This is a genomic window from Streptomyces afghaniensis (genome assembly GCF_044327915.1).
Lineage (GTDB): Bacteria > Actinomycetota > Actinomycetes > Streptomycetales > Streptomycetaceae > Streptomyces > Streptomyces afghaniensis.
This window is the reverse complement of record NZ_JBIRGJ010000001.1, coordinates 228,051-689,423: the sequence shown is the minus strand read 5'-3', so window position 1 is coordinate 689,423 and position 461,373 is coordinate 228,051. Positions and strand designations below refer to the sequence as shown.

Sequence of the window (461,373 nt, the reverse complement as noted above, 5' to 3'; positions counted from 1 at the left end):
GGTTCTCGGCCCGGCCGGGGTGGGCGAGCAGGGAGCGGTGCCCGAGGGCGCGCGGACCGTACTCGCCGCGGCCCTGGAACCAGGCGACGACGCCGTCCCGGGCCAGTTCCCCGGCGACGGTCTCGGCGATGTCGTCCGGCTTCTCGTAGGGGATCGCCGCGGTGTCGAGCCAGGCGCGCAGTTCGTCGTCGCTCCAGCCGCGGCCGAGGTCGGCGCCGGGCATCGGGTCGGCCTGTCCGGTCTCCGTCGCGGCGAGGTGCAGGGCTCCGCCGAGCGCGGTGCCGGCGTCCCCGGCGGCGGGCTGGACCCACACGTCCCGGTAGGGGCCCTTGGCCGCGATCTTCGAGTTGGCGACGCAGTTGAGGGCGACGCCCCCGGCCATCGTGAGTGCCTCGCCCCCGGCCTCGCGGTGCAGCCAGTGCACGAGTTCCAGCAGGACCTCTTCGAGGACGGCCTGGGTGCTCGCGGCCAGGTCGGCGTGGTCCTGGTTCCAGGGTTCGCCCTTGGCGCGGGGCGGGGCGAAGGCGGCCCAGTCGACTCCGTGGGCGCGGAAGCCGCCGTGGCCGGTCGCGTGGACGTACTGGCGCAGCTGCGGCAGGAAGCGCGGGGTGCCGTAGGAGGCGAGGGCCATCACCTTGTACTCGTCACTGCTGCGCAGGAATCCGAGGTGTTCGGTGAGGTCCTCGTAGACCAGGCCGAGGGAGTCGGGCAAGGCCTGGGTGGCGAGGGTGTCGAGCTTGCCGTCGCGGTAGCGGCCGGCCAGGTGGGAGGCGGCCTCGCCGCGGCCGTCCAGGACGAGGACGGCACTGTCGGGGTGCGGGGAGGCGGGCCCGGCGGAGGCGGCGTGCGCGACGTGGTGGGGGACGAAGACGACCCGCTCGGGGTCGAGGCCCGGCAGGGCCTCGGCGAGGAACTCGGGGGCGCGGCGCGCGTACTCCAGGCGCAGTGGGTCCCAGGGGTCGTTCAGGCCCATGTCTCGGGCGGGCCGGGCGAGCTTCGGGTCGAAGGAGTAGGTGACTGCGTCCAGGTCCCCCGGCCGCAGTCCCGCCTGCTCCAGGCACCAGCGGGCGGACAGCTCCGGCAGCTCCCACGCGGAGAACGGCAGCGGGCGCTTGCCGTGCTTGCGCCGGCTGAAGCGCTCCTCCTCGGCGGCCGCCACCGTGTGGCCGTCGACGACGAGGGCTGCGGCCGGGTCGTGGAACAGGGCGTTGATACCAAGGATGCGCATGTGCTCCGTCCCGAGCTGTGTGGCGTACTCCGGCGTCTCGCCGAGTGCCGTACGGCGGCTGTCTCAAACACTTGGAGACAACTCACCGCCTCATAGCCGGATTTTTCACCTCATGCAGTACTGAAACCTCAGGCTGTAGCCATGCTCAGGCAGCCACGGAGCGCGAGAACCAGCCAACGGTCCGTTCGAGTCCCTCGCTCCAGCCGACGCGGGGCTGCCAGCCGAGCCGTTCCCGGGCCAGCCGGGTGTCCGGGCGGCGCCGGGCCGGGTCGTCGACGGGGCGGTCCACGAACCGGATCCGGGAGGCGGAGCCGGTGATCTCCACGATCCGGCGGGCCAGCTCCAGCATCGTGATCTCGTCGCCGCCGCCGATGTTCACCGGCCCGGTCTCGGCGGAGGCGGCCAGCGCGAGCACGCCGTCGACGGTGTCGTCGACGTAGCACAGCGAGCGCGTCTGCCCGCCGTCGCCGGCGACGGTCAGGGGCATGCCGTCCAGGGCCTGCGCGATGAAGGCGGGGACGGCGCGGCCGTCGCCGGTGCGCATGCGGGGGCCGTAGGTGTTGAAGAGGCGGACGATGGCGGCGTCGGTGCCGCGCGCCTGGCGGTGGGCCGTGACCAGGGCCTCCGCGAACCGCTTGGACTCGTCGTAGACGCTGCGCGGGCCGATCGGGTTGACGTTGCCCCAGTACGTCTCGCGCTGCGGGTGCTCCAGCGGGTCGCCGTACACCTCGGAGGTGGAGGCGAGCACGAAGCGGGCACCGTCGGCATGGGCCCGCTCCAGCGCGTGGCGGGTGCCGGTGCTGCCGACGTCGAGGGTCTCCAGCGGCAGCCGCAGGTAGTCGGCGGGCGAGGCGGGACACGCGAAGTGCAGGACGAGGTCGAACCGGCCTGGCAGGGCCTGCCAGGCGGCCGGGTCGGTGGCGTCACCGCGCACGAAGCGGAAGCCGGGGCGTTGCTCCAGGTCGGCGACGTTGGCGCGGGACCCGGTGGCCAGGTTGTCCAGGCACACCACCTCCGTGCCGGCGTCCAGCAGCCGCGCGCACAGATGGGACCCCACGAATCCGGCACCGCCCGTCACCAGGGCCCGGCGCCAGGCATCTCCGCTCACGGGACTCTCCTCCCACTGGCTTTCACTTGCGTGTCGGCGCGAGTAACCAGGCGAGGAGCCGGAACACTATGAACTGGGCGTATACACGGTGTGTATAGTCCCGGCATGCCTTCTCTGACCAAGAAGATGAAGAAAACGGGGATCGCGTTCCGAACGGCCGGAACGCTCGCGGCGACCGTCGCCCTGACACTGGCGCTGAGCGGCTGCTCAGGGCCCGACACCACGGCTCCCAGCGCCGTCCGCGCACAGGCGGCGGCGGACGTCCGGGCAGCGCGCTTCGGCACCGTCGACTGCCGCGAGGTGAAGTGCATCGCGCTCACCTTCGACGCCGGGCCGAGCGAGCACTCCGCACGCCTGCTGGACATCCTTCAGGAGAAGCGGGTCCCGGCGACCTTCTTCCTCCTGGGGAAGCGGCACATCGAGAAGTACCCGGAGCTGGTGCGGCGGATGGCGGACGAGGGCCACGAGGTGGCCAGCCACACCTGGGACCACAAGATCCTGACCCGGCTGAGACCCGAGGAGATACGCGAGGAGCTCGAACGCCCCAACCAGGAGATAGAACGCCTCACCGGACAGCGCCCGACCCTGATGCGCCCGCCGCAGGGCCGCACCGACGACACCGTCCACGAGATCTGCCGCGAGCTGGGCCTCGCCGAGGTGCTGTGGAGCGTGACGGCGAAGGACTACACGACGACCGACCCGGACCTGATCACCCGCCGCGTCCTCGCCGGGGCGTCCCGGGACGGGATCATCCTGCTGCACGACATCTACGACGGCACGGTGCCGGCGGTGCCGGGGATCATCGACGCGCTCAAGGAACGGGGGTACGTGTTCGTGACGGTGCCGCAATTGCTGGCCCCCGGGAAGGCGGAGCCGGGGAAGGTCTACCGGTAGGACGTTTCAACGCCCCGGCGGGGAAAAGGGGTTGCGGACGCCTTCGCGCGCGGGGAGGGTGCGAGGACGCGCTGAAGGGAGAACCGTTGTCGCACTCGGACTCGCCGGTCGTCCAGGAACTCGCCGTGGCGGACCGGGATGCCGGGCCGTACGGGATCACGGCCGGGCCGGACGGGGCCCTGTGGCTCACGTTCGTCCACAGTGGCCGGATCGGGCGTCTCACCCTGGACGGCGAGCTCACGCAGTACGCGCTGGACTCGCCGTCCTGCCGCCCCATGGTCATCGCGCCCGGGCCGGACGGGGCGCTGTGGTTCACCCGCTCCGCGGATCACCGGATCGGCCGTGTCACGGTCGACGGCGAGACGGAATCCTTCGCCTTGCCGACGCCCGACTGCGGCCCCTACGGCATCACGGCCGGCCCGGACGGCGCGCTCTGGTTCACGCAGATGAACACTGACCGCATCGGCCGCCTGACGACCGGCGGCGAGATCACCGAGTTCGCCCTCCCGGTGACAGGCGCCTTCGCCTCGGCGATCACCCCGGGTCCGGACGGCGCCTTGTGGTTCACGCTCAACCAGGCCAACGCCATCGGCCGCATCACGGTCACCGGCGACATCCGCCTGTACCCGCTGCCCACCCCGGACGCCGCCCCGGTCGGCATCACCAGCGACGGCACCAGCCTGTGGTTCGTCGAGATCGCGGCGGGCCAGGTCGGCAAGGCCGCCACGGACGGCCGGATCGAGGAGTTCCCCCTCCCCGACCGGACCTCCCGCCCCCACGCCATCACCGCCACCGCTCCCGGAGACTGCTGGTTCACCGAGTGGGGCACCAACCGCATCGGCCACCTCACCGCCACGGGAGAACTCCTCGAACACCCCCTCCCTTCCCCGCACTCCGAACCACACGGCATCACAACGGCCCCGGACGGCACCGTGTGGGCGGCCCTGGAGACCGGGGCGGTGGCGCGGTTGGCTCCGTAGCCAGAGTGCCTACGATCGTGGCGTGGCGAACATCCTGCTCGAACGTACGGTCCCGCTCCCCCTCGACGAGGCGTGGCGGCGGATCACGCAGTGGCGGCGGCACGGTGAGGTGGTGCCGTGGACGCGCGTCTCGGTGGTGCCGCCCGCGCCCACCGGCCCGGGGACCGTCGTCGTGGCCCGGTCGGGTGTCGGGCCGCTGTCCTTCGAGGACCCGATGGAGGTCACGGTGTGGCAGCCGCCAAAGGACGGGGCTCCGGGGATGTGCCGCCTGGAGAAGCGGGGCCGGGTGGTGCTGGGCTGGGCGGAGCTGGAAGTCCGGCCGGGGCCCGGGGGCCGTACCCGTGTGGTCTGGCGGGAGGAGATCCGGATCCGGCTGCTGCCGTCGCTCTTCGACGGCGTACTGCGGCCCTCGGCGCGGTACGTGTTCGGCCGTGCCCTCAACCGCTTGCTCAGACGCCCCTGACGGCTGAGCAGCAGTCGTGGCTGCTCAGGCCACCGACCCGATCCGCCCCACCGCCTTCGACTCCGGCTCGTGGTGGATCGGCGTGTGGGCCCCGGTCAGCGGGACCCCGCTGCCACCGCGCCGCCCGGCGACGATCTCCGACGCGATCGACAGGGCCGTCTCCTCGGGCGTACGGGCCCCGAGGTCCAGGCCGATCGGCGAGTGCAGCCGGCTCAGCTCCAGCTCGGTGACGCCGACTTCCCGCAGGCGCGTGTTGCGGTCCAGGTGGGTGCGCCGGGAGCCCATGGCACCGACGTACGCCACCGGCAGCCGCAGGGCCAGTTTCAGCAGGGGGACGTCGAACTTGGCGTCGTGGGTCAGGACGCACAGGACCGTGCGGCCGTCGACGTCCGTGCGCTCCAGGTAGCGGTGGGGCCACTCGACGACGATCTCGTCGGCCTCCGGGAAGCGCGCCCGGGTCGCGAAGACCGGCCGGGCGTCGCACACGGTGACGTGGTAGCCGAGGAACTTGCCGATGCGGACCAGAGCGGCGGCGAAGTCGATCGCGCCGAACACGATCATGCGGGGCGCCGGGACCGAGGACTCGACCAGGACCGTGAGCGGTGCTCCGCAGCGTGAGCCCTGCTCTCCGATCTCCAGCGTGCCCGTGCGGCCGGCGTCCAGGAAGGCACCCGCCTCGGCGGCGACCGTGCGGTCCAGTTCCGGATGGCCGCCGAAGCCACCGTCGTAGGAGCCGTCGGGACGGACCAGCAGGGCCCGGCCCGTCAGTTCGCGCGGGCCCGACACGATCCGCGCAACCGCCGCCGCCTCCCCACCCGCGGCGGCGGTGAGCGCGGAGGCGACCACCGGGCGGACCGGATCGCCGGCCCGCACCGGGGTGACCAGGATGTCGATGACGCCGCCGCAGGTCAGACCCACGGCGAAGGCGTCGTCGTCGCTGTAGCCGAAGCGCTCCAGGACGGTCTCGCCGTCCCGCAGCGCCTGCTCGCACAGCTCGTAGACCGCGCCCTCCACGCAGCCTCCGGAGACCGAGCCGATCGCCGTGCCCTCGGCGTCCACCGCGAGCGCGGCGCCGGGCTGCCGGGGCGCGCTGCCGCCGACGGCCACCACGGTGGCCACGGCGAAGTCACGGCCCTGCTCGACCCACCGGTTCAACTCCTCGGCGATGTCCAGCATCTGTCTCGGTCTCCTTGAGGCTGCGGCGAGAGTGCGACGGGCGTCCGTGTCAGTGGACGCCCAGCCAGCTCTCGATCGGGTTGAGGGCGAAGTAGACGAGGAACACCGCCGTCAGGATCCACATGAAGGCGCCGATCTCGCGCACCTTGCCCTGGGCGGTCTTGATGGCGACGTAGGAGATGACGCCCGCGGCGACACCGGTGGTGATGGTGTACGTGAACGGCATCAGCACGACCGTCAGGAACACCGGGATGGCGGTGGCCCGGTCGGCCCAGTCCACGTGCCGGGCGTTCATCAGCATCATCGCGCCGATGACGACGAGGGCGGCGGACGCGACCTCCTGCGGCACGATCGCCGTGAGCGGCGTGAAGAACAGGCAGGCCGCGAAGAAGAGACCGGTGACGACCGAGGCCAGGCCGGTGCGCGCACCCTCGCCGACGCCCGTGGCCGACTCGATGAACACCGTCTGGCCCGAGCCGCCGGACACCCCGCCGATCGCGCCGCCGGCGCCGTCGATGAACAGCGCCTTGGACAGGCCCGGCATCCGGCCCTTGTCGTCGGCGAGCTTCGCCTCGGTGCCGACGCCGATGATGGTGGCCATCGCGTCGAAGAACCCGGCCAGCACCAGCGTGAAGACGATCATGCCGACGGTCATCGCGCCGACCTCGCCCCAGCCGCCGAACTCCACGTCCCCGAAGAGCGAGAAGTCGGGCATGGACACCGCGCCGCCGTGCAGCTCGGGGGCGCCGGCCGCCCACTGCCTGGGGTCGATGACACCGGCGGCGTTCAGGATCGCGGCGACGACCGTACCGCTGACGATGCCGATGAGGATGGCGCCCGGGATGTTCCGGGCCTGCAGCATGAAGATCAGCAGCAGGGTGCCGGCGAAGAGCAGCACCGGCCAGCCTGCCAGTTCGCCCGCCGGGCCGAGCGTGACGGGAGTGGCCTTCCCCTGGTGCACGAAACCGGACTTGTAGAAGCCGATGAGGGCGATGAACAGGCCGATGCCCATCGTGATGCCGTGCTTGAGCGCGAGCGGGATCGCGTTCATGATCATCTCGCGCAGGCCGGTGACGACCAGCAGCATGATGACCACGCCGTACATCACGCACATGCCCATCGCCTGTGGCCAGGTCATCTCGGGCGCGACCTGGGAGGCGAGGACCCCGGAGACGGAGAGGCCGGCGGCGAGGGCGAGCGGCACCTTGCCGACGAAACCCATCAGCAGGGTGGTGAGGGCCGCCGCGAACGCGGTCGCCGTGATCAGGCCCTGCTGCGCGAGGGTGTTCCCCGCCGCGTCCTTGCCGGACAGGATCAGGGGGTTGAGCAGGAGGATGTACGCCATCGCCATGAAGGTGGTGACGCCGCCGCGCACTTCGCGCGCGACCGTGGACCCTCTGCGGGATATGTGGAAGTACCGGTCGAGCCAGGACCGTCCGGCCGGGACGCGGGTGCCTTCGCCCGCGTCTTCGGCTGTGGTCCTCGGCTCCAGTGACTGCTGGGTCATGTGGGCCTACTCCCAAGTTTCATAGGGGGTTGGGATGCACGACCCGGGGGACGGCCCGAGACGAACGAAGGGGGTCCGGGGGACGCGGTCCCCCGGACGGAGCTCTCCTGCTCAGGCCTCGGAGAGTGACGTACCCGTCAGGTGCTCGGGCCGTACCGGAGTCCGGTTCAGCTCGAGCCCGGTCGCGTTCCGGATGGCCGCGAGGACCGCCGGGGTGGACGACAGGGTGGGTGCCTCGCCCACGCCGCGCAGCCCGTACGGGGCGTGGTCGTCGGCGAGTTCGAGGACGTCGACCGGGATGGTCGGGGTGTCGAGGATGGTCGGGATCAGGTAGTCCGTGAAGGAGGGGTTCTTCACCTTCGCCGTCTTGGGGTCGACGATGATCTCCTCCATGACCGCCACGCCCAGGCCCTGTGTCGTGCCGCCCTGGATCTGGCCGAGCACGGACAGCGGGTTGAGCGCCTTGCCGACGTCCTGGGCGCAGGCCAGCTCGATGACCTTCACCAGGCCGAGCTCGGTGTCGACCTCGACGACGGCGCGGTGCGCGGCGAAGGAGTACTGGACGTGCCCGTTGCCCTGGCCGGTGCGCAGGTCGAAGGGCTCGGTCGGCCGGTGCCGCCACTCCTCCTCGACCTCGACGCTCTCGCCCTCCAGGACGTCGGCCAGGCCGGCCAGGACCTCGCCGCCGTCGGTGACGACCTTGCCGCCCTCCAGGAGCAGCTCGGCCGTCGCCCAGGCCGGGTGGTAGGTGCCGAACTTGCGGCGTCCGAGCTCCAGCACCTTCTCGCGGACCAGCTCGCAGGCGTTCTTCACGGCGCCACCGGTGACGTACGTCTGCCGGGAGGCCGACGTCGAACCGGCGCTGCCCACCTGTGTGTCGGCCGGGTGGATCGTCACCTGCGTGACGCCCAGCTCGGTGCGGGCGATCTGCGCGTGGACGGTGACACCGCCCTGCCCGACCTCGGCCATGGCCGTGTGGACGGTGACCACGGGCTCGCCGCCGACGACCTCCATCCGGACCTTCGCGGTCGAGTAGTCGTCGAACCCCTCGGAGAAGCCCACGTTCTTGATGCCGACCGCGTAGCCGACCCCGCGTACGACGCCTTCACCGTGCGTGGTGTTGGACAGGCCGCCCGGCAGCTCCCGCAGGTCGGCGCCCTCACTGCTCTCCCACTGGCGCTCCGGCGGCATCGGCATCGCCTTGACGCGGCGCAGGAGTTCGGCGACCGGGGCCGGTGAGTCCACCGGCTGCCCGGTCGGCATGATCGTGCCCTGCTCCATGGCGTTGAGCTGCCGGAACTCCACCGGGTCCATGCCGAGCCTCTTCGCCAGCTTGTCCATCTGCGCCTCGTAGGCGAAGCAGGCCTGGACCGCGCCGAAGCCGCGCATGGCGCCGCAGGGCGGGTTGTTGGTGTAGAGGGCGATGGCCTCGATGTCCACGTCGTCGATCACGTAGGGGCCGACGGACAGGGAGGAGGCGTTGCCGACGACGGCCGGGGAGGCGGAGGCGTAGGCGCCGCCGTCCAGGACGATCCGGCACTTCATGTGCGTGAGCTTGCCGTCCCTGGTCGCCCCGTGCTCGTAGTAGAGCTTGGCGGGGTGGCGGTGGACGTGTCCGAAGAAGGACTCGAACCGGTTGTAGACGATCTTGACGGGCTTGCCGGTGCGCAGGGCAAGCAGGCAGGCGTGGATCTGCATGGACAGGTCCTCGCGGCCGCCGAACGCGCCGCCGACGCCGGACAGCGTCATCCGCACCTTGTCCTCGGGCAGGCCGAGCACGGGCGCGATCTGGCGCAGGTCGCTGTGCAGCCACTGGGTGGCGATGTAGAGGTGGACGCCGCCGTCCTCCTCCGGCACGGCGAGGCCGGACTCGGGGCCGAGGAAGGCCTGGTCCTGCATGCCGAAGGTGTACTCGCCCTCCACGATCACGTCCGCCCGCTTCCGGGCCTCCGCCACGTCCCCGCGGACGATCGGCTGGCGGTGGACGATGTTCGGGTGCGGGACATGGCCCGCGTGGTGGTCGTCGCGGTTCTCGTGGACGAGGATCGCGTCCGGCGCGGTGGCCGACGCCTCGTCGGTGATGACGGGCAGCTCCCGGTAGTCCACCTTGATCTTCGCGGCGGCGCGGCGCGCGGTCTCCGGGTGGTCGGCGGCGACGAGGGCGACCGGCTCGCCGTGGTGACGGACCTTGCCGTGGGCGAGGACCGGGGTGTCCTGGATCTCCAGCCCGTAGTTCTTCACGTCGGTCGGCAGGTCGTCGTAGGTCAGCACGGCGTAGACGCCCGGCGTGGCCAGGGCCTCGCCGGTGTCGATGGACACGATCTCGGCGTGCGCGACGGTCGACCGGAGGATCTGGCCCCAGAGCATGTCCTCGTGCCACATGTCGGACGAGTACGCGAACTCGCCGGTGACCTTGAGGGTGCCGTCCGGGCGGAGCGTGGACTCGCCGATGCCGCCCTTGGTCTGCGAGCCCTGGGTGATCTTGGTCGGGGTTCCGTTGGGGGAAGACATGATCAGACCGCCTCTCCCTGCCGGGCGGCCGCCAGGCGGACCGCGTCCATGATCTTCTCGTAGCCGGTGCAGCGGCACAGGTTGCCCGACAGGGCCTCGCGGATGTCCGCGTCGGTCGGGTTCGGGTTGCGCTCCAGCATCTCGTCGGCGGCGACCAGCAGTCCGGGCGTGCAGAAGCCGCACTGGACGGCGCCGGCGTCGATGAACGCCTGCTGGATCGGGGAGAGCTCGGTGCCCTCGCCGGTCTGCGAGTCGGTGCCCTTGGCCTCCCACTGCTGCGCGTTCTGCAAGGACGTACCGCACGCACCGGAGGCGCAGCCGCCCTCGGCGCGCTGCTTGGCGAAGTCGGCGAGCCCCTCGACGGTGACGACCTCGCGGCCCTCCACCTGCCCGGCGGCGACCAGACAGGAACACACCGGCACCCCGTCCAGCCGGACCGTGCACGATCCGCACTCGCCCTGCTCGCAGGCGTTCTTCGAGCCCGGCAGCCCGAGCCGCTCCCTCAGCACGTACAGCAGGGACTCGCCCTCCCACACGTCGTCGGCTTCCTGCTGACGGCCGTTGACCGTGAAGTTGACGCGCATCACGCAGCTCCCTCTGTGGTGCGGCGGGCGCCGCGGTAGGACTCCCAGGTCCAGGTCAGCGTGCGGCGGGCCATGACGCCGACCGCGTGGCGGCGGTAGCTCGCGGTGCCCCGGACGTCGTCGATCGGATTGCAGGCCGCGGCGCACAGGTCCGCGAACTGCTTGGCGACGGACGGGGTGATGATCTGCCCGTTGTCCCAGAAGCCGCCCTCCTCCAGAGCGGCGTTCAGGAACTCCTCGGCGGTCTTGGCCCGAACGGGTGTCGGAGCGGCCGAACCGATGCCGGTCCGCACGGTCCGCGTCTCCGGATGCAGCGCGAGCCCGAAGGCGCACACGGCGATGACCATCGCGTTCCGGGTCCCCACCTTGGAGAACTGCTGCGGCCCGTCGGCCTTCTTCACGTGCACGGCGCGGATCAGCTCATCGGGGGCCAGCGCGTTGCGCTTCACACCCGTGTAGAACTCGTCGATCGGGATGCGCCGCACCCCGCGCACCGACTCCACCTCCACCTCGGCGCCCGCGGCGAGCAGGGCGGGGTGGGCGTCGCCGGCCGGGGAGGCGGTGCCGAGGTTGCCGCCGACACCGCCGCGGTTGCGGATCTGCGGGGAGGCGACCGTGTGCGAGGCGAGGGCGAGCCCCGGCAGCTCGGCGCGCAGGTTCTCCATGATCTTCGTGTAGGGCACGGAGGCACCCAGCCGCACGCTCTCCTCGCCGACCTCCCACTCGCAGAGGTCGCCGATGCGGTTCAGATCCATGAGGTACTCGGGCCGGCGGTGGTCGAAGTTGATCTCGACCATCACGTCGGTGCCACCCGCAATCGGCACAGCGGTGGGATGCTCGGCTTTCGCGGCGAGCGCCTCCTCCCAGCTGGCGGGGCGAAGGAAGTCCATGACCGGCTCTCTTCTTCGTCTTCTCGTGGGGCGTTCAGATTGAGCCAATCCGTGTGCGGCGGTCCCGGCTCGTTCATGTGCTGTTCACGCGTAGTGGACTCAGTACACAGGCCGTTGCTCCGGAGGGGTCAGTCACGGAAACCATGAAGGAGTTGGCTGGCCAGGGCGGGCATCTTGTAGATTCATATGAACGGAGGCCATCAGAAACCTCCCCGTTTTCCTGTGGAAACGCGTGACACAGCCGCGTGACCTGGGACACAGCCTGGACCGGCAAGATCCACCGCGGATTTCGAGACAAGAACGGCGGCGACGAGAATGCGGCTGCGCGCACTGCTGGACACCGACGCGCTGGGCCTCAAGCTGCTCGGCGGCGAGGACGAGCTGGACCGCACCGTGCGCGGTGTGATGACCACCGACCTGCGCGACCCCAGCCGCTACCTCTCGGGCGGCGAGCTGGTGCTCACGGGCCTGGCCTGGCGCCGGGACGCCACGGACTCGGAGCCGTTCGTGCGGATCCTGGTGCAGGAGGGGGTCACGGCCCTCGCCGCGGGCGAGGCCGAGCTCGGGGACGTCCCGGACGACCTGGTCGAGGCCTGCGCCCGCCACCGCCTCCCGCTCTTCGCGGTGCACGAGTCGGTGGCGTTCGCGACCATCACCGAGCACGTCGTACGGCAGGTCTCCGGCGAGCGCGCCGGGGACCTCGCGGCCGTGGTCGACCGCCACCGCCGGATGATGACGTCGGGCCCGGCGGGCGGCGGCCCGGACGTGGTCCTGGACCTCCTGGGCTCGGACCTGGACCTGCGCGCCTGGGTCCTCTCCCCCACCGGCCGCCTGATCGCGGGCCCGAAGACGTCGGGTCCCGCCCTCACCGCCGAGGCCTGCGGCCGGCTGGCGGCGGAACACCTGACCGCCACGCGCACGGGCCGCCGCGCCCCGCACCGCGTCCTGCTGGGCGGCACGACCTACTCCCTCTTCCCCATCCGCTCGACGGGCCGCGCCCAGCAGACCGCCCGGGACGCCCGCGAGACCGTCCTGTCCGACTGGCTGCTGGCCGTCGAGGCGGACGCCGGCGACTGGGCGGAGGAGCGCCTGGACCTGCTGTACGGCGTCACCCAGCTGATCGCGGTCGAGCGGGACCGCCGCGACGCCGCGCGCACGGTCCGCCGCCGCCTCGCCCAGGAGGTCCTGGAACTGGTCCAGACGGGCGCGGCCCCCGGCGAGATCGCCGCCCGCCTCCGGGTGGCCGCCCCGGTCCTGCTGCCCGGCCTCGGCGCCGCGCCGCACTGGCAGGTGATCGTGGCCAGCGTCGACTGGGACGGCGCCGAGATCGAGCAGGGCCCGGTCGCCCAGGCCCTGCTGGAGGAGATCCTCGTGGACCCCCTGTCGGCGGGCCCGGAGCACTCCGACCGCATCGCCGTGGCCCACACGGGCGACGAGGCCGTCGCCCTCGTCCCGCTCCCCGCCGTCTCGACGGAGCACGACGGCTCCGAGACCGGCATCCTCGCGGACGCGCTCCTGGAGTCCGTACGGGACCCCCTGACGGCCGGCCTGGACGACGACGGCCGTCTCACGCTGGGAGTCAGCGCGGCCGTGCACTCGGCGGAGGGCCTGCGCGGCGCACTGGAGGAGGCCCGCCACGCCCGCCGGGTGGCGGCGGCCCGCCCGGGCCGGGTCTGCGCGGCGGGCCACCAGGAACTGGCCTCCCACGTACTCCTCCTGCCCTTCGTCCCGGACGACGTCCGCCGCGCCTTCACGGCCCGCCTGCTGGACCCCCTGCGCGACTACGACCGCCGCCACCGCGCCGAGCTGATCCCCACGCTGGAGGCGTTCCTGGACTGCGACGGCTCGTGGACGCGCTGCGCCGCCCGGCTGCACCTCCACGTCAACACACTGCGCTACCGGGTGGGGCGCATCGAGCAGTTGACGAGTCGTGACCTGTCCCGCCTGGAGGACAAGCTGGACTTCTTCCTGGCGCTGCGGATGAGCTGAGACGCGGGGGGCGCCCCGGCGCGAACACGGGCGCCCAGGAGTCCCACGACTTTGTGAAATCCTTCACCCACCCTCTTGGCCCGGCGCCGCGATTCGTGCTGAGATGCCGCCACCACTCAACAGCTCGATGGCGTGCTCGGGGAGGGCAACGTGGCGCATTCCGCCATGTCTGGTAACGGAACGACCGCCGGTGACGATCCCCTCCAGACCGCGGTATGGCGGCTGCGCTCACGCGCGTGCTGGGCCGACGCGGCCGCCCTGCTCCTGCCGGACACCCCCGCGGCGGCGCTGCAACGCGCGTCGCTGCTGGTGGAACGGTGTCTGTACACGGAGCAGGGCTGGGAGGAGGCCGAGGACGCCCTGCGCACCGCGGAGGCGCTGGCCCACAGCGACGACGAGCGGGGCGCGGCCGCTTGTGAACGCGGGTACTTGGCCTACGCCGCGACGCTGCTCACGGTGCGCGACCGGGCCGACGAGGCGCGGGCGGCGCTGGGGCGGGCCGCGGCGCTGATCCCTCCGGGGGCTCCGCAGCGGGCCCTGCTTGACTTCCGTCGCGGGTTGCTCGCGGAGAACCTGACGCGTTCCCCGCAGGCGGCGCGGGCCGCGTATCGCCGTGCGCACGCGGGGGCGACGGCGCAGTCCGACCCGTTGCTGCTGTCGTTCACGTGGCGGCACCTGGCCGGACTCGCGCTGCGGGACGGGGAGTTGGCGGAGGCGCGGCACGGTTTCACGGAGTCGCTGCGGATCCGTGAGGAGCTGGGCTATCTCGTCGGTACGGCCCCGGCGCTGGTGTCGCTCGCCGACACCGAGCCCGAGCCGGAGGCGGCCCGGCTGCGGGAGGAGGCCCGGCGGTTGTTCCGGTTGCTCGGGGGTGTGCCGACGTGGCTGGCACGCCAGTTGGCCCCGGCCCCTCCGGCGGCGACAGCTTGACGGCGTCGGAAGGCACCCGGCGTCGCCGCTCGGGCCGGGCGGGTCCGCAACCCGGCGGCACGACTGCCCGCGGCAGCCAAGCCGAGACGCACCCGCACCCGCACCCGCCGACGCACGGAAGGGGCCGTGTCGGGGGGTGTCCGCCCGCAGCGGTTGGCGCGTCAACGGACAGTGAGTCGGTACGCAACCCCATCGCGCCGTTCCGAGGACGGACACCCCCCGGCGCGGCCCCGACCCACCACCGGCGAGCAGGCGCAAACGGCGCACGCGGACACCGCTCAGCCCGCACCCGCGCCCGCGCCCGCGAAGTGCTCCCCCACCAGCGCCCGCACGACCTCCAGGTCCCGGGCGATCAACGCGTCCAGCAACGCCGTGTGTTCGTGCGCGTCCGCCACCAGATCGGCCCGGCCCCGCATCCCCGGCCCGCTGCTCCCCACCAGCGGCCACTGTGCCCGCCGGTGCAGGTCCTCCGCGATCTGGACCAGCTGCTCGTTCCCGGAGAGGGACAGCACCGCCCGGTGGAACCCCCGGTCGGACTCCGCGTAGGTCGCGCGGCAGCCGGATGACGCCGCGCGGACCGTCGCCTCGGCGAGGGGCCGCAGCTCGGCCCAGCGCTCCGCCGGCACGGTACGGGCCAGCCGCAGCATCACCGGCACCTCGATCAGCGCCCGCACCTCGGCCAGCTCCGCCAGCTCCCGCGCTCCCCGCTCGACCACACGGAACCCACGGTTCGGCACGACCTCGACGGCACCCTCCAGGGCCAGCTGCTGCATGGCCTCCCGCACCGGCGTCGCCGAGACCCCGAACCGCTCCCCCAGCACCGGAGCCGAGTACACCTCCCCGGGCCTCAGGTCCCCGGCCACCAGCGCGGCCCGCAGCGCATGGACGATCTGCCCACGCACCGAGGACCGCTGAACGACAGGCCGTCCCCGCGGCGCGGCCGGCAGGACAGGCTCACTGTGCGTGTGCTCACCCCGCACCGCCTCGGCACCGGCTCCAGGCCTCACCCGGCCCGCATCAGCGGCCCCGGCCTGCTGCGGCACCCGGACCTGCCCACCCGGCACGTCTCCCCTCGGCACGTCTCCCCTCGGCACCTCTCCCCCAGGCACCCCCGCCCCGGCGGAGCCCTGCGCGCCCTGCTTCACGGCTCCTCCTCCGGACGTATCGGTACTTGGGGTCATTACGGCGGGTTGTTACTCGTCCGTCAAGCACCATAAGCGCACCGGCCGCCAGTTCAAATCCCGGCGATCTTGGGTAAGGTAAGCCTTACCTTCAAACGCCTCACGCGGACCGGTGATCACATGCCCCTGCCCCCTTCGGCCCTCTCCGGCGCGTACGCCCGGCTGACCGAGGTCCTCCCGGGGCTGGCCATCACCGAACTGACCGCCGAGGACGAGACCCCCCAGGGCGGCAACTGGACCACCGCCGCCGCGCTCGCGGAGGCAGGCCCCGGCCTCGACACCTTCCTGTCCTGGGACGACGCCCAGATACACCGGGACTACGGCCGGCAGGCGCGGCCCGACGTGATCGCCAGCTTCGGCCTGCACCGGTACGCCTGGCCCGCCTGCCTCCTGATCACCGTCCCCTGGTTCCTGCACCGCCGCGTGCCCCGCTACCCGGTGACGCACGTCTCGTACGACCGCACCGCCCCCGCCCACCCCGTCGGCCACCTGGCCGTCCGCCCGGCCGGCTTCGCCTGCCTGCCCGGCGACGAGGCGGCCGCACTGCCCGGAGCGCGGGTCGTCCCGGACGAGGAGGCGCTGCGGGCCGAGGTGCGGTCGGCGGTCGCGGAGCACCTGGAGCCGGTCCTGGCCGGTTTCGGCCCCCGGATGCGGCGCCGCGGCCGGGCGCTGTGGGGTATGGCGACGGACGAGATCGTCGAGGGGCTCTGGTACGTCGCCCAGCTGCTCGGCGGGATCGAGGAGCGGCGCGCGATGCGCGAGCTGGAGCTGCTCCTGCCGGGCGCGACCAAGCCGTACGTGGGCACCGCGGCCTTCCGCGAACTGACCGGCCCCGACGGCGAGCCGCTGCGCACCCGGGACCGCGCGAGCTGCTGCATGTTCTACACCCTGCGCCCCGAGGACACCTGCGCCACCTGCCCGCGCACCTGCGACGCCGACCGGGTCATCAAGCTGCTGGCCACGGCCAGTTGAGGCAACCCCGGGCAGACCGGGACAGAGCAGTCCCACTGCCCCGGTAGGATCATCGCCGAGCCGGCCACCCACTCGCGCGCAGCCGATTCACACCCTCCTCACGGGTCACGGAAACTTTCCGTGGAACCACCCGTACGGGTACTCTTCTTCGAACTCAACTCCTGCCCCTCAAGCGGCAGTTCGAGCAGAATGCCGCCCTGGGCAATCCCTTGCACTTCCTTGGCGGCCTCTTGCCCCGAAACCCCCTGAGGGCCGGTGGGATTGGGCCACTATGGCGGGCGTTACGCCCTATCCCAATGCAAGGGACCACCCAGATGAGACTGACCGACATATCGCTGAACTGGCTGCTTCCGGGCGCCGTGCTTCTCCTGGGCATGCTGGCGGCGGTGGCGGTGCTCGCGCGCGGCAAGCGCTCCTCGGTCAAGGACACGAGCGCGGACGATTCCTGGGAGCGCAGCGAGGAACGCCGCAGACGCAAAGAGGCCCTTTACGGCACCGTCTCCTACGTCCTCCTGTTCTGCTGCGCGGCCGTCGCCGCCGCGCTTTCCTTCCACGGCCTGGTCGGCTTCGGCGAGCAGAACCTCGGCCTTTCCAACGGCTGGCAGTACCTCGTCCCGTTCGGCCTGGACGGCGCGGCGATGTTCTGCTCCGTACTCGCGGTGCGCGAGGCCAGCCACGGTGACGCGGCGCTCGGCTCGCGGATACTGGTATGGACGTTCGCGCTCGCCGCGGCCTGGTTCAACTGGGTGCACGCGCCCAGGGGCGTCGGCCACGACGGCGCTCCCCACTTCTTCGCCGGCATGTCCCTCTCGGCGGCGGTCCTCTTCGACCGCGCGCTGAAGCAGACCCGCCGGGCCGCCCTGCGGGAGCAGGGCCTGGTGCCGCGCCCACTGCCGCAGATCCGTATCGTGCGCTGGCTGCGGGCCCCCCGGGAGACGTACAAGGCCTGGTCGCTGATGCTTCTGGAGGGTGTGCGCAGCCTGGACGAGGCCGTCGACGAGGTGCGCGACGACAAGCGCAAGAAGGACGAGGCCCGGCAGCGGCGGCGCGACCAGCAGCGCGTGGAGCGCGCCCAGTTGAAGGCGATCAGCCGCGGGCACCGCGGCCACTTCGGCCGTGGTGGCGGCCGGCAGCTGGAGGTGCAGGTGGAGCGCGGCTCCTCGCAGGTCTCCGCGGAGCCTGCCATATCCGCGCCGGAACAACTGCCCGTCCGCTCGCGTCCCTCCCTTCAGCCCGTTCGCCATGGAGCTGACCCGGTGACCGTCGACCTCACCGCTGAGGACGACACGCAGGCGCTGCCGCGTCTCGACTCGCTGGAGCGCAAGCTCAAGGACCTGGAGCAGCAGTTCGGCTGATCCGGCCGCACTCGGACAGAGCCGGGAAGGGGCGTGGCCTGCGGGCCGCGCCCCTTTCCCCGTTCCTCTTCCGCCGTGCTGCTCCGTTGTTCACGCCGCCTCGGCCTCCAGCTCGAACCAGACGGCTTTGCCCACTCCGTGCGGCCTGACACCCCAGGCGTCCGCGAGGGACTGCACCAGGAACAGGCCTCTGCCGTTCGTACCGTCGTCGGCGACCGGTACGCGCAGCCGGGGTCTGCGGGCCACGAAGTCCCGTACCTCCACCCGTAGTCCACGGGGTCCGACGGTGGCCGTCAGGACCGCGTCGTGGTCGGTGTGGACGATCGCGTTGGTGACGAGTTCACTGGTGAGCAGTTCCGCCACGTCCGCTCGTGCGGTCCTCCCCCACTGCCCGAGCAGTTCGCGCAGCGCCCTGCGGGCTTCCGGCACGGCCCGTAGGTCCGCCCGCCCGAGCCTGCGCCTCAACTGAGGCGCCGCCACCTGCTCCGTGACGTCTTCGGTCTGGTCCTCCGCCGTCTTCGCCGAGAAGGCCCCGATCGTTATGGGACCGCCTCCTCGTGCCTGCCTCTCCATGACCCCCGCCCGCGCGCCGATGTCGGTTCCCCTCCTGCTCGAACACGTTCACGGGGATCCATGCCCCGTCGGGCACGCGGCAGTCATCTCGAATCGTCAACGACCGGGTGTTCGGCCATCCGGCCGGGACCGGCGGGCCGGGCGGACGGGCGCTGAGCGGTACGGCGGCGCGGAGAAGGGAGACAAGAGGGTAGCCCGTGTGCGTCCCGCGACGGATCCTGACCGCCGTGGATCGGACGAACTGCCGACGGCCGGCTGCCGTTCCTTCCGTACGGGACGAGGCCGCGGGGCCGCTGGTCCCCGCGCGCGGCGAACCGGTGAAGTTGGCCGAAGTACGACGGTCTTCCCGGGGTTCCCGGCCGGTACGGGGCCGTCCTCCCCACCCCCGTGGCGGGAGGACGGCCCCGGTCTGTTGCCGGTGGCCGCCGGGTCAGTACAGCTTGTTGACGGCGGTGGTCGTCGTCTTCTTGAAGGCGGCCACGGGCGCGTCGTCGAAGTCGCCCATCTGGCCCCACGACACGACGGTGACGGTCCTGCCGTCCCGTCCGACCGACAGCAGCGAGATGTCCGTGGCGCCCCAGGACGTCTCTGTGTGCAGTCCGCGGACGCGGGCGCCCTCCTCGACGGGCAGCGAACCGTAGTCCCGGCCCTCGGCCTCGACGTCCGGGTCGTTCTTCTCGATGCGGTCGGCGCAGGTGCGGATCAGGTCGTCGTAGTGCTTCGCCAGGGCCTTGGCCAGGGCGGCCGTGTCCGCCACGACGGTCAGCTGCACGGCGCCGGTGTCCAGGTCGGTCCGGAACTCCCGGTGCCGGTAGTCGTAGGAGGGCACGCCCTCCGTGTCCACGCAGGTGCCGAGCCCCTCCGGGAACCCCTCGGTGACCGGGCCGGCCGTCCAGGCCGAGGTCGGGTGCGGCGGCAGCTGGGACGCCGACAGGAACTTCGGTGCGGCGGCCTTCGGCGCGGCACCGGCGGCCGGTGCCGTGAGGACCGAGCCCGCCGCGAGGGCGGCGACGGTCAGGGCGGTGAGAGCGCTTGCTCGGATGCGCATGGGCATGGATGTTCCCCCGTGGACGAGTACGTGGATGTGGATGCCGCGACGAGGCCGGCTGGTCGGCCCGGGCCTGGTCGGTGCGACACCAAGAGCATCAGCGGTCCCACCGCCCGGATGCAACAGCTCGCATCCGATCCGGCACGGTGGAACCATCCCAGCCCCTCTGACGTGCAGGTACATGGGGTGCCTGGGATGCCGTACCGGGCCGGGCCGAGCAAGAAGGACGGGGGAACGGTGTCGGTACACGGCGACGTCGACGACGTCGGGGAGTTCGCGGCGCTGCTGAGGACGCTGAAGGAGCGCACGGACCGCAGTTACGGTGCACTGGCCCGCCGCCTGAACATGAACACCTCGACCCTGCACCGCTACTGCGCGGGCGAGGCGGTCCCGGTCGACTTCGCGCCCGTGGAGCGCTTCGCCGCCCTGTGCGGGGCGTCAGCGGAGGAACGTCTGGAGCTGCACCGCCGCTGGCTCCTCGCGGTGGCGGCGCGGCAGCGGCCCCGCACGCCGAGCGGGGCGGATACGGCCGAGGACGGCGCGGTCGCCGCCGAGGCGGAGGAACCGGAGGCCGCACCGGCCGGCGTCGACGGCCCTGCGGAGGAGGCGCCGCCGCTCCCTCGTCGGCCCTGGTACCGCCGCAGACGCGTCGCGGTCGGACTGGCCGCCGTCTGCGCGGTGTCAGCGGCACTCGGGAGCCTCGCTGCGCTGCCGGACGGGCGGCGTGCGTCCGCGGGCGACCGGCCCGGCACTGCCGCTCCGGCCCCGTCCGGTACGGCGAAGACGGAAGCCCCGGACGGGAAGAGCCCCTCCCCGGCCCCGAGCGGCACCTCCCCCGCTCCGCGGCGGTCTTCGCCCTCCGCCACCCCGAAGCGGCTGAAGCCCTCCCCGTCCCCCTCCGTCCGCACCACCCCGCCCGCCGGCAAACCCGCCTCCGCCCCACCCCTCACCTGGGCCGCCGACTCCCAGGCGTGGAAGCTCGGCTGTGGTCACGACTACGTCGTCGCCAAGGCGCCTGCGCAGGTGCCCCCGCCGCCCGTCCCGCAGGACGCCGGGGTCTGGGCCGCGTCGCAGAACGCGGTGCACGGCGGCGAGACGCTCGTGCGGCTGTCCGTGCAGGGGCGGACCGACACGGCGGTCGTGCTGGAGGCGCTGCGCGTGCGCGTGGTGGGGCGCTCGGCACCCGCGCCGGGCAACGCCTATGCCATGGACCAGGGCTGCGGCGGTTCGATCACCCCGCGCTCCTTCGACGTGAACCTGGACAAGGACCGCCCCATCGCCCGCGCGGTGGCCGGGAGCGACGCGGGTACGCCGATCCCGGCGGTGCGCATGCCCTACCGGGTCTCCGCCCGCGACCCCGAGGTGCTGCTGGTCAACGCCAGGACACAGGGGTGCGACTGCCGCTGGTTCCTGGAGCTGGAGTGGTCCTCCCAGGGCCGCAAGGGCACCGTCCGCGTCGACGACGCCGGCCGCCCGTTCCGCACCAGCGGCATCAAGGAACTGCCCCGGTACATGTACGACACCTCGGCACGCCGGTGGGTGCCCTACAGCTAGCGGAAACCCCTACAGCCGCGGCACGTTGCGCAGGTTGGAGCGGGCCATCTGGACCATCCGGCCGACGCCGCCGTCCAGCACCATCTTGGAGGCGGACAGGGCGAACCCGGTCACCATCTCCGCCTTGATCTTCGGCGGGATGGACAGGGCGTTGGGGTCGGTGACGACGTCGACGAGGGCAGGGCCCTTGTGCTTGAAGGCGTCCTTCAGGGCACCGGCGAGGTCCTTGGGCTTCTCGACGCGTACCCCGTAGGCACCGCAGGCGCGGGCGACGGCGGCGAAGTCGGGGTTCTTGTTGGTGGTGCCGTAGGAGGGGAGTCCGGCGACCAGCATCTCCAACTCGACCATGCCGAGGGAGGAGTTGTTGAAGAGGACGACCTTGACCGGGAGGTCGTACTGCACGAGCGTCAGGAAGTCGCCCATCAGCATGGAGAAGCCGCCGTCGCCGGACATCGACACGACCTGCCGCTTCCGGTCGGTGAACTGCGCGCCGATCGCCATGGGCAGCGCGTTGGCCATGGAGCCGTGGGAGAAGGAACCGATGACGCGGCGGCGGCCGTTGGGTGAGATGTAGCGGGCGGCCCAGACGTTGCACATGCCGGTGTCGACGGTGAACACGGCGTCGTCGGAGGCGACTTCGTCGAGTACGGACGCCACGTACTCGGGGTGGATCGGCACGTGCTTGTCGACCTTGCGGGTGTACGCCTTCACCACCCCCTCCAGCGCGTCCGCGTGCTTCTTCAGCATCCGTTCGAGGAAGCGGCGGTTCTTCTTCTCCCGCACCCGCGGGATGAGGCAGCGCAGCGTCTCCCGTACGTCGCCCCACACCGCGAGGTCCAGTTTCGACCGGCGGCCGAGGTGCTCGGGCCGTACGTCGACCTGGGCGATCTTCACGTCGTCGGGGAGGAAGGCGTTGTACGGGAAGTCCGTGCCGAGCAGGATCAGCAGGTCGCACTCGTGGGTGGCCTCGTAGGCGGCGCCGTACCCGAGCAGCCCGCTCATGCCGACGTCGAACGGATTGTCGTACTGGATCCACTCCTTGCCGCGCAACGCGTGCCCCACCGGGGACTTGATCTTCCCGGCGAACTCCATGACCTCGGCGTGCGCGCCGGCCGTGCCGCTGCCGCAGAACAGGGTGACCTTGTCGGCGTCGTCGATCATCTCGACGAGCCGGTCGATCTCGGCGTCGCCCGGACGGACCGTCGGACGGGACGTGACCAGGGCGGTCTCGGCGGCCTTCTCCGGGGCGGGCTCGGCGGCGATGTCGCCGGGCAGGGAGACGACGCTGACGCCGGAGCGGCCGACGGCGTTCTGGATGGCGGTCTGGAGCAGCCTGGGCATCTGCTTCGGGCTGGAGATCAGCTCGCTGTAGTGGCTGCACTCGGCGAACAGCCGGTCGGGGTGGGTCTCCTGGAAGTAGCCGAGGCCGATCTCGCTGGACGGGATGTGCGAGGCGAGGGCGAGGACCGGGGCCATGGAGCGGTGGGCGTCGTAGAGGCCGTTGATGAGATGGAGGTTGCCGGGCCCGCAGGAGCCGGCGCAGGCGGCGAGCTTGCCGGTGATCTGGGCTTCCGCCCCGGCGGCGAAGGCGGCGGTCTCCTCGTGCCGGACGTGGATCCAGTCGATGGCGGAGTTGCGGCGGACGGCGTCGACGACCGGGTTGAGGCTGTCGCCGACGACTCCGTAGAGGCGTTTGACTCCGGCGCGGGTCAGGATGTCGACGAACTGTTCCGCGACGTTCTGTTTGGCCATGTCTCTCGTCTGCCCCTTCGGTCTCCTGGGATCCCTCCGGGTTCCATCAAGTCACAGGAGACGTCCTCACGCCTCCCAAACGGCCGCGGCCGTACGGTCGTCCGCATAACCCTTGACCCGTACTTGGGAATCCGCGAGGAACGCGGCGAGGCCGGGCGGTTCGGGGCGGGACCACCGCTCGGCGAGGTACTCCCCCAGTTCGGGTTCGCCGCGCAGCGGGTCGGCGAGGCCGGTGCTGCACACGAGGAGCGTGTCACCCGGGCGGGCGACGGAGGTGCGGAACCGGAAGGGTTCGCGGGGTGGTTCCGGGGCCGGTTCGTAGGGGCTGGGCGGGGTCGGGATGCCGAGGTCCATGGTGAGCCGGTCGCCGTCGGGCGTCTCGGAGGGCGGCGATCCGAAGCCCACGACCGGTTCGCCCTTGATCTCGGCGACCTGCGGTTCGATGTCCTGCCACTCGCCGTCCCGCAGCCGGAACAGCCCGCCGGGACCGACGCCGAAGAAGACGCGCGTACGGCACTCGGGGTCGGCGGGCAGCAGCAGACAGCGCAGGCCGGCCGCGTACTCCTCCGGGTCGACGCCCTGTTCGGCGGCGCTGGCGCGGAGCTTGCCGAGGCTGCGGTCGGTGAGGCGGTGCAGTCCGGACTTGAGGTCGCCGCGCCGACCCGCCCTTATGTCCTCCACGAGCCGCGCGTGACTGCGTCCGACGGCCCGGCCGATCCAGTGACAGGCCTCGGCGGCGGCCCGGTGCGCCCCCGGTGTGGCCCTGGCCCCGGTCGCCATCGCCACCAGCAGCAGCGCCTGCTCGCCGGAGCCGAACCGCGCGGTCAGCAGCGAGTCCCGCCGCGGCTCTCCCCGGTACCGCGCCGAGTCCCCCCGCACGGACACGGCCCGCAGCGTGCAGGCCCCGTACCGGGCTCCGTCGAGCACGGTGTCCGCGACGAGGTCGTCCAGGTCATCGGGGTCGGCGAGCGGAAGGGCAGTGGGTTCGGCGTCGTAGGTGGGCGGCCGCGAGCCGACGTGGCCACGGGGCCGGGGGGAGGACGCGGGGCGCTCGAACCGGGGTTCGGGTCGATCGGGCGGGGGGTCGGCGGGCGGTGGAGGCATGAGGGGCGAGCCGGCCGGCCGGGGTGGCATGGGCGGGGAGTCGACGGGCGGTGGTGAGGTCGGCGGGGGGCCTGCGGGGCGAGGTGGTGCGGGCGGCGGTTCGGCTGGGGCGGGGGATGCGCTCCCGCCGGGCCGGGGGGTGCGGAGCGCGGCCCCGCCGGGCCCGGTCCCGGAGTCAGCGCCGCCCCGCTCGGCGGCGGGGACTTCGGCCCCGCCTCGGCGGGGCTCGGCTGTCGGCCCTGTGGGCCCCCTGGGCGGGGCATCCGCCGTGGTCGAGCGGGCCTCGGGCCCCGGCCGGACGGGAGGGGCCGGGGGCGGCGGGGGGACCGTCGGTGGGCCGGGGGACGTCCCCGAGGCGGGGATCGTCGTCCCGGGAGTCTCCCCCGGACTGTCCGAGGGGCCACCGGGCCCGGCCGGCATGGACGCACCGGCCGGGGACGTCCGCCCGCCCGGTGAGTCGGCCCCGGGCATCGACTCCTCCTCGGCCGCTCCCTCTCGTCCCTCCGCTTTCGCCGCAGTCGGGAACGTCACCGGCCCCGGCGGACGGGCGGGTGGTGGCTCCCAGGGGGCGCGACGGGGTGACCGGCCGGAAACTCGTGGGGTGTCCATGACGTCGTCGGCGCCGGGGCGAGGCGCCGGAACCACCGGCTCGGAGACGGAAACGCCCCGGTCGCCCACCGCCCCCGCCGCCGAGGCGAAGCGGTCGTCGAGGGAATCGGGTGCGGGTGTGGGGCCCGTGTCGCCGGTGGAGTCGTCGTACAACTGCCCCCACCAGTCGTCCTCGGGACCGGTGGGCCTTCCCCCCTGCTGGCTCATGCCCCTAATTGTCCACCGCAGGAGCCGGATGAAACGGGGCTTGTGGAAAAACCGGCCTCTCACGGCGCCGCGAACCACACGTCGAGTGAGCCGTAGAACGGTCATGCGATATGACCATGTTCCGGCGACCGCGCGGCTGACCTGCGCGTCTGAACCGCGACTACGCTTCTGACCTGCGCCTTCTCCCATATTCCGGCAGGCTGGTCAGATGGGAGTGTGGGACCTCCTGCTGGTCGGGCTGGTCATCCTGCTCGGTCTGTGCGGAGTGCTGCTGCCCGCGGTGCCCGGTTCGTTGCTGGTGTGGGCCGCGGTCATGTGGTGGGCGCTGAAGGACCCGCAGCCCGTCGCCTGGTGGATCCTGGTGGGAGCCACGGTTTTGATGTTCCTCTCCCAGGGAGTGCGCTGGGCTTTGCCTCCCCGGCGGCTGCGGGCGAGCGGCGCCACCCAGCGCATGCTGGCCTACGCCGGAGCGGGATCCACCCTCGGCTTCGTCCTGCTCCCCGTCATCGGCTCGATCCCCGGTTTCCTGGCCGGCATCTACCTCGCCGAACGCCTCCGCCTCGGCCGCCACGCCGAGGCCGTCGCGGCCGTGCGCACGGCGATGCGCGCGGGCGGCTCCAGCGTGCTGGCGGAACTGTTCACCTGCCAGCTGATCGCGGCGGCCTGGGTGGGGGCCGTTTTCGGGGCGTGAGAGCACACTCCTACAGCACCCCCTCGTGCGTGAGCAGCGCTACCTTGCGCTCCAGGCCGCCCGCATAGCCGGTCAGCGTCCCGTCGGCACCGATCACCCGGTGGCACGGCCGGACGACCAGCAGCGGATTGGCGCCGATCGCCCCGCCCACGGCACGTACGGCGGCCCTGGGCGCCCCGATGCGCGCGGCGATCTCGCCGTAGGTCACGGTCGAGCCGTACGGGATGTCGTCCAGCGCGGCCCAGACCTTCTCCCGGAAGACGGAGCCGTCGGTGCGCCAGGCCAGCCGGAACTCCTTCAGTTCCCCGGCGAAGTAGGCGGCGAGCTGCTCCTCGGCCTCGCGGAACGGTCCCGGGTCCTGCCGCCAGTCGTCGTCCACCACGCGTCCGCCCTTCTGCCCGGGCACGGACAGCGAGGTCAGCGCACCGTCCGGGGCGGCGGTGAGGAGCAGCGGCCCCAGCGGGGAGGCCACGTTCGTCCAGTACGTCGAGGTCATCACAACTCCCACTTCCCTGCTGCGCGCAGGTGGTTCAGGGCGTACGAGCGCCAGGGGCGCCAGCTGTCGGGGACGTCGGCGCCGGGTGGGGCCACGTCGGGGTCGCCGAGGGCGCGGGTGCGGATCTCGGCGATCGTGCGGGCGTCCAGGCCGGGCACGGCCCGCAGGGCGTCCTGAGCGTCGTCCCGGTCGACGCCCGGGTCCAGGCGTACGGCGTGGTCGGCGAGGGCGGCGGTGAGCGCGCCGAGGGCGCCGCCGGGTTCGGCCCCGGCGAGGACGGCGGGCTCGGGGAAGAGATGCGTGAGGCTGCCGCAGGGGGCGTCGAGGGCCTTGCCGTACCGCCGTACGAGCCGTTCGGCCTCCGCCCGGCCGACCAGTGCGCGTACCGCGAGTTCCTCCGGGTCGGCGGTGCCCGGCGAGCGCAGGCCGGGCCGGGCGGCGACCAGGGGTGCTAGCCCCGGGTCGGCGCCGAGGCGCTCGTCGACGGCGTAGGGGTCGGCGTCGAGGTCGAACTGCCGCCGCAGCCGCTGCACGGCGGTGGTGAGGTCGCGGGGGTCGGTGAGGTGCAGCCGGGCGTCGAGCCAGCCGCCCGGGTGGGCGCCGGACCCGGCCCGGGCGGTGCGGGGGCGTTCGTCGACGGCGACGATGCCGGTGCCGTACGGGAGGCGGAGCGTGCGCCGGTAGGTGCGCGCGCCGGGCGGGCCGCCGACCTCTTCGACGCCGGGCACGGCCTCGCGTTCCAGCAGGTCGAAGACGGGGCCGGCCTGGTAGGGGCCGCGGTGAGCCAGCCGCAGCGGGATGCCGGCGTTCGGGGTGGCCGTACGACGGGACCGGCCGCTCTTCGGCGCGGCGGCGGCGCGCAGCTCGCTCGGGGTCGACGCGTACACGGCACGGATGGTGTCGTTGAACTGCCGCACGCTGGCGAAGCCCGCCGCGAACGCGATCTCGGTGATCGGCAGGTCGGTGGTCTGCACCAGGACGCGGGCGGTGTGGGCCCGCTGGGCCCGGGCGAGGGCGACGGGTCCGGCGCCGAGTTCCGCGGTGAGCTGCCGCTGCACCTGCCGCGCGCTGTAGCCGAGCCGTCCGGCGAGCCCGGCGACGCCCTCGCGGTCGACCACGCCGTCGGCGATCAGCCGCATGGCCCGGCCCACCACGTCCGCGCGGACGTTCCACTCGGCGGAGCCGGGCACGGCGTCCGGGCGGCACCGCCGGCAGGCCCGGAAGCCCGAGCCCTGCGCGGCGGCGGCCGTGGCGAAGAACCGTACGTTGGCCCGCTTCGGGGTGACCGCGGGGCAGCTCGGCCGGCAGTAGATGCCGGTCGTCTCGACGGCGAAGAAGAAGGCGCCGTCGAAACGCCCGTCACGACTGCGTACGGCTTCGTACCTGGGGTCTTCCCTCGTGTCTTCGTCCCTCACGGTGTCCAGTCTCCGCCGTCGGCGGGGCTGCCGCTGGCGGAAATCGGACACGACGCTCCGGACGCCGCTCCCTCCCTCGATCCGGATACCGGGCGGCTACGCACGCCAGTGCGGTCCGCGCTTGGCCTCCATCGCGGCCCTTCCGATCGCGCCCTTGCGCTTCCAGTCCTTGCGGATCTCCGCCCGGAGCCGGGCGTCCGTCTTGGCGACGATGCGCTGGTTCTCCCGCAAGAGCTTGCGGTAGCTCTGCAGCCGCCGTTCCGGCAGGTCGCCCTCCTCGACGGCGGCCAGCACGGCACAGCCCGGCTCGGCCTCGTGGGCGCAGTCGTGGAAGCGGCACCGCTCGGCCAGTTCCTCGATCTCGGAGAACACCTGCCCGACGCCGGTCTCGGCGTCCCAGAGCCCCACGCCCCGCAGTCCGGGCGTGTCGATCAGGACGCCCCCGCCGGGCAGCGCGAGCAGGTTGCGGGTCGTCGTGGTGTGCCGGCCCTTGCCGTCGACGTCCCGGATGGCCTGGACGGCCATGACGTCCTCGCCGAGCAGCGCGTTGGCGAGGGTCGACTTGCCCGCGCCGGACTGCCCGAGCAGCACGGACGTCCCCCCGCCGACGATCGCCGCGACCACGTCGAGACCGGCCCCGTCCACAGCGCTGACCGGCACCACCGGCACGCCGGGCGCGCTGGTCTCGACGTCCTGGACGAGGTGGGAGAGGGTGACGGCGTCCGGCACGAGGTCGGCCTTGGTGAGGACGACGAGGGGCTGCGCCCCGGATTCCCAGGCGAGCGCGAGGAACCGTTCGATACGGCCGAGGTCGAGCTCGGCGGAAAGGGGCACGGCGACGATGGCGTGGTCGACGTTGGCCGCGAGGATCTGCCCCTCGGACCGCTTGGAGGAGGTGGAGCGGACGAACGCGGTACGGCGCGGCAGATACGCGCGGACGTAGCGCGGGTTCCCGCCCGGTTCGACGGCGACCCAGTCGCCGGTGCAGACGACCCGCAGGGGATCGTGCGGGGTGACGAACGCCGTGTCGGCCCGCAGCACTCCGTCGGCGGTGACGACGTCGCACTGTCCCCGGTCGACCCGGATCACGCGTCCGGGCAGCAGTCCTTCGGTGCCGTACGGGGCGAATTCGTCCGCCCATGCGTCGTCCCAGCCGTAGGGAGCGAGCGCGGAGGAAACGGATGAAGCGGAGCTGGAAGTCAAGGGTGACCCTTTCGAGGTCGGCCCCCGGCCCGACAGTCGGTCGGATCAGCCGGCGGCCATGGAGGTGGACTTGATGAACTGGATGCGGGCAGCGCCCATCGCAATGACAGCCATCGGTCAACACCTCCTCGGTCCTCGGCTCTTCGTGAAACCCGGCCCCTCGTGGAACCGCCGTCACGCTATCCCGTCACGGCCCGGCCGCGTCAACTGCTTTTCGCGCAGTCCCGTCCGTTCAGCGTGAAGTCGTACGGCGGGGAGTTCTTGCCGTGCCAGGACGCGAGGAAGCCGAAGGCCAGGTCGCCGCCCGCGGGGACCGACTTGTTGTAGTCGGCGGCTGCGGCGGTGACGCGGGAGCCGTCCTGGGAGACGGAGGCGTCCCACATCTGGCCGACCTGCTGGCCGTCGCGGAAGGACCAGGACACGCGCCAGGAGTCGAGGGGCTTGCTGCTGGTGACCGTGACGGTGGCCTGGAAGCCGTCGGGCCACTGGTTGACCAGGTCGTACTCGACCCGGCAGGTGGGGTTCTCGCTCTCGCCGCTCTCGCCGCTCTTTGTGGGAGAGGACGTGCCCTGCGGTTCGGTGTGGCGGTTCGTGCCCTCCGGTTTGGCGGGCTTCTCCGACTTGCCCGTGTTCTCGGTGGCGTCGTCGGCCGGCTTCGAGGTCGCGGGCGGCAGGTCGGGGGCGGACGGCAGGGGCGGTTCGGGGTTGGGGTCGGCCACCGGCTGACGGCCGGCGTCGCCGGGTGCTCCGAGGTCGTCGCCGGAGCCGCCGAAGGGCATCATCGAGACGCCGAGCGCGAGCACGGAGACCAGGACGGCGGCGACGAGGAGTCCGTTGCGGGCGACGCGCGCCTTCTGCTCCCCGTCCTCCGGTTCTCCCGGCGCCTTGCCCGCCCCGTCGGGCCGGCCGGCACCGAGCCGCACCTCGGCGGCGCGGCGGCGGCGCTCCAGGTAGGCGAGGCCGCCCCAGCCGATCACCCCGCCGGCCAGTGCCCCGGGCAGTCCGCCGCCGTGCAGCCGCAGACAGGCGGCGGCCTCGGCGCACTGGACGCAGGTGGCGAGGTGCCGGGAGAGGTCACCCGGGGCGTCGGCGGCGGAGGAGCGGGTGACGGCGTCCAGCAGCCGGGCGTAGCTGCGGCACCGGGCGTCCATCGGGGTGTCGAGGTGGTTGCGGTGGCAGCGGTCCCGGAACAGGGTGCGCACCTGCTGGAGTTCGTCGGCGGCGGTGGCCGGGTCGAGGCCCAGGCGGCGGGCGACCACGGACAGCGGCAGCGCCTCCACCTCGGCCAGCCACAGCAGTTCGGCGTCGGCCTGCTGCAGGTCGCGCAGTCCACGCAGCGCGAGCGGGCGCTGCAGGGGCGGGCCGGTGTAGCGGACGGCCTTGTCCGAGTTGAGCCACAGGCGCAGGTCGGGGTCGAGCTTGTGGCCCTGCCCCTCCTCTTCCCAGGCCGCCGCCGTGGTGCGTACGGCGGTCAGCAGCAGGGGTATCCGGGGCAGCCGGGCCGCGCGGCGGCCGGCGCTTCTGGCCTGGCCGGTCTCGGCCGCGCGGGCCTCACGCGTGCCGTGTGCGAACGCCTCGCGGCCCAGCTGTGCGGCGGCGCTGGAGCCGGACGTGCACAGATCGGCGTACGCGAGGACCGCGTCCCAGCACTCGGAGAACAGCGCGGCCTCGGCGGCGTCCTGAGGGGTCGGCAGGTCGGGCATGGGTCTCCTGCATCCACAAGCGAGGTCAACTCACCACTTCGGCAATGGAGTTGGGGGAAACCTCGCGGCAGGGCCAGAGCTTTTCACGCCACCCACACAACTGACAAGCGCCCTGTTCAGATGTCAGCACAGGGCGGCGGCCCCCACGGCTTTGGCCTTTGTACGCCATACGGACACGGCCGCCCTGTGACTCAACCCCGTACCGCAATGATGGACGACGTCATCGAAGCGTTATCAAACAGCGGTGGGTTCGTCCGCCGGGAGGCTGTCCATGAAGGAGCTGACGGAGAAGACCGCGTTGCCGGCGCCGGGGGGACCGTAGCCGGGAGGCGAGGAGAGGCCGAAGTCCTCCATGGTCTGCCGGTACGCCTGGAGCAGGCGGATGTGGTACTCCAGCGGCGCGCCCTGCGGGTTGGCCTTGCCGAGGGGCGTCGTGGGCTCCGGGCACCAGGTGGTGAAGCGGGGCGTGATGCCGTGCGACATGAAGAAACGCAGGCCCTCGGTGGTGGAGGCGATGGCCTCGTCGACCGAGGTGAAGCCGAACGGCTCGGCCATCTCCACGCCCGCCACGAAGTTCGGGATGACGTTGCGCGCGCCGAAGATCTCGGCCGAGTCGAGGATGCGCTTGTGCCACTCGTCGCGGCCGACGTAGCGCTCCTTGCCCGGGCAGTACATCTTGAACAGGTACTCGTCCCACACCTCGTAGTTGGGGTGGTAGATCTGCACGCCGTAGTCCTTGAACCGCTGCACGTCGTCACGCGGCAGCGCCTGGGCGACGACCTTGCCGATCCACCGCCCCGGGAAGCGCTCCTCGATGGCCTTGGCGTAGTGGCCGTAGAAGTCGGCCTCGTCGCGGCCCGCGACCGTCTTGGTGATGGCGCCGCCGGTGAGGGTGTAGGCGGTGGAGGCCTTCGCCGTGTCGTAACGGTCGATGATCTCCAGGGCCTCCAGGACCTCCTCGACGTCCTTCACCCCGGTGTACGGGCGCCCGGCGGCCTTGTGCTGGCGCCAGTTGTGGTTGATGTCGCAGTACTGGCACTCCTCCTTGGCGCCGAAGTACTGGCAGACCCGGAAGACGGTCAGGTAGATCAGGTAGCCCCACTGGATGGTCGGGGCCACCTCCATGACCGACTTCCCGCTGGCGAGGGTGTGCCGGTAGTACTCGGGCATCGGCGGCACGCCGACGTCGGAGATGCGCTTGCCGTCGAGGTAGAGGCCGAGCACGCCGTCCTCGTTCGCGGCGACGCGGTACGGCGACGACGGGTTCACCCGCACCGAGACGACGGTCCGCCGCAGGTCGTAGGGGCCGCCGGTGAGGATGATCTCCTCGGGCGGCCGGCGCAGCGCGGCCTCGCCCAGCTCGGGCAGGGTGCCGTGGTCGAAGGAGAAGATGAAGTACGACTTCGGCTTGACCTCGCCGCCCTCGTTGTCGCTGAGCGCGGACGGGTCGAAGGCCACGCCGCCCCGGAGCAGGTCCTCCTTGAAGACGGCCTCCCGCGGGACGTGCGGAAACCGCTCCATCAGATCCTCGACCAGCGCGGTACGGCTGCCGCTGCCCATGCCGTGTCTCCTCCCGGTTCGAACGTACGACTCCTCACGGTATGCCCATGGGTGCGCGAGGCCGGTACCGGGTCCCCCCGACTCGGGCGGATGTCCCTTCTGGGCACGCACGGGTTGCAAGTCTGCGACGACCCGGGTGGAAGGGTGGGTTCCGCCCGACGATATGGACATGCCCGAACGCGCCGACAGGCAGCCCTCCGCCGGGAGCGATGCGCTCACCGCGGGATGCCTCCTGCTGCTCGTGCTGGTGGCGGACGTGGCGGCCGCTTTTCTGGTCGTCCTCCTGCTCTCGGTACGGGGGCTGGGCCGGATGGACGCCTGCGCCGGGCAGCCGGCGACCTGCGCACCACCGGCGGACTGGGCACCACTGCTGTCCTTCGGCGCCCTGGCCCTGGCACTGGGGGTGACGGGCGTCCTGCTGCTGCGGCTCGGGCACTGGTTCATCGGAGCGGTCCAACTGGTGCTGTGCATCGTCCTCGCATGGCACGCGCTGGGGTCATGGCCCTGACCGAGGAACGGTCAAGAGGCCCTAGGCTTCGCGGTCCAGTGCCGCGAGGTCGACTGCGTACGCCGGTTTCCCCCCGGTCAGCAGCCGTTCCGCCTCCTCGGCGACCGTCAGCCCGAGGCGGGCCAGCTCGTTGCCCTGGGAGCCCGCGAGGTGCGGGGTGACGAAGGCTCCGGGCAGGTCGTAGAGGGGAGAGTCGGCGGGCAGCGGCTCGGGGTCGGTGACGTCGAGGATCGCGGTCAGGCGCCCGGCGCGCAGTTCGGCCACGAGGGCGTCGTGGTCGACCAGGGCGCCGCGCGCGGTGTTGATGAGCACCGCCCCGTCGGGCATCAGGGCCAGTTCACGACGGCCGATCATGTGGTGGGTCTCGGGCGTCTCGGGCGCGTGGACGGTGACGATGTCGGACGTGCGCAGCAGGTCGTCCAGCGGCAGCAGGGGGACGCCGAGCGCGTCGGCCTCCCGCTCGTCGACGTACGGGTCGGTGAGGGCGGGCCGCAGATCGAAGGGGCGGAGCAGTTCGAGGACGCGGCGGCCGATGCGGGAGGCGCCGATGACACCGACGCGGCGGCCGTAGTTGCCGATGCCGGGGACGACGCCCCAGCCGGAGGAGGTGCGGGTGGTGCGCATCCGGTCGCGGGCGGCGAGGACGTCCTTCCCGGCGAGCAGGATCATGGCGAGGGTGTACTCGGCGACCGGCAGCGCGTTGGCGGCGGCGGCCGAGGAGACGGCGATGCCGCGCCGCCAGATCCCGGGGGTGGCGAAGGACTTGACCGAGCCGGCCGAGTGCAGCACGGCGCGCAGCCGGGGAGCCGAGTCGAGGACGGCCTCGTCGAGCCGGGGGCAGCCCCAGCCGGTCACCAGGATCTCGGTCCGGGCCAGCACCTCGCGCACGCCCGGGTCGGCGAAGTCCCGTGCCACGAGCGCCGGATCGATGTCCACCGCCTCCCGCAGCCGGGCCAGCACCTCGGGCGGGAAGACCTGCGGCACGTTCTCGGCGGTCATGGCGAACAGTGCCTTGGGGCGCTGGCTCAAGGAGGTGACCTTCCGGCTCGGAGAAGGGCTGGGGCGTGTCGTTCCCACCAGCGATAGAAAACGCTCTCTACCGCCTCTCCACGGTAGACCGGGCCGGGCGGCAGCGGCAACGGACGACGGGCCGGGGTAGGTTCCGGCAGGGGGCTGTCCCGGTCCCCGCTGTTTCGGGGAAGGACGACGCGATGAACGGGACCGTGACCAACTGGGCGGGGAACATCACCTACGCGGCCAAGGAACTGCACCGGCCGGGCTCCCTCAGCGCGCTGCGCGCGCTCGTCGCGGACAGCGACCGGGTGCGGGTGCTGGGCAGCGGACACTCGTTCAACGAGATCGCCGAACCGGGCGCCGAGGGCGTCCTGCTGTCGCTGGCCGGCCTCCCCCCGGAGATCGACGTCGACACGAAGGCCCGGACGGTCCGGGTCGGCGGCGGCGTGCGCTACGCGGAGCTGGCCCGCCGGGTGCACGGGCAGGGGCTCGCACTGCACAACATGGCGTCCCTGCCGCACATCTCGGTGGCCGGGTCGGTCGCGACCGGCACCCATGGCTCGGGCGTGCTCAACGGCCCGCTCTCGGCGGCCGTGCGCGAGGTGGAGCTGGTCACGGCGGACGGCGGGACGGTGACCATAGGCCGGGACGAGGAGCGGTTCGGCGGGGCCGTCACCTCGCTGGGCGCGCTCGGTGTCGTCACCGCGCTCACCCTCGACCTGGAGCCCACCTTCGAGGTCGAGCAGCACGTGTTCACCGAACTGCCCTTCGCGGGACTGGACTCCGGGACCTTCGAGACGGTGATGGCGACGGCGTACAGCGTCAGCCTGTTCACCGACTGGCGCGCGCCGGGCTTCCGGCAGGTGTGGCTCAAGCGGCGCTCCGACCAGCCGCTGCCCGCCTTCCCCTGGGCCGCTCCCGCCACCGAGAAGACGCACCCCGTGCCGGGGATGCCCGCGGTCAACTGCACCGAGCAGTTCGGTGTGCCGGGGCCGTGGCACGAGCGGCTGCCGCACTTCAGGGCGGAGTTCGTCCCGAGCAGCGGGGCGGAGTTGCAGTCGGAGTACCTGCTGCCGCGCGGGCACGCCGTCGAGATGCTGCACGCGCTCGACGCGATCCGGGAGACCATCGCGCCCGTCCTGCAGACCTGCGAGGTGCGTACGGTCGCCGGCGACGACCAGTGGCTGAGCCCCTCCTACGGCCGGGACACCGTGGCGGCGCACTTCACCTGGGTCGAGGACACGCCGGCGGTGCTGCCGGTGGTGCGGCGGGTCGAGGAGGCGCTGGAGCCGTTCGGGGCGCGGCCGCACTGGGGGAAGGTGTTCACCGTGCCGGCGTCCGACCTGCGCGGGCTGTATCCGCGGCTCGGAGACTTCCGGGTGCTGGCGCGGGAGTTGGACCCCGAGGGGACGTTCACCAACGCCTTCGTGCGGGACGTACTGAGGGAGGCGTAGCGGGTCCGCGGGTCAGGTCGTGGCGTGCGGCCGGCTGTGGTCGTCGGGGGCCGTGGCGCGGTCGGCCTCGTCCTTGACGAGCAGGGAGAGCAGCGACGCCACGGTCAGACCGGCCTCGGCGGGGTGCCGGAGCACCTTGGCGGGGTCGATCCGGTACGTGTTGGTGCGGCCCTCCCGGGTGTGGGAGAGATAACCGTCCTGCTCCAGATCGGCGATGATCTTCTGGACGGCGCGTTCGGTGAGCCGGCAGTGGGCCGCGATGTCCCGGATACGGGCGCTGTGGTTGTCGGCGATGGCTGCCAGCACCCGGGCATGGTTGGTGAGAAACGTCCATCCGGTGTGTGGCTCGGGCACTCCATCCATGCCCCAACTCTACCGACCTCACGTACACGCATTCAAAAACACGTACTTCGTTTCATGTATTGGTTGACGGGTGTGGGGTAGAGAGGCAACGCTGGAACACGGAGGCACGGCGAACTAACAAGGGAGAACGGGGCCATGCCGGACGCTGCGCACACTGCGCGGTCTCACACCCAGGAGGGCGCCGTATCCGCGGCGGGCGCCGACGCGCCGGCGGAGATCCCGCCGTGCATGGCGACCATGGACGTCACACCGGACGGCGACCGGATGACCGTCACCGTGTGGGGCGAACTCGACCTGGGCAGCCGGCGGCTGCTGCCGGATCTGCACGACATCCTCACGTTGTCGGTCAGCGGCATCGACCTGCGGCTGGACGCGATCGGGTTCTGCGACTGCTCCGGCCTCAACATGCTGCTCGACCTGCGCGTGCGCGCCCTCGACCAGGGCAAGACGGTCGCCGTCCGCTCCAGCGGCCGCGCGGTGGAGCGCCTGCTCGACCTGACCGGCACCCGGGAGCTGTTCATGGCGCCGGGCCCGCACGAGGGCGCCGTATCCCCTGCCGCCGCCGACGAGCCCGGCCCAGGGCCGGCCGACGACGAGGACCTCCGCGCCGAAGTCGCCCAGCTGCGGCGGGCCATGCAGACCCGGCCGACCATCGACCTGGCCCGCGGCATCCTGATGGCCTCCTTCGGCCTGAGCCCCTCGGCGGCCTGGAGCGTGCTGGTCAGGACCTCCCAGAACACCAACACCAAGCTGCACCATCTGGCCCGGGACCTGGTGGACACGGTGCACGGCGGCACGCTGCCCGAGCCGGTGCAGCAGCAACTCGCGGCCGCCGTGGCGAGCCGTGCGGGTCAGGGACAAACGGCACCCGGGCCACCCCTTGGGGCATGATGAGCAGGCCGCCGTCGGGCGCCGACCGGCCATGACCGGCTCCCACCAGGGCCGCACTTTATAAAGCCCCTTTCCTAACCCCTTGTCGAAAGTCCCGGCAGCCCATAGCCTTGCGCCGCGCCGGTGCCGAATCGACCCGGCCCGAGCCGGCCTGGGAAGGGATGGGCACCCCGGTGAAGCGCACATCACGTGACATCCGCACCGCGAACCGCTACGAGGTGCTGCGCCAGATCATCGCCGAGTCACCGACCTCCCGGCAGGAGCTGGCGGCCGCCACCGGCCTCAGTCTGGCCACGGTCGCCACACTCGTCGGCGAGCTGCTCGACCTCCGCATGATCACGGAGGTCGGCTTCGAGGACTCGGCCGGCGGCCGCCCCCGGGGCCTGGTGGCGGTCAACTCCTCGGGGGGCGCGCTGATCGGCGTCGACATCGCCGAGACGTACGTCCATGTCGAGCTGTTCGACCTGGGGCTGAACGTCCTCGCGCGAGCCGAGGAGGACGTCCGCCCCAGCGAGAGCCTGCCCGAGCAGGTGGTCGGGCACGTGGCCACCGCCGTCGGCTCGGTGGTCATGCAGGCCGGTATCGAGGGCGCCCGGGTGCTCGGGGTCGGGGTGAGCGTGCCGGGGCAGGTGGACCGCGCCACCGGCACCTCGGAGTACGCGCCCAACTGGGACTGGCACGACGTACCGCTGCTCGACCTGCTCACCGAGCACATCGCCTACCCGCTGTACCTGGACAATCCGTTGCGCGCCAGCGCGGTGGCCGAGCTGTGGTTCGGGGCCGCGCGGGGGCGGGGGAACGCCGTCGTGGTCAACCTCGGGACCGGGGTCGGCGCCGGGCTCGTCCTGGGCGGCGGGCTGCACCGCGGCGTGAGCAACAGCGCCGGCGAGTGGGGCCACACCACGATGGTGCTGGACGGACGCCTGTGCCGCTGTGGCAACCACGGCTGCGTGGAGACCTACGTCGGCGCGCGCGGCATCATGCTCAACCTGCGCGAGGTCGGCCCCGACAGCGCGCTGCTGCACCCGGACGACCAGACGGCGACCATCGACGCGCTGGCCCGCGGGGTGGCGGCGGACGACCCGGTGGCCCGCCGGGCCGTCCACGAGACCGCGCGCTATCTGGGCGCCGGCGTCGCCGACCTGGTGAACCTGTTCAACCCCGAGATCGTCGTGCTGAGCAGCTGGGTCGCCCGCACCCTGGGCGAACCGCTGCTGCACGAGGTGCGCGAGGCCGTCGCCCGGCACGCGCTGCCACGGCCGCTGGCCGCCACCGAGATCGTCCTCTCCCCGATCCCCACCGACCCGGTGTGCCTGGGCGCGGCGACGTTCGCGCTCGAAGGGGCGCTCCAGGCCGTCGGGCAGAAGAACGGCAAACGCACCACCCGCGCGAGGAGCCGCACCACCGCTCCACCCTCGTAACGGCGGAAGCAACTCCTCCGCCACGCCCGCTTGTTCGAAATCGCGAACCGGACGCAACGCTTCGAACAGACTTCGTCCAACCCCTTGCCGAAGCCTTAGCCGAAGCTCTAGCGTCCCGCACCGCACCTCTCTTTGAGCCATCTGGCGCGAGCCCCCGGGCCGTGAGCCATCAGGCAGTGAGCCGCAGAGCCGCAGCCGCACTCGAGACAAGGACGTCAGCATGCCGGCATCGAGCAACATGAACTGGGACCGCCGAAACGTACTGCGGGCCGCGATGGGCCTGGCCGCCGCCGGCGGACTCGCCGCGTGCGGCAGCAACACCGGCCGGGGCAGCGGAGGTTCGGGCGACGGCCTCGTCCAGTACTTCCACGCGTACGGCGAGGCCGGCGTCGAGCAGGCCGTCAAGCGGTACGCGAAGGCCTACAAGGACGCCAGCGTGACCACGCAGTGGATCACCGGCAACAACTACGAGCAGAAGCTCTTCGCCGCGCTGCTCACCAAGAACGCGCCCGACGTCTTCGAGTTCCACCCGCAGATCCAGCTCATCAAGAGCGGTCAGGTCGCCGACCTCACCGACATCATCGGACCGGCCAAGGACGACTTCAACCAGGCCGACATCAAGTCGCACACGGTCGACGGCAAGATATACGGCGTCCGGATGATCGACGACCCGCAGTTCCTCTTCTACCGGCCTTCGCTGTTCGAGAAGGCCGGGGTCGAGGTGCCGACCACCCTGGAAGAGCTGATCGAGGCCGCCGACAAGCTGACCACCAGCAAGGTCAAGGGCATCTTCCTCGGCAACGACCTGACCTCGATCGACCGCCCGCTGATCTGGTCGGCCGGCGCCGACACGCTCACCGCGGACAACAAGCCCGCCTTCAACACCGACGCCGTCGCCGAGGGCCTCAAGCAGCTGCGCGGCCTGTTCACCAGCGGCAACCTGCTCCTCGACGCCCCCGCCGACTCGTGGGACCCGTCGGCCTTCATCCAGGGCCTCACCGCGATCCAGTGGTGCGGCATGTGGGCCATGCCGGCCATGCAGAAGGCGCTCGGCGACGACATCGGCATCTTCCCGTTCCCGAAGGTCGGCTCGGCCGGCAAGCAGTCGGTCTACAACGGCGGCTGGTCGATGTTCGTCAACGCCAAGAGCAAGAACGTCGAGGCGGCCAAGGAATACGTGAAGTGGCTGTGGATCGACCAGAAGGAGTACCAGGAGGACTTCGCCACCTCCTACGGCTTCCACATCCCGCCGCGCACCTCGCTCGCCGCCTCCGCGACCAAGCTGAAGTCCGGCCTGCCGGCCGAGGGGGTCAAGCTCTTCAACGAGTTCGGCCACTTCGACAACATCGGCTGGACGCAGGCCATGATCGCCGCGTTCTGGGACGTGATCGCCAACACCGTCCGCAAGAACGGCGACCCGAAGGCCCAGCTCGACGCGTGTGAGAAGAAGGTCAACGCCGAACTCAAGAAGCTCTTCGGATAGACCACCGGACGGATCTCGACATGTCGACCACCACCACACGCGGGGTCGCCCAGCCCGCCCCGGCCAAGGTCTCCAAGACCCGGCCGAGGCGGGGCCTGAGGGCGAACAGCACCTTCAACTTCTGGCTCTTCACCGGGCCGTTCCTGATCGGCCTGGTGATATTCGTCTTCGTGCCGATCGGCTGGAGCATCTGGCTCAGCTTCTTCGAGGCGCGCTTCACCGTGACGCCGAGCGAGTTCGTCGGCTTCGACAACTACAAGCAGATCCTGACGGACACGAACTTCCGGAACTCGCTGGTCACGTTCACCGTGTTCGCCGCGTTCATCGTGCCCGCCACCTGGGCCCTCTCGCTGGGTCTGGCGCTGCTGGTCAACCGGCTGCGGTTCATGCGGGCGTTCTTCCGGTCGGTGTTCTTCCTGCCGACCGCGGTCAGCTATGTCGCCGCCGCGCTGATCTGGAAGATGTCCATCTTCAACGGCGTCCGCTTCGGTCTGGCCAACACCGTCCTCGGCTGGTTCGGCATCGACAACATCGCCTGGCTGGCCAACCCCGACCCGCCCTGGTACTGGCTGGTCATCGTGACCGTCCGCCTCTGGCTCCAGTCGGGCTTCTACATGATCCTGTTCATCGCGGCGCTGCAGAACATCCCGCGGGAGCTGTACGAGGCCGCCGCCATCGACGGCGCCAAGCCGGGCTGGCAGACCTTCCGGCACATCACCCTGCCCCAGCTCAGGGCCACCTCCACCGCGGTGATCCTGCTCCTGCTGGTCGCCGCGTACCAGGCCTTCGACGAGTTCTTCAACCTGCTCGGCAAGGCCACCTGGGGCCAGCCCCCACTGGTCGAGCTCTACAAGATGGCCCTCGGCCAGAACCAGAACTACGGCGCGGGCAGCGCGGGCGCGGTCGTGCTCACCCTGCTCATCTGCGTCGTCACACTGCTCCAGGGCAAGATCATGGGCTTCGGAAGGGGTGAGGAGTCCAGGTGACCACCACAGCACCCGACATCAGCAAGGTGACGAAGCCGGCCAAGGTCAAGCGCGGCGGCGGCGTCATGGGCAGCACCGGTCTGTACATCGCGACCGGCGTCGCCGCCCTCCTCTTCCTGATCCCCTTCTATCTGATCGTCCGCAACGCGCTGATGACGGACCCGGAGATCACGGGTGAGAGCTGGAAGTGGTTCCCCACTTCCATCCAGTGGGGCAACATCACCGAGCCGTTCGACGACGTCACCGTCGACTTCGCGCAGTCCCTGTGGAACTCCGTGGTCGTCGCCGTCCTCCACACGGCGGGAATCCTGCTGATCTGCTCGATGGCCGGCTACGGCCTCGCCCGCATCCCGTACAAGCACGCCAACAAGGTGTTCTACGCCGTTCTGGTGACCCTGATGGTTCCGACGGCGGTCACCTTCGTACCGAGCTTCGTGCTGGTCTCGTCGCTCGGCTGGGTGGACAGCTACCGGGGTCTCATCATCCCGGGCCTCTTCAGTGGTTTCACGTGCTTCCTGTTCCGGCAGTACTTCCTCGGGTTCCCGAAGGAGCTGGAGGAGGCGGCGCGCGTGGACGGGCTCGGCTACTGGGGCGCCTACTGGCGGATCGTCGTGCCGAACTCGCTGAACTTCTTCGCGGCCATCGCCACGATCACCTTCATCAACGGCTGGAACGCCTTCCTGTGGCCCCTGGTCATCGGACAGGATCCGAGTGCCTGGACAGTCCAGGTGGCGCTGTCGTCGTATATGACGAACCAGACCGTCAACTACCACCTGATCTTCATGGCCACGGCCATCTCGATCCTGCCCCTGATCTTCGTCTTCCTCTTCCTCCAGCGCTGGCTGGTGCAGGGGATCGCACAGACCGGCATCAAGGGCTGAGCTAGGAGACCGATGTCTTTCCGCACGACCCCATCCGTCGACTACGTCGAGGACGTCTCCCCGGGCAGCGGTGCCCTGCCGCCCCGTGCCTGGTACGCGTCCTCGGACGCGCGGTCCCTGTCCCTGAACGGCAGCTGGCGCTTCCGGCTGTCCGCGACGATCGACGCCGAGGACGACTCGTTCGCCGAGGAGGGCCACCAGGCCGGGGACTGGGCCGAGGTCACGGTCCCCGGGCACTGGGTCCTCCAGGGGGACGGGGCGTTCGGGTCCCCGATCTACACCAACCACCTGTACCCCTTCCCGGTGGACCCGCCGCACGTCCCGACGGAGAACCCGACCGGTGACCATCTGCGCTTCTTCGACCTGCCCTCCGACTGGCCGTCGGACGGCGGTGCGGTGCTGCGCTTCGACGGTGTCGAGTCCTGCGCCCGCGTCTGGCTGAACGGCACGGAGCTCGGCGAGTTCAAGGGCTCCCGGCTGCCGCACGAGTTCGCGGTAGGGCACCTGCTGAAGCCGGGCGGGAACGTGCTGGCCGTGCGCGTGCACCAGTGGTCGGCGGGGTCGTACCTGGAGGACCAGGACCAGTGGTGGCTGCCGGGCATCTTCCGTGACGTGACGTTGCTGCACCGCCCCGCGGGCAGCGCCGGCGACTTCTTCGTGCACGCCTCGTACGACCACACCACCGGCGAGGGCACCCTGCGCGTCGACTCCGACGTCGACGGGCGGGTGACCGTCCCCGCCCTGGACATCGATGTCGCCACCGGCGAGGCGGTGACGGTCGCGGTCGAGCCGTGGACCGCCGAGACGCCGAGGCTCTACGACGGTGTGCTGGCCACCGAGGGCGAACGGGTGCCGCTGCGGATCGGCTTCCGTACGGTCGTCCTGGAGGACGGGCTCGTCAAGGTCAACGGCAGGGCCGTCCTCTTCAAGGGCGTCAACCGGCACGAGTGGCACCCCGAGAAGGGCCGCGCGCTCGACCTGGAGACCATGCGCGAGGACGTGCTGCTGATGAAGCGGCACAACCTCAACGCCGTGCGCACCTCGCACTACCCGCCGCACCCGGCCTTCCTCGACCTGTGCGACGAGTACGGCCTGTGGGTCATCGACGAGTGCGACCTGGAGACCCACGGCTTCACCGAGCAGGACTGGCGGGACAACCCGGTCGACGACGACCGCTGGACCCCGGCCCTGCTGGACCGTGCGGCGCGGATGGTCGAGCGGGACAAGAACCACCCGTCCATCGTGTTCTGGTCGCTGGGCAACGAGGCCGGCACCGGTCGCGGGCTCACCGCCATGGCCGAGTGGATCCACGACCGCGACCCCGAGCGGCTGGTGCACTACGAGGGCGACTGGAACTGCCGCGACACCGACGTGTACTCGCGGATGTACGCCTTCCACGACGAGGTCGAGAAGATCGGGCAGCGGCTCGACGGCGGCACCCGGGGGCGCCGCGAACTGCCGTTCATCCAGTGCGAGTACGGGCACGCCATGGGCAACGGCCCGGGCGGGCTCGCCGACTACCAGGAGCTGTTCGAGAAGTACGAGCGGCTCCAGGGCGGGTTCATCTGGGAGTGGATCGACCACGGCGTCGAGCACGCCGGGCTGGGCTACGCCTACGGCGGTGACTTCGGCGAGGAGCTGCACGACGGGAACTTCGTCTGCGACGGGCTGGTCTTCCCGGACCGGACGCCGTCGCCGGGCCTCGTCGAGTACAAGAAGGTGATCGAGCCCGTCCACATCGAGGGCGACGGCGCGAACGGCATCGTGCGGATCACCAACAAGCAGGACTTCGCCGACCTGTCCGCGCTGACCTTCGAGTGGTCGTGCCAGGTGGACGGCGAGACGGTCGAGTCGGGTTCGCTGTCGGTGCCGGCGCTCGCGCCCGGCGAGAGCGCCGAGGTGAAGCTGCCGGAGCCGCCCGTGGACGGCCGGGGCGGCGAACGCCAGTGGACCGTGCGGGCGCTGCTCGCGGACGACACGCTGTGGGCCGCGAAGGACCACGTCGTCGCCTGGGGGCAGTTCGCCGCGGGGGCACGGCCGCTGCCGTCCTTCCCCGCGACCGACCGGCCCGTGCGCGACGGGGACCGGTTCACGCTCGGCCCGGCCGCGTTCGACGCCCGCACCGGTGCGCTGCTGTCGATCGGCGAGGTCGGGGTGAGCGCCCCGCGGCTGGACGTGTGGCGGGCGCCGACCGACAACGACGACGGCGCGGAGTGGCAGACCGACACCCGCTACGGGACGCTGTGGCGCACGCTCGGCCTGCACCGCATGCGGCACCGCCTGGTCTCGGTCGAGGCCGGCGACGACGCGCTGACGGTCCGCACCCGGGTGGCGCCGGCCGCCCGCGAGGTCGGCCTGGACACGGTGTACCGCTGGACGTCCGACGGCGAGCGGCTGCGGCTGGACGTGTCCGTGACGCCGGAAGGCGACTGGACGGTGCCGCTGCCCCGGCTCGGCGTCCGGTTCGGTCTGTCGGAGGCCGACGCCGTGGAGTGGTTCGGCGGCGGCCCGGGCGAGGCGTACCCGGACACCAAGGCGGCGTCCATGGTGGGGCGCTGGCAGTCGACGGTGGACGGGCTCCAGACGCCGTACGTGCGCCCCCAGGAGAACGGCGCCCGCGCCGACGTCCGCTGGGTGGAGCTCGGCGGCCTCAGGATCGAGGGCGACCCGGAGTTCTGGTTCACCGCGCGGCGCTGGACCACCGAGCAGCTGGACGCGGCCCGGCACCGCACCGACCTCACGCCGGGCGACACGGTGTGGGTCAACCTCGACCACGGGCAGCACGGCATCGGCTCGCAGTCGTGCGGCCCGGGTCCGCTGCCGCAGTACTTCCTGAAGGCCGAGCCGGCTCAGTTCGCGTTCGTGTTCTCGACCACCAGGTAAGAAATCGATGTAAGAACTCGATTAATCGATTGACCGATTGATCGACATTCCGACAGGGTCGGGACGTCATCCGCGGCCGGTCGGCCCCTCACAGCCGACCGGCCGCACCGCGTTCACCACAAGGAAGTTGGTGAGTCGGTTGAGTGTCGCCATCGAGGTCCGCGGGCTGTCCCGCACCTTCCACACCACCGTCCGCCGCCCCGGGTTCCTGGGTGCCGTCCGCTCCCTGGTCAACCCCGAGCGAGTCGCCAAGCACGCCGTCTCCGACATCACCTTCGACGTGGCCCCGGGCGAACTGCTCGCCCTGCTCGGCCCGAACGGCGCCGGCAAGTCCACCACCATCAAGATGCTGACCGGCATCCTCACGCCCACCTCCGGCGAGGCCCGGGTCGCGGGCGTGGTGCCCTACCGGGAGCGGGAGCGCAACGCCCGTAACGTCGGCGCGGTGTTCGGGCAGCGCACCCAGCTGTGGTGGGACCTGCCGGTGCGCGAGTCGTTCGCGATCCTGCGGGACATCTATGAGGTGCCGAAGGCCGAACACGCCGCCCGGCTGAAGGAGTTCGACGAGATCCTGGACCTGTCGTCCTTCTGGGACACCCGGGTCCGCCATCTCTCGCTCGGCCAGCGGGTGCGCAGCGATCTGGCCGCCGCCCTGCTGCACGACCCGCCGGTGGTCTTCCTGGACGAGCCGACGATCGGCATGGACGTGGTGGTCAAGGAGCAGGTGCGGGAGTTTTTGCGCCACCAGGTCGAACAGCGCGGCCGTACCGTGCTGCTGACCACGCACGACATGACGGAGGTCGAGCGGCTCGCCGAGCGGGTGGTGCTGGTCAACCACGGCCGGCTGGTCCTGGACGGCACCCTGGACGAGATCCGCCGGAAGTTCGGCTCGACCTGGCAGGTGCGGGCCACGCTCGCCGACCCGCACGCCGAGGTCGTACCGCCGCCCGGCATCACGCTGCTGCGGCGGGGCGGCGCGCAGGTCGTCTTCGGCCCCGACGGGGCGGACGCGCCCACCGTCCAGCAGGCGCTGAAGGCCGTGATCGAGCGGTTCGAGGTCACGGACATCGCCCTGGACGAGGCGGACCTGGAGGACGTGATGCGGGCCGCGTACGTGCACGCCGGGGAGGTCTGACATGGCCGTGCTGCACGCCTGGCGCGCCGCCCGTGTCACCCCGCTCGGCGAGCTGAACGCCCCGCCCCGGATGACCGCCGTCGCGCTCCGGCTGGCCGTCCAGGTGGTGCTGGTGTGGTCGTTGTGGCGCGGCCTGTACGCGCAGACCGGCACGACCGCCGGGCTGAGCCGCGACCAGGCGGTGACCTACGCCGTGCTGGCCGTCCTGGCCTCCCGGCTGCGGGAGCTGGACCAGTACGCGGGCCGGGACACGGTCCTCCAGCACATGCACTTCGGCACCATCGTCTACTGGTACCTGCGGCCGCTGCCGCCGCAGCGCTACTACGCCCTGCGGGCCGCGGGCGAGCAGCTGTACGGGCTCGCGTGGGCGCTGACGGGGTACGTGATCTGCCTGGCGGCGGGCGTCGTCGAGCCGCCCGGTTCGGCCGCGGTGGCCGGCGTGTTCCTGCTCAGCATGCTGCTGGGCCAGTGGGTCCTGTACTACGTCATGCTCGTGCTCGACCAGTTGTGCTTCTGGACGGTCCGCAACACCGCCGCCATGCTCATCCTGCTGTTCGCGCAGAACCTGCTGTCCGGGGTGTACGCGCCGCTGTGGTTCTTCCCGGACTGGTTCGTGACGATGAGCGCCTTCCTGCCGTTCCAGGCGACGCTGAGCGTGCCGCTGTCGCTGTACGTGGGGCGGATCCCGCTGTCCGACGCGGCGTTCCAGCTGTCCGTGCAGGCGGCCTGGGTGGTCGTGCTGGCGTTGTTCACCCGGCTGCTGTGGCGGCGGGCCGCCCGGCGCGTGATCTCGCAGGGAGGCTGAGATGTCGGTGAAGGCTCTGCGGATCGTGTGGCGCGTCACCGCGCTCAACTTCCGCGCGCAGATGGAGTACCGCACCGAGTTCCTGCTGATGATCGCCATCGGGGCGATCTGGCAGGTGTCGGTGATCGTGTTCGCCACGGTGCTGTTGTCCCGGTTCGCCGGGATGGGCGGCTGGGACAGCTCGGACGTGCTGCTGATCCCGGCGACGCGGATGCTGGCGCACGGGCTGTTCGTGCTGTTCCTCGGGCGGATGCACTGGGCGGGCCGGCAGATCCAGGAGGGCCGGGTCGACATCTACCTGATGCGCCCGATGCCGGTCCACCGGCAGATCCAGCTGGCCTTCTTCCCCACCAACGCCATCGGGGACCTGACGGTCGCGGCGGGTCTGATGGCGGGCGCGCTGTCCCGCAGCGACCTGGACTGGACGGCGGGCCGGATCACGTACCTGGTCGCGGCCGTGCTGGGCGGCATGCTGCTGGAGGCGGCCCTGTTCACGGTCGTGGCGAGCGCGTCCCTGCGTTTCCCTGCCGCCGACTACTGGGGCCGCTGGCTGGAGGAGCTCCTCGGCACGTTCGGCAGCTACCCGCTGAACGTCCTGCCCAAGGCGGTGGGCGGTTTCCTGACCTACGGGCTCCCGCTCGCGTTCGTCGCCTACTTCCCGGCCGCGGTTCTGACCGGCCACGGCCACACCACCGGCGTGCCGTACTGGCTGGCGGCGGCCTCACCACTGCTCGGACTGCTGGCATACCTGGCGGCGCGGCTGCTGTGGCGGTGGAGCCTGCGGCACTACAGCGGGGTCAACGGCTGACGGTCGCCACCGGCGCTCCTGGAGGGCCCGCAGCCTGCAGGAACAGGTTTCTGACCGGCACCGGCGCCGCTGTGTCCCGTCAGCCCCGGCCCGCTTTTCGGACGGGGGTGAACAGCGCGGCCACGGCGATCAGCACGCAGCAGGCGCCGGCGGCCAGGCTGACCGGGGCGGTGCCCCGGTGTTCCGCGGCCCAGGTCATGACGGCGGCGCCGATCGGGGCGGCGGCGTACTGGAGGGTCCAGAAGGCGGAGGTGACCCGGCCCAGGAGGTGTTCCGGGGTCACCTCCTGCCGCAGGGACATCGAGCAGGTGCCCGCCATGCCGGCGCAGGCGAGGAACGCGGCGCTCAGGGCCGCGACGACCGGGACGTCGCGGGCCCAGCCGAGACCGGCGAAGGCGAGGCCGCACACCGCTACCGAGCCGGTCCACGTCGGGCCGAAGCCGAGGCGGCGGCGGATGCGGGCCACCAGCAGGGCGCCGGTGATGGTGCCGAGCGCGCCGACCGCCATGACGGTGCCGACCGTGCCGTCGTCGTGGCCGAGGTCGTGCTTGAGGTGGTAGATGACCAGGTCGTTCAGGCCGAGGGTGAGGAAGCTGAAGACGAACAGGAGGGCGGTGAGCGAGCGCAGCACCGGGTGGCCGTGGAGGAAGGCGACGCCGGTGCGCAGGTCCTGCCACAGTCCCGCGCGCTTGCCCGTCCGCTCGTCCCCCGGGCGGGAGCGGAACCGTACGAAGCACAGGCACACGGCCGAGACCCCGAAGCTGGCCGCGTCCACCCCGACCGCGGCGGCCGGGCCGGACCAGGCGGCGACCAGGCCCGCGCACAGCGGCCCGAGGACGCCCGCCGCCGCGGCGGTCGCGTTGAGGCGCCCGTTGGCCTCGGTGAGCCGCTCGGTGCCGACCAGGCCGCGCACGACCGTGACGTAGCCGACGGCGAACAGCATGCCGACCGCCTCGCACAGCGGCAGCACCGCGTACAGCAGCCAGATCTGCGGGCCGAAGAGCCACACCAGCGGGATCAGCCCGTACAGCGCCATGCGGACGAGGTCGCAGGCGATGAGCAGCCGGCGCCGGTCCACCCGGTCCACCACCGCCCCGGCGAACACGGCCGCCACGACCGCCGCCGCCCCGCCCACCGCCGTCAGCAGGCCCATGCGGGCGACCGAGCCCGTGGCCTCCAGGACCAGCAGGGGCAGGGCGATCAGCGCGAAGGAGTCACCGAGCACGGAGAGGGTCTGGGCGACCCAGAAGACCCCGAAGTCCCGCTGCCGCCACAGCGGTCGGGCGCCGGGTAAGCCGCCGTCGGCCTCCGGGGCGGTGCCGCCGGGCGGCTCGTCCCCGCGCCGCGCCGCCTCGTAGGTCATACCGCCTCCCCCGCGTCAGGAGTCCCGCGCCCCGCGTCCCCGGCAACCTTATGGCGCGCCGTGCACCGAGCAGGCGTAATTCACTACCGGTGGGCGGTGCGGGCGCAGTAGCGTCCGCACCGTGAGGTGATCTCTCCCGCGGTGTCCCGGACACCGCAGACGCGACCCCGACCCGTACCCCTGACGCTCCGCGGGGAGACATCACCATGCACATCACCTTGGGCAGCACTCCCGACGACACCCTGGCCGCCTTCACCGCACAGGCGGCCGCCGATCCCGGCGTCGTCGGGCTGGTCCTCAGCGGCTCCCGGGTCCACGAGGGCATGCCGACGATCCACTCCGACTACGACCTGCATGTGATCCTCAAGGACCGGCACGCCTCGCCGATCGCCGAGTTGGACTGGTTCCGTTCCGCCCACCTGGACCTCGTGGTCCTTGACCTGGCGGAGTTCCGCACCCGTGGCATGCCCGGCCGCCCCGACCACTTCGCGCGCTACTCCTACGTCCACGCACAGGTACTGCTCGACCGGCTCGACGGGACCATCGCCCGCATCCTCGACGGGAAACGGACGCTGGGCGCCGAAGAGGCCCGGGCCGCCGTCGACGGCTGGCTCGACGCGTACGTCAACCAGACCTACCGCTCCCTGAAGAGCTACCGCGACGGCCGCCCCGCCATGGGCCACCTGGACGCCGCCGAGTCCGTCCCCCACGCGCTGGAGGTGCTCTTCGCCCTGCACCGCCGCGTCCGGCCCTACAACAAGTACCTCCAGTGGGAGCTGGAGCGGCAGCCGCTGGGCGAGCCCCGGTGGGACGCGAGCCGGCTCCTGCCGGTCGTCCGCCGCATCCTGGCCGACGGCGACCCGCCCACCCAGCGCGCCCTCTTCTCCGACATCGAGGAGGCGGCACGGCGGGCCGGCCACGACCCCGTGCTCGACGCCTGGGGCACGGAACTGGAACTGCTGCGGCACCCCTGACTGATCGGGGGCCTCAGCGCCGGGCCAGCGCCAGCACGCTGAGACCGAACATCAGGACCCCCAGGGGCAGATGGACCGACGGGACGTGCGCGATGCCGAGCACGACCTGGACCGACGCGAGAACGAGGAAACCCGACGCGTGCCAGACCGGCCGGGCGGAGCCACCGCCCGGCTTCCACGCCAGCACCGCCGCGAGCAGGTACAGCATCGACGCCCCGTACATCACGCGGGCTCCGGCACTGTGCAGCGTCTCTCCGTAGGACGAGGTCAGCAGCAGTCCCGCGGAGACCGCCTGAAGGAAGATCGTCAGGGTCTGCAGGGCGATCGCGATCCGCAGGAACGAGGAGCCGCCGCGCTGTGCGTCCGCCGTCGTCGTCGCCGTCACCTGAGTGGCCATGTCACAGTTCCCCTTGTCCGCCCTCGGGCAGTCGATCGATAAGGTCTCACCAACTCGACGACGCGGGCCTGCGAAAGGTAAGGCGAGGGGGCGGCCGGAAGCATGGGGACTGTCGGGAGCGGCACGGACGGGACAGCCGGCGAGCGACGCCGGCTGATCAATGTCGCCTACCGGTTGCTCGGTTCGGTGACCGAGGCCGAGGACGCGGTGCAGGATGCCTACGCCCGCTGGTACGGGCTGCCCCGCAGCCGGCAGGAGGAGATCCTGTCCCCCGGCGCCTGGCTGACGACGGTGACCGGCCGCATCTGCCTGGACCTGCTCGGCTCGGCCCGGGCCCGCCGGGAACGCTATGTCGGCGCGTGGCTGCCCGAGCCGCTGCCCGACCGGACCGAGTGGGACGGCGCGGGCGGCACCGGGCCCGCCGTTCCCGCGGACCCCGCCGACCAGATCGTCCTGGACGAGTCGGTGTCCATGGCCTTCCTCGTCGTCCTGGAGTCGATGACGCCCGCCGAGCGGGTGGCGTTCGTCCTGCATGACGTCTTCCGCTATCCGTTCGCCGAGATCGCCGGCGTTCTCGGCCGGACTCCCGCGGCCTGCAAGCAGCTGGCGGCCTCCGCCCGGCGGCGGGTGGGCGCCGCGCCTGCTCCGGTGCCGGCGACCGGCCGGGCCGACGTGGTGCGGCACGTCAAAGAGGCCTGGGAGAGCAAGGACATCGCGGCCCTCGTCGGGCTCCTCGACCCGGCCGCCGTGATGACCGCCGACGGCGGCGGCATGGTCGGCACCGTCCTGCGCCCGGTCGAGGGCGGCGCGCGCATCGCCCAGTACATGGTCGCCATCGCCGACAAGGCTCCGGGGCTCGAACTCCTGGAGCGGACGGTCAACGGCGTGCCGGGCCTGGTGGCCCAGCGGGACGGCGTCGTCATGACGGTGGCCGCGTTCGACGTCTCCGACGGGCGCGTCACCCGGATCTGGGCGGTCCGCAACCCGGAGAAGCTGCGGCCGTGGGCGTGGTCCTAGGTCGTGTCCGCAAAGTCCCGGGCCGCCCTTTCATCTTCAATTGTTTCCCCCGAGTCCCTTGCGCCTCACCCGAGTTGGCGTCGAACCTGAACATCGTTCATGTCCCGCTCCGCCTCCCCGACCGGAGACACCCCCCACCATGAGACGACTTCTCGGCTCCCTCGCCGCTGCCGCTCTGGCCCTCACCGGACTGACCGCGACCTCCGTGACGCCCGCCGCCGCCGCGGACTCCGGCTCCTTCAACGTGCTGACGTACAACATCGCTGGCCTGCCCCTCGGGCTCGGCGACAGCGACCCCGAGACCAACACCCCGCTGATCGGGCAGCGGCTCGGGCCGTACGACATCGTGAACGTGCAGGAGGACTTCAACTACCACGCCTCGCTGTACGCCAACGACAAGCACCCGTACCGCACGGCGACCAGCGGTGGCGCGGCCTTCGGCGACGGGCTCAACACCCTGTCGGACCACCCCTTCGAGGACTTCCAGCGGGTGAAGTGGAAGGACTGCACCGGCACCAACTGCCTGACGCCCAAGGGCTTCTCGCTGGCACGGGTGAGGCTCGCGGAGGGCGTCTTCGTCGACCTGTACAACGTCCACACCAACGCCGACTCGACCGACGACGCGCTCGCCGCACGCCGGGCCAACGTCCAGCAGCTCTCGGACTTCATCCAGGCGAACTCCGCGGGCAACGCGGTGATCGTCATGGGCGACACGAACACCCGGTACACCCGCACCGGCGACAACATCCGCACCCTGCTGTCCGAGAACGGCCTGACGGACGCATGGGTGAAGCTGGTCAAGGGCGGCACGCCCCCGGCCCAGGGCAGCGACGCGCTGGTCTGCGACGCGGCGGCGCCGGCCAACGACTGCGAGGTCGTGGACAAGGTCCTCTACCGGGGCAGCAAGCTGCTGACCCTCACCGCGACCCGCTACGCCAACGACTGGAAAGCCTTCCTCCGCTCCGACGGCAAGCACCTCTCCGACCACTTCCCGCACGCGGTCGACTTCTCCTACACGCTCAACTCGTCCCTGCGCGCGAGCGACTTCATCGGCGGTCCGCACGGCACGGCCTTCAACGACGCGGACGACCTGCCGGCGAACCCCGCTCCCCGTTCCCTCACCCTGCGCGGCGCCGACCGCCTGGACGCGGTGTCCCTGACCCACGACGGCGGTACGGCCCTGACCCACGGCGGCACGGGCGGCACGGCGGCCTCGCTGACGCTGGCCCAGGGCGAGCACCTGACCTCGGTGAAGCTGACGCAGGGGCAGAAGGACGGCCGGACCAGGGTCTTCTCGGCGTCCTTCACGACCGACAAGAACCGCACCCTGTCCGCCGGCACGGCCACGTCCGACGCGAAGACCTTCACGGCCCCGTCCGGATGGCAGATCGTGGGCTTCACGGGCCGCGCGGGCGCGGAGATCGACAAGCTGGGGGTGATCTACGCGCCGATCCGCTGAGCTCGTACTACGCTCTTCCCTCATGCCCAGAGCCGGCCTCACGCCCGACCGCCTCGTCGCCGCCGCGGCCGACCTCGCCGACGAGGCCGGCCTGGACCACGTCACCCTCTCCGCCCTGGCCCGCCGCTTCGGCGTGAAGGACGCGAGTCTGTACACCCACGTCCGGAACCTGAAGGACCTGCGCACCCGTCTGGCCCTCCTCGCGGGCGGCGAGATGATCGACCGGATCGCGGCGGCGGTGGAGGGGCGGGAGGCCGGCCGGGACACGCTCGGCGCCTTCGCCGGCGCCTACCGGGCGTACGCCCTGGAACACCCCGGCCGGTACGCGGCGACACAGCTCCCGATCGACCAGGACCTCCTCACGGACTCCCCCGCGATGCGCCGCACAGCCGACGTCACCTACGGCATGCTCCGCGCCTACGGCCTGGAGGAACCCGACCTCACGGACGCGGTGCGCCTGCTGCGCAGCACCTTCCACGGCTACTGCGCCCTGGAGTCCACCGGCGCCTTCGGCGCGCCCCGTGACGTACAGGCGTCCTGGGACCGGTCGATCGACGCCCTGCACGTGCTGCTGGAGAACTGGCCCCGCGAACAGAGGACGACCGATGCGTGACACAGCCGGCTCCATAGCGGAGATCTACTCGCTCGGCACCGGCCCCTGGACGTCGGCACCCGTGACGCGGGGCGCCCTGGGCCAGATCTGGAAGCTGTCCGGACACGGCTCCTCCTGGGCCGTGAAGGAGCTTCTCTTCGGCTGCGACGAGGCGCAGGTCCGCCGCGAGGCCGCGCTGCGGGACTCAGCGGCCGACCTGGGCATCGCCTCACCCCGGCTCCACCCGAACCGGCAGGGCGCGTACGTCTCCCGGCTCGGCCCGGGCGGGTCGTACGTGAAGCTGTACGACTGGGTCGACGGCAGCCGGGCCGACGCGTCCGACCCGGACGTCCTGGACTGGTTCGGCCGGACCATGGCGCTGCTGCACCGGGCCGGAGAGGGCGCCGTCGAGACGCCGGACGACTGGTACGAGCGGTGTCCCGACGACGCCGACTGGGAGGACGTCCTCAAGAAGGTGCGGGACGCCGGCCTGCCGTGGTCGGACGAGCTGGGCCGGTTCATCGCCACGTCGGCGCCCCGGCTGGCGCACTGGGTGACGCCGTCGGCCCCCGACGGCCTCGTGACCTCGCACCTCGACCTCCAGCCCCAGAACGTCCTGGTGGGACCGGCCGGGCCGGTCCTCCTCGACTGGGACAACGCCGGGCCGGTCTCGGCGGAACGGGAGTTCGCGCGAGCCGTGTACGTGTGGTCGGGCCGGGGCGAGGTGGACATCGCGGCCGCCCGGCGTCTGGCCCGGGCCTACCGCGATGCCGGGGGCCGGGCCGAGGTCACGGGCCCGGAGTCGTTCTCGATGCTCTTCGCCACGGACCTGAACTACATCCGGGTGCAGGCCGAGTGCGCCGTCGATCCGGCGGTGACCGCGGCGCAGCGCGAGTTCGCGGGCCGGCAGGCCCTCACCTGTCTGCGGAGCCTGCCGGACCTCGCTGCCGTGTCGCTGCTGGTCGCCGCGCTCGACACCTGACGCTGCGGCCTGCGGCCTGTCGTTGGGATCAGATCACAGACGCGGGGTGGTCAAGGCAGGATCTCGACGTACCCGTCGGTTCCGTGCACACGGATCCGCTGCCCGTCCCGGATCAGCCGGGTGGCCTGCTCCACGCCCACCACGGCCGGCAAACCGTACTCCCGGGCGATCACCGCGCCGTGGGTCATCAGGCCGCCCACCTCCGTCACCAGGCCCGCGACGGAGACGAACAGCGGCGACCAGCTGGGGTCGGTGTAGGTCGTGACCAGGATGTCGCCGGCCTGGAGATCGGCCTCCGCCATGTCGAGGATGACGCGGGCCCTCCCCTCGATGGTCCCGGCGGAAACCGGCAAGCCGACCAGGGCACCGTCCGGCACGTCGTCGCGCCGGTACGCCCCGGTGACGGCCTCACCGTCCGAGGTGAGCACCCGGGGCGGTGTGAGCGCTTGGTACGACCGGAAGGCGTCCTTGCGCTGCCGGATGAGCCGGTCGTCCACCTGGTTCGAGCGCACGACGTCGTGGAGTTCCTGGAACGTGAGGTAGAAGATGTCCTCCTGCTCGGGAAGCACGCCTGCGTGCACGAGGCGCTCGGCTTCCTTCATCAGGGCCTGCTTGTAGACGAAGGAGCGGCTGACGATGCCGTACTTCGGGTATTCCCGGTAGCCGATGAAGGTTCTGACCCGGTCGATCATCCGCTTGGTCTCGTCGGCTTTCCGCTCCCCGTCCGGCAGGGCCCGCAAGCGTGCCAGCACGTCCTGTTCCTGCTGCAGCGCCTTCTGCCGGCCTTCCTCGAAGCGGCGCTCTGCGGCGCCCGGCTCGAAGTGCCTGACGTTGTCGAGGATCACCGGCACGAGCGTGCTGGGGCGCTCGCGCCACCGCGGCCTGGTGATGTCGATCTCGCCGACGCAGCGCACGCCGTACCGGTCCAGGTAGGCCTCGATGGCGTCGCGCGCTTCGGTGCCGCCCGGGAGCTTCTCCAGCTCGTCCAGGAAACCGTCGTCCTCGACGCCCTCCAGGAACGCCACCACCTCCGGATGAGGGCGGATCACGTCCGCGACGTCGAGCAGCGCCAGTCCCATCTCCGAGGTGATGTTGTCGGGGGCGGACAGGGTGAGCGTGTCAGCCGCGTTCTTCTCGCCCAGCCACTCCTGCAGCTTGTCGTTGAGCCACCACGTGGCCTCCATCCCCGCCATGATCACCTGTATGCTCAGCGGATCACCGAGGACTCGCTTGTGCTCCTCGAAGGCCTCCAGCAGGAAGTCGAACAGCGCCGGTCCGCTCTTCGCCCGGATGTCGCGCTCCAGGGCGGCGACGGACGCCTCGCTGCGCTCGATCAGCTCGGTGACGATGGCCGGATCGGTCTCGATCGAAGCGGACGTGCGACCGCCCGAAGGCGGCCCGCCGGGGCCCGCGTCCGGGAGCGGCGGGACGAAGTCGCCGCGGTCCAGGACGGTCTCCAGCGCGTCCCTGACCAGCGGATCGCCTCTCCCGACCATGTCGAGGAGGCCGGCGCGGCTCGCGGGCGAGGCCAGGCGCCGGGTGACGTCGACGAACAGCCTCCCGCCAGCCTCCTGCATCGGCACCATGGCCGTCAGCTGCCAGATGGAGAGCCCCAGCGGCTTCATGGCGTCGGTCATCATCTGCTGATGACCGACGGAGACGTAGACGTGGTTCTCCTGGTCGCCGGTCTCGGGGATGGGGAACAGCGTCGTGATCGGCCGGCTCTGGACGATCTGGAAGTCATCGCCGTCCAGGCACCATTCGATGTCCTGCGGGCGGCCGAAGTGCGCTTCGATCCGCCGCCCGAGCCGCACGAGCCGTACGACCTGCTCATCCGTCAGCGCCGACTGCCCCTGCCGCTGCGCGTCGATCGCCACTTCCTGCGTACCGCCGGCGGGCAGGGCCTCAACGGCACGCTGTTTGGCGGCGATCGTCCTGGCGACGACTTCGCCGTCGCGCACCTTGAAGACGTCCGGGTTCACCAGACCGGAGACCAGGGCTTCGCCGAGGCCGAAGCCGGCGTCCACGGTGGCGACCTTCCGGTTGCCCGTGACGGGGTCGGCCGTGAACAGGATGCCGGACGCCTGCGGGAAGACCATCCGCTGCACGACCACGGCCATGTGGACCGTACGGTGGTCGATGCCGCCGCGCCGGCGGTAGGTCACGGCCCGCTCGGTGAACAGCGAGGCCCAGCACCGGCTCACGTGCTGGAGGACCGCCGTCGGCCCCACGACGTTCAGGTAGGTGTCCTGCTGGCCGGCGAAGGAGGCCGTCGGCAGGTCCTCCGCCGTCGCGCTGGACCGGACGGCGTAAGCGGCCTGCTCACCGTGCCGGGCGAGCGCGCCGGTGATCGCCGCGGCGAGATCGTCCGGGATGGCGATCCCTTCGATGGTCCGGCGGATCTGCGCGCTGAGCGTGCGGACCGCCTCCCGGTCGTCCGGGTCCGAGCGCGACAGCTGATCGATCAGATCGTCGATCGACGGCTCTTCCGCCATGATCCGCCGGAAGGCGTCCGTCGTCAGGCAGAACCCGGCCGGTACGCGGATGCCCTCGATCCGCGAGAGCCTGCCCAGGTGCGCCCCCTTGCCGCCGACGACCGCGACCTGTGTCTCGTCGATCTCTCGAAGATCCCGCACGTAATGCTCAGCCATCCGACGCGTTCCCCATTTCCGCAGTTTGTGGCACCGGCCGACGATTCTGCGCCCTGACCCGGGCCTTGCGGCAAGCCCCCCAGGGCGCTATAAGTTGAGAGTGGCAAGGAGAGTTCTCTCCTTGCCTTTGCCATGTCGTCGGCGGTTTCGAGGAGTCAGCGCGTCACGTCAGCGGCGCTACCTCCACTCCCGAGCCGTCCAGCCGGACCCGCGCCCCGTCCCCGTCGCTCCAGCGGACCTCGACGGCCCCTGTCCCGTCCACCCGCACGGAGACCAGCTCCGTCAGCGGGACCGGGTCCGGCTCCGCCGTCAGCCGGGCCGAGGCGACGAAGAGCGTGGCGCCCTCGCCGGTGACGCCGGTGAGGGCCGCGTCGAGCCCCGCCGCAGGCAGGAGTTCGGCCCGCAGGCCCTCTCCCGCCGGCCAGCCGGTCACCCGCACCGGCGTCCCGGGCTCCGCCCCCGTCACCAGGTGTGCCCGCACCTCCGCCGCCCCGCGCGCCAGCACCACGCTCGTCACACCGGCTCCCCCGCCCGCGGTGTGGCGCGAGGCCGCCCAGCCGTCGCCGACGCCGAGCGGTTCGATGCCGGTGCGGCTCGGGTCGTCGCCGACGAGCACGCAGTTGTCGTACGAGGGGGACGGGGCCGTCACGGTCGAGTAGGCCAGGCGCGTGTAGTACGGGTCGTAGCGGACGTCCTCGCTGCCGTGGTTGTGCAGGCGGACCACCCCGTCGGAACGGGTGGACTGGAGCAGCCAGTTGGGAGGTCCGACGGGGGTGACGGCGTCCGCGCGTTCGGCCGGGGCCGGTTCCTCCGCCGCCGTCCACACCTCGTGGCCGGGAGGCAGGAGCAGGCCGAGGAAGCCCTTGCTCGCCCAGTAGGGGGAGGCCGGGCCCGAGTAGCCCTGGAGGACCGACTCGTCGGGGCCGTGCCAGCCCAGGGACAGCAGACCCCGGTCGTCCACCGCGCCCCGGTCGAGGAAGTAGCGCAGTGCTCCCGAGGCCAGGCGCCGGGTCTCGCCCGGGGAGAGCGGCGTACGGCCGGTCAGTGCGCCCAGCCACAGGGGTGCCGTCGTCGCGAAGCGGTAGGTCAGGGAGCGGCCCTGGTGCAGGGGAGCGCCGTCGCCGCCGAACAGGCGGGCGTAGTCCGAGAGATGGCGCTCGAGACGCGTCCCGTACAGGTCCAGCAGGCGCTCGTCCCGCTCCAGCCAGGCGTGCAGCACCGGGTAGAGGTGCATGGCCCAGCCGTTGTAGTAGTCGAACTTGCGGCCGTCGCCGTCGGTGTACCAGCCGTCGCCCAGGTACCACCGCTCGATGCGCTCCAGGCCGCGGTCGATCGCCGCGCGGGACGCGTCCGGCTCGTGGCCGGTCTCGGCCAGGAAGCCGCCCACCATGACCGGGAACAGCTCCCAGTTGCAGGGCCAGGCCTCGGCGGTGAGCGCGTCGCCGAGCCAGGCCGCCGCCCGCTGCCGTACGCCGTCGTCCAGCCGGTCCCACAGCAGCTCCCGCGTCAGCCGCAGGGCGAGTGCGATCGACGCCGCCTCCACCAGGGGCTGGCCGCGGTCCTCGATGCGGGGCCAGACGCCCGAGACTCCGGCGGCCAGACCGTCGGCGTAGCGCTCCAGGGCCTTCTCGTCGCGGCGGAAGGCGGCCAGCAGCAGGGTGCGGGCGTAGCCCTCCAGGCCGTCGGAGAGGCGACCGGACCAGCTGGTGCGGTCGCCGGGCAGGTGGTAGAGCGCGCGGTCCTCGGTCGCGTACGGCTCGACGGCGGTGAGCAGGGCGTCGGCCGCCGCCTCCCAGTGGGCGCGGGTGTAGCCGGTGAACGAGGAGGCCGTGCGGTCGGCGGGGGGCAGCTGCATCGCGTCTCTTTCGTGCTGGGACGGGCCGGAACAGGCTGGACCTGGAGCGCCCCGGTTCCGGTCGGGGCGCCCCAGGGGTTCATCCCACCCGCACCTTGCCCTTCGGCACCAGATGCCGGGTGACGAGTTCGTCGCGGACCAGGCCCGCGTAGGCGGTGGCACCGCGCACGGAGGTGTGCGTGTTGTCCCGCTTCTCGTTGTAGAGGTACAGGGCCTTGGAGCCCTCCACGCCCAGGGACTCCACGAGTGCCTTCGTCTTCGCCGTGAGGTCGATGAGCGGGACGTCCTGCGCGGCGGCGACGGAGCGTGTGACCGCCGGGTGGTCGACGCCCAGGCCGTTGACCAGGAGCGCCGTTCCGTTGTTCAGCGTGCCGTCGGGGTTGAACCAGCGCCGCACGATGGGAGTGACAAGGACCGGCTGTCCGCCCCGCTCCCGGACTGCCGCCACCAGGGTCTCCAGGTTGGCCCGGTAGGTGGCCTCGTCCGTGGTCTTGTCGTTGTGGGCGAGCTGGACGAGGACCAGGTCGCCGGGGCGGATCAGGGGCCGTACGGTGGCCCACAGCCGCGGGTTCCCCAGATACGTGACCGTACTCTCGCCGGAATCGGCGTAGTTGGCGACGGACACGCCCTGGCGGAGGTACTGGGGCAGCTGCTGGCCCCAGCCGGAGTACGGGTCGCCGGGCTGGTCGCAGACGGTGGAGTCGCCCACCAGGAAGATCTGGCGGGCGTGGCGGGCCGGGGTGACCTTGATGCCGGCCAGGGCGGGGGCGGAACCGCCGATGCGCAGATCGAGGCCGGGGGTCCCGTCGGGGCCGGTGGGCTCGCCCTCGGGGGTGCGGACGTTCACGGTGAAGGTGCGGGTGACGCGCTCGCCCGCCGGTGCGGCCGTCTCCGGCAGCAGGGACCGGCGGGTCTCGCCGCTGATGCTCGTGGCGGACGCGGCCTCCCCGCCGAGCACGACCCTTACGTCGTACGTACCGGGCGGGACGTCGAAGTGGCAGGCGCCCGCGGCGCAGTGCGCGAGGCCCGGCCGTCCGCCGGCGTCCCCCGCGTGGGCGGGTACGACGGACAGGGCGGTGCTCAGTATCACGGCCGCCGGCACGGCGATGTTGAAACGTCTCACTCGCAACTCCTCCGTCACGGTGACAAGACCTGGCGGCTGAACGTATCGCCTCTGGCAAGCGCTTTCTAGACCTCGGGCACATTTCGCAAAGATGCTGCCACCAGACGCGTGAAATCCCTTTCGCGAAATCGATTCAACTGTCACTCTCGCTCACACCGCAGCCCCCCACCTCCCGAAGGAGGCCCCCCATGCCCGGATCCGCGAACAGACCGGTCGGCCGCCGCGCCTTCGTCCTCGGCGCCACCGCCACCGCCGGTACGGCCCTCACCGGCACGGCGACCGGCACGGCACACGCAGCCGGCTTCGGCTGGACCGACGACGGCTCGAACTACGTCGTCGACACCGGCGCCCAACTGGTCCTCAAGGTGAGCAAGTCCACCGGCGACCTGACCTCCCTGGTCTACCGGGGCACGGAGTACCAGGGCTACGGCGGCATGAACTCGCACATCGAGTCCGGCCTCGGCGCCTCCACCGTGACCATCAGGCAGTCCGGCTCCACGATCCTGGTCTCGGTCACCCACGGCACGCTCCGGCACTACTACGCGGCCCGCAGCGGCGAGAACAACGTCTACCTGTGGACCAACAAGGCCGACACGTCCGTCTCCGCGACCCGGTACATCGTGCGGGTGAAGAAGGGCGCGTTCCTCAACGACGAGCCCGACTCGTACACGTACGCGCCCACCACCATCGAGGCCTCGGACGTGTTCCGGAAGTCCGACGGGCAGACCCGCTCCAAGCACTACGCCAGGCGGCGCGTCATGGACTACGACCACATCGGCTGGTCCGCCGGCGGCGTGGGTCTGTGGATGGTGCGCAGCAACCACGAGAAGGCCTCCGGCGGCCCCTTCTACCGCTCGCTGCTGCGCCACCAGAGCGCGGACGGCGGCGGCCTGTACGAGATCCTCTACTACGGGCAGAACCAGACCGAGGACCAGCGGTTCGGTCTCCAGGGCCCGTACGTCATCGCCTTCACGGACGGCGGGGCCCCCTCCTCGGCACTGTTCCCGGGCACTCTGACCACGCCGTGGGCCGACTCGCTCGGCATCGCCGGGTACGTGCCGGCGAGCGGCCGGGGCAAGGTGGCGGGGGTCGGGATAACCGGGCGGAACACGGCGTACCCATACACCGTGGGCCTCGCCAACGCGACGGCGCAGTACTGGGGTTCGGCGCGTTCCTCGGACGGCTTCTTCTCCATCCCGGGTGTGCTGCCGGGCACGTACACGCTGACCGTCTTCAAGGGCGAACTGGCGGTGTACACCACCTCGGTGAGTGTCTCGGCGGGCGGCACGACCACCGTGAACACGATCGCGATCCCGTCCTCCAACGACCCGTCCAACGCGAGCGCGATCTGGCGGATCGGCGACTGGAACGGCACGCCGGCCGGGTTCAAGAACGCGGACCTGATGACGTACGCGCATCCGTCCGACGTACGGGCCGCGTCCTGGACGGGGAACGTCGTCATCGGCGACGGCGCGACCGCGGCCTTCCCCTGCTACCTCTGGAAGGACGTCAACAGCGGGATCCTCGTGTACTTCCGGCTGACGGCGGCCCAGGCGGCGGCCGCGCACACCCTGCGGATCGGGGTGACGACGGCGTACGCCAACGGCCGCCCACAGGTGACGGTGAACGATGCCTGGACGTCCGCCATCCCCTCCCCGCCCACCCAGCCGAACACCCGGTCGCTGACCAACGGTTCGTACCGCGGCAACAACCACACGTTCACGTACAGCGTCCCGGCGTCCGCCTGGAAGACGGACACGAGTCAGTACAACGTGCTCAGGATCGACGTGGTGAGCGGGTCGGGGACGACCGGCTTCCTCAGTGCGGGGACGGCGGTCGACGCGATCGACCTGCTGGCGTAGCGGCCGTCACCGCGGTGGTCACGTCCCGCGCGTCCACTGCTGGTTGGTGCCGCCGTTGCACGTGTACGTGATGAGCGCGGCACCGTTGGCTGTGGACGCGCCGTTCACGTCCAGGCACTCGCCGGACGCGCGCGACTTGACGTTCACGTACGAGCCGGTGGTGGTCAGCGACCACTGCTGGCTCGTCGCGGAGGAGCAGTTCTCCTGCGTGACCGTGCTCGCGTTCTCCTGCACGCACAGGGAGCTGTTCCTGACCATCAGCTGGTAGTAACCGCTTCCGACGGACTTGAACCAGTACTTCTGGTTGCCGCCGCCGTTGCAGTCGTACTGCTTGAGCTGGGCACCGGCCCACAGCGACTGGCTGGTGACGTCCGCGCACCTGGACGAGTGGCGGGCGACGAGGGTGTTGTACGTGGCGCTCGTGCCGGAGACGGTCCCGGCGGCCGTGTCGACGGTGACCTCGGGTGACCAGGACATGGCCATCGTGGTCGAGTTGGAGAAGGTCAGCGGCAGCCAGACGTAGCGCGAATCGTTGACGGTGCCGCCGAAGGAGTTGCCCCAGCGGTCGCCCAGGTAGAGGTACGAGGTGCCGGAGGTGCCCTGGACCGGGAGCACGAACGCGGTCTGCGAGCCGTAGGCCGTCGAGTCGCCGATGTTCTTCATGGCCGACCAGGGGCCGGAGATGCTCGTGGCCGTGGCGTACTGCTGCTGGTTGGGGTTCCAGCCCGTGGCGCCCGAGGTCAGCATGAAGTACACACTGCCCCGCTTGAACAGGGCCGGGGCCTCGCGGTGGCCGCCCGGCCAGGGGTTGGCGACCAGGCTCGCGATGCCGGTGTAGTCGGCGGTGAGGCGATAGATCTGGAGGTCGTAGTTCTCGCGGGCGGCGGAGATCATGTACCCGGCGCCGTCGGTGTCGGTGAAGACGGTGATGTCCCGGGACATGTGCTGGTCGAGCGGACGGAAGCTGCCCTTCCAGGTGTAGTTGCCGTCGACGGTGTCGGAGACGGCGACGGCCGCGCGGGCCTCGCTGTAGTCGGTGCCGTTCTCCTTGTGCATCCACATCACGAACTTGCCGGTGGACGCGTTGTACATGACCTTCGGCCGCTCGATGTTGGCGGTCGCCAGCTCGGGGTCGCTGGCCTCGGTCAGGACGTGGTTGCGGAACTCCCAGTTCTTCAGGTCGGTCGAACGGTAGGCGTCGACGTACCGGAAGGTGTTGTCGGCGTTGCGGTGCTCGCCGAACCAGTAGTAGTAGGAGCCGACCTTGAGGACCCCGCCGCCGTGCGCGTGGACGGGGTTGCCGGAGGTGTCCTTGAACTGCGTGCCGTTGGTGATGGTCTGGGGCGCGGCCTGGGCGGGGCCGGCGGTGGCGAGGGCACCGAACATGCCCATGCACAGGGCGAGGAGGACCGCGCAGGCGCGTCTCATCTCAGTCACCCGCCTTCACGGTGTCGGCGACCGGGATGCCGAAGTCCGGGGTGCCGTCCGGCTTCCAGCCGAGCTTCTGGATGCGGGTGTGCCGGTTGGGGTCGTTCAGCGGGTCGCCGTTGATCTCCTTGTACTGGCGGGCGTGGTAGACGAGGACGTCGGTGCGGCCGTCCTCGGCGACGGTGAAGCAGTTGTGGCCGGGGCCGTACTGCTTGGTGGTGTCGTTGCTGGTGAAGACCGGCGTCGGCGACTTGGACCAGCTCATGGGGTCCAGGAGGTGACTGTCGGCGTCCGCGGTCAGCAGGCCCATGCAGTAGTTGAAGTCGGTGGCGCTGGCCGAGTACGTCATGAAGAGGCGGCCGTTGCGCTTGATGACGTACGGGCCCTCGTTGACCTTGAAGCCGATGCACTCCCAGTCGTACTCCGGCGTGGAGAGCCTGACCTGCGGGCCCTTCAGGGTCCAGGGGTTCGCCATCTCGGAGAGGAAGATGCCGGTGTTGTTGTCCAGTCCGGGCTCGTGCTGCGCCCAGGCGAGGTAGCGCTTGCCCCGGTGGGTGAAGGTGGTGGCGTCCAGGGAGAACGTCTCCCAGGCCGTCTTCACCTGACCCTTCTCCACCCAGGTGCCCTTGAAGGGGTCGGGGTGGGCGTTCTCCAGCACCCATATGCGGATCGCCCACACGTCCTCGGCGGGCGCGGAGGCGAAGTAGATGTACCACTTGCCGCCGATACGGTGGAGTTCGGGCGCCCAGATGTGCGCACCCATGTCGCCCGTGGGGTGGGCGCGCCAGATCACGGACTCGGCGGCCGTGCCCAGGCCGTTCAGGGTCCGGGAGCGGCGCAGGATGATGCGGTCGTACTCGGGGGCGGTGGCGGTGAAGTAGTAGAAGCCGTCCTTGTGCCGGTTGATGTGCGGGTCGGCCCGGTTGCGGACGAGCGGGTTGACGAAGGGAGCCGGCTTCGGGGGCCTGGTCTGGGTGGCGGCCTGGGCCACACCCGGGACGGCGGGGACTGCGGCCAGGGCACCGGCGGCTGCGGCGCCCTTCAGCAGCAGTCTGCGGCTGGGGGGTTCGGGCAGAGCGTGGTCGCGGTCGCGGCTCATGCGGTGGGGCCTGCCTCTCACTGGGGACACACGGCGTTGTCTGATGCGTTGCCTGACACGTCGTCTGACATTTCGAACACCATCTGTCATTACGAACGCCGAAAAGGTAAGGGTGCGCCACGAGGAGGTCAACGGGTCTGACGGGACGAAGAGAACCTGGTGCGGGACGGACGGCAACCTTTCCGGCCCCGGCGACGACTGGTGGGTCGAAAGCGCGCATTCCCCTGAACCACGTAAGGACGCAAACCGTGGCATCCCATTCCCGCCGCCGTCCCCTCCGTGAGCGGCGCACGGCCCTCGTCGCCGTCGCCGTAGCAGCGGTGGGAGTTCTGCTGTCGCTGGTGATGGCCCTCCGCCCCGACAGCGAGCCGAACGCCGTGCGAGCCGCTGCCGAGCCCGCCGCCGGGAACCAGTCGAGTGCCCCGGCCGCGACCCCGGAACGGAAGGCCGAACCGAGCCCGAAGCAGAAGCCGAAGCCGAAGCCGTCCAAGGCATCCCCGACGCCGGCCGCGACCACCCCGTCGGCACGGCCCTCGCCCACCGGCGCCCCGCGGTCCTCACCGCGGCCGGCGTCCGGCACGGCGCCGCTGGCGGGACGTATCCAGCCCCAGGTCACCTACAAGGGGGTCGCCACCCACTACGACGCGGCGGACGGCAACGGCGCCTGCCTGTACGGCCCGAGCCCCGACCTCATGGTCGCGGCGATGAACCACACCGACTACGAGACGTCCAAGGCGTGCGGGGCGCACATCCTCGTCCGCGCGGCGAACGGCGCCTCCGTCACGGTCCGGGTCACCAACGAATGCCCGCTGCCCTGCGCCCCCGGGCAGCTCGACCTCAGCAAGGAGGCCTTCGCCAAGCTCGCCGGCCTCTCCGCCGGCCGGATACCGATCACCTGGAGCCTCCTGAGCCCCAGCACGTCCGACACCGTCTCGATCCGCTACAAGACCGGCTCCAGCAGCCACTGGTGCGGCATCCAGGCGCTCGGTCACCGCAACCCGCTGGCCCGGCTGGAGGTCAGGACCAGCAGCGGGTGGAGCCGGCTGACCCGGACCGAGTACAACTACTTCCTCTCCCCCTCCGGCACCGGCTGCGGCGGCCCTCTGAGGCTCACCGACATCTACGGCGAACAACTCACCGTCGACGGCATCGCGATTCGTCCGGACGCCGTACGGCCGACGCGTGCGCAGTTCGCCCGGCACTGAAAGGCGACCGTCGATTTTCTGTTATCGGCCGCCCGCGCCCCGCGTCTCCCCTCCCGTGCGCAGTCTCACCCACACCACAGCAGCGGCCGCCGGTGTCCTCGCGGCGGTCGCCTCCCTGCTCGCCGCTCCCCCGGCGGTGGCCGCCGGTCCCCGGGACGTCACCGCCGACGTGCTGGCCGACCGGGACGTGACGCTCACCGGCGACACGGTCGTCACCGTGCCGCCGGGGACGACGACGTACGACGGAGTGTTCCGCGGCGAGGGCACGCTCACGGTGCGCGGCAGCGGGACGCTGGTCCTCACCAGGGACAGCGACTTCGCGCTCCCCGAGTCCCGGCGGCGGCAGCAGGTGCGGACGCAGGGCGGGAACCACCCGTACGTCACCGTCGCCGACCCGGACCCGCCGGCGGTCACGGTGGAGCGCGGGGCGACGCTCCAGTACGGCGACGGCGGTACGACGGGACTGATCGGCCGCTTCCCGTACAACACCCCGGCGTTCCGTCTCAACCAGGACAACATCCGGGTCGACGGCACCCTGCGGCTGTCGCTGACGAGCGCGTACAACCTGGGCACCATCAGCGGCTCCGGGCTGATCACCCAGCCGAGGTTCCTGTGGGGCACCTGGGACCTGTCGGGCACCCACTCCTTCTCCGGGGTGATCGACAACGGCACGCAGCTGAACGCCGGCCGCCCGGAGTACGCGACCTCGCTCCCGAACGTCCGCAAGGTCCTCAACCAGGGCACCTGGACAGTCGACACGCCCCTGGGCCGGACCGTCACGATGGGCATGGACTTCTACCAGCGCGAGTACGGCAGCGACATCAACGTCCAGTCGCGGCCCGGCGGCAAGGTGATCCTCACCGGCCAGTACAGCTGGTCGGACCGGGGCGGCGACAGCGACCCGTCGCTCAGCGACCCGGCCCTCAACTGGACGCCCGCCCGCAAGAACGTCAACAAGCGCGGCACCAACATCAAGGGTGCGAACGTCCAGTGGGGCGACGGCACGACCAACAGGATCTTCATGCCGGGGACCGCCGAGACGGTCTACATCAACCTCCTGGCCGCCCGCTCCCGTTCCCGCCTCACCTTCGACTACGACGGCCCGGTGACGCTCGGCGCCCCCATCGGCGGCGGCAGATTCCACGACACCCTCTCGGCCCCCGGCGCCGGCGACATCGTCATCGCCGGCACGCCCGGCAACGACGTGACCTTCGCGGCCGTGCAGCACTACGACGGCTCGACGACGGTGGAGAAGGGCGCGGTGCTGCGTCTGGGCAGCGGTAAGCGCGGCGGGGACGGCGGGCTGTACACGGCAGGCGCCCGCTACAAGGTCGTCAACGACGGCTCGCTCGTCCTGCGCAACACCAACCGGCCCCTCACCCTCTCCCGCATCGGCGGCAGCGGCTCGCTCACCCAGTCGGGAGCCGCCACGACGACCCTGACGGGACCCGCCGTCACGTACACCGGGACGACCACCGTCTCCCGGGGCACGCTGGCCCTGCGCCAAGGCGCCACGCTCACGCGCAGCAGGGCCGTACGGCTCACGTCGGCCGGGGCCCGGCTCGACGCGGGTCCGGCGGGCCTGCGCGTCGCGACCGCGCTCACGGGCAGGGGCACGGTCGCGGGAGCGGTGACGAACGACGGTGCCGTCACGACCGGCCTCACCGTGAACGGCGCCTACCGGCAGAGCCCGGAGGGTTCCCTGGTCCTGCGGGAGGGGCCGCTGAAGGTGAGGGGGGCCGTGCGGCTGGCCGGGGACCTCGACGTATCGGCCGTGGCAGGCCGGGGCCGGTCCGGCGGGCCCGCTCGTGAGATCACCGTCCTCGACCACCGGGGCGACGGCAGGACCTCGGGAACGTTCGAGGGACTGCGGCAGGGCGCCCGTCTGAAGCTCGGCGACACCACCTACCGCATCGACTACCGGGCCGGGGACGGCAACGACGTCGCCCTCACCGCGAAGACCGCCCCGAGCCCCTCCCCCAGTGCGCCCGGGGCGTCCGCGTCCGGCGCCGTGGCGCCCCGGAGCGCCGGCGCGTCGCAGGGCGTCGGCTTCGGCTGGTGGCCGTACGCCCTCGGGCTGGCCCTCGTCGTCAGCCTCGCCGTGCCGATGGCGACGCGACGCGGCCGGCGCCACCGAGGCGGCGGCCGGCATGCGGGCCGCGCACGGCGGTGAGGCTCACAGCTCGGACTCGCCCCACGACGTGACGGCCGCGTCGTCGCCGACGGCCACCCTGCCGGGCCGCAGCACGGCGAACTTCGCGCCGAAGGCGACGCCGCCCTCGCAGGCCCGCCGGTAACCGGCGAGGGTGCGCAGCGGTTCGGGGCCCGCCCTGTCCCCGGACTCCTGCTCGACCAGGGTGACGGCGCAGCGGATGGCGAGCTTGGCATAGCCCAGTTCGGTGTCACCGATGCGCAGGTGGCGGGCACGGTCCTCGGTGTGCGGTTCGTCCCAGCCATCGGGTCCGTCGCCGCCGTCGAGCACGATGTTGGGGCGGAAACGGTTCATGGGCAGCGGGCTCGCGCCGCGTTCGCTCAGTTTCCGGTTGAGGAGGCCGAGGGTGGAGCGCGAGACGACGTGCAGGGCGCAGCTGTCGGCGTAGCCGGAGGTGCCGGGTGTCAGACCGTCGGTCACCCGGTCGTGTTCCGGCGGTACGCGCACGAGCCGGCTCGGGGCGCGCAGCACCTCCGACAGCCAGTCGGCTGCCTCCTCGCCCTGGTCGATGCCTTGGTACGCGGTCCCGAACAGGTCCACTTTCTGCCGGGTGCCCGTGGTGTCCACCCGGAGGTGCAGGTCCTCGGTCCCCGGTGCGCTGAGCGTGAGGCGGCCGCCGTCGGCGGTGAGGGCGGGCCGGATGACGGCCAGCCGGGGATCCCGGCGCTGGGTCCGGTACACGCCCTCCTCGCTGACGACCATGAAGCTGCGGTCGTGCGCCAGCCCGGCGGGGGTCACCAGTGCCTCGGTCGCCGGTGTCCCGGCGCATCCCTTGACGGGGTAGTACGACAACTCGACGACGCGGGCCATGCCCTTCCCTTCTCCCGGCAACGAGCCTCGGACGTCCGGTGTCAGCGACCGCTCGGCGCCTGGGGGAAGCCGAGCTGGGGCGCCAGCAGCCGCGCCTCGGCCGCCCAGTCCGCGAGGAAGGCGAGGGCCAGGCCGCGTTCGCGGTAGCGGAGTTCGGCGGGGACGGCGCCCTGGCCGCCGTAGGCCGGCTGCTCGTCGTCCGCCCGGGCGAGCATGGTCGCGGTGAGCCAGTCGTACTTCACGGCCGAGGCGCACACGCCGAGCCGTACGAGCCGTTCGTCGCCGGGCCAGCCGCTCTCACGCAGGCCGTGCAGGTAGGCGTCGTATGCCGCCTTGGCCAGGCCGGGGAGGTCGGCGGCGGGGACGAACAGGTCGAAGACGCAGTCGGGGAGGTAGTTGCCGAGGTCCTCGCCGAGCGCCCCGTCCCCGGCGAACGCCCAGTCGAGGACGGCACTGCCCCGGCCGTCGGAGCGGACGTTGGCAGGCCACTGGTCGAGATGGCAGAAGGCGCGCGGCAGGGACTCCATGACCGTGAGGAACCACTCGCGGTCATGGTGGAGGCGGACCATGTCCGCGCGCAGGCCCGCCGGGAAGTGCGCCCGGACCAGGGGGTGCCGCCAGGCCTCGTCGTCATCGAGCAGGTCCTGGCCCGTCGTCTTGGAGGCGGTGTAGTCGCGCAGGAAGCGCTGCGACAGCCACGGCCGGTCCTCCCCGGCACCCACCGCGCCCTGCGCGGCCCCGAGCCGGTGCGCGTGCTCGACGTGCCGGTCGAGCGGCCAGGCCGTCGCCGGATCGCCCGGCACGTCCTCCAGCCACAACGCCAGGTCACCGTCGGGGCGTTCTACGCAGGCCAGCAGCCGGGGCGCGCGGATGCCGTGCCCCTGCCAGATCCGGGCGAGCCCCGACTGGTAGACGTACGCCTCGCGGCGCCAGAAGTTCCAGTGCCGGGGGTCGTTGGAGGCGGCCCAGGCGACGCTGGTCTCCTTGGTCCGCGTCAGCACCTTCAGGACGGCCGACCGGCCGCCGCCCGTGACGCGCCACACGCCCGCGGTGACGCCGTTCGACGGGTTGTGCGTGAGAGGTACGAGGGTCGTCCTTCCGGGGGCTGCGGAATCGAAGATCTCGCGAAACTCGGCTTCCGCCACGGCGACTTCAGGCATCCCGCCAGCTTACGGTGAGCTCCTTCCCGGACCGGCAGGAGGAGACATGGAGCCCGCTCCGCTCGGCGAGTCGTGGCAGCGCGTGGAACGCTGGCTCGAGGAACGCGGCAGCCCCCGGGAGCTGGCTCCCGCGGCCACCCCGGCGGACATCGCCCGGGCCGAGGAGCAGCTCGGCACGGCCCTCCACCCCGACCACGCCCTCCTGTTGCTGGGCCACAACGGCAGCGGCGGCTTCTGTCTTCCGCCCTGCTACCAGATCCTGAGCACCGACGAGGTCGTGACCGCCTGGCGGACCAAGAGGACGGTCTGGGGTGACGGGTCTCCCCCCGCCTACGCCCCGGAGTGGATCCCCGTCGCCTCCGACGGCACGGGCGGTGTGCTCCACCTGGACGTCTCCCGGCCGCACGAGCGCATCCAGGAGCACGACAAGCTGGGCGCCTCCCACCTGTCCTCCCACCCCATGTGGGCCTCGCTGCCCGCACTGCTGCACCGCACCGCCGACGCGTTGGAAACCGGTCGGTACCTGGACGGTTACCGGCGTCCCGCTGACGACAGCTCGTTCCTGCTGTGGGAGTACTAGGCAGCTGTGGGAGTACTAGGCAGCTGTGGGAGCTAGGCAGCCTCCTCGCGCCGCCCCCGCAGCCACACGTACACCGGGATCCCGGCGAACAGGAACAGCACGCCCTGGTAGACGGCCGCGTATCCGGCGCCCGCGATCAGCCAGAACGAGAAGCCGAAGGAGAGGACGGCGACGATCAGGTCGCGGACCAGACCGGCGGGGCGGACGCGTTCGCGGGTACCGCGGGCAAGCCAGTAGAGCTGGGCCGCCGCCGACAACAGGTACGGCACACAGCCGGTGAAGGTGGTGATCAGGACGAGGATGCGGAACGTGGTGTCCGGGCCCGCCGTGTAGTTGAGGGCGATGAGGAGCGTGCCGAGGACCGCGCAGGCCCAGACGCCGAAGCCGGGCACGCCGCCCTTGCCGACCCGGGCGAAGGGCGCGGGGAAGAGACCGTCGCGGGCGGCGGCGTACGGCATCTGCGCGGCCATGAGGATCCAGCCGTTGAGGCAGCCGGTGATCGAGACGACGGCGACCATGGCGATGGCCGTGCCACCCCAGGAGCTGCCCGTGAGGGCGTTCACCGCGTCGGCGAACGGGGCGCCCGAGTCGACGAGCCGGCCGTGCGGGACGAGGCCGAACACGGCGACCGTGCCCAGGATGTAGACCAGGGCCGAGGCCAGGGTGCCGAGGACGCTCGCCCGGGCGACCGTGCGCTCGGGGTCGCGGACCTCGCCGGCGCTGACCGCGGCCGACTCGACGCCGAGGAAGCTGTACAGCAGCAGCGCGGCGGAGGCGGCCAGCGCGCCGGAGACGCTCTGGCCGGAGGCGTTGAACGGGCCGAAGTTGTCCGCGTCGACGAAGAACAGGCCGATGGTGGCCAGCAGGAGCAGCGGCACGAACTTCAGGACGGTGGAGACGACCTGCACCGCGCCGACCCAGCGGGTGCCCGCGAAGTTGGCGGCGGCGGGAAGCCACAGGGCGGCCATGGCGACGGCGGCCTGGAGGACGTGGTTGCCGTGCAGGGGTATCAGGACGTCGACGTAGCCGACGACGGCGACGGCCAGGGCGGCGATGCTGACCCAGCACATCGTCCAGTACGACCAGGCCGACAGGAACCCGGCGAAATCGCCGAACGCGTCCCGCGGGTACACGTACAGCCCGCCCGTGACCGGGCTGCGCCGCGCCAGTCTGCCGAAGAGCAGGGCGAGGGCGACCGCGCCGACCGAGAGCACGACGAAGGCGAGCAGGCTGACCGTGCCGTAGGGGGCGACGGTGGCGGGCAGGGCGAAGATGCCGCCGCCGATGATGTTGCCCATGACGAGGGCCGTGGCGGCGGCCAGGCCGAAGGTGCGGCGCGGTGGGGGTGCCGGGGCCGGGTCGACGGGTTCGGCGGCCTCGGCGGGGCTGGGGACGGTCATCGGCGTTCCTGACGAGCGGAGAGGGGGGAGGACCGTGATCGTAACCCGCTGTCCCACATGTTGGGCGACCTGTTCATGTACTGGACACAATCGGCTGGGGTCCGCCGCCGGATCTGGACTACGGTCGTCCGTATGACCAGCACCCTCACCCTCGCCGAAGCCCTCGCCGCCGGTACGGTCGTCCTCGACGGCGGCATGTCCAACCAGCTCGAGTCGGCCGGGCACGACCTGAGCGACGAGCTGTGGTCGGCGCGGCTGCTCGCGCAGCAGCCGGAAGCCATCACCGAGGCGCACCTGGCCTACTTCCGGGCGGGCGCGGACGTGGCGATCACGGCCAGCTACCAGGCCACGTTCGAGGGCTTCGCCGAGCACGGCATCGACCACGACCGGGCAGCCGAACTCATGGCCCTCAGCGTTGAGTTGGCCCGCGACGCGGCCCGCCTGGCCCGCGGCTCCCGCCCGTTGTGGGTGGCGGCCTCGGCCGGCCCGTACGGGGCGATGCTCGCGGACGGTTCCGAGTACCGGGGGCGCTACGGCCTCACGGTCGACGAACTGGAGCGCTTCCACCGCCCCCGCCTGGAGGTGCTGGCCGCCGCCCGACCCGCTGTCCTCGCCCTGGAGACGGTCCCCGACGCCGACGAGGCCACCGCCCTGCTGCGGGCGGTGCGCGGGCTCGGGGTGCCGGCCTGGCTGACGTACTCCGTCGCCGGTGACCGCACGCGTGCCGGGCAGCCGCTGGAGGAGGCCTTCGCCCTGGCCGCCGACGCGGACGAGGTGATCGCGGTGGGCGTGAACTGCTGCGCGCCCGAGGACGCGGACACCGCCGCCGCGACCGCGGCCCGGGTCACCGGCAAGCCGGTCGTCGTCTACCCCAACAGCGGCGAGAGCTGGGACGCCGACGCCCGCGCCTGGACCGGCCGCTCCACCTTCACCGCCGGCCAGGTGCAGGGCTGGCAGCAGTCCGGCGCCCGTCTGATCGGCGGCTGCTGCCGGGTGGGCCCGGAGGCGATCTCGGGCATCGCGGGGGTGCTGGGGGCGGCGTAGGGCCGCCGGCCGGTTCCGGTTTCGGACCTCCGGCAGCGGAAGAGGCCGAGGGGGTGCCGAGGCGCTCTCAGCGCAGCCGGCGCACGCGCAACACGAGGTCGTCGGTATGGTGCGCGCCGGCGCCACCGTCGGGTGCCACTCGCGGCCGCTGTTCGTTCACCTCCACCTCCCAGTCGTCGTCGAGCGCGTCGGCGACCATCGAGGGCCAGACGTAGTCAGCCGGATCGAAGCCGCTGTCGTCCGCCTGCCGGGCGTCGATCCCCGCGTGGTGTACGACCAGCAGCACGCCGCCGGGTGCGACGGCCGCGAGGAGCGCTCGCTCGGCCGCGGCGTCGGGGGTGCGCAGCAGGGCCGGGTACTGCGCGGAGACCAGGTCGAAGGAGGCGGTCGGGAGCGCCGCCTCGGTGAGTGCGGCGTGTACCCAGTGAACGGCGACGCCGGCGTCCCGCGCGTGCCCGGCCGCCCGCTCCAGCGCCACGCCCGAGACCTCGAGCGCGGTCACGTCCCAGCCGTGGCGCGCGAGCCAGACGGCGTCCGCGCCCTCGCCGCAGCCGACATCGAGTACCCGCCCGGGTGTGAGCCCGGCGACCTCTGCCACGAGCGCACCGTTGGGCCGGCCGCTCCACAACTGCTGTCGGTCGGCATACAGGTTGTCCCACTCCGCCCGCACCGCGGGGTCCCCGACGTACCCGTCGGCAGGCCAGGAGATTCCGGACGCAGGCGATCCTGCTGCGATGTTGTCGGTCATGGGCCCACCGTCGCCCACCGGGGTCCGGGGCTGCCACTGTTGTTGCCGGTCCGGCAAACCGGCCCGCTGCCCACCGGCCCTACTTCCAGGAACGGCTCGACCCTCAACCCTGACACCAGTGGGCGCACACCACTCCTCCCCCTCCCCTCCCCACTGCTAGCCTCCGTCAGGGAACCGGTTGCCATGGTGTTGCCGCTGTTCCCGAGGGGTGGGTGCGGACCGGCGCCCGGAGAGACGAGGCAGTCATGACGAGGAAGAGCGGGGACGCGAGCCGCAGCACGATCCGAGACGTGGCCGCCCGCGCGGGGGTCTCGGCGTCGACGGTGTCCCGGGTGCTCGGCGGTGTGTACCCGGTGAGCGCGGCGACGCGCGGGCGCGTGATGCGGGCGGTCCGTGAGCTGGACTACGTGGCCGACGCGCGGGCGAAGGCGATCGCGGGCGTCGGCACGCCCACGCTGGCGTTCGTGCTGGAGGACATCACCGGCCCGTCGTTCGCGCACATGGCCCACGGCGTGGAGCGCGAGGCGACCCGCCTCGGCCACCTCTGCCTGGTGTGCAGCACTGAGGGCGACGTCCGGCACGAGCTGGAGTTCGTCGAGATGATGCGCGCCCAGCGCGCCGCCGCCGTGATCCTGGTCGGCGGCACCGCCGACACCCCCGAGTACCGTGAACGCACCCACCGCATGGCCGACTCCCTCGCCTCGGCCGGTTCCCGCCTGGTCCTCTGCGGCAGACCGCCACTGGACCCCGGCGCCCCGGTGACCGTCATCGAGTACGACAACGAGGGAGGCGCCTACACCCTGGTCGCCCACGTCCTCGCCCAGGGCCACCGCCGGGTGCTGTTCCTCGGCGGCCGGGCTGACCACACCACTGCCCTGGGCCGCGAACGCGGCTATCTCGCGGCCCACCGGGCCCGGGGCCTCACCCCCGACCCTTCCCTGCTCCTGCACGGCGACTTCACCCGGGACGCGGGCCACCGCCTCATGCAGCAAGCCCTCAAGGACGGCCTCGACTTCACGGCTGTCGTCGCGGCCACCGACATGGTCGCGGCAGGCGCCCTCACCGCCCTGCACGAGGCGGGCCTGAGCGTCCCCGGCGACGTCTCCCTCGCCGGCTACGACGACATCCCCTTCGCCCGCGACCTGCACCCCGCCCTGACGACGGTCCACGTCCCCTACGAGGAACTCGGCCGCCTCGCCGTCCGCACGGCACTCGAACACACGCCGGGCGCCCCGGACGAGCACCTGCTGCTGGGCACGCACGTCGTCGTACGCGACTCGGTGGGTCCGCCGGCCCGGTCGTAGGAGCGCGGGCCCTTCGCGCCGAGTCCGGCGCTGCGGATGAGGCATGCGCTGTCGAGGGGAGACGAATCGGGCGAAACCTGCTGCTCAAGCATGACGATCGGCGCTACCCTGGGCCGACTCCGGCGGGGGGCCGTTCTGGGGCGGAGGGGGCCATTGCATGCGCGACACGCTGATTTCCCGGATCACGACCCCTGTCAGTCGCGTCTTCGCCGACCACGACCTCGGTCACTGTCTGGATCCGGAGGCGTTACGGGCGGCCCGCGAACTCATGGCGTGGCACAGCCGGGAGCGGCCCGGCGGTGTGGATGTCGGCGTCTTCACGGTTGTGGCCTCGCTGCACTGGATGCGCTACCAAGCGCTGCCGCCCGCGCTCGCCGAGGAAGATCTCCGTACGGCCCTGCGGCTCTGCCGTGTTCTGTACGACATCGACCCCAGCCTGCTGGCCCCGCCCATGCGCGCCTTCGTGGAAGAAGGCGACGCTCGCCTGGTGTCCCTGAAGGTCACGGTGCTCAGTGAGGCGGCGATCGCACGGGCCGAACGGCCCGGTGATACCGCGAGCCGCGTCTCGGCTCTGGACGAGGCGGCTGCCCTGCTCCGGCAGGCACTGGTCATCGCGCAGCCGGTGCCGTCCGAGGTCCTCGTCGCCCGGCACCGGCTGGGAACCGTCCACCGGCTGCGCTTCCAGTGCACCGGCCTGACGGATGACATCGACCGGTCGGAACTGTGGCACCGCACCGCCGTCGGCGCGGTGGCGGACGACTCCGAGGTCAGGCCGGTCCTCCTGCACGGACTGGGCACCGCCCTGGCCACGCGCTTCGGGCGGGACGACGAGCTCCGCCACGCCGACGAGGCGATCGAGGTGTTGCGCGAGGCGGTCCGCACGGTCCCCGTGGCAGACGCCGGCCGGCCGTCGTACCTGGGAGACCTGACCAACATCCTGCTGAGCCGCTTCGAGAAGACGGAGCAGGGCTCCGATCTGATCGAAGCCTGGGAGACCATCCACGAAGCGCTGCGGGCCGCTCCCCCTGGAACCAAGTACAGGGCCCTGGTGTTGTCCAACCTGTGCCGAGCCGCACGACTGCGGTTCGACTGCAGCAATGAGGGTTCCTTCCTCGACGAAGCGGTCGCGGCGGGCCGGGAGGCCCTCGCCCTCACCCCGTCCGGCACCCCCGAGTTCGCCGAAACGCACAACAAACTGGGCCTCGCGCTGGGGCGCCGGTACGTGCTCCTCGGCCGGACAAAGGACCTTGACGGGTGGGTGGAGTCGGCACGGACCTCGGTGAGCGCAGTCGCCCCGGGGCATCCCGACCGGCCTCGGTATCTGACGAGCCTGGCGCAGTCCCTCATGGAGTCCTGTCAACGGCCAGGCCGGACCGAGGACCTGGAGGAGGCCGTTGCCTGCTGTCGGCAGGCGGACCGCGAACTGGGCCCCGGTGATCCGCATCGCACCGCCGTCCTCGCCACCTTGTGCGGTGCTCTCGCCCGGAGATTCCGGGTACACGGCCGGCCGGCCGACATCGACGCGGCGCTGGAGGCGGGATACCAGGCTGCCGACGCGGCTGTACCCGGCAGCAGCCAACAGGCCGCGGCCCTCGGGAATCTGTTGGCCGCTCTCACGGAACGTCACGCCTACACCAGGCAGGCGAGCGATCTGGAGGAAGCGGTCCGGATCGCCGGGCAGCGCTCCGGGGGCGACCTCGATGAGGTGCACCGAAGGGCGGCAGAGATCAATCTCGCCCGGATGCTGACGGTCAGGTTCGCCGGAGCCGAGAAGAAGCACCAGGACGTCCGCGATCTCGACCGGGCGGTGGAGACCCTGCGCCGGGTGCTTGCCGAGACGCCTCCCGGTGACAGGCTCCGCGCCCGGGTGCGGACCCAACTGGCCGGCGTCCTTCAGTTGCGTGCGACCCTCCCCGGCCGTTCGGAGGACCTGGCCGAGTCCCTGGCGATATGCCGGGACCTCATCGCGGGAATGGCGGACGACGACCCCTTCCGCGGAAAGGCGCTCGGCCAGCTCAGTGACACGTTGATGACCCTCTTCGGCACCAGTCGGCGTACTGAGCACCTCGACGAGGCGATCGAACGGGAACGGCAGGCTGCCGCGGCTCCCGGCGGGGATCACGTCGCCCGTCGGGTGGCGCTGGCGATGAAACTCGTCGACAAGGCTCAGCACACAGGAGCCGAGTCCGACGTCCATGACGCGGTGCTGGCCAACCGGGAGGTCGCGGCGGACGAGCAGGTGAGGCCCTGGGTGCGTATCCGCTGTGCCATCGCCGAGGCCTCGCTGACCGCGGCGCACTGGGGCGCGGCGGCCGCGACAGAGGCCTATGTCGCGGCGGTCAGGCTGCTGCCCACGGTGGCCTGGCGAGGCGCCGACCTCAAGAGCCGGGAACGCCTGGTGTCCGAGTGGTCGGGGTTGGCGGCGGACGCGGCGGCCTGCGCGGTCTCCGCCGGCCGGCCGGAACTCGCCGTCGAACTACTCGAACACGGACGTTCGGTGCTGTGGGGCCAGACGCTCCAGGTACGCGACGAGCTGTCCGAGCTGCGAGCCACCGCGCCCGGTCTCGTGGCCCGGTTGCTGGAGGTCCGGACCCTGCTGAACGCGGACGAGGCGGAGCAGGCGGCGGCATCGCCGGGAGGCACTTTCGAAACCGACGCGGGTCGGCGGCACCGGGCACGCTGGGCGCGGGAGTGGGAGGAACTCGTGGCCCGAGCGCGCCGGATCCCCGGATTCGAGCAGTTCCTGGCGCCGCCGAAGTTCGCGGACCTTGCCGCCGTGGCCGACCCGGCACCTGTGGTCCTGATCAATGTGAGCCACTTCCGCTGCGACGCCCTCGTCGTCGCCGACGGAGGGGCCGCCGTCGTTCCGCTCCCGGGTCTCGACGTGGAGGCCGCCGTCCGCATCTGCGACGCGTTCCTGTGGGCGGCGACCGAGGGCCGGGCCGCCGGCCTGACCGGCGCTCTGGCAATGCGTGCGAACCTCGCGTCGACAGCACTCTGGTTGTGGCACACGGTCGCCGAACCGGTACTGAGGCACCTCGGACACGAGGACCGCCCCGCGCCCGGACAGCCGTGGCCGCAGGTGTGCTGGTCGCCGGTCGGTCCCTTGAGTTTCCTCCCGCTGCACGCCGCGGGTGACCACTCCCCCGGAGGACCGGACGGCCACACGGTGCTCGATCGGGTGGTGTCGTCGTACACACCGACCCTTACCGCACTCGCCCGGGTCCGCAGGCACACCACAGCCTCCGCGTCGGCCGAAGAGCGCATCCCGCCGTCGCTGCTGGCGATCGGGATGGCAACGACACCGGGTGGCACACCGCTGCCGTACGTGCCGGAGGAACTCACCCGCCTGACGAAGCGCCTGGACCGGGCCGTCACAGTGACCCCGTTGGTGGGGGAAGAGGCCGAACGGAAAACGGTACTGCGGCTGCTCGACACCCACCCCTGGGTCCACTTCGCCTGCCACGGCTCGCAGAAGCTGGAGGACCCCGGGCAGGGCGGCGTCCACCTGTGGGACGGTGTCCTGACCGTCCGCGAGATGGGCGCCCGTAACCTGCCGAGGGCCGAACTCGCCTATCTGTCGGCATGCGACACGGCCCTCGGCGGCACCAAGCTGATCGACGAGGCCGTGCACCTGGCAGCCGCACTTCAGATGGTGGGCTATCCCCACGTCATCGCCACGCTGTGGCGCGCCCAGGACCAAGTGGCCCCCGACGTCGCAGAAACCGTCTACGGAGTTCTCGCCGACTCGCGGGAAGGCCCCGACGTACGGCGGGCAGCGGCAGCCCTGCACCGTGCGGTCCGCACGCTGCGAGAGCGGTATCCCCATCAGCCCGATGTCTGGGCGCCGTACATTCACCTCGGGATGTGATGTGAGAAGCACAGGGCCGTTCGAGCGGGTGCCGCCGGAGTACACGCTGTTCCTCGACCCCGCACCGCGGACGCAACACCAGCGCACCGTCCTGGACCTGCCCGACGACACACCTGTGCTGCTGGCCGGCCGGGTCGTCGAGGAACTGCTGCACCAGGAGCCCGGCGTCAACGGATTCGTTCTGAAGGTGGCCGGGGAACGCCTCGGCGCCACCTCTCGGGACTTCCTGCAACTGGCCCTGCCGTCCGCAGGGCAACGCAGTTCCGACGCCGACCGGGCGACCCAGCCAGGAGAGTCCACCTGGTACAAGCTCATCCGTTTTGAGTGCACGGGCTGCGACCACCGCGTCTTCCGCGTGTCCTATGACCCGCGGGACGTGCCGGAGTGCGATGAGCCCGGCCACGGCGCCATGAGGCCGCGCACATGAGTCTCACGCCCCTGTCCGTCTCCGCGGGGTCCGTGGCCACCAGACGGTTCTTCCTCGTGGGGTATCTGCCGACGTACGCGGGGATCTGGTACCTGCTGGCACTGGTCTGGGCGGGGGCGCCGGGAGAAGGACTGGATCCCTCCCGGGCGTGGCGGACCATGACGCGCCTCGGGGCCGGGGAGATCATGCTTACCGCCCTGGCGGTCATCCTGACCGCGGTGGTGACGGCACCGCTGCAGCTGTCACTCGTCCGCCTTCTGGAAGGGAGCTGGCCCCGATGGCTGGGGGCGGGCCTGGGCGTCCGATGGCAGCGTGTCCGGAAACGGCGGATGGCCGAGGCCGCGCTGCTTCCCCAGGACGAGGAGCCCACGCCCGCCGCCGTGCAGCGGGCCGGTGCTGCGGACGCACGGTTGCGACGCTGTTTCCCGGCCGCCGGCCATCTGCTGCGACCCACCGCCCTCGGCAACGTCCTGACCGCCATGGAGGACACCGCCGGGAGGATGTACGGCATGGACGCGGTCGTGGCGTGGCCGCGCCTGTATCCGGTACTCGGTGCCGCCGCACGAGCCGTCGTCGACGACCGCCGAGACAACCTGGACACGTCCGCGCGGCTGACTGTCATGGGGCTCGTCGTCGCCGTGGCGTCGGCCGTTCTGCTGATGCGCTCGGGATGGTGGGCGCTGCTCGCGCTCGTCCCCCTGCTGGTGTCCCTGGTGGCCTACGCGGGCGCCGTCCGGGCCGCGCTCGCCTACGCCGAGGCCGTGCACGTGGCGTTCGACCTCCACCGTTTCGATCTGCTCCGCGCACTGCGACTGCCGGAGCCCTCCGACATGGAAGCGGAGACCAAAGCCAACGAGGCGCTCTGTGACCTGTGGCGACAGGGCATCGCGACACCCCTCGCCTACGAGCACCGCGACCAGGACGGCGAAGCGACCGGGGCGACGGCCTGACCCCGGCTTTCGAACTCGCACCACACGATCTTTCCGGGACACCTCGTCCCCACCCCCCACTTGTCCGCCAGCTCCGACACCAGCAACAGGCCCCGCCCGCCCTCGCAGGGCTCCTGGACGTCCTGCCGCGGCAGCACCGGCACGCCCTCACCACTGTCGTGCACCTCGACCCGTACGCCGCCGCCCTCGCCGAACGGCACCAGCCTCAGCAGGAATCCACGGCCGGGCGGCACGCCGTGCACCAGCGCGTTCGTCGCCAGTTCGCTCACACAGAGCAGCACGTCCTCCACGCGGCCGTAGCCGCCCCAGTCCTGGAGCGCGGCGCGTGCGAACGCGCGTGCGGCCGGAACGGATTGGCGCTCCCGGCGGTAGAACCGCTCGCGCGGGGACGGAGGTTGGAACAGGAGTGGAGATTCGTCATTCACGGGACGACAGTCACACTCCGTGGCCATCATAGAACAGAGCGCGCACCCGTACAGCCATGTTGTACGAGCGCGCAACAGTGCAAGTACGCGCGCGGGTGGGGAGTTCGCCGCCATGAGCACCACGACACGGTCACGACGGTCACGCAGGAACGCCTCGGCGATGAGGATGGTGGGTGCGCTGCTCGCCCTCTTCCGGGAGGCGGCCGGGTACACGCAGAAGTCCCTCGGGGAGATCTTCGTCGTCGGCGAGCAGCAGATCGCGTCCATCGAGCAGGGCAGACGTCCGCTGAAGATGGATCTCGCGGAGCAGTTGGACCAACTCCTGGACACGAAGGGGGCGTTGGTGGCTGCGTTGTCGGAGATGCCGGAGGTGGATCTCATCCCGTTGTGGGCGGAGGAGTACCTGGATCGCGAGCGTGAGGCAATCGCGATCTCCGTCTACGCGAGTCTGGCCGTGCCCGGCCAGCTCCAGACCGAGAACTACGCGCGGGCGGTTTTCCGCAGCCGCGTACCGGTCTACGACGAGGACGAGATCGAGCAACTCGTCGCGACGCGTATGGAACGCCAGGAGATCGTGCACCGCAAGAACCCGCCCACGACGAGCTTCGTCATCTGGGAGGCGGTGCTGCGCGATTGCTTGGGCGGCCGGGAAGTCTGCGCCGAGCAGCTGCGGAAGCTGCATGAGTACGCGGAGATGCCCGGCATCACCATCCAGGTCCTGCCGCTCGGCCGCACGTCCCACGCCGGGCTCGACGGCCCCTTCGTTCTCCTGGAAACCCCCGAGCACCAGCGGCTCGCGTACATGGAGACGCAGCGTGGAAGCCAGCTGATTGCGGACCCCGATGGGGTGGGGATCCTGACCCAGAAGTATGCGATGCTGCGGACGCAGGCCCTCAACACCGAAGACACGAGGGACCTGTTGGACCGTCTTCTGGGAGAAGCATGAGCGGCACCGCACTTGAGTGGTTCAAGTCGAGCTACAGCGGCAGCGAGGGCGGCGAGTGCCTCGAAGTAGCCACCCAGCCCACCGCCGTCCACATCCGCGACAGCAAGACCCCCACCACCCCCCACATCACCATCACCCCCGCCACCTGGACCGCCTTCCTGTCCGCACTGGCTCCTCAGGAGTGACCGCGGCGGCATCCGTCGCCCACAGGGCGAGTTCGCGGTCCCGGGGGCCGTACGCCGTGTAGGCCACGCCGTTCTCGGCGTCCGGTGCGCGGTCTCCGAAGACGCGCACCGGGTGGGCGGCGTCCCAGCATTTCCAGCCCGGGTCGCCGTCCGTGGCGAAGCGCACCCACGCGGCGTGCATCTCGTCGGCCAGCTCCTGCGGGGCGCCCTCCCCGGCCAGTTTGCGGGCCTCGGGGGCATCGCCGGTGTCGAAGACGAAGCCGAGCTCCAGCGCGTGGCAGGAGCCGAGGTCGGGCAGGTTCGAGGGCCAGGCGAACTCGTAGACGTACGACGGTTCCGTACGGGCGTCGGCCAGGTGGTGCAGGGGGATGCGCAGGAGGTGGTCGGTGACCAGCTGGCCGACGATCTCCGCCGTGCCCGCCTCGGGGTGCAGGGCCCGGTAGCCGCGCGGGACCTCGCTGCCGCAGTGGCAGCGGGCCATGGCTCCCGCGAAGGCGACGGCTCCGAGGCGGTCGACGCGCTCCAGCAGGCCGCCCGGGACCAGCCACAGCCGGTACTCGTCGCGGGTCCAGCCCATCATCAGCTCGACGCCCGGCGCGGCCCCGCCCTCGGTGAGGGCCTGAAGGGGGTCGCGCGGGACGGTGTCGCCGTCGATGACGATGCCGAAGGCGGGGCCGCCGACCACCGGGCTGCTGAGCCTGCCCACCTCGGCCTGGGTGTGCAGCAGCAGGTCCCGGTCGACGCCGGCGAAGGCCTCGGCGGTGGCGGGGATCTTCAGCCGGGAGGCCATGCGGCGCACCATCCGCCGTACCTTGGCCCGCTCGGACGCCTCCGGCGGCCCGCTCTGGAGGACCGCCCGCCGGACCAGCCCCTGCGTCTGCGGGGCGGCGATGAGGGCGCCGATGCTGATCGCCCCGGCGGACTGGCCGAAGAGGGTGATGCGGCCGGGGTCGCCGCCGAAGGCCTCGATGGCCTCGTGCACCCAGGTCAGGGCGGCGATCTGGTCGCGCAGGCCGGGATTCGGGGGCGTGTCCGGGAACAGGCCGTAGCCCTCCACACCCAGTCGGTAGTTGATCGAGACGCACACCACGCCGTCGCGGGCGAAGGCATGGCCGTCGTAGACGGGGACGGCGGACGAGCCCCTGGTCAGGGCCCCGCCGTGCAGCCAGACCAGGACGGGGAGCCGGGCTCCGGGATCCGGCTGCGGGCTCCAGACGTTGAGGTTGAGGCAGTCGTCGCCCGGCACGACCGGGTCGGACAGGTAGTGCGCGAAGGCCTCGGAGTACGGGGGCTTGGGCGGGGTGGGGCCGAAGGCACCGGCGTCGAGGACGCCGTCCCAGGGCGGCAGGGGTACGGGCGGGCGGAAGCGGCGGGGGCCGAAGGGGGGCGCGGCGTACGGGATACCGCGGAAGACCGCGACTCCCCGCTCGTACCTGCCGCGTACGGTCCCGTACGGGCTCCTGACCACGGGATCCGCCTGGCCTGCCGTCATACGCCCACCAGCCCTTCGCCGCGCTCGTGCACCGGGAAGACCAGAGCACCACATCGCCCATCGGTATTCCGGTGCACGAGCCCGCTTGACCGCTATTTGGCGGACTCTTGGGCAGCGAACACGCTATTTGGCGTACATCAGCGTGCCGAAGCCGAGCTGGTCGAAGCCGCCGCTGGTGGTGCCGTAGTCGCCTCCTCCGCCCTCGGGGGCGACGGAGAAGCACATCTGGGCGATGTACTTGTCGTCGAGGAGCAGGCGCCGCCCGTAGTGGTAGTGGAGCATCGCCCACACCGGGCGGACCTGGCCGCGCGATCCGGAGCCGATCACGGTCTGTGACTGCTGGGAGCAGGTCTGGCCGCTGCCCCAGGTGTAGGTGGTGTAGGGCACGTTCATGTTCAGGTTGTACTTGGCGACGTACTGGGCGGCCTTCATGAAGCGGCGGCCGTCGTAGGAGTACAGGTCCTCTCCCTGGTTCCAGGCCATCTCGCACAGGGCGCCCATCTGGCCCATGCCCATGACGGTGTGGCCCTGGTCGCGGCCCGACTCCTGCCACTGGCCGAGGTCGTAGCCCTCGACGTTCGGGTAGAGGAACGGCACCGCACGCTGGATCTGGCCGTTGCCGCCGCCGTTCTTGAAGTAGTTGACGGCCTGGTCGTACTTGGCGCCGTCGTCGCACAGGATCCCGATGGCCATGATCGAGGCCATGTTGCACAGGTCCCAGTTGGCCCAGTAGTTGGTGATGCAGGCGTCGTTGTGGCCGGTCAGGAACTGGTTGTTGAGGGGGTAGAAGACGTTGAGCATCATCGTCTTGAACCGGCCCAGGTCGAACCCGGCGTAGCCGCGCATGAGCTCGGCGACGTTGGCGAACTGCCAGCCGTAGAGGCCGGCGGCCAGGTACCGGTCGGCGTTTCCGGTGATGCTGGTGAGTGTGGACGACCAGGCGTTGAGGATGCGCACGGCGCAGTCGGCGTTCGCGGCGGTGCCGCCGACGTGCCAGCGCAGCGCGTTCTGGTAGGCGGCGTGGATGTCGTTGTAGAGCTGGGGGTAGTTCTCGCCGGTGCCGCCGCGGATGATCGTGGCGGTGGGGCGGGGCGTCCAGGTGGACGCCGAGTGGGAGTTGGCGGTCAGCCGGCTCCAGCCGGAGGCCCAGGGGTCGTCGCCCGCGGCGACCCTGACCTTGGCGCGGTTGATGTCGCCGGCGTTGTGCAGCATGCCGGGGTGGGTGAAGGTCGCCGGGGCCGCGTCCGCCGTGGTGGCGGTGGCGGTGGCGGTGGCGCCGAGGGCGAGGGCCGCGGTGAGGCCGCCGGCGGTCTTGAGCAGACCGCGGCGGCTCACCTGGCCGCCCTCGTGGTGCGTGTGGGGGGACGTGCGGCTCATGTGGGGTTCTCCGATCCGTGGAGGACTACATGGGGGTGATGCTCACCTCGTCGAACTCGGTGGTGCTGCGGGCCAGGGGGTCGCGGGAGCAGACCACGAGGCCCACGTAGTAGGGGGCGTCACCGAAGCCGGGGATGTCTCCCTCGGCGAGGGGGGTCCAGGTGGCGCCGTCGTCGGTCGAGGCGGATGCGGTGAAGTGCGTCCCGGTGCGCTTCAGCCGCAGCAGGCAGCCGGCGGTGACCGCCGCGTTGCCCGTGAAGGTGGATCGTCCGGCGACGGTCGGGCGCAGCATCAGCTGGGCGCTGGTGCCGCCGGTGACGATCGTCCCGGCCGCCTGGTCGAACGGTGACAGGGACTTGGCCATGAGCAGGCCGACCCGGTCGCCGGCGGCTCCGGCGCGGGAGAGCAGGCGGGCGGTGACCTCGCAGTCACCGGTGACGGGCCGTCGTACGAACTGGCCCGTCATGCCCTGGTTGTTGACGGTGAGGTCGGTTCCGGCGCCCCGCACCACGAAGGTCCCGTCCTCGTGGGCGGTGCTGCCGGGGGTGCGGACGGCGACCACGCCGAGGGTGCCGTAGGCGCGGTCGTCGAGGATTACGTCCCCGAGGTCGCCGTAGGTCCAGGGCGCCGGCGGCGGGGTGCCCACCGTGAGGGTGAGGGTGCCGCCGGTGTCTCCGGCGGCGTTGCCCGCACTGGTGGTGACCTTGAACTCGCCCGTCCGTGTGGGTGTTCCGGAGATCAGGCCGGTGCGCTTGTCGACGCGCAGGCCGTCGGGCAGCCCGTCCGCGGTGAACCGTACAGGTTCGTGCGAGGCGCGCAGGAGGTGCCTGAAGGGCACGCCCTTGTTGGCGAACGCCGTGGTCGCGGAGGTGAGTTGCGGCTTGGACGGTGTCGGCATCGTCGACGTGGCGGAGTCCGACAGGGGGCCGCGTCCGGCGCAGTTGGTCTTGGCGACGGCGTAGTGGTACGTCGTGCCGGGTGTGCCGGTGGCGTCGGCGTACCGGACGCGGGTGCCGAAGCCGACCGCGCCGATGCCGGTGGCGATCGTCTCGTAGGGGCCGTCGGCCGTGGTGGCGCGCAGCACCTTGTAGCGGGCCGAGAGGTCCGGGTCGGTCCAGGCCAGCTCGACCGCGTCGGCGCCCGCGGTGGCCCGCAGGTCGCCGGCGGCGGTTGCCGGGCGGGGCACGGACCAGACTTCGCCTGCGGTCCGGGAGACGACGCTGACGTTGTCGAAGGCGCCGGTGCCGGTCTCGGCGTAGTCCTCGTCGACGCCGAGGCAGGAGGTGAGCGTGAGACCGACGTACGCCGTGCTGCCGAGGTCGACGTCGGTGGAGCCGACCTCGGTCCAGCGGATGCCGTCCGGGGAGATGGCGCCGGTGCAGCGGTCGCCCCGGCGGGTCACGCGGACCCAGTACGGCATGCGCAGCCGGTAGCCGTCGCCCGCGCCCTCGACGTACGGGGCCCGCAGTGGGGTCGCCGACTCGGGCAGGGTGCCGAGGGAGGAGATCGGGAAGGCGGCGCTCGTCGTGATCGACTGCTGCTGGGACGGCGGCACGGGTGTGCTGCCGGTGCCCTTGACGGCGGCTCCCGCCTTGGGCCGTACGGACCACACGCCGCTCCAGGTGTGCAGCGGCAGGCCCTGGATCAGCATGGCGGCGTGCGCGGCGTCCCCGTCCAGGCCGGCCCGGACGGTGACGCCGATCTTGGAGTACTGGGAGCTGAGCGGGTACACGATCCGCGCGGTGATCGTGCCGTCGCCGCGCAGCGGCAGGTACGCCAGGCGGTGGGTGTCGGCGGTGCCGGACGCCTCCAGCACGAAGCGCTCGCCGTCGAAGACGGCCGAGCCGGGGATCCTGACGTCCCCGACGTCCCGCGTCCCCCAGGAATCGGGCAGCCCGGGGACCGCCGCCGCCCAGGCCGAACGGGCGCTGGTACCCCGGGAGTTGGTGGCGGTGATCCGGTAGTAGGAGGGCCTGCCCGCGCGGGCGCCACGGTCGGTGTGGGCCGGCTTGTCGAGGCCGGTCGCGATCGTCTCGTACGGTCCGTCGGCTTCGGTCGCCCGCAGGACCGTGTACGACTCGGCCCACGCCGACGGCACCCAGGTCACGGTGACGGACTTGTCGCCGCCCACCGCCGTGACACCGGCCGGAGCGGTGGGCTCGGCCGCGGCTGGAGCCTTCGTGCCCGCGAAGGTGAGAGTGCCCCAGCTCGGCAGGTCGTCGTTGCTGCCCTCGACGACGCGGGCCCCGCCCGTGCCGCGGAAGACGGCCGCCTTGGTGTAGGGGGTGTCGAGGCCCCGGACGCCGGCGTAGTGCGCGTAGGCCATCTCGTAGATCGGCGGCAGGTTTCCGCGCCCGACGGCGGAGACGGACTTCTTGACGTACTTGCCGGTGCGGTCCAGGTCGGGGACGAAGGGCACGTCGCCGCCGAGGTTGTAGCGGGCGGCGTACTCGACGTTCTTCAGCAGCCGGTTGTCGTCGAAGGCGTACAGGTCGACGCCCTGGTTCCAGGCGACCTGCGCGGCGTCCGCGAGCAGGCCGACGGCGAGCTGCTCGTGGCCCTGGTCGCGGCCGGACTCCTGGCCCTGTCCCGCGTCGGTGACGATGCGGTGCGGGACACTGCCGTTGCCCGCGCCGGCGGCGGCGAAGCGCAGCGCGTCCTCGAAGAGGGTGGGCTCCTCGCAGAACACGCCGATGGCCAGGATGGACTGGATGGACGTCAGATCCCAGTTGCCGTTGGCGTAGAGCATGTAGCCGGAGATGGCCGGATACCAGACGCGCAGGAAGGATTCCTCGCAGCGCGCGATGTCCTCCTTCGCCCAGCCGTCGTAGCCGCTGTGCCTCAGCAGCTCGGCGGCGTTGACGAACTTGAAGACCTGGAGGCCCGCGCCGAGCGGCCCGTCGGCGCCGGTGACGGCCGTCAGGGACGCCGACCAGGCGTTGAGGATGTCGCGGGACTTGTCGGCGTACGCCCGCTCGCCCGTGATGCACCACATCAGCGCGGTCTGGTAGGCGGCTGCCGAGTCGGCGACGGCCTGGTTCTGGAAGTTGGTGGGGCCGCGGCCCCAGGAGGTGATCTGGCCGGTGTTCTGGACGGCGTACGTCGACTTCGAGCGCGCGTGGGCGGCGAGGGCGAGGTAGCCGTCGTAGACCGGGGATTCCTTCGCGGCGACCGCGGCCTTCATGCGGGCCAGATCGTCGGCGCTGTGCAGCAGCCCGGGGTGCGTGAAGGCGCGGAGCCCGGTGGTGCCGTCCTGGGCGGCGGCCCGGGCGGTGCCGGACGCGAGCAGGCCGCTCGCGCCCGACACCAGCAGCAGGGCGGCCGCGCCGCCGAGGAAGTTCCGGCGGCTCGGTGCGGGAGTGCTCATGGGGGTGCTTCTCACGGGGTCGGTGCTCATGACGCGGCGGCCGCCGCGGCCTCGGCGGTGGTGAGGAACTTCAGGTTCGTCACGTGCTCGTTGACGAACATGGGCACGCCGTCCGAGGCCAGATACCACTTCGGCTTGCCGGTGCTGTCCGCGATCACCCTGCCGTTGACGCGGAGGTTCTCGAAGGTGACGTCCTTGATCGCGTGCTCCGCGTCGAGGCCGGCGATGATCGAGAGGTCGGCGTTCTGGCCGTTGTAGCTGAGGTCCTTGATGTAGACGGACTCGATGCCGCGGCCTGCCGACGTGTTGTACTTCGGGTTGTACTCGACCCGCATGTGGACGAGCTGGCCCCAGCGGAAGTCCTCCACGCGGATGTCGTCGAACGTGACGTCCCGGACGAGGTTGCTGTCACCGACCATGAAGGCGATGGCGCCCTGGTAGGTCACCTGCGGCTCGCGGTGGTCGAGGATGTCGATGTTCTCGTAGCGCAGGTTCTCCAGCATCTCGGGGGTGTCGGAGTTGCCGTGCACGCCGATGTTGATCGGGTGGGCGACGTCGGCCCAGAGGGAGCAGTTCTTGACGGTGATGTTGCGCGTGTCGCCGTAGAAGTCCCAGCGGTGGGTGTAGAGGGCGACGCAGTCGTCGGACGTGCGCAGGAAGCAGCCGTCGATCGTGACGTTCTCGGAGCAGTAGAGCTGGATGCCGTCGCCCCAGCCCTGGTGGCTGAAGGCGCGCAGGTTCTTGATGGTGAGGTTCTGCGACTCGGCGACCCGGACGTTCTCGTAGCGGGGGTTGAGGATCGTGACACCGTCGATGGTGACGTTCTCGGTCTTGCGGATGAAGAGCGCCCCGTTGGGAGAGTTGTAGAGCACGCCGCGGCCGATGAGGCGGGAGTTCTCCACGTTCTCGAAGATCACCTGTGAGGTGAGGACGGCACCGGCGGCCAGGTAGACGGTGGTGCCGCTGGGCACCTTCAGCAACCGGTCGGTGGTGGTGTGCAGTCCGGGCCCGAAGTACATGACCTTCTTGTCGCCCTCGGCGGGCACGTCCTGCTCGATCGGGTTCGCGAACAGGTGCAGGCAGTCGAAGATCTTGTCGTCCACCTGGACGACGACGTTGCGGGGCCGGTCCAGGGTGAAGCGCGCGGTGCTGCCCAGCACCTCGGGCTTGATGCCGTACGAGTCCGGGCGGATACGGAACTTCTCCGCGCCGCCCGGGTTGTAGGTGACCTCGACCTCGACGGTGCCGGAGAAGTCGAAGGCGGCCCAGGAGGAGTTCTGCGCCCTGTTGCTGCCGGTGTTCGCGTCGATCAGTGCGAGCTTGGCAAGGTAGACGCCGAGCTTCTGCCAGGTGCCGCCGAGCGGCCGGACCTTGACGGTGAAGGAGTTGTTGACAGGCACCTGCGGAAGGGTCGGGTGGACGACCACGCTGTCGCCGGTGGTGCCGGTCTCGTCCGCCGCGGCGGCTTGTGCGGTGCCCACGATGCTGCCGGCCAGGCCGGCGGCAGCGACGACACCGGCCGCCTGGAGAGCGGTACGGCGGGACAGGGGCGTGTTCATGCGTAACTCCTTGCAAAAGGTTCGGTAAGAGGGGCTACTTCAGTCCGGTCGTGGACATCCCGGCCACGAAGCCGCGCTGGGCGATCAGGAAGATCAGCAGGATCGGCACGACGTACATCACGGAGGCCGCGGCCTGGAGGTTGGCGACGGGCGTCCCGGCCGATGTCACGTAGGTGCTCATGACGGCGACGGCCAGCGTCGACTTGTCGGTGGACAGCAGCAGCTGCGGGGCGATGTAGTCGCCCCAGGACCAGGTGAAGGCGATCACGAAGCTCGCGGACAGCACCGGCCAGGACTGCGGGAGGAAGATCCGCCAGAAGATCGTGCCGTAGCCGCAGCCGTCGACGATCGCGGCCTCCTCCAGCTCACGGGGCAGTCCGGCGAAGAACTGCCGGAAGAGGAAGACCAGATAGGGAGCGGCGGCCAGTCCCCAGAACACCCACGGCCAGTACGTGTCGACCATGCCGAGTTTGGCGAAGATCAGGTAGGTCGGCAGCAGGGTGATCATCTGGGGCAGCATCATCGAGCCGATGAGGATGCCGAACAGGGTCTTTTTGCCGGGGGCGTCCAGGCGGGCGAAGCCGAAGCCGACCCAGGCCGAGCTGAGCGTGACGAGCGTCGCGTAGATCAGGGCGATGATCAGGGAGTTGCGGGCGTAGCCGAGGAAGTCGATCAGGTTGAAGGCGTCGGCGAAGTTCTGCCACTGGAAGTCGGTGGGCAGCCAGTGCACGGGCGAGGCGGCCAGTTCCGCCGGGGTCTTCAGGCCGGAGAGGATCAGCCACCCGAAGGGGCCGATGAACAGCCCGGTGAGGGCGACGAGGACCGTGTAGAGGACGAGGCGGTTGACGCGCACCCGCACCCTGGGCGCGGAGTTCGGGGGCAGGCTGGTGGCGGTCACTTCTTCGCCTCCGGGTCGACGTTGTAGAACACCACGCCGGACGTGAACTTGAAGATGAGTCCGGTCACGATGAGGATCAGAACGAAGAGCACCCACAGCAGTGCGGAGGCGTAGCCGTAGCGGCCGAGCGCGAAGTACTGCGAGAAGACGTGCATCATGTACAGGTAGTTGGACTGCGGAAGGGCGGTGACGCCGGCCGTGGTGCCGTCCGGTGAGAGCAGCAGCGGCATGATGGTCTGCACGGAGGCGATCACGCCGGTCACCGTCTGGAAGAGCAGCACCGGCGACAGGAGCGGCACGGTGATGCTGCGGAAGGTCCGCCAGGCACTCGCCCCGTCGATCCGGGCGGCCTCGTGGAGTTCCCGGGGCACGTCCTGGAGGCCCGCCAGCGAGATGATCATGACGTTTCCGGCGGCCCACAGCACACTCATCAGCAGCACGTAGCGGGCGTAGGGGTCGGCGAGCCAGCCGAGCGCGTCGAAGCCGAACAGGGTGATGACGCCGTTGGCGGCACCGGAGTTCTGGTCGAAGAGCGCCTTGAAGGTGAGGCCGACACCGACCGGGGGCACCACGGCCGGCAGATAGAGCAGGGTGCGGAACAGCCCGCGCGCCTTGATCGGCCGGTTGACCAGGACGGCGAGCCCGAGCCCGGCGATGATCGACAGCGGCACCGACGTGAGCGCGAACAGACCGGTGCGGCCCAGGGAGTTCCAGGTCTGCGGGTCGGAGAACAGCTCTGAGTAGTTGCCCAGACCGACGTAGCGCCAGTGCGGGGAGATGCCGTCGTACGTGGTGAAGCTCAGCCACAGCGCGTACGCCATCGGCACGATCGTCAGCAGCAGAAAACCGATGATCCAGGGCGAGGTGAACAGGTAGAAAGCGCGATGCCTGCGCGCGGTCATGGAGATCCGGGGCCGCTGAGCGGGCGTGCCGCGGTCGGCACTTGCTGCCCGGCCGGTCCGCCCCGTGACGGGTATCTGGTCGACCGTCATCCCACCTGCTCCTTACCGCGCTTGAGCTGCTCGTTCATGGCCGAGTTCAGGCGGCCCGCCAGGGCGTCCACGGACATCCGGCCGTTCATCGCGGCCGGAGCCTCCTGGTTGAAGAGGGCGTAGAGCGAGTCCGCCGTGGCGTAGGGGGTGTAGGCGATCACCGAGAAGTGCTTCAGCTCGGCGTTCTGCACCTTCAGCGCCCGCTTCTGGTAGTCCTCCTGGGCGGGCATCAGCGGGCGCAGGGACTTCAGGGTGGGGATGCCCCATCCGCTGGAGGCGCGGGCCTTGGCGGGTCCCTCGCCGAAGAACCACTCGAAGACCCGCCAGGCGGCGTCCTTGTTCTTCGCCTTCTTCGGCATCCACAGTCCGGTGCCGGCCTGGCAGGGGCTGATCCGCTGACCGCCTTCGAACTTGGGAGCCGGGGCGAGGCGGGCGAGCGGCGCCAGCTTCTTGTCCGCGTTGATCAGGCCGCCGAGCCAGTAGCCGTTGTTGGACATGGCCATGCGGTTCGCCTGGAACGTGGGCCCGTCCCAGGCGTTGGGGTCCGGCTGGATGATGCTGGGGCCGACGCGGGTCCGGCCGTACTCGATGTACCAGTTCAGCGCCTTGCGGGCCTCGGGCGTGGTGAAGTCGACCCGGGAGAAGTCGTCGCTGAACAGGCTCCCGCCCGCCGCCGCCGTCAGGCTCGCGAGGAGGTTGGGCGTCAGCACGCCGTTGTAGCTGCCGCCGAAGACGGTCGTCTGGCCGCTCTTGCGCCGGGTGAGCCGCTTGGCGTCCTCCAGCCACTCCTCGAAGGTGACCGGCTCGGTCTCGGGCGGGTAGTCGACGCCCGCCTTGTCGAAGAGGGCGGTGTTGTACCAGTACATGGAGTCCTGGGAGAAGTCCTTCGCCATGCCGTAGCGGGGGCCCTTGCCCTGGGTGCGGCCGTCATAGCGCCAGAGGTCGTTGACCGGGTCGAGGTCGTCGACCCTGAGAACGCTGCTCCGGGCGAAGTAAGGGTCCAGGTCCTCCATCACGTCCCGCGCCGCGAAGTAGGGCGCGTCGGTGGCGCCGACCCCGCGGACCAGGTCGGGTGGGGCGCCGTTGGTCATCATGCCGATGAGCTTGGTGATGTCGTAGCGCACCGTGACGATCTTGACGCCGATGTCCTTCTGGGCCTGTCTGACCAGCTCCGGGGAGATGTCGTCGGGCTTGACCATCAGCGTGACCGTCTCACCGCCGCCGCTGACACCGCCGGAGACCTGCATCGCGCAGCCGTTCAGCGCCGCCGCGCCGGTCGCGGCACCGGCCGCGGACAGGGCGAGGAAACGGCGGCGGCTCAGGGAAGCACCAGCATGTGGGTGCATGAACGCACCACCTCCTTGCTTTTCCGGCTCGCTGTGGCAACCGGTTGTTGTGCGTGGGGCAGAGCTTCTTGCGGTCGGGATGGCGCGTCAAGAGCCTTGACGAATTTTCGAAAAGACTGTGTAACCTCGGCGTCATCAGTCAGAGCGCCCGTGAGTCCTGTTTTCGGCCGTCGCGATCAAGCCGTCGATGGGCGGTGGGACGCTCCTGACCAGGGGCGGGTGGGAGCCCGTCTCGGCAACACGTTTGGGAACCGGTTGCCGAAGTGGCCAGCTGGGGGCTCAGGTACCGACGGCGGCGCAGTCCGCCTCCGCCTCCGCGCACTGAAACGTCAGTAACCGATTACCAGACAGGCTCATGCCAGACCCCCAAGGGGCGAAGGTCCCGGCCCCCTCACTTCCCACAGCTGTCGCTCCGGCCCTGCCGATTGACCGCCGCTTCCCGGCGGATCTACGGTAGAAGGCGCTTTCTGAAACTGTTTCCGTCCTCTGCTCCAGGAGAGTCATGCCCAGCCCTCAGCTGCCGCGGGCCGTGTTCGCGATGGATCCGGTACACCTCCCGCTGCTCTTTCCTCCGCCGCTGATGGAGCGGCTGAGGCGCACGGCCGACATCGACCCCGGGTTGGTCGTGCGGGACTTCACCGATCCGGCCGCGGCCGGCGCCCTGGCCTGCGCCGAGGTGCTGATCACCGGCTGGGGCTGCCCGCATCTGGACGCCGGTGCCCTTGCGGCGGCCCCGAAGCTGGGCGCCGTCCTGCACGCGGCCGGCTCCGTGCGCTCCCTGGTCGGCGACGCCCTGTGGGAGCGCGGTGTGAAGGTGTCCAGCGCGGTGACGGGCAACGCCCTGCCCGTCGCGGAGTACACGCTCGCGATGATCCTGCTCGTGGGCAAGGACGCCTTCGACCACCGCGAGCGTTTCCGCCGCACGCACACCTACCCGGGCCCGGCGGAGACCGCGGCGACCGGCAACCTCGGCCGCCGGGTCGGTGTCATCGGCGCGTCCCGGGTGGGCCGCCGGCTGCTGGAGCTGCTGCGGCCGTTCGACCTCACGGTCCTGCTGCACGACCCGTACGTCAGCCCGGCCGAGGCCGCCGCCCTCGGTGCCGAGTCACTGTCGCTTGAGGACCTGCTCGGACAGAGCGACATCGTGAGTCTGCACGCCCCCGACATCCCCGAGACCCACCACATGCTCGACCGCGGCCGGCTCGCCCTGGTACGGGACGGCGGCGTGCTCATCAACACGGCCCGCGGCGCGCTGGTCGACCATGACGCGCTCGCCGACGAGCTGGTCTCCGGCCGGCTCAGCGCGGTCCTCGACGTCACGGACCCGGAGCCGCTGCCGGCCGGTTCCCCGCTGTACAGCCTGCCCAACGTGTTCCTGACCCCGCACATCGCCGGCTCGCTGGGCAACGAACTGGAGCGGCTCGGCCGCATCGTCGTCGAGGAACTGGAGCGCCTGGTGGCGGGCGCGCAGCCGGCCCACGAGGTGCTGCGGGCGGATCTGGCGCGGGTGGCGTGACGCCGTGGTGGCCGGACGGTCCGGACTCAGGGCGGATCGAGCAGGACCGGCACCGTTCCCCGTCGGACACGCCGTGACAGGCGGCCGTGCGACCGGACGACGCGGCCCGGCGACCAGACGACGCGGCCCAGCGACCGGACGAGGTGGCCCTGCGACCGGACGAGGTGGCCCTGCGACCGGACGACAAGGATGGGGCGCGAAGTCGGCCGACGGGCCCTCACTCGGGGGAAGGCCTCGTCACTCCGAGGTCCTCGCGCATCGTGGTGCGCATCCTGGACAGGTCCTGCCAGCCCTGCTTGATCGCATCCCGCACGTCCTCGATGTCGTCACCGTCGCGCGTGGTGCCGCGGGTGAGCCGGGCCAGGACGCCGTAGACGGAGTTCAGGTCGCTGTCGACCCGTCTCACCTCCGTCAGCACGAGGTCCGGCACGATCATCTGGGCCTCGGCGTAGCGGCGGCGGTAGTCCACGCGGGCCGCCTCCACCGTGGCCAGCGACTCCTGCGGGTCGTGCCCGATGCGCAGTACATGGGAGTGGTCGTTGAGGGTCGCCAGATAGTGGCGGGCGGCGGCGTTGAACTCCGTGTACGCCGCTCTGCGGGCCTCACGGCCCGACTCCGCGCGCTGGGAGGCCATCTCGGCGCGGCGTGTTCCTTCGAGTCGTTCCCATTCCTCTCGGCGGGACGCGTCGCCGCGGCGCTGGGTCAACCACGCCGAACCCAGCGTGCCGCCCACGCCCACCACCGCCGCCAGCAGGCCTGCCACAGTCGAGTCCATCGCGCCTTCCCCGTGCCACCAGCGCCTCCGTACCGCCACTCAGTGTGCCTGCCGGAGGCGCTCCGCCACAGAACGCCTCACCGCTCGGTGACCAGCGGCCGGGGGATGCGCTGCGGCCGGTCACGGCAGGGCAGGCGATTCCGGCACACGTCATGCCGGGCAGGCGGGTGCAGCCCCTGTCCACAGGCCCTCCAGCCCTGGAGTAACGATGGGATACGGTTTCCGCACGGCGCGGGCACGACCCCGGCAGCAGGCGCGGCGCGGCCCGCCACCGACCGGACGACAACAGGCCGGGCCACTACCGTGAAGGAGCCGCAAGGGTGAGTCAGCGCAAGGCGACGAGCGACGCCGGACGGGCGACCATTCGCGACGTCGCGGAGCGGGCCGGCGTCTCCGTGGCCAGCGTCTCGCGGGTGCTGTCGGGCAACTACCCGGTGTCGGAGGAGCTGCGCCGCAGGGTGATGAAGGTGGTCCGGGACCTGGACTACGTCACCAACGCCCACGCCCGTTCGCTCGCCGGCGGCGGCACACCGACGGTGGCCATCCTCATCAACAACATCACCGGCGCCGCGTTCGCGCATGTCGCCAAGGGTGTCGAGGGCGCCGCCACGCTGCGCGGCTGGCTCTCCCTGGTCGGCACCACCGGCGACGACCCGGAGCGGGAGCTGGCCCTGGTGAACCTGATGCGCCAGCAGGGCGTGGCCGCCGTGATCCTGCTCGGCGGCGCGTACGACTACGACGAGTACCAGCTGCGCATGGCCCGCTTCGCCCGTTCCCTGGACGCGGCAGGCTCGCACCTGGTCCTGGTGGGCCGGCCCCCGCTGGAGGGCGACGTCCCGGCGACGACCGTCGACTACGACAACGAGGGCGGCGCCTACGCGATGGCCAGCCACCTGCTGTCGGCCGGTCACCGGCGCGTCCTGGTCCTGCCGGGGCATGCCGAACTGACCACCGCGCAGGGTCGGTTGAGGGGAGCGCAGCGGGCTTTCGAGGCGTACGGCGTGCCGTTCGACCCGGGCATGGTCCGGCACGGCCCGTACGACTACGAGCACGGCTACGAGGCCGTCGAGGCGGCCCTGCACGACACGCCTGACTTCACCGCCGTGCTGGCGGGGACGGACGTGGTCGCGGCGGGCGCCATGCAGGCGCTGCGCGCGGCCGGCCTGCGGGTGCCCGAGGACGTCTCGATCGTCGGCTACGACGACATCCCGCTCGCGTCCCAGCTCACCCCCCAACTGACCACCGTGCACGTGCCGTACGAGGAGATGGGCCGCGTCGCGCTGCGCGCGGTGGCCGACCGGCGCGAGGGCGGCGCGGGGCGCCGCAAGAGCGCCGACGGCGACCACCTGGTACTGGGCACGCATGTCGTGGTCCGCAACTCGGTGCAGCCGCCGAGTCAGCATGGATAACCACTAGAGATAGTTACGTAACCGTTTTCCAGAGACTTTACGGCCGGTTCGAGGTTTCGTCGGCGTACCCGCCGAGGCCTTGCACCGGCCGGTCCGACACCGCACTGACCTGCGCGGATATAAGCCCACGCGCGAGCGCGAGCCGTGCGTCCGGAGATAACCGGCCGGACAATCCGCCGTAACAAATTTCCGCGCACCTCTTGCTAAGAGCCGAGCCAGCCGCCTACCGTCCCAGCAACCGCTTACTACAGCTTCTGCTGACGCTTGGCCGAACCCCCCGCAACCGCGAGCCGATGGTTTCCGGCCGCCGTTCCTGGCCGGCACACCCGAGCCGCTGCCGTCCTCTCGTTCTGAGAACGCCTATTCCGAAGGATCACGGTCAGATGAACTTCACCAGCCCCCGGAGAAGGTTCGCCTCCGCCGCTGTCGCGGGTATCGCGCTGACAGGTCTGCTCTCCGCCTGCGGCGGATCCGGCTCGGGTGACGACGCCGCGTCGAAGTCCGGCCCGGTCACCCTCCCCTTCTGGGGCTGGGCCAACGGCCAGGAGGCGGTCGTCAAGGCGTTCAACGCCTCGCACAAGGACATCCAGCTGAAGTACACCAAGGTCACCGACCAGCTGACCATGCAGAAGCAGCTGACCAACGCGGTGAAGGCCGGCAACGCCCCCTGCCTGGTGCAGAACACCGCCGAGTACGTGACCAGCTGGGTCTCGCAGGGCGCGCTCGCCGACATCACGAGTTACGTCGAGGGCGAGAAGGACAAGTTCAACACCGGCGCCTGGGCGAGCGCGCAGGTGCAGGGCAAGCTCTACGGCGTGCCGACCAGCTCGGCGCCCCAGTTCACGATCTACCGCACGGACATCTTCAAGAAGTACGGCCTGAAGCCCCCGGCGACCTGGGACGACTTCATCGCCGCGGGCAAGGAGCTGAAGAAGCACAACATCAAGATCACCAACTACGCCGGTGAGGACCCGAGCACCCTGGAGGTGCTCGCCATGCAGGCCGGTGCGCACTGGTACGCGATCGACGGCAACGCCTGGAAGGTGAACTTCCAGGACGAGGGCACACTCAAGGCCGCGAAGGTGATCCAGGAGATCATCGACAACGACCTGAACGCCAAGCTGTCCTTCGCCGACTACGCGGCCGTGCAGCGCAGCTACGACACCGGCGCCACCGCCACCCGGCAGATCTCCACCTGGCAGATGGCCGGCATGGTGCAGAACTTCACCAAGTCGTTCGGCGACTGGGCCCTGGCCCCGTGGCCGACGTACAAGGGCGAGGCGCCCAAGACACCGGCCGGTACCAACCTGACCGGCAGCGTGACCCTGGTGACCGAGCAGTGCAAGAACCAGGAGCAGGCGGCGCAGGCCGCGCTGTGGATGTCCACGAACCAGGACGCGGTCAAGACGATGGCGAGCCCGGAGACCGGCAACGGCGTGATGCCGGCGCTGGCCGACAGCAAGTCCTACGTCGGTGAGTCGATCTCGCAGAAGCTGCTCGGCAAGAACTACGAGCCGGCGCAGAAGGTCGTGACGGACAGCCTGGGCACCGTCACCACCGACTGGACCTTCGGACCCAACTGGACCGCGATGTTCACCGAGCTCCAGGCGGGCTGGGCCAAGGTCGTCAGCAAGGAGCAGACGGTCACCGACCTGCTCGCGCACATGCAGGAGTGGACGGTCAAGGACCTGAAGTCCCGCGGTATCAGCGTCAAGGGCTGAGGCATTCGATGATTCGCTCCATGCGCTGGAAGGGTGCCGCGTTCACGGTGCCCTTCCAGCTCGGCTTCGTCTTTCTCTATCTGCTCCCGATCGGCTACGCCGTCTACGAGTCGCTGTACACGGAGAAGCAGTCCGGGCTGGGGCTCGGCGGCGCCACGACGGAGTTCGTCGGGCTCGACAACTACACCCAGGGCCTGACGGACTCGGCGTTCATGAACTCGATCCTGCGGGTGGTGCTCTTCGCCTGTGTGCAGATCCCGTTCATGCTGCTGATCAGCCTGCTGCTGGCGCTGTTCCTGGACGCGGTCACCTCAAGGGTGGCGAGCCGGTTCCGGATCCTGCTGCTGGTGCCGTACATGATCCCCGGCGTGGTCGCGGCGATCGTGTGGGTCAACCTCTACAGCCCGGACGTCGGCCCGCTCACCCCGATCGGCAAGGCCCTCGGGTTCGACTGGAACTTCTTCGCGCCGTCGATGGTGTGGCCGTCCATCGGCAACCTGCTGACCTGGCACGGCATCGGCTACAACATGGTGATCATCTACTCGGCGCTGCAGGGCGTGCCCCGCGAGCTGTTCGAGGCGGCCCGGCTCGACGGCGCCTCCGAGCTGCGGATCGCGCGCAGCATCAAGATCCCGTACGTGCGCGGGGCGCTGGTGCTGACGGGTCTGCTGTCGATCATCCAGATGCTCCAGATCTTCAACGAGCCGGCGCTGTTCCGGAACATCACCCCGCAGACGGTCAGCGACAGCTTCACCCCGATCATGATCATCTACAACCAGGCGTTCAACGCGGGCAACTACAACTACGCGGCCGCCCTGTCCGTGCTGCTGGCGTTGATCCTGGGCGTGGCCTCCTTCCTCTTCTACCGGCTCACCTCGAAGGAGGCCGACTGATGGTGCTGACCGAGCAGACCACCGAGCGGCCCCCCGTCCGCAGCGTCCGGCGCCTGACCCGTCCGGACGCCGCCTCCCGCGGGCGGGGTGGTCAGCGCTTCCTGCTGGTCGGGCTGATCCTGGCCAGTGTCTACAGCCTGTTCCCGGTGTGGTGGCTGATCGTCGCCGCGACCAAGGACCGCACGGCGCTGTACCAGAGCAACGGCCTGTGGTTCTCCGGCTGGCACCTGTGGGACAACCTGCAGCAGGTGTTCACCTACCAGGACGGCATCTTCCTGCGGTGGACGGCCAACTCGTTCCTGTACGCCGGGGTCGGCTCGCTCGGCGGCACGCTGATCGCGCTCGCAACCGGTTACGGTCTGGCACGCTTCGACTTCCCCGGCCGGAATGTCATCTTCGCGTGTGTCGTCGGCTCGTTCCTGATCCCGATCGCGCTGCTCACGCTGCCGCTGTATCTGCTGTTCTCCGCGCTCGGCATGGTGGACACCCCGTGGGCGATGCTGGTTCCCTGCCTGATCAACCCGTTCAGCGTGTATCTGGCCAAGGTGTACACCGAGGCCACGGTCCCCTACGAGCTGCTGGAGGCGGCCCGGATCGACGGCGCAGGCGAGCTGCGGATCTTCTTCAGCATCGTGCTGCGGATGATGACGACGGGCGGCGCGACGGTGTTCCTGCTGGCCTTCGTCAACACCTGGAACGCCTTCTTCCTCCCGCTGACCGTGCTGCGCGGCAAGGAGAACTGGACGCTCAACCTCGGCCTCTACAACTGGACCGGCACGCGGCTGGAGTCCGGCATCGACCTGACGGGCCTGGTGCTGACGGGTGCGCTGCTGTCCATCGTCCCGATGGCGATCATGATGGTCGCGATGCGCCGCTACTGGCGGACGGGCGTGACGCTCGGCGCCCTCAAGTGACCGGTGTCCAAGCCCTCAAGTGACCGGCGCCCGAGTGATCCCCCTCGCCTCTCCCTGACTCCCGGGGGCCGCAGGTGACCCTGACTCCCTGCGGTCCCCGGGTGCCCGATCCTCCCGGAGCCCTCGCGTGACCGTCCTGCACAACCCCGTCCTCCGCGGCTTCGCCCCCGACCCCTCCCTGATCCGGGTCGGCGACTGGTACTACGTGGCGACCAGCTCCTTCGAGTGGTTCCCGACGATCCCGGTCCACCGTTCCCGCGACCTGGCCCACTGGGAGTACGCGGGTCACGTCCGGGGCGCGGCCCCCGGCGGTTCGCTGGCCGGGGTGCCCGACTCCGGGGGCGTCTGGGCGCCGTCGCTGAGCTGGGACGGGGAACGGTTCTGGGTGACGTACACCGTCGTGCGCTCGGTCGGCACGCCGTACTTCGACCTGGACACCTACGTTTCGACGGCCACCGACGTGAGCGGCCCGTGGAGCACGCCGCGCCGGGTCGCGAGCCACGGCTTCGACCCGGCGCTGTTCCACGAGGACGGCAGGCTGTGGCTGCTGAACCTCCAGAACGACCACCGGCCGGGCGGCCGGAGGTTCGCCGGGATCGTCGTCACGGAGCTGGACCGGGACACCCTGGCGCCCGTCGGGCCGACGCGTCTGCTGCTCCAGCACGACCGGCTGATCGAGGGGCCGAAGCTGCTGCGGCGGGCCGGCTGGTACTACCTGGTGCTCGCGGAGGGCGGCACGGGCTGGGAGCACGGGGTGCGGGTGGCCCGCGCCCGGGAGCTGACCGGGCCGTACGAACTCGACGAACGGCCCTTGCTGACCACCCGGGACGACCCGGAGGTGCCGTTGCAGAAGGCCGGGCACGGCGAGCTGGTCGAGACGCCGGACGGGCAGTGGCTCCTCAGTCATCTGACGGCGCGTCCGCTGCACACGCCGCAGGGCCGCCGCTGCCCGCTCGGCCGGGAGACCGCGATCCAGGCGGTGACCTGGGACGCCGAGGGCTGGCCCCGGCTGCGGCAAGGCGGCTGGCACCCGGAGGTGGAGGTCGACGTACCGACGCGGCCGCACCCGCTGCCCCCCGCTGCCCCGTCCGGGGGTCTGTCCTGGCCGTGGAGCTCCCTGCGCGAGCCGCCGGACCCGTCCTGGGCCGACACGACGTCCCGGCCCGGCTGGATCCGGCTGCGCGGCCGGCACGGGCCGGAGTCCCGCTGGGCGAGCAGCCTGCTGGCGCAGCGCGTCACCGAGCACCACGCTCAGGCCGAGGTCACCGTCGAGGCGCGGCCGGTCACCTTCACCCAGGCCGCCGGGCTGGTGCTCTGGTACAACCCCGAGGCGTACCTCAGCCTGGACCTGACCTGGGCGGAACCCGAGGGCGAGCCGCAGCGCGGACAGCAGTGGCGGGGAACGCCCGGTGCGGGGGGCCGTACGGTGCTCAGCCTCGTGGAGCGTGAGGAGCAGGGCACCCGGCAGGTCGCGGTCGTGGAGGTGCCGGTGACGGCGCCCGTGACGCTGGGGGTGACGATCGAGGGGGCCGAGGCGCGCTTCTGGTACGTCCGGGACGGGGTGCGGACGGCGATCGGCCCGGCCCTGGACTTCGGCCGGCTCTCCGACGACCACGGTTCGCGGCTGCGCTTCACCGGTGCGATGGCGGGCATCCACGCCCGGGACCTCGTCGACGCGGCGTTCACGGCGGACTTCACGGGGTTCCGGCTGACCTGTTCCGGCTGACCTGCAGACCCGACTGATCGCGTTGTTCGGGGTTTCGAAAGTTTTGACCGGCGAGAACCGATGATTTCAGTTGTCTTCCCGCCGTCCTGCGCCGCACCTACAGTAGGAAGCGCTTTCTGCCCGGTCGGACTCCGGACCGCCGTGAGCAGCGCTGGTCGAAACTTTCCACGGCCCTCGGGCGGGCCGGAGAGGTGGGGTTCCCGATGGTCCGTACGGCGAGTGCGAGCGTGGCGGCAGGTCCGACGCTGGCGGTCGTGGCCCGCGAGGCGGGGGTGTCCGTGCCGACCGCGTCGAAGGTGGTCAACGGCCGGGAGGACGTGGCGCCCGAGACGCGCCGCCGCGTCACCGAGGCACTCGACCGGCTCGGCTATGTGCGCAGACCCCGGTTCGACGCGTCGAAGGCACCCCGGCTGGTCGACCTGGTCGTGCACTCGCTGGAGAGCTCCTGGTCGGGCGCGGTGCTGCACGGGGTGGAGGAGGCAGCGCACGACGCGGGCCTGGAGGTCGTGGTGTCGGCGGCCCTGACCCGCACCCGGGCCGGCCGTCCGGAGCGCGGCTGGCTGGACAAACTCGTCGCCCGGGGCTCCTCCGGGGTCCTGTTCAACCTCGCCGAACTGAGCGATTCCCAGTACGCCTGGCTGGAGCAGCACCGCATCCCGTTCGTGATGATCGACCCGGTCCAGGAACCGCCGGAGGGTGTCGCGTCGGTGGGCGCGGCGAACTGGCAGGGCGGTCTGACGGCCACGGAGCATCTGCTGTCCCTGGGCCACGAGCGCATCGCCGTCATCGCCGGTCACCGGCGCACGATGTGCAGCAGCGCCCGGGTCGCCGGTTACCGCTCGGCGCTCGCGTCGGCCGGGCTCCGGCACCGTGCCGAGTACGTCCGGCACGCCGGGTTCGACGAGAGCCTCGCCCGCCGCCGCATGCTGGAACTGCTCGACCTGCCCGAGCCGCCGACGGCCGTCTTCGTCTGCTCGGACGGGATGGCGCTCGGGGTGTACGAGGCGCTGGCCGAGCGGGGGTTGAGGGTCCCGGACGACGTCAGCGTGGTCGGCTTCGACGACCTGCCCGAGGCGCGCTGGGCCTCCCCCGCGCTGACCACGGTCCGCCAGCCGCTGTCCGAGATGGCCGCGACGGCCCTGCGGTCGCTGCTGCGCCTGATGGACGGCCACCACCCGGAGAGCACGCGGACGGAGCTGTCGACGCGACTGGTGGAACGGGCGAGCACGGCGGCGCCGCGCGGGTAGCGGCGGTGCACAGTGGCCAAGGACGGCCCGGTCATGACGCGCGACTCGCGCACGATCACCGACCCGGCCACCCTCCACGACCCCAGTTCACGGACACCGAACGGGAAAGTCGGCCTTGACCCAGAGGGCTCGGATGGCGGCGGCCGTGTCATCGGCGGGGGCGTCCTCAGTGCTCCAAATCCTGGCCTGGGCGGTGGCGTTGTCGACCGATGGCCAGCCCGGGTTCCCGGTGGCGGCGAAATCGGCCCACGCGCGCACCATGCGGCGTGCCAGTGCGTGGTCCGCAGGTGTGGGTGCGCCGCCGATGAGGAATGCCAGGCAGTCGGTGTCGAGGTTGCCGAAGGCGAAGGGGATGTCCGCACAGTGCCAGGCACGCACGGCCCCGTTCGGGCCGGTGCGCCGACGGTCGAAACGCGACAGGAACGCCCGGCCGCCGGCTCGGGCGTGAAGCTCCACGAGTCGGTTGCTGTACTCGCCGAACAGGAGATCCCCGAAAACGGCGAGGTAGACATCAAGCACCGGGGCATGGGGCATCGCAGCGCGATAGCCGGCCACCAGACCGTCAGGGAGGTTGAAGTCCTCGGCGAAGAGAGCCAGCTGCTCATCGGTGGTGACCTTCGCGCTGCTGCCGACGGCATCGAGCAGCCAGTACTCCTCAGTCGTGTGGCAGACCAGCAGGTCCACGTCCCGGGCCGCACCGGATGCCATCCCCGTGAGGGGGTCGGTGGGCAGTACGGCACCGTCGAGGACGGGGGCGTAGAGGGCGGGGTCGTAGTGGCGGGATCCGGAGGCCGGGTCACGCCGGTAGGCGTCGACCACCTTGTCGGAGGCGATGACCAGGGCCTGCGGAGTCGCGGATGTCAGGCCCTCGGGTGTGGCGGGGCAGCTGGCTGCCGCAGCGATCTCACGGGTGGTCGCCGCGGCGATGTCGAGCGTGTAACAAGGGCTGGCGGGGCTGTGAGCGATGGCACGGTGGAACAGGCCGCGGGCGCGGTCCATCACCATCAGGCAGGCAACCGAAGCGGCTCCTGAAGACTGGCCGGCGACCGTGACGTTGCCAGGATCGCCACCGAAGGCCGCGATGTTCTCACGAACCCAGCGCAGGGCCGCGATCTGGTCGAGCAGACCCCGGTTGTCCGGATAGGCGGTCGCTTCGACGGCGGGGACGTGGCCGAAACCTTCGAAACCGAGCCGGTAGTTGAGGGTGACCACGACCAGACCGGCGCCGGCCAGGCAGGTCCCGTCGAAATCGGGTTGGGCTGAGGACCCGAAGGTGTAGGCACCGCCGTGGATCCAGACCAGGACGGGCAGACGGCCGCCCTCGGGGGCTGGGGTCCATATGTTGACGGTGAGGATGTCCTCATCGTCGGGCGACCACACGGGTGCGCCCGGCAGCTCTGCCGACTGCGGAGCGACCGGGCCGAAGGCCGTGCAGTCCCGCACTCCGCTCCACGCCGGCGCCGGGCAGGGTTCCCGGAACCGATTGGCGCCGAACGGCGGGGCGGCATAGGGGATGCCGAGGACGGCGACGACTTCGGCGGAAGCCCGAAAACCTTGGACCGCACCGTTCTCCGTCCTGAAGATGTCCATCGGAACAATGCCTCTCATCACACGCCGGATCGCCAGGGAGCTGAGGTTCAGCTTTGCATTGGGCGGCACCCGACCAGCACCAAGATCATGATGATTGACGCCCGGTAGGCGCGTGTGACGGTCGCCCGGTCGGCAGCCGCACACCCCTACGCGCGCCGCGCGCCTGTCGCGGTGGGGAACTGGCCGGAACCGGTCGGCGTCGAACGATGCGGTGGGGAGGGGCCGTTGCCCGGGGCGGGGCGGCGGCGGGCAGTTGGGGGACGACCATGACACGCTGGCGGCCGCTTCCGGACGCACTGCCGAGGGAGGCACGGCATCTGGTCGCGCAACTGCGGGCCCTGAAGGACCGCACGGGTCTGAGCCTGGCCGAGCTGGCGCGGCGGACGGCGTACAGCAAGTCGTCGTGGCAGCGGTATCTCAGCGGGGCCAAGCAGCCGCCGAGGGGCGCGGTGCAGGCGCTGTGCCGGGTGGCGGGGGCGGACCAGGCGCGGCTGCTGGCGCTGTGGGACCTGGCGGACCAGACGTGGCCGCACGGCGCGGCGGTGCCGGTGGCCCCGGCCGGGCAGGCGGTGGACGCGGCGATGCCGCCGCCCGGCGCCGAGTACCGGCGGTGGCGGGCGGCGGCGTTGGTCTCCTTCGCGGTCATCGTGGTGCTGCTGGCCGGGCTGCTGTGGGTGCTGCCGGCCAGGAGCGGGTGAGGGCAGGTCAGCCGAGGCTGCGGTAGTGGGCGTTCTTCCAGGGCCCGACGTTCTTCAGCTTCACCTGGTACTTGCCGCTCACGCGCTTGAAGTTGACGTTCCGCGTGTCGCCCTTGTACTGGACGATGTTCCCCGGGTGGCTCTGCAGCCGGGTCTGGGCGAAGTCCCAGCTCTCGCTGACGACGACACCGTCGGTCTCCGGCAGGTTGTGCCGGCTCTGCCACCACTGCGTGGCCGACTCCGTCTCCGGCCCGAACGAGCCGTCGATCTGGCTCTTCTTGAAGGGCCGCCACTCCCCCTCGTCGTCCTCCCACTGGGCGCCGTCCGCCCACAGGACGGTCTCCCACAGGGCGATGGCGTTGCCCCTGGCGTAGGCCTCGACGCCGAGGTTCTCCTCGTCCTCCCAGTCGTTGCCGACGGCACCACCGCCGTCGATTCCGAAGTAAGCGGGTGCGGCGCCCGCGGCCGGCGCGAGGGCGATTCCGGTGCCACCGGCCCCCAGCAGTACGGCTGTCACCATCGCCATGGCCCGATTGCGCATGCTCATGCGGTCTTCCTTTCCGAACCGCCGTCACCCGTGGGTTCCCCCTGGGGCGGCTCGTCTCATCTGGCACGGCACAGCCTCACGGGCCGGGGGCGGCCGGAGCGAGCTTTCCCGCCGTACGCGGACCGCCCAGGGACGGTTCACGAGCGGGGCGGCGGCGTCCCGGCGGAGGGTGGGACGCACGGGACCCGAATGGGCCGGGGCGGGACGGATCCTTCCGGGACCGCCGTTGCAGGCGTCTGCCGCGGTCGCACGCCGCGGTTGGGGCGGCGCCCCGATGGCCACGCGGCACGACGCCCGGCGCCTGCCGGATGGGGGACGGCACGATCCACCACGGGACGGCCTAAGTCTGTTCCATCAGCCGCTTGAGGGCGGTGAGGTCGGCGGTCACCGCCTCCGCGTCGCGGTGGAAGTCCTCGTCGCGCATCCAGGGCCGGCGGCGCAGGGTGAAGACCACCTCGCACCCGGGGCCGTCGGTGAGCACCCGCATCGGGTTGTGGACGGTCTCCCCCGAGGGCAGTGTGACGTCGTGGTCGAGCACGCCGAAGTCGTTCCTGGGCGTGAAGTCCACCACGACCCGCCCCAGGGGCGACTCCCCCACCCACCGGCCGTCCACGAGCTCGATGGAACGGGCCAGTCCGGGAGCCCAGCCGGGGACGTTGGCGGGGTCCGAGACGTAGTCGTAGACCTCCCGGGCGGGCCGGTCGATGGAGATGCCGAGGTGCCTTGAATGCCGTGTCGTGGTCGTCATGGCGGCGACGTTACGGGCCTGCCCGGGGGGCCGTCTTGAACGGATCGGACGCCGCGCGAGGGGTGTCCGATTCCTTCAAGACCGAGCGCCGCGGGCCTGCCTACGGTGGGCCCATGACTGCACGATTCGATGCCATCGGCCTGGTCGTCTCCGACATGGCCGCCTCCGTAGCCTTCTACCGCCGGCTCGGCTTCGCCTTCCCGGAGGGCGCCGAGAACCAGCCGCACTCCGAGGCCGGGCTGCCCGGCGGACTGCGGCTGATGCTCGACACCGAGGAGACGGTCCGCTCCTTCCTGCCCGAGTGGCGGCCGCCGACGGACGGCGGCCGGACCTCGCTGGCCCTGCGGTGTGACGGGCCGGAGGAAGTGGACGCGCTGTACGCGGAGTTGGTGAGCGCCGGGTGCCAGGGTGAGCTGAAGCCCTGGGACGCCTTCTGGGGGCAGCGGTACGCCGTCGTGCTCGACCCGGACGGCAACGGGGTGGACCTGTTCGCTCCGCTAGCCGCGACGGGCGAGTAGCTCCCCCAGCGGCAGGCCCGCCAGCTCTCTGACGTCCCGGGCGAGATGGGCCTGGTCGGCGTAACCGGCCCGGGCGGCCGTGTCCGCGAAGGGCACACCGCGACGGGCCAGCGCGAGGGCGCGGCGCAGCCGCAGGATCCGGGCCAGGGTCTTGGGTCCGTAGCCGAACGCGGTCAGCGAACGGCGGTGCAACTGGCGTGCCCCCAGGCCGAGTTCGTCGGCGGTCGCGGCGACGGGCCGGCCCGCGCCGAGGGCGGTCACGACCTGCCGCAGCAGCGGGTCCGGCGGGTCGGCACCGGCCGCCTGCCGCAGGGCGAGGTCCTCGAGTCCGCTCGCCGGGTCGGCGGCGGCGTTCACCCGTGCCGCCAGTCGCCGTACCTCCGAGGCCCGCCACAGATCCGCGAGCTCGACGCGGCGGTCGCGCAGCTCGTGCGCCGGTACGCCGAGCAGGGCCGGGGCCGTGCCCGGGTAGAAGCGGACGCCGGCCCAGGTACCGGTCTCGCCGTCGGTGAGGTACGCGTGCGTGTCGGGCCCCGCGACCAGCAGCCGCCCCTCGTGCCACAGCAGGTCCATGCACCCGTCGGGCAGCACACGCGCCGCCCCGTCCCGCTCCGGGGCATTGCTCCACACGACCGCTCCCGACAGCCGTGACGCCCGCTCCACGTACACGTAGGCCAGGCTACGCCGCCGGCCGCGAGGCTGCCGCGAGCGTCCCGGGCCGGGCTGCCCCACCACCGCTGACCAGGGCGCCCGGCCAGGGCACCGTGGCTCCCGGCCGCTATCCCACCCGGCCCCGGTACTCCACCGGGCTCAACCCGTACACCCGCTTGAACGCCGTCGACAAGGCGAACGCGCTGCCGTACCCCACCCGGCGGGCCACCGCGTCGAGCGTGTCCTCGGAGTCGCGCAGACGGTCGGCGGCGAGGGCGAGGCGCCAGCCGGTGAGGTACGCCATCGGAGGCTCGCCGACCAGGGCGGTGAAGCGGCGGGCGAGTGCGGCGCGGGACACCCCGGCCTTGGCGGCGAGCGCGGCAACGGTCCACGGGTGGGCGGGGTCGTCCTGGAGCAGGCGCAGGACGCCGCCGACCACCGGGTCGGCCAGGGCCCGGTACCAGGCGGGGGCCTCCGCCTCGGGGCGGGCGAACCACGCGCGCAGCGCGGCGATGACCAGCAGGTCCAGCAGCCGGTCCAGGACGACCTCCTGGCCGGGCTCGTCCCGCACGATCTCCTCGGAGACGAACGGCGTGAGCGGGCAGTCCCACACGTCGGACGTGAGGGCGAGCAGCGGCGGCAGCGCGTCCAGCAGCCGGCCGCTGATCTCGCCCTGCATCGGGTACGTGCCGATCAGCATCACCGTGGACCCGTCGAGCCGGTCGCCCCAGGTGCGCACGCCCAGGTCCATGGAGCCGTTGAGGGGGCGTCCGTCCGGGTAGCGGCACTCCTGGCCGGGCAGGATCAGGGCCTGCGGTGCCGTACCGGGGGCGTCCGCGCAGGTGTACGGGTGCGGGCCGCGGGCGATGGCGAGGTCCCCGGCCCGTAGCAGGGTCCGCTCGCCCCGGTCGGGCAGGACCCAGGCCTCGCCGCGCACGACGAGCATCACGGTGAGCGGCGCCCGGTCCTCCACGCGTACCGCCCACGGCGGGTCGAAGCACGCCCTGATCATGAACGCGCCCCTGGCGCGCGGGCCCTCCAGCAACCCTGCAAGGGGGTCCCCCCGCGTGAGCGTGTTCGAGCGTGGGGGCGCGTCCATGGGATCAGCCTAGACGCGGGCGTATGGGAATGAGCCGTTCAGCGATGGTTCCGTGCGGTGTACGGCAGTTGACTCGACGGCATGACGAACACGACGCGGGACACACAGGGAATGACAGTTGTGGTGACGGGCGCCTCTGGCCGTACGGGCAGCCGGGTGGCACGGGCGGCGAAGGCGGCCGGGCTCACGGTACGGGCGGCGTCGCGGGCGACCGGTTTCGACTGGTGGGACCGCTCGACCTGGGCGGACGCCCTGCGCGGCGCCGATGCGGCCTACCTCGCGTACCCCTCGGACGTCGGCGCGCCGGGCGCCGCCGAGGCGGTCGGGGACCTCGCGCGGGAGGCGGTCGGGCTCGGGGTGCGGCGGCTGGTGCTGCTGTCCGGGCGCGGCGAGGATCAGGCCCTGCCGACCGAGGAGGCGCTGCACGCGTCGGGGGCGCAGTGGACGGTCCTGCGGGCCGCGTGGTTCGCGCAGAACTTCAGCGAGGGACCGTTGGTGGCGGAGCTGCGGGAGCGCGGGGAGCTGGTGTTCCCGGCCGACGGGGTGCGGGAGCCGTTCCTCGACGTGCGGGACATCGCGGACGTGACGGTGACCGCCCTGACGTCCGGCGACCGGTACGTGGCCCGGACGGTCACCCTCTCCGGGCCACGTCTGCTCACCTTCGGTGAGGCGGTCGCGGAAATCGCCGAGTCGACGGGCCGCCCACTCGCCTACCGGGCGGTGTCGACACAGGAGTACGGCGAGATCCTGCTCGGCTTCGGCGTCCCGCCGCAGGAGGTCACGGCCCTGACCGGAATCTTCGACACCCTCCTCGACGGCCGCAACGCACACGTCTCGGACGGCGTACGGGAGGTCCTGGACCGCGCGCCCAGGGACTTCGCGGCCTTCGTACGGGAGGAGACGGCGGCGGGAACATGGCAGGCGTGACGACGACGGGCCGGGCCCCGGAGACACGTGACGGTGCGTCGCCTGCCGACGAGCACGCGGGACCCCGGAAGTCTTGCCGACGGCGACCCGCCCGCCGAACGACACCCGAGGCCCCGGCCAGGCCAGGACCCGAACGAGGCGACGCCGCCGGGCCGCCTGCCGGCACGGGCCACGGCCAGGCCGGACCCCAACAGGGCGAGTGACAGCCAGACGCCGGGCGGCGGGCCGGGCCAGGGATGAGCGACGACACGTCGCCCACCGACATCCAGCGCCAGCCGCCGGCCGCCGGACACCGGAAGCCGCGACGACGACCACCCGCCCGCAGAGCAGGCAGGGCACATCGCGAGCAGGCCACGCCCGAAGCCACCCCGGCGGCGACGCGGCAGCCACAGTCCCGTCGGGCGGGGCCGAACGCGTGCCCGTTACGCGACCCAGAAGCCGAGTGACGGCACGTCGCCCACCGACATCCAGCCGCCGGACACCGGAAGCCGCGACGACGGCCAGCCGCCCGCAGGGCAGGCAGGGCGCATTGCGAGCAGGCCGGACCCGCCCGCCCCGGCGGCGATGCGGCGATACGCAGGCCGATTACTTGTCGGCGGGCGGTGGTGGCTCCCCGTTGGAGTGGCCGGGGCCCTTCGTGTGGGTGCTCTTCACGTGGGTCCGCAGGCGGGCCGTGACGTCCTCCGGGGGGAGGAAGCGGGACCAGCGTTCCGGGAACTCGGAGGGCATGTCGGGGTCGGACTCTCCCGCGGCGGCGGCGCGGGCGACGTACTCGGCGACCTGCGCCTGCCGCAGGCGTTCGTTGGCCTCGCGGGCCGCGGCCGTCGCGGCGGCCGGCCAGACCCGGTCGATGGCGGCGTTGACGGCGGCCCCGACGAGCACGGCGAACGCGGACACACCGATCCACAGCAGCACGGCGACGGGCGCGGCCAGGGAGCCGTAGATCGTCGGGCCCTCGACCGTGCTGGTCAGGTAGATCCGCAGCAGGAAGCTGCCGAGGACCCACATGCCGAGGGCGACGAGCGCGCCGGGCACGTCCTCGATCCACGGGGAGCGGACGGGGACGGACACGTGGTAGAGCGTGGTCAGGAAGGCGATCGACAGGAGGATGACGACCGGCCAGTAGAGGACCTGTACGACCGTGGTCGACCACGGCACGATCCGTACGACCGCGTCCGGCCCGGCCACCATCAGCGGCAGCGCGATCGAGCCGATCAGCAGGGCGACGATGAACAGCGCGAAGGCCATCAGGCGGGTCTTCACGATGCCCCGGACGCCGTCGAGGCCGTACATGACGGTGATGGTGTCTATGAAGACGTTCACGGCGCGGGAGCCGGACCACAGGGCGAACAGGAAGCCGATGGAGATGACGTCGGGCCGGCCGCCCTTCATCACGTCGTGCAGGATCGGCTCGGCGATCTGCCGCACGCCCCGGTCGGACAGCACCGTGCGGGCGGCCTCCAGGATGTTGGCCTGGAGGCTCTCGATGGTGTCGGCGCCGGTCCAGGCGTCGACGTAGCCGAGCAGTCCGATCATGCTGAGCAGCAGCGGCGGCACCGACAGCAGCGTGAAGAACGCGGCCTCCGCCGCCAGGCCCAGGATGCGGTACTCGATGCAGGAGTTGACGGTGTCCTTGAGCAACAGCCAGGCGGTCCTGCGCTTGGAGACGTTCCGGTAGAGAGCACGCGCCCGGTGGAGGCGCCCGGAGGGTGTGTCGGGGGTTTCACTTGCTGGCTGCACCCCCTAACGGTATCCGCCGCGCCTGACCGTACTCACCCACAGGTTGGTCTGCGGCATCCGGCCCCCGCCGCCGGGTGACCAAGGTGCCGCCCCGGGGTACTTTCGCACCATGGCTGGCAGCACCCACTCCGTGAACAACCAGGTCCCGCCGCTGGTCGGGTACGACGTCTTCTCGGCCGACCGGGCCCTCACGGCGGCGGTCGAACGGCATCTGGATCCCGGCCCGCGCGACGAGGTGCTCGGCGAGCTCTCGGCGCTCGGGCGGTCCGCCGGCTCGGCCCAGGTGCAGGAGTGGGGGGCGCAGGCCAACGAGAACCCGCCCCGGCTGCGCACCCACGACCGGTACGGGCACCGGATCGACGAGGTCGAGTTCCACCCGTCCTGGCACCGGCTGCTCGGCAAGGGCGTCGCGGCCGGTCTGACCGCGGCGTGGGACCGGCCGGCCGGGCATCTGCGGCGGGCCGCCGCCTTCCTGGTGTGGACGCAGGCCGAGGCCGGCAACGGCTGCCCGCTGTCGATGACGCACGCGGCGGTGCCCGCCCTGCGCACCGACCCGGCCCTGGCCGCCGAGTGGGAGCCGCGGCTGACGTCCATGGTCTACGACCGTGAGCTCAGGCCCGCGCGCCTCAAGGCAGGGGCGCTGTTCGGAATGGGCATGACGGAGAAGCAGGGCGGCAGCGACGTACGGGCGGGCACGACGTCCGCGCGGCCGCTCGCCGAGGACGGGACGTACGAACTGACCGGGCACAAGTGGTTCTGCTCGGCGCCGATGTCCGACGGTTTCCTGGTGCTGGCGCAGGCGCCGGGCGGGCTCACCTGCTTCCTGGTGCCACGGGTGCTGGCGGACGGCACGCGCAACGTGTTCCTGCTCCAGCGGCTCAAGGACAAGCTCGGCAACCGGTCGAACGCCTCGGCCGAGGTGGAGTTCGACGGGACATGGGCGCGCAGGGTCGGCGAGGAGGGGCGCGGGGTGCGCACCATCATCGAGATGGTGGCGGCGACCCGGCTCGACTGTGTGCTGGGCTCGGCGGGGCTGATGCGGCAGGCCGTGGCGCAGGCGGTGCACCACTGCACGTACCGGGAGGCGTTCGGCGGGAAGCTCGCCGACAAGCCGCTGATGCGCAACGTCCTCGCCGACCTCGCCCTGGAGTCGGAGGCGGCGACGACGCTGGCGCTGCGGCTCGCTGCGGCCTGCGACGACGGCGGCGAGCAGGAGCGGGCACTGCTGCGGATCGCGGTGCCGGCGGCCAAGTACTGGGTGACCAAACGGTGCCCGCCGGTGGCGGTGGAGGCGGCCGAGTGCCTCGGCGGCAACGGCTACGTGGAGGAGTCCGGGCTGCCCCGGCTGGTGCGCGAGTCGCCGCTCAACTCGATCTGGGAGGGTGCGGGCAACGTCCAGGCCCTCGACGTGCTGCGGGCGTTGCAGCGGGAGCCGGGGGCGCTCGACGCGTATCTGCGGGAGGTCGGGCAGGCGCGCGGCGCCGATCACCGGCTCGACGGGGCCATCAAGAACCTGCTGACCGAACTCGCCGATCTGGAGGGCGTTGAGGGGCGGGCGCGGCGGCTGGCGGAGCGGCTGGCGCTGGTGCTCCAGGGGTCGCTGCTGGTCCGTTTCGCGCCACCGCAGGTCGCCGACGCGTTCTGCGCGGCGCGGCTGGGCGGCGACGGGGGTGCGGCGTTCGGGACGCTGCCGCACACGCTCGATCTGGCGTCGGTGGTGGAGCGGGCCCGGCCGGTGGCCTGATCCGGGCAGCCGAAGCGGAGGTGGTGCTGCGCCGACACGGCACCACCCCCGCCGCACTGGCCCGTTCGAGCCACTGAACGCCGCTCGGGACGGCGCCGCTCAAGTTTCGGACACGGCCGGGCTGTCCACCAGGGTTGCAAGGGGTTGCAACTTGCTGGTGACTGTGAGCGGACTGGGCGCGTCCGTCAGGGGGCAGACGGCACTATGAGACGGACAGTCAGAAGAGAGTCGGAAAGGACTCCGGGGGGCCCACGCCTATGGATGTCACGCAGCTCGCCGCCGGGGACACCACGCGTGCTGCCCGGGTGCTCAGCGAGGTCCGTTCCGCCCGGCTGTCCGGGCAGCCCGTGCCCGTGCCGCCGCGCCGGGTGATCGAGCAGTCCTGGGAGCGGATGCTGCGTAGCGGTGTCGATCCGGACCACGACTTCCGATCGGATCTGCTGTCCCGCGAGGAGGTGCAGCGGCGGCGCGAGACGTCGGTGCTGCGTCATGTGCTGCCGGTGCTGCGGGAGGGGCTGCTGGGGTTCGCGGACGTCGCGCACCACATCATGGTGGTCGCCGACGAGGAGGGCCGGGTGCTGTGGCGCGAGGGCAGCGCGCCGGTGCTGCGCAAGGCCGACGGGCTGGGCTTCGAACTCGGCGCGGACTGGCGTGAGGACGTCGTCGGCACGAACGGTCTGGGCACCCCGGCGGTGGTGCGCCGGCCCGTACAGGTCTTCGCCTCCGAGCACTTCGTGCGTTCCCAGGCCGGCTGGACCTGTGCCGGTGCTCCGCTGACGGATCCGCGGGACGGCCGGCTGCTCGGCGTGGTGGACGTGAGCGGTCCGCTGGAGACGATGCATCCGGCGACGCTCGCCTGGGTCGACTCGGTGGCGAAACTAGCCGAGGCCCGGCTGCGGGAGCGGCACCTGGAGTCGCTGGAGCGGCTGCGCGCGGTGGCGGCGCCGGTGCTGGCCCGGCTGGACGGGCGTGCCCTGGTCGTCGACCGGGACGGCTGGACCGCCGCGGTCAGCGGGATGCCGTACACGCGGCGCGTGGCCGTGCCCAAGTCCCTGACGCCGGGCCCGAGGTGGGTGCCGGTGCTCGGGCTGTGCTCGGTGGAGCCGCTGGCCGGGGGCTGGCTGCTGCGGTCGGCCGCCGACGAGCCGGCGGCGCGCGGGGCGGCCAGGATCGTGCTGGACCTGAGACAGGCCCGCGGCTGGACGGTGGCGGTCTCCGGCGGCGCGGGCTCCTGGACCCGTGAACTGAGTCCCCGGCACGCCGAGTTGCTGTATCTCCTCGCCGTTCACCGCACCGGCCGCAGCGCCTCGGACCTGGCCGGCGACGTGTTCGGCGACCCGGCCCGCACGGTGACGGTGCGTGCCGAGATGTCGCGGGTACGGCGCTACCTCGGCGCGTTCCTGGAACACCGGCCGTACCGCTTCGCCGAGGACGCCGAGGTCGAGGTGCTCCTCCCGGACGACCCGAACGGCCTGCTGCCGCACTCGACGGCACCGGCGGTGGGGAGGCTGCGCGGCTCCGCACCGGCCCCCTGAGGTTCACGGGACGTGCCGTCCGGCCGCCCCAGGGGTGCATCTTGCGCATATTTGCAAGGTCTTCGCCCCCCGCCCCGCCCACCTGCCGTAGCATCCTCTACGGGCCACCCCACCTGCTCCTCCGTCAACGTACGGACCACAAGGCGCAGTTGGCCCGCCTCGGGAGGACGTTATGAAGCATCGTGGCAGACACCGGCGGCGCAGGCGGGGCAGGGCGCTGCGTGGGGTCCTGGCCGGGACGGCGCTCGCGCTCACCGCCGCCGCCACCCTGATCAGCGCCTCGCAGGCCACGGTCGCCGACGCGCCCGGAGCCCTGAAGCCGATCGGCGCGTCCGCCGCGGCCGGGCGGCTGCCGCTGGCCGAGCACCGGGTGCCCGGGCGGTGGCTCGACCGTCTCACCTCTCTGATGGGCCGGCCCGTCGGTGCCGGCACGGTGCTGGGCAGCGCCGACCGCACGCTGCGGAACGCGGCCGACTGCCCGACCGCCGACAAGCACAGCCTGCCGGTCGAGCCGGCGGCCACGCGCGCGTACTGCTTCGACGGTGCCGACACCCGCGGCTGGCAGCCCGGCGCGGTCACCACCTCGGGCGACGCGGACGACGACGGCCGCTGGGGCCACAACCGCGTGATCCTCTCCGGCTGGACCCGCGGCGGCGCCGCGGGCGGCTCCCTGGACGGCCCGGCCCCCGAGCAGGGCCTGGCCAAGGTCGCCTTCGTCGACGCGAACGACCCCGACCGGCTCCGCTACACCTGGGCGCTGCTGGCCGTCCCGGTGGACGGCGGGCGGGACTACCGGGGGCTGGTCTCCCCGCTGTCGGGCATGGTCTGGTACCAGGACAAGCTGCTGGTGACGACGCGCGAGAGCGACCGGGACGCGTTGTACGTGTACGACATGGACCGCATCCAGCGCGCCACGGTCGACTCCGGCGCGGTCGGCCGGGTGCGGGGCGGCTGGTCGGCGTCCGGCTACCGGTACGTGCTGCCCGCGGTCGCCTCGTACGCCCTGCCCGGCGGGGACGACGTGCCGCACCCGGCCGCCGTCTCCCTCGACCGCAGCACCATCCCCGACAGCCTGGTGGCGAGCGAGTGGGTGCCCGCGGACGGCGACCGGCGCACCCGGTTGTGGCGCTACGCGCTGAGCCGGGACCCGGCCCGGTCCGGACTGCTCGCCACGGACTCCTCGGGACACGCGGACCCGGTGGAGGCGTACGAGACGAAGACGGCCGACGTGCGGGGCGTGCTGTCGTACCGCTCGGGCTGGTACCTCGACCGCGCGGCGGGCACGCCCGGCGGGCACGGGACGCTGTGGCGCCAGGACACGAAGGGCGCGCGGGCGACGGAGTGCGCGACGGACGAGACGCGCCACTGCTGGAGCGGCCGGTCGGGTTCCCTGTCCTACTGGGAGGAGACCGGTGAGCTCTGGTCCCAGTCGGGGCGGATGCTGTTCGCGCTGCCGCTGGCGTCGGTGGACCGGTCCCTGGGCCGATCGGCGGACCGTTAGGCCACGATCGACAGACCAGTGGGTCAGATGATTTTCTGGCCCGCATGACCACCATCGCCGTGACCACCTGGTCCCTGGAGCAGACCGCCCCGACCGACCTGCTGCCGGCCGCCGCGCCGGACGGGGACGTCCGGGTCGTCCGCTCCGAGGTGCCCTCGCCCGAGTTCAGCCGGTACCTGTACGCCTCGGTCGGCGGCGACATCCTCTGGACGGACCGGCTGAGCTGGTCGTACGCGCGGTGGCTCGAGCACCTTCAGCGGCCCGGCGTGGAGACGTGGGTGGCGTACGACCGGGGCACGCCCGCGGGCTATGTGGAGCTGGAGGCGCAGGACGACGCGGTCGTGGAGATCGTCTACTTCGGGCTGATCCCCGCTTTCCGCGGTCGGCGCATCGGCGGGCACCTGCTGTCGTACGGCACGGCCCGGGCCTGGGACCTCGCGGACCGCTGGGCGGGACTGACGCCGACGAAGCGGGTCTGGCTGCACACGTGCAGCAAGGACGGCGAGCACGCGATGGACAACTACCAGCGCCGCGGCTTCAAACTGTTCGACACCAAGGTCGAGGAGGAACCGGACGTGACCGCTCCGGGACCGTGGCCTGGGGCGTTCCCCGTCTGACCTGGTCGGACACCCCGGGGCGGCCCGATGTGACCAAGGACACTCACGTCTTGGATAGCGAGACACGAGTGTCCGAATCTTGGACGAAGCTGGACTGTGTCCAGATCGCCGTGACACGCTTCCGTCATGCCTGGAACTGGGATTGCCTTGGTGAGTCGACGCCACGTCGACCTCGGCCGCATGTCCAGCGCCATCTGTCCGGCGCGCTGAGAGCACTCACGCAGCGCCCGACATCCCCCTTTTTCGTCGCATTTCCCGCGCAATGACGCGCCCTCTGCCCATGCGCCCGCACGCGCAGGTCAGAGCCGCTTTCCCGCCTGTCCCGAAGGACGTATCAACCATGGCCGCCACCCCGCAGAAGCCTGCCGCCGCGACTCCCCGCCGCAAGGTGAGCCGTCACCGCGGTGAGGGTCAGTGGGCCGCGGGGCACCACACCCCGCTCAACGGCAACGAGCAGTTCAAGAAGGACGACGACGGTCTCAATGTGCGGACACGCATTGAGACGATCTACTCCAAGCGGGGCTTCGACTCGATCGACCCGAACGATCTGCGCGGCCGGATGCGCTGGTGGGGTCTGTACACCCAGCGCCGTCCCGGGATCGACGGCGGCAAGACGGCGGTCCTGGAGCCGGAGGAGCTGGACGACGAGTACTTCATGCTGCGCGTCCGCATCGACGGCGGGGCGCTGACCACCCGGCAGCTGAGGGTCATCGGCGAGATCTCGCAGGAGTTCGCGCGCGGCACCGCCGACATCACCGACCGGCAGAACGTGCAGTACCACTGGATCCGGATCGAGGACGTGCCCGAGATCTGGAACCGGCTGGAGGGCGTCGGCCTGTCCACGGTCACCGCCTGCGGCGACACCCCGCGCGTGATGATCGGCTCGCCCGTCGCCGGTATCGCCGAGGACGAGATCATCGACGGCACTGAGGCGCTGGAGGAGATGAAGCGCCGGGTGCTGAACAACAAGGCGTACTCGAACCTGCCGCGGAAGTTCAAGACGGCCATCTCCGGCTCGCCGGTGCTGGACGTCGTGCACGAGATCAACGACGTCGCGTTCGTCGGCGTCGTGCATCCCGAGCACGGCCCGGGCTTCGACGTGTGGGTCGGCGGCGGCCTGTCCACCAACCCCAAGCTGGGCGTGCGGCTGGGCGCCTGGGTGCCCAGCGACGAGGTCCCGGACGTCTACGAGGGCGTCATCTCGATCTTCCGTGACTACGGCTACCGCCGGCTGCGCACCCGGGCCCGCCTGAAGTTCCTCGTCGCCGACTGGGGCGCGGAGAAGTTCCGGCAGGTCCTCGAGGACGAGTACCTGAGGCGCAAGCTGGTCGACGGCCCCGCTCCCGAGCAGCCGGTCCAGCAGTGGCGCGACCACATCGGCGTGCACCGGCAGAAGGACGGCCGCTTCTACGTCGGCTTCGCCCCGCGCGTGGGACGCGTGGACGGCGCGACGCTCACGAAGATCGCCGACCTCGCGGAGGCCCACGGCTCGGGCCGGGTGCGCACCACCGTCGAGCAGAAGATGATCGTCCTCGATGTCGAGGAGGACAAGGTCGAGTCGCTCGTCGAGGGCCTGGAGGCGCTCGACCTGACCGCCCGGCCGTCCTCGTTCCGGCGCGGCACCATGGCCTGCACCGGCATCGAGTTCTGCAAGCTGGCCATCGTCGAGACCAAGCAGCGCGGCTCGCAGCTCATCGACGAGCTGGAGCGCCGTATGCCGGACTTCGACGAGCCGATCACCATCAACCTCAACGGCTGCCCGAACGCCTGCGCCCGTATCCAGGTGGCGGACATCGGTCTCAAGGGCCAGCTGGTCGTCAACGACCAGGGCGAGCAGGTCGAGGGCTACCAGGTGCACCTGGGCGGCGCGCTCGGCCTGGAGGCGGGCTTCGGCCGCAAGGTGCGCGGCCTGAAGGTCACCGCCGACGAGCTGCCCGACTACGTCGAGCGCGTCCTGAAGCGGTTCCAGGCGGAGCGCGAGGACGGCGAGCGGTTCGCCACCTGGGCGGCCCGGGCCAGCGAGGAGGCCCTGTCGTGAGCGAACGTGCGGCCCCCTTCTACTGCCCCTACTGCGGTGACGAGGACCTGCGTCCGCACGAGGAGGGCCACGGCGCGTGGGAATGCGCGGCGTGCAACCGAGCCTTTCAGCTGAAGTTCCTCGGGCTGCTGGCCCAGGGACTGAAGCGATCCGACACCGGAGGGGCGAAGATATGACCACGGTTCAGGAACAGCGCACGGCGGAGGAGCTCAAGGCCCTCGCCGAGCAGGCCGGCCGCGACCTGGAGGACGCCTCCGCGCTGGAGATCCTCCAGTGGGCGGCCGAGACGTTCGGCAAGCGCTTCTGCGTGACGTCCTCCATGGAGGACGCGGTCGTCGCCCACCTGGCCTCCCGGGCGATGCCCGGCGTCGATGTCGTCTTCCTCGACACCGGCTACCACTTCGAGGAGACCATCGGCACCCGTGACGCGGTCGACGCCGTGATGGACGTCAACGTCATCACGCTCACGCCGCGCCGGACGGTCGCCGAGCAGGACGCGGAGTTCGGCCCGAAGCTGCACGACCGCAACCCCGACCTGTGCTGCGCCATGCGCAAGGTGGAGCCTCTGGAGCGAGGCCTGAAGGACTACCAGGCCTGGGCGACCGGTCTGCGCCGCGACGAGTCCCCGACCCGGGCGAACACCCCGGTGGTCGGCTGGGACGACAAGCGCCAGAAGGTCAAGATCTCCCCGATCGCCCGCTGGACCCAGGACGACGTGGACGCCTACGTCACCGAACACGGCGTCCTGACGAACCCGCTGCTGATGGACGGCTACGCCTCCGTCGGCTGCGCCCCCTGCACCCGCCGGGTCCTTGAGGGCGAGGACGCGCGCGCCGGCCGCTGGGCGGGCCGCAGCAAGACCGAGTGCGGGCTGCACGGATGACGGCGCCTCGGATTCAGACGTCTCAGACCCAGACGACCCAGACGCCCCAGACTCAGACGATTCAGGAGACCGACGTGACGACCGGAGCCACCGTCTGGCTCACGGGTCTGCCGAGTGCCGGCAAGACCACCATCGCCTACGAGCTGGCCGGCCGGCTCCGCGCCGAGGGCCACCGCGTCGAGGTGCTCGACGGCGACGAGATCCGCGAGTTCATCTCGGCGGGCCTCGGCTTCAGCCGCGAGGACCGGCACACCAACGTGCAGCGCATCGGCTTCGTCGCCGAACTGCTCGCCCGCAACGGCGTGCTCGCCCTCGTCCCGGTCATCGCGCCGTACCAGGACAGCCGCGAGGCGGTGCGCAAGCGGCACCAGACGAACGGCACCGCGTACGTGGAGATCCACGTGGCGACTCCGGTGGAGGTGTGCAGCGAGCGGGACGTGAAGGGCCTGTACGCCAAGCAGGCCGCGGGCGAGCTCAAGGGACTCACCGGGGTCGACGACCCGTACGAGGCACCCGAGTCGCCCGATCTGCGCATCGAGTCGCAGAACCAGACCGTGCAGGAGTCCGCCGCTTCCGTGTTCGCCCTGCTGACCGAAAGGGGACTGGCATGACGACCGTCGCCACCGTTTCCGAGGAGACCGGCAGCCCGTACGCGCTGTCGCACCTCGACGCCCTCGAGTCCGAGGCCGTGCACATCTTCCGCGAGGTGGCGGGCGAGTTCGAGCGGCCGGTGATCCTCTTCTCCGGCGGCAAGGACTCCATCGTCATGCTGCATCTGGCGCTGAAGGCCTTCCGGCCGGCGTCGGTGCCGTTCTCGCTGCTGCACGTGGACACCGGGCACAACTTCCCCGAGGTCCTCGACTACCGCGACCGCACGGTCGAGAAGCACGGGCTGCGGCTGCACGTCGCCTCCGTGCAGGACTACATCGACCGCGGTGTGCTCAAGGAGCGTCCGGACGGCACCCGCAACCCGCTGCAGACGCTGCCGCTGACCGAGAAGATCCAGGCGGAGAGGTTCGACGCCGTCTTCGGCGGCGGGCGCCGCGACGAGGAGAAGGCCCGGGCCAAGGAGCGGGTGTTCTCCCTGCGCGACGAGTTCTCGCAGTGGGACCCGCGCCGGCAGCGCCCGGAGCTGTGGAACCTCTACAACGGCCGGCACGCCCCCGGCGAGCACGTGCGTGTGTTCCCGCTGTCGAACTGGACCGAGCTGGACGTGTGGCAGTACATCGCCCGTGAGGGCATCGAACTGCCGCAGATCTACTACGCGCACGAGCGTGAGGTGTTCTCCCGCAGCGGCATGTGGCTGACCGCCGGCGAGTGGGGCGGGCCGAAGGACGGCGAGACCGTCGAGAAGCGCCTGGTGCGCTACCGGACCGTGGGTGACATGTCCTGCACCGGCGCGGTCGACTCCGACGCCGACACCATCGAGAAGGTGATCCTGGAGATCGCCGCCTCCCGGCTCACCGAACGCGGCGCCACCCGCGCCGACGACAAGATGTCCGAGGCCGCGATGGAAGACCGCAAGCGCGAGGGGTACTTCTAGAGATGAGCACCATCACCACCGAGGAACTCTCGGAGACCACCCTGCTGCGGTTCGCCACCGCAGGCTCCGTCGACGACGGCAAGTCCACCCTCGTCGGGCGGCTCCTGCACGACTCCAAGTCGGTCCTCACCGACCAGCTGGAGGCCGTCGAGCGCGTCTCCGCGAGCCGCGGCCAGGAGGTCCCGGACCTCGCGCTGCTGACCGACGGTCTGCGCGCGGAGCGCGAGCAGGGCATCACCATCGACGTGGCGTACCGCTACTTCGCCACGCCCCGGCGCCGGTTCATCCTGGCCGACACCCCGGGCCATGTGCAGTACACCCGCAACATGGTCACCGGCGCCTCCACCGCGGAGCTGACGGTGATCCTGGTCGACGCCCGCAACGGCGTCGTCGAGCAGACCCGCCGGCACGCGGCCATCGCCGCCCTGCTGCGCGTGCCGCACGTGGTCCTCGCCGTCAACAAGATGGACCTGGTCGGCTACGAGGAGAAGGTGTTCGCCGCCATCGCCGAGGAGTTCACGGCGTACGCGACCGAGCTGGGTGTCCCCGAGGTCACCGCGATCCCGATCTCCGCCCTCGTCGGCGACAACGTGGTGGACGCGTCCGCGAACATGGACTGGTACGGCGGCCCGACCGTGCTGGAGCACCTGGAGACGGTGCCGGTCGCGCACGACCTGAGCCACTGCCACGCCCGGCTGCCCGTGCAGTACGTGATCCGGCCGCAGAGCAGTGACCACCCCGACTACCGCGGCTACGCCGGTCAGATCGCGGCCGGTTCCTTCCACGTCGGCGAGCAGGTCACCGTGCTGCCGTCGGGCCGCTCCACGAAGATCTCCGGCATCGACCTGCTCGGTGAGCCGGTCGACGTCGCCTGGACCACCCAGTCGGTGACCCTCCTGCTGGAGGACGACATCGACATCTCGCGCGGCGACCTGATCGTGCCCAGCAAGGACGCGCCGCCGACCACCCAGGACATCGAGGCGACCGTCTGCCACGTCGCGGACGCCCCGCTGACCGTCGGCCACCGGGTGCTGCTCAAGCACGGCACCCGCACGGTCAAGGCGATCGTCAAGGACATCCCCTCCCGCCTCACGCTCGACGACCTGTCCCTGCACCCGCACCCGGGACAGCTCGTCGCCAACGACATCGGCCGGGTGAAGATCCGTACCGCCGAGCCGCTGCCGGTCGACTCCTACTCCGACTCGCGCCGCACCGGCTCGTTCATCCTGATCGACCCGAACGACGGCACCACCCTCACCGCGGGCATGGTCGGCGAGTCCTTCGCCGCCCCGGAGCCGGTCAAGGACGAGTCCGAGGACGACGGGTGGGACTTCTGACATGACCTCCCCCGACTTCTACTCCATGTTCGCCAAGGAGGGCGGCCGCGTCGGCAGCGGTGCTCTCGGCAGCGGGCAGGGCGGAGTGGCGCGATGTGTGTGCTGACGTACGCGCACTGCCTGCGCGCCCTCACCCCCCACCGCCGTAGACGAAAACCTGCCGACCTCCCGGCCACGACCTGAGAGACCGTGACCGCCGGGCCTCCGAGAGGAAACCCTCCCGTGCCTGCATCATCCGCTCTGCGCCGATCCTTCGCGGTACTGGCCGCGCTGCCCCTGCTCACGCTGGCCGCCTGCGGCTACGGCTCCCAGGCCAAGGACGACGGCACCGCCAAGGTCGCCGCCGGGGCGAAGAAGATCGACGGCCTCGACACCGTCAAGATCGGCTACTTCGGCAACCTCACCCACGGAACCGCGCTGGTGGGCATGCAGAAGGGCTTCTTCCAGAAGGCGCTCGGCGCCACCAAGGTCGATCCCGCGATCTTCAACGCCGGCCCGTCCGAGATCGAGGCCCTCAACTCCGGCTCCCTCGACATCGGCTGGATCGGCCCCTCCCCGGCCATCAACGGCTACGTCAAGTCCCAGGGCAAGAACCTGCGGATCATCGGCGGTTCGGCGTCCGGCGGTGTCAAGCTGGTCGTGAACCCGGACAAGATCAAGTCCCTGAAGGACGTGAAGGGCAAGCGGATCGCGACCCCGCAGCTCGGCAACACCCAGGACGTGGCGTTCCTCAACTGGGCCGCCGACCAGGGCTGGAAGATCGACCCGCAGAGCGGCAAGGGCGACGTCACCGTCGTCCGCAGTGACAACAAGGTCACCCCCGACGCCTACAAGTCCGGCTCGGTGGACGGTGCGTGGGTGCCGGAGCCGACCGCGTCGAAGCTGGTCGCCGAGGGCGGCAAGGTCCTCCTCGACGAGGCGTCGCTGTGGCCGGACAAGAAGTTCGTGATCACGAACATCATCGTGCGCCAGGAGTTCCTCAAGAAGCACCCGAAGGTCGTCGAGGCCGTGCTGAAGGCCTCGGTCCGGACCAACAAGTGGATCAACGCCAACCCGGACGCGGCGAAGGCTGCCGCCAACGAGCAGCTGGCCACGGACTCCGGCAAGGCCCTGCCGGCCGATGTGCTGGACCCGGCGTGGAAGTCGATCCGGTTCACCGACGACCCGCTGGCCTCCACCCTCAACACCGAGGCCGAGCACGCCGTGAAGGCGGGGCTCCTGCAGAAGCCCGACCTGAAGGGCATCTACGACCTCGCGCCGCTGAACAAGGTCCTCAAGGCCGAGGGCGAGCCCACGGTCGACGACGCCGGTCTCGGCGTCAAGTAAGCCCGCCCGAAGAGTCCCAGGAGGTGACGACCATGGCCACGACCCTCGCCAAGGCCGCCGACGGCACGGAGGCGGCCACCCACGCCGCCCGGATCGAGCACGTCTCGAAGTCGTTCGCGGGCCCCGCCGGGCAGCAGCTCGTCCTGGACGACATCACTCTCGATGTCGCGCCCGGCGAGTTCGTCACCCTCCTGGGGGCCTCGGGCTGCGGCAAGTCCACTCTGCTCAACCTCGTCGCCGGGCTGGACCGGCCCTCCGCCGGCGAGATCACCACGGACGGCCGCCCGGCTCTGATGTTCCAGGAACACGCCCTGTTCCCGTGGCTGACCGCCGGCAAGAACATCGAACTGGCCCTGAAGCTCAGCGGTGTGCCGAAGGCGGAGCGCCGCGAGCGGGCGGAGCGGCTGCTCGAACTCGTCCGGCTCAAGGGCGCGTACGGCAAGCGGGTGCACGAGCTGTCGGGCGGTATGCGCCAGCGCGTGGCGCTGGCCCGTGCGCTGGCCCAGGAGAGCAGGCTCCTGCTGATGGACGAGCCCTTCGCCGCCCTGGACGCCATCACGCGGGACGTGCTGCACGACGAGCTGACCCGTATCTGGCGCGAGACGCAGGTGTCCGTCCTGTTCGTCACCCACAACGTGCGCGAGGCCGTCCGCCTCGCCCAGCGCGTGGTGCTGCTGTCCTCACGCCCGGGCCGCATCGCCCGCGAGTGGACGGTGGACATCGAGCAGCCGCGCCGCATCGAGGACACCGCTGTGGCGGAGCTGTCCGTCGAGATCACCGAAGAACTGCGTGGGGAGATCCGCCGTCATGGCCAGCACTGACTCGACGACGACCGTCGACAAGGACGGCAACGATCTCGCCGGTCTCGAGGCGGGTCTCGACGCGCTGGAGACGCGGCAGACCAGCCGCAAGCCGTTCCGGCAGACCTTCACCGAGAAGATCCTGCCGCCCGTCCTCGCCGTCGCCCTCGTCCTGGCGGTCTGGCAGGCCCTGGTCTCCTTCAAGGTCGTCGACGACCCGACCAAGCTGCCCGCCCCCTCGGCGGTGTGGGACGTCGTCCACCAGGCCTGGCTCCAGGGCGAACTGCTCGGCTACATCTGGACCAGCGTCTCCCGGGGCCTGCTCGGCTTCTGCTTCGCCCTGGTCATCGGCACCCCGCTCGGCCTGCTGGTGGCCCGCGTGAAGTTCATCCGCGCGGCCATCGGCCCCATCCTGTCCGGCCTGCAGTCCCTGCCGTCGGTCGCCTGGGTCCCCCCGGCCGTCATCTGGCTGGGCCTGAACAACTCCATGATGTACGCCGTCATCCTGCTCGGCGCGGTCCCGTCCATCGCCAACGGCCTGGTCTCGGGCGTCGACCAGGTGCCCCCGCTGTTCCTGCGCGCGGGCCGCACCCTCGGCGCGACCGGTCTGAAGGGCACCTGGCACATCGTCCTCCCGGCCGCGCTGCCCGGCTACGTGGCGGGCCTGAAGCAGGGCTGGGCCTTCTCCTGGCGCTCCCTGATGGCGGCCGAGATCATCGCCTCCTTCCCCGACCTCGGCGTCGGCCTCGGACAGCTCCTGGAGAACGGCCGCAACGCCAGCGACATGGCCATGGTCTTCGAAGCCATCCTGCTCATCCTCATCGTCGGCATCGCCATCGACCTGCTGATCTTCAGCCCGCTGGAGCGGTGGGTGCTGCGCAGCCGCGGCCTGCTGGTGAAGTGACCGTGATCAACAAGCCCGTTCTCCTCGTCATCGCGCACGGCAGCCGCGACCCGCGGCACGCCGCGACCGTGCACGCCCTGGTGCGCCGGGTCCGCTCCCTGCGCCCCGACGTACGCGTGGAGACGGGCTTCCTGGACTTCAACGTGCCCTCGGTGCAGGGGGTCCTGGAGTCCCTGGCGGTCCAGGGCGTCCGTGACGTCGTGGCCCTCCCCCTCCTGCTGACCCGGGCGTTCCACGCGAAGGCGGACATCCCGGCGGTCCTCGCGGACGCACCCCCGCAGCTCCGTATCCGCCAGGCGGAGGTCCTGGGCCCGTCGCCCCTGCTGCTCTCCGCCCTGGAACGCCGCCTGCACGAGGCGGGCCTGTCCCCCGCCGACAAGCCCTCGACCGGGGTCGTGCTGGCCTCGGCAGGGTCCACCGACCCGGAGGCGATCGCAGTGATCGCAGAAATCGCGCGGGAGTGGCGGCACACCGGTTGGTGCGCCGTGCGGCCTGCGTTCGCCTCCGCATCCCTCCCCCGCACGGAGGACGCCGTCCGGGAACTCCGCGCCCTCGGCTGCGCCCGAGTGGCGGTCGCCCCCTACGTCCTCGCCCCCGGCTTCCTCCCGGACCGCATCGCGCGGGGCGCGGCGGAGGCGGACGTCCTGGCGGACGTACTGGGAGCGGCGCCGGAGGTGGCCCGGGTGGTGCTGGAGCGCTACGAGGCGGCTCGGGTGCCGGCGTTGGCTGCCGTGAGTGCCTGAGGTGGGACCGGCCATCAGGGCAGGGGCCCCGACGGGCCGTCACGCGGCGGTTTCCGGCTCCGGCTGGAGTGCGAAGGAGTAGGGGGCCCAGGGGCCGGTGACCTCGACGCGGAGGCCGGGGATGTTCTCGGCGGCCGCCTGTATGGCGGCGCGGAAGGCGGCGACGCGGTCGGCGGGGACGAGGTACGCGTCGTTGCCCACGTTGGTGCCGGGGGCCGGGCCCGCGAGGCTTCCGCGTTGCGGGGTGTGTGCGACGCGGTCGACGGCGAGGGCGCCGGCCGTCCGGGTGAGGTGTGCGGCGGCCTGTGCGACCGTACGCCAGGCTTCCTCGTTTCTGCGTTGCCTGCGGCGGCGGATCGACAGGTAGGCGCGGCCGGCACCGAGGCCGGTGGGCGTTTCCTGTGCGGCGCCGGAGTCCGGCTCGGGTGGTGTGATGTCGGGTGCGGCGTAGATCTTGACGCCGAGTTCGACGTGGCCGGTCAGGCGGTCCAGGAGGGACAGGAAGTACGCGCGGCGGGTGTCGAGGGCCTGCCGGGCGCTGTCCTCGTCGGGGTAGACGGTGGCCAGGCGCAGGGGCAGTACGGCGGTGCCGCTCGCGACGAGCGCGGCGACCACGGCGTGGTGGGAGCGGACCGTGGACTCCATCCAGTCCAGGTCGTCGAGGTGCGCCTTGAGGGGCGCCTCGTCGTAGTCGGCGGCCGGGACGTGGCCGACGGCGAAGGCCAGCCGGGAGGTGGGGTCGGCGGGCGCCACCAGGTGGATCGGGTCGCCGGCGACGCCGCGCACGGCCGTCACCGCCGCGGCGGCCTCGGCGCTGCGGCGCAGCACCGCGTAGACGTAGACGACGTTCCGGTCGGTCGGGTCGGTCATGGCTCCGGCCTCCTGTCGGCCGCCTTGAGGGCGGCGATCTCGGCGCGCAGTCGTTCGTTCTCGTCGGCCAGGGACCGCTCGGAGCGGGCGGCGCGGGAGGAGAGGGAGGGATCGTGTTCCCACCAGTCGATGCCCATCTCCTTCGCCTTGTCGACGGACGCGACGAGCAGGCGCAGCTTGATGGTGAGCAGTTCGATGTCGAGCAGGTTGATCCGGATGTCGCCGGCGATGACCACGCCCTTGTCGAGGACGCGTTCGAGGATGTCGGCGAGGTTGGCGCTCTGCGCGCCGGGCCCGTGGTCGTAGGGGGAGGGAAGGCGGGGCGGCCCGGTGAGTCCGCCTGTTGCCGGATGGGTCATGGTCGCGGGGCTCGTCTCCGGGCGGTGATCTCGTCGAGTCGGTCCAGCAGTTCGTCCTCGCGGCGGTCGTACTCGTCCTCGTCGACGCGTCCCTCCAGCAGGGCTCGTTCCAGGTCGACGAGGGCCTGCCGGACGGGGGCCGGGTCGTAGTACTGCGCCTCGGCGGCGGCCTGGAGCTGCTCGGCGGCCCAGAGGGTGGTGCGCAGGGGCGCGAGGGGGAGGGTGAGGATGCCGGTGAGCAGTCCCATGTCAGGCGGCGAAGCTGTACGGGGGCAGGGGGCCGCGCAGCCGGAAGTCGTAGGCGGCGCCGTAGTCCTGGGCCAGGCGCCGGCCGGCCGCGGTGAACTCCTCGGCGCGGGCGCGTTCGACGAGGAACGACACGTTGAGGAAGTCGTCCTTGGCCGGGTCCGCCACGACGCTGGATCTGGCGAGTCCGGACAGCCGTCCGACGATCTCCTCGGCCTGCCGCCGCTGCCGGGCGTCGACCTGCCGGGCGACCAGTTCGCCGAGGGCGATGCGGTCCGCGTGGCTGCCGGTGCCGTCGCGGGTGCGCTGGTTGAGCCGGCGGGCTTCCTCGGACGCGTCGAGCACCTCGCGCAGCAGGTCGTCCTGGTCGCGGGCGGCCTTGAGGTTGAACTCCGCGGTGCCGTGGAGTTCGCCGAGCCTTCGGGCGTAGTTCTGTCCCTGCTCCTCCAGGGCCGTCCTGACGGCGGTGTCGTCGGGGGCGAGCAGGCCGAACCGCATGGGCAGGACCGAGCCGTCGGCCATGAGCCGTTCCTGGAGTTCCTGGTGGGCGGCGAGGTCGCGCCGTTTGGGACGCAGGTCGGGGGGTGCGGCGCTGACCACGGCGGCGAGCGGGCCGTGGACGACCACGCGCGGGGGGTCGTCGGTCCCGCCGACGGTGCGCAGGCCGTCGAGCCGCAGGGGGTGGTCGGAGCGGGTGACGGCGTAGACGTAGACGCCGCTCACCGGTCTTCCTCCCTGCCGTCCTTGTCGTCGCGGTCGAAGATGTCGCCGATCGCGTCGATGGCGCCGCCGATCGCTCCGCTGGTCTTGCCCCGGGCGCCGCTCTCGACGAGGTTGCCGACGATGTCGGTGAGCTTGTCGGGGGCTTTGCGGCCGGATTCGAGGTCGAGGCGGTTGCAGGCCTCGGCGAACCGGAGGTAGGTGTCGACGCTCGCGATGACGATCCGTATGTCGATCTTCAGGATCTCGATGCCGACCAGGGAGACACGGACGAACACGTCGATCACGAGCCCGCGGTCCAGGATCAGTTCCAGGATGTCGAAGAGGCCGCCGGTCCCCGAGCCGCTGGAGGTGGTGGCGGGTTGCGTCCCGCCGGTGTGCGTCATGACGGTCACGGTGCGATTCCTCTCGCGAGACTCGTTCTCGTGCCGCCCGTAGGTACGGCGGTGGCGGCGGGCGTGTTCACGCAAACACGGAAAACGGGTCCCGCGGAGGGGCGCCGAGAGGAGCAGGAGGCGCGCTAGCGGCCTCGGTCGAGCTGGCCGCGGGCGTACCGGCGCACCCGCTCGTAGCCCAGGAGCCGGCCCTGCGGGTCGAGGGTGACCTGGTAGGTCGCCATGATGGTCATGGTGTCGGGGACCCGCTCCAGCTCCACGACCTCCACGTCGGCCGTCCAGCCCTCGGGCGTCGGCCGGACGGCGGTGACCGAGTCGGGGGCCGTGCCGAGCAGTTCGGCAAGCTGGGCCGCCGCGCCGCGCATGGCCTGGAGGGCCGTCGTCCGACCGGTTGGAGTGGCCTGGTCATCAGTGCTCGTCATGGTCCTACCGTGCCAAGGCCCCGGTTCCTACGGGGGTGATTCGGCCAAACGTCCGGTCACTCCTGCCGCTCGGTGAACGGCGTCGCCTGGTGGAAGTACAGCCGCCATCCGTCCTCGGTCCGCCGCCACAGCGAACTGCGGTGTGCGTGTCTGCCGTCGTACTCGGTGTCGAAGGTGAGGTGGACGAGATCGGGGGCCAGCCGTACGCCGTGCAGCGCGGAGGTGACGATGGGCGGCGGCGGCTCGGGGTCGGTGGTCTCGGCCAGGGCGGCCATGATGGCGGCCCGGCTCCAGTGCCGTCCGGAGGCGCCGAACTCGTGGAAGTCGGGGTGCAGCAGCGCCCCGACCCGTTCGGGCGAGCGGCGCACGTCCGGGTCGAGCAGCGCCAGCTCGCCCTCGACGGCGGCCTCGACGGCCGGGTCGTGGTCAGGCACCCGTCAGCTCCACCAGCTTGACGACGGTGTTCCAGTTGCGGGTCGTGGCGATGACGCCCTTGTTGATGCGCGGCTTCGAGAGGTGTTCGGCCAGTTTGGAGCGGCCCAGGCCGTTGGGGGCGTACAGGTACAGGGCGCGGTCTCCCAGGCGGAACTCCTCGGGCAGGTAGGCGGATTCGTCGATCTCCGCGAAGCGCTCGGGGGTCACGGGGGCGGAGAAGTAGGTGACGTGGAGCTGCTTGGGCTCCAGGTCGGCGGCCGGGAACGGGCAGGCGTCGGCGATCGCCTTCAGGTAGGCGTGGTCGCGCACGATCACGTCGACGCCGAAACCGAAGTGCTTCTCGACAGCGTGCCTGATCTCGACGGCGAGCGACTCCTCGTCACCGTGGCCGGAGGCGAACACGGCCTGGCCGCTCTGAAGGTACGTCCGCACATCCTCGTGGCCGAGGCCTGTCAGGAGTGTGCGCAGGTCCGCCATCGGGACCTTTCTGCTGCCGCCCACGTTGATGCCGCGCAACAGTGCCGCGTACGTCGTCGTCATCCGCTCACCATAAGGCCGGCCGTCGTGCCCCGTGGGGGTGGGCACGACGGCCGGTGGGCGGCTGCCCGAGCCCCGTAAATTACTCACCGGTCACCGCGGGGCACAACCTTCTGCTCAGGATCCACACACCCGAGGAGACCGGTATATCCCCCTTCGGGTCCCGATACGTGTAAGGGGCCACCGCCCGTCACCGTCCTCCCCAGTGGGGAGAGGGAGCGGGCCATGGGAACGAGGTCCGGTCCCGCGACTTCACCGGGCAGCACGACGTGGCGGCTTTATCCGGCCCATACCTTCGAAACGAAAGGGGGCGGCAGGGGGCCGGCCCCGCATCACAAGGGGGCAAGCCCGTCATGGGGAACGGAGAAGCACGGGTGCGGGGCCTGGCCGCCCGGGCCGGCGGCTGGAGCGCCCGGCACCGATGGGCTGCCGTCGGGATCTGGGTGCTGTTCGTCGTCCTGGCGATGGGGCTCGGTTCGGCGGCGGGCCGGGTCGACGTCAAGGACAGCGACCAGCTCAAGGGCGAGACGCACACCGCCGCGAAGATCATCGAGGACGCCGGCATCGACGAACCGGCCGGCGAGACCGTGCTGATACAGGCCAAGGGCTCCGGTCCGAAGGCCACCGACGCCGAGTTCCGGGACGCCGTCACGGCCGTGATCCGGGCCGTCGAGGGGACCGGCCGCGTCACCCACGTGACCTCGCCGTACGACACGAAGACCATCTCGGAGGACGGGCGCAGCGCGCTCGTGCAGTTCGACATGCGCGGCGAGCCGGACACCGCCGGTGAGCGGGTCGAGCCGGTGCTGAAGGCCGTCGAGGGCGTCCAGAAGGACCACGGGTCGCTGCGGATCGAGGAGATCGGCGGCGCCAGCATGATGAAGACGTTCGCCGACGCGTTCGGGGACGACTTCAAGAAGGCCGAGTACTCCGCGGTGCCGGTGGCGTTCGGCATTCTGCTCATCGCCTTCGGCGCGCTGGTGGCGGCGCTGCTGCCGGTGGCGCTGGCGCTCACCGCGATCATGGCGACGATGGGCCTGATGGGGGTGATCAGCCATGCGGTGCCGATGACGGACGCCGCGAACTCCGTGATGCTGCTCGTCGGTCTGGCCGTCGGTGTCGACTACTGCCTGTTCTACCTGCGCCGTGAGCGGGAGGAGCGCGCAGCGGGCCGGGACGCGCAGACGGCGCTGCGGATCGCCGCCGCGACCAGTGGCCGCGCGATCGTGGTCTCCGGTGTCACGGTGTGCGTGGCCATGGCGGGCATGCTGTTCACCGGGCTGGCCGAGTTCGAGGCGATGGGTCTGGCCTCGCTGATCGTGGTGGCCGTGGCCATGGTGGGGTCCGTGACCGTGCTGCCCGCGCTGCTGTCGCTGCTGGGCGAGCGCGTGGAGAAGGGCCGTATCCCGTTCCTGCGCCGGCGCGGGCAGGGCGGCAACGGGGAGAGCCGGTTCTGGACGGCCGTGCTGCGGCGGGTGCTCGCCAAGCCGGTCGTGTCCGTCGCGGTGGCGACCGGAGCGCTGCTCGCCATCGCGGCTCCCGCGGTCGGCATGAAGACCCAGAACCTCACGCTGGATCAGGAGTTCGGCGACTCGCTGCCGATCGTGCAGACGTACAACCGGCTCAACGAGGCCTTCCCGGGCGGCTCGGATCCGGCCCAGGTGATCGTCAAGGCGGACGACATCAACGCGCCCGAGGTGCGGTCGGCGCTGGCCGGCTTCCGTGAGCGGGCGGTCAGTTCGGGGGCCTCGCGCGGCCCGGTGGAGATCGAGCTGCACGACGCGCAGAACCTCGCTGTCGTCTCCGTCCCGCTGGTGGGCGGCTCCGACCTCGACAAGGCGGGCGCGAGCCTGGACAAGCTGCGCGACGACGTGCGGCCCGCCACGCTGGGCAAGGTCGACGGCGTCGAGGCCCCGATCACCGGGCAGGTCGCGGGTTCGAAGGACTTCAACGACCAGTTGGCGGGAGCCGTCGTCCCGGTCTTCGCGTTCGTCGTGGTCTTCGCCTTCGCGCTGATGCTGCTGTCCTTCCGCTCGCTGACCGTCGCGCTGACGTCGATCGTGCTGAACCTGCTGTCGGTGGGCGCGGCCTACGGCATCCTCGTCGCGGTCTTCCAGCACGGCTGGGGTGCCTCGCTGGTGGGGGCGGAGGGTGTCGGCGCGATCATCACCTGGCTGCCGTTGTTCCTCTTCGTGATCCTGTTCGGCCTGTCGATGGACTACCACGTGTTCGTGGTCTCCCGGATCCGCGAGGCGCGGCTGCGGGGTCTGGCGACGAAGGACGCGATCCGGCACGGCGTGGTCACCACGGCCGGGGTCGTCACCAGTGCCGCGGTGATCATGGTCGCCGTGTTCGCGATCTTCGGGACGCTGTCCATGCAGTCCATGAAGCAGATGGGCGTCGGCCTCGCGGCAGCGGTGCTCATCGACGCGACGATCATCCGGGGCGTGCTGCTGCCGGCGGTGATGGCGCTGCTCGGGGAGCGCAACTGGTACCTGCCCAAGTGGCTGCACCGGCTGCCCGACCTCACGCACGACGAGACGCCGCAGGCGGTCGCGGGACCGACGGCACGGGACGACGAGGGCGAGCCCGTCAAGGTCTGATCGCTCCCCGTCGCTGTGCGCAGGGCCCGTCGGTTCCGGGGGAACCGGCGGGCCCTCTCAGCCGGTGAGCCGCCGCACGTACAGTACGTCCTCGTCGCAGCGCATAAGGGACAGGCGGCGCGCATGGACGCCGCTCTCGACCACGCCCGCATCAACCTCACCCGCCAGGCCGTCACGGTGTGACGGACCGGCGGGCGACGGCCGCCCCGACTACGCCTGGCGCGTGGGCAGTTCGGCCTCGATGAGGTCGACCGCGCGCCGGGTGCCGCCCTCCTGGGCCAACTCCGCCTGGATCTCCTTCAGGCGGCGGGCGACCTCCGGGTCGCCTACGAGGGCGAGGGCCGCCTCGCGCAGGGCCTCGGCAGTCGCCTCCTCCGCCGGGAGGTACCGGGCGACACCGAGGCCCTGGAGCATCTCCGCGTTGCCGAACTGGTCCACGGCCTGCGGTACGGCGATCATCGGCGTGGCCGTGGCCAGGCCCTCCTGGCTGCCGCCCGCCCCGGCGTGTGTGACGAACAGGTCGGCCTGCTTCAGGATCGCCAACTGCGGCACCCAGGAGCACACTTCGACGTTCGCGGGGACCTCGCCGAGCTCGGCGGGGTCGACGTGCTTGCCGATCTGGAGCACCAGGTGCCAGCCGGGCAGGTCAGCGAACGCCCTGACGCACTCGCGGTAGAACCCGGGCTGCTTGGTGAAGGCGGAGCCGAGCGAGACGAGCGCGACCTTCTCGGCCCCCGCCGGGCGCTGCCAGTCGCCCTCGGCGGTGCGGTCGCCCTGGCAGGCTCCGACGAAGGTGTGCACGGTCTCGTCGACCCGGTCCGCGTTCGGCTGAAGGGCCTTGGGGATCAGGACGATCGAGCGGTCGGGACGGCCCCCGAAGGCATCGGGGTGCCGTGTGATCCCGTTCTCCTCCAGCCAGGCGTGGAAACGGGCGTAGTAGGCACGGCCGCGCTCGGTCCTCTTGGGCTCCTCCCACATGGGCTCGGCGACCTCCTCCTCATATCCCTCCCAGGCGACCATGGCCGGTGACAGGGAGATCGCGGGCACGCCCCAGCGGTGGGCCAGGACGCGGGCCGGGTAGGAGGCGATGTCGTACAGCACGAGGTCCGGCTCGTCGCCCTCGTACGCCTCGATCAGCTGCGGGAGGGCCTGGATCGCGTCGTCGAGGAACGGCTCCACGTTGTCCAGCAGTGTGCTCCCCCAGGCCTCCGGGTCGTCGTCGGGCGAGGGCAGCGTCGAGTTCCACGGCTTCACCTCGGCACCGGTGTCCGCGACCTTCTCCGCGAAGGCCGGCGGGATCGCGTAGGTCACGCGGTGGCCACGCGCCACGAGCTCGCGGATCACCTCCAGACTCGGATTCACGTGGCCGTGGGCGGCGATGGAGAACATGGCGATATGAGCGCGACTGGTCATGCGCCCGACCGTATGCGAGACGAGACGTCTCGTGCAACCATTTTGGGTTCAGCGGGTCAGCTCCTCGTGCAGCCGCAGCCACCGCTCCGGCGCCACCTCGCCCACCAGCACGCCCGGGTCCAGGCGCGCCGCCCGGAACGCCGCGTCCACCCGCCGCCTCGGATGGGCCTGCCGCAGCGACGCGCGCAGTGAACCGCCGGCTCCGGAGAAGCCCAGCTCCACAAGACCGAGCCAGCTCCGGTACCCGGCGGCGTCGAGCAGCGGAGTCTCACGCCGCTCGACGCGCAGCACCCCGGCGTCCACACGCGGCACGGGCCGGAAACTGCGCCTGCCGACGCGGCCCAGCAGCCGCCACTCGTAGCGGGGCCAGGTCCGCACCGTCAGCAGCGTCCACCTGCCGTAGTCGCCGGTGCGCTTACGGGCGTACTCCAGCTGGGTGAGCAGCGTGGCGTCGGTGAGGGCGGGAGCGCGCAGGCACCAGTCGACGACGGCCGCGGTGCGGGAGAAGGGCACGTTCCCGGCGACAGAGAAGGGCGTGCGCGGCGGGTGTGCGGCCAGGAAGTCCGCGCCGACGACCCGCACCTGCGGGGTGCCGGAGAAACGGCCGCGCAGGACGGACACGAGCCTCGGGTCGATCTCGTACGCGCGCAGCTCCCGGCAGCGTCGCGCCAGCGGTGCGGTCAACGCGCCTTTGCCCGCGCCGACTTCGAGCAGCAGCGGGACCGGCCGGGCCCGCGGGGCGGCGAGCCGGGCGAAGCGTTCGGCGGTGGCGCGGTCGGCGAGGAAGTTCTGCGAGAGCGCGCGGGAAACAGCGGTGGGGCGGGCCATGGCCTGCGGTCCTTGTCTTCCGTGAGGGGTGTGAGGGCAGCCGAAGGCCCCGACCGGAAGACAGCGGGAGAGCGGAGAGGTGAGACGCCGGGCTCAGAGGCTCAGCGGGCGTGGCTCCCCGGGCCGGTCAGGGCTCCGGGGCCGCTGCGCACGCGTGCGGCGTGCGGGCAGCCCCGGCCGTGACCGGAGACGTAGATCGCGTTGATTCCCACGGGCAACACGCTAGGCGCCGCACGTGACGACGCTCAACGGGATTTCGCCGGGCTTCAGCGCTGGTAGCGCGCCAGCACCAGGTTGCCGTCATCCTCCAGGCGTTTGCGCAGCTCACGGATGCCGATGGCGCCGCTGTAGTACTCCTGGAGGGCCGGGGTCGCCACCTTGTCCTTCCACTCGGGGTAGCCCCGTACGGTCTGTGCGGGCGCCGGGCGCAGGTGGGCGGCGAGCGCGGTGCCCGTGGCCCAGCCGTGCTCGGGTGTGCGCAGGGCCGGGTCGTGCAGCGCCCGGGTGCCGGTCGGCAGCATCCAGTCGCCGAGGGCGAGGCGGACCATGTTCCGCGGCCGCAGCAGGAAGTCGATGAAGGCGGCTGCCTCCTTCTTGTGCGGGGAGTCCTCGGCGACGGACAGCGTCTGCGGGCTGACGCCCTGGGTGAGTCCCCCGGCGCCGGCCGGGGCGGGCAGCACCTGCCAGGCGAAGTCCTTCGGCGCCTGCTGCACGATCTGCTGGCGGTAGGAGAAGCCGAGCGGGACCATCGCGTATCTGCCGCCGAAGAAGCCGGGCAGGGTGTCGGAGCCGCCGCTGCCCAGGGTCGTGGGCGAGGCACTGCGGTCGGGGCCGGCCTGGGCGTGGATGGTGCGCGGCACCACCTGGTCGGCCGCCTCGAACCGGACCGTCACCCTGCCGTCGGCCCCGCGGTGGAAGAGCTGTCCGCCCGTCGACAGGGAGAGGTTGAGCGTGGCGGAGACCGGTTCCTTCAGGGGCCAGGCCACGCCGTACTTCCCCCGGCCGCTGAGCCGTTCGGTGATGCGGCGGAACTCGGCCCAGCTCCACGGCTTTTCGGTGGTCGGGATCCGTACGCCGGACCGCTCGAGCCACTTGGCGTTGGCGATCAGCACGCGTGGTTCCTGGAGGAACGGCACGCCGTAGATGCCGTCCCCGAAGGTGGTGGTCTGCCAACTGCGCCGCGGGATGTCCGACTTCAGCCGGGCGGGCAGCAGATCGGTGAGGTCGGCGAGGTAGCCGCCGTAGGCGAAGTCGGCGAGGTCGTCGGAGGCGTCGTGGATGATGTCGGGTGCCTCGCCGCCCTCGAAGGCGGTCAGGAGCTGGTCGTGGACGCTGTCCCAGCTGCCCTGGACGTACTCGACCCGGACGCCCGGGTGGGTGGCGTTCCACTCCCTCACCAGTTCCTTGTTGGCCTCGACCGACTCCTCCTGCCAGGCCAGGGACTGGAAGCGCAGGGTGATCCGGCCGTCGTCGCGGGTGCCGCCGGAGGAGCACCCGGCGAGGAGCAGCAGCAGGATCAGGACCAGGGCCGGCAGGCGTGCGCGCATCAGCTCTTCACCGCCCCGGTGAGCATGCCGCCCGTGATCCGGCGCTGGATGATCGCGAAGACGACCAGCGAGGGCAGCGTCGCGAGGAACGCCGCCGCCGCGAGCGGGCCGAGGTCGGCGACGCCCTCGGCGCCGATGAAGTGGGTGAGCACCACCGGAAGGGTCTGTTTCTCCGGTGTCTTGAGCAGCACGAGCGCGAAGAAGAACTCGTTCCACGCGGTGATGAACGCGAACAGCGCGGTCGCCACGATGCCCGGCGCGAGCAGGGGCGCCGTCACCGACACCAGCGTGCGCACCCGGCCCGCTCCGTCGACCGCGGCGGCTTCCTCCAGCTCGGGCGGTACGGCCCGTACGTACCCGGCGAGCATCCACAAGGCGAACGGCAGCGCCCACACCACGTACACCAGCACCAGCCCCGGCACGGAGTTGATCAGGCGGAGGTTCTTCAGGACGAGGAACAGCGGGATGATCAGCAGCACGAACGGGAACGCCTGGCTGACCACCACCCAGCCCGTCACCGCCTTCGCGAGCCGGGTGCGGCGCCGGGCCATGACATAGGCCATCGGTGTCGCGATCAGCACGGCGATCAGCGCCGCCGCGAGCGCCGCGAGCAGGGAGTTGAGGGCGGCGTGCAGCAGCGGCTGTTCGTCGAAGGCCTGCCGGAAGTTGGCGAGGGTGGGGTTCTCGGGGATCCAGGTCGGGTGCAGGCTGCCCAGCTCGCGCGGCGGTTTGAACGCGGTGGAGACCAGCCAGAGGAACGGGAAGGCCAGGAAGACGAGGTAGGCGAGCAGCGCGGTGTACTGGCCGACGCGGGCCGGTGTGCTGGTTCTCATGCGTCGTCACCTCCCCTGAGGCGGCCGGCGAGGAAGACGGCCAGGGCGATCGAGATCACGGCCACCATCACGCAGCCCATCGCCGCCGCGTAGCCGAACTGCCCGTAGCGGAAGGCCTCTTCGTACGCGAAGAGCATGGGCAGGCGGGTCCGGCCGCCGGGGCCGCCGCTGGTGAGGACGTAGACCAGGGCGAAGGAGTTGAAGTTCCAGATGAGGTTGAGTGCGGTGATGGCCAGGGCGATGGGTCTGAGGGCGGGCCAGGTGACCGTGCGGAAGCGGCGCCAGGCGCCCGCGCCGTCGACCGCCGCCGCCTCGTGGAGTTCGCGCGGGGTGTTCTGGAGTCCGGCGAGCAGCGCGACCGTCGTCTGCGGCATGCCCGCCCAGACGCCGACGACGATCACGGCGGGCAGCGCGGTGGCCGGCCCGCTCAGCCAGTCGCGGCCGCCGCCCAGGCCGAGGTCGCGCAGGGTCTCGTTGAGGATGCCCGCGTCCGGGTTGTAGACGAGCCGCCACATGATGCCGACGACGACCTCGGGCATGGCCCAGGGGATGATCGCGAGGGCCCTGGCCAGCCAGCGCAGCCGCAGGTCCTGGTTGAGCAGCAGGGCGAGGCCCAGCGCGAGCAGGAACTGCACCGCGGTCACCCCGACCGCCCACACCAGCCCGATCCGGAACGACTCCCAGAACAGCGTGTCCTGCAGCAAGTCCCGGAAGTTGAGGCCGCCGATCCACTGGGTCGGCTCGGTACGGCCCGACTGGGCGTCGGTGAAGGCCAGCAGGATCCCGTACAGCAGCGGTCCGACGCTGAGGACGAGGATGGGGAGCAGGGCGGGCAGCACCAGGAACCAGGCGCCGTGGTCCACGGCCCGCCGGGGCCGGGCCCCGCCGGGCTGGTGTCCGGCCGGTCCCCTCGGTGGCGAAGGGGAAGAAGCCTCGGTCACCGATGTCACGGAATCAGCCCCTTTGACGGCTCGGCCGGCCACGTCATGGTCGTGAAGGCGTTCTGCCTCGTCAAGGCACCGCGCACGCCGCCCGACCTGTGCCGATGCGACACTGACCGGCGGATGGCCGGAACCCGACGGCACACGACGCGGACGACGGCGGAAAACGTGACGACGGAGGCGGACGATGGACGAGGCACGGGCTCGGGACGTACTGGCCGCGGCGGGCGTGCTGCCCGGTGCGGCCCGCGACGCGCGGCTGCTCGCGCTGGGCGAGAACGCGGTCTTCGCCGCCGGTGACCGGGTCGTCAAGGTGGGCCGCGACGTGGAACTCCTCGACCGGGCGCGGCGCGAACTGGACATCGCGCTGTGGCTCGCCGAGGCGGGTGTGCCGGCGGTCCGGGCCGCCGAGCCCGAGCCCCTGCTGGTCGACGGGCACCCGGTGACGGTCTGGCACCGGCTGCCCGAAGCGGTACGGCCCGCCGAGCCGCGGGATTTGGCCGAACTGCTACGGGTCGTGCACGCCCTGCCCGCTCCCTCCTTCGATCTGCCGCCCCGCGATCTGCTGGGCGGTGTGGAGCGCTGGCTGCGGCTGGCGGGGGACGCGATCGATCCGGCGGACGCGGCGTATCTGCGGGAGCGGCGGGACGGGTTCGCCGCCGAGGCTGCGGCACTGGCGCCTCATCTGCCGCCGGGGCCGATCCATGGGGACGCGCTGCCGCGCAATGTGCATGTCGGACCTGATGGACCGGTGCTGGTCGATCTGGAGACCGTGTCGGTGGATCTGCGGGAGCACGATCTGGTGGTGATGGTGCTTTCGCATGACCGCTACGGGCTCCCGGACGACGCGTACGCGTCGTTCACCGCGACATACGGCTGGGATGTACGCGCATGGGAGGGATGCCCGGTCCTGCGCGGTGCCCGGGAGACGGCCAGTTGTGCGTGGGTGGCTCAGCACGCGCCGAGTAATCCGAAGGCGCTGGCGGAGTTTCGGCGGCGGGTGGCTTCACTGCGGGAGGGGGACGAGACGGTGCGGTGGTATCCGTTCTGAGCGCCTGTGGTGCGAGGGCTACCCGCCGCTGTCCTGGATGCTTCGGGCGGCTCGGCGTAGTTCGGCGAGGACTGTGCGGACCGCTGTGCGGGCCGTGCGCTCGGGGCGGTACAGGGCGTCGATGTGGCGTCGGGCCTGCGCTCCGCTGAGAGGCCGGAGCACGAGCGCCGGATGCGGGCGCGTGGTCCAGCGTGGCATCAGGGCGATACCGCCCCCGGCGGCGACGACCTCGGCGACCACCGAGAACTCGTTGATGCGATGGGCGAGATGGAGCCTGCGGCCCGCCGCGGCGGCGATGGCCTCTATCGTCGCCAGGACGGGGAACCCCTCGTGCACGGTGATCCACGGCTCGTCGGCCACGTCGCGCGGGGTGACGCGGCGCTTGGTGGCCAGAGGGTGGCCGGCGGGCATGGCCACGTCCAGCGGCTCGCGCAGCAGCGTCGTCGTGGCCACCGTGTCCGGCCACGGCGGGGCGTGGTCCAGGCGGTGGGCCAGGACCACGTCGTACTCCCGGGTGAGCCGGGGGAAGTCCTCCTGCGGTACGTCCTCGTCGGCCAGTCTCGGCACCGGCTTGCCCGCACCGGCCAGCGCGCGCAGCAACGGCGGGAAGAACGCAGCGCCCGCGCTGTGGAACGCCGCCACCGACACCTCGCCGTCGGGCGCCCCCGCGAACTCCTCGACGGTGTGCCGCGCGCGGGCCAGCGCCGTCTCCACTTCCACGGCCGCGCCCGCCAGCGCCTGCCCGGCGTCGGTGAGCACCAGCCGTCGCCCCTGACGCTCGGTGAGCGGCACCGGGATCGCGCGCTGAAGCAGCCGCAACTGCTGGGAGATCGCCGACGGCGTCACCAGCAGCGCCTCGGCGACCGCCGTGACGCTGCCCAGTTCGCCGAGCTCCCGCAGGATCCGCAGCTGACGTTCGTCCATCGCCTCAGTGTAGGGACGATGCAGTACTGCTAAATGATCGTTTTAGAGACTGGTACTGGGCTTCATGGATGTCTCCGGTGCACCGTAGGCGCGTGTCCGACGTCCGCCGTACCGATGCGGTACTCCTCCTTGTCGCGCTCGTCTGGGGATCCAGTTATCTGTCCGCCCAGACGGCCACTGCCGCGCTCCCCGTCCTGCTGGTGCTGTTCGCCCGCTACGCCCTCTCCGCACTCGCCTGCCTCGGCGTCGTCGCCGCCCGACGGCGCGGGTCGCGCCGGTGGACGCGTGACGAGCTGCGGGCCGGGGTGCCCCTGGGGCTGACCCAGGCCGCGGTCCTGATCGTGGAGACCTACGGCGTCGCACACACCAGCGCCGCCAACGCCGGGCTCATCATCAGTCTGACCATCGTCCTCACCCCGCTCCTCGACCGTGGCGGACGCCGCGGCTCGCTGCCCTTCTCCTTCTTCGCCGCGACCGGCGTGTGCGTCCTGGCCGTCGGGCTGCTGATGTCCGGCAACGGCTTCCACGCGCCGCGCCTCGGCGATCTGCTGATGCTCGGCGCCGCGCTGATCCGGGCCGTGCATGTCGCGCTGGTCGGCCGCTTCACCACCGGGCGGGCGATCCGGCCCCTGCATCTGACGACGGTGCAGACCCTCGTCGGCACGGCCCTGTTCCTGCCGGTCGCGGCGCCCGACCTGGCGACGCTGGTCCGCGCGGACCCGGCCACCTGGGCCCAGCTGGTCTATCTCGCCCTGTTCTGCAGTGTGTTCGCCTTCCTGGCCCAGACCTGGGCCGTGCAGCGCACCTCCGCCAGCCGGGCCAGCCTGTTGCTGGGCACCGAGCCGGTCTGGGCCGTCGCGGTGGGCATCGCCCTCGGCGGCGAACACCTCACGCCCCTCACCGGCCTCGGGGCGGCCCTGATGGTGGCCGGTACGTACTGGGGCCAGGCGGTGGAACGCGCGCACCGAAGCACCCCCGGGCCCCTGCCTCCCCCGTCCCGCCCTCTCGACAAGGACTCCGCATGCCCGACCCCACTCACCACACCCCCAGTCGGCACGACACCGGCCGGCACGACACCTACCACCACCTGATCTCCCTGCTCGACTCCGCGTCCGTCGACTACCGCCTCATCGACCACGAGCCCGAAGGCGCCACCGAAGCCGTCTGCGCGTTGCGCGGGCATCCGGCCTCCGAGGCCGCGAAATGCATCGTGCTGCGGGTCAAGGTGGACCGCCGCACCACACGCCACGTCCTCGCGGTCGTCCCCGGGGACCGGCGCGTGGACCTGGCTGCCGTCAAGGCCCTGTTCGCGGCCCGCTATGCCGGCTTCAGCGACCCCGAAACCGCCGAACGCCTGGCCCGCGCCGCCCCCGGCACGGTCCTGCCGTTCAGCTTCGATCCCGGTCTCGAACTGGTCGCCGACCCGGACGTCGTGGCCCGGCCGAGGCTGTACTTCAACGCGGCCCGGCTCGACCGCTCGCTCCTCATCTCGGGCGCCGACTACGAGCGACTGGCCAAGCCCCGCGTCGAACGCATCGCGGCGCCCGCACCGGGGTGACGCAGAGAGCGCCGGGACTTGGGACGGTGGGCGTGGCTCACGCGTCCGCCGGCTCCCTCAACGGCCATGCCCCGTCCACCAGGGCCGTCGCATCGCCCTTGCCGCGCAGGAAGTTCTGGAAGTCCGCCGCCCACTCCGCGTACCACTCGATCTGGCGGCGGTGGAGGTCCGCCGGGCCGAGAGACGCGATCTTGGGGTGGCGGGCGGCTATCGCACCGGCCAGGCGGGCCGCCGCGAGGGCGTCGGCCATGGCGTCGTGGGCGGAGTCGAGGACGACGCCGTACTCGGCGCAGACCGCTTCGAGGTTGCGTTTGCCCCGGCGGTAGCGGTCGACCCAGCGGTCGATGGTGTACGGGTCGATGACCGGGGCGGGGTCCACGCCGCCCAGGCGGTCGCGCAGGGACGGCAGTCCGTAGCGGCGCAGCTCGGCGGAGAGCAGGGACAGGTCGAAGGCCGCGTTGTAGGCGACGACCGGCACGCCCGTCTTCCAGTAGGAGGTGAGGACGTCGGCGAGGGCGTCCGCCACCTGGTCGGCCGGTCTGCCTTCGGCCGCCGCGCGCTCGCTGCTGATGCCGTGGACCGCCACCGCGTCCTCGGGGATCGGCACCCCCGGGTCGGCCAGCCACTCCCGGCGCCCCATCGGCTCCCCGGCCCTGACCTCGATCACGGCTCCCGTGACGATGCGCGCCTCGCGCGGATCCGTGCCCGTCGTCTCCAGGTCGAAGCCGATCAGCAGCTCCCGGTGCCAGCCCATGGGCGGCCCCCCTTCTATGGTGCGTTCCCCCAGTGGTCTCCACCTTCCCATGCACCACTGACAATCAGAGGGCCGCATTCCGCTTGGGCGCCGAACCACACGACCAGGAGGGACGGTTCACGACACCGGTCGCGAATCCGCCCACATCACCTCGAACTCCTCGCGATAGGTGGGGAAGAGGCCGCTTTCGTCGATCTCGCCCGACTTGACCACCTTGCCGCTGTTGCGCAGCACGAACACCGGCGCTTCCATCCCCCGGGTCCGGCGCAGGTAGTTCTGCACGACCGCGATGCCGTCCGCACCGTCGCCGTCGACCAGATAGGCCGTGAAGCGGGGTGTTTCGTCGAAGACCTGGATCTCGAAGGCCCCGGGATCGCGCAGCCGGGCGCGCACCCGGCGCATGTGCAGAATGTTCATCTCGACGGCCCGGCTGAGCTCGCCGCGCTTGATGCCCAGTTCGCGCTCGCGCCGCTTGACCGCGCTGGAGGCCGGGTTGAGGAACAGCAGCCGCACCCGGCAGCCGGACTCGGCCAGCCGGACCAGGCGACGGCCGGAGAAGTTCTGCACGAGCAGGTTGAGGCCTATGCCGATGGCGTCGAGCCGGCGGGCGCCGCCGAAGATGTCCTCGGCCGGGAACTGGCGCATCAGCCGCACCCGGTCCGGGTGGACGGCGACCACGTCGGCGTACCGGTCGCCGACCAGGTCCTCGACGGCGTCGATGGGCAGCCGGCGCGCGGAGGGCACGTCACCGCCCGTGCCGAGCATCTCCAGCAGCCGGGCGGAGGCGCGCTCGGCCTGGTTCAGGACGGCCTCGGACAGGGCCCGGTTGCGGGAGACGACGTTCCGGGTGACCTCCAGCTCGTCCAGGGCGAGCTCGACGTCCCGGCGGTCGTCGAAGTAGGGCTCGAAGCAGGGCCAGTGCTGCACCATCAGCTCGCGCAGCTGCGGCAGGGTGAGGAAGGACAGGACGTTGTCGTCGGCCGGGTCGAGCAGATAGCCCTTGCGGCGGCTGACCTCGCGCACGGCGACCGCGCGCTGCACCCACTCCTGCCCGGCGGGTCCGGCGGCGGCCACGACCCAGTCCTCGCCGTGGACGGGTTCGTACACGGGGCGCAGTACCGCGGCGACCACCGCGCGCAGCCGCTGCTCGACGAGGTTCAGCCAGATGTAGGCCCGGCCGGCCCGCTGGGCGCGGGTGCGCACCTCGCGCCAGGCGTCGGCGTCCCAGTCCAGCTCCGGGCCGATCGAGCCCGTCGCGTCCATCGGCCGTGCCAGGGACACGGCACCGGTCGGGACGTCTGTGGAGGTCCCCTCGTGACCCTCGTCACCAGGGGGCAGCTCCAGCCCTCCCGAGCCCACCCGCGCACCGCCTTCCGCTCCCCCGAGCACTCCCGAGGGGCCTGGCGTCACATTCCCGTCTGCTCCGCGGCGTCCGGCCCCACCCAACGATCAAGGAAGGGTACTCCGGGAGCGGTCGGCGGTGCAGCCGGATGGGCAGGGTAGTTCTTCTCCCGGGCGGGCTGCCCCGCCCGGGTCCCCGTGACATATCTTCCCTCTACTCCCTCAAGAGCCCCGGGAGTATCACTTGCCCCACTGGTTCGGCATAACGCGTATGCACTGGTCACCCGGTAAGAGGGACATAAGTCATAGGAGGTTCCCTCACTTTCGGGGAGACTCGGAGCCAAGGCGTCCCCACCGGCGCCGCTCACCTGAAAGAGTCGTATCCATGCAGGTCTGGCCTGGAGAGGCGTATCCACTCGGTGCCACGTACGACGGCGCCGGCACCAACTTCGCGGTCTTCTCGGAGGCCGCGGACCGAGTAGAGCTGTGTCTGCTGCACGACGACGGCTCCGAGACGGCGATCGAGCTCCGGGAGAGCGACGCGTTCGTGCGGCACGCGTACGTGCCGGGCATCATGCCGGGGCAGCGGTACGGGTTCCGGGTGCACGGCCCGTACGCCCCGGAGCGCGGGCTGCGCTGCAACTCCGCGAAGCTCCTGCTCGACCCGTACGCGCGTGCGATCAGCGGCTCGATCAGCTGGGGCGAGGAGGTCTACGGCTACCACTTCGGCGAGCCCGACCGGCGCAACGACCTGGACTCCGCGCCGCACACGATGACGTCGGTCGTGGTCAACCCCTACTTCGACTGGGGCGACGACCGGCGCCCGCGCACCGAGTACCACCACACGGTGATCTACGAGGCCCACGTCAAGGGTCTCACCATGCGGCACCCGGGCCTGCCGGAGGAGCTGCGCGGCACCTACGCGGCCCTCGCGCACCCGGCGATCATCGAGCACCTCACCGAGCTCGGCGTCACGGCCCTGGAGCTGATGCCCGTACACCAGTTCGTGAACGATCACCGTCTGGTCGACATGGGCCTGAACAACTACTGGGGCTACAACACGATCGGTTTCTTCGCCCCGCACAACGCCTACGCCTCCTGGGGCGACCGGGGCCAGCAGGTGCTGGAGTTCAAGTCGGCGGTGAAGGCGCTGCACGAGGCCGGGATCGAGGTGATCCTCGACGTGGTCTACAACCACACCGCCGAGGGCAACCACCTGGGCCCGACCCTGTCCTTCAAGGGCCTGGACAATTCGCGCTACTACCGGCTGACGGACGACCCCCGCTACTACATGGACACGACAGGGACAGGGAACTCCCTGCTGATGCGCTCCCCGCACGTGCTCCAGCTGATCATGGACTCGCTGCGGTACTGGGTCACGGACATGCACGTCGACGGGTTCCGCTTCGACCTCGCTGCGACGCTGGCCCGGCAGTTCCACGAGGTGGACCGGCTGTCGTCGTTCTTCGACCTGGTGCAGCAGGACCCGGTGGTCTCGCAGGTCAAGCTGATCGCCGAGCCGTGGGACGTGGGCGAGGGCGGCTACCAGGTGGGGAACTTCCCGCCGCTGTGGACCGAGTGGAACGGCAAGTACCGGGACACCGTGCGGGACCTGTGGCGGGGTGAGCAGCGCACGCTCGCGGAGTTCGCCTCGCGGCTGACCGGCTCGTCCGACCTGTACCAGGACGACGGGCGGCGCCCGCTGGCCTCCATCAACTTCGTGACCTGCCACGACGGCTTCACCCTGCACGATCTCGTGTCGTACAACGACAAGCGCAACGACGCCAACGGCGAGGACAACCGCGACGGCGAGAGCCACAACCGGTCCTGGAACTGCGGGGCCGAGGGCGAGACCGACGACCCGGACGTGCTGCGGCTGCGGGCCCGGCAGATGCGGAACTTCATCGCGACCCTGATGCTGTCCCAGGGCGTGCCCATGATCAGCCACGGCGACGAGTTCGCCCGCACCCAGCGCGGCAACAACAACGCCTACTGCCAGGACAACGAGCTGGCCTGGGTCGAGTGGCCGGAGGACGGCGAGGAGGGCGAGGACACCGAGGGGGGCCTGAGCCGGGAGCTGCTGGCGTTCACGCGCGCGATGGTGTGGCTGCGCCGGGACCACCCGGTCTTCCGCAGGAGGCGCTTCTTCCACGGCCGGCCCGTGGAGGGCACGCACGACGACCTGTCCGACATCGCCTGGTTCACCCCCGAGGGCCGCGAGATGACCCAGCGGGACTGGGACTCGGCACGGGCCTCGGCGCTGACGGTGTTCCTCAACGGCAACGCGATCTCGGAGCCGGGCCAGCGCGGGGAGCGCATCACCGACGACTCGTTCCTGCTGATGTTCAACGCCTCGCCCAAGCCGCTGGAGTTCCTGGTTCCGGTCAATCACGGGCGGCAGTGGCAGGTAGTGGTCGACACGGCCCGCGCCGACGGTGTGCCGCCCGGCACGGGCCCGAAGGTGCAGGCCGGCGACCGGCTGACCCTGACCGACCGGAGCATGACGGTGCTCCAGCGGCCCGTGTAGCCGGCGGCGGCCGTGGTCCCGTCGCCGCCCGGTCGTCGCCCGGCTCGTCGCCCGGCTCGTCGCCCGGACAGAGCCACTCGTCCGGGCGACGGGCGGCGCACCTGGCGCGGGCGATGACACGAACGGCGGCAGGGAGGGTACGTAGGTCTGCATGACACCTGAGCGACCTGACCCGGTGGTGCCCACGGCCACGTACCGGCTGCAACTGCAGCCCGAGTTCCCCTTCGGGGCCGCGGCGGCCGTCGTGCCGTATCTGGCCTCGCTCGGCGTCTCGCACCTGCATCTGTCCCCCGTCCTGGAGGCCGTGCCGGGCTCGATGCACGGCTACGACGTCGTCGACCACGCGCGCGTGCGCGAGGAACTGGGCGGCGAGGAGGGACTGCGGGCGCTGGCGCGCACGGCGCGCGAGCACGGACTGGGCCTGGTGGTGGACATCGTCCCGAACCACATGGCCATGGCCCCGCGCCACAACCGCGCCCTGTGGGAGGTGCTCCGCGAGGGCCCGACGTCGCCCTACGCGCGCTGGTTCGACATCGACTGGGAGGCCCAGAACGGCCAGGTGCTGCTGCCGGTGCTCGGCGGGCCGCTGGGCGAGGTGCTCGGGGACCTGCGCGTCGACGGTGACGTCCTGCGCTACTACGACCACGTGTTCCCGCTGCGCGAGGGCACTGGGGACCTGCCGCTGCCGCACCTGCTGGACGCGCAGTGGTACCGCCCGGTGTGGTGGCGGCTGGCCCGGACCGAGCTCAACTACCGGCGGTTCTTCAGCATCTCGGAGCTGATCGGGGTGCGGGTGGAGGACCCCGAGGTGTTCGAGGCCACCCACGACAAGATCCTCCAGCTGCTCCACGAGGGCGTGATCGACGGGCTGCGCGTCGACCACCCCGACGGGCTCGCCGACCCCGACGGCTACCTCCGGCGGCTGCACGAGGCGACGGGGGGCCGCTGGACCGTCGTGGAGAAGATCCTGGCCGACGGTGAGCGGCTGCCGGCCTCCTGGCCCGTCGCGGGCACCACCGGCTACGACGCCCTGCGGCACGTGGACGGGCTCTTCATGGATCCGGCCGGGTTCGGGGAGCTGCTGGGGCAGTACCGGCGGTTCGCGGCCCCGCAGACGGACCGGGGCGGGCAGTGGGAGGCGACGGTGCGGCGGGCGGCGTACAAGGTCCTCACGCACGAGCTGGCGACCGAGACCGACCGGCTGGTGCGGGTGGCGGCCCGGCTGTGCGCGACCTCCCCGGAGCCGGCGCTGCGCGACCGCGCGCCCTGGGCGCTGCGCACCGCTCTCCAGGAGCTGCTGGTGCGGATGGAGGTGTACCGGCCGTACGAGTCCGTCGACGCGGCTTCCGTGGTCACCGAGGAGGCCGCCGCCGAGGCCCGGCTCGCCTTCACCGTGCCGGAGGAGGCCGGTGCGGTGGACGTCGTACGGAACCTCGTGCTGGGGCGGCACGGCGACGGGCCCGCGCAGGTGGAGTTCCGGACGCGGTTCGCGCAGACCTCGTCGGCGCTGCGGGCGAAGTCCGTGGAGGACACGGCGTTCTACCGTTACGTGCCGCTGCTGTCGGCCACCGAGGTGGGCGGGAATCCCGGGGGCCCCGCCCTGTCGCCGGAGGAGTTCCACGCGTACTGCGCGCGCGTGCAGCGCGACTGGCCGGTTGCCGGGACGGTCGTCTCGACGCACGACACCAAGCGCAGTGCCGACGTCCGGGCGGCGCTGCATGTGCTCACCGAGTGCCCGGACCGCTGGGCGGACGTCCTCGCCGAGGTGACGCGCACCGGCGAGGGCGTGCCGGACGCGCAACTGGCCTGGGCGGCCTGGCAGACGGTCTTCGGGCTCGGCCCGGCGTCCGGGGCGAGCGAGCGGGTGCAGGGGGCGCTGCTGAAGCACGTGCGCGAGGCGGGCCTGTACACCAGCTGGACCGAACAGGAGCCGCCGTACGAGGAGGCGGTGGCACGGTTCGTGGCGGCCGGGCCGTGCGGGGCGCCGGGTGAACGGGTCGCCGCGTTCCGGGACTCTCTCCAGCCGCACATCCGGGCGAACGTGCTGGGCACGGCCCTGGTCCAGCTGACGATGCCGGGGGTGCCGGACGTCTACCAGGGCACGGAGGCCGAGTACCGGTCGCTGGTCGACCCCGACAACCGGCGGGCGGTGGGCTTCCCGCCCGAGGAGTCCGGCGGGACGTCCGGGGAGAAGAGCGCGGTGACACGGGCGGCGCTGGGGCTGAGGGCACGGCGGCCCGACGCCTTCGGCGACACGGCGACGTACATGGCGCTGCCGGCACAGGGACCGGCGGCGGCCCACTGCCTGTCGTTCGCCCGCTCCGGTGAGGTGGTGACGGCCGTGACCCGCCTGTCGCTCCGGCTCGCGCAGGCGGGCGGCTGGCGGGACACCCGCCTGCCGCTGCCGCCGGGGCGCTGGGCGGACGTGCTGGAGCCGGGACGGGAGTTCACGGGGCACGCACGCGTGGAGGAGCTGTTCGAGCGGCTCCCGGTGGCGTTGCTGGAGCGGGTCGGGGAGTGAGTCGGGCGGGCTGGTCGTCAGGCCACCGCCGCGCCGTCCTCAGGACAGTCCTGGTATGCGCGCAGCGGTGCGTCGGAGGGGACGCGCGGGTGGGGCCAGGCGGAGTGCAGCAGGGTCACGAAGGCCTCGGCCGCCCCGGTCGGAGGCAGGCGGGAGAAGACCGTCAGCGTGCGCTTCCAGGGCGGGTCCGGGGTGAGGACGACGCAGCCGTCGCCGACCGCGTCGCGGACGAGGTGGGCGGGCGCGGCGCAGACACCGACACCGGCGGCGGCCATCCGTACCGCCGTCGAGGTGTGCTCGGTGACCACGGCGGTGCGCGGGGTGAAGCCGGCTCGTCCGCACGCCCAGTCGAGGAAGCGTTCGCCGTGGACGACGGGTTCCATGGCGCAGCGCACCCAGGGGCGGTCGGCGAGCTCCGGCAGCGTCACCGTCGTACGGCCGGCGTGACGGTCGTCGAAGGGCACCACGAGGACGATGTCCTCCTCGCCGACCGGCACGACGGTGCCCGGCCAGTCGGCGGGCGCCGGGCCGACGGCCAGGTCGGCGGTGCCGCGCTCGACCTGTTCCTCCAGGGCCTCGGACGTCGCGTACTCGTGGAGGTGCAGCCGCACGCGCGGATGGGCGGCGCGCCAGCGGGCGAAGACGTCCGGGAGGACACCCACCGCGACGGAGTGGACGGCGGCGACGTGCAGTTCGCCGCCCTCGGCGCCGGCGGCGGCGCGGGCCGCGCGGCGGGCCTGCGCGGCGCTGCGCACGGCGAGTTCGGCGTGCGGCCGGAAGGCGCGTCCCATCGGGGTCAGGCGCACGCCGCGCGGCATGCGCTCCAGCAGCGCGCCGCCGACCGACCGTTCCAGGGCCTTGATCTGATGGGAGAGCGCGGGCTGCGAGACGTGCAGGAGCTCGGCCGCACGGGTGAAGGACGCCTCCTCTACGACCGTCAGGAAGTACTCCATCTGCCGCAGGCTCATGACCGGCCGCCCCTCCCATAAACACCCTGCATCGATTCCACAAGAACATTGCCTTGGACTCATGACAAGGGCCGGACGGACGCTGAGGACATGAACGCATCGGACGTCATCGTCATCGGCGGCGGCACGGGCGGTTACAGCACCGCCCTGCGCGCCGCGGCCCTCGGTCTGGACGTCGTGCTCGTCGAACGGGACAAGGTCGGCGGGACGTGTCTGCACCGCGGCTGCATCCCGAGCAAGGCGATGCTGCACGCGGCCGAACTCGTCGACGGCATCGCCGAGGCACGCGAGCGCTGGGGCGTGAAGGCGACGCTGGACACCGTGGACTGGCCGGCCCTGGTCGCCACGCGCGACGACATCGTGTCCCGTAACCACAGGGGCGTGGAGGCGCATCTCGCGCACGCGGGCGTGCGGGTGGTGAGGGGCAGCGCGCGGCTGACGGGGCCGCGCTCCGTTCGGGTGGCGGGCGTGGACGGCGAACCCGGCGTGTACGGCCTCTCCGCGCGCCGTGGAATCGTGCTCGCCACCGGCTCACGGCCGCGCACGCTCCCGGGGCTCGCACCGGACGGGCGGCGCGTGGTGACGAGCGACGACGCGCTCTTCGCGCCCGGGCTCCCGGCATCCGTGCTGGTGCTCGGAGGAGGTGCGATCGGCGTGGAGTACGCCTCGTTCCACCGCTCCCTGGGCGCCGACGTCACCCTCGTGGAAGCCGCCGACCGGATCGTGCCGCTGGAGGACGCCGACGTGAGCCGGCATCTGACCCGCGGCCTGAAGAAGCGCGGCATCGACGTGCGGGCCGGTGCCCGGCTCCTGGACGCCGAGGTCCTCGACGACGGGGTACGCGCACGCGTGCGTACCGCCCGGGGCGAGACCCTCACGGTCGACGCCGAACGGCTGCTCGTGGCGGTCGGCCGGGCCCCGGTCACCGACGGCCTGGACGTGGCCGCCGCGGGCCTCACCACGGACGAGCGCGGTTTCGTCGTACCGGCCGACTGGGACCGGCTGGAGACGGCCGTGCCCGGCGTCCACGTCGTGGGCGACCTGCTGCCGCCCCCGTCGCTCGGACTGGCCCACGCGTCGTTCGCGGAAGGGCTGTTGGTGGCCGAGACGCTGGCGGGCGTGCCGTCCGCGCCCGTGGACTACGCGGCCGTGCCCCGGGTCACGTACTCGTCGCCGCAGACCGCGGCCGTCGGTCTGAGCGAGGCCGAGGCACGCGCGCGTGGGCACGAGGTGGAGACCAACAGCATGCCGCTGACCGCCGTCGCGAAGGGCATGGTGCACGGGCAGGGCGGCATGGTGAAGGTCGTCGCCGAGGCCGGCGGCGGACGCGTGCTGGGCGTCCACCTGGTGGGCCCGCACGTGTCGGAGATGGTCGCCGAGAGCCAGCTGATCGTCGGCTGGGACGCGGAGCCCTCCGACGTGGCCCGGCACGTCCACCCGCACCCGACTCTGTCGGAGGCGGTCGGTGAGGCGTTCCTGACCCTGGCCGGACGCGGGCTGCACCAGCAGTGACACCGCACCGGTGACGCCACGCCGGCGGCGGTGACGGCACACCGCCCGGGGCGCCCGCCGCGCACCGGCCGGCAAGCTTCCGGGCGCCCCCTGGAGCCTCCCCCGTCGTGCCCTTGACAGCGCACCATGGCCGTGGGGTACTGCGAGGGCGAACTCGGGCGGATGTGACGGGGGTGAGTGTCCTGCCGGAGCTGCGCTACCCGACGGTGGCCGAACAGGTCTCAGCCGCCCGGGCGTTGACCTCTCGTCGGCCCGGGCTGTGCACCCTTCGGCAGGTGGGTTCCTCGCGTGCGGGCAGGCCTCTGCACCTGCTGTCGGTGGGCCGCGCCCGCCGTGCCGTGCTGGTGGTCGCCGGCGCCCACGCCAACGAGCCGACCGGCTCCTGCACGCTGCTCGCGCTCGCCCGACGGGTGCTGGAACAGCGGGAGTTACGCGACGGCATCTCCTGGCACTTCCTGCTGTGCGCGGACCCCGACGGGGCCAGCCTGCACGTGACGCCGGCCCCGCGCAGCCTGTTCGACTACCACCTCGGCTTCTTCCGCCCCGCGGGCCCGGAGCAGCCGGAGTGGGCGCCGTCCGTGCTGCCGCCCGACCGGCTGCCGCCCGAGACCCTGGCCCTGACCGGCGTCATCGACGAGCTGCGCCCCTACCTCCAGGTGACCCTGCACGGCACGGACCTGGGCGGCAGCTGGGTGCAGTTGACGAAGGACGTGCCCGGGCTGGCCGAGCCGTTCGCCAAGTCCGCGGCGGAGCTGCACATCCCGGTGGAGACCGGCGCCTCGGACGCCGCGGGCTGGCCCGCGTCCGGGCCGGGGGTGCACGTCATGCCGGCGCCGGGGGCGGGGCCCGCGTACCCGAGCCTGCCGGACGACGCGCGGCACAGCACCTGGTACCACGCCCACCGCTACGGCGGTCTGACCGCGGTGGTCGAGGTGCCGATGTGGGCGAGCGACCTGGTGGACGACCCGGCTCCGCATCCGGCTCCGGCGGCGGCGATCGGGCGGCTCGCGGGCCGGCTGCGACGGGACGCGCTGGAGGTGACGCGGGTGCTCGACGGCGCGCTGCCCCGGCTCGCGGAGCTGGACGGGCCGCTGCTGCGGGCCGCGCGGTGGGGGCTGGAGCTGGTGCCGGGACTGGCCGACGACCTGGTGCACACCCCGCCCGCCGACCGCACCCGGGCATACGTCGGCAGCGTGGACGCGTTCGCACGCCGGGTGCCTCTGCGGGCGGCGGCGATGCTGCGGCGGGTGCTGAGCGGGACCGACGACCGGGCGGCCGGGCAGCTGGAGGAACTCGTGGCGACCTGGAGCGACGCTTTCGCGGAACGGTTCCGCGCCCGCTGGGTGCCGTTGGAGCACCAGGTCGAGCACCAGACCCGCACGGTGGTCGCCGCGGCGCTGCACGCGCGCGAGGGTGCGTCGTAGACGCCGGCCACGCCCGCGCCGTCATCGCGGTGTCACTCCCGCTGCAGCGGCACCGCCGCCCCTGACTCCCACCCCGGCTCCCCCGAGCGGGAGCGCGCGCTCGTGTTCCGCACGGCCAGTTCGAAGGCGGCGAGAACGACGCGCGCCTGGTACTCCGCCTGGCGCGCCACCGGGATCCAGCGCGCCCCGCAGCCGTCGCGGTAGTCGGCGCACCACTCGTCGATCAGCCGGTCCAGCTCCGGCAGCACCCCGGCCGGGTCGTGTCCGGCGGCCCGCACGAGCTGGTGCAGGAGCCCTGCGGTGCGCAGGGCCAGCCGCCGCCCGGAGATGCGCAGGGCGGCGAGATGGGCGGTGCTCAGGGGCGGCAGGGGGTGGGCCGCGCCGTCGCCGGTGTCGGGGTCCCAGGCGTCGGCGAGGCCGGGGCAGACCAGTATGTAGTCGTCGACCGGGGCGAGCAGGCGCGCCGCGTCGGGCACGGCGACCAGGTGCGGCCGGATGCGGGCCAGGAGGTGCCGCAGGAGCCCCGTGTCGTGGCGCAGGGTGCGGCTCACGGCCCGCAGCACCGCGTCCCGGTCGGCGGGCGGGGAGCCGTCCGTCACGGCCGCCACGCCCCACATGGGTGCTTCGACGACCGCGGTGAGGGTGCCGTGCCGGTGCGGGTGGAACCACGTCGACTCGACGGCGGCCTCTGTTATGGCCGCGGCCAGGCCGGCCGGGCGCGGCGGCGGGATCCGGTAGACGGCGGGCCCGAGGCCGGGCCAGTACAGGGCGTCGTAGGCGCCGAGTTCGCGGGGGATGCCGAGCCGGGCGGCGATGTGGGCGAGGCGCCGGTCGAGGCCGGGCAGGTCGTCGGTGAGCTCGACGAAGCCGCCGCCGACGTCGACACCGTGCAGGGAGCACTGGAGGAACGGCCGCAGTTCGTCCTGGACGTCGAGCAGGGCGCGGGTCTCCGGCAGGGCGGCGCCGGCCGCGCCGTCCGGCAGCCACTCGGGCTGCTCCAGGAAGCCGGGCCGGAAGAAGTTCCGGAAGTACTGGCCGAGTGCGTACGGGCCGGTCAGCCAGCCCTCGTTGCGGCGCAGCCCGTCCGGGTCGAGGCACAGCAGCAGGTTCCAGGTCGCGTCGGCACCCTCGGTGAGCCGCGGGTCGGCCAGGGCCCGCTCGGCCAGGCGCAGCACGGTGGCACCGCCCACGGGTTCGTTGGCGTGGGGGCCGGCGACCACGAGGGCCTGACGGCTGCCGTGGCCGACGGAGAGCAGCGACAGGGGCGTGCCCGCTCGGGACGTGCCGATCCTGCGCAGCCGGGCGTCTCGCGGGTGGCGTGCGACGAGTGCGGCGGCCCGGGCGCCCAGTTCGTCGACGGTCGGGTAGCGCAGGAGGGGCGGCAGGGCACACCTCCCCGATGCGGTGCCGTCGCTTCACCAGCTGTACATGGCGTACGCACAGTCAGTCACGACTTCAGGGGTACGTCAACACCGTGGAGCGCAATGGGTTTTGAGCCACTCCCCAGGGAGCGACAGCTGGTAAACCCAAGGCCAGAGCTAAGGCATGGCTCGGTTTCCGGTCAGCGGCCGCGGGCCGGTGTGCGGTCAGTCGGCCGACAGCCGGAACGCCATCCGCCCGAAGCCCACCTGGTCGCCCTCGCGGACGACGGCCGCGCCGACCACGCGCCGCCCGTTCACCGTCGTGCCGTTGGTGGAGCCGAGGTCGCGCAGGACCCACATGCCGCCCTGGTGGCGGAGTTCGGCGTGGACGCGGGAGACGGTCTCGTGGTTGAGGCGCAGTCCGCTGGCGGGGTCGCGGCCTATGCGCAGGGGATGGCTGTGCGAGGGGTGCGGCAGCAGCAGCTTGGGCAGCTTCTCGGCCTGCCAGGCTCTGCGCAGCCGTACGGTGAATCCGGAGACCGCCTCGACGGTGCCGAACACCAGGCGGGAGAACCGGCTCTCCGTGGGCAGGTCCGCGGTGAGCACGGCGAGCTCGTCCGCGCGGCGGGCGGCGAGCGCCAGTTCCATGCGGCGGATGAACGTGTCGTGGGACAGGCGGCCCATGGCGACGCCGTCACGGAGCACCTTCAGCGCCCTGTCGCGCTCCACGTCGGACAGCCGCGCGGGGTACGTGTTGAACTCGAAGGACGACGTCACGCTCGTGATTGTCGGGCAGTGCGGCCGGGCTGTCCAGAAAACGGGAAAAGGCCCGCCACGCGCCCGCATCCGCCGAGACCCGCCGCAAATGGGTGGATGCACCAGCGGATTGATCGCGTTTGGCGCACCATGGACGGGCTACATCACGGTGAGCAGACGAAGGGGAACCGTCCGTGCAGTTCGAGGTGTGGGCACCGCAGGCAGGCCGTGTGACGCTCCAGTGCGACGGCGTCACGCGCGCGTTGGAGCGCGATCCGGAACGGGCGGGGTGGTGGCGGGGCGAGGCGGACGCGCGCCACGGGTCCCGGTACGGCTTCGCGCTGGACGACGGCCCCGTGCGGCCCGATCCGTGCTCGCGCCGGCAGCCGGACGGTCCGGACGGGCTGAGCGCGGTCGTCGACCACGAGCGGTACGAGTGGCGCGCGCAGTGGCGGGGGCGGCCGCTGCCCGGCGCGGTGCTGTACGAGCTGCACGTCGGGACGTACACGCGCGAGGGCACCCTGGACGCGGCCGCCGAGCGGCTGGGTCATCTCGCCGAACTGGGTGTCACACACGTGCAGCTGATGCCGCTGTGCCCCTTCCCGGGCACGCACGGCTGGGGGTACGAGGGCGTCTCGCTGTGGGCCGTGCACGAGCCGTACGGCGGGCCCGAGGCGCTGAAACGCTTCGTCGACCGGGCCCACGAACTCGGTCTGGGCGTGGTGCTCGACGTGGTGCACAACCACTTCGGCCCGTCCGGCAACTACCTGCCCGTCTTCGGGCCGTATCTCACGGACCGGCATCACACGCCCTGGGGCGCCGCGGTCAACCTGGACGCGCCCGGCTCGGACGAGGTGCGCGCGTTCCTCGTCGGCAGCGCACTGGCGTGGCTGCGCGACTACCGGATCGACGGGCTGCGCCTGGACGCGGTGCACGCGCTGGTGGACACGCGCGCGCTCCACTTCCTGGAGGAGCTGTCGACGGCCGTGGACGCCCTGGCCGCCGAGGTGGACCGGCCGCTGTTCCTGGTCGCCGAGACGGATCTGAACGACCCGCGGCTCATCACCTCCCGGGACGAGGGCGGCCTCGGGCTGCACGCGCAGTGGAACGACGACTTCCACCACGCCCTGCACACCACGCTGACCGGCGAGTCGCAGGGCTACTACGCCGACTTCGCGCGCGCTCCCCTCGCCGGGCTCGCCAAGACCCTCACCGGCGGCTACTTCCACGACGGGACGTACTCCAGCTTCCGGGAGCGGCACCACGGGCGCCCCCTGGACCGTACGCGGGTGGCCGGGCACCGGCTGCTCGGCTACAGCCAGACCCACGACCAGGTGGGCAACCGCGCCCAGGGGGACCGCCTTTCGGCCCTGGTCTCCCCCGGGCTGCTGGCCTGCGCGGCCACGCTGACCCTGACGGCCCCGTTCACGCCGATGCTCTTCATGGGCGAGGAGTGGGCGGCGGGCACACCCTGGCAGTTCTTCACCGACCACACCGACCCGGAGCTGGCGGACGCGGTACGGCGGGGCAGGCGGCGGGAGTTCGCCGCGCACGGCTGGAAGGAGGAGGACGTGCCCGACCCGCAGGACCCGGCGACCCGGGACCGCTCCTGCCTCGACTGGTCCGAGCCGGAACGCGAGCCCCACGCGCGCGTGCTGGCCTGGTACCGGCAGCTCCTCGCCCTGCGCCACGAGCAGCCCGACCTGACCGATCCCGACCTCGCCGACACCAAGGTCGCCTACGACGAGGAGCGCCGCTGGATCGCCTTCCGGCGCGGGGACGTCCTCGTGGCGGTGAACCTGGCGCCGGAACCGGCCGCGCTGTCGCTCGGCGTCCCGCACGCACGCGTGCTGGCCGCGTGGGAACCGGTGCAGACGCCCGGGGCGGACGGGGTGGTGCATGTGCCCGGGGAGTCGGGCGTGGTGCTGTTGCAGGAGTGAGGTCCGCCAGTGCCCGGGGCTAGAGGGCGTCGTCCGTGTCCCGCAGGTCCGTCACGCGTTCCAGGAGGATCGGCTCCCAGGCCCGGCGCAGTTGCGTCCGCAGCAGGGTGAGCCGGCCCTGGTCCCGGCCCGTGAGGGCCCCGGCGAGGTGGACGACCGTGTCGCAGCGGGCCAGCCACAGGCCGCGCAGGCAGGGGCGGGCGCCGTAGCCGGCGAGGGTGGCGGCGCGTACGGCGGCGGGTGAGCCGACGGCGAGCGCGAGGCCCGCGATGTCCTCGGCCGGGTCACCGACGACCGCGCCGGCCCAGCCGAGGACGCCGCGCACCCGTCCGTCGGCGCTGACCACGAGATGGCCGCCGGTGAGCGCGTGGTGGGTGAGGACCGCCGAGCCGGACTGGGCGGCGAGCTGGGCCGCGGCGGGCGCGGTGAGCTGGTTCAGGCGGGTGGCGTCGAACTCGTCGGCGTCGGCGAGGCGTTCGGCGGCGCGTACGGCGGCGCGGCGCAGCGCCTCCAGGGAGCGCGGCGCGGCACGCGGCACGCCGAGGGTCTCGGCCTGCCGGACGGGCACCTCGCGCAGCCCCGAGAGCAGTCCGGCGAGGTCGGCCTCGCCGACGGCGGACACGTCGTGCTCCTCGCCCGAGCCGCCCGGCACCTTGGTGTCGAGCGTATAGGTCAGCCCGGGCGCCCACTCGCCGTGCGCCACGCTGACCGGCACCGCCACCGGGACGTGCGGGCGGACGAGGTCGCGCAGGCGCAGTTCGCGGCGCTGGCGCACGGTGGCCTCGCGGTCGGGGGCGAGGCGCAGCACATGGCGGGAGCCGACCCACCAGGTGGCCGGGTCGGCGCCCTCGGTGACGGGCCGGACGTCGGGGCCCGCGGCGGGGCCCCTGTCCTGCCCGGGCTCCTTGCCGCCCCTGCTGCCCCTGCCGCCCCGGCCGCCCCGGCCGTCCTGGCCGCCGTCCTTGAGCAGGGAACGGACCAGCCGGCGGACGGTGTCCGCGGTGGGTGTCGGTGCCTGGGTCATGGTCGCGCCGTTGCCGATCGGGAGGCGTGTGGTGGACATCGGTGCCGTCACTCCACTATGACCAGCTCGCGGGAGGTGGTGTTCAGACGCCGCCCGCCGTCCTCGGTGACGGTCACGATGTCCTCGATGCGCACGCCGAACCGGCCGGGCAGATAGATGCCTGGTTCCACGGAGAAGCACATGCCGGGCACGAGGGGCCGTTCCTCGCCCTCGATCATGTACGGCGGCTCGTGGGTGGTGACGCCGATGCCGTGTCCGGTGCGGTGGATGAAGTACTCGCCGTAGCCTGCGCCTGCGATGACCGCCCGGGCGGCCCGGTCGACGTCCTGGCAGGCGGCGCCCGGCCGCACGGCGCGGAACCCCGCTTCCTGGGCCTCGCGCACGATGTCGTGCACGCGGCGCTCCTCGTCGGTGGGTTCGCCGACGTGGACCGTGCGGGAGGTGTCGGAGCCGTAGCCGTCCTTCAGGCCGCCGAAGTCGAGGACGACCATGTCGCCGCGTTCGATGACGCGGTCGCCGGCCTCGTGGTGCGGATTGGCGCCGTTCGGGCCGGAGGCGACGATGGTGAAGTCGACCTGCTCGTGTCCGTGCCGGCGCAGGAGCCGGTCGAGGTCGGCGGCCACCTGTGATTCCCGGCGGCCGGCGAAGGGGACGTCGCGGATCTCCTCGAACGTCGCGTCGGCGGCGGCTCCCGCGGCCGTCATGAGCTCCAGCTCCGCCGTGTCCTTCACGGCGCGCAGCATCGGCAGGGCCTCGGTGAGCGACGTGTAGGAGCTGCCGGGCAGGGCCTGCTGCAACGCCAGCAGGTGCAGGGCCCAGGCGTTGTCGCTGATGCCGAACCGGCCCGAGGCGTCGAGCAGGGCGGCGGTGGCGGCGTAGGGGTCCTTGCCGTCGGTCCAGTCGCGCAGGGCCAGGGCGGGCGCGCCGGCCGCCTTCTGCGCGTCCGGGGCCTCCAGCGCGGGCACGACGAGGACGGGATCCTGTCCGGCGGCGAGGACCAGCAGGGTGAGCCGTTCGGTGACCGCCGGGGGCGTGTAGCCGGTGAGCCACACCAGGTCCGGTCCCGGAGCCACCAGCAGGCCCGCGAGACCGGCCTCGGCGGCCGTCCGCGCGGCGCGCTCCATACGGGCCCGGTAGTCGTCGGCGGTGAAGGACGCGGCCGTGCTTCCTGACATCCGGGCCTCCCAGGGACGGACGAAGGGGCTACGGGCAGCATCCTGCCCGGCCGGAGGGGGCTGCGCGAGCCGTCTGCGCACTTCGCCCGAGCATCGCCACTAATGGCAGAGGATTGCTCAGCCGTTAGAGATAATGCTTAGATGCTCCGCATCCATTAATTGCTCGATCGAGGGGGCGTACGACCGTGCTCGTACTCGCACACATCAGCGATCTGCATCTGGACGGGAGCGCGCGGGCGACGGAGCGCGCCGAGCGGGTGTGCGAGCGACTGCGGGAGCTGCCCGGCCAGGTGGACGCGTTGCTGGTGACCGGCGACATCGCGGACCACGGCACGGAACCGGAGTACGAGGAGGCCGCACGCATCCTGGGGCTGCGTGACGGCGACGCACCGTTCCCCGTGCTGACCTGCCCGGGCAACCACGACAGCCGCGCGCCCTACCGCAAGGCGCTGCTGGGCCTGCCGGGGGCGGAGGGCCCCGTCAACAGCGTGCAGGTCTTCGACGACGGTGCCGTGCTGATGTGCGACTCCAGCGTCCCCGGCAGCGACGACGGGGAGCTGGACGAGGAGACGTACGACTGGATCGAGACGACCCTCGAGGAACTCGACGGCGGCCTTCCGGTCCTGCTCGCCTTCCACCACCCGCCGGTGGCGCTGCACCACCCGCTGCCCGACTCCTGCCGGTTGCGGGAGTCCGGCAGGCTGGCCGGACTGCTGGCCCGCCGGCCCGAGATCGCCGGTCTGGTCACCGGCCACGCGCACACGCCCGCCGCGACCTCGTTCGCGGGGCGGCCGCTCGTCATCGGCCCCGGCGTGACGTGGACGCTGCGGCTGCCCTGGGAGGGCGAGCAGATCGCCGACCGGGACGCGCCGCCCGGGATCGCCTTCCACGTCCTGGACGACACGGGGCGGCTCACCAGCCACTTCAGGGTGGTCACGTGACGACGGCCGGTACGACCGTCAGCTGCTGGTACCCGCCGCTGCGGTGCCGCACCGTCACTTCCACCTCGGTGCCGGGGCGGGCGCGGGCGACGGCCCGGGCCAGGTCGGCGGCCGTGTCGATGCGGGTCGTGCCGAAGACGAGGAGCAGGTCGCCGCGGACCAGCCCCGCCTCCTGGGCCGGCCCGGGGACGTGGAGCCCGACGACCAGGGCACCCGGCTTCCCGGTGTCCATCACCTCGACGCCGAGGGTCACGGCGGCGGGCGCGGACGCGGCGGCGGACGGCGTGGGGCCGGGCGGCGACGGCGTGTGCCGCCCGCGCGGATCGATGCCTGCGCCCTTGCCGATCACTGTGGCGCCCATCGCCCCCAGGCCGATTCCGGACAGGACCAGGACCGCGCCGGCGAACCCGGCGAACAGCACGTTGAGCAGCCGCCGTCCACGGCGCCGGGCGGCGTGCAGACGGGGCCGTGACGGGCCCGGCCCCGTCGCCTTCGCCGCCCCCTCGGGCTCCTGACCCGGCATCGGCTTGGGTCGCAGAGCGGTCTGTTCCATGGCTCGCCTCCGGATGGTGCCGATCGCCTCCGGCGGGTCCCGGAACGATCACGGCAGATGCTCTACCCGGCACATCGGCGGCCGACGAGCCACGAACGAGTGAGACTGACCGGGTCCGAGGCGGCCGGACAGGCGGGTCGGTCAGCCCGTGTGGCCCTCCCCGTGGCCGCCGTGGGCGCCGCCGTGGTCGAACTTCAGCACCTGCGCGGGCATCACGACGAACGGCCGCATCATGCCCATGTCCTCGTGCTCCAGCAGATGGCAGTGGTACATGAACCGGCCGTGCGCGCCGTCGAACTTCCCCATGACGCGCAGCAGCTGGTTCCCGGGCACCCGGAAGACGTCCTTCCAGCCGAGCTCGTTGGGTGCGAGCGGGATGGAGGTGCCGGCGTCGTGGCGGATCGGCGTGCGGGTGCCGCCCACCGCCGGGTCGAAGCCCGACACGTCGTAGGCGTCACGGCCCAGGAGCTGGAAGTCCGCGAGGTGGATGTGCATGGGGTGGACGATGGGCGCGAGGTTGAGGAAGCTCCACTGCTCGTGGCTGCCCTCGGGGATGGTGTAGCCGAGGGCGTCGTTGAACGTGCGTGCCGTGCGCCGGTACGTCTTGGTCCTGCCGTCGGGGCCGGTGATCTGGATGACGCCCTCGGTGGGGACCTGGATGTCGCCCGGGTTCTTGACCTCCGCCATCTCCCAGATCTCGGGGTGGCCGCCGGCGCCCTTCGTGCCGGGCGGGGTGAGGACGACCAGGCGGTGGTCGTGCCCGATGTCGTGGGTGAGGCGGCGGAAGGAGCCGGAGAGCACCGTGGGCAGCTCGAAGGTGTCCGGCTCGCAGGTCTCCCCGATCCGGAACTCCATGACGGCCGGATACGGCACGTCGCCCGCCGGGTCCGGCACACCCGGCGGCTGGTTGCGGCCCTTGTTGACCAGGCGCAGTGTTCGGCCCGCGAGCCCCCGGAAGTCGGCCAGCAGGTCGAAGCGTTCGGCCGGGGCCGCGGTCAGCGCCGGCAGGCTCTCGTCGAAGTCGACCGGGACGGGGCGCGGCAGCAGCCCGCCGTCGCTGCCGATCTGGTGGAGGACGCCCGGGACCGGGTTGTTCTCCTCGTCGACGAGGACGAGGTCGTAGATCCGCGCGTTGGAGGCGTTGACCAGCCGGAACCGGTACCAGCCGGACTCCACGTCGGCGTACGGCCAGATACGGCCGTTGACGGTGGTGTACGGGCCGGTGAACGGGATGGAGACCGGCTTGCCCGTCTCCGGGTTCTCGTCCTGGACGATCACCGTCTTGTGCAGCAGCCGGCCGTTGAGGCGGCCGTCCTCGTCGGTGTCGAGGTTGCGGTCGGCGAGCAGCAGCGGGATCTCCCGCTCCCCGCGCGGGAGACGGAGGGCGTCCTCCTCGTCGTCACGGACGAGGTAGGTGCCGTACAGGCCCGCCATCACGTTCCACCGGGTGATGTTCATGGCGTGGTCGTGGTACCACCACTGCACCGCCTGGTGGTCGTTCGGGTACTCGGAGAGCTGGGCGTCGCCGAAGGCGACCGCGTTGTCGGCCCAGCCGTCGTTGCCGCCGCCGGTCTGCGCGCCGTGCAGATGGGTCACGGACCAGGCGGGCAGGGCCGCGACGTCCTTGTTCGGTTCGACTCCGTCGCGCCCCGGCTCGGTGGTGGTCTGCGGGCGGCCGTCCCGGCGCAGCTTCACCTCGACGGAGGTGACCGGGTACTCGCTGTCCTTCGGGATGCGGTTGGTCCAGGCGATGCGCACGCGCTGCCCGCGCCGGACCTCGATCGTCGGGCCCGGCACCTGGCCGTCGTAGCCCCACATCAGGGTCGGCGGGAGCTGCGGGTGCAGGCGCACCCAGGTGGGGCGCAGGGCGATCTCGGTCTCGCGCAGGACGTCGCCGGAGGCGGGACGCAGGACGGGCGGGACGGGCAGCGGCGCGACGTACGGCGTCAGTTCGGCCGGGGCGGGTGCCTGGTCCCGCGTGTCCATGGCGTCGGCCGGCTTGTCGATGATCTCGGTCAAGGTGAAACCCCCGTGTGGTGCGTTGTCTGTTCCCCTCACCCAGGAAGACTTCCGGCGCACCACCGAGGGTTCCGTCATGTCCCGTTCCGCGTTGATCTGGCCGGAAAACGTCGGCTCAGCGGAAGGCGGGGACAGGCACGGCCGGCGGCCGGTCCGGGAGGAAGCCGTGGGCCCGCCGGGACAACCACTCGTCCTTGTAGCGGTCCACCTCGCGATGCCAGTTGAGGATGCCCGCCATCCAGTTCCGCAGGTCCTGCACATACGTCCCCATGGCCGCGCGCGCTTCCTCCGTGAGCTGGAAGTCGTCGTACAGGACGGGCAGTTCGTGCTCGACGACGTGCTCGAACTGGCGCATGCGCTGGCTCATCAGGTCGTGCACGATGCCGAGCCCGGTCGGGTAGTCGCAGCCGAAGAAGGTCTGTACGACGAGGATCGCGTTGTGGATCTCGCCCTCGAACTCGATCTCCTTCTGGTACGAGAAGACGTCGTTGAGCAGGCACGCGAAGTCCATCGCGGCGTTCTCCAGGGAGCGGACCGGGCCGCTGCGGTAGACCTCGGGCGGGACGGCCGGGCCGTGTCCCATCCGGCACAGGCTCAGGGTGAGGTCGGAGCCGAAGGTCGCCCGGCGCATCTCCAGGTAGTCGACCGGGTCGGGCACGCGGTTCTGGAGCTGGTTGGACAGCTCCCACACCCAGCTCTCGGTCATGACGTTGATCGCGTCCTTCAGGGTGCGCCGCGCCTCGGGCGTCATCTCCGCGGTGGTGCGCATCCACAGGTCGAGCAGGCCGCGCTCCATGGCGTTGACCGGGAGGAGCGGCTCATCGCCGTCGACGGGCATGCAGTCGGACAGCCGGGCCGTGGTCAGCCGGGCGGCGGCGAGGTCACGGCGGTGGCCGTAGACCAGGGGGTAGTAGTCGTCGCCGTAGGTGCCCCAGGCGAGCCACTGCGCGCTGAGGTCGAGGGCCTCGGGGGTGGCGTCCGGGTCGAGGCCTGCCGAGCAGAGCGCGAGGTCGTAGGCCCGGAGCTTGTCCTCGTCCCAGACTCCCTCGGCGAGGATGCCCATGCGGTCCGCCCAGTCGCGCAGACTCCGGCGGGCGTTGTCCAGGTGCGGGCTGAGCTCCAGGGGGAACGGCATGCGGATGTCGGGGATCCGCGACGGCCCCACCTTCTGGTACGGCACGTGCGTGTAGGAGCGCAGCCGCTCCGCGCCGGCCGTCGCGAGCAGGGCGCGGACGTCGGCGGCCGAGGTGCCGATGCCGGTGCATCCCGGCCATGGGCTGCCGCCGCGCACCGCGTTCTCGTTCATGTAGCGGCTGGAGCGCAGATGCCACTCGTGACCGCCGGACTGCCAGTCCTGGAGCCCCTTGGTGTACGCCGCCACGGCCGCGACCTCGCCGGGGGTGAGCCCGTTCTCCAGGGCCACCGCGGGCACTTCGGTGAACGCCGTGTGCTCGAACTGGTGGAGGCGGGACGTGAGGACGTCGTTGACGGTGTCCGCGGCCTCCTGGGTGGTGCAGCCGAAGAAGGTCTCCAGGACGAGCACGCCGTTGCTGTTCTCGCCCTCGTCCTCGACCTCCCGCTGGTAGGAGAACAGGTCGTTGCGCAGGTGCACGGCGTCGGAGAACGTCTCCATCAGCACCCTGAGCGGCCTGGACTGCGCGACGGACGCGGGCACTTCGGCCGTCGCGTACTCCACGAGGCCCGCCGACCAGGGGGCGCCGCCCACCTTGCGGCGCATCTCGATGTACTCGACGGGGTTGGCGATCCGTCCCTCGTTGATGTTGGACAGCTCCCACAGGGACTCGTTCAGCAGGTGCTCGGTCGCCACGGCGAAGCGGCGGCGCCAGTCCTGCGACATCGTCGGCACCGTCCGCGCCCACAGGTCGGCGAGGCCCGCCTCGACCGGGTTCTCCGGCTCCGGTACGGGAGTCGAGAGGTCCAGCGGCATGAACAGGGGCAGCCGGTCCAGGTGGGCCTTGCCGGCGACGCGGTCCTGGCTGCGCTTGTACTTCTCCAGGAAGTGGTCGTCGAAGAAGAAGACCCACACGTACCAGTCGGTGATGAGGGAGAGGGCGGGTCCGTCGCAGTCGGGGTGGGTGTAGGCGCAGAGCAGGCCGTAGTCGTGCGCGTCGAGGTCGGCCTGTTCCCAGACGCCGGAGCCCTCCAGCATGCCCATCTCGCGCGCCCACTCGGTCGAATGGGCCCGGGCCTCGTCGAGATGGGGGTTCAGCCGCGCGGGATGCGGCATGTAGAAGTGCGGGAGTTCGAACGGCTGCGTCATGGCCGGGCCCTACCCGGCGCCTCGCGGCGGCATCCACGGCGCCGGACATGATCACACCATCGCGTGAATCGGGGCTGAGTACGGGAGTTCTCGCCGGAGCTGGTGGGATCCTCTAGGGCCGCCGCACCTGGATCAGCGCGTGGGTGCCGCTGGTGCGCCAGCGCTGGGCCTCCGCGGCGACGAGTTCGGCCTCGGTGCGGGCGTCGAGGCCGGTGATCACGTCGGACTTGAGGGTGCGCAGGGCGGCGACGGGGCCGGGGAAGTACGCGGTGACGTCCGGGAACGGCGTGGTCGGGGCCCAGAGCCGGTCGCCCACCAGGCGACGGTAGTTGAGGTCGCCCTTGACGACGGTGAGCGTGGCCGAGGCGAAGTCGGCGCGCAGGTCCGCGGGCATCTCCTCGTACGGCAGCGGAGCGCAGGAGAAGGGGTGGGCGCGGAGGGTCAGGCGGCCGTCGGCCAGGGCGGACCACAGGCGCTGTCCGTACTCGGCGGCCGCTCCCCCGGCGCCGGTCAGGCGGCGCAGTGCGTCGACGACGTCGGCGGTGGTGGCGTCGGAGACGTAGTAGGGGTAGGGCTTGACGTGCAGCACGGCCCGTCCGATGCGCCCGTGGGCCAGGAGGTGGGCGATGAGGAGCAGGTCGGGGACGAGTTCGCGGCCGGCGTTGTCGGCGACGAGGCACAGGGTTCCCGTGCCACTGCCGCCGAGCAGGGCCCACAGGCTCTCGCTGTCGTCGGCCACCAGCCCGGGGGCGGCGTCGGCGGCCCGTGCGCCCTCGGCGGAGAGACGGAAGCCGAGGTCGGCGCGGTTGCCCCAGAGGGAGCCGTGCAGCAGGGCCTGTGCCTGTTCTCCGGCGGTCCGGCCGGCGAGTTCGTCGAGCGCGGCCAGTTCCTCGTCGGTCTCGGGGGAGTCGAGTTCGGCCAGTTTGGAGGGGCGGAAGGGGTCGATGCCCTGCCAGGGGCCGGGGCCGAAGTAGCCGACGGCCTGGAGGAGCCGGCGGTAGAACCAGCTCTCGGACCAGAGCCACGGCACGTCGAACCAGGACCGGCCGGCGTACTCGCGCAGCCCCCAGGTCTCCCAGAGGTCGCGGTCGTGCGCGTCGGCGGGGAGCGGTTCGATCTCGCCCTTGGTGCAGTTCGCCAGCAGTTCGTCGAGCGCGCGGTGCTGCCAGGGCTCGTACGGGAAGGCGTCGCGCACCTGCCGGATGATGGCCGGGTGCCGCTCGGCGAGCACGCTGTGGGGGAAGGAGCCCGGCTGGTCGCCGAGGAGCAGGGGTGCGGATGGGGTGTCGGGCATGCGGCTCACCGTAGCGCGGGCGTCCCGCCCGACCGAACCGGCCGGCGTCCCGGCCGGGCCCGTCGGATCGTCCCGGCCGAAAACCCGTCAGACCGGCGCCAGTTCCCGCTCCAGGCGGGCCGCCAGGCTCAGGTAGCGGGCGCGGCGGGTGACCGGGACCAGGCCGCGGATGAGTATGTTCCACATCTCGGCCGTCCGGCGGGGCTGGCGCGCGACCGGCTCACGGGAGCGGCCCACGACCCGGGTGCCGACGAAGAAACAGACCAGGGAGTGGGCCACGACGTCGATGTCGATGTCCGGGTGGACGTCGGACTCCTTGACCGCGCCGACCAATCGGGCCGTGACGATGTCCAGCCACTCCGTGAACGGATGGCTCAGCGGCGGGCGGGGCCGGATCCCGCCGGTGGCGAGCCGCAGTCCGGCCCTGAGGACCGGGTCCTCGACCGACATGCGGGTGATGCCGAACGTGAGGCGCATCAGCGCCTCCAGGGACGTGTGGCCGCGATGGTCGGTCTCCGCCGCCAGCCGCCGGGCGGTGTGCGACTGGAGTTCGAGGATCGCGTGGGCGAGATCCTCCTTCGCCGCGAAGTGGAAGTACAGGGCACCCTTGGTGACCTGAGCGTGCTCCACGATGTCGCTGAGACTGGTCGATTCGTAGCCGCGACGGTCGAACAGGTCAGCGGCGGCCGTGATGATCGTCGAGCGGGTCTGCTCGGCTCGCAACTGCCTCGCCATCGACTGAACTCTCCCGGGACAGAAATGAACGGGTCATGCCGTTTGTTTTTACCCCCCGTACACGATAACTCACCCTCAGACGGCGTTCACCACACCAGTGTGCCGGAGTGCGGGTGCACATCCGGCAAAACAATCGCAACTGGTGAAAGAAAACAGCGCGTTCGGTATCTAACTGTGGGGGTTGTGCGGCCGCACGTAAAGACGGGCCGGCCGGTGCCCCATCCGCACCGGCCGGCCCGCCCGCTCGTGAGCTGCCCGTTCACCGTCCTCGCCGAAGGAGGACCGGGAGATTCAGAAGGTTCAGAAGGTCAGCTTCCAGCCGTTGAGCGTGCCGGTGTCCTGCGCCGCGGTGTCCTGGACGCGCAGCTTCCAGGTGCCGTTGGCGCTCTCGCCGGAGGCGTTCACCGTGTAGGTGGTCTTCACGTCGTCGGCGGAGTCCGAGGCGGCGGACTTCAGACGGTACGCCGAACCGTCCGGTGCGACCAGGTCGATGACGAGGTCGCCGCGGTAGGTGTGGGTGATGTCGACGCCGACCTGGAGGGCGGAGGGGGCGTTGCCGCTGCGGCCGGTGACGCTGATCGGCGACTCGATCGCCGCGCCGTTGTCGGGGATGGCGACGGCGGTGGTGCTGGAGAAGGTCGTGCCGGTGGACGAACCGCCCTTGACGGCCTGGACCGTCTTCGCGGCGTCCGCGAGGCCGGCGCCGCAGCCGCCGGAGCAGGTGCCGGGCAGCGGACGGGCGTTGGCCTTGATGGCCGACTCGATCTGCGCCGGGGTGAGGGCGGAGTTGGCCGACTTCATCAGCGCGGCGAGGCCCGCGACGTGCGGGGTGGCCATGCTGGTGCCCTGGTAGTAGGCGTAGCTCTCGCTCGACGGCGTCTTCGTGCCGGAGTTCAGCGTGGACAGAATGCCGTTGGCGGTGGAGGTGCGGGTCTCGCCGCCGGGGGCGGAGATGTCCACGAGCGAGCCGTAGTTGGAGTACGAGGCCCGGCTGCCGGCGCGGTTGGTCGCGGCGACCGCGATGACGTTGTTGCAGTTAGCCGGAGAGGCATTGGAGACGTTCTGGTTCTCGTTGCCGGCCGCGACGACGACCGAGGTGCCGCGGCTCACGGCGGCGTTGATGGCGCTCTGCGTCGCGCTGGAGCAGGCGCCGCTCCCGCCGAGGCTCATGTTGATGACCTTGGCGACGTTGGTGTTGGCGGGGACGCCGGAGACGGTCCCGCCGGACGCCCAGGTGATGGCGTCGATGATGTCGGAGTCGTAGCCGCCGCACTTGCCGAGGACGCGGACCGGGGAGATCTTCGCGCCGTGGGCGATACCGGCGATGCCCTTGCTGTTGTTGGTGGCTGCGGCGATCGTGCCGGCCACGTGGGTGCCGTGCCAGGAGGAGCCGGAGGCCGGGATGCCCTGGCCGCACTCGTTGTCGTTGTACCAGTCGCCCGGGTCGGCCGGGTTGCTGTCACGGCCGTTGCCGTCGACGGAGACGGCGGTGTCGGAGATGAAGTCGTAGCCGCCGACGATGTTCGCGGCCAGGTCGGAGTGGGTGACGTAGCCGGTGTCGATGACGGCGACGGTGACGCCGCTGCCGGTGGTGGTGTCCCAGGCGGCCGGGACGTTCATGCCCGCGGTGGACTCGAACAGGTCCCACTGCTTGCCGTAGTCGGTGTCGTTCGGGGTGGCGGTCGGCTTGTTCAGGCGGTCCGGCACGACGTAGGCGACCTGCGGGTCGGCCTGGTACTGGGCGACGACGTCGGCGACGTCCGCCCGGGCGGGGTCGGTGCCCAGGTCGACGAGGGCGGCGCCGGTGCCGAGGCGGCGCTGGAAGTCGACGTCCTCGCCGGTCTTCTCGGCCTTGGCGGCGGCGTCGGCGGCGGCGGCCTTGTCGGACTTCGCCTCGGTCGCGCCGGACTTGTAGCCGACGATGAGCCGCTCGGCCGGGGTGCCGGGGGCGGCCTCGGTCCGGGCGGCCGGGACGGCGGCGGGCCCGGGGGCGGTCTCCTGGGCGACGGCGACCGACGCGGGGGCGGCGGTCAGCAGGGCGGCGGAGACAGCGGCGACGGATATCAGCTTCCGTCTGAACTCTGGGGAGATACGCACGGTCGTTGCCTTTCGTGGCCGGACTCCGGGCTGGGCGGAGCGGCGGTGGATGCGCTTCCTCGCTGAAGCGGAGGGGGGTGGTTCGAAAGAGCGACGCGGTGGCCGGCCAGGCGTGTGGGGAGCGACCCGTTCGGGGTTACCTGTGGGTCAGCTGTGGTCGAACGATAGGCAAAGGGCAGGTCATCGGGATACGGGGGAAACCCTCGATCCGGCCTGAAACCCACCCTCTATGGCGGGCAGTTGGGCGCGAATGAACCCCTTTTCGAACAGGTCGTGGCGCGGTGAACGCACCGGGCCGGTTGCCCGTATTGCACTACCGACCGCTCCGGCCCGGCCGAGGAGACGCAGACGGATGCCCCGTACGACCGCACACCGCGCCGCACTCGCGGCCGCCCTCGTGACCCCGTTGCTGCTGCCGCTGTGGGCGGCGGAGCCGGCGCGGGCGCACGGTGCGCCGACGGATCCGGTGAGCCGGGTGGTGGCCTGCTCCCCCGAGGGCGGCGACCGGGCGGGCTCGGCGGCCTGCCGCGCGGCCGTCACCGCGAACGGCGCGCCCTTCACGGCGTGGGACAACCTGCGGGTGGCGAACGTGGACGGCCGGGACCGGCAGGTCGTCCCCGACGGGGAGCTGTGCAGCGGGGGCCTGCCCGGCTACCAGGGGCTCGACCTCGCCCGCGCCGACTGGCCGGCGACCCGGATGACGCCGGGCGAGACGCTGACCATGCGGTACGTCTCGACGATCCCGCACACCGGCACGTTCCGGATGTACCTGACGAAGCCCGGCTACGACCCGGCCGGGCCGCTGTCCTGGTCCGACCTGCCCGAGAAGCCGTTCGCCGAGGTGACGGACCCGGCCCTGACGGACGGCGCGTACCGCTTCGAGGCGACCCTGCCGTCCGACCGGACCGGGCGGCACGTGCTGTACACGGTCTGGCAGAACACCAGTACGCCGGACACGTATTACTCGTGCTCGGACGTGGTGTTCCCGGAGAAGAAGGAGGCGGCGCCCCCGGAGAAGAAGGACACGGCGCTCCCGGAGAAGAGGCAGGAGCAGGAGCAGGAGCGGAAGGAGGCTCAGGGAGGGGCGAAGGAGAGCGCCCCGCCCGCCTCCCTCTCCGAGCCCGTCTCCGAGCCGGTCTCCGAGCCCGCCTCCGGCCCGTCCACGCCCATGCTGGCGGGCGGCGCCGCGGCGGTGCTGGTGCTCACCGGCGGCGCCGCCCTGGCGGCACGGCTGCGTCGGCGCTGAACCGGCGCTCATCGGCCGTCAGTTGACGTTGACGGCGACGCCTCCCTTGGTCACCGGGGCGTACTTGGCGGTGAAGAAGGCGTTGGCGAAGCACAGCGACGAGCCGGACGTCTTCGTGAACTGCTGGTTGGTGAAGGAGATGCTGTTGTCGGCGTTGCTCGCCTTGCCGGTCAGGCTGGGGGCCTGGTAGACGCAGTTGATGGTGCCGAGCAGGGTGCGCAGCCTGACCGTGGACTGGATGGCGGAGCCGGCGCCCGGGGTCACGGAGACGGTGCCGTCCGAGGACACGCTGGTGGTGTAGGGCAGGTTGTCGACGGTGATGCCGCTGACACCGAGCACTCCGACGACGTTGGCGGTGCAGCCGCTGGTGTCGAAGGTGTGCGAGGTCAGGGACTCGGTGGCGGTGCCGGGAGCGGCCGGGTTGTCGGTGACGGTGGCGGCGAACGCCGACGAGGTGCACGAGATGCCGCTGGTGCCGGTCGCGCTGGAGTAGAAGGTGGCGGCGGTGCCGCTCGCCAGGGAGGCGTTGAGGACGTCGCCGACCGCGACGGCCGCGCCGTCGGTGGTGGTCAGGACGGGGGTTTCGGCCGCCGAGGCGGGGGCGGCGAGCCCCAGGGCGGCGACGGCGGCGGTGAGGGTGAGGAGGGTGCGTGTACGCATGCGGGTGTACCTCTTCTCTGAGCGGGGGGTGAGGGTGCCGGGGACGCGGTTCGGCGTCCGCCGTTGCCGGCCCGTCACGCCTTCTCCGTACGTGACGGACCGGCAACGGCAGACCGGTGACCGGCCGGAGGCACGCACGGGGACGGGCCGTCGGCCGGGCCGGGCGGGGGGTGGCTGGTGGCGCGGCGCACCGGGGAAGGGCCCGTGCCGGTGCCGTTGAGGGTCGGACCCGTGCAGTGGAAAGCCCGTGCGGACGCACCGGGCGGCGAGATGTCCGTACGGGACGAGCGGTTCCGGGACACGCGGACGGTGCCGCGCGGCGGACCCGGCGCCACGGATCCGGTGGGACGAGGAGAGTTGTAGACCTGCGGGTCTGTCAACGTCAAGGCTTTGCAAGGGAGTTGTGCGTTCGCTGAGACTTTCCGAAGGGCGGTGACTCACATGCGGCGCACATTCGACACTCTTTGTTCACACTTCCCTTGACCCTTCATGTAACCCCCGGTAACTTCGAGTCGGCTACTGCGGCGTAACGAGAAAGCCCTTGCAACCACCGGGAGTTGCGGGGAGACGTGCGTACGCGGTCGGTGTCCGCGCCAGGGCAACGTGCCATCCGAGTCGCAATGCGCCACCAACGTCGCAACGTGCCACGAAGTCCGATCCGCACCGACATGCACCTGGAGCAGACATGACCTCCTCCGCCGAGAACACCTCCGACAGACCGGAAGGTTCCGCCGCCGCGGACACCGGTGACGTTCCCGCCCGCCGCGGGCGGGTCCGGGCACGCCGGGCCGCCGTGATGGCGGTGCCGGCCGCCGCGGTCGCCGCCGGCCTCGCGATCCTCACGGCCGAGGGGGCACTGGGCGTGCAGTTCGCCATCTCCGGCATGCCGTTCACGGTCACCGCCACCGAGCTGAACGGCACCGGTTTCGCGCAGTTCGGCGGTCTGGACGAGATGGCCGAGGGCAGCCCCAACGCGGGTGACACCGGCGGTCAGGTCCTGGTCGTCACCTCCGTGATCAAGGAGGCGACGCTCAGCAAGCTGTGCCAGAGCGTGGACCTGGGCGGCACGAACCTGGTCATCAGGGCGGGTGAGGGCGCGGCGAAGGTCCGGGCCAGCGACCTGACCACCGACTCGACGGAGCTCACGGGCGACGCGGCCTTCAACAACATCGAGATCGGCAACGACGCCAGCACGCTGAACAAGGCCGGGCCGAAGGGCCGCGGGCCGAAGGGCGTGTTCAGCCAGCAGTCCGACACGGTGCACATCGCCAACCTGCGGCAGACCAACTACGCCACGACAGCCGGTGTGTTCAAGCTGCCCGGGCTGAAACTGGGCTTCAGCGGGTCGGGTTGCTGATGCCCGGCGGTCCACGCGGGAAGATCCGGCCCGCCTTCCGCCGGTGGCGGGCGGGCCGTCCCTTCTGGGGCGGGCTGCTGCTCGCCCTGGGCGGGGCGGAGGTCCTGCTCACCCTCAAGGCGTCGCTGGACGTCATCCTGCACGTCGGCATGCAGGGCCTGGCCGGCTACCTGCTCCCGGCCGTGATGCTGCTGTGCGGCGTGCTGATCCTCTTCAACCCCTCCCAGCGCCTGTTCTACTCGGTCATCGGGGTGCTGGTCTCCCTGGGGACCTGGCTGACCTCGAACCTGGGCGGCTTCTTCGTCGGCCTGCTCCTGGGCGTGGTCGGCAGCTGCCTCACCTTCGGCTGGCTGCCGGACCAGGAGCCGCGCGTCAGCCGGCGGCAGCGCAGGAAGGCGGTACGGGCCGCGAAGGCGGTGGCTCAGCCCGTGGAGCGGGAGGCCGGCCAGAACGCCTGAAACAGGCTGCCGGCCAGACCGCCTGAAACAGGCCAGTGATTCTCGACCCCCTGGCGCCACCCGGCCGCGGCCCCTTGGCTGGACGTGGCACGCGCCCGCCCACGAGGCGTCCGCGTGCCCTGCGAACCGCTGCCTCCAGCCCAGGGAGAGAGTCCGATGGAGTTCACACAACCGATAGTGATCGACCCGACCGGCCGCGACATCCACGGCGAGGCCGCCCGGATCCGCGAGCGCGGACCCGTCACCCCCGTCGAGCTCCCCCACGGCGTCCCGGCCTGGGCGGTCAGCAGCGCCCCGCTGCTGAAGCGGCTGCTCACCGACCCGCGGGTGTCGAAGGACGCGCGCCGGCACTGGCACCGCTGGCTCGACGGCGAGGTCTCACCGGACTGGCCGCTGTTCACCTGGGTCGCGGTGCAGAACATGTTCACGGCCTACGGAACCGACCACAAACGGCTGCGCACCATCGTCTCCAAGGCGTTCACCGCCCGCCGCACCGCCGCGCTGCGGCCCCGGATCGAGGAGATCACCGCGGCGCTGCTCGACCGGGTCGCCAAGGCCGGGGCGGGCGGTGGGGCGGACGGCCACGCGGTCGATCTGCGGGAGGAGTTCTGCTATCCGCTGCCCATCCAGGTCATCGGCGAACTGCTCGGATTACCCGAGGAGCTGGGGCCCGAGCTGCGCGCCGTGGTGGACGGCGTCTTCCACACCTCGGCCGACGCGACCGAAGTCGCCGACACCTACGCCCGGTTCTACGCCGTCCTCGGTGAGCTCGTCGCCGTGAAGCGGGCGGCACCCGGCGACGACCTGACCAGCGCGCTGATCGCGGCCCGCGAGGAGGAGAGCGGTACGCGGCTCAGCGAGCAGGAGCTGCTCGACACGCTGATGCTGATGATCAGCGCCGGCCACGAGACGACGGTCAACCTGCTCGACAACGCCGTCCACGCGCTGCTCACCCACCCCGGCCAGCTCGCGCACGTCCGCGCCGGTCGCGCCTCCTGGGACGATGTGATCGAGGAGACCCTGCGCGCCGAGGCACCGGTGGCCAGCCTGCCGCTGCGGTACGCCGTCGAGGACCTGCCCCTCGGTGAACTGGGCGGCCCGGAGGGCAGTGTGATCCGCAAGGGCGAGGCGATCCTCGCCGCGTACGCCGCCGCCGGACGCGACCCGGAGCAGCACGGCCCGGACGCCGGCACCTTCGACGTCACCCGCGCCGTGAAGGACCATCTGGCCTTCGGCTACGGCGTCCACCACTGCCTGGGCGCCCCGCTCGGCCGGCTGGAGGCACGCGTGGCCCTGCCGGCCCTGTTCGAACGGTTCCCCGGCCTCGCTCTCGCCGTACCGGCGGACGAGCTGCGGCCGGTGGACTCGTTCATCTCCCACGGCCATCGGTCGCTGCCGGTCCTGACGGGCTGACGGGCTGCGCGGCGGGCCCGGCCGGATCTCCGGAGGCCGGGTCCGCCGCGCCCTCCTCCTTCAGCGCCCTCGCCTCGCTCTTGAGGATCCGCATCGAGCGGCCCAGTGAACGTGCCGTGTCGGGCAGTTTCTTCGAGCCGAACAGGACGATCACGACGATCGCCACGATCAGCAGATGCCAGGGCTCCAGTCCGTTGCGCAGCACGTCATGCCCTCCCTCTCTTCAACAGTTGCTACATTGCGCAACTGTACAACCCCCGGGTGAGAGGCAAGCAGACGCCGATGACGGTCACCAGCAACCGGAGGACGGAGCAGCCGCGGCACAGGGCCGCCGTGCGGGACCACAGGCGGCGGCGCGGTCGCCGGCGTGGCCGTGGCATACGGGTCGGTCTCGCCGTCTGTCTGGCCCTGCTCGTGCTCGCCGCGGGCGGAGCCGGCTGGCTCTACCTGAAGCTGGACGGCGACATCAGCACCTTCGACTCGGGCGGCCTCTCCGACAACCGCCCCGAGGCCGGCTCGTCGCAGGGCGAGAACGTCCTGGTCATCGGCTCCGACACGCGCACCGGCGGCAACGAGGCGCTGGGCGGCGGCGACAAGGACGACGTGGGCCGCTCCGACACCGCGTTCCTGCTGCACGTCTACGCCGACCACCGGCACGCCCTCGCCGTCTCCATCCCCCGCGACACCCTGGTGACCATCCCGCCGTGCAAGCTGCCCGACGGCAGCTGGACGAAGGCCCAGCCGGACACGATGTTCAACGCGGCGTACTCGGTCGGCCAGACGGCCAAGGGCAACCCCGCCTGCACGCAGAACACGGTCGAACAGCTCACCGGCCTGCGCGTCGACCACACCGTCGTCGTGGACTTCAAGGGCTTCGCCCGGCTGACGGACGTGGTGGGCGGTGTCAGGGTGTGCCTGCCGCAGGACGTCTACGAGAACGACCTCAACCCCCACCTCACCACCCCGGGCAAGCTGCTCTTCCACAAGGGCGAGCAGACCGTCGCGGGCCAGAAGGCACTGGACTACGTCCGGATCCGGCACGGCATCGGCGACGGTTCCGACATCGGCCGGATCAAGCGCCAGCAGGCGTTCGTGGCGAGCCTGCTGAAGCAGGTGAAGAGCCAGGGCCTCACGCCGACGCGGCTGCTGCCGCTGGCCGAGGCCGCCACGAAGTCGCTGACCGTCGACCCCGGCCTCGGCTCCGCCGACAAGCTGATGGCCTTCGCGATGTCGCTGAAGGACATCGACCTGCACAACACCAAGTTCGTGACCTTGCCCTGGCGCTACGAGGGATCACGGGTCGCGATCGTGCAGCCGGACGCCGACGACCTGTGGGCGGCGCTCAGGGCCGACCGCACGATCGACGGCAAGAACGCCGGCGGGAAGCGGACCGGGACTCCGGGTTCCGAGGCTTCCCCCTCCCCCACGCCGGTCTCCGGTGAGGGCATCGACGTCGCCGTCTACAACGGCACCTCGGTCCCCGGACTGGCCGCCCGCGCCACCGCGGTTCTCACCGCGGACGGCTTCACCGTCACGGGCACGGCGACGGCGTCCGCCCAGGACCACACCACGACACTGGTCGAGTACGGCCCCGGCCTGGAGGTCCGTGCCCGGACGGTGGCGGCGGCCTTCCCTGGCGCGGAGCTCCAGCCCGTGACCGGCAGCGGAATCAGTGTCGTGCTGGGACAGTCGTACGCGGACAGCGACAGCCCGGCGGCGAGCCCGTCCGCGTCCCCGGCTCCGACCGCCGTGCCGTCGGAGGTCGCCGACGGGGCCCGGTCCGCGGACGACAACCCGTGCTCGAACCTCACCTACGGCTGACGCCGCACCTGCCGGGCCCGGGCCGCCGCCAGGGCCAGGGCGTACAGGCCGAGGACGACGGCCGGCAGGAGGTAGTACGCGGCGGGCAGGGCCGTCATGCCGAGGGCTGTGCCGAGGGGGCTCGGCGGCAGCAGCAGGCCGACGGCGGCGAGGCCGGCCGCCGCGAGAGCGACCGGGCCGGGGGCACGGCTTCCCTCGTCACGCCGGCCGGTGCGCAGGAGCAGCATCACCAGGGCCTGGGTGAGCAGGTTCTCGGTGAACCAGGCGGAGTGGAAGACGGCTTCGTCGTCGACGGCGTCGGGGCCGTCGAGCGCGAACGCGAGGACGGCGAAGGTGGCGAGGTCGGCGACCGCGTTGAGCAGGCCGAAGCCGGTGACGAACCGGAGGAAGGAGCGTGGCCGCAGCACGGCCGGACCGCGCAGGGCCGCCGCGCCGGGGCGGTCGTGGGCGAAGGCGAGCTGGGCCGCGTCGAAGCACAGGTTCTGGGCGAGCACCTGGGCGGGGAGCATCGGCAGGAAAGGCAGGAGCAGGCCCGCTGCGAGCATCGCGACGACGTTGCCCAGGTTGGAGGAGAGCGTGACGCGCAGGTACGAGGCGATGTTGCCGCTCGCGTGCCGGCCTGCGGTGATCGCGTGGCCGATCGCCCTGAGGTCCTTCTCGGCGAGGACGACGTCGGCGCTCTCCCGTGCCACGCCGACGGCGGAGCGGGGCGCGAGGCCTACGTCGGCGGCACGCAGCGCGGCCACGTCGTTCACCCCGTCGCCGAGGAAGCCGACGGTGTGCCCGGCGGCGCGCAGGGCGGCGACGATCCGGGCTTTGTCCTGCGGGGTGCAGCGGGCGACGACGGTCGCCTCGCCGGCGGCCTCGGGGTCTGTCGGCTGTGCGGCGGTCCGTACCTCCCCGGGATCCAGACCGAGTTCCCGGCAGGCCCGGGCCGCGGTGGCCGGATGGTCGCCGGTGAGGACCTTCACGGTGACGCCCCGGTCGGCCAGGTCGCGCAGGGCCTCGGCGGCGGTCGGGGCGAGGGCGTCCCGGAAGGTCACCAGGCCCCGGAAGGTCAAGCCCCGCGTGTCGGGCGGCCCGGGCGCGCCGGCACGGCGGTCGGCCGTGGCGACGGCCAGCACCCGCAGCCCGGCGTCCGCCTCCCGGGCGGCGAACGCCAGCAGCCGGTCGCGCTCGCCGGGCTCCGTCGTGCAGCGCTCCACCACGGCCTCGGCGGCGCCGGTGACGACGACGGTGTGACGTCCGAGGGAGCCGCGCACCACCGCCGTCGAGAAGCGCCGTACCGGGTCGAACGGCACGGCGTCCACCCCGTCGTACTCCTCGCCCACCGGCCCGGCCGCCTCCAGCAGGGCCTCGTCGAGGGCGTCGGGCGCGGGCAGTTCGGCGAGCTGCAGGGTCCACCAGGCGCCGACGGCGGCCCAGCGCAGCACCTCCGGGTCGTCGCGGCCTGCCGGGTCGAGGGCGCGTTCGACGACCGGCCGGTCCTGGGTGAGGGTGCCGGTCTTGTCGACGCACAGCACGTCGACGGCGCCCAGGTCGTGCAGCGCGGGCAGCCGTTTGACGATGACGCCGTGGGTACGGGCGAGCAGGGCGGCGCCCCGGGCCAGACAGGCGGTGACGATCACCGGCAGCATCTCGGGCGTCAGCCCGACGGCGACCGCGACGGCGAAGGGCAGGGTCTCCAGGCCGCGTCCGCGCAGCGCGGCGTTCGCCATCAGGACGAGGGGCGGCGTCAGCAGCATGAAGCGGATCAGCACCCAGGAGATGCCGTGCACGGACCGGTCGAAGGCACCGCCCTCCCGGCGTGCGGCCGGCTGCCGGTGAGCGGCGGCGAACCGGGTGCCGTCCCCGGTCGCGACCACGACGGCGGTGGCGGTGCCCCGGGCGACAGCACTCCCCTGGAAACACAGGTGGGGCGCCTCGAAGGGGTTGCCGCCGGGCGCTTCGGACCCGCGGGCGGGGGCTTCGGACCGACCCGTCACCCCGACCGCGGACGAAAGCACGTCACCACCGGGCTCGGCGGCGGCTTCCGGCCGGCCCCTCGCCCCGACCGCGGACGAGGACACGTCACCACCGGACTCCGCGGCGGCTCCCGACCCGCCCCTCGCCCCGACCGCGGACGAAAGCACGTCACCACCGGACTCCGCGGCGGCTGCCGGCCGGCCCCTCGCCCCGACCGCGGGCGAGGGCACGTCACCACCGGACCCCGCGGCGGCTCCCGACCCGCCCCCCGCCCCGACCGCAGACGAGGACACGTCACCACCGGACAAACGCACCGGCCCGGACCCGTCCGCCCCGTCGCCCCCGGGCCCACCGTCCGCCGCGCCCTCGCCGGGTACCTCCTCCGCCGTCTTGCCCACCGGCGCCGACTCCCCGGTCAGGGCCCCCTGGTACACGGCGAGCCCCCGGGCCCGGAGCAGTCTCACGTCCGCCGCTATCAGGTCCCCGGGGCCTAGGCGCAGCACATCGCCGGGAACCAGCTCGGTGACCGGGACCTCCCGGGCCCGGGGCGGCTCCCCGGCGTCGTCGCGCCGCAGCACCGTGGCCGTGCCGGCGACCAGTTCGCGCAGGGCGGCCATGGAACGGTCGGCCCGGTGCTCCCCGCTCGCGCGCAGCACGCAGCTGACCGCGACCAGGGCGAGGATGACGACGGCGGTGCCCCAGGAGGCGACGGCGGCGGACACCAGGCCGAGACAGAGCAGGACGGCGGTGAAGGGGTCGCGCAGGGCGTGCGCGCACCGGCGGGGCCAGGACGGCGTGCGCCGGTCCGGCAGGGTGTTCTCGCCGTGACTGAGCAGCCTGGCCGCGGCCTCGGTCTCGGTCAGTCCCCGGGGCCCCGACTCCAGCCGCCGCAGCACCTCCAGGGTGGTGCCGTCGGCGGTCTCAGAGGCCATGGAGGCGGCGGCGCGGCGGCGCGGCGCGGTCGGTGAGGCGGCCCACCAGGAGCCGTACGACGTCGACGACGTCGGGGTCGTCGACGTAGTACACCTGCCGGCGGCCCTCGCGGCGGGAGCCGACGAGTCCGGCCAGCTTCAGCTTGGTGAGGTGCTGGCTGACCGCGGGCAGCGCGCCACCGACCCGCTCGGCGAGCCCGGTGACGTCGCTCTCGCCCTGGGCCAGCGCCCAGACGATGTGCAGCCGGGCGGGCGAGGCCAGCAGCCCGAAGGCCGCGGCCGCCTGGGCGACCACGTCGGCGGGCGGGTCCTCGAAGCCACTGCCGGCTGCCGCCACCGTCGCCGTCCCTTCCGTCGCCTCCGTCGTCCTGCGAGCCGCACCAGTCTAGGCGGCCCCGGCAGCCGCCACGGGAGGCCTTTTCGGTGCGGGATGCCGGGGCCCGAACCGCACGGACGGTATGAAAATCATGGGGATGACCTCCCATGTTCGACCCGTCGGACAGATCATCACGATGCGGCAGCGCCAACTCACGGCAAGTGGCCGCTCACTTGACGCCCGGTGGTCACACACGGTTGGCTCCGGGCCAACGAGAGTCATCCGGCCCGTGCTCAACTGCGGTCCGCCCGGCTCTCATCCTGCTCTTGCTCGGCCGCACAGCGAGGTCCGCCCCTCATGAACACTCCTCCCCCGCCGCACACCTCCGCGAGACTCACCCGTGTCGCGGCGCTGGTGTCCGCCGTGTGTCTGCTGGTGGCCGGCTGCTCCGTCCTCGGCGCGGGTGACGACGGGCCGGACGCGGACCCGGTGGGCGGTCCGGGCGGCGGGATGAAGGTCGCCCTGGTCACGCACGGCGGCAAGGGCGACGCCTTCTGGGACCTGGTGCGCAGGGGCGCCGAGACGGCGGCCGCCAAGGACGGCATCGACCTGACGTACGCCAGCGACGCCGACGCGGCCGCACAGGCCACGCTGGTGCGGAACGCGGTCCGCGACAAGGTCGACGGCATCGCGGTGACGCTCGCCAAACCGGCGGCGATGCGGGGCCCGATCGCCCAGGCCAAGGCGGCCGGCATCCCCGTCGTCGGGCTCAACTCCGGTATCGACGCCTGGCGGCCGGCGGGCCTGCTGGAGTACTTCGGCCAGGACGAGTCCGTCGCCGGCCGGGCCGTCGGCGACAAGCTGGACGAGGTCAGGGCCAAGCACGCCCTGTGCGTCGTGCACGAGCGGGGCAACGTCGCGCTGGAGGCCCGCTGCGCCGGCGTGCGGAAGACGTTCGACGGCGAGACCGACAACGTGTACGTGGACGGCACCGACATGAAGGCGGTGACCGCCACGATCGCGTCCCGGCTGCGGCAGGACTCCAGCATCGACGAGGTCGTCACCCTGGGCGCCCAGTACGGGCTCAGCGCGGTCGACGCCGTCGAACAGGCCGGCAGCAGAGCCAAGGTCGCCACCTTCGACCTCAACAAGGACCTGGTCAAGGCCGTCCAGGACGGCAAGGTGCAGTTCGCCGTGGACCAGCAGCCCTACCTCCAGGGATACCTCGCGGTGGACGCCCTGTGGCTGTACCGGACCAACGGCAACGTCAGCGGCGGCGGGGCGGCCCCGGTGCTCACCGGACCCGCGTTCGTGACCAGGTCCAACGTCTCCGCGGTGGCGCGGTTCGCCGCCGCCGGGACCCGGTGACCGGACACTTCCTGTGACGGTGTCGCCAAAGATTCGGTCAGGCCCGGGCCCTGCGGTCACTTGTACGGATAACATCCTGCGCATCCCATGTGCCGTAACCGGCACACGAAACCCTCCGCGCCCGTCCACCACCCCCACCCCCCCGCCCCGCCCATTCCGCCTCCCCGTTCCTCGCTCCCCGCTGATCGCCCTAGGACGACGATGTCTCGACGGACAGGTGCCCGGCGCCGCCTCGGATCCATACGCCTCTCCCTGGTGCTCCTGGCCCTGGTGCCCAGCGTCACCCTCGCCGCCATGTGGGGCGTGACGACCATCCAGATGTTCTCGGAGGGGCTTCGGCTGCGTGACCAGACGGAGCTGAGCCGGTCGACCGGTGCCATGGGCACCGACACGACACTCGCCCTGCAGCGGGAACGCAGCCTGTCGGCGGCCTGGCTGGCCTCGCCGCACGGCTCCCGGGCCGCTCTCGACGCGCAGCGCGAGGAGACCGACGCGGCGGTCGCGAAGCTGGTCGGGCAGGCGGACGCGATCGAGAGGGCGCCCTCCCGCATATCGGACCGGCTGTACTCGGTGCTGGGCTCGGTGGGCAGCCTGGAGTACTACCGCGACCAGGTGGACCACCCGACCGACATCACCGCGCAGCAGGCGCTGGACCAGTACTCCTCGATCATCGACGACCAGATCCACGCCTTCCAGGAGCTCTCCCAGGTCGACGACGGCGACCTCACCTCGCAGGCCGGTCCGCTGGTCGCCCTGGAGCACGCGGCGGAACTGGTCTCCCGCGAGGACGCGCAGCTGACCCTGGCCTGGCCGTCCGGGCACCTCGACGACAAGGCCTGGGTGCAGTTCACGGAGCTGGTGAACACCCGGCGCTGGCTCGTCAAGGACCAGGTGGTGCCCCAGCTGACCGGCAGCGCCAAGGCCCAGACCGAGCGGATCCTGGCGAGCCCCGAGTGGCAGACGCTCCAGTCCATCGAGGACCAGGTGCTGGCGGCCCGCAACGCCGGCGCCACCGCGGACCGGATCGCCCTGCCGGACACCCAGAAGCGGTGGAACGCCGCCATGGACAAACTGTCCGAGCACTACGCGAGCCTGATCCAGCGGCAGACGACGGGCCTGCTCGAACGCAGCGCCGACAAGGCGGACGCGCTGCTGATCAAGGCGGGGATCCTGAGCGCCGGCGGGCTGCTCGCGCTGCTGGTGTGCGTCGGCATGTCCTGGCGGATCACCCGCTCGCTGTCCCGTCGGCTGCGCGGCCTGCGCCGGGCCGCCGTCAGCCTCGCGCAGGAGCGGCTGCCCGACGTGGTGGCCCGCCTCGACCGGGGCGAGACGGTCGACCCGGAGTCCGCGACGACACCGCTGGACTACGGGCACGACGAACTCGGCCAGGTGGCGCAGGCGTTCAACACCGCCCAGCGCACGGCCGTGCACACCGCGGTCGAACTCGCCGACACCCGGCGCGGCTTCCAGAAGGTCATCCTGGGCATCGCCCGGCAGAGCCAGAACCTGGTCAACCTCCAGCTCAGCCGGCTCGACACACTGGAACGCGAGCACACCGATCCCGACATCCTCAAGGGTCTGTACGAACTGGACTCCACGGCCAGCCAGTTGCGCCGCTACGAGGAGAACCTCGTCATCGTCAGCGGCGAACGGCCCGGCCGCAGCTGGACCGAGCCGGTCGCGCTGATCGACATCCTGCGCAGTGCGGTCGGCGAGGTCGCCGAGTACCAGCGGGTGGAGGTGCACACCGAGGAGGAGGTGTTCGTCGCGCCGCCCGCGGTGGCCGACGTCATCCATCTGCTGGCCGAGCTCATCGACAACGCGACCGCCTACTCGCCCGCCCCGAGCCCCGTCACGGTGCGGGCCGGGATGGTCGCCAAGGGCCTGGCCGTCGAGGTCGAGGACCGCGGCCTCGGCATGTCGGAGGAGGACTACACGTCCTTCAACGAACAGCTCGCGGTCCCCCCGCAGTTCGACGTGGTGGCGCTCGCCGACGACCTGCGGCTCGGCATGTTCGTGATAGCCCAGCTGGCCCACCGGCACGGCATCACCGTCACCCTGCGCGCCTCGCCGTACGGCGGGACCACGGCGATCGTGCTGATACCGCACGACATCGTGGTGCGGGAGATCCCGGCGAACGGGCAGAGCCCGATGGACGCCAAGACCGCCAAGACCGCCGACAACGGCGGCAACGCCGTGGCCGCCGGGGAGCCGGAGGGTGCCGCCGGGACCGCCCGCGAGCCCCGGCCCCTCACCTCGGCCCGGACCGCCACCGCCACCGCCACCACCGCAGCCGTCCCTGCCGCCGTGTCCGCCGCCCGCGAGGTCATCCCCCGCCGGGACGGACTCGCCCCGCTCCCCCGCCGGGTACCGCAGACCAGCCTGGTGGAGGAACTGCGCGAGGAGTCCGCGCCCGCCGAGGACGACGGATCCCCCGACGACTTCACCGCGGAAGCCGCCGCCTCCTCCCTGGCCGGCTTCCAGCGCGGCACGCTCCGGGCCCGTGACGACGACGCCGAGCCGCCGTACGACGAGGGCGCGGCCGCGGCACCCCGGCTGGCCGCCGCCGACCCCGTCCCCTCGACTCCGCCCGCCGACCGCTGACGAAGGACACCGCAATGACACGCCCCATCCCCGCCACGCACACCCAGCTCGACCAGCTGCTGACCGGACTCGTGGAGCGCGTCGCCGACGTGAACCAGGCCGTGGTGCTGTCCGAGGACGGCCTGGTGGTCAGCAAGTCCACCGGATTCCTGCGCGACGACGCCGAGCGGCTCGCGGCGACCGCGTCCGGCCTGATGAGCCTCAGCAAGGGCGTCAGCATGGACTTCCGGGGTGGTCCGGTGCGCCAGGCGCTCATCGAGATGGCCAACAGCTATCTGATCCTCACCTCCGCCGGTCCCGGCGCCCACCTGGTCGTGCTGACCGGGCCGGGCGCGGACGTCGGTGTGGTGGCGTACCAGATGAACATGCTGGTGAAGAAGATCGGCGAGCACCTCAGCGCGGCACCGCGGGGCATGGCCGGGCCCGTCGTCGACCCCGGCGTGTGAGGTGGGCGGAGGCGACTCGGCGGGACGGCTCGTACGGCCGTTCGCGCTGACCGGTGGCCGGACCCGGCCCAGCCGCGCCGACTTCACGCTCATCGCGACGGTGACCGCGGTCGATCCCCAGCCCGCCGCGGCGGCCCGGTGCCAGCCCGAGCACACCCGGATCCTCCGGCTGTGCGCCGAGCCGATGGCCGTGGCGGAGCTGGCCGCCCGGCTCGACTTGCCGGTGAGCGTGGTCGTCATCCTGCTCTGCGACCTGCTGGAGGCGGGCCGGATCACCGTCCGTCCGCCGCGCCCGGTTTCCCGTACCACTCCGGACCTGGACCTGCTGAAGAAAGTGAGGGACGGCCTTGGCCGGCTCTGACGTCGAAACCGACGCGTCCTCGGCACCCGACACGGTCAAGATCCTCATCGCCGGCGGCTTCGGCGTGGGCAAGACCACGATGGTCGGGTCGGTCAGCGAGATCGCCCCGCTGCGCACCGAGGAACCCCTGACCATGGCAGGGCTGGGCGTCGACGACCTGGACGGTATCGAGGAGAAACGGGCCACCACCGTGGCCCTGGACTTCGGCCGGATCACCATCAGCCGGGACCTGGTGCTGTACCTGTTCGGTACGCCGGGGCAGCAGCGGTTCTGGTTCATGTGGAACGACCTGGCCCTGGGCGCGCTCGGTGCCGTGGTCCTGGTCGACGTCCGCAGACCCGAGTCCAGCTTCGCCGCGATCGACTTCTTCGAACGCCGGGACATCCCGTTCGTCGTCGGGGTCAACGGCTTCCACGGGGAACACCCGTATCCACCCGAGGACATCCGGGACGCGCTCGCGGTCCCGGAGCACGTGCAGGTGCTGCTGTGCGACGCGCGCGACAGGGAGTCGTGCCGGGACGTGCTGATCGCCCTGCTCGACCAGCTCATCGCGACGGCGGTGCAGGCCTAGGGGGTGTCCGTGCTCCGGACACCCCCCGGTCGAAGGGTCAGTTCAGGCCGGCCGACTTCAGCCATGCCTTGGCCACGTCCAGCGGGTCCTTCTTCTCCAGCTGCACCTGCGCGTCCAGTTCGAGGAGCGTCTTCGTGTCGAGCTTGGCCGAGACCGCGTCGAGCGCCTCGACGCCCTCCTTGGACAGCTCGCCCTTGCGGACCAGCGGCTGCACGTTCTGGAAACCGAAGAGGTTCTCCGGGTCCTTCAGGACGACGAACTTCTCCCGGGCGATGGTCGGGTCGGTGGTGAAGACGTCCGCGGCCTGCACGGTGTTCTTCTTCAGCGCCGCCTGGGTCAGCGGCCCGCCCGCGTCGAGGGACTTGAAGGACTTGAACTCCAGGCCGTACACCGACTTCAGGCCCGCCAGGCCCTGGTGCCGGGTCTGGAACTCCGGTGAGCCGCCGAAGACCAGGTCCTTGGCGACGTCCTTGAGCTCCCCGATGGAGGAGTCGGAGGTGAGCTTGTACTTCTTCGCGGTCTCCGCGTTCAGGGTCACGGAGTCCTTGTTCTGCGCGGCCGACGGCTTCAGCAGCTCCAGCTTGGAGTCGAGCTTGCCGTTGATCGCGGTCGTGGTCTCCTCGACCGTCTTCGGCTTGGCCTTGGCGTCGAGGTACGCCAGCAGGGAGCCGTTGTACTCCGGCAGCAGGGTGATGGCGCCGTTCTTCATCAGACCGTACGTGGTCTCACGGCTGCCGATGTTGGGCTTGTAGGTGACCTTGATGCCCTTGGCCTTGAGGGCCTCGCCGTAGATGTCGGCGAGCAGGATGCTCTCGGCGAAGTTGTTGGAGCCGACCACGACGGTGCCGCTCTCCGCTCCGCCGCCCTTGAGCGGGTCCTCGGAGGTGCCGCCGGAGGAACAGCCTCCGAGCAGAGCCGCCGCCGCGGCGAGCGCGACCGCGGCCGTGCCGGGGTGCCTGGTGATGGACCGGGTGCTGCTCTTCGCCGTAGTAATCACCCATTGATCCAAGCCAGCCGATAATCGGTCAGTCAAGAGCAGCCTGATTACCAATCGGCGTCGATGTGCGACAAACCACGGCAACCCGGGCTCTCAACTCCTGCGCACGCCCGGCGACACCGCCACCCGCGCCACCGCCCAGAACAGCGCGAGCGTGACCAGCGCCAGGAAGGCGACCAGCGTCGCGCCGCCCACCACCTTCTCGTAGTTGCGCTGGTAGAGGCCGTCGACGATGTACCGCCCGAGGCCGCCCAGGCTGACGTACGCGGCGATGGTCGCCGTCGACACGATCTGGATGGCCGCCGAGCGCAGGCCGCTCAGGATCAGCGGCAGCGCGACCGGCAGTTCGACCTGGAAGAGGATCCGGGACTCGTGCATGCCCATGCCTCGGGCGGCGTCCACCGGCGAGGGGTCGACGGACCGCATCGCCTCGTAGGTGGTGACCAGGATCGGCGGGACGGCCAGGACGACCAGCGGGATCATCACGGGCAGCATCCCGAACCCCAGCAGGGTCGTCATCAGCACCAGCAGGCCGAAGCTGGGCAGGGCCCGCCCGGCGGTGGCGACCAGGGACAGGGCGTTCCCGCCGCGCCCGTAGTGACCGGTGACCAGGCCGATCGGCAGTCCGATCGCGGCGGCGAGGGCGAGCGCCTCCAGGGTGTACCGCACGTGTTCCGCGAGGCGGGCCGGGATGCCGTCGTAGCCCTGCCAGTGGGCGCTGTCGCTGAAGAAGGCGTTGACGAAGTTGAGTACGTTCACCGGGCTGCGTCCTTGAGGGCGGGCGCCTGCTTGCGACCGGCCGAGCCGCTGGGCATCCAGGGCGTCAGCAGCACGCGCACGAGGACCAGCAGGGCGTCGACGAGGATCGCCAGGAGGGCCGTGGTGATCACGGAGTTCCAGGTCAGTTCGGGCCGGTTGTAGATCTGCGCGTCGTGGAGCAGGTTGCCGAGCGCGCCCTGGTTGCCGATCAGCATGCCGACGCTGACGAGGGAGATGCTCGACACGGTCGCCACCCGCAGGCCGGCGATGATCGCCGGGACCGCGATCGGCAACTGCACCTGGAAGTACCGCCGTACGGGCCCGAAGCCCATGGCGGTGGCCGCGGACAGAGTCTCCTGCGGCACCGAGCGCACCCCGTCGACGATCGCCGGGACGAGCACCACCAGGCTGTACACGGCCAGCGGGATCATCACGGTGAGCTCGGTCTGCCCGGTGTAGTTGATGAGGACGACGAAGAACGCCAGCGACGGGACGGCGTACAGCACGGTCGTGACGCCGAGGACGGGCGGGTAGAGCCAGCGGAAGCGGATGCAGAGCTGGGCGATCGGCAGTGCCAGGAGCAGTCCGGCCGCGACCGGCAGCAGGGCCTCTCTCAAGTGCAGTCCGACCAGCCCGATCCAGCTGTGCTGGAGGTCGCTCGGCATGTCGAAGAAGTCGTGGAGGAACTCGCTCATCCGGCGACCTTCTCGTCGTCGAGTCCCGCCGCGTGGGCGCTGCGGATCGCCTCGCCGATGGTCGCCTGCGAGACGACTCCGGTCACCCGCCCGCCGGTGTCCACGGCGACGGCCCAGCCGGTCGGCGACAGCACCGCGCAGTCGAGGGCGACCCGCAGCGAGTCGGTGCCGGGCACGAACGGCCGTCCGTGGGACAGCAGCCGGTCCGGCCGGATGTCCCCCGCGACCAGGTCCCGCGGTTCGCTCCAGCCGAGCGGCCTGCCGTCCGCGTCGGTGACCAGGAGGTAGGGGGCGTCGGGGGCGGCGATCTGCTCGGCGGTGGCGTCCAGCGGGATCACCGGGTCGCTCGTCAACTCGAGCCGGGTGGACGGGAAGAACGACAGCCGCCGGATGCCGCGGTCGCCGCCCAGGAAGTCCTCGACGAAGGCGTCGGCGGGGCTGGACAGCAGCTCGGCCGGGGGCGCGTACTGGGCGAGGTGGCCGCCGGTGCGCATCACGGCGACCATCGTGCCGAGCTTGATCGCCTCGTCGATGTCATGGGTGACGAAGACGATGGTCTTGCCCAACTCGTCCTGGATGCGCAGCAGTTCGTCCTGGAGACCCTTGCGCACCACCGGGTCGACCGCCGAGAACGGCTCGTCCATGAGCAGCACCGGCGGGTCGGCGGCGAGGGCCCGGGCCACGCCGACGCGCTGCTGCTGGCCGCCGGACAGCTGGTAGGGGTACCGCTTGGCGAGCGCGGCGTCGAGCCCGACCCGCTCCATCAGCTCCGCGGCCCGCGCCCGGGCCTTCTGCTTGCCCCAGCCGAGCATGCGGGGGACGGTCGCGATGTTGTCGACGATCGTGCGGTGCTGGAAGAGGCCGGCGTTCTGGATGACGTAACCCATGGACCTGCGCAGGGTGGTGACGGGCTGCCGCTGGATGTCCTCGCCGTCGAGGAGGATCGTTCCCTCACTCGGCTCGACCATTCTGTTGATCATCCGCAGCGTGGTCGTCTTGCCGCAGCCCGACGGTCCGACGAGGACGGTGATGGAGCGGTCGGGTATCTCCAGCGAGAGCCGGTCGACCGCCACCGTGCCGTCCGGGTAGCGCTTGGTGACTGAATCGATCCGTATCAAGACGCCGGGGCCCTTCGGTTGGCGGAGACTTTGGCCGTGGTCGTACGGGCTGGTCGTACGGGCTGTTGCCGGTCGAGTCTAGACCGCGGTCGTTTCCGGCCCCGGGGCGGCGGGGAGCCCCGCCCCGTCCAGCGGCAGCCGCACGGTGAACACCGTCGCCCCGGGTTCGCTGTTCAGCTCGATGCGGCCGCCGTGGGCCCGGACCAGGGAGTGGGCGACCGCCAGGCCGAGGCCGCTGCCGCCGCGGTCGCGGCTGCGGGCCTTGTCGACGCGGTAGAAGCGGTCGAAGACGCGCTCCTGGTCCTCGGGCGGGATGCCGGGGCCCGCGTCGGCGATCCGGACCAGGGCTGTGCCGGAGGCGACGGTGACGCCCACGGACACCGGGGTGCCGGGCGGGGTGTGCACGGCGGCGTTGGCGAGCAGGTTGTCCAGGACCTGCCGGACGCGCTGCGGGTCCAGGCGCACCTCGATCGCCCCCGGGCCGGCGGCCACCGTCAGCGGGTGGTCCGGCCGGCTGGCCCGGAAGGCGTCGGCGGCTTGCCGGACCAGCTCCACCAGGTCGGCGTCCTCGCACCGCAGCGGCGCCTCCACCTCCGCCGCGTCCAGCCGGGCGAGCAGCAGCAGGTCGTCCAGGAGGATGCCCATCCGGGCGGCCTCGGCGCGCAGCCGGGCCAGGTGCCGGTCGCGTTCCTCGGGGGCGTTGGCGGCTGCGTACTGGAACAGGTCGGCGTAGCCGCGTACCGACATCAGCGGGGTGCGCAGCTCGTGCGAGGCGTCCGCGACGAACCGGCGCAGCCGCTGCTCGGCCTCGGCGCGCACGGCGAGGGAGTCGTCGATGTGCTCCAGCATGGTGTTGAAGGCGGTGCGCAGCTCGTCCACCTCCGGGCCGCCGTCCCGGCCGTCGGCGCGCAGCGGCAGCCGGGCCGCCGACTCGGTCAGGTCGTGCGAGGCGATGCCGTGCGCGGTGGACGCCATGTCGCTGAGCGGCTTCAGCCCGCGGCGCAGCATGCGGCGGCCGAAGACCACCAGCGCGAGCAGGGCGAGAGCGAAGGTGACGACCTGGATGGTGATGAGCTGCCCGACCGTGTCCTCGATGTCCTCCATGGGCGCGGCGCTGACCAGGACCACCCCGGGCTCGACCTCGCAGGCGCGCAGCCGGTAGGTGCCCGCGCCCTTGAGGTGCTCGGTGCGCAGCACCTCCGTGTGCGCGACGCTCTGCGCCGAGGCCAGGGCGGTGAAGTCGTCGACGTCCTCGGGCAGGTCGGCGGGGTCCTCGGGCCTGCGGAGCTCGGGCGTGCCCTTGGAGACGTCGTACACGGCGTAGAACCAGCTGTAGTACTTCTTGCCCGAGAGCGTGCCGTAGTCCGCGATGCTCTTGGACTGGGCGATCTGGGCCTGCGCCAGCTGGGTGTCGAGCTGGGCCGACAGGTAGTCGCGCATGTACGTGGTGAGGGCCGTGCCGACGACGGCGAACACGACCAGCGCCAGGGCGCCGAGGCCCAGGGCCAGCCGGGTGCCCAGGCGCATCCCGCGGTAGGCCCGCCGCAGCCGGGCGATCACTCGGAGGCCTGCCGCACGACGTACCCGAATCCCCGCACGGTGTGGATCAGCGGCGCGCCGCTCTCGTCCGTCTCGTCGAGCTTGCGGCGCAGCCGGCTGATGACCAGCTCGACGACGTTGGAGCGGCCGCCGAAGCCGTACTCCCACACGTGGTCGAGGATCTGCGCCTTGGTGAGCACGGTGGGCGACCTGCGCATCAGGTAGCGCAGCACCTCGTACTCGGTCGGGGTGAGCGAGAGCAGCTTCTCGCCGCGCCGCACCTCGCGGGTGTCCTCGTCCATGGTCAGGTCGCCGACCTGGAGCACGGACCGCTGGAAGGCGGGGCCGGCGCTGCGCCGCAGCACGGTGCGCAGCCGGGCCATCAGCTCCTCCACGGCGAACGGCTTGACCAGGTAGTCGTCGCCGCCCCGGGTCAGGCCCGCGACCCGGTCGGCGACGCCGTCGCGGGCGGTGAGGAACACCACCGGCACCATCGTGCCGGAGGCGCGCAGCCGGTCGAGGACGCCGAAGCCGTCGACGCCGGGCAGCATCAGGTCGAGCACGACGATGTCCGGGTGGAACTCGGCGGCCCGCTGCAGCGCGTCCTCGCCGGAGTACGCCGTGACCGCTTCCCAGCCCTCGTAGCGGGCGACGGTCGCGACGAGGTCGGCGATGGGCGGGTCGTCGTCGACGACGAGGAGTCGTACTTTTTCCACCCGCTCATAGTGCTTCACGTGTCCCGTGCCCCCATAGCCGCTCGTCCCTTCGCCGCCGGATCGATAAACACTTGAAAGTTGAGCGACAGTATTCCGACAGCTCCCCCGCGCCAAGCTCGGTGTCCCAGGATCCGATCAAGGAGCTGCCGATCGTGACGACCCTCCAAGAACCCCCCGCGGCGACCCGGCCGGGCGTGCGCCCGAGAGTGGTGGGCCGCACCGGCCTGTACGCGGTGCTGCTGGCCAACGCGGTCGTGGTGGCCGTCTTCTTCGTCCAGGCCGGTTTCGCCTCGAACACACTGATCGTGCTGGGGCGGCTGGCGGGGCTGTACGGGGCGCTGCTCATGGCGTTCCAGCTGCTGCTGGTGGCGCGGCTGCCGTGGTTCGACCGGCGGATCGGCATGGACCGGCTGACGTCCTGGCACCGCTGGACGGGCTTCTCGGTGCTGTGGCTGCTGCTGGCGCACGCCGTGTTCATCGTCTTCGGCTACGCGCAGTCCTCGTCCCTGGACCCGGTGAACCAGCTGGTGGATCTCGCGGAGACCGTCGAGGGAGTGCTGCGCGCGATCGCCGCCCTGGCGATCATCATCGTGGTCGGCGCGGTCTCGGCCCGCTACGCCCGGCGCCGGCTGGCGTACGAGACCTGGCACTTCATCCACCTGTACACCTACGTCGCGGTGGTGCTGGCGTTCACGCACCAGGTCGCGGCGGGCACGACGTTCACCTCGTCGGCCGTGGCGGAGACGTACTGGTACGGCGTGTGGGGCGTGGCCCTCGCCTCGGTGTTCACGGGCCGGCTGGTCCTGCCGCTGTGGCGCAACCTCCGCCACCGGCTCCGGGTCACGGCCGTCGTCCCCGAGAACGACGACGTGGTCTCGGTCTACGTCACGGGCCGCGACCTGGACCGGCTGCCCGCCCGGGCGGGACAGTTCTTCCTGTGGCGGTTCCTGACGAAGGACCGCTGGTGGCAGGCGAACCCGTTCTCGCTGTCCGCCGCACCGGACGGCCGTACCCTGCGCCTGACCGTCAAGCGGGCGGGCGACGGCAGCGCGGCCCTGCGGCACCTGAAGGTCGGCACGCGGGTGTTCGCCGAGGGCCCCTACGGCGCCTTCACCACCCTGCACCGCACCCGCCCGGACGCCCTGCTCATCGCCGGTGGCGTCGGTGTCACCCCGATCCGGGCCCTGCTGGAGGAACTGCACGGCCACGCGGTCGTGATCTACCGGGTGGCCACGGACCGGGACGCCGTCCTCTACGACGAACTGCGCGAACTCGCCCTCGCCAAGGGCGCCGAGCTGCACCTGGTCACCGGGCCGGCCGTGCCCGACCGGCTGGCGCCGCAGGAACTCGCGCGTCTGGTGCCGGACATCACCGGCCGGGACGTGTACCTGTGCGGCCCGCCGCCGATGATGAACGCGGTGCTCGGCAGCCTGCGCGAGCTGGGCGTGCCCAGGACGCAGACCCACTTCGAGCGCTTCAGCCTGGCCGGCTGACGGGAACGAGGAGAACACCGTGAAGCGAGCCATACCCGTCCTCGTCCTGAGCGTCGCGGGCCTGATCCCGCTCTGGCGGTACACGCCGTCGCAGGACACGGGGTCGTCGTCCGCCACGGAGGCCGCCGCGCCCGCGTCGACACCCTCGGTCTCATCGTCGGGCGGCACGACGACCACGGTCGTCGCGGGCTCGAAGCTCGACACCGAGAAGGGCCCGGTGCAGGTCGAGGTCACCTTCTCCGGCGACAGGATCGCCTCGGTGCGGATGCTCCAGCAGCCGAACCATCCGCAGACCACGGCCGCCGTGCCCAAGCTGATCGAGGAGACGCTCCAGGCGCAGAGCGCCGACATCGACACGGTGTCCGGTGCCACGATCACCAGCGACGGCTACAAGGAGTCGCTCCAGGCCGCGATCGACGCGAGGGGCTGACGGCATGCGGCGCGTCGAGCACGTCATGGGATTCCCCGTGTCGGTGCGGATCGACGACGAGGGCTTCCCCGAGGCACCGGTGGACGGCTTCTTCGCCTGGCTGCGCGAGGTCGACGCGCGGTTCAGCCCGTTCCGCCGGGACAGCGAGGTGTCCCGGCTGGACCGAGGGGAGGTCCCGGACCCCAGTCCGGCGCTCCGGGAGGTCCTGGACCTGTGCGAGGAGTTCCGGATCGCGACCGGGGGCGCCTTCGACGTCCGGCTGCCCGGCCGCGGCCTCGACCCCTGCGCCGTGGTGAAGGGCTGGTCGGTGCAGAAGGGAGCGGAGCTGCTGTCGGCGGCCGGGGCGCGGCGCTTCTGCCTCAACGCGGGCGGCGACGTGATCGCCTCCGGCGGCCCTTGGCGCGTCGGCGTACGCCACCCCGAACACGCCGACCGGCTCTGCACGGTCCTGGACCTCACCGACCGGGCCGTCGCCACCTCCGCCCGCTACGAACGCGGCGACCACATCCTCGACGCCCGCACGGGCCGCCCGGCGACCGGCCTGCTGAGCATGACCGTCGTGGCTCCGACCCTGACCGAGGCGGACTCGGTCGCCACGGCGGCGTTCGCCCTCGGCGCGGAGGGGGTGCGGTGGGCGGCGGCCCGGAAGCACTGCGAGGTGTTCGCGGTGGACACGGAGCGGCGGGTCCTGCGCAGTCCCGGGTTCCCGGTGGTGGGGGCGATGGCGGCGTAGACCGTGAGGGGGTCCCCGCGGTGGCGGCGCAGGGCCGTGCGGGGATTCCCCGGTGGGGCGATGGCGGCGCAGGGCCGTGCGGGGATTCCCCGGTGGGGCGATGGCGGCGCAGGGCCATGCGGGGATTCCCCGGTCCGGCGATGGCGGCGCAGGGCCATGCGGGGATCCCCCGGTCCGGCGATGGCGGCGCAGGGCCATGCGGGGATCCCCCGGTCCGGCGATGGCGGCGCAGGGCCGTGCAGGGATCCCCGGTCCGGCGATGGCGGCGCAGGGCCGTGCAGGGATCCCCGGTCCGGCGATGGCGGCGCAGGCCGCGCGGGGTGGCGGGAGGTGGTGGCGCACGCGTGTGCGGGAGGGCGAGTCGTGTGACGCGATCGGCCGGATCCGGCCGTGTCGTTCTCCCGCCCCTGTCGCTTTTTCTGGCGGACACCGGGGCGTCACACCGGACGGGCACGTTTCCGCCGTCCCCTTGCCTCGCCCTGCCTCCGCCCTGTCCCCGGGGCGCGACGCGGAAGGACGACGTACGCCGTGTCCCAGCTCCAGCTCGAAACACTCCCCGCACCGCTCCCCGCCGCCCCCTGCCCCGCCGCCCCGCGCCGCTCCCGCGCCGCCGCCCTCCTCTTCCGCCTCGTCCGCCCGGCCCTGGTCCTGCTCCCCCTGATGCTGATCGGGGTGTGGGCCCTGGTCGACCGGCGGGCCGCGTACGACGGGGCCGCGCGGCTGGCCTCCGCCGACCCGTGGTGGCTGCTCGCCGCGTTGGTGTTCACCTGCCTGACCTGGGTGGCCGCCGCCTGCGTCCGGCAGGGCGCCCTGCCGGAGCGGCTGCCGCCCGGCCTGCTGGTGGCCTCGCAGTTCGCCGCCGGTGCCGCGAACCAGGTGCTGCCGGCCGGCCTCGGCGCGCACGCCGTGACGCTGCGCTTCCTGCAGCGCCGCGGCATCGCCCTCCCCCGGGCCACCGCGTCGCTCGCCCTGTACTCCCTGGTCAAGCCGGTCGCCCGGACGCTGGTGCTGCTGGTGTTCCTGGTGGCGTTCCCGGACGTCCTGCGGCTCGGCGCGCTCGTCCCCGACGACCGCACGCTGCTCCTGGCGGCGGGCGGTGCCGTGCTCGCGCTCACCGCGGCCGCCGTGCTCCTGGTGACCGTACGGGCACTGCGCCGCCCCGTCCTCGGCTTCCTGCGCACCGCCCTGACCGACGCCCGCGAGCTGCACACCCGCCCCGGCCGCGTGCTCGCCCTGTGGGGCGGTGCCGCGGCCACCCCGCTGCTCCAGGGCAGTGTGATCGCCACGGTCGGGTTCTCGCTCGGGCTGCCGCTGTCCTGGGCGCAGGTGGTCCTCGCGCTGATGGTGGCCGGCACCGCGGTCGGGGCCGTGCCCGCGCCCGGCGGGATCGGCCCCGTGGACGCGGCGCTGGTCTTCACCATGGCCGCGTTCGGGGCGCCCGTGGGCACGGCCACGGCCACCGTCATCGGCTACCGCGTCCTGACGGTGTGGCTGCCGCTGCTGCCGGGCGCCCTCGTGCTGTCGGCCCTGCTGCACCGCAAGGTGCTCTGACGGCTACTCGGCCCCCGCCGCCGAGGGGCTGGTGAGCCCCTCCGGAGACCCGAGCAGCAGCCGCGTGGGGCCGGCTTCGGCCACCCGGCCCCCGGACATGACGATCAGCTCGTCGGTCCGGTCGGCGACCAGCCGGAGGTCGTGGCTGACGAGCACCAGGGCCAGGCCGCGCCGGTCCCGCAGCTCCGTCAGCAGGTCCATCACGGCGACGGCCGTCTCCGCGTCGAGCGCGGAGGTGACCTCGTCGCAGAACAGCACGTCGGGGTCGGCGGCCAGGGCCCGCGCGATGGCGACGCGCTGGCGCTGCCCGCCGGACAGCTCGTGGGGGTAGCGGTCGGCGGCCGTCGCGGGCAGGCCGACCTGCTCCAGCAGTTCCCGCACCCGGGCGGGAGCCTCCGCGCGGCCGGTGCGGCGGTGCAGCAGCAGCGGGCGCCGCAGGGCGGCCCCGACCGTGCGGCCCGGGTTGAGGGTGCCGAGCGGGTCCTGCGGCACCAGCTGGAGGCGGCGGCGCTGGTCGCGGGAGCGGCGGGAGGCGCCGGGGGCGAGCGGCGTGCCGTGCAGGCTGACCGTGCCGGCCGTGGGCCGGTGCAGCCCGACGAGGGCGCGCAGCAGGGTCGTCTTGCCCGAGCCGGAGACCCCGACGACCCCCAGGCTGCTCCCGGCGGCGAGTCCGAGATCGATGCCGTGCAGCACGGGGACGCGCCGGCCGCGGTGGCTGTGGGCGGCCTGGAGGCCGGTCGCGGTGAGCAGGGGCGCGCCCCGGCCGGGTGCGGCCCCACGAGGGGACGGCGACGCGTCCCGTTCCGACGGCCGGACGGCGTCCGCCCCTGCCACGGATGACGCCCCGTCGGCCCCGGGCCCCGTCGAGGCCGCCGGTCCGTCGGAAGGCGGGCGGACGGGTGCGATCGGCCGGGGACTCGTGCCCGTCAGGTCCACGACGTCGTCGGCGAGCCGGGTGACCAGGTCGGTGTCATGGCAGGACAGGGCTACGGCGATCCGGTGCCGTGCGGCGAGGTGGCGCAGCAGGTCGGCGATCTCGTCGCGCAGTGCGGGGTCGAGTCCGGCGGTGGGCTCGTCGAGAAGCAGGACGGCGGGGCGGCGGGCCAGCGCGCGGGCGAGCGCCACGCGCCGCTGCTGGCCGCCGGACAGCGCGCCGATCCGGCGGTCCGGCAGTCCGTCGCCGGTGGGCAGCCGCACCTCGTCGAGCTGCCCGAGGATCGCCTCGGGGCTCGTGTCGACGGCGACCTCGGCGAGCAGACGGCGCACCTTCATACGCGGGTTGAGGGCGGAGCCCGGGTCCTGGGCGACGTAGGCGAGCCGGTCGCGGCGCAGGGCGCGCAGCGCGGGCGCGGGCAGGGTGAGCGGGTCCTGGCCGAGGACGGTGACGGTGCCCGCGGTGCGCTCGGTGCCCGGGGGCAGCGCACCGGTCACGGCCCGCAGCAGTGTCGTCTTGCCGCAGCCGGAGGGACCGACGACAGCCGTGACACGGCCGGGGGCCAGTTCCAGGCCGGCCCGGTCCAGCAGGAGGCGGCCGCCGGGGGCGGAGACGGTCAGTCCGTGGATCCGTACCGTGTGCTCTCCCTCCGCCGCGTCGCTCTGCGAGGTCCAGTGCTGGTTCACAGCGTGGGCACCGCCTTCCGGCCGGTCGCGGGGACGAGGGCGGCGGCCGCGAGGTTGACGCTCATGGCGAGCAGGCCCACGGCGACGCTGGGGGCCAGGACGGCCCAGGGGTTGAGGAGGATGCCGCCGGAGTTCTCCCGGATCATCAACGCCCAGTCCGCGGCCGGGGGTTGCGGCCCGACCTGGAGGAAACCGGCGGTGGCGACGAGGTAGACGGCGGCGACGAAACGCAGTCCGAACAGGGCGAGGAGGGTGGCCCGCAGGTTGGGCAGCACCTCCCGGGCCACGAGGTACCACAGGCGTTCGCCGCCGACGGACGCCGCCTCCACGTAGCCCGAGGCGGCCACGGGCGCCGCCGCGCCGGCCACGAGACGCACCGCGTAGGGCACGCCGAGGACGACGGAGGCGGTGACGACGGCGAGCCGTCCGCCGTCCGGCCAGGAGAGGGTGACGAGGAGGATGCCGAGCACGGCGGGCAGCAGCATCAGCACGTCGCAGGTGCGTTCCACGATCCGCCCTACGGCCGGGCGCAGGGCGCTGACCGCGCCGAGGACGGCGGCCAGGGCGGTCACCAGGACGGCCACGAGCAGGGAGGTGACGACGAGTTCGCGCCCTCCGGCGAGGAGCCGGCTGAGGACGTCCCGGCCGAGCTGGTCGCCGCCGAGCGGGGCACCGCCGCCGGGTTCCGCGTAGGGCGCGGCAACGGGGGCGTCGATGGCGTGCGGGGCGAGCCAGGGTCCGGCCAGGGCGAGGGCGGTGAGCAGCAGAGCGGGCAGCACCCGCACGGCGACCCGGAGGCGGGCCCGCCCCACCCGCGCGGCCGGAGCCGGCTCGATGGCATCGAGGACCGGGGTCACGTCCGGCCTCCCAGGCCCCAGGCGCACACGGCACCCACGGTCTTCGGCATCACGTCCGGCCTCCCGAGGCCCACGTACGGACAAGGTCGGCGAGCAGCAGCACTCCGGTGATCACGGCTCCCGTCACGGCGACGACCCCGGCGATGACCGGACTGTCCCGGTCGGCGACCGCGCCCGCGAGGACCGAGCCGATGCCGGGGTAGTTGAAGATGGTCTCCACGACGACCGCACCGCCGAGCAGCATGCCCGTGGAGGTGGCGACCCCGGCCGCGATGGTGGGCAGGGCGCCGGGCAGCAGATGGTGGGTGAGGATCCGGTGCCGGGGCAGCCCGTCGAGGACGGCGGTGTCGATGTGCGGTGCCCTGGCCTCGTCGGCGAGGGCGGCCCGCACGATCCGCGTGTTCCAGCCGATCTGCGGGACGGCCAGGGCGAGGACGGGCAGCACGAGCATCCGCCAGGAGGCGGGCGAGCCGTCCGAGTCGGTGAGGGTGACCGCGGGCAGCCAGCCGGTCCACAGCGCGAACACGAGGACGAGGGCCACGGCGACGACGAACTCGGGCAGCGCGAGGATGCCGGTGGCGCTCGCCGACACGGCCCGGTCGAGCGGGCCGCCGGGCCGGGCCGCCGCCCAGCAGCCGAGGGCGACGGAGGCGACGAGGGTGAGCAGCAGCGCGAGCCCGCCGAGCAGCAGGGTGTTGGGGAACGGCCGGGCGAGCAGGTCGGCGACCTGCTCGCCGCGCGCCGAGGTGCCGAGGTCGCCGGTGGGCAGGCCGGTCATCCAGTCCCAGAACCGTTCCGCCACGGGCCGGTCCAAGCCCAGGAGTTGACGGCGCTGGGCGAGGTCGGCCGCGCTCTCCCCCCGCTCCGAGGTGGCGTCGGCCGCGTCCCCCGGCAGCAGTTCCACGGCGGCGAAGACGGCGGCGAGCAGCCCGGCCAGCAGCAGGAACCGGCGCGCGAGCACCCCGGCCGCGCGCAGGACGGCACGCCCCGGCTGCCGGGAGCCCGCCGCCGGTTCCTGCCGTGCGGTCGGGGTCAGCGTGCCAGCCATGCCCGCTCGAGCTGGACGCGCCCGTAGCCGGGCAGGGTGGGCAGGTTGCGCACCGCGGCGCCGGCCAGGTCGATGCCGTCGGCCATGCCCCACAGCAGGTAGCCGGACTCGTCGTGCTCGATCTGCTGGAGCTCGTGCAGGACCTGGGCCCGCTCCGCCGCGTCCTTGGTGGCCATGGCCTTGCGGTAGGCGGCGTCGAACTCCTTGTTCTTCCAGCCGGCCTCGTTCTGCCCGGAGTCGGAGACCATGGTCTTGCTGGCGAAGAACACCACGGAGTCGTTGGTGCCCCAGTAGGTGGTGTAGAGGTCGCCCTTGAGCCAGGTCTTGTCCCAGAAGGTCGCCGACTCCTGCCGGACGACCTCGACCTTCACGCCGGCCTCGCGGACCTGGGAGGCGAACAGCGTCGCCGACTCGGCGAGTCCGGCGATGTCCTCCGTGGTCAGCAGCTTGTACGTCTTCGAGGTGTCGAAGCCGGCCTCCTTCAGCAGCTGCTTGGCCTTGGCCAGGTCGCGGGTGCGCTGCGGGACGTCCTTGGCGTAGGCGGGGTCGCCGGTGCCGAGGATGTCGTTGGCGACCGTGCCGTAGCCGGAGAGGACCTGCTTGACCATGGCCTCGCGGTCCACGGCCAGCCGCAGCGCCTCCCGCACCTTCGCGTCCGCGAACGGCCCGTCGGCGGTGCGCATGACGATCGGCATCGCCATGTCGTTGGGGCGGCGCACGACCTGGACGTCGCCGCGCTTCTCGGCCGTACGGGCCGCCACGGCGCCGACGTTGGAGGCGACGTCGATCTGCCCGGCCAGCAGGGCGTTGGCCATCGCCTGGGGGCTCTCGAAGATCTTGACCTCGATGGCGTCGAGGTGCACGTCGCCGCCGTACCAGTCGGCGTTGCGGACCAGGCGGGCGTTGCCGGAACGGAACCAGTCCAGCTTGAAGGGGCCGGTGCCGGGCGCCTTGCCGAGGTCGGAGTCCTTGGTGTCCTTCTTCAGCACGAACGTCGTCAGCCGGGTCAGCTGGGGCAGTTCGGCGTTGGCGTAGTCGGAGACCAGGACGACGGTGTCCGTGCCCTCGGCCTTGATGTTCTCGGCCTTGATGCCGGGCAGCCGGGAGGCGCCGGAGGGGGTGCCCCGCAGCCGCTTCAGGGACCAGACGACGTCCTCGGCGGTGACCGGGGTGCCGTCGTGGAACTTCGCGCCCTTCGCGAGGGTGAAGCGCCAGGTCTTCAGGTCGTCCGAGGCCTTCCAGCTCGCGGCGAGGCGGGGGACGGTGTTGGGCTTGGTGCCGGGGACGGTCAGGGTGTCGTGCACCAGCGAGATGATCAGGTAGTCGCTCTCGTTGGCCTGCGTGCCGTGCGGGTCGCGGGTGATGGCCGAGGCGCGGCCCAGGGCGCCGACCCGGAGGGTGCCGCCGCGGCGCGGCTTCTCGTTCTTGCCCGCCGGCGACTTGGCCGAGGTGTCGTCACCGCTGCCGCAGGCGGCGAGGAGCGCGGAAGCGCCTATCGCGCCGCCGGCCCACAGCACTTGGCGTCTGTTCACGTTCACGTACGACCTCTTTCAGCCACGCGGGAGCACATTGCTTAGGCGTGCCTACCCTAAATAGAGCCCCCAGCGCAATGCCTGAACGATCTCTGCCGGGGCGTCAAAGGGCGCACAGGCGCACGCATCACCCCTCTTGTTGCAAGACATTCGCAAGTAGAGGCCTCGCTCCTAGTGAGGATTGCCTTACCTAAATTCGCCTGTTAGGTTTCGGCAGCGATCACCAGCCGTCCCACAGGCAACACACAGGGTCGGCACTCCGAGCTCCATCCACCCGCACCCGCGCCCGCCCCGAAACGGATGTCTGCGCCATGCCCACGGGAGCCGTACCCCTTCGCCAGTTCGCCCCGCACGACGTCGACGAGCTGACCGACACCGCCCACAAGATCCTTGCCGAGTCCGGCAGTTCGGCCGCGCGGCCGGAGCTGCTCCGCCGGGTCGCGAACGCCGCGGCCCGCCTTGACGAAACGATCCTGCACACCTGCCGCCCCGTCGACACGGACGACGGCCTGTACGTCCTGCGCGGACTGCCCGTCGACGACGCCGGCATCGGCCCCACGCCCTCCGGCTGGGACACCGCGGGCGACCGTGCCGCCGCCTGGGATGTGCTCCTGCTGCTGCTCGCCACGGCCATGGGCCACCCCATCGCCTGGGAGGGTCAGCAGGAAGGCCGGTTCGTGCACAACATCGTGCCCTCGCCCGGCCACGAGCAGGAGCAGACGGGTGCGAGCAGCACCGTGCTGCTCAGCCCGCACACCGAGGACGCCTTCCACCCCGGCCGCGCCCATCTGCTGCTGCTGGCCTGCATGCGCAACCACGACGCGGTCGCCACCACCGCCGCCAGTGTCCGCAGGACCCGACTGGCCGCGGACGACCTGGCGCTGCTGTCCCGCCCGGTCCTGCCGATCCTCCCGGACGACGCCTACGCCGAGGCCCGTTCCTTCGCCGGAGAACCTCCGAAGGTCCCGGCCCTGTGGCAGACCCAGGCCGGCCCCACCCTGCGCTACGACCCCGCCTACACCCCGCTCGACGAGGCACCGGCCGACTACCGCGCCGCCTACGGCCGGCTCACCGCCGAACTGGAACGCGTCTCGGTCGCCGTCGCCCTGGAGCCGGGTGACGTCCTGGTCGTCGACAACGACCTGGTGGTGCACGGCCGTGTGCCGTTCAAGGCCCGCTACGACGGCACCGACCGCTGGCTCAAGCGCGCCTCGGTGCGCGTGCCCGGCCGCCGCAGCCGCCCCCTGTCCGAGGCGGACGAGCACGGATACGGGCAGGCCGCGCTGGTCGCCCACATCTGATCCGCCGCCCACCCACCCGCACCGGAAGGGAACAGCCGTGACCGCGGACGACAGGACCCTGCGCATCCTCAGCACCAGCGACATCGCCGGCATCGACATATCACTGAAAGACGTGGTCGACGTCGTCGAGCAGGCCTACCGCACGCTCGCCGACGGCAGGTCGGCCAACCCCCGCAAGCTCACCGTCAAACCGGAGGACGGCCACTCCGTCTCGTACGCCATGCTCGGCCGGGACGGGGTCCGCAAGGTCGTCGCGATCAAGACCTCGTACAAGCACGGCCTGGACAAGTCGCGCGACGAGCAGCACTACTACACGACGCTCACGATCTACGACGACGTCACCGGACTGCCGGTCGCGATGATGGACTGCGGCCGGATCGGCTCGCTGCGCACCCCGGCCGTCTCGGCGCTGCTGGCCCGGGAGTGCGCACGGCCCGGCGCCCGCAGCGCGCTCGTCATCGGTACCGGCACCCAGGGCCGCCTGGCGCTGCCCTTCCTGCTCACCACGCTGCCGGACCTGGACCGGCTCATGGTGTACGGCACCCACCCGGACGGCCTCGCCGCGGTACGCGAGCGGCTCCACCACTACTTCCCGGAGCGGGAGGTGGAGGTCGTGGACGACGTACGGGCCGCCGCCTCGGACGCCGATGTCGTGGTAGCCACGGCCGGCCAGCACACGCCCGCCGCCGTCGAGGCCGCCGACCTGAAGCCGGGCGCGCTGTCGATCCTGGTCGGCCACGGCATCGCCCCGTCGACCCTGCACGAGGCGGACCGGGTGGTCGCGACGAGCGAGGCGCAGATGAAGGTCACCGGCACCGACATGGCCGACGCGGACGGCGGTTTCCCGCCGGTGGACGCGGAGTTCCCCGAGGTCGTGGCGGGCCGGGCCGAGGGCCGGCGCTCCGCCGACGAGCGGATCTTCGCCTACAACAGCGGCCTGGTCGTCACCGACATCGCGCTCGGGCACCGCTTCGCGCAGCTGGCCGTCGAACAGGGCCTGGGAACGCGGGTGTCGCTGTGGCAGTGACCCGTACGTCCGCCGCCCCGCCGCTGCCCGCCCACCCGGATCCGCAGCTCGACACCCTGCTGGGCAGCGAACTGCCGCACGAGCTGTCGCACGCGCTCGGTGGCCCCTTCCACCTCCTGCTGCCCGACCGCTTCGACGCCAACCTGGCCGCGTTCACCGAGGTGTTGAGCGAGGCCGGCGTGGAAGGCCGCGTGTACTACGCCAAGAAGGCCAACAAGGCCGCCGTCTGGATGGACCGCTGCGCGCTGTCCGGCGCGGGCGTGGACGTGGCCAGCGCCGGTGAACTGCGGGACGCGCTCGGTCACGGGGTACGCGGCGAGAACGTCGTGGTCACCGGACCCGCCAAGGCCGAGGGCCTGCTGCGGGTCGCTGTCCTTCAGGGCTGTCTGATCGCCGTGGACGCACTCGACGAGCTGGAGCAGGTGATCGCCCTGGCGCAGACGACCGCGCGCCCGGCGCGGGTGCTGCTGCGGCGCCTGCCGCCCGCCCAGCCGCACAGCCGCTTCGGCCTCGACGACGAGCAGTTGGAGTCGGCCCTCGCCCGGTGCGCGGAGGCCGGGGAGGCCGTGGTGATGGAGGGCTTCTCCTTCCATCTGTCCGGCTACGACACCGAGCAGCGCGCACGGTCGGCGGGCGAGCTCGTCGATCTGTGCCTCAAGGCACGGGTGCTGGGGCTGCGCGCGGACCGGATCAGCATCGGCGGCGGGTTCGCCGTCGACTACACCGACGCCGGGCACTGGGCGCGCTTCCTGCGGGAGCAGCGGCCCGAGCAGTACCACGCGGGCAAGTCCTTCGCCCCGGCGGACTTCTACCCCTACCACTCCCCCGTCGCGGGCGCCGACGCGCTGCGGGCCGTCCTGGAGGCGCACGACCTCGCCGGACGGCTGCGCGCGGCCGGGGTGCGGCTCCTGCTGGAGCCCGGCCGGGCGCTGCTGGACCGGGCCGGGTGCACGGTGTTCCGCGTCCAGGGCGTCAAGGACCGGCCCTCCGGATACGGCATCGTCACCGTGGACGGCAGCAGCCTCAGCCTGTCCGAGCAGTGGTTCAGCAGCGAGTACCTGCCGGATCCGGTGCTGCTGCCCGCGCGGCCGGACGGCGCCACCGGGCCGTACGCGGCCTGCGTCGGCGGCGCCACCTGCCTGGAGTCCGACATGCTCACCTGGCGCAAGGTGCTGCTGCCCGCCCGCCCGGCCCCCGGCGACCTGCTCGTCTACCCCAACACCGCCGGATACCAGATGGACTCCAACGAGTCCCCCTTTCACGAGCTGCCGCTTCCCCCGAAGGTCGTCGTCGAGACCGACGACGGCGGCCGCACCCGCTGGCGGCTCGACCGCCATCCCCTCGCCTGACTCCCCACTCCCCCTGGAGCCATCCGATGGACAAGACGCTCACGCGTCCCGCCGTGGTCAGCCGGGTCTCCGACCTCATAGGCCACACACCCCTGTTCGAGCTGTGCCGCACCGAGACGGGCAGCCGGCTGCTGCTGAAACTGGAGCAGTTCAACCCGACCGGCACCGCGAAGATCCGTATGGCCCGCCAGATGGTCCTCGACGCCGAGGAGCGGGGCCTGCTGCCCCCGGGCGGCCGGATCGTCGAGTCGACCTCCGGCAACACCGGGCTCGGCCTCGCCGTCATCGCCGCCGAGCGCGGCTACACCTTCACCGCGGTCGTCGACCACCACGCCTGCGCCGACAAGCTGCGCGGCATGAAGGCCCTGGGCGCCGAGCTCGTCTACGTCGCCGATGAGGGCGATGAGGAGCTGGCGACCGCCGCCCGCGAGGAGTTCGCCGAGAAGCTGGCCGAGGAGGACGACACCGCGTTCTTCACCGAGCAGCACAACAACCCGGCCAACGCGGTCGGTTACCACGCCGTGGCCCATGAGCTCGACGCCGCCCTGGAGGGCCGCGTCGACGTCCTGGTCGGTGCCGTGGGCACGGGCGGCGGGCTGTGCGGGACCGGGCGGGAGCTGCGGAAGACCGTGCCGGACGTGCGGATCGTGGGCGTCGAGCCGAAGGGGTCCATCGCGTTCGGCGGGCCCGCCCACGACTACTACCAGTCCGGCACCGGCACCCCCGAGGGCGCCACGATCGGCCTGCTCGTCGACTTCGACCTGATCGACGAGGGCGTGAAGGTCGGTGACGTGGAGGCCTTCGCGACGGCCCGGGTCGTCGCGCGCCGCACCGGGCTGCTGATCGGCGGCTCGGCGGGCGGGGTCGTGCACGAGGCGCTGACCCGCATGTCCGCGCTGCCGCCGGGCACGACTATGGTCGCCCTGGTCAACGACGGAGGCGAGAAGTACATGGACACCGTCTTCGACGACGACTGGATGACCGCACGATCCCTCATCGACCCGGCCGTGGAACGTGAGGTCGACGAGCTGCTGACGAAACTCCGCGAGAACTGACGAGAACCCATCAGATGCCGACACCGCTTTCCACCCTGCTCCGGGACAGCCGGGCCCTCGCCACCCTGGCCGTACCGCTCGCCCTGACCCAGCTCGCCCAGGTCGCCCTCACCACCACCGACACGGTGATGATGGGCCTGATGGGTGCCGAGGCGCTGGCCGGCGGCGGCCTGGCGATGGTCGTCTTCAACCAGCTGCGGACCATGGGCGTCGGTCTGGTCACCGCGGTCGGCAACCAGGTCTCCGCCGCCTCCGCCCGCGCCGACGACGAGGAGGAGCTGACCGAGGCCGCCGTCGAGGAGGTCCGGGACGTGGTCCGCGCCGCGCTGGCGCTGGCCACCCTGGCCGGGGTCGCCGGTGCCCTGGTCATCCTGCTGATCGGGCGCGCCCTGGCCTACCTCGGTCAGGACCCCGAGGTCGTGGACACGGCCTGGCCGCTGCTGCTCGCGCTCGCCCCCGGCCTGGTCCCCTGCCTGTGGTTCCAGGCGATCCGCCAGTTCACCGTCGGCATGCGCCGCCCGCAGGCGCTGCTGCGGATCACGATCGCGTCGGTCGCCGTCAACGCGGGCCTCAACTGGGTTTTCATCCATGGCACCTGGGGCCTGCCGAAGCTGGGCCTGCCCGGCATCGGCCTCGCCACCTCGCTGGTGTACGCGCTGACCTGCGTGGCCCTGTACGTCTCCGCGCGCCGCGACCCCCGGCTCGCCCCGCTCCTCGACATCCGGTTCTGGAAGGCCCGCCCGGCGACCCTGCGCCGGCTGACCGGCCTGGGCGTGCCCATCGCCGCCACCTACGGCTCCGAGGCGGGCTTCTTCTCCGTCGTCGCCCTGCTCATCGGCACGTTCGGCAGTGCGGCGCTGGCCGCGCACACCGCCGTCAACCAGCTCATCTACATCGTGTTCCAGGTCGCGGTCGGCCTGTCCCACGCCGCGTCCCTCAACGTCAGCCGGGAACTCGCCCTGGACCGGATCGCCGCCGCGCGGCGCATCAAGAACACCGCGCTGGCGTGCGCCGCGGCCGTGATGGCCGTGGTCGGGGTCGCCTACCTGACCGTGCCCGGCCTGGTGCTGCGCCCGTTCATCGACCCGTCGACGGCCGAGGGACACACGGCGACGGACATCGCCACCGGCCTGCTGCTGGTCGCCGCCGTGCTGCAGTTCTTCGACTGCGCGCAGAACATCGGTGTCGGCCTGCTGCGCGGCCTCGACGACACCAAGAGCGGCTTCCGGATCACCCTCGTCGGCTACTGGCTGATCGGGCTGCCCGCCGCCTGGCTCCTCGGGCACCTCGCCGGCCTGGAGACCCGGGGCGTCTGGCTCGGCCTGCTCACCGGCCTCGCCGCGACCGCCCTGCTCCTGCTGCGCCGTTACGGCCGGGCGCTGTCCCTGCGGGCGGCGGACCGGCCGGCGGCCGTGGCCTGAGCCGGTCAGCCCTCGGGCAGCGACTCCAGAAAGTCCGCCGGCGGGTTCAGCACCGGCTGTGGCTGCGTCTCTCCCGAGGGCAGCGTCGACGTCATGGCTTCCCATCCCTTCGGCCCGGCCCACACGGCCCGCCCGCTCCCCCTCCGGGGCGGCGCGGCCCACGCCCCTGACACGATGCCCGGCGAAGGGGCGGCCGGAACTTTTCCGGCCGGAAGCGACGGCTCCTAGACCTGTTCCTCCAGCAGCACCTTCACGTCCCACGGCCCGAGCGGCACCGACTCGCCGTAGACGGTGTCCGACAGCACGTCCCGCAGTTCGGTGGGCACCGGCACGGAGACCTCCTCCCACGACCAGTTGTGCAGGAAGCGCACGCGGCGGCCGTCCCGGGCGGTCGCCGAGGTGGCCGTGACGCTCGGGTGGGCGGGGCGCCAGGCGCCCTCGGGGGCGTACCGGTCGAACAGGGCCCGGGCGAAGACGGGGTCGGGGACGGTACCGACGTAGGTGACGCGCCCGGCGCCGTGGCGGTGCGTGGTGACCGCGGGCCAGCGTCCGAAGTGCGGATGCGTGTACGCCGCCAGCGTCTCGGCGCCCTGCGGCAGCAGCCCGTCCGCCCAGTGCAGGGCGTGCGCGTCGGCCGGGAGGGGGAGGGAGTCCGTGCCGGTGACGGGCAGCGGGTCGCCCAGGTTGCTGAACTCGTCGTACGTCACCCCGGCCGCCTCCGCCAGGCCGCCGGGCTGGAGGTCGGTGCGGGCCCTGGCCTCGGTGTCGCCGTAGCCGGTGCGGGGGCCGAGCACGAGATGGCCGCCGGCCTCGGCGTAGGAGCGGAGCCGGTCGAGGACGGAGTCGTCAGCGGCGTAGTAGGCCGGGACGACCAGGAGGGGTGGCAGATCGGCGTCCGGGAGCTGTCCGGGGTGCAGGACGCGCGCCTGGAGGCCCGCGTCGAAGGCACCGCGGTAGAAGGCGTCGAAGATCCTCTCGTACGACCGCCCGTCCGGGCCTTGGTCGGGGCCGGCCAGCGGCGGCTGGCCCTGGAGCGCCCACTTGCTGGGCCCGTCGTAGAGGAAGGCGACGTCGGCGTCCGGGGTGAGGGACGCGACGAGGTCACCGGCCTTATCCAACTCGCCTCCCAGAGCTGCCAGTTCGCGGTAGACGCGGCCGGGGCGTCCGTTGTGCGGGAGGATGCCGCCCCAGTAGGTCTCGGTGCCGAAGTGCAGGGTGTGCCAGTGCCAGTACTCGATCATCGAGGCGCCGCGGGAGATCAGCGCCCAGGCCGCCTGCCGCCACTGGCCGTCATAGGCGGGGCGGTTGTCCCACGGCCCGCCGATGGCCTGCGCGTTGGTCTCGGTGACCAGGAACGGCTCCTGGCGCGAGGAGTACATGCGGTCCGCGCTGCGGTACAGCGCCCAGGTGCCGTTGGTCGTCCAGTTCTGCCCGGCGGCGCCGGTGTCGGGCAGGGCGAGGGCGTCCTGCATCGTGTAGTACGGGTTGCCCGCGGTGATGTCGAGGCGGTCGGTGAGCCGGTCGTCCTCGACGCCCTGCCGGTCGTAGGAGATGCAGGTCGTGACGAACTGGCCGGGCCGGGCGTACTCGCGGACGATGTCCGCCTGCCAGGCGATGAACTCGGTGGTGAGCCGGGCCTGGAAGCGCCGCCACGCCAGATCGTACTGCGGCTGGGCATTGCCGTCCGGGGTCCACAGGTCGGCCCAGGTGGACAGCCGGTGCGACCAGTAGACCAGGCCCCACTCGCGGTTGAGCGTCTCCACGTCGCCGTACCGCTCGCGCAGGTCGTCGGTGAAGCGCTGGAAGACGCCGTGGTTGTGGAAGAGGTGCAGGCCCGGTTCGTTGTCGACCTGGTAGCCGATGACCGCGGGGTGGTCGGCGTACCGCTCGGCGATCCTGCGGATGATCCGCTCGGCGTGGAAGCGGAACGCCGGGTGGGTGAAGTCGACCTCCTGCCGGGCACCCCAGCCGATGCGCTCGCCGGTGCGGTGCTCCCCCGCGATCTCCGGGTACTGGCGGGCCAGCCAGGGCGGTACCGCGTAGGTGGGCGTCCCGAGGACGACCGAGATGCCCCGCTCGTGGGCGCCGTCCAGCACCGGCTGGAGCCAGTCGAGGTCGAAGCGGCCGTTCTCGGGCTCCCAGGTGGACCAGACGGACTCGCCGACCCGGATCACCGAGAAGCGGGCCTCGGCCATCAGGTCGAGGTCGTCCTTGAGACGCTCGTAGGGCTGGTACTCGTGGTAGTAGGCGGCACCGAACAGGACGCGTCGGGGCAGCTCGAACATGCTTCTCCTTCAGCTGGGTTGAGGGGCGTCAGCCCTTGACCGCGCCCGTGGACAGGCCTTCGAGGAGCTGTTTGCGCAGCAGGACGAAGAGGGCGACGGCGGGCAGGACGGCGAGGACGGCTCCGGCGAGCACGAGGTCGTACTGCCGTTGCTCCGACACGAACAGGGTCTGCAGGCCGAGCGGCAGGGTGTACTGGGAGCTGTCGGAGACCAGCACCAGCGGCCACAGGAAGCTGTTGTAGCTCTGGAGGAACTGCCAGACGGCCAGGGCGCCCAGCGCGGGCCGCAGCAGCGGCAGCACGATGGTCCGGAAGATGCCGAACTCGCTCGCCCCGTCGATCCGGGCGGCCTCCAGCACCGAGTCCGGGATGGACTGCACGATGTACTGCTGCATCATGAAGATCCCGAACGCGGGCGCCACCCAGGGCACGATCAGCGCGAACCACGGACTGCCCAGCCCGGTCTTGACGAGGATCACGAAAAGCGGCACGAGGATCACCGCGAACGGGATCGACAGCGAGCTGAACATGACGTTGAACAGCAGCCGCTTCCCGGCGAAGCGGAACTTGGCGAAGCCGTAGCCGGCCAGCGCGCACACGAAGACGGACACGGTGGTGGCGACGACGGCGACGACCGTGCTCATCAGGAACCAGCGGCCGAAGGGCTGGTCGGTGAGCAGGGTGCGGTAGTTGTCGAGGGTGAACGGGTCGGGGACGAGCTTCGGCGGGTAGCCGAAGATGTCGCCGCGCGGTTTGAACGAGCCGCTCAGCGCCCACACCAGCGGGGCGAGGAAACCCAGGAGCAACAGGACCAGTGCGCCGTAGAGAGGTACGCGGGTGCGGGTCATCAGGCGGCCCTCCCGATGCCGAGGAGACGGTTGAAGAGCCGGCTGAGGCCGAAGACGAGGACGAAGAGGACGACGGCCGCGGCGGCGGCGTAGCCGAACTGCTGGCGCTGGAAGGCCGCCCGGTAGATGAACATGGTCACGGAGAGCGTGGACTCTGCCGGTCCGCCGCCGGTCAGCAGGTACGGCTCCTCGAAGATCTGGGCCGCGCCGATGAAGGACGTGACGACGACGAACGCCGTCACCGGCTTCAGCGCCGGCAGGGTGACGGTGGCGAAGGTGCGCAGCCGCCCGGCGCCGTCCAGGGCGGCGGCCTCGTACAGCTCGCGGGGCACGTTCTGGAGTCCGGCGAGGAAGAAGACGGTGAGGTAGCCGGTCCAGCGCCACAGCATCACCAGCGCGATGCTCACCTTGGCCAGACCGGGATCGCCGAGCCAGTCGATGCCGCCGGTGCCGAACAGGGCGCGCAGCACCGCGTTCGCGAGACCGAACTGCCGGTCGAAGATCAGGCCGAAGACGAGGGCGACGAGGATGGGCGAGACCACGATCGGCACGAAGTAGGCGGTGCGCCACAGGTCCCGTACGCGCAGGCCACGGGTGTTGAGGGCCTGGGCGATCAGCAGCGCGAGCGGCACGACGACGCACACCGCGACCAGCACGAACACGGCGGTGTTGCCGAGGGCCCGGTGGAAGCTGATGTCGGTGGCGAGCAGCCGGTAGTTGCGCAGGCCCACCCAGTGCGGGGTGCCGAGTCCCACCCACTCGGTGAGGCTAAGCCACAGCGAGGCACCGACCGGGACCAGCATGAACAGGACGTAGAGCAGGTAGAAGGGCGAGATGAAGAGGTAGGGCGCCCAGGTACGGCGGGGGCGGTGTTCTTCCCGGCCCGGGGCGTTGTGCGTGCGTGCGGCGCCGGGCGGTCCGGCAACGGTGGTGGTCATGGTGGGTCACTCCTGATCCGCCGAGTTCGGCAGCGCCCTCAGGGGCGCGGGGAACTGCGCGACAAGCCACAGGGGCGCCGCGGACGAATTACCGCCCGGCCTGGTCATGGAAGTCCGCCGCGGTCTGCCGCAGCGCCTCCCGCGGCGACAGAGCCCCGCGGTACGCGCGCAGCAGGTTGCCGGCGAGGACGTCGTAGAGGATCGACTGGTCGGGGCTCTGGTGGAACGGCGGCACGTGCGGCAGCAGGGAGCGGTAGAGGCGGAAGAGCCGCTGCCCGCCGCAGAAGTCGTCCGTGTAGCCGCCCAGGCGCGGATCGTCGTAGACGGACCGGCGGGTGGGCAGATAGCCGGTCTCGGTGAAGCGGCGGACCTGGCCGTCGTGGGTGAGCCAGGTCCTGAAGAGGAACTCCGTGGCCGCGCGGGTGTTGGCCTTGTCCCTGACGACGCCGAAGCCGGTGCCGCCGAGCGCGGCGGTCACCCCGCCACCCTTGCTGAACCGGGGCAGGTCGCGCACCCGCCACTTGCCCTTCTGCTCGGGCACGTTGGGCACCAGGCCGTAGTTCTTGTACCAGATGGCCATGGGCAGGCCGATGACCCGGCCCTGCTTCAGGGCGGTCTGCATGGCGGCCCCGTAGTAGTCGGCGACGTCGACGACGAAGCCGCTGCGCAGCCCCTCGCACAGGAACCGCAGCACCTCCTCGGCCTCCGGCGAGTCCAGGAGCAGCTTCCCGTCGGCGTCGAAGAACGCGCCGCCGCGCTGGTAGAGCAGCATCTGGAAGGACTGCACGACCTGGCCGGGGTCGCTGCCCAGCGTGGAGACGACGCACAGCGAGACGCGGTGGTCCCGGTACACCCGGGCGCCGGCCCCGGCGAACTCCTCCCACGTGGCCGCGTCCGTCGGGAGCCGGTACTTGTCGAAGAGGTCGTCGCGGTAGAAGTAGACGACCATCGGGGTGTCCGAGTCGAAGGCGTAGACGCGGCCGTCCTTGCTGAAGGGGGCGGTGCGGGCCGGCAGCAGGTCGTCCTTGAGGCCGGGTACGGCCTCGATGTCGGGGGTGAAGTCGTGCAGCAGCCGTTCGGAGATGTCGCCGCGCAGCATGCGCGGGAAGCTGCCGATCTCGAAGCCCACCAGGTCGGGTGTGCCGCGTCCGGCGACGGCCTGGGCAAGCAGTTTGGTGACGATGTCCGGGGGTCCGGAGCGGGTCACCTTCAGGTGGTAGCGGAAGTCGGTGGCGCGGTCGGCCTCCGGGACGCCCCTGACGAAGAACTCCTCGTAACCCGGGTCGTGGGTCCACAGGGAGAGGGTGACGTCGCCGGAGGTGCGGGGCGCGCTACTGGCGCCGCCGCAGGCGGAGAGTGCGGCGGCCGTACCGAGGCCGAGAGCACCGCGCAGCAGGGCGCGGCGGGTCGGAGGACCGGGGGACATGGGCGTGTACACACGTGACTCCTCACGTGGTGCGGCTACGGGCGGGCGTGCGCGGAGTCCTGGTCGCGTACCGGCCCGGTGGAGGCCCGTACGGTCAGCTCGACTGCCTGGCCGGGTTGTGCGGCCAGGGCGGGGCGGCCCTCGATCAGGGCGATCAGTACGTCGACGGCGCGGTCGGCGACGGCGGCGAAGTCCTGCCGGACGGTGGTCAGCGGCGGGGAGAGGTAGGCGGCGGCGGGGATGTCGTCGTAGCCGACGACGCTCACGTCGCCGGGGACGGCGCGGCCCGCGTCGGCGAACGCACGCAGGGCGCCGATGGCCATGTCGTCGTTGGCGGCGAACACGGCCGTGACGTCGGAGAGTCCGGCGAGCTGCCGTCCGGCGGCGTACCCGGAGGCCGGGGTCCAGTCGCCCGGTGACGGCAGGGGTGGTTCGGGTGCGCCGGCGGCGGCGAGGGCCTCGCGCCAGCCGCGCAGGCGGTCGCGGGCGGCCCACCAGTCCTGCGGGCCGGGCAGGTGCCAGACGGTGCGGTGCCCCAGGGAGAGCAGGTGCTCGGTGGCGAGCCGGGCCGCCGCGACACCGTCGGCGCCGACCAGGGCGCTCGTGCCCGGCGTCAGCTCGACGCCCTCGCCGAGGCTGACCACCGGCAGTTCGGCGCTCGGTCTGAGCGGCGTGCCGTCGTCGATGGGCTCGGACAGCACGATCCCGTCCACGCCCTGTTCCAGCAACGCGTCCACGGCCGCCGAGACTTTCTGCCCTTCCAGGGTGCTGGCCAGGGCGACGGAGTACCCGGCGCGCTGCATCGCCCGCTCCAGGGCGATGAGCAGGGTCGAGGGGCCGTAGAGCGAACTGCCCAGCGAGACCACGCCGATCCGGCGGTAGCGGCCGAGGAGCAGGGCCCGGGCGGCGGTGTTGGGACGGTAGTCCAGGTCGCGGATGGCCCGCAGGACGCGGTCGCGTACCTGAGGGCTGACGTGCGGTTCGCCGTTGACGACCCGCGACACGGTCTTCTGCGACACCCCGGCGGCCCGCGCGACCTCGGTCATCCCGGGGCCACGCCGCCGGCGCCCGCCGGCGGCCGGGTGGCCTTCGGCTCCGCTCGTGGTCATACGCGCTCCCGGGAGTGACAAAAGGGCGTGGACTACGTAGTCAGAGACGGCACCGAGGATGAACGGGCCGGGTGTGACTACGTAGTCACGCCAGTGTCAGGGCGACCCACCGCCGCGTCAATGGTCCGGACGGAGCCGGTTTCCCGGCGTGCCGGCCCGGGGTGTGCAGCTTCCGCAACGGCTGCCGTGGGCGGCTGGACAGAACCCGGGGCCTCACGGAGGATGTGGGCGATGCGGCCCGACCCCAAGCGCTTTCTCACCCACGCGGTCCGTCGCGTCGCGCGCGCCGAACATCCGGCGCAGGTACTGGAGGAGCTCTGCGGGGCGACAGTGCCGTCCGTCGCCGACGCCCTCGTCGTGTATCTCGACGCCGCGCCGGGCTCCGCGGACCCGACGGCCTCCGACGCGCAACTGCGCCTGAGCGGATCGGGGTTCTGCAGTTCGCCCATCCCCGCCCAGCCCTCCGGCCCGGCCCCGTCCCCGGCGGGCGGTCCGCCGTACGACACCGGCGCGCAGTGGCATCCCGGGTCCCAGGACGGGCTGGGCGGTGTGCTGGGCGGGGCGGCGCCGGTCATCGTCCCGCTGGCGCCGTCCGGTGTCCTGGCGAAGGTCCTGGACGCCGGCGAGGCGCTGGGCGGGGACTCCGGCGATCTGGACCCGGCCCTGCGCGAGCTGCTGGGGCCGAACTCCCGTGTGCCGCAGGGGGACCGGGTTCTCCTCGTCCCCTTGGCCGGCCCCGACGGCACGGTGGGTGCCGCCCTGTTCCTGCGGCGCCCCGACCGGGACGTCTTCCTCGCGGAGGACCGGCAGGTGCTCGGCGAGTTGTCGGCTCATGCCGCGCTCGGCGTGAGCGGGACGCCGCCGGTCCCGCAGCCGGCACCGCACTCGCCGCCCCCGGTCTCGCGAGCCGCTGCCGCCGGACCGCTGCGGCAGGACGCCGACCGGCTGCGCTTCGTGGGCGCCGCGACGCGGCGGATCAGCCGTGCCATGGATCTGGACGAGATCGTGGCGGGCCTGTGCCGGGCCGTCCTGCCCAGCTTCTCGGACGGGATCCTCGTCTGCCTGCGCGAGCCGCTGCCGGTCGGCGACGAGCGCCCCACCGGCCCGTTCGTCCTGCGGCTGCACCGGGCCGACCGCGCGTCGGCGGAGGACGGCACGGACGCCTCCCCGTCCTCCGAGCCGGGAATGCCCGCCCCCGGACTGTGCGAGGTCCGGCCGGGCAGCGATCTCGCCGAGGTGCTGCGGGGCGTGCGCCCGGTGTTCACCGACTCCCCCGCCGGCCGCGGCGCGCTGTCCGAACTGACCGGCGACGACGGCGCGTTCGCCCTCCCGGACGGACAGCGCGCGATCCTCGCCCCGCTGCGCGGCCGGCGCCGCGTCATCGGCACGGTCCTGTTCCTGCGCCGCCCCGAGAGCAGGCCGTTCGAGGTCAACGACCTCCTCGTCGCCGCGCAGCTCGCCACCCACAGCGCCCTCGGCATCGACAAGGCCGTGCTCTACGGCCGCGAGGCCCACATAGCCGACGAACTCCAGCGCACGATGCTGCCCGAGACCCTGCCCAGCCCGCCCGGCATCCGGCTCGCCGCCCGTTACCTGCCCGCCGCCGAATCGGCCCGGGTCGGCGGCGACTGGTACGACGCCATCCCCCTGCCGGGCGGCCGGGTCGCCCTGGTCGTCGGCGACGTCATGGGCCACTCCATGACCTCGGCCGCCATCATGGGCCAGCTGCGCACCACCGCCCAGACCCTCGCCGGCCTCGGACTGCCGCCGCAGGAGGTCCTGCACCACCTCGACGAACAGGCCCAGCGCCTGGGCGCCGAGCACATGGCGACCTGCCTGTACGCCGTGTACGACCCGGTCTCGCACCGCATCACCATCGCCAACGCCGGTCACCCGCCGCCCGTCCTGCTGCACCCGGGCGGCCGTGCCGAGGTGCTGCGCATGCCGCCCGGCGCCCCGATCGGCGTCGGCGGCGTCGACTTCGAGGCGGTCGAGCTCGACGCCCCGGGGGGCGCGACGCTGCTGCTCTACACCGACGGCCTGGTCGAGTCCCGGCTGCGCGACGTGTGGACGGGCATAGAGCAGCTGCGCGAGAAGGCGGGGACCACCGGCCGGCTCGCCGGACCCGACCGGCCCCCCGCACTGGAAACCCTGTGCGACGACGTGCTCGACATGGTCGGTCCCGGCGACCGGGACGACGACATCGCGCTGCTCGCCGCCCGCTTCGACGGCATCGTGCCCGGCGACGTGGCGTACTGGTCCCTGGAACCGGAGGACGCCGCCCCCGGCCAGGCCCGCCGGCTGGCCCGCCGCACCCTGTCCCGCTGGAACCTGGAGGAGCTCGGCGACTCCGTCGAACTGCTCGTCAGTGAACTCGTCACCAACGCCGTGCGCCACACCTCCCGGCCCGTCACCCTCCGTCTGTTGCGCACCGATGTGCTGCGCTGCGAGATCGGCGACGACGCACCCGAACTGCCACGGCTGAGGCGCGCCCGGCCCACGGACGAGAACGGGCGCGGGCTGTACCTGGTCAGCCGGCTGGCCATGCGGTGGGGCGCGGCCCGGCTCAGCACCGGCAAGATCGTGTGGTTCGAGTTCGCCCGGCCCTGAAGGTCTCCTGGGTCACACCCGCCCATTGATTGCTCTATTCAGCATCTCTAGCATCACTCGGTGGCTCCATTCACCTCTTCCTCTCTGGCCCGGGCCGCTGCCCGCGGCATCCGGAAGGAGCACCCGTGTTCCCAGCCCCTCGTGTGAGACGTCCCCGGCGACTCGGGCGCCTGCCCGCCGTCGCGCTGCTGCTGGCCGCCGGCCTCGCCCTGCCCCCGGCACCAGGTGCCGCCGCCGCACCGGACCGACCCGCGAAGACCGCCCTGCCGCAGGTCTGGCCGCAGCCGAAGAGCCTGCGTGCGGGGCACGGCCGGCTCACGGTCCCCGACCGGGTCGTGGCGGTCGTCGGCCGCGGGACCGACCCGTCGGCCCGGCGCGTCGTCGAGACCGTGCTGCGCTCGGCCGGGGCCGAGCGGATCGTGACGGTCGAGAAGCCGCCCGAGCGGGCCGGCTTCACCGTCTTCCTCGGCGGCCCGGGCGAGAACGGCACGACCGCCTCCGCCCTGAAGCGGCTGGGCGCCCCGTCCCCCGCCGGGCTGCCCTCCGGCGGCTATGTCCTCGCCTCCGGCCGCGCGGACGGCCGGACCCTCCTCGCCCTGTCCGGCGCCGACCGCGCCGGCACCTTCTACGCCGCCCAGACCCTGCGCCAACTGGTCACCCGGACCGTGCCCGAGGTCACCGTCCGGGACTGGCCCACAGCCGGGCTGCGCGGGGTGATCGAGGGCTTCTACGGCACCCCCTGGTCACACGCGGAGCGGCTGCGCCAGCTCGACTTCTACGGCCGCACCAAGCAGAACGTCTACGTCTACTCCCCCAAGGACGACCCGTACCTGCGCGCCCGGTGGCGCGACGCGTACCCGGCCGCCGAACTGGCGCGGCTGAAGGAACTGGCCGACCGGGCCGCCGCCGACCACGTCCGCTTCACCTACGCCCTCTCCCCCGGACTGTCCGTCTGCTACTCCTCGGACGCCGACGCCGACGCCCTCACCCGCAAGTTGGACTCGCTGTACGCCATCGGCGTGCGCTCCTTCGCGATCCCGCTGGACGACATCAGCTACACCAAGTGGAACTGCGCGGCCGACGAGCGGGAGTTCGGCACGGGCGGCGGCGCCGCTGGGACGGCGCAGGCCCGGCTGCTCAACCGGGTGTGGCGGGACTTCTCCGCGACCCATTCCGGTCTGGAACCGCTGGAGATGGTCCCCACCGAGTACTCCGACCTCGCCGACTCCCCCTACAAGAAGGCGCTGCGCGAGAAGCTGGAAGCGTCCGTCGTCGTGGAGTGGACCGGCGTCGGGGTGATCGCGCCCACCATCACCGCCGACCAGGTCGCGAAAGCCCGTGAGGTCTACGGCCATCCGATCCTGGTCTGGGACAACTACCCGGTGAACGACTACGTCACCAGCCGGCTGCTGCTCGGCCCCTACACCGGCCGCGAGCCCGCAGTGGCGAAGGCGGCGGCCGGGGTGACCGCCAACCCGATGGTCCAGGGCGAGGCGAGCCGGATCGCCCTGTTCACCTCCGCCGCCTACCTGTGGAACCCGGACACCTACGACCCGCGGGCCGCGTTCCTCGCCTCGGTCCGCGACCTGGCCGGACCCGCCGCGGCCGAGTGGCTGCGGATCTTCGCCGAGAACAACTACTCGTCCCAGCTCGACGCGACCGAGTCCCCCACGCTGAGCGCGCTCATCACGCGGTTCCGCAAGGCCTACGACGAGGACTCCGGCCTCGACCGCGCCGCCGCCGCGCTCCGGTCGTACTTCGCCGCCATGGCCGCCACGCCCGGCGCGCTCCACGCCCGTCTCGACAACGCCGGGTTCCTCCAGGAGACCGCGCCCTGGCTGGACAAGCTCGGCCGCTACGGCACCGCGGGGCAGACGGCCGTCGACCTGCTGCTGGCCGGCAAGCGGGGCGACACGGACGCGGTCACCACGTACTGGAACCGGCTCCGGGCCCAGCGCAAGGAACTCGACGCGATACCGGAGCAGGTCTCCCCGGGCGTGATGGACCGGTTCCTCTACGCGGCGATGACCGAGAACGCGCCCGACCCGGGCGTGGACGCGGCGTTCGCGCCCGGGTCCGTCAGCCTGAAGCCGGGCGACTCCGCCGAGCTGACACTCTCCTTCTCCGACACCGCCGCCCGGACGGTCTCCTGGAAGCTGACCGTCCCCGACGGTGTCACCGCCACGCCCGCCGAGGGCACCGTGACGTTCCCGGCCGGGGGCAGCGCGTCCGCGACCGTCACCGTCACGGCCCGGGAGGGCGCGGGGGCCGGAGTGCGTTCGGTCGTGGTGGCGGGCGACGGCGTCCTCTCCCGCGCGCTGCCCGTCCAGGTCACCGACGGCACCGGCACACCTCGGGCGCTGACGGCGAACTTCAGCGGGGCGTCGGTGAGTTCCGTCGACCTGTCGTCGAGGAAGACGACGGACATCGCCGTGGGCGCCAACCCCGGTGAGGTCGTGACGAGTGCGGACGGGCGCACCGCCTACGCGGCCGATCAGGGCTCGAACACGGTCAGCGTGATCGACGTGGCGCAGGGGAAGGTCACCGCCACGGTCCCGGTCGGCCGGGTCCCCGCCGGGCTCGCGCTCACCCCGGACGGCCGCACCCTCTGGGTGGCCAACTACGGGGACGGCACGGTCCAGCCCGTCGACACGGCCGCCCTCACCGCCGGCCCGCCCGTGCGGGTCGGCAACGGGCCCGAGAACATGGCGATCACGCCCGACGGCCGCACGCTCTACGTGCCCAACATCAAGGACAACACGGTCACCCCGGTCGACCTGGCCACCCGGAAGCCCGGTGCCGCCGTCCCCGTGGGCCCGAGTCCCTTCAACATCGTGGCCGCGCCGGACGGGAAGACGGTGTACGTGTCCAACTCCGGCGGCTCCACGGTCACTCCGATCGACACGGCCACGAACGAGGCCGAGCCGACGCTCCTGGTCTCCGGCCAGGCCTACGGTCTCGCCCTGTCGCCGGACGGGCGGACGCTGTGGGTCAGCCCCAGCACCGGCGACAGCGTCACGCCCGTCGACACGGTCACCGGCGCCCCCGGCAAGGCGGTGACGGTCGGCCGGTCCGCCTTCGACGTCGCCCTCGACTGGAAAGGCGGCACGGCGTATGTCACCACCGCCGACGCGGGCGCCCTGGTCCCGGTCGACACGGCGTCCGGTGCCGTCGGGGCGCCGCTCACGACCGGGGCGTATCCGCTGGCCGTCGCGCTGACGCCCGTACCGGTGAAGTGACATGAAACGGCCGGGGCCCCGGTTGGGGACCCCGGCCGTCCGTCCAGGCGGGTTCGGTTCAGCTCGCCGTGCGGCGGATCCGGCCCGCGTACTTCTTCTCCAGTTCCAGGTTGCCCTCGAAGCCGCCGGGCACGTTGGCCGACACGTAGACAGGGGGGCGCTCGCCGGCGGCGAGGAGGCGGCCGGCCGCCTCGGCGACCGTCATCTGGACCAGCATCACGCCGGTGAGCGTGGACAGGGCGCAGACCGAGCCGCCGCCGGGGAGTTCGAGCAGGGAGTCGCCGCGCGGGGCGGCGTTGTCGAGGACGACGTCGGCGATGTCGGCCAGCTTCCGGCCGCTGGGATGGGCGGCGGGGACGGCCCGGGTGTGGGCGAGGGAGGTGACGGCCAGCACGCGGTGGCCGTGTTCCTTGGCGTGCAGGGCCATCTCCACGATGACGTTGTTGACGCCGGAGTTGGAGATGACGACGAACAGGTCCTGGGGATTGGGGGCGGCCAGTTCGTAGAGCCGGGCGGCAACCCCGGCCCGGCGTTCGAGGAGCGGGTCGTCCAGGACGGCCGGGTCCTCGCCGCCGTAGAGGACGAGGTCGGCGATGCTCAGCCGGTTGGTGGGGACCAGTCCGCCCGCGCGCCCGGCGAGTTCGAGGACGAGGGCCTGCGAATGGCCCGTCCCGAAGGCCTGGACGACACCCTCCGCGCGGACGCACTCGGCGACCAGGTCCGCGGCGGCGGCCACGTCGTCCCGGGCGGATTCGATGACGTGCTGGAGGACGGCGAGGCTCTCCCGCGCGAACCCCTGGGCGCTCACAGACTCGACGGACACGCGTCACACTCCCCACTGATGGATTGATTCACCCTACACTTCTCAATCGGTGAATCAATAAATCACACGCCTCCACGGTCATCAATCGGTCGTCGATCGGGTCCTGGTATTCAGCCTGCCCCTGGAAGGGTGGCTGGTACCTTCTCCCCATGCCTCCCACGGACGTCACCACACTGATCCGCACCGAGCTGCCCCGGCTGGCGGGGTCCCTGCGGAAGGTCGGCGAGCTGATCCTGGAGGATCCGGCCGCCGTCACCCACTGCTCGGCCGCCGAGCTGGGCCGCCGCACCGGCACCTCCCAGGCGACGGTGACCCGTTTCTGCCGGGCCATCGGGCTGGACTCCTACCAGCACCTGCTGATCGAACTGGCCCAGGAGCGCGGCCGGGGCGAGGCCTCCGACTGGGGGACCGCAGAGATCGGTCCGGACATCTCCCCGGACGACAGCCTCGAACGGGTCGTCCAGGTCGTCGGCACAGCCGACCTGCGGGCCATCCAGCAGACCATCGACCGGATCGACCTCGACGCGCTGGAGCGCGCGGCCCAGGCGCTGGCCCGCGCCCGGCGCATCGACGTCTACGGCGTCGGCGGCAGCGGCGCGGTGACCCAGGAGACGGAGACCCGGCTGTTCCGCATCGGCTGCTCGGTCCGCGGCTGGACCGAGGTGCACGCGGCCGCCACCTCCGCGGCCCTGCTCACCCCCGCGGACGTGGCCATCGGCATCTCCCACTCCGGGGCGACCCGCGAGACCCTCGAACCGTTCGAGATGGCCAAGGAGCGGGGTGCCACCACGATCGCCCTGACCACCGACCCGCGCTCGCCGCTGTCCAGGTCCGCCGACATCCGGCTCATCTCGTCCTCCTCGGAGACCAGCTTCCGGGCCGAGAGCATCAGCAGCCGGCACTCCGTCCTGATGCTGGTCGACTGCCTGTACGTCCGGGTCGCCCAGCTCACCTACCAGCGGGCGAGCGCCTCGCTGGCGCTGACCGACCACATCACCCCGCAGCACGCCGTGAAGTCCCGGCGGGCCAGGTGATCCAGCCGAGGGTGCATGGATGAACCACCAAGTTGACGTGAAGGTGGTTGTTTGAATCACTCCTGCCGTGCAGGATGGGGCTCCCCCAGAGCACTCGTAGGAGCCCCATGCGCGTCACCTCTGTCGAGTCGACCGAGCTCTTCACCGGGACCACCGAGCAGCCGCGCCAGGTGGTGGCCGTCGAACTGAGCCACACTCCGGGCCGGACCGTGCGGCTCACCGTCGAGGGCCCGGGCCTCACCGGCGCCACGGAGGCCACCGCCGGCGAGGACGGCACCGTACGCGCCGAGGTCCCCGTCACCGGCGAGGACCTGGTACCCGGCGACCGCCGCGAGATCACGGTCACCGCGGCCGACGGCGACGAAGTCGCCACCCGCACCGGCGAGTTCACGGCGGCCGAGCCCGGCTGGACCATGTTCATGGTCAGCCACTTCCACTACGACCCCGTCTGGTGGAACACCCAGGGTGCCTACACCGAGACCTGGGACGTCGCCGACGACCCCGCCGCCACGGGCCTGCCCGCCCGCACCTTCGACTCGCGCGGCCAGTCCGGCATGAGCCTGGTCCGGGCCCACTGCGACCTGGCCCGCCGCGACCCGGCGTACACCTTCGTGCTCGCCGAGGTCGACTACCTCAAGCCCTACTGGGACGCCTTCCCGGAGGAGCGCGCCTTCCTGCGGCAGCTGATCCGCACCGGCCGCGTCGAGATCATGGGCGGCACCTACAACGAGCCCAACACCAATCTCACCGGCGCCGAGGCGACGATCCGCAACGCCCTGTACGGCGACGGCTTCCAGCGCGGCATCATCGGGGCGTCCCCTCAGACCGCCTGGCAACTGGACGCCTTCGGGCACGATCCGCAGTTCCCGGGGCTGATGGCGGACGCGGGGATCGGGTCCAGTTCGTGGGCGCGCGGGCCGTTCCACCAGTGGGGGCCGACGCTGTCGGTGTTCGGCGAGGAGCCGAGGGACCCGGGCCGGATGCAGTTCCCGGCCGAGTTCGACTGGATCGCCCCGTCGGGACGCGGGCTGCTGACCGCGTACATGGTCAACCACTACGGAGCCGGCTGGGCCATCGACAACGCGCCCGCCCTGCCCGAGGCGGAGGCCGCCGCGTACAAGCTCTTCCAGCGGCTCAAGCAGGTCGCCCTCACCCGCAACGTGCTGCTCCCGGTGGGCGGGGACTACGCCCCGCCGTGCCGCTGGGTCATGGACATCCACCGGGACTGGAACGCCCGGTACGTCTGGCCCCGCTTCGTCAGCGCGATCCCCCGGGACTTCTTCGCCGCCGTGCGCGCGGAGCTGGAGACGGAGGGTCGCAAGGCCTCCCCGCAGACCCGCGACATGAACCCCGTCTACACCGGCAAGGACGTCTCCTACATCGACACCAAGCAGGCCCAGCGGTACGGCGAGACCCTCCTCGCCGACGCCGAGGCCTGGGCGACGCTCGCCTCCCTCGTCACCGGCCGTCCGTATCCGGACGCGGCCCTGGACAAGGCCTGGCGGCAACTCGTCTACGGCGCCCACCACGACGCCATCACCGGCTCGGAGTCGGACCAGGTCTACATCGACCTGATGACCGGCTGGCGGGAGCTGCACGACCTCGCCCGGAGCGTGCACGCCGACGCGACCCAGGCCCTGGCCGACCAGGTCACCGCGGGCGACGGCCCCGACCTGGTCGTGTTCAACTCCGCGACCTGGGAGCGCCGTGACGTGCTGACCGTCGACGACCCGGGTCTCGTACCCCGGGGGCTCCCCGCGGTCCGGGAGGACGGCCGGCTCCATGTCGTCGTCCCGGAGGTGCCCGGCATGGGCCTCACGGCGCTCCCGCTCACCGAGGGCTCCGCCCCCGGCTGGGCGCCGGGCGAAGGCCTCACCATCCGCAACGAGTTCTACGAGCTGACGGTCGACCCGGCGCGCGGCGGGGGCGTCAGCGGTCTGCGCGCCCTGGCCGAAGGCGGCCGGGAGCTGCTGCGCCCCGGAGACATCGGCAACGAGATCGTCGTCCAGGAGGAGTACCCGAGGCATCCGCGCTTCGGCGAGGGCCCCTGGCACCTCACCCCGACCGGCACGACCGCGGCCCGCAGCCGGGACGTGACCGCCGAGGTACGCGTCGAGCACTCCCCCGCCGGCTCCCGTCTCACCGTCACCGCCGACCTCGGCCTCTTCCGCTACACCCAGCGGCTCACCCTGTGGCAGGGCGTCGACCGGCTCGACGTCACCACCACCGTCGACGGGTACGACGGCGCCGACCGGCTGATCCGGGTGCGCTGGCCCTCGGACGTACGCGGCGGGCTGCCGGTGCACGAGGTGGCGGACGCGGTGATCGGGCGCGGGTTCGGCTTCGTGGAGGTGGACAGCGAACGGTTCCCGTGGACGCTGGACAACCCGGCCAACACCTGGTTCGGCCTCGGCTCCACCGCCCGCGTCGCCGTCCACGACGAATCCGGCGTCCTCCTCGGACACCGCTCCATCGGCGTCGCCGAACTCGTCTACGCCGACTGGGACATCGCGGGCGACCTGGGCACCCCGCTCGCGGCGGCGCTGGTCCGCGCCGGGGTCACGGCGACCTCGACGATCGCGGGCGGCCCGCGCTACGGCGACCTGGAGGTCGACTCCAACCTCCCGGACGTCCGGATCGCCGTCGGGGGCCCCGACCGCAACGCCGTGGTCGCCGAGGCGCTCGGCTGGGACCCGGCGGCCGGCCGGGAGCTGAAGCGTCAACTGTCCGAACGGGGCGTGGCCGCCGTCTGGGTCGCGCCGCGCGCCTGTCTGCGCGAGGAGTGGGTCCCCGGGGCCGATCTGCGTGACCTGGAACGCCTGCCGCTGCTGGTGGTGGCCGGCGCCCGCCCCGAGGACGACGCCAAGGCGGTCGACGCGCTCGTCGCCGATCTGGACGACTTCACGGTGACGGCCACGGCCGCCGGCGGCGGCGAGGCCCTGCCGCCCGGCGACGCCTGGGACGGCCGCAGCTTCGCGATCCTCAACCGCGGCACGCCCGGCTGCGTGATCACCTCATCCGGCGACCTCTACATGTCCCTGATGCGCTCCTGCACCGGCTGGCCGTCCGGGATCTGGGTGGACCCACCGCGCCGCACCGCCCCCGACGGCTCGGGGTTCCAGCTCCAGCGCTGGTCGCACACCTTCGAGTACGCCGTCGTCGCGGGCACCGGCGACTGGCGCGAACTGCGGTTGCCGCAGGCGGGGCACGCGTACAACCGCCCGCTGACGGCACGGCTGCGGCAGGCCGCCGGCGCCCTGCCCCGGGAGGCCACCCTGCTCGGTCTGGAACCCGCCGGCGAGGTGCTGCTCGACGCGCTCAAGCCGCTCGGCTCCCCGCTGGCCCGGGGCAGCCAGGCACCGGTGGATCCGGGACGGGGCCTCGTCGTCCGCGTGCACGAGGTGGACGGGCGGCCGGTACGGGCACGAGTCACCGGGCCGGTGGCATGGGCGGCGGGCGCCCGCGCCGACGTCCTGGAGAGGCCCGGGACGCCCCTCGTCCCGGAGGAGACCGGCGGCCTCGGAGCCGACCTGACCGGCTTCGAGGTCGCCACCCTCCTCGCCACGCCCGCCCAGCCACCCCACCGGGTGTCCGGACCCGGCATCGCCGCCCACGAGCCCGCCCAGCCCGTCGCCACCCGCTACTGGCTGCACAACTCCGGCCCCGCCCCACGCGGCAACATGCCGGTCGCCGTGTACCTCTCCCCCACCGCCCTCACCGCCGACGGCCCGGTCACCGCGACCGTCCGGGTCTCCTCGGAGCTCACCGACGCGCCCGTGTCGGGCACGGTTGCCTTCGAGGTGCCGCCCGGCTGGAGCGCCGAGCCCGCCACACTCCCGTACACGCTCGGCCCCGGCGGCTTCACCCTCACGGACATCACGGTGACACCCCCGCCGGACCCCGTCCCCGGCCGGCACTGGCTCGCCGCCCGGCTGTCCTACGGCGGCCAGACGTACGAGGACGTGGTGGCCCTGGACGTGCCCGGCGGTCACACGGGCCCGACTCTGGTGACCGGCCTGGGAGTCGAGCGCGTGTCCGTACGCCGGGGCGCACGGGCCCGGGTCCCCGTGACCCTGCGGAACCCCACACGCGGCCCCGTCAACGGCACCCTGTGGGCCGTGTCCTCCTGGGGCACCTGGCCCGGCGTCACACCGGGCTGCCAGGGCTTCACGGTGCCCGGTGGGGAGCAGCGGGAGTGCGCGATCGAGGTGGACGGCGCCGCGATCCCACCGGGTTCGTACTGGCTGATGGCGAAGCTCGCCTGGCACGGCTGCGTGGCCTACACGAAGGCGGTGGAGCTGGAGGTGACGCCATGAGGGAGGAGTACGCGGCAAGCGTCCGAGGCAGACCGATCCCCAAGCAGCACGTGGAAACGTTCCTGAGCACCAGTCTCCCCAGGGGCGCGGGGAACTGCGCGACCAGCCACGACGCCGCCGCACACGCACGACGACACCGCCAACAACGACGCTGGGCGACCCAGGTGGTCATCACCGACGAACTCGCCCGCCAAGCCTGCGCGGAACGGGACCTCCCCCCACCGGACGACGTCCTGCCGATGCAACTCCTCACCATCCCCGAAACAGACGTCGCAGACCTCGGCAGCATCGTCGCGGCGGCCCTGGCCCACTCCCCCGCCGCCCGAGCCTTGCTGGCGGACCTGGAACGCGAACAGAAGATCCCGGACACGGCCGTACGGGATTACTACGACCGCAACCTGGACCGCTTCCTCACCCCCGACGCCCTGCGCAGAGGCGCGGACCCCTACGCCGAGCCCTCGGACATCCAGCCGTACGAGCACGTCCGCGACGGCATCGCACAGCAGCTGCGCCACGCCGCGGCCCGCCGCGCGTTCTTCGACTGGCTGGACGCAGCCCGAGCCGACGTCGTGTACGCCGAAGGCCACGAACACCCCGGCGACCCCTCGCAGCCGGACCACGAACACCGCCACTGATCGCCGTACGCAACCGAACAGCAACACGGCAAACCATTGACCTCCGATGAATTCTGGTCCACCTTTTCATCAATCGAAGTCCAACTTGGTGATTTGATCCAGCATGACTGGTCCCAGGAGGGCAGCAATGCGCGCAAGAAGACTCACCGGATCCCTGACCTGTCTGGTCGTCCTGACGCTGACGGCCGCCGGCTGCGGTCTGTCCGGCGGGGGTTCCGACGGCGGCGACGCCACGGCCGGCGGCTGCAAGGTCGACAAGGGCAACGTCGGTTCCGGCAAGCTCTCCGGCGACGTCAAGGGAAAGATCACTTTCCAGACCACCAACCTGAAGAAGGACTTCGGGAAGTACTTCAACGGCGTCATCGACGCCTTCGAGAAAGCCAACCCCGGCACCACGATCAACTGGATCGACGACCCGGGCGACGCCACCTTCACCCAGCGCCTGGTCGCCGACGCGCAGGGCTGCACGCTGCCGGACGTGGTGAACATCAACGTCAACACGGCGGTGGCGCTGACGAAGAACGGCTATCTGCTGAACCTGGACAACAAGGCCCCGGACGCGGGCAAGCCGTTCGCGCCCGCGCTGTGGAAGTCGAGCATGTACGCCGACGGGGACGGCAAGAAGGTGCACAGCGTGCTGCCCTGGTACTCGGGCGGCATCGTGCAGACCTTCAACACCGACCTGATGAAGAAGGCGGGCCTGGACCCGGCGAAACCTCCGACGACCGTGCTCGGCCTGTTCGACGACGCGGAGAAGATAGCCAAGGCCTCCGGCGGCGAGTACTACGCCTTCCTCGCCAACCCGCAGCTGCGCATCCCCGCCGACTGGCAGCAGATGGGCATCAAGATCCTCTCCCCGGACGGCAAGAAGTTCACCTTCGCCGACGACCCGAAGACGGCCCGGTGGGTCGAGGCCATGACGAAGCTCTACAAGGCCGGCGGCATGCCGAGGGACTCCCTGTCCTCCACGCAGGACCCGGCCAACGTCTACGGCCAGGGCAAGCTGGTCTACGGCCCCACCAACCCCAACTTCCTGCGGTTCATCCAGCAGAACAACCCGAGCGTCTACAAGAAGACGGGCGTGGCCCCCTTCATGCTGGACGCCCTCGGCCACACCGTCGGCGCCCCCCAGTACATCGGTGTCGCGTCCACCAGCAAGAACGCCTCGACGGCGCTGGCCTTCGCGCAGTTCCTGACGAACGCCGAGAACCAGCTGGAGTGGGCCAAGGACCCGAACGTCGTCATCTTCCCGTCCACCACGGCCTCCCTGAACGACCCGTTCTTCCAGTCGGTCAAGGGCGACGACCCGTTCGCCGAGGCCCGCAAGATCGTCGCCAGTGACCGCAAGACCGCCACGGCCGACGAGATCGCGCTGACCCCCGGCGAGCTGAACGCCATCTCGGCCCAGATCCAGCTGGCCATGCAGGGCAAGAAGAGCGCCGAGGACGCTCTGAAGGAGGCCCAGTCCAAGGCCAACCAGCTGATCGAACAGGGCAGTTGAGGATGACCCAACCGACCGTCCACCAGGCGCCCGTCCCCGCTCCCCCGGGTGCGGGCGCCCGACGCCCCGGCGCTTCCCCCTCGCACCGTCCGCCGGGGCCCCTGCGCCGCGCCCTCCGCTTCGTCCTGCCCGGCCCGAGCGCCGACGCGGGGGGCGCGGCGCTCTACCGCCGCTGGTGGCTGCCCTGGCTGTGGATGACCCCGGCGATCATCGGCGCGACCGTGTTCGGGGTCTTCCCGTTCCTCAACACGGTCGTCGTCTCCTTCACCGACGCCAAGCCGCTCGGCGGGGCGTACGACGTCGTCGGCCTGGAGAACTACCGCCGGATGCTCAGCGATCCGGACTTCTGGCTGGCCACCCGCAACAGCCTGCTGTACGCGCTGTTCGTCGTCCCGCTGATGGTGCTGCTGCCGCTGCTGCTCGCGATCCTCGTGGAGAAGAACCTGCCGGGCATCGGCTTCTTCCGCTCGGCGTTCTACACGCCGGTGCTCGCCTCCAGCGTGGTCGTCGGCCTGAGCTGGCAGTGGCTGCTGAGCGACCAGGGACTGGTCAACACCTGGCTGCAGAAGGCCCACATCATCCGCGAGGCCATCCCGTTCCTGTCCGACTCGTGGCTGATCCTGCTGTCGGCGATGGGCCTGACCCTGTGGAAGGGCCTGGGCTGGTACATGATCTTCTATCTGGCCGCCCTCGGTAACGTCCCCAGGGAGCTGCACGAGGCGGCGGCCGTGGACGGGGCGGGCGCCGCGCGCCGGTTCTGGCACATCACCGTGCCGGGCGTACGCCAGTCGATGATGCTGGTCGGCACCCTGACCGGCATCGGCTCCCTGCGGGTCTTCACCGAGATCTACATGCTCGGCGGGTCCACCGGCGGCCCCGGCGGTGCCGACCGCACGCTGCCCTTCTACATCCGCGACGTGGGCCTCGACCCGCTCACCGGCAACGCCGGCTACGGCGCGGCGGTCAGTGTCGCCCTGTTCGCCCTGACCCTTGGCCTCACGCTGCTCGCCCAGCGCCTGACGAAGGAGGACGAGGCATGACGACCGCCGTCGACAAGCGCCGACGTCTGACGCCCCGCTGGCGGGACTACGGCCGCCCGCGCGAACTGGTCCTCCGCTACCTGCTGTTGGTGTTCGTCCTCTTCATCACCGTCGGCCCGCTGCTGTGGCAGCTGCTGTCGTCCCTCAAGGGCGCGGGCGAGGACGTCTTCGGCGCGGGCGCCTCCCTGATCCCGCACCACCCGTCGCTGCGGGCGTACCGGGAGGTCTTCGACCAGGTACCGGTGTGGACGTACATCCGCAACAGCGTGTTCGTCGCCCTGCTGTCCATCACCAGCCAGCTCGTCTTCTCCACCATGGCCGGCTACATGCTGTCCAAGCCCGGCTGGAAGGGCCGCAAGCTGGTCTGGATCGTGCTGCTGGCGTCCATGATGTTCCCCTTCGAGTCGATCATGGTGTCGCTGTTCCTCAGCGTCCGGGACATGGGCCTGGTCGACAACCTGGTGGGCGTCTGGCTGCCCGGCTTCGTCGCCGCGATCAACGTCCTCATCATGCGGGCCGCGTTCCTCGCCGTGCCGCGCGAGATCGAGGACGCGGCGATGCTGGACGGGGCGGGCGAGTGGAAACGCTTCCGGTACCTGTATCTGCCCTCCGCCTACGGCGCGATCCTCGTCGTCACCATCAACACCTTCATCAGCGCCTGGGACGACTTCCTGTGGCCGCTGATCGTGTTGCGCACCGAGGACCACTTCACGCTGACGCTGGGCCTGGCGCGGCTGCAGACCTCGTCCTTCGGCTACGACCAGCGGATGGTGATGGCGGGCTCGGTGATCTCCGTGATCCCCGTGCTGGTGCTGTTCGTCATCACCCAGCGGTGGTTCTACAAGGGGGTTTCCTCGGGGGCCGTGAAGCTCTGAGTCGGTACGGCGGTCAGGGCCGCCCGCGCGGATGCGGCGACGCGGAACTCGACCACCGTGCCGGGCGGCACGGCGACGGCGAAGTCGGCGCCGAGCGGGAACGTGACCGTGCGGGTCTCGCCCGGCGCCAGATCGACGGCCCGGAAACCGTGCAGTTCGAGCGTGCGCGGCCAGACGGGGGTCCGCAGCCGGCGCAGGTAGAGCTGGGCGACGGAACGGCCGTGGCGCCGGCCCGTGTTGGTGACGTCGGCCTCGACGCCGTGCCCGGACAGCCGCGGCGGACCGTAGACGAAGCTCGTGTACGACAGTCCGTGCCCGAAGGAGTGCAGCGGCTCGGCGCTGTCGTCCGCGTAGCCGCCGTACTCGGTGTCCTTGTGGTTGTAATAGACCGGGAGCTGGGCCGCGGAGCGGGGCACGGAGACCGGCAGCCGGCCGGCCGGCTCGGCGAGCCCGAGCAGCACCTCGGCGATCGCCTCACCGCCCCACGGGCCGGGGTACCAGGCGGTGAGCAGCGCGGCCGCCGTGTCGGGCACGACGTGCGGGCGGCCCTGGACCAGGACGACCACGGTCGGCGTCCCCGTCGCGACGACGGCGTCCAGCAGCGCGTACTGGGCGTCGCCCAGCCGCAGCCCTGCCAGATCGACGCCCTCGCCGCAGGTCATCTCGGACACGACGGTGCGCGCCGCCCCGTTGGCGTCGAACCCGGTCCCGGCGGAGCGTGCGCTGCTGCCGCCCAGCACCAGCACGGCGACGTCCGAGGCGGCGGCCCGGTCGATCGCCTCGGGGATGCCCGACAGATCGCCGCCGGTGAGGGCGCACCCCCGGGCGTGGCGGATGTCGATGCCGGCCGGGGCGAGCTTCCGCAGCCCGTCGAGGACGCTGGTGCCGGTGCCGGGCCGTTGCGGGGCGGTGTAGTCGCCCAGTTGATGGGCGACGGTGTCGGCGTGCGGGCCCAGGACGGCGATACGGGAGACGGCCGCCGGGGAGATGGGCAGCACGCCGTGGTCGTTGCGGAGGAGGGTGACGGCGGCGCGGGCGACGGCCGTGCTCAGGTCGCGTCCGGCGGCCGGGGACGGCAACGGGCAGGCATGGTAGGGCTGTTCGAACAGCCCCAGGCGGAACTTCAACCGCAGGACGCGGGCCACGGCCTCGTCGAGAGCGGCCTCACTCACCAGTCCCCGCTCGACCGCCGCCTCCAGATGCGTGAAGCCCTCGTCCCACAGGCTCAGATCCACCCCGGATTCGAGCGCGAGGGCTCCCGCGGAGACCATGTCCCCGGTGATCCGGGCCAGCCGGTCGACAGCGAGCCCGTCCGCCATGACGAGCCCCTGGAAACCCCAGCGTTCCCGGAGCAGTTCGTGGAGCAGGGCGCGGTTCCCGGAGCAGGGCAGGCCGTCGACCTCGTTGTAGGCGGCCATGACGGCGGCGGCTCCGGCCCGGACCCCGGCACGGGCGGCGGGGAGGTGGATCTCGTGCAGCTCCCGGAGCCCGAGCTCGGACTCGGCGGAGTTGCGGCCGCCGACGGTGGCTCCCTGCCCGGCGAAGTGCTTCAGGACGACGGGCGCCTTGTCGGCGGGGAAGTACGCGGCGGGTGCGCCCTGCATGCCGCGCACCAGCGCCTCCGTCATCCGTGCGGCCAGGTACGGATCCTCGCCGAAGCACTCTTCGGTCCGCCCCCAGCGCGGGTCGCGGGCGATGTCGAGGGCCGAGACCAGGGCGACATGTCCCCCTCGGGCGCGCAGTTCGGCGGCGGCGTGCGCAGCGGCCCGTTCGTACAGCCCGGGGTCCCAGGTGGCACCGACGGCCAGGTTGACGGGCAGGACCGTGCCGTCGAGGGCCATGTGTCCGTGCGGCACCTCCTCGACGAACAGGGCCGGGATGCCGAGCCGGCTGCGCTCGACGACGTGGCGCTGGACGAGGTGGGCCAGTTCGGCGCCGTCCCCGGCGCCGGACCCGGTGGCGTGGTCGACCCCGGACCAGGCGTCGGCGCGCAGCAGCCCGTAGAGCGCGCCGAGTCCGGCGAAGCGCTCGGTCTCGGCGTACAGGGCCTCGGTGAGCTCGAAGCGGCCGTCGGGGGTGCGGCGGTAGGCGTCCCAGCCGTACATCCGCTGGTTGAGCTGGCCGGCCTTCTCACGCAGGGTCATACGGGAGAGCAGGTCACGGACGCGGGCGTCGACCGGAGCGGTGGGGTCGCGGTACAGGGGTGTGCCCTGCCGGGTGGCGGTCATGTACGGCCGCCGTGGGCGAGACGGGCCAGGGCGACGGCGCCCCGGCAGCCGTCGGGGACCCAGTCGAGGGTCAGGCCGAGGGCGTGGAGGCGGGCTTCGAGGCGGTCGGTGAGAGGGCCGTCGGGCCCGAGCAGCCCACCGGTGGCGACCACCCGCTCTCCCGGGCTCGGCTCCAACGCCCGCACGGTCTCCGTGAGTTGATCCGCAGCCTCGTCCAGGATCGCCAAGGCGACCGGGTCCTCGGCGTCCCGGGCCGCCGCGACGACCAGCGGCGCGAGACGTGCCAGACGGACGGGGGCCTCGGCCATGACGGCGGGGAGCAGATGTCTTCGGTAGGCCTCGCGGTGGGGGCGGGGCCAGGGGATGTGGCCCGCCGACCACCCGTCCACAGCCGTCGGCCCCGTCACCGGCTGCGCCTTCTCGTGCCGCCCGTCACGTGACGCGCCGCCCTCCGCAGTGCCCGAAACCACGTCGGGCGACAGTCTCCGTACCGCGCCGCCGGACGCCCCGCCGGGCAGCGCGTCGCCCGGGACTCCGAGTTCCCGTCCCACCGCCTCCGCCAGCACGGTCGGCGCGCCCCTGCCGTCGGCCATGCGCAACGCGGCCCGTACCGCCGCGCGGCCGATCCAGAAGCCGCTGCCGTCGTCGCCGAGGAGCCAGCCGTCGCCGTCGACGGTGACGGTGCCACGGCGGTCGGTGATGCGCATGGCGACCGCGCCCGTGCCGGCCACCAGGGCGAGGCCGTCGGCCGGGGTGCCCGGCGCGGAGGCGAAGGCCGCTTCGATGTCGCTGCCGATGACGGGCGGGCCGGCGTCGATGCCCAGCCGGTGCAGGGCGGTGGTGAGGGCGGCCAGGGCGTTGCGCCGCCCCGGCTCGTCGGCGGCGGCGTCCGTCGCGCCGGCGAAACCGCCGGCCACGGCCACCACCCGGTCCCGGACCGGCTCCGGCACAGCCCGCCCGATGGCCTCGGCGAGGTGCTCGGTGAGCTGCGGCAGCGGCACGGTCAGGGCGTTGCCCGGCCCGGCGGCGCCCTCGCCCACGGGACGCCCGTCGTCCGCCGTCGCCAGGACCGCCCGGGTCCGCGTGCCGCCCGCGTCGATACCGATCACCAGGGACGAGGCGGCTTGACGTTCCTGGATCAACTCCTGGTTCAATTCATTATCCATCGCCGACTATGGTGATTGATGCATTCACCCAGGGCAAGCACCCAGCGCAAACCTCGACCCGGGGAGGACCCCATCCTCACGCTCCGCTTCGGCGTCAACTACACGCCCCGCCGCGGCTGGTTCCACTCCTGGCACGACTTCGACCCGAAGCACGCCCGCGAGGACCTGGACCAGATCGCCGCGCTCGGCCTCGACCACGTCCGGGTCTTCCACCTGTGGCCGCTCCTCCAGCCCAACCGCACACTCATCCGCACCGCCGCCGTGGACCAGCTGGCGCACCTGGTCGACCTCGCGGCCGAGGCAGGTCTCGACGTCCTGGTGGACGGTGTGCAGGGTCATCTGTCCAGCTTCGACTTCTACCCGGAGTGGACGCGCACCTGGCACCACCGCAACGTCTTCACCGACCCGGAGGCCGTCGCCGCCCAGGCCGAACTCATGCGCACCCTCGCCCGCGCCCTCGCCGGCCGCCCCAACCTCATCGGTCTCCAGCTCGGCAACGAGCTCAACAACCTGGTCGAGCACAACCCGGTGACCCCGGACGAGGTGGACCACTACCTCGACACCCTGCTGGCCGCCACCCGCGAGCACCTGCCCCCGGGCCGGCTCGCGACCCACTCCGCCTACGACGCCGCCTGGTACGGCGACGACCACCCCTTCACCCCTCACGCCTCGGCCCGCAAGGGCGACGTCACCACCGTCCACCCCTGGGTGTTCTCCGGCGACTGCGCCCGCCGCTACGGCCCCCGCTCCCCGCAAGTGCTGCACCTCGCCGAGTACGGCACGGAACTCGCCAAGGCCTACGCCGAGGACCCGGCCCGCCCGGTCTGGGTCCAGGAGACGGGCGCCCCGGAACCGCACATCCCGGCGGCCGACGCACCCGACTTCGCCCGGGCGACCGTACGGAACGCGGCCGGCTGCGAAGGACTGTGGGGCGTGACGTGGTGGTGCTCCCACGACGTGGACCGCACGCTGGCCGACTACCCGGAACTGGAGTACACCCTGGGCCTGTTCGACGCGCGGGGCAGCGCCAAGCCGATCGCCACCGCCCTCGCCGAGACGGTCGCCGAGGTCCGGGCGGGGCACCACCCGGCCCGCCCCCGCGACACGGCCCTCCTCCTCGACTGCACGCCGTCCACGCGTTCCGTGTCCGGCCCAGGAGGCGCGTACTTCGACGCGTGGATGGCCCTGCGCACCGAGGGCGTCCGCCCGGCGGTGGTCCTGGCGGCCCGGGCGGACGATGCCGCGTACCTGGCGGCGCGCGGCATCAAGGAGGTCGTACGGGTGCCGTAGGGGATGCGGTGCCGTAGGGGATGCGGTAGGCGCGCCGGAGGCCGGAGGCTCAGCCGCCCGCCAGCACCTCGGCGACGGCCCGCAGATTCACCCGCCCCCGCCCGTAGGAGCACAGCGCGCCGCCCTCCGGCAGCCCGGTGTCGACCCGTACGGCATCGGGCCGCCGGGCCAGCAGGGCGGCGCGCAGCCGTTCCTGCCAGGGGTGCAGCCCGGCATCGCAGGTGGCGACGACCAGCGGCGCGCCACCGGACGCGCGCAGGATCCCGTCCACGACGGCGGTCACCTCCGCCGACTCCCCGGCGACCGCCGTACCCGTGGCCGCGGGGTCGACGGCGCGCACCTCGCTCAGCAGGTCCTCGCCACCCCAGTTGAGCGCGGGGTGCGGCGGCGGGAACAGGTCCACGACGTGGGCGCCGCGCACGGCCGCCGGCACCGGGCCGCTGCGGACGGCCCGGCGGGCCGCCTCAAGACCGGCCCGCGCGTCCCAGCCGTCGACCGCCCCGTCCGTGGCCGCGTACCGCCCGGCGAGCCGCCGCACCCGCCCGGCGGCCTCCCACAGCCGCTCCTCGGCCAGCACGCCGGAGCGCAGCGCGCCGAGCACCGCGTCCCGGCAGGCCAGGGTGACCTCCAGGTCCGGCACGGCCACGATGACCTGGTCGGCACCCGCGGCGAGGGCGATCCGCGCCCCGGCCGCCTCGCCGTAGCGGTCGGCTATGGCCTTCATCTCCAGCGCGTCACTGACGAGGACCCCGTCGAAGTCCAGCTCATGGCGGAGCAGATCGCCCAGGATGCGGCGGCTGAGGGTGGCGGGCCGCTCGGGGTCCAGCGCCGGGAAGACGACATGCGCGCTCATGAGCATCGGCACACCCGCGTCGACGGCCGCGCGGAACGGTTCGAGGTCGGCCCGCAGTTCGTCGTACGACCGCGGGTCGACGGCGATGCCGTGGTGGCTGTCGGTCTCGGTGCCGCCGTGCCCGGGGAAGTGCTTGGCGCAGGAGGCGACGCCCCGCCGCTCGGTGGCGGCGATCCAGGCCCGCAGATGCCGGGCGGCGAGCGCCGGCTCGGCACCGAAGGAACGGGTGCGGACGATCGGGTTGCGCGGATGGTTCTGGAGGTCGGCCACGGGGGCGTAGGAGGCGGTGATGCCGAGCGTGGCCAGATGCCCGGCGAGCGCGTCGGCGCAGCGGGCGGTGAGCGCCGGGTCGTCGGCGACGCCGAGAGCGAAGGAGCCGGGCACGTCCGGCGCGCCCGCTGTGACCAGGTGACCGATGCCGCCGCCCTCGTTGTCGATGGCCACGATCAGATCGGGGCGCAGGGCCCGCAGCGCGTCGGTGAGCTGCCGCACCTGCTGGGCGTCGCGCACGTTCCTGGTGAAGAGGATGACCCCGCCGAGGCCCTGGTCGATGAGCCGCTTGAGGCTGTCGGGCACGGTCGTGGTGCCGGTGAAACCGGCGACGAGGCAGCGGTGGGCGGCCTCGTCGAGGCCGGGAGGCAGGGGCGCGGAGTGGGTCACCCCGGGAATCCTGTGGCTGGTTCAGCCAAAAGTCAACAGATCGATGGCTCGCCCATTCAAGACTCTGCATTCAGGACCTTTTGCCGAGCGGACCAGCCGAAACGTTCCTGAAGTTCGTCCGTCACCCACTCGCACCCCACTCACAGCGGCTAGCCTCGTAAGTCACCGAAGGTGAACGGGGGTTGCCCATGGTGAACGCCGATCGCACGCCGCCGGACTGCCCTGGGGGACATGACGGCATGCCGGATACCGGCGCCGGGATCCATCTCCAGGATCAGCTCGAAATCCTCATCCAGGACTTCCGCACGAGCGCCGAGCCACCGATGCCGGTGTTCGTCGTGCACGCGCAGGACAGCACGGACGACGACGCCGTGACCGGGCTGGTCCGGCAGCTGTACACGGGCCAGGAGGCGCACCGCACGCGCTGCGCGGTGGCGCAGGACGTCTACGAGGGCCCGACGGAGGTGCGCCGGGCCGCGGCCATGGTGCGGGCGCTGAGCGACCCGAAGAAGTGGGGCGGCCCGAAGGCGGTCTACCGGCGCTACGCGTTCCCGCGGCTGCGGTTGGTGCACGCCATCGACGACGCGGTAGCGGCACTCGGCGACACCTGGCCGGCGCCCGCCCCGGGCAGCCCCGAGGCCGGGCAGGACCAGCGGCAGCGGCTGCTCGACCAGCTGGCCCGGCAGCGCTGGCGTCCGAAGGGCACCGCGCGGTGGCGCTCCGGCCTGCCGCTGTTCGACATGGCGCACATCCTGCCCGCGAGCCTCGTGACCGTGCTCGCCGCGCTCCTCGCCCGCAGCGACTGGCTCGTGGCGGTGGCGGCCGGGCTCGCCTTCCTGCTGCTGCTGACCGTCCTCAACTACGTCCTGCCGGGGCGGGCGCCGATCTTCCTGTGGCTGCGCCGGGAGAGCCGCTGGTTCATGACGACGACCTTCCTCAGGGCGGCGGACCAGGACGATCCCACCGAGGTGTCGCTGCTCCGGCCGGTGCGCTCCTGGAAGGCGATCGCGGCCCGGGCGTACGACGTGGCCGAGGCCCTCACGGCGGGCGGCGACTTCCACCTCCAGCTGTGCGTGCTGGCGCTGCGGGAGGACCTTCGGGACAACCACCGCCGCTGGAGCTGGGACCTGCGCGGCTTCAAACGGCCGCGGCCGCCCGTGCTGTTCCTGCCGCACGCGGACGACCGCAACGGCGGCATCGAACTGATCCGGGCCATCAGCGACGTCCGCAGCCGGCGCAGCGAGCTCGATCCGCTGCTGGTGGTCGCCGCGGTCCGCTCCCACGACGTGCCGCGCCTGGAGCGCGGCGTGGTGCGGACGGCGCCCGACCCGGACACCGCACCGCCCCGGTTCGGCGAGCGGCTGCGCACCTGGTACCGGGAGTGGGCACGTAACCTGCGCGCCGAGCAGTCGCCCAGCCGGGAGCGGTCCGTACTGCCCTGGGTGATGAGGATCCCGCTGCCGCACGACCAGCTCGCTCCGTTCGAGGAACGCCGCCACCACCTGCGGGCCGCCACCCGTCCGACGCTCGCCCGGCTGGTGTGGGCCCTGCACACCCTGGTCCTGGTGATCGCCCTGCTGGCCGCCGGCACCGTCATGCGGGCCGACTCCCTCCAGGACCGGTACTGCTCGGCATCCGTACTCACCGCCAACCGCCACACCCGGCTCGAACGGACAGCCGGCGGCGACACCGAGTGCATAGGCATAGCGACGGGCGGCGTCCGCTTCGCCGACTGGCTGCCCGCGCCGAAGCCCTCCGACGAGGTCAGGACCCTGACGGCCGACGACGAAACGCCGTGGTCGGTGGACGAGCTGGAGGACCGCATCGCCGGGCAGAACGCGGACGTCCTCGCACACCACTCGGGCAAGTACGTCACCGTCGTCTACGCCGGGCCGCTCAGCGCCGACCCGGCCGGCTCCTCGTTCGTGAAGGGCGCGGAGGAGCTGGCGGGTGTCTACCTGGCGCAGGCCGTGATCAACAAGAACTCCAGTGTGAAGCTGCGCGTCCTGGTCGCCAACGGCGGTGTGGACCTGGGCCACCAGGAGGAGATGGCCGAGGCCATCGCCGCGTACGCCGCCGGCGACCCGACCGTGGTGGGGGTCGTCGGCACCGGCCGCGACCTGAAGTCGAGCAGGGCGACGACGCGCACCCTGCTGGAGGCCGGCCTGCCGATCGTCTCCGGCACCAACTCCGCCACGTATCTGCCCCGCGAGTTCGCCAACTGGTTCAGCCTGGCCGCCACCGACGAGTGGCAGACCGAGCAACTCGGCCTGATCGCAGCCCAGTTGCGCAGACCGGACAGACGGCAGTACGCCCTCGTCCTGGCCCGCGACACGGCGCGGACCGACGACCTGTACACCGACGAACAGGCCCGCTACGGCCAGCGGATGCTGCGCCTGCGGGGCTTCACCCGGCTCGAGCCGCGCCGCTACGTCCTCAGCGGCGGCAAGCCCGAACTCCGCTCGCACGCCCAGGAGATCTGCCGGGGCGGCCGGGTCCCGTCCGTGATCTACTTCGCGGGCCGGGTGGAGGACATCGATCCCCTGATGACCCAGCTGGGCACCGAGCCGGGCTGCGCCGGAAAGCCCCTGTCCATCCTCACGGGCGACGACCTGTCCAAGGCCGACTTCACCGCCGGCGGGCAGTCCGTCGCGCCGAAGGTCACGCTGTACCACGCGGCCCTGGCCGAGCTGAAGACGGCCGCCACCAGGACGACCTTCTACCTCTCGGCCGCCGCGTACCTGCCCGGTCTGCAGGACCGGCGCGTACGCTACGACAGCCCCGCCCTGGCCAGCGGCCAGACCGCCCTGTCCCACGACGCGACCCGCGCCCTGTACTGGGCGGCCACCCGCGACGACCGGCCGCAGAGCCGCGCCTCGACCTGGGTGAACCTGCGCAACGTCAAGATCGAGGGCATGGCCACCGGCACCATCGACTTCACCCGGGCCCCGTTGTACGGCGACCGCACCGGCCACAGCATCGTCATCAAGCGGGTCCGCCGCGCGGCCGACGGCACCGCCGAGCCCCGGGTTCTGTGCAGCCGCACCGCGGGGAACACGAAGCCCCTCACGGTGAAGGAGTGCAGGATCCGGTGACTATGGCCCGCCTCAGCCCTCCTCGGGCGCCAGCCGCAGCGCGATGCTGTTGATGCAGTACCGCTGATCGGTGGGCGTCGGATACCCCTCACCCTCGAACACGTGCCCGAGGTGGGAGCCGCAGCGGGCGCAGCGCACCTCCGTGCGGACCATGCCGTGGGAACGGTCCTCGATCAGTTCCACCGCGTCAGTGTCCTTCGGGTCGAAGAAGGACGGCCAGCCGCAGTGGGACTCGAACTTCGTGTCGGAGGTGAACAGCTCCGCGCCGCAGGCGCGGCAGGAGTAGACGCCCCGGGTCTTGGTGTCGGTGTACTCACCGGTGAAGGCGGGCTCCGTGGCCGCCTGCCGCAGGACCGCGTACTCGCCCGGGGTGAGCTCCGCGCGCCACTGCTCGTCCGGCTTCTCGACGTCGTACGGCATGAGCCTCCAGCCCCTCAGTTCGACAGACGGTCCAGGATGCGCGGGCCGAGGTCGGTGACGTCGCCCGCTCCCATGGTGAGAACGAGATCCCCCGGCTTCGCCATTCCCGCGACCACGGCGGGCACGTCCGCCTTGTCGTGCACCGGCGTCACGTCGGCGCCCGCCGCCCGGGCCGCCTCGATGATCAGCTCGCTGGTCACACCGGGGATCGGGTCCTCACGGGCCGGGTAGATGTCCAGCACGACCGAGGCGTCCGCCAGCGCCAGGGACTGCCCCATCTCCTTGCCCAGCTCCTGGGTCCGCGAGAAGAGGTGCGGCTGGAAGACGACCAGGATCCGGGCGTCGCCCGCCGCCCCGCGCATGGCCTCCAGGTCGGCGGTCATCTCGGTGGGGTGGTGCGCGTAGGAGTCGATGACCTGCACCCCCGCGGCCTCGCCCTTCAGCTGGAGCCGCCGCTTCACGCCCGTGTACGCCGCGAGCGCCGGGGCCAGCTCCTCGGCGGGGACGCCGAGCGCCACGCCCGCCGCGAGCGCGGCCACCGCGTTGTGCGCGTAGTGGCGGCCGGGCACGGAGACCGTGAAGGTCAGCTCCTTGCCCTCCAGCACCACGGTGACCTCGCTCTTCAGGCCCTGCGGCACGACCGACAGGATGCGCACGCCGGCGTCCTGCGACTCGCCGTAGGTCACCACCCGCACACCGCGTCCCGCGACCCGGCGCGTCAGTTCCCGCGCGCCCTCGTGATCGGCCGTGATCACCAGCGTGCCGCCCTCGGTGACGCGGTCCACGAACGTCTCGAACGACTCGTAGATCTCGTCCATCGACGCGTAGTTGGCGTGGTGGTCGAGCTCGACGTTGAGGACGATCGCGACCTCGGGCGCGTACTTGTGGAAGCTGCGGTCCGACTCGTCCGCCTCGGCGACGAAGATCTCGCCCTCGCCGTGCAGCGCGTTGGAGCCGGGCGCGTCCAGGTCCCCGCCGATCGCGTACGACGGCTTCAGGCCCAGCTCGCTCAGCGACACCGCCAGCATGGAGGTCGTGGTCGTCTTGCCGTGCGTACCGGCGACCGCGATCGGGCGCAGGCCCTCCATCAGGGCGGCGAGCGCGTCGGAGCGGTGCACCACGGGGATGCCGAGCTCGGCCGCGCGCGCCAGCTCGGGGTTGTCCTGCCGGATCGCCGAGGACACGACGACACAGCTGGCGTCGTCGGCCAGGTGCTCCGCGGCGTGCCCGATGCGCACCGTCACGCCCAGCGCCCGCAGCGCCTCGGCCGTCGCCGACTCCCTGGCGTCACTGCCCGCCACGACGGCCCCGCGCTGGGCGAGGATCTTCGCGATCCCCGACATCCCGGCCCCGCCGATGCCGATGAAGTGCGGTCGGTCCATGGCGGTGGGAAGGCCGGGTGCCATGCGTGTCTCCCTGTACGTGTGCGGAACGTTCAGCGGCACAGCCTATGCCGAAGCGTTCACAGATGCTGACACTGCTCGCAGCTACGCCTTGCTGTGCGAGAACAGCTTCAGCACCGGCACCCCCACCTTGTGCCGGGCCCGGGAAGCCCAGTCCCGGTGGAAGAACTCCTCCACGTAATGAGGGTCGGTCAGCACGATGACCTCGTCCGCGCCGACCTCCTCCACCAGGGACTTCAGCGCGTCCAGCGGGTGGTCCTCGATCAGCCGCCCCTCGGCCCCGCTCCCGGACGCCCGCAGCGCCGCGAGCGAGACCTCCAGCGCCCGCTGCCCGACGCTCAGCGCGTCCTCGCCCTCCGGGGTCTCCCCCTCGCGGACTGCCTCGTCGAGCTCGCCGAGCGCGACGTCGTCGATGGCCCGCAGCAGCCGGTCCGCCTGCTCGCCGCGCGGCTGGAGCAGTACCTGGAAGGAGACCGGCTCCTCCCCGTGCAAGGTCGTGACGAACTCCACGTCGGCGGACGTCAGGGCCTTCTCGATCATCAAAACGCTTGTGAACACCAGGCGCCCCTTCTGCTCCCGGGGGCCCGCGGCCCCACTCCTCCGTGGGCCGTGCCGGACCCTGCGGAAACCATCCTGCCCCGTGGTCGCACGGGCACTGCCGGATCCAGTGTGCCCTCCGGAAACCAAACGGAACGGCACATTCCGTCGATTTCCGTACCGGCGACGACCCTCGCACCGATTCGGGGCCTACCGGCTGGTTCGACCGTGCGGCCGCCGACACCTGTACCCCGAGCCGGGCGATTCAGTACGTCAGGACCGCCCGTACCGCGTGTACAGGAAGCCGTCCTCCTCCAGCATCGACACCAGCCTGAAGCGCTGCGGCACCGTGACCCCGGGCCCCCCGGCGATGCGCTGCGCGTCACCCGCGGTGAGCAGCGGGGACACGGTCAGGCACAGCTCGTCGAGCACTTCGGCCGCCACCAGCTGCCCGAGCAGCCGGGGACCGCCCTCGGTCAGCAGCCGGGTGTGGCCGAGGGCCGCGAGGGCCCGGACGGCACGGGCGGGGTCCACCCCGATGCCGTCCCCGGCGGTGACCACCCGGGCGCCCGCCTTCTCGGCGGCGGCGACCCGGTCCGGGGCGGCCGAGGCTCCCGTGAGGATCAGGGTGGGCACCAGCGGCGAGGTGAACAGGGGCAGCGAGAAGTCCAGGTCCAGACTGGCGGAGACCACCGCGATCGCGGGTGCGGGGCCCTGCCCGGCCGCCTCCCGCTGCTCCGCGAAGTCGGCACGCGCGCGTGCCGGCCGGTACCCCTCCTGGCGCACCGTCTGCGCGCCGACGACCACGACGTCCGCCAGCGCCCGCAGCGTGCCGAAGATCCGCATGTCGGTCTTGCTGGAGATGGGCTGCGAACGGCCGTCGTGCTGGGCGGCCCCGTCCAGCGTGGACACCATGTTGGCGCGCAGCCACGGCAGCGGCCCGTCGGGCCCCGCCGCGGGATAGGCGTACGCGGCGGCCAGCTCGGCCGGACTCCACTCCCGCCCGGCCCCGCCGCGATCCTCCTCCCCGGGCCGCCCGCCCGAGTCCGGAGCTGCTGTTTCATCGGTCACAGGGAACAGACGTCGCATGTCGTGCAGTGTTCCACGCGCCGTAGCATGGTGAACCGTGTCTCCTTCTCCCGCCCCTTCCGGAACCGGCCCGATGACCGACGCGGCCCCGCTCTCCCTGTGCGCCCGTGAGCCGCACGTGCCCGCGGATCGGCTGGTGGCCGAGATGGTGCCGCCGCCGCGGTTCGACTCGGTGCGTTTCAGCACGTACATCCCGGACCCGAACCAGCCCAGCCAGACGGAGGCCGTCCGGGTCCTGGAGGGCTTCGCGGCGGGTCTGGGCGGGACGGCCGACTCGGGCAGGCGGCGGCTGTTCGGATTCGGCAGGGCGCCGAAGAAGGCCCCGGCCGGCCCGCGCGGTGTCTACCTCGACGGCGGTTACGGCGTCGGCAAGACCCACCTGCTGGCGTCCCTCTGGCACGCCACCCCGGCCGAGCCCGCGCTCAAGGCGTTCGGCACCTTCGTGGAGCTGACCAACCTGGTCGGCGCCCTCGGGTTCCAGCAGACCGTGCGGACCCTGTCCGGCCACCGCCTGCTGTGCATCGACGAGTTCGAGCTCGACGACCCCGGCGACACCGTCCTGGTCTCCACCCTGCTCGGCAAGCTCGTCGACGCGGGCGTCGCGCTCGCCGCCACCTCCAACACACTGCCCGGCAAGCTCGGTGAGGGCCGCTTCGCGGCGGCCGACTTCCTGCGCGAGATCCAGGGCCTGTCGGCCCACTTCCGCGCCCTGCGCATCGACGGCGAGGACTACCGCCACCGCGGCCTGCCCGAGGCGCCGCCGCCGTACTCCGACGAACAGGTGACCAAGGCGGCGCACGCCACCGAGGGCGCGTCCCTCGACGCATTCTCGCCCCTCCTGGAACACCTGGCCCGGGTCCACCCCAGCCGGTACGGCGCTCTGACCGACGGAATCAAGGCCGTCTGCCTCACCGGCGTGCGGCCGGTTCCCGACCAGTCGACGGCCCTCCGGCTCGTCGTCCTCGCGGACCGGCTCTACGACCGTGAAGTGCCCGTGCTGGCCTCGGGTCTGCCCTTCGACCAGCTCTTCAGCGAGGAGATGCTGAACGGCGGCTACCGCAAGAAGTACTTCCGGGCCATCTCCCGGCTCACCGCCCTGGCCCGCGACGCGGGCAAGCTGGCGAACGCCCGGTAACCACAACCCCAATATCGCGCCCAACCACCGTGCGGCAAGGGGCAGTTCCAGCCAGTCCACCCACGGTTTTCAGGCTCTCTTCAGCTTGAAACGTTAAGTTAACCCTGCAAACGACCTTGCAGGGTTAACGTGTTTCTTGACCAGTCATTGACCAAGTGTTGGTCACTGCTAGATGTGCGAATCACTTGAAGGGGGGCGCATGTACCGAGGTACGACGGCACGGACCGTGGTTTCGATCCTCGCCGCCGTCCTGCTCGCCCTCCAGTTCTTCGCACCGACGGCATCCTTCGCATCCGCGCACACGCCCAGTGAAGTAGAGGCCAAGGCTCAGCCCGGAACTGAACCCTCCAGCAAGTCTTGGCGCCCCGGAACCAAGCTTTCCGGGAAGGCTCTGCGCGACGAGATCGCGAACTGCCGCGCCGGACACCACGGGGGCCCGACCGGCCCCCTGCGGACCCGCGACCGGTTCCACAGCACCGACTCCGCGCCCTCGGCGCCCGATCGGCACCTGCTGAGGCACATCCCGCCGACAGCACCGGACCGGGTCACACCCGGCGTCGCGCACGAACGCACGTCGAGATCCTCGGCGTCGCACACTCCGGCAGCGCTTCAGGTCTTCCGCTGCTGAGGAACAGAGCAGTTCCAACCCCCACCTCTGTCATGCCCGTCCGACGCGCCCCCACTGCGCGCCAGGAGGAGTCACCACTTATGCAACCCCTCATCGACAACGCCCGCATGTTCGGACAGCGCCCTGAGGAGTTCGCCCGCCTCGCCGAGGGTCAGTCCCCCGACGTCCTGTTCATCACCTGCTCCGACTCCAGGGTCGTACCGGCCCTGATCACGGGCGCCCGGCCCGGCGAGCTCTTCGAGCTGCGCACCGCGGGCAACATCGTCCCCCCGCACGCCTTGGAGCACCCCACGTCCGAGGCGGCCACCATCGAGTACGCCGTGGAAGTCCTCGGCGTCAAGGACATCGTGGTCTGCGGCCACTCGCACTGCGGTGCCGTGGGCGCGGTGGTCCGGGGCGACGACCTCGCCGCCGTGCCGGCGGTGCGCGACTGGCTCGCGCACGCCGCCGAAGAGCCCAAGTGCGAGGACCCGGCCGACCCGACGGTCGCCGAAGCCGTGCAGAACCACGTCCTCACCCAGGTCCTGCGACTGCGGTCGTACCCGTTCATCGAGCGCCGGCTGGCGGAGGGCCGACTCGGCCTGCACGCATGGTTCTACGAAGTGCACACCGGAACCGTGTGGCAGCACCACGCGGAGACCGACACCTTCGAGACCCTGTGAGGGAGACCATGACCAAGTTCCCTTACCTGAGGCAGGACTTCCTCGCCTCCATCGTCGTCTTCCTCGTCGCCGTGCCGCTCTGCATCGGCGTGGCCGTCGCCTCCGGCGTCCCGGCCGAACTCGGCCTGATCACCGGCATCGTGGGCGGCCTCGTCACCGGTCTCATGCGCGGCAGCAGCCTCCAGGTGTCCGGGCCCGCCGCGGGCATGACCGTGCTGGTCTTCGAGGCCGTCAGCGAGTTCGGGGTCGCCGCGCTCGGTGTGATCGTGCTGATGGCCGGTCTGCTCCAGCTCGCCATGGGCTTCCTCGGCATCGGCCGCTGGTTCAGGGCGATATCCGTCTCCGTCGTCGAGGGCATGCTCTGCGGCATCGGCCTGGTGATCATCGCCGGGCAGATCTACGCGGCGGCGGGCCTGAAGGCCCCGGAGTCCGGCATCGGCAAGATCGTGGGGCTGCCGGGGGCGTTCACCGACGCCCTGGGCAGCACCGAGGCCATGACCTCGCTCGCGATCGGCGCGGGCGCCATCGCCGTCATCGTGCTGTGGAAGAAGCTGCCGAAGGCCGTGCAGTCCGTGCCGGGCGCCCTCGCGGCGGTGGTCCTGGCCACGCTCGCCACGCTCGCCTTCAGCCTGCCGGTCGCCACGGTCGAGGTGGAGGGCCTGCTCGGCGTCATCCAGCCGCCCGGGACCGAGGCCCTCGGCGAGCTGGCCAGCCCGGCCATCTGGGGCACGATCATCGCGTTCGCGCTGATCGCCTCCGCGGAGAGCCTGTTCAGCGCGGCGGCCGTGGACCGGCTGCACGACGGTCCGCGCACCCAGTACAACAAGGAGATGATCGCCCAGGGCGCGGGCAACACCGTGTGCGGTCTGCTCGGCGCGCTGCCCATGACCGCGGTGATCGTCCGCAGCTCGGCGAACGTCAACGCGGGCGCGAAGACCAAGGCGTCCCGTGTGCTGCACGGTGTGTGGCTGCTGCTGTTCGCCGCCGCGATGCCGTGGGCCCTGGCCCTGATCCCGCTGCCCGCCCTCGCCGGCATCCTGGTGCACGCGGGCTGGAAGCTGATCCCGTTCCGCCAGGTCGTGGCGCTGTGGCGGGCTCACAAGGGCGAGGCGCTGATCCTCGTGGTCACCGCCGTGTCGATCGTCGCGGTGAACATGTTCGAGGGTGTCCTGATCGGTCTGGCCCTGTCGGTCGTCAAGACCGCCTGGGAGGCCTCGCACGTCAAGCTGGAGGTCATCGACAAGGGCGCCGGTCCGATCCAGGCGTACCTGTCGGGCAACGCGACGTTCCTGCGGCTGCCGAAGATCCTCGACAGCCTGGAGAGCCTGCCCCAGGACCGCCCCGTCGAGCTGGACCTCTCGGGTCTGCACCACCTCGACCACGCCTGCCGCACGGCCCTGGAGAGCTGGGCCGAACGCCACAGCGCGACCGGCACGGAGCCGGTGAAGGTCACGGAGCCGGAGCCGGAGCCGGCACCGGAGGCAGAGAAGGTCACGGCCGCGTAGCGACGTAGCCGGGACTCCGACACCCCACTGGTCCGGGGCGCGCCTCAGCGGCGCGCCCCGGACCTTCGCGTGTCCGCCCCGGCTCCCCGGGCATGGCCCCGACCCCGAGTCCAGGCATATCGTTACAGCAACAGACGAATCGGACCTCTGGACGGGGAGGTCGGCATGGTCGAAGAGCTGATCGGGGCGGTGGTGGCGGCCGGAGCCGCAGGGCTGGTCTATCTGGCCTCGGCGGCGCGGGTCGTCAAGCAGTACGAGCGCGGGGTCGTGTTCCGGCTCGGACGGCTGCACGGGGAGGTACGGCGGCCCGGGTTCAACCTGATCGTCCCCGCGGTGGACCGGCTGCGTAAGGTCAACCTGCAGATCGTGACCATGCCGGTGCCCGCCCAGGAGGGCATCACGCGGGACAACGTGACCGTGCGGGTCGACGCGGTCGTGTACTTCAAGGTCGTGGACCCGGCGGCCGCGGTCGTCAACGTCGAGGACTACCGCTTCGCCGTCTCGCAGATGGCACAGACCTCCCTGCGCTCGATCATCGGCAAGAGCGAACTGGACGACCTCCTGTCCAACCGGGAGAAGCTCAACCAGGGCCTGGAGCTGATGATCGACAGCCCGGCCGTGGAGTGGGGCGTCACCATCGACCGTGTGGAGATCAAGGACGTGTCCCTCCCGGACACGATGAAGCGCTCCATGGCCCGCCAGGCCGAGGCCGACCGTGAGCGGCGAGCCCGGCTGATCAACGCCGACGCCGAGTACCAGGCCTCGAAGAAGCTGGCACAGGCAGCCCACCAGATGGCCGACACGCCCTCCGCGCTCCAGCTCCGCCTGCTGCAGACGGTCATGGCCGTGGCGGCGGAGAAGAACTCCACGCTGGTGCTGCCCATCCCGGTGGAGCTCCTGCGGTTCCTGGAGAGGGGCCACCAGGAAGCAGCCCATCAGGAAGGGGCCCGCCAGGAGGAGGCCCATCAGGAGGGGAGCCGGCCGGCACCGGCGGAACACCCCGTCGACACGACCGAACAGGCCATCGACGAGCTGCGGCGCGCGGTCGAGCAGTGAGCCACGCTACGCGCGTGGTTCCCGTGACTCGCACCAGGTGATAGACACAGCGGGATCACAGTTCCTGTCCGCCAGCAGGAAGGTTTCCCCATGACCGAATCCAGTCCTGTCGCCACACGACGTCAGGTGCTCGCCGGGACGGGTGCCGTGGGCGTCGGCATTGCGTTCTCCGGTGCCCTGGCCGAACTCTTCGCCGGCACCGCTGCCGCCCAGCCCCTCGGCCACGGCGGCGGCTACGGCCCGCTCGTCCCCGACCCCAAGGGCCTGCTCGACCTGCCGAAAGGTTTCCGCTACCGGGTCCTCTCCCGCGAAGGAGACCCGCTCCGCTCCGGCGAGGGCAGGGTCCCCTCCAACCACGACGGCATGTCGGCCTTCGCGGGCAGAGGCGGCCGGGTCCATCTGGTCCGCAACCACGAGAACCGCGCCGACGGCAGGGTCCCGGTCCCGACGGTCGAGGGCCTCACCTACGACCCGGCGGGCAAGGGCGGCTGCACGGCCCTGACGCTGGACTCCCGCAACCACGTCCTGTCGGAACGCGTCGCGATCGCCGGCACGGCCGTGAACTGCGCGGGCGGCCCCACCCCGTGGGGCACCTGGCTGACCTGCGAGGAGACCGAGGACAAGGCGGGCACCAACGGCTACGCCAAGGACCACGGCTTCATCTTCGAGGTCGACCCGGTCGATCCGCACCGCACGGGAGCCGTACCGCTGACCGCGATGGGCCGCTTCCAGCACGAGGCGATCGCCGTCGATCCCCGGCGCGGCGTGGTGTACGAGACCGAGGACGCCTTCCAGAAGCCTTTCGGCCTGTTCTACCGCTTCCTGCCGGACAGGCCGCTGGGCGGGCGGGGTTCACTGCGCGCGGGCGGCCGGCTCCAGGCCATGCGTGTGCCCGGCGTACCGGATCTGTCCTCGATCCAGGACATCGGCGCGGAGTTCGACGGCATCGAGTGGGTGGACGTACCGGACCCGCAGGCGGCGCAGACGCCGATCCGGCTCCAGGACTTCGGCAGCAGGGGCATCACGCACGCGCAGAAGCTGGAGGGCTGCTACTGGGGCGGCCGGTCGGTGTACTTCGTGTCGTCGTTCGCCCGCAGCGCGGAGGGGTCGGCGGCCGACCACTTCGGGCAGATCTGGCGCTACGACCCGGACCGGCGACGGCTGACCCTGGTGATCGTCTTCGGCCCGGACACCGACGTCCAACTGCCGGGAGAGTCACCGGACAACATCTGCCTGGCACCCAGCGGCGGCCTCATGGTCTGCGAGGACGGCAACGGCGCCCAGCACGTCTACGGCGTCACCCGGCGCGGCGAGGTGTACGCGATGGCCCGCAACCGGCAGACCATCGGCACCCCGGAGGAGCCCGAGTGGGGCGAGTTCGCCGGGGTGACCTTCTCGCCCGACGGCGACACCATGTACGTCAACTGCTACACCCCCGGCACCACGTTCGCGGTGACGGGCCCCTGGCGCCGGTAAGCCCGGCTCTGCTCCCGTCCCGGGCGCCGGGTGCGGAACCCGGCGCCCCGGCGGACGATCGAGGCACAGAAGTCGGAAGGGGGCCCGGTGACGGAGAAGGGCACGAAGAAGCAGGCCGGGGACGAGCGCGGGACCTCGCTGCGCGAGCGGCTGCGCCTGCCCGGCGGCGAACCGGTCGGCCTGGCCCGTCACGACGCCGCCGCCACCCCCGGCGGCCCGGACGGCAAGGCCGCGGGCAAGGCCGCCACGGCCAGGATCGGCGAACAGCTCGCCGGCCTTCAGGAACGGCTGTGGGCGGCGAGCACCGCGGGCGACCGGCGCCGCGTCCTGCTGGTCCTCCAGGGCATGGACACCAGCGGCAAGGGCGGCACGGTCAAGCACGTCATCGGCCTGCTGAACCCGGCCGGCTGCCGGATCACGGCGTTCAAGGCACCGACCGCCGAGGAGCGCGCGCACCCGTTCCTGTGGCGCGTGGAGAAGGCGCTCCCGCTCCCCGGCGAACTGGGCATCTTCGACCGCTCGCACTATGAGGACGTCCTGGTCGCCCGCGTCCGGAACCTCGCGCCACGCGCCGTGGTCGAAAGCCGCTACGCGCGGATCAACCGTTTCGAGCGGTCCCTAGCCGACGACGGCGTGACCCTGGTCAAGTGCTTCCTGCACATCTCCTACGACGAGCAGCGCCGCCGCCTGCTCAGGCGCCTCGAAAAGCCGGAGAAGCGCTGGAAGTTCGCCCCGTCCGACATCGACGACCGCGCCCTGTGGCCCGCGTACCAGGACGCCTACGAGAGGGCCCTGGAGCGCTGCGGCACCTCGTACGCGCCCTGGTACCTGGTCCCGGCCGACCACAAGTGGTACCGCAACTGGGCGGTCAGCACGCTGCTCCTGGAGCACCTGCGGGAGCTGGATCCGCGCTATCCGGAGGCGGACTTCGACGTGGCGGAGTGCCGCAAGCGGCTGCTGCGGGAGTCCTGACCGGGGCGGTCGGGGTCCTGATCCGGGCGGTCAGGCGGCCAGCAGGGCGTCGATCTGGCCGACGGCCTCCTTCAGGCCCTCCTCCATGCCCATGGAGACCAGCTGCTCCATCTGTTCACGGGAGTCGAAGAGGGAGCGCATCTCCATCCGGGTCCCGCCGCCGTGCTCGGTGAGCCGCACCGTCACGGACATGGTCGGCATGTCGTCCTTGGGCTTTCCGTCGTCGTCGGCGAAGCCGTCGGTGAACTCCAGGGCCGTCGGCTCGGTGACCGAGGAGACACGCCACCAGCCGCGGTACCGGTCGCCCTCCGGGCCGGTCATGAAATACGTGACCTCTCCGCCGGGAGTCAGATCGTGCTGCTCCACGGTCGCCGGGTAGGACGGCGGGCCCCACCAGCGCTCCAGCTGGCGGGGGTCGGCCCACAGCCGCCACACCCGCTCCACCGGGGCGGCGAAGTCGGCGATCAGGGTGAGGGTGAGATGGTCGAGGTCCTTGTCGACACTGGTGACGCTCATCTCTCGGGTCCTTCCGGGCTGTCGTTCTCTTCGGTACCGGGGTCCTCCGCGAGCAGCCGGGCCATCCGGTCGACGCGCCCGCGCCATGCCGACTCGAGCTCGTCGAGCGCCTGGCGGGCACGGCCCACCGCGTCGGGGTCGGTGCGCACGAGCTGCTCCCGTCCGCTGCGCTGCTTGGCTACGAGGCCGGCCCGTTCCAGCACCGCGACGTGCTTCTGCACCGCCGCGAAGCTCATCGGATACGCCTCGGCCAGCCGCGAGACCGACAGCTCCCCGCGCACGCAGCGGCGCAGTATGTCCCGGCGTGTGGTGTCGGCCAGGGCGTGGAACAGCCGGTCCACCGTCTCGTCGTTCAGCTCATCCACATGTACAACCATTTGGTTGTACGTTAGCCCTGCCGGTCCCTTCTGTAAAGCGACGCGCCGGCACACTGAAGCGGGCAGTCGGGGGTACTCGGTGGCTCATGAGCGAGAAGCAGCAGGTCAGCAGCTCGTACTGGATGGAGACGGCACCCGACGGCCGCCATCCGGCCCTGACGGAGGACCTGGACGTCGACGTGGCGGTCATCGGCGCCGGGATCGCGGGGCTGAGCACGGCGTGGGAGCTGACGCGGGCCGGCCGGAGCGTGGCGGTACTGGAGGCCGGGCGGGTCGCCGCCGGGGTCACCGGGCACACCACCGCCAAGGTCACCGCCCTGCACACGCTCGTCTACGACAAGCTGCGCCGCATCCGCGGCCCCGAGGGCGCGCGGCTGTACGCCCGCTCCCAGTCCGAGGCGATCGAGCGCGCGGCCGGGATCGCCGGGGAACTGGGGATCGACTGCGACTGGGAGACCAGGAGCGCCTACACGTACGCCCGCGACGCGGGCCGGGTGGAGGAACTGCGCGCCGAGGCGCGGGCGGCCGCCGAGGCCGGGCTGCCCGCCTCGTTCGTGACGGAGACCGGGCTGCCCTTCCCGGTGGCGGGCGCGGTCCGGGTCACCGGCCAGGCCCAGTTCCACCCCCGCAAGTACCTGCTGGCCCTCGCCGCCGACCTGGTCGAACGGGGCGGGCAGATCTTCGAGGACACCACGGTGCTCGGCCTGGACGAGGGCGAGCCGTGCCGACTGTCCACGAGGACAGGGGCGACGGTGCGGGCCCGGGACGTCGTCGTCGCGACGCACTACCCGATCTTCGACCGGGCCCTGCTGTTCGCCCGGCTGGCACCGAAGCGCGAACTGGTCGTCGCCGGGCCGATCCCCGCGGACCAGGACCCGGACGGAATGTTCATCACGCCGGACGAGAACACCCGCTCGGTGCGCACGGCACCGTACGAAGGGGACCGGCGCCTGCTCATCGTCACCGGTGAGCACTTCACGCCGGGCACGGGCGACCCGCGGGCCCGTTTCGAACGCCTCACCGCCTGGGCCGTCGAGCACTTCCCGGACCTGGACGTCACCAACCGGTGGGCCACGCAGGACAACAGCCCGACCGACACCGTGCCGATGGTCGGCCCGCTGCACCCGGGCGCCCGGCACGCCTACGTGGCCACCGGCTTCGGCGGCTGGGGCATGACCGGCGGCATCATGGCGGGCAGTCTGCTCGCCGCGCAGATCACGGGCGAGCAGCGCGAGTGGAGCGGGCTGTACGACCCGCGCCGGGTGAAGCCCGCGGTGCGGGAGGCACCCTCGTTCCTCAAGACCCAGGCCAAGGTCGCCGGCCACTTCGTCGGGGACCGGCTGCGCCCCTCGCCGCCGGTGGAGTCCCTGCCGCCCGGGGAGGGCGCCGTGGTCCGCGCCGACGGGCACCACCGCCTCGCGGTCTACCGGGACGACGACGGCAATCTGCACGGCGTCTCCGCCCGCTGCACCCACCTGGGCTGCCTGGTCGCCTTCAACTCGGCCGAACGGGCCTGGGAGTGCCCCTGCCACGGCTCGCGCTTCGACATCGACGGCAAGGTGATCCAGGGCCCCGCGACCAAGCCGCTGGAGCAGCGGGAACTCTGACGGCCGGGTGACGCGGGCAGCCGTTACGCATAAGAGGACGATCCCGCTCATATCTTCATACGGTGATCACCCTTCTCCGCCGTGTCACCGCCGTGTGTGCCCTGGGCACGGCCCTCGCCGCGTGCGGGACCGGCCGTCCCCCGCAGCCGCCCTCGCCGCCGGTGTCCGCACCACCGTCGCGCCCTCCGACCCTCGCCCCCGGCCCCGCCGGCCTGACCCCGGTCTTCGAGCACGGTCCCCGCACCCGCGGCAGGACCGTCGCCCTCACCTTCGACGCCGACATGACCGCCGGGCAGGGGGCACGGGCGGCGGCGGGTGAGCGGTTCGACCATCCGCGGCTGATCTCGACCCTGCGCGCGCTGAAGGTGCCCGCCACCGTGTTCATGACCGGGCGGTGGGCCGAGCAGTACCCCGACCAGGCTCGTTCCATCGGCCGGGACCCGCTCTTCGAGGTCGCCAACCACTCCTACAGCCACTACGCGTACACACGGGACTGCTACGGCCTGCCGACCGTGCCCGAGGAACGGATGCGGTCGGACGTGGAGCGGGCGTACGCCGCGCTCCGCAAGGCCGGCGTGGCGGATCCGATGCCGTACTTCCGCTTCCCCGGCGGCTGTTACGACCGGCGGGCGCTGAAGGCGCTGACGCCGGCCGGTGTGACCGCCGTGCAGTGGGACGTGGTCGGCGGCGACGCGTTCGAGTCGGACCCGGACGTGATCGTCCGGCAGGTGCTGGACGGGGTGCGGCCGGGGTCGGTGGTCGTGCTGCACTGCACGCGCAGCGCCGCCCCGGCGACCGAACGGGCGGTGCGCGCGATCGTGCCCGGGCTGCGTCGTGAGGGCTTCCGGTTCGTGAAGGTGTCCGAGCTGATCGGGGCCGTGGGCGCACGGCCCTGACGGTCCTACGCTGGATGTATGAGCGAGGACGACTACTGCCTGATCGACGCGGCCAGGCCGCCCCGTGCGGACGGGCCGCCGTACGCGGAGTGCGTGCTGTGCCGGGAGCCGACGGAGTACCCGGAGTCGTACAAGGGCATCACCCTCTGCCCGGTCTGCGAGTGGCAGGAGGCGCAGCGCACCGCCTGCTCAGGGTGATCTGCGGGCGGCGAGCGCACCGGCCAGGGCCAGCGCCGCGGCCGTGACCAGGGCTGCCGCGGCCAGGGGCAGCAGCGGCAGCGGGATGGTGCCCGACCGTGAGCCGGTCACCAGGCCCTGCACCGCCGCCTGGGCCGGGGAGCCGGTGGCCACGAGGGACAGCAGCGCCGCGAGCAGCAGGGCCAGGACGGCACGGCCCCGCGACCGCAGCAGCGGCCGGCTGGTGAGCGCGCCGACGGCCGTGCCGAGCAGGGCGCAGGCCAGGGCGGCGAGCAGCCCGGCCCCGCAGGCGGGAGCGAGCGGCACCGGGGTGCGGTGGTCCGAGGCGACCGGGGCGCTCAGCAGCGTCACGCCGAGGGTCGCGACCGTGCCGAGCGCCGCCGCCCCGGACAACGCCACCAGCAGGCAGGCCACATGGGCGCGCGCCGGCCCCACGGCCGCCGCCACGCAGCCGCGCGCGGCCTGCGGCTCGGCCGTGACACAGATCCGCGCCAGCCAGGCGGCGACGGGCAGCAGCGCGGCGGCCGTGTAGCCGAGCGAGTCGAGCACCGGCTGCCCCGCCTGGACGCTGACCGCGAGGAAGGCGGCGTACAGCAGGAACGGCGGCAGCCAGCGCTGCGAGCGCAGCAGCAGGGCGGCGTGGTAGCGCAGGAGGGCGGTCATCGGCGGCTCCCGGGGGCGTCCGCCTGCCGCGCCACACTCACCACGTGCCAGGGCGGGCGGGCCGTGAGCAGGGCGCGGAGCAGGATGTCGGAGTGCGGGGCGGGCACGGTGAGGCGGTGGCTGCCCGGCGCGGTCTCCTCGGCGGAGGTGACGGACCGCCGCACGTCGTCGGGGAGCCGTCCGTCCGGCGGGCCCTGGACCTCGACGGTGACCTGCGGTCCGGACGGCGACGGTCCCGGCACGGCCCGCTCGACGAGGCTCCCGTCGCGCACGGTGTACGTGGCGTCGGGCAGGCCGGCGAGGCGGCGCGGGTCGTGGTCGACGAACACCACCGATCCGCCGGCCGCCGTGCGCTCGGCGACCGCCCGCTCCAACTCGGCGCGGGCGTCGGCGTCCAGGCCCGTCCACGCCTCGTCCAGCACCAGCAGCTCCGGCTCCCCCAGCAGGGCCTGGGCGACCGCGACCTTCTGGCTGCTGCCCTTCGACAGCCGTGCCATGGGTGTGTCGGCGTAGGCGGCGGCGCCGAGGCGCTCCAGCCACTCGGCGGCTGCCCGGGCGGCCCCCGTGCGGGTCAGGCCGTGCACGGTGCCCAGGTGGGTGAGGTAGCCGGCGGCGGTGAACGGCAGGGCCGGCGGGAACCGCTCGGGGACATACGCGGTGCGCGGGCGGCCGGTGATCCGGCCTTCGCTGGGGGCGTCTATGCCGGCGAGCAGCCGCAGCAGGGTCGACTTGCCGCTGCCGTTGGCGCCCTCGACGCGGACGAGCCGGCCCGGGGCCACCGTCAGGTCGACGCCGCGCAGCACCCAGGGGCCGCGCAGGCCGTAGCGGCGGCCCGCGTTCTCCAGGCTGAGGTCGGGTCGCATGGGCCCCATCCTCCACGATCTTCCGGCTGGCACACTGGGATTCGTGAGCCAGGACCCGACGCCCGTGAGTGACAGCCCCTTCCGTTCCGAGCCCTCGGACCGCGACACGGCACCGCAGTTCGTGCTGCCGCTGGTCGTGCGGATCGAGCGAGCGGACCCGCCGGCGCGTACGGACGCGCTGGAGACGGCCGCGCGGGCCGTGCTGACGATCCTCAGCGACGAGCGGTCGGCCGGCGACGGCCCGTGGGCGCAGGCGGTGCGGGACTGGCAGGACGCCCGGATCCGCAAGGTGGTGCGGCGGGCGCGCGGCGCCGAGTGGCGGCGGGCCGAGGCCCTGCCCGGCATCACGGTCACCGGCAAGGCGGCCGAGGTGCGCGTCTTCCCGCCGGTCCCGCTGGACGGCTGGCCCAAGGACCTGGCCCGCCTCCAGGTCTCCGGCACCGACCTGGACGACCCGGAACCGCCCGTGGACGCGGACCCGGCCGCCCCCGTGCTGTGGCTGAACCCCGACCTCGGCATGTCGGCCGGCAAGGCGATGGCCCAGGCCGGCCACGCCGCGCAACTGGCCTGGTGGGAGCTGCCCGGCGAGGAGCGGGCCGCCTGGCACGACGCGGGCTTCCCGCTCGCCGTACGGACGGCCGACCCGGCCCGCTGGCCCGCACTGACGGGCAGTGGCCTGCCGTTGGTCCGCGACGCGGGGTTCACGGAGATCGCGCCCGGCTCGTGCACGGTGGTCGCGGACCACCCCGCGCTGCGCGAGGAGCCGTACGCGCCGGGCGGCCGGGCGGCCACCCGTTCGGAGTAGCCGCGGGCGCGCCGGTCGCGGCCGGGTGCTCCAGTGGGGTTACCGGACAACCCGACCAGGAGGCAGCCATGACCAGCGCCGCGCCCCCTCCCCCCGCTCCGCCCGCCCCCGACCGGACACCCGGCGGCTCCGGCGGCACCGGCGATCCCTGGGCGACCGGGGGTATCGCTCTCGGCGGCACCCTGATGGTCGTCTACGGCCTGTTCGCGGTGCTCCAGGGCATCACGGCGATCGCCGACGACGAGGTGTACACGAGCTTCGGTGAGTACGTCTTCGAGTTCGACCTGACCGCGTGGGGCTGGATCCACCTGATCGTCGGTGTGCTCGTGGTGGCGGCCGGGTTCGGCCTGTTCACCGGGGCCGCCTGGGCCCGGGTCGTGGGCGCGGTCGTGGTCGGACTGGCGCTGATCGCGAACTTCATGTGGCTGCCGTACCAGCCGTTCTGGTCGATCATCATGATCCTGACCGGCCTGTTCGTGCTGTGGTCGGTGTTCAACTACCGCTCCGCCCGGGCGGCGTAGCAGCCGCACCGGTTCAGGAGGGCGGCGGACGCCGGTCGCGTGCGGCGACCACCGCGTGCAGCCGGCGCGAGAGCGCGGTGGCCCCCGCCGTGAGGAAGACGAACGTGTACAGGATCTGTGCGACCGCCACCAGACGGGCCTCCTGCCCGCTCGGGTGGATGTCCCCGTAGCCGACGGTCGCGAGCGTGACGACGGTGAAGTACAGGGCGTCGACGCGGGTGCTCAGACCGGTGAACTGGCCCGGCTGCTGGGCGAGGGTGTAGTACCCCGACGAGAAGACCAGCACGGCCAGGCACATCAGCAGCACGATCATGACGCCGGGCCGGGTGTGCGGCTTCTCGAGGATGACGTAGTGCACCTGGCGCAGCAGCAGCGCGGCCAGCAGCCCCAGGGCCAGGACGAACAGCGGCCAGCCCAGCCAGGAGCGGTCGTCGCCGAGCCCCTCCAGCGGCAGCAGGAAATAGGCCGTACCGACGGCGACCACCAGTCCCCCGGCGGCGGTCCACACCCACCGCTCGCTGCCCTCGCGCATACGTCCGGTCTACGACGTGCCGGGGGGTGGCGCGACTCCGGCGCCTCCATCGGTGTCGAGCCGGGGCCGTTCGGGGGCCGAACCTCAAATGTTCCTCTGAAGGCGCCCATGGCGGGGTTCGGGGCCGGGCGGCTGGGCCATACCCCCCTCACGTTCGAGGAACCGGCTGTGCGGAGGAGGGGACGATGGAGCGACTGGGGACGGGCATCGGGTGGCGACCGGAGATCGCGGACGCCGTGGAGCGTATGCCGGGCATCGACTGGGTCGAGACCGTGGCCGAGAACGTCTGCCCCGGGCATCTGCCCGAGTCGCTGCGGCGGCTGCGCGAGCGCGGCGTCACCGTGGTGCCGCACGGCGTCTCGCTCGGCCTCGGGGGTGCGGACCGGCCCGACGACGGCCGGCTGGCCGCGCTGGCCGAGCGGGTGGAGGCACTCGGCTCACCGCTGGTCACCGAGCACATCGCGTTCGTACGGGCCGGCGGTGCCCTGACGGCGACCCCGCACCTGGAGGCCGGCCATCTGCTGCCCGTCCCGCGGACCCGGGACGCGCTCGACGTGCTGTGCGAGAACGTGCGCATCGCGCAGGAGGCGCTGCCGGTGCCGCTGGCCGTCGAGAACATCGCCGCGCTGATCTCCTGGCCCGGCGAGGAGATGACGGAGGGCCAGTTCCTGTACGAGCTCGCCGACCGCACGGGCGTCCGGCTCCTCATCGACGTGGCCAACCTGCACACCAACCACGTCAACCGCGCCGAGGACCCGGCCAAGGCGCTCGCCGAGCTGCCTCTGGAGGCCATCGCCTACGTCCATGTCGCCGGCGGCTTCGAACGCGACGGCGTCTGGCACGACAGTCACGCCCACCCCGTCCCCCGGCCGGTCCTCGACGTCCTGACCGACCTCGCCTCCCGCGTGTCCCCTCCTGGGGTCCTGCTGGAACGCGACGAGAACTTCCCGGAACCGGCGGAGCTGGAGGCCGAGTTGGCCTCGGTCCGGCGGGCCGTGGAGGCGGGGGCCGTCGAGCGGGTGAAGGCGCAGGTGCGCGCGGCGGGCCAGGCCGTCGCCGCGGGGCGGCCACGGGCGGCGGCCGGGGGCCGGAGCGAGGTCCGCGCCGGCGTTCCCGCGCACGGCGGCGGCCCGACGCCGCAGGGCCATCGGACCGGGACGGCCGGGGCGACACGGGGCGCCTTCGGCCGGCCCGAACACAGGGGCGTCGGCGAGGCCCGGCAGCGGCTCGGGGTCGCGCAGGCCGCGCTGCTGTCGGCGCTGGTCGCGGGGACGCCCGTGCCCGAGGGGTTCGACCGGGCGCGGGTCGGCGTACAGGCACGGGCGCTCGCCGCGAAGCGGGCGGACGTCGTGGCGAAGGTCGCGCCCGAACTGCCCGAGATCCTCGGGGCGGACTACCGTACGGCCTTCCTCGCGTACGCCCAGACGCAGCCGATGACCGGCGGCTACCGGCGTGACGCGCTCACCTTCGCCGAGCACCTGCTGTCCGCCGGGCGGCCCGGCGACGCCGCGGCGCGGCGGGAGCTCCGGCAGTGGTGGCTGGAGCGGTCGGGACCGGCGCCGCGCTCGCGACGCCCGGTCCGCCGGCTGGCCCGCGCCACCCGTAAGGCGCTGCTGCGGCGTTGACGCGCGGATCGCCCGTCAGCGCTTCGGCACCGCCTCGGCCTTGTCCTTCGGCACGGCGTCACCGGCAGCCGCGTCGCCACGGCCGTAGTGGTGGGTGGTGAACATGTACAGCACGCCGGTCCCGACCACCACCGCACCGCACAGCAGGACGATCCAGTTCTCGTACCACGGCTTCTCCGGGCTGCGGGCCCAGGAGATGTTGACGATGGCGAAGATGCCGTAGGCCAGCGCCCCGATGTTCACCGGCAGGCCCCAGCGGCCCAGGGTGAACTCGCCCGCCGGACGCCACCCCTTGAGCCGGGCGCGCAGCGCGGCCAGCACCACCATCTGGAACGAGCCGTAGATACCGAGGATCGCGAACGACACGATGTTGGTGAGGGCGTCCTCGGAGAACAGGGAGGCGAAGGCGATGAGCAGCGGCACCGCCGCGGAAACGAACAGCGCGTAGCCGGGCACCGCGCGGGCGTGGGCGAACCGCCGCAGCAGCCGGTGCCCGGCGATCATCTCGTCACGGGCGTACGAGTAGATGAGCCGCCCGGCCGCGGCCTGGAGGCTGATCGTGCAGGACAGGAAGGAGATCAGCACCACGGCCATCACCAGCCGCGCCCCGGTCTCGCCCATGGCGTCGTACAGCACGTCCACCACCGGGTCGGCCACCTCGCCCGAGATGACCGCGTTGAAGTCGGTGACCGACAGCAGCAGCGACATGCAGGTGAACGTGGCCGCGGCACCGCCGATGTAGATGGTGCGGCGCATCGCGCGCGGGATGACGCGGCCCGGGTGGGCGACCTCCTCGGCCGTGTCGCCGCACGCCTCGAAGCCGTAGTACTGGTAGAAGCCGATGATGGCGGCCGCGAGGAACGCCGGCAGGTAGGAGCCGTCTCCCTCGGTTCCGTAGGTGTCGAAGATGACGCCGATGCCGTGGTGACGGTGGGTGGCCAGCAGGTAGATGCCGACGACGAGCGCGCCGATGAGCTCGCCGGCGAAGCCGATGACGGCCGCCGCCGACAGCGCCTTGGTGCCCAGGTAGTTGATGAGGATGGCGACGACGATGAGCACGGCGGTGCACAGCACGGTGGTGTGCACGGTGGCGTCGAAGCCGAAGAGGATGGCGATGTAAGGGCCGGCGCCGTAGGCGACGGAGGTGATGGTCACCAGCAGCGCCCACATGTACACCCAGCCGGTCATCCACGCCCAGCGCTTGCCCCACAGCCGCCGGGCCCAGGGGTAGACGCCGCCCGCGATGGGGTACTGGGCGACGATCTCGCCGAAGATCAGCGCGACGAGGAACTGGCCGCAGCCGGCCAGCACGAACGCCCAGATCATCGGCGGTCCGCCGTCGACGATCGCGATGCCGAAGAGGGTGTAGGTGCTCACCACCGGGGAGAGGTAGGTGAAGCCGAGGGCGAAGTTGGCCCAGGGGCCCATGTCCTTGCGGAACTCCGAGCCGGGCTCTCCTCCGGGCGTGCCGCCCGCCGGTGCGGGGGGCGTCGGGCTGGTCACTTCCGGGCCTCCTGCTCCGTGGGGCCGGGTCGGTCGAGGATCAGATCGGCGGCGCGTTCGGCGGCGAGCAGGACGGTCACCATCGGGTTGATGGTGGGCATCGTCGGGAACACCGACGCGTCGACGATCCGCACGCCCTCGACGCCGAGCAGTCTCAACTCCGGGTCGCAGACGGCCATCCGGTCGTCCGGGGCGCCCATGCGGCAGGTGCCCGCCGGGTGGTAGACGGTGTGCGCCGCGCGGCGGCCGTACTCGGACAGGTCGGTGCCGGAGACGACGTCCGGGCCGGGTGCGACCTCGCGGACGAGCCAGTCGCGCAGCGGGGCGGTCGCGGCGACCTCGCGGGCGACCCGCAGCCCGTCGACGATGGTGCGCTCGTCGTGTCCCTCGGGGTCGGTGAAGTACCGGAAGTCCAGGGCGGGATGCTCCGCGGGGTTCTTGCTGCGCAGCCACATGCGGCCGGTGGAGCGGGCGCGCGGCACGTTCGGCGTCATGCACACCCCGTAGGGCGGCACGGGGTAGCCCAGGCGCTCGGTGTTGACCGTGAACGGCACCTGGTAGAAGTGGAACATCAGGTCGGGGCGCGGCTGGCCCTTGTCCCGGCGCAGGAACAGGCCGGCGTCGGAGTCCATCGCAGAGTTGGGCGGCAGCGGCCCCTCCGTCTCCCAGACGATCACGGACTCGGGGTGGTCCAGCAGGTTCTCGCCCACGCCGGGCAGATCGGCCCGGACGTCGATGCCGAGGGCGCGCAGGTCGTCGGCCGGGCCGATGCCGGAGAGCATCAGCAGGCGCGGGGTGTCGATGGCGCCCGCGCACAGCAGGAGTTCGCGCTCGGCACGCACGGTGGCGGGTTCGCCGTCGGCGCCCCGGACGGCGACGCGGGTCAGCCGGCCCGACTCGTCGGGGAGCAGCCGGTGCGCCCAGGTCTCCAGCAGAAGCGTGAGGTTGGGCCGGTCCAGGACGGGGTGGAGGTAGGCGACGGACGCGGAGGAGCGCAGGTTGCCCTCCGGCTGGTAGGCCAGGGAGAAGAAGCCGGTGCCGTCGGCGAAGGGCTCGGCGTTGAAGTCGTCGACGACGGGGACGCCGAGGGCGCGGGAGGCGGCGGTGACGAAGTCCTGGGCGATGGGATTGCGGTCGGCCTCGGCCACCGGCACGATCCGGGTGAGCAGCCGGTCGCGGTAGGGGAGGACCGTCGCCGGATCCCAGCCGGAACAGCCCCGGCTCACCCAGTCGTCGAGGTCCTGCGGCAGCGGCAGGAAGCTGATCAGCGTGTTGTGCGAGGAGCAGCCGCCCAGGACGCGGGCCCGCGAGTGCAGGATGTGGGAGTTGCCGCGCGGCTGCTCGACGGTGGTGTAGCCGTAGTCGAACTCCGAGCCGAGCAGGTTGATCCAGTTGCGCAGGCGCAGGATGCGCTCGTCGCCGACATCGCTGGGGCCGCCCTCGACGACGCAGACGCGGCAGTCGGGATCCTCGCTCAGGCGGGCGGCGAGTACGCAGCCGGCGGTGCCGCCGCCGACGATGACGTAGTCGTAGGCGGACTCGGCGCCGTGCGCGGTGGTGGCGGCCATGAGGTGCCCTGCTTTCTGTGTCGTTCAGCCCTTGAACCAGCCGGAGGGGGCGGGGGCCAGGTTCTGGTAGATGTGCTTGGCCTCCTGGTACTCGCGCAGCCCGGTGGGGCCCAGTTCGCGTCCGACGCCGGAGCGGCCGAAGCCGCCCCACTCGGCCTGCGGCACGTAGGGGTGGAAGTCGTTGATCCAGACGGTGCCGTGCCGCAGCCGCTGGGCGACGCGCTGGGCGCGGCCCGCGTCGGATGTCCACACGCCGCCGGCCAGGCCGTAGCGCGTGTCGTTGGCCAGTTCCACCGCCTCGTCCTCGGTGCCGAAGCGCTCGACGGTGAGCACCGGGCCGAAGACCTCCTCCTGGACGATCCGCATCGACCGGTCGCAGTCGGCGAAGATTGTCGGCAGCAGGAAGAAGCCGCGGCTCAGGGCGGGGTCGTCGGGGCGGGTGCCGCCTGTGACGAGCCGGGCGCCCTCCTCCTGGGCGACGGCGATGTAGAGCTCGACCTTCTCACGGTGCTCGGCGGAGCTGAGCGGGCCGCTCTCGGTGCCCTCCTCCAGGCCGTTGCCGAGCCGGATCGCCCGCGCACGGCGGGCGAGGGTCTCGACGAACCGGTCGTGCAGCGAGTCCTGGACCAGCAGGCGTGATCCGGCCGAGCAGACCTGCCCGGAGTGCAGGAAGGCGGCGTCCAGCGCGTAGTCCACGGCGGCGTCGAAGTCGGCGTCCGCGAACACGATGTTGGGGTTCTTGCCGCCGAGTTCGAGGGCGATGTTGCGCGGCCCCTCGGCGGCGCTGGCCATGATGGACCGTCCGGTGGTCAGGCCGCCGGTGAAGGACACCAGGTCGACGTCCGGGTGGCTGGTCAGGGCCGCGCCGACGGTCGCCCCGGAGCCCAGCACCAGGTTGGCGACGCCGGGCGGTGCGCCGGCCTCCTCGATGAGCCGGACCATGGCGATCGTGGTGAGCGGTGTGGTCTCGCTGGGTTTGAGGACGAAGGTGTTGCCGGCGGCCAGCGCCGGGGCGACCTTCCAGGAGGCCTGGAGCAGGGGGTAGTTCCAGGGGGCGATGAGCGCGCAGACCCCGACCGGCTGGTACACGACGCGGCTGAGGACGTCCGGGCCGACGTCCACGACCCGGCCGCCGTCCTTGCCCGCGAGTTCGGCGAAGTAGCGGAAGGCGTTCGCGACGTCCTCGACGTCGATGCGGGCCTCGGCCAGCGTCTTGCCGGTGTCGAGGGTCTCGGTGCGGGCGATGTCCTCCCGGTCGCGCAGCAGCAGGTCGCGGACGCGCAGCAGGACGTCGGCGCGGTGGCGGGAGGTGGCGTTCGCCCAGTCGCCCCGGTCGAAGGCGTGCCGGGCGGCGCGTACGGCGCGGTCCACGTCGGTGGCGTCGGCCTCGTCGACGGTGGTGACGACGGAGGCGTCGTAGGGGTTGACCACCTCCCGCCGGCCACCGGCCGCCGCCCGCGTCCACTCGCCGTCGATGTACAGCTCACCCACCGCGGGGCCTCCTTCGCATCCGGCCGGTGCCGATCGGCTCGACGGTCAGCAACATGGCCCATCGGACGGGCGGCGGCCACCGGCCACACCGCCGCGACGGCGTCCCGGTGGCCCAGAGGACCCGGGTGGGCTAGTCGCCCCGCCGCACCCGTTCGCCTGCGAGTGTGCCCGGGCTAACACCCGGGTCCCGGCCGCCTGGACCCATGGAATGTTTTGCGCCTCTTTGCCCCGGCGAGTCCCCCGTCGCGCCTCCTCCAATCGCCCCGTCCTGTCCCCGTTGCAACGATTCGCCCCTGTACGGCAGTTGACGTAGACCCCGCAGTAACATGTCAACTCCGCACCTGAAGCCCATTAGCGTGCGGTGCCGTACCAGGAGGCACCACCATGCGACCGCGACCCCCCGTCAAGGGCCGAGGCATCGTCAGCGGCACGGGGCTCATCGTCACGTGTCTGACGGCGACGCTCGCCGCGCTGGTCTTTTCCCTCTGGTCGTACACCGACCGGCCGGGGACGGGACCTGACGTGCTGAGCGCCCAGACCCTGCGCACGAGCTACGGCCCGCTGTCCGCGCTCGACCAGGACTTCCTCGTCAAGGTCCGGCTGGCCGGGCTGTGGGAGCTGCCCGCGGGGCGGCAGGCGCAGACGAAGGGGACCACGCCCGCCGTCCGGACGGCGGGCCGGCATCTCGTCGAGGGGCACCGGTTCCTCGACGATCGGGTCCGCGGTGTCGCCGCGCGGCTGAACCTCGCCCTTCCGGACGCGCCCAGCGACCAGCAGAAGCAGTGGCTCGAAACCCTGGACGCGGCACAGGGTGCCGAGTACGACCGCCAGTTCGCCAACATCCTGCGGCTGGCGCACGGCAGGGTCTTCTCGGTCGTCGCCCAGGTCCGCGCGAGCACCCGCAACTCACTGGTGCGCGACCTCGCCGACGACGCCAACACGACCGTCCTCGACCACATCAAGGTCCTGGAGGCCACGGGTTACGTCGACTTCGACGCCGTGGCCCGCGACATGGCCACCGGGAACACTCCCCCGACGGCCGCCCCCGCTCCGGCCGCACCCCCGGTACCGGCCCCGGCCCCGGCCACCACGCTTCCGCCGCCCACCTTCCGCCCGCCGCCGGAACAGTGAAACGGAACGTCACATACCGACAACACTCCGTCCGGATTGTGAACAAGGCATGGTGCTCCCGGGACCGTGTCACATACAAACAACATATGCTCTGGGTTCTTTTCCTGCTGGCGGCCTGGGCCGCGGCCGGTACGGCGTGCACGCGCCTGTGCCTGGCCGCCGTACGCGCCGCGGCCGGCGTCACGGACACCGGCCGGAACCATGAACTCACCCTGTACGAGGCCGCGTTCCTCTCCGGCGGGCCCCGGCGGGTCGCCGACGTGACTCTCGTCGCCATGGCACGCCAGCGCCGGCTGCTGCTCGCCCACACCGGCTGGGCGACGGTCGTCGATCCGCGCGGGCGGGACGAGATGGAGCGGTCGGTCATAGGGGCCATCGGCCCCGAGGGGCAGTCCCGGATCGCGCCGGTGCGGGCCACCGCCGCCACGGCGGACGCGGTGCGCGGTATCGCCGACCGGCTGGTGCGCGCGGGACTCGCGGTGCCCGACAGTGCCCGCACGACGGTCGCGGCGGCAGTCCGGCAGGTCCGCTCGGCGGCCGTCGCCGTGCTCGGTCTCGGCCTCGCCGCGCTGCTGACGCCCACTCCGCCGGACATGCCGCGGCATCTGGTCGCCCTGTGGTTCGCGCTGCCGCTCGCCCTGACCCTGGGCTCGCTGGCCGTCGCCCGCATCGAGGTGCACCCGTACTCGCGCTGGGCCTCCCCGGCCGGCCAGCGGCTGCTCGGCGCACTGACCCGGAACGCGGACGGCACCGCGGACGACCGTACGTACCTCACCTCCGTGGCAGTACGCGGTGTCCGCGCGATCGGCGAACCGGACCTGCGCGCCGCCTTCACGCACCGCTAGGTCACCTCCAGGCACACGGCTGACAGACCGGGGGCGCGCAGGGGCATTGGCGCCGACACCGGCGGACGGTGCTTGCCTTTCCCAACCGCCGCACCAAACATCCCTTTTGTCGCCACCGTGCACCGAAGGGATACGCGATGAGAGCCGCCCTCCTCTACTCGGCCGCAGGATCCTTGCTGCTGAGCGCCCTCACCGCCGCCCCGGACGCCGACGGCGCGACAGCGGCGCCCGAGCTGCGCGGCACGGCGGTTGCCGCCGCGCGGGCGAAGGCGGCCGGCATCGACTTCGGCCCGTGCCCCGACGCGCAGGACCTCCCGGGCAGCATGCAGTGCGGCACGGTCGCCGTCCCGCTGGACTACGCACGGCCCGACGGCAGGCAGATCGAGCTGGCCGTCGCCCGTGCCCGGGCCACGCTCAAGGACCCGCACAACAGCAAACGCAAGGTCCGCCGCCAGGGCGCCCTGGTCTACAACCCGGGCGGCCCGGGCGCCTCCGGCCTGTACTTCCCCCTCACCGGTCTGCTCCCCGAGTGGAAGCGGATCGCGGCCGCGTACGACCTCGTCGGCTACGCCCCGCGCGGGGTCGGCCGTTCAGCGCCCCTGTCCTGCCAGGACCCCAAACGGTTCTTCCAGGGGCCCACCCAGGCGCCGACGCACCCCTCGGAGTCGTACAAGAAGCAGCGCATCACGCAGGCGAAGGCGTACGCGCGCGGCTGCGCCGAGCGGGCCGGCGGAGCGCTGCGGCACTACCACTCGCTGAACAACGCCCGCGACCTCGACGTCCTGCGCGCCGCGCTGGGCGAGGAACGGCTGACCTTCATGGGCTCGTCGTACGGCACGTACTTCGGAGCCCTGTACGCGACGCTGTTCCCCGCGCACGTACGGCGGATGGTGTTCGACTCGCCGGTCGATCCCGACCCGGCGGAGATCTGGTACCGCAACAACCTCGACCAGTCGGCGGCGTTCGAGGGCCGCTGGCGGGACTTCCGGAGGTGGATCGCCCGGCACCACGACGTGTACGGGCTGGGCAGGACCGCGCGGGAGGTGCGGCGCAGCTACGAGCGGGCGAGGGCCCGGCTGGCCGTCGAGCCGGCCGGCGGGAAGGTCGGGCCCGGGCAGCTGCAGGCGGCGTTCCTCCAGGCGGGGTACTACGACGACCAGTGGCCGCACCGGGCGCACGCGCTGTCGGCGTACCTCAAGGGCGATCCCGGGCCGCTGGTCGAGCAGGCGGAACAGCGCCCCGAGGCCGCCGCCGAGGCGGAGAACACACACGCGGTCTATGTGGCGGTCGAGTGCAACGACGCTCCCTGGCCGACGGACTGGCACGTGTGGGACCGGGACAACACCCGGCTCGCTCGGCTGGCGCCCTTCGAGACCTGGGACAACGTGTGGATGAACCTGCCCTGCGCCTACTGGGAGGGACCGCGGCAGCGGCCGCTCGACGTCGGCGCCGGGCCGGGTGAACTGCCGGCGACGCTGATCCTGGCCGCCGAGCGGGACGCCGCCACGCCGTACGACGGCGCCCTCGAACTCCACCGCCGCCTCGCCGGCTCGGTCCTGGTGACGGAGCGGGACGCCGGCGCGCACGGCCTGGCGGGCGGGCCGAACGCCTGCGTCAACGGCCATGTGGAGGCGTATCTGCTGGAGGGCCGGCTGCCGGGACGGCGCACGGACTGCGCCGCGCATCCGGAGCCGAAGCCGCAGCGGAAGTCACAGTCACGGTCGGCGGCCCCGGCGCAGCCCGGGACCGGCCGACCGCGCGGCTGATCAGGCCAGGCCCGCGACCAGCTCCGCGATGTCCTTGCGGCGGCCCGTGAAGAACGGGACCTCCTCGCGGACGTGCCGACGGGCCTCCGAGGCGCGCAGGTGACGCATCAGGTCGACGATGCGGTACAGCTCGTCGGCCTCGAAGGCGAGGATCCACTCGTAGTCGCCGAGGGAGAACGAGGCGACCGTGTTGGCACGCACGTCGGGGAAGCCGCGGGCCATCTTGCCGTGGTCGGCGAGCATGCGGCGGCGGTCCTCGTCGGGCAGCAGGTACCAGTCGTAGGAGCGCACGAAGGGGTAGACGCTCACATAGTTGCGGGGCGTCTCGTCGGCGAGGAACGCCGGGATGTGCGAGCGGTTGAACTCGGCGGGGCGGTGCAGCGCCATGTTCGACCACACCGGCGTGAGCGCCCGGCCCAGCTTCGTGCGGCGGAAGAGGTTGTACGCCTCCTGCAGCGCGTCGCTGGTCTCCGCGTGCCACCAGATCATGAGGTCGGCGTCGGCGCGCAGGCCCGAGACGTCGTACGTGCCGCGGATGGTCACGTCCTTGGCGGCGAGCTGGTCGAACAGCTCCTGGACCTCGTCGGCGTACCCGGCGCGGTCCTCGGGGAGGACGTCCTTCAGCTTGAAGACGGACCAGAGCGTGTAGCGGATGACCTCGTTGAGGTCCTTGGCCAGCTTGCCCTTGTTCGGGATGCGGTCGGGCTCGGCGCTGGAGGCCGTGGTGGAGGCGTCGTCACTCATGCTCCTCATTCTCCCGCTCCGCCGTGCAGGCTCTGCACCGGGTGGGCGGTGAGCTCCTCCACACCCCGCAGGTCACCGTGGATCTGGTCGACGGCGGCGTACGCGCTCGCGATGCACGCCGGGATGCCGACCCCGTCGTACTGCGCGCCGCACACGGCGAGCCCCGGGAGCTTCGCCACGTGCTCGCGGATGCGGGCCACGCGCGCGTGGTGGCCGACGGGGTACTGGGGCAGGCCGTCGTCCCAGCGGGTGACGCGGGTGGCGACGGGTGTGGCGTCCAGGCCGGTCGCCGCCTCCAGGTCGTGCCGGGAGACCGCCACGAGCTCGCTGTCGTCGCGCTGGAGGATCTCCGTCTCGCCATACCGTCCGACGGAGGTGCGCAGGACGACGAGGCCGGGGTTCTCGTCGGCGATCCAGCCCCACTTCTGCGAGGCGAACGTGGACGCCTTGATGGTGCGCCCGTCCACCGGCGGCACGAGGAAGCCGCTGCCCTCGGGCAGGCCCGCCTCGGCGCGGCGGTAGGCGAGGGTGACCAGGGCCATGGAGGCGTACTCGACGGCGCCGAGCTCGGCGGCGGCCCCGGGGGACTGCGCGCGCAGGAGCCGGGCGGCGACGGGGGCGGGGACGGCGAGCACCACCGCGTCCGCGTGCACCACCCGCTCACCCGCGACCACGCGCCATCCGCCGTCCGCGGCGCTGTGGCTCAGCTCCGTCACCGGCGTCCCCGTGAGGATCTCGCCCCCGCGTGCCCGCACCGACTCCGCCACCGCGAGGGGCAGCGTGCCGACGCCGCCCTGGAGGCCCATGAACACCGGCCCGGTCTGCTGGGCGGCGGCCGCCTTCGCCTGGATCTCGCGGACTCCCTCCGTCAGGGAGGTGTGGCTCCGGGCGGCCTGGAAAAGCTGCGGGACGGCCGAGCGCATCGAGATGCGGTACGCGTCGCCCGCGTACACACCGCCCAGCAGGGGCTCCACCAGACGGTCGACGACCTCGCGGCCGAGGCGCGCCGCCACGTACTCCCCGACGGCCACGTCCTCGCCGACCTCCGTGCGGGGCAGCTCGGCGTCGCGGCCGATGCGGGCGAGGCCCTCGTCGGACAGCACGCCGGACAGGGCCGCGGCGGTGCCGGGCACGCCCATCACGTGTCCCTTGGGCATCGGGCGCAGCGCGCCCCGGGTCCAGATCGAGGCCGTCGCGGTCGCGGGCGGCCGGAGCCGGTCCGCGAGGCCCACCTCCCGGGCGAGCGCCACCGCCTCGGGGCGGCGGGCCAGCATCGACTCGGCACCGAGGTCCACGCGCGCGCCCGCGATCTCCCCGGGCAGCAGCTTGCCGCCGACCCGGTCGGAGGCCTCCAGCACGGTCACCCGCGCCCCGCGCTCCAGCAGCCGGTGCGCCGCGGCCAGTCCCGCGATACCCGCCCCGATGACGACGACCTGCCCCGCGCCCGCACGGGCTTGAACTTCGCGCATGCCCCCAGCCTCTCAGACCCCACTGACAGCGCTTCCGTGCCCCGGTGTCCTTCACGAGTCCCGACCGTGACCGCATCGGAACCGTCCAGGACCAAACGTCCGGCACCTCCCGGGCGTCGAAGAAACGTCAGCCGAACCGATCCCGGGGGATGCCCGCATGCGCACACGACGAACCGCCCGCCACCCCGCCCCTGCCTTCGCCGCGCTCCTGCTGGCCGCGGCCCTCGCGCTCACCGGATGCAGCGGCGCGGGAGAGGACTCCGCCGGCAGCACCGCCGCCGACCGGGGAGTCGCCGCCCCGCACGCGAACGACAAGGCCGGCGCGAACGAGGCCGCCCCCGGCGGTGCCGGAAGCGGAGCCCGGGCGACCGCCCCGCCGAAGCTCCCCACGAGTCACATCATCCGCACGGCCTCACTGACCGTGCAGGTCAAGGACGTCCCGAAGGCCCTGGAGGAGGCCCGCACCGGTACCGAGAACGCGGGCGGCTACGTCGGCAACGAGACCACCACCCGGGACGGGGAGGGGCGCGAGCGCACCCGGGTCGTGCTGCGCGTCCCCGTCGAGAAGTACGACGAGGTCCTCACCGAGCTGGAGGGCGCGGGCAAGCTCCTCGACCGCAGCGCCAAGGCGGAGGACGTCACCGACCAGGTCGTGGACGTGGAGAGCCGGATCAAGTGGCAGCGCGCGAGTGTGGCCCGGATCCGCGAGCTGATGGACCGGGCCACCAAGCTCAGCGACGTGGTGACCCTGGAGGGCGAGCTGAGCACCCGCCAGGCCGACCTGGAGGCGCTGCTCGCGCGCCAGGAGTCCCTGAAGGACCGCACGAGCCTGGCCACCATCACCCTGTCGCTGTCCGAGACCCCGGTGAAGAAGGAGGCGAAGGACGACAACCCGGGGTTCGTGGACGCGGTCGCGGGCGGCTGGAGCGCGTTCGTGACGATGCTGCGCTGGCTCGCGGTGGCCCTCGGCGCGGTCCTGCCGTTCGCGGCGGTGGCCGCCCTGCTCGCGCTGCTCTGGCTGCGCGTCGTACGCCCCCGCCTCCCGCGCCGCCCGCGCCCCGCGCCCGCCACGAGCGCCCTGGGCCCGCTGCCGACGGCCCGGCCGGCCCCGCGGTCCACGCCCGCGCGCACTCCTGACGAGCCTGACGAGCAGGACTGAAATGCCCTGCTCCCGTAGCGTGTTCGCATGAACATGAGCCGTACGCGCAGGGAGCGACTGGTCGTGATCGGCGGCGACGCCGCGGGGATGTCCGCGGCGTCGCAGGCCCGCCGTCTGAAGGGCCCCGACGAGCTGGAGATCGTGGCGTTCGAACGCGGTCACTTCACGTCGTACTCGGCGTGCGGCATCCCGTACTGGGTGGGCGGTGACGTCACCGACCGGGACCGGCTCATCGCCCGCACCCCCGAGGAGCACCGCGCGCGGGACATCGATCTGCGGCTGCGCACCGAGGTCACGGACATCGACCTCGACGGGCGGCGGGTACGCGCGCGTGACGTCGACTCCGGCGCCGGGTCCTGGACGTCGTACGACAAACTCGTGATCGCGACCGGCGCCCGGCCGATCCGGCCGGACATGCCCGGCATGGACGCCCCCGGGGTGCACGGCGTGCAGACGCTGGACGACGGCCAGGCGCTGCTCGACACGCTGGCACGCACGCGTGGCCGCCGCGCGGTGGTCGTCGGGGCGGGCTACATCGGCGTGGAGATGGCCGAGGCGCTCATCAACCGCGGCTACGAGGTGACGGTCGTCAACCGCGGCAGCGAGCCCATGTCGACCCTCGACCCCGACATGGGCCGCCTGGTGCACAAGGCCATGGAGGGCCTGGGCATCACGATGGTGAACGACGCCGAGGTCACCGGGATCCGCACGGGGGACGACGGCCGGGTCCGGGCGGTGGCCACCCGGGACCGCGACTTCCCGGCGGACGTCGTCGTGCTCGGCATCGGCGTCCGCCCCGAGACGACCCTCGCGAAGGCGGCAGGCCTCCCTCTCGGTACGCACGGCGGCCTCCTCACGGACCGCTCGATGCGGGTGCGAGGGCACGAGGACATCTGGGCGGGCGGCGACTGCGTCGAGGTCCTCGACCTGGTCTCCGGCCAGGAGCGGCATATCGCGCTCGGCACCCACGCCAACAAGCACGGCCAGGTCATCGGCACCAACGCGGGCGGCGGTTACGCCACCTTCCCGGGCGTGGTCGGCACGGCCGTCAGCAAGGTCTGCGATCTGGAGATCGCGCGCACGGGACTGCGCGAGAAGGACGCCCACCGCGTGGGCCTGCGCTTCGAGGCGGTCACCATCGAGTCGACCAGCCGCGCGGGCTACTACCCGAACGCCTCCCCCATGACGGTCAAGATGCTCGCCGAACTCCGCACGGGCCGCCTCCTCGGCGTCCAGATCGTCGGCCGGGAGGGCGCGGGCAAGCGGGTCGACATCGCGGCGGTCGCCCTCACGGCAGGCATGACGGCGGAACAGATGACCACCCTGGACCTCGGCTACGCCCCGCCGTTCTCCCCCGTCTGGGACCCGGTACTGGTCGCGGCCCGCAAGGCAGCGGCAAAGGTGCGCAGTTCGTCGTGAGCGGCGGACGGGCCATGCCTTCAGGGGCGCGGGGAACTGCGCGAGGAAGCACAACGAGCCCGCACCCGGCGACGAACCCGCACCCCTACGGCGAGCCCCCTACGCGGTCCCAGCCGTCCCGGTGATCCGGTCGATGGCCTGCCTCGCCTGCTCCGCCGGCGGCCGGGACGGCAAGGACGACACCGACGCCGACGCCGAAACCGCCGGCGGCTGCTCCCCCGCCGGCTTCGCGTGCGCGGCCACCCTGGACGACCGCAACCGGTGGCTCACCGCCTCCTCCAGCGTCACGGGCCGCCGCATCTGGGCCGCCAGCCGCCCGGCCTCCTGGCCGAGGCGGGCCACGTCCTCCCACGGCAGCCGCACCACCAGCGTCAGCTCCGCCTCGCCGTCGGGCAGGGCGTGCATCGGAGGAGTAACTCGGTCGTTCATCGCCTGTTCCTCACGTCGGCCCCGCGACCCGCCTTCCCCGCGCCGCGGGCGGTTGCCGAGACATACGCACGGCCGGGCGACCGCGTTCACCGCCGCACCCGATTCACCGGCGACTCGTGCGGTGTGCTCACCGCCCGTCAGCCGGTCATGGCCAGCCGCAGCCCCAGTCCGACGATGACCGTGCCCGTGATCCGGTCCAGCACGCGGCGTGCCGCGGGACTCTGGAGCCGGACGCGCAGGGCGCGGGCGCAGCCGATGAGGGCCGCCGACCAGACCAGGCCCAGGGCGATGTGCACCAAGGCGAGCAGCACGCCGGTGGTGAAGTGCGGTGCGCCGGCGGGGATGAACTGCGGCAGCACGGCGACGTAGAAGACGCCCACCTTGGGGTTGAGCAGGTTGGTGAACGCGCCCTGACGCCACCCCTCCCCCAGGCTGTTGCGCACGGTCACCTCGCCGGGCGTGTCCCCGGCCGTCGAGCCCCGGTGGCGCAGCGTGTCCACCAGCATGCGTCCGCCGAGCCACAGGAGGTACACGACGCCCGCCCAGCGCAGGATCTCGTACGCCGCCCGGGAGGCGGTGATCAGGGCCGTGAGCCCGAGGGAGGTGAGGACGCCCCACACCAGGACGCCGGTCTGAACTCCCAGGACCACGCCCCAGGCCCTGCGGTGGCGGCCGAGCGCGGCGGTTCGCAGAACGAGCGCGGTGTCGATGCCCGGCGTGAGGGTGAGCAGCCCGACGACCAGGACGAAGGACCACAGTGCGGAGTCAGGGGCCATGGCCGTGCGGGGATCCTTCCGTGGGCAGCAGCAGGACGTAACGGAGCTCCTGCCGGTAGGCGGGGAGCAGGACCTGTGAGGTGACGGTGATCGTCTCGGGGGATACGTGGGGCAGGCGCAGCTCGTAGCGGTGCCCGTGCCGGTAGGCGAGGACCTTCGGGCTGCGGTCCCACAGTCCGCGGCACACAGGGGCGTCCAGGACGGCGTCGCGCAGCGCGGTGAGGTTCTCGTCGTCGGGACGGGTCACCAGCGCGAAACGCAGCAGGGCGAGGTACTGCACGGCGTGCCGTGGCCAGTCCACGATCTGCTCGCGGGCCGTGGCGGTGGTCAGTGCCCAGCGCATGAGGTTCGCTCCCGGTTCACGGACCCAGGGGAACCAGTGGGCCATGGCCGCGTTGTGGTCGAGGACGTTCCACGCCCGGTCGGTGAGGTAACTGGGGAATTCGGTCTGCGCCGAGGCGAGTACGGCCAGCTCGTCCATGAAATCCGGCGGGCCTTCGTCCTCGTCCGACTGTCCGCCGGCACCGGCGAGCGCGTGCCCGTACAGCGCCATGCGTTCGTCGGGGCCGAGCAGCAAAGCCTGGGAAAGGCGTTCGAGCACCTCGGTGGAGAGCGGTACGCGCATGCCGGTCTCGAGATTCCGATACCAGCGTTCACTCACACCCATGCGGTCGGCTACTTCTTTTTGGGGTAACGGTCTTCCCCTGTTCATTTTGCTTCCCGCTTCCACCCGCCAAGCACGCAACAGATCGGGCAGCACACCGGTGCCGCACGTGTTGTCCGACACGGAAGAAACAGATTGGGCGCGACGTGACACTGCTCGGAAACACTCCCTCTGCGTATCGCCGGGAGAACACACCGTAACAAGGCCGGGACTGACTCGCGAAAGCGGGACTGCGAAAAGTGAAGGGCGTCACGCCGGCACACGGAGTCCGCTCGGGGACATATGCCCTGCTCGGCGCGGCAAGACCGGAGAACCGGCAGAAATTTGCCGGTTCTCGACCGGTCGCCCGCCCCGTTCCGAGGTGCTCTTGCGGGAATTCCAGGACTGCAAAGGAACGGCAAAAAGCTGCCGGTTGACGGACGTTGTCGGCCGCTGACAGCATCACCGACGTGTGCCGCTCAGCCATCCATCGCGGAACAGTTGCATACGATCCGTCCGGGCCTGAGAACCGGATTCCATACCGCATTCCGCGCGACATTCACCGCGCAGTTCAGTTCACGTCCGTTCGCTATTCCTGCTCGCCAACGGGGCAGCCGGCGACCGATTGTCCGCAGCATTCCGCATGCCCTTAGACATGCGTCCGCGCAGGGATTATCCGCTGCCCAGACCTTTCGAACCCTTCGCACGCTTCGAACCCCAGGAGTACGCATGACCGTCGCCACCGCCGAGCCCGGCACGTTCACCGGCTCCCCCCTCCCCGGGGACAGCAGCAGTCTGCACCGGGTGGTCCAGGACCTCGCCCGGGGCGTGCGGACCGCCCACCCCGTGCGGGACACCCTCGCCAACAAGGAGCTGGCGAAGGTTCTCTCGTCCTGGGACTCCTCCCCCGCTCCCGTGCATCCCGACACGCTCGTCGCTCCCCTCTTCCCCGAGCCGTCGCGTGCGGCGGGGGTCCCCTTCCTGCCGAAGGAGCGGCTCCTGTCGCCGGAGGAGAAGAGCGCCGCCGCCGACGCTTTCACGCGGGTGCTGGAGAGCTGCGAGTTCACCAGCGGTCCCGCCGTCACCGCCTTCGAGGACGCCGTCGCCGACTACCTGGCCCTGCCCTGCGCCGTCGCGACCGGCAGTGGGACCGACGCGCTCGTGATCGCTCTGCGTGCGGTGGGGGTCGGGCCGGGCGACGAGGTGATCATGCCGGCCAACAGCTTCGCAGCCACCGAGAACGCGGTCTTCGCCTGCGGTGCCGTGCCCGTGCTCGCGGACGTGACCCGGCCCGACGGGAACCTGGACCCGGAGTCGGTGGCGGAGCTGATCACTCCGCGTACCGTGGCCGTCCTTCCCGTCCATCTGTACGGCAAGCTCGCCGACATGGCGGGGCTGCGTGCCGTCGCCGACCGGCACGGTCTGCGGATCGTCGAGGACGCCTGCCAGGCACTCGGGGTGACCGGTGTGGGGCGGTACTCCGACGCGGCCGCCCTCAGCTTCAACCCGTACAAGAACGTCGGGCTGTGCGGGAAGGCCGGTGCCGTCGTCACCGGCTCGGCCGAGATCGCCGAGCGCTGCCGGGTGATCGGCTACCACGGCTTCGAGCCGGGCCGGAAGAACGTCAAGTGCGAGGCGTTCGGGCTCAACGCGCGCATCGACAACACCATGGCCGCGATCGGTCTGGCCCTGCTGCCCTGGACCAGTCTGCGCGGGCTGCGGCGCACCTATCTCGCGCGGCGCTACGTGGACGCGCTCCGCCCCCTCGTCGAGGAGGGCGTGCTCGAAGCGCCCGCCTTCGCTCCCGACCACTCCTGGCACCTGTTCCCCGTGCTGCCGGCCGGCGGCGCGGCCGCCCGCGACGCGCTGCTGGAGGACCTGGCGCGGACGAGCCGGGTGGAGTCGGACGTCTACTACCCCGTCCTGACGCACCGGCAGGAGACACCGGTGCGCGAGCGGCTCTTCGGACAGGCGCACCTGCCGCGGACCGAGTGGCTGCACAACCGGGTGCTGCACCTGCCACTGCACGCGGGTCTGTCCCTCGGCGAGCAGGACCGCGTGGTCGAAGCCCTGTACGCGGCGACGCGCCGGGTCCGGTGACGGCATGACCGACACCCTGCCGTTCGGCACCACCGGCCACCCGGCCCCCGGCCCGCCACCCCACCTGCGCCTGCCGGAGGCGGTGGGCTGGGCCGCGTTCTCCGACTTCGACGAGACCTACCTGGCCCATGCCGCGACCCCTGGGCAACGGGCCCACCTCGCCGCGCTGGAGGAGTTCCTGCTGACGGAGGCCGTGGAGCACGGTCTGCTGTTCGGCTGGGTCACCGGCAGCTCGCTGGCCTCCGTGCGGGAGAAGATGGCGCGCTGCGGCGCCCGTGTCCTGCCGCACTTCGTGGCCGGCGCGCTGGGCACCGAGCTGACGTTCTTCCCCGACGGCGTCGCCCGCCCGGACCCCGAGTGGCGGCAACTGCTGCGGGACAGCGGATTCGACCGGGACCGGGTCACGAAGGCCGTGGACAGTCTGGCCCGGCACGGGGTCGAGCTGTTCCCGCAGAACGCCCCGCACACCGGGAAGCCGACCGAGTTCCTGGTCAACTACTACTTCCGCTCCCTCGGCGACCCGCGGCGCGACGAGCAGAGCCTCGGCCTCGTGCGCGACCTCGCCCGCGAGCACGGCCTCGGGCTCAACATCAGCCGCTGCAACCCCGCCACCGGGGACCCCGCCGACTGCTACGACGTCGACTTCCTCCCGCCGGTGTGCGGCAAGCGCAACGTCGTCCGGAACCTGTGCGCCCGCTTCGGCGTCGCGCCGGAGCGGACCCTCGCGTTCGGCGACAGCGGCAACGACCTGGAGATGCTGGGCGCCGTGGGCCACGGCTACCTCGTCGCCAACTGCACGCCCGAGGCCAGGAGCCGCTTCCCGCAGGTGTCGCCGCACCCGCACGCCCAGGCCCTGCTCACCGCCTTCCGTCACCACCTCCGCCGCTGAACCGCTTCCCCCGGTCCGGCGGGTCCGGACCGGAGGGCCGTCACTGAGAGAGGCAGACCATGCAGATAGGAATCATCGGCGCCGGCGGCATCGCCGTCGCCCACCTGCGCGCCGCCGAGACCGTCCCCGGCGTCGTACCGGCCGGTGTGTACGACGTGCTGCCGGAGAAGGCAGCGGAGCTGGCCGACCGCTTCGGCTGCCCCGTCTTCTCCTCGACGACCGAGCTGTACCGGCACGTCGACGCCGTCGTCATCGCCTCGCCCAACCACACGCACGCCGACTACGCCGAGGAGGCCGTCCGGCACGGCAGGCACGTGCTGTGCGAGAAGCCGATGACCACCACGGTGGCGGAGGCCGAGCGCATCACCGCGCTGGCCGAGGAGAGCGGCCTGGTGTGCGCCATGGGCTTCAACTACCGCTATCTGGAGGCCATCGGCGAGATCAGGAACCTGGTACGGAGCGGGGAGCTGGGCTCCATCCTCTTCGTGGAGGCCGGTTTCCGGCGCGGCAGCGCCCTGACCCGCTCCCGTTTCACCTGGCGGGACAGCGCCCTGGGCCGCTCCACCAGCGGCTCCCTCGGCGACCTGGGCGTGCATCTGGTCGACATGCTCGACCGCCTCTTCGACAGCCCGGTCGACAGCACGAGCTGCCGCACCAAGCTCCAGGTCAACGTGCCGCAGAAGGAGGGTCAGGACGTCCAGGTCGACGACTACGCCTTCGTCACCGGCCGTCTGGAGAACGGCACCTTCTTCAACCTGGTCACCTCCAAGTCCTCGCTGCCGGAGGAGCTCGGCTTCTCGCTGAAGATCATCGGCGACCGCAAGGAGCTGTACTACCACTCCAAGGACGACACGACCTACTTCCTGAAGTCCCGTGTCACCTGGGAACAGGGCACGTTCACCCGCGAGGAGACGCTCGCCTCTCCGCCCGGTGAGGTGCCCGGCTGGAGCGACACCTTCCGGCACCAGCTGCGGGAGTGGCGCGACGCGGTCACCGCGCGGGACACCGGCACCGCGCGGAGCGCCGACAGCGCCCTGGCCTGCTTCGGCGACGGGCTGCGCAGCCAGCGGGTGCTGGAGCGCCTGCTGGCGGGCGACCAGCAGGACGCGCTCGCCCCTTCGGTGACCTCGTGACACCGCGCGACGCACACGGCAGGGGCGCGACAGGGAAGAGGAACGTCTCTTGACCGGGACCTCGGCGCAGGCCGCGCCACCCCGCACCACCGTGGCGCGGCCCCTGTTCAGTCCGTTCGCCGTCGTCGCGTCGTGCGTGGGCTTCGCCCTGATCGGGGCCCTTCAGGCGCTGTACGGTCCGGCGATCCCCGCGTTCCGCACCGAGTTCGGCCTGTCGCCGGCCGCCGCCGGGCTGAGCCTGAGCGCTCACTTCGTCGGCGGCGTGGCCGGTGTGCTGCTGCTCAACCGGGTGCACGGGCGGCTGGGCAACAGAACGCTGCTGTCCGCCTCGTACGCGCTGATGGCTCTCGGCGGGGCCGGCTTCGCGCTGGCCCCGGCCTGGCCGTGGGCGCTGGCCTGCGCGCTGGTGACCGGGGTGGGCTTCGGCGGCATCGACTACGGCCTCAACCAGCTGTTCTCGGTGGGGTTCGGCCGCCGCAGCCCGGCCATGCTCAACATCATCGGCGCGGCCTACGGCCTCGGTGCCGTGGGCGGTCCCGCGCTTCTGGGACTGCTGGGCCCGGGCGAGTACCCGGCCGTCTTCGCCGGGTTCGCCGCGCTGTCCGCCGCACTGGTGCTGGCGCAGCGCGGCGTGCGCGAGGGCGGGGAGGCGCCCGCCCCGTCGCCGTCAGGCGAGGAAGGCGAGAAGAGCGAGGAGAGCGAGGCGGGGACTCCCGGGCTGCGGGCCTCGGTGGCCCTGGTCGTCTCGGTCTTCATCGTGCTGTACGTCCTGATGGTGGCGGTGGAGACCGGGGTGGGCGGCTGGGAGCCGACGCATCTGGAGTCCGTCGGGCACGACGCGGCGACCGCGGCCACGGCGACCTCGGCCTTCTGGCTCATGGTGACCGTGGGACGGCTGCTGGTCGCACCGCTGACCCTGCGCTGGTCCGTGCAGACGATCATGGTCGTCAGCTCCGTCGGCATGGTGGTCTGCCTGCTGCTCGCCCTCGTCCCGGCGGCGGCGCCCTACGCGTACGCCGGTGTCGGCCTCTTCCACGCGCCGATCTTCCCGACGGGGCTGCCGTGGCTGTCCCGGGCGGTGCCGCGGGCGCGGCGGGCCGGGGCCTATGTGATCGCCGCTTCGATGATCGGCGGGGTGGCCGCCGGGCCGGTGCTGGGCAAGGGCATCGAACTGGCCGGTGTCGACGCCGTACCGGTGCTGCTGGCCCTGCCCGCGGCCGGTTGCCTCGCGGCCACCTGGTGGCTGATCCGGGCCACCCGGGACCGCTCGCCCTCCTGAACCGCGAACTCGCTCACGTGAGAGGCTGCCATGCTGTACGAGAACGCCAGCGACGTCATACTCGACGATATTTTCCTCGATCTCACCGGCTTCATCCCCGGAGTGGAACTCGCCCTGAAGATGGAGGGGTTGAACCCGGCCGGGTCGATCAAACTGAAAACGGCGGTGGGACTCGTGGAGGCCGCCGAGAACAGCGGCGCCCTCGTCCCCGGCGGCCATGTCATCGAGTCCTCGTCGGGCAATCTGGGCATCGCGCTCAGCTCCGTCTGCGCCGCCCGTGGGTACGCCTTCACCTGCGTGGTGGACCCGAACACCTCGCAGCAGAGCAAGGCGCTGATGCGAGCCCTCGGAGCCGAGGTGGTCCTGGTCGGCGAACGGGACGCCTGCGGCGGCTATCTGCAGTCCCGCATCGACTACATCGCGGCCCGACTGCGCGAGCACCCCTCGCTGGTGTGGCCGAACCAGTACGCGAACCAGGCCAATCCCCAGGCGCACCACGACACGACCGCACCCTCGATCATCAAGCAGTTCCCCACGGTCGACCACCTGTTCGTCGGGGCGGGCACCACCGGGACGCTGATGGGCGTGGCCCGGTACTTCCGGCAGTACTCGCCGCGCACCCGGATCGTCGCCGTGGACACGGCAGGGTCGATCACCTTCGGCTTCCCTCCGGGCCCCCGGCGCATCCCCGGACTCGGTACCAGCCGCCGGCCCGAGATCTTCCGTCCCGGTCAGGCCGACGAGACCGTCTTGGTGCCCGAGGCGGACGCGATCCGCATGTGCCGCCGGCTCGCGGCCGAACGGGGGCTGCTCCTCGGCGGATCGACCGGAGCCGTGCTGTCGGGTGTGCAGCGGCTGCGCGCGGACATCCCCTCCGGGTCCCGGGTGGTGGCGATCTCCCCGGACAACGGCGACCGCTACCTCCAGACCGTCTACAGCGACGAATGGGTCATCGGCCACTACTCCCCCGCCGCCCTGGAAACGGCCGGCTGAACCCGCGAACACCGTCTTGGGAGAACAGGAACAGAGCATGTTCGAATTCAGCGTCATAGGGGGCCGAACGGCCCGGCAGATCATCGCCGACCACCGTCCCGGCATCGTGAGCGAGGTCAGGGAGACCTACCTCACCCACCGGGCCGGGGACACGGTGAACCCGGACAGCTACTTCCTCCGCTTCCCGGAGAAGCCGGACAGCCGGATCATCGCCCTCCCCGCCTATCTCGGCGGCAAGCACGGGCTGGCGGGGATCAAGTGGATCTCCAGCTTCCCGCGCAACATCGAGCGGGGCGTTCCCCGCGCCTCGGCGGCCCTGCTGCTCAACGACTACACGACCGGCTACCCCTTCGCGGTGCTGGAGGCGTCCCAGATCAGCGCCGCCCGCACCGCGGCCTCCGCGGTGCTCGCCGCCGAGGTGCTCACGGGCGGCACCGCCGCCCGGCGGGTCCTCCTGGTGGGCGGCGGCATCATCGCCCGCAACATCACGGAGTTCTTCGCCGCCCGGGGCTGGACCTTCGACAGCGTCGCGGTCCACGACCGCAGCCCGGAGTACGCCGCGGCGCTGGCCGACCACACCTCCACCCGGCTCGGGTACGCCTCGGAGGTGGTGTCCGACCTGCCGGCCGAGCTGGAGAAGGCCGACCTCGTCGTCCTCGCCACCACGGCCGCCGTGCCGCACATCGTCGATCCGGGCTCCTTCGCCCCGGGCCAGGTGGTGCTGAACATCTCGCTGCGGGACATCGCCCCGGAGATCATCGCGGAGTCGTACAACGTGGTCGACGACGTCGAGCACTGCCTCAAGGCCGACACCTCCGTGCATCTTGCCGAGCAGAAGTACGGCCACCGCGACTTCATCACCGGGACGCTGGCCGACGTCATGCGCGGGGACGCCGTGGCGGCAGACGACAAGCCCCTGGTCTTCTCGCCGTTCGGACTCGGCGTCCTGGACCTCGCGGTCGGCGCCTTCGTCTACCAGAAGGCCGTGGAGACCAACTCCCACACCGTCATCGAGGACTTCTTCGGGGAGACCCGGCGCTGGTAGCCGCCGGGTCGCAGCCACCCGTCATCCGCTCGCGCCCGTCACCGCCCCTTCCGAAAGAGGACAAGCCATGCAGCCCGCCCGCTTCCTGCCCGGCCCGCCCGCTCCCCGTCCGGAGCGCGGGATCTTCTCCCTCGGCGAACTGACGTCCGAGACCGTGCACCGACTGGCACGCCGCGCCTGCGACTTCCACCACGACCCGGAGGCCGGCGGACGGCCGCTGGACGGCCGGACGGTCGGAGTCCTGTTCACCCGGACCTCCACCCGGACCCGCACCGCGTTCACGGCGGGCGCCATCAAGCTCGGCGGTACGCCCGTGACGTTCGGTCCGGACGACCTCCAGACGAACACGGGCGAGTCGCTGACGGACACCGGTCGCGTGCTCGGTTCCATGCTGGACCTGCTGGTGGCCCGGACCTCGGGCCCGCTCCACGAGCTGCGCACGCTCTCCGGCTCCGGAGGCATCCCGGTGATCAACGCCATGGCGACCGAGGAGCACCCCACCCAGGGCATCTGCGACCTGGCCACCATCTCCCTGGTCAGGGGCGGCCTGGAAGGCGTCAGGGTGCTGTACGTCGGAGAGGGCAACAACACGGCGACCGCCCTCGCCCAGGGGCTGTCGCACGTCCCCGGCTGCCGGGTCACCTTCGCCACCCCGCCCGGGTACGGGCTCCCCGCGGACGTCCTGGAGGAGGCCGCGAAGCGCGGCGCCGAGCACGGCACGGAGGTGGTCGAGTCGCACTCCATGGAGGAGCTGCCCGACCAGGTCGACTTCGTCTACACCACGCGCTGGCAGACGACCGGCACCAGCAAGGGCGACGCGCACTGGCGGCAGACGTTCCGCCCCTTCCACGTCGACGAGGCCCTCATGAACCGCTGGCCGGCCGCCTGGTTCCTGCACGACCTGCCGGCGCACCGCGGCGACGAGGTCGCGGCCGGGGTGCTGGACGGAGAGCGGTCCGTGGCCTGGATCCAGGCCCGGATGAAGCTCACCAGCGCCATGGCGGCACTCGAGTGGGCGGCCGGGAACTGACACCTCCGGTGCCGGGCGGGCCCGGGCCGTCAGCGGGCGGTTTCCGTGTGGACGTGCGCGGGGCCGACGCGGGGTGGGTGCGGCCCGCGCCCCGGGCCGCGTCAGCGCGCCGTGTGCGTGTGCACGTACTCCACCAGCCGCGTCAGCGCGTCCGGGTCCGTGGACGGCATGACGCCGTGACCGAGGTTGAAGACGTGGCCCTCCAGTCCCGCCGCCGAGTCCAGGACCTCCCGGGTCTTCGCCTCGACGGCCTCCGTCGGGGCGAACAGCACCGTCGGGTCGAGGTTGCCCTGGAGCGCCTTGCCGGGCCCGACGCGGCGGGCGGCCTCATCGAGCGGGACGCGCCAGTCGACACCGACGACATCCGCGCCGGCCTCGCCCATGAGCCGCAGCAGCTCGCCGGTGCCGACGCCGAAGTGGATGCGCGGGACGCCGTAACCGGCCACGGCCTCGAAGACCTTCGCCGACGCGGGCAGCACCGAGCGCCGGTAGTCGACGGGGGCCAGCGCCCCGGCCCAGGAGTCGAACAGCTGGACCGCCGAGGCGCCCGCCTCGATCTGGACCTTCAGGAACGCGGCCGTGATGTCCGCGAGGCGGTCGAGCAGGTCGGCCCACAGCTCGGGGTCGCCGTACATCATCGCCTTGGCGTTCTCGTACGTGCGGGACGGGCCGCCCTCGACGAGGTAGCTCGCGAGGGTGAAGGGGGCGCCGGCGAAGCCGATCAGGGGCGTGCTGCCGAGTTCGCGGGTGAGCAGGCCGATGGCCTCGGTGACGTAGGAGACGTCCTCGGGGGTCAGATCGCGCAGCTGGGCGAGGTCCGCGCGGGTGCGGATCGGGCGCTCGACGACGGGGCCGACACCGGGCTTGATGTCGAGGTCGACGCCGATGGCCTTGAGCGGGACGACGATGTCGCTGAAGTAGATCGCCGCGTCGACGCCGTGCCGGCGCACCGGCTGGAGCGTGATCTCGGTGACCAGTTCGGGCCGCATGCAGGACTCGAGCATCGCGATGCCCTCGCGGACCTTGCGGTACTCCGGCAGTGAGCGCCCGGCCTGCCGCATGAACCACACCGGCGTGTGCGGCACGGGCTCGCGCCGGCAGGCCTTGAGGAAGGCTGAGTCGTACGTGGCGGACGGCTGCTGGGCCCGGGGGGCGTCATTGGCACTCACGGGCCAAGTTTCGCACGCCCCCGATGGGCGTGATCCAGCCCCTGGGCAGGCGCGGGGTGTCTAGCCCGGCACCCGGGCTCCGGTCCCCGTAATCTTCCGGCATGGCTGCGGCTCAGGGACGACTGTCGGACGGCGCTGGCGGAATGGACGAAGCGAAGGACACCGAGAAAGACCGGCGGGAGGCGGACACCGCCCCGCTGCCCTTCCGGGCCGCCGTCGACGCGCTCAGGTCGGCGCGGCTGCGGCCCCAGATCGAGGTCGAGCCGACGCCCCCGCCGAAGCGGCTCGCTCCCTACGCCCACGCGCTGGAGGCCGCGGTCGTCGACGGCGACCAGGACCTGGCCGACGGCCGGCTGGTGCTGCTGCACGACCCGGCGGGGCACGACGCCTGGCAGGGCACGTTCCGGCTGGTGACGCTGGTGCGCGCGGAACTGGAGCCGGAGATGGCCGCGGACCCGCTGCTGCCGGAGGTGTGCTGGTCCTGGCTGACCGGCGCGCTCCAGGCGCGCGGGCTGACGTACGGGGAGCCGAGCGGCACCGTCACGCGGGCGAGTTCGCACTACTTCGGCGGGCTGTCCGCGCGCCCGGCCGCCTCGCAGATCGAGATCCGGGCCTCCTGGACGCCGCGCGAGGGCCTGGGCGGGGTCCCGGACACGGCCGCGCACCTGGCGTCCTGGTGCGATCTGCTCGCCCAGGTCGCGGGGCTGCCGCCGGCCGGGCCGGGGGACGCGTCGGTGGTGACGCTGCCGCAGCGGCGGGGCCCGCAGTCCCGCTGATCGAACCTGTGCCGACCCCGTACTGATCGAACCTGTACGGGGCGGTCAACCATGCCCTGCCGACGATCACACCTGCGTCCCCCTCTTGGCCGAATCACTTTGTCGATACGGCCACTTTCGACCGCGTACCGACGCAGACCGAAACCGTCCGGCCTTCGAATGATCGACCGCATGTCCGAATTGTACGGATTGTTATCACCGATTCGTGATCATTCTCTAAAGGCGGACGGGCTGGGTGCCGAAGACGACTGTGACCTTGAAAGCACGGTTCGTCCCGGCTTAAACCCCACGAGCCGGTCCCGTCCCGCACCCCAGGAGGCCTGGTGTCCGTTCTCCTCGAGCAGCCCGCAAGCCTGGTCGCCTACCGCCCGAACAAGCCGACCGCCATGGTGGTCGTGGCCGACCCGCGCGTCCGCTCCACCGTCACCCGCCACCTGTGGGCGCTCGGTGTGCGCGATGTCATCGAGGCCTCGTCCATCGCGGAGGCTCGTCCCCGCATCGGCAACCCCCGCGACATCTGCGTCGCCGACGTCCACCTGCCGGACGGCTCCGGCCTCACCCTGCTGTCGGAGACCCGCGCCGCGGGCTGGCCCAACGGGCTCGCCCTCTCCGCCGCCGACGACATCGGCGCCGTGCGCAACGCGCTCGCCGGCGGTGTGAAGGGCTACGTCGTCACCGGCACCCGCACCAACGTCGGGCTCCCCACCCGGCCGGGTGCCGCTCCCATCGGCGCCGCCGCCGCGCGCCTGCACCGCCGCCCCCCGGGTGCCCCGAGCCACCCGGGCGGCTACCGCGAGCTGTCCGGCCGCGAGGTCGAGGTGCTGCGGCTGGTCGCGGAGGGCCAGTCGAACAAGGCGATCGGCGTCTCGATGGGCCTGTCCGCACTGACCGTCAAGAGCCACCTCGCCCGCATCGCCCGCAAGCTCGGCACGGGTGACCGCGCCGGGATGGTCGCGGTGGCCCTGCGTACCGGAATCATTCACTGACCCACTCCACGATGACCTTTTGTGATCATTCACTCACGTGACCGGGACCGGCTGCGGGTCCCGCTCATGTCACTCACGGTTCGCGCACCCGACACTTCCCCGACCTGACTGGTTTGCGACCCCTGGGCGCCCGTCGACGGAACGTTCCGTCGACGGGCTCTGTCCATACACGGATACCCTTGACATGTGACCGACGCCCACGAGACCGCAGCAGACAGCTCACTGCGAACCACCGGAGGCGCCCCTCCGGACGACGGCGGATCTTCTGCTACGGAGGCGCCGATCCCGTTGCTGGAACCGCGTGAGGGCATTCCGCCCGTGATCGCGGACGAGGCCGCCCTGGCCCGGATGATCGCCGCCTTCGAGGCGGGCTCCGGACCGGTCGCCGTCGACGCCGAGCGGGCGTCCGGCTACCGCTACGGCCAGCGCGCCTACCTGGTCCAGCTGCGCCGCCAGGGCGCCGGAACGGCTCTCATCGACCCCGTCGCCTGCCCCGACCTGTCCGCCCTGGGCGAGGCCCTGTCCGGCGTCGAGTGGGTACTGCACGCCGCCACCCAGGACCTGCCCTGCCTGCGTGAGATAGGCATGGTGCCGACGCGGCTGTTCGACACGGAGCTGGCCGGGCGGCTCGCCGGGTTCCCCCGGGTCGGCCTCGGCGCGATGGTCGAGGGCGTCCTCGGTTTCGTCCTGGAGAAGGGGCACTCCGCCGTCGACTGGTCGACCCGGCCGCTGCCCGAGCCCTGGCTGCGGTACGCGGCGCTGGACGTCGAGCTGCTCGTCGACCTGCGCGACGCGCTGGAGAAGGAGCTGGACCGGCAGGGCAAGCTGGAGTGGGCCCGCCAGGAGTTCGACGCGATCGCCTCCGCCCCGCCGCCGGAGCCGCGCAAGGACCCCTGGCGGCGTACGTCCGGTATGCACAAGGTGCGCCGACGGCGGCAGCTGGCCGTCGTACGGGAGCTGTGGCAGACCCGGGACCGGATCGCGCAGCGGCGGGACGTCTCGCCGGGCAAGGTGCTCGGGGACGCGGCGATCGTGGAGGCCGCGCTGGCGATTCCGGCCAACGTGCACGCGCTGGCCGCGCTGAACGGCTTCGGCCACCGGATGAGCAAGCGGCAGCTGGAGCAGTGGCAGGCGGCCGTCGACCGGGCGAAGGCGTTGAGCGAGGCGCAGTTGCCGCAGCCGGGGCAGCCGGTGACCGGTCCTCCGCCGCCGCGGGCCTGGGCCGACAAGGATCCTGCGGCCGCGGCCCGCCTCAGCGCCGCCCGGGCCGGGGTTTCGGCGCTCGCCGAGGAGCTCGCCATGCCGCAGGAGAACCTGATGACGCCGGATACCGTCCGGCGGGTGTGCTGGGAACCGCCGGCGGTGGTGGACGCCGAGTCCGTGGGGGCCGCGCTCGCCGGGCATGGTGCTCGGCCGTGGCAGGTGGAGCTGGTGACGCCCGTACTGGTGGAGGCTCTGTCCGCGAAGGAGGCTTAGCCGCCGCAGAGCTTTGCGTCGTACGGCGGCCGCGGGCTCAGTCGCTTACTTCGTGGCACCTTGCGTGAAACCGTTGTAGATGAACCGCTGCAGGAACAGGAAGACGATCAGGGTCGGCGCGATGACGAGGATCGCGCCTGCCGAGATGGTCTCCCAGTGGGCTCCGAAGGGGCCCTTGAAGCGGAACAGGGACGTCGAGATCACGCCAAGATCTTCGGAGGGCATGTAGAGGAAGGGGATGTAGAAGTCGTTGTAGACGTTGATCCCCTTCACGATCACGACCGTCGCGATCGCGGGCTTGAGCAGCGGGAAGATGATCTTCCGGTAGACGGTGAAGGCGTTGGCGCCGTCGATGCGGGCCGACTCGTCCAGTGAGACGGGAATGGCCCGTACGAACTGCAGGAAGATGTAGATCGACACGATGTCCGTGCCCATGTAGAGCGCGATCGGCGCCCAGAGGCTGTCGAACATCCCGAAGCTGTTCACGATCTGGAAGGTGGCCACCTGGGTGGTCACCCCGGGGACCAGCGCCGCGACCAGGAACAGGGCCAGGACCAGCTTCCGGAAGCGGAACCGGAAGCGGTCGATGGCGTACGCCGTCATCGAGCCGATGAGGACCGTGCCCCCGATGGCGACGACCAGGATCACCGCCGTGTTGCCGAACGCCGAGAGCATCCGGCCGTCCTGGAACGCCGTCACGTAGTTGTCGAAGTTGAGCGGGTCGTCGGGCAGCGTGAGGGCGCCGCTGTCGTCCGCCATCTCCCCGGAGGTCTTCAGCGAGGTCAGGAAGACCACGGTGAGCGGCAGGAGCACGACCAGCGTCGCGAGGACCAGCGACAGGTACACGAGGGCACGGGCCACGGCACGGCGCGTCATACGAGGTCCACCTTGTCGTCCGGGACGAGGCGCCGCTGCACCCAGGTCACCGCCAGGATGATCAGCAGCAGTACGACGGCCGCCGCCGAGGCGAGGCCCGTCTTGTTGAACTGGAAGGCCAGCTTCACGGTCTGGATCACGAAGGTCTCGGTGCCGGTCGCACCGCCGGTCATGATGTACGGGATCTCGAAGACCGACAGCGACCCGGACACGGACAGGATCACCGACAGGCTCAGCACGGGCCGGATGCCGGGCGCGATGATGTGGCGGAACTGCTGCCAGCGGTTCGCCCCGTCCAGTTCGGCCGCCTCGTACAGCTCCCCCGGGATGGACTGGATCGCGCCGAGGAAGAGGACGAAGTTCAGGCCCAGGTAGCGCCAGACGGAGACGCCGGCGAGGGAGACGTTGGCGGAGGTGGGTGTGCCGAGCCAGGCGCGGTCGCCGTCGTGGCCGAAGAGGCTCAGGATCGCGTCGAGGGTGCCGCCGTCCTGGAAGAAGTACAGGAAGACGAAGCCGATCGCGACGCCGTTGATCAGGTACGGGAAGAAGAGCACGCCCTTGAAGAAGCTGCGGAAGCGGACGTTGAAGCTCAGGACGGTGGCGAAGTAGAGGGCGGCGGCGATCTGCACCACGGACGCGGCGAGGTAGTAGCCGCTGACGAAGAACACCTCGAACAGTTCGGGCCGGGTGAAGAGTTCGGTGTAGTTCTCGGCGCCCGTGTACTGCAGCTCGGGGCTGACGCCGTCCCAGTCGGTGAAGCTGTACGCGACCATGTTCACGATCGGCGCGTAGGTGAAGGCGACCAGCAGGGCGAGCGGGGCGATCAGGAACAGCCAGGGGGTCACGCCCCGCCACCGCCGCGGCCGGCGCGCGGCGGACGGCGGTGTCGGCCCGGCGGGCGCGGCCGGCCCCACCGGCCGCGCCGCCTTCCGGGTGATCTCGGTCATCAGGACCCCAGGTTCTGCCGCGCCTCGGTCCACTTCTCGCCCAGCCCGGTCAGGAAGTCGTCCAGGCTGCCCTTGCGGGCGCCGCGGGCGAGGTCGACGAGTTCCTGGCGGTAGTCGGGCTTGTAGATGCCTACCTCGGACTGGTTGTCGATGGACTTCACCTCGGCGCCCTTGGTGTCGTCGATGTCGAGGAGCTTCACACCCGCCTCCTCGTACGGCCCCAGGACGTCGGGCAGCGGGGCGTCCTTGAGGGGCGAGAGGGCGAGGTTGGCGTCCGCGTAGCCGGACTTGTCGGTGAACCAGTCGATCCAGGCGCGGGCGGCGGCCTTGTGGTCGGAGTTGACGTTGACGGCCTGCTGGTAGTCGGGCGACGTCACCGCGCAGAAGGTGCCGTTCTTCTGGGCGGGGAACGGCATGAAGCCGATGTCGGCCGGGTCGGTGCCCGCCTGCTTCGCCGCGTCCTGCATCTGCACGATCGCCCAGGAGCCGAGCCACATCGTGGCGATCTCGCCCTTCGCCAACTTGGGCTTGGATGCCTCCCAGTTGGTGGTCGTCGGGTCCTTCTCGATCAGGTCCGACTTCACGATGTCGTGGAGCAGCGTGTCACCGACCCGGAGGTCGGCGCCCGCCGCCCACGGGTTTCCCTCGGCGAGCCGGGTGGTGGCCCGGGTGTCGCAGCCGACCGAGCCGTTGACGTTCGTCCACTGGGTCAGCGGCCACATGTCCTTGAAGTTGGTGTAGTACGGGACCGCGTCGGTCCTGGCCTTGATCGCCTTCAGGTCGTCGAGGAACTCGGCCGGGGTCGTGGGCCAGTCGGTGACGCCGGCCGCGCTCCAGACCTTCTTGTTGTAGACGAAGCCCGGGACCACGCCGATCGGGCTCTGCCCGTAGACCTTGCCCTGGACGGTGGAGTAGTCGGTGAAGCGGTACTTCTTGCCGCGCTCGGACCGAGTGCCGAGGGAGGCGAAGAACTTCGGGTAGTCCTTCTTCTCGATCACTGCGGGGATCATCAGGACGTCGCCGTAGTTCTCCGTGTTCATCCGGATCTTGACCTCGCCCTCGTAGTCGGTGAGGCCGTCGAACTCGACCTTCACCTTGGGGTAGGTCTTGTTGAACTCGGCGGCGTACTTCTTCATCGTCCCGTCCTGCACGAGGTCGGTCCGGTGGGTGAGGACGGTGATGGTCCCTTCGACCTTGGCGGGATCGTCGGGCGCCTCGGCATCCGCGCCCTTGGAGGTGCCTCCGGTGCCGGTACAGCCGGAGGCCAGCAGGGCTGCGCCCACGGCGAGGGCGAGGACGGTACGGCGGTTCATGTGCATCAGCTCCGTTCGCGGAGAGGAACTCGGGACGGAAGAGCACGTGCGGTATGGCTGGTTCGGCACTCTGACAGCGCTTTCTCAACCGGTAAAGTCCCATTCCCGCCAACGCTGCGAAAACCTGTACACGACTCTTTACTGGACCGGTTAAGGGAGTGCGCATGCTGGAGGCCACACCGCTCGGCGACGGATGGATCCTGCGGCACGAGCCGGACCCGCTCCCGGCCTCCGTGCCGGGCTGCGTGCACACCGACCTGATGGCGGCCGGGGTGATCCCGGACCCGTTCCTGGGTCTGGGCGAGTCGGAGGTGGCGTGGGTGGGGCGCCGGGACTGGACGTACGAGCGCGAGCTCACGAGCGCGTCCGCGCAGGAGCAGACCGACCTGGTCTTCGACGGGCTCGACACCGTCGCCGAGATCTCCCTGGACGGGCGGCTGCTCGGCAAGGTGCGGAACATGCACCGCTCGTACCGGTTCGACGTGACGGGCCTGTCCGGGCGGCTGTCCGTGCGGTTCGTCTCCGCCTACGCCGAGGCCGAGGCCGTGCGGGGGCGGCTGGGCGAGCGGCCCGCCGCCTACGCCGAGCCCTACCAGTATCTGCGCAAGATGGCCTGCTCCTTCGGCTGGGACTGGGGACCGACCCTGGTGACGGCCGGGATCTGGCGGCCGGTGCGCCTGGAGCACTGGTCGACGGCCCGGATCGCCCGGGTGCGTCCGCTGGTCACCGTCGACGAGGGCGTGGGCGTCGTCGAGTTGGCCGTCGACGTGGAGCGGACCCGGGTGGAGGCGCCGCTCGCCCTGGAGGCGACGGTCGGCGGCGTGCGGGCGCGCGCGGAGATCGACGGGGCGGGCGGGGCCGTACGGCTGCGGGTGCCGGACGTCCGGCTGTGGTGGCCGCGCGGCTACGGCGAACAGCCGCTCTACGACGTCGAGGTGAGGCTGCTGCACGGCGACGACGCGCTGGACGTGTGGCGGCGGCGGGTCGGCTTCAGGACCGTCGGGCTGGACCGGCGGCCCGACGCGCACGGCACGGGATTCACGCTCGTCGTCAACGGCGAGCGGATCTTCGCACGGGGCGTCAACTGGATCCCCGACGACGTCTTCCCGTCCCGGATCACCCGCGAGCGGTACCGGGAGCGGCTGGAGCAGGCGGCCGGGGCGGGTGTGGACCTCGTACGGGTCTGGGGTGGCGGGATCTACGAGAGCGAGGACTTCTACGACGCCTGCGACGAACTCGGGCTGCTGGTCTGGCAGGACTTCCCGTTCGCGTGCGCGGCCTACCCGGAGGAACAGCCGCTGCGCGGTGAGGTGGAGGCCGAGGCCCGGGAGAACGTCGTACGACTGATGCCGCATCCGTCGCTGGTGCTGTGGAACGGCAACAACGAGAACCTGTGGGGCTTTTGGGACTGGGGCTGGGAGCCGCGGCTGGCCGGGGACTCCTGGGGCGAGGGGTACTACCTGGGCGTACTGCCGCGGGTGGTGGCCGAGCTGGATCCGACACGGCCGTACACGGCGGGGAGTCCCTGGTCCGGGTCATGGGACCGGCATCCGAACGATCCGGCGCACGGCACCCACCACTCCTGGGAGGTGTGGAACCGGGAGGACTACGCCGACTACCGGCGATGCGTCCCCCGGTTCGTCGCCGAGTTCGGCTGGCAGGCGCCGCCCGCGTACGCCACGCTGCGGCGGGCGCTGCCCGGGGAGGAACTCGCGCCGGACTCCCCCGGCATGCTGCACCACCAGAAGGCCGACGACGGCAACGGGAAGCTGGAGCGGGGGCTGGCCCGCCACTTCGCCGTGCCGAAGGGGGACTTCGACCGCTGGCACTACCTGATGCAGGTCAACCAGGCACGGGCGGTCGCGGCCGGGATCGAGCACTGGCGTGCGCACTGGCCGGTGTGCGCCGGCACGGTCGTCTGGCAGCTCAACGACTGCTGGCCGGTGACGTCCTGGGCGGCGATCGACGGGGACGGACGGGAGAAACCGCTGTACCACGAGCTGCGGCGGCTGTACGCGGACCGGTTGCTGACGCTCCAGCCGCGGGACGGCGGGCTGGTGCTGGCCGCCGTCAACCAGGCGGCCGCGGACTGGACACCGGCCCTGACCCTGCGGCGGATGTCCGTCGACGGCGAGGTGCTGGGGCAGCTGGCGATGGAGGTGACGGCCGGGGCGCGGACGGTGGCGCGTGTCGACGTACCACGGGAGCTGACGCCGTCCGAGCCTGAGGAGTTCCTGGTGGCGGACGCGGACGCCGACGGGATGCGTGCGGTGCACTTCCCGGTGCCGGACCGTGACGTGCCCTACCCCAGGCCGGAGTTCGATGTCGCGCTCGCCCCCGACGGCGTAACCGTCACCGCTCGCACCCTGGTCCGGGACCTGCTGCTCCAGGCCGACCGGCTGGATCCGCGGGCGCGGGCCGACCGAGGGCTGATCACGCTGCTGCCGGGGGAAGAGGTGACCATCGGGGTGCGCGGCTGGAAGACTCCGGACCCGGAGCGTGCTCGTTCGGCCCTGTACTGCGTGGAGCCCACCCGATGACGGCAACGCCGGCCCCCCGCGTCACCATCAAGGACGTCGCCGCGCGCGCGGGTGTGTCCAAGGGTGCCGTGTCGCTCGCGTTCAACCACAAGCCCGGGCTGTCGGAGGCGACCCGGGACCGGATCTTCCGGGCGGCACGGGAGCTGGGCTGGGCGCCGAACCTCACGGCGCGGACGCTGGCCGGTTCGCGCGTGGACGTGGTGGGACTCGCGGTGTGCCGGCCGGCGCGGATGCTCGGGCTCGAACCCTGGTACATGGAGTTCGTCTCGGGCGTGGAGAGCGTCCTGGCCGAGCACTCCTGCTCCCTGCTGCTGAGACTCGTACGGAATCTGGACGAGGAGGTGGGGGTCCAGGAGTCGTGGTGGCGGGGGCGGCAGATCGGCGGGTCGATCCTCGTCGACTTCCGGGCCGGCGATCCCCGGGTGGACCTGGTGGAGCGGCTCGGGCTGCCGGTGGTCGCGGTGGGGCATCCCTCGCTGACCGGGGGGCTCACCTCGGTGTGGACCGACGACGCGACGGCCGTGACGGAGGCGGTGCGGTATCTGGCGGCGCTGGGGCACCGGCGGATCGCCCGGGTGGGCGGGGCGGCGGCCCTCGGGCACACGGCCATCCGGACGGCGGCGTTCGACGAGGCGGCGGGGGCGCTGGCGCTGGCCGGGGCGTGGCAGGTGGCGACGGACTTCTCCGGGGACGCGGGGGCGCGGGCGACGCGTTCCTTGCTGACGGCGGCGCCGCCGGACCGGCCGACGGCGATCGTGTACGACAACGACGTCATGGCGGTGGCGGGCCTGTCGGTGGCGGCGGAGATGGGGTTGCGGGTGCCGGAGGACGTGTCGCTGCTGGCGTGGGACGACTCGCAGCTGTGCCGGCTGACGCATCCGACCCTGTCCGCGATGAGTCATGACGTGCACGGGTTCGGGGCGGAGGTGGCCCGGACGTTGTTCTCGGTGATCACCGGGGGTGAGGGCGGGTCGCATCCGGTGCCTACTCCGGTGCTCACGCCTCGCGGGTCCACTGCGCCGCCCCGGTGAGCGCCGTGTGGGTCTGCGGCTCTCGTGGTGGGTTGCTCGCGCAGTTCCCCGCGCCCCTGAAAAATCGGGGCGCTGCCCCACCGGAGATTTGGTGTGACCTTCACCGCTCGCCATGTCAGGACTGGGCAGCTACGTTACTCATAAGTAGCATGGGATGAGCAAGCGCTCAGCGTCCTGGACCCTGGAGGAGAGCCATCGTGCCTCGTACCGTCAGGGACGTCGTCTTCGTAGACGGCGTCCGCACCCCGTTCGGCAAGGCGGGCCCGAAGGGCATCTACCACGAGACCCGTGCCGACGACCTCGTCGTGAAGGCGATCCGGGAGCTGCTGCGCCGCAACCCCGGCCTCGACCCGAAGAAGATCGACGAGGTCGCCATCGCCGCGACCACGCAGATCGGCGACCAGGGCCTCACCATCGGCCGTACCGCGGGAATCCTCGCCGGCCTGCCGCAGTCCGTGCCGGGTTACTCCATCGACCGCATGTGCGCGGGCGCCCTGACGGCCGTGACCACGGTCGCCGGTTCCGTCGCCTTCGGTGCCTACGACGTCGCCATCGCCGGCGGTGTCGAGCACATGGGCCGTCACCCGATGGGCGAGGGCGTGGACCCGAACCCGCGGTTCGTCAGCGAGAAGCTGGTCGACGAGTCGGCCCTGTTCATGGGCATGACCGCGGAGAACCTGCACGACCGCTACCCGCAGATCACCAAGCTGCGCGCCGACGAGTACGCCGTGCGCTCCCAGGAGAAGGCCGCCAAGGCCTACGCCAACGGCAAGATCCAGGCCGACCTGGTGCCGGTCTCGGTCCGCCGCACCTCCCCCGAGGCCGGTGAGACGGGCTGGGGCCTGGTCACCGCCGACGAGCCGATGCGCCCGGGCACGACCCTGGAGAACCTCTCCGGTCTGAAGACGCCGTTCCGCGTCCACGGCCGGGTCACCGCCGGTAACGCGGCCGGTCTGAACGACGGCGCCACCGCCTCGCTCATCGCCTCCGAGGAGTTCGCGCGGGAGAACGACCTCCCCGTGAAGATGCGCCTGGTCTCCTACTCATTCGCGGGCGTCGAGCCGGAGGTCATGGGCTACGGCCCGATCCCGGCGACGGAGAAGGCGCTGGCCCAGGCGGGCCTGTCGATCTCCGACATCGGCCTGTTCGAGATCAACGAGGCCTTCGCCGTCCAGGTCCTGGCCTTCCTCGACCACTACGGCATCGCCGACGACGACGAGCGCGTCAACCAGTACGGCGGCGCCATCGCCTTCGGCCACCCGCTGGCCTCCTCCGGCGTCCGTCTGATGACGCAGCTGGCCCGCCAGTTCGAGGAGCAGCCGCACGTCCGCTACGGCCTGACGACCATGTGCGTCGGCTTCGGCATGGGCGCGACGGTCATCTGGGAGAACCCGCACTTCGAGGGGGACAAGTGAGCACCACCGCCGAGCTTCTGAAGCAGGCTTCCGAGCTGTTCCCGGACGAGGTCGTCACGAGTGCGCACGTACGCCACTTCGACCTCCCCGCGGGTGCCGGGCGCTTCGCCCTGATCACCCTGGACAACGGCCTGGACCACACCAAGCCGACCACCTTCGGCCCGGCCTCGCTGGCGAACCTCAACGCCGCGATCGACCAGGTCGAGAAGGAGGCCGCGGACGGCGAGATCGTCGGCGTCGGCATCACCGGCAAGCCGTTCATCTTCGCGGTCGGCGCCGACCTCAAGGGCGTGGAGATCCTCAAGGAGTACGAGCACGCGCTCGCCATCGGCAAGGGCGGCCACGAGGTCTTCAAGCGGCTGTCCAAGCTGGCCGTGCCGACCTTCGCGTACTACAACGGCGCCGCGATGGGCGGCGGTGTCGAGGTCGGTCTGCACTGCACCTACCGGACCGTCTCCGCGGCCCTCCCGGCGTTCTCGCTCCCCGAGGTCTTCCTCGGCCTGGTCCCGGGCTGGGGCGGCTGCACGCTGCTGCCGAACCTGATCGGCGCCGACAAGGCCGTCTCGGTGATCATCGAGAACAGCCTCAACCAGAACAAGCAGCTCAAGGGCAAGCAGGTCTACGAGCTCGGGATCGCCGACGCGCTCTTCGAGGGCGCGGACTTCCTGGAGCAGTCGCTGATCTGGACCGCCTCCGTCCTCAAGGGCGAGATCGAGGTCGAGCGCCCGGTGATCGACCGCGGCGAGGGCTGGGACCAGGCCGTCGCCAAGGGCCGTTTCATCGCGGACTCCAAGGTGCACGGCGCGGCCCCGGCCGCCTACCGCGCCCTGGACATCATCGCCGCCGCCAAGAACGGCGACCTCCAGCAGGGCTACGACGCCGAGGACAAGGCGCTCGCCGACCTGATCATGGGCGGTGAACTGCGCGCCGGCATCTACGCCTTCAACCTGGTGCAGAAGCGCGGCAAGCGCCCGGCCGGTGCCCCGGACAAGAACCTGGCCCGCCCGGTCACCAAGGTCGGTGTCGTCGGCGCCGGTCTGATGGCCAGCCAGCTCGCGCTGCTGTTCCTGCGCCGCCTGGAGGTGCCGGTCGTGCTGACCGACATCGACCAGGAGCGCGTCGACAAGGGTGTGGGCTACGTCCACGCCGAGATCGACAAGCTGCTCGGCAAGGGCCGCATCAACCAGGACAAGGCCAACCGCCTCAAGGCGCTGGTGACCGGTGTCCTGGACAAGGCCGAGGGCTTCGCGGACGCGGACTTCATCATCGAGGCCGTGTTCGAGGAGATGGGCGTCAAGCAGAAGGTGTTCGCGGAGGTCGAGGCGGTCGCCCCGGCGCACGCGATCCTGGCCACCAACACCTCCTCGCTGTCGGTGTCGGAGATGGCCTCGAAGCTGAAGCACCCCGAGCGGGTCGTCGGCTTCCACTTCTTCAACCCGGTCGCCGTGCTGCCGCTGCTGGAGATCGTCCGCGGCGAGCAGACCGACGAGGCCTCCCTGGCCACGGCGTTCGGTGTCGCCAAGAAGCTGAAGAAGACCGCGGTGCTCGTCAAGGACGCCCCGGCGTTCGTCGTGAACCGCATCCTGACCCGCTTCATGGGCGAGATCCAGAACATCATCGACGAGGGCACCCCCGTCGAGGTCGCCGAGAAGGGCGTCGAGCCGCTGGGCCTGCCGATGTCGCCGCTGGTCCTGCTGGAGCTGGTCGGCCCGGCGATCGGCCTGCACGTCTCCGAGACGCTCAACAAGGCGTTCCCGGACCGCTTCACGGTCTCCCCGAACCTCAAGGCGGTCGTCGAGGCGGGCAAGCGCGGCTTCTACGTCTACGACAGCGGCAAGCCCGAGCTGGACCCGGAGGTCGCCGCGCTGCTGAAGCAGGGCGACAGCGTCCTGACGGAGGAGCAGGTGCGCACGCGCGTGCTCGACGCGGTGGCGCAGGAGATCGGGCTCATGCTCGACGAGGGCGTCGTCGCCGAGGCGCAGGACATCGACCTGTGCCTGATCACGGGCGCCGGCTGGCCGTTCCACCTGGGCGGCATCACGCCGTACCTGGACCGCGAGGGCGTCTCCGAGCGGGTCAACGGCAAGAGGTTCCTGGCGCAGGGCGTGGCGAGCGTCCCCGCGTAACGCGTAACCCCTGAGGGGGGTGGGGCGTACGGTAACGATCCGGACGCCCCGCCCCCCTTCTGCATACCGCCACAGATAGGATCCTCACACAATCTGACCATTGTTTACCGTGCCCTGACGGTCTCCACCGGAGCCCACCGGGTGTCCTCGAAGGAGTCTTTCGTGGCGTCCTCCCGCCGCCGCCCACCCGGACGCCGGGTCTGGCCCAAGATCAGGCTCCTGCTCCTGGTGGCGGTGGTCGCCGCCGGCGGCACGGCGCTGTATCCCGTGTGGAAGGCGGCGAATCCGGACCCGCCCGAGCTCAAGGTCCGCTACCGCACGGACACCCCGGCGACCGCGACGGCCGCCAAGCCATCGCTGGAGGTCTTCAACGACACGGAGAAGCCACTGCCGTTGAGCGATGTGACGCTCCGGTACTGGTTCACCGCCGACGGCGCCGCCTCGTACGCCTTCAACTGTGTCAACGCCGCCTTCGGCTGCTCGAACGTCGCCGGCCGGATCATCGCGATGGACAAGGCCACCGACAGCGCCGACCACTACCTGGAGGTCAGGTTCACGGCCGGCGCGGGCAGCCTCGAGCCCGGTGCCAACAGCAAGGGCATCGACCTCCAGCTCTTCCGCACCGACCACAAGCAGTTGAAGCAGTCCGACGACCGCTCCTTCGACGCCGAGATGACGTCGTACAAGGAGGCGGAGAAGGTCACCGCCTACAAGCGGGGCGTCCTCGCCTGGGGCGAGGAGCCGGACGGCACCGAGGCCAGTGCCGAGAAGAAGGCCTCGGCGCAGTCCGCCGCACCCGACCCGCTGCCGGCTCCCCCGGCCGGGGTGCTGTTCGACGACTTCACGTACCAGGGCGCCAAGGACCCGGCCCTGTTCAAGCACGGCTGGCTGGTCCGCACCAGCAAGGGCGGCCCCGGCATCGAGAGCACCTGGTCGGCGGACGGCGTCACCTTCCCCACCGCCGAGGGCGCCCACGAGGACGGCCAGGTGCTCAACCTGCGCGCCAGCACGGACGGCACCAAGGCCGGGACGAAGCAGGCGAGCCTCGGCACGGCCGCGAGCAAGTTCCGCGACGGCACCTACGCGGCCCGGATCCACTTCAGCGACGGGCCGGCCACCGGAGACTCCGGCGACCACGTCAACCAGACCTTCTACGCCATCGGCGGCACCGGCTCGAAGTACAGCGAGCTGGACAACGAGTACATGCCGAACGGCGGCTGGGGCCGTCCCGGTCCCAAGCTCGACACCGTGACCTGGTACGACCACAAGACGAACGACCGGGTCTACGAGACCACGAACAAGAGCCTCGCCGCCTGGCACACCGTGCTGATCAGGGTGAAGGACGGCGTGGTCGCCTACTGGCTCGACGGCAAGAAGGTCTTCCTCAGCAACGGGAAGTACGCCCCGCGCGCGGACATGTCCGTGAACTTCAACCACTGGTTCATCGATCTGCCCTTCAGGGGCAACCGCGCCTGGGACATGAAGGTGGACTGGCTCTACTACAACGCGAACGAGACCCTGTCGGCGAAGCAAGTGCAGTCCGCTGTCGACGGCTTCACCGACGAGGGCATGAACTACTTCGACACGGTTCGGGAGTCCCGGTGAGCAAAAGGCGGTCCGGCGCCCACAGGCACGCTGCAGAGGCGACGGAGGACAAGCCGGTGGTGAGCAGGCGCTCCGCTCTGCTGATGGGCGGTACAGGAGGCGTCGCCATGGCCGGCGGCGGCGCGTGGCTGGGCAAGGTGGTGGCGCAGCCCGCCGCCGCCCCGGCCGCCGAGGGAGCCATCGGAGGCCTCGCCACGCCTCCCCTCTACGCCCCCTCCGGCCGTCGCCCCAAGTACCGCCGGGCCGGCTGGTCCCAGCAGTTCCAGGCGTCCCACGGCTGGACGCCCGGGGGTGCGGGCACCGCGTCGGCCGAGGCGAACGACAAGTCCGTCTTCGTGCGCGGCACCCAGTCGGTCCGGGTGACCACGAACGGCAGCGGCAAGCAGTCCTACGTCCGCAGGACCGGCATGCCCGCGGTCAGCCTGACCGGCAAGATGATCCGGCTGGTCTTCCGCGTCGACGACGTGACGAACCTGGCCAAGCTCGTCTTCTACCTGGGCAGCGGCTCCCTCGCGAACCACTTCGCCTGGACCTTGCACACCCACTCCAAGACGTCGGCCAACTACGTCCAGTCCGGGGAATGGGTGACGGTCCATCTCCAGTGGGCGGACGTCAACGCGGCGGCCGGCACGTACTCCATCGGCGCCGACGGCAAGCCGTCCACGAAGACCGGCTTCACCGACATGTCGTTCGCCGTGTACGACAACGCGGGCGGCCCGGTGACGTACCGGCTCCAGGCCGTCGAGCTGATACCGGACACCGTCTCGGTCTTCCCCAAGGGCGTCGTCTCCATCACCTTCGACGACTCGCACAAGTCGATCCACGACCTGGCCCGCCCGGTCATGGACCGCTACGGCTTCCCCGGCACGGTCTACAACATCGCCGACGCCATCGGTACCGGCAGCTTCCTGACACTCAACCAGATGCGCTCGATGCAGGACTTCTCCGGCTGGGAGATGGCGGGCCACTCGTACGCCAACGCCGTCCACACGGCGAGCTATCCCAAGCTCACCGCCGAGGAGGCCGACGCCGACTTCCGGAAGCTGCGCGAGTGGCTGGTGTCCAACGGCTTCACCAGCGAGCACTTCGCCTATCCGCACGGCGCGTTCCAGAAGACGACCGACGGTGTCCCGGTCGACCAGATCGCGAGCCGGCACTTCACCACGGCCCGGTCGATCATCTCCGAGACGATCGAGTCGTTCGCGCCGGCGATGCCGTACCGGCTCAAGGCACTGACCGGCATCAACGACGGCACCGGCATCGGCGGTACGGCACTGTCGAAGCTGACCGGCGCGGGCGGCCGGCTCGACCGGTGCGTGAACAGCGGTGACTGGCTGATCCTCTGCCTGCACAAGGTCACCGAGGGCGCCCCCGCGACGAGCACCGAGATCGGCAAGGCGGGCCTGGAGACGCTGATGAAGGCGATCGACGACCGGGACATCCCGGTGCTGACGGTCGAGGAGGCGATGGCCTCGTACACCTGAGGCCCGGACGCACCGGACCGGCCACATGAGAGAGGGGCGGCCCCCCGGCCGCCCCTCTCCTGCCCGTCCGACAGGGGCGGCCTACCAGCCGCCCTGGCCGTTGCCCTGCTGCCAGGAAGGGTCCTGGTACGGGTACGCGCCCTGCTGGGGCTCGTGGCCCTGGCCCGGGTACTGCTGCTGGTACTGGTCCGGGTAGCCGTCGTACCCGCCCTGCCACTGCTGATGGCCGGCCGGTTCCGGTGTCCCCCAGCTCACGCGCTGCTGCGGGGCCGCCGCGTGCTGCTCCTCGTCGTAGCCGGGGATCGGCTGCGGCTGGGCCGGGATGCCGCCGGACGGGCGGGGCCGGGAGCGCAGGGCCACGCCCTCCAGACGCATCAGCTGGAGCGTCTCGGTGACCTTCTTGTCGGAGTACGGGTCCTCTTCCTCGAAGATCTCCGTCACATCGGACTCGTGGTCACCGGCCACGGACACCTCGACACCGCCCTGGCGGGTGCCCCAGCTGCCCTTGTGCAGGGTGAACAGGGCGTAGAAGCGCAGCGGGGTGAGCAGGGTCAGCTGGATCACGCCGTAGATCGGCGCGAGCAGGAACATGCCGAACCGCTTGACGAAGCCCATGCCGCGGCGCGGGAAGTCGAGGTAGCGCACATTGCGCAGGTAGCCCATCAGGACCATGAAGACCAGGTAGTCACCGATGTGGTTGACGAACTGCTCGGGCTTGATGATGGGCAGAATGACCATCGAGTAGAACATCGCCGAGCCGAAGACCAGCCACAGCGCGAGTTCCATACAGGTCAGCCAGAAGGCGGGCCGGTACTTCTTCTGGTGCCGGAAGGCCCAGAGCGACTCGCGGAAGAAGGACTTGTTCCAGCGGACCTGCTGGCGCAGGAAGTGCGGCAGCTTCTCGGGGACGGCCGTGTAGCCGACTGCCGTCTCCTGGAAGACGACCTGGCCCTCCATCAGGCAGTAGTTGGTCATGCGGCGGTCGTCGCCGAAGACGGCCGGCTTGCCCAGGAACTGCTGGTTGAGGAAGTCCGGCAGGTACTTGCGCACCAGCGTGCCGCGGTACGCCGACAGCGCGCCGCAGCAGCACAGCACCGACTTCAGCCGCGAGTAGGCGGCCCGCTCGAAGAGGAACGAGTTGCCGTAGCGCAGGTCCTGCAGGCGGGTGAAGATGTTGCTGTCGTGGTTGAGCGCCAGCACCATGCCGGTGGAGGCCATGATCTTCTCGTCGGCCAGCGGCAGCAGCAGTTCGCGCACGGTGTCCCGGGACAGCACGGTGTCCGAGTCGACGCAGAGGAAGATGTCGGAGTACGGCGCGGCCTCGAAGCCCAGCGCCAGCGCCTCGCGCTTGCCCTTGTTCTCGGGCTGCACGCTGACGGTGTACTTGACGCCCTTGGCCTCGAACTCGCGGCGCATCTTCTTCGCCGCCCTGATGCCGGAGTCATCGGCACTGGCGTCGTCGATGATGTGGATCTCGTTCGGCAGGCGGCTCTGCGCGAGGAGGCTGCGCATGCCCTGCTCGAACATCACCGGGTCCTCGTTGTAGATCGGGATGACCGCGGTGACCCAGGCGTTCTCCAGGTACTCCAGCTCCTCCCGCCCGGCCTTGGCCGGACGGTAGAAGAGGGCGCCGAACATCTTCAGGGCCAGCAGTCCCATGGCACCCATCGAGTACAGGTGCAGGGACCCCGCGTCGAGCCGGGTGGCGATGAGCGCGGCAAGGCCCAGGAAGACGAAGTACGAGACCTTCAGGTGCCGCCGTTTGCGGTGTGCGCGGCGGCCGCCGGAGTCGACGGCCCCGGGTATGTACGTGTCTTCGGTTGTCACAGCTTGACCACCCGCGGGTGGTCGGCGGACTTGCCCCGGGTGTCGAAGAGCGCCCTGGCCCGGTCGGCGAGCACGTCCAGGTCGATCTCGCGGTGCGGCTGGAGCAGGATCGTGAGGTCGGCGGCCTCGGCGGCGGCGAGATAGTCCTCGGCGCGCTCGACGGGGGCGCCCCCGACGTGCCAGTCCTCGACCCGCGGGTCGAAGTAGACGAGTTCGGCACCGCGCGCGAGGAGGTTCTCCGCGACGGCCAGGGCCGGGCTCTCGCGCTGGTCGGAGATGTCCGGCTTGTAGGTCACGCCGAGCAGCAGGACGCGCGAGCCGCGCACGGCCTTGCGCTGGTCGTTGAGCAGGTCGGCGGCCCGGTTGACGACATGCACGGGCATCCGCTGGTTGATCTCCTGCGCCAGCTCCACGAACCGGAACGGGATGCCCAGCGAACGGACCTTGTACGACAGGTAGTTGGGGTCGATCGGGATGCAGTGCCCGCCGACGCCGGGGCCGGGGTAGAAGGGCGCGAACCCGAACGGCTTCGTGGACGCGCACCGGATCGCGTCCCACAGGTCGACACCGATCTCACGGCAGAACATCGACATCTCGTTGACGAGTGCGATGTTGACGTGCCGGTAGGTGTTCTCCAGCAGCTTGGCCATCTCGGCCTCGCGGGTGCCCTTGGCCTCGACGACCCGGTTCACGAAACGCTCGTAGAGGGCGCGGGCGGCCTTGGTGCAGTCGGCCGTGACGCCGCCCACGACCTTGGGCGTGTTCTCCAGCCCGAAGGAGGCGTTGCCCGGGTCGATGCGCTCCGGGGAGAAGGCGAGGTGGAAGTCGGCCCCGACGCGCAGCCCGCCGGCCTCCAGTCGGGGCCTGACGACCTCGTCGGTGGTCCCCGGGTACGTCGTCGACTCCAGCACCACGAGCGTGCCGGCCCGCAGATGGGCGGCGATGTCGTCAACGGCCGCGTGCACCGCGCCGAGGTCCGGAGCACCGTGGTCGGTGAGCGGCGTCGGCACGCACACCACGACCGCGGCGGCGTCGGCGATGACACCGGCGCGGTCGGTGGCCTCGAAGCCCCGCTCCAGCATGGCGCGCACATCGGAGTCGGTGATGTCGTCCACGTGCGAACGGCCGGCGTTCAGCCCGTCGACCACCCGTCGGCTGCGGTCGAGACCGGCCACCTTGAGGCCGGCGGCAGCCGCGGACCTGGCCAACGGCAGCCCCACGTAACCGAGTCCGACGACGACAAGATCCACCGCGGAGGATCTGCTCACGACATCATTCCCCAACCCCGTTGCCGCGGCCCCGGCCAGACGCAGCGGCAACCGGCCCCCCAGCAAATCGAACAGTGCGAGGAGGCTAACAAAATCTTCACTTTATGACCATGTTCACCCGAGGTGCGTCTCGTCACGCACACATCCCTACAACCGTTGTCACACTTCGGGTGTCTGGAGCGACGGGAGCCTCAGAAGGAACGGGGTGTCAGATCTCCCGCCAGGCCTCCAGCGCGAGCCCCGGCTCGTCCTTGCGGCGGGTGAGGAACAGCTTCCCGGTCGACGGCGAGAGGGAGGCCGCGACGACCTCGTCGTGCTCGTCGAGCGCCAGCGACACGGCGGCGTCGGCGGGCAACTGGGGCCCGGACTCGGTCCACCAGGCCCCGGCGGACTCCTGTTCGGTCGGATAGGCGGCGAACGCGACCCGGCCACTGGAGGACCGCTGGGCGAGCACGGTGCAGTCGTGCCCCTCGATCTCACAGCGCACGGCGGACACGGGACCCGGCCCCGCGGAGGCGATGAGCGTCACCGGCTTCTCCCCCGGGCGCCAGGCGCACAGGTCGCCGGAGGCGTCCGTGAAGAAGAGGGTGGTGTGCTCGGCGGACGTGGCGATCGCCCGCAGGGTCCCCGGACGCGCGGGCGCGTCGGCCCCCTCTCCCCGCACCGGGGTCCGGCCCGCCTCCTCCTGCCGCCAGTGCAGAATCCCGCCGCCCGCGCTCGCATACACCTCGACCAGCCCCGACTCCCCCGTGACGGCGGCCAACTCCCCCTCCACGTCGTGCCCCCCGAGGTCCTGCCAGGGCCCCCAGCCGCCCTTCTCCTTCTGGTTGCGCAGGCTCACTCCGCCGCCCTCGTTACGGACGAAGACATAGCCACGCCCCTGCGCGTCGACGGCGACGGCGGGCTCGCCCGTCCGGTCGCCCTTCTTGTCGGGATGCCCGATCGGAACCCAGTCCAGGGGCGCGAGCCGGGGCCGGAAGTGTGTGGAGTGCACGAGGCCCGACTCGCCCGGCACGGTGGGCCGCCAGGCGGCCAGATGGGCGTAGCCGTCGGCACCCTGGCCGACCGCGACGCCCGGGTGCAGCTTCTGGGTGCCGCCGACGGTTCGGGGGGCGTCCCAGGAGCCGGCGGGGCCGCGTTCCGCACGGCACAGGACGGCGTCGCCGGAGGGCAGGTAGACGGTGAGGCGGCCGTCGCGGCCGCGGATGAGCCAGTCGCCGTTCACCGGTTCACCTTACGCGGACGGGGCGCGTTGACGACTCGCCCGCCCCCTGCCCGGCCGGGATCCGCCGTGCGACCCTGACCACATGAACAGCAACGCTCCCCTGCTTGTCGTCGTCGACGCCGCGAATGTCGTCGGGTCGGTGCCGGACGGTTGGTGGCGGGACCGCAAGGGCGCGGCGGAGCGGTTGCGGGACCGGTTGGCGTCGGACGGCGTGCCAGGTTTGGCCGCCGCCGGGGCGGTGGAGATCGTGCTCGTCGTGGAGGGGGCGGCGCGCAGGGTGGAGTCCGTGGCGGGGGTGCGGGTGGAGTCGGCGCCGGGCAGTGGGGACGACCACATCGTGGAGGTGGTCGCGTCGGCCGGTGACCGTTCCGTACTGGTGATCACGGCGGACCGGGAGCTGCGGAGGCGGGTCGGGGAACTGGGGGCGGAGGTGGCGGGGCCAAGGTCGGTACGGCCGTAGGGGCACTGGGGGGGCGCTGCGCGACCCGGTGCTGGGACGGACCCCCGGCGCGGCCCCGCCCCACCACCCGCGAGCAGGCGCAGGGAGCGCGCTAGAGCGCCTCCTCCGGCTTCGTTGCCTCTCCCTTCGCGAGGCGGCTGTGTGTGCGGCCGTAGAGGAAGTACACGACGAACCCGGCGACCATCCAGATGGCGAACCGCACCCACGTCTCCGCCGGCAGGTTGATCATCAGCCACAGTGAGGCGCACACCGACAGGATCGGGATGACCGGCACCCACGGTGTGCGGAACGCCCGGTGCAGGTCGGGGCGGGTCCTGCGGAGGACGAGCACACCGATGGCGACGACCACGAAGGCGAACAGCGTGCCGATGTTCACCAGCGCGGCGAGCTCCGTCAGCGGAGTGAAGCCGGCCAGGATCGCGATGATCACGCCGAGCAGGATGGTCGGCCGGTGCGGGGTCCTGAACCGCGGGTGGACGTGCGAGAAGAACCGCGGCAGCAGCCCGTCACGGCTCATCGCGAAGAACACCCGGGTCTGACCGAGCAAGAGGATCATGCAGACCGTCGTCAGACCGACCGCGGCGCCGAAGCTGATGAAGCCCGCGTACCAGGGATGCCCGGTGGCCTTGAAGGCGTCGGCGAGCGGCGCGTCCACCGACAGCCGGCTGTAGTGCTGCATGCCGGTGACCACGATCGACACGAGAACGTACAGCGTGGTGCAGATCAGCAGGGAGCCGAGAATGCCGCGCGGCATGTCGCGCTGCGGATTCCGGGTCTCCTCCGCCGCCGTGGCCACGACGTCGAAGCCGATGAAGGCGAAGAACACGACGGAGGCGGCGGTGAAGATGCCCATCACGCCGAAGTTGGAGGGCGCCCAGCCGAACATGAGCTGGATCAGGGGGGCGTCGAGACTCTTCCCGGCCTCCACCGCCTTCTCCTTCGGGATGAACGGGTCGTAGTTGGCACCCTTGATGAGGAACGCCCCCGCGATGATCACGACGAGGACGACCGTCACCTTGATGGCGACGACCAGCGACGTGATCCGCGCGGACAGCTTCATGCCGAGCACGAGGATGACGGTGAGGACGAGGACGAGCGCGGCGGCGAGGATGTCGAAGCCGAAGACGTCCGAGCCCTCTCTGCTGCCCAGGGCCGCGGGCATCTCCCAGCCCGCGTTGTCCATGAGCGACTGGATGTAGCCGGACCAGCCGACGGCCACCACCGCCGTACCGAGCGCGAACTCCAGGACCAGGTCCCAGCCGATGATCCAGGCGGGCAGCTCACCGAGGGAGGCGTACGAGAACGTGTAGGCGGACCCGGCGACCGGGACCGTCGACGCGAACTCGGCGTAACAGAGCGCGGCCAGGGCGCACGCGACGCCGGCCGCGACGAACGCCAGGGCCACCGCGGGCCCGGCATTGTTCTTCGCGACTGTTCCGGTGAGGACGAAGATGCCGGTGCCGATGATCACGCCGACGCCGAAGACGGTCAGATCCAGCGCGGACAAGGACTTCTTGAGCGCGTGCTCTGGCTCCTCGGTGTCGAGGATGGACTGCTCGACCTTCTTCGTCCGGAAGAGGGTGCTGCTCACGGGGTACCTCCCACGCTTGTCGTCCTCGACATGATCGAGAGGGGGCACCATCCGTATGCCCCGGCGGGGACGAGTTCACGCCAATGGGCCGGTTGCGCCACCCTTGGCAGTGGTGCAACCGGCCCATTCGGCGGCGTCAGTCGCGCGCGGGCTCCACGGAGTCGACGGCGTCGGCCGCGGAGCGCTCGTACCTGCCGTCAAGCCTGGCGACCAAGCCGGTCACCTGGCGGGCGATGTCCGGTGCCGTGAGGCCGATCTCGGCCATGACCTCGGCACGCGAGGCGTGGTCGAGGAAGCGCGGCGGGATGCCGAAGTCGCGCAGCGGCACGTCGACGCCCGCGTCCCGCAGCGCCTGCGCGATCGCCGAACCGACACCACCGACCCGGCTGTTGTCCTCGACGGTGACGACCACGCGGTGCCGCTCCGCGAGCGGGGCCATGGCCTCGTCGACGGGTTTGACCCAGCGCGGGTCGACGACGGTGGTGGAGATGCCCTGCTTGTCGAGCAGGCCGGCGATCTCCAGGCACATCGGCGCGAGGGCGCCGACGGAGACCAGCAGCACATCGGGCCGGTCGGTGCCGGGCTCGCGCAGCACGTCCATGCCACCGACCCGGCCCACGGCGGGAACTGCGGGACCCACGGCGCCCTTGGAGAAGCGGACCACGGTCGGCGCGTCGTCGACGGCCACGGCCTCCCGCAACTGGGCGCGGACCTGGTCGGCGTCACGCGGCGCGGCCAGCCGCAGCCCCGGCACCACTTGGAGGATCGACATGTCCCACATGCCGTTGTGGGACGCCCCGTCGGTGCCGGTGACACCCGCCCGGTCCAGGACGAAGGTCACCCCGCACTTGTGCAGGGCCACGTCCATCAGCACCTGGTCGAAGGCGCGGTTGAGGAAGGTGGCGTACACCGCGAACACCGGGTGCACACCGCCCGTCGCCAGGCCCGCGGCGGACACGGCGCCGTGCTGCTCGGCGATGCCGACGTCGTAGACCCGCTCCGGGAAGCGCTTGGCGAACTTGTCCAGGCCCACCGGCTGGAGCATGGCGGCGGTGATGGCGACGATGTCCTCGCGCTCCTCGCCGAGCTTGACCATCTCCTCGCCGAAGACGGACGTCCAGTCGGCGCCGGAGGAGGCGATCGGCAGGCCCGTGTCGGGGTGGATCTTGCCGACGGCGTGGAAGCGGTCGGCCTCGTCCTGGAGGGCGGGCTGGTAGCCGCGGCCCTTCTCGGTGAGGCAGTGCACGATGACCGGCCCGCCGAACCGCTTGGCCCGCGCGAGCGCGGACTCCAGGGCCTCCAGGTCGTGCCCGTCGATCGGGCCGACGTACTTCAGGCCGAGGTCCTCGAACATGCCCTGCGGGGCGATGAAGTCCTTCAGGCCCTTCTTGGCGCCGTGCAGGGTGTCGTAGAGCGGCCGTCCGACGACCGGGGTGCGCTCCAGGACCTCCTTGGTGCGGGCCAGGAAGCGCTCGTAGCCGTCGGTGGTGCGCAGGGTCGCCAGGTGGTTGGCGAGGCCGCCGATGGTCGGCGCGTAGGAGCGCTCGTTGTCGTTGACGACGATGACGAGGGGCCGGTCCTTGGCGTCGGCGATGTTGTTGAGCGCTTCCCAGGCCATGCCGCCGGTCAGCGCGCCGTCACCGATCACGGCGACGACGTGGCTGTCGCGCTCGAGGAGCTCGTTGGCCTTGGCGATGCCGTCGGCCCAGCCGAGGACGGTCGAGGCGTGCGAGTTCTCGATGATGTCGTGCTCGGACTCGGCCTGCGAGGGGTAGCCGGACAGGCCGCCCTTCATCTTCAGCTTCGAGAAGTCCTGACGGCCGGTGAGCAGCTTGTGCACGTAGGACTGGTGACCGGTGTCCCAGAGCACCTTGTCCTTGGGCGATTCGAAGACCCGGTGCAGGGCGATGGTGAGCTCCACCACGCCGAGGTTGGGGCCGAGGTGACCGCCGGTCTTGGAGACCGCTTCGACAAGGAAGGTCCGGATCTCCTCCGCCAGCTGGTTCAGCTCCTCCAGGCTGAGCCGGTCCAGATCGCGCGGTCCCCTGATACGGGTCAGCAGCGGCACCCGTGCCTCCTTGCAGTAGAGCTGTTGCCGGGCTTGTCGAGTCTAATGTTCCGCCTTGGCGGGCGGCGCCGAGGCCATGCGTCGTACGTCACGCGTTCGGCTGTACCCAAGTTGTGCCACACCTACGACATGACTGTGCCCGGCACCTTTCGGTGCCGGGCACAGTCGTGTTCTTCGGAGCTACGCGCGCCCCGCGGTCTTCTGCGTCTTGCGCGTCACCGCGTCGATCACCACCGTGGCCAACAGCACACCACCCGTGATCATGTACTGCACCGGAGAGGCGATGCCCTCCAGAGCGAGCCCGTACTGGATCGACACGATCACCAGCACACCGAGCAGCGCGTTCCACGTCCGTCCACGGCCGCCGAACAGCGACGTACCGCCGATCACCGCGGCCGCGATCGCGTTCATCAGCAGGTCACCTCCACCGGCGCCCTGGTTCGCCGCGGCGATCTTCGACGCGATGAACAGACCGCCGACCGCCGCGAACGTCCCGGAGATCGCGAACACCGAGATCCGGACCATCTCCACGTTGATACCGGCACGGCGCGACGCCTCGACGCTGCCGCCGAGTGCGAACACCTTCCGCCCGTACGCCGTGCGCCGCAGCACGAAGTCCGTGACCAGCAGCACCACGATGAAGATCACCACGGCCAGCGGCAGGCCCTTGTACTGGTTGAAGACGATGGCGACGGCGAACGCGACGATCGCCAGCAGCACCGTCCGCACGATGGTCTCGCTCAGCGGCCGCGACGGCACTCCGGCGGCCTCACGGCGCCGGTTGCCGAGGAAGGAGCTGAGGAAGAACCCGGCGGTCACCACGGCGGCCAGGCCGTACGCGGCCGCCACGTCCGAGAAGTAGTAGCTGGTCAGCTGGGCCACGACCCCGTCCGGGTCGAGGTTGATCGTGCCGTTGTCGCCCAGGATCTGGAGCATGAAGCCGTTCCAGAACAGCAGTCCGGCCAGGGTGACGGCGAACGCCGGGACGCCGATCTTCGCGAAGAAGAAGCCGTGCAGCGTGCCGGCGACCGTGCCGGTGACGATGGCCAGCACGAAGGCGAGCCACTCGTTCATGCCGTTGGTGACGTTCAGCACGGCGAAGCTCGCACCCGCGACACCGCTGACCGAGCCGACCGACAGGTCGATCTCGCCCAGCAGCAGCACGAACACGATGCCGACGGCGATCATGCCCGTGCCGACCATGGCGACGGACATGTCGGACAGGTTGCCCGCGGTGAGGAAGTTGGAGTTCAGGCTCTGGAAGATGATCCAGATGATGGCCAGGCCGATGACGACCGGGATGGACCCCAGGTCACCGGACTTCATCTTCCGCTTGAACTCGGTGACGTAGCCGGCGAGGCCCTGCTCGCGCACGAGCAGCCGGGGGTCGACGACCGTGACGGCGGCCTTGGCCGCCTCGGGGTTCTCCACGACGTGGTCTTCGGGGGCTCCCGTGGCCGCGGAGGTCTTGTCGATGCTCACTTGGAAACCTCCCCGTTCGTGCGCGCCGCACGGCGGGTCACGGCGTTGTCGGTGGCGCCGGTGATGGCGGAGATGATCTCTTCCTGCGAGGTCGACTTGACCTCGAAGACGCCGTTGTTGCGCCCGAGGCGCAGCACGGCGACCTTGTCCGCGACGGCCTTCACATCGGCCATGTTGTGGCTGATGAGGATCACGGCGTGGCCGCGCTCGCGCAGCCGCTCGACCAGGTCGAGGACCTGCGCGGTCTGCTCGACGCCGAGGGCGGCGGTGGGCTCGTCGAGGATGACCAGCTTGGGCTCGCCGAGCATGGACCGGGCGATGGCCACGGTCTGGCGCTGGCCGCCGGAGAGCGAGGCGATCGGGATGCGCACGCTGGGAATGCGGATCGACAGCGTGTCGAGCAGCTCGCGGGAGCGGCGCTCCATCTCCACCTCGTCCAGGACACCGCGCTTGCGGATCTCCCGGCCCAGGTAGAGGTTGCCGACGACGTCGATGTTGTCGCACAGCGCGAGGTCCTGGTAGACGGTCGCGATGCCCAGGTTCTGGGCGTCGTGCGGCTTGTTGATCTGGACGGACCTGCCGTCCCATTCGATGACGCCCTCATCGATGGGGTGCACGCCGGCGATCGTCTTGACCAGCGTGGACTTTCCGGCGCCGTTGTCGCCCACCAGGGCGACCACTTCACCGGCGTGGACCTCAAGCTCTACGTCGGTGAGCGCCTGTACGGCACCGAACCGCTTGGAGACCCCGCGCAACGCCAGCACGGGCGTAGCGGACACGTGAACCATCTCCTTCGCCGCCTGACCCGGCGGGAGGTTGTGCAGAAGTGTGGGAGGAGTGATCACTCCGACGCCCCGCAGAGCTTGCGGGGCTGGTGTGGCGGGGCGCCGGAGGAACTCGGGGCAGCCTGGTCCCGTACGGGTCACGTCAGTGACCGGAGACAGGGAGCGACGGGAGTCCGGAGGCGGACTCCCGTACCCCTCCCTCGGGGGGACCTGACGGCTGCTTACTTGAGGCCGATCTTGTCGCAGGCGGCCTTGTACTTGCCGCTGCAGATCTCGCTCACGGTGTAGATGCCGTCCTTGATGACGGTGTCGTTGATGTTGTCCTTGGTCAGCGAGACGACCGGGACCAGGACGGACGGGATGGCCTTGGTGGTCGGGCTGTCGACCTTGTCCTTGGCGATCGAGTCGAGCGACTTGCCCTGGGCGAGGGCGACGGCCATCTCGGCCGCGACGTCCGCCTCCTGCGGGTAGGGCTTGTAGACGCTCATGTACTGCTCACCGGTGACGATGCGCTGCACGCCGGAGAGTTCGGCGTCCTGGCCGGTGACCGGGATGTCGGCGATGCCGGCGGCCTTCAGGGCGGTGATGATGCCGCCCGCCATGCCGTCGTTGGCGGAGTAGACGCCGATGATCTTGTCCTTGCCGAGGGCGGAGATGGCGCCCTCCATGTTGGCGTTGGCGTTCTCCGGCTTCCACTCCTTGGTGTCGTACTCGCGGCCGATGTTCACCTTGCCGTCGAGGACGGAGTGCGCGCCCTTCTTGAACTGGGCGGCGTTGGGGTCGGTGGACGACCCGTTCATCATGACGATCTGGCCGTCCTTGGCCTTGGAGCCCAGGGCCTTCAGCAGGGCCTCGCCCTGGGTCTTGCCGACGGTCTCGTTGTCGAACGAGGTGTAGGCGTCGATCGGGCCCTCGGCCAGGCGGTCGTAGGCGACGACGGGGATGCCGGCGTCCTTGGCCTTCTTCACCGAGCCGGCGATGGCCTTGGAGTCCACCGCGTCCACGATCAGCACGTCGACCTTGTTGGTCACCATCGTGTCGACCTGCTGGTTCTGCGTGCTGGCGTCCTGCTTGGCGTTGGCGTAGACGACCTCGCCCTTGCCGTTGGTGAGTTCCTTCACCTTCTTCTGGATCAGCGGCCGGTCGAACTTCTCGTACCGAGCGGTCGCGTTCTCCGGAAGGAGCAGGCCGACCTTGATGGCGTCGCCCTTCTTGGCGGACCCGGTGGAGTCGGCGTTGTCGCCGGACTCCTTGGCGCTGCCACAGGCAGCAAGCGAAACGGCCATCGCACCGGCGGCAATCGCAACAGCGGCGCGACGCATACGCGTGTTCACTTCAGAAACCTCCCTGACGAGGCCGCGACATTGCGGCCGAGGTGGCTGGAAGTCAACTCGGCCACACGTGCGACGTCAAGAAGTAAATCCTTAACGAGATGGCAACGGTGCCATCCGTTCTCTAAGTGAAGGCAGGGGTCGCCACCTGCAGGGCCCCGACCGCGGTCCCGTCCAAAAGTGTTGAATCGCCCATCTCGCTGAGGGCCAGCGCGAGCGCTCCGAGCACCTCCGCACGGCCGCCGAGTGCCCCGGGGAGAACGGAAAGCTGGCGTGCCGCGCTGGGAATGGCGTAGCGGCCCACGGACTCCCGGATCGGCCCGAGCACCAGCTCACCGGCCTCGGCGAGATCACCGCCGAGGACCACCCGGCTCGGGTTCAGCAGGTTGCAGAGATTGGCGACTCCACTGCCGATGTGGCGGCCGACGTCGGCGATCACCCGACGGCAGCCCGGGTCTCCGTCCCGCGCGAGCCGTACGACGCCTTCCATCGTCAGGTCGGTGCCGTGGCTGGACTGGAGGAGCGGGAGCACGTAGCGCGCGGCCGCGAAGGTCTCCAGGCAGCCGCGGTTTCCGCAGCGGCATACGGGGCCGGACTCGTCGAGTGTAATATGTCCGATTTCTCCGGCGGTACCGCCCGGGCCTCGGTAGATCTTGCCGTTGATCACCAGGCCCGCGCCGACACCGCTGGCGACCTTGATGTACGCCAGGTCGCGCACGCCGCGGCCGCTGCCCCAGACCATCTCGCCGAGGGCGCCGAGGTTGGCGTCGTTGTCCACGTGCACGGGTACGCCGAGCCGCTCGCGCAGCTCCTCGGCGGGCTTGGTGCCGGTCCAGCCGGGGAGGATGGCGGTCGAGCCGAGGGTGCCGGACTCGACGTCGATTGGGCCGGGGACGCCGAGGCCGACGCCGGCGATCTTGGAGCGGTCGACGCCGGTGGCCTCGATCAGGCGGGTGACCAGCTGTTCCGCGCGGTCGAAGCCCTGGGTGGACGAGGCGTCGACGTCCAAAGGCTCGGACTCCTCGGCCAGGACCTGGTGGGCGAGGTTGCCGATGGCGACGCGGAGGTGGGTGTGGCCGAAGTCGACCCCTATGACGATGCCGGCGTCCCCGCTGAGGGACACGCTGCGGGCCCTGCGGCCGCCCGCCGAGGTGGGTGTGACCTCGACCGTGCCGCCTTCCTTCAACTCCCGGACGATGTTGGACACCGTCGCGGCGGACAGGCCCGTCGTCCGCGCGATCTCGGCCTGGGTGAGGGAGCCCGCCAGGCGCACGGCTCGTACGACCCGCTCCAGGTTGGCTCGGTGCAGCGACGACTGCGACCCCGGAGTCTCCACGACGACCTCCTGCGCGCGGGGCCGCTTCGATGAGACCCCGTCCATGTCCAACTAGTGAACTCTAAGCTGAGCCGTTCGGGTTGCCTCCCGTCAAGAGGTTGAGCTGATTCCCCGGTGTGTGCGTGTGGTCGCGGAGGGCTACGGGGACCTCCGGCGGGGGGGCGGGGTGCCTGCGGCGGCCTGTGGCTGCTTCGGTGGGGGTGCGCCCTTGCGCCTGCGCGGCGGTGGTGGGTCGGGGCCGCGCCGGGGGGTGTCCGTCCTCGGAACGGCGCGATGGGGTTGCGTACCGACTCACCGTCCGTTGACGCGCCAACCGCTGCGGGCGGACACCCCCCGACACGTCCCCTTCCGTGCGTACGCGGGTGCGGGCGCGTCTCGCCTGAGCTGCGGGCAATCGTGCCGCTAAGGGCGGCACGGGTGGGCGCAGCGGCACCTCGTCGCGCCGAGTTGCGCAGCGCCCCGGCCTCAGCGTCAGTGCCCGGGTCCTGGGAACACGCAGAAGTTACTTCAGCGCCCCCGCCGTCAGCCCCTGCACCACCTGGCGCTGGAAGATGATGTACGCCGCCAGGACCGGGAGCATCGCCATCACCAGGCCCGCGAAGAGGCCCGACCAGTCGCCCTTGTAGCCCTGGCTGACCGCCAGCTGGACGAGGCCCTGGGTGAGGACGCGCTTGTCGGGGTCGGTGTTCAGGACCGTGGGGAGCATGTACTGGTTCCACTGGCCCAGGAAGTTGAAGATGCCGACGCTGACCAGGCCCGGCTTGGCCATGGGGAGCATGATCTGGAAGAACGTCCGGCTGTGCGAGGCGCCGTCGACGAAGGCCGCTTCGGCGATCGATGTCGGCAGCGTGCGGAAGAACGCCGTCAGGAAGAACACCGTGAAGGGGAGGGAGTAGGCGATGTAGACGAGGATCAGCCCGTGGATGGTGTTCAGCAGGCCCATGTTGTTCACGACGTAGAACAGCGGGACCAGCGCCAGCATGATCGGGAAGCTCATGCCGCCGATGAACAGGAAGTAGATGAAGCGGTTGCCCGGGAAGTCGAAACGGGCCAGGACGTAGGCCGCCATGGAGCCGAGGACGAGCGTGCCGATGAGGGAACCGCCGACCACGAGGACCGTGTTGAGGAAGTAGTCGCTCATGTTGGCCTCGGTCCACGCCCGCGACCAGTTGTCGAAGTGCAGCGTGTCCGGCAGCGACCAGGGGGAGCTGAAGATGGACCGGTCGTCCTTGAAGGACGTCATCACCGCCCACAGCAGCGGCATGACCACCATGACCGCCCAGATGACCAGGATGCCGTGGGAGAAGGCGTTGAGAACCGTGCCTTCCTTCTTCTCCTTCGGGGGCGGTCCCGGCGGGGTGTCCGTCTTCGTGACGGGTGCGCCGGACTCGGCGGGCACGGGCGCAGGGCTCTCCGTCGTCTTCATCAGTACTCCAGCCGCTCGCGACGGCCCAGCCGCATCACCACGGCGGCGAAGGCCAGCGTGACGACGAGCAGGGCGACGCCGATGGTGGTGGCGTAGGCGGCCTGCCCGTCACGGAACGCCTTCTGGTACACGTACAGGACCATGACGGTGGTCGAGTAGTCGGGACCGCCCGGCCCGGTCGTCATGATCTGCACGACCGCGAACGACTCGGCGCCCAGGGCGAGGATGCCCATGTAGACCCAGCCGGACTGCACCGTGTCCCACAGCAGGGGCAGGGTGATGCGGAAGAACGTGGTGAAGCGGTTCGCGCCGTCCAGCAGGGCCGCCTCGTACATGTCCGCCGGGATGGAGGCCATGCCGGCGGAGAAGAGGACCACGAAGAAGCCGACCGTGGACCAGACGAGGACCGCCATGACGGCCCACAGGGCCAGGTCGGGGTCGCCCAGCCAGAGCGGCTGGACGTCGCCGAGGCCGATCCCGCGCAGGACCGAGTTGATCGCGCCGCTGTCCGGGTTGTACGCGAACGCGAACAGCAGCGCGACGATGGCGATCGAGAGGACCTGCGGGAAGAAGTAGACGATTTTGTAGAAGGAGGAGCCGCGGACACCGGTGACGACCGGGCCGTTCTTTCTCTTTCTGCCGCCCACGTTGATCATGAAGGCGAAGAACAGCGCGAGGCCGATCGTCACCACCGGCAGCAGGAGGGCGAACAGCAGGCTGTGCTGCAACGACTTCCAGAAGATCTCGTCGTCGAGCAGCCGGCTGTAGTTGTCGAAACCGACCATCTTGAATTCGGGGCTCAGGCCGGTCCAGTCCGTGAACGAGTAGTAGATGGACTGGATGAACGGCCAGACCACGAAGAGCGCGTACAGTCCCAGGGGCAGCGCGAGGAAGCCCACGATGAACCGGTACTTGCCGTGCTGCATCGCCACTCCGGTGCCGTTGCGGAAATTGGGTTTCCGGTGCTGTTACTGGTGCTTGTAGTGCTTGATGGAGTCGTCCTTGGCGGCCTCGTCGGCGAAGCCCTGGATTTTCTTGATGGCCTCGGCGGGGGTGAGGCGGCCGGCCATCATCTCGCCGAGGCCGGAGACGCCGATCTTCTCCTTCTGCAACTGCACGTACCAGTCCTGAAGGCGGGGGTTCACCACGTTCTCGCCGGCCTTGTCCAGCGCCGCGACGCCCGACTTCAGACCCGGCGTGAGGGCGATGCCGTCGGTGCCGCCGTTGTACGCGGTCAGTGACTTCACCTTGCTGGTGAAGTTCTTCGACGACGCCTCACTGAGCATGATGCGCAGCTGCTCCATGCCGCCCTCGGCGTTCTTCGCCTTCGCCGGGACGATGAAGGGCTCGCCGCCTGAGGCCCAGATGGTGCCGAAGGGCATCTTGTCGGAGGAGTCCAGGCCGGTGGGCGCGGAGACGGCCAGGTCGAAGTCCTTCGGGATGACCTTCGCCGACTCGTTCTCCACCCAGGAGCCGTTCGGGATGAACAGCGCCTTGCCCTCGGCCCAGGCCGTCTGCGACTGGATGTGGTCCAGACCCGGGGTGCCCTTGAGGACGTAGCCCTTCTTGTAGAGCTCGTAATACGCGTCGAAGCAGGCCTTGACGGCCGGGTGCTTCCAGGCGTTCGGCTCCAGGTTGTCGATCGCGTCGAGGACTTCGCGGCCGCCGACCTTGCCGATCATCGGGTAGAGCGAGAAGGGGAGGTAGTAGGGGTATTTGCCCGCGTATGTCCAGCCGGCCATGCCCTTCTTCTTGGCCTTCTCGCAGACCGCGAGCATCTGGTCCCAGGTCTCGGGGTACTGCTCGTCGAGCGAGTCCAGGGCCTTCTGCGAGTACCAGACGCCGTAGACCGTGTAGGCGTAGTAGAGGATCCAGACCTTCTCGCCGTCGAACTGGCCCATCTCGACGATGCCGGGGCGCAGCGTGTCGCGGACCTTCTTGTTCGGGTCGTCGTAGGAGGGCGCGTCCAGCAGCGGGGTGAGGTCGGTGAGCTGGTTCTTGCCGACCAGGACGCCCATGTCCATCTGCTCGGCGCCGGAGTTGTCGATGAGGTCCGGCGGTGTGCCCTGGTTGAAGCGGGGCTGGAGAGTGGACTGGATCTTCTGGGTGGCGGAGAACTTCACCTTCACCTTGGGGAAGTTCTTCTCGTAGATCTTCACGGCGTCCTCGGCGTACTCCTTGCCGAAACCGCCGTCGAACAGGACGAATTCCATGCCCGCGGTGTCGTTGACGCCGAGCGGGTTCTTCGCGGTCTTCTTGCCGGCCTTGGCCTTGTCCCCGCTGTCGTCGCCGCCGCTGCTGGCGCAGGCGGACAGGAAGCTCATCGTGGGAACGGAGATCAGCCCGAGCGCGGCGGACCTTTTGATCAGATCACGGCGGCCGACACCCTCGGTGCCGTGGTTCTCGGCGGAAGTGGATCCCATGCTCAAGTCCTCGCCTTCTCCAGGACTCAGGCGGTGAACCGGATCCTTCCGGCACCGCGATCGGGTCAAGCTGGGTCGTGCAGGAAAGTGCGGGTGGAGACGTGCGGATCGTGTGAAGCGTGCGACAGGTATAGTCCACTTCCCGCCAGCGGATCAACATCGAACACAGGGTTGGCCGTGGGTCTTATCCGAGTTGAGACCTCGCGGAAAGTCGAGCGGCCTGTCACCTCCGCGGCGGAAAAATCCCGGTCGTCACCCCTGAATGCCACAACCAACACCCTTGACACTCCTCGGCACTTGGGCAACTACTGGTGCTTGCGCATCGAAGTTGACAACGTTGTCCACTGCGCAGGGAGGGTACCCGTTGATGCAACGGAAAGCTCGGCACAGATGGGGTACGGCGGTCGTGTCGGCGACCGCCTTCGCTGTGGCCCTGGGGTCCCAGGGCGTTGCGGTCGCACTGCCCGAAGCCCCCGGGAAGGCCGACCGGAGGTTCGCGTCCTCCTTCGAGGCGGATGACCCGGTTCCGGACTGGCTGAACACCGTCGACACGGACCCGGACGGCGGCAAACGCGCCTCGGGTGTCGACGGTGGCTACAACAGCGGCATACCGGGCAATGTGACCGACCATGTCACCGATGTCCGGGCGAGCGGCGAGAACACGGGCGGGGGCGAAGTGAAGGAGAACCTCGTCGACGGCGAGCCGAGCACCAAGTGGCTCACCTTCGAGCCCACCGGCTGGGCGGAGTTCGACCTGGACAAGCCGCTCAAAGTGGTGCGATACGCACTGACGTCGGCCAACGACCACGACGAGCGCGACCCGAAGGACTGGACCCTGAAGGGCTCCGCCGACGGCAAGGAGTGGAAGACGCTCGACACCCGCTCCGGGGCGTCCTTCTCCGAACGGTTCCAGACGAAGACGTATGACGTGGCGGAACCGGCCGAGTACCGGCACTTCCGGCTCGACGTCACGGGCAACAACGGCGGCGACATCCTCCAGCTCGCCGACGTCCAGTTCTCCACGGGCGGCAGCGACGGACCCGTCCCGCAGGACATGCTCTCCCTCGTGGACCGCGGCCCGAGCGGCTCCCCCACCGCCAAGGCGGGTGCCGGGTTCACCGGAAAGCGCGCCCTGCGTTACGCCGGCCGGCACATCGCCGACGGGCGGGCGTACTCGTACAACAAGGTCTTCGACGTGAACGTGGCCGTCGGCCGGGACACGCGGCTGGCCTATCGCGTCTTCCCGTCGATGGCGGACGGCGACCTCGACTACGACGCGACGAACGTCTCCGTCGACCTCGCCTTCACCGACGGCACCCACCTGAGCGACCTGGGGGCGACGGACCAGCACGGCTTCCCGCTGACCCCGCGGGGGCAGGGCGCGGCGAAGGTCCTCTACGTCAACCAGTGGAACAACGTGGCCGCGCGGATCGGGTCGGTGGCGGCCGGGAAGACCGTGGACCGGATCCTGGTGGCGTACGACTCCCCCGAGGGCCCGGCGAGGTTCCGGGGCTGGCTGGACGACGTGACCATCGAGTCCGTCGCTCCCGAGCGGCCGAAAGCGCATCTGTCCGACTACGCGGTGACGACGCGCGGCACCAACTCCAGCGGCGGCTTCTCGCGGGGCAACAACTTCCCGGCGACGGCGGTGCCGCACGGCTTCAACTTCTGGACGCCGGTGACCAACGCGGGCTCGCTGAGCTGGCTGTACGACTACGCACGCGCGAACAACGCGGACAACCTGTCGACGATCCAGGCGTTCAGCGCGAGCCACGAGCCGAGCCCCTGGATGGGCGACCGGCAGACCTTCCAGGTGATGCCGTCGGCCGCCTCCGGCACCCCGGACACCGGCCGGGAGGCGCGGGAACTGGCCTTCCGGCACGAGAACGAGACCGCGCGGCCGTACTACTACGGGGTGCGGTTCGAGAACGGGCTGAAGGCCGAGATGGCGCCGGCCGATCACGCGGCGGCCCTGCGGTTCACCTATCCGGGTGACGACGCGAGTGTCCTCTTCGACAACGTGACGGACCAGGCGGGGCTGACCCTGGACGAGGAGAACGGGGTCGTCACCGGCTACTCGGACGTGAAGTCCGGACTGTCGACGGGCGCGACCCGGCTGTTCGTCTACGGCGAGTTCGACAAGCCGGTCACCGAGGGCTCGGCGTCCGGCGTCAAGGGCCACCTCCGCTTCCAGGCCGACGACCGGACCGTCACCCTGCGCCTGGCGACCTCGCTCATCAGCGTCGACCAGGCCGAGGACAACCTCCGCCAGGAGATCCCGGACGGCACCTCCTTCGAGGCGGTGAAGCGCAGCGCCCAGCGGCAGTGGGACCGGCTGCTCGGCACGGTGGAGGTCGAGGGCGCCACCCCCGACCAGCTGACGACGCTGTACTCCGGCCTGTACCGGTTGTACCTGTACCCGAACTCCGGTTTCGAGAAGGTCGGCGGGAAGTACCGGTACGCCTCGCCCTTCTCCCCCATGCCGAACCCGGACACCCCGACGCACACCGGCGCGAAGATCGTCGACGGCAAGGTGTACGTCAACAACGGCTTCTGGGACACCTACCGGACGACCTGGCCGGCGTACTCCTTCCTCACGCCCGGCAGGGCGGGTGAGCTGGTCGACGGGTTCGTGCAGCAGTACAAGGACGGCGGCTGGACCTCGCGCTGGTCCTCCCCCGGCTACGCCGACCTCATGACGGGCACGTCCTCCGACGTGGCCTTCGCGGACGCGTACGTCAAGGGTGTCGACTTCGACGCGAAGGCGGCGTACGACGCGGCCGTGAAGAACGCGACGGTCGTACCCCCGAGCTCGGGCGTCGGCCGCAAGGGCATGGCCACCTCCCCCTTCCTCGGCTACACGAGCACCGAGACCCACGAGGGCTTGTCCTGGGCGCTGGAGGGCTACCTCAACGACTACGGCATCTCCCGCATGGGCCGGAAGCTGTACGAGGAGACCGGTGAGCGGCGCTACAAGGAGGAGTCGGAGTACTTCCTGAACCGGGCCCGCGGCTATGTGAACCTCTTCGACGCCGAGGCCGGTTTCTTCCAGGGCCGCGACGCCGAGGGCGACTGGCGGGTCGAGTCGTCCAAGTACGACCCGCGGGTGTGGGGCCACGACTACACCGAGACCAACGGGTGGGGGTACTCCGTGAGTGTCCCTCAGGACAGTCGGGGCCTGGCGAACCTCTACGGCGGCCGGAAGGGTCTCGCCGACAAGCTCGACGCGTACTTCTCCACGCCGGAGACCGCCTCCCCCGAGTTCGTCGGCTCCTACGGCGGTGTCATCCACGAGATGACCGAGGCGCGGGACGTGCGGATGGGCATGTACGGGCACTCCAACCAGGTCGCCCACCACGCGATCTACATGTACGACGCGGCCGGGCAGCCCTGGAAGGCGCAGGAGAAGGTCCGCGAGGTGCTGTCCCGTCTCTACACCGGCAGCGAGATCGGGCAGGGGTACCACGGCGACGAGGACAACGGCGAGCAGTCGGCCTGGTACCTGTTCTCCGCGCTCGGCTTCTACCCGCTGGTGATGGGCAGCGGCGAGTACGCGATCGGCTCCCCGCTGTTCAAGAAGGCGACCGTTCATCTGGAGAACGGACGCGAGCTGGTGGTGAAGGCGCCGGAGAACAGCGCGCGGAACGTGTACGTGCAGGGGCTGAAGGTCAACGGCCGGACGTGGACGAAGACCTCGCTGCCCCACTCGCTGGTCGCCAGGGGCGGCGTGCTGGAGTTCGACATGGGTCCGCGGCCGTCGTCCTGGGGCACGGGCCGGCACGCGGCGCCGGTGTCGATCACACGGGACGACGAGGTGCCGACGCCCCGCGCGGACGTGCTCGACGGTGAGGGCGCCCTGTTCGACGACACCTCGGCGACGGACGCGGCGGTGACGTCCGTGGACCTGCCGGTCCCCGAGCGCGCCGAGGCGGTCCAGTACACGCTGACGTCGTCGGCGGACCGGGCGAAGGCACCGGCCGGCTGGACGCTCCAGGGCTCCTTCGACGGTACGACCTGGCGGACGCTGGACCGGCGCTCCGGGGAGACCTTCGCCTGGGACAGACAGACACGCGCGTTCAGCGTGAGGTCACCGGGTACGTACGAGAAGTACCGCCTGGTCCTCGACGGCGAGGGCACGCTGGCGGAGGTCGAACTGCTCGCCTGAGCAGCCGAGTTGGGGGTCTCATGCCGCTTCCCGTGCCCGTCCTGCCCGAGGGTGTCGACCCGGCCTGGCTGCCGCCCGCCGCCTTCCGTGCGGTCGGCAGCCGGCGGACGCTGATCCGTGGCTCGGGGCCGCTGGCGGAGACGGTGCACGGGGAGGTGGCGGAGGCCTGCCGGCGGTTCGGGGGCCGGGTCGAACGGGGTGCCGGATCGGACGGTACCTACGACCTGGTCCTCGACCTCGGCGACGAGAGCCTCGGTGACGAGAGCCTCGGTGACGAGAGCCTCGGTGACGAGGGCTTCGCGTGCGCGCGTGAGGGCGGCACGACGACCGTCACCGCCTCCGGCGGGCGGGGGCTGCTGTACGGCCTGTTCCACGTCGTACGTCTCGGCGAGGCGGCGTTCACCGGTGCGTGGGCGCCCCGGACGCATCGCCCCGCGCTCGCCCTGCGCATGCTCGACCACTGGGACAACGTCGCCGTGCACCCGGTCATGGGCCAGGTCGAGCGCGGGTACGCGGGCGGCTCGCTGTTCTGGGAGGACGGGCGGGCACGCGGCGACCTGGAGCGGGTGCGGGCGTACGGCAGGCTGCTCGCGGCGTGCGGGATCAACGCGGTCGCCGTCAACAACGTCAACGTCCACGAGACCGAGGCGCACCTGCTGACCGACCGGATCGGCGAAGTGGCCGCGATCGCCGATGTGTTGCGGCCCTATGGGGTCCGCACACACCTGTCCGTGTCCTTCGCCGCGCCGGTGGTGCTCGGCGGGCTTCCCACGGCCGATCCGCTGGACGAGGCGGTGCGGGGCTGGTGGGCCGCCGCGACCCGGCGGGTGTACGAGGCGATCCCCGACTTCGGCGGGTACGTCGTGAAGGCCGACTCGGAGGGCCAGCCGGGCCCGTTCGCCTACGGCCGCAGTCACGCGGACGGGGCGAACCTGCTGGCCGCCGCTGTGGGGCCGTACGGCGGCACCGTCCACTGGCGGGCGTTCGTCTACGACCACCGCCAGGACTGGCGGGACCGCACGACGGACCGGGCCCGGGCCGCGTACGACCATTTCGTGCCGCTGGACGGCGAGTTCGCGCCGAACGCCGTGCTCCAGGTGAAGCACGGGCCGATGGACTTCCAGGTGCGCGAGCCGGTCTCGCCGCTGATCGGCGCGATGCCGCGCACCCGGCTGGCGGTGGAGTTGCAGGTCACCCAGGAGTACACCGGGCAGCAGCGGCACGTCTGCTGGCTGGGGCCGATGTGGAGCGAGGTGCTGCGGTTCCGGCACGGACCGGAGTCGTCCGTGGGGGAACGGGCGCGGGGCGGGCTGGTCGCCGTGTCCAACGCCGGCGACGATCCGTTCTGGACCGGGCATCCCCTCGCCCAGGCCAACCTGTACACCTTCGGACGGCTGGCCTGGCGGCCGGACGCCGAACCGCGGGAGGTGCTCGACGAGTGGATCGGGCTGACCTTCCCGGAGGCCTCCGAGCGCCTGTCCGCCGGGTTGCACGCGGTCCTGGACGGTTCCTGGCGGACGTACGAGAAGTACACCGCTCCCCTGGGCGTGGGATTCATGGTGCAGCCGGGGCACCACTACGGGCCGAGCGTGGACGGGTACGAGTACAGCCCGTGGGGGACGTACCACTTCGCCGACCGGGACGGGGTCGGCGTCGACCGCAGCGTGGCGACCGGCACCGGGTACGCCGGGCAGTACGGCAAGCCGTGGGCCGAGGTCTACGAGTCCGCGGACACCTGCCCCGACGAGCTGCTGCTGTTCTTCCACCACGTGCCGTACACGCACATGCTGGCCAGTGGGAAGACGGTGATCCAGCACATCTACGACACGCACTTCGAAGGGGTCGAGGAGGTGGAGGCGGCCCGGGAGGTGTGGGCCGGACTCGGGGACCTCGTCGACCCCGCGCGCCACAGGCGGGTGACGGAGCTCTTCGAGGAGCAGCTCCGCAGTGCCCGCGAGTGGCGCGATCAGATCAACAGCTACTTCTTCCGGAAGGCGGGTGTGCCGGACGCACACGTGCGGCGCATCTATTGAAGGATCGCCACGCCCAGGGGGTCGAGGACCAGGGGTTCGCCCTGGTCCACCTGCTTGCCGGTGAGCAGGTCGGTGGCGGTGGTGTGGGTGGTCAGGTGGGCCGGTACGGGGGCGTGGTTGAGGAGGAAGAGCAGTCGGGTGCCGTCGGGGGCGACCCGGGTCGCCGTCTCGACCTCCGGGTGGTCGGCGTAGGGGCCGAGCAGGTCGTGGCGGGCCAGGATCCGGCGGACGACCTGGTCGACGCCCGGCTGTTCGAGGGCGGTGGCGACGTACCAGCCCTCGCCGTCCCCGTACGGGTTGCGGGTGACGGCCGGGGTGCCCGCGTAGAAGTCGGTGCCGTAGGTGGCGACGGGTTCGGCTCCGCGCGGCAGCACGATCTCGAAGACCAGCCGGGCCTCTGCTCCGAGCTCGGGGACGGTCTGGGTGAACTCCGGTGGGCGGGCGTCCCATTCGTCCACGCGGATGCCCGTCAGCGGCGCGAGCGGGCCGGGGACATCGGTGAGGAAGGCCCGGTCGTGCTCGTCGACGCGGCCGGAAAGGAAGGTGGTCAGGACCGTGCCGCCGCGTGCGGCCACGTCTTCGAGGCGGGTGGCGAGGTCGCCCTTGACCATGTGGAGGGCGGGGGCGAGCACCACGTCGTAGGGCGTGAGGTCGGCGGTCTGCGGGATCACGTCCACGTCGGCGCCGGCCTCGCGGGCGGCCCGGTAGTAGGCGTGGACCACGTCGGGGTACTTGACCAGCCGGGACGGGCCGTCGGAGATCTCCAGGGCCCACCAGCTGTCCCAGTCGAAGAGGAGAGCGGTGCGGGCCGGGGTGCGGGCGCCGGTGATCCGGCCGCCCAGGGCTTCCAACTCCCTTCCCAGTTCCGCCACTTCGAGGAAGACACGGGTGTCGTCGCGGCCCGCGTGGCCGATGACCGCCCCGTGGTACTTCTCGCAGGCGCCCCGGGAGGCGCGCATCTGGAAGTAGAGGGCGGCGTCCGCGCCGTGGGCGATGGCCTGGAAGGTGGCGAGGCGGAGCTCGCCGGGGCGCCGGAGCGGGTTGACGTCACGGCAGGCCGTCGTGGACGGGGTCTGCTCCATGAGCCAGAAGGGGGCGCCGCCCTTCAGGCCGCGCATCAGGTCGTGGGCGAGGGCGGGCCGGGTCGGCGGGGCGTCGAGGGGCGGGTAGTTGTCCCAGGAGGCGAAGTCGAGGTGGAGCGCCCAGCGGTGGTAGTCGAGGGGGCGAAAGGTGCCCATGAAGTTGGTGGTGACGGGCGTGTCCCGGTCGTGGGCGCGGATCACCTCCTTCTCGGCCAGGAAGCAGCCGAGGAGGGCGTCGGTGGTGAAGCGGAACCAGTCGAGGGTGATGCCCTGGAAAGCGGTGTGGTCGGGGCCGCGCCAGTGCTCGGTGAGGGCGTTCGGCGGCTCGATCTGGTCCCAGCCGGTGTAGCGGTGCGACCAGAAGGTGGTCCACCAGGCGTCGTTGAGGGCGTCGAGGGTGCCGTGCCGGTCGCGGAGCCACTCCCGGAACGCCTCGGCGCACAGCTCGCAGTAACAGGCGCCCCCGTACTCGTTGTTGATGTGCCAGGCGAGCAGGGCCGGGTGGTCGGCGTACCGCTCGGCGAGGCGGGAGGCCAGCGCGGTGGCGTGCTCGCGGTACGCCCGTGAGCTGGGGCAGAAGTTGTGGCGCTGGCCGTAGCGGTGGCGGCGGCCCTCGAAGTCGGTGCGGTTGACCTCGGGGTGCCGCTTGGCGAGCCAGGGCGGGAGGGCGGCGGTGCCGGTGGCCAGACAGACCTGGCGCCCTTCGGCGGCGGCCCGGTCCAGGATGCGGTCCAGGACCGTGAAGTCGTAGGTGTCCGGGGCGGGTTGGGTGAGGGACCAGGTGAAGACGCCGACGGTGAGCGTGTCGATGCCGGCCCGGGTGAACAGGCGGTGGTCGTCGTCCCAGACGGTCTCGGGCCACTGCTCGGGGCTGTAGTCACCGCCGTACGGGATCTTCGGCGTGCGGGGCGCGGTCATGCCGTGAAGTCCTTCTGGGTCTCGGTGATCACCGCGCGGCTGCCGTGCAGCAGGGACAGCAGCAGCGGGGCGGCCAGCAGAGCGGGCAGGGCCTCGGTCAGCAGGGCGGTCAGCGCGGCCGCCAGGACGAGCAGGGAGGCCGCGGCGAGGGTGGCGCGGCCGTGCCGGAACAGGAAGTACCCGGCGAGGCGGGCGGTGTCCCGGGCGCGGAAGGCGAACAGCGAGGTGAGAACGAGGGCGTGCGCGCCCCAGAGGAGGGAACCGGCGCCGATTGCCGCAAGCAGCAACGCCCACCAGTCGGGAAGGCCCGTGGCGGAGAAGTGGGTCAGGGTGAAGGCGATGACCGTCAGCCAGGCCAGCAGGGGTGCCCACAGCTTCAGCGCCGGTACGGCGTTGAGCCGCAAGCCGCGCAGGTAGGCGCGGGCCGGGTGCAGCTCGGTGAGGTCGCGGCTGCGGTGGTGCAGGGCGTAGAGCGCGGCGGACAGGGCCGGTCCGAGGGGCAGCAGGCACAGGGCCGCGAGGGGGAGGTTGGCGGGGTCGGGGCCAAGGAGGAGCAGCCCGGCCAGGCCCGGGGAGGCGGCCAGGAGCAGCAGCGCCTCGACGGTGAGGACGGTGTGGATCAGGGCGGAGGCACGGGAGAGGGCTCCGGTGCCGAAGTCGGAGGTGCGTACGGTGCTCATGCGGGAGCTCCGGTGCCGGAGTCGGGGAGGCGGATCACCCGTTCTCCTTCTTGAACCGCTCGTACGCCTTGTTGTGCAGGTCGACGAGCTGCTGCATGTTCTTCGACTTCAGTTCGGCGAGGTAGGCGTTCCATTCGGACAGGGGCCGTTTGCCGAGGACGAACTGGAGGGTGTTCTGGATGACGGTGTCCTTGAGCGGGGTGTCCCAGAGGGTCGCCTGTTCCTGCTCGAAGGACTGGAGCGGGTGGGCCGGGGCGATGGGCGTCTGTTGGCGCCCGGACATCGCGTCCTGGAACTTCTTCTCGTCGGGGCTGAACATGGAGGAGACGAGTTCCCAGCTGCCGCCGTAGGCGAAGACGCCGTTGTAGAAGCCGAAGTCCTTCTGCATGTCCTTCGGGGCGTCGGGGGCGGAGCCCATGAGGCTGATGCCCTGCTTCGGCTGGTACCGGCTTCCGGAGCGGGTGTAGGTGACACCCTCGACGCCCCACCGCGCGAACCGCTGGCCCTCGTCCGAGTACCACAGCCAGTCCACGAACTGCATCATCGCGACGAAGCTGTCGCTCTTGAGCGCCTTGCTGGAGATCATGACGCCGTTCTCCAGTCGGACGCCGCCCAGCACGACCGGGCCGGCAGGCCCGAGCGGCACCGGGATCATCTCGATCTTCGCTCCCTTGACCTGCTTCTCCAGGTTGAACCGGTATTCCTGCACCAGTACCTGCGGGTTGGCGCTGATCGCGAACGACTTCTCGCCCAGCAGCTTCTGCGCGGCCTCGTCGTCGGTCTGGGTGAAGCTCTCCGGGTCCACCAGTTTCTCGGCGACCAGCTTCCGCACGAACTCGATCATCTGCCGGTAGGCGTCCGTGGCTCCGGTGAAGACGAACTTCCCCGCGTTCGCGTCCCAGTCGATGGGGTTGTGCGTCCATCCGGCCCGGACCCCGTACGCCTGGCCCAGGTAGCTGAAGAGGGCGGCGGCCGGGTAGGGCGTGTTCTTGCTCCAGCGGTCGGAGAACGGGTAGCGGTCCGGGTACTCCTCCCTGATCGCCTTGAAGACCTCGTACACCTCGTCCCAAGTGGTGGGCAGGTTCAGCCCGAGCCGGTCGAGGACGTCCGTGCGCAGCGCCAGCGAGTAGCCGGATCTGGCCTTCTCGTGCAGGCCGGGCAGCAGATAGAACTTGCCGTCGGACTGCCGGATGGAGTCGATCTCCGGCTGCAGCTTCCAGCGCCTCACCTTGTCCCGGAAGTTGGGCATCAGGTGCACGTAGTCGCTGACCGGGAGGATCGCGCCCGACGACACGAACGCGACCTCCGAGGGGTGGTACGTCTTGGGGATCAGGAACGGGGCGTCACCCGAGCCGATCAGGACGCTGCGCTTCTTCTCGTAGTCGACCAGGGGGACGGCGACGGGTTCGAAGGTGACGCCGGTGCGCCGGGAGAGCTCCTTCCAGAACAGCCAGCCGCTCTTCATCGGGTAGACGGGGTTGTTGTTGTGCAGGAGCGAGAAGGACAGCGGCTTGGTCGCCTTGAACTGCTGGCCGACGCGGTACTCCTTCATCGCGCCGTTCCTCTTCTTCGACAGGTCTTTGGAGTCCCCGTCGTCGTCGCCGCTGCCGCAGCCGGTGAGGGTGGCCAGGCCGATGAAACCGGCGGCGGACAGGATCTGACGCCGCGACAACTGTCCTGCGTTGTTCAGGGATGACACGGGCACTCCTTTGTTAGCCCTTGACCGCGCCGAGCATCACGCCCGAGACGAAGTAGCGCTGGACGAACGGATAGACACAGAGGATGGGCAGCGAGGTCAGCACGATCGTGACCGCCTGGATGTTCGCCCCCACCTGGCTGAGCTGCGCGTCGGCGGCACCGGCGTTGCCGCCCGTCGTTGCGCCGGAGATGAGGTTGCGCAGATAGACGGTGACCGGCATCAGCTCGGATTTGTCCATGTACAAAAAGGCGCTGAACCAGGAGTTCCAGAAGGACACCGAGTAGAACAGCACCATCGTCGCGACGACCGCCTTCGACAGGGGCAGCACGATCCGCAGCAGAACGCCGTACGTGCTCAGGCCGTCGATCTGCGCGGCTTCCTCCAGTTCGGTCGGCAGGCTCTCGAAGAAGGCCTTCATCACCAGCAGGTTGAACACGCTGATGGCGTTGGGGAGCGCGATGGCCCAGACACTGTTCTTCAGGCCGAGGCTGCTGACGAGGACGTAGTTGGGGATCAGGCCCCCGGTGAAGAACATGGTGAACACGGCGACGCCGACCAGGACGCCGCGTCCCTTGAGGTGCTTCTTGGACAGGACGTAGGCGTAACAGGTGGTCAGGACCATGGCCACGACGGTCGCGACGACCGTGTACAGCACGGTGTTGCCGTAGTTGCGCCAGAACATCGAGTCCTCGAACACGATCTTGTACGTGGTGAGGTTGAACCCCTCGGGCCAGAGCGTCACTTCACCGGCCCGGATCTGCCGCTCCGCACTGAACGAGCGGGCGATGATGTTGGCGAACGGGTACAGGGTGACGATCACGACCAGGGTGAGGATGACGCCGTTGACGCCCTGGAAGACCCGGTAGGAACGACTCGGCTTCACCACAGGCTCGTCCCCACTGTGCGGCGCGAGAGCTGGTTCGCGGACGTGATGAGGACCAGGCCGATGACCGCCTCGAACAGTCCGATGGCGGCGGCGTAGCTGAAGCTGTTGGACTCCACACCGGCCCGGTAGACGTACGTCGAGATCACGTCGGCGGTCGGGTACGTCAGCGGGTTGTACAGCAGCAGGACCTTCTCGAAGCCGACCGCCATGAACGTGCCGATGTTGAGGATCAGCAGCGTCACCATGGTGGGCCGGATGCCGGGCAGGGTGACGTGCCAGATCTGCTGCCAGCGGTTGGCGCCGTCGATGCGCGCGGCCTCGTACAAGTCCTCGTCGATCGTGGTGAGCGCGGCGAGGTAGAGGATCGTGCCCCAGCCGGCGGTCTGCCAGATCTCCGAGCCGACGTAGATCGTGCGGAACCACTCGGGTTCCTGGATGAAGCGGATCGGCTCGTGCCCGAACCAGCCGAGGATGTGGTTGACCGGGCCGTCGCTGGCCAGCATCTGCATCGTGATGCCCGCGACGATCACGATCGACAGGAAGTGCGGAAGGTACGACACCGACTGCACGAACCGCTTCAGGGAGCGCCGGCGCACCTCGTTGAGCAGCAGTGCCAGCACGATGGGGACCGGGAAGCAGAACAGCAGGGTGAGCCCGCCGATCCACAGGGTGTTGCGGAACACCTGCCAGAAGGTGGGGTCGTTGAGGAACATCTGCACATAGCGCAGCCCCACCCACTCCTCGCCGAAGATCGACCCGCCCGGCTCGAAACGCCGGAAGGCGATGACGTTGCCGATCATCGGCAGATAGCGGAAGACCAGGAAGAACAGCAGCGGCAGGATCGCCAGCGAGTACAACTGCCAGTCGCGGCGCAGCGCCCGCCGCCAGCCGGTCCGGGCGGGATCCCGCTTGCCGCGTCGGGGTGCTGCTCTGGCCGGCGGCGGATCCTCGGTGCCCGGCGGGGCCGATGTGGTGGACGTGCTCATGCTCGGGCCTCCCGTGGCATGGGACGCGGAACCGAAACTTTCGAGCTCTTACCGGTAACTTCGCGGCAACTTAAGGGCAGCAGAAAGCGCTGTCAATGGGTGCAGCGACAGTCGGCTGGGGCGCCTGTGCCGCGTTGGAATCGCGTCGAACCTGGGTAGACCCCAGGCGTCCGCCGCCCGTGGCCGTCGCAACTTTCTGGATGACCACCGACTCCTGCGAGGTGCCGCCGTGCCCGCGTTCGACCTGCCGCTGACCGAGCTGGAGCGCCACCGCCCGGACGTCGGGGAGCCCGCCGACTTCGACGCGTTCTGGCTGCGCACCCTGCAGGAGGCCGGCCAGGCGGACGCACTGGTGTCGGTGCGACCGGTGGAGACGGGGCTCCGGCTGACCCGGACCTGGGACGTGACGTTCAGCGGTTTCGCGGGCGACCCGGTGCGCGCCTGGTTCAGCAGACCCGCCGGGGCGGACGAACCGCTGCCCGCCGTCGTGGAGTTCGCCGGGTACGGGCGCGGCCGTGGCCTGCCGCACGAGCGCCTGACGTGGGTGAACGCCGGGTACGCGCACCTGCTCATGGACAATCGCGGCCAAGGCGACGAGTACGGCTGCGGCGGTGACACGCCCGATCCGCACGCCACCGCACCGGGCGGGCCCGGCCCGGCCGTACGCGGCCTGCTCTCACCCGAGGACTACCACTACCGCCGCCTGATCACGGACGCGGTCCGCGCGGTCACGGCGGTACGGGAACTGCCCGGTGTCGACCCCGCGCGGACCGTGGCCGTCGGCAACAGCCAGGGCGGCGGGCTGGCTCTGGCCGTCGCGGGACTCGTCCCCGGACTGGCGGCGCTGCTCGTCACCGCCCCGCTGCTGTGCGGTATCCGCCGCGCGCTCGACCTCACGGACGCGGGGCCGTACGGCGAGATCGCGTCCTACCTCGCCGTCCACCGTGGCGCCGAGCACGACGCCTACCGGACCCTCTCCTACGTCGAGGGCGTCTCCTTCGCCCGTCGCGCGCAGGCTCCGGCTCACTTCGGGGTGGGGCTGCGGGACACGGTGTGTCCGCCGAGCGGGGCGTACGCCGCGTTCAACCGCTATGCCGAACTGACCGGCACGGACCCGCGCAAGGAGATCCACGCGTATCCGTTCAACGGGCACGAGGGGGGTGACGCGGTGCAGGTGCGGCGTCAACTGGGGTGGTTGCGGGAGGTGTTGGGCGGACCGGAGTGATGACCGCGCGGGTGTGCGGTCACCGTTCGGGGTTCGTCGGCCGAGGTCCGGGAGCCGGAACTCGGGGTGTGGGACGCCGGCCGCCCGGCCCCCGCGCCCTTCGGGCTACTTCCCGATCGGGGACTCCGCGGTGCAGCCGCCGGCGGTCACCAGGCCCTCGGCGCTCTGTTCCTCGAGCACCTTCCCCTTGTGGATGATCTTGCAGGTGACCTGGGCACCTTCGGGGTCCGCGGCGACCGGCATGACCGCCGCGGGCATGATGCCGCGCAACGTGACCGTCTTCTTCCAGGGCAGTTCGGGCTTCGACACGGACTCGACCTTCGGCTCCATGGCCTTGCCGCCGCCGCCGTGGAACTCGATCGAGTCGACGTTCTTCCCCGTGACCTCGTAGGTGACTTCGTAGGTCTCGTCCACTGCCTTGTCGACCTGGTCGACCGCCTCGGAACAGGAGCTGAGACCGAGCGCGAGACCGGCGGTGGTGACGGCGCAGACGGCTGCACGGATGGTGCGGTTCAAAGGGATCCCCCCGGATCATGAAAGGTCGGATCCGCAGCCAACCGTGAAGGGATGGCAAAGTCAACTGCGAGCAGCCAGCGGCCAGTTCGCCGGGCGGCGGTTCCGTCGAGGGCTTCCGGGAGGCAATGTGCGCTGCTCCGTGCGCCCGTCCGTGCTGACCGGCGCTCTCGCGCCGCAGCCGTAGACAACTGCGCCGTCCGGCGCTAACTTCCGCAACAGCGGGGTGGGAGCGCTCCCATAACGGTGGACCGGAACCCGCCCTCGAGTCGCTCCCACCCCGCGCATCCGCGCACACGCATCCACAGGCCCGTACCTCAAGGAACGGACGATGCTGTCATGATCCTGACAAGAAATTCGGGTGGACCCCCGATGCCCCGCTCAGCACCCCCTGCCCGGGCCAGAGCCTTCTTCCTGGTCCTGCTCTCCCTCCTCGTCACCGTTCCGGCCCTCGGCCTGGTCATGACGGCCGGTGGTGAGGCGGAGGCGCACGGCACCCCCATGAAGCCCGGCAGCCGCACCTTCCTGTGCTGGCAGGACGGTCTGACCGACACCGGTGAGATCAAGCCGGTCAACCCGGCGTGCCGGGCCGCGCAGCAGGTCAGTGGCACCACGCCGTTCTACAACTGGTTCTCGGTGCTCCGCTCGGACGGCGCCGGCCGCACCCGGGGCTTCGTACCGGACGGGGAGCTGTGCAGCGGCGGCAACACCAACTTCACCGGGTTCAACACGCCCAGCAAGGACTGGCCGCTCACCCACCTCACCTCGGGCGCGACGGTCGACTTCTCGTACAACGCCTGGGCGGCGCACCCGGGTTGGTTCTACGTCTACATCACGAAGGACGGCTTCGACCCGACGAAGACGCTCACCTGGAACGACATGGAGGAGCGGCCGTTCCTGAGCGTCGACCACCCGAGGCTGAACGGCTCCCCGGGCACGGTCGAGGCCAACTACGCCTGGACCGGGAAGCTCCCCGAGGGCAAGTCGGGCCGCCACATCATCTACATGGTCTGGCAGCGCTCGGACAGCCAGGAGACCTTCTACTCCTGCTCGGACATCGTCTTCGACGGCGGCAACGGCGAGGTGACCGGCATCAAGGAGCCGGGCAACCCGTCCGAGCCGGTGCCCGGCACCTGCACGGCCACCCGCAAGACGACCGGCAGCTGGAACGGCGGCTACCAGTCCGAGGTGACCGTCACCAACACCGGCACCGTCCCGATGCTCGGCTGGATGGTTGACTGGACGCTGCCGTCCGGCCACAAGATCGAGAGCCTGTGGAGCGGCAACGCCACCTACAACGGCCAGTCGGTGATGGTCCACAACGCCGGCTGGAACGGCTCCCTCGATCCGGGCAGGAGCACGACGTTCGGATACACCGCCTCGGGCTCGAGCGGTGACAGTACGACGAGCCTGCCCTGCCGGGTCGGCTGAACCGTCGCTCCGGGGGCCGTCGCCCCGGGCAGGTCCGTCGCCTCGGGCGGGGTCGTCGCCCCGGGCGGGGTCGTCAGTCCGGGCGCGGTCGTCAGTCCGGGCGCGGTCGTCAGTCCGGGCGCGGTCGTCAGTCCGGGCGGGTCCGGTGGCCGGTGAGTCCCGGCGGCCGGGCCCGCTCGCGGGTGACCGTGGAGACGCGGCAGCGGCACCGCGCCACCGGCCGCGGCTCGACCGTCGCCCTTGGGCGGGCCGTCGCCCCGGGCGGATCCGGAGGCCGGTGAATCCCGGCGGCTGGGCCCGCTCGCGGGTGACGTGAAGACGCGGCAGCGGCAGCAACACGGAGCGAACCTGGAGACGCAGCAGTGGCACCGGGCGAGGCGCGGCATCCGCCGACGCCGCGGCAGCACCGCGGCCCGCGACCTTGAAGACGCGGCAGCGGCACCGCGTCACCGGCCCCGGCTGAACCGCCGCCCCGGGGAGGTCCGTCGCCCCGAGCGGATCCGGAGGCCGGTGAATCCCGGCGGCCGGGCCCGCTCGCGGGTGACCGAGGAGACGCGGCAGCGGCAGCAGCGCCGGCTGACCGTGGAGACGTGGCGATGGCGCCGTGCGCGGCACGGCACCAGCCGGCGCCGCGCCAAGACCCCCGCGACCGTGAAGACGCGTCAGCGACACCGTCACCAGCCGCCGGACGTCGCCAGGAGGCGGCGCAGGGAGGCGTGGGCCGGTGGGCCCCAAGTGGGCTTGCCGCCGGGGCGGACCTGTACGCCGCCGGCCTCTCCGATGAGGAGACAGGCGAGGGCGCGCAGGACGGCCCAGCCGCGGGCGCGGCGCAGGGTCGCGGGGTCCGGGACCGGCCGGTAGGTGTCGTGGAAGCGGCTGACGGCGCCTCCGGCAGCAGGATCCAGTCGGCGGCGAGATCGCAGGCGGGGGCGTCCGCGCAGAAGTCTCCGAAGTCGATCATGGCGCGGAAGGTGCCGTCGGCGGTGAGGATGCCGGCCGGGTGCAGGTCGCCGTGGAGGCATACCGCCGGGCCCGTCCAGCCGGGCGCGGCGACGGCGTCCTCCCAGACGGCGCGGACCACCTCCGGATCCGGCGACAGTCCGAGCTCCGTGGCCTCGGCGAGGTGCTCGGCGGACGACTCGGTGCTGCCGGACAGCGGACCCCCACGGCCCCGGCCGACGCACGGGCCGCCTCGGTGACGACCTGGCCGTCCGGTCGCCCTGGGCGACGCGGTCCGCGGACGCGCTCCTGCTCAAGAAGCGAGATCCCGGACATCGCCGGACGACCGAGCGGCCGGCCCGTCGATCCCCTCGCCGATCCCCCACTCCATCGCATATGTCGCTGTTGTCCAGGTATGCGATTCTGAGGTGTGGGTGCCCTGCCGCTCTTGTGGGCGTGGAGCCGCCGCGTCGTCGTCGCCTGAGTTCCGGGGACTCCCACCTGCCGGTGGCTGCGGCATGGACGGGAGGTGGATGCGGACATGCCCCATTACGGCGATGCCCGGGCCGCGGTCCCCGGTCTCCGGGTGCCGGGGAACGGGGGCGCCGGTTCGCCTCGCCCCACGCCGGAGTCCGCCGCGCGGGAGCGGGTTCTGGCGTTCGCCGGGGTGGCGCTGGCGGCGGTGTACGTGCGGAGCGAGGACGGTGCGGAGCTCCAGCTGGTGGAGTCCGCCGGCGCCGAGCCGGAGCGGTACGGGTTGCCGGGTCGTGTGCGGCATGGCGGGGGCACCTCACCCACTCCGGCGCCCGGCTATGCGGCGGTGTCCGGGGACAGTGGGTCCGCCGTCGTCGAGGCCTTCCGGAGCGGGCGGCCGCTGTGGCTCGCCGGCCGGCTGGAAGGCGGAGCCACCGGCGCGCCGCTCGGGGTGGTACCGCTGGGCGCCGCCGGCGGGTGGCTGGGCTGCTTGGCCGTGGTGGGAGAGCCCGGGGAGGGGTTCGGCGGCGAGCAGCAGGAGTTCCTGGAGCGGTACGCCGAGGCGGTCGCCGGGCGGCTCCGGGGGGAGGCCGACCGGTCCGCCCCTTCACCACTGCTGGATTCCGCCCTGCGTGCTCTGGGAGTGGGTTCCTTCGCGCTGACACCCGGCACCGGGCTGGTCGAGACGGACCCGGCCCTGCTCGAACTGGTCGGCATCCCCGAGGGCGGCTTCGACGGCAAGACCGACACGCTGCTCTCGTACAGCCTCCCGGAGGACGTCCCGGCCCTGCTGTCGGTCATCGAACCGTCCCCGCAGACCCCCGGGCGCCGGGAACTGGAGTTCCGTACCCGCCGGGCCACCGGTGAACTGTGCTGGCTGCGCCTGAGCTGCCGGGTGCTGAAGGGGCCCGACAGCGCCCCGGAGCGGGTGCTGGGCGTGGTGACCGCGGCCCCGGTGCTGCGGCGGAGCGCCAGTGACGTCGCCCGGATCCAGTGGCTGACGGCCGCGCTCGACGACGCCACGACGGTCCGGGACGTCAGCCGCGTGGTGGTCGCCGCGCTGCGTGAGCCGCTGGGTGCCGACCGGGTGGCGCTCGCCGAGGTGCTGGAGGACCGGCTGGCGGTCACCGTGCTCGATCCGCCGGGTGCCGGTGCCTGGCCGGAGCTGTGGCGTTCGGAGTGGCGCTCGGAGTGGCCCGACGCGCCGGTCACCGCCCTGCCCACGCTCCACGCGGCGTTGCGGGACGGGCGGATGAGCCTGTGGCCGGCGGGTACCGTGCTGGAGCCCGGGCTCGCGGGGATCGGGCCCGGCGGGCTCGCGGTGCTGCCGCTGCCGGCCAAGAGCAGGGTGGCCGGGGTGTGCCTGGTCGGCTGGGACGCGCCGCACGAGTTCGCGCCCGAGGAGCGGGCCCTGCTGACGGCGACCGCGGGGCTGGTGGGGCAGGCCCTGATCCGCGCGCACGCCTACGACGCCGAGCAGGAACTGGCGACGATGCTCCAGCGCAGCCTGCTGCCGCGCCGTCTCCCCCAGTTGCCCGGCGGCATCGCCGTGGCCCGCTATCTGCCCGCCCGGCGCGGGCTGCAGGTGGGCGGCGACTGGTACGACGTGATCGCGCTGTCGGAGGGGAAGGTGGCGCTGGTCATCGGTGATGTGCAGGGGCACAGCGCCGGGGCCGCGACGATCATGGGCCAGATGCGCACGGCGGTCCGGGCCTACGCCGTGGAGGGTCATCCGCCGGACGTGGTCGTCGCGCACGCCAACCGGCTGCTCGTCGGCATGGAGACCGACCTGTTCGCCACGTGCTGCTATGTCGAGCTGGACATGGAGGAGGGCAACGCACTGTTCGTGCGGGCCGGGCATCTGTCGCCGCTGGTGCGTCATCCCGACGGCGGAACGGAGGAGATCGCCGTCGAGGGCGGGCTTCCGCTGGGGGTGCTGGAGGACGCGGAGTTCCCGCTGACGGCCGTGGCGCTGGCGCCCGGCGCGGTGCTCGTGCTGGTGACGGACGGCCTGGTCGAGTCGGCCGAACTGGACGTGGACGAGGGCATGCGGATCGTGCGCGAGGTGCTCGCCGCGGCGGATCCTGCCGACCCGGGGCGGATGGCCGACGACCTGCTGGGCGAGGCCGGCCGGCGGGAGGACGACGTGGCGTTGCTGCTGCTCCGCTACGACGGGATGCGGGTGCGGCCGGTGCGGGCGGGCTGGGTGGTGTGGCGGCTGCCGGACGCGGTCATGCACGCCCGCCGGTTCAGCGCGCGCACGCTGCGTTCGTGGGACGTCGTGGCCGAGGCCGACACCGTTCTGCTGGTGGTGTCGGAGCTGGTCACCAACGCGCTGGTGCACACGCAGGGCGCGCTCCGGCTGGACCTGACCCTGGCGGCGGACCGGCTGCGGGTGACGGTGAGCGACTCCTCGCCGCGGGCGCCGGCCAAGCCGGTGGTCGTGGACTGGGAGTCGACCGGCGGCCGGGGGCTCTTCCTGGTCGAGGCGCTGTCGGCGGCGTGGGGCTCGGTGCCGGTCGGCGGCGGCAAGCAGGTGTGGAGCGAGATCGTCGTGTCCCGCCCTGAGGCGGACCACGAACCGGAAGCGGAAGCGACGCCGGAGGCGCAGCCGCCGATCGAGCCGGCGGAGGAACCGCAGCCCGTCCGGGACCGGGGCTGGGGCATCGGCCGCAACCGGGTCTGGGGCGTGGGCCGAACCCGCGACCGGAGCGGAGGCGGCAGGGGCTCGGGCCGAGGCCGGGGCCGGGACCGCGACCAGGACCCGGCCGGAGGCCGAACGCCGGACAGCGACAAAGGCCCGGGAGTCGCCCCTGGTGACGCGGTCGGTCCCACCAGGAGGGAGGGGCGGGATGAGGGGCCGTAGGTGGCAGGTGGGGGCCGCAGTCGTCGCGGCCGTCATGGCGGTGGCCCTGGTCGGCTGCAGCGAGGACGGCGGGGAGGGCGCGGGCGGGCTCACCGTCGGGCTGCTGCTGCCGAGCCGCGCGGTGCCCCGCTGGGAGCAGTCCGACAGGCCCATGATCGAGAAGCGGGTGAAGGAGCTGTGCTCCGACTGCACGGTCGTGTACGCCAACGCGGAGAACGACGCGGCGAGCCAGCGGCAGCAGATGAACTCGATGATCACCAAGGGTGTGTCCGCCCTGATCCTGGACGTCGTCGACCCCAAGGCGCTGCGCTCCTCGGTCCGGGCCGCGGACCGCGCGGGCATCCCGGTCATCGCCTACGACCGGCTCGCCGAGGGCCCGATCTCGGGTTTCGTCAGTTTCGACGGCGGCCAGGTCGGCCGGCTCCAGGGCGAGGCGCTGCTGAAGGGCATGGGGGCAAGGGCCGACGACGGCGGTGTCGTCATGGTGAACGGCGACCCGTCCAGCCCCAACGCCGCCTGGTACGAGGGCGGCGCCCGGTCGGTGCTCCGGGACAAGGTGCGGATCCTCAAGTCGTACGACACGCTGGGCTGGCGCACGGAGAACGCGCACGACCACATGTCCGCCGCGATCAGCGCCCTCGGCACGAACCAGATCGACGGGGTGCTCGCGGCCAACGACTCGATCGCCACCGGTGTCATCGCGGCGCTCAAGAGCGCCCGGGTCGCGCCGCTGCCCCCGGTCACCGGACAGGACGCCGACCTCCCCGCCGTGCGGCGCATCGTCGTGGGCGAGCAGTACATGACCGTCTACAAGCCCTTCCGGCAGGAGACCGACGCGGCCGCCGCCATGGCCGTCGCCCTCGCGCGCGGCAACGACCTCGACGTCCTCGTCACGACGAGCGTGGACAGCCCCACCACCAAGGACGTCCCGGCGGTGCTGCTCGACTCGGTCCCGGTGACGGCCGAGACGATCGGGCAGACGCTCGTCCGGGACGGTGTCTACACGATCGACCAGATCTGCACTCCGAAGATCCGGTCGGCCTGCGCCCGGATCGGGCTCACCCGGTGAGGGAGGTGATCCAACGTGGCCCATCCACCCGTACTGGCGTTGCGCGGCATCTCCAAGCGGTTCGGCGGCGTGCAGGCGCTCGTGGACGTCGACCTCCAGGTCCGGGCCGGTGAGGTCGTGGCCCTGGCGGGCGACAACGGCGCCGGCAAGTCCACGCTGATCAAGGTGATCTCGGGCATCAGCCCCGCCGACCGGGGCGTCATCGAGTGGGAGGGGCACCTCGTGCAGATCAAACGCCCGCACGACGCCCACAGCCTGGGCATCGCGACCGTCTACCAGGACCTCGCCATGTGCGACAACCTCGACGTCGTGGGCAATCTCTTCCTCGGCCGGGAGATCGACCGGGTGGGCATCCTCGACGAGGTGGAGATGGAGCGCAGGGCCCGCGATCTGATGCGGACCCTGTCGATCCGTATCCCCGACGTGCGCATGCCGGTCGCGGCGCTGTCCGCCGGGCAGCGGCAGGCCGTCGCGATCTCCCGCTCGCTCATGGGCGCGCCCAAGGTCCTGCTGCTGGACGAGCCCACCGCCGCCCTGGGTGTCGAGCAGACCAGCCATCTGCTCGACCTCATCGAGGAGGTGCGTGACCGCGGTATGGCGATCATCCTGATCAGCCACAACATGGGCGACATCAAGGCCGTCGCGGACCGGGTCGCCGTGTTGCGCCTCGGCCGCAACAACGGTCTGTTCGACGTGAGCACGGTGACGCAGGAGCAGATCATCTCCTCCGTCACCGGGGCGGCGGACAACGCCGTGGCGCATCGTACGAAGGGCGACGAGGAGGCATGGCCGTGACCGGGGGCGGGCCGCACCGCGGCGGCGGGCCGGCCGCGCCGGGCGGCGACGCCCGGCCGGTCGCGCGCGACCGCCCGCCGCGCACCCGTGGCTGGACCGGCACACTGCGCGAGTACGCCCTGGAGATGCGCGGCAGTGTGCGCGACGGCGAGCGCGGGCCACTCCTGGTGATCGCCGGGCTGATCGTGATCGGGGCCCTCTTCCAGGCGCTGGACGACAACTTCCTGTCGCCGCGGAACCTGTCCAACCTCAGCGTGGACATCGTCGGGACCGGTCTGGTCGCCGTCGGCATCGTGTTCGTGCTGCTGATCCGGGAGATCGATCTGTCGGTCGGCTCGGTCAGCGGCCTGGCGGGCGCCGTGTTCGCCGTGCTGAACGTGAACCACGGGATGCCGGAGTGGCTCGCGGTGGTCGTGGCGATCGCCGGGGGCATGGCGGTGGGCGCCTTCCACGGGCTCTTCTTCGCCTGGCTCGGCGTGCCCGCGTTCGTCGTGACCCTGGCGGGGCTGCTGATCTGGAACGGCCTGACGCTCGACCTGCTGGGCGCGAGCGGCACCATCAACATCGACGAGGAGGGCTTGGTCGCCTCCCTGACGAGCCGGCACTTCGGTGACGACATGGCGGCCTACGCGGTGGCGGCGCTCGGCACGGCCGGGTACTTCCTGGCCGCCCACCGCAAGCGCGCCCGGCACCGGGCCGCCGGGATGCCGTACCGGCCGCCGGTCGAGGTCTGGGTGCGCACCGGTGTTCTCGCGGTGCTCGCCTTCACCGCCGCCTACACGCTCAACCGGTTCCAGGGGCTGCCGCTGGCGTTGCTGATCTTCCTGGTGGTTCTCGTCGTCTCGGACTACGTGCTGCGCCGCACGCGGTACGGACGGCGGGTGTACGCGCTCGGCGGCGGGGTCGAGGCGGCGCGCCGGGCGGGCATCTCCGTGGAGCGGGTGCGGGTCGCGATGTTCATGGTGTCGGGGACGCTGGCCGCGGTCGGCGGGCTGTTCGTGGCCTCGGGCCTGACCTCGGCGAGCCCCACGACGGCCCGTGCCGCCGGTTCCGGGATGCTGCTGATCAACGCGATCGCCGCGGCCGTCATCGGCGGCACGAGCCTGTTCGGCGGGCGTGGCTCGCCCTGGTCCGTGCTGCTCGGTGTGCTGGTCATCCAGTCGGTCGCCTCGGGTATGGGGCTGCTGGGAGTGGAGGACGCCGTGCAGTTCATGATCACGGGCGGGGTGCTGCTGGCCGCCGTCGCGGCCGACGCGCTCTCCAGACGCGCGGCGGCCCGGCGGGGCCGACCATGAGCCACAGTCCGCCCGAGTTATCCTGTTTCTTACGAAATATCTAATAAAGGGTAAACAGGGATACAGGGCACGCCGGTGGCGGAGGACCGACGGCGTGTCCGTCGGAGTGCCATGAAACGCAGCCTTCTCGCCCGGGCGGCCGTCGCCGCCACGGCCGTCGCGGGCCTGGTCCTCGCCGGATGCGGTGACACGGACGCGCCCGGCGCCGAGCAGGCGGACATCAGCGTGCTCGCGATGGACGCGTCCCAGATGCAGACCCTCAAGAAGCTCACCAAGAGGCACTTCACCGCGGAGACGGGCATCACGGTCGAGTACACCCTGCTGCCGGAGAACGAGGCGCGGGAGCGGATGAACCGCGAGTTCGCGACCCAGGCCGGCACCTACGACGTGGCGAGCGTGAGCGCGTACGAGGTGCCGATCTACGCGGACAACGGCTGGCTCGCCCCGCTGGACCCCTTTGTGAAGGCGGACGAGGACTTCGACCAGGACGACGTCTTCCCCAACCTGGTGTCCTCGCTGACCGGCGAGGACGGCAAGCTCTACGCCGAGCCGTTCTACGGCGAGGGTTCCTTCCTGATGTACCGCAAGGATCTCTTCCGCAAGGAGGGGCTGACCATGCCGCCGAACCCGACCTGGGAGCAGGTCGCCGACCTTGCCGCCCAGGTCGACGGCGCTGATGGCGCGAGCGGCATCTGCCTGCGCGGTCTGCCCGGCTGGGGCCAGAACCTCGCCCCCCTCAACACGGTCGTCAACACCTTCGGCGGCACCTGGTACGACACGGACTGGAACGCCCGGCTGACCTCACCCGAGTTCAGGAAGGCCGTCGGGTTCTACGTCGGCCTGCTCCGCTCCCACGGCCAGCCCGACGCCGACCGGATGGGCGTGCTGGAGATCCTCGACAGGTTCGTCCAGGGCAAGTGCGCCATGATGTACGACGCCACGTCACTGGCCTCGTCGATCGAGGCCGACGGTTCCGCGGTCAAGGGCAAGGTCGGCTACGTACCGGCCCCGCACGACCGGACGGAGAAGGCCGGCTGGCTGTGGACCTGGGCGTGGGGCATCCAGCAGGCGTCCGACAACAAGGACGCCGCCTGGGAGTTCATCTCCTGGGCCTCCTCCAAGGAGTACCAGGAGCTGGTCGGGAAGGAGGTGGGCTGGACCGCGGCGCCCGCCGGGAACCGCAGGTCGCTCTACTCCAACCCCGAGTACCAGCAGGCAGCGGACGCCTGGTACCGGCAGGAGTACACGGCGGCGACCGATTCCGCCGACCCCAGGAACCCCGGCGTCGACCCCCGTCCCTACACCGGTATCGGCTTCCTGGGCATCCCCGAGTTCGCCGTGCTCGGTACGGCGGTCTCCGAGCAGATCGCCGCGGCCATCGCCGGACAGCAGTCGGTGGACACGGCCCTGGAGAAGTCGCAGGACCTCGCCCAGGCAGCGGCGGCGAAGTACCGGGGCGAGTGACCCTGCCGTCGGCCGCCCGGCCCGGGCGTCAACGGCGCGGGCCGCGCCCCCGGTCACCCGGGGACGCGGCCCTCGTACTGCCCTGAACTGCCCTGCCGGTCCGCTTACTTGCGGATCAGGCTGCGCAGCACGTACTGCATGATGCCGCCGTTGCGGTAGTAGTCCGCCTCGCCGGGGGTGTCGATGCGGACGACCGCGTCGAACTCGACGCCGGTGTCGGTGGTGACCTTCACCGTGCGCGGGGTGGTGCCCTCGTTGAGCTCGGTGACGCCGGAGATGGAGAAGGCCTCCTCACCGGTCAGGCCGAGGGACGACGCGGACTGGCCCTCCGGGAACTGGAGCGGAAGGACGCCCATGCCGATGAGGTTCGAGCGGTGGATGCGCTCGTACGACTCGGCGATGACGGCCTTGACGCCCAGGAGCGCGGTGCCCTTGGCGGCCCAGTCGCGGGACGAGCCGGAGCCGTACTCCTTGCCGGCCAGGACGACCAGCGGGATGCCGGCGGCCTGGTAGTTCTGCGAGGCGTCGTAGATGAAGGAGACCGGGCCGCCGTCCTGCGTGAAGTCACGCGTGTAGCCGCCCTCGGTGCCCGGCGCGATCTGGTTGCGCAGGCGGATGTTGGCGAACGTGCCGCGGATCATGACCTCGTGGTTGCCTCGGCGGGAGCCGTAGGAGTTGAAGTCGCGACGCTCGACGCCGTGCTCGGTGAGGTACTTGCCGGCCGGGGTGTCGGCCTTGATCGCACCGGCCGGGGAGATGTGGTCGGTGGTGACCGAGTCGCCCAGCTTGGCGAGCACACGGGCGCCGGAGATGTCGGAGACCGGGGTGGTCTCCATCGTCATGCCCTCGAAGTACGGGGGCTTGCGGACGTACGTCGACTGCGGGTCCCACTCGAAGGTGTTGCCGGTCGGGATCGGCAGCGCCTGCCACTGGGCGTCGCCCGCGAAGACGTCCGAGTAGGACTTGGAGAACATGTCCTCGCCGATGGCGTTGGCGACGACGTCGTTCACCTCGGCCTCGGAGGGCCAGATGTCCTTCAGGAAGACCGGGTTGCCGTCCTGGTCGGTGCCCAGGGCGTCACGGGTGATGTCCACCTTCATGGAACCGGCGAGCGCGTAGGCCACGACCAGCGGCGGGGACGCCAGGTAGTTCATCTTGACGTCGGGGTTGATGCGGCCCTCGAAGTTCCGGTTGCCGGAGAGGACCGAGGTGACCGCGAGGTCGTGGTCGTTGACGGCCTTGGAGACCTCCTCCGGCAGCGGGCCGGAGTTGCCGATGCAGGTGGTGCAGCCGTAGCCGACGAGGTTGAAGCCGACCTTGTCGAGGTACGGGGTCAGGCCCGCCTTCTCGAAGTAGTCGGTGACGACCTTGGAGCCCGGGGCGAGCGTGGTCTTGACCCACGGCTTGCGGGTCAGGCCCTTCTCCACCGCCTTCTTGGCCACCAGGGCGGCGGCGACCATGACGTACGGGTTGGAGGTGTTGGTGCAGGAGGTGATGGCCGCGACGGTCACGGCGCCGTGGTCGATCTCGTAGGTCGATCCGTCGGGGGCGGTGACGGTGACCGGGTTCGACGGGACGGCGGCACCGGTGCCGTCGGCGTGCTGCGGCGCGCCGGCGCCGTTCTCCTGGTTGCCGTAGGCGGGGGCGTCGGAGGCCGGGAAGGACTCGGCGCTCGCCTCGTCGACCGGGGAGGCCGAGGCGGCCGCCTGCTGGGCGACGGGCGCGTCGACGTAGTTGAGGACGTCCTTCGCGAACTGCTGGGCGGCCTCGGCCAGGACGATACGGTCCTGCGGACGCTTCGGGCCGGCGATGGAGGGCACGACCGTCGACAGGTCGAGCTCCAGCTTCTCGGAGAAGTCGGGCTCAGCGGCCGGGTCCAGCCAGAGGCCCTGCTCCTTGGCGTACGCCTCGACGAGGGCGAGCTGCTGCTCGCTGCGGCCCGTCAGCTTCAGGTACTTGATCGTCTCGTCGTCGATCGGGAAGATCGCCGCGGTCGAGCCGAACTCCGGCGACATGTTGCCGATGGTGGCGCGGTTGGCGAGGCTGGTGGCCGCCACGCCCTCGCCGTAGAACTCGACGAACTTGCCGACGACGCCGTGCTTGCGCAGCATCTCGGTGATCGTCAGCACCAGGTCGGTGGCGGTGGTGCCGGGCGAGAGCTCACCGGTCAGCTTGAAGCCGACGACGCGCGGGATGAGCATCGAGACCGGCTGGCCGAGCATCGCGGCCTCGGCCTCGATGCCGCCGACGCCCCAGCCGAGGACGCCGAGGCCGTTGACCATGGTGGTGTGCGAGTCGGTGCCGACGAGGGTGTCGGGGTAGGCCTGGCCGTTGCGCACCATGACCGTGCGCGCCAGGTGCTCGATGTTCACCTGGTGGACGATGCCGGTGCCGGGCGGGACGACCTTGAAGTCGTCGAAGGCGGTCTGGCCCCAGCGCAGGAACTGGTAGCGCTCGCGGTTGCGGCCGTACTCCAGCTCGACGTTCTGCGCGAAGGCCTCGTTGGTGCCGAACTTGTCGGCGATGACGGAGTGGTCGATGACCAGCTCGGCCGGGGAGAGCGGGTTGACCTTCGCCGGGTCGCCGCCGAGCTCCTTCACGGCCTCGCGCATGGTCGCGAGGTCCACGACACAGGGCACGCCGGTGAAGTCCTGCATGATCACGCGGGCCGGCGTGAACTGGATCTCCTGGGACGGCTGGGCCTGGGAGTCCCAGCCGCCGATGGCGCGGATGTGGTCGGCGGTGATGTTCGCGCCGTCCTCGGTGCGGAGGAGGTTCTCCAGCAGCACCTTCAGGCTGTAAGGGAGGCGCGCGGCGCCCTCGACCTTGTCCAGCCGGAAGATCTCGTACGACTCGTCGCCCACCTGCAGCGTGCTGCGGGCGTCGAAGCTGTTCGCCGACACGACAGTCTCCTTCATTGATGTGCGCGTACCACCACGATCCTGCCGCCACGGCATCTCGGCCGATCCGCTAAGGTAAGGCTAAGTTAGGTAGGCCTTACCGGGGCTGGCGGCTGCGGTGCTCCCCGGCAGATATCTCGATGTCGAGATAACTCTAGTACACCGGGGCCCGTAGGTCATGCCCCGGCGTCCGCCATGCGGTCATGCACACCCCTCTCCGGGGTATCCGAACCAGGTACCCACGCCACAAACGGAGAGGAGTCAGGCATGCCGCTCACGTTCCGCAAGAGTTTCCGGATCCTTCCGGGGGTGCGTCTGAACATCAACAAGCGCTCCTGGTCCATCACGACCGGCGGCGGAAAGAACGGCCCGCGTCACACCCGCAGCAGTACGGGACGTCGTACGACATCGATGGATTTGCCCGGACCTTTCGGGTGGCGGCGTACACGTACCGCCCGTCGACACTGAAGCCACCAGGGAGGATTGACTTCCTGTCACCCGAATGGACCCCCCGGCCGGGTGCCATCTCATATCTGAGATAACCTCAACCGCATGGCAGACGACTACCTCGTACGCATCGGCAAGCTCATCCGTGACGCCCGGCAGCACCGGGGCTGGACCCAGTCGCAGCTGGCGGAGGCGCTCGGAACCAGCCAGAGCGCCGTGAACCGGATCGAGCGCGGCAACCAGAACATCAGCCTTGAGATGATCGCGCGCATCGGGGAGGCCCTCGACAGCGAGATCGTGTCGCTCGGCTACGCCGGTCCGATGCACCTGCGGGTGGTCGGCGGCCGCCGGCTGTCCGGCGCCATCGACGTGAAGACGAGCAAGAACGCGTGCGTGGCGCTGCTGTGCGCCTCACTGCTCAACCAGGGGCGCACGGTGCTGCGCCGCGTCGCCCGCATCGAGGAGGTGTACCGCCTCCTGGAGGTGCTGGGCTCGATCGGTGTCCGCACCCGGTGGATCAACGACGGTGTCGACCTGGAGATCGTGCCGTCGGCCGAGCTGGACCTGGCGGCCATCGACGCGGACGCGGCCCGCCGCACCCGCTCGATCATCATGTTCCTCGGTCCGCTGCTGCACCGCATGGACCACTTCAAGCTGCCCTACGCCGGCGGCTGCGACCTCGGTACGCGCACGGTCGAGCCGCACATGATCGCGCTGCGCCGGTTCGGTCTCGACATCGCCGCCACCGAGGGCCAGTACCACGCGATGGTCGACCGCTCGGTCCGCCCCGACCGTCCGATCGTGCTGACCGAGCGCGGCGACACGGTGACCGAGAACGCGCTGCTCGCCGCCGCCCGGCACGACGGCATCACCGTCATCCGCAACGCGTCCTCCAACTACATGGTCCAGGACCTGTGCTTCTTCCTGGAGGCCCTCGGCGTCAAGGTCGACGGCATCGGCACCACCACGCTCACCGTGCACGGCGTGCCGACCATCGACGTCGACGTGGACTACTCCCCCTCCGAGGACCCGGTCGAGGCGATGAGCCTCGTCGCGGCGGCCGTGGTCACCGAGTCGGAGCTGACGGTGCGCCGGGTTCCGATCGAGTTCCTGGAGATCGAGCTGGCGGTCCTGGAGGAGATGGGCCTCGACCACGACCGCACGCCCGAGTACTTCGCCGACAACGGCCGCACCCGGCTGGTGGACCTCACCGTCCGGCCCTCCAAACTGGAGGCGCCGATCGACAAGATCCACCCGATGCCGTTCCCCGGCCTGAACATCGACAACGTGCCGTTCTTCGCGGCCATCGCGGCGGTCGCCCAGGGCAAGACCCTCATCCACGACTGGGTCTACGACAACCGCGCCATCTACCTGACGGACCTGAACCGCCTCGGCGGCCGCCTCCAGCTCCTCGACCCGCACCGCGTCCTGGTCGAGGGCCCGACCCGCTGGCGCGCCGCCGAGATGATGTGCCCGCCGGCCCTGCGCCCCGCGGTGGTCGTCCTGCTGGCGATGATGGCGGCCGAGGGCACGTCGGTGCTGCGCAACGTGTATGTCATCAACCGGGGTTACGAGGACCTGGCGGAGCGGCTGAACTCGATCGGGGCGCAGATCGAGATCTTCCGGGACATCTGATGTGCGGATGCCGCCGAAACCCGTGCGCTCCGGACCGCCCGGCGGCTCAGGCAGCTGCAAGCTTCCGGATGCGCGGGTGGTTCTCCAGAGCCCACCGCACGGTCTTCGGCGGGCGTCCGAGCAGGATTCCCAGTTCGTCGGTGATGCCGCCGTATCCTCCGCGGCCGATGATCCGGGTCAGGGTCTTCAGGTGCTCCGCGATGTGCGGGTACGCGGACATGTTGGTGTCCACGTAGGTCTTGTTCCAGGTTTCGATGTCTTCGGGAACGTACGTGACCGGGCGTCCCAGCACGGCCGCGAAGTCCTCCGCGATCCCGTGCATGTCCTTCAGCTCCGGGCCCGTGAGCGCGTAGGACTTGGAGATGTGCGGCGCGGGGTCGGCCAGGATCTTCGCGCACAGTTCCGCGACGTCGTAACCGGCGATGGGTGCGAGCCGGTGGTCGCCGAAGGGCAGGCGCAGTTCACCGTCGGCCAGTGAGCCCAGGGCCAGCCAGGTCATGATGGGGTTCTCGACGAAGAAGGCCGCCTGGATGTTGACGGTCGGGACGCCGGACCACTCCAGCACCTGCTCGGCGACCCAGTGGGCGCGCTGCTGCGGCGACCAGTTGGCGACGAGTCCGCCGAGCCGCGCGCGCCGCTCTTCCTCCGGTGCGGTCATCTTGTCGAACGTCATGAACGACTGCTCGTACTCGGAGATGTTGACGAACACCTCGATGTCGCCCTGCGCCCGCGCCGCCGCGGCCATCAGGCTGACGGCGTCGGTGTAGTACGGCGACAGGCTCATGCTGAAGTAGATGCGCCGGACGCCCTTCAGCGCGGCGGTCACGTCGGCGATGGTGAGCAGGTCGCCGACGAAGACCTCCGCCCCGGCCTGGCGGAGCGAGTGGGCGCGTTCGTCGTCCTGTCGCACGAACGCGCGCACGGGGTGCCCTTGTTCGAGCAGCATGTCGACCATCGTCCGGCTCACACCACCGATTTCGCCGGCGGCACCGGTGATCAGGATGGGATTGCGCTCTGACATCGAGGTGTCCTCTGTCTGGTTGGGGTGGGGCAGTTGGCCGTAAGGGTGGGTCGGTGGGCGGCGACCGTCGTGCCGGGTGGCCGCCTCCGCGTGAGCCTGCGCGTCAGCCGGCCAGGCGGTTGATCTTGCGGATCTGCTTGTCGAAGGCCCGGGCGGGGACGAGACGGCGCAGCGTGCTCACGCGTCCGGCCGTGGGGCCGGCGGTGTAGCGCAGCTTCGGCCTGGCGTCGGTCGCCGCCGCGACGATCGCCTTGGCGACGATGGCGGGTGCGTCGCCGCCCCTGATCGCCTCCGCCAGCACGCGGTCGACGGTCTGCCGCTGCTTCGCGTAGGCGTGCAGGGGTGTGTCGGGCTTCGCGCTGTTGGCCTCGAATCCGGTCCTGGTGTAGGCGGGTTCGACGAGCAGCGACCGGATGCCGTACTCCCGGACCTCGTGGTCCAGGGACTCGGAGTAGCCCTCGATCGCGTGCTTGGAGGCGGCGTAGACGGCCATGTACGGCTGGGGCATGAATCCGAGTACGGACGAGATGTTGATGATGCGGCCGCGTTTCTGGGCGCGCATGTGCGGAAGGACCTCCGTCACCATGCGCATGACCCCGAAGACGTTGGTGTCGAAGACGCCCTGAGCCTGCGCGACGGAGGTCTCCTCCGCCGCACCCGTCGAGCCGACACCGGCGTTGTTGACCAGGACGTCGATCCGCCCGAACCGCTCGCTCACCTCCTGGACCGCCGCGGCGACCGAGGCGTCGACGGCCACGTCGAGGCCGAGGAACGTCACACCGTCGAGCGGGGTGACGCGTGAGGTGTCGCGGCTTGTGCCGACCACGTCGAAACCCGCTGCGACCAGCGCGAGCGCGGTTTCCCTCCCGATGCCGGATGACGCACCCGTCACGAGTGCCACCGGCCGATCTGTCGTCATCATGACTCCCCGCACTCCTTGAAAAACCGATCGGTTTCCGTCACTGTAAACCGATCGGTTTCCGCTTGCAAGTTCCAGCAAGGAGAAGGACGGGATGGGCAGGATCAGTCCGCGGGAGAGGCGCGAGAGCGTCATCCGCGCGGCGATCGCCGAGTTCGCGATCGCCGGCTACCACGGCACCACCACAGCGGCGATCGCCAGGCGGGTCGGCGTCACGCAGCCGTACCTCTTCCGGCTCTTCCCGGACAAGAAGGCGATCTTCGTCGCCGCTCTGACCCGGAGCATGGAAGACACCCGCCTGGCTTTCGAGGGGGCGGCCGACGGGGCGGAAGACGGAGAGCGGGCTCTTCAGGCCATGACGAAGGCTTACGAGCAGCTGATCTCGACGAGTCCCGAAACGCTCCTGATGCAGATGCAGGGATATGCCGTCGCGGCGGCCGCCGAAGCGCAGGGCGATGACCTGACCGGCGAACTCGTCCGGGACGGCTGGATGAGGATCCCAACGCCGGGCGGTGGGGCAGCGGTCCGGAGGGGCTGTCCGTCAGCGCACGCACGCCGCGTCGAGCAGGGTGACCACCGTGAGCGCGATGAGCCCCGTCAGCGTGTCCGCGCCGATGCCCGCGCGGGTGGGCTCTGGTCCTTGAGCTCGATCTGCGCGGCCAGGAAGGGGCAGCCGTAGAACTCGGGCGCGCCCGACTGTGATTCCACCTGCCCGAAGACATGCAGGACCCGCTCCCGGGGCGAACGGTCGTCGTCCGCCACGGGCAGGAGTGCCGCCTTGCAGGCGGAAGTACGGCGCTCCTCAATTCCTCCCCAGGGCGTTACCCCGCCGACTGTTCCCCCCGCCCGCACGCACGGCGATCATGGCGCCGATGGTTCGCGTCCTCCTGGGCCAGGCGCCGCAGCAGCCTGACGACCGGCTCGAAGAGCACCGTGAGGACCACCGCCCGCTCGGCGAGGGCGATGCGGTCCTCGATCCCTTCGAACTGCGCGAAGTCCAGGTCCGCGGTGGAGGTGGCGAGCCGTGCGTAGGGGATGAGGTCCTCGGCCGTGTAGTCGGTACCGAGGCGGCTCAGCGCCGCGAGACTCTCGGCGAGTGCCGGGCGGTGCGGTGAGGAGTCGGAGATCTGCCAGCCCATGTTCTCGATGAGAGCCTCGACCCTCGCGGTGGCTCCGCAGGAGGCCTCTTCGTCGGCGGCGCCCTCCAGTCCCTGGTCCTTCTCGTCGTTCGTCTCCGCGGAAGGAACGGGCAGGGCGTGGTGGACGACGCCCAGGGTCTCGAACGCGTCCAGCGGACGGTCGACGGCTTCGAGCACCTCACGGGTGCGGGCGACGGACAGCCCGCCGAGCTGGATGAGGGAACGGATCAGACGGAGCCGCTGGATGTGCTCCTCGTCGTACTCGACGGTGGTCGGGTTCAGCGCACGTCCCTCGGGGAGCAGCCCCTCCCGTCGGTAGTACTTGATGGTCGCCACCGGCACCCCGGACCGTCGGCTGAGCTCTGAAATCCTCATGCGCTCCCTCACGCTCGACTGCCCCTCCAGTATCGCGTTACCGGGGGTTGCCCCACCGAGCCCGATAGTGCCACTATCAGGCACTCGATAGTGGAGCTATCGAGCTCAGCCCGGTGTGCCCTCTTCCGCACCCGGCCTCTCACCTCGTACGCCTCGACAACGGAGGACCCCGCATGTCCCAGCGCATCGGCAAAACCCACTGGAAGCGTTTCGCCGTGGGCGCGGTGCCGACGGTGGCCGCCACCGCGGCGGTCGCCGTCTCGATGGCCCAGGGCGCGCTGGCCGCTTCGTTCAGCATCTCCGGTTCCGACTTCAAGGTCTCGGCCGGCTCCCTGAGCGGCAGCGGATTCGCCAACTACGCCACGGTGGACGTCGCCAAGAACGGCAAGCGCATCCCCGTGTCCGTCTCGGCCCTCGAGAACGCGAAGATCACCGACATGTGCCAGTCCGTGCCGGTGGACATTCCCGCGCTCGGGACCTACACGATGACGCTCAAGGCCGGCGGGTCGGGTACGGCGGTCAAGGCCAAGGACCTGTACATCGACATGACCGATCTCCAGGCCAAGTCCGGCACTTTCAACAACGTCGACATCGGCGTCGCCACCGGCTCGATCACGAAGGGCCGGGTCAACCCCAAGGACCACGTCGATCCCGATGATTACGCCCAGCAGGCGGACTCGATCGAGATCATCGACGCCCACCAGAGGGTCTGGGCCACCTCTGCCGGGACGTTCGAACTGGCGGGCCTGCACATGAACATCGCGGCCGGCCGCCACGACTGCTTCTGACCCTCGCTCCCGCCCCTCCCCCACCCCGCCACGACCTGGGAGCTTCCCCATGACGAGTGCCGGCGCACCCGCGCACCCCCACAGCGACAGCGGCTTCGACAGCGCTCGCCGGGCCTTCCGGGCCTGGCGGCGCACCCGACCCTTCTGGGCAGGACTGCTGGTGCTCCTCGCCGCCGCGCCGATCATCTACTTCCCGTACTTCAACCTCTCCCTGGGCGCCCTGTCCGTGGCGATGTCCACCACCGCGGGGGCGGGCTCCCTGATCATCGGGCTGACGCTGATCGTCCTCGGCGGGCTCCTCTGGTTCCAGCCGGTCATCAGGTTCTTCGCGGGATGCGTCGCCGTCTTCCTCGGTGTGCTGGCCCTTCCCATCTCCAACTTCGGCGGATTCTTCGTCGGCACCCTGTTCGCGGCCACGGGCGGACTCCTCGCTCTGGCGTGGGCCCCGGTGGATGCGGACCTACCCGACGGCACCGTCGGCCCGGAGGGAGAGCCGGGGAATGGCTGAACCGTCGTCCGACATCGGCGGCGAGACCGAGCAAGCCCGTTTCGTCCGGCCGTCGAGGGGCCGACACGCCGTCCCTCGTACGTCCGCACTGACCCGCTTGCGCCTGCCGCTCGGGAAGGCTCTCGCGCTGACCGCGCTGCCGACCGCTCTCGTCCTGGGCAGTCAGCGTCCGCCCACCGTCGACTCAAGTGCCACGGCGGCGCATTCCGTTCCGGAAGAGGCGGCCGACAGCGGGGTCGACTGCGCCCGTTCCGGCGACCCGTCAGCCCCCGCCGAGGCTCCGACGCCGTCCGCTGCTCCCGGCACGCCCAGCGCCCCCACGAGCGACGAGTCCATCAAACCGTCGGAGCACACGGCTGACGAGGAGACAGGCCCCGCCCCGGCTCCGGCCGTACCGCCAAGCACACACTCCGCCACTCCGAGCGCGGCCCCTGCCCCCACCGGCCTTACGGGTCTCCTCGGCCCCCTCCTCCGCGGCGGCACCGACCAGCAGAACCCGGCACCCGACGCGAGCCCCTCGCCGGGCTCGGCCGCTGCGACGCCAAGGGGCACGGAACACTCGTACCTGCCACCGGCCGCTCCCCGCGAATCCCCCTCCCCCAGCCAACAGACCACCGACCCATCACCCCGACCACAGTCCTCGGAGGCACGCCGCGGAACCGACCGCACCTGCGACATCAGCGATCTCGCGGCCCCCGAGGACAAGAGCGCCGGTCGATTCGCCGCCGAGTCGTGGAACATGAAGGGGAGCCGCCTCGAACTGCGCGACGTCGTCTTCGGCGGTGTGGTGACCGTGGACACGGCCGCCGGACCCAAGCGGGTGCTCAAGTTCTCCGCGGCCGGTGTCACGATCCGCGACCTGAGGATGGCCGTGCCCGTCGGCCCGCAGATCCAGCACATCGACGGAGGGCCCGGCTCGACGTCCACGCTGCGAGGCGACCGCATCACCATGTACGTCGAGAGCCTGACGGGCACCCTCTCCGGCGCCGAAGGGATTCCCCTGCCTCCCGTCCTCCGCCTCCACCTCACCCCCGACACCGTTCCGGAGTGGCTCTACGACACGGCCGGGAAACTCGGCCTCAAGCTCCAACTCAGCCTCGACGACGCCGACATCGACCAGGCCGGACAGACAGGCGGAAAGCTCATCATCCCGGGAATTCACGGATACGGAACGACACCCTGAACTCGGCCCCACGCGACTGGTTCGTTCGACGAGCTTGCATCCGGAAACCGGACGGTTTACCGTGCTGGAAACCGTTCGGTTTCCGATTCTCGTGGAGGCAGTCATGACCGCTTTGAAGGGCGCCAACGTTTTCGTCACCGGCGGCAGCCGGGGCATCGGCAAGGCGCTGGTGGAAGAGCTGTACGCACGCGGTGCCGCCAAGGTCTATGCCACGGCCCGCGACCCGCACACCGTGACGCATCCCGACGCGGTCCCGGTGGCGCTGGAGGTCACCGACCCGGCTTCCGTGGCGGCGGCCGCCGCACAAGCGCAGGATGTCACGGTGCTGATCAACAACGCGGGCGCCGCGGTCGGCGCCTCGTTCCTCGACTCCCCGGTCGACGACGTACGCAAGGAGTTCGAGACCAACTTCTACGGTCCCCTGCTGCTCACCCGCGCCTTCGTACCGATCATCGAGCGCAACGGCGGCGGCCACATCCTCAACGTCCACTCCGTGCTCTCCTGGCTGGCCCTCGGCGGCTCCTACAGCGCTTCCAAGGCCGCCCTGTGGTCGCAGTCCAACTCCCTGCGCCTGGAGCTTCAGCCGCGCGGCATCGCCGTCACCGGACTCCACGTCGGATACGTCGACACGGACCTGGCGGCGGGCGTCGACGCGCCCAAGTCCAGCCCTCGTGACGTCGCCGCACTCGCCCTCGACGGGGTCGAGACGGGAGCGTACGAGGTGCTCGCCGACGACATCTCGCGCCAGGTCAAGGCGGGCCTGGCCGGCGACCTGGCCGGGCTGTACGCCCAGCTGGCCGAGTAGGACAGGACTGGCTCCACCTCGTCTACGGGGAGAAGGACTGGTCCCGGCCCTCGGACCGGGAGGCCAACAAGCAGCTGCTGCCCGCCGTGGTCACCCCCGATCGGGGGTGACGCGCGGGGGGCGATTGGGTCAACCATGTGCTCGACAGGGCGTCGTGGCAGGCAAAGGAGCAGCACATGACGGAGATCCAGGTCGAGGTCGACGTACCCGCGAAGATGCGTGACGGCACGGTGCTGCGCGCGGATGTCTACCGGCCCGGCGGCAGCGGACCGTGGCCGGTCCTGCTGAGCAGGCTGCCGTACGGCAAGCAGATGGCCCTGGCGATCGCCGTCCTCGATCCCCTGGCGGCGGCTCGGCGTGGCTTCATGGTGGTGCTCCAGGACACCCGCGGCCGGTTCGCCTCCGAGGGCGAGTGGGAGCCGTGGACGCACGAGGAGGACGACGGCTACGACACCGTACGGTGGGCTGCCGCCCTGCCCGGCGCGAACGGCTCCGTCGGCATGATCGGCGCCAGCTATTTCGGCAACACGCAGTGGATGGCGGCGCTGGCCAAGCCGCCGGAGCTGAAGGCGATCGCACCGATGGTCACGTGGTCCGATCCGGACGACGGACTGTGGACGCGCGGCGGCGCGATCGAGCTCGGTATCACCGCGCCGTGGACCCTGATGATGGGTGCCGACGCGCTGATGCGCCGGCACGGCACCGACCCCGCCACGCTCGTCGGCAGTCTCGGCAGGCTCGTGCAGGATCTCGACGGCCTGGCCGACGGCGGCTACGGCGAACTGCCCGCCGGGCACTTCCCCGCGTTCGTCCGGCACGATCTTCCCGAGCTGGGCTATGAGCGGTCCCGGCGGGAGCCCGAGTGGGCGCGGGCCTGCCGGGTCGAGGGCCGGCACGACGAGGTGGACCTGCCCAGCTTCCAGGTCGGCGGCTGGTACGACATCTTCACTCAGGGCACGCTCGACAACTTCACCGCCATGCGCCGCACGGGCCGGTCCGCCACGCTGGTCATGGGGCCGTGGAGTCACGCCAACCAGCAGCATGTCATCGGCGACGTCAACTTCGGGTTCGGCGCGAACTCCGCCTTCATGGGCATGCGCGGCCCCCTGAACGGCCTTCAGCTCGACTGGTTCCAGCGCACGATCGGCGACGGTGAGGCGCTGGAGCCGGACACGGGCAAGGTGCTGCTGTTCGTCATGGGCGTCAACCAGTGGCGCGAGGAGACGGAATGGCCCCTGTCACGGGCCGTGGACACGGACTTCCACCTGCGCGCGGACGGACGCCTGACACTGGAGCCGCCGCCTGTCGCCGAGCAGCCCGAGGAGTTCACCTACGACCCGATGGACCCGGTGCCCACGGTCGGCGGAGCCCTGTTGCTGACCGACGACTTCCGTCCCGGGCCGCTCGACCAGACGGCGGTGGAGGCGCGCGAGGACGTCCTCGTCTTCACCACCGAACCGCTCACCGAGGACGTCGAGGTGACCGGCCGGATCCGGGCGGTGCTCTTCGCCGCCACGGACGGCCCCTCGACCGACTGGGTGGCCCGCCTGTGCGACGTCGACGAGCACGGCGTGTCCCGCAATGTCACCGACGGCATCGTGCGGGTACGGGAAGGGACGCCGGGCGAAGCGGCCGAGCACGTCGTGGACCTGTGGTCGACCAGCATCGTCTTCCGTGCCGGGCATCGCATACGGGTCCAGGTCACCTCCAGCAACTTCCCGCGCTGGGACCGCAACCTCAACACGGGCGAACCCGAGGCGAGCGCGACCAAGGCCCGAGTCGCCCGCCAGCAGGTCTTCCACGACCCCGCCCGGCCCTCCCGCATCGTCCTGCCGGTGGTCCCGGGCTGACGGGAAGCGGCGATAATTCCTGACAGACCCGTTTTCAGGCAGAGGTGCCCGTGACCGCGGTGCCGGACCTGGTCAGCGTGTACGTCAAGATCGCCCCGCTCCAGAAGTGGAAGGTGAGGGTCACGGTGGTGTTGTCGGTGACTTCGTTGAAGAAAGCGGTCGGCAAGGTGATCGTGCCTGCGGTGTAGTCCGGCACGAAGGCCACGTTGAACTGCTTGTATGTCGTCCAGGACTGCGGACCGGCGGCGGTCCCGTCGGCGTAGACGGCTTCCATGGTCGCCAGCTTGTCTCCGTTGAACGCGGTGGGTATCACCAGCGAGGCCGTCGTACCTCTCGCGCTCGTCAGCACCGGCTTGTCATAGGTGATGACGTTGACGGCCCAGGGAATTCCGTCCGTGAACCGGAGGGACAGGACGGCATTCGTGCCGTGCTCCTGCGAGGCGGTCAGCCGACTGAGCGTCGCCGCCGCGATCGTCAGCGTGTTGCCGCTGACGGTGTAGTCCACGCCCCGGATCAGGGGGCGGGTGCCGACGACGATCCTCATCAGCCTGGTGCCGTTGAGGTTCAGCGTGATCGTCGCGTCCGTCGGGGTCTTGCCCTTGGGCACGAAGAGCTGATCGGTGGACGCGGTGCCGGAGCGCCCGGTCCAGCTCGACCGTATCTGCGCATAGAGGCTCGGGTCGTTCCATTGCATGGTGCGGCGGTTGAAGCGACTGCCGTTGTCCCACAGCATCGTGGTCAAGCCGCGGTAGCGCGCGTAGTAGCCGAGATACTCGAGGTACTTGAGCGTCTCACCCTGTTCGACCGTGCCGGGGCCGGAGTCCCAGCCGAGCAGCCCGTACTCACCGACGACGACCGGGATCCCCTTGGCGACGAAGGACCTGTGCAGCAGGTCGAACGTGTCGGTCAGATCCTGCTGGGTGGCCGCGTTGAAGGTCGTGTAGCCGGCGAGGTTCACGCTGAAGGGCCAGAAGCTGTAGTAGTGGACCGAGGCCACGAGGTTCGGGTCGTCGAGTGCGGCGAAGGTGGCGAGCAGCGTGTCGATCTTGGGCTTGTCCGGTGTGTCCCCGAGGGTCGGCATGACGAGCAGCCGGTCGGTATTGCCTCCGCCGGTCGCGCGCACGACGGAGTGGAAGGTCGTGTTGAGCTCGTTCATCAGTACGGCGTTCTGCTCGTCGCCGGAACTGCCGTTGAAGAAGGGCTCGTTGATGCTCTCGAAAAGCAGTCGGCGCGATGCGTCCCGGAAGGTGGCCGCGATCTGCTGCCAGGTGGCCGTGTACTGGGCCAGGACCGCGTCATGCTGGGTCGGCATGTTCGGCACCCACTGCCATGCGTCGCCGTGCATGTTGATCAGAACGTAGAAGCCATCGGCCAGGGCCCAGTCGACCACCTGCTTGAGCCTGGCCAGGAACGCCGGGTCGAGGGTAAAGGTCGGAGCCGGGCCCTCGTGCTGGCCCCAGGTCACCGGGATCCGGATGCTTTTGAACCCCTGCGCCTTCAGCTTGCGGAAGAACGCCTGGGTCACCCGCGGGTTGCCCCAGGCCGTCTCGTCGGCACCGATGGCCTCGAAGCTGTTGCCCAGATTCCAGCCGGGCTGCATGTCTGCGACTACGTCCATCGCGGAAGCCGACGCGGCGGACCCAGTGGACCGGGCAGCGGCCTGGGCGGCCGTCGGGATGGACAACGCCGTGACGGCGAGGGCCGCGGAGGTCGTCATGACCTGGCGGCGAGTGAAACCGGCTGAACTCGGCATAGAACTCTCCATTGAGTCGAAAGGCCTTCCCGCCATGTCGTAAACGTCATCGTCGAAGCGCTTCGACACGGTGCGGGAGCCTAGCGCAACCTGACGCCGGAGAGAACGGGCTGATCCGCATGAAACCTGCATCGAGTTCCGAAGGTCCGCGCGTCGAAGCGCTTCCCTCAATGGGGCATCAGGCGCGGCGTCACGCAAACTCGTCGGAGTTCCCTGCTCACCGGCGCAGTGGGTGCGGTGACGCCCGGGCGGTCGGGCAAGGCGTCGGCGGTTGCGACGGCGGGGCCACTTCCACACATTCCAGAAGCGCAATCCTCCAGAGCCACATGCGGAACGGCCCCCTCACCGAGGGGGACTCGCCACGTGACGACACAGTCCCGGACATCCGAGCGACGGATGCGGTCACGCCGGACGTGGCCGCGTCGGCGGAGCGTCCAGGAGTGTCACCCCGTACCGGGCCAGCATCTCGGCGTGGTCCGTGTCATGACGCGCGTCGGCGGGGCCGATCGACCGGAAGTAGCCTTCGATGGCCCCGGGGTTGTTGATGACCAGCATGTCCGCCGTCGTGGTGAGCGGCTGGAAGGTGTGAGGAACCGATCGCGGGCCGAAGACGTAGGCGCCCGGCTCGGCGTCATGGACGTCGCACTCGTCGAGTGTGGCCGAGCCGACCCAGAAACGGACGCGGCCGGACAGGACCACCCAGCTTTCGTCCTCACGGCTGTGGGTGTGCAGGGGCGGCGCGTCCGCCTGGCGCATGGTCAGACGCAGGACGCTGACCACTCCTTGCGTCTCGGAGTTCGACACGACCTGCTCCTGGACGCTGTCGTAGTAGCGGTAGAGGGTGCCTTCGCCCGGGTTGCGCACGAGGGCGATGCTCATCCGAGTCCTCCTCCGATTTAGTTAATGCTTCAATCATCGACCGCACGGAGGGGCCGCGCCAGAGGCAGGGGCCCGTTTGGCTTGTTCGAGGGGCTCACCGACTCCAGGAGTGCTGCCAGACCGAGCAGCAGCTCCTCGGCGTACCAGGTGGTGACGAGCTGGACGCCGATCGGCAAGCCGTCCGCGGTCGCGCCGAACGGGAGCGACAGCGCCGGCAGACCGGTGAGATTGAACGGCACGGTGGCCCGCATGACGTCCCGAGCCGGGATTTCGATCCCGTCGACGAGGTGGCTGGACCGGGCCGGCAGCGGCGCCGGGAACGTCACCACGGGGCACAGCAGCGCGTCGAACCGGCTGAAGCAGGCCGCGAACTCGTCACGCATGCGCTCGACGATGCGCTGTGCGTCGGCGACAGCGTCCGGTGACGGTTCTCCGGCGCGCAGGGTGGCGCGCGAAACCGGGTGCAGGTCGTCTTCCTGCCCTTCGGTCACATGCCGTAGGAACGGGAGCATTTCGGCCGAGTAGAGGGTGGCACTGAGGTGTGTCGCGTTGTGCTCCTCCAGGACGGGGACGCGGACCGTCTCGACGGTGAGGCCCGATGCGGTGAGGGCGTCGGAGGCGGACCGGACGGTGGCTGCGACGTCGGGGTCGACCGGACCGAACGCCGGCGACAGCAGCACGCCGACGCGACGCGGCCGGTCGTCGACCGGGCCGCGAGGGCTGTGCGGCGGCGTGGTCGCGTAGCCGTCGACGCCGTCGGAGCCGACGAGGATCCGGTAGGCGGTCGCGATGTCCCGGACGGTGCGGGCCAGGGGGCCGACGTGCCAGTAGCGACGCAGTACGGGCGGCCAGTGCCCGGTGTACGGGATGCGGCCGTGTGTGGCCTTCATGGCGACGATGCCCGTGAAATGAGCCGGGCCACGGACCGAGATGGCCACGTCACTGCCCAGGCCGAGCGGTGACATACCGGCCGCGATCGCCGCGGCCTCGCCCCCGCTGGATCCGCCCGGAGTCCGCCGCAGGTCCCACGGGTTGCGAGTGGGGCCCACCAGAAGGTTGTCGGTCTCCGTCCAGTAGGAGAACTCCGGCAGGCTCGTCTTGGCGAGCGGGATGGCGCCCGCGGCACACATCCGCGCCACGGCAGTCGCGTCTTCGGCCGGAACGTGGTGACCGAAGAGCCGCGATCCCCGCGTGGTCACCACGCCCGCCGTGTCGAACGAATCCTTGATCGTGAAGGGAACGCCGTGCAACGGACCGAGACCGTCGCCGCGCGCCACTGCGGAGTCGGCCCGGTCCGCCGCGGTCAGGGCCTCTTCAGCCAGCAGGGTGATCACGCCGCGGACGTCTGGATCGACGGCCGCGATGCGGTCGAGATGGGCCTGCACCACCTCGCGAGAGGACACCTCGCGGGTCCGTACACGCCGTGCCAGTTCCGTCGCGTCCAGACCGGTCAGGGCGGTCACCGCACCTCCCTGAGGGCGTGTCCGCCACCGGCCCGACGGCCTCCGTCACACCTGGGCATCGTTCAGGCGGCCGGGTAGTCGGCGCCGATGGTCGCGTCCCGCCAGGTGTCGAAGCCGGCCCGGAGCGTGTCCAGCCGCGCGGTGGCGATGTCGTACGCGGCCTTCCCCAGCAGCAGACGCAACGGGGGCTCGGGCGACTCGACGGCGTCGATGACGGCCGCGGCCGCCCGCAGCGGATCGCCCGGCTGGTGGCCGTAGGTGGCCAGGGTGGCGGCACGCCGCGCGCCGGCGGTCGCCGCGTAGTCCTCGATCACGGTGGCCGACTGGCGCATGGAGGGGCCGGACCAGTCGGTGCGGAACGCGGCGGGCTCGACGATCGTCACCCCGATGCCGAGCGGGAGGACTTCGGCGGCGAGCGACTCGGACAGCCCCTCCACCGCGAACTTGGTGGCGTGGTAGTAACCGGTGGCGCCGAAGGCTGCCAGGCCGCCGAGGGAGGAGATGTTCACGATGTGACCGGCCCGGCGGGCGCGCATGCCCGGCAGGACGGCCCGGGTGGTCTCGACGAGCCCGAAGACGTTGGTGTCGAACAAGGCCCGGATCTCCTCGTCCTCTCCTTCCTCGACGGCGGCGAGATAGCCGTAGCCGGCGTTGTTCACCAGGACGTCGATCCGCCCGAACTCCGCTTCCGCCCGCTCGACGGCTTCGGCCACCTGAGCGGGGTCCGTGACATCGAGGGCCAGGGCGAGGGCCCGCTCGCCGTGATCGGCGGCCAGGTCGGTGACGGTGCGCGGATCGCGGGCGGTGACCGCCGCCCGGTGGCCGCGTTCGAGGAGGGTTGTGGCGAGGGCGCGGCCGAGGCCGCTGGAGCAGCCGGTGATGAACCAGACGGGTGTGCTGTCGTTCATGTACGCAAGTCCTTGGTCGGTTGAGTAGCCGATTCGGTGGTGGGTTGCTCGCCCGCGCCGAGACTGCCCAGCAGGGTGAGTGCCTGTTCGGACGGGCTGCCCGGGGCGGCCTGGTAGACGACGAGTTGCTGGCCGGGGGCGCTGTTGACGGTGAGCGACTCGTAGTCCAGGGTCAGTTCACCGACCTGCGGGTGCCGGAAGCGCTTGGTCTCACGGGTCTTCTGGCGGATGTCGTGGCGGGCCCACAGCCTGCGGAACTCCTCGCTCCGCAAGGACAGTTCGCCGACCGTCGCGATGAGCAGGGGGTCGTCGTGACCTGTCCCGGCCGCAGCCCGCAGCCCCGCCACCGTGTTGACGGCCACCTGGTCCCAGTCCGGGTAGAAGTCCCGCGCGTCCGGGTCCAGGAAGACCAGTCGCAGCAGGTCGCCGCTGTGGGTGTGACCGGCGAACAGCGCACGCCCCAGGGCGTTGTGGGCCAGCACGGTCAGGCAGCGGCCCAGGACCACCGCCGGAGTGCTGTGCCAGCCCTCCATCATGCGCAGCAGGACCGGGCTCACCGGCTCAGGCCGTGTACGGCCACGCGGGCGGGCGGCGACGGGGCGTGCCAGCCGGTGCAGGTGGTCGACCGCGTCGTCCTCCAGCCGCAGCGCCCGGGCCAGCGCGTCGACCACCTGCGCCGAGGGGTGCCGTTCCCGGCCCTGTTCCAGGCGGACGTAGTAGTCGGTGCTCACCCCCGCCAGCATCGCGACCTCTTCCCGGCGCAGGCCCGCCACCCGGCGCCGGCTCCCGGTCGGCAGCCCCGACTCCTCGGGGGTCACCAGGGCACGCCGGGCACTCAGGAACCGGCCGAGCCGGTTGTCGCTGTCCATGTCCCCCACCGTAGGTCCGGCTCTGGGCCCGCGGGAGCCCTCAAGGTGGCCGCGCCACTCCTACGATCCGCTCTCCTCATCAGGTGTGGAGCCGCGAGAACGGGAAAGTCCGGCGCCGTGGACGTGTTCCTGCTGACCTTCGGGCACAGCACCGCCGACCGGGACCGGATCGCCGATCTGCTGGACCACGCCGGTGTCACGGCCGTCGTCGACGTGCGGATCGCTCCCGGCAGCCGCCGCGACCCCGATCTGTCGCGGCGGCGGCTCGCCGAGTGGATGCCGGGCCACGGCATCGCCTACCGGTGGGAACCCGCTCTCGGCGGGTTCCGTACCCCTCCCGTGGACAGCCCGGACATCGTCTGGCGCAACGCCTCCTTCCGCGGCTACGCCGCCCACACCCGCTCCCCCGGCTTCGTCACCGCCATGGACCGGGTGCTGCGCGAAGCCGCGCGCGGCCGGACCGCCGTGATGTGCAGCGAGGCGGTCTGGTGGCGTTGCCACCGCCGGCTGATCGCCGACTTCGCGGTACTCGCCCGCGGCGTGCCGGTTCACCACCTCATGCACGACGGGCGCCTCAGCGCCCATGCGCCGACGCCCGGCGCACGACTGCGCGACGACGGACTTCTCGTGTACGACGGTTACGACGGTTACGACGGCCGCACGGGGACCGGCAGCGGCTGAGCGGTCAGTACAGCTTGTTGACCGCCGTGACGGTGGTGGCCTTGAAGTCGGACACCTGGGCGTGCTGGAAGTTGCCCATCTGGCCCCACAGGACGACCGTCACGGTCGTGCCGTCGCGGCCGACCGAGAACAGGCCGATGTCGGAGGAGCCCCAGGCCGAAGCGGTGTGGAGGCCGTAGACATGGGCGCCCTCCTCGACGTCCAGCCGGCCGTAGTTCTTCTGTGTCGCCGTGATGTCGGGGTCCTGCTTCATCAGCTTCTTCGCGCAGCCGGCGATGTCCTTGCGCAGCAGCGCCGCGAAGTCCTTGGCCCGTTGTTCACTGCGCTCCACGACCGTGATCTGCTGGGCATTGGTGTCGTACTCGGTCCAGTACGAGCGGTGGGAGGCGATGGACGGCAGGGCATCGCCCACACACACCGGCAGCGGGTCGGGCTGACCCGCGGTGACCGGACCGGCGTACCAGGGCGAGGCCGGGTGCGGCGGCAGTTCGGCCGGCTCCAGGAACCGGGGTGTGTCGGATGCCGGTGCGGCGGCGGCAGGGACGGCGGCCGCGGTGACACCGGCGACGGCCGCCAGCGCGGCCAGCGCCGCCACGGTGGTACGGATGCCTCGGGTACGGACGTGCGTGGTCTTCCCCATGTTTTCCCCCATGTAGTCGAATGCGCGGGCTTCAGCCCTTGCACTCACTACGACCCGTCACCCCCCGCGTACGTTGCCCCGCACACCTGCTACGGGTCCGTCCCGAATGTCACCGGCCCGCTACAGGGCGTCGGGGACGTAGCCGATCAGTACGTCGGCGGGGCCCTGGACGCGGACCTCGCCCAGGGCCGCGGGGAGGAGCAGGGTGCGGGCGCGGTCCAGGCGGCCGGTCCAGGGGCCGGAGGTGACGGTCACCGGGGCTCCGGCGTTGCTGAGGATCCGCACGGTGGAAAAGGCGTGCACCAGGGGGGCGGTGGTGCCGGCGGTCCAGCGTTCCAGGGCGAAGTACGGGCCCGAGCAGAGCAGGGTGCGCACCACTCCGCCGTCCCTGCGGATGTCCACGCCGGACTGGAACTCGGGGGTCGGCCCGGGGCGCCATTCGTCGAGCAGGCGGGCGAGGTTCTCGTGCCACTCCGGCTCGGGGACGGGCGAGCCGTCCTCCATGCGGGTGCGCATGGCGTGCTGCTGGATGTCGGAGGTCTGCTCGATCTCGTAGACGAGCGTGCCGGGACCGAAGCTGTGCAGGGTGCCGCCGGGGACGTAGACCGTCTGTCCGGCACGGACCGGCAGGCGGCGCATGACCGCGTCGAAGTCCTGGGCGAGCAGCGCCCGGTGCAGGGTGTCGCGGTCCACGCCGGGCCGGGTGCCGACCAGGGCAGTTGCTCCCGGGGCGGCGTCGAGGACGTGCCAGGCCTCGGTCTTGCCGTGGGGTTCGCCCTCCAGGCGGCGGGCGGTGGTGTCGTCGGCGTGCAGGTGCACCGGGAGCGGGCGGCTGCCGTCGATGAACTTGGTGAGGAGGGGGAAGCGGGGGCCGGGGCGGACGTGCGGCCCCAGCAGTTCCTCGGGGTGGTCCGCCATGATCTGCCGGAGGGTGCGTCCGGCCAGGGGGCCGTCCAGGACGGTCGAGGCGTCGCCGTCGACGTCGCTCACCTCCCACGTCTCGGCCACCGGGCCGTCGGGCAGGCCGGTGCGGCCCAGCCGCTCGGCGATGGCCCGCCCGCCGAAGACGTGCTGTTTGACGGGGGTGGTGAGCCGCAGCGGGTGCCAGTCCACGTCCCTCCTCGTACGGGGCCGGATGGGTGCGGGATCGGTCGGGGGCACGGCCGGGGTACCCCGGGGGGAGACGCGCATGCGTGCGGCTGATGGAGGCTCTGGGGAGACTGTGAGTAACGTCCCCTGTACGCAGTAGGTTCGCTCTACGCGCGCGTGGGTGGCGGCGCGCGTTCTGGGCCGATGCGAGGGGGAGAACAACGTGCGTCCCGGAGACGAGTTCGCCGGCCGCTATGTCCTCAAGGAGGTCATCGGGGCTGGGCGCGGCGGCGACGTGTGGCTGGCCCACGACACGGTGGTGGGGCAGGACGTCGCGCTGAAGCCGGAGCGGGTCGAGGGCGACCGCGAGATCGCTGTGCGGCGGCTGCTGGGCGAGCCTCGCGCCCTGGCCAAGTTCCGTGATCATCCCCATGTCGTGACCCTGTTCGACGTCGTGACGGTGCCGTCGGACGGGGGCACCGGTGGGGACGGGGGCACCGGTGGGGACGGGGGCGGGAACCCCGGCGGGGACACCACCGGGGACGGGGGCGAGACGTACTGGTTCGTCATGGAGTACGTGCCCGGCGGCGGCCTCGACCGGCAGCCCCCCATGAGCCCCGAGCGCGTGGCCCGGATCGGGGCTCAGCTCGCCGACGCGCTCGCCGCGCTGCACGAGGCGGGCATCGTCCACTGCGACGTGAAGCCCGCCAACGTCGGCCTCACCCGGCGCGGCGCCGCGAAGCTGCTGGACTTCGGTGCCGCCTACCGGGCAGGCGGCACCGAGACCATCACGGCCAACGGGCCCTACAGCTTCACCCCGGACTACGCCGCCCCCGAACTGGCCCGGGGAAACGTCCCCCGGCCCGCCTCCGACGTGTTCTGCCTGGCGGCCACCCTCCATGCCCTGGTCACCGGTTCCCCGCCGCGCGGCGGGGAACCCCGAGCGGACGGTGACGGGGCGGGGGCCGCCGGGGAGGACCAGGACCGTCTGACGTACTGGAAGGCCGAGCAGGGCGTCGTCGAGCTGGACGCCGATGCGGTGGGCCCGCTCCAGCCCGTGCTCGGTGCCATGCTGCGGCGCGACCCGGGGCAGCGCCCCGGGGCGGCCGAGGCCGGGCGGCTGCTGGCGGCCGTGGCGGAACACGGAACGCCGGATCCGGGCGGCCGGCCCGCCGCGCCCGTCGGCGGGCGGCCCCGGCGGCGACGCCGTGCCCTGCTCACGGCGGCCCTCGGCGTCGGCGCCGCGATCGTCCTGAGTCTCGTCGCCCTCCCGGGGGACGGCGGCGAGCAGGGCGCCGGCGCGAACGGCACCCGTGGCTCCGCCGGGAGGCAACTGCCGAAGGACCCCTCGAACGGTGGGACGCGGGCCCTGATCGGTGATCCGCGCACCGCCGACGTGTGCGCCCTGGCCGACCCCGACGCGCTCGGCCGGTTCGGGGAGAGCGAAGTCGACGTCGACTACGGCAACTTCGACCGCTGCGACGTGCTCGTCCACCCGGACGACAGGTCCCGTATCGACGTGTCGGTCCAGCTGCGCCGGGGCTCGCCGCCCGAGGCGTCGGACCCCGTCCGGGTCATCGGCGGCATCGCCGTACGGGAGGCGCCGCCGAAGAAGGGCGAGTGCGGGCTGCTGCTGTCCCGGGACGAAGTGGCCGGCGGCAGCGAAAGCACCGGCGGCAGTGGCCGCGGCAGGGGCAGCACCGGCCGCGACATGTTCGTGGGGGTCCGTGTCGACGTGGGGCACGGCACGGTGGCGGGCGGGGCCGCGGCGCTGTGCGCGGTCGCCGACACCGCCGCCCGCAGCGCGGCCGAGGTCCTGAACCGCGGCCCGCTCCCCCGCCGTTCCCCGCCCTACCCGGCCGCCTCACTGGCCTGGACGAGCGCCTGCGCGCTGCTCGACGCCGAGGCGCTGTCCGTCGTCCCCGGCATCAAGGCCGACGTGCCGGAGCGTGGTGTCGCGGACTGGGACTGCGAGTGGTTCAGCGACGTCGACGACCTGGAGGCGGAGATCGCCTTCTTCCGCGACGAGCCCAGGTCCGCGCGGGACGGCCGCACCGTCCGGCTCAGCGGCTACGACGCCGTCGTCGAACCGGAGGGCAACGGCGAGGGGACGTGCACGGTCTTCGTCCCCTACCGCGAGTACGGCGGCCGGGACGCCGAGACGGCCGTCGAGATGCTGCGGCTGCACGTCGGCGGGCAGCGGTCCAGCGGCGAGCTGTGCCATCTGGCCACCGAGCTCGCCGCCTCGGCGGCCGCGGAACTGCGCGCCCGCTGAGCCCCGGGGGGCCTGGGCGCCCGGGGAGGGGTCCCGAGCAGGCCGGCCCATGCTGACGGGTACGTCCGGCGGGGCCCGCCCGCGCCGGGGCCGACCGTGCCGATTCCGTACGACGTGCAGGACGAGTTGCCCGCCCACGCACCGAGGAGACCAGCGATGACCTTCTCCGCCAGCCTCGCGCGCGGTGTCGCGCCCACCGCACCCGGAACCCTGCACGCGCGCACGGTCACCGGTGACCTGTGCGCCCCGCCGCGTCCGGGCCTGACCGTCCGCTTCGGGCGGGGTGAGCGGCCGGACGTGGACCTGGAGGTCGGCGTGGACGACCTGCGGGTGAGCCGCCGGCACGGGGAGCTGACGTACCGGCAGGGACAGTGGTGGCTGCGCAACACCGGGCGGCAGCTGGTGCGGCTGCCGCGCGGCCGGATGATGCACACCGCCACCGAGCCGGTCCCCCTCACCACCGGCTACACCCCGCTGTTCGTGAAGGGCTCCGGCTACCGCGAGCACCTGATCGAGCTGTACGTGGCCGACCACGACGACCAAGGGCCGGTGTCGCGCCGCCGGGCCGAGACCCTGCGGCCGGAGACCTGGGCGCTCGACGACGACGAACGGCTGCTGCTGGTCGTCCTCGGCCAGCGGTACCTGCTGTACGAGGAGGACCCGCGTCCCCTGACGTACTCCATGGCCGCCCGGCAGCTCGTCCATCTGCGCCCGGACGGCAACTGGACGGAACGCCGGATCGAGCACCGCATCGAGGTGGTACGCCACCGTCTGCACGGCACCGGCTTCAAGTACCCGCTGGTGCACGACAAGACGGAGGAGCGGCGGCCCTACGACAACACGCTGCTGCACAACCTGCTCAAGGGCCTGGTCGAGTCGACGACGCTGGTGCCGCCTGATCTGAACCTGATGGACGACACCCCAGACGCCACCGACGCCCCCGGCACCCCCGACACCCCCGGACTCCAGGACGGGTCGCCCGCGGGGCAGCCGTAGCCATGGGCGGTGACGCGCCCGTCGTCCGGGAGCGGCTGCGGGAGCTGAGCGGCCCGGAGCTCTACCGCCGCAACGCCTTCCGGGTGACCGGGGCGAGCACCAGCGCGGCCCGCCGTACGATCGTCCGGCGCCGGCAGCGGATCGCCACGGCCGCGAAGGCCGGGGTCGCCGTCGCTCCCGCCGGTGAGCTGCCGCTGCCCGGCGAAGTCGGGTCGGAGGAACTCCGCACGGCCTTCGAGGTGCTCGACCATCCGCAGCGGCGGATCGTCGACGAGCTGTTCTGGTTCTGGGACGCGCCGGACGCCTCCTGCCCGTGCGGGCCGGAGCTGCACCGGCAGCACGACGAGGCGGTCCGGGCCCATGCCCGGGCGCTCGACGCGGAGTCGGGGGGCGGTGAGGCGCCACGGCGCCGGGGCGCGGGCGGGCCGAAACGCCCGGCCGGAAAGAAGAAGGGCCGCGGCGGACAGCAGCGCCAGGCCGAGCGGCCGGAGGACGGGTACTGGCAGACCGCGGCGCGGCTGTGGCGCAAGCTGCTCGGGCAGCCCGCGGTCTGGGCGCATCTGCGGCACCGGGTCGCCGCGCTCGACGACAAGCGCCTGACCGAGACGGCGGTGACGGTACTCGAGGCCGAGGTGCGCCGCGTCCTGGTCTCGGCCGTCGCCGGTCTGGCCGCGCGGACGAAGGACCCGGCCCGGCTGGCACGGTACTGCGAGCAGTGGACCTGGACCGGCCGGGGTGTCCTCGGGGAGGTGCTGGAGGAGCAGTTGAGCCCGTTGTACGAGTCGGTGGAGCGCGAGCTGCGCGAGACGGGGGAGGAACTCGCCGGCGCGTTCACGGAACGCGACCGGAAGACGGCCGCGACGGTCGCGGCCGGGTCGCTGCGCGCCCGGGTCGTCCCGGCCGTGGAGCGGCTCGGCGCCTTCGCCGGGTTCGGGATGTCGCTGGGCGTGGGCCAACTCGCCGACACCACGGCCTTGTTGCTCAACAACTGCGCGGTCGCCCTGTCGCCCGCCTCGGACACGGCCCCGCCCGTCCGGGAGAGCTTCGACCTGCTGGATCTGGCGCTGCGGCTCAAGCCGTACGAGGGGACGCGGCGGACGATCGAGGAGAACCGCGCCCGGCTGGACGAGGCCGGGGTGTGGCTCGCCAAGGGCAAGCCGGCCTTCGATCCGCTCGTGACGGCTCTGGAGACGGCCGCGAGGCGACTCGACCGGAACGACGCGCGGGGTGCGGCCGGCACCCTGGAGGCCGCCACGCCGCTGCTGCACGAGTTGCGCGGCCTGCGCCGGGGCGCGCTCGCCGGACTCTCCGGCATCCCGGAGGCAGTCGACCGGCTCAGCGACTCCGCCGCGATCCTGTTCAACAACTGTGCGATAGCTCTGGCGCCCGGTGACAGTCGTCGCGGTCTGCGCCTGCTGGAGTACGCCGAGGAGTTCTGCACGACCGAGGAGACACGGGTGCGCATCACCGCCAACCGGCTGCTGCTCGACCGGGTGGGGGGCTTGGGGCTGCCGTACGGGCCCTCGTACGGCGTGCGGCCCCCGCGCAAGAGCGTGCGGACGCACCTGGAGGAGATCTACTACGGGACCTCCCCCATCGCCGCGAAGGTGTGGACGTCGGTGGTGGTGCTGCTGATCATCGGGCTGGTCGTGGTGTTCTCCGGCTAGCGCCCTCACTCGGGTGAGATCAGCAGCGTGACCGTGCGGTTGCGGGCCGGGTCCGGGTACGGGGCGTCGCGCTGGTCCGCGCTGTCCGTGGTGAACGCCGTGAGGGGTTCGCCGCTCGCGGTGCTGAGTTCGCGGGCGGCGACCAGGGCGCGCCACAGCGCGACGACGGACCCTCCGCTGCGCGGGGCGCCGGGGACGGTGGCCGCGTGGCCGTGCACGGTGACAGGCAGGTGCCGTCCGGCCAGCCGTTCACCGAGCAGGGCCAGTTGCCGGGCTCCTGCCGGAGTGAGTCGAGCGCCTTCGGTGAACAGGCCCCGGGTGAAGGCGACTTCGACGGAATCGCCGTGCACGGTGACGCGCAGGCCGGGGGCGCGCAGATCGTCGGCGAGCGCGCCGGCCCGACGGGCCTGCGCCGCCGCGTCCTTCTCCGGCCCGCCTTCCGCCGTTGCGCTCGCGCGGGGGCTCCGGGGGCCGCCCGCAGCCCGGTCGGTGTCCGCTCGGGCCGGGCGTGGGCCGTCCAGGGTGGTGAGCACGCCGGCCGCGACGGCGGTCAGGCACGCCGCCGCGGCCAGGGCCGTACGGGCGCGGTGGCGGCCGAGCGCCGCCACCGGGCCCGTGCGGCCGAGCCGGGCGAGTCCCGCTCCGGCCGCCGGGTCCTCCGGGTGCCGCGCCAGGACCCGTCGCCAGCACTCCGCCGCCTCGGCCGTCTCGCCACGCTGCGCGTGCACCCGCGCCCGCAGGTCGAGCACCTCCCGATGACTGCCGAGTCCCGTGGCCTCGGCCTCCCGCAGCAGCCGCAGGGCACCGTCCAGTTCCCCTGCCCTCGCGAGCCCCCGGGCCCGCGACACGAGCAGTACGACGTCGAGCGGGGCGGCTGTCTCCGCGCCGGCCTGGTCGCTCATGTGGCTCACCGGCTCTCCTGTACCCCGCCGATACGCCGCTCCTCCGAGACCCCCGGAGGCAGCAGGCGGCGAAGGCGCTGGTTGACGGCGGACAGGGCCGTGCGGTCGCCCGCGGCGACGGCTCGGCGGCCGTCGGCGATCGCGGCGTCCGCCTGGGCGCGGGAGGTCATCTCGTCGCGCAGTTCGACGAGGGAGTGGAAGACGAGGAAGTCCCACTGGTCGCTGCGGCGCAGCAGGTCCACCTGGAAGTCGCGCACGCGGTCGGCGAGCCGGCGCAGTCCGGCCGGGCTGCCGTCCTCGCCGGCGTTGGTCGCGCGGGTGCGGAGGTTCTCCAGTTCGCGGCGTTCGGCCGGGCCGCCGCCGGTCTGTTCGATGAGGTCCTCGCAGGTGTTGAGGAGGTCCCACAGCTCGTGCTGGAGGCCGGGGATGTCGATGGCCTCCTCGACGTCGTCGAGCTGGGCCTCCAGGTCGCGGATGCGCCGGTCGCTGGTACCGGCCGCCCCCGTGTCGACGGCCGCCGCGTCGACCTCCTTGCGCAGATGGACGAGGGCCTTCTCGTCGGACAGGTCGTCGAGCTGGGACAGGGCCTGCTCGGAGTGCACGTCCTCGGCGCGTTCCCGCAGGGCGTGCGAGCGCTGCTCCAGGTCGTGCAGCCGGTCGACCAGCTCGTCGTGCGTGGGCGCCACCAATTGGGAGCGGTCGATGGTCGCCTCGAACTGGGCGTCGGCGACGGGGATGTCGGCGGTGACGGTGACTTCCCGGTTCGTGGCGCTGATCTCGAAGGTCACCTCGACGGGTGTCTGCGCGGGCAGGTCGAAGCGGACGTCCCGGGGCCGGATCTCCAGCAGTCCGACGCGGGTGTTGCGGTCGGCGCGCCGGCGTTCGCCCTCCAGCAGCGGGATGCGGATGACGGCGTCCGGCTGGGAGCGGCGCAGCGGGATGGAGGTCTCGAACGTCTTGGTGATCGAGGTCGGCAGGGCGGTGCCCTTGCGCAGCATCGGCGCGAAGGAGCCGTCGGCCTTGCCGATGCCGAGCGTGCTGGTGAGCACGGCGTCTCCGGGCAGCACCTGGGCGTGGGTGATGGACAGGGTGTCCGGGGCGAGCCGCTGCCGGGTGCCGGTGCCGTCGGAGAGTTCCACGGTGAACCGGGACCGGGTACCGGAGTCGATGGTCACCTCGGTGTAGAAGGCGCCGTCGCGGGTGAGGGTGGTCTGCGGTCCCCGGAAGGGCGGATGGCCGTCGGGGTTGGTGAGGGTGACGGTGTACCGGGTCCAGTCGGGCACGGCGGTGCCGCCGCTGATCCGGCCGGAGACGGGGATGCCGGTGGTCTCCAGGGACTGGGGTTCGTAGTGGAGTTCCACGGTGAACTCGCCCGGTGCCGCCGTGCGCGGCTTGCTCGGCGTCCGCACGGTGCGGGCGAAGAGCGCGGCGCCGCGCGCCACCACGGTGGTCGGGTCCTGAGTGTGGTCGAGCTGGATGCCCAGGCCTTCCACGGGGTCGGCCAGTAGTTCGCGCAGCCCGGGGGCGAGGGTCGCCCCGCCGACGAGCAGCAGCCGGTCGATGTGGTCGGGCCGCAGGGAGCTCTCCGCGAGGGCGTCCCGGCAGAGTTTGATCGCGCGGGTGTAGAAGGGCTGGGCGAGGTCGTCGAGGGCGCCCCGGGTGAGGGTGTACTCGAAGGGGGTCGTGCCGCCTTGGCCGTCGGAGAGGTCGAGGGCGATGTCGTAGGCGCCGCGCCGGGACAGTTCGATCTTGGCGTCCTCCGCGGCCAGTTTGAGCTTGGCGAAGTCGGCCCGCCACCGGTTGTCGCGCCGGGCGAAGCCGGGCAGCCCGAGGTCGCGCCGGACGGCGGGGACGAGCAGGTCCTCCACGATGGCCCAGTCGATGAGTTTGCCGCCCAGGCGCGGGTCACCGGCGTGCTGGAGCAGTTGCAGTTCACCGTCGCGCTTGCTCATCACGGCCGCGTCGAAGGTGCCGCCGCCCAGGTCGAACACCATCCAGTGGGTGGACTCCGAGGCGTCCTGCACGCCGTACGCGATGGCGGCGGCGGTCGGTTCCTGGACCAGGGGGCAGTGCTCGCCGAGCCCGGCGAGGGCCGCGGCGGCGGACGTGGCGCTGTTCTGGTGCAGCGCGAAGGAGGCGGGCACGGTGATCACGGCCGCCTCCGGCGGGCTGCCGGTGTCGTGTGCGGCGTCCTGGCGCAGGGACTTGAGGACTTCGGCGGAGAGCTGCTCGGGGGTGAGGGACAGCTGGGCGCGGCCGAAGCGCCGGTGGTATCCGGCCACGCCCATCTCCAGCTTGAACTCGGCGTGGGCGTCGTCGGGCTGGGTGTCGGTGCGCTCGCGGGCGCGGCGGCCGACGTGGATCACGTCCGGCTTGGGCATCCACACGGCGGACGGGGTGTAGTCCCAGCCGTCGTTGTTCTTGATGACGCGTACGCCGTCGTCGTCCGCCACCGCGATGGCGCTGTTGGTGGTGCCGAGGTCGATGCCGAAGTCGATGGTCTCGCGCATTGCGGTCGTCTCCTTGGTCGTTCACATGCCGTGGGTGGGGCCGGGTGCGGGCCGGCCGACGACGACCTGCCCCATCTGGATCCGCTCGCCGCGGTAGTAGACGCTGGGCCGGAGGGTCTCCAGCACCACCTCGTGGGTCAGGCCGGGTTCGTCCTGGAAGGCGAGGACTTCGAGGGACTGGCCCGGGTCGAAGGGCGCGCCGTCGTGTTCCTGGATCTCCAGTCCGCCGTCGGCGAGTGCCTGCCGGCCGGCCTGGACGTAGCGGCGCACCTGCCTGAGGTCGGCGGCCGACAGTTCGCCGGCGCGCTGGTTCAGCTTGCGCTGGGCGCGCCAGATGCCGGTGGCGGCGGCGAGCAGCGTGCCGGCGTCCGCGCCGGCCGCAGCGGGCTCGTCCGTGGCGGGCCCGACGTCGGCGAGTACGTCCGCGACCCAGTCGGCCTGGCCGGTGTCGAGGAACGGCGGCGGGACCCGGAACTCGGGCGGGTGCCGCAACTGGCCGAGGGCGGCGCGCATCCGGCTGCCACGGCCGGACCGGCCGCTCCGTCCTGCGGGGAAGCTCATTTTCTCCTCCGTACGCTGCGTGCGCCGCCGGCCAGTGCCACCACGATCTGCACGGCGTAGCCGAGGATGCCGATGCCGCCGAGCCCGATGATGAGCACGGGGACGATGCCGTAGATCTCGATCACGGCGGAGAGCGAGCCGCCGATGACGGCGAGCACCAGGAGGAACCAGAACCAGGGGAACGGCCGCCTGGCCCGCGCGGGGCGGCGGGCGGTGCCCGTGACGTGGTCGTAGATGGTCTCCCAGTTCTCCTTCAGCCCGTCCGAGTCGCGGTCCGGGCCGATCTCGTACGCCTTCTCCGCGAGCCAGAGCATCTCCTCGCGCCGGGAGGCGCTCGGCGGGCGGTGCACGGACACGCCGAGGAGTTCCACCGCGAGGTTGTTGAGCCCGACGGCGACGATGTGGGCGGTCTCGTCGTAGCGCCAGTCGGAGACGAACGGCCTGAGCGGCGCCATGTCCTCGAAGCCGGGCACGACCCGGTCGCGCAGCAGCAGGAACGCCTCGCGGTAGTGGGCGGCCTCACGCTCCCGCTCCGCCTGTAGCAAGTCGCCGTGGATCTTCTCGTACGCCTCTTCCACCGCGCGCTCGAGCAGTTCCGAGAACAGGCCGGCGAAGGGCGGGAAGCCGGCCCAGGCCGAGCAGACCGGCGACAGCCGGGTCGTGGTGGCCCGGTCGGCGAAGAGCTGGGGGAAGGGGGAGACGAGCAGTCGTGGCAGCCTGGCCAGGAGGTCGTCGGCCGCGTCCTCGTCGAGCCGGGGGTCGCCGAGCGCCCTGATCCGGTGCCGGACGTGCTGCCGCAGTGCCCCGTCCGCCAGCAGGTGGCCCCAGGCGGACACCGCGCCCTCCCACAAGGACGTCCGCTGCTCGACGGGCAGCAGGGACCGTCCGGTCTCCGCCTCCAGCACCCGGGCGTGCAGCAGCACGGCGGCGTCGTGCCATTCGTGCACGTCCGGGTCGCAGTCGCAGCCGGAGTCCGGGGTGCCCCACAGCCACAGTAGCTCGTCGACCATGCGCCGGCGCGGGTCCTGGAGGCCCTCGAAGGCGGCCCGTACCTCGTCCTTGCCGTAGCCGCCGGGCGGGGCCAGGTCCGGGGCTCCCGGCCAGCTGTCCTCGACGGCCAGCCGCGCCTCCACCTTCTGCCGGTGCCGCCGCACGGCCGGTCCGCTCGCGTGGGTGGGCAGGCCGGTGACGGCGAAGACGTTCCTGCGGTACAGCTGTGTGCCCGCCAGTTCCTCGAACCGGTCGAACTCCCTTACCGGCGCGGTCACATGACCACCCCCCGGCGCCAGGTCATGAGCCGTGTCAGATGCCGCTCCCGCAGCAGGGGGTAGCGGCTGATGGTCTCCTCCAGCAGGTCGGCGGCCTCGCCGAGCCTGCCGGGCACCCGGGAGAGCGTGGTGGCCTCCCGCACCAGCGCGTCGGCGGACTCGGCCGGCTCGGCGGGACCGGCGGTCGCAGGGCCGGGGGCCGGGTGCAGACCGGCCGCGCGGTCGGCGACGGCCCGGGCGGTGGCGGGCCGCTCGGCCGGGTCGATGCGCAGCATGTCGGTGACCAGCCGGTCCAGTTCGGGGCCCACGTCGTCGTTGAAGGCGTGGGGCGGCTGCAACGGCCGGGTGAACCGCTCCAGGGAGAAGGACTGCACCGGGTCACCGCCGTCGTAGGGGAAGTGCCCGGTGAGCAGGAAGTACACGATGGTGCCCAGCGCCCAGACGTCCCCCGGGCACCCGTAGCCCTTGCCGCGCCGCAGCACCTCGGGCGGCATGTAGGCGACGGTGCCCTGGGCGCTGGCCGCCATGCTGCCCGGGTCGGTCTCCTTGGCCAGGCCGAAGTCGCTGACCTTCACGCGCAGGCCGGTCTCGTCGTAGGTGATGAGCACGTTGGCCAGGGACAGGTCCCGGTGGACGATGGGGTGCGGCCGCTCGTGGGCGACGGCGAGTCCCTCGGCGGCCTGCCGGAGCACGGCCGTCACCTCGCCGACGGGCACCACGCCCGAGTGGGACTCCGTCAGCCGCTCCAGGCTGCCGCCCGCCACGTACTCCATGGTGATGTAGCCACGCACGCCCTCGGAGGTCTGCACGGTGCCAGCGTCGAACACCCGGATGATGTTGGGGTGTCCGAGGGTGGACAGGATCCGGGCCTCGTCGAGCATCCGGGACGTGGCCTCCAGCGAGGCCACGTGCTTGAACAGTTTCAGCGCCTGCCAGCCGAGAATGTGGTGCCGCACCCGGTAGACCTCGGCGAAGGCGCCCTCCCCCAGCCGGCGGTCCACGACGAGCGCCGAGTTGATCCGCTGCCCTTGCCGGAGCAGGGCGCTGCCCACGCCCGTCGCCGTGTCCTGCGTGCGGTCGAGCACGTGCTCACGCACCTTCCCCACCGGTGAAACCACCCGCGACGTCGCCGGTCCCCTGCCGCCCCGTCCGCCCTGCGGCGGTGCGGGACGCCAGGGTAGGAGGCCCCTGCCGGGACCCCTCCCGGCGATCGGGGCCGTGATCCGCCTCACTCCCGGCCCGGGTCGACCCGGGGTCGCCGGTTATGGTGACCAGGGCGTATCAAGGCGCCCAAGATCGGACAAGGTGGCGGAGGACACACGGTGTCGGACGAGGGGCGACTCGTCGCCGGGCGCTATCGGCTGGCCGAGCGGATCGGCCGGGGCGGCATGGGGACGGTGTGGCGCGCCGACGACGAGCTGCTGGGACGCCGGGTCGCCCTGAAGCAGCTGCACGAGCGGCCGCACCTGTCCGCGGACGAGCTCGGGACGCTGTACGAGCGCATGCGCCGGGAGGCCCGCAGCGCCGCGCGCGTCACGCATCCCAACGTCATCGTGGTGCACGACGTCGTGGAGGACGACGGCCGCCCCTGCGTCGTCATGGAGTACGTCCCCGGCCACACGCTCGGCGACCTCCTCCAAGGCGGCCGGACCCTCCCGCCCCACGAGGCGGCCCGCATCGGCCTGGCCATGGTGGGCGCCCTCCGCGCCGCGCACGAGGCCGGCGTGCTGCACCGCGACGTCAAGCCCGGCAACGTCCTCCTCGGCGCGGGCGACCGGGTCGTCCTCACGGACTTCGGCATCGCCATGACGGCCGGTTCGTCGACGCTGACCAGGACCGGCGAGATGGTCGGCTCCATCGAGTACATGGCCCCGGAACGCGTCCGTGGCCTCACCCCCGGCCCGGCATCGGACCTGTGGGCCCTGGGCGCGACGCTCTACCAGACCCTGGAGGGCCGTCCCCCGTTCCGCCGCGCGACGGCGATGGAAACGGCCTACGCGATAGCCACGGACCCCTTGACCCCACCGCGCCGGTCCGGCCCGCTGGGCCCCCTCCTGGAGTCCCTCCTGGCGAGGGACCCGGAGGTCCGCCCGTCAGCGGAAGAGACAGAACGTTCCCTCAGGGCAGTGGTGGACGACGCCCCCCAGGGGCGCGGGGCCGTGTCGGCAGGCGGCTCCGCCGCGGGGCGCGACCAGCCACGAACCACCCGCCCCCGCCGACGCCGCCGTGTCACCACCCTCGCCGCGGCACTGACAGCCACCCTGGCCGTGGGCACCACGATGTACGCGACGGCCCCGAACCGCACGGACGATCCGGACAGCGACACAAGCCGCCCTGCCGCGCCCCCCGTCCCCAAGGGCTACCACCTCGTCCACGAGGCGAAGCTCGGCGTCTCCTTCCCCGTCCCGGACGGCTGGACGCCCCGCAACCGCACAGCGGAACAGGTCACCTACACCACCCCCTCCGGCCTCGCCGGCATCACCATCGGCACGGTCGCCCCCGCAGGCCCGAGCCCCGCCGACCACTTCACCGAGATCGAGGCGAACACCAAGGTCAACTACCCGACCTACCGCCGGATCCGCATGCAGCACACGACCTTCCGCGAACAGCCCGCCGCCATCTGGGAGTTCACCTTCCACGGCCGGGCCCGTGCGTTCCGCGCCATCGACCTCGGCTACGGACGCGAGGGCGGACGCGAGTACGACATCTACCTCTCGGCGCCCGAGGCGCAGTGGGACACCTTCCGCCCCGTCTTCGACCAGGTCAGGAACGGCTTCAGGACAGGCTGAAGAAGATCGCGTCCGAGGGCCGGGCGCCGCTCGACGCCGTTCAGCCGGTCGTGGATCTCGGGCGCGTGCGGCGCAGACCCGCGGCCCCGCGCCGGGCGCGCGCCGCCCGGTCGGACCGTGATCCGCTTCACACCGGCGCAGGGACAGGCCTGGGTCTTACAGGGCGTAAAGCGACCGAAGAATGGATATGGGCTATACGGCGAAACGCGGGGAGTGTCGGCTGTGCCCGGATGCCGGGCGCAGCCGCTACAGGGGAGGGAGCTCGCATGGACGACCGGCCCTTGTACCTCGAACCCCGACTGGAACCACGGCTCGGATCGCTCCTGGCGGCGTCCGGGACATTGCACTCGCTCACCGACGCGCTCGGCTCACCCCTGAACGTCGTGGTGCCGGACCAGATCGCCGAGAACCTGGAGCGGTTCCGCTCCGTGTACCGCAGGCATCACCTGTCCGGCCAGGTCTACTACGCCCACAAGGCGAACCGGTCCAGCGCGCTGCTGCGCCGGCTCGCTGCCACGGACGCGGGCGTGGACGTCGCGTCACTGGGCGAGTTGCAGCACGCCCTCGGGGCCGGTTTCACCGCCGACCGGATCACGGCCACAGGTCCGAAGAACCCCGAGTTCCTGTGGCTCGCGGCCCTCACGGGCGTCACGGTCGGCGTCGACGGCGTCGCCGAGCTGGACCAGCTCGCCGCGCTGGTACGCAAGCACGCGCTCGCCCCGGTGCGGGTGTTGCTGCGGTTGTCGGGGTTCGAGACGTCGGGGGTGAAGGTGCTGAGCCGGCGCAGCCGGTTCGGCACGCCCGTACGGGAGTTGGAGCGGCTGCTGGAGGCGGTCGAGCGGCACGGCGACGCGGTCCGGCTGACGGGCGTGGCCTACCACCTGGACACCACGAGCGTCGCGGAGAAGGCGACCGCCCTCGAAGGGTCCCTGGCGGCCCTGGAGGCGTGCCGGAGCCGGGGGCTGCGGCCCCGGGCGGTGGATGTCGGCGGCGGATTCGGCGTCAGTTACCTCGCCGAGCGGGAGCAGTGGGAGGAGTACACGAGCGCGCTCACGGCCGCCGTCCTGGGCCGCCGCCCGCCCTTGACCTGGGGAGGGCACGGCTACGGGCTGCGCAACGAGTCCGGCACCCTGCGCGGCACCCTCGGCCTCTACCCCGCCCACCGGTCCGTCGCCGGCGCGGACTATCTGGACGAACTGCTGGCCCAGCCCGCCACCTCGCTGGGTGGCCGTCCGCTGGCCGCGCTGCTGCTGGAGCACCTGTACGACCTGCACAGCGAGCCCGGCCGGGCGCTGCTCGACCAGTGCGGACTGACGCTGGCGCGGGTGCTGGAGGTCCGCTCCCAGGAGCCGGGCGGCGCACTGCTCGTGCGGCTGGCGGCGAAGGCGGACGACATCGCCCTGGAGGACCACGGAGTACTGATGGACCCGGTCGTCGTCCCCAGAAGCGCGGCCGGGCCGGGCGACGGGCCCGTCGCCGTCCACCTCTTCGGCGGCCTGTGCCTGGAGACCGACCTGATCACCCGGCGTACGGTCTTCCTGCCGCGCCGCCCGGTCCCCGGCGACCTGCTGGCCTTCGCCAACACCGCCGGTTACGCCATGGACTTCCACGCCACCCGTGCCCAGCACCAGCCCGCCGCCCGCAAGGTCGCCGCCTGGCAGGACGGCGACGCCTGGCGCTGGTGCCTCGACGACCAGTTCTGGCCGATCACGCCCTCGGGGGGAGCTCAGTGAGGTACGACAGCATCACCGATGCGATAGGCAACACCCCGCTGGTACGGATCGACCCGGCCGTGCACGGCCTGCGCAACATCGACCTGTTCGCCAAGCTGGAGATGCTCAACCCCTTCGGCTCCGTCAAGGACCGGGCGGCCTGGAGCATGGCGCGCCCGCTGCTGGCCGACGCGGTCGAACACGGCAGTCAGGTCGTGGAGTTGTCCAGCGGCAACACGGCGAAGGCACTGGCGGTCCTCGCGGGCATGCACGGCCTGGGCTTCAAGAGCGTCACCAACCGGATGCGCGTCCCGGAGATCAAGGACCTCCTGCTGCTGCTCGGCGCGGAGATCGAGGAGCTGCCGGGGCAGAGCGAGTGCCTGGACCCGACCGCGACGGACGACCCGCTGACCCTCTTCCACCGCACGCTGTCCGCCTCCGGCAGTGCCTATCTCCACACGGACCAGTACTTCAACCCGCGCAACACCGAGGCGCATCTCACCGGCACCGGCCCGGAGATCGTCAAGGACCTGGACGGCCGGGTGCCGGACTGGTTCGTCGCCTGTGTGGGCACGGCCGGCTCCTCCACGGGCGTGGCCCGCGCGCTGCGGGAGGAGGACCCCTCGGTGCGGGTGGTCGGGCTGGTCGCGGCCAAGTCCGACTTCATCCCCGGTATCCGCACCATCGACGAGGTGCAGGAGGTCGGCCTGTTCGACCCGGAGACGTACGACACGATGGAGTCGGTGAGCTCCGACGAGGCGATCGAGGGGATGCTGACCCTGAACCGCCGCTGCGGCATCCTGGGCGGGCCCACGGGCGGCGCCGCCTACCACGGGGCGGTCCGTCATCTGCGCGCCGTGGATGAGGAGTTGACCGAGCGCCGGACAGCGGTGTTCATCGTCTGCGACCGCGTGGAGAGCTATCTGAGCTACGTCCGGCAGCGGCGGCCCGACCTGCTGGGCCGGCCGCCCCGGAAGAACTCGCCGGCCGACCTGACCGAGGCGGAGGTGGGCACGGCGCCGTCGGTCACGGTGGCCGAGGCCCGGCGGTGGATCGACGCCGAGGGGCCGCTCGTGGTCGACCTGCGCAGCCCCTTCGCGTACGCGGCGCTGCACATCGACGGGTCGGTCAACATCGTCGACGAGCTGTTCGCCGAACTCCTCCAGGGCGGAGTGCCGTTCAGCCGGAGCCGGCCGGTGCTGCTGGCGTGTCCGGTGGGCGAGCAGTCCGCCCGGTACGCGGCGCTGCTGACCCGGATGGGCCACCCGGACGTGCGCAGCCTGGCCGGCGGCATCATCGCCTGGCGGGACGCGGGCGCGCCCCTGGTGCGGGACTGACCGCCGTGACCGCACCCGCGATCCGCGACGATCTGCGCCAGTGGCAACAGGCACTGCGCGCCCAGTTCCCCATCGTCACCGGGCACCCGGAGCTGGCGTACCTGGACAGCGCGGCGACGGCGCAGAAGCCGCAGGCCGTGCTGGACGCCGTGCAGAGGTACCTCACCACCAGCAACGCCAACGCGGCACGCGGCACCTACACCTGGGCCAACCGGACGACGGAGCTGGTCGAGCGCACCCGGGAGCGCGTCGCCCGGTTCCTCGGGGACCACCGACCGGACCGTTCCGCCGTCCACTTCACGAGCGGCACGACGGAGGGGCTGCGCACGATCGCCCGCGACTGGCTGCCGGGGTTCCTGCGCGACGGTGACGAGATCGTCGTGCCGGACGCCGACCACCAGGCCAACATCGCGCCCTGGCGGGAGGCCCAGCGGCTGCTCGCGCGCGAGGGCACCCACATCCGGGTGGTGCCGATGCCGTACCAGAGCGGTTCCGGGGACTACGACCACCGCGCGCTGGCCGAACGGGCGGGGCCGCGCACCCGGTTCGTCGCCACGACCCATGTGCACCACGTCTACGGCGGTGACATGAACGTGCAGCGCATCCGCCGGGCGGTCGGCCCGGACGCGGTGATCTGTCTGGATGCGGCGCAGAGCGTCGGGCATCTGCCGGTGTCCGTGGCCGAGTTGGACGTCGACTTCGTCGTCTTCTCCGGGCACAAGGCGCTGGCCCTGCCCGGGTCCGGGGCGGTGTGGGCCCGGCAGGAGCGCGGCCCGGCGTTCGCGCCCGGCGGGTGGAACGGCACCCCGAACACCGTGGGCATCGCCTCGCTCGAAGCAGCCCTGGACTGGCTGGACGCCGCCGGTCCGGAGCGCGTCGAGCACTGGACGGTCGCCCTGGCGGCCCGGCTCACCGAGGGGCTGCGCCATCTGGACGCCTACGAGATCCTCGGCTGCCCGCTGAGCCTGGCCGCCGACTCTGCCGTGCAGCGGCGCCAGGGCATCGTCACCCTGCGGCATCGCGCCATCGACTCGGGCGACCTGGGGTTCATCCTCTTCAGCCACGGTTTCATGGTCCGCTCGGACAACCACTGCCAGGGCGACGCGGGCGAGAAGACCGGTTCGGTCCGGGTGAGTCTGCATGTGTACAACACAGTTGAGGAGATCGACCGGCTGCTGTCCGTCCTCGCCTCACTCGGGTGACTCCCCCGGCTATGCGGAATGGGAACCGTTTCCACCTGTAGGCTCGGACCGGCAAGAGTCAGGTGCGAGACGGCAAGGTGGCGCGACCGGATGGGGCTGAGTCTGGCGACGGCGGAGCGATGGGTGGAGCGCTGGGAGCTCCAGCAGCAGCGGTACGCGGTCGACCGCGAGGAGCGGTTCACGGTGATCGCCGACGTCGTCGAGCACATCACGGCCGGGCAGGACTCCCGGCCGCTCGTCGTCGACCTGGGCTGCGGGCCCGGCTCCCTGGCGGCCCGGCTGGTCCGGCGGCTGCCGGACGCGGAGATCGTGGCCGTGGACCGGGATCCGCTGCTGCTGGAGCTGGGCCGGACCCACCACCCGGACGCGGCCCGCTACGTCGACACCGAGATCGGCGCACCCGGCTGGACCTGGGCTCTGGACCTGGACCGGCCCCTGGACGCGGCCGTCTCCACGACGGCCCTGCACTACCTCGACCGCAACACCCTGCTGCGCGTCTACCGGCAGCTCGCCGCGCTGCTGCGGCCCGGGGGTGTCCTCGTCAACGGCGACCATCTCCCCCAGGGCGACACGGGCCCGGGCGGGATCGCCGCCCATGTCGGGCGGTGCCGGGCCGACCGGCAGCGGGTGTTCGCGCACGAGGACTGGGGGTCCTGGTGGGCCGCCGTCGCCGACGACCCCGAGCTGACGGACCTGCTCGCCGAGCGCCGCCGCCGCGAGGCACCTCTCGACACCGGCCGCCCCGCCGAACTCCCCCTCTCCGCCCATCTGGAGCTGCTGCGGCAGGCGGGCTTCGCCACGGCGGGCCCGGTCTGGCAGTACGGCGACAGCTGCGTGGTCGTCGCGGTTCGCTGACCCGGGCATCACCCCTGCGCCGCCCTCGGCTCGCGGACGGCGCCGGTCGCCAGGACAATACATGCAGGAATCGCTATATGTTAATGTCGCAATGACGACCCCGACGGAAGCGCCGCGGGCAGCACGAACACACGCAAGGAGCCACCCCCATGACCACCGCCGAGCACCTCACCCACGAGAACCACGCGCACGCCCACGGCGACGACTGCGGCCACGTCGCCTTCACGCACGGCGACCACACGGACTACGCCCACGACGGCCACGTCCACCGGATGCACGGTGACCACGTCGACGAGTGCACGAACGGCGGCCACGCGGTGCACCAGAACCACGATCACCAGCACGGCGACAACTGCGGCCATCTGGCCGTGCGCCACGACGACCACACCGACTACGTCCACGACGGTCACCGGCACGCCGCTCACGAGGGACACTGGGACGACCACTGAGGCACCTGGCGCCTGTCACCCGGCACCTGCCCGACATATTGGAAACCGTTGTCATATGCTAATGTGTGCATATGACAACGACGCCCTCCCTTCCGACGGACGAGCCGGATCCGGCCCTGCAGGCGGCCAGCGAACTGCTGCGCGCGCTGGCCTCGCCCGTACGGCTGGGAATCGTGCGCGAACTGTCCGGCGGCGGGAAGTACGTCCATGAGCTGGTGACCGCGCTGGGCGTGAGCCAGCCGCTGGTCTCCCAGCATCTGCGGGTGCTGCGCACGTCCCGGATCGTCACCGCCCGGCGTCAGGCCCGCGAGACGCGGTACACCCTCACCGACGACCATGTGGCGCACATCGTGCTGGACGCCATCCGGCACGCACAGGAGTAGGGGCAGGACGGTGGCGCGGGCCGGGTCCGGACCGGTGAGCGGCCCGCGTTCGCGGGCCGCTCACCGGTCCGCCGCTGCGCTCAGGCCCGGGTCAGAGTGATGGCCCGGCCCTGTACCGCGTGGAAGTGGGGCATCGGCAGGCCGCCGAAGATGCGCAGTTCCATCAGGGTGGCCTCGACGTGGGCCGCGCCGCGCACGAGTGCGCCGGGCGTGGGCCGGCCCGTGTTCACCCAGCGGTGCTTCGCGCCGTCGCACACGGCCCGGGTGCCGCCGATGCCGTAGCGGGTGAGGGAGGCGCCCTGGCTCACGGAGGAGCTGACGAAGACCGGGCCGCTGGAGCTCTGGCAGCGGTAGGTGCCGGAGAGGGTGACGGTGCCGTCGGCCGTGATCCGGCCCACCGGGTCGACCGTCACGGCGTCGCGCGGGGCGGGCGCCGCGGTGGCGGGTGCGGCTGTGGCGCCGGTGAGCAGGAGCAGCGCGGCACCGGCCGCCGCGCCGAGAAGGGGACGTGGACGCATGGGGGGAACCTCCCGAAAGGAGCGGATTTGCGGCTTCCACTCGTACCGGGCCTCCGGCCCGGCGCCCGTGACCCTCACCCCTTCGGTGGCGAGTCCGCCGCGCCCCCAGGCCTTCAGGGCAGCACCGCGAAGCCGTCCAGCTCCACCAGCGCCTCCTCGTCCCACAGCCTGACGACCTCGACGACCGCCATGGCCGGGTAGTGGCGGCCCGCCAGTTTCCGCCAGAGCAGGCCCAGTTCCGGGGCGTGGTCGCGGTACGCGGCGACGTCCGTGGCGTAGACGGTCACGCGGGCCAGGTCGGAGGGCGTGCCGCCGGCCGCCGTGAGGGCGGTCAGCAGGTTGGTGAGGGCCTTCTCGAACTGTTCCGGCAGGGTCGCGCCGGTCACCTTGCCGTCGCCGTCGAGGGCGGTCTGCCCCGCCAGGAACACCACCCTGGACCCGGAAGCCACGACGGCGTGCGAGAAGCCCGCCGGCGGGGCGAGGCCGGGCGGGTCGACGCGTTCGGTGGTCACCGGGCCTCCTGGTGGGCTGCGTACAACTCCTTGGCGATGATGCCGCGCTGGACCTCGCTGGCCCCCTCGTAGATGCGGGGGGCGCGCACCTCCCGGTAGAGGTGTTCGAGCAGGTGACCGCGTTGCAGTGCGCGGGCGCCGTGCAGCTGGACGGCGGCGTCGACGACGTACTGCGCGGTCTCGGTGGCGAGCAGTTTCGCCATGGCGGCGCGCCGGGGCACGTCCGGGGCGTCCTCGTCGTACGCCGTCGCAGCCGCGTAGACCATCAGCCGGGCCGCCTCCGTGCGCAGGGCCATCTCGGCGACCTGGTGGGAGACGGCCTGCAGGTCCCGCAGCCTGCCGCCGAAGGCGTCCCGCCCGGCGGTGTGCGCGACGGTCGCGTCGAGCGCCGCCCGGGCCATACCGACCGCGAAGGCACCGACGCTGGGGCGGAACAGGTTGAGCGTCCCCATGGCGACCCGGAACCCCCGGTCCACCTCGCCGAGCACGTCGTCGGCCGTCACCGGAACGGCGTCGAAGCCGAGCGCGCCGACGGGATGCGGGGAGAGCATGTCGAGCCCGGCCCCGGTCAGCCCCGGCCGGTCCGCCGGCACGAGGAACGCCGTGACGCCACGGGCCCCCGCCCCCGGGGTGGTCCGGGCGAAGACGGTGTAGAAGTCGGCCTCGGGCGCGTTGGAGATCCAGCACTTCTCACCGGTGAGACGCCAGCGGGTGGCATGCCCGGAACCAGACGAGCCGCCTCCTTCCGCCTCCGCCCGCAAGTCCAGCGCCGCCGCGTCCGACCCCGCCCCCGGCTCGCTCAGGGCGAAGGCCGCGATCGCCGTGCCGTCGGCGACCCGGGGGAGCCAGCGGGCGCGTTGGGGCTCCGTGCCGTGGGCGTGGACGGGGTGGGCGCCCAGGCCCTGGAGGGCCAGGGCCGTTTCGGCCTCCGTGCAGGCGTAGGCGAGGGACTCGCGCATGAGGCACAGGTCGAGCGCGCCGGAGGTGAAGAGGCGGCCGAGCAGGCCGAGGCCGCCGAGTTCGGCGACCAGGGCCCGGTTCACCCGGCCCGGTTCACCCTTCTCGGCCAGCGGGCGGAGCCGCTCCGCGGCCAGGGCGCGCAGCTCGGCGCACCAGGCGAGTTGTGCCGGTTCGAGCGAGAATGCGGTCATCGCCGGTCCCTTCTCCGCCACCCCTGCCTCCCGGCCGGGCCACTCCGAGGCTATCGCGGACCGTTGACTGTCGTCACCAACACGATACGCTCCTGGAGCGAGCCCACCACGCCAAGGGGGCGAATCGTATGAATCCACGGGGTACGGCCCACGTCGACACCTTCGCCCGTGACCATCTGCCACCCCCGGACCAATGGCCCGAGCTCCGTTTCGACCTGCCGGAGCTGCGCTACCCCGAACGGCTCAACTGCGCCGCCGAACTGCTCAGCGGCCCGCCGGGCGACCGCCCGGCCTTCCTCACCCAGGCCGCACCACCGTGGACGTACGCCGATCTGCGCGCCCGCGTCGACCGCATCGCACACCTGCTCACCGGCGAACTCGGTGTCGTCCCCGGCAACCGCGTGCTGCTGCGCGGTCCCACCACGCCCTGGCTCGCGGCCTGCTGGCTGGCGGTGCTGAAGGCGGGTGCCGTCGCGGTCACCGTGCTCGCCCAGCAGCGCCCGCACGAGCTGAGCACGATGTGCGAGATCGCCCGGGTCCGGCACGCGCTGTGCGACGTCCGGGCCGTCGACGACCTGGCCAAGGCCGAGATCCCGGACCTGCGGATCACGGCCTACGGCGGTGACGCCCCGGACGACCTCCTCAACCGCCCGGCGCCCGGCACACCGTACGAGGCCGCCGACACGGCGGCCGACGACGTCGCCCTGATCGCCTTCACCTCCGGCACCACCGGCCGTCCCAAGGGCTGCATGCACTTCCACCGGGACGTCCTGGCCATCGCCGACACCTTCTCCCGGCATGTGCTGCGCCCGCGCGCCGACGACGTGTTCACGGGCAGCCCCCCGCTCGGCTTCACCTTCGGCCTCGGCGGGCTGGTGGTCTTCCCGCTGCGGGCCGGGGCGAGTGCCCTGCTGCTCGAACAAGCCGGTCCGAAGCAACTGCTGCCGGCCATCGCCCGGCACCGGGTCTCCGTACTGTTCACGGCCCCTACGGCGTACCGCGCGATGCTCGACGAGCTCGACGGGCACGACCTCTCGTCCCTGCGCCGCTGCGTCTCGGCCGGCGAGAACCTGCCGGCGGCCACCTGGAAGGCGTGGCACGAACGCACCGGCGTGCGCGTCATCAACGGCATCGGCGCCACCGAGCTGCTCCACATCTTCATCTCCGCCGCCGACGAGCGGATCCGGCCCGGCACGACGGGCGTTCCCGTGCCGGGGTGGCACGCGCGCGTGCAGGACGAGAACGGCGAGCCGGTGCCCGACGGGGAGCCGGGACTGCTCGCGGTGCGCGGACCGGTCGGCTGCCGCTACCTCGCCGACCCGCGGCAGCGGGAGTACGTACGCGGCGGCTGGAACATCACCGGCGACACCTACGTCCGCGAGCCCGACGGCTACTTCCGGTACGTCGCCCGCGCCGACGACATGATCATCTCCGCCGGGTACAACATCGCCGGACCGGAGGTCGAGGACGCGCTGCTGCGGCACCCGGACGTGGTGGAGGCGGCGGTCGTGGGACGGCCGGACGAGGCACGCGGGCAGGTCGTGGTGGCGTTCGCCGTCCTCAAGGAAGGCGCCGGCCGGGACGCCGAGGCGCTGCGCGACTTCGTGAAGGGCGAGCTGGCGCCGTACAAGTGCCCGCGCGAGATCGTCTTCCTGGACGCGCTGCCGCGCACGGCCACCGGCAAGCTCCAGCGGTACCGGCTGCGCACGGCAGGGTTCCCGGACGGCGGCACCGAAGCCGACCGGGAGTGACCCGTACGACCTAAGATGATCAACGTGTCCGACCAGCATGCACCACGGTCTCTCATCGTCACGCTCTACGGCGCGTACGGCCGCTTCGCGACGGGTCCCGTGCCCGTCGCCGAGCTGATCCGGCTGCTCGCCGCGGTCGGCGTCGACGCCCCGTCCGTACGCTCCTCGGTGTCGCGGCTGAAGAGACGCGGACTGCTCGTGCCCGCCCGCACCGCCCAGGGCGCGGCGGGCTACGAACTGTCCCCTGACGCCCGCCAGTTGCTCGACGACGGCGACCGGCGCATCTACGCCACGGCGCCGCCCGAGGACGAGGGCTGGGTACTCGCCGTGTTCTCCGTGCCCGAGTCGGAGCGGCAGAAGCGGCACGTGCTGCGCTCCCGGCTGGCAGGCCTCGGTTTCGGCACGGCCGCGCCGGGCGTGTGGATCGCGCCCGCGCGGCTGTACGAGGAGACCCGGCACACCCTCCAGCGGCTGCGGCTGGACGCGTACGTCGACTTCTTCCGCGGTGACCACCTCGGCTTCGCCCCGACCGCGGAGGCCGTGGCCCGCTGGTGGGACCTGGCCGCCATCGCCAAGGAGCACGAGGCGTTCCTCGACCGCCACGCGCGCGTGCTGCGGGACTGGGAGAAGCGCGAGGACACCCCGCCGGAGGAGGCCTACCGCGACTACCTCCTCGCCCTGGACTCCTGGCGCCACCTCCCCTACACCGACCCGGGCCTGCCGTCCGAGCTGCTCCCCCGGGAGTGGCCGGGCACCCGCTCGTCGGCGGTGTTCCAGGGCCTGCACGAGCGGCTGCGGGACGCGGGCGCCGAGTTCGTGGGGCTGCTCAGCGCCCCAGAGTGAGGCGCGGCTTGGGCGCGTCCGTGCGGCCGGTCCGGGGGCGGCGGCTGCCCGCGCGGTACGGAGCCGGCCAGACGGCTCCGGGGCCCGTGTAGCCCTGCTCGGCCGCCGCGTGCAGCGTCCAGTGCGGGTCGTAGAGGTGGGGGCGGGCCAAGGCGCACAGGTCCGTACGGCCCGCCAGGATCAGGGAGTTGACGTCGTCCCAGGAGGAGATCGCGCCGACCGCGATCACCGGGATGCCGGTCGCGTTGCGGATCCGGTCCGCGAACGGAGTCTGGTACGAACGCCCGAACTCGGGCCGTTCGTCGGCGACGACCTGCCCCGTCGACACGTCGATCGCGTCGGCGCCGTGCGCGGCGAAGGCCCGGGCGATCTCGACGGCGTCCTCGGCCGTGGTTCCGCCGTCGGCCCAGTCGGTGGCGGAGATCCGTACCGTCATGGGCCGCTCCCCCGGCCAGACGTTGCGTACGGCGTCGAAGACCTCCAGCGGGAACCGGAGCCGCTTCTCCAGCGGGCCGCCGTAGGCGTCGGTGCGCAGGTTGGTCAGCGGGGAGAGGAAGCCGGAGAGCAGATAGCCGTGGGCGCAGTGCAGTTCGAGCAGGTCGAAGCCGGCCCGGGCGGCGCGGCAGGCAGCGGCCGCGAACTGCTCGCGGATGTCGGTGAGCTGGGCGCGGGACAGCTCGCGCGGAGTCTGGCTGAACTGCTTGTACGGGAGCGCGGAGGCGGCCACGAGCGGCCAGTTGCCCTCCTGGAGCGGCTCGTCCATGCCCTCCCACATCAGCTTCGTGGAGCCCTTGCGGCCGCTGTGGCCGAGCTGCACGCCGATCGCGGTGCCGGGCGCCCGGTCGTGCACGAAGTTCGTGATCCGCCGCCAGGCCTCGGCCTGCCGGCCGGTGTAGAGGCCGGTGCAGCCGGGTGTGATCCTGCCCTCCTCGCTGACACACACCATCTCGGTCATCACCAGCCCGGCCCCGCCCATCGCCCGCGCGCCCAGATGGACGAGGTGGAAGTCGCCGGGGACGCCGTCGACCGCCGAGTACATGTCCATGGGCGAGACGACGACCCGGTTGCGCAGGGTCAGGCCGCGCAGCCGGAACGGGGTGAACATCGGGGGCGTGCCGGGCGGGCAGCCGAACTCCCGCTCCACGGACTCCGTGAAGTGCTCATCGCGCAGCCGCAGGTTGTCGTGGGTGACGCGGCGGCTGCGGGTGAGCAGGTTGAAGGCGAACTGACGGGGCGGCTGGTCCACGTACAGGGCGAGGTTCTCGAACCACTCCAGGCTGGCCCGGGCCGCGCGCTGCGTGGAGGCGACGACGGGTCGCCGCTCCGCCTCGTAGGCGGCCAGGGCCTCGGGCAGGGTGTCCCGCTCCTCCAGACAGGCGGCCAGGGCGAGCGCGTCCTCGACGGCGAGCTTGGTGCCGGAGCCGATGGAGAAGTGGGCGGTGTGGGCGGCGTCGCCGAGGAGGACGACGTTGCCGTGCGACCAGCGGTCGTTGACGACCGTGCGGAAGGTCGTCCAGGTGGAGTTGTTCGACGTCAGGGGGCGGCCGCGGAGTGCCTCCGCGAAGATCTTGGCGCAGCGTTCGATCGACTCGGCCTCGCCGAGTTCGTCGAAGCCGGCCGCGTGCCAGACCTCTTCGCGCATCTCGATGATCACGGTGGAGGCGTCCGGTGCGTAGGGGTAGCCGTGGAGCTGCATCACGCCGTGTTCGGTCTCGGCGATCTCGAAGCGGAAGGAGTCGAAGGGGAAGTCGGCGGCGAGCCAGATGTAGCGGCAGCGGTGGGTGGTGACGCGGGGGCGGAAGACGTCCGCGTGGGCCTCGCGGGTGGTGCTGTGGATGCCGTCCGCGGCGATGACCAGGTCGTGGGTCTGCGGGAGGTCGTCCGGGGCCTCGGTGCGGAAGCGGAGGTCGACGCCGAGTTCGCGGCAGCGGGTGTGGAGGATCTCCAGGAGGCGTTTTCTGCCGAGTGCGGCGAATCCGTGGCCGCCCGAGGTGTGCCGTACGCCCCGGTGGACGATGTCGATGTCGTCCCAGCGGGTGAAGTGTCTCTGGAGGGCCTCGTAGACCTGGGGGTCCGCGTGTTCTATGCCGCCGAGGGTTTCGTCGGAGAGGACGACTCCGAAGCCGAAGGTGTCGTCGGGGGCGTTGCGTTCCCAGACGGTGATGTCGCGGGTGGGGTCGAGGCGTTTGAGGAGGGCGGCGGCGTAGAGGCCGCCGGGGCCGCCGCCGATGACGGCCACGCGTAGGGGGTGGCTTGTGTTCTTGGGCGGCTGCGGGTGCGTTGTGGCTGGTCGCGCAGTTCCCCGCGCCCCTGAAGGCAACTCGCTCACCGTCCGCTCCATTTGGGAGGGCGCTTTTCTGTGAACGCGGCGTGGAACTCTGCGTAGTCCTCGCCTGTCATGAGGAGGGCCTGGGTGGAGGCGTCCAGCTCCACCGAGGCTGCGAGGGGCATGTCCAGTTCCGACGTCAGCAAAGCCTTCGTCTGGGCGTACGCCAGGGCCGGGCCCTGTGCCAGGCGGTGGGCCAGTTGATGTGCTGCCTCGTCGGCCCGGCCCTCCTCCGTCAGTTCGCTGATCAGGCCGATGCGCTCCGCCTCGGGGGCGCGGACCGGGTCGCCCAGCATCAACAGGCGGGTGGCGTGGCCGAGGCCCACGACCCTGGGCAGGAGGTAGGCCGCGCCCATGTCGCCGCCGGAGAGGCCGACGCGGGTGAAGAGGAAGGCGAAACGGGCCGTGGGGTCGGCCACGCGGAAGTCGGCGGCCAGGGCGAGGACCGCCCCGGCGCCGGCCGCCACGCCCTGTACCGCCGCGATCACGGGGAAGGGGCACTCCCGGATGGCGCGGACCACCTGGCCGGTCATCCGGTTGAAGTCGAGGAGCTGGGCGGTGTCCATGGACAGCGTGGCGCCGATGATCTCGTCGACGTCGCCGCCGGAGCAGAAGCCGCGGCCCTCGCCGGCCAGTACCAGGGCCCGCACGGACCGCTCCCTGGACAGCTCGGCGAGCAGGTCGCGCAGGTCGGCGTAGGCACCGAAGGTGAGCGCGTTGAGTTTCTCGGGGCGGGCCAGGGTGACGGTGGCCACGCCGTCGGTGAGGTCGACGCGCAGGTGCTCCCAGCTCGGGGTGCGGGCGGCGGAGCCGGTGAAGGGACTCATGACGTGCGGCCTCCTCGGGCGGGCACTGCCTCACTGAGCTCTACCCCACGAAGTTATCACTCATCCGTGACTGTCGTCATGAGTGCGCGATAGGCCGTCCGGGTAGGACTTCCTGGGGAGCCGGGTGTGAACCGGGCCGGTTACATCCGTCACAGATCGTCCACACCGGCGTAACGGTGGGAGCAGCTGTGCGCGGCACCGCGTTCACCTGGGTAAGCCGTGCGGCAAGGGGGCCGCAGGCCCCACGACAGTGCCCCTCGGACGCCTCGGAAGAGTGGCGCCGTACCATTCATAAGGTTGAAAGCAGGATGTCCTGCTCCATGAACGGACCCGCCTTGTACGAACTCCCCTCAGCCCCCGCCTCCTGGCGCGTCGCGCTGCCGCACACCGCCGCGGCGGTGCCCGTGGCCCGTGCCCTGGTCCGTACGGCGCTGGCCGAGCTGGAGCACGGGGCCGACTGCGACACCGCGGAGCTGCTCACGGCGGAGCTGGTGGCGAACGCCGTGGAGCACACCACCGGCGAGACGCCGATAGAGCTGGTGGTGGAGCTGATGCCGTCGGGCTGCCAGGTCGAGGTGCACGACACCGACCCGCAGCCGCCCGGCGATCTGACGTGTCCGTCCGGCGGGATGCCCGACCCCTGGCAGGAGCACGGGCGCGGTCTGCTGCTGATCCGCACCCTGAGTTCCTCGTGCGGGCACCGGCCGACCGAGTCGGGCAAGGCGGTGTGGTTCAGGCTGCCGGTGGTACCGGCTCAGCGGCGCCCGTCGGCCTGACGCGGCTCAGCCGAGCGTCGCGACCAGCACCGCCTTGATGGTGTGCAGACGGTTCTCCGCCTCGTCGAAGACCACGGAGTGCGCCGACTCGAAGACCTCGTCCGACACCTCCAGGTACTCCAGGCCGTGGGCCGCGTGGATCTCCTGGCCGACCTTGGTGCCGAGGTCGTGGAAGGCGGGCAGGCAGTGCAGGAACTTCACGTCCGGGTTGCCGGTGGCGCGCAGGACGTCCATGGTCACGGCGTACGGGGCGAGGGCGGCGATGCGCTCGGCCCAGACCTCCTTCGGCTCACCCATGGAGACCCAGACGTCGGTGGCGACGAAGTCGGCGCCCCGGACGCCCTCGTCCAGGGTCTCGGTGAGGGTGATGCGGGCACCGCTGGTTTCCGCGAGCGCGCGGGCCCGGTCGACGACCTCCTCGGCCGGCCAGTAGTCCTTCGGGGCGACGAGACGGACGTCCATGCCGAGCAGGGCTCCGGTGACCAGGTAGGAGTTGCCCATGTTGAAGCGGGCGTCGCCGAGGTAGGCGAAGGTCATCCCGGTCAGCGGCTTGGCGCAGTGCTCGGTCATGGTGAGCACGTCGGCGAGCATCTGGGTGGGGTGCCAGTCGTCGGTGAGCCCGTTGTAGACGGGCACACCGGCGTGCGCCGCCAGCTCCTCCACCTTCTCCTGGCTGTCGCCCCGGTACTCGATCCCGTCGTACATCCGGCCCAGCACCCGCGCGGTGTCCCGCACCGACTCCTTGTGACCGATCTGCGAGCCGGACGGGTCGAGGTACGTCGTCGAGGCGCCCTGGTCGGCGGCCGCGACCTCGAAGGCGCAGCGGGTGCGGGTGGAGGTCTTCTCGAAGATCAGCGCGATGTTCCGGCCCCGCAGGTAATGGGTCTCGGTCCCGGCCTTCTTGGCGGCCTTCAGCTCGGCGGCCAGCTCGACCAGACCGCGGAACTCCTCCTCGGTGAAGTCCAGCTCCTTGAGGAAGTGGCGGCCGGCGAGGGCGGTCGGGACTGTCGCCATGGGGCGCTCCAGGGATACGGCGGTACGGGACGGACAGGACTACTGGAATACTATACGAAACTCAGCATGCCTATACGTCACTGTGTGTGCTCATACGGGCTCCCGTTCGACCGGGCAGCTCATGCACCGCGGGCCGCCCCTGCCCCGTCCGAGCTCGCTGCCCGGGATCTCTATCACTTCGATGCCCTGTTTGCGCAGGTGGGTGTTGGTGGTGGCGTTCCGCTCGTAGGCGACCACGACGCCGGGTTCGACGGCCAGGACGTTGCAGCCGTCGTCCCACTGCTCGCGTTCGGCCGCGTGCACGTCCTGGGTGGCGGTCAGCACCCGGATCTCGTTCAGGCCCAGCGCGGCGGCGATCGCGCGGTGCATGTGCTCCGGCGGATGGTCGGTGACCTTCAGCTCCTTCTCGCCGACGCCCGGTTCGATGGTGTACGAGCGGAGCATGCCGAGCCCCGCGTACTGGGTGAAGGTGTCGCCGTCGACCATCGTCATCACGGTGTCGAGGTGCATGAAGGCACGCCGCTTGGGCATGTCGAGAGCCACGATCGTCTCCGCGGACCCGGCGGCGAAGAGCTTGTGCGCGAGCATCTCGACGGCCTGGGGCGTGGTGCGCTCGCTCATCCCGATGAGCACCGCCCCGTTGCCGATGACCAGGACGTCCCCGCCCTCGATGGTGGACGGGTAGTCGGCCTGTCCCTCGGACCAGACATGGAAGGTCTCGTCGCGGAACAGCGGGTGGTGCCGGTAGATCGCCTCGAAGTGCACGGTCTCGCGCTGCCGGGCGGGCCAGCGCATCGCGTTGATGGAGACGCCGTCGTAGATCCACGCGGAGGTGTCGCGGGTGAAGAGGTGGTTGGGCAGGGGGTCCAGCAGGAAGTCGTCCAGTTCCATGACGTGGAAGCGCACCGAGGTCGGCTCCGGGTGCACGTCGAGGAACTCGCGCTTGGTCATGCCGCCGACCAGGAGCTCGGCCAGCTCCGCCGCGGGCAGGTTCTCGAAGGCGGCTCTCAGATGGTCGGTGGCCAGCGGGCCGTACTCCTTCTCGTCGAAGACCCGGTCCAGGACGAGGGCCCTGGCCGCCGGGACCTGGAGGGCCTCGGCCAGCAGGTCACCGAAGAGGTGGACGGTGACGCCCCGGTCGCGCAGCACGTCGGCGAACCCGTCGTGCTCGGCGCGGGCCCTGCGTACCCACAGCACGTCGTCGAAGAGCAGCGAGGTCTTGTTGCTGGGGGTGAGCCTTTTGAGCTCGAGATCGGGCCGGTGCAGGATGACGCGGCGCAGCCGCCCGGCCTCGGAGTGGACGTGGTAAGCCATGCCTCCATCCTGACCATCCCAGCGCCTGTTGACGCGCTGCTCGCGCGTTTCGGCGAACTCTTGTTTGCGTCTGCCTGACGACAAACAGCCCGGACCGGTCAGCCGCTGGGCAGCGGCTGGAGCAGCTCCGGCCGGGCCAGCATGCGCCGCGTCGCCCGGCCCGGTTCGAGCACGGCCCGGGCGACGATCCAGCCGGCCAGGGCGTGCGGCTCGGCGGGGTCGGCGGCCAGCAGTTCGGCGTACCGGGCGAGCGCGGCGGCCGCGTCCCCGGCGGCGAGGTGCTCGTCGGCGGTGCGCGGGGCGAGGGGGCGGGCGGCGAAGGCGTGGGTGCGGACGTCGGGCCAGGACGTGCGGTCGAGGCGGAAGCGCGGGCCGTCCGGCGATGACTCCACGACGGGGTCGACGTTGCGCAGCCTCCACTCGGTGCGGTGCAGCGCGGAGGCGGTACGGGCCCGGGTGAGGGCGGTGTACGGCACCGGCTCGCGCAGCCAGCCGTCGAGGGTGCGGGCGAGGCCCGACACGAGGGCGTGGCCCTGCACGGTCAGCCGGCCGCTGGTCAGCAGGGTGCGCACGGCCAGCCGGCTCTGGAGGCGGCGCAACGCGAAGAAGTAGGCGGCCCGCTCGGCCTCCTCGGCCCCCTGCGCACCGGCCAGCCGGTCCCGCCAGAAGCCCGCGACGCCGGTGAAGGCGTAGGCGCCGTGCAGCAGGCCGGTGAGGTGGCGGGGGTCGGTGCGCCAGGGTGCGTAGTAGCGCTCGGCCCGGTCGTCCTCCAGCAGCGGGAACAGGTGCAGCAGGGCAGCCAGTTTGCTGTGCTGGAGCTCGTGGACGAGGGTCTCGGCGAGGGCGAGCGCGGAGGCCGGGCGGACGATGAGCATGCCGCCGAAGGAGTCGCCGCTGGAGGCCGACACCTGGACGAAGGGCGGTGGGGGCGGGCTGAGGGCGGTGCGTCCGAAGGGCACGATCGCCCGGATCATGGCGGGGTCGACCCGCCCGGGGCCCGGTATGCCCGGCCGTGCGAGGATCCGCGCGGCCTCGCCGAACAGGCGCTGCCACTCCTGTGCCTCGTCCTCGTCGAGCCGGGCGGGGGGCAGGTGGTCGTCGAGATCGCGGTAGGGGTCGAGGTCCTCGAGTACGACGGTGACGGGGGCCGTGCCGTCGGGGCCGGTGTGGGTGAGGGTGCGCAGCGGGAGCCAGGTGTCCCCGTCGGTGCCGGCACGCCGGCTCAGCGGACGGCAGGTCACCCGCACCGAGCCGGTCGTGCGGCCCGGCCCGGTGACCGTCAGCTCTCCCCCTCCCGTGATGGCCCGGCCGACCGCCAGGCCGGCTCTCGCGTCGGGGAGTCGGACCATGCCGAGACCGGGCAGGGGCAGCCCTCCCCGGGTGAGGGGGACGTCGAGGGCCGCCTCGGTGCCCGCGTGCAGGGATGCCGACAGGGCCAGGGCACACAGGTGGCCCGCCTCGGCCCACAGGGGCGGGCCGGTCGCCGTGCCGTGCACCCGGCGCAGCATGTGGGAGATCCAGCCGCCGGTCGCCGGGGCCAGCAGCAGGCGTTCGACCGGCTCGGGCGCCTTCTCGGCCGCCTCCTTGAGCACCCGCCAGGCTTCGGCGACCGGGGTGAGGGGGGTGGGCAGGGTGTCGAGACGGCCGAGGAGGGTGCGCAGGAGCAGCAACCGCCGTGCACGTTCGGCTCGTTCGAGGAAGGCGACGGCCGCCGCGGAGCCACCTCCGGCGGCCAGCTCCGCGAAGAGCCGGTCCGGCATGCGGAAGGGAGCGAGGTGCTGCTCGCTGGTCATCGTCGCGGACCTCCGGTCGGTTGGCGGACATGCACAGGACCCGGTGCGCGTGCGGGTGTCGCACCGGGCTCAGCCGTCGGGACGGTCGGCGGCTCGGAAGGGCCCTAGTCGGCTCGGGCGCCTCCCGGCCCCTCGCCGCTCCGCATGCTGCTGCGGGCGCGCAGCACCTCGGTCAACAGGCGTGTGGTGGGGGGCAGGGTCGGGAGACCGTCCACGGCGCTCAGGGGCAGCGCCGCGAGATCCGCCAGATCGGATTCCCAGACATCGGCCCCCGCGGTGGCGACGGCCGGTTCAGGTGCGGCGGCTCCGGCGTGGTGCAGAGCGGGCGGCTGGTCCAAGATGCTCCCCCTTCTCGCACGGTGGCACGCGATGCCCCGTGTCTTTCCATCATGGCCAATACCCCCCGGGGCGAAAACCGTACGATCACGCCACCGATCATTTCCGATCCCGCGGATGCGTCGATGAGGCCGTCAACTCAGCCAGTGCCACGGTGAGTTCGGCCTTCAGTTCCGGGTCGTCGTCGACGGCCACCACGGCGTCGAACAGGTCCCACAGTGCCTCCGGGTTCCGCCGGGAGAGCCCGCCGAGGATGTTGACGACGTCGGTGCGGGCCCTGCTGTGGCGGCGCAGCATGGCTGTGACACGGGGGTTCAGCGCGGCGACGACCGTCTGCCGTTCGTCGGGGTCGTTCATCAGGGGGTAGGCGAGGAGGGCTTCCACCGCGCGCTGCATCGCCGCGAGGGGGCGCTGCCCGGCGGGCGGTCCGGCCGGGGCCAGGGTTTCGGTGCGGTCGGGGCCCTGGAGCCGGATCTCTGGGTGCTGAAGAGTACGGCCCTCTTCCCTGAGGGCCGCGATGCGCGCCCGAACGGCCGGAAACAGTTCCTCCGGATCGGGCGGCGCGGGCAGCACGGCCGCCCGGTCGGCCAGCAGACCGAGCAGGACGTCGGAGAAGAGGCCGGTGGCCCGGACGGGATCGTTGGCCGCGGCCCTGCCCCGGCCGGCGGCGCGCAGCACGGTCTGCCGGTGCGCGTGGTTGGGCCGGCCCACCGGCAGGGCGTCGGCGGGCAGCGCCTCCTGGAAGGCGAGGTCCTCTTCGAAGGTCTCGCAGGCGTCCACGATCCACAGCTGCTCGCGCAGCCCGGGCACGGCGTCACCCGCGTACCGGGCGAGCGCGGAGTCCAGGTCGATGCCCACCTTGTCGGCGACGCCCGCGTCCGCGCAGAACAGCCGCAGCCGCCCGGCCCGGTCCAGCACCCCGTGCCCGCCCCACCACACCCACAGCACATCGCCCTGGGCCGGGGACAGTTCCCGCACCAGGACCCGGCGCAGGGTCGCCTGGTCCGCGCGCTCGTACGGGACTCCCGGGTCGTACGACGGCAACGGGGCCAGGTGCAGCCGGAGCCGGGACTCCGGCACCCCCGCGTCCCGCAGCAGCCGCCAGAACCGTACGGCGTCCCGGGCGGGCCCGGGCAGCCGCCAGGCGTCCCCGGCCTCGTACGCCTCTATCCCGACGACCAGGGCGTGCACCCGGGCCGGGTCGACGGACGGCATCGGCCCGGTCACGGCAGGCGGTCCGCGATGTGGCGGTACACGGCCGGGTTCGTCCAGTAGGCGCTGTGCGCGGCGGGGAACGGCTGGCCGCTGTCGACGGCGACGTCGGTGACGCGGCCCGGGAAGAGTTCCGCGCCGAGATAGCCGAGCAGGTCGCGCGGGTCGTACAGGTTCAACCAGTCGGGGACGTGCGGCGGCAGGAGCGCGGGGTGTTCCAGGGAGGGCAGGGAGCCCGACTCGTAGAGGAAGGGCCCCTGGGAGCCCGCCGTCACCAGCAGGGCGACGGGCGGCAGCGGCGCGGAGATCAGCGTGTCGAGGGCGATGATGCCGCCGAGGCTGTGGCCGACCACGGCGACGGGCTCCTCCAGGCCGGCGACGAGGGCGCGCAGCCCGTCCCGGAAGGCCGCGCCCCGGCTCAGGTAGCGCAGGATGTCACCGGCGGCGGGATGGGCGGCCTCGGTGAGGGCACGCCGACGGCGCTCGACGGCGCGCGCGGCCACTGCTCCGGCCGTGCGCAGCAGGTAGGAGCGCAGCCCTCGCTCCGTGCCCCGGGCCGGTGCCCCCAGGGCCTCGGCGATGCGGTCGGTGACGGCGTCCCGGGTCTCGCCGACCGGCACGAGCGGGGAGTCGGCGTCGAGGGCGTCGGCGACGATGCGGGCGGTCAGGGAACGGGCGGCGAGGACCGCGAGGTCCGCCGGATCGAGGGCGTCGGCGGCGGGGCCGAGCAGGGGGTGGGCGGCCAGGTCGGTGGCGGCGCGGGCCAGTCCGGGGCCCAACTCGGCGGCGGGCGCGTCCCCTCGGGCGGCGAGCGTGGCCAGCAGCGCCCGCGCCCGCTGCTGCGGCGGTACGGAGCCGGGCGGGCGTTCCACGGCCGGGGCGGACCCGGCGGCGGCCAGGGCCAGTTCGGCGTACGGGTCGGCGTAGAGGGCGGCCCATGCCGCGGTCGTCTCGTCGCCCGGGTCCGGCACGGCCGGGCCTTCACCGATACCGCGTGTGGTGCCGGTCAGGGGCGGCAGGCTCGCCCCGCCGGCCGCGAGCGTGGCACCGTGTGCCGCTCCCCAGGAGTAGGGCACGACGCGCAATCCGTCGCGCTGTGCGGCCAGTCCGGCCGTCACCCGCTCCACCAGCGCGGAGAAGCCCGGCTCGCGAACCCCGGTCCCATGAACGAAGACGACCGCCGTCATGCGCCCCCCGTGACCCGACTGCCTGCCTTGCTGATGCCAACGCCCGAGTATCACAAGGAAGTTGAGGCGGGGCAATCAGAACGGAGCCCGCCGCCCGGGAGGGTCCCGGCGGCGGGCCGTCCGGCCGCCCGTGTCACATGGGCATGGGAGCGAGGTCGCACTCGATGCGGCGGCGCTGGCGGGCGGCCTGGAGCCAGGGGTGGTCGTTGCGCAGCACCGCGGCCAAGCCCTCCACCGCCTTGCGCTGGAGCACGTCCGCCTCCTCACCTCGCCCGAGGCCCCGCAGATCGAGGGCGAGGTTGGAGGTGCAGGAGAGGGTGAGCGGGTGGCCCTCGCCCGCCACCTCGGTCAGCAGCGGCAGGTTGGCGGAGTCGATCGCGTGCGCCCCCTCGAAGTCGAGGCGGGCGTAGGCGGTGTTGGCCTGGCCGATGCCGACGGTGAGGGTGATGATGTGGTGCGCTCCGACCGTGTCGCCCAGCCGGCGCACCACGTCGTCCTCCAGCTCCTGCGCGGTGTCCAGGGAGCCGAGGGCCCGCTGGGTGGCGGCCAGGTTCGCCCTGGTCACCAGGGTGTGCGCGTGGTTGGCGCCGAGGCGCCGCTCCAGCCTGGCCACGCTGGCCTCCGCGAGCCGGTGGGAGCCTTCGAGGTCCCCCGCCAGACGCCGGTCGACGGAGACGTTGGTCGCCGTGGTCAGCGAGTCGAGGTGCTCGTCGCCGTAGCGGGCCTGGAAGTTGCGCAGGGTCTCCTCGGCGAGCTTGGCGCCCTCGGCGAGGTCTCCGTCCCGGCGGCGGCAGACGCCGAGGTCACGGGCGATGCGCAGGGTCAGGGGGTGCTTGTCGCCGAGCGCCGTGAGCGCCCTGCGGTAGACGTCCTCCTGCAGTTCGCGCGCCTTGGGGTACGAGCCCACCTCCCTGGTGTCGATGGCGACGCAGTGGAGGGTGTTGAGTGTGAAGAAGCTGGCGTCGCCGAACAGGATGTCCCGCTGACGGGCGGTCTCCTCGTCCAGCGTCAGCGCCTCCTTGAACTGCCCGCACAGTCTCAGGTCGACGCCCCAGCTGTGAGCGCCCCGCAGGGTGGCCTGGTCTTCGGGGCCGAACAGTGAGCGGGCCAGTTCGGTGGCCTCCCGGCCCAGGTCCCGCGCCTCCTGGAACCGGCCCTGGTACCGATGGGCGTCGGACATCTCGCACAGGGAGTCGATCAGTTCCTCGGGCTCGACCTGGACCCGGCGGGAGACCTCCAGGGCCTTCTCGGTGAGCGGGATCGACTCGGCGATCTGGCCGACCTGGCGCAGCAGGAACGCGAAGCCCTTGGTCATCCGGATGACATAGATGTCCTCCTCGCCAGAGGCGGCGAGCCATGCGCTCCAGGCCTGCCGGCCGAAGGCCGCGGCGCCCTCGTGGTCGCCCCAGTAGTACAGGAACCACATGGTGTCGTAGACCAGGTCGCGCACGTAGGAGTCGAGGCTGGTCACCGCCTGGGAGGCGAGCACGTGGGGCAGCAGTGCCTGGTACTCGCGCCACTCCTGGGAGGACCCGAACGGGCCCCGGTTGGCGGCGGACAGCAGCTGGTGGGCGGCGTCCCGCATCCGCTCGCGCTCCGCTTCGCCCAGCTTGGCGAGGAGCACGGTCTGGAGCAGGCGGTGCATCTGGAGGGTGCCCGCGCGCGGGTCGACCCTGATCAGGGAGAACTGGCTGAGGTCGCGGATCGCGCGGTTCAGCTTGATCGGCTCGCGCAGCATCGGGTCGATCTGCGGAGTGATGCTGACGCCTCGGCTGCTGCGCAGGATCGACCTCGGGATCGGCTCGGGGGCCATGCTGGCGCAGATGTCGAGAAGTTGCCGGGCGCCCGGGTTGTTCTCCCTGATGCGCTCCAGGGAGATGTCCCAGGCGGCGGCGACGGAGACCGGGTAGTCGGGGCTCTGCTCGATCTCCAGGATCTCCGGGCTGCGCCGGGCGAGCAGGTCGAGGTACTCGTCGACCTCCATGCCGGTGACGCCGAGCCAGGCGCCCGCCTGCTCCACGGCGAGCGGCAGGTCGCCGAGCGCTTCGGCGAGCCGGTCGGCGTCCTCGCGGGGCAGGTCCTTGGCGCGCTTCTGGAGCAGTTCGACGGACTCGTCGCGCTCGAAGACGTTCACCGGCAGGGAGGTGGCGACCCGTTCCCAGCCCCGGTTCCGGGAGGTGACGATGACCTTGCCCGGCCCGTTGTGCGGGAAGTAGCCGCGGACCGCCTCGATGTCCTCGGCATTGTCGAAGACCAGCAGCCAGTTGTCGTACGGCGTCCCGGTGCGCAGCGCCTCCAGCACGGCGGGCACGGCGGTGTTGGCCGCGGCGGCGCCCAGGCTGTCCTGGCCGACCGGGGCGACGCCCAGCTGGGAGGCGAGGGAGGAGAGCGCGGCCAGGATGAGGCTCTCGCGTTCGGCGGGGATCCAGCAGATGATCCGGTAGTCGCGCTGGTGGGTGTAGATGTACTCCAGTGCCAGCTGTGACTTGCCGACGCCACCGAGGCCGTGCAGGGCGTTGGGCAGCACAGCGGCGGTGTCCTGGGCGGCGAGCTGCTCCTCCACGGCCCTCAGCAGCGCCTGACGGCCGACGAACGAGGTGTTACGCATGGGGACGTTCACCAGTAGGGCCGGCGTTGCGGTCGTGGTGCTCTGCATGAGCGGCTCTGCCTCCGGGGTCTGTTGTCGGTGCGCGCCGGCCGTCTCAGACGGCGCGGATTCTCCGGTCGGATCGGGTATTTCCGCATCCGGGTTGATGCCCGCTGGGCTGGATGGAGTCGTTTCGCCCGGGTTATTCACCTGTGGGGGTGGCTGGGCGGACGCGCTGTTCTCCACCTGTTCGGCCGCGGCGGGCGGGTTCCTGGACAGGTTCGGTTCGATGCGCCTGGCCCGGTCGGCGTAGGGGCCCGACAGGGCGCGCATCACGGCCAGTTCGCTGCGCGCCCAGCCGCGTTCGGCGGGGTCGGGCAGCCTGGTCCGCAGCGGATCGTGCAGAGCGGCGCGGAGGGCGACGCCCCGCTCCCCCGCGGCCGGCAGCTCACCCACCACACTGACGGTGCGGGCGAGTTGGCTGCGCGTGGTGGTCGCGAGCAGTGCCTCGCGGACGCCCTCGGCGAACTCGGGGCGTCCTTCTCCCCCGCCCTCCCAGTCGATCAGTCCGCCCATGAGGATCTCGGCGAGGTGATCGGGGCGGGCCTCCGGCATCACCCGCCGCCGCAACTGCTCGACGAGGTCGAAGTCGAAGGGGACGGCCGCCAGTTGGGTGGCGAGCCGGCGGGCGGAGGGCGTGGCGAGGCTGAAGAAGCGCCGTACGGCTGCGGTGGCGGCACGCGGGAGGCGGGGGGCGCGCAGACCGGGGGCGGGCGCGCCCTTGCTGAGGGCTCCGGCCAGCACCACGGGCAGCGAACGCCGTACACCGCGCCCACCGGTGACCAGGTCGGACCAGGCGGCGAGGGAGGCGGGTTTGAGGGAGAGCACGGGGACGGCGACGGAGCCGTCGCCCGCCTCGGGCAGCGGCCGCATCGGGTCGGGGCCGCCGGGCGGTGCCCAGTGTCCGAGGCGGTTGTTGGGGGATCCGAATCCTCCGGCCTCCAGGACGGCCGGGTACGGGTAGAGCGAGGAGCGGTGACGCAGATGCGGCGGCAGCAGGTGGACGAGGGCGGTGGGGCCGGCCTGGGCGAGGCGGCCGAGGAGCTCGTCCGCGGCGGTGGCGGCCCAGCCGTGGGCCAGTCCGTCGGTGACGACGAGGAAGATCCGGCTGCCCCGGCCGTCGAGCAGTTCCGCCGGGTCGGCGACGGTCCGGCCCGTGGACCAGCGCAGGGTGGCGGTGCCGGTGCGCGGGACGGTCACGCGGAGCGTGCGCACACCGCGGAAGGCCCCGCTGTGCTCGGCGGCGCGGGCCAGGCGCGCCGCGCTCTCCTCCCAGATCCGCATCGTGGGCCCGTCGTCGAGCAGCAGCATCAGATCGAAGGCGGGGACCCGGGTGGGCCGCAGAAACGGCATCCACAGACCGTCGACGAGCCCCTGTTCGGCGGTGGTCTCCTCGTCCAGTTCCAGGCTGTCGCGGGACGGGATGCGGCGGGCCAGCTGGTGCAGGGCGCGGGCGAGGAGGGCCGTGAAGCGGCCGGGGCCGGAGGGGTCGGGTCCGGACCGGGGCAGCAGCGGCGGCCCGAGGTACAGGGTGGAGCGGCCTTCGGGGTGAGGTAAGAAACGATCGGCGACACGGGCTGCGGTTCGCTCGCCCGGGAGGGGCGACGCGGCGGGCGCGCGGCTCGCGGGCGACGTCCCGGAAGGAGCGTCCTCCTCGCCGGCCGCCGGCGGACCGTCGAGCGCTTCGGCCACCGGTGGCCGGGACTGCTGCTCGGCCTCCGCGTCCTGCGGGCTCACGGCGGGCTCGGTGTCCTGCGGGACCTCGGCTGCCACGGCCGGGGCCGGCGCCTCCTGATGTGCGTTGCCGGGGCCGTCGTGGCGGCTGCGGTACGCGGCGAGCCACACCGCGTCGGCGAACTCCTGCCAGCGCGGGACGAAGTGATCGGGAGCGGCCCTGACCCGGTCCGCGCGCTCGCTCGCACGCGCGAGGGGGTCGGGGTACACCGAAGGAGGCGGCGACGATCCCGATGCGGGATCCCCGTCGCCCATTCCGGATGCGCGCTCCCGGGTCATCAGCGGCCCTTCGCGAGGTCGCGGAGCAGCAATTCGACGAGCTTACGCCCGTCACCGTCAGCCTGGAAACCACCCGCAGTAGTCATCTGGACAGCGTTCAGCAACTGGTCGAGGGAGTGGACGCCGCCCGCCTGAACCCGCTGAACGAACAGGTCGACGAGGTCTTCGGTGCCTCGCGGCCGGAGCCCCAAGTGCCCTTCCACCATGGCCAGTAGTTGCTCCCGGGTGGGGGTGTGCATCTCCATCGGCAGGCAGCGGCGGCGGAAGGCGGCGGGGAATTCCCGCTCCCCGTTGCTGGTGATCACCACGACCGGGAACTCCCGGCACTCGACGCGTCCGCCCCGCACCACGGCCCGGCCTCCCGGGTCGCTGGTGTGCACGCTCGCCGCGTCCGCGGCGTCACGCACCAGCTCCGGAACCTCATAACTTCCATTCTCAAGAACGTGCAACAGGTCGTTCGGCAGGTCGATGTCGCTCTTGTCGAGCTCGTCGACGAGCAGCACCCGGGGCCGTTCGTAGGGCAGCAGGGCGGTACCCAGCGGTCCCAGTGTAATGAACTCCCCGATAACCGGCGCAAGTTGACGATCTCTTGACGCCGTCGCGGAGTTGACGGCCTGTTCGCCGTCTTCGAACACCGGCTCCGCCCGTGCCGCGTCGCGCAGGCCCGCCTGCCAGGCGGCGATGGCCTGGGCGCGGCCCATGGCGTCGTGGACGTACAAGCCGTCGCGCAGGCTGGTACGACTCACGACGTTCCATTCGAGTACCCGGCCGAGCCCCAGCTCACGCGACAACAGGTACGCGAGCGTCGACTTGCCGACGCCGGGAGGGCCGGTGATCAGCAGCGGACGGCGCAGCAACAGGGCGGCGTTGACCGTCTCGATCTGCTCGTCGTCGAGCTGGGGTGTGAGGCCGCCGGGCCCGAGGCGGCGCAGCGCGGCCTCGGCGTCGTCGGGAGGCGGGGCCTGGACGGGGCCTCCGCGGAAACTCCGCCAGGGCGGCGGGTCCGGCAGCGCGGGTGGGGCGTCCTGCGGGCGTCCGGTGGCGTGAAAGACGCGCCAGTCGTCCACGGCCGTCCGTTCCTGTGCGCTCATGCCGAAGCCTCCTAGCTCAGCTGGCGAGATCATCTGGGTCGATGGTGTGCAGATCGACGACTCGAGTGGGGTCGTCCCACATGAATCCGACATTTCGAGCAAGGTACTGGACCGCGTCCTCCGTGCCGCTCTCGGCGTTCAGCCGCATGCGGTGAATGACGGAGGGAAGCTGCACGGGCATCGCGACGGCCGCGAAGACCGCGGTCACCACTTCGCGCCGCTCCTCCATGAACACACCTCTGCGGTCCCAGACGGCCAGCCCGATCCCCTCCGCGATCGCCGCTTTCAGTGCGTCCAGGGCCGGCGCCCCGGTCGGCGCGTCCAACAGCACTGCCGTACTTCTGGATTCCCCGGCGAGCGCGATCTGCCACGCGCGCAGCCGTCGGGCGTCCGCCTCTCTCCAGGCGTGCACCGTGATCCCATGCTGCTTGAGAGCCGCCCAACGCCGCTGCCACTGCTGCCGGACCACGGCGTTGTCCGTACGCATGCGTTCAAGGCTGCGTAGATGCACCCCGTACCGCAGACCGAGCGGAGTGGGCTCACCGTCGCCGATGGCGAACGTCAACCCCGCCACATCGTGGTTCAGCAGATCGTATGGAAGTACGAACTCTATGTACGCAGGCGGTTCCCGGAGTCCGCTCGAGTCCGGTTCGCGTGGCACCAGCCAGAGTCGGGTGCCGCGCCGCAGCGCCCGGTCCACGGCTCGGCCGAGATCGTCGAGGGGGATCGTGTCCGGCTCGCCGGGGCGTGGGTCCCAGCGGCCGGGGGTCGCGTTCGTCCACGTCCGCACGACCACGTCCGTGCTGCCGTCCCGGGCCGGTTCGACGGCGACGACGAGGGTGCGGGGGATGTCGGGCGACCACACCACCGCGGCGCGGCTCTCCCGGCGCCTCGCCAACTGCGCGGTCAGGCCCTCGCGCCCGGCCCAGTCTTCGACCCACGCGGTCAACGCGAGGCGGTGTTCGACGGTCCGGGCGAGACGGGCCGCGTGGTCGAGGAGGACGACGACGGGCGGCAGTCCGTCCTCCTGCGCGTTCCATTCGAGGAGGTGGGAGAAGAGCTGCTCGGGGGTGAGCCCGTCGGGGAGGTCGAGACCGACGAGTTCCTCCGCGAGCCCGTCCCGTAATCGTGCGGCGGGCAGGTCTCCGCGGCTGAGCGCGACGCGGGCGCTCTTCTCGTCCTCCTTGGTCAGCGGCCCGGCCAGGGCGGGGGCAGGGGCGATCAGCCGGGCGAGCTCGTCCCCGGCCGGGGCGCCTTCGAGGATGCGGACCACCCCGACCAGTACGTGTTCCCCGCCCGCGACGCTCAGCGCGGCGGTCACCAGACTCACCACGTCCTCACGGAGCCTCACGCCGCGTATGTCCACCGGCCTGCGGAGCTGGCCTGCCAGCAGCCCGGCGAACTGCACCCTGCTCGGCGCGTCCTCGACGCAGCCCAGTTCGCAGAGGTGATCGGTGAGCTGCAACAGCAGCCCGAAGTCCGGCTGCCGTCCGGACTCGCCGCCGGACTCGCCGAACACCGCTCCTGTCTGCACCGACTTTCCCCCTGAGTCGGTTCACCTGCCTGACCGACCAGCGAAGTTAGCACGGCAACCAGCGGTTAACCAGGGACGAATGGGACCTGGAGGACGACGTCCGGCCAGGATCACCCCAGGCGGGACAAGCCTGGCCGGAACTGAGCGGTGTCCGGCTCACAGCCTCGGGTCGACCGGCTCCGACTCCAGGGCGAGGACGCCGAAGACGGCCTCGTGCACCCGCCACAGCGGCTCGCCCTCGGCCAGCCGGTCCAGCGCCTCCAGACCGAGCGCGTACTCGCGGATCGCCAGGGACCGCTTGTGGTTCAGGAACCGCGAGCGCAGGCGGGCCAGGTTCTCCGGGCGCGTGTACTCGGGGCCGTAGATGATGCGCAGGTACTCGCGGCCCCGGCACTTGATGCCGGGCTGCACCAGGCGGCCCTGACTGTCGCGGACCAGTGCGCCGACCGGCTTGACGACCATGCCCTCGCCGCCGCGGCCGGTCATCTCCAGCCACCAGTCGACACCGGCCCGGACGGACTCCGGGTCGGCGGTGTCGACGTAGAGCCGCCGGGTGGTCTGGAGCAGGCCGCTGCCGTCGTGCTCGACGAGCCGGTCGAGGAGGGCGAGCTGCTCGTCGTGCGGCAGTCCGGCGAGGCTGCGGCCCTGGACCGCGAGGATCTGGAACGGTGCCAGGCGGACGCCGTCCAGGCCGTCCGTGGTCCAGCAGTAGCGGCGGTAGGCCTCGGTGAACGCGGCGGCGTCGGCGGACCGTTCGCGGGTGCGGGACAGCAGTCCGGTCACGTCGACGCCCCGTGCCGCCGCGCCCTCCAGCGCGGCCAGCACGCCCGGGAACACCGCGGCGGACGCGGCGCCCACGGCGGCGTACTGCGACCGCAGCAGCCCGGACGCCTTCAGCGACCAGGGCATCAGTTCCGCGTCCAGCAGCAGCCAGTCCGTCTCGAGGTGGTCCCAGAGTCCGGCCTCGCCGACCGCCGTGCGCACCCGGTCGAGGATCTCCTCGGTGAGGACGTCGTCGTCGAGGAACGGACGGCCGGTGCGGGTGTAGAGGGAACCCGTGGGGCCGTCGACACCGAAACGCTTGCGGGCCGCCTCCGCGTCCCGGCACACCAGGGCCACCGCCCGCGAGCCCATGTGCTTCTCCTCGCACACGACCCGCGCGACACCGTCCTGCGCGTACTGGGCGAAGGCCTCGGCCGGGTGCTCCAGGTAGCCGTCGACATGCGAGGTCGCGGTCGGGGCCATCGTCGGCGGGAGGTACGGCAGCAGCCGCGGGTCCACCGCGAAGCGGCTCATGACCTCCAGGGCCGCCGCCGCGTTCTCCTCCCGGATCGAGATCCGGCCCTGGTGCCTGGTCTCCACGACCCGGCGGCCCTGCACGTCCGCCAGATCCAGCGGGCGGCCGTCCTGCCCGCCGGGTGCCTCGGAGCGCAGCGGCTTCGCCGGCTCGTACCAGACCCGCTCGGCCGGTACGTCGACCAGCTCGCGCTCGGGCCAGCGCAGGGCGGTGAGCTTGCCGCCGAAGACGGCACCGGTGTCCAGGCAGATGGTGTTGTTCAACCATGTCGCCTCCGGGACCGGAGTGTGCCCGTAGACAACGGCCGCCCGGCCGCGGTACTCCTCCGCCCACGGGTAGCGCACCGGCAGGCCGAACTCGTCGGTCTCGCCGGTCGTGTCGCCGTACAGGGCGTGGCTGCGGACCCGGCCGGACGTACGGCCGTGGTACCGCTCCGGCAGCCCGGCGTGGCAGACGACCAGCCGGCCGCCGTCGAGGACGTAGTGGCTGACGAGGCCGTCGATGAACTCCCGTACCTCGGTGGCGAACTCCTCGCTCTCGCCCGCCATCTGCTCGATGGTCTCGGCGAGGCCGTGGGTGTGCTGGACCTTGCGGCCGCGCAGGTACCGGCCGTACTTGTTCTCGTGGTTGCCGGGCACGCACAGGGCGTTGCCCGACTTCACCATCGTCATCACGCGGCGCAGCACGCCCGGGCTGTCGGGGCCCCGGTCGACCAGGTCGCCGACGAAGACGGCGGTGCGGCCCTCGGGGTGGACGCCGTCCGTGTAGCCCAGCTTGTCGAGCAGCGACTCCAGTTCGGCGGAGCAGCCGTGGATGTCGCCGATGATGTCGAAGGGGCCGGTGAGGTGCGTCAGGTCGTTGAAGCGCTTCTCGGTGACGACGGTGGCCTGCTCGACGTCCTCCACGCCCCGCAGGACGTGCACCTTGCGGAAGCCCTCGCGCTCCAGGTGCCTGAGGGAGCGGCGGAGTTCGCGGATGTGACGCTGGATGACCCGGCGGGGCATGTCGGCGCGGTCGGTGCGGGCCGCGTTGCGCTCGGCGCACACGTTCTCGGGCACGTCGAGCACGATGGCTATCGGCAGGACGTCGTACCGCCTGGCCAGCTCTACCAGCTGACGGCGCGCCTCGGGCTGCACGCTGGTCGCGTCCACGACGGTGCGGCGGCCCGCGGCCAGGCGCTTGCCCGCGATGTAGTGCAGGACGTCGAAGGCGTCCTTGGTGGCGCTCTGGTCGTTCTCGTCGTCCGAGACGAGACCGCGGCAGAAGTCGGACGAGATGATCTCGGTCGGCTTGAAGTGCCTGCGGGCGAACGTGGACTTGCCGGAGCCGGAGGCGCCGACGAGGACCACCAGGGAGAGGTCGGTGACGGGCAGGACGCGCCCTTCGCGTACGTCGGTCATGCCGCCTTCGCCTCCTTCGGGGTGGTCAGTGTGAACACGGCCATCTGGGTGGGCGGTCCCACCTCCGGGTCGTCCGGGCCGACGGGTAGGAACTCGGCCCCGTATCCGTGCCGTTCGGCCACCGCCTCCGCCCAGGCCCGGAACTCCGCCCGGGTCCACTCGAAGCGGTGGTCGCCGTGCCGGACGTGGCCCGCCGGGAGGCTCTCCCAGCGCACGTTGTACTCGACGTTCGGGGTCGTCACGAGGACGGTCCTGGGCCGTGCGGCACCGAACACGGCGTACTCCAGGGCGGGCAGCCGGGGCAGGTCGAGGTGCTCGATCACCTCGCTGAGCACGGCGGCGTCGTATCCCTTGAGCCGGTTGTCGGTGTAGGCGAGCGAGCCCTGGAGGAGCTTCACGCGCGCGGCCTGCCGCTCCCCCATGCGGTCCAGCTTCAGTCGCCGGGAGGCGATGGTGAGCGCGCGCATCGACACGTCAAGACCCACGATCTCCGTGAACGCCGGGTCCTTGAGCAGGGCCTGCACCAACTGGCCCTGGCCGCAGCCGAGGTCGAGCACGCGGGCGGCCCCGGAGGCCTTGAGGGCGGCGGTGATCGCCTCCCGGCGCTGCACGGCCAGCGGGGTCGGCCGCTCCTCGGTCTCGGTCTCCGCCTCGACCGCGTTGTCGATCTCCTCGACCGCGCTGTCGTCCGCCTCCGCCAGCCGCACCAGCTCCAGCCGTTCCGTCGCCTGCCGGGTCAGCGACCAGCGGCGCGAGAGGTAGCGGCTGGTGATCAGCTTCTGCTCCGGGTGGCCGGGCAGCCAGCCCTCGCCGGCGCGCAGCAGCTTGTCGACCTCGTCGGAGGAGACCCAGTAGTGCTTGGCGTCGTCCAGGACCGGGAGCAGGACGTAGAGGTGGCGCAGGGCCTCGGCGAGGGTGCGGTCCGCGGACTCCAGTTCGAGTCGGACGTAGCGCGAGTCGCCCCACTGCGGGAACTCGGTGTCCAGCGGCACGGGCTCGGCGGTGACCGTCCAGCCCAGCGGCTCGAAGAGCTGCCGTACCAGCGCGGGGCCGCCGCGGGCGGGCAGCGCCGGCACCTCGATGCGCAACGGCCTGGGCTCGGCGGGCAGTTCGGGCCGGGCGTTGCAGACGCCCTTCATCGCGCTGGAGAACACGCCGCTCAGCGCAACGGCGAGGAGGGAGGAGGCGGCGTACGGGCGGTCGTTGACGTACTGGGCGAGCACCGCGTCCGGGGCGCCGCCCCGGCCCTTGCCCTTGCCGCGCCGGACCAGGGCCACCGCGTCGACCTCCAGCAGCAGCGCCGCCGTGCAGCGCTCGGCGTCCGCCTCGGGGTAGAGGACGTGGGCCGTGCCGTAGGACGTGGAGAACGCCTGCGCCTTCTCGGGATGCTTGTGCAGCAGGAAGCCGAGATCGGTGGCGGGGCGCTCCGGGGTGCCGGTGGTCGTGATGGTCAGAAACACGGTGGGCGACCTTTGATAAGTGGTCTGAACTGCGGATACGCCCACCGTACAGAGCGGGCACCGGCGGCACCCGGGAATTTTCGCTAGCCTCCCGATCGACCGGGCGTTCGAGGGGGATACGGAAGAGCGCCCACGCACGGGGAGATGCGGAGGCCTCACGTGACAGACGCCGGTACCAGCGCGGGACAGATCGACACCGGCAAGCCCCATTCGGCACGCATGTACGACTACTACCTCGGCGGGAAGGACAACTACCCCGTCGACGCGGAAGCTGCCGAGCAGGTGATATCCCTCTTCCCCGCCACCAGGGAACTGGCGCTGACCAACCGCCGGTTCATGCACCGCGCCTCCCGGCTGCTGGCCGAGCGGGGCGTCCGGCAGTTCCTCGACATCGGGACCGGCATTCCCACCGAGCCGAACCTCCACCAGATCGTCCAGGGGGTCGTCCCGGAGGCCCGGGTGGTGTACGCGGACAACGATCCGATCGTCCTGCGGCACGCCCAGGCGCTGCTGCACAGCGCGCCGGAAGGAAAGACCGCCTACGTCCACGGCGACGTGCGGGAGCCGGGGAAGATCATCGCGGCGGCACGGGAGACTCTCGATTTCAGCCGGCCGATCGCGCTGTCCCTCGTGGCCCTGCTGCACCTGGTGGCGGACGAGGACGAGCCCGCCCGGATCGTCCGCGAGCTTCTCGAACCCCTGCCGTCCGGAAGCTACTTGACGCTCTCCCACGCCACGGGCGACTTCGACCCGGAGACCTGGGAGCGGGTCGTCGAGGTCTACCGCAAGGGCGGGACGGCGGCGCAGGTGCGCTCGCGTGACGAGTTCTCGGCGTTCTTCACGGGACTTGAGCTGGTGGATCCCGGGGTGGTCCTGGCGGCCCGGTGGCACCCCGAGCTCGGGGGACAGCCCGGCGGCGAGGGCGGGGGCGAGGAGATGCCCCTCTATGTGGCGGTCGGCCGCAAGCCGTGATGGACGGCGCAGGGCGTGACGGACGGCGCGGGGAGTGGCGGACGGCTGTCCGGCGGGTCGCGGTTCACGCCGATCCGCCGGACGGCCGTCCTCCCGTCCTGCCGTACCGGTCTTACGACAGCTGGGACTGCACCTGCGAGGAGATCAGCTCCAGGTGGTCGAGGTCGTCCAGGTCGAGGATCTGGAGGTAGATGCGGCTCGCACCGATCTCGGCGTAGCGGCCGATCTTGTCGACGACCTCGGCCGGGGTGCCCGCCAGGCCGTTGAGCCTCAGCTCGTCGGGCTGACGGCCGATCGCCTCGGCCCGGCGGGCGACCTCCTGGTCGTCCCGGCCGACGCAGACGACGAGGGCGTTGGAGTAGACGAGATCGTCACCGTCGCGGCCGGCCTCCTGGGCGGCGGCACGGACCCGGCCGAACTGACGCTCGCTGTCCTCGATCGAGGCGAAGGGGATGTTGAACTCGTCGGCGTACTTCGCGGCCAGCCGCGGGGTGCGGGTGGCGCCGTGGCCGCCGACGAGCACGGGGATCTTCTCCTGCGCGGGCTTGGGCAGCGCGGGGGAGTCCGTGAGGTCGTAATAGGTGCCGTGGAAGTCGTAGGTCTTGCCGAGAGCCGTCGACCACAGGCCGGTGACGATCTCCAGCTGTTCCTCGAGGCGGGCGAACTTCTCCTTGGGGAACGGGATGCCGTAGGCCTTGTGCTCCTCCTCGAACCAGCCCGCACCGAGGCCGAGTTCGACCCGGCCGCCGGACATCTGGTCGACCTGGGCGACCTGGATGGCGAGCACGCCGGGGAGCCGGAAGGTGCCGGCGGTCATCAGGGTGCCGAGCCGGATGCGCTTGGTCTCGCGGGCGAGTCCGGCCAGCGTGATCCAGGCGTCGGTGGGGCCGGGCAGGCCGTCCACGGAACCCATGCGGAGATAGTGGTCGGAACGGAAAAATGCGTCGAAGCCGAGCTCCTCCGTGGCCTTGGCGACGGTGAGCAGAGTGTCGTAGGTGGCCCCCTGCTGGGGCTCGGTGAAGATGCGAAGATCCATGTTTCCATCCTGCACGCCGGTCCGTGGGACGACGAGATCGGACCCCCGTGCCGCCCGGTCCCCGGTCGGGTGAAATTACGTCAATACCGCGGGTCCCGCGTGACCGGGCCAGTGACCGGCCCCGTTGGTGATCGTTGGCTCGGGCGGAGCCGGAGCCCCCGGCTTCCGCACCGGCCGGTGAGCGCCGGGGCGTCACCCGCGTCGGCCTCCCCGGGGGCCAGGGGCCGAGGAGGCCGTCATGTCCGAAGAGACCGTGCCGCAGCAGGGCGGGGCCGGGCAGCCGAAAGGGCTGTTGCAGCAGATGGAGGAGCTGATGGCGGCGTTGAACGCGGACCTGTCGGCGCTGGACGCGGATCTGCAGGCGGCGGGGGACGCCGACCGGAGGTCGGGCGACGAGGAACAGGTCGGCTGAGATCCGCTCCGGCGGGGCCGGCCGCGGCCGGCCTTCGGCAGCCGCTACCCCGCCTCCCTCTCCGGTAACGCCTGTTCCCGGTCCGCGAGTCTGCGGAGCATCTCCAGGACGCGGTCCCGGGACTCGTCCGCCGCGTCAATGGCCTCCATGCACTGCCAGTACGTGCCCTCGTCGTCCGCGGCGCAGGCGAGGCCCACGAGGGCTATGCCGACCTCGCCGAGGAGGCCGCCGAGATACATCAGGGTGTGGCGGGCGTCGCCCAACTCGGTGAGCTGGCCCGCCCGCAGCTCACCGGGGGCCAGTTCGGGCGGGTCGAGGACACCGCAGCCGCGGCCCGCCAGCTCCGTCAACCCCAGCGCCTCGCCGCGCAGTTCTGGCGGGCCCGCGACCGCTAGGCGGCTTCCTATCGCCTGCGCCAGGGCCTGCGCCTGCCACACTTCGGCCAGGATCCCCGGCACGTCGCCGCCCGCTGCCAGGGACCGCCTGCTCGTCACGATGAGCCGCACCGCGTCCATGCGCTGCCCCCGTCCTGTCCGACGCGCTCCGCGCGTCCGTCCGCCCGAACTCCCTTGTTCACTACCCAGAGTGAAGGGGAGTGAGACGAAAAGCCAGAGGAAGACGGAAATCTGCGGACAACAATTCGGATTCGGGCCGCATTTTGGTTACACAGCGTACAAGTGGACTGTGTGGCTCCTGGAGTGGGCCGTGCGGCTCACCGGAGTGGGCCGTCCGGCTCCTGGACCGGGAACCTCCGTTCGTTCCGGTCGATCTTCGCGTCCAGTGCGGCCAGCGGGTCGATGCCGAGCACCTCGCACAGCTGGAGCAGATACGCGAGCACGTCGGCGACCTCGTCCGTGACCCGGTGCGCGGTGTCCGGATCGGACATGACGCGGGCCGACTCCTCGGGCGTCAGCCACTGGAAGATCTCGACCAGTTCGGACGCCTCCACGCTGAGCGCGGCGACGAGGTTCTTGGGGGTGTGGTAGGGCTGCCAGTTCCGCGCGGCCGCGAACTCGGCCAGCCGGCGTTGCAGTTTCGCCACGTCGAGAGGTTCTGTCACGGCCTCAGGTGTACCACCGTGACCCCGTCGGTCCCGGCGGCCCACGACGCGTCGCTCACCGCGCCGACGAGCCGGATGTGGCCGCGTTCGCACATCCGGGCCGCGAGCCGCAGCAGTGCGCCCCGCTGACCGGGGTCGAGGCTCCGGTCGAGGCCGTCGGCGAGGACGGTGAGCGTCTGGAGGGCGGCGGGCACCTCGCCGGCCGGGTCCAGGTCGAGCACGCCCGGCCCGGTGAGCAGCACCAGCGCGAGCGCGACGTATCTCAACTCCCCCTCGCCCAGCCGGCCGAACTCCGTCCGGATGCCGTCACCCCGGTCGAGCACCGCCCGCACCGTCCCGTCCGCCGGCAGCTCGGCGAGGACGTCCGCCACCGGCCCGGAGCAGCCGGCCCGTACCGCCGCGACGAACAGCGTGTGCCGGTGCCCGCACTCGGCGCGGGTGCGCAGCAGGACGTCGGCGAGGTTGCCGCAGTGACGCAGCAGCCGGCCGGTGCCTGCCGGTACGGGGCCGCGCATCCGGCCGGGGTCGGGGTCGCAGGCGAAGGCGGAGCGCAGGGCGACGACCATCTGCTCGGCGGCGGCCAGCACCCTGCGCTGCCCGGGCGTCCGGCCGGCGACGCGCAGCGGCAGCAGGGCGGTGCCGAGCCGGTCGTCCGGCAGCGGGCCACGGGTCACCGGCGTCGGCCCGGCGGTGTGCCACGCGGCCTGCACGGCGCGCTTCCCGGGGTCGCGCAGGGCGGTTTCCAGCAGGACCAGTCCGCCGCCCGTCAACCGCTCGCCCACGACACGCAGGTGAGGCTCGGCCTGCACGGCGACATCGAGCCGGACCGGGCCGGCGGGCCCGTCGGCCGTGCAGCCGATGCGGAAGCCGCGGCGCTGCTGCGCGTCGGGCCGGGCCCGCTCCGGTACACAGGCGACGGGGTCCGGGAACGCCTCGCCGAGCGCGGCGCCTCCCCCGAGCCGGGCGAGCGCCTCGTACGCCCGCAGCGCGCTGGACTTGCCGCAGCCACTGGGACCGGCGAGGAGGGTGAGCGGCCCGAGCGGGAGTGCGGCGCGGCGGTGGCCGGCGAAGGCGGACAGCCGCAGTTCGGTGATGCGCGGGCGCACGAGTGAGGTGCAAGGAGTGGGGGGCGTGGCAGCGGGGGGCTGGGTCATGTCCGGACCGTAGGACTCCGCTCGCGGGACGAACCGTTCCGTCTCCCGGGGCTTCCTACGATCGGGCGACCCGGCCACCACAGGACGTCACACCCCGGGAACCCCGACACCCTCCATCAGGCCCGTCACCTCGGTCCCCGCCGGCGTGAGCAGGAACACGTTGCGGTCCACCCGGTGCATTCCGCTCGCCAGGCCGAAGACGACACCGGTGCTGAAGTCGAGGACGCGCTTGGCGACCTCCGTCTCCGCGCCGGTCAGGTCGAGCAGCACCGGCACACCGGCCATCAGGGTCTCGGCGACGTCACGGGCGTCCGCGAAGACGTTCACCCGCAACACGACGAAGCGGCGTCGCGCCTCCGTCTCGGCCTCGGGTATGGACCGGTGGCCGACGGATGACGGCCAGGCGTCCCGGCCCCTCAGCGGCACGACCTGGGCGAGCCCCTCCCACTGTTCGTCGGTGACATCGTGGCTGTTCACCGGCATGCTCCGTCCTGGCTCGCGCTGGCTGTCTCCATCGGCCAATTCTTGCGCACGGTCACCCGTTCGGCCCAACTGCGACACGCTCCGCCACCTCGATGCACCTCACAACGGCCGGAAGACGGCTGTGTGACGGGCGTAACTCCTCGTGATCAAGCAATGTGACACCTGCGTAACGGGGAGTTCGTACCGTCGACGGCATGACCACGACCCCCCGGCCGCAGCAGGAGACGGAAGCGGTGCGCACCGTCTGCTCGTACTGCGGTGTGGGCTGCGGTCTCGTACTCGATGTCGGCATGGGGCCGGACGGGCGGCGCACGGTCCTGAAGGCGTCCGGCGACAAGGCGCACCCGGCGAACGCGGGCCGGCTGTGCACCAAGGGCGCGACCACGGCCGACATGCTCGCCGCCCCCGGGCGGCTGACCACCGCGCTGGTCCGCGACGACCGGGGCGAGGAGCCGGTGCCCTCGCCCGTCGCCGACGCGATCGCCGAGACCGCCGCACGGCTGCGGGCGATCGTCGACGCGCACGGGCCGGACTCGGTCGCCTTCTATGTGTCCGGGCAGATGAGCCTGGAGGCGCAGTACCTCGCGAACAAGCTGGCCAAGGGGTTCGTGCGGACGAACTCGATCGAGTCGAACTCACGGCTGTGCATGGCGAGCGCGGGCACCGGCTACAAGCTGTCGCTGGGCGCGGACGGGCCGCCCGGCTCGTACGAGGACTTCGACCAGGCGGACGTCTTCCTCGTCATCGGCTCGAACATGGCCGACTGCCATCCGATCCTCTTCCTGCGGATGATGGAGCGGGTCAAGGCGGGCGCCAGGCTGATCGTCGTCGATCCGCGGCGGACCGCGACCGCCGCCAAGGCCGATCTGTTCCTCCAGGTCAGGCCGGGGACCGACCTCGCGCTGCTGAACGGCCTGCTGCACCTGCTGCACGCGGACGGGCACACCGACCCGGAGTTCGTCGCGGCCCACACCGAGGGTTGGGAGGACATGCCCGGGTTCCTCTCCGACTACGCCCCGGCCGCGGTCGCGGAGATCACCGGGCTCGCCGAGGACGACATCCGCCGGGCCGCCCGGCTGATCGGCGAGGCCGGCAAGCAGTGGATGAGCTGCTGGACCATGGGCCTGAACCAGTCCACGCACGGCACCTGGAACACCAACGCCCTGGTCAACCTGCATCTGGCGACGGGCGCGATCTGCCGTCCGGGCGCCGGGCCGTTCTCCCTCACCGGCCAGCCCAACGCCATGGGCGGGCGCGAGATGGGCTACATGGGCCCGGGGCTGCCGGGGCAGCGGTCGGTGCTCGTAGCTCAGGAGCGGGCGTTCACCGAGGACGTGTGGGAGCTGCCGCCGGGGACGCTGCGGGCCGACGGGGTCGGGCAGGGCACCGTCGAGATGTTCCGGAAGATGGCCGACGGGGAGATCAAGGCCTGCTGGATCATCTGCACCAACCCCGTCGCCTCGGTCGCCAACCGGCGTACGGTCATCGAGGGCCTGGAGGCCGCCGAGTTCGTCGTCACGCAGGACGTGTTCACGGACACCGAGACGAACGCGTACGCCGATGTCGTCCTGCCCGGCGCGATGTGGACCGAGGCCGAGGGCGTCTTCGTCAACAGCGAGCGCAACCTCACGCTGACCCGGGCCGCCGCGGACCCGCCCGGGGAGGCGATGGCCGACTGGAGGATCATCGCGGAGGTCGCGTGCGCGATGGGGTACGAGAAGGGGTTCTCGTACGACAGCGCCGAGCAGGTCTTCGAGGAGATCCGGCGGTTCCACAACCCGAAGACGCAGTGGGATCTGCGGGGTGTCTCCTACGAGCGGCTGCGGCGGACGCCCGTGCAGTGGCCGGCCGCGCGGGAGGACGGTCCGGAGCGCAATCCCGTCCGGTACGTGGGTGACGACGGGCTGCGGTTCCCGACGGCGAGCGGTCGTGCCGTCTTCTTCGCCCGTCCGCATCTGCCCGCCGCCGAGATGCCGGACGACGACTACCCCTTCGTGCTCAACACCGGGCGGGTGCAGCACCAGTGGCACACGCTCACCAAGACCGGGAAGGTCGCCAAGCTCAACAAGCTGAACCCCGGGCCCTTCGTGGAGCTCCACCCGTGGGACGCGGACGCGCTCGGGGTCGCGGAGGGCGACCTGGTCGAGGTCGCCTCGCGGCGCGGGCGGGCCGTGCTGCCGGCGGTGGTGACGGACCGGGTGCGGCCGGGCTGCTGTTTCGCGCCCTTCCACTGGAACGACCTGTTCGGCGAGTATCTGAGCATCAACGCGGTGACGAGCGACGCGGTGGATCCGCTGTCGTTCCAGCCGGAGTTCAAGGTGTGCGCGGTGTCGCTGGCGAAGGTGGCGACGCCCGTACGTGAGGCGTCCGCGCACGACGCGGTGGGCACGGAACGCGAGGAACCGGCCGGGGCTCTGACGCCGACGACCGTCACCCCCGCCGGGACCGACCCGTTCGGCCTCCGGCCCTCCCCTCCCCCGGTCCTGTCCGCCCAGGAACGCCAGTACCTCACCGGCTTCCTCGCCGGGCTCGGTTCGGGCGCCCCCGGCGTTCCGGTGCTCCCGCCGGACGCGCCCTTCAGCCCCGAGCACGCCCTGTGGGTCAACGGCGTCCTCGCCGGCATGTACTCGCGATCGGCGCCACCGGCCGCCCCCGCGACGGAGCCGGCCGGCCGTGAGGTCGTGGTGCTGTGGGCCTCGCAGACGGGGAACGCCGAGGAGTTCGCCACCGCCACCGCCGAGCGGCTGACCGCGACCGGGCACCGTACGACCCTCGTCGGCATGGACGAGGCCGACGTCACGGCGCTCGCCCGCACCGCGGACCTGCTCTTCATCACCAGCACCTTCGGGGACGGTGACGCGCCCGACAACGGAACCGGCCTGTGGGACAGGCTCTCGGGCGAGGAGGCCCCGCGGCTGGAGGGGGTGCGGTACGCCGTGCTCGCCTTCGGCGACTCCTCGTACGACGACTTCTGCGGGCACGGGCGCCGGCTGGACGCGCGGCTCGACGAACTGGGCGGCGTGCGGCTGGCCCCGCGTACGGACTGCGAGCCCGACTACGGGACCTCCGCCGGGGCGTGGCTCGACCAGGTGCTCACGGCGCTGGGCGGTCCGGCCGCCTCGCCGGCCTCGCCACCGGAACCGAAGCCGAAGCCGAAGCCCGCGGCCACGATCGCCCGGCTGGTCGGCAACCGGCTGCTCAGCCGGCCCGGCGCGGGCAAGGAGGTCCGGCGGTTCACCTTCGACACCAGCGGGACGGACCTGGCGTACGAGGCCGGGGACGCGCTCGGCGTGCGGCCGGTCAACGCGCCGGACCTCGTGGCGGAGTGGCTGGCGGTGACCGGGCTGGACGCCGGGGCGGCCGTCGAGGTGGCCGGGGTGGGCGAGGTGCCGTTCGGCGAGGCGCTGGGCCGGCACCTCGACATCACGAAGATCACCCCGGACCTGCTGCGGTTCGTCGCCGAACGCGCCCGGGACAAGCACGAGTTGCGCAGGCTGCTGCGGCCCGACAACAAGGACGGGCTGGCGCAGTGGTGCTGGGGGCGGCAGGCCGTGGACGTGATCGCGGAGTACGCGGTGCGGGCGGACGCCGAGGAGTGGACGGGGGTGCTGCGGAAGCTCCAGCCGCGGCTGTACTCCATATCGTCCAGCCCGCTGGTCGATCCGCACCAGGTGTCGCTGACGGTGTCCGTGGTGCGGTACGAGAACCTGCAGGGGCGTCCGCGCGGCGGGGTGTGCTCGCCGTTCCTCGCCGACGCCGGGGCGGACACCGAGGTGCCGGTGTTCGTGCAGCGCTCGCCGCACTTCCGGCCCCCGGCCGACGCGTCGACGCCGATGGTCATGGTCGGCCCCGGCACCGGCGTCGCGCCGTTCGTCGGTTTCCTCCAGGAGCGGCGTGCCCTCGGGCACCGGGCCCCCAACTGGCTGTTCTTCGGCGAGCAGCACCGCGCGACGGACTTCTACTACGAGGACGAGCTGACGGCTCTGCTCGACGAGGGCACCCTCACCCGTCTGGACACCGCCTTCTCCCGCGACCAGCGCAACAAGGTGTACGTGCAGGACCGGATGCGCGAGCACGGGCCGGAGCTGTGGCACTGGCTGTGCGAGGGGGCCCGCTTCTACGTCTGCGGCGACGCCTCCCGCATGGCCAAGGACGTGGACCGGGCCCTGCGGGACATCGCGGTGGCACACGGCGGGCTGAGCGAGGCGGAGGCCGCCGCGTACGTGAAACAACTCGCGGCGGACAAGCGGTACGCACGGGACGTGTACTGAGCGGGCGTCGGGTCCTTACTCGCCTCACACCCGTCTCTTCACCGCCGTCCGGGCCGCGCTCACCGGCGGCGATTAGCGTCCTGCGGCGTGTACTCGGCAGAAACCACGCTGGTGGTGCCCGGCCCGCGCACGCAGTCGGCGGTGGCCGTGCCACCGCCCCCGGCCCAGTGGCACCGCGTCCTGACCCTGCTCGCCGACATCAGTCTGCTGATCGGCACCCGTGCGGTGTGGGCGACGGCGGCCAGTCACCGGCCGGCCGTGGCCGCGGTGATCTCGGCGTGCTACGCCTCGATCCTGGTGTGCGGGGTGCTGGCCCTGGTCGTCCGCCGGGAACGGTCACTGGCGCGGGTGGACCTGTGCGTGCTGGTGACGGGCGTGACGCTCACCCTGTGCGCGTGGATCATGCTCCACCACGGCTCCGACGAGGCGCTGCTCACCACCCAGGCGGCCCGGGACGTGGCCGCGGGGCACCCGGTGTACGGGCAGCCGTGGCCCTGGCTCTTCGGCCACGGTGTGGCCCTCACCCCGACGGTGACCGGGGGCTACGACCTCACCTACGGCTATCCGCCGCTCGCCCCGCTGCTGGCCGTGCCGCTGCTGTGGCTGGGCCACGGAGGTACCCCGGCGACGGCGGTGAGCACGGGCGCGCTGGTGGCCGGCACGGTCGTGCTGTGGCGGATGCTGCCGGCCCCGTGGCGGTCGGCGGCGACCATGGTGTGTCTGGGCTTCGGGATGCTGCCGTCGTACGGGCGGCTCGGCTACCCGGCGATCGTGGCCCTGGCCCTGCTGGTGCCGGTGGTGGTGCGCTGGCCGCGGACCGGTGCGGGCGGGCGGCTCGGGGCGGCGGGTCTGGCGCGGGCCGCGTGTCTGGGGGCGGCGTGCGCGGCACAGCAACTCCCCTGGTTCCTGGCGCCGTTCCTGCTGGCCGGCCTCTACGCCGTGCGGCGCGGTGAGCTGGGCGGCCGGGCCGCGGCGGTGGTGGTGCTGCGGTTCGCCGGGGCCGCGGCGGCCGTGTGGCTGCTGGTCAACACCTACTTCGTCGTCAGCGAGCCGGGCCCCTGGCTGACGGGGATCGCCCTGCCGTTGACGCAGGGCGCGGTGCTGCACGGGCAGGGTGTCGTCGACATCTCGCTGTACCTGACCAACGGCAGCGACCGGCTCGACTGGTACTCCTCCGCGAGCCTGCTGCTGCTCGCCGGCCTGCTCGTGCTGTTCGTGCTCTTCGTACGGCGCCTGGGGCCGGCCGCGACCGTCCTGCCCTGGTGCGCCTTCTATCTGGCGACCCGCTCCCAGGACGGCTACTACCTGTTGATGACGCCGCTGTGGCTGGCGGCGGCCGTCACCGCTCCCGCGTCGGCGTTCGCCGGGGCCTGGCAGCCCCGTGTGCGCCTGCTGTCCGGGCCGCGGCGCCGCCCGGCCCGGATCGCCCTGGCGGCGCTGCTGCTCCTGCCCGCGCTGAGCGGCGCGGCCGTGGCGGCGACGGGCACGCCGCCCCTGCGCATGCGGGTCGTCGCGGCCCGCCATCCCACCGCGGCGACCGTCTCCCGCCTGACCCTCCAGGTCACCAACACGGACGACACGGCCCTCGCCCCGCACTTCACCCTGACCATGGGCCAGGGCATGGACCCGTACTGGCGGATCGTCCGGGGCCCGCGCAGCCTGCCCGCGCATGCCACCGCCCGCTATGAACTCCGGCCGCCCTCGGGCCGGTTCACCGTGCCCCGGCCGGGGGCCCGGATCCGCCTGCGCGCGTTCACGGCGTCGCCGCAGACCCTGTCGAGCGCGGATGTGCAGCAGGCGGTGCGCCGGACGGGCTGACACCGCGCCGGGGCCGCGTCAGCCGCCGGTCCGGACGAAGCGCAGGCCGGCGGTGACCGTGGTCCGGCCGCGGATCATGCCCAGCTGGTTCCAGCCCATGCCGAACTGCTCCCGGTCGACGCTGAACTCGGTCTCCAGCGTGAGTCCCGTGGCAGTGCCGTCCTTCAGGCGGGCGGTGAGCGACAGCGGCCTGCTGATGCCGCGCACGGTGAGCTGGCCGACGATGTGCACCTGGTCGCCGTCGCGCAGCTCGGCACTGCGGGCCACGAAGGTGATCTCGGGGTGGTGGTCGGCGTCGAAGAAGTCGGCGGACCTCAGGTGGGTGTCGCGCTTGGCGTTCTTGGTGTCGAGGGAGGCGACGTCGAAGGTCAGGGTGCCGACGGCGGACCCGTCGGGCCGGACCTCGCCCGAGCCGCCGATCGTGCCGAAGGTGCCCTTCACGGTGACCAGGCCCCACATGGTCTTGTGCTGGATGCCGACGGTCGAGGTGGTCGTGTCGAGCTGCCACAGTCCGGTTTCCACGGCGACGGTCATGGTCTTTCTCCACTCGTATGTCTTGTCCGAGCTCATCTCGTCCAAATTTGGATGACTGCACGCTAGCGGCTCGTCCAAAATTGAACAACCCCCTGTTTCAAATTTGGACAACAGGTAGGCTGGGACGCATGGCCGACCCCCAGGAGCACTCCGCCGACCTGCCCGAATGCCAGTTCGCCGAGGGCAGCGGGCTGCTGCCGGCCGAGCTGCGCGCCTGGATGCTGGTGCTCGCCGCGACCGGGGCAGTGGAGCAGCGGCTGCGCTCGGTCGTGAAGGAGAAGCTGGACGTCTCGCACGACGAGTTCCTGATCCTGTGCCTGCTCGCGGAGCAGCCCGAGGGCGGGCTGCGCATGACGCGCGTCGCGGAGCTCCTGGGCCGCCCGAAGACCCGCCTCACCTACCAGATCGCCTGCCTCCAGCACGCCGGCCTCGTCACCCGCAAGTCGGTGTGCGGCGACAAGCGCGGCGTCGAGGTCACCCTCACCGACAAGGCCCGCGCCCTCCTGACCGAGGCCTCCGGCCCGCTCGCCGAGACGGTGACGCAGTCCCTCGCCCGTTTCATGGGCCCGGACCAGCGGGAGGCGCTGTGTGCGCTGGTGCCGGACCTCGCCGAGGAGTCCGGCACGCGCTGAGGCCCGCTCTACACCGTCGTAGAATCCGGGAACACGGGTGCGACGACGAGCGTTGACCCGGATACACACCACACATGAGGAGCCACTTCTTGTCCGCCAGACCGACGGACCCCCCGGGGCACAGTCCCCGACCATTCCGCCGCGACATCAGTGATCGCGGCACACGGCGGGATGGTGTCGGATGAGTGCCGCGAACGCCCTGCTGGGCCTGCTCGCCGTGTTCGTGCTGACCGCCGGCACGGGCTACTTCGTCGCCCAGGAGTTCGCCTACGTCTCCGCGGACCGGCTCACCCTGGCGCGCGAGGCCGAAGCCGGGGACAAGAAGGCCGCCCGCGCCCTGCGGGTGCTGGAGCGGCTGTCGTTCATGCTGTCGGGCGCGCAGCTCGGCATCACCGTCACCGGCCTGGTCGTCGGCTTCATCGCCGAGCCGTCGGTGTCCGCGCTGCTCAGGCCGGCCCTGTCCGGGCTCGGCCTGCCCGACGCGGCCGTGAGCGGCGCCTCCGTGACACTGGCCTTCGTCCTGGCCACGGTCGTGCAGATGGTGCTGGGCGAACTGGCCCCGAAGAACCTCGCGATCGCCGTGCCCGAGCGGCTGGCGAAGGCGCTGGCCCCGTCGACGCTGGCGTATCTGAAGGTCGTGGGCCCTGTCGTCCGCGTCTTCGACAGCGCGGCGAACAAGCTGCTGCGCAAGGCCGGCATCGAGCCGGTCGAGGAGCTGCACCACGGCGCCACGCTGGAGGAGCTGGGGCATCTGATCGGCGAGTCGCACGAGCAGGGCGCCCTGCCCAAGGACACCGCCGCGCTGCTGGACCACGCGCTGGAGTTCTCCGAGCGGACCCTCGACGAGGTGATGGTGCCGCGCGCCGACGCCGTCTTCGTCCGCAAGGACGCCGGCGCCGACGAGGCGGTCGGCCTGATCGCCGTACACGGCCACTCCAACTACCCGGTCCTCGGCGACCACCCGGACGACATCGTGGGCGTGCTGGGCGTGCGCGAGCTCATGGCGCTGCCCGCCGCGCGCCTCGCCGGTGCGGGTGCCGGTGAGGTGGCCCGGCGGCCGCTGCTGCTGCCGGACACCCTCGGGCTGCCGGACGCGGTGACGCGGATGCGGGAGCAGGACGACGAGTTCGCGGTCGTCCTCGACGAGCACGGCGGCGTGGCGGGCATCGTCACGTACGAGGACATCGCCGAGGAGCTGGTCGGCGACATCGCCGACGAGTCCGACCGGGTCACCGTGCTCGCCGTCGCGGACGGCGACGGCTGGCTGGTCGACGCCGGCCGCCGGCTGGACGAGGTGGCCGAGGCCACCGGTGTCCGGCTGCCGGAGGACGACGACTACGACACCGTGGCCGGCCTGGTCGTGGACCGGCTCGGCCGCTTCCCGACGGTCGGCGACCGGGTCACCGTCGAGCTGCCCGGGGGCGGCTGGGTCGTGATCGACGTCCGCACGCTGGACCGGCACGTGGCCGACCGGGTCCGGATCAGCCCAGTGGCGCAGGCCGCTCAAGCCGAGGAGATGGCGTGAGTTTCCCGATGGCGGCCTTCGTGACCGTACTGCTGCTGATCGGCAGCGGCTTCTTCGTGGCGGCCGAGTTCGCGCTGGTCGCCGCCAAACGGCACCGCATGGAGAAGGCGGCGGCCGAGGGGCGGCGCGGAGCCGGGGCGGCCCTGGCCGGTATGCGCGAGCTGTCGCTGATGCTGGCCGGCGCCCAGTTGGGCATCACCGTGTGCACGCTGGGCCTGGGCTCGGTGTCCAAGCCGGCGATCTCGCACGAACTCGACCCGCTGCTGCACCGACTGGGCCTGCCCAGTGCCGTGAGCTACGGCGTGGCGTTCGCCGTGGCGATGGTCGTGGTGGTGTTCCTGCACATGGTGGTGGGCGAGATGGCCCCCAAGTCATGGGCGATCGCCCACCCCGAGCGTTCGGCGATGCTGCTCTCCCCGCCGTTCCGAGCCGTGGTGCGGGCCGTACGGCCGCTGATCCGGCTGCTCAACGCGGTGAGCAACGCGCTGGTACGGCTGTGCCGGGTGGCCCCGCGCGACGAGCTGGCCTCGGTGCACAACCGGGAGCAGCTGACGCACCTGGTGGCGGAGTCGGAGCGGCTGGGCCTGATCAGCACGGCCGACTCAGAGCTGCTGACCCGCTCGCTGACCGAGCCGGAGACGCCGGTCGCGGCACTGCGGATCCCGGCCGCGGAGATCACCTGGGTCGAGGGCGGCACGGACGTCGAGGCACTGCTGCGGCTGGCGGCCGGCCTCGACCGCACCCGGCTGCTCGTCCGGGAGAACGGCGCCGTCCTCGGCTCGGTCCACGCCCGTGACGCGCTGGTCGCCCGGGCCCGGGGGCGAGCCACGACCGCCCGTGAACTGGCCCGGCCGGTGCCCGAGCTGACGGAGGCCACCACGGTCGCCGACGCGATCGAGGTGCTGCGCCGCCGCCGGTCCTCCCTGGCCGTGGTCCGTGACACCGCGGGCCGGCTCACCGGCCTGGTCACCCTGGACGATCTGCTGGCCCGGCTGATGCAGCCGACCGCGACGGCCTGACGAAGCGGAATCCGAACCTCCAGCACATCTGCACACCGTTCGCCAGGACACCGTGGAACGACGGGCCGGGCGCCAAGGCCGCGACGTGGCATGGGAACTTGGCGCCGAAGTGCCCGCTTCGGGAATCGGCGCGCAATGCACGTGCGCGCGACAGGGCGACAGGATGTGTGAAGGAGTGGGCGCTTTTCGTGTGTGCGTGGTCATGGCGGTGAAGACGGTCAGCGAAAGGTGCGGTGCGGCGCCGGGAGGCGGCTGGAACTTTTCTCCCGTGGAGTGCTTTGATCCTGCGCACGGCGGAGCCGTCGGTGCGGAATCCAGGTTCTGTCCCCGGCGACCCCCACGCTCGCCGGCACTGCGAGATATTCACGCGAAGGGAAACACCTCCAATGAACCTCACCTCTCGGGTCGACCTCGCCGAGCTGTCCGACGCCGACCTGGAGACCGTCTCCGGCGGTATGGCGGGCGGCGCCTCCCTGGACCTCGTGGGCACCCTCTCCAGCGGCCTGGTCGAGCCGCTGACCGCGGGCGTCTGCGCCGACCTCCAGGGGGCTGTGTCGCCGGAGGGCGCCGCGGCCGGCGGCAGCGCGGGCGTGCACACGACGTCGCTCTGACGGCATCGCGTAAAGGGCCCCGGGACGTGCTTCCCGGGGCCCTTCGCCGTGCCCAGGCAATTTACCCGCGGTCGCAAAGATGGGGAATTCGCGAAGCTCGTGACGGAATTCTGGACACGACGGGGGTGGGTAACACCCCGGCACGGCATGACGCAGACTTACACGGGCCCCTCAGACCCGGCTGTAAAGCGTTAGGACAACCCTGTGAAACCCGACTCGCCCCGCAACGAAGAACTGCCGATCTACGAAAGCCTCATACGCGAACGCGGTGACGTCGTCGAGGAGGCTCGCGTCGTCGCCGAAGAGACGCAGCACCAGATGACGCAGGCCCTGAACGGGCACGCCGCGCCGCCGAGCCGGCCCGAGGCCCACTGAGCCCGAGGGCACGGGCGGGGCCCGCGCCGGTCAGGCCAGCGGGTCGTGCCCCCAGTTCATCAGGGAGTGCCGCCACCGCGTCTCCCGTACGTCGCCGGAGGGCCGCTGGGCCAGGTGTCGGCGGATGCGACGCGTCGGAGGCCGGCCACTTCTCCAGTGCGGCCGGTGTCATGTTCACCAGCTCACGGAAGTCGTTCCAGGTCTCCTCGCGTTCCCCGCCGGCCATGCCGCCTCACTGCTGTGCTGTCCTTCCAGCGTGCGGGGTCGGCCTTCACCGCGCAGCCCGACGGGAGCCGGGCCGGGCTGCGGTGTCTCGCGGGCCCGCGAAGGCCCACGGCATCGCCGGTTCCGTCAGGCAGCGGAAGCCCCGCCGTACGGACGGCGTGCACAGCGCGGTCACCACCCCGGCGGCCACGGCGCTGACGAGGAGCACACCGGCGGGCCGGCCCACCCAGGCCGGCTCGTACCAGCCCCAGTACTTGGCGGCCTGGGCGACGAAACCGTGCAGCAGGTAGCCGGACAGCGTGCCCGCGCCCAGCGCGGTGAACCACGTCCGGCGCCCGGGCACCCAGGCGAGGAAGCAGGCGACCAGGACGGCCGAGCAGCCGAAGGCCGCCAGCGTCATCACGGGCCCGTACCAGAACGGGGCGGCCAGTTCCCGGGCGCTGTCGGCGTGGAAGAACCAGGCGTAGTTCATCCGCGGCACCGCCCAGTACGCCACACCCAGCGCACAGACGCCCACCGGCACGGCGAGGATCCGCGCCTTGCGCCGGCGCACCAGCCGGAAGTGCTCCGGCCGCAGCAGCAGGCCGAACACGAAGTACGGCAGGAACTGCAGGGTGCGCTGGAGGTCGAGGTCATGGCCGATGGACGGCGAGAGCGTCGCCAGCATCGCGATGACCAGGGCCGTCGGCAGCGGCCACCGCACATGCCGCCACAGCGGCGTCGTCAGCCGCCAGACGAACAACGCCGCCAGGAACCAGGTCAGATACAGCGGGTCCAGCAGGCTGATCGGGCGGTCGGGGTCCTGGCTGGTCCACCGGGTGAACAGGGTGTAGGCCGTCTCGAACACCACGTACGGCACGGCGACACCGGTGACCAGGCGTTTGAGGCGCCCCGGGCTCCCGTCGAAGGTGCGCGAGAAGTAGCCGGAGACGATGATGAACGCCGGCATGTGGAACGCGTAGACGACCATGTAGAGCGCGGTGACGGCTCTGCTGCCCGGCCGCAGCGGCTCCCAGGCGTGTCCCACGGCCACCAGCACGATCGCCAGGTACTTGGCGTTGTCGAAGAACGCGTCCCGCTGCCGCACCGGGCGGGCGGCCGCGCCCTGTTCCGTTCCCCGCGACGCCCCGGTCTCTTCGGCCACCGGGCGGGCCGTCGTCACCGTGTCACTCACGGGCCCTCCCGAAGAAGCTCGAGGCGGCTGTGCCTCGTCCTACCCGGGATAAGGGGGTGGCGTCTGCGCAGAACATCGCCCGCACCCTAATCACAGGGCCCTGCCCCGGTTCAACTCGTAACGGGGGTGACTCGCTTCGGTTCATGCCCGGGTATACGTGTCCGGACGGGCGATCGTCTCCGTGAGGGAGAGGGTGAAGGGGTGCCGGGGCTCGGTCAGGACCCGCCGGGACGGGCCCTGTTCGACGATCTCGCCGGCGTCCACCACGGCGATGCGGTGGGCGACCGACGCCGCGTCCAGGTCGTGGGTGATGAGCACGAGGGAGAGGTCGTCGCGGTCGCGGACCAGGGCGGCGAGCCGGTCGAGGATGCCCCGGCGGGTGACGGTGTCGAGGCCGGAGGTGATCTCGTCGCAGACGAGAACGCGGGGGTGGGCGAGGAGGGCGCGGGCGAGGGCGGCGCGTTGGAGTTCGCCCCCGGAGAGTTCGCCGGGGCGGCGGTGTGCGAGTTCCGCCGGCAGGCCGAGGCGGTCGAGGGTGGCCGACGCCTCGTCGGTCGCCGCCCGTTCGCCCGCACCCCGCAGCCGTACCGCCGTACGGGCCACCTGGTCAAGGACGGGCCGGTGTTCGTCGAAGGCGGCGCGGGCGTCTTGGAAGACGTACTGCACGGCGGCCAGTTGGGCACGGCTGCGGTGGCGCAGGCTGCGCGGGAGCGGTGTGCCGTCGAGCAGGATGTCGCCGTCGTGGTCGCGGTGGAGGCCGGCGAGGCAGCGGGCGAGCGTGGTCTTGCCGCTGCCGGAGCGGCCGACGACGGCCAGGCACGCGCCGGGGTGGAGCGCGAGGTGCGGGACGCGCAGGACGGTGTTCCCGCGGCCGTGCGCGGCGGTCAGGTTCCGTACCTCCAGCGCGGGTTGCCGGGCGTCGCCGCCGGGCCCGTCCTGTGGTGCCGCCCGCTGTGAGCCGAGCAGCCGACGGGTCCACGCGTGGCGGGGCGCCGCCCACAGCCGCGCCACGGGCCCCGACTCCACGACCTCTCCCGCGCGCATGACGAGGACCTCGTCGGCGAGGGCGCGGACGACGTCCAGGTCATGGCTGAGCAGCACGACCGCGATACCGCGGGCCGCGACCGCCGCCAGCTGGTCGACGATCCGGCTCTTGGTGAGCGCGTCCTGACCGGTGGTGGGTTCGTCGGCGACGATGACGCGGGCGCCGAGCAGCAGCGCCTGGGCGAGGACGACGCGTTGCTGCTGACCGCCGGAGAGCTGGTGCGGATAGCGGCGCAGAAGGGCTTCGGCGTCCGGGAGCTGGGCGTCGGCGAGGGCCCGCAGGACCAGTTCGCGGGCCGCGCCGCGGCGTTCGCCGCGGGGCAGGTGGCGTGCCCGGGGGCGGGCGATGTCGTCGAGCAGGGCGCTGACGCGGCGGGCCGGGTTGAGGACGGCGGCGGGATGCTGCGGCACGTACCCGACCGGGCCGTCTGCGGACCGGCGCACCTCCCCCGTGACCCGGGCACCGGCCGGGTACTCCCCCAGCAGCGCCAGGCCGGTGGTGGTCTTGCCGCTGCCGGAGGCGCCGACCAGGGCGGTCACACGGCCGGGGAGCACGCGCAGGCGGACCCCGTCGACGATCGCGCGGCCGTCGATCTCGACGCGCAGGTCGCGGATCTCGGCCACGGGCTCCGGCGTCCGGCTCTGGTCCGTCTCGGTCACAGCCGCCGTCCCTTCGGTCTCGGGCTCTTCTCCAGGGCGGCGTCGAAGAGCAGGTTCGTGCCCGTCGTCAGGGCGACGATCAGCAGCGCGGGGACGACCACGGCCCAGGGCTGTACGAAGAGCCCGGTGCGGTTGCGGTCGACCATGACCGCCCAGTCGGCGGCGTCCGGGGCGACTCCCACGCCGAGGAACGCGGCCGTCGACACCAGGTACAGCACGCCGGTCAGCCGGATACCGGCGTCGGCCGCCAGGGTGCGCAGGGCCGAGCGGCCGACGTAGCCGACGGCGACGCGCCACCATGTCTCGCCCTGCATGCGCAGCGCCTCCACCGCGGGCCGGGCCGCCGCCTCGGCCGCCGCGGCCCGTACGATCCGGGCGGCGTCGGGCACGTTCACCAGCGCGACGAGCAGTGCGAGCCCGGTGGCACCCGGCGAGAACACGGACGCCACCAGCAGGACGAGCAGCAGCGACGGCACGGCGAGCAGGACGTCGAGCGGCCGCATCAGCAGCTCCTCCAGCCGCCGTGCGTGGGTGACCGCGCCGGCGAGTCCGACCGGCAGCGCGACCAGGTAGGCGAGGGCCGTCGCGGCGAGCGCGGTCAGCACGACCGTACGGCCCCCGTGCAGCACCTGCCGCCAGACGTCCCGGCCCACGAAGTCGGTGCCGAGCCAGTGTCCGTCGCCGAGGGTGAAGGAGGGGGCGCGGGGGCCGGGTTCACCGGCGAACAGGGGCCCGAGGAGGGCGAGGAGCAGCGGGACCGCGACGACTGCGAGGCCGAGGAGAAAACGACGCGTGGCACTCACGCCGTCACCCCCGCCCGGGGCGTCAGCCGGTACGCCACCACGTCCGCGCCCAGATTCAGTACGACGGTCAGCACGCCGAACACCACCGCCAGCCCTTGCACCACCGGCACGTCCCGCTCGGCGACAGCGTTGAGGAGGACCGTCCCGAGGCCGGGGATCACGAAGAGCGCCTCCACGACGATGACCCCGCACAGCAACCAGTCGACCGTGCGGGCGAGTTGCTGGGCGGCCGGGGCGAGGGCGTTGGGCAGGGCGTGCGCGTAGCGGACGCGTGCGCCGGGGACGCCGTAGCGGCGGGCGTGGGCGGCATAGGGCGAGGCGAGGGCGTCGACCATGCCGGCGCGGACCAGGCGGGAGAGGGAGCAGACCGGGCGGGAGAGCAGGACCAGCACGGGGAGGACGAGCACCGCCGGATGGCTGAGGAGGTCGGTGCCGTAGCCGACCGCGGTCGGCGGCAGCCAGGCCAGTTTCAGCGCGAACACCGTCACCAGCAGCACGCCGAGCGCGAACTCGGGTACGGCGTACACGGCGAGAGTGACGGAGCTGACCAGCCGGTCGACGAGCCGCCCTTCGTGGCGGGCGGCGAGCACGCCGAGCCCGAAGCCGAGCGGGACGAGCAGGGCCAGGGTGAGCGTGGCCAGCAGCAGGCTCGGGCCGAACCCGTCGGCGATGTACCGGGCCACCGGGCGGCCGGAGGTCAGGGAGGTGCCGAAGTCGCCGTGCAGCAGGCCGGTCGCCCAGTCCGCGAGACGTTCGTGGGCGGGCCGGTCCAGGTCCATGGCCTCGCGGATCGCGGCGATGCGCGCCGGGTCGGGCTGGTCGCCCGCGAGGGCCACCGCCGCGTCGCCCGGCAGCGCCTCGGTGAGCGCGAAGACCAGCAGCACGACGGCCACGGTCTGCACGGCACCGAGGAGCAGTCGCCGGGCGACGAACGAGCGCAGACCGCTCACGCCAGCCAGACCTTGTCGAAGCGGGCCCAGTCGAGGGTGTTGGCGGGGGCCTCGGTCTCGACTCCCCTGACCTTGCGGGCCGTTCCGAGGATCCAGTCGGCGAAGCCCCAGATCAGGAAGCCGCCCTCGGTGTACAGGCGGCGCTGCATCCGCTCGTAGACGGCGGCCCGCTCGGTCTTGTCGCGGGTGGACTGGGCCTGCTGGTAGAGGGTGTCGAAGTCCTTGTGCTGCCACTTGGTCGCGTTGGTGGTGGAGTCGGTGAGCAGCCGCTGGGAGATGTGCGCCTCGATGGGCATGGCGCCGGAGCGGTAGCAGCACAGGGTGCCGCCGTCGAGGATGTCGCTCCAGTAGGAGTCCTTGCTCCCCATCTTCACGTCGATCGTGACACCGGCCTTGGCGGCCTGGTCACGGAAGATGCTCGCGGCCTCGGTGAATCCGGCGGCGACGGCCGAAGTGTCCAGGGTGACCTTCAGTTTCTCGGCGCCGGCCCGCTTGAGCAGGGCGCGGGCGCGGTCGAGGTCCTGCTCGCGCTGCGGCAGGCCGTCGGCGTAGTACTCGTAGCCCTTGCCGAACAGGTCGTTGCCGACCACGCCCGCGCCGGACAGGGCGCCGTCGACGAGTTCCTTCCGGTCGGCGATGAGGTAGAACGCCTCGCGCACCCGCTTGTCGTCGAAGGGCGGCCGGTCGGTCTTCATGCAGAAGGCCTGCATGGCGCTGCCCTGCAGCCGGACGATCTCGATCTGGCCCCGGCCCTCGTGGGCGCGGGCGGTGGTGGGGTTGAGTTCGTGGGCGTACTCGACCTGGCCGGCGAGGAGGGCGTTGACGCGTGCGGACTCCTCGTTGGCGACGACGAACTCCAGCTCGTCGAGGTGGGGCGCGCCGTCCCAGTACTCGTCGAAGCGGCGGAAGACGGCGGAGCGGCCGGGCGTGAAGGACACGAACCGGAAGGGGCCGGAGCCGATGGGCCGCTTGTCGAAGTCCTTCGCGCCCGAGGGGACGATGTACGCCCCGAACGCGGCCAGTACGTTGGGGAATTCGGCGGTCGGCCGTTTGAGGACGAACTCGATGCTCCGCTCGCCCGTGGCGCGGCTGGCGTCGAGGTCGATGGGCTCCAGGGACGCCTTGGCACGGAACGTCTGCTCGGGGTCGGCGATGCGGCGGTAGCTGTGGAGGACGTCCTTGGCGGTGACCGGCCTGCCGTCGTGGAAGGTGGCCTCGCGCAGGGTGACCTGCCAGCGGTCGAGGGTCTTGTTCGACTCCCACTTCGCGGCGAGGCGGGGCTGGGCGGAGAGGTCGGCGCCGTAGTCGGCGAGCTTGTCGTAGAGGGCCTTGGCGCGGGCGACGTCGGCGAACAGGTTGGCCAGGTGCGGGTCGAGGGTCTCACTGGCTCCGCCTCCGGCGAAGGCGGCGCGCAGGCGTCCGCCGCGCTTCGGCGTTCCGCCGCTGCCGCTGTCCGTCTTGCCGTCGGTGCCGCCGCCACAGCCGACGAGGGCGAGGGCGGCGGCGCCGGTGGTGGCGGCAAGGAAGCCGCGGCGGCGCAGGCCGGGGAAACGTTCGTCGTTCATGACTGGTCCTTCGGGTCAGAGGGTGCACAGGCGCGCGACGACGTGCAGCCGGTCCGCGTCCGTGGTGGTTCCGGGCAGCTCGCCCGGCTGCCAGGGGGGTTCGGTGCGAGGGCCGGGGCCGTCGTGGAGTTCGAGCACCTCGAAGCCGTGTGCGGCGAGGAAGTGCCGCAGCTCCTGCGGGAACAGCAGCCGCCAGGCGGAACGCTGCTCGACGGGCGGGGATCCGTCGTCGGTGGCCCACATGCGGGTACGGCGCAGGAGCTGTGCCGTACGGTCCACCGTCAGCGTGGTGGTGGACCGGTAGGTCCTGCCCTGCCAGGTGAACTCGTTGACGGCGGAGCGGTTGAGCAGGTCGGTGCGGCCCAGGAAGTAGGCGCCGTTGCGCATCTCGGCGAGGAGCAGGCCGCCCGGTGCGAGGGCTTCGCGGCAGGAGGCGAGGAAGCCGTCGAGCTGGTCGTTGGTGTGGCAGTACAGCAGGGAGCTGTCCAGACAGACAACGGCGTCGAAGCGGCCGAGGGCGAAGCCGTGCAGGTCGGCCCGGACGTACTCGGGACCGGGATGGTGAGTGCGGGCGTGGGTGAGCATCGCCTCGGAGAGGTCGGCGCCGGTCACCGTCCGGCCGGCCGCGTGCAGGGCGGCGGCGTCGCGGCCGGTGCCGCAGCCCATGTCCAGGACGCGCGGCCCGGCGCCGTGGCGGCGCAGGCAGTCCTCCGTCCACCGTGCGGCCAGGCGCTCGGTGTCGGGGAAACGGGCCTCGTACAGGGCGGGGGTGTCGGTGAGGAGGTTGCCGCTCGTCACGCCTTGCTCCTCTCCCGCGTCTCGGCGGGGGTGCCCGTCGCGGGGCTCGCGGGCAGGGCACCGAGCCGGTGCAGCCAGGCCACGCCGAGCGCGGAGGTGAGGCCGAGGAACGCACAGCACAGCCAGGGCAGCCACGCGGCGTCGTGTTCGCCGGTGTCCATGGCCCAGCCGACGGCGGCGTTGCCGAGGGCGGCGGCGACGCCGGAGACGACGTAGAAGATGCCGAAGTAGGTGCCCGTGAGTTCGGGGCGGCCGAAGCCGGGGATCAGTTCCATCACGAACGGCTGGGCGACCATGAGGCCGATGTAGAGCAGCAGGGCGCCCACCAGGAGGGGCAGCATGCCCGGCAGGAAGGCCGGCGGCAGGAAGGACAGCCCCGTCACGGCGAGCCCGACGGCGATCCAACGCCCCCTGCTGCCATGGGACTTCAAAGTCCTGGTGATGCTCAGTTGCAGCGCCAGGTTGGCCACCGTACCGACGAGGAAGACGATGCCCGCCGCGCCGTCCCAGCCGGTGGCTTCCCTCGCCCTGTCCGGCAGCAGCAGATACAGCTGGTTCTCCAGGGTGAACATGCCGACCATGGCGAACGCGAAGGCCAGGAACGCCCGGTTGCCGAGCACCTCCCGCCAGTCCCCGAGGACACCGCTGCCGCTGGGCTCCACCTTCCGCGCGGGCAGCACCAGGGCCTGCGCCACGGTGAGGACGGCGAAGATGCCGGCGGCGGTGAGCGCTGAGGTGCGGAAGTCGACGAGCAGCAGGGCGCTGCCCAGCAGCGGGCCGATCAGGGCGCCGGTGGTGGCGAAGACGTTGAACAGGGCGAACGCCTCGGCCTTGTTCTCCCCCGCCTCCTGGGCGAGATAAGCGCGCACGGCCGGGTTGAACAGGGCCCCGGCGACTCCGCTGAGCACGGACGCGGCGAGCAGGACCGCCAGCCCGTCGCCGAGCGCGAACAGCGCGAATCCGAGGGTGCGCAGGGCGCATCCGGCGATGATGACGCCGCGTGCGCCGAGCCGGTCGGAGGCGGAGCCGCCGATGATGAACAGCCCCTGCTGGCTGAGGTTCCGGACGCCGAGGACGATGCCGACGACTGCCGCCGACAGGCCCAGGTTCTCGGTGAGGTGGGTGGCGAGGTAGGGGATGAGCAGGTAGAAGCCGGTGTTGACGCCGAGCTGGTTGACCAGCAGGAGCCGCACGGCGAGGGGGAAGCGCCTCATCTCACGCCACGTCTGCACGGACCGCCACCTCCTCGACACCCAGGCCGGGACGGTCGGTCGTGCGTACGACGCCGTCCGTGCCGCCGATGCCGGTCCACGGGTCGTGGGCGAGCAGCAGGTGCCCGTCGAGGTCGGCCCAGCGGGCCCGGTCGGCCAGGTGGACGGCGGGGGCGAGGCCGAGGCTGCTGGCGGTGAGGCAGCCCAGCATCAGTGCGGTGCCGCTGCCCTCGACGGCCTCGGCGATGCGTAGGGCCGCTTGCACGCCGCCGCACTTGGCGAGCTTGACGTTGACGCCGTGTATCCGTCCGGCGAGACGGCGGACGTCGTCCAGGCCGACGGCGTCCTCGTCGGCGATGACCGGCAGCGGTGCGCGCTGCGCGAGGGCGGCCAGGGCGTCCGGGTCGCCGGGGGCGACGGGCTGCTCGACGGCTTCCACGCCGAGGTCGGCGAAGCGTGGCAGGAGGGCGTGCGCCTGCGCCACGGACCAGGCGCCGTTGGGGTCGAGGAGCAGCCTGGCCCGGGGCGCGGCGTCGCGGATGACGCGGACGCGCTCGATGTCGTCCTCGGGGTCGGGGCTGCCCGCCTTGACCTTGAGGACCTCGAAGCCGCTCGCGGTGAGCCGCCGGGCCTCGGCGGCCGCATGGCCGGGGTGGGTGATGCCGATGGTGCGGGCGGTGGCGGCGACGGGCGGTGCGGCGGCTTTGAGGAGGCGGTGCACGGGGACGCCCGCGCGCTTGCCGGCCAGGTCGAGCAGCGCCGACTCGACGGCGGCGGTGACCGCGGGCGGCATGTCAGTGAGCGGCGACTCCCCCACCCGCAGGGCCTCCAGAGCACTCTCCGGATCGGGAAAGCGGCTCAGGTCCACGGCGGTGAGAAGCCGCACGAGCGTCTCGGTGCCGAGTCCGTAGTACACGCTCGTGACAGCCTCGCCGTGACCGCGCAGCCCGCCGTGCTCGACGGTCAGCCACACGGCGTCGCGTGCGGCCATGGTGGAACGGGAGATGCGCAGCGGCTCGGCGAGTTCGAGGCGTACGGTGCGCAGGCTGGACTTCACGGGCTCTCTTCCTGGAGGACGGGGGCGGGGAGCGGGTCGCTGACGCGGGTGCAGCGGGCCCAGCCGGCGGCCTCCGCCGCGTGCGGGTGCGGAATCTCGACGGGCCGGGTGGCGGCGGCGGCCGGGTCGAGGCCGTGGGCGGTGGTGAAGTCGTCGTCGTAGACCGTGCCGAGGTAGCGGTGCGGGCCGTCGGGGAAGACGGTGGCGACGACCGCTCCGGGGTGGACGCTGGCGGCCCAGGCGGCGACCCGGGCCGCGGCGCCGGTGCTCCAGCCGCCGCTGACGAAGGCGCCGCGTGCCAGGCGGCGGCAGCTGTCCACGGCCTCGGCGGGGCCGACCCAGTGGACCTCGTCGAAGGCGTCGTAGGCGACGTTGCGCGGGTGGATGCTGCTGCCCAGGCCGCGCATCAGCCGGGGCCGGGCGGGCTGGCCGAAGATGGTGGAGCCGGTGGCGTCGACGCCGATGAGGCGCAGGGCGGGCCAGTGCCGCCGCAGCGGGCCGATGATGCCGGCGCTGTGACCGCCGGTGCCGACGCTGCACACCAGGATGTCGAGGTGGTCGAGCTGGACGGCGAGTTCGGCGGCCAGGGAGGCGTAACCGGCGGTGTTGTCGGGGTTGTTGTACTGGTCGGGCCAGTAAGCGCCGGGCAGTTCGGCGAGCAGGCCCCGCAGCCGGGCCAGGCGCGCGGCCTGCCAGCCTCCCTGCCGTGCCGGCCGGTCCACGACCTCCAGCCGCACTCCGTGGGCGCGCAGCAACTGCCGCATGGACGGCTCCAGTTCGCTGTCGCCGACCAGCACGACGGGGTGACCGAGGGCCTGTCCGGCGAAGGCGAGGCCGATGCCGAGCGTGCCGGAGGTGGACTCCACCACCGGGGCACCGGGCAGCAGTTCGCCGCGCTCGCGGGCGCCCAGCAGCATGGACACGGCGGCGCGTGCCTTCATGCCGCCGGCCGCGAGCCCTTCGAGCTTGGCCCAGAATCCGGGGTGCGGACCCGGCAGGTCCGCGGTGATATGGGCCAGGGGGGTGCGGCCGACCAGGGCGAGCAGTTCGCGTCGCGCGGCCGGCCGGAGCGCGGTGGCGGTCATCGTTCGCCTCCCGGACAGGAGCCGTCATAACGGTGCAGGACGCCGGGGCCGCCGTCGAGCCAGAAGAACGGGTACGGCTCCGCGCACACCGCGCTGACGCCGTGCCCGAGGAGGCGGGGCAGGACGGCGCTCCCGGTCTGGGCGAACATCACCAGTTGCTTGCCGTGCGCGAGTGCGTGCCGCCGCAGCGGTTCGAAGGTGCCGTTGCCGAGGGTCATGCCGGAGACGAGCAGCGCGTCACAGGGGCCGGCCGCGGCGAGCGCATCGATGGCGACCGGCTCGCCCCACTCGGTCTCGCCGCCCTTCAGATCGCAGGCCACGTAGCGCAGGCCGCGCGAACGCAGCGTTTCCAGAAGGGAGTTGACCACCCCGACGACGAGCACAGTGGCTCCCGGCGGCAGGTCCAGCAGGCCGACGACGGCCTTCGCCCGGGCCCGGGACTTCTCCAGCGACGACCCGGCGGGCAGCGGGAGGGTCCTGGCCCCCTGGGCGGGGGTGTGCGGCAGGACGTGCATCAGGTAGGCGTCGAGGGCCGCCACGCGCACCGGCGGCAGCGGGTGCTCCAGCAGGCGCGCCACGTCCGCGCCGACGCAGTCCTCGACGGCGCTGTCCGGCAGCGCCCCGGGCTCGACGGCGCAGGAGCCGACGGCCCGGTCCAGGCGCAGGCTGAGCACCTCGTTGCGGTAGCCGGTGCCGCGCCCGTCGTGCCGTACGGCCTGCCGGGTGGTGAAGGCGACGGCGATGCGCTGAGTGGCCGGATCGGGCCCGAGGGCGCCCTGGCGCACCCGCTGGACGAGGCCGTCGTACGACACGGCGTCGGTCGCGGTGGTCATCGGATCACCAGCCCGGCGCGCAGCCCGTCCAGCAGGTCCTCGACGCGCTCGCGGGCGCCGGGCCCGTCGGCGTCGCCGGCCATCACGTGTCCCAGGTACTCGTTGTTGCTGCCCGCCGCCTTCACGGCCTTGCCGGGCTCGGCGAGTTGCGCCTCCAGCACCCCGGGCAGGTCCCGTACGCCGCTGCCGTCCAGCGCTTCGAGGGTGCCCGAGGTCTCCGGTACCAGGAAGCCGATCGCGGCGCTGCGCAGCCCGGTGTCGACGCGGCGCAGGTCAGGGGCGCGGTCCAATGCGACGTCCACGAAGGCGGCGGCGAGGTCGATTCCGGTGACGTGGCGTATGAGTTCGGTGATGCGGTTCCCGGCGGGCCGGGGGTTGACCTCGACCACGCGCGGACCCGCCGTGGTCAGCTTGATCTCCGTGTGGGCCACGACCCCGTCGGTCAGGCCGAGCGCCTTGAGCGCGGCCAGGGCGGTGTGTTCGGCGGCCTCGGTGTCGCCGGGTGGCAGGGCGGCGGGGAACATGTGGCCGGTCTCCACGAAGGCGGGTGCGCCGCCGACGCTCTTGTCGGTCACGCCCACCACATGGACGGCGCCCGCGTGCGACACCGTCTCGACGCTGACCTCGGGGCCGTCCAGCAGCTCCTCCAGCAGCACGACGGGCGTACGCCGCTGTCCTCGGGCGTTGACCGGGAAGTCGGCCAGGGCCCGGCAGGCGGCGGCGAGTTGGGCCTCGTCGTCCACCCGGCGCACGTACATGCCCGCGCATAGGTCGACGGGCTTGACGACGAGCGGGTAGCCGATCTCCCGCGCGGCCCGCGTGATGTCGGCCCACTCCTCGCGCACGGCGAAGCGCGGTCCGGGCACCCCGGCGTCGTCGAGGACGCGGCGGGTGGCGTCCTTGCGGCAGGCGTTCTCCACGGCCTCGGGGCCGGGGCCGGGCAGACCGAGGCGCCCCGCGATCCGGGCCACCGTCGGCAGGTAGTAGTCGCAGGAGGTGACGACCCCGTCGAAGCCGAGGACCCCGTGCAGCCGCTCGACCTCGGGCAGCAGCGCCTCGATGTCGTTGGTGTCGGCGGTGATGACGTTGCGGGCGCCCAGCAGCGGATGGGACGTCCCCTCCGGTGCGGAGCGCAGGTAGTGGTGCAGGTCGCGGGTGAGGAACGTGAACGCGTGCCCGTTCTCCCGGATCGCCCGCGGCAGCAGTCTGCTCATGGACCCGACCCAGCTCTCGACCACCAACAAATGAGCCACAACTCCCCTTTCTGCGCCTGAGTTCGAGGCATGCGGGCAGCCCGGCGAGCCCTCCGCGGGGAGGGTGCCGGGTGTTGCCGCCGAAGACGTTATCGATAATCATTTTCATTGTCACCTGGTTGGGCGAAGATCTTCTGGAGACCCTCTTGACCCGTCCCGCACGCCGCACCGCACTCCTGTGCGCCCTCGCGGCCGCCACCGCCCTGCTCCCCGCCGCCCCGGTCCAGGCGGCCCAGCGCCCTTCCCCACTCCGCTTCACCACCTGCCCCGACTCCGTCCCCCGCCCGTCCGCGCCGGAGCGCGTCGAGTGCGGGCGGCTCGCCGTGCCGCTCGACTGGCACCGCCCGTCCGGACCGCGCATCGAGGTGGCGGTCTCCCGGGTCCGCGCCTCGGGCACCCCCGCCGAACGGCGCGGCATCCTGCTGGTCAACCCGGGCGGCCCGGGCGGCTCCGGCCTCCCCTACGCGGTCACCAAGCGGGCCAGACTCCCCGAGAGCGTGCGGCGGGCGTACGACGTGGTCGGCTTCGACCCGCGTGGCGTCGGACGGAGCACCCCCGTCACGTGCGGCCCGATGGGCGGCCTCTTCGAGAGCCCGGGCAGCGACCCGGTGCCGGCGGGCGCCCGGGCGGAGCGGGCGTACCTGGCGTCCCTGCACGCCCTGGCCGACGACTGCGCCACGCATACGGGCCGTCTGCTGCCGTATCTGTCCACCGAGCAGACGGCATACGACATGGATGCGATACGCGCGGCCCTCGGCGAACCACGGACGAGCTTCCTCGGCGTCTCCTACGGCAGCTACCTCGGCGCGGCCTACACCGCCCGCTTCCCGCGCCGCGTCGGCCGGATGGTGCTCGACAGCGTGGTCGGCCCCGGGGACTGGTACGACTTCGACGTGCTCCAGAGCCGGGCCCTGCTGCGGCAGCGCGACACCTTCTTCGCCTGGACGGCCGCCCACGCCGGGCGCTTCCGCCTGGGCGGGACGCCGGACGCGGTGCGGGACGCGTATCTGCGCGTGCGCCGGGACCTCGCCGCGCGGCCGGTGGCCGGCTTCGGAACGGCGGAGTTCGACCGCGCCGCGTACCGCGCCCTTGGCCGCACGGAACGCTGGGCGGGACTCGCGGACGGGCTGCGCGGCCAGTTGACCGACGGCGACCCGGACGGCCTGCGCCCTGCCGGTGCCTTCGACAGCCCCGACTCCCGCAACTACGAGGCGGCCAACCGCGTCGTCAAGTGCGCCGACGGGCCCGCCCCCGGCCCCCGCGACATCCTCGCGGACATCCGCCGAATCCGCCGCCTCGATCCGCAGCCGGTGCTGACGGGCATGGAGGCGAGCACCTGTGCCTACTGGCACCACCGGCCCGGCCACCACACCCCGCTCGGCAGCCCGGACGCGCCGCCGGTCCTCCTCGTCGCCTCCGCGCACGACCCCGTCACGCCGGTCGAGGGCGCCCACCGTCTGCAGCGCCTGCTGCCCGGCTCACGCCTGGTCACCCTCGACGACGACTACTCCCACGGCGTGTTCGCGAGCCGCGGCAACGTGTGCGTGGACGACACCGTGACGGCCTATCTGGTGCGCGGGGAAATGCCCTCGGCGAACGTGCGCTGCACGGGTCCCGGGCTGCCGACGGTCCGGTAGAGCACCGGGTCAGGGCCTGTCCGGCACATCTCCGTGGTCCGCCCGGCCTCAGGTCTCCTTCCACACCAGCACGGTGAGCACCGCGCTCGCGACGGTGACCGGGACGGCGGCCTGGTTCAGCAGCCGTACCCGCATGCTCCGGCGGGACGGGAGCCGCTTGGTCAGGGGCACCACCGCGAAGGTGCCGCCGCCGGTCCCGACGATCTCGTGGATCGGGTGGTCGGCGTGGTGCTGGTCGCCCTCGTACTCCGACATGCGCGCCTGGACGACCGCACCCGCCGGCAGCCCGTCGATGTGCAGGCTGACGCTCCCGCTGAAACGGGCCGGGCCACGGGCGAAGACGCTCCCGCCGGTGGCGTGGTCGCCGGTCTCGTCGGCCCATTCCGTGGTGAACTCGACCGAGTCCCAGGCACCGGGCGCGAGCCGATAGCCCCCGGTGACACCGAGGTTGACGTACTGGGGCATGGGGTCCTCTCCTTCCCACAGGCCCGCCGGGTGGGCCAGGGCGTCGGCGACGTCACGGCGGAAGTCGGCCATGTCGAATCCGCGCGGATCGACCTTCCAGTCGCTCCACTCCAGGTGACCGATCGCGCTCTTGGGGCCCCAGCCGTGCGCGCGGCAGATCGCGGCGGTGGCCTTGACGATGGCGATGTACTGGGCACTCGGCCACGGGTCCTTGCCGTCGCCCTTGTTCTCGCACTCCCAGCCGTAGAAACGGGCGTTGCCGTCGACCGCGCCGGCCGAGCCGTCGTGCTCGTGCGTCGGGGGCGGGTACGTGCCGTACGACTCGCCGATGACGGCATTCAGCACGTCACCGTCGCCGCCGCCTGCGTGGTTGGCCCGGCCGTTGCCGGTGAGGTGGACGACGCCGTCCTTGGTGATGCATCCGGTGGCGAGCGGGCCGGGCAGGGCGCTGTGGCCGTGGTAGATCAGGTCGACGACGTCCGTGCCGGGCCCGGTGACGGTGTGATGGATCATCACACCGTGCACGGGACCCCAAGGACCCTTGTGGTTGCGGTTGTTGGTGCGCCATCCGCCGACTTCGTGAACGGCGCAGCCCTCGGCCTTCAGCGCGGCGACGAGCCGGGCGGCGGTGAGCGGTGTGGCCATGCGTCGGTCCTCCGTTTCGGCGCGCTCGTGCCGGTCCGATGACACTCGTGCCGGTCCGAAGACAGTGGTCGCGGTTGCGGAGCGTGTCCGGCTGCTCGTTTCCGTCCGAACCTGCCCTGGGACCCCGCCAGGCCCTCACCCACCATTCTTCCGCCGCTTGCCTCATCGCTCACCTCGCCGTACTCCCGTACACAAATTCGGCGAGATTACGACGCTGCCGCAGCAGGAACGGCCGGGGCGCTGTCAGTGGCCCGGCGTAGGGTCCGCTGCCATGAGCATCCCCGCAGTCGAGGAGTCCTGGGCCCGCCTTGACACCTGGCTGGCCCGGCACGCTCCCCTCACCCACGCCACGCTGCGCCCGCCCGCTCCGCAGGCCCGCATCGAGGAAGCGGAGCGCACGCTCGGCGTGCCGTTCCACCCGGATCTGGTGGCCTCGCTGCGGTGCCACGACGGGGCGGAACCCGACGACGGCGCAGTTCAGTTGTCGTCCTACGGGCCGCTGTGCGGTGTCGCGGACATCGTGCGGAACACGGCCTTCCTCCGGAGCCTCGGGGTGGGTGAGGCCGGGTTGCCCCTCACCCTGGACATCGGCCGGCGGCCCTCGGACGGCCTTTTCATCGCCTGCCGTCCCGGCCCCCGCCACGGCCAGGTGGGCCGCCGCTTCGACGAGGACACGCCCTCGTTCGCGCGTTGGCCATCGCTGCGGCATGTGCTGGCCGACCTCGCGGACGCCCTGGAGGGCGGTCTCGTGTTCCTCGGCCGCACCCCCCTCGCCGTGGCCGGAAAGCTGGGGTGGGAGGAGGAGCGGACCGTGCCCGCCGAGGCTGTCTCCCCGCTGACGCGGGCCGCCGCGCTCGCCGAGCCGGAGTCGGACCCGCCGGCGCCGCAGCGCCCGGTCTTCCCGGGCGTGGCCGGGAGCGAGCCGCGGCCGCCCGAGCAGGGCGGGACGCAGCGGCTCTTCTTCGTCCGCACCCAGCGGTCGCGTCCCGCACCGCTCCCGGACCAGCCGGACGTCGCGTTCGCCGCCGGCCTGACCCCGGCCGAGATGCTGCGCCGGCTCGGCGCGATCCCCGCCACCGTACGGCCGCGCGACCGCCGGCAGGCCCGGCGGGCGGCGCGGTCCGCGTGGGCCGCGCACCGGCCCCTGGTCCGTGCGGGCGGGGCCGGCGGCTGGGCGTACGCCACGCTGGAGGGCGGCGCCGCGCAGTTCGCCCGGCCGGAGGTGTTGCGGGCCCTGTCCGCCGGTACGCGCGTGGCGGTGCTGACCAGACACGACCCGGAGGTCGTGCTCACCTTCGCCGAGGACGGTGTGCCGTGTCCGCGGGAGGACACCCGGCGCGTCATGTCACCGCGCGAGGGCAACGCCGCCGGCGGGCCGGAGGCACGATGCCTCGGCGTGGACCTCTGGCCCGGGTCGACCGCCGCGTACGCCCGCTTCTTGGCCGTACTGCGGCGGGACTTCGGCATCGCCTACGACCCGGACGCGGAGGGTCCGGCGGAGCTGACCAGTGCCTTGCTGCTGCCCCTCCTGGACGACCTCCCCACGGAGGACGGCGGATTCCCGGCGCAGGTACGGCACCTGGATCTGGCCGGGCTCGTGGAGCGCACACCGCCGCAGCGGCTGCGCACGGCCATCGTGGCCCAACTGTCGCGCCTGGCCTCGGAGACGCACCTCGACACCTACCCGGAGGTGGCCGAGGCCCTCGACCGGATCCACCGCGGCCTGCCCGTCGACTGCGACCAGGACGGTCCCCTGGACTCGCGCATGCGCACCCTGGCCGCGGAGGCCCATGCGACCCGGCAGCTGTTACGGGACGACGGCACCGCCCCCGTGTCCCACGAGGACCTCACCGCGTGGGACGCAAGCGACAAGGCGGCCGGCGCGCTGCGCGAGTTCCTCCGCCTCCGCCTCCCGGTCGCCGCGGCGACGATCCTCGACCAGCGGGTCTCCCTCCACTGGCACGACGAACTCGCCGCCGACCTGGACAGCGGGTGATGTCCGGGGGCGTATCGGTGCGTGCTCTCGGCGTGGTTCAGCGGCCGCGAGGCCGGGCGTGTACGTGCCCCTCGAGTGGGAAGGCGGGTGGCGCAGCGGGCCGTAGCGAGGACAGTTCGTAGCCGCACTTCTGCGCGACGCGGCACGAGGCCGTGTTGTCCGCCTGGTGCAGGAGCTCCAGACGGGTCAGGCCGTCACCGGCGAAGGTGGTGAAGGCCCAGGCCGTGAGCGCCTCCAGGGCCCGGGGGGCCACACCCCGGCCACGCGCATGCGCCGCCGTCCAGTAGCCGACCTCCGCCGACGAGCCCTGGGGGGTGACGTCCTTGAGGACGGCGTGCCCCACCAACTGCCCCTCGGTGGCATGCCCGCGCAACTCCGAGATGGCGAACGCGAAACGGTGCCCTGCCTCCCAGCCGCCTTGCTGATCCTCGACCCACTGCTCCGCACTGGCACGGTCGTGCACGCGCGCACTCACCCAGCGACGCAAGGCCTCGTCCCGGTACAGGTCGACGAGGTCCGCGGCGTCGGCCGGCCTCCAGGGGCGCAGGAGCAGAGCAGGGGCCGATGCCGTGGCCGCGGCGGTCAACCGCGTGCTGATCCCGTCCATCAGGCGAGCGTACGTGGCGCTTCGGCGGCAGGTTACGCGTGGCCATGGCGTACGGGTTCGCCCTCGCCGATCCCGCCCGGGCGCCGGAGCCGCGCATCCGGTGACGCGCCCGCTCCGGTTCGTCGGATACCCGCGCTTCACGCTCGCGCCGGACCAGCGCGTCGAATACGGCGCGCTGTTCTCCGGGCGTTGCGCCGAGGTCGCGGCATTCCAGCCGAACGAGGAGACCGAGGCCGTCTGCTGGTGGGACCTGCACGAGATCCTGCCGGGGCGCGTGCACACCCTGGACGCCTGCCTGGCCCGGGTCCCGCAGGCGCCGGGCGCGGCGTCAACGGAGCACCACTCGTTCGCATGGATCGCTGGGCCGTTCGGCCCAGAGAAGTCCCACGTCAGGCCGCTGTTCCGGATCAGTTGGACTAGTTTCCGCCGGGTCGAAGCAGCACTGTCGATCGAGGAGCTCATGGCGACACATACCGAACCGGTCGCTCCGGTGCCGGCGGCGGAGCGCCGCGGGCGGGGCCAGGTGATCGTCTCCTGGGCGACGACGACGGACCACAAGAAGATCGGGCACCTGTACCTGATCACGTCGTTCGTCTTCTTCCTCATCGCCGGGGCACTGGCGATGGCCATCCGGGCCGAGCTGGCCCGGCCGGGTATCCAGTGGCTGTCCCACGAGCAGTACAACCAGGCGTTCACCATGCACGGCACGATCATGCTGCTGCTGTTCGCGACGCCGACGTTCGCCGGGTTCGCCAACGCGGTGATGCCGTTGCAGATCGGCTCCCCGGACGTGGCCTTCCCGCGGCTGAACATGCTGTCGTACTGGCTGTTCCTCTTCGGCGGCCTGATCGTGCTCGGCAGCCTGCTCACCCCGCAGGGCGCCGCCGACTTCGGCTGGACCGCGTACACGCCGCTCAGTGGCGGGGAGCGCACTCCGCAAGTCGGCGGGGACCTGTGGCTCATGGGCCTGGCCCTGTCCGGGTTCGGCACCATCCTCGGCTCCGTCAACTTCATCACCACGATCATCTGCATGCGCGCCCCCGGCATGACCATGTTCCGGATGCCGATCTTCACCTGGAACGTGCTGCTCACCTCGGTGCTGGTGCTGCTGGCGTTCCCGGTGCTGGCCGCCGCGCTGCTGGTGCTGGAGGCCGACCGCCGCTTCGGGGCGCAGGTGTTCAACGCGGAGAACGGCGGCGCGGTCCTCTGGCAGCATCTGTTCTGGTTCTTCGGCCATCCCGAGGTGTACATCCTGGCGCTGCCGTTCTTCGGCGTGATCACCGAGATCATCCCCGTCTTCGCCCGTAAGCCGATCTTCGGTTACACGGGTCTGATCGGCGCCACGATCGCCATCGCCGGGCTGTCCGTGACGGTGTGGGCGCACCACATGTTCGCCACCGGCGCGGTCCTGCTGCCGTTCTTCTCCTTCATGACGTATCTGATCGCCGTGCCGACGGGGGTGAAGTTCTTCAACTGGATCGGCACGATGTGGAAGGGCTCGCTGTCCTTCGAACCGCCGATGCTGTGGGCGGCCGGTTTCCTGGTCACGTTCCTCTTCGGCGGTCTGACCGGCGTCATCCTCGGCTCGCCGCCCCTGGACTGGCACGTCACCGACTCGTACTTCGTGATCGCGCACTTCCACTACGTGCTCTTCGGCACCATCGTGTTCGCGATGTTCGGCGGCTTCAGCTTCTGGTGGCCGAAGATGACCGGCACGATGCTGGACACCCGCATCGAGAAGATCCACTTCTGGACGCTGTTCGTCGGCTTCCACACCACGTTCCTGGTGCAGCACTGGCTGGGAGCCGAGGGCATGCCCCGGCGGTACGCCGACTACCTGGCCGCGGACGGCTTCACCTGGCTGAACACCGTCTCGTCGATCGGCGCGTTCCTGCTGGGCCTGTCCACGCTGCCGTTCCTGTACAACGTGTGGAAGACCGCCCAGCAGGGCAAGCGGGTCGAGGTCAACGACCCCTGGGGCTACGGGCGTTCCCTGGAGTGGGCGACCTCGTGCCCGCCCCCGCGGCACAACTTCGTCACCCTGCCGCGCATCCGCTCCGAATCCCCCGCCTTCGACCTGCACCATCCCCACGTGGCCCAGCTGGACGAGGCGGAGAACACCGGCAAGCGCGATGTCGTCGAGCCCGGCGGGCACAAGGGCGAACGGCCGTGAGACACGGCAGCCACGAGGCGCCGCACGACGATCCGCGGCCCGCGCTGGCCGACGAGGCCGAGGGCTACCTCCTCGCGCACGCCCATCGCGACCAGGCGCGACGCGAGGCCGAGGAACTCTGCGCACGGATGCCGTGGCTGACCACCGCCCAGGCCGACGAACTCACCGGCCACTACGTCCGCCGGCGCCTCGACGTCACCCGCCAGCTGCTGCACAGCACGGTCCGGCGGGCCGAGGAGCTGCGGCAGGAGTACGAGAGCCGTTACGCCGACCTCCGGCGCACTCTGCTCCGCCGCCACGCCGCCTGCGCCTGCGCCCTCCTCGCCTGCGCGGGCGGGGTGAGCGCCCTGACGGTCCTGTTCACCCGCTGACCAGTTCATGCTCGGGCTGGGACTGCCGCGCCGGCGCCGCCTTCGTCTCCCACTGACTCGTGGTGCGTACGTAGCCGTAGATCACCGAGGCCATCGCCAGGATGAGCAGCGGCCCGAACAGCCACGGACGCTCGGCCATCTCCACCGGCAGGTAGCGATAGGACAGCAACAGCGCCGTGAAGACGGCCACTCCGTAAGTGACCAGGCGAGTTCCGGACCGGTCCCAGCCGCGTTCGAGTGAGCGCAGGGCCGCCTCGATCGTGAGGGTGAAGACCACGCCGGCCACGAGATCCACGCCGTAGTGGTAGCCGAATCCCAGCGTCGCGGTGAGCGTGGCGATCAGCCAGAACGTGCCGGCGTAGCGCAGCACGCGTGGGCCCTTGCGGGAATGGATGAAGATCGCGGTGGCCCAGGCCGTGTGCAGGCTGGGCATGCAGTTGCGCGGGGTGATCTCGTCGAACGGTATGTCATGTGGGGCGGCGTCGATCGGTGGCGGCAGGTCGGGCCACAGGTTCGCCACCGCCCAGTGCCCGCCGTCGGCGCCGTAGGCGAAGATCGGTCCGACGACAGGGAAGATCATGTAGATGCCCGGCCCGAGGAGGCCGATGACCAGGAAGGTCCGCACCAGATGATGGCGCGGGAAGCGGCGTTCGGCCGCCACGTTGCGCAGCTGGTAGAGCGCGACGACGACCGCGGCCACCGCCAGTTGGGCGTAGACGTAGTCGAGGGTACGGGCACCGACCGGGCCGGTGGCCGTGACGATCCGGCCCACCAGCCATGACGGGTTGCCCAGTGCGTGGTCGGCTGTCGCCAGGTACGGGTCGAGCACCGTCGGGCGGGTCTTCGAGGTGATGAGCAGCCAGGTGTCACCGGTCTTGCGGCCGGCCACCAGCAGCAGGCCCAGCCCGACGCCCTTCAGCAGCAGGACGCGTTCCTGGCCGGTGCGGCGCGTGACGGCGATGACCGCGCAGCCGAGAATCACCCACAACGCGCCGTTGCCGAAGGGATGGCCGTCGGTCAGGTCGGCGCCGACCGCCCAGCGCACCACCAGGAAGACGGCGTCGATGCCGAGCGCGGCGCCGAGCGCGATGAACCGTTGCCGCCGGGTGAGCACCACCATCGTCAGCGCCATGCAGGCGTACAGCAGGAAGCCCGATTTGGGGGCGACGATCACCTCTTGCACCTGGGAGGTGATCGGCCCGGGCAGCCCGTAGCGGCGCGCGGCGATCTCCAGCGCGATGAGAAACCCGAGGACCACCACACCTGCTGTGGCCCACAGCATTTTTATAGGTATCAATTGTTTTATTCGGTTTGTTGGTTGTAATGAGGGCGATCGTCACGTGATCGAACATGCTATCGGAGTGGTGCGCCCCCGGGCTGGTGATCAGGATGTCGCGCTCGGGATTGTCGCCGATCATCCAACCACCGTCGGCTCCTCAGCCGGTTCGCCCAACCGAGCCGTTCGGTCGGGGCGGTCGCCGACCGGTCGAACCCGTCTCAAATCTTGCGCACAAATTGCACACATCCTCTCTACACACTGAGCCCTCATGGTCTAGATTGACCATGCTTCGGCGGTTCGGACACGAGGCGACCGCTAATGATCTATAGGTCCGGCGCGAAAGCCAGCAGTCGCGTCCCCGCCGCAACACGATGTGGTGATCGATCCTTGGAGCCCTAGAGCGGGCCTCGGGTGTGGGGAGCACCCGGGATCTGGGTTTTTCCAGTAACGCTGAATCAGCCGGATGTCACGCACGGAGGGGGGCCTTCCGATGCGTTGAACAGTGTTGGGCGCACACGTCGAACCACTGGTGACCTGGGGGGGTTCTGTGCAGCAGGGGGAGCTAGCCGACCCGTTTTCGTCGGCGCGCGGGCAGCTGGCGAACGGGACGATCAGCCGGCCCGCGATCGACTGGGAACAGCGATACCGCCGTGCCGTGATGACCAGCGATACCGTGGCCACCGCCTTCGTGGTGGCGGCGATCGGCAATTTCTTCGGGGCCCGGGACGCGGCCAACTGGCATGAGAAGTGGGGAATTCTCGCCTTCGGCACCGAGCTGCTGGTCCTGGGCGCGCTTGCGGTGAGCCGGTCGTGGGCTCCGGCCGTGCTCGGCCAGGGCGCCGAGGAATTCCGCCGGCTAGGACGCTCGCTGTTCGCGGCGACCGTCATCCTGGCGCTCGGCGGGATCGCCCTCACCTCGCGCAACATCAAGCTCTGGATCTTCGTCGCGATCCCGGCGATCGCGCTGGTCACCATGACCGCGCGGTATCTGCTGCGCCTCTGGCTGCACAAACAGCGCAAGGAAGGCCGGTGCCTGAGACCGGTGCTCGCTGCCGGGAGCCCGGACACCGTGCGCGATCTGATCACCCGTACCCGCAAGTTCCCGCACATCGGCTGGCGGGTGGAGGCGGTGTGCACGACGGACGGTCGCGGGCTCGACAGTGACGAACTGGACGGAGTGCCGGTCGTCGGTCAACTGGCGGACGTCGCCAAGCACGTCCGCCACGACGGCTACCGCGTCGTCGCGGTCACACCGGACCCTCACTGGTCACCGGACCGGCTGCAGCGGCTGGCATGGAACCTCGAAGGCAGCGATACCGAGATGGTCGTGGCCCCCGTGCTGATGGAGGTGGCCGGCCCGCGGCTGCACGTCGACGCGGTGCTCGGGATCCCGCTCCTGCGGGTCAGCATGCCGGCCTTCACCGGGGGCCGCCGGGTGGTCAAAGGGGTGGTCGACCGAGTAGGCGCAACGTTTCTGCTGATGTTGTTCGCGCCGCTGATGGTGTGCGTCGCCCTGCTCGTGGTGGTGGACAGCCGGGGCGGGGCGTTCTACCGCCAGCGCAGGGTCGGCAAGGATGGCCGCGAGTTCACCATCCTCAAGTTCCGCACCATGGTCGCCGGGGCCCACGGGGTCCGTGCCGAGCTGGCCGACCGCAACGAGGGCGCGGGACTGCTGTTCAAGCTCCGCCGGGATCCGCGGGTGACCCGGGTGGGAGCGGTGCTGCGCCGGTACTCGATCGACGAACTCCCGCAGCTTTTCAACGTGCTCACCGGGGCGATGTCGCTCGTCGGTCCGCGGCCTCCGTTGCCGGAGGAGTGCGCTGCGTACGGCCCGGACATCCGGCGGCGGCTGCTGGTCAAGCCCGGGCTCACCGGGTTGTGGCAGATCAGCGGACGCAGCGACCTGTCGTGGGAGGAGGCGGTCCGGCTGGACCTGCGGTACGTGGAGGACTGGTCGCTCGCCCTGGACACAGTGATCTTGTGGAAGACGCTGCGTGCGGTCCTCCACGGGCAGGGCGCCTACTGATGCGCGGGGGGCCGCAACTCAACGGTCCCGCCGGCGCGCGGACCGCAGGCCGCGAGGGCCTGCTTTGGGGGACCGCAGGCCACAAGGGTCTGCCTGGGGGGAGGAACGGGTCATGAGAGTCAGCGTTTTCGGGCTCGGCTACGTGGGCTGCGTGTCGGCCGCGTGCCTGGCCGAAATGGGTCACGAGGTCATCGGGGTGGACGTGAACCAGGTGAAGGTCGACCTGGTCAACGACGGCAAGGCCCCGGTGGTCGAGGAGCGGATCGGCGAGCTCATCGCCGAGGTCGTGCGGACCGGAGCGTTGCGCGCCACCGGCGACGTCCGCGAGGCGATCATGGGCAGTGACGTGTCGCTGGTCTGCGTGGGCACGCCGTCGGAGCCCAACGGCGGCCTGTGCACCACCTACTTGGAGCGGGTCACCGAGCAGATCGGCGCCGCGCTGGCCGAGGGGGCCGAGCAGGGGGGCCGGCACACCGTCGTGTTCCGCAGCACCATGCTCCCCGGCACCTGTCTGAACCTGCTGGTACCGATCCTGGAGAAGTACGTCGGCGGCACGGTCGGGGTGGACATCGGGGTCGCGGTCAACCCGGAGTTCCTGCGCGAGGGCACGAGCGTGCGGGACTTCTTCGACCCGCCCAAGACCGTCATCGGCGAGCTCGATCCGGCGAGCGGCGACGCGGTGATGGCGCTGTACGACGGCTTGCCCGGCGAGGTGTTCCGGGTGCCGGTCCCGACGGCCGAGGCGATCAAGTACGCGGACAACGCGTTCCACGGCCTCAAGATCGGCTTCGCGAACGAGCTGGGCGCCGTGTGTCAGGCGCTCGGGGTGGACTCGCACCAGGTGATGGACGTGTTCCTGGCCGACCGCAAGCTGAACATCAGCCCCGCCTACCTGCGGCCCGGTTTCGCCTTCGGTGGCTCCTGCCTGCCCAAGGACCTGCGCAGCCTGGTCCACGCGGCGCAGCGGGCCGACGTCTCGGTGCCCATCCTCGCCCACGTGCTGCCCTCCAACGCCGACCATCTGCAGCGCGCGGTGGAGCTGGTCGAGCGCACCGGCAAGCGCCGCGTGGGCCTGTTCGGGCTGTCCTTCAAACCCGGCACCGACGACCTGCGCGAGAGCCCGCTCGTCGAGCTGGCGGAGAGGCTCTTCGGCAAGGGGTACGACCTGCGGATCCACGACGCCAACGTGAGCCTCTCCCGGCTGATCGGCGCGAACCGCGAGTACATCGAGACCCGGCTGCCGCACCTCGCCCAGTTGCTCGCGGATTCCGTGGAAGAGGTGCTCGAGCACGCCGAGGTGTGCCTGGTCGGGACCAGGGATCCGGCCGTGCTGTCGGCGCTGCCCCATGGTGACGGCCCGGTGATCGTCGACCTCATCCACCTTCCCGACGCCGATGCGCGCCGGACCGAACCGGGGTACGTGGGCCTTGCTTGGTGACAGATCGTTCGATGACACAGCCGGCGACGGATCGAACCGGCGCGCGCTGATCCTGGTGGAGAACCTGTCGGTGCCGTTCGACCGGCGGGTGTGGCAGGAGTGCACGACGCTGCGCGACGCGGGCTGGACGGTGCACGTCATCTGTCCGCAGGGGAGCAAGCGCGACACGGAGCCGGAGGCGGTGATCGACGGGGTGCGGATCCACCGCTACCCGTTGCGCGCGGCCACCGGAGGACCGGCCGGCTACCTGCGGGAGTACGGATCGGCGTTGTGGCACACGGCCCGGCTGGCCCGGAAGGTCGGCCCGGTCGACGTGGTCCACGCCTGCAACCCGCCCGACCTGCTGTTCCTGCCGGCACTGTGGCTGAAGCGGCGCGGCGCGCGGTTCGTCTTCGACCAGCACGACCTGGTACCCGAGCTGTACCTCTCCCGGTTCGACCGCGGCGAGGACCTGCTCTACCGCGCCGTGTGCGCGCTGGAACGGCTGACCTACCGGGCCGCGGACGTCGTGCTCGCCACGAACGAGAGCTACCGGGACGTCGCGATGCGCCGTGGCGGCCGGCGGCCGGAGGACGTGTTCGTGGTGCGCAGCGCACCCGCCGTCGACCGGTTCCGACCGGTGCCTCCCGAGCCCGAGTTGAAGCGCGGCAAGCCTCATCTGCTGTGCTACCTCGGCGTCATGGGCCCGCAGGACGGTGTCGACTACGCCCTGCGCGCCCTCGCGAAACTGCGTGACGAGGTCGGGCGGACCGACTGGCACGCGGTGTTCGTCGGCGCCGGCGACGCCTTCGACGCGATGGTGGAGCTGTCCCGGCGGCTCGGGCTCTCCGACCAGGTGCAGTTCACCGGGCGCATCCCGGACGCCGACCTGGTGCGCTACCTGTCCACCGCGGACGTGTGCCTCTCCCCCGACCCGCGCAATCCGCTCAACGACGTGTCGACCATGAACAAGGTCCTGGAGTACATGGCGATGGGCCGGCCGATCGTCTCGTTCGACCTTCGGGAAGCGCGAGTCTCCGCCGGTGACGCCGCCGTCTACGCGCCCGCCAACGACGAGGCCGAGTTCGCCCAGCTCATCGCGCTGCTGCTGGACGATCCGGAGACGCGGGCCCGGATGGGCAAGATCGGCCAGGAGCGGATCAGCGGGCCGCTCGCCTGGCGGAACTCCCAGGCCTCGCTGCTCGCCGCCTACGCCGCTGCCTGCCGGGACCGACTTCCGGTGTCGGCGAGTGGGCCGGTCCGTACGGGGAAGAGGCCGCGCCATTGAGTGACGACACGATCCGTCTGGTCACGATCGGGCGGATTCTCCGTCGGCGGTGGCGGCTGCTCGCCGTCCTCGCCGTGGTGGGGGCGTTCGTCGGCTACGGCACCTCGGTGCTGCTGCTTCCGCCGCGGTACACGGCGTCGGCATCGGTGCTGCTGCCGGGGCAGTGGGAGGAGCGCGAACTGCTGACCCAGGTGGACATCGCGACCAGTTCGGCGGTGGTCGACCGCGCGGCCGCCACGCTCGGCTGGAAAGGCGTGGGCGGCACCGAGCTGCGGGACGACGTGAACGCCGAGTCCGCCGACGGGAACATCATCGCGATCTCGGGTACGGCCGACACCCCGGAGCGCGCGCAGCGGCTCTCCGACCAGGTGGCCCAGCAATTCGTCACCTTCGCGGCGCGGATCACGGGCGGCAGTACCGACCTCGAAGCGGCCACGGGGACCGAGGCGCTGCGCAAGAGGGTGGCGGAGACCGACCGCCGCATCACCGACCTGGCCGATGCGGCCGATCCGGGACGGACCGTGGAGAGCGTGCAGGCCCGCACCGAGCTCGAGAAGCTGCGTACCACGCTGCAGGAGGCCATGAAGAAGCTGGACGAAGCCGATCCGGCGACCGACAAGGCCGGCATGGTCGTCATGGGGCCGGCGCCCCGGCCGACCGGAGCGGCGGCGCCGACGAGGATGCAGCTCATCGTCGCCGGGGCGCTGCTGTTCTTCCTGCTCGCGGTCATCGGCCATCTGGCCGCCGTACGGATGAGTCGCCGACTGCGCACCGAACCGGAGATCGCCGCGGCGCTGGGCTCGACGCTGCTGGGCACCGTCGACGTTCCTGGTGAACGGCCCGCGCACCGGCCGGAAGACCCCGGCCCGCGGGCCCGGATCCGCCGGCTGCTGGGCGTCGACGTCCGGTGGGACATACCGGTCCCGCAGGCCTCCGGTGACGAGGCCGACAGCCGGATCCGCTACCGGCGGGTGTGCGCTCGCCTCCGGGACCGGGTGCCGGCTCCACGGCGGCTGCTGGTCGTCGTACCGGACGGCGACGAGATCGCCCGCCGGGCCGCCGGGCAGCTCGTCGCCGAGGCCGAGAGCGATCCTGCCCCGGGCTCTGCGAGCGGGGGACATCCCATGCTGCGGGTGGTGGAGGTCTCGGTGGACCGGCCGATGGTGCCGGACCGCGACACCGAGTCCGGTGCCCTGGTCGTCCTCAGCCCTGGCCACTGGACCGCCGAGGAGCTCGCCGGCATCGCCGAGGCCTGCGCGGACGGCGGACATGAGGTCGTCGGCATCGTCGTCGCCGGCCCGGTCCGGGCCCGCCCGGCGCGGTCTGCCGGCCATCCTCCGGACCAGGCCACTCCGGTGCTCGCCGGTCGCGGCTACGCGACGGGAGGCTCGGTGTGACGACGAGCAAGACATCGGAGCCGTCGGCCACCGCTCCGCTCCTCGACCTGCAGGCGCTGGTGGTGGCGGTGCGCAGGCGCCGCCGCCTGTGGTGCTCCTTGGCCCTGCTGGGGCTGCTGGCCGGCGCGGCGGTGGCGGTCCTGATGCCCCCGCCGCCGACCGCGGTGACCAAGGTGCTGGTCGCGCACAAGGAGGACCAGCCGAACGACACCGGGACGCTGATCCGCACCGACGTCGCGCTGCTGCACACCACGCGGATCGCCGGCAAGGCCCTGCAGTCCCTCAAGTCCCCGGAGAAGCCGGAAGACTTCATGCGGGACTACCGAGGTACCGGCCTGACCAACAACGTGCTGCAGATCGATGTGACGGGTGACAGCGACGCGGAAGCGGTGGCCCGGGCCAAGGCGCTGGCCGACGCGTTCGTCGCGGACCATGTCAGACGGATGCGGGAGACCGCGAAGGCCGAGGCCAACGCCCTGCTCGACCAGCGTGACCGCATGCGGAGGGAACTCGCCGAGGTCAACAAGGCGATCGGAGACGGACCGCCGGAGAGCGGCCCGAAAGCGTCGGCGAGCATGGAGTCCCTCTTCGCCCGCCGGGCCGAACTCACCTCGCGGATCGCCGACTTCGACCAGCGCGCCGAGGAGGCGCGCCTCGGCACGCCCCAGCTCGTCGCCGGCACACAGATCGTGGACGCCCCGCGCGCGGTGCGGCACTCCCTGCCCAGGACCGCTGCCACCGACGCCGCGATCGGGCTCGTCCTCGGGCTCGTCCTCGGGCTCGCGGTGGCCGCGGTCGGCACGGTGGTGGCGGACCGCCCCGTGCTGCGCCGGGACGTCGCGGCGAACCTCGGCGCCTCGGTCATCGCGGAGTTGCCCCGCAGGTCGGGCAGGCTGTGGCAGCGCCGGCGGACCCGAGCGGCGCGGATACGGCTCACCGGAACCCTGTCCCGCACCGTGCGCGGCTGCGCGGAACCGGTGTCGCTGCTGGAGCTGGGCTGTGCGCGCAGCACGAGCGTGATCGCCCTGGACCTCGCCCGGGCACTGGCGGCGGACGGGCCGGTGGTCATCGTCGATGGTCTGCCCGGCCCGCAGCTCTCAGGCCGCCGCCCGAAGCCGGGAGACCCCGCCGTGGTCGGCGGCGAGCGTGCCGCGGCCGTGTCGCCTGAGGAGTACCGGATCGGCGTCGGCTCGGTGGCGCCCGGCACGGCGTGGACCGACCTCCAGTACCTCGGCGCTCGGACCGTGCTCGTCGTGCGTGCCGGGCACGGCAGCGCCGCATGGCTGCACACCGTGGCGCGGCAGCTCGCGGACCTGCACATCGCGGTGATCGGCGTGGTGCTGATCGACCCCGATCCACGGGACCGGACCGACGGCACGCTGTGGGACGGGCCGCACACCGCGCTGCGCGGCCGGCCCGAGCGGATGGGCCGGCAGAACGGTGGGGGCACCTCCCACGCCGTTCAGGCAGTGGGGGAAGGCCGGCATCGGACGGAGCGGCTGCCGATGTGGACGGCACGGGTTCCGGACAGCGACCAGGAGGCGCGGTAGACATGTGTGGCATCGCAGGCACGTACCGATGGCCGGACGGGAAGGTCGTGACCGACCGGCTCACCGATACCCTCGCCCACCGCGGTCCGGACGGGGCGGGCCGCTACAGCCACCCCGCCGGTGACGGCGAAGTGCACCTCGGGCACCGCCGGCTGGCCATCATCGACCTGTCCGGGACCGGCGCCCAGCCGATGGTCTCGGGCGGCCTCGTCCTGACGTACAACGGCGAGTTGTACAACGCGCCCGAGCTGCGTGCCGAGCTGGCGGCCGCCGGGGTGCGCTTCCGCGGTACCTCCGACACCGAGGTGCTCCTGGAGGCCTGGCGGCGCTGGGGCACGGACTGCCTGCCCCGGCTGCGCGGCATGTTCGCGTTCGGGATCTTCGACGAGCGGACCGGTGAGCTGGTGCTCGCCCGCGACCAGCTCGGCATCAAGCCGCTGTTCCTGCTCCGGCGCGGCGAGGGTCTGGTGTTCGCCTCCGAGCTGAAGGCACTGTCCGCCGCGACCGGCGGGACGCTGGAGGTGGACCACGCGGCGCTGGTGGCCTCGCTGTTGTACTACTGGGTGCCGGACTCACGGTGCGCGTTCCGCGAAGCCGAGAAGCTGCCGCCGGGGAGCTGGCTGAGGTGCCGGCCCGACGGCCGCGTGGAGCGCGGCCGGTTCTGGCAGCTGAAGGACGTCGCCGCCGAGGGCCGGGAGCGGGCGCGGGCCGGAGAGCAGCCGGACATCGCCGCCGTCGTGGAGGAGTCGACCCGGCGCCACCTGCTCTCCGACGTACCCGTGGCGACCTTCCTCTCCGGCGGCCTCGACTCCAGCTACCTGACCGCGCTGGCGGCCCGCGACCGGCCCGGGATCTCCGCTTACACGATCGGGTTCCGCGCCGAGGACGCCCGGTTCGAGTCGATGCCGGACGACCTGCGCTATGCCCGGCAGGTGGCCGAGCGGTTCGGCGTCGACCTGCGGGAGATCGAGATCGCTCCGAACGTGCTCGACCTGCTGCCGCGGATGACGTACCACCTGGACGAGCCGATCGGCGACCCTGCCGCGATCAACACGTTCCTGATCTGTTCGGCCGCCCGGGAGGCCGGGGTCAAGGTGATGCTCTCGGGGATGGGTGCCGACGAGCTGTTCGCCGGGTACCGCAAGCACCTGGCCAACCTGCTCGCGCTGCGCTACCAGCGCGTCCCGCGGCCCCTGCGGCGCGGTCTCTCCAGGGCGGTGGACCGGCTGCCGGTCGCAACGAGCCGCCGGGGGTACCGGTCGGTGCGCTTCGCGAAGCGGTTCCTCTCCTTCGCCGATCTGCCGGAGGAGACCGCGTTCCGGCGCAGCTACACCATGTACGACCAGGACGAGCTGCTCGCGTTGGTCGATCCGGACCTGGGCGGGGCAGTCGAGGACGTGCTGACCGAGCATGCGGACGTCTACCGGGACAACGACCTCGACGACTTCGTCAACCGCATGTGCCTGGGAGACGCCCGGATGTTCCTGCCGGGTCTGAACCTCGCCTACACGGACCGGTCGAGCATGGCCGCGTCGACCGAGGTGCGGGTGCCGTACGTGGACGTCGAGGTGGTCAGGGCGGCCTTCGCCGTGCCCGGTGATCGCAAGATCGTCGGACGGCAGGGCAAGGCCGTCCTCAAGGAGGCGGCCGCCTCGGTCCTGCCCCGGGAGATCGTGTACCGGCCCAAGGGCCTGTTCAGCGCCCCGCTGCGGGCCTGGATGAGCCGGGACCTGGCACCGCTGGTGCGCGAGGTGGTGAACGACGGCGTGCTCGTCAGTTCCGGGTTGCTGCGCCGCGACGCGCTGGCGCGGATGGTCGCCGAGGACGCCGCCGGGCAGCGGGACTTCTCCAAGCATCTGTGGCACGTGCTGACCCTCGAGTACTGGTATCGCGACGCGACCTCCGGCTCCGGCTCCGGCCGGAGCCAGGCGGCTTGACGGCATGGAAACAAGAGGAGCTCGGGTGAAACAGGTTGTGCAGAACTACAAGAGCGGCGAACTGGCGCTGCTCGACGTGCCGGTACCGGGGTGCAAGCCGGGCGGTGTGCTGGTGCGGACCTCCTACTCGCTGATATCCACCGGGACCGAGCTCATGAAGGTGTCCGAGGCCGGCATGTCGATGCTGGGCAAGGCCCGCTCCCGCCCGGACCAGGTGGCCAAGGTCATGCAGAGCGTGGCCACCAACGGGGTGCCCGCCACCTACCGCAAGGTGATGGGCAAGCTGGACTCCTATACGCCGCTGGGCTACTCGCTGTGCGGGGTGGTCGAGCAGGTCGGCGCCGGGATCGACGATGTGAAGGCCGGCGACCTCGTGGCCTGCGCCGGCAACGAGCACGCGTTGCACGCCGAGCTGAACTGGGTGCCGAGGAACCTCTACGCCCGGGTACCGGACGGCCTCGCGCCGCGGCACGCCGCCTTCGGCACCGTCGGGTCGATCGCGTTGCAGGGCGTACGCCAGGGCGAACCGCAGCTCGGTGAAGTGGCACTGGTCATCGGCCTCGGGCTGATCGGGCAGTTGGTGGTGCAGCTGCTCGCCGCCTCGGGAGTCCGCGTCGTCGGGGTCGACCCCGACCCGGTGCGCTGCGAGCTCGCCGAGCGCCTGGGCGCGGCGGCCTGCGGCGATCCCGAGTCCGCGGCCGTGGAAGCCGCCGTCGCCGAACTCACCGGCGGTCACGGCGTGGACCAGGTGTATCTGGCCGCCGGCGGCGGCAGCAACCAGCCCGTCGAGCTGGCCGCCCGGCTGAGCCGGGACCGCGGCCGGGTCGTCGACATCGGCAAGTGCCGCCTGGACCTGCCGTGGAACGCGTACTACGAGAAGGAGCTCGACGTCCGGTTCTCCCGCAGTTACGGCCCCGGGCGCTACGACCCGGAGTACGAGCTGGAGGGCCGGGACTACCCGATCGGCTACGTCCGCTGGACCGAGCGCCGCAACCTGGCCTGTTTCCTGGATCTCGCCGCCCGTGGCAGTGTCGACGTGGAGCCCTTGGTCTCCCACATCGCCGACTTCGATGACGCCGTCGAGACGTACCAGCGCCTGAAGGACGGCGATCTGAAGGCCGTGGCGGTGCTGTTCCGGTACACCGACCGGGCGGGGGCGGCCGAGACCCCCGCACAGGCCCCTTCGGTGGCCGTGCCCGCGGTGACCGTGCAGCGGGGTCCGGCCCGGGCCGCCAGGACGCCGGTGCGCCTCGCGTTCGTCGGCGCGGGAAACTACGCGTCGTCGATGCTGCTGCCGCACCTGGCACAGCGCGACGGCGTCGAGTTGTCGACCGTCGTCACCACGACGGCGCTGTCCGCGGCCAACGCGCAGCGGAAGTTCGGCTTCGCCGAGGCGACCACCGACCTCGACGCCGTGCTCGGCGACAAGTCCGTCGACGCGGTGTTCGTGGTCACCCGGCACAGCTCGCACGCCGAACTGACCCGGAGAGCGCTGCTGGCCGGCAAGACCGTGTTCGTGGAGAAGCCGTTGGCGCTCACCGAGGACGAGCTGGCCGGCGTGCTCGCGGCGGTGGAGGAGTCCGGAAACGACCGGCTGCAGGTGGGCTTCAACCGCCGGTTCGCGCCACTGCTGCAGGAGGCCCGGCAGCGGTTCGGCGCCCGGACCGGTCCGGCGAGCCTGCGCTACCTGGTCAACGCGGGCCGGCTGCAACACGGCAGCTGGTACCTCCAACAGGGCACCGAGGGCTCGCGGTTCGCCGGCGAGGGCGGACACTTCATCGACACGGCGAGCTGGCTGCTCGACGCCGACCCGGTATCGGTGTACGCGGTCGCCACGTCCGGCAACGAGGACCTGCAGGTCGTGTTGCGCTACCCCGACGGGTCCACCGCCACCATCAGCTACGTCACCACCGGCGCGCCCGGCTTCCCCAAGGAGACGCTGGACCTGGTCGCGGACGGCAGGGTGCTGCGGCTCGACGACTTCGTCCGGGCCTCGGTGTACGGGCGCAAGCGGTGGGTCAGTTCGCGGCTGCCGAAGGCCCGGGACAAGGGCCAGTCCGCCGAGCTGGCCGCGTTCGTCAAGGCCGTGCGGACCGGCGGGCCGATGCCGGTGCCGCTGGAGTCGCTGGTCGCCACCACGGCGGCCACCCTCGCCGTGCAGGCCGGCCTTGCGGCCGGTGCCCCGGTGACGTTGGCGGGGGCGCGATGACGGTGAACTCGGGGAGTCCGGGCTGGTACCTGCGGCGGCTGTCCCGGATGGGACCGCGGGAGGTCGGCGGACGAGTGGGCGACGCGGTGCGCAGGCGGCGGTGGCGGTCGGCGCGGCCGGACTGCCCGAGCGTGACCGGCGCCCGGTTCACCGCGGTCCTGCCCGCAGGGACGATCGCCGCGGTGCCACCGGACGCCGCGAAACGGCTCATCGCCGAGGCGGACCGGCTGATGTACGGGCACGCCGAGTTCTTCGGGGTGGTCCGCGACGACCTGGACGACCCGGACTGGTGGTACGACCCGAAGACCGGGCGCCGGGCTCCGTGGGGCTACGCCTTCGACGTGCCGTACCGGAACGAGGACGCGGTCGGGGACATCAAGCAGATCTGGGAGCCGTCCCGGCATCAGTACCTCACCGTGCTCGCCGCCGCCTACGCGATCACCGGGGACGAGCGGTACGCCCAGCGCGTGGCCGAGCACCTGCGGTCGTGGTGGGCGGCCAACCCCCCGCTGCGCGGCGTGCACTGGATCAGCGGCATCGAGCTGGGCATCCGGCTGCTGTCCTGGGTGTGGATCCGCCGGCTGCTCGACGGCTGGCCGGGCGCGGCCGGGCTGTTCGAGGGCAACCCGGTCGCGGTGAGCCAGATCTGGCACCACCAGCGCTGGCTGGCCGCCTTCCCCAGCCGGGGGTCGTCGGCGAACAACCACGTCATCGCCGAGGCCGCCGGGCAGTTCGCAGCGGCCTGCGCGTTCGGGTGGTTCCCCTCCTCGGGGCGGTGGCGGGCCGACGCGCTGCGGTCGCTGGAGCGGCATCTGCGCGGCAACACCTTCGGCTCCGGCCTCAACCGCGAGCTGGCCACCGAGTATCACGGACTGGTGCTGGAGCTCGGCCTGGCCGCGGTGGCCGAGGCGGACGCCGCCGGTGTGCCGGTCCCCGACTCGATCCGGCTGGTGCTGCTGCGGATGACCGACGCGCTCGCGGCCGTCGTGGACAGCAGGCTGCGGCCGCCGCGCCAGGGGGACGCGGACGACGGGCACGGCCTCGTCCTCGACGGCGCGGGCACCGAACGCTGGGGCTCGCTGCTGGCTACCGGTGACGCCGTGTTCGGCCGTCTCGGCTGGTGGCCGGAGGTGACCGGCACCGATGTGCGCACCCCGTTGCTCGCCGCGCTCATCAAACCCACCGAACCCGCCGTGACCCGCCCGGCAAGCCGGCCGGCCCACTTCGCCGACGCGGGCATGACCATCCTGCGCGGTCCGGGAGAGATCTGGTGCCGCTGCGACGGCGGTCCGCACGGGTTCCTGTCCATCGCCGCGCACGCTCACGCGGACGCGCTGTCCGTGGAGGTCCGGCACGACGGGGTCGACGTGCTCGCCGACCCGGGGACGTACTGCTACCACGGGCAGCCCGCGTGGCGGCAGTACTTCCGGTCGACCCTCGGCCACAACACCCTGCAACTGGACGGCGGTGACCAGTCCGTCTCCGGCGGCCCGTTCCTGTGGACCCGGCATGCCAGGAGCCGCGTCCTGGCCGTGGACACCTCCCACGAGGGGGTGGCCCGCTGGTGCGCCGAACACGACGGCTACCAGCGCTCCGTGCACCGGCGCCGGGTGGAGCTGACGGCCGCGAGCCAGGAGCTGAGGGTGGTCGACGAGGTCCGCGGCCGGCACAGCCCGCGCCGGGACGTACGCCTGGCGTTCCACCTCGGCCCGGCGATCGCCGTGGACCTGGCGGGGAACCGGGCGGTGCTCACCTGGACCCGGGACGGCGAGGACCGCTCCGCGGTGCTCGACCTGCCCGAGCGGCTGTCCTGGCAGGCGCATCGCGGCGAGACCGACCCGCCGCTGGGCTGGTACTCCGCAGGATTCGGGCGCAAGGAACCCGCCACCACGCTGGTCGGCACCGGCTTCGCCGACGGCGCGGAGGGTTTCACCACCGTGCTCAGGTTCCGCGGCTAGGGGGCCGGCGCGTGGGGATCGAGAGGCGGCACTGGGCGTCGGCGGCGGCACCGCTGGCGCTGTCCCTGCTGGCGGTGACCGGCTGTGACAGCACGTCGGACGCCGGGGCGAAGCCGGCCGCTGTGCCGTCGTCCACGTCCGTGGCCCGGGTGTGCGCCGAGCCCGCGGCCGGGCCGGCGAAGGCGCCGGCGGGCGCGGTCACGGTCGACCCCGCGGTGCCCGGTGACCTGGCGGCGAAGACCAAGAGCAGCCCCCCGAACACCACGTTCTGGCTCCGGCCGGGCAAGCACAGGCTCGCCCCGGACCGCTACGCCCAGGTCGTCCCCAAGGAGAGGAACCGCTACCTCGGCGCGCCGGGCGCGGTGCTCGACGGCCGGAAGACCAACCAGTACGCGTTCGGCGGCACCGCCCGCGACGTCACCATCCGCCACCTGACCGTGCAGGGGTTCGTCGCGCCGCATGACGAGGGCGTGGTCAACCACGACTCGGCCGACGGGTGGGTGATCGAGCACGCGACGATCCAGCACAACTCCGGCGCGGGACTGATGGCCGGCGCCCGCCAGCGGGTCCGCGCCAGCTGCCTGCGCGGCAACGGTCAGTACGGCATGAACGCGTACAAGGGGAAAGGCCGTATCAGCGGCCTGGTGGTCGAGGGCAACGAGATCACGGGCAACAACACCGGCGACTGGGAGCGGCGGCGGAAGGGCTGCGGCTGCACCGGAGGCGTCAAGTTCTGGGCCGTCGACGGCGCCGACGTACGCGGCAACTGGGTGCACGACAACCGCGGAGCCGGGTTGTGGGCGGACACCAACAACAACGACTTCCGCATCGAGGGCAACGTGCTCGAGGGCAACGACGGTGCCGCGCTGATCTACGAGACCAGCTACAACGCGGTCATCCGGAAGAACACGATCCGGCGGAACAACTGGGTCGAGGGCCGCAAGGCGGCCGACCGCGGCGACAACTTCCCGTTCGCGACCGTCTACCTGTCCGAATCCGGCGGCGAACCACGGATCCGAGCCCGCACGGACAAGATCGAGATCTCGCGGAACGTGCTGGAGAACAACTGGTCCGGGATCACCCTGTGGGAGAACGCCGACCGGTTCTGCAACAGCCCGGCCAACACCTCCTCCGGTGACTGCACATTGCTGGTGCGGGACACCGACCGCTGTGTCCGCCCGGCGATCGCCACCGCTCCGCTCTACGCCGACTGCCGGTGGAAGACCCAGCGGGTGGACATCCACCACAACCGCTTCGTGCTCGACACGTCCGTCGTCCGGTGCACGGCCGAGTGCGGCCGGATGGCGGTGCTGGCCAACTACGGCACCTATCCGGACTGGTCGCCGTACCAGGGCGAACGGGTGGCCGAGGCGATCACCCGCAAGCAGCACAACCGCTGGCACGACAACGTCTACCTCGGACCATGGAGCTTCATCGCCCACGACCCGAGCCGGGAGCTCGACTCCGGGCAGTGGCAGGGCCCGCCGTACCAGCAGGACGCGGGCAGCACCTTCCGCGCACAGGACGGTGGTTGAGATGGGCGCGGACCACACGTCGAGGATCGTCGGGACGGTCTGGGGGCTGCTGGTCCTCAACACGCTCGGCTCCGCCGGGGCGCAGACCATCGTCCCGCTGCCCCGCTCCCTCATCCAGATGGTCACCATGGGTGCGCTGGTCGCCGCGTTCGCACTGGCGCTCGCGGTCAATCTCCGGCTGCGCATCCGAGCCGGCGCCTTCCTGTTCTGCCTCACCCTGCTGCTGGTGCCGAGCGTGATCTCCAGCGCCGACCTGGAGTCCGGGTTCGGCGCGCTGTTCCGCTGCGCCCGGCTGGCTCTCTTCGTCGGCACGCTGTGGCTGCTCAGCCGCTGGTGGGACGGCGGCCTGACGTTCGTCCGGCACCACATCCGGATGTACTACGCGGTGCTCGGGTCGGTGGCCGCCGGCCTGGTCATCTCACCGGGCGCGGCCCTGCCCGAGCTCTACGGCGGGCGGCTGGTCGGCGCGTTGTGGCCGCTCACCCCGCCGCAGATCGGACAGTACGCCGCGGTGATCACCGGGCTCACCGTGCTGCTCGTACTGGGCCGCCGGACCGACAGGACGAGCGCGGCGGTGGTCATCGTGCCGTCGCTCGTCCTGCTCGCGCTGACCCATACCCGCACGGCCACGCTCGGCCTGCTCATCGGGCTGGTGCTGGCGATCGGCTCGCTCGTCCTGACCAGCGCCGCCGCCCGCCGGTTCTTCGCCTGGGCGGTGCTGTGCTCCACGGTGGCCGCGGTGGCGTTCAGCTCCGCGCTGCAGGCGTGGTTCCTGCGCGGGCAGAGCCAGGAGAACTTCTCCAACCTCACCGGCCGGGCCAAGGTCTGGGAAGCCCTGCTGGCCGCGCCCCGGTCGACCACGGAGAAGTTGTTCGGCGTGGGCCTGGGTGACAAGTCGTTCGGCGGGCTGCCGATCGACAACAGCTGGCTGGCCGTCTACCAGGAACAGGGTCTGACCGGTGTCGCCCTGGTGGCGGCGGTCTTCATCGTGCTGGGCGGCGTCGCCCTGCTGCGGCCACCGTCCCTGCAGAGGGCCTGCGCGATCTTCCTGATCAGCTACTGCGCTATCGCGTCGTACACCGAGGCCGGTCTCGGCGACGCCTCGCCGTATCTGCTGCACCTGGCCGTGGCCGCCTCGCTGCTGGCGGCGCCGGCCGCGGCCACTCCCCTGCCGGCGCCCGACGTCCCTCGACGGCACATCCCACGCTGGGCCCGAAGATCGGAGGTGACCTGAGCATGCACGTCCTCGTGGTGCACAACCGCTACGCCTCGGCGCAGCCGAGCGGGGAGAACAAGGTCGTCGACCAGGAGGTGGCGCTGCTGCGCGGGGCCGGCCACCGGGTCGAGGTGTTCGAGCGACGCAGCGACGACATCGCCGCCCGGTCCCTGCTCGGCAAGGCCGCGGTGCCACTCCTCGTGCCGTGGAACCGCGCTGTCCGC

General features: G+C 71.8%; 374 protein-coding genes and 3 pseudogenes (2 of these 377 running past the window's edge). 189 read left to right on the top strand and 188 right to left on the bottom strand.

The window, feature by feature from the left end:
• A protein-coding gene (locus tag ACH4G3_RS02875) for a carbamoyltransferase family protein (protein WP_397622763.1) crosses the window boundary here: on the bottom strand, nt 1-1,228 show its 5' portion. It extends 431 nt beyond the left edge of the window; only the first 1,228 of its 1,659 coding nucleotides appear in the window; the start codon lies at nt 1,226-1,228; its stop codon lies beyond the left edge, outside the window.
• Between the two features lie 145 nt (nt 1,229-1,373).
• Complete coding sequence (locus ACH4G3_RS02870) at nt 1,374-2,336, bottom strand: NAD-dependent epimerase/dehydratase family protein (RefSeq protein WP_397622762.1); 963 nt, start codon at nt 2,334-2,336, stop codon at nt 1,374-1,376.
• A 126-nt stretch (nt 2,337-2,462) separates the two neighbouring features.
• On the opposite strand from ACH4G3_RS02870, the gene ACH4G3_RS02865 reads away from it, so the two are divergent.
• From ACH4G3_RS02865 to ACH4G3_RS02855, 3 genes are all read left to right on the top strand, one after another.
• Nucleotides 2,463-3,230 (top strand): polysaccharide deacetylase family protein, encoded by a 768-nt coding sequence (locus tag ACH4G3_RS02865; protein ID WP_397623365.1) that lies wholly within the window; start codon nt 2,463-2,465, stop codon nt 3,228-3,230.
• Nucleotides 3,231-3,316: 86 nt separating this feature from the next.
• A complete protein-coding gene (locus tag ACH4G3_RS02860) occupies nt 3,317-4,210 on the top strand; it encodes a Vgb family protein (RefSeq protein WP_397622761.1) in 894 nt (297 codons plus the stop codon).
• 22 nt (nt 4,211-4,232) lie between these two features.
• Nucleotides 4,233-4,673, top strand: coding sequence for an SRPBCC family protein (locus ACH4G3_RS02855; protein WP_397622760.1), 441 nt, complete (start codon nt 4,233-4,235; stop codon nt 4,671-4,673).
• Nucleotides 4,674-4,697: 24 nt separating this feature from the next.
• Here the strand turns inward: ACH4G3_RS02855 and ACH4G3_RS02850 are convergent, their stop codons facing one another.
• The 5 genes from ACH4G3_RS02850 to ACH4G3_RS02830 all read right to left on the bottom strand — a co-directional run bounded on the left by ACH4G3_RS02850 (nt 4,698) and on the right by ACH4G3_RS02830 (nt 11,341).
• Nucleotides 4,698-5,849 carry an XdhC family protein gene (locus ACH4G3_RS02850; RefSeq protein WP_397622759.1) on the bottom strand — a complete coding sequence of 384 codons (1,152 nt, stop codon included), beginning with the start codon at nt 5,847-5,849 and terminating at the stop codon, nt 4,698-4,700.
• Nucleotides 5,850-5,898: 49 nt separating this feature from the next.
• Nucleotides 5,899-7,356 (bottom strand): NCS2 family permease, encoded by a 1,458-nt coding sequence (locus tag ACH4G3_RS02845; RefSeq protein ID WP_397622758.1) that lies wholly within the window; start codon nt 7,354-7,356, stop codon nt 5,899-5,901.
• 111 nt (nt 7,357-7,467) lie between these two features.
• Nucleotides 7,468-9,867 (bottom strand): xanthine dehydrogenase family protein molybdopterin-binding subunit, encoded by a 2,400-nt coding sequence (locus ACH4G3_RS02840; RefSeq protein ID WP_397622757.1) that lies wholly within the window; start codon nt 9,865-9,867, stop codon nt 7,468-7,470.
• Nucleotides 9,868-9,869: 2 nt separating this feature from the next.
• Nucleotides 9,870-10,451, bottom strand: a complete 582-nt coding sequence (locus ACH4G3_RS02835; RefSeq protein WP_397622756.1) for a (2Fe-2S)-binding protein — start codon at nt 10,449-10,451, stop codon at nt 9,870-9,872.
• A complete protein-coding gene (locus ACH4G3_RS02830) occupies nt 10,451-11,341 on the bottom strand; it encodes an FAD binding domain-containing protein (RefSeq protein WP_397622755.1) in 891 nt (296 codons plus the stop codon). Before ACH4G3_RS02830 ends, ACH4G3_RS02835 begins: the two co-directional genes overlap by 1 nt.
• A 315-nt stretch (nt 11,342-11,656) precedes the next feature.
• Here ACH4G3_RS02830 and ACH4G3_RS02825 point away from each other — a divergent pair, with 315 nt between their 5' ends.
• Together ACH4G3_RS02825 and ACH4G3_RS02820 are read left to right on the top strand one after the other, a co-directional pair.
• On the top strand, nt 11,657-13,330 hold the full coding sequence (locus ACH4G3_RS02825; RefSeq protein ID WP_397622754.1) for a PucR family transcriptional regulator: 1,674 nt from the start codon (nt 11,657-11,659) through the stop codon (nt 13,328-13,330).
• Nucleotides 13,331-13,480: 150 nt separating this feature from the next.
• Nucleotides 13,481-14,260, top strand: coding sequence for a hypothetical protein (locus ACH4G3_RS02820; RefSeq protein WP_397622753.1), 780 nt, complete (start codon nt 13,481-13,483; stop codon nt 14,258-14,260).
• A 278-nt stretch (nt 14,261-14,538) separates the two neighbouring features.
• Here ACH4G3_RS02820 and ACH4G3_RS02815 read toward each other — a convergent pair whose 3' ends face one another.
• Nucleotides 14,539-15,405 carry a GntR family transcriptional regulator gene (locus ACH4G3_RS02815; RefSeq protein WP_397622752.1) on the bottom strand — a complete coding sequence of 289 codons (867 nt, stop codon included), beginning with the start codon at nt 15,403-15,405 and terminating at the stop codon, nt 14,539-14,541.
• 156 nt (nt 15,406-15,561) lie between these two features.
• On the opposite strand from ACH4G3_RS02815, the gene ACH4G3_RS02810 reads away from it, so the two are divergent.
• Nucleotides 15,562-16,413 (top strand): (2Fe-2S)-binding protein, encoded by an 852-nt coding sequence (locus tag ACH4G3_RS02810; protein ID WP_397622751.1) that lies wholly within the window; start codon nt 15,562-15,564, stop codon nt 16,411-16,413.
• A 314-nt stretch (nt 16,414-16,727) separates the two neighbouring features.
• Nucleotides 16,728-17,768 carry a DUF2637 domain-containing protein gene (locus tag ACH4G3_RS02805; protein ID WP_354743487.1) on the top strand — a complete coding sequence of 347 codons (1,041 nt, stop codon included), beginning with the start codon at nt 16,728-16,730 and terminating at the stop codon, nt 17,766-17,768.
• A 90-nt stretch (nt 17,769-17,858) separates the two neighbouring features.
• Here the strand turns inward: ACH4G3_RS02805 and ACH4G3_RS02800 are convergent, their stop codons facing one another.
• A complete protein-coding gene (locus ACH4G3_RS02800; protein WP_243378922.1) occupies nt 17,859-18,341 on the bottom strand; it encodes an ATP-binding protein in 483 nt (160 codons plus the stop codon).
• A gap of 430 nt (nt 18,342-18,771) precedes the next feature.
• The gene (locus ACH4G3_RS02795; protein WP_397622750.1) at nt 18,772-19,395 is read right to left on the bottom strand and encodes a hypothetical protein; all 624 of its coding nucleotides are present in this window, start codon (nt 19,393-19,395) and stop codon (nt 18,772-18,774) included.
• 189 nt (nt 19,396-19,584) lie between these two features.
• On the opposite strand from ACH4G3_RS02795, the gene ACH4G3_RS02790 reads away from it, so the two are divergent.
• A complete protein-coding gene (locus tag ACH4G3_RS02790; RefSeq protein ID WP_397623364.1) occupies nt 19,585-20,943 on the top strand; it encodes a helix-turn-helix domain-containing protein in 1,359 nt (452 codons plus the stop codon).
• Between the two features lie 9 nt (nt 20,944-20,952).
• Here ACH4G3_RS02790 and ACH4G3_RS02785 read toward each other — a convergent pair whose 3' ends face one another.
• Together ACH4G3_RS02785 and ACH4G3_RS02780 are read right to left on the bottom strand one after the other, a co-directional pair.
• Nucleotides 20,953-22,695: a pyruvate dehydrogenase gene (locus ACH4G3_RS02785; protein WP_397622749.1), complete on the bottom strand. Its 1,743-nt coding sequence runs from the start codon at nt 22,693-22,695 to the stop codon at nt 20,953-20,955.
• A 66-nt stretch (nt 22,696-22,761) separates the two neighbouring features.
• Nucleotides 22,762-23,799, bottom strand: a complete 1,038-nt coding sequence (locus tag ACH4G3_RS02780; RefSeq protein WP_397622748.1) for a protein phosphatase 2C domain-containing protein — start codon at nt 23,797-23,799, stop codon at nt 22,762-22,764.
• Nucleotides 23,800-24,823: 1,024 nt separating this feature from the next.
• Here ACH4G3_RS02780 and ACH4G3_RS02775 point away from each other — a divergent pair.
• Nucleotides 24,824-25,306: a DUF456 domain-containing protein gene (locus ACH4G3_RS02775; RefSeq protein ID WP_397622747.1), complete on the top strand. Its 483-nt coding sequence runs from the start codon at nt 24,824-24,826 to the stop codon at nt 25,304-25,306.
• 10 nt (nt 25,307-25,316) lie between these two features.
• Here ACH4G3_RS02775 and ACH4G3_RS02770 read toward each other — a convergent pair whose 3' ends face one another.
• The 5 genes from ACH4G3_RS02770 to ACH4G3_RS02750 all read right to left on the bottom strand — a co-directional run bounded on the left by ACH4G3_RS02770 (nt 25,317) and on the right by ACH4G3_RS02750 (nt 31,683).
• Nucleotides 25,317-25,802: a methylated-DNA--[protein]-cysteine S-methyltransferase gene (locus tag ACH4G3_RS02770; RefSeq protein ID WP_397622746.1), complete on the bottom strand. Its 486-nt coding sequence runs from the start codon at nt 25,800-25,802 to the stop codon at nt 25,317-25,319.
• A complete protein-coding gene (locus tag ACH4G3_RS02765) occupies nt 25,802-27,217 on the bottom strand; it encodes a DNA-3-methyladenine glycosylase 2 family protein (RefSeq protein WP_397622745.1) in 1,416 nt (471 codons plus the stop codon). The genes ACH4G3_RS02770 and ACH4G3_RS02765 overlap by 1 nt, the downstream gene beginning before the upstream one ends.
• Before the next feature lie 96 nt (nt 27,218-27,313).
• Entirely contained in the window at nt 27,314-28,420 is a 1,107-nt protein-coding gene (gene rsgA, locus ACH4G3_RS02760) for a ribosome small subunit-dependent GTPase A (RefSeq protein WP_397622744.1), read from the bottom strand.
• Between the two features lie 203 nt (nt 28,421-28,623).
• Nucleotides 28,624-30,123: a cellulose binding domain-containing protein gene (locus ACH4G3_RS02755; protein WP_397622743.1), complete on the bottom strand. Its 1,500-nt coding sequence runs from the start codon at nt 30,121-30,123 to the stop codon at nt 28,624-28,626.
• A 234-nt stretch (nt 30,124-30,357) separates the two neighbouring features.
• Nucleotides 30,358-31,683 carry a radical SAM protein gene (locus ACH4G3_RS02750; protein WP_397622742.1) on the bottom strand — a complete coding sequence of 442 codons (1,326 nt, stop codon included), beginning with the start codon at nt 31,681-31,683 and terminating at the stop codon, nt 30,358-30,360.
• A 169-nt stretch (nt 31,684-31,852) separates the two neighbouring features.
• Between ACH4G3_RS02750 and ACH4G3_RS02745 the strand changes: the two genes are divergently transcribed.
• Nucleotides 31,853-32,191 (top strand): inner-membrane translocator, encoded by a 339-nt coding sequence (locus ACH4G3_RS02745; protein WP_397622741.1) that lies wholly within the window; start codon nt 31,853-31,855, stop codon nt 32,189-32,191.
• Between the two features lie 21 nt (nt 32,192-32,212).
• On the opposite strand, the gene ACH4G3_RS02740 is transcribed toward ACH4G3_RS02745, so the two are convergent.
• Complete coding sequence (locus tag ACH4G3_RS02740) at nt 32,213-33,220, bottom strand: hydroxyacid dehydrogenase (RefSeq protein ID WP_397622740.1); 1,008 nt, start codon at nt 33,218-33,220, stop codon at nt 32,213-32,215.
• A 182-nt stretch (nt 33,221-33,402) separates the two neighbouring features.
• On the opposite strand from ACH4G3_RS02740, the gene ACH4G3_RS02735 reads away from it, so the two are divergent.
• Entirely contained in the window at nt 33,403-34,659 is a 1,257-nt protein-coding gene (locus ACH4G3_RS02735; RefSeq protein ID WP_397622739.1) for a D-arabinono-1,4-lactone oxidase, read from the top strand.
• 12 nt (nt 34,660-34,671) lie between these two features.
• Here ACH4G3_RS02735 and ACH4G3_RS02730 read toward each other — a convergent pair whose 3' ends face one another.
• A complete protein-coding gene (locus tag ACH4G3_RS02730) occupies nt 34,672-35,022 on the bottom strand; it encodes a helix-turn-helix transcriptional regulator (RefSeq protein WP_397622738.1) in 351 nt (116 codons plus the stop codon).
• Nucleotides 35,023-35,157: 135 nt separating this feature from the next.
• Between ACH4G3_RS02730 and ACH4G3_RS02725 the strand changes: the two genes are divergently transcribed.
• The 9 genes from ACH4G3_RS02725 (at nt 35,158) to ACH4G3_RS02685 (ending at nt 46,315) form a co-directional block, all read left to right on the top strand.
• Entirely contained in the window at nt 35,158-35,913 is a 756-nt protein-coding gene (locus ACH4G3_RS02725) for an ANTAR domain-containing protein (RefSeq protein ID WP_397622737.1), read from the top strand.
• A 161-nt stretch (nt 35,914-36,074) separates the two neighbouring features.
• A complete protein-coding gene (locus tag ACH4G3_RS02720; RefSeq protein WP_397622736.1) occupies nt 36,075-37,334 on the top strand; it encodes an ROK family transcriptional regulator in 1,260 nt (419 codons plus the stop codon).
• Between the two features lie 220 nt (nt 37,335-37,554).
• Nucleotides 37,555-38,817: an ABC transporter substrate-binding protein gene (locus tag ACH4G3_RS02715; protein WP_397622735.1), complete on the top strand. Its 1,263-nt coding sequence runs from the start codon at nt 37,555-37,557 to the stop codon at nt 38,815-38,817.
• Nucleotides 38,818-38,837: 20 nt separating this feature from the next.
• Nucleotides 38,838-39,803, top strand: a complete 966-nt coding sequence (locus tag ACH4G3_RS02710; RefSeq protein ID WP_397622734.1) for a carbohydrate ABC transporter permease — start codon at nt 38,838-38,840, stop codon at nt 39,801-39,803.
• Nucleotides 39,800-40,684 (top strand): carbohydrate ABC transporter permease, encoded by an 885-nt coding sequence (locus tag ACH4G3_RS02705; RefSeq protein ID WP_397622733.1) that lies wholly within the window; start codon nt 39,800-39,802, stop codon nt 40,682-40,684. The genes ACH4G3_RS02710 and ACH4G3_RS02705 overlap by 4 nt, the downstream gene beginning before the upstream one ends.
• Nucleotides 40,685-40,696: 12 nt before the next feature.
• Entirely contained in the window at nt 40,697-43,567 is a 2,871-nt protein-coding gene (locus tag ACH4G3_RS02700; RefSeq protein ID WP_397622732.1) for a glycoside hydrolase family 2 TIM barrel-domain containing protein, read from the top strand.
• 139 nt (nt 43,568-43,706) lie between these two features.
• Nucleotides 43,707-44,702 (top strand): ABC transporter ATP-binding protein, encoded by a 996-nt coding sequence (locus ACH4G3_RS02695; protein WP_397623363.1) that lies wholly within the window; start codon nt 43,707-43,709, stop codon nt 44,700-44,702.
• Between the two features lies 1 nt (nt 44,703).
• Nucleotides 44,704-45,507 carry an ABC-2 family transporter protein gene (locus tag ACH4G3_RS02690; protein ID WP_397622731.1) on the top strand — a complete coding sequence of 268 codons (804 nt, stop codon included), beginning with the start codon at nt 44,704-44,706 and terminating at the stop codon, nt 45,505-45,507.
• A 1-nt stretch (nt 45,508) separates the two neighbouring features.
• Entirely contained in the window at nt 45,509-46,315 is an 807-nt protein-coding gene (locus ACH4G3_RS02685; RefSeq protein ID WP_397622730.1) for an ABC transporter permease, read from the top strand.
• A gap of 79 nt (nt 46,316-46,394) precedes the next feature.
• Here the strand turns inward: ACH4G3_RS02685 and ACH4G3_RS02680 are convergent, their stop codons facing one another.
• Entirely contained in the window at nt 46,395-47,678 is a 1,284-nt protein-coding gene (locus tag ACH4G3_RS02680; protein ID WP_397622729.1) for an MFS transporter, read from the bottom strand.
• Nucleotides 47,679-47,884: 206 nt separating this feature from the next.
• On the opposite strand from ACH4G3_RS02680, the gene ACH4G3_RS02675 reads away from it, so the two are divergent.
• Complete coding sequence (locus tag ACH4G3_RS02675; protein WP_397622728.1) at nt 47,885-48,652, top strand: hypothetical protein; 768 nt, start codon at nt 47,885-47,887, stop codon at nt 48,650-48,652.
• Between the two features lie 13 nt (nt 48,653-48,665).
• Here ACH4G3_RS02675 and ACH4G3_RS02670 read toward each other — a convergent pair whose 3' ends face one another.
• Complete coding sequence (locus tag ACH4G3_RS02670) at nt 48,666-49,049, bottom strand: hypothetical protein (RefSeq protein WP_397622727.1); 384 nt, start codon at nt 49,047-49,049, stop codon at nt 48,666-48,668.
• Between the two features lie 102 nt (nt 49,050-49,151).
• On the opposite strand from ACH4G3_RS02670, the gene sigJ reads away from it, so the two are divergent.
• The 4 genes from sigJ to ACH4G3_RS02650 all read left to right on the top strand — a co-directional run bounded on the left by sigJ (nt 49,152) and on the right by ACH4G3_RS02650 (nt 53,099).
• Nucleotides 49,152-50,066 (top strand): RNA polymerase sigma factor SigJ, encoded by a 915-nt coding sequence (sigJ, locus tag ACH4G3_RS02665; protein ID WP_397622726.1) that lies wholly within the window; start codon nt 49,152-49,154, stop codon nt 50,064-50,066.
• Between the two features lie 139 nt (nt 50,067-50,205).
• Nucleotides 50,206-51,525: a jacalin-like lectin gene (locus ACH4G3_RS02660; RefSeq protein WP_397622725.1), complete on the top strand. Its 1,320-nt coding sequence runs from the start codon at nt 50,206-50,208 to the stop codon at nt 51,523-51,525.
• Nucleotides 51,526-51,547: 22 nt separating this feature from the next.
• Nucleotides 51,548-52,138 carry a TetR/AcrR family transcriptional regulator gene (locus ACH4G3_RS02655; protein WP_397622724.1) on the top strand — a complete coding sequence of 197 codons (591 nt, stop codon included), beginning with the start codon at nt 51,548-51,550 and terminating at the stop codon, nt 52,136-52,138.
• Nucleotides 52,131-53,099 (top strand): phosphotransferase enzyme family protein, encoded by a 969-nt coding sequence (locus tag ACH4G3_RS02650; protein ID WP_397622723.1) that lies wholly within the window; start codon nt 52,131-52,133, stop codon nt 53,097-53,099. Before ACH4G3_RS02655 ends, ACH4G3_RS02650 begins: the two co-directional genes overlap by 8 nt.
• 50 nt (nt 53,100-53,149) lie before the next feature.
• On the opposite strand, the gene rph is transcribed toward ACH4G3_RS02650, so the two are convergent.
• From rph to ACH4G3_RS02635, 3 genes are all read right to left on the bottom strand, one after another.
• Entirely contained in the window at nt 53,150-55,750 is a 2,601-nt protein-coding gene (rph, locus tag ACH4G3_RS02645; protein ID WP_397622722.1) for a rifamycin-inactivating phosphotransferase, read from the bottom strand.
• 163 nt (nt 55,751-55,913) lie between these two features.
• Nucleotides 55,914-57,605: a DUF2264 domain-containing protein gene (locus ACH4G3_RS02640; RefSeq protein ID WP_397622721.1), complete on the bottom strand. Its 1,692-nt coding sequence runs from the start codon at nt 57,603-57,605 to the stop codon at nt 55,914-55,916.
• 79 nt (nt 57,606-57,684) lie between these two features.
• Nucleotides 57,685-58,728, bottom strand: a complete 1,044-nt coding sequence (locus tag ACH4G3_RS02635; RefSeq protein ID WP_397622720.1) for a rhamnogalacturonan acetylesterase — start codon at nt 58,726-58,728, stop codon at nt 57,685-57,687.
• 188 nt (nt 58,729-58,916) lie between these two features.
• Here ACH4G3_RS02635 and ACH4G3_RS02630 point away from each other — a divergent pair, with 188 nt between their 5' ends.
• Nucleotides 58,917-60,590 (top strand): rhamnogalacturonan lyase B N-terminal domain-containing protein, encoded by a 1,674-nt coding sequence (locus tag ACH4G3_RS02630; RefSeq protein WP_397622719.1) that lies wholly within the window; start codon nt 58,917-58,919, stop codon nt 60,588-60,590.
• 18 nt (nt 60,591-60,608) lie between these two features.
• Here ACH4G3_RS02630 and ACH4G3_RS02625 read toward each other — a convergent pair whose 3' ends face one another.
• Entirely contained in the window at nt 60,609-62,018 is a 1,410-nt protein-coding gene (locus ACH4G3_RS02625) for an RICIN domain-containing protein (RefSeq protein ID WP_397623362.1), read from the bottom strand.
• Between the two features lies 1 nt (nt 62,019).
• Nucleotides 62,020-63,117, bottom strand: a complete 1,098-nt coding sequence (locus tag ACH4G3_RS02620) for a glycoside hydrolase family 43 protein (protein ID WP_397622718.1) — start codon at nt 63,115-63,117, stop codon at nt 62,020-62,022.
• Between the two features lie 248 nt (nt 63,118-63,365).
• Here ACH4G3_RS02620 and ACH4G3_RS02615 point away from each other — a divergent pair, with 248 nt between their 5' ends.
• Both ACH4G3_RS02615 and ACH4G3_RS02610 read left to right on the top strand, forming a co-directional pair.
• On the top strand, nt 63,366-64,322 hold the full coding sequence (locus ACH4G3_RS02615; protein WP_397622717.1) for an expansin EXLX1 family cellulose-binding protein: 957 nt from the start codon (nt 63,366-63,368) through the stop codon (nt 64,320-64,322).
• A 55-nt stretch (nt 64,323-64,377) separates the two neighbouring features.
• The gene (locus ACH4G3_RS02610; protein WP_397622716.1) at nt 64,378-66,495 is read left to right on the top strand and encodes an autotransporter-associated beta strand repeat-containing protein; all 2,118 of its coding nucleotides are present in this window, start codon (nt 64,378-64,380) and stop codon (nt 66,493-66,495) included.
• A 3-nt stretch (nt 66,496-66,498) separates the two neighbouring features.
• On the opposite strand, the gene ACH4G3_RS02605 is transcribed toward ACH4G3_RS02610, so the two are convergent.
• A complete protein-coding gene (locus tag ACH4G3_RS02605) occupies nt 66,499-67,344 on the bottom strand; it encodes an MOSC domain-containing protein (protein WP_397622715.1) in 846 nt (281 codons plus the stop codon).
• Nucleotides 67,345-67,385: 41 nt separating this feature from the next.
• Nucleotides 67,386-68,504, bottom strand: a complete 1,119-nt coding sequence (locus tag ACH4G3_RS02600) for an aminoglycoside phosphotransferase family protein (RefSeq protein ID WP_397622714.1) — start codon at nt 68,502-68,504, stop codon at nt 67,386-67,388.
• A gap of 46 nt (nt 68,505-68,550) precedes the next feature.
• Between ACH4G3_RS02600 and ACH4G3_RS02595 the strand changes: the two genes are divergently transcribed.
• Nucleotides 68,551-69,084 carry an SMI1/KNR4 family protein gene (locus ACH4G3_RS02595; RefSeq protein WP_397622713.1) on the top strand — a complete coding sequence of 178 codons (534 nt, stop codon included), beginning with the start codon at nt 68,551-68,553 and terminating at the stop codon, nt 69,082-69,084.
• A 32-nt stretch (nt 69,085-69,116) separates the two neighbouring features.
• On the opposite strand, the gene ACH4G3_RS02590 is transcribed toward ACH4G3_RS02595, so the two are convergent.
• A complete protein-coding gene (locus ACH4G3_RS02590; protein ID WP_397622712.1) occupies nt 69,117-70,484 on the bottom strand; it encodes an amino acid permease in 1,368 nt (455 codons plus the stop codon).
• Nucleotides 70,485-70,616: 132 nt separating this feature from the next.
• Between ACH4G3_RS02590 and mmuM the strand changes: the two genes are divergently transcribed.
• Nucleotides 70,617-71,528 carry a homocysteine S-methyltransferase gene (mmuM, locus tag ACH4G3_RS02585; protein WP_397622711.1) on the top strand — a complete coding sequence of 304 codons (912 nt, stop codon included), beginning with the start codon at nt 70,617-70,619 and terminating at the stop codon, nt 71,526-71,528.
• 67 nt (nt 71,529-71,595) lie between these two features.
• Here the strand turns inward: mmuM and ACH4G3_RS02580 are convergent, their stop codons facing one another.
• Nucleotides 71,596-72,276: a class I SAM-dependent methyltransferase gene (locus ACH4G3_RS02580; protein WP_397622710.1), complete on the bottom strand. Its 681-nt coding sequence runs from the start codon at nt 72,274-72,276 to the stop codon at nt 71,596-71,598.
• Nucleotides 72,277-72,521: 245 nt separating this feature from the next.
• On the opposite strand from ACH4G3_RS02580, the gene ACH4G3_RS02575 reads away from it, so the two are divergent.
• From ACH4G3_RS02575 to ACH4G3_RS02560, 4 genes are all read left to right on the top strand, one after another.
• Nucleotides 72,522-73,580 (top strand): LacI family DNA-binding transcriptional regulator, encoded by a 1,059-nt coding sequence (locus ACH4G3_RS02575; RefSeq protein ID WP_397622709.1) that lies wholly within the window; start codon nt 72,522-72,524, stop codon nt 73,578-73,580.
• Nucleotides 73,581-73,737: 157 nt separating this feature from the next.
• A complete protein-coding gene (locus ACH4G3_RS02570) occupies nt 73,738-77,451 on the top strand; it encodes a CHAT domain-containing tetratricopeptide repeat protein (RefSeq protein WP_397622708.1) in 3,714 nt (1,237 codons plus the stop codon).
• A 1-nt stretch (nt 77,452) separates the two neighbouring features.
• Nucleotides 77,453-77,878 carry a hypothetical protein gene (locus ACH4G3_RS02565; protein WP_397622707.1) on the top strand — a complete coding sequence of 142 codons (426 nt, stop codon included), beginning with the start codon at nt 77,453-77,455 and terminating at the stop codon, nt 77,876-77,878.
• Nucleotides 77,875-78,828, top strand: coding sequence for a hypothetical protein (locus ACH4G3_RS02560; protein ID WP_397622706.1), 954 nt, complete (start codon nt 77,875-77,877; stop codon nt 78,826-78,828). Before ACH4G3_RS02565 ends, ACH4G3_RS02560 begins: the two co-directional genes overlap by 4 nt.
• On the opposite strand, the gene ACH4G3_RS02555 is transcribed toward ACH4G3_RS02560, so the two are convergent.
• The gene (locus ACH4G3_RS02555; protein WP_397622705.1) at nt 78,780-79,280 is read right to left on the bottom strand and encodes an ATP-binding protein; all 501 of its coding nucleotides are present in this window, start codon (nt 79,278-79,280) and stop codon (nt 78,780-78,782) included. The two genes, ACH4G3_RS02560 and ACH4G3_RS02555, sit on opposite strands and share 49 nt — an antisense overlap.
• An 85-nt stretch (nt 79,281-79,365) precedes the next feature.
• Here ACH4G3_RS02555 and ACH4G3_RS02550 point away from each other — a divergent pair, with 85 nt between their 5' ends.
• Both ACH4G3_RS02550 and ACH4G3_RS02545 read left to right on the top strand, forming a co-directional pair.
• A complete protein-coding gene (locus ACH4G3_RS02550; protein ID WP_397622704.1) occupies nt 79,366-80,199 on the top strand; it encodes a helix-turn-helix domain-containing protein in 834 nt (277 codons plus the stop codon).
• The gene (locus ACH4G3_RS02545; protein ID WP_397622703.1) at nt 80,196-80,384 is read left to right on the top strand and encodes a DUF397 domain-containing protein; all 189 of its coding nucleotides are present in this window, start codon (nt 80,196-80,198) and stop codon (nt 80,382-80,384) included. The genes ACH4G3_RS02550 and ACH4G3_RS02545 overlap by 4 nt, the downstream gene beginning before the upstream one ends.
• Here ACH4G3_RS02545 and ACH4G3_RS02540 read toward each other — a convergent pair.
• The 7 genes from ACH4G3_RS02540 to ACH4G3_RS02510 form a co-directional block, all read right to left on the bottom strand.
• Nucleotides 80,332-81,876, bottom strand: a complete 1,545-nt coding sequence (locus tag ACH4G3_RS02540) for a carboxylesterase/lipase family protein (protein WP_397622702.1) — start codon at nt 81,874-81,876, stop codon at nt 80,332-80,334. The genes ACH4G3_RS02545 and ACH4G3_RS02540 overlap by 53 nt on opposite strands.
• Before the next feature lie 123 nt (nt 81,877-81,999).
• A complete protein-coding gene (locus ACH4G3_RS02535; RefSeq protein WP_397622701.1) occupies nt 82,000-83,253 on the bottom strand; it encodes an alginate lyase family protein in 1,254 nt (417 codons plus the stop codon).
• A 25-nt stretch (nt 83,254-83,278) separates the two neighbouring features.
• Nucleotides 83,279-86,620, bottom strand: coding sequence for an alginate lyase family protein (locus tag ACH4G3_RS02530; protein WP_397622700.1), 3,342 nt, complete (start codon nt 86,618-86,620; stop codon nt 83,279-83,281).
• A 26-nt stretch (nt 86,621-86,646) separates the two neighbouring features.
• Nucleotides 86,647-88,179, bottom strand: a complete 1,533-nt coding sequence (locus ACH4G3_RS02525; protein ID WP_397622699.1) for a glycosyl hydrolase family 28 protein — start codon at nt 88,177-88,179, stop codon at nt 86,647-86,649.
• A 34-nt stretch (nt 88,180-88,213) separates the two neighbouring features.
• Entirely contained in the window at nt 88,214-89,077 is an 864-nt protein-coding gene (locus ACH4G3_RS02520; protein ID WP_397622698.1) for a carbohydrate ABC transporter permease, read from the bottom strand.
• Complete coding sequence (locus ACH4G3_RS02515; protein WP_397622697.1) at nt 89,074-90,069, bottom strand: carbohydrate ABC transporter permease; 996 nt, start codon at nt 90,067-90,069, stop codon at nt 89,074-89,076. Before ACH4G3_RS02515 ends, ACH4G3_RS02520 begins: the two co-directional genes overlap by 4 nt.
• Nucleotides 90,066-91,415 carry an extracellular solute-binding protein gene (locus ACH4G3_RS02510; RefSeq protein ID WP_397622696.1) on the bottom strand — a complete coding sequence of 450 codons (1,350 nt, stop codon included), beginning with the start codon at nt 91,413-91,415 and terminating at the stop codon, nt 90,066-90,068. The genes ACH4G3_RS02515 and ACH4G3_RS02510 overlap by 4 nt, the downstream gene beginning before the upstream one ends.
• Nucleotides 91,416-91,917: 502 nt before the next feature.
• Here ACH4G3_RS02510 and ACH4G3_RS02505 point away from each other — a divergent pair.
• On the top strand, nt 91,918-92,931 hold the full coding sequence (locus ACH4G3_RS02505; protein ID WP_397622695.1) for a hydroxyacid dehydrogenase: 1,014 nt from the start codon (nt 91,918-91,920) through the stop codon (nt 92,929-92,931).
• A gap of 217 nt (nt 92,932-93,148) precedes the next feature.
• On the opposite strand, the gene ACH4G3_RS02500 is transcribed toward ACH4G3_RS02505, so the two are convergent.
• Nucleotides 93,149-93,706, bottom strand: coding sequence for a hypothetical protein (locus ACH4G3_RS02500; RefSeq protein WP_397622694.1), 558 nt, complete (start codon nt 93,704-93,706; stop codon nt 93,149-93,151).
• 320 nt (nt 93,707-94,026) lie between these two features.
• Between ACH4G3_RS02500 and ACH4G3_RS02495 the strand changes: the two genes are divergently transcribed.
• The 6 genes from ACH4G3_RS02495 to ACH4G3_RS02470 all read left to right on the top strand — a co-directional run bounded on the left by ACH4G3_RS02495 (nt 94,027) and on the right by ACH4G3_RS02470 (nt 101,616).
• Complete coding sequence (locus ACH4G3_RS02495) at nt 94,027-95,115, top strand: LacI family DNA-binding transcriptional regulator (protein ID WP_397622693.1); 1,089 nt, start codon at nt 94,027-94,029, stop codon at nt 95,113-95,115.
• A gap of 383 nt (nt 95,116-95,498) precedes the next feature.
• Nucleotides 95,499-96,836: an ABC transporter substrate-binding protein gene (locus ACH4G3_RS02490; protein WP_397622692.1), complete on the top strand. Its 1,338-nt coding sequence runs from the start codon at nt 95,499-95,501 to the stop codon at nt 96,834-96,836.
• Nucleotides 96,837-96,844: 8 nt separating this feature from the next.
• On the top strand, nt 96,845-97,729 hold the full coding sequence (locus tag ACH4G3_RS02485; RefSeq protein ID WP_356520023.1) for a carbohydrate ABC transporter permease: 885 nt from the start codon (nt 96,845-96,847) through the stop codon (nt 97,727-97,729).
• Entirely contained in the window at nt 97,729-98,643 is a 915-nt protein-coding gene (locus ACH4G3_RS02480; RefSeq protein ID WP_397622691.1) for a carbohydrate ABC transporter permease, read from the top strand. The genes ACH4G3_RS02485 and ACH4G3_RS02480 overlap by 1 nt, the downstream gene beginning before the upstream one ends.
• 127 nt (nt 98,644-98,770) lie before the next feature.
• Nucleotides 98,771-100,369: a glycoside hydrolase family 43 protein gene (locus tag ACH4G3_RS02475; RefSeq protein WP_397622690.1), complete on the top strand. Its 1,599-nt coding sequence runs from the start codon at nt 98,771-98,773 to the stop codon at nt 100,367-100,369.
• 203 nt (nt 100,370-100,572) lie between these two features.
• Nucleotides 100,573-101,616: a LacI family DNA-binding transcriptional regulator gene (locus tag ACH4G3_RS02470; protein WP_397622689.1), complete on the top strand. Its 1,044-nt coding sequence runs from the start codon at nt 100,573-100,575 to the stop codon at nt 101,614-101,616.
• 87 nt (nt 101,617-101,703) lie between these two features.
• Here ACH4G3_RS02470 and ACH4G3_RS02465 read toward each other — a convergent pair whose 3' ends face one another.
• Entirely contained in the window at nt 101,704-103,206 is a 1,503-nt protein-coding gene (locus ACH4G3_RS02465) for a carboxylesterase/lipase family protein (protein WP_397622688.1), read from the bottom strand.
• A 266-nt stretch (nt 103,207-103,472) separates the two neighbouring features.
• Here ACH4G3_RS02465 and ACH4G3_RS02460 point away from each other — a divergent pair, with 266 nt between their 5' ends.
• Nucleotides 103,473-103,904, top strand: a complete 432-nt coding sequence (locus ACH4G3_RS02460; RefSeq protein ID WP_397622687.1) for a helix-turn-helix domain-containing protein — start codon at nt 103,473-103,475, stop codon at nt 103,902-103,904.
• 7 nt (nt 103,905-103,911) lie between these two features.
• Here ACH4G3_RS02460 and ACH4G3_RS02455 read toward each other — a convergent pair whose 3' ends face one another.
• Nucleotides 103,912-104,451, bottom strand: a complete 540-nt coding sequence (locus tag ACH4G3_RS02455; protein WP_397622686.1) for a peptidoglycan-binding domain-containing protein — start codon at nt 104,449-104,451, stop codon at nt 103,912-103,914.
• A 340-nt stretch (nt 104,452-104,791) separates the two neighbouring features.
• Nucleotides 104,792-105,199, bottom strand: coding sequence for an SRPBCC family protein (locus ACH4G3_RS02450; protein WP_397622685.1), 408 nt, complete (start codon nt 105,197-105,199; stop codon nt 104,792-104,794).
• A 113-nt stretch (nt 105,200-105,312) separates the two neighbouring features.
• On the opposite strand from ACH4G3_RS02450, the gene ACH4G3_RS02445 reads away from it, so the two are divergent.
• Complete coding sequence (locus ACH4G3_RS02445; protein ID WP_397622684.1) at nt 105,313-105,717, top strand: VOC family protein; 405 nt, start codon at nt 105,313-105,315, stop codon at nt 105,715-105,717.
• On the opposite strand, the gene ACH4G3_RS02440 is transcribed toward ACH4G3_RS02445, so the two are convergent.
• Together ACH4G3_RS02440 and ACH4G3_RS02435 are read right to left on the bottom strand one after the other, a co-directional pair.
• On the bottom strand, nt 105,697-106,386 hold the full coding sequence (locus ACH4G3_RS02440; protein ID WP_397622683.1) for a DUF6597 domain-containing transcriptional factor: 690 nt from the start codon (nt 106,384-106,386) through the stop codon (nt 105,697-105,699). The two genes, ACH4G3_RS02445 and ACH4G3_RS02440, sit on opposite strands and share 21 nt — an antisense overlap.
• Nucleotides 106,387-106,495: 109 nt before the next feature.
• Nucleotides 106,496-107,467, bottom strand: a complete 972-nt coding sequence (locus ACH4G3_RS02435; protein ID WP_397622682.1) for an AraC family transcriptional regulator — start codon at nt 107,465-107,467, stop codon at nt 106,496-106,498.
• An 81-nt stretch (nt 107,468-107,548) separates the two neighbouring features.
• Between ACH4G3_RS02435 and ACH4G3_RS02430 the strand changes: the two genes are divergently transcribed.
• Nucleotides 107,549-108,394, top strand: a complete 846-nt coding sequence (locus ACH4G3_RS02430; RefSeq protein WP_397622681.1) for a Rossmann-fold NAD(P)-binding domain-containing protein — start codon at nt 107,549-107,551, stop codon at nt 108,392-108,394.
• Nucleotides 108,395-108,979: 585 nt separating this feature from the next.
• On the opposite strand, the gene ACH4G3_RS02425 is transcribed toward ACH4G3_RS02430, so the two are convergent.
• Nucleotides 108,980-110,134 (bottom strand): YihY/virulence factor BrkB family protein, encoded by a 1,155-nt coding sequence (locus ACH4G3_RS02425; RefSeq protein ID WP_397622680.1) that lies wholly within the window; start codon nt 110,132-110,134, stop codon nt 108,980-108,982.
• 109 nt (nt 110,135-110,243) lie between these two features.
• On the opposite strand from ACH4G3_RS02425, the gene ACH4G3_RS02420 reads away from it, so the two are divergent.
• The 15 genes from ACH4G3_RS02420 (at nt 110,244) to ACH4G3_RS02350 (ending at nt 125,105) form a co-directional block, all read left to right on the top strand.
• Nucleotides 110,244-111,878: an acyl-CoA dehydrogenase family protein gene (locus tag ACH4G3_RS02420; protein WP_397622679.1), complete on the top strand. Its 1,635-nt coding sequence runs from the start codon at nt 110,244-110,246 to the stop codon at nt 111,876-111,878.
• Nucleotides 111,879-112,135: 257 nt separating this feature from the next.
• On the top strand, nt 112,136-113,413 hold the full coding sequence (locus tag ACH4G3_RS02415) for a GAF domain-containing protein (protein WP_397622678.1): 1,278 nt from the start codon (nt 112,136-112,138) through the stop codon (nt 113,411-113,413).
• Between the two features lie 172 nt (nt 113,414-113,585).
• Entirely contained in the window at nt 113,586-114,914 is a 1,329-nt protein-coding gene (locus ACH4G3_RS02410; protein WP_397622677.1) for a hypothetical protein, read from the top strand.
• Nucleotides 114,915-114,958: 44 nt separating this feature from the next.
• Nucleotides 114,959-115,531 (top strand): GNAT family N-acetyltransferase, encoded by a 573-nt coding sequence (locus ACH4G3_RS02405; protein ID WP_354743350.1) that lies wholly within the window; start codon nt 114,959-114,961, stop codon nt 115,529-115,531.
• 126 nt (nt 115,532-115,657) lie between these two features.
• Nucleotides 115,658-115,741: a putative leader peptide gene (locus tag ACH4G3_RS02400; protein ID WP_310887545.1), complete on the top strand. Its 84-nt coding sequence runs from the start codon at nt 115,658-115,660 to the stop codon at nt 115,739-115,741.
• A 130-nt stretch (nt 115,742-115,871) separates the two neighbouring features.
• Nucleotides 115,872-117,569: a nitrite/sulfite reductase gene (locus ACH4G3_RS02395; RefSeq protein WP_397622676.1), complete on the top strand. Its 1,698-nt coding sequence runs from the start codon at nt 115,872-115,874 to the stop codon at nt 117,567-117,569.
• Nucleotides 117,566-117,745: a hypothetical protein gene (locus ACH4G3_RS02390; RefSeq protein WP_150483728.1), complete on the top strand. Its 180-nt coding sequence runs from the start codon at nt 117,566-117,568 to the stop codon at nt 117,743-117,745. The genes ACH4G3_RS02395 and ACH4G3_RS02390 overlap by 4 nt, the downstream gene beginning before the upstream one ends.
• Nucleotides 117,742-118,452: a phosphoadenylyl-sulfate reductase gene (locus ACH4G3_RS02385; protein ID WP_354743344.1), complete on the top strand. Its 711-nt coding sequence runs from the start codon at nt 117,742-117,744 to the stop codon at nt 118,450-118,452. The genes ACH4G3_RS02390 and ACH4G3_RS02385 overlap by 4 nt, the downstream gene beginning before the upstream one ends.
• A gap of 74 nt (nt 118,453-118,526) precedes the next feature.
• The gene (gene cysC, locus ACH4G3_RS02380) at nt 118,527-119,063 is read left to right on the top strand and encodes an adenylyl-sulfate kinase (RefSeq protein WP_397622675.1); all 537 of its coding nucleotides are present in this window, start codon (nt 118,527-118,529) and stop codon (nt 119,061-119,063) included.
• Nucleotides 119,060-119,995 (top strand): sulfate adenylyltransferase subunit CysD, encoded by a 936-nt coding sequence (gene cysD, locus ACH4G3_RS02375; protein WP_397622674.1) that lies wholly within the window; start codon nt 119,060-119,062, stop codon nt 119,993-119,995. The genes cysC and cysD overlap by 4 nt, the downstream gene beginning before the upstream one ends.
• 2 nt (nt 119,996-119,997) lie before the next feature.
• A complete protein-coding gene (locus ACH4G3_RS02370; protein WP_397622673.1) occupies nt 119,998-121,332 on the top strand; it encodes a sulfate adenylyltransferase subunit 1 in 1,335 nt (444 codons plus the stop codon).
• 222 nt (nt 121,333-121,554) lie between these two features.
• Nucleotides 121,555-122,658: an ABC transporter substrate-binding protein gene (locus tag ACH4G3_RS02365; protein ID WP_397622672.1), complete on the top strand. Its 1,104-nt coding sequence runs from the start codon at nt 121,555-121,557 to the stop codon at nt 122,656-122,658.
• 32 nt (nt 122,659-122,690) lie between these two features.
• On the top strand, nt 122,691-123,479 hold the full coding sequence (locus tag ACH4G3_RS02360) for an ABC transporter ATP-binding protein (RefSeq protein WP_306962226.1): 789 nt from the start codon (nt 122,691-122,693) through the stop codon (nt 123,477-123,479).
• Nucleotides 123,466-124,362 carry an ABC transporter permease gene (locus tag ACH4G3_RS02355; protein WP_397622671.1) on the top strand — a complete coding sequence of 299 codons (897 nt, stop codon included), beginning with the start codon at nt 123,466-123,468 and terminating at the stop codon, nt 124,360-124,362. Before ACH4G3_RS02360 ends, ACH4G3_RS02355 begins: the two co-directional genes overlap by 14 nt.
• Before the next feature lie 2 nt (nt 124,363-124,364).
• The gene (locus ACH4G3_RS02350; protein ID WP_397622670.1) at nt 124,365-125,105 is read left to right on the top strand and encodes a sirohydrochlorin chelatase; all 741 of its coding nucleotides are present in this window, start codon (nt 124,365-124,367) and stop codon (nt 125,103-125,105) included.
• 39 nt (nt 125,106-125,144) lie between these two features.
• Here the strand turns inward: ACH4G3_RS02350 and ACH4G3_RS02345 are convergent, their stop codons facing one another.
• The 8 genes from ACH4G3_RS02345 to ACH4G3_RS02310 all read right to left on the bottom strand — a co-directional run bounded on the left by ACH4G3_RS02345 (nt 125,145) and on the right by ACH4G3_RS02310 (nt 129,092).
• A complete protein-coding gene (locus tag ACH4G3_RS02345; protein WP_397622669.1) occupies nt 125,145-125,975 on the bottom strand; it encodes a GvpL/GvpF family gas vesicle protein in 831 nt (276 codons plus the stop codon).
• Complete coding sequence (locus ACH4G3_RS02340; RefSeq protein ID WP_354743329.1) at nt 125,972-126,334, bottom strand: gas vesicle protein; 363 nt, start codon at nt 126,332-126,334, stop codon at nt 125,972-125,974. The genes ACH4G3_RS02345 and ACH4G3_RS02340 overlap by 4 nt, the downstream gene beginning before the upstream one ends.
• Nucleotides 126,331-126,582 carry a gas vesicle protein GvpG gene (locus ACH4G3_RS02335; RefSeq protein ID WP_338783860.1) on the bottom strand — a complete coding sequence of 84 codons (252 nt, stop codon included), beginning with the start codon at nt 126,580-126,582 and terminating at the stop codon, nt 126,331-126,333. The genes ACH4G3_RS02340 and ACH4G3_RS02335 overlap by 4 nt, the downstream gene beginning before the upstream one ends.
• A 1-nt stretch (nt 126,583) precedes the next feature.
• Nucleotides 126,584-127,303: a GvpL/GvpF family gas vesicle protein gene (locus ACH4G3_RS02330; protein WP_397622668.1), complete on the bottom strand. Its 720-nt coding sequence runs from the start codon at nt 127,301-127,303 to the stop codon at nt 126,584-126,586.
• Nucleotides 127,300-127,686, bottom strand: a complete 387-nt coding sequence (gene gvpJ / locus ACH4G3_RS02325) for a gas vesicle protein GvpJ (RefSeq protein WP_051185776.1) — start codon at nt 127,684-127,686, stop codon at nt 127,300-127,302. Before gvpJ ends, ACH4G3_RS02330 begins: the two co-directional genes overlap by 4 nt.
• A 134-nt stretch (nt 127,687-127,820) precedes the next feature.
• The gene (locus ACH4G3_RS02320) at nt 127,821-128,117 is read right to left on the bottom strand and encodes a gas vesicle protein GvpO (protein ID WP_397622667.1); all 297 of its coding nucleotides are present in this window, start codon (nt 128,115-128,117) and stop codon (nt 127,821-127,823) included.
• A 56-nt stretch (nt 128,118-128,173) separates the two neighbouring features.
• Nucleotides 128,174-128,551, bottom strand: a complete 378-nt coding sequence (locus ACH4G3_RS02315) for a nuclear transport factor 2 family protein (protein WP_397622666.1) — start codon at nt 128,549-128,551, stop codon at nt 128,174-128,176.
• On the bottom strand, nt 128,544-129,092 hold the full coding sequence (locus ACH4G3_RS02310; protein ID WP_397622665.1) for a DUF1697 domain-containing protein: 549 nt from the start codon (nt 129,090-129,092) through the stop codon (nt 128,544-128,546). The genes ACH4G3_RS02315 and ACH4G3_RS02310 overlap by 8 nt, the downstream gene beginning before the upstream one ends.
• A gap of 350 nt (nt 129,093-129,442) precedes the next feature.
• Here ACH4G3_RS02310 and ACH4G3_RS02305 point away from each other — a divergent pair, with 350 nt between their 5' ends.
• On the top strand, nt 129,443-131,692 hold the full coding sequence (locus ACH4G3_RS02305) for an MMPL family transporter (RefSeq protein ID WP_397622664.1): 2,250 nt from the start codon (nt 129,443-129,445) through the stop codon (nt 131,690-131,692).
• A 210-nt stretch (nt 131,693-131,902) separates the two neighbouring features.
• Here the strand turns inward: ACH4G3_RS02305 and mgt are convergent.
• The 5 genes and pseudogenes from mgt to ACH4G3_RS02280 form a co-directional block, all read right to left on the bottom strand.
• Nucleotides 131,903-133,157, bottom strand: a pseudogene (mgt, locus tag ACH4G3_RS02300) (macrolide-inactivating glycosyltransferase).
• On the bottom strand, nt 133,154-133,933 hold the full coding sequence (gene erm / locus ACH4G3_RS02295) for an ErmE/ErmH/ErmO/ErmR family 23S rRNA (adenine(2058)-N(6))-methyltransferase (protein WP_397622663.1): 780 nt from the start codon (nt 133,931-133,933) through the stop codon (nt 133,154-133,156). Before erm ends, mgt begins: the two are co-directional and overlap by 4 nt.
• A 266-nt stretch (nt 133,934-134,199) precedes the next feature.
• Nucleotides 134,200-135,480: an ABC transporter substrate-binding protein gene (locus ACH4G3_RS02290; protein WP_397622662.1), complete on the bottom strand. Its 1,281-nt coding sequence runs from the start codon at nt 135,478-135,480 to the stop codon at nt 134,200-134,202.
• Entirely contained in the window at nt 135,480-136,313 is an 834-nt protein-coding gene (locus tag ACH4G3_RS02285; protein WP_397622661.1) for a carbohydrate ABC transporter permease, read from the bottom strand. Before ACH4G3_RS02285 ends, ACH4G3_RS02290 begins: the two co-directional genes overlap by 1 nt.
• The gene (locus ACH4G3_RS02280; RefSeq protein WP_397622660.1) at nt 136,310-137,263 is read right to left on the bottom strand and encodes a carbohydrate ABC transporter permease; all 954 of its coding nucleotides are present in this window, start codon (nt 137,261-137,263) and stop codon (nt 136,310-136,312) included. Before ACH4G3_RS02280 ends, ACH4G3_RS02285 begins: the two co-directional genes overlap by 4 nt.
• Nucleotides 137,264-137,441: 178 nt before the next feature.
• On the opposite strand from ACH4G3_RS02280, the gene ACH4G3_RS02275 reads away from it, so the two are divergent.
• On the top strand, nt 137,442-138,305 hold the full coding sequence (locus ACH4G3_RS02275; RefSeq protein ID WP_397622659.1) for a phosphotransferase enzyme family protein: 864 nt from the start codon (nt 137,442-137,444) through the stop codon (nt 138,303-138,305).
• Between the two features lie 18 nt (nt 138,306-138,323).
• On the opposite strand, the gene ACH4G3_RS02270 is transcribed toward ACH4G3_RS02275, so the two are convergent.
• On the bottom strand, nt 138,324-139,229 hold the full coding sequence (locus ACH4G3_RS02270) for a LysR family transcriptional regulator (RefSeq protein ID WP_397622658.1): 906 nt from the start codon (nt 139,227-139,229) through the stop codon (nt 138,324-138,326).
• 92 nt (nt 139,230-139,321) lie between these two features.
• On the opposite strand from ACH4G3_RS02270, the gene ACH4G3_RS02265 reads away from it, so the two are divergent.
• On the top strand, nt 139,322-140,320 hold the full coding sequence (locus tag ACH4G3_RS02265; RefSeq protein WP_397622657.1) for a DMT family transporter: 999 nt from the start codon (nt 139,322-139,324) through the stop codon (nt 140,318-140,320).
• A complete protein-coding gene (locus ACH4G3_RS02260; protein ID WP_397622656.1) occupies nt 140,251-140,787 on the top strand; it encodes a YbaK/EbsC family protein in 537 nt (178 codons plus the stop codon). The genes ACH4G3_RS02265 and ACH4G3_RS02260 overlap by 70 nt, the downstream gene beginning before the upstream one ends.
• A gap of 37 nt (nt 140,788-140,824) precedes the next feature.
• Here the strand turns inward: ACH4G3_RS02260 and ACH4G3_RS02255 are convergent, their stop codons facing one another.
• Both ACH4G3_RS02255 and ACH4G3_RS02250 read right to left on the bottom strand, forming a co-directional pair.
• On the bottom strand, nt 140,825-141,541 hold the full coding sequence (locus ACH4G3_RS02255) for a 3'-5' exonuclease (protein ID WP_020277749.1): 717 nt from the start codon (nt 141,539-141,541) through the stop codon (nt 140,825-140,827).
• Nucleotides 141,542-141,658: 117 nt separating this feature from the next.
• Nucleotides 141,659-142,900 (bottom strand): SAV2148 family HEPN domain-containing protein, encoded by a 1,242-nt coding sequence (locus tag ACH4G3_RS02250; RefSeq protein ID WP_037674552.1) that lies wholly within the window; start codon nt 142,898-142,900, stop codon nt 141,659-141,661.
• A 367-nt stretch (nt 142,901-143,267) separates the two neighbouring features.
• Between ACH4G3_RS02250 and glgX the strand changes: the two genes are divergently transcribed.
• Nucleotides 143,268-145,409: a glycogen debranching protein GlgX gene (glgX, locus tag ACH4G3_RS02245; RefSeq protein ID WP_397622655.1), complete on the top strand. Its 2,142-nt coding sequence runs from the start codon at nt 143,268-143,270 to the stop codon at nt 145,407-145,409.
• A gap of 151 nt (nt 145,410-145,560) precedes the next feature.
• Nucleotides 145,561-147,930 carry a malto-oligosyltrehalose synthase gene (gene treY / locus ACH4G3_RS02240; protein WP_397622654.1) on the top strand — a complete coding sequence of 790 codons (2,370 nt, stop codon included), beginning with the start codon at nt 145,561-145,563 and terminating at the stop codon, nt 147,928-147,930.
• 17 nt (nt 147,931-147,947) lie between these two features.
• Here the strand turns inward: treY and ACH4G3_RS02235 are convergent, their stop codons facing one another.
• A complete protein-coding gene (locus ACH4G3_RS02235) occupies nt 147,948-148,898 on the bottom strand; it encodes a LysR family transcriptional regulator (RefSeq protein ID WP_397622653.1) in 951 nt (316 codons plus the stop codon).
• A 90-nt stretch (nt 148,899-148,988) separates the two neighbouring features.
• On the opposite strand from ACH4G3_RS02235, the gene lpdA reads away from it, so the two are divergent.
• Together lpdA and ACH4G3_RS02225 are read left to right on the top strand one after the other, a co-directional pair.
• Nucleotides 148,989-150,410: a dihydrolipoyl dehydrogenase gene (lpdA, locus tag ACH4G3_RS02230; RefSeq protein WP_397622652.1), complete on the top strand. Its 1,422-nt coding sequence runs from the start codon at nt 148,989-148,991 to the stop codon at nt 150,408-150,410.
• A 173-nt stretch (nt 150,411-150,583) separates the two neighbouring features.
• Nucleotides 150,584-151,834 (top strand): M14 family zinc carboxypeptidase, encoded by a 1,251-nt coding sequence (locus ACH4G3_RS02225; protein ID WP_397622651.1) that lies wholly within the window; start codon nt 150,584-150,586, stop codon nt 151,832-151,834.
• A 32-nt stretch (nt 151,835-151,866) separates the two neighbouring features.
• Here ACH4G3_RS02225 and ACH4G3_RS02220 read toward each other — a convergent pair whose 3' ends face one another.
• Entirely contained in the window at nt 151,867-153,219 is a 1,353-nt protein-coding gene (locus ACH4G3_RS02220) for a M14 family zinc carboxypeptidase (protein ID WP_397623361.1), read from the bottom strand.
• A 201-nt stretch (nt 153,220-153,420) separates the two neighbouring features.
• The gene (locus ACH4G3_RS02215; RefSeq protein WP_397622650.1) at nt 153,421-153,972 is read right to left on the bottom strand and encodes an FHA domain-containing protein; all 552 of its coding nucleotides are present in this window, start codon (nt 153,970-153,972) and stop codon (nt 153,421-153,423) included.
• 173 nt (nt 153,973-154,145) lie between these two features.
• On the opposite strand from ACH4G3_RS02215, the gene treZ reads away from it, so the two are divergent.
• Nucleotides 154,146-155,891, top strand: coding sequence for a malto-oligosyltrehalose trehalohydrolase (gene treZ / locus ACH4G3_RS02210; protein ID WP_397622649.1), 1,746 nt, complete (start codon nt 154,146-154,148; stop codon nt 155,889-155,891).
• A gap of 19 nt (nt 155,892-155,910) precedes the next feature.
• Here treZ and ACH4G3_RS02205 read toward each other — a convergent pair whose 3' ends face one another.
• Together ACH4G3_RS02205 and ACH4G3_RS02200 are read right to left on the bottom strand one after the other, a co-directional pair.
• Nucleotides 155,911-156,915, bottom strand: a complete 1,005-nt coding sequence (locus tag ACH4G3_RS02205; protein WP_397623360.1) for an aminoglycoside phosphotransferase family protein — start codon at nt 156,913-156,915, stop codon at nt 155,911-155,913.
• Between the two features lie 47 nt (nt 156,916-156,962).
• Nucleotides 156,963-158,090 (bottom strand): aminopeptidase P family protein, encoded by a 1,128-nt coding sequence (locus ACH4G3_RS02200; RefSeq protein WP_397622648.1) that lies wholly within the window; start codon nt 158,088-158,090, stop codon nt 156,963-156,965.
• A 185-nt stretch (nt 158,091-158,275) separates the two neighbouring features.
• Here ACH4G3_RS02200 and ACH4G3_RS02195 point away from each other — a divergent pair, with 185 nt between their 5' ends.
• Nucleotides 158,276-159,031, top strand: coding sequence for a phosphodiesterase (locus ACH4G3_RS02195; protein ID WP_397622647.1), 756 nt, complete (start codon nt 158,276-158,278; stop codon nt 159,029-159,031).
• Here the strand turns inward: ACH4G3_RS02195 and ACH4G3_RS02190 are convergent.
• From ACH4G3_RS02190 to ACH4G3_RS02165, 6 genes are all read right to left on the bottom strand, one after another.
• Entirely contained in the window at nt 159,024-159,584 is a 561-nt protein-coding gene (locus tag ACH4G3_RS02190; RefSeq protein ID WP_397622646.1) for a PDZ domain-containing protein, read from the bottom strand. The two genes, ACH4G3_RS02195 and ACH4G3_RS02190, sit on opposite strands and share 8 nt — an antisense overlap.
• A gap of 141 nt (nt 159,585-159,725) precedes the next feature.
• Entirely contained in the window at nt 159,726-161,570 is a 1,845-nt protein-coding gene (gene phsA, locus ACH4G3_RS02185; RefSeq protein ID WP_397623359.1) for an O-aminophenol oxidase PhsA, read from the bottom strand.
• Between the two features lie 148 nt (nt 161,571-161,718).
• Nucleotides 161,719-163,884: a germacradienol/geosmin synthase Cyc2 gene (cyc2, locus tag ACH4G3_RS02180; RefSeq protein ID WP_397622645.1), complete on the bottom strand. Its 2,166-nt coding sequence runs from the start codon at nt 163,882-163,884 to the stop codon at nt 161,719-161,721.
• 112 nt (nt 163,885-163,996) lie between these two features.
• A complete protein-coding gene (locus ACH4G3_RS02175) occupies nt 163,997-165,178 on the bottom strand; it encodes a damage-control phosphatase ARMT1 family protein (RefSeq protein ID WP_397622644.1) in 1,182 nt (393 codons plus the stop codon).
• An 87-nt stretch (nt 165,179-165,265) separates the two neighbouring features.
• On the bottom strand, nt 165,266-165,913 hold the full coding sequence (locus ACH4G3_RS02170; RefSeq protein ID WP_020273182.1) for a ScbR family autoregulator-binding transcription factor: 648 nt from the start codon (nt 165,911-165,913) through the stop codon (nt 165,266-165,268).
• A gap of 300 nt (nt 165,914-166,213) precedes the next feature.
• A complete protein-coding gene (locus ACH4G3_RS02165; protein ID WP_397622643.1) occupies nt 166,214-168,010 on the bottom strand; it encodes a S8 family peptidase in 1,797 nt (598 codons plus the stop codon).
• Between the two features lie 352 nt (nt 168,011-168,362).
• On the opposite strand from ACH4G3_RS02165, the gene ACH4G3_RS02160 reads away from it, so the two are divergent.
• Entirely contained in the window at nt 168,363-169,256 is an 894-nt protein-coding gene (locus tag ACH4G3_RS02160; RefSeq protein ID WP_397622642.1) for a lytic polysaccharide monooxygenase, read from the top strand.
• A gap of 18 nt (nt 169,257-169,274) precedes the next feature.
• Here the strand turns inward: ACH4G3_RS02160 and ACH4G3_RS02155 are convergent, their stop codons facing one another.
• Nucleotides 169,275-169,916, bottom strand: a complete 642-nt coding sequence (locus ACH4G3_RS02155) for a Tat pathway signal sequence domain protein (protein WP_397622641.1) — start codon at nt 169,914-169,916, stop codon at nt 169,275-169,277.
• 685 nt (nt 169,917-170,601) lie between these two features.
• On the opposite strand from ACH4G3_RS02155, the gene ACH4G3_RS02150 reads away from it, so the two are divergent.
• The 3 genes from ACH4G3_RS02150 to ACH4G3_RS02140 all read left to right on the top strand — a co-directional run bounded on the left by ACH4G3_RS02150 (nt 170,602) and on the right by ACH4G3_RS02140 (nt 173,144).
• Complete coding sequence (locus ACH4G3_RS02150) at nt 170,602-171,273, top strand: DUF6230 family protein (RefSeq protein ID WP_397622640.1); 672 nt, start codon at nt 170,602-170,604, stop codon at nt 171,271-171,273.
• Nucleotides 171,273-171,731 carry a DUF6114 domain-containing protein gene (locus ACH4G3_RS02145; protein WP_397622639.1) on the top strand — a complete coding sequence of 153 codons (459 nt, stop codon included), beginning with the start codon at nt 171,273-171,275 and terminating at the stop codon, nt 171,729-171,731. Before ACH4G3_RS02150 ends, ACH4G3_RS02145 begins: the two co-directional genes overlap by 1 nt.
• A 156-nt stretch (nt 171,732-171,887) precedes the next feature.
• Nucleotides 171,888-173,144, top strand: a complete 1,257-nt coding sequence (locus ACH4G3_RS02140) for a cytochrome P450 family protein (protein WP_397622638.1) — start codon at nt 171,888-171,890, stop codon at nt 173,142-173,144.
• On the opposite strand, the gene tatA is transcribed toward ACH4G3_RS02140, so the two are convergent.
• Nucleotides 173,101-173,349, bottom strand: coding sequence for a Sec-independent protein translocase subunit TatA (tatA, locus tag ACH4G3_RS02135; RefSeq protein ID WP_397622637.1), 249 nt, complete (start codon nt 173,347-173,349; stop codon nt 173,101-173,103). The two genes, ACH4G3_RS02140 and tatA, sit on opposite strands and share 44 nt — an antisense overlap.
• A 77-nt stretch (nt 173,350-173,426) precedes the next feature.
• Here tatA and ACH4G3_RS02130 point away from each other — a divergent pair, with 77 nt between their 5' ends.
• Complete coding sequence (locus ACH4G3_RS02130) at nt 173,427-174,965, top strand: LCP family protein (RefSeq protein ID WP_397623358.1); 1,539 nt, start codon at nt 173,427-173,429, stop codon at nt 174,963-174,965.
• Here the strand turns inward: ACH4G3_RS02130 and ACH4G3_RS02125 are convergent.
• Both ACH4G3_RS02125 and ACH4G3_RS02120 read right to left on the bottom strand, forming a co-directional pair.
• The gene (locus tag ACH4G3_RS02125; protein ID WP_397622636.1) at nt 174,956-177,862 is read right to left on the bottom strand and encodes an HAD-IC family P-type ATPase; all 2,907 of its coding nucleotides are present in this window, start codon (nt 177,860-177,862) and stop codon (nt 174,956-174,958) included. The genes ACH4G3_RS02130 and ACH4G3_RS02125 overlap by 10 nt on opposite strands.
• Nucleotides 177,852-178,199, bottom strand: a complete 348-nt coding sequence (locus tag ACH4G3_RS02120; RefSeq protein WP_020271572.1) for an ArsR/SmtB family transcription factor — start codon at nt 178,197-178,199, stop codon at nt 177,852-177,854. The genes ACH4G3_RS02125 and ACH4G3_RS02120 overlap by 11 nt, the downstream gene beginning before the upstream one ends.
• Nucleotides 178,200-178,535: 336 nt before the next feature.
• Here ACH4G3_RS02120 and ACH4G3_RS02115 point away from each other — a divergent pair, with 336 nt between their 5' ends.
• From ACH4G3_RS02115 to ACH4G3_RS02095, 5 genes are all read left to right on the top strand, one after another.
• Complete coding sequence (locus ACH4G3_RS02115) at nt 178,536-179,546, top strand: substrate-binding domain-containing protein (protein ID WP_397622635.1); 1,011 nt, start codon at nt 178,536-178,538, stop codon at nt 179,544-179,546.
• Nucleotides 179,547-179,747: 201 nt separating this feature from the next.
• A complete protein-coding gene (locus ACH4G3_RS02110; RefSeq protein WP_397622634.1) occupies nt 179,748-182,150 on the top strand; it encodes a sensor histidine kinase in 2,403 nt (800 codons plus the stop codon).
• A 14-nt stretch (nt 182,151-182,164) separates the two neighbouring features.
• The gene (locus ACH4G3_RS02105; protein WP_020271575.1) at nt 182,165-182,596 is read left to right on the top strand and encodes a roadblock/LC7 domain-containing protein; all 432 of its coding nucleotides are present in this window, start codon (nt 182,165-182,167) and stop codon (nt 182,594-182,596) included.
• A gap of 1 nt (nt 182,597) precedes the next feature.
• A complete protein-coding gene (locus tag ACH4G3_RS02100) occupies nt 182,598-182,957 on the top strand; it encodes a DUF742 domain-containing protein (RefSeq protein ID WP_354743251.1) in 360 nt (119 codons plus the stop codon).
• Nucleotides 182,944-183,528, top strand: a complete 585-nt coding sequence (locus tag ACH4G3_RS02095) for a GTP-binding protein (protein WP_397622633.1) — start codon at nt 182,944-182,946, stop codon at nt 183,526-183,528. Before ACH4G3_RS02100 ends, ACH4G3_RS02095 begins: the two co-directional genes overlap by 14 nt.
• A 37-nt stretch (nt 183,529-183,565) precedes the next feature.
• Here ACH4G3_RS02095 and ACH4G3_RS02090 read toward each other — a convergent pair whose 3' ends face one another.
• The 6 genes from ACH4G3_RS02090 to ACH4G3_RS02065 form a co-directional block, all read right to left on the bottom strand.
• A complete protein-coding gene (locus tag ACH4G3_RS02090; RefSeq protein WP_397622632.1) occupies nt 183,566-184,525 on the bottom strand; it encodes an ABC transporter substrate-binding protein in 960 nt (319 codons plus the stop codon).
• Nucleotides 184,526-184,618: 93 nt separating this feature from the next.
• The gene (locus tag ACH4G3_RS02085) at nt 184,619-185,284 is read right to left on the bottom strand and encodes an ABC transporter permease (protein ID WP_397622631.1); all 666 of its coding nucleotides are present in this window, start codon (nt 185,282-185,284) and stop codon (nt 184,619-184,621) included.
• Entirely contained in the window at nt 185,281-185,979 is a 699-nt protein-coding gene (locus ACH4G3_RS02080) for an ABC transporter permease (protein WP_354743245.1), read from the bottom strand. Before ACH4G3_RS02080 ends, ACH4G3_RS02085 begins: the two co-directional genes overlap by 4 nt.
• Entirely contained in the window at nt 185,976-187,097 is a 1,122-nt protein-coding gene (locus ACH4G3_RS02075) for an ABC transporter ATP-binding protein (RefSeq protein WP_397622630.1), read from the bottom strand. Before ACH4G3_RS02075 ends, ACH4G3_RS02080 begins: the two co-directional genes overlap by 4 nt.
• Nucleotides 187,098-187,175: 78 nt before the next feature.
• Nucleotides 187,176-188,657, bottom strand: a complete 1,482-nt coding sequence (locus ACH4G3_RS02070; protein ID WP_397622629.1) for a sensor histidine kinase — start codon at nt 188,655-188,657, stop codon at nt 187,176-187,178.
• A complete protein-coding gene (locus tag ACH4G3_RS02065; RefSeq protein ID WP_397622628.1) occupies nt 188,654-189,352 on the bottom strand; it encodes a response regulator transcription factor in 699 nt (232 codons plus the stop codon). The genes ACH4G3_RS02070 and ACH4G3_RS02065 overlap by 4 nt, the downstream gene beginning before the upstream one ends.
• Before the next feature lie 152 nt (nt 189,353-189,504).
• Between ACH4G3_RS02065 and ACH4G3_RS02060 the strand changes: the two genes are divergently transcribed.
• The 4 genes from ACH4G3_RS02060 to ACH4G3_RS02045 all read left to right on the top strand — a co-directional run bounded on the left by ACH4G3_RS02060 (nt 189,505) and on the right by ACH4G3_RS02045 (nt 193,559).
• Entirely contained in the window at nt 189,505-190,845 is a 1,341-nt protein-coding gene (locus tag ACH4G3_RS02060) for a ferredoxin reductase family protein (RefSeq protein ID WP_397622627.1), read from the top strand.
• A 19-nt stretch (nt 190,846-190,864) separates the two neighbouring features.
• Nucleotides 190,865-191,275, top strand: a complete 411-nt coding sequence (locus ACH4G3_RS02055; RefSeq protein ID WP_397622626.1) for an FMN-binding protein — start codon at nt 190,865-190,867, stop codon at nt 191,273-191,275.
• A 4-nt stretch (nt 191,276-191,279) separates the two neighbouring features.
• On the top strand, nt 191,280-192,008 hold the full coding sequence (locus ACH4G3_RS02050) for an FAD:protein FMN transferase (protein WP_397622625.1): 729 nt from the start codon (nt 191,280-191,282) through the stop codon (nt 192,006-192,008).
• 528 nt (nt 192,009-192,536) lie between these two features.
• Complete coding sequence (locus ACH4G3_RS02045) at nt 192,537-193,559, top strand: lysylphosphatidylglycerol synthase transmembrane domain-containing protein (RefSeq protein ID WP_397622624.1); 1,023 nt, start codon at nt 192,537-192,539, stop codon at nt 193,557-193,559.
• Between the two features lie 3 nt (nt 193,560-193,562).
• Here ACH4G3_RS02045 and ACH4G3_RS02040 read toward each other — a convergent pair whose 3' ends face one another.
• Genes ACH4G3_RS02040 through ACH4G3_RS02025 form a run of 4 tightly spaced genes read right to left on the bottom strand, consistent with a single transcriptional unit; the run spans nt 193,563 to nt 198,622 of the window.
• Nucleotides 193,563-195,179 carry an ABC transporter ATP-binding protein gene (locus tag ACH4G3_RS02040; RefSeq protein ID WP_397622623.1) on the bottom strand — a complete coding sequence of 539 codons (1,617 nt, stop codon included), beginning with the start codon at nt 195,177-195,179 and terminating at the stop codon, nt 193,563-193,565.
• Entirely contained in the window at nt 195,176-196,036 is an 861-nt protein-coding gene (locus ACH4G3_RS02035; protein WP_397622622.1) for an ABC transporter permease, read from the bottom strand. Before ACH4G3_RS02035 ends, ACH4G3_RS02040 begins: the two co-directional genes overlap by 4 nt.
• A gap of 49 nt (nt 196,037-196,085) precedes the next feature.
• On the bottom strand, nt 196,086-197,084 hold the full coding sequence (locus tag ACH4G3_RS02030) for an ABC transporter permease (protein WP_397622621.1): 999 nt from the start codon (nt 197,082-197,084) through the stop codon (nt 196,086-196,088).
• On the bottom strand, nt 197,069-198,622 hold the full coding sequence (locus ACH4G3_RS02025) for an ABC transporter substrate-binding protein (protein ID WP_397622620.1): 1,554 nt from the start codon (nt 198,620-198,622) through the stop codon (nt 197,069-197,071). Before ACH4G3_RS02025 ends, ACH4G3_RS02030 begins: the two co-directional genes overlap by 16 nt.
• A gap of 305 nt (nt 198,623-198,927) precedes the next feature.
• On the opposite strand from ACH4G3_RS02025, the gene ACH4G3_RS02020 reads away from it, so the two are divergent.
• Genes ACH4G3_RS02020 through ACH4G3_RS02000 form a run of 5 tightly spaced genes read left to right on the top strand, consistent with a single transcriptional unit; the run spans nt 198,928 to nt 204,769 of the window.
• Complete coding sequence (locus ACH4G3_RS02020) at nt 198,928-199,917, top strand: TauD/TfdA family dioxygenase (RefSeq protein ID WP_397622619.1); 990 nt, start codon at nt 198,928-198,930, stop codon at nt 199,915-199,917.
• A 37-nt stretch (nt 199,918-199,954) separates the two neighbouring features.
• Nucleotides 199,955-200,944, top strand: coding sequence for an ornithine cyclodeaminase family protein (locus ACH4G3_RS02015; RefSeq protein ID WP_397622618.1), 990 nt, complete (start codon nt 199,955-199,957; stop codon nt 200,942-200,944).
• Nucleotides 200,935-202,293, top strand: a complete 1,359-nt coding sequence (locus ACH4G3_RS02010; RefSeq protein ID WP_397622617.1) for a Y4yA family PLP-dependent enzyme — start codon at nt 200,935-200,937, stop codon at nt 202,291-202,293. Before ACH4G3_RS02015 ends, ACH4G3_RS02010 begins: the two co-directional genes overlap by 10 nt.
• A 26-nt stretch (nt 202,294-202,319) precedes the next feature.
• Nucleotides 202,320-203,348 carry a cysteine synthase family protein gene (locus ACH4G3_RS02005; RefSeq protein ID WP_397622616.1) on the top strand — a complete coding sequence of 343 codons (1,029 nt, stop codon included), beginning with the start codon at nt 202,320-202,322 and terminating at the stop codon, nt 203,346-203,348.
• 14 nt (nt 203,349-203,362) lie between these two features.
• On the top strand, nt 203,363-204,769 hold the full coding sequence (locus ACH4G3_RS02000; RefSeq protein WP_397622615.1) for an MATE family efflux transporter: 1,407 nt from the start codon (nt 203,363-203,365) through the stop codon (nt 204,767-204,769).
• 224 nt (nt 204,770-204,993) lie between these two features.
• Here ACH4G3_RS02000 and ACH4G3_RS01995 read toward each other — a convergent pair whose 3' ends face one another.
• From ACH4G3_RS01995 to ACH4G3_RS01975, 5 genes are all read right to left on the bottom strand, one after another.
• On the bottom strand, nt 204,994-207,054 hold the full coding sequence (locus tag ACH4G3_RS01995; protein ID WP_397622614.1) for a beta-galactosidase: 2,061 nt from the start codon (nt 207,052-207,054) through the stop codon (nt 204,994-204,996).
• Between the two features lie 28 nt (nt 207,055-207,082).
• Nucleotides 207,083-207,901: a carbohydrate ABC transporter permease gene (locus tag ACH4G3_RS01990; protein ID WP_397622613.1), complete on the bottom strand. Its 819-nt coding sequence runs from the start codon at nt 207,899-207,901 to the stop codon at nt 207,083-207,085.
• On the bottom strand, nt 207,901-208,839 hold the full coding sequence (locus ACH4G3_RS01985; protein ID WP_397622612.1) for a carbohydrate ABC transporter permease: 939 nt from the start codon (nt 208,837-208,839) through the stop codon (nt 207,901-207,903). Before ACH4G3_RS01985 ends, ACH4G3_RS01990 begins: the two co-directional genes overlap by 1 nt.
• Before the next feature lie 88 nt (nt 208,840-208,927).
• Nucleotides 208,928-210,277 (bottom strand): ABC transporter substrate-binding protein, encoded by a 1,350-nt coding sequence (locus ACH4G3_RS01980; RefSeq protein ID WP_397622611.1) that lies wholly within the window; start codon nt 210,275-210,277, stop codon nt 208,928-208,930.
• A gap of 23 nt (nt 210,278-210,300) precedes the next feature.
• The gene (locus ACH4G3_RS01975) at nt 210,301-211,311 is read right to left on the bottom strand and encodes a LacI family DNA-binding transcriptional regulator (RefSeq protein ID WP_397623357.1); all 1,011 of its coding nucleotides are present in this window, start codon (nt 211,309-211,311) and stop codon (nt 210,301-210,303) included.
• Nucleotides 211,312-212,184: 873 nt separating this feature from the next.
• Here ACH4G3_RS01975 and ACH4G3_RS01970 point away from each other — a divergent pair.
• Both ACH4G3_RS01970 and ACH4G3_RS01965 read left to right on the top strand, forming a co-directional pair.
• Entirely contained in the window at nt 212,185-213,984 is a 1,800-nt protein-coding gene (locus ACH4G3_RS01970) for an ATP-binding SpoIIE family protein phosphatase (RefSeq protein ID WP_397623356.1), read from the top strand.
• A gap of 125 nt (nt 213,985-214,109) precedes the next feature.
• Nucleotides 214,110-217,223 (top strand): beta-N-acetylglucosaminidase domain-containing protein, encoded by a 3,114-nt coding sequence (locus tag ACH4G3_RS01965; protein ID WP_449657594.1) that lies wholly within the window; start codon nt 214,110-214,112, stop codon nt 217,221-217,223.
• Nucleotides 217,224-217,281: 58 nt separating this feature from the next.
• Here ACH4G3_RS01965 and ACH4G3_RS01960 read toward each other — a convergent pair whose 3' ends face one another.
• A complete protein-coding gene (locus ACH4G3_RS01960) occupies nt 217,282-218,046 on the bottom strand; it encodes a sugar isomerase domain-containing protein (RefSeq protein ID WP_397622610.1) in 765 nt (254 codons plus the stop codon).
• Nucleotides 218,047-218,195: 149 nt separating this feature from the next.
• Between ACH4G3_RS01960 and ACH4G3_RS01955 the strand changes: the two genes are divergently transcribed.
• The 6 genes from ACH4G3_RS01955 (at nt 218,196) to ACH4G3_RS01930 (ending at nt 227,447) form a co-directional block, all read left to right on the top strand.
• A complete protein-coding gene (locus tag ACH4G3_RS01955) occupies nt 218,196-219,080 on the top strand; it encodes a MurR/RpiR family transcriptional regulator (RefSeq protein ID WP_397622609.1) in 885 nt (294 codons plus the stop codon).
• A gap of 107 nt (nt 219,081-219,187) precedes the next feature.
• Entirely contained in the window at nt 219,188-223,396 is a 4,209-nt protein-coding gene (locus ACH4G3_RS01950; protein WP_397622608.1) for a glycoside hydrolase family 38 N-terminal domain-containing protein, read from the top strand.
• Nucleotides 223,393-224,031 (top strand): peptidyl-prolyl cis-trans isomerase, encoded by a 639-nt coding sequence (locus ACH4G3_RS01945; protein ID WP_397622607.1) that lies wholly within the window; start codon nt 223,393-223,395, stop codon nt 224,029-224,031. The genes ACH4G3_RS01950 and ACH4G3_RS01945 overlap by 4 nt, the downstream gene beginning before the upstream one ends.
• Before the next feature lie 127 nt (nt 224,032-224,158).
• Nucleotides 224,159-225,532, top strand: a complete 1,374-nt coding sequence (locus ACH4G3_RS01940) for an ABC transporter substrate-binding protein (protein ID WP_397622606.1) — start codon at nt 224,159-224,161, stop codon at nt 225,530-225,532.
• A gap of 2 nt (nt 225,533-225,534) precedes the next feature.
• A complete protein-coding gene (locus tag ACH4G3_RS01935; RefSeq protein WP_397622605.1) occupies nt 225,535-226,572 on the top strand; it encodes a carbohydrate ABC transporter permease in 1,038 nt (345 codons plus the stop codon).
• Entirely contained in the window at nt 226,569-227,447 is an 879-nt protein-coding gene (locus tag ACH4G3_RS01930) for a carbohydrate ABC transporter permease (protein ID WP_397622604.1), read from the top strand. Before ACH4G3_RS01935 ends, ACH4G3_RS01930 begins: the two co-directional genes overlap by 4 nt.
• Here ACH4G3_RS01930 and ACH4G3_RS01925 read toward each other — a convergent pair.
• Both ACH4G3_RS01925 and ACH4G3_RS01920 read right to left on the bottom strand, forming a co-directional pair.
• Nucleotides 227,411-229,675, bottom strand: coding sequence for a glycoside hydrolase family 3 N-terminal domain-containing protein (locus tag ACH4G3_RS01925; protein WP_397622603.1), 2,265 nt, complete (start codon nt 229,673-229,675; stop codon nt 227,411-227,413). The two genes, ACH4G3_RS01930 and ACH4G3_RS01925, sit on opposite strands and share 37 nt — an antisense overlap.
• Entirely contained in the window at nt 229,672-230,841 is a 1,170-nt protein-coding gene (locus tag ACH4G3_RS01920; protein ID WP_397622602.1) for an N-acetylglucosamine kinase, read from the bottom strand. The genes ACH4G3_RS01925 and ACH4G3_RS01920 overlap by 4 nt, the downstream gene beginning before the upstream one ends.
• 18 nt (nt 230,842-230,859) lie before the next feature.
• Here ACH4G3_RS01920 and ACH4G3_RS01915 point away from each other — a divergent pair, with 18 nt between their 5' ends.
• Complete coding sequence (locus tag ACH4G3_RS01915) at nt 230,860-232,131, top strand: glycoside hydrolase 5 family protein (RefSeq protein ID WP_397622601.1); 1,272 nt, start codon at nt 230,860-230,862, stop codon at nt 232,129-232,131.
• Nucleotides 232,132-232,180: 49 nt separating this feature from the next.
• Here ACH4G3_RS01915 and ACH4G3_RS01910 read toward each other — a convergent pair whose 3' ends face one another.
• Entirely contained in the window at nt 232,181-233,644 is a 1,464-nt protein-coding gene (locus tag ACH4G3_RS01910) for a glycoside hydrolase family 3 N-terminal domain-containing protein (protein WP_397622600.1), read from the bottom strand.
• Between the two features lie 239 nt (nt 233,645-233,883).
• Here ACH4G3_RS01910 and ACH4G3_RS01905 point away from each other — a divergent pair, with 239 nt between their 5' ends.
• On the top strand, nt 233,884-236,739 hold the full coding sequence (locus tag ACH4G3_RS01905; RefSeq protein ID WP_397622599.1) for an ABC transporter substrate-binding protein: 2,856 nt from the start codon (nt 233,884-233,886) through the stop codon (nt 236,737-236,739).
• A gap of 12 nt (nt 236,740-236,751) precedes the next feature.
• Here the strand turns inward: ACH4G3_RS01905 and msrB are convergent, their stop codons facing one another.
• From msrB to ACH4G3_RS01885, 4 genes are all read right to left on the bottom strand, one after another.
• Nucleotides 236,752-237,159 carry a peptide-methionine (R)-S-oxide reductase MsrB gene (msrB, locus tag ACH4G3_RS01900; RefSeq protein WP_020273896.1) on the bottom strand — a complete coding sequence of 136 codons (408 nt, stop codon included), beginning with the start codon at nt 237,157-237,159 and terminating at the stop codon, nt 236,752-236,754.
• A gap of 14 nt (nt 237,160-237,173) precedes the next feature.
• Nucleotides 237,174-238,565 (bottom strand): UDP-N-acetylmuramate--L-alanine ligase, encoded by a 1,392-nt coding sequence (murC, locus tag ACH4G3_RS01895; RefSeq protein WP_354743185.1) that lies wholly within the window; start codon nt 238,563-238,565, stop codon nt 237,174-237,176.
• An 81-nt stretch (nt 238,566-238,646) separates the two neighbouring features.
• Nucleotides 238,647-239,120, bottom strand: coding sequence for a beta/alpha barrel domain-containing protein (locus ACH4G3_RS01890; RefSeq protein ID WP_397616522.1), 474 nt, complete (start codon nt 239,118-239,120; stop codon nt 238,647-238,649).
• A gap of 252 nt (nt 239,121-239,372) precedes the next feature.
• Nucleotides 239,373-240,188: a pyrimidine reductase family protein gene (locus ACH4G3_RS01885; protein WP_397622598.1), complete on the bottom strand. Its 816-nt coding sequence runs from the start codon at nt 240,186-240,188 to the stop codon at nt 239,373-239,375.
• Nucleotides 240,189-240,261: 73 nt separating this feature from the next.
• On the opposite strand from ACH4G3_RS01885, the gene zapE reads away from it, so the two are divergent.
• From zapE to ACH4G3_RS01855, 6 genes are all read left to right on the top strand, one after another.
• A complete protein-coding gene (zapE, locus tag ACH4G3_RS01880; RefSeq protein WP_397622597.1) occupies nt 240,262-241,323 on the top strand; it encodes a cell division protein ZapE in 1,062 nt (353 codons plus the stop codon).
• Nucleotides 241,324-242,031: 708 nt separating this feature from the next.
• A complete protein-coding gene (locus tag ACH4G3_RS01875; RefSeq protein ID WP_397622596.1) occupies nt 242,032-242,613 on the top strand; it encodes a carbonic anhydrase in 582 nt (193 codons plus the stop codon).
• 8 nt (nt 242,614-242,621) lie between these two features.
• A complete protein-coding gene (locus ACH4G3_RS01870; protein WP_397622595.1) occupies nt 242,622-244,118 on the top strand; it encodes a SulP family inorganic anion transporter in 1,497 nt (498 codons plus the stop codon).
• A 165-nt stretch (nt 244,119-244,283) separates the two neighbouring features.
• A complete protein-coding gene (locus ACH4G3_RS01865; protein ID WP_397622594.1) occupies nt 244,284-245,174 on the top strand; it encodes a slipin family protein in 891 nt (296 codons plus the stop codon).
• A 90-nt stretch (nt 245,175-245,264) separates the two neighbouring features.
• Complete coding sequence (locus ACH4G3_RS01860; RefSeq protein WP_397622593.1) at nt 245,265-246,650, top strand: PhoX family protein; 1,386 nt, start codon at nt 245,265-245,267, stop codon at nt 246,648-246,650.
• 87 nt (nt 246,651-246,737) lie between these two features.
• Nucleotides 246,738-247,622 (top strand): PPK2 family polyphosphate kinase, encoded by an 885-nt coding sequence (locus tag ACH4G3_RS01855; RefSeq protein WP_397622592.1) that lies wholly within the window; start codon nt 246,738-246,740, stop codon nt 247,620-247,622.
• A gap of 30 nt (nt 247,623-247,652) precedes the next feature.
• On the opposite strand, the gene ACH4G3_RS01850 is transcribed toward ACH4G3_RS01855, so the two are convergent.
• Together ACH4G3_RS01850 and ACH4G3_RS01845 are read right to left on the bottom strand one after the other, a co-directional pair.
• A complete protein-coding gene (locus tag ACH4G3_RS01850) occupies nt 247,653-248,138 on the bottom strand; it encodes an SRPBCC family protein (RefSeq protein WP_397622591.1) in 486 nt (161 codons plus the stop codon).
• A complete protein-coding gene (locus ACH4G3_RS01845) occupies nt 248,135-248,515 on the bottom strand; it encodes an ArsR/SmtB family transcription factor (protein WP_397622590.1) in 381 nt (126 codons plus the stop codon). The genes ACH4G3_RS01850 and ACH4G3_RS01845 overlap by 4 nt, the downstream gene beginning before the upstream one ends.
• Nucleotides 248,516-248,601: 86 nt before the next feature.
• Between ACH4G3_RS01845 and ACH4G3_RS01840 the strand changes: the two genes are divergently transcribed.
• The 3 genes from ACH4G3_RS01840 to ACH4G3_RS01830 all read left to right on the top strand — a co-directional run bounded on the left by ACH4G3_RS01840 (nt 248,602) and on the right by ACH4G3_RS01830 (nt 251,216).
• Nucleotides 248,602-250,122: an FAD-dependent oxidoreductase gene (locus ACH4G3_RS01840; protein ID WP_397622589.1), complete on the top strand. Its 1,521-nt coding sequence runs from the start codon at nt 248,602-248,604 to the stop codon at nt 250,120-250,122.
• Nucleotides 250,123-250,184: 62 nt separating this feature from the next.
• The gene (locus ACH4G3_RS01835) at nt 250,185-251,018 is read left to right on the top strand and encodes a polysaccharide deacetylase family protein (RefSeq protein WP_397622588.1); all 834 of its coding nucleotides are present in this window, start codon (nt 250,185-250,187) and stop codon (nt 251,016-251,018) included.
• 18 nt (nt 251,019-251,036) lie between these two features.
• Nucleotides 251,037-251,216 (top strand): hypothetical protein, encoded by a 180-nt coding sequence (locus tag ACH4G3_RS01830; RefSeq protein WP_094052755.1) that lies wholly within the window; start codon nt 251,037-251,039, stop codon nt 251,214-251,216.
• Here the strand turns inward: ACH4G3_RS01830 and ACH4G3_RS01825 are convergent.
• Nucleotides 251,208-251,879: an ABC transporter gene (locus tag ACH4G3_RS01825; RefSeq protein ID WP_397622587.1), complete on the bottom strand. Its 672-nt coding sequence runs from the start codon at nt 251,877-251,879 to the stop codon at nt 251,208-251,210. The genes ACH4G3_RS01830 and ACH4G3_RS01825 overlap by 9 nt on opposite strands.
• Complete coding sequence (locus tag ACH4G3_RS01820) at nt 251,876-252,742, bottom strand: ABC transporter ATP-binding protein (RefSeq protein WP_397622586.1); 867 nt, start codon at nt 252,740-252,742, stop codon at nt 251,876-251,878. Before ACH4G3_RS01820 ends, ACH4G3_RS01825 begins: the two co-directional genes overlap by 4 nt.
• Before the next feature lie 43 nt (nt 252,743-252,785).
• Between ACH4G3_RS01820 and ACH4G3_RS01815 the strand changes: the two genes are divergently transcribed.
• Together ACH4G3_RS01815 and ACH4G3_RS01810 are read left to right on the top strand one after the other, a co-directional pair.
• On the top strand, nt 252,786-253,547 hold the full coding sequence (locus ACH4G3_RS01815; protein ID WP_397622585.1) for an aminoacyl-tRNA hydrolase: 762 nt from the start codon (nt 252,786-252,788) through the stop codon (nt 253,545-253,547).
• Between the two features lie 68 nt (nt 253,548-253,615).
• Nucleotides 253,616-254,068, top strand: a complete 453-nt coding sequence (locus tag ACH4G3_RS01810; protein ID WP_397622584.1) for a DUF7144 family membrane protein — start codon at nt 253,616-253,618, stop codon at nt 254,066-254,068.
• A 13-nt stretch (nt 254,069-254,081) separates the two neighbouring features.
• Here the strand turns inward: ACH4G3_RS01810 and ACH4G3_RS01805 are convergent, their stop codons facing one another.
• A complete protein-coding gene (locus tag ACH4G3_RS01805; protein ID WP_397622583.1) occupies nt 254,082-254,600 on the bottom strand; it encodes a potassium channel family protein in 519 nt (172 codons plus the stop codon).
• Between the two features lie 185 nt (nt 254,601-254,785).
• Here ACH4G3_RS01805 and ACH4G3_RS01800 point away from each other — a divergent pair, with 185 nt between their 5' ends.
• A complete protein-coding gene (locus ACH4G3_RS01800) occupies nt 254,786-256,225 on the top strand; it encodes an MbnB/TglH/ChrH family RiPP precursor modification enzyme (RefSeq protein ID WP_397622582.1) in 1,440 nt (479 codons plus the stop codon).
• A 15-nt stretch (nt 256,226-256,240) separates the two neighbouring features.
• On the opposite strand, the gene ACH4G3_RS01795 is transcribed toward ACH4G3_RS01800, so the two are convergent.
• The 3 genes from ACH4G3_RS01795 to ACH4G3_RS01785 are packed head-to-tail and all read right to left on the bottom strand — an operon-like array spanning nt 256,241 to nt 260,787.
• On the bottom strand, nt 256,241-257,728 hold the full coding sequence (locus ACH4G3_RS01795) for an APC family permease (protein ID WP_397622581.1): 1,488 nt from the start codon (nt 257,726-257,728) through the stop codon (nt 256,241-256,243).
• Nucleotides 257,725-259,296, bottom strand: a complete 1,572-nt coding sequence (locus ACH4G3_RS01790) for a GMC family oxidoreductase (RefSeq protein ID WP_397622580.1) — start codon at nt 259,294-259,296, stop codon at nt 257,725-257,727. Before ACH4G3_RS01790 ends, ACH4G3_RS01795 begins: the two co-directional genes overlap by 4 nt.
• A 24-nt stretch (nt 259,297-259,320) precedes the next feature.
• Nucleotides 259,321-260,787, bottom strand: coding sequence for an aldehyde dehydrogenase family protein (locus tag ACH4G3_RS01785; protein WP_397622579.1), 1,467 nt, complete (start codon nt 260,785-260,787; stop codon nt 259,321-259,323).
• 384 nt (nt 260,788-261,171) lie between these two features.
• Here ACH4G3_RS01785 and ACH4G3_RS01780 point away from each other — a divergent pair, with 384 nt between their 5' ends.
• The 3 genes from ACH4G3_RS01780 (at nt 261,172) to ACH4G3_RS01770 (ending at nt 264,529) form a co-directional block, all read left to right on the top strand.
• A complete protein-coding gene (locus tag ACH4G3_RS01780; protein WP_397622578.1) occupies nt 261,172-261,918 on the top strand; it encodes a DUF4142 domain-containing protein in 747 nt (248 codons plus the stop codon).
• 86 nt (nt 261,919-262,004) lie between these two features.
• Nucleotides 262,005-262,763, top strand: a complete 759-nt coding sequence (locus ACH4G3_RS01775; RefSeq protein ID WP_397622577.1) for a TIGR04222 domain-containing membrane protein — start codon at nt 262,005-262,007, stop codon at nt 262,761-262,763.
• Nucleotides 262,764-262,900: 137 nt separating this feature from the next.
• A complete protein-coding gene (locus ACH4G3_RS01770) occupies nt 262,901-264,529 on the top strand; it encodes an alpha/beta hydrolase (protein WP_397622576.1) in 1,629 nt (542 codons plus the stop codon).
• On the opposite strand, the gene hemQ is transcribed toward ACH4G3_RS01770, so the two are convergent.
• A complete protein-coding gene (hemQ, locus tag ACH4G3_RS01765) occupies nt 264,530-265,273 on the bottom strand; it encodes a hydrogen peroxide-dependent heme synthase (protein WP_037670383.1) in 744 nt (247 codons plus the stop codon).
• 5 nt (nt 265,274-265,278) lie between these two features.
• On the bottom strand, nt 265,279-266,742 hold the full coding sequence (gene hemG, locus ACH4G3_RS01760; RefSeq protein WP_397622575.1) for a protoporphyrinogen oxidase: 1,464 nt from the start codon (nt 266,740-266,742) through the stop codon (nt 265,279-265,281).
• Nucleotides 266,743-266,899: 157 nt separating this feature from the next.
• On the opposite strand from hemG, the gene ACH4G3_RS01755 reads away from it, so the two are divergent.
• Nucleotides 266,900-267,901 carry a DUF4349 domain-containing protein gene (locus ACH4G3_RS01755; protein WP_397622574.1) on the top strand — a complete coding sequence of 334 codons (1,002 nt, stop codon included), beginning with the start codon at nt 266,900-266,902 and terminating at the stop codon, nt 267,899-267,901.
• Between the two features lie 27 nt (nt 267,902-267,928).
• A complete protein-coding gene (locus ACH4G3_RS01750) occupies nt 267,929-269,320 on the top strand; it encodes an FAD-dependent oxidoreductase (protein ID WP_397622573.1) in 1,392 nt (463 codons plus the stop codon).
• Between the two features lie 99 nt (nt 269,321-269,419).
• On the opposite strand, the gene ACH4G3_RS01745 is transcribed toward ACH4G3_RS01750, so the two are convergent.
• The 3 genes from ACH4G3_RS01745 to ACH4G3_RS01735 all read right to left on the bottom strand — a co-directional run bounded on the left by ACH4G3_RS01745 (nt 269,420) and on the right by ACH4G3_RS01735 (nt 271,285).
• A complete protein-coding gene (locus ACH4G3_RS01745; RefSeq protein ID WP_354750065.1) occupies nt 269,420-269,749 on the bottom strand; it encodes a hypothetical protein in 330 nt (109 codons plus the stop codon).
• 137 nt (nt 269,750-269,886) lie between these two features.
• Nucleotides 269,887-270,525 carry a LysE family translocator gene (locus ACH4G3_RS01740; RefSeq protein WP_397622572.1) on the bottom strand — a complete coding sequence of 213 codons (639 nt, stop codon included), beginning with the start codon at nt 270,523-270,525 and terminating at the stop codon, nt 269,887-269,889.
• Complete coding sequence (locus ACH4G3_RS01735; protein WP_397623354.1) at nt 270,515-271,285, bottom strand: helix-turn-helix domain-containing protein; 771 nt, start codon at nt 271,283-271,285, stop codon at nt 270,515-270,517. The genes ACH4G3_RS01740 and ACH4G3_RS01735 overlap by 11 nt, the downstream gene beginning before the upstream one ends.
• Nucleotides 271,286-271,897: 612 nt before the next feature.
• Between ACH4G3_RS01735 and ACH4G3_RS01730 the strand changes: the two genes are divergently transcribed.
• From ACH4G3_RS01730 to ACH4G3_RS01700, 7 genes are all read left to right on the top strand, one after another.
• Nucleotides 271,898-273,268, top strand: a complete 1,371-nt coding sequence (locus ACH4G3_RS01730) for a DegT/DnrJ/EryC1/StrS family aminotransferase (RefSeq protein WP_397622571.1) — start codon at nt 271,898-271,900, stop codon at nt 273,266-273,268.
• 4 nt (nt 273,269-273,272) lie between these two features.
• Nucleotides 273,273-274,157: an HAD-IIB family hydrolase gene (locus tag ACH4G3_RS01725; RefSeq protein ID WP_397622570.1), complete on the top strand. Its 885-nt coding sequence runs from the start codon at nt 273,273-273,275 to the stop codon at nt 274,155-274,157.
• Between the two features lie 59 nt (nt 274,158-274,216).
• On the top strand, nt 274,217-275,290 hold the full coding sequence (locus ACH4G3_RS01720) for a Gfo/Idh/MocA family protein (RefSeq protein WP_397622569.1): 1,074 nt from the start codon (nt 274,217-274,219) through the stop codon (nt 275,288-275,290).
• 49 nt (nt 275,291-275,339) lie between these two features.
• Nucleotides 275,340-276,569: an MFS transporter gene (locus ACH4G3_RS01715; protein ID WP_397622568.1), complete on the top strand. Its 1,230-nt coding sequence runs from the start codon at nt 275,340-275,342 to the stop codon at nt 276,567-276,569.
• Between the two features lie 30 nt (nt 276,570-276,599).
• Nucleotides 276,600-277,562 carry a 2,3-diaminopropionate biosynthesis protein SbnA gene (sbnA, locus tag ACH4G3_RS01710; RefSeq protein WP_397622567.1) on the top strand — a complete coding sequence of 321 codons (963 nt, stop codon included), beginning with the start codon at nt 276,600-276,602 and terminating at the stop codon, nt 277,560-277,562.
• A gap of 37 nt (nt 277,563-277,599) precedes the next feature.
• Nucleotides 277,600-278,607, top strand: coding sequence for a 2,3-diaminopropionate biosynthesis protein SbnB (gene sbnB / locus ACH4G3_RS01705; protein ID WP_397622566.1), 1,008 nt, complete (start codon nt 277,600-277,602; stop codon nt 278,605-278,607).
• Between the two features lie 67 nt (nt 278,608-278,674).
• Nucleotides 278,675-279,637 (top strand): ornithine carbamoyltransferase, encoded by a 963-nt coding sequence (locus ACH4G3_RS01700; protein WP_397622565.1) that lies wholly within the window; start codon nt 278,675-278,677, stop codon nt 279,635-279,637.
• Nucleotides 279,638-279,738: 101 nt separating this feature from the next.
• Here the strand turns inward: ACH4G3_RS01700 and hemE are convergent, their stop codons facing one another.
• Complete coding sequence (hemE, locus tag ACH4G3_RS01695; protein ID WP_354750081.1) at nt 279,739-280,806, bottom strand: uroporphyrinogen decarboxylase; 1,068 nt, start codon at nt 280,804-280,806, stop codon at nt 279,739-279,741.
• 101 nt (nt 280,807-280,907) lie between these two features.
• Here hemE and ACH4G3_RS01690 point away from each other — a divergent pair, with 101 nt between their 5' ends.
• The 3 genes from ACH4G3_RS01690 (at nt 280,908) to ACH4G3_RS01680 (ending at nt 284,044) form a co-directional block, all read left to right on the top strand.
• On the top strand, nt 280,908-281,582 hold the full coding sequence (locus tag ACH4G3_RS01690) for a DUF3000 domain-containing protein (protein ID WP_354750083.1): 675 nt from the start codon (nt 280,908-280,910) through the stop codon (nt 281,580-281,582).
• A 323-nt stretch (nt 281,583-281,905) separates the two neighbouring features.
• Nucleotides 281,906-282,568 carry a response regulator transcription factor gene (locus ACH4G3_RS01685; RefSeq protein ID WP_003993737.1) on the top strand — a complete coding sequence of 221 codons (663 nt, stop codon included), beginning with the start codon at nt 281,906-281,908 and terminating at the stop codon, nt 282,566-282,568.
• A 186-nt stretch (nt 282,569-282,754) separates the two neighbouring features.
• Nucleotides 282,755-284,044, top strand: coding sequence for a ribonuclease D (locus ACH4G3_RS01680; RefSeq protein ID WP_397622564.1), 1,290 nt, complete (start codon nt 282,755-282,757; stop codon nt 284,042-284,044).
• A 45-nt stretch (nt 284,045-284,089) separates the two neighbouring features.
• Here ACH4G3_RS01680 and ACH4G3_RS01675 read toward each other — a convergent pair whose 3' ends face one another.
• From ACH4G3_RS01675 to ACH4G3_RS01665, 3 genes are read right to left on the bottom strand one after another with little or no spacing between them, the layout of a single operon-like run.
• Complete coding sequence (locus ACH4G3_RS01675) at nt 284,090-284,920, bottom strand: carbohydrate ABC transporter permease (protein ID WP_397622563.1); 831 nt, start codon at nt 284,918-284,920, stop codon at nt 284,090-284,092.
• Entirely contained in the window at nt 284,917-285,867 is a 951-nt protein-coding gene (locus tag ACH4G3_RS01670; protein ID WP_397622562.1) for a carbohydrate ABC transporter permease, read from the bottom strand. The genes ACH4G3_RS01675 and ACH4G3_RS01670 overlap by 4 nt, the downstream gene beginning before the upstream one ends.
• Nucleotides 285,867-287,180, bottom strand: coding sequence for an ABC transporter substrate-binding protein (locus tag ACH4G3_RS01665; RefSeq protein WP_397622561.1), 1,314 nt, complete (start codon nt 287,178-287,180; stop codon nt 285,867-285,869). Before ACH4G3_RS01665 ends, ACH4G3_RS01670 begins: the two co-directional genes overlap by 1 nt.
• 164 nt (nt 287,181-287,344) lie before the next feature.
• Here ACH4G3_RS01665 and ACH4G3_RS01660 point away from each other — a divergent pair, with 164 nt between their 5' ends.
• From ACH4G3_RS01660 to ACH4G3_RS01635, 6 genes are all read left to right on the top strand, one after another.
• The gene (locus ACH4G3_RS01660) at nt 287,345-289,720 is read left to right on the top strand and encodes a glycoside hydrolase family 2 protein (RefSeq protein ID WP_397622560.1); all 2,376 of its coding nucleotides are present in this window, start codon (nt 287,345-287,347) and stop codon (nt 289,718-289,720) included.
• The gene (locus ACH4G3_RS01655; RefSeq protein WP_397622559.1) at nt 289,717-290,751 is read left to right on the top strand and encodes a LacI family DNA-binding transcriptional regulator; all 1,035 of its coding nucleotides are present in this window, start codon (nt 289,717-289,719) and stop codon (nt 290,749-290,751) included. Before ACH4G3_RS01660 ends, ACH4G3_RS01655 begins: the two co-directional genes overlap by 4 nt.
• 197 nt (nt 290,752-290,948) lie before the next feature.
• On the top strand, nt 290,949-292,166 hold the full coding sequence (locus tag ACH4G3_RS01650) for a thiolase family protein (RefSeq protein ID WP_397622558.1): 1,218 nt from the start codon (nt 290,949-290,951) through the stop codon (nt 292,164-292,166).
• Nucleotides 292,163-294,292, top strand: coding sequence for a 3-hydroxyacyl-CoA dehydrogenase NAD-binding domain-containing protein (locus ACH4G3_RS01645; protein ID WP_397622557.1), 2,130 nt, complete (start codon nt 292,163-292,165; stop codon nt 294,290-294,292). The genes ACH4G3_RS01650 and ACH4G3_RS01645 overlap by 4 nt, the downstream gene beginning before the upstream one ends.
• A gap of 162 nt (nt 294,293-294,454) precedes the next feature.
• Nucleotides 294,455-295,897: a cellulose binding domain-containing protein gene (locus tag ACH4G3_RS01640; protein WP_397622556.1), complete on the top strand. Its 1,443-nt coding sequence runs from the start codon at nt 294,455-294,457 to the stop codon at nt 295,895-295,897.
• Between the two features lie 59 nt (nt 295,898-295,956).
• A complete protein-coding gene (locus ACH4G3_RS01635; protein ID WP_397616563.1) occupies nt 295,957-297,381 on the top strand; it encodes a polysaccharide deacetylase family protein in 1,425 nt (474 codons plus the stop codon).
• 81 nt (nt 297,382-297,462) lie between these two features.
• On the opposite strand, the gene ACH4G3_RS01630 is transcribed toward ACH4G3_RS01635, so the two are convergent.
• The 3 genes from ACH4G3_RS01630 to ACH4G3_RS01620 all read right to left on the bottom strand — a co-directional run bounded on the left by ACH4G3_RS01630 (nt 297,463) and on the right by ACH4G3_RS01620 (nt 301,701).
• Nucleotides 297,463-299,208 (bottom strand): glycosyltransferase, encoded by a 1,746-nt coding sequence (locus ACH4G3_RS01630; RefSeq protein ID WP_397622555.1) that lies wholly within the window; start codon nt 299,206-299,208, stop codon nt 297,463-297,465.
• A complete protein-coding gene (locus tag ACH4G3_RS01625) occupies nt 299,205-300,476 on the bottom strand; it encodes a nucleotide sugar dehydrogenase (protein WP_397622554.1) in 1,272 nt (423 codons plus the stop codon). Before ACH4G3_RS01625 ends, ACH4G3_RS01630 begins: the two co-directional genes overlap by 4 nt.
• Before the next feature lie 208 nt (nt 300,477-300,684).
• The gene (locus tag ACH4G3_RS01620; protein ID WP_397622553.1) at nt 300,685-301,701 is read right to left on the bottom strand and encodes a PLL family lectin; all 1,017 of its coding nucleotides are present in this window, start codon (nt 301,699-301,701) and stop codon (nt 300,685-300,687) included.
• A gap of 82 nt (nt 301,702-301,783) precedes the next feature.
• Between ACH4G3_RS01620 and ACH4G3_RS01615 the strand changes: the two genes are divergently transcribed.
• The gene (locus tag ACH4G3_RS01615) at nt 301,784-302,161 is read left to right on the top strand and encodes a PIN domain-containing protein (RefSeq protein ID WP_397622552.1); all 378 of its coding nucleotides are present in this window, start codon (nt 301,784-301,786) and stop codon (nt 302,159-302,161) included.
• Nucleotides 302,162-302,252: 91 nt separating this feature from the next.
• Here ACH4G3_RS01615 and ACH4G3_RS01610 read toward each other — a convergent pair whose 3' ends face one another.
• From ACH4G3_RS01610 to ngcE, 9 genes are all read right to left on the bottom strand, one after another.
• Complete coding sequence (locus ACH4G3_RS01610; protein WP_397622551.1) at nt 302,253-303,752, bottom strand: amino acid permease; 1,500 nt, start codon at nt 303,750-303,752, stop codon at nt 302,253-302,255.
• A gap of 136 nt (nt 303,753-303,888) precedes the next feature.
• Nucleotides 303,889-305,820 carry a 1-deoxy-D-xylulose-5-phosphate synthase gene (gene dxs, locus ACH4G3_RS01605; RefSeq protein ID WP_397622550.1) on the bottom strand — a complete coding sequence of 644 codons (1,932 nt, stop codon included), beginning with the start codon at nt 305,818-305,820 and terminating at the stop codon, nt 303,889-303,891.
• 180 nt (nt 305,821-306,000) lie between these two features.
• Nucleotides 306,001-307,302, bottom strand: a complete 1,302-nt coding sequence (locus tag ACH4G3_RS01600; protein WP_354748519.1) for a sugar ABC transporter permease — start codon at nt 307,300-307,302, stop codon at nt 306,001-306,003.
• A complete protein-coding gene (locus tag ACH4G3_RS01595; RefSeq protein ID WP_010033972.1) occupies nt 307,299-308,090 on the bottom strand; it encodes an ATP-binding cassette domain-containing protein in 792 nt (263 codons plus the stop codon). Before ACH4G3_RS01595 ends, ACH4G3_RS01600 begins: the two co-directional genes overlap by 4 nt.
• A 218-nt stretch (nt 308,091-308,308) precedes the next feature.
• Nucleotides 308,309-309,409 (bottom strand): ABC transporter substrate-binding protein, encoded by a 1,101-nt coding sequence (locus ACH4G3_RS01590; protein WP_354748619.1) that lies wholly within the window; start codon nt 309,407-309,409, stop codon nt 308,309-308,311.
• Nucleotides 309,410-309,542: 133 nt separating this feature from the next.
• Nucleotides 309,543-310,754 carry an ROK family transcriptional regulator gene (locus tag ACH4G3_RS01585; protein WP_397623353.1) on the bottom strand — a complete coding sequence of 404 codons (1,212 nt, stop codon included), beginning with the start codon at nt 310,752-310,754 and terminating at the stop codon, nt 309,543-309,545.
• 502 nt (nt 310,755-311,256) lie between these two features.
• Nucleotides 311,257-312,180 carry a carbohydrate ABC transporter permease gene (locus ACH4G3_RS01580; protein WP_397622549.1) on the bottom strand — a complete coding sequence of 308 codons (924 nt, stop codon included), beginning with the start codon at nt 312,178-312,180 and terminating at the stop codon, nt 311,257-311,259.
• Nucleotides 312,180-313,106 carry a carbohydrate ABC transporter permease gene (locus ACH4G3_RS01575; RefSeq protein ID WP_397622548.1) on the bottom strand — a complete coding sequence of 309 codons (927 nt, stop codon included), beginning with the start codon at nt 313,104-313,106 and terminating at the stop codon, nt 312,180-312,182. The genes ACH4G3_RS01580 and ACH4G3_RS01575 overlap by 1 nt, the downstream gene beginning before the upstream one ends.
• Nucleotides 313,107-313,148: 42 nt before the next feature.
• Complete coding sequence (gene ngcE, locus ACH4G3_RS01570) at nt 313,149-314,603, bottom strand: N-acetylglucosamine/diacetylchitobiose ABC transporter substrate-binding protein (protein ID WP_020273747.1); 1,455 nt, start codon at nt 314,601-314,603, stop codon at nt 313,149-313,151.
• A 367-nt stretch (nt 314,604-314,970) separates the two neighbouring features.
• Here ngcE and ACH4G3_RS01565 point away from each other — a divergent pair, with 367 nt between their 5' ends.
• Nucleotides 314,971-318,768 (top strand): GH92 family glycosyl hydrolase, encoded by a 3,798-nt coding sequence (locus tag ACH4G3_RS01565; RefSeq protein WP_397622547.1) that lies wholly within the window; start codon nt 314,971-314,973, stop codon nt 318,766-318,768.
• Nucleotides 318,769-318,788: 20 nt separating this feature from the next.
• Complete coding sequence (locus ACH4G3_RS01560) at nt 318,789-320,801, top strand: alpha-glucuronidase (RefSeq protein ID WP_397622546.1); 2,013 nt, start codon at nt 318,789-318,791, stop codon at nt 320,799-320,801.
• Here ACH4G3_RS01560 and ACH4G3_RS01555 read toward each other — a convergent pair.
• The 5 genes from ACH4G3_RS01555 to ACH4G3_RS01535 are packed head-to-tail and all read right to left on the bottom strand — an operon-like array spanning nt 320,795 to nt 327,052.
• Nucleotides 320,795-322,801 carry a beta-galactosidase gene (locus ACH4G3_RS01555; RefSeq protein WP_397622545.1) on the bottom strand — a complete coding sequence of 669 codons (2,007 nt, stop codon included), beginning with the start codon at nt 322,799-322,801 and terminating at the stop codon, nt 320,795-320,797. The two genes, ACH4G3_RS01560 and ACH4G3_RS01555, sit on opposite strands and share 7 nt — an antisense overlap.
• Entirely contained in the window at nt 322,798-323,481 is a 684-nt protein-coding gene (locus tag ACH4G3_RS01550) for a hypothetical protein (RefSeq protein WP_397622544.1), read from the bottom strand. The genes ACH4G3_RS01555 and ACH4G3_RS01550 overlap by 4 nt, the downstream gene beginning before the upstream one ends.
• 34 nt (nt 323,482-323,515) lie before the next feature.
• The gene (locus ACH4G3_RS01545; RefSeq protein ID WP_397623352.1) at nt 323,516-325,171 is read right to left on the bottom strand and encodes an ABC transporter substrate-binding protein; all 1,656 of its coding nucleotides are present in this window, start codon (nt 325,169-325,171) and stop codon (nt 323,516-323,518) included.
• Between the two features lie 22 nt (nt 325,172-325,193).
• Nucleotides 325,194-326,066, bottom strand: coding sequence for a carbohydrate ABC transporter permease (locus ACH4G3_RS01540; protein ID WP_397622543.1), 873 nt, complete (start codon nt 326,064-326,066; stop codon nt 325,194-325,196).
• A complete protein-coding gene (locus ACH4G3_RS01535; protein ID WP_397622542.1) occupies nt 326,060-327,052 on the bottom strand; it encodes an ABC transporter permease in 993 nt (330 codons plus the stop codon). The genes ACH4G3_RS01540 and ACH4G3_RS01535 overlap by 7 nt, the downstream gene beginning before the upstream one ends.
• A 229-nt stretch (nt 327,053-327,281) precedes the next feature.
• Here ACH4G3_RS01535 and ACH4G3_RS01530 point away from each other — a divergent pair, with 229 nt between their 5' ends.
• Nucleotides 327,282-328,277 (top strand): acetylxylan esterase, encoded by a 996-nt coding sequence (locus ACH4G3_RS01530; RefSeq protein ID WP_397622541.1) that lies wholly within the window; start codon nt 327,282-327,284, stop codon nt 328,275-328,277.
• Between the two features lie 105 nt (nt 328,278-328,382).
• Here ACH4G3_RS01530 and ACH4G3_RS01525 read toward each other — a convergent pair whose 3' ends face one another.
• Entirely contained in the window at nt 328,383-328,793 is a 411-nt protein-coding gene (locus ACH4G3_RS01525; RefSeq protein ID WP_397622540.1) for an MmpS family transport accessory protein, read from the bottom strand.
• A 369-nt stretch (nt 328,794-329,162) separates the two neighbouring features.
• Between ACH4G3_RS01525 and ACH4G3_RS01520 the strand changes: the two genes are divergently transcribed.
• Nucleotides 329,163-330,221 carry a lytic polysaccharide monooxygenase auxiliary activity family 9 protein gene (locus tag ACH4G3_RS01520; protein WP_397622539.1) on the top strand — a complete coding sequence of 353 codons (1,059 nt, stop codon included), beginning with the start codon at nt 329,163-329,165 and terminating at the stop codon, nt 330,219-330,221.
• Nucleotides 330,222-330,895: 674 nt separating this feature from the next.
• Here ACH4G3_RS01520 and ACH4G3_RS01515 read toward each other — a convergent pair.
• Nucleotides 330,896-331,419 (bottom strand): annotated as a pseudogene (locus ACH4G3_RS01515) (phosphotransferase); the annotation flags it as partial.
• A gap of 282 nt (nt 331,420-331,701) precedes the next feature.
• On the opposite strand from ACH4G3_RS01515, the gene ACH4G3_RS01510 reads away from it, so the two are divergent.
• The 5 genes from ACH4G3_RS01510 (at nt 331,702) to ACH4G3_RS01490 (ending at nt 339,123) form a co-directional block, all read left to right on the top strand.
• Complete coding sequence (locus tag ACH4G3_RS01510; RefSeq protein ID WP_397622538.1) at nt 331,702-334,500, top strand: SpoIIE family protein phosphatase; 2,799 nt, start codon at nt 331,702-331,704, stop codon at nt 334,498-334,500.
• A complete protein-coding gene (locus ACH4G3_RS01505) occupies nt 334,487-335,569 on the top strand; it encodes a sugar ABC transporter substrate-binding protein (protein WP_397622537.1) in 1,083 nt (360 codons plus the stop codon). The genes ACH4G3_RS01510 and ACH4G3_RS01505 overlap by 14 nt, the downstream gene beginning before the upstream one ends.
• Nucleotides 335,570-335,584: 15 nt before the next feature.
• Nucleotides 335,585-336,364 carry an ATP-binding cassette domain-containing protein gene (locus ACH4G3_RS01500; RefSeq protein ID WP_037670252.1) on the top strand — a complete coding sequence of 260 codons (780 nt, stop codon included), beginning with the start codon at nt 335,585-335,587 and terminating at the stop codon, nt 336,362-336,364.
• Complete coding sequence (locus ACH4G3_RS01495) at nt 336,355-337,659, top strand: sugar ABC transporter permease (protein ID WP_397622536.1); 1,305 nt, start codon at nt 336,355-336,357, stop codon at nt 337,657-337,659. The genes ACH4G3_RS01500 and ACH4G3_RS01495 overlap by 10 nt, the downstream gene beginning before the upstream one ends.
• Before the next feature lie 111 nt (nt 337,660-337,770).
• On the top strand, nt 337,771-339,123 hold the full coding sequence (locus ACH4G3_RS01490) for an ABC transporter substrate-binding protein (RefSeq protein ID WP_397622535.1): 1,353 nt from the start codon (nt 337,771-337,773) through the stop codon (nt 339,121-339,123).
• 104 nt (nt 339,124-339,227) lie between these two features.
• Here ACH4G3_RS01490 and ACH4G3_RS01485 read toward each other — a convergent pair whose 3' ends face one another.
• Nucleotides 339,228-342,026 (bottom strand): aconitate hydratase, encoded by a 2,799-nt coding sequence (locus ACH4G3_RS01485; RefSeq protein WP_397622534.1) that lies wholly within the window; start codon nt 342,024-342,026, stop codon nt 339,228-339,230.
• Between the two features lie 264 nt (nt 342,027-342,290).
• On the opposite strand from ACH4G3_RS01485, the gene ACH4G3_RS01480 reads away from it, so the two are divergent.
• Together ACH4G3_RS01480 and ACH4G3_RS01475 are read left to right on the top strand one after the other, a co-directional pair.
• Nucleotides 342,291-342,491: a DUF4236 domain-containing protein gene (locus ACH4G3_RS01480; RefSeq protein WP_010033921.1), complete on the top strand. Its 201-nt coding sequence runs from the start codon at nt 342,291-342,293 to the stop codon at nt 342,489-342,491.
• Nucleotides 342,492-342,575: 84 nt separating this feature from the next.
• Nucleotides 342,576-344,105: a helix-turn-helix domain-containing protein gene (locus tag ACH4G3_RS01475; protein WP_020271318.1), complete on the top strand. Its 1,530-nt coding sequence runs from the start codon at nt 342,576-342,578 to the stop codon at nt 344,103-344,105.
• 46 nt (nt 344,106-344,151) lie between these two features.
• Here ACH4G3_RS01475 and ACH4G3_RS01470 read toward each other — a convergent pair whose 3' ends face one another.
• On the bottom strand, nt 344,152-345,126 hold the full coding sequence (locus tag ACH4G3_RS01470) for an NmrA family NAD(P)-binding protein (RefSeq protein ID WP_397622533.1): 975 nt from the start codon (nt 345,124-345,126) through the stop codon (nt 344,152-344,154).
• 103 nt (nt 345,127-345,229) lie between these two features.
• Nucleotides 345,230-346,045, bottom strand: a complete 816-nt coding sequence (locus ACH4G3_RS01465) for an oxidoreductase (protein WP_397623351.1) — start codon at nt 346,043-346,045, stop codon at nt 345,230-345,232.
• 94 nt (nt 346,046-346,139) lie between these two features.
• Here ACH4G3_RS01465 and ACH4G3_RS01460 point away from each other — a divergent pair, with 94 nt between their 5' ends.
• Nucleotides 346,140-346,724 carry a TetR/AcrR family transcriptional regulator gene (locus ACH4G3_RS01460; protein WP_397622532.1) on the top strand — a complete coding sequence of 195 codons (585 nt, stop codon included), beginning with the start codon at nt 346,140-346,142 and terminating at the stop codon, nt 346,722-346,724.
• 142 nt (nt 346,725-346,866) lie between these two features.
• Here the strand turns inward: ACH4G3_RS01460 and ACH4G3_RS01455 are convergent, their stop codons facing one another.
• Entirely contained in the window at nt 346,867-347,559 is a 693-nt protein-coding gene (locus tag ACH4G3_RS01455; protein ID WP_397622531.1) for a MerR family transcriptional regulator, read from the bottom strand.
• Nucleotides 347,560-347,732: 173 nt separating this feature from the next.
• On the opposite strand from ACH4G3_RS01455, the gene ACH4G3_RS01450 reads away from it, so the two are divergent.
• From ACH4G3_RS01450 to ACH4G3_RS01430, 5 genes are all read left to right on the top strand, one after another.
• Complete coding sequence (locus tag ACH4G3_RS01450) at nt 347,733-348,347, top strand: DUF6230 family protein (protein WP_397622530.1); 615 nt, start codon at nt 347,733-347,735, stop codon at nt 348,345-348,347.
• 49 nt (nt 348,348-348,396) lie between these two features.
• Entirely contained in the window at nt 348,397-348,855 is a 459-nt protein-coding gene (locus ACH4G3_RS01445) for a DUF6114 domain-containing protein (RefSeq protein WP_397622529.1), read from the top strand.
• Nucleotides 348,848-350,038 (top strand): hypothetical protein, encoded by a 1,191-nt coding sequence (locus tag ACH4G3_RS01440; protein ID WP_397622528.1) that lies wholly within the window; start codon nt 348,848-348,850, stop codon nt 350,036-350,038. The genes ACH4G3_RS01445 and ACH4G3_RS01440 overlap by 8 nt, the downstream gene beginning before the upstream one ends.
• Before the next feature lie 103 nt (nt 350,039-350,141).
• Nucleotides 350,142-350,843 carry an SDR family oxidoreductase gene (locus tag ACH4G3_RS01435; RefSeq protein ID WP_397622527.1) on the top strand — a complete coding sequence of 234 codons (702 nt, stop codon included), beginning with the start codon at nt 350,142-350,144 and terminating at the stop codon, nt 350,841-350,843.
• 176 nt (nt 350,844-351,019) lie between these two features.
• Nucleotides 351,020-352,693 carry a CocE/NonD family hydrolase gene (locus tag ACH4G3_RS01430; protein ID WP_397622526.1) on the top strand — a complete coding sequence of 558 codons (1,674 nt, stop codon included), beginning with the start codon at nt 351,020-351,022 and terminating at the stop codon, nt 352,691-352,693.
• Nucleotides 352,694-352,727: 34 nt separating this feature from the next.
• On the opposite strand, the gene ACH4G3_RS01425 is transcribed toward ACH4G3_RS01430, so the two are convergent.
• From ACH4G3_RS01425 to ACH4G3_RS01405, 5 genes are all read right to left on the bottom strand, one after another.
• Entirely contained in the window at nt 352,728-354,515 is a 1,788-nt protein-coding gene (locus tag ACH4G3_RS01425; protein ID WP_397622525.1) for a cellulase family glycosylhydrolase, read from the bottom strand.
• 333 nt (nt 354,516-354,848) lie between these two features.
• The gene (locus ACH4G3_RS01420; RefSeq protein ID WP_397622524.1) at nt 354,849-355,325 is read right to left on the bottom strand and encodes a cupin domain-containing protein; all 477 of its coding nucleotides are present in this window, start codon (nt 355,323-355,325) and stop codon (nt 354,849-354,851) included.
• Between the two features lie 29 nt (nt 355,326-355,354).
• Nucleotides 355,355-356,788 (bottom strand): amidase, encoded by a 1,434-nt coding sequence (locus tag ACH4G3_RS01415; RefSeq protein WP_397622523.1) that lies wholly within the window; start codon nt 356,786-356,788, stop codon nt 355,355-355,357.
• Between the two features lie 62 nt (nt 356,789-356,850).
• On the bottom strand, nt 356,851-357,696 hold the full coding sequence (locus ACH4G3_RS01410; protein ID WP_397622522.1) for an oxidoreductase: 846 nt from the start codon (nt 357,694-357,696) through the stop codon (nt 356,851-356,853).
• A complete protein-coding gene (locus tag ACH4G3_RS01405) occupies nt 357,693-358,565 on the bottom strand; it encodes a helix-turn-helix transcriptional regulator (protein ID WP_397622521.1) in 873 nt (290 codons plus the stop codon). Before ACH4G3_RS01405 ends, ACH4G3_RS01410 begins: the two co-directional genes overlap by 4 nt.
• A 117-nt stretch (nt 358,566-358,682) precedes the next feature.
• Between ACH4G3_RS01405 and ACH4G3_RS01400 the strand changes: the two genes are divergently transcribed.
• Nucleotides 358,683-359,246, top strand: a complete 564-nt coding sequence (locus tag ACH4G3_RS01400; RefSeq protein ID WP_397622520.1) for a DUF488 domain-containing protein — start codon at nt 358,683-358,685, stop codon at nt 359,244-359,246.
• A gap of 4 nt (nt 359,247-359,250) precedes the next feature.
• Here the strand turns inward: ACH4G3_RS01400 and ACH4G3_RS01395 are convergent, their stop codons facing one another.
• Both ACH4G3_RS01395 and ACH4G3_RS01390 read right to left on the bottom strand, forming a co-directional pair.
• Entirely contained in the window at nt 359,251-359,886 is a 636-nt protein-coding gene (locus ACH4G3_RS01395) for a hypothetical protein (RefSeq protein ID WP_397622519.1), read from the bottom strand.
• A 120-nt stretch (nt 359,887-360,006) separates the two neighbouring features.
• Nucleotides 360,007-360,999 carry a type I phosphomannose isomerase catalytic subunit gene (locus ACH4G3_RS01390; RefSeq protein WP_397622518.1) on the bottom strand — a complete coding sequence of 331 codons (993 nt, stop codon included), beginning with the start codon at nt 360,997-360,999 and terminating at the stop codon, nt 360,007-360,009.
• Nucleotides 361,000-361,198: 199 nt separating this feature from the next.
• On the opposite strand from ACH4G3_RS01390, the gene ACH4G3_RS01385 reads away from it, so the two are divergent.
• The 3 genes from ACH4G3_RS01385 to ACH4G3_RS01375 all read left to right on the top strand — a co-directional run bounded on the left by ACH4G3_RS01385 (nt 361,199) and on the right by ACH4G3_RS01375 (nt 365,913).
• Nucleotides 361,199-363,250, top strand: coding sequence for a serine/threonine-protein kinase (locus tag ACH4G3_RS01385; protein WP_397622517.1), 2,052 nt, complete (start codon nt 361,199-361,201; stop codon nt 363,248-363,250).
• A gap of 156 nt (nt 363,251-363,406) precedes the next feature.
• A complete protein-coding gene (locus ACH4G3_RS01380) occupies nt 363,407-364,246 on the top strand; it encodes an FHA domain-containing protein (RefSeq protein ID WP_397622516.1) in 840 nt (279 codons plus the stop codon).
• A 2-nt stretch (nt 364,247-364,248) separates the two neighbouring features.
• Nucleotides 364,249-365,913: a hypothetical protein gene (locus ACH4G3_RS01375; RefSeq protein WP_397622515.1), complete on the top strand. Its 1,665-nt coding sequence runs from the start codon at nt 364,249-364,251 to the stop codon at nt 365,911-365,913.
• A gap of 5 nt (nt 365,914-365,918) precedes the next feature.
• Here ACH4G3_RS01375 and ACH4G3_RS01370 read toward each other — a convergent pair whose 3' ends face one another.
• From ACH4G3_RS01370 to ACH4G3_RS01350, 5 genes are read right to left on the bottom strand one after another with little or no spacing between them, the layout of a single operon-like run.
• Nucleotides 365,919-366,815: a tetratricopeptide repeat protein gene (locus ACH4G3_RS01370; protein WP_397623350.1), complete on the bottom strand. Its 897-nt coding sequence runs from the start codon at nt 366,813-366,815 to the stop codon at nt 365,919-365,921.
• A gap of 5 nt (nt 366,816-366,820) precedes the next feature.
• On the bottom strand, nt 366,821-369,325 hold the full coding sequence (locus ACH4G3_RS01365; RefSeq protein WP_397622514.1) for an Hsp70 family protein: 2,505 nt from the start codon (nt 369,323-369,325) through the stop codon (nt 366,821-366,823).
• A 21-nt stretch (nt 369,326-369,346) separates the two neighbouring features.
• On the bottom strand, nt 369,347-369,886 hold the full coding sequence (locus ACH4G3_RS01360) for a hypothetical protein (RefSeq protein ID WP_397622513.1): 540 nt from the start codon (nt 369,884-369,886) through the stop codon (nt 369,347-369,349).
• Nucleotides 369,883-371,154, bottom strand: a complete 1,272-nt coding sequence (locus ACH4G3_RS01355; protein ID WP_397622512.1) for a hypothetical protein — start codon at nt 371,152-371,154, stop codon at nt 369,883-369,885. The genes ACH4G3_RS01360 and ACH4G3_RS01355 overlap by 4 nt, the downstream gene beginning before the upstream one ends.
• Entirely contained in the window at nt 371,151-372,239 is a 1,089-nt protein-coding gene (locus ACH4G3_RS01350; protein WP_397622511.1) for a serine/threonine-protein kinase, read from the bottom strand. Before ACH4G3_RS01350 ends, ACH4G3_RS01355 begins: the two co-directional genes overlap by 4 nt.
• 237 nt (nt 372,240-372,476) lie before the next feature.
• On the opposite strand from ACH4G3_RS01350, the gene ACH4G3_RS01345 reads away from it, so the two are divergent.
• The 7 genes from ACH4G3_RS01345 to ACH4G3_RS01315 all read left to right on the top strand — a co-directional run bounded on the left by ACH4G3_RS01345 (nt 372,477) and on the right by ACH4G3_RS01315 (nt 379,881).
• Nucleotides 372,477-373,943 carry a serine/threonine-protein kinase gene (locus tag ACH4G3_RS01345; protein WP_397622510.1) on the top strand — a complete coding sequence of 489 codons (1,467 nt, stop codon included), beginning with the start codon at nt 372,477-372,479 and terminating at the stop codon, nt 373,941-373,943.
• Between the two features lie 266 nt (nt 373,944-374,209).
• A complete protein-coding gene (locus tag ACH4G3_RS01340; protein WP_397622509.1) occupies nt 374,210-375,676 on the top strand; it encodes a Y4yA family PLP-dependent enzyme in 1,467 nt (488 codons plus the stop codon).
• A complete protein-coding gene (locus tag ACH4G3_RS01335; RefSeq protein ID WP_397622508.1) occupies nt 375,673-376,992 on the top strand; it encodes a pyridoxal-phosphate dependent enzyme in 1,320 nt (439 codons plus the stop codon). The genes ACH4G3_RS01340 and ACH4G3_RS01335 overlap by 4 nt, the downstream gene beginning before the upstream one ends.
• The gene (locus ACH4G3_RS01330; protein ID WP_397623349.1) at nt 376,989-378,194 is read left to right on the top strand and encodes an aminotransferase class V-fold PLP-dependent enzyme; all 1,206 of its coding nucleotides are present in this window, start codon (nt 376,989-376,991) and stop codon (nt 378,192-378,194) included. Before ACH4G3_RS01335 ends, ACH4G3_RS01330 begins: the two co-directional genes overlap by 4 nt.
• Nucleotides 378,195-378,284: 90 nt before the next feature.
• Nucleotides 378,285-379,049, top strand: a complete 765-nt coding sequence (locus ACH4G3_RS01325; RefSeq protein ID WP_397622507.1) for a class I SAM-dependent methyltransferase — start codon at nt 378,285-378,287, stop codon at nt 379,047-379,049.
• 149 nt (nt 379,050-379,198) lie between these two features.
• Complete coding sequence (locus tag ACH4G3_RS01320; RefSeq protein WP_397622506.1) at nt 379,199-379,498, top strand: hypothetical protein; 300 nt, start codon at nt 379,199-379,201, stop codon at nt 379,496-379,498.
• 71 nt (nt 379,499-379,569) lie between these two features.
• A complete protein-coding gene (locus tag ACH4G3_RS01315; protein ID WP_397622505.1) occupies nt 379,570-379,881 on the top strand; it encodes an ArsR/SmtB family transcription factor in 312 nt (103 codons plus the stop codon).
• 80 nt (nt 379,882-379,961) lie between these two features.
• Here ACH4G3_RS01315 and ACH4G3_RS01310 read toward each other — a convergent pair whose 3' ends face one another.
• From ACH4G3_RS01310 to ACH4G3_RS01300, 3 genes are all read right to left on the bottom strand, one after another.
• Entirely contained in the window at nt 379,962-380,399 is a 438-nt protein-coding gene (locus ACH4G3_RS01310; protein ID WP_397622504.1) for a DUF6299 family protein, read from the bottom strand.
• A gap of 113 nt (nt 380,400-380,512) precedes the next feature.
• On the bottom strand, nt 380,513-380,911 hold the full coding sequence (locus ACH4G3_RS01305; protein ID WP_397622503.1) for a RidA family protein: 399 nt from the start codon (nt 380,909-380,911) through the stop codon (nt 380,513-380,515).
• On the bottom strand, nt 380,908-382,062 hold the full coding sequence (locus ACH4G3_RS01300; protein WP_397622502.1) for an acyl-CoA dehydrogenase family protein: 1,155 nt from the start codon (nt 382,060-382,062) through the stop codon (nt 380,908-380,910). The genes ACH4G3_RS01305 and ACH4G3_RS01300 overlap by 4 nt, the downstream gene beginning before the upstream one ends.
• 128 nt (nt 382,063-382,190) lie before the next feature.
• Here ACH4G3_RS01300 and ACH4G3_RS01295 point away from each other — a divergent pair, with 128 nt between their 5' ends.
• Both ACH4G3_RS01295 and ACH4G3_RS01290 read left to right on the top strand, forming a co-directional pair.
• Complete coding sequence (locus tag ACH4G3_RS01295) at nt 382,191-383,813, top strand: AMP-binding protein (protein WP_397622501.1); 1,623 nt, start codon at nt 382,191-382,193, stop codon at nt 383,811-383,813.
• Between the two features lie 15 nt (nt 383,814-383,828).
• Nucleotides 383,829-384,656 (top strand): PaaX family transcriptional regulator, encoded by an 828-nt coding sequence (locus ACH4G3_RS01290; RefSeq protein WP_397622500.1) that lies wholly within the window; start codon nt 383,829-383,831, stop codon nt 384,654-384,656.
• Here the strand turns inward: ACH4G3_RS01290 and ACH4G3_RS01285 are convergent.
• Nucleotides 384,640-386,997, bottom strand: a complete 2,358-nt coding sequence (locus tag ACH4G3_RS01285; RefSeq protein WP_397622499.1) for a bifunctional salicylyl-CoA 5-hydroxylase/oxidoreductase — start codon at nt 386,995-386,997, stop codon at nt 384,640-384,642. The genes ACH4G3_RS01290 and ACH4G3_RS01285 overlap by 17 nt on opposite strands.
• Nucleotides 386,982-387,809, bottom strand: a complete 828-nt coding sequence (locus ACH4G3_RS01280) for an enoyl-CoA hydratase family protein (RefSeq protein WP_397622498.1) — start codon at nt 387,807-387,809, stop codon at nt 386,982-386,984. The genes ACH4G3_RS01285 and ACH4G3_RS01280 overlap by 16 nt, the downstream gene beginning before the upstream one ends.
• A gap of 308 nt (nt 387,810-388,117) precedes the next feature.
• Here ACH4G3_RS01280 and ACH4G3_RS01275 point away from each other — a divergent pair, with 308 nt between their 5' ends.
• Nucleotides 388,118-388,585 carry an ATP-binding protein gene (locus ACH4G3_RS01275; RefSeq protein ID WP_354745520.1) on the top strand — a complete coding sequence of 156 codons (468 nt, stop codon included), beginning with the start codon at nt 388,118-388,120 and terminating at the stop codon, nt 388,583-388,585.
• A gap of 6 nt (nt 388,586-388,591) precedes the next feature.
• Here ACH4G3_RS01275 and argF read toward each other — a convergent pair whose 3' ends face one another.
• The 11 genes from argF to ACH4G3_RS01220 all read right to left on the bottom strand — a co-directional run bounded on the left by argF (nt 388,592) and on the right by ACH4G3_RS01220 (nt 406,883).
• Nucleotides 388,592-389,599: an ornithine carbamoyltransferase gene (gene argF / locus ACH4G3_RS01270; RefSeq protein ID WP_397622497.1), complete on the bottom strand. Its 1,008-nt coding sequence runs from the start codon at nt 389,597-389,599 to the stop codon at nt 388,592-388,594.
• Nucleotides 389,600-389,689: 90 nt separating this feature from the next.
• On the bottom strand, nt 389,690-390,913 hold the full coding sequence (locus ACH4G3_RS01265; RefSeq protein WP_397622496.1) for an arginine deiminase: 1,224 nt from the start codon (nt 390,911-390,913) through the stop codon (nt 389,690-389,692).
• Between the two features lie 98 nt (nt 390,914-391,011).
• Nucleotides 391,012-392,706, bottom strand: coding sequence for an HEXXH motif domain-containing protein (locus ACH4G3_RS01260; protein ID WP_397622495.1), 1,695 nt, complete (start codon nt 392,704-392,706; stop codon nt 391,012-391,014).
• Nucleotides 392,707-392,810: 104 nt separating this feature from the next.
• Nucleotides 392,811-393,044: a hypothetical protein gene (locus ACH4G3_RS01255; protein ID WP_397622494.1), complete on the bottom strand. Its 234-nt coding sequence runs from the start codon at nt 393,042-393,044 to the stop codon at nt 392,811-392,813.
• Nucleotides 393,045-393,141: 97 nt separating this feature from the next.
• The gene (locus ACH4G3_RS01250) at nt 393,142-394,269 is read right to left on the bottom strand and encodes an effector-associated domain 2-containing protein (protein ID WP_397622493.1); all 1,128 of its coding nucleotides are present in this window, start codon (nt 394,267-394,269) and stop codon (nt 393,142-393,144) included.
• Complete coding sequence (locus ACH4G3_RS01245; RefSeq protein WP_397622492.1) at nt 394,266-395,441, bottom strand: RBBP9/YdeN family alpha/beta hydrolase; 1,176 nt, start codon at nt 395,439-395,441, stop codon at nt 394,266-394,268. Before ACH4G3_RS01245 ends, ACH4G3_RS01250 begins: the two co-directional genes overlap by 4 nt.
• Nucleotides 395,442-395,574: 133 nt before the next feature.
• Nucleotides 395,575-400,101 (bottom strand): FxSxx-COOH system tetratricopeptide repeat protein, encoded by a 4,527-nt coding sequence (gene fxsT, locus ACH4G3_RS01240; RefSeq protein ID WP_397622491.1) that lies wholly within the window; start codon nt 400,099-400,101, stop codon nt 395,575-395,577.
• Complete coding sequence (locus ACH4G3_RS01235; protein WP_397622490.1) at nt 400,101-401,192, bottom strand: AAA family ATPase; 1,092 nt, start codon at nt 401,190-401,192, stop codon at nt 400,101-400,103. The genes fxsT and ACH4G3_RS01235 overlap by 1 nt, the downstream gene beginning before the upstream one ends.
• Nucleotides 401,193-401,208: 16 nt before the next feature.
• On the bottom strand, nt 401,209-402,726 hold the full coding sequence (locus ACH4G3_RS01230; protein WP_397622489.1) for a VMAP-C domain-containing protein: 1,518 nt from the start codon (nt 402,724-402,726) through the stop codon (nt 401,209-401,211).
• Between the two features lie 156 nt (nt 402,727-402,882).
• Nucleotides 402,883-405,423, bottom strand: a complete 2,541-nt coding sequence (locus ACH4G3_RS01225; protein ID WP_397622488.1) for a polynucleotide kinase-phosphatase — start codon at nt 405,421-405,423, stop codon at nt 402,883-402,885.
• The gene (locus tag ACH4G3_RS01220; protein ID WP_397622487.1) at nt 405,420-406,883 is read right to left on the bottom strand and encodes a 3' terminal RNA ribose 2'-O-methyltransferase Hen1; all 1,464 of its coding nucleotides are present in this window, start codon (nt 406,881-406,883) and stop codon (nt 405,420-405,422) included. Before ACH4G3_RS01220 ends, ACH4G3_RS01225 begins: the two co-directional genes overlap by 4 nt.
• Nucleotides 406,884-407,042: 159 nt before the next feature.
• Here ACH4G3_RS01220 and ACH4G3_RS01215 point away from each other — a divergent pair, with 159 nt between their 5' ends.
• The gene (locus ACH4G3_RS01215) at nt 407,043-407,855 is read left to right on the top strand and encodes an SAM-dependent methyltransferase (RefSeq protein ID WP_397622486.1); all 813 of its coding nucleotides are present in this window, start codon (nt 407,043-407,045) and stop codon (nt 407,853-407,855) included.
• Between the two features lie 112 nt (nt 407,856-407,967).
• Here the strand turns inward: ACH4G3_RS01215 and ACH4G3_RS01210 are convergent, their stop codons facing one another.
• Nucleotides 407,968-408,891 carry an LLM class F420-dependent oxidoreductase gene (locus ACH4G3_RS01210; RefSeq protein WP_397622485.1) on the bottom strand — a complete coding sequence of 308 codons (924 nt, stop codon included), beginning with the start codon at nt 408,889-408,891 and terminating at the stop codon, nt 407,968-407,970.
• A 238-nt stretch (nt 408,892-409,129) separates the two neighbouring features.
• On the opposite strand from ACH4G3_RS01210, the gene ACH4G3_RS01205 reads away from it, so the two are divergent.
• On the top strand, nt 409,130-409,303 hold the full coding sequence (locus tag ACH4G3_RS01205) for a hypothetical protein (protein ID WP_397622484.1): 174 nt from the start codon (nt 409,130-409,132) through the stop codon (nt 409,301-409,303).
• Nucleotides 409,304-409,347: 44 nt separating this feature from the next.
• Here the strand turns inward: ACH4G3_RS01205 and ACH4G3_RS01200 are convergent, their stop codons facing one another.
• The 4 genes from ACH4G3_RS01200 to ACH4G3_RS01185 form a co-directional block, all read right to left on the bottom strand.
• A complete protein-coding gene (locus ACH4G3_RS01200) occupies nt 409,348-409,818 on the bottom strand; it encodes a DUF6099 family protein (protein WP_086604552.1) in 471 nt (156 codons plus the stop codon).
• Between the two features lie 197 nt (nt 409,819-410,015).
• Nucleotides 410,016-410,363, bottom strand: coding sequence for a nucleotide pyrophosphohydrolase (locus ACH4G3_RS01195; RefSeq protein WP_397622483.1), 348 nt, complete (start codon nt 410,361-410,363; stop codon nt 410,016-410,018).
• Nucleotides 410,360-411,517, bottom strand: a complete 1,158-nt coding sequence (locus ACH4G3_RS01190; protein WP_397622482.1) for an AAA family ATPase — start codon at nt 411,515-411,517, stop codon at nt 410,360-410,362. Before ACH4G3_RS01190 ends, ACH4G3_RS01195 begins: the two co-directional genes overlap by 4 nt.
• An 87-nt stretch (nt 411,518-411,604) precedes the next feature.
• Entirely contained in the window at nt 411,605-412,000 is a 396-nt protein-coding gene (locus ACH4G3_RS01185; RefSeq protein ID WP_020273204.1) for a cell division protein SepF, read from the bottom strand.
• Nucleotides 412,001-412,194: 194 nt separating this feature from the next.
• On the opposite strand from ACH4G3_RS01185, the gene ACH4G3_RS01180 reads away from it, so the two are divergent.
• A complete protein-coding gene (locus ACH4G3_RS01180) occupies nt 412,195-416,271 on the top strand; it encodes a bifunctional nitrate reductase/sulfite reductase flavoprotein subunit alpha (protein ID WP_397622481.1) in 4,077 nt (1,358 codons plus the stop codon).
• Between the two features lie 111 nt (nt 416,272-416,382).
• Nucleotides 416,383-418,089 (top strand): hypothetical protein, encoded by a 1,707-nt coding sequence (locus ACH4G3_RS01175; RefSeq protein WP_397623348.1) that lies wholly within the window; start codon nt 416,383-416,385, stop codon nt 418,087-418,089.
• An 18-nt stretch (nt 418,090-418,107) separates the two neighbouring features.
• Here the strand turns inward: ACH4G3_RS01175 and ACH4G3_RS01170 are convergent, their stop codons facing one another.
• Nucleotides 418,108-418,623: a YceI family protein gene (locus tag ACH4G3_RS01170; protein ID WP_397622480.1), complete on the bottom strand. Its 516-nt coding sequence runs from the start codon at nt 418,621-418,623 to the stop codon at nt 418,108-418,110.
• A 128-nt stretch (nt 418,624-418,751) separates the two neighbouring features.
• Here ACH4G3_RS01170 and ACH4G3_RS01165 point away from each other — a divergent pair, with 128 nt between their 5' ends.
• The 5 genes from ACH4G3_RS01165 (at nt 418,752) to ACH4G3_RS01145 (ending at nt 422,785) form a co-directional block, all read left to right on the top strand.
• Nucleotides 418,752-419,255 carry a MarR family winged helix-turn-helix transcriptional regulator gene (locus ACH4G3_RS01165; RefSeq protein WP_397622479.1) on the top strand — a complete coding sequence of 168 codons (504 nt, stop codon included), beginning with the start codon at nt 418,752-418,754 and terminating at the stop codon, nt 419,253-419,255.
• A gap of 181 nt (nt 419,256-419,436) precedes the next feature.
• Complete coding sequence (locus tag ACH4G3_RS01160; protein ID WP_397622478.1) at nt 419,437-420,780, top strand: hemolysin family protein; 1,344 nt, start codon at nt 419,437-419,439, stop codon at nt 420,778-420,780.
• Nucleotides 420,777-421,799, top strand: a complete 1,023-nt coding sequence (locus ACH4G3_RS01155; protein WP_397622477.1) for a hemolysin family protein — start codon at nt 420,777-420,779, stop codon at nt 421,797-421,799. Before ACH4G3_RS01160 ends, ACH4G3_RS01155 begins: the two co-directional genes overlap by 4 nt.
• A 386-nt stretch (nt 421,800-422,185) precedes the next feature.
• On the top strand, nt 422,186-422,410 hold the full coding sequence (locus ACH4G3_RS01150; RefSeq protein WP_397622476.1) for a hypothetical protein: 225 nt from the start codon (nt 422,186-422,188) through the stop codon (nt 422,408-422,410).
• A 204-nt stretch (nt 422,411-422,614) separates the two neighbouring features.
• Nucleotides 422,615-422,785 (top strand): hypothetical protein, encoded by a 171-nt coding sequence (locus tag ACH4G3_RS01145; RefSeq protein WP_397622475.1) that lies wholly within the window; start codon nt 422,615-422,617, stop codon nt 422,783-422,785.
• 30 nt (nt 422,786-422,815) lie between these two features.
• Here ACH4G3_RS01145 and ACH4G3_RS01140 read toward each other — a convergent pair.
• The 12 genes and pseudogenes from ACH4G3_RS01140 to ACH4G3_RS01085 form a co-directional block, all read right to left on the bottom strand.
• Nucleotides 422,816-423,011 (bottom strand): annotated as a pseudogene (locus tag ACH4G3_RS01140) (hypothetical protein).
• Nucleotides 423,012-423,056: 45 nt separating this feature from the next.
• Nucleotides 423,057-424,184, bottom strand: coding sequence for an acyltransferase family protein (locus ACH4G3_RS01135; protein ID WP_397622474.1), 1,128 nt, complete (start codon nt 424,182-424,184; stop codon nt 423,057-423,059).
• Nucleotides 424,185-424,325: 141 nt separating this feature from the next.
• Nucleotides 424,326-425,888, bottom strand: coding sequence for an ABC transporter ATP-binding protein (locus tag ACH4G3_RS01130; RefSeq protein WP_397622473.1), 1,563 nt, complete (start codon nt 425,886-425,888; stop codon nt 424,326-424,328).
• Nucleotides 425,885-426,691 carry an ABC transporter permease subunit gene (locus tag ACH4G3_RS01125; protein ID WP_397622472.1) on the bottom strand — a complete coding sequence of 269 codons (807 nt, stop codon included), beginning with the start codon at nt 426,689-426,691 and terminating at the stop codon, nt 425,885-425,887. The genes ACH4G3_RS01130 and ACH4G3_RS01125 overlap by 4 nt, the downstream gene beginning before the upstream one ends.
• Nucleotides 426,688-427,641 carry an ABC transporter permease gene (locus ACH4G3_RS01120; protein WP_397622471.1) on the bottom strand — a complete coding sequence of 318 codons (954 nt, stop codon included), beginning with the start codon at nt 427,639-427,641 and terminating at the stop codon, nt 426,688-426,690. The genes ACH4G3_RS01125 and ACH4G3_RS01120 overlap by 4 nt, the downstream gene beginning before the upstream one ends.
• Complete coding sequence (locus ACH4G3_RS01115) at nt 427,638-429,206, bottom strand: ABC transporter substrate-binding protein (RefSeq protein ID WP_397622470.1); 1,569 nt, start codon at nt 429,204-429,206, stop codon at nt 427,638-427,640. Before ACH4G3_RS01115 ends, ACH4G3_RS01120 begins: the two co-directional genes overlap by 4 nt.
• A gap of 15 nt (nt 429,207-429,221) precedes the next feature.
• Nucleotides 429,222-430,004: a class I SAM-dependent methyltransferase gene (locus tag ACH4G3_RS01110; RefSeq protein WP_397622469.1), complete on the bottom strand. Its 783-nt coding sequence runs from the start codon at nt 430,002-430,004 to the stop codon at nt 429,222-429,224.
• A complete protein-coding gene (locus ACH4G3_RS01105; protein ID WP_397622468.1) occupies nt 430,001-431,236 on the bottom strand; it encodes an MFS transporter in 1,236 nt (411 codons plus the stop codon). Before ACH4G3_RS01105 ends, ACH4G3_RS01110 begins: the two co-directional genes overlap by 4 nt.
• Nucleotides 431,220-432,272, bottom strand: a complete 1,053-nt coding sequence (locus ACH4G3_RS01100; protein WP_397622467.1) for a mandelate racemase/muconate lactonizing enzyme family protein — start codon at nt 432,270-432,272, stop codon at nt 431,220-431,222. Before ACH4G3_RS01100 ends, ACH4G3_RS01105 begins: the two co-directional genes overlap by 17 nt.
• Entirely contained in the window at nt 432,269-433,357 is a 1,089-nt protein-coding gene (locus ACH4G3_RS01095) for a PLP-dependent cysteine synthase family protein (protein WP_397622466.1), read from the bottom strand. Before ACH4G3_RS01095 ends, ACH4G3_RS01100 begins: the two co-directional genes overlap by 4 nt.
• Nucleotides 433,354-434,190 (bottom strand): Rossmann-like domain-containing protein, encoded by an 837-nt coding sequence (locus ACH4G3_RS01090; protein WP_397622465.1) that lies wholly within the window; start codon nt 434,188-434,190, stop codon nt 433,354-433,356. The genes ACH4G3_RS01095 and ACH4G3_RS01090 overlap by 4 nt, the downstream gene beginning before the upstream one ends.
• Nucleotides 434,187-435,443 (bottom strand): ATP-grasp domain-containing protein, encoded by a 1,257-nt coding sequence (locus ACH4G3_RS01085; protein WP_397622464.1) that lies wholly within the window; start codon nt 435,441-435,443, stop codon nt 434,187-434,189. The genes ACH4G3_RS01090 and ACH4G3_RS01085 overlap by 4 nt, the downstream gene beginning before the upstream one ends.
• 146 nt (nt 435,444-435,589) lie before the next feature.
• Between ACH4G3_RS01085 and ACH4G3_RS01080 the strand changes: the two genes are divergently transcribed.
• Nucleotides 435,590-437,080 (top strand): alpha/beta hydrolase, encoded by a 1,491-nt coding sequence (locus tag ACH4G3_RS01080; protein ID WP_397622463.1) that lies wholly within the window; start codon nt 435,590-435,592, stop codon nt 437,078-437,080.
• Between the two features lie 48 nt (nt 437,081-437,128).
• Here ACH4G3_RS01080 and ACH4G3_RS01075 read toward each other — a convergent pair whose 3' ends face one another.
• Nucleotides 437,129-438,190, bottom strand: coding sequence for an N-acetylmuramoyl-L-alanine amidase (locus ACH4G3_RS01075; protein ID WP_397622462.1), 1,062 nt, complete (start codon nt 438,188-438,190; stop codon nt 437,129-437,131).
• Nucleotides 438,191-438,461: 271 nt separating this feature from the next.
• On the opposite strand from ACH4G3_RS01075, the gene ACH4G3_RS01070 reads away from it, so the two are divergent.
• The gene (locus ACH4G3_RS01070) at nt 438,462-440,186 is read left to right on the top strand and encodes a hypothetical protein (protein WP_397622461.1); all 1,725 of its coding nucleotides are present in this window, start codon (nt 438,462-438,464) and stop codon (nt 440,184-440,186) included.
• A gap of 37 nt (nt 440,187-440,223) precedes the next feature.
• Here the strand turns inward: ACH4G3_RS01070 and ACH4G3_RS01065 are convergent, their stop codons facing one another.
• Nucleotides 440,224-440,793 carry a GNAT family N-acetyltransferase gene (locus ACH4G3_RS01065; RefSeq protein ID WP_397622460.1) on the bottom strand — a complete coding sequence of 190 codons (570 nt, stop codon included), beginning with the start codon at nt 440,791-440,793 and terminating at the stop codon, nt 440,224-440,226.
• Between the two features lie 460 nt (nt 440,794-441,253).
• On the opposite strand from ACH4G3_RS01065, the gene ctaD reads away from it, so the two are divergent.
• Nucleotides 441,254-442,966 (top strand): aa3-type cytochrome oxidase subunit I, encoded by a 1,713-nt coding sequence (gene ctaD, locus ACH4G3_RS01060; RefSeq protein WP_397623347.1) that lies wholly within the window; start codon nt 441,254-441,256, stop codon nt 442,964-442,966.
• A complete protein-coding gene (locus ACH4G3_RS01055; protein ID WP_397622459.1) occupies nt 442,963-443,337 on the top strand; it encodes a hypothetical protein in 375 nt (124 codons plus the stop codon). The genes ctaD and ACH4G3_RS01055 overlap by 4 nt, the downstream gene beginning before the upstream one ends.
• Here the strand turns inward: ACH4G3_RS01055 and ACH4G3_RS01050 are convergent.
• Nucleotides 443,327-444,619 carry a phosphatase PAP2 family protein gene (locus tag ACH4G3_RS01050; protein WP_397622458.1) on the bottom strand — a complete coding sequence of 431 codons (1,293 nt, stop codon included), beginning with the start codon at nt 444,617-444,619 and terminating at the stop codon, nt 443,327-443,329. The genes ACH4G3_RS01055 and ACH4G3_RS01050 overlap by 11 nt on opposite strands.
• Before the next feature lie 544 nt (nt 444,620-445,163).
• Here ACH4G3_RS01050 and ACH4G3_RS01045 point away from each other — a divergent pair.
• The 11 genes from ACH4G3_RS01045 to ACH4G3_RS00995 form a co-directional block, all read left to right on the top strand.
• Complete coding sequence (locus ACH4G3_RS01045) at nt 445,164-446,642, top strand: sugar transferase (protein ID WP_397622457.1); 1,479 nt, start codon at nt 445,164-445,166, stop codon at nt 446,640-446,642.
• A gap of 112 nt (nt 446,643-446,754) precedes the next feature.
• A complete protein-coding gene (locus ACH4G3_RS01040; protein WP_397622456.1) occupies nt 446,755-448,080 on the top strand; it encodes a nucleotide sugar dehydrogenase in 1,326 nt (441 codons plus the stop codon).
• Nucleotides 448,070-449,347: a glycosyltransferase family 4 protein gene (locus tag ACH4G3_RS01035; protein ID WP_397622455.1), complete on the top strand. Its 1,278-nt coding sequence runs from the start codon at nt 448,070-448,072 to the stop codon at nt 449,345-449,347. Before ACH4G3_RS01040 ends, ACH4G3_RS01035 begins: the two co-directional genes overlap by 11 nt.
• Nucleotides 449,344-450,744 (top strand): Wzz/FepE/Etk N-terminal domain-containing protein, encoded by a 1,401-nt coding sequence (locus tag ACH4G3_RS01030; protein ID WP_397622454.1) that lies wholly within the window; start codon nt 449,344-449,346, stop codon nt 450,742-450,744. Before ACH4G3_RS01035 ends, ACH4G3_RS01030 begins: the two co-directional genes overlap by 4 nt.
• Nucleotides 450,741-452,294, top strand: a complete 1,554-nt coding sequence (locus ACH4G3_RS01025; protein ID WP_397622453.1) for a Wzz/FepE/Etk N-terminal domain-containing protein — start codon at nt 450,741-450,743, stop codon at nt 452,292-452,294. Before ACH4G3_RS01030 ends, ACH4G3_RS01025 begins: the two co-directional genes overlap by 4 nt.
• A 2-nt stretch (nt 452,295-452,296) precedes the next feature.
• On the top strand, nt 452,297-454,231 hold the full coding sequence (asnB, locus tag ACH4G3_RS01020; protein WP_397622452.1) for an asparagine synthase (glutamine-hydrolyzing): 1,935 nt from the start codon (nt 452,297-452,299) through the stop codon (nt 454,229-454,231).
• Nucleotides 454,232-454,256: 25 nt separating this feature from the next.
• On the top strand, nt 454,257-456,440 hold the full coding sequence (locus tag ACH4G3_RS01015; protein WP_397622451.1) for a bi-domain-containing oxidoreductase: 2,184 nt from the start codon (nt 454,257-454,259) through the stop codon (nt 456,438-456,440).
• Nucleotides 456,437-458,398 (top strand): heparinase II/III family protein, encoded by a 1,962-nt coding sequence (locus ACH4G3_RS01010; protein ID WP_397622450.1) that lies wholly within the window; start codon nt 456,437-456,439, stop codon nt 458,396-458,398. Before ACH4G3_RS01015 ends, ACH4G3_RS01010 begins: the two co-directional genes overlap by 4 nt.
• Nucleotides 458,399-458,409: 11 nt before the next feature.
• Nucleotides 458,410-459,933 (top strand): right-handed parallel beta-helix repeat-containing protein, encoded by a 1,524-nt coding sequence (locus ACH4G3_RS01005; protein ID WP_397622449.1) that lies wholly within the window; start codon nt 458,410-458,412, stop codon nt 459,931-459,933.
• A gap of 1 nt (nt 459,934) precedes the next feature.
• Entirely contained in the window at nt 459,935-461,167 is a 1,233-nt protein-coding gene (locus tag ACH4G3_RS01000; protein WP_397622448.1) for an O-antigen ligase domain-containing protein, read from the top strand.
• Nucleotides 461,168-461,169: 2 nt separating this feature from the next.
• On the top strand, nt 461,170-461,373 hold the start of the coding sequence (locus ACH4G3_RS00995; RefSeq protein ID WP_397622447.1) for a glycosyltransferase. Its footprint extends 1,005 nt past the window's final position; the window shows 204 of its 1,209 coding nt (coding positions 1-204); its start codon is at nt 461,170-461,172; the stop codon falls past the right edge of the window.

What these genes read in the sequence shown, in the direction of transcription:
- ACH4G3_RS02865 (WP_397623365.1), top strand. Translation starts at nt 2,463, where the DNA reads ATGAAGAAAACGGGGATCGCGTTCCGAACGGCCGGAACGCTCGCGGCG.
- ACH4G3_RS02850 (WP_397622759.1), bottom strand. Translation starts at nt 5,849, where the DNA reads ATGCTGGACATCGCCGAGGAGTTGAACCGGTGGGTCGAGCAGGGCCGT.
- ACH4G3_RS02845 (WP_397622758.1), bottom strand. Translation starts at nt 7,356, where the DNA reads ATGACCCAGCAGTCACTGGAGCCGAGGACCACAGCCGAAGACGCGGGC.
- ACH4G3_RS02840 (WP_397622757.1), bottom strand. Translation starts at nt 9,867, where the DNA reads ATGTCTTCCCCCAACGGAACCCCGACCAAGATCACCCAGGGCTCGCAG.
- ACH4G3_RS02835 (WP_397622756.1), bottom strand. Translation starts at nt 10,451, where the DNA reads ATGCGCGTCAACTTCACGGTCAACGGCCGTCAGCAGGAAGCCGACGAC.
- ACH4G3_RS02830 (WP_397622755.1), bottom strand. Translation starts at nt 11,341, where the DNA reads ATGGACTTCCTTCGCCCCGCCAGCTGGGAGGAGGCGCTCGCCGCGAAA.
- ACH4G3_RS02825 (WP_397622754.1), top strand. Translation starts at nt 11,657, where the DNA reads ATGCGGCTGCGCGCACTGCTGGACACCGACGCGCTGGGCCTCAAGCTG.
- ACH4G3_RS02810 (WP_397622751.1), top strand. Translation starts at nt 15,562, where the DNA reads ATGCCCCTGCCCCCTTCGGCCCTCTCCGGCGCGTACGCCCGGCTGACC.
- ACH4G3_RS02805 (WP_354743487.1), top strand. Translation starts at nt 16,728, where the DNA reads ATGAGACTGACCGACATATCGCTGAACTGGCTGCTTCCGGGCGCCGTG.
- ACH4G3_RS02800 (WP_243378922.1), bottom strand. Translation starts at nt 18,341, where the DNA reads ATGGAGAGGCAGGCACGAGGAGGCGGTCCCATAACGATCGGGGCCTTC.
- ACH4G3_RS02795 (WP_397622750.1), bottom strand. Translation starts at nt 19,395, where the DNA reads ATGCCCATGCGCATCCGAGCAAGCGCTCTCACCGCCCTGACCGTCGCC.
- ACH4G3_RS02790 (WP_397623364.1), top strand. Translation starts at nt 19,585, where the DNA reads ATGCCGTACCGGGCCGGGCCGAGCAAGAAGGACGGGGGAACGGTGTCG.
- ACH4G3_RS02785 (WP_397622749.1), bottom strand. Translation starts at nt 22,695, where the DNA reads ATGGCCAAACAGAACGTCGCGGAACAGTTCGTCGACATCCTGACCCGC.
- ACH4G3_RS02780 (WP_397622748.1), bottom strand. Translation starts at nt 23,799, where the DNA reads ATGCCTCCACCGCCCGCCGACCCCCCGCCCGATCGACCCGAACCCCGG.
- ACH4G3_RS02775 (WP_397622747.1), top strand. Translation starts at nt 24,824, where the DNA reads ATGGGAGTGTGGGACCTCCTGCTGGTCGGGCTGGTCATCCTGCTCGGT.
- ACH4G3_RS02770 (WP_397622746.1), bottom strand. Translation starts at nt 25,802, where the DNA reads ATGACCTCGACGTACTGGACGAACGTGGCCTCCCCGCTGGGGCCGCTG.
- ACH4G3_RS02755 (WP_397622743.1), bottom strand. Translation starts at nt 30,123, where the DNA reads ATGCCCGACCTGCCGACCCCTCAGGACGCCGCCGAGGCCGCGCTGTTC.
- ACH4G3_RS02750 (WP_397622742.1), bottom strand. Translation starts at nt 31,683, where the DNA reads ATGGGCAGCGGCAGCCGTACCGCGCTGGTCGAGGATCTGATGGAGCGG.
- ACH4G3_RS02745 (WP_397622741.1), top strand. Translation starts at nt 31,853, where the DNA reads ATGCCCGAACGCGCCGACAGGCAGCCCTCCGCCGGGAGCGATGCGCTC.
- ACH4G3_RS02735 (WP_397622739.1), top strand. Translation starts at nt 33,403, where the DNA reads ATGAACGGGACCGTGACCAACTGGGCGGGGAACATCACCTACGCGGCC.
- ACH4G3_RS02730 (WP_397622738.1), bottom strand. Translation starts at nt 35,022, where the DNA reads ATGGATGGAGTGCCCGAGCCACACACCGGATGGACGTTTCTCACCAAC.
- ACH4G3_RS02725 (WP_397622737.1), top strand. Translation starts at nt 35,158, where the DNA reads ATGCCGGACGCTGCGCACACTGCGCGGTCTCACACCCAGGAGGGCGCC.
- ACH4G3_RS02720 (WP_397622736.1), top strand. Translation starts at nt 36,075, where the DNA reads ATGGGCACCCCGGTGAAGCGCACATCACGTGACATCCGCACCGCGAAC.
- ACH4G3_RS02715 (WP_397622735.1), top strand. Translation starts at nt 37,555, where the DNA reads ATGCCGGCATCGAGCAACATGAACTGGGACCGCCGAAACGTACTGCGG.
- ACH4G3_RS02710 (WP_397622734.1), top strand. Translation starts at nt 38,838, where the DNA reads ATGTCGACCACCACCACACGCGGGGTCGCCCAGCCCGCCCCGGCCAAG.
- ACH4G3_RS02700 (WP_397622732.1), top strand. Translation starts at nt 40,697, where the DNA reads ATGTCTTTCCGCACGACCCCATCCGTCGACTACGTCGAGGACGTCTCC.
- ACH4G3_RS02690 (WP_397622731.1), top strand. Translation starts at nt 44,704, where the DNA reads ATGGCCGTGCTGCACGCCTGGCGCGCCGCCCGTGTCACCCCGCTCGGC.
- ACH4G3_RS02685 (WP_397622730.1), top strand. Translation starts at nt 45,509, where the DNA reads ATGTCGGTGAAGGCTCTGCGGATCGTGTGGCGCGTCACCGCGCTCAAC.
- ACH4G3_RS02680 (WP_397622729.1), bottom strand. Translation starts at nt 47,678, where the DNA reads ATGACCTACGAGGCGGCGCGGCGCGGGGACGAGCCGCCCGGCGGCACC.
- ACH4G3_RS02675 (WP_397622728.1), top strand. Translation starts at nt 47,885, where the DNA reads ATGCACATCACCTTGGGCAGCACTCCCGACGACACCCTGGCCGCCTTC.
- ACH4G3_RS02670 (WP_397622727.1), bottom strand. Translation starts at nt 49,049, where the DNA reads ATGGCCACTCAGGTGACGGCGACGACGACGGCGGACGCACAGCGCGGC.
- sigJ (WP_397622726.1), top strand. Translation starts at nt 49,152, where the DNA reads ATGGGGACTGTCGGGAGCGGCACGGACGGGACAGCCGGCGAGCGACGC.
- ACH4G3_RS02660 (WP_397622725.1), top strand. Translation starts at nt 50,206, where the DNA reads ATGAGACGACTTCTCGGCTCCCTCGCCGCTGCCGCTCTGGCCCTCACC.
- ACH4G3_RS02655 (WP_397622724.1), top strand. Translation starts at nt 51,548, where the DNA reads ATGCCCAGAGCCGGCCTCACGCCCGACCGCCTCGTCGCCGCCGCGGCC.
- ACH4G3_RS02650 (WP_397622723.1), top strand. Translation starts at nt 52,131, where the DNA reads ATGCGTGACACAGCCGGCTCCATAGCGGAGATCTACTCGCTCGGCACC.
- rph (WP_397622722.1), bottom strand. Translation starts at nt 55,750, where the DNA reads ATGGCTGAGCATTACGTGCGGGATCTTCGAGAGATCGACGAGACACAG.
- ACH4G3_RS02640 (WP_397622721.1), bottom strand. Translation starts at nt 57,605, where the DNA reads ATGCAGCTGCCCCCCGCCGACCGCACGGCCTCCTCGTTCACCGGCTAC.
- ACH4G3_RS02630 (WP_397622719.1), top strand. Translation starts at nt 58,917, where the DNA reads ATGCCCGGATCCGCGAACAGACCGGTCGGCCGCCGCGCCTTCGTCCTC.
- ACH4G3_RS02625 (WP_397623362.1), bottom strand. Translation starts at nt 62,018, where the DNA reads ATGAGACGCGCCTGCGCGGTCCTCCTCGCCCTGTGCATGGGCATGTTC.
- ACH4G3_RS02620 (WP_397622718.1), bottom strand. Translation starts at nt 63,117, where the DNA reads ATGAGCCGCGACCGCGACCACGCTCTGCCCGAACCCCCCAGCCGCAGA.
- ACH4G3_RS02605 (WP_397622715.1), bottom strand. Translation starts at nt 67,344, where the DNA reads ATGGCCCGCGTCGTCGAGTTGTCGTACTACCCCGTCAAGGGATGCGCC.
- ACH4G3_RS02600 (WP_397622714.1), bottom strand. Translation starts at nt 68,504, where the DNA reads ATGCCTGAAGTCGCCGTGGCGGAAGCCGAGTTTCGCGAGATCTTCGAT.
- ACH4G3_RS02595 (WP_397622713.1), top strand. Translation starts at nt 68,551, where the DNA reads ATGGAGCCCGCTCCGCTCGGCGAGTCGTGGCAGCGCGTGGAACGCTGG.
- ACH4G3_RS02590 (WP_397622712.1), bottom strand. Translation starts at nt 70,484, where the DNA reads ATGACCGTCCCCAGCCCCGCCGAGGCCGCCGAACCCGTCGACCCGGCC.
- mmuM (WP_397622711.1), top strand. Translation starts at nt 70,617, where the DNA reads ATGACCAGCACCCTCACCCTCGCCGAAGCCCTCGCCGCCGGTACGGTC.
- ACH4G3_RS02580 (WP_397622710.1), bottom strand. Translation starts at nt 72,276, where the DNA reads ATGACCGACAACATCGCAGCAGGATCGCCTGCGTCCGGAATCTCCTGG.
- ACH4G3_RS02575 (WP_397622709.1), top strand. Translation starts at nt 72,522, where the DNA reads ATGACGAGGAAGAGCGGGGACGCGAGCCGCAGCACGATCCGAGACGTG.
- ACH4G3_RS02570 (WP_397622708.1), top strand. Translation starts at nt 73,738, where the DNA reads ATGCGCGACACGCTGATTTCCCGGATCACGACCCCTGTCAGTCGCGTC.
- ACH4G3_RS02560 (WP_397622706.1), top strand. Translation starts at nt 77,875, where the DNA reads ATGAGTCTCACGCCCCTGTCCGTCTCCGCGGGGTCCGTGGCCACCAGA.
- ACH4G3_RS02555 (WP_397622705.1), bottom strand. Translation starts at nt 79,280, where the DNA reads ATGGCCACGGAGTGTGACTGTCGTCCCGTGAATGACGAATCTCCACTC.
- ACH4G3_RS02550 (WP_397622704.1), top strand. Translation starts at nt 79,366, where the DNA reads ATGAGCACCACGACACGGTCACGACGGTCACGCAGGAACGCCTCGGCG.
- ACH4G3_RS02545 (WP_397622703.1), top strand. Translation starts at nt 80,196, where the DNA reads ATGAGCGGCACCGCACTTGAGTGGTTCAAGTCGAGCTACAGCGGCAGC.
- ACH4G3_RS02540 (WP_397622702.1), bottom strand. Translation starts at nt 81,876, where the DNA reads ATGACGGCAGGCCAGGCGGATCCCGTGGTCAGGAGCCCGTACGGGACC.
- ACH4G3_RS02535 (WP_397622701.1), bottom strand. Translation starts at nt 83,253, where the DNA reads ATGAGCCGCACGTCCCCCCACACGCACCACGAGGGCGGCCAGGTGAGC.
- ACH4G3_RS02530 (WP_397622700.1), bottom strand. Translation starts at nt 86,620, where the DNA reads ATGAGCACTCCCGCACCGAGCCGCCGGAACTTCCTCGGCGGCGCGGCC.
- ACH4G3_RS02525 (WP_397622699.1), bottom strand. Translation starts at nt 88,179, where the DNA reads ATGAACACGCCCCTGTCCCGCCGTACCGCTCTCCAGGCGGCCGGTGTC.
- ACH4G3_RS02515 (WP_397622697.1), bottom strand. Translation starts at nt 90,069, where the DNA reads ATGACGGTCGACCAGATACCCGTCACGGGGCGGACCGGCCGGGCAGCA.
- ACH4G3_RS02510 (WP_397622696.1), bottom strand. Translation starts at nt 91,415, where the DNA reads ATGCACCCACATGCTGGTGCTTCCCTGAGCCGCCGCCGTTTCCTCGCC.
- ACH4G3_RS02505 (WP_397622695.1), top strand. Translation starts at nt 91,918, where the DNA reads ATGCCCAGCCCTCAGCTGCCGCGGGCCGTGTTCGCGATGGATCCGGTA.
- ACH4G3_RS02500 (WP_397622694.1), bottom strand. Translation starts at nt 93,706, where the DNA reads ATGGACTCGACTGTGGCAGGCCTGCTGGCGGCGGTGGTGGGCGTGGGC.
- ACH4G3_RS02490 (WP_397622692.1), top strand. Translation starts at nt 95,499, where the DNA reads ATGAACTTCACCAGCCCCCGGAGAAGGTTCGCCTCCGCCGCTGTCGCG.
- ACH4G3_RS02485 (WP_356520023.1), top strand. Translation starts at nt 96,845, where the DNA reads ATGATTCGCTCCATGCGCTGGAAGGGTGCCGCGTTCACGGTGCCCTTC.
- ACH4G3_RS02480 (WP_397622691.1), top strand. Translation starts at nt 97,729, where the DNA reads ATGGTGCTGACCGAGCAGACCACCGAGCGGCCCCCCGTCCGCAGCGTC.
- ACH4G3_RS02470 (WP_397622689.1), top strand. Translation starts at nt 100,573, where the DNA reads ATGGTCCGTACGGCGAGTGCGAGCGTGGCGGCAGGTCCGACGCTGGCG.
- ACH4G3_RS02465 (WP_397622688.1), bottom strand. Translation starts at nt 103,206, where the DNA reads ATGGACATCTTCAGGACGGAGAACGGTGCGGTCCAAGGTTTTCGGGCT.
- ACH4G3_RS02460 (WP_397622687.1), top strand. Translation starts at nt 103,473, where the DNA reads ATGACACGCTGGCGGCCGCTTCCGGACGCACTGCCGAGGGAGGCACGG.
- ACH4G3_RS02455 (WP_397622686.1), bottom strand. Translation starts at nt 104,451, where the DNA reads ATGAGCATGCGCAATCGGGCCATGGCGATGGTGACAGCCGTACTGCTG.
- ACH4G3_RS02450 (WP_397622685.1), bottom strand. Translation starts at nt 105,199, where the DNA reads ATGACGACCACGACACGGCATTCAAGGCACCTCGGCATCTCCATCGAC.
- ACH4G3_RS02445 (WP_397622684.1), top strand. Translation starts at nt 105,313, where the DNA reads ATGACTGCACGATTCGATGCCATCGGCCTGGTCGTCTCCGACATGGCC.
- ACH4G3_RS02435 (WP_397622682.1), bottom strand. Translation starts at nt 107,467, where the DNA reads ATGGACGCGCCCCCACGCTCGAACACGCTCACGCGGGGGGACCCCCTT.
- ACH4G3_RS02430 (WP_397622681.1), top strand. Translation starts at nt 107,549, where the DNA reads ATGACGAACACGACGCGGGACACACAGGGAATGACAGTTGTGGTGACG.
- ACH4G3_RS02420 (WP_397622679.1), top strand. Translation starts at nt 110,244, where the DNA reads ATGGCTGGCAGCACCCACTCCGTGAACAACCAGGTCCCGCCGCTGGTC.
- ACH4G3_RS02415 (WP_397622678.1), top strand. Translation starts at nt 112,136, where the DNA reads ATGGATGTCACGCAGCTCGCCGCCGGGGACACCACGCGTGCTGCCCGG.
- ACH4G3_RS02410 (WP_397622677.1), top strand. Translation starts at nt 113,586, where the DNA reads ATGAAGCATCGTGGCAGACACCGGCGGCGCAGGCGGGGCAGGGCGCTG.
- ACH4G3_RS02405 (WP_354743350.1), top strand. Translation starts at nt 114,959, where the DNA reads ATGACCACCATCGCCGTGACCACCTGGTCCCTGGAGCAGACCGCCCCG.
- ACH4G3_RS02400 (WP_310887545.1), top strand. Translation starts at nt 115,658, where the DNA reads ATGCCTGGAACTGGGATTGCCTTGGTGAGTCGACGCCACGTCGACCTC.
- ACH4G3_RS02395 (WP_397622676.1), top strand. Translation starts at nt 115,872, where the DNA reads ATGGCCGCCACCCCGCAGAAGCCTGCCGCCGCGACTCCCCGCCGCAAG.
- ACH4G3_RS02385 (WP_354743344.1), top strand. Translation starts at nt 117,742, where the DNA reads ATGACCACGGTTCAGGAACAGCGCACGGCGGAGGAGCTCAAGGCCCTC.
- cysD (WP_397622674.1), top strand. Translation starts at nt 119,060, where the DNA reads ATGACGACCGTCGCCACCGTTTCCGAGGAGACCGGCAGCCCGTACGCG.
- ACH4G3_RS02370 (WP_397622673.1), top strand. Translation starts at nt 119,998, where the DNA reads ATGAGCACCATCACCACCGAGGAACTCTCGGAGACCACCCTGCTGCGG.
- ACH4G3_RS02360 (WP_306962226.1), top strand. Translation starts at nt 122,691, where the DNA reads ATGGCCACGACCCTCGCCAAGGCCGCCGACGGCACGGAGGCGGCCACC.
- ACH4G3_RS02355 (WP_397622671.1), top strand. Translation starts at nt 123,466, where the DNA reads ATGGCCAGCACTGACTCGACGACGACCGTCGACAAGGACGGCAACGAT.
- ACH4G3_RS02345 (WP_397622669.1), bottom strand. Translation starts at nt 125,975, where the DNA reads ATGACCGACCCGACCGACCGGAACGTCGTCTACGTCTACGCGGTGCTG.
- ACH4G3_RS02340 (WP_354743329.1), bottom strand. Translation starts at nt 126,334, where the DNA reads ATGACCCATCCGGCAACAGGCGGACTCACCGGGCCGCCCCGCCTTCCC.
- ACH4G3_RS02335 (WP_338783860.1), bottom strand. Translation starts at nt 126,582, where the DNA reads ATGGGACTGCTCACCGGCATCCTCACCCTCCCCCTCGCGCCCCTGCGC.
- gvpJ (WP_051185776.1), bottom strand. Translation starts at nt 127,686, where the DNA reads ATGACGCACACCGGCGGGACGCAACCCGCCACCACCTCCAGCGGCTCG.
- ACH4G3_RS02320 (WP_397622667.1), bottom strand. Translation starts at nt 128,117, where the DNA reads ATGACGAGCACTGATGACCAGGCCACTCCAACCGGTCGGACGACGGCC.
- ACH4G3_RS02310 (WP_397622665.1), bottom strand. Translation starts at nt 129,092, where the DNA reads ATGACGACGACGTACGCGGCACTGTTGCGCGGCATCAACGTGGGCGGC.
- ACH4G3_RS02305 (WP_397622664.1), top strand. Translation starts at nt 129,443, where the DNA reads ATGGGGAACGGAGAAGCACGGGTGCGGGGCCTGGCCGCCCGGGCCGGC.
- erm (WP_397622663.1), bottom strand. Translation starts at nt 133,933, where the DNA reads ATGGCCCGCCCCACCGCTGTTTCCCGCGCGCTCTCGCAGAACTTCCTC.
- ACH4G3_RS02290 (WP_397622662.1), bottom strand. Translation starts at nt 135,480, where the DNA reads ATGCGCGCACGCCTGCCGGCCCTGGTCCTGATCCTGCTGCTGCTCCTC.
- ACH4G3_RS02285 (WP_397622661.1), bottom strand. Translation starts at nt 136,313, where the DNA reads ATGAGAACCAGCACACCGGCCCGCGTCGGCCAGTACACCGCGCTGCTC.
- ACH4G3_RS02275 (WP_397622659.1), top strand. Translation starts at nt 137,442, where the DNA reads ATGGACGAGGCACGGGCTCGGGACGTACTGGCCGCGGCGGGCGTGCTG.
- ACH4G3_RS02270 (WP_397622658.1), bottom strand. Translation starts at nt 139,229, where the DNA reads ATGGACGAACGTCAGCTGCGGATCCTGCGGGAGCTCGGCGAACTGGGC.
- ACH4G3_RS02260 (WP_397622656.1), top strand. Translation starts at nt 140,251, where the DNA reads ATGCCCGACCCCACTCACCACACCCCCAGTCGGCACGACACCGGCCGG.
- ACH4G3_RS02255 (WP_020277749.1), bottom strand. Translation starts at nt 141,541, where the DNA reads ATGGGCTGGCACCGGGAGCTGCTGATCGGCTTCGACCTGGAGACGACG.
- glgX (WP_397622655.1), top strand. Translation starts at nt 143,268, where the DNA reads ATGCAGGTCTGGCCTGGAGAGGCGTATCCACTCGGTGCCACGTACGAC.
- treY (WP_397622654.1), top strand. Translation starts at nt 145,561, where the DNA reads ATGACACCTGAGCGACCTGACCCGGTGGTGCCCACGGCCACGTACCGG.
- ACH4G3_RS02235 (WP_397622653.1), bottom strand. Translation starts at nt 148,898, where the DNA reads ATGAGCCTGCGGCAGATGGAGTACTTCCTGACGGTCGTAGAGGAGGCG.
- lpdA (WP_397622652.1), top strand. Translation starts at nt 148,989, where the DNA reads ATGAACGCATCGGACGTCATCGTCATCGGCGGCGGCACGGGCGGTTAC.
- ACH4G3_RS02205 (WP_397623360.1), bottom strand. Translation starts at nt 156,915, where the DNA reads ATGACCCAGGCACCGACACCCACCGCGGACACCGTCCGCCGGCTGGTC.
- ACH4G3_RS02200 (WP_397622648.1), bottom strand. Translation starts at nt 158,090, where the DNA reads ATGTCAGGAAGCACGGCCGCGTCCTTCACCGCCGACGACTACCGGGCC.
- ACH4G3_RS02190 (WP_397622646.1), bottom strand. Translation starts at nt 159,584, where the DNA reads ATGGAACAGACCGCTCTGCGACCCAAGCCGATGCCGGGTCAGGAGCCC.
- phsA (WP_397623359.1), bottom strand. Translation starts at nt 161,570, where the DNA reads ATGGACACGCGGGACCAGGCACCCGCCCCGGCCGAACTGACGCCGTAC.
- cyc2 (WP_397622645.1), bottom strand. Translation starts at nt 163,884, where the DNA reads ATGACGCAGCCGTTCGAACTCCCGCACTTCTACATGCCGCATCCCGCG.
- ACH4G3_RS02175 (WP_397622644.1), bottom strand. Translation starts at nt 165,178, where the DNA reads ATGCCCGACACCCCATCCGCACCCCTGCTCCTCGGCGACCAGCCGGGC.
- ACH4G3_RS02170 (WP_020273182.1), bottom strand. Translation starts at nt 165,913, where the DNA reads ATGGCGAGGCAGTTGCGAGCCGAGCAGACCCGCTCGACGATCATCACG.
- ACH4G3_RS02160 (WP_397622642.1), top strand. Translation starts at nt 168,363, where the DNA reads ATGCCCCGTACGACCGCACACCGCGCCGCACTCGCGGCCGCCCTCGTG.
- ACH4G3_RS02155 (WP_397622641.1), bottom strand. Translation starts at nt 169,916, where the DNA reads ATGCGTACACGCACCCTCCTCACCCTCACCGCCGCCGTCGCCGCCCTG.
- ACH4G3_RS02150 (WP_397622640.1), top strand. Translation starts at nt 170,602, where the DNA reads ATGACCTCCTCCGCCGAGAACACCTCCGACAGACCGGAAGGTTCCGCC.
- ACH4G3_RS02145 (WP_397622639.1), top strand. Translation starts at nt 171,273, where the DNA reads ATGCCCGGCGGTCCACGCGGGAAGATCCGGCCCGCCTTCCGCCGGTGG.
- ACH4G3_RS02140 (WP_397622638.1), top strand. Translation starts at nt 171,888, where the DNA reads ATGGAGTTCACACAACCGATAGTGATCGACCCGACCGGCCGCGACATC.
- ACH4G3_RS02130 (WP_397623358.1), top strand. Translation starts at nt 173,427, where the DNA reads ATGACGGTCACCAGCAACCGGAGGACGGAGCAGCCGCGGCACAGGGCC.
- ACH4G3_RS02125 (WP_397622636.1), bottom strand. Translation starts at nt 177,862, where the DNA reads ATGGCCTCTGAGACCGCCGACGGCACCACCCTGGAGGTGCTGCGGCGG.
- ACH4G3_RS02115 (WP_397622635.1), top strand. Translation starts at nt 178,536, where the DNA reads ATGAACACTCCTCCCCCGCCGCACACCTCCGCGAGACTCACCCGTGTC.
- ACH4G3_RS02110 (WP_397622634.1), top strand. Translation starts at nt 179,748, where the DNA reads ATGTCTCGACGGACAGGTGCCCGGCGCCGCCTCGGATCCATACGCCTC.
- ACH4G3_RS02105 (WP_020271575.1), top strand. Translation starts at nt 182,165, where the DNA reads ATGACACGCCCCATCCCCGCCACGCACACCCAGCTCGACCAGCTGCTG.
- ACH4G3_RS02080 (WP_354743245.1), bottom strand. Translation starts at nt 185,979, where the DNA reads ATGAGCGAGTTCCTCCACGACTTCTTCGACATGCCGAGCGACCTCCAG.
- ACH4G3_RS02050 (WP_397622625.1), top strand. Translation starts at nt 191,280, where the DNA reads ATGCGGCGCGTCGAGCACGTCATGGGATTCCCCGTGTCGGTGCGGATC.
- ACH4G3_RS02030 (WP_397622621.1), bottom strand. Translation starts at nt 197,084, where the DNA reads ATGGCTGGCACGCTGACCCCGACCGCACGGCAGGAACCGGCGGCGGGC.
- ACH4G3_RS02020 (WP_397622619.1), top strand. Translation starts at nt 198,928, where the DNA reads ATGCCCACGGGAGCCGTACCCCTTCGCCAGTTCGCCCCGCACGACGTC.
- ACH4G3_RS02005 (WP_397622616.1), top strand. Translation starts at nt 202,320, where the DNA reads ATGGACAAGACGCTCACGCGTCCCGCCGTGGTCAGCCGGGTCTCCGAC.
- ACH4G3_RS02000 (WP_397622615.1), top strand. Translation starts at nt 203,363, where the DNA reads ATGCCGACACCGCTTTCCACCCTGCTCCGGGACAGCCGGGCCCTCGCC.
- ACH4G3_RS01995 (WP_397622614.1), bottom strand. Translation starts at nt 207,054, where the DNA reads ATGTTCGAGCTGCCCCGACGCGTCCTGTTCGGTGCCGCCTACTACCAC.
- ACH4G3_RS01990 (WP_397622613.1), bottom strand. Translation starts at nt 207,901, where the DNA reads ATGACCCGCACCCGCGTACCTCTCTACGGCGCACTGGTCCTGTTGCTC.
- ACH4G3_RS01985 (WP_397622612.1), bottom strand. Translation starts at nt 208,839, where the DNA reads ATGACCACCACCGTTGCCGGACCGCCCGGCGCCGCACGCACGCACAAC.
- ACH4G3_RS01975 (WP_397623357.1), bottom strand. Translation starts at nt 211,311, where the DNA reads ATGACCGAGGTCGCGCGGGCCGCCGGGGTGTCGCAGAAGACCGTGTCG.
- ACH4G3_RS01955 (WP_397622609.1), top strand. Translation starts at nt 218,196, where the DNA reads ATGCCTCCCACGGACGTCACCACACTGATCCGCACCGAGCTGCCCCGG.
- ACH4G3_RS01950 (WP_397622608.1), top strand. Translation starts at nt 219,188, where the DNA reads ATGCGCGTCACCTCTGTCGAGTCGACCGAGCTCTTCACCGGGACCACC.
- ACH4G3_RS01945 (WP_397622607.1), top strand. Translation starts at nt 223,393, where the DNA reads ATGAGGGAGGAGTACGCGGCAAGCGTCCGAGGCAGACCGATCCCCAAG.
- ACH4G3_RS01940 (WP_397622606.1), top strand. Translation starts at nt 224,159, where the DNA reads ATGCGCGCAAGAAGACTCACCGGATCCCTGACCTGTCTGGTCGTCCTG.
- ACH4G3_RS01935 (WP_397622605.1), top strand. Translation starts at nt 225,535, where the DNA reads ATGACCCAACCGACCGTCCACCAGGCGCCCGTCCCCGCTCCCCCGGGT.
- ACH4G3_RS01930 (WP_397622604.1), top strand. Translation starts at nt 226,569, where the DNA reads ATGACGACCGCCGTCGACAAGCGCCGACGTCTGACGCCCCGCTGGCGG.
- ACH4G3_RS01925 (WP_397622603.1), bottom strand. Translation starts at nt 229,675, where the DNA reads ATGACCGCCACCCGGCAGGGCACACCCCTGTACCGCGACCCCACCGCT.
- ACH4G3_RS01920 (WP_397622602.1), bottom strand. Translation starts at nt 230,841, where the DNA reads ATGGATAATGAATTGAACCAGGAGTTGATCCAGGAACGTCAAGCCGCC.
- ACH4G3_RS01915 (WP_397622601.1), top strand. Translation starts at nt 230,860, where the DNA reads ATGCATTCACCCAGGGCAAGCACCCAGCGCAAACCTCGACCCGGGGAG.
- ACH4G3_RS01905 (WP_397622599.1), top strand. Translation starts at nt 233,884, where the DNA reads ATGCCGGATACCGGCGCCGGGATCCATCTCCAGGATCAGCTCGAAATC.
- msrB (WP_020273896.1), bottom strand. Translation starts at nt 237,159, where the DNA reads ATGCCGTACGACGTCGAGAAGCCGGACGAGCAGTGGCGCGCGGAGCTC.
- murC (WP_354743185.1), bottom strand. Translation starts at nt 238,565, where the DNA reads ATGGCACCCGGCCTTCCCACCGCCATGGACCGACCGCACTTCATCGGC.
- ACH4G3_RS01885 (WP_397622598.1), bottom strand. Translation starts at nt 240,188, where the DNA reads ATGCGACGTCTGTTCCCTGTGACCGATGAAACAGCAGCTCCGGACTCG.
- zapE (WP_397622597.1), top strand. Translation starts at nt 240,262, where the DNA reads ATGACCGACGCGGCCCCGCTCTCCCTGTGCGCCCGTGAGCCGCACGTG.
- ACH4G3_RS01875 (WP_397622596.1), top strand. Translation starts at nt 242,032, where the DNA reads ATGCAACCCCTCATCGACAACGCCCGCATGTTCGGACAGCGCCCTGAG.
- ACH4G3_RS01870 (WP_397622595.1), top strand. Translation starts at nt 242,622, where the DNA reads ATGACCAAGTTCCCTTACCTGAGGCAGGACTTCCTCGCCTCCATCGTC.
- ACH4G3_RS01865 (WP_397622594.1), top strand. Translation starts at nt 244,284, where the DNA reads ATGGTCGAAGAGCTGATCGGGGCGGTGGTGGCGGCCGGAGCCGCAGGG.
- ACH4G3_RS01860 (WP_397622593.1), top strand. Translation starts at nt 245,265, where the DNA reads ATGACCGAATCCAGTCCTGTCGCCACACGACGTCAGGTGCTCGCCGGG.
- ACH4G3_RS01850 (WP_397622591.1), bottom strand. Translation starts at nt 248,138, where the DNA reads ATGAGCGTCACCAGTGTCGACAAGGACCTCGACCATCTCACCCTCACC.
- ACH4G3_RS01845 (WP_397622590.1), bottom strand. Translation starts at nt 248,515, where the DNA reads ATGGTTGTACATGTGGATGAGCTGAACGACGAGACGGTGGACCGGCTG.
- ACH4G3_RS01840 (WP_397622589.1), top strand. Translation starts at nt 248,602, where the DNA reads ATGAGCGAGAAGCAGCAGGTCAGCAGCTCGTACTGGATGGAGACGGCA.
- ACH4G3_RS01830 (WP_094052755.1), top strand. Translation starts at nt 251,037, where the DNA reads ATGAGCGAGGACGACTACTGCCTGATCGACGCGGCCAGGCCGCCCCGT.
- ACH4G3_RS01825 (WP_397622587.1), bottom strand. Translation starts at nt 251,879, where the DNA reads ATGACCGCCCTCCTGCGCTACCACGCCGCCCTGCTGCTGCGCTCGCAG.
- ACH4G3_RS01820 (WP_397622586.1), bottom strand. Translation starts at nt 252,742, where the DNA reads ATGCGACCCGACCTCAGCCTGGAGAACGCGGGCCGCCGCTACGGCCTG.
- ACH4G3_RS01810 (WP_397622584.1), top strand. Translation starts at nt 253,616, where the DNA reads ATGACCAGCGCCGCGCCCCCTCCCCCCGCTCCGCCCGCCCCCGACCGG.
- ACH4G3_RS01805 (WP_397622583.1), bottom strand. Translation starts at nt 254,600, where the DNA reads ATGCGCGAGGGCAGCGAGCGGTGGGTGTGGACCGCCGCCGGGGGACTG.
- ACH4G3_RS01800 (WP_397622582.1), top strand. Translation starts at nt 254,786, where the DNA reads ATGGAGCGACTGGGGACGGGCATCGGGTGGCGACCGGAGATCGCGGAC.
- ACH4G3_RS01790 (WP_397622580.1), bottom strand. Translation starts at nt 259,296, where the DNA reads ATGGCCGCCACCACCGCGCACGGCGCCGAGTCCGCCTACGACTACGTC.
- ACH4G3_RS01780 (WP_397622578.1), top strand. Translation starts at nt 261,172, where the DNA reads ATGCGACCGCGACCCCCCGTCAAGGGCCGAGGCATCGTCAGCGGCACG.
- ACH4G3_RS01775 (WP_397622577.1), top strand. Translation starts at nt 262,005, where the DNA reads ATGCTCTGGGTTCTTTTCCTGCTGGCGGCCTGGGCCGCGGCCGGTACG.
- ACH4G3_RS01770 (WP_397622576.1), top strand. Translation starts at nt 262,901, where the DNA reads ATGAGAGCCGCCCTCCTCTACTCGGCCGCAGGATCCTTGCTGCTGAGC.
- hemQ (WP_037670383.1), bottom strand. Translation starts at nt 265,273, where the DNA reads ATGAGTGACGACGCCTCCACCACGGCCTCCAGCGCCGAGCCCGACCGC.
- hemG (WP_397622575.1), bottom strand. Translation starts at nt 266,742, where the DNA reads ATGCGCGAAGTTCAAGCCCGTGCGGGCGCGGGGCAGGTCGTCGTCATC.
- ACH4G3_RS01755 (WP_397622574.1), top strand. Translation starts at nt 266,900, where the DNA reads ATGCGCACACGACGAACCGCCCGCCACCCCGCCCCTGCCTTCGCCGCG.
- ACH4G3_RS01750 (WP_397622573.1), top strand. Translation starts at nt 267,929, where the DNA reads ATGAACATGAGCCGTACGCGCAGGGAGCGACTGGTCGTGATCGGCGGC.
- ACH4G3_RS01745 (WP_354750065.1), bottom strand. Translation starts at nt 269,749, where the DNA reads ATGAACGACCGAGTTACTCCTCCGATGCACGCCCTGCCCGACGGCGAG.
- ACH4G3_RS01740 (WP_397622572.1), bottom strand. Translation starts at nt 270,525, where the DNA reads ATGGCCCCTGACTCCGCACTGTGGTCCTTCGTCCTGGTCGTCGGGCTG.
- ACH4G3_RS01730 (WP_397622571.1), top strand. Translation starts at nt 271,898, where the DNA reads ATGACCGTCGCCACCGCCGAGCCCGGCACGTTCACCGGCTCCCCCCTC.
- ACH4G3_RS01725 (WP_397622570.1), top strand. Translation starts at nt 273,273, where the DNA reads ATGACCGACACCCTGCCGTTCGGCACCACCGGCCACCCGGCCCCCGGC.
- ACH4G3_RS01720 (WP_397622569.1), top strand. Translation starts at nt 274,217, where the DNA reads ATGCAGATAGGAATCATCGGCGCCGGCGGCATCGCCGTCGCCCACCTG.
- sbnA (WP_397622567.1), top strand. Translation starts at nt 276,600, where the DNA reads ATGCTGTACGAGAACGCCAGCGACGTCATACTCGACGATATTTTCCTC.
- sbnB (WP_397622566.1), top strand. Translation starts at nt 277,600, where the DNA reads ATGTTCGAATTCAGCGTCATAGGGGGCCGAACGGCCCGGCAGATCATC.
- ACH4G3_RS01700 (WP_397622565.1), top strand. Translation starts at nt 278,675, where the DNA reads ATGCAGCCCGCCCGCTTCCTGCCCGGCCCGCCCGCTCCCCGTCCGGAG.
- ACH4G3_RS01690 (WP_354750083.1), top strand. Translation starts at nt 280,908, where the DNA reads ATGGCTGCGGCTCAGGGACGACTGTCGGACGGCGCTGGCGGAATGGAC.
- ACH4G3_RS01675 (WP_397622563.1), bottom strand. Translation starts at nt 284,920, where the DNA reads ATGACGCGCCGTGCCGTGGCCCGTGCCCTCGTGTACCTGTCGCTGGTC.
- ACH4G3_RS01670 (WP_397622562.1), bottom strand. Translation starts at nt 285,867, where the DNA reads ATGACCGAGATCACCCGGAAGGCGGCGCGGCCGGTGGGGCCGGCCGCG.
- ACH4G3_RS01665 (WP_397622561.1), bottom strand. Translation starts at nt 287,180, where the DNA reads ATGAACCGCCGTACCGTCCTCGCCCTCGCCGTGGGCGCAGCCCTGCTG.
- ACH4G3_RS01660 (WP_397622560.1), top strand. Translation starts at nt 287,345, where the DNA reads ATGCTGGAGGCCACACCGCTCGGCGACGGATGGATCCTGCGGCACGAG.
- ACH4G3_RS01655 (WP_397622559.1), top strand. Translation starts at nt 289,717, where the DNA reads ATGACGGCAACGCCGGCCCCCCGCGTCACCATCAAGGACGTCGCCGCG.
- ACH4G3_RS01615 (WP_397622552.1), top strand. Translation starts at nt 301,784, where the DNA reads ATGAACAGCAACGCTCCCCTGCTTGTCGTCGTCGACGCCGCGAATGTC.
- ACH4G3_RS01595 (WP_010033972.1), bottom strand. Translation starts at nt 308,090, where the DNA reads ATGGTTCACGTGTCCGCTACGCCCGTGCTGGCGTTGCGCGGGGTCTCC.
- ACH4G3_RS01590 (WP_354748619.1), bottom strand. Translation starts at nt 309,409, where the DNA reads ATGCGTCGCGCCGCTGTTGCGATTGCCGCCGGTGCGATGGCCGTTTCG.
- ACH4G3_RS01580 (WP_397622549.1), bottom strand. Translation starts at nt 312,180, where the DNA reads ATGAAGACGACGGAGAGCCCTGCGCCCGTGCCCGCCGAGTCCGGCGCA.
- ACH4G3_RS01575 (WP_397622548.1), bottom strand. Translation starts at nt 313,106, where the DNA reads ATGCAGCACGGCAAGTACCGGTTCATCGTGGGCTTCCTCGCGCTGCCC.
- ngcE (WP_020273747.1), bottom strand. Translation starts at nt 314,603, where the DNA reads ATGGGATCCACTTCCGCCGAGAACCACGGCACCGAGGGTGTCGGCCGC.
- ACH4G3_RS01565 (WP_397622547.1), top strand. Translation starts at nt 314,971, where the DNA reads ATGCAACGGAAAGCTCGGCACAGATGGGGTACGGCGGTCGTGTCGGCG.
- ACH4G3_RS01560 (WP_397622546.1), top strand. Translation starts at nt 318,789, where the DNA reads ATGCCGCTTCCCGTGCCCGTCCTGCCCGAGGGTGTCGACCCGGCCTGG.
- ACH4G3_RS01555 (WP_397622545.1), bottom strand. Translation starts at nt 322,801, where the DNA reads ATGACCGCGCCCCGCACGCCGAAGATCCCGTACGGCGGTGACTACAGC.
- ACH4G3_RS01550 (WP_397622544.1), bottom strand. Translation starts at nt 323,481, where the DNA reads ATGAGCACCGTACGCACCTCCGACTTCGGCACCGGAGCCCTCTCCCGT.
- ACH4G3_RS01535 (WP_397622542.1), bottom strand. Translation starts at nt 327,052, where the DNA reads ATGAGCACGTCCACCACATCGGCCCCGCCGGGCACCGAGGATCCGCCG.
- ACH4G3_RS01520 (WP_397622539.1), top strand. Translation starts at nt 329,163, where the DNA reads ATGCCCCGCTCAGCACCCCCTGCCCGGGCCAGAGCCTTCTTCCTGGTC.
- ACH4G3_RS01510 (WP_397622538.1), top strand. Translation starts at nt 331,702, where the DNA reads ATGCCCCATTACGGCGATGCCCGGGCCGCGGTCCCCGGTCTCCGGGTG.
- ACH4G3_RS01505 (WP_397622537.1), top strand. Translation starts at nt 334,487, where the DNA reads ATGAGGGGCCGTAGGTGGCAGGTGGGGGCCGCAGTCGTCGCGGCCGTC.
- ACH4G3_RS01495 (WP_397622536.1), top strand. Translation starts at nt 336,355, where the DNA reads ATGGCCGTGACCGGGGGCGGGCCGCACCGCGGCGGCGGGCCGGCCGCG.
- ACH4G3_RS01490 (WP_397622535.1), top strand. Translation starts at nt 337,771, where the DNA reads ATGAAACGCAGCCTTCTCGCCCGGGCGGCCGTCGCCGCCACGGCCGTC.
- ACH4G3_RS01480 (WP_010033921.1), top strand. Translation starts at nt 342,291, where the DNA reads ATGCCGCTCACGTTCCGCAAGAGTTTCCGGATCCTTCCGGGGGTGCGT.
- ACH4G3_RS01475 (WP_020271318.1), top strand. Translation starts at nt 342,576, where the DNA reads ATGGCAGACGACTACCTCGTACGCATCGGCAAGCTCATCCGTGACGCC.
- ACH4G3_RS01470 (WP_397622533.1), bottom strand. Translation starts at nt 345,126, where the DNA reads ATGTCAGAGCGCAATCCCATCCTGATCACCGGTGCCGCCGGCGAAATC.
- ACH4G3_RS01465 (WP_397623351.1), bottom strand. Translation starts at nt 346,045, where the DNA reads ATGACGACAGATCGGCCGGTGGCACTCGTGACGGGTGCGTCATCCGGC.
- ACH4G3_RS01460 (WP_397622532.1), top strand. Translation starts at nt 346,140, where the DNA reads ATGGGCAGGATCAGTCCGCGGGAGAGGCGCGAGAGCGTCATCCGCGCG.
- ACH4G3_RS01455 (WP_397622531.1), bottom strand. Translation starts at nt 347,559, where the DNA reads ATGAGGATTTCAGAGCTCAGCCGACGGTCCGGGGTGCCGGTGGCGACC.
- ACH4G3_RS01450 (WP_397622530.1), top strand. Translation starts at nt 347,733, where the DNA reads ATGTCCCAGCGCATCGGCAAAACCCACTGGAAGCGTTTCGCCGTGGGC.
- ACH4G3_RS01445 (WP_397622529.1), top strand. Translation starts at nt 348,397, where the DNA reads ATGACGAGTGCCGGCGCACCCGCGCACCCCCACAGCGACAGCGGCTTC.
- ACH4G3_RS01440 (WP_397622528.1), top strand. Translation starts at nt 348,848, where the DNA reads ATGGCTGAACCGTCGTCCGACATCGGCGGCGAGACCGAGCAAGCCCGT.
- ACH4G3_RS01435 (WP_397622527.1), top strand. Translation starts at nt 350,142, where the DNA reads ATGACCGCTTTGAAGGGCGCCAACGTTTTCGTCACCGGCGGCAGCCGG.
- ACH4G3_RS01430 (WP_397622526.1), top strand. Translation starts at nt 351,020, where the DNA reads ATGACGGAGATCCAGGTCGAGGTCGACGTACCCGCGAAGATGCGTGAC.
- ACH4G3_RS01420 (WP_397622524.1), bottom strand. Translation starts at nt 355,325, where the DNA reads ATGAGCATCGCCCTCGTGCGCAACCCGGGCGAAGGCACCCTCTACCGC.
- ACH4G3_RS01410 (WP_397622522.1), bottom strand. Translation starts at nt 357,696, where the DNA reads ATGAACGACAGCACACCCGTCTGGTTCATCACCGGCTGCTCCAGCGGC.
- ACH4G3_RS01405 (WP_397622521.1), bottom strand. Translation starts at nt 358,565, where the DNA reads ATGGACAGCGACAACCGGCTCGGCCGGTTCCTGAGTGCCCGGCGTGCC.
- ACH4G3_RS01395 (WP_397622519.1), bottom strand. Translation starts at nt 359,886, where the DNA reads ATGGGGAAGACCACGCACGTCCGTACCCGAGGCATCCGTACCACCGTG.
- ACH4G3_RS01380 (WP_397622516.1), top strand. Translation starts at nt 363,407, where the DNA reads ATGACCTTCTCCGCCAGCCTCGCGCGCGGTGTCGCGCCCACCGCACCC.
- ACH4G3_RS01375 (WP_397622515.1), top strand. Translation starts at nt 364,249, where the DNA reads ATGGGCGGTGACGCGCCCGTCGTCCGGGAGCGGCTGCGGGAGCTGAGC.
- ACH4G3_RS01370 (WP_397623350.1), bottom strand. Translation starts at nt 366,815, where the DNA reads ATGAGCGACCAGGCCGGCGCGGAGACAGCCGCCCCGCTCGACGTCGTA.
- ACH4G3_RS01365 (WP_397622514.1), bottom strand. Translation starts at nt 369,325, where the DNA reads ATGCGCGAGACCATCGACTTCGGCATCGACCTCGGCACCACCAACAGC.
- ACH4G3_RS01360 (WP_397622513.1), bottom strand. Translation starts at nt 369,886, where the DNA reads ATGAGCTTCCCCGCAGGACGGAGCGGCCGGTCCGGCCGTGGCAGCCGG.
- ACH4G3_RS01340 (WP_397622509.1), top strand. Translation starts at nt 374,210, where the DNA reads ATGGACGACCGGCCCTTGTACCTCGAACCCCGACTGGAACCACGGCTC.
- ACH4G3_RS01325 (WP_397622507.1), top strand. Translation starts at nt 378,285, where the DNA reads ATGGGGCTGAGTCTGGCGACGGCGGAGCGATGGGTGGAGCGCTGGGAG.
- ACH4G3_RS01320 (WP_397622506.1), top strand. Translation starts at nt 379,199, where the DNA reads ATGACCACCGCCGAGCACCTCACCCACGAGAACCACGCGCACGCCCAC.
- ACH4G3_RS01315 (WP_397622505.1), top strand. Translation starts at nt 379,570, where the DNA reads ATGACAACGACGCCCTCCCTTCCGACGGACGAGCCGGATCCGGCCCTG.
- ACH4G3_RS01310 (WP_397622504.1), bottom strand. Translation starts at nt 380,399, where the DNA reads ATGCGTCCACGTCCCCTTCTCGGCGCGGCGGCCGGTGCCGCGCTGCTC.
- ACH4G3_RS01300 (WP_397622502.1), bottom strand. Translation starts at nt 382,062, where the DNA reads ATGACCGCATTCTCGCTCGAACCGGCACAACTCGCCTGGTGCGCCGAG.
- ACH4G3_RS01295 (WP_397622501.1), top strand. Translation starts at nt 382,191, where the DNA reads ATGAATCCACGGGGTACGGCCCACGTCGACACCTTCGCCCGTGACCAT.
- ACH4G3_RS01290 (WP_397622500.1), top strand. Translation starts at nt 383,829, where the DNA reads ATGATCAACGTGTCCGACCAGCATGCACCACGGTCTCTCATCGTCACG.
- ACH4G3_RS01285 (WP_397622499.1), bottom strand. Translation starts at nt 386,997, where the DNA reads ATGGAGCGGACGGTGAGCGAGTTGCCTTCAGGGGCGCGGGGAACTGCG.
- ACH4G3_RS01280 (WP_397622498.1), bottom strand. Translation starts at nt 387,809, where the DNA reads ATGAGTCCCTTCACCGGCTCCGCCGCCCGCACCCCGAGCTGGGAGCAC.
- ACH4G3_RS01275 (WP_354745520.1), top strand. Translation starts at nt 388,118, where the DNA reads ATGTCCTGCTCCATGAACGGACCCGCCTTGTACGAACTCCCCTCAGCC.
- argF (WP_397622497.1), bottom strand. Translation starts at nt 389,599, where the DNA reads ATGGCGACAGTCCCGACCGCCCTCGCCGGCCGCCACTTCCTCAAGGAG.
- ACH4G3_RS01265 (WP_397622496.1), bottom strand. Translation starts at nt 390,913, where the DNA reads ATGGCTTACCACGTCCACTCCGAGGCCGGGCGGCTGCGCCGCGTCATC.
- ACH4G3_RS01260 (WP_397622495.1), bottom strand. Translation starts at nt 392,706, where the DNA reads ATGACCAGCGAGCAGCACCTCGCTCCCTTCCGCATGCCGGACCGGCTC.
- ACH4G3_RS01245 (WP_397622492.1), bottom strand. Translation starts at nt 395,441, where the DNA reads ATGACGGCGGTCGTCTTCGTTCATGGGACCGGGGTTCGCGAGCCGGGC.
- fxsT (WP_397622491.1), bottom strand. Translation starts at nt 400,101, where the DNA reads ATGACCCGGGAGCGCGCATCCGGAATGGGCGACGGGGATCCCGCATCG.
- ACH4G3_RS01235 (WP_397622490.1), bottom strand. Translation starts at nt 401,192, where the DNA reads ATGAGCGCACAGGAACGGACGGCCGTGGACGACTGGCGCGTCTTTCAC.
- ACH4G3_RS01225 (WP_397622488.1), bottom strand. Translation starts at nt 405,423, where the DNA reads ATGACCGACGTACGCGAAGGGCGCGTCCTGCCCGTCACCGACCTCTCC.
- ACH4G3_RS01210 (WP_397622485.1), bottom strand. Translation starts at nt 408,891, where the DNA reads ATGGATCTTCGCATCTTCACCGAGCCCCAGCAGGGGGCCACCTACGAC.
- ACH4G3_RS01205 (WP_397622484.1), top strand. Translation starts at nt 409,130, where the DNA reads ATGTCCGAAGAGACCGTGCCGCAGCAGGGCGGGGCCGGGCAGCCGAAA.
- ACH4G3_RS01200 (WP_086604552.1), bottom strand. Translation starts at nt 409,818, where the DNA reads ATGGACGCGGTGCGGCTCATCGTGACGAGCAGGCGGTCCCTGGCAGCG.
- ACH4G3_RS01190 (WP_397622482.1), bottom strand. Translation starts at nt 411,517, where the DNA reads ATGACCCAGCCCCCCGCTGCCACGCCCCCCACTCCTTGCACCTCACTC.
- ACH4G3_RS01185 (WP_020273204.1), bottom strand. Translation starts at nt 412,000, where the DNA reads ATGCCGGTGAACAGCCACGATGTCACCGACGAACAGTGGGAGGGGCTC.
- ACH4G3_RS01180 (WP_397622481.1), top strand. Translation starts at nt 412,195, where the DNA reads ATGACCACGACCCCCCGGCCGCAGCAGGAGACGGAAGCGGTGCGCACC.
- ACH4G3_RS01170 (WP_397622480.1), bottom strand. Translation starts at nt 418,623, where the DNA reads ATGACCGTCGCCGTGGAAACCGGACTGTGGCAGCTCGACACGACCACC.
- ACH4G3_RS01165 (WP_397622479.1), top strand. Translation starts at nt 418,752, where the DNA reads ATGGCCGACCCCCAGGAGCACTCCGCCGACCTGCCCGAATGCCAGTTC.
- ACH4G3_RS01160 (WP_397622478.1), top strand. Translation starts at nt 419,437, where the DNA reads ATGAGTGCCGCGAACGCCCTGCTGGGCCTGCTCGCCGTGTTCGTGCTG.
- ACH4G3_RS01150 (WP_397622476.1), top strand. Translation starts at nt 422,186, where the DNA reads ATGAACCTCACCTCTCGGGTCGACCTCGCCGAGCTGTCCGACGCCGAC.
- ACH4G3_RS01115 (WP_397622470.1), bottom strand. Translation starts at nt 429,206, where the DNA reads ATGAACGACGAACGTTTCCCCGGCCTGCGCCGCCGCGGCTTCCTTGCC.
- ACH4G3_RS01095 (WP_397622466.1), bottom strand. Translation starts at nt 433,357, where the DNA reads ATGACCGCCACCGCGCTCCGGCCGGCCGCGCGACGCGAACTGCTCGCC.
- ACH4G3_RS01090 (WP_397622465.1), bottom strand. Translation starts at nt 434,190, where the DNA reads ATGACCACCGCGACCGACGCCGTGTCGTACGACGGCCTCGTCCAGCGG.
- ACH4G3_RS01075 (WP_397622462.1), bottom strand. Translation starts at nt 438,190, where the DNA reads ATGGCCACACCGCTCACCGCCGCCCGGCTCGTCGCCGCGCTGAAGGCC.
- ACH4G3_RS01070 (WP_397622461.1), top strand. Translation starts at nt 438,462, where the DNA reads ATGAGCATCCCCGCAGTCGAGGAGTCCTGGGCCCGCCTTGACACCTGG.
- ACH4G3_RS01065 (WP_397622460.1), bottom strand. Translation starts at nt 440,793, where the DNA reads ATGGACGGGATCAGCACGCGGTTGACCGCCGCGGCCACGGCATCGGCC.
- ctaD (WP_397623347.1), top strand. Translation starts at nt 441,254, where the DNA reads ATGGCGACACATACCGAACCGGTCGCTCCGGTGCCGGCGGCGGAGCGC.
- ACH4G3_RS01050 (WP_397622458.1), bottom strand. Translation starts at nt 444,619, where the DNA reads ATGCTGTGGGCCACAGCAGGTGTGGTGGTCCTCGGGTTTCTCATCGCG.
- ACH4G3_RS01040 (WP_397622456.1), top strand. Translation starts at nt 446,755, where the DNA reads ATGAGAGTCAGCGTTTTCGGGCTCGGCTACGTGGGCTGCGTGTCGGCC.
- asnB (WP_397622452.1), top strand. Translation starts at nt 452,297, where the DNA reads ATGTGTGGCATCGCAGGCACGTACCGATGGCCGGACGGGAAGGTCGTG.
- ACH4G3_RS01010 (WP_397622450.1), top strand. Translation starts at nt 456,437, where the DNA reads ATGACGGTGAACTCGGGGAGTCCGGGCTGGTACCTGCGGCGGCTGTCC.
- ACH4G3_RS01000 (WP_397622448.1), top strand. Translation starts at nt 459,935, where the DNA reads ATGGGCGCGGACCACACGTCGAGGATCGTCGGGACGGTCTGGGGGCTG.